Annotated in this window: 424 protein-coding genes, 3 tRNA genes and 9 pseudogenes; 227 read left to right on the top strand and 209 right to left on the bottom strand. The window is 63.0% G+C overall.

What is annotated here, in order from left to right; all coding sequences use genetic code 11:
* Nucleotides 1-215: 215 nt before the first annotated feature.
* Entirely contained in the window at nt 216-731 is a 516-nt protein-coding gene (locus tag V1277_RS16775; protein WP_334417288.1) for a PRC-barrel domain-containing protein, read from the top strand.
* Nucleotides 732-814: 83 nt separating this feature from the next.
* On the opposite strand, the gene V1277_RS16770 is transcribed toward V1277_RS16775, so the two are convergent.
* From V1277_RS16770 to V1277_RS16760, 3 genes are all read right to left on the bottom strand, one after another.
* The gene (locus V1277_RS16770; RefSeq protein ID WP_334417287.1) at nt 815-1774 is read right to left on the bottom strand and encodes a Bug family tripartite tricarboxylate transporter substrate binding protein; all 960 of its coding nucleotides are present in this window, start codon (nt 1772-1774) and stop codon (nt 815-817) included.
* Between the two features lie 57 nt (nt 1775-1831).
* Nucleotides 1832-2200 carry a dimethylsulfonioproprionate lyase family protein gene (locus tag V1277_RS16765; RefSeq protein ID WP_334417286.1) on the bottom strand — a complete coding sequence of 123 codons (369 nt, stop codon included), beginning with the start codon at nt 2198-2200 and terminating at the stop codon, nt 1832-1834.
* A 237-nt stretch (nt 2201-2437) separates the two neighbouring features.
* A complete protein-coding gene (locus V1277_RS16760; RefSeq protein ID WP_334417285.1) occupies nt 2438-3076 on the bottom strand; it encodes an RraA family protein in 639 nt (212 codons plus the stop codon).
* 276 nt (nt 3077-3352) lie between these two features.
* Between V1277_RS16760 and V1277_RS16755 the strand changes: the two genes are divergently transcribed.
* Together V1277_RS16755 and V1277_RS16750 are read left to right on the top strand one after the other, a co-directional pair.
* Nucleotides 3353-4309 carry a helix-turn-helix domain-containing protein gene (locus V1277_RS16755; RefSeq protein WP_334417284.1) on the top strand — a complete coding sequence of 319 codons (957 nt, stop codon included), beginning with the start codon at nt 3353-3355 and terminating at the stop codon, nt 4307-4309.
* 266 nt (nt 4310-4575) lie between these two features.
* A complete protein-coding gene (locus tag V1277_RS16750) occupies nt 4576-5217 on the top strand; it encodes a hypothetical protein (protein ID WP_334417283.1) in 642 nt (213 codons plus the stop codon).
* 157 nt (nt 5218-5374) lie between these two features.
* On the opposite strand, the gene V1277_RS16745 is transcribed toward V1277_RS16750, so the two are convergent.
* On the bottom strand, nt 5375-5575 hold the full coding sequence (locus V1277_RS16745; RefSeq protein ID WP_334371105.1) for a hypothetical protein: 201 nt from the start codon (nt 5573-5575) through the stop codon (nt 5375-5377).
* Nucleotides 5576-5631: 56 nt separating this feature from the next.
* Complete coding sequence (locus V1277_RS16740; RefSeq protein ID WP_334417282.1) at nt 5632-6639, bottom strand: 2-dehydropantoate 2-reductase; 1008 nt, start codon at nt 6637-6639, stop codon at nt 5632-5634.
* Between the two features lie 138 nt (nt 6640-6777).
* On the opposite strand from V1277_RS16740, the gene V1277_RS16735 reads away from it, so the two are divergent.
* Nucleotides 6778-7353 (top strand): YidB family protein, encoded by a 576-nt coding sequence (locus tag V1277_RS16735; protein ID WP_334417281.1) that lies wholly within the window; start codon nt 6778-6780, stop codon nt 7351-7353.
* A gap of 132 nt (nt 7354-7485) precedes the next feature.
* A complete protein-coding gene (locus tag V1277_RS16730; RefSeq protein WP_065726443.1) occupies nt 7486-7764 on the top strand; it encodes a GlsB/YeaQ/YmgE family stress response membrane protein in 279 nt (92 codons plus the stop codon).
* 95 nt (nt 7765-7859) lie between these two features.
* On the opposite strand, the gene V1277_RS16725 is transcribed toward V1277_RS16730, so the two are convergent.
* Nucleotides 7860-8642 (bottom strand): SDR family NAD(P)-dependent oxidoreductase, encoded by a 783-nt coding sequence (locus V1277_RS16725; RefSeq protein WP_334417280.1) that lies wholly within the window; start codon nt 8640-8642, stop codon nt 7860-7862.
* Between the two features lie 279 nt (nt 8643-8921).
* On the opposite strand from V1277_RS16725, the gene V1277_RS16720 reads away from it, so the two are divergent.
* From V1277_RS16720 to V1277_RS16710, 3 genes are read left to right on the top strand one after another with little or no spacing between them, the layout of a single operon-like run.
* A complete protein-coding gene (locus tag V1277_RS16720) occupies nt 8922-9989 on the top strand; it encodes an acyl-CoA dehydrogenase family protein (protein WP_334417279.1) in 1068 nt (355 codons plus the stop codon).
* A 33-nt stretch (nt 9990-10022) separates the two neighbouring features.
* Complete coding sequence (locus V1277_RS16715) at nt 10023-11183, top strand: acyl-CoA dehydrogenase family protein (RefSeq protein ID WP_028347625.1); 1161 nt, start codon at nt 10023-10025, stop codon at nt 11181-11183.
* 17 nt (nt 11184-11200) lie between these two features.
* Nucleotides 11201-12001 carry an enoyl-CoA hydratase/isomerase family protein gene (locus V1277_RS16710; protein WP_334417278.1) on the top strand — a complete coding sequence of 267 codons (801 nt, stop codon included), beginning with the start codon at nt 11201-11203 and terminating at the stop codon, nt 11999-12001.
* A gap of 185 nt (nt 12002-12186) precedes the next feature.
* Here the strand turns inward: V1277_RS16710 and V1277_RS16705 are convergent, their stop codons facing one another.
* From V1277_RS16705 to V1277_RS16690, 4 genes are all read right to left on the bottom strand, one after another.
* On the bottom strand, nt 12187-12951 hold the full coding sequence (locus tag V1277_RS16705; RefSeq protein WP_334417277.1) for a hypothetical protein: 765 nt from the start codon (nt 12949-12951) through the stop codon (nt 12187-12189).
* 1 nt (nt 12952) lies between these two features.
* Entirely contained in the window at nt 12953-13747 is a 795-nt protein-coding gene (locus V1277_RS16700; protein ID WP_334417276.1) for an enoyl-CoA hydratase, read from the bottom strand.
* Nucleotides 13748-13883: 136 nt separating this feature from the next.
* Nucleotides 13884-15092, bottom strand: a complete 1209-nt coding sequence (locus V1277_RS16695) for an ABC transporter substrate-binding protein (RefSeq protein WP_334417275.1) — start codon at nt 15090-15092, stop codon at nt 13884-13886.
* A gap of 375 nt (nt 15093-15467) precedes the next feature.
* Entirely contained in the window at nt 15468-15881 is a 414-nt protein-coding gene (locus tag V1277_RS16690; protein WP_334417274.1) for a VOC family protein, read from the bottom strand.
* An 83-nt stretch (nt 15882-15964) separates the two neighbouring features.
* Between V1277_RS16690 and V1277_RS16685 the strand changes: the two genes are divergently transcribed.
* Nucleotides 15965-16756 carry a thermonuclease family protein gene (locus V1277_RS16685; RefSeq protein ID WP_442894582.1) on the top strand — a complete coding sequence of 264 codons (792 nt, stop codon included), beginning with the start codon at nt 15965-15967 and terminating at the stop codon, nt 16754-16756.
* A 102-nt stretch (nt 16757-16858) separates the two neighbouring features.
* Complete coding sequence (locus V1277_RS16680) at nt 16859-18346, top strand: M48 family metalloprotease (RefSeq protein ID WP_334376956.1); 1488 nt, start codon at nt 16859-16861, stop codon at nt 18344-18346.
* Nucleotides 18347-18629: 283 nt separating this feature from the next.
* Here the strand turns inward: V1277_RS16680 and V1277_RS16675 are convergent, their stop codons facing one another.
* The 6 genes from V1277_RS16675 to V1277_RS16650 form a co-directional block, all read right to left on the bottom strand.
* Nucleotides 18630-19076, bottom strand: a complete 447-nt coding sequence (locus tag V1277_RS16675; protein WP_334417272.1) for a hypothetical protein — start codon at nt 19074-19076, stop codon at nt 18630-18632.
* A gap of 230 nt (nt 19077-19306) precedes the next feature.
* Nucleotides 19307-20092 (bottom strand): CarD family transcriptional regulator, encoded by a 786-nt coding sequence (locus V1277_RS16670; protein WP_334417271.1) that lies wholly within the window; start codon nt 20090-20092, stop codon nt 19307-19309.
* 415 nt (nt 20093-20507) lie between these two features.
* On the bottom strand, nt 20508-20846 hold the full coding sequence (fdxA, locus tag V1277_RS16665; RefSeq protein WP_334371128.1) for a ferredoxin FdxA: 339 nt from the start codon (nt 20844-20846) through the stop codon (nt 20508-20510).
* A 124-nt stretch (nt 20847-20970) separates the two neighbouring features.
* A complete protein-coding gene (locus tag V1277_RS16660) occupies nt 20971-21240 on the bottom strand; it encodes an RNA-binding S4 domain-containing protein (protein ID WP_057842041.1) in 270 nt (89 codons plus the stop codon).
* A 76-nt stretch (nt 21241-21316) separates the two neighbouring features.
* Entirely contained in the window at nt 21317-24748 is a 3432-nt protein-coding gene (locus V1277_RS16655; RefSeq protein ID WP_334417270.1) for a helicase-related protein, read from the bottom strand.
* A gap of 772 nt (nt 24749-25520) precedes the next feature.
* Nucleotides 25521-26324, bottom strand: coding sequence for a DUF3108 domain-containing protein (locus V1277_RS16650; protein ID WP_334420394.1), 804 nt, complete (start codon nt 26322-26324; stop codon nt 25521-25523).
* Nucleotides 26325-26764: 440 nt separating this feature from the next.
* On the opposite strand from V1277_RS16650, the gene rpmB reads away from it, so the two are divergent.
* The 6 genes and pseudogenes from rpmB (at nt 26765) to V1277_RS16620 (ending at nt 33277) form a co-directional block, all read left to right on the top strand.
* A complete protein-coding gene (gene rpmB, locus V1277_RS16645) occupies nt 26765-27073 on the top strand; it encodes a 50S ribosomal protein L28 (RefSeq protein WP_171579080.1) in 309 nt (102 codons plus the stop codon).
* 190 nt (nt 27074-27263) lie between these two features.
* Nucleotides 27264-29474: a restriction endonuclease gene (locus V1277_RS16640; protein WP_334417269.1), complete on the top strand. Its 2211-nt coding sequence runs from the start codon at nt 27264-27266 to the stop codon at nt 29472-29474.
* Nucleotides 29475-29773: 299 nt separating this feature from the next.
* Complete coding sequence (locus V1277_RS16635) at nt 29774-30010, top strand: type II toxin-antitoxin system RelE/ParE family toxin (protein WP_334417268.1); 237 nt, start codon at nt 29774-29776, stop codon at nt 30008-30010.
* Between the two features lie 4 nt (nt 30011-30014).
* Nucleotides 30015-30341: a transcriptional regulator gene (locus tag V1277_RS16630; protein WP_334417267.1), complete on the top strand. Its 327-nt coding sequence runs from the start codon at nt 30015-30017 to the stop codon at nt 30339-30341.
* A 117-nt stretch (nt 30342-30458) separates the two neighbouring features.
* Nucleotides 30459-31745, top strand: a pseudogene (locus tag V1277_RS16625) (DUF2235 domain-containing protein).
* Between the two features lie 404 nt (nt 31746-32149).
* Nucleotides 32150-33277, top strand: a complete 1128-nt coding sequence (locus tag V1277_RS16620; RefSeq protein WP_334417266.1) for a DUF2336 domain-containing protein — start codon at nt 32150-32152, stop codon at nt 33275-33277.
* A gap of 173 nt (nt 33278-33450) precedes the next feature.
* Here the strand turns inward: V1277_RS16620 and V1277_RS16615 are convergent, their stop codons facing one another.
* The 4 genes from V1277_RS16615 to cobS all read right to left on the bottom strand — a co-directional run bounded on the left by V1277_RS16615 (nt 33451) and on the right by cobS (nt 38795).
* The gene (locus V1277_RS16615; RefSeq protein WP_334417265.1) at nt 33451-34563 is read right to left on the bottom strand and encodes an NADH:flavin oxidoreductase/NADH oxidase; all 1113 of its coding nucleotides are present in this window, start codon (nt 34561-34563) and stop codon (nt 33451-33453) included.
* A gap of 120 nt (nt 34564-34683) precedes the next feature.
* Nucleotides 34684-35751, bottom strand: coding sequence for an esterase-like activity of phytase family protein (locus V1277_RS16610; RefSeq protein ID WP_442894493.1), 1068 nt, complete (start codon nt 35749-35751; stop codon nt 34684-34686).
* Nucleotides 35752-35755: 4 nt separating this feature from the next.
* A complete protein-coding gene (cobT, locus tag V1277_RS16605; protein WP_334417263.1) occupies nt 35756-37660 on the bottom strand; it encodes a cobaltochelatase subunit CobT in 1905 nt (634 codons plus the stop codon).
* Between the two features lie 136 nt (nt 37661-37796).
* The gene (gene cobS, locus V1277_RS16600) at nt 37797-38795 is read right to left on the bottom strand and encodes a cobaltochelatase subunit CobS (RefSeq protein WP_065746623.1); all 999 of its coding nucleotides are present in this window, start codon (nt 38793-38795) and stop codon (nt 37797-37799) included.
* A 301-nt stretch (nt 38796-39096) separates the two neighbouring features.
* On the opposite strand from cobS, the gene V1277_RS16595 reads away from it, so the two are divergent.
* Nucleotides 39097-39756 carry a DedA family protein gene (locus tag V1277_RS16595; protein ID WP_334417262.1) on the top strand — a complete coding sequence of 220 codons (660 nt, stop codon included), beginning with the start codon at nt 39097-39099 and terminating at the stop codon, nt 39754-39756.
* Here the strand turns inward: V1277_RS16595 and V1277_RS16590 are convergent.
* Nucleotides 39714-40931 carry a citrate synthase family protein gene (locus V1277_RS16590; RefSeq protein ID WP_334417261.1) on the bottom strand — a complete coding sequence of 406 codons (1218 nt, stop codon included), beginning with the start codon at nt 40929-40931 and terminating at the stop codon, nt 39714-39716. The two genes, V1277_RS16595 and V1277_RS16590, sit on opposite strands and share 43 nt — an antisense overlap.
* Nucleotides 40932-41004: 73 nt before the next feature.
* On the opposite strand from V1277_RS16590, the gene V1277_RS16585 reads away from it, so the two are divergent.
* A complete protein-coding gene (locus tag V1277_RS16585) occupies nt 41005-42096 on the top strand; it encodes a citrate synthase/methylcitrate synthase (protein ID WP_334417260.1) in 1092 nt (363 codons plus the stop codon).
* 174 nt (nt 42097-42270) lie between these two features.
* Here the strand turns inward: V1277_RS16585 and V1277_RS16580 are convergent, their stop codons facing one another.
* Nucleotides 42271-42918, bottom strand: coding sequence for a J domain-containing protein (locus tag V1277_RS16580; RefSeq protein ID WP_028347651.1), 648 nt, complete (start codon nt 42916-42918; stop codon nt 42271-42273).
* A 109-nt stretch (nt 42919-43027) separates the two neighbouring features.
* On the opposite strand from V1277_RS16580, the gene V1277_RS16575 reads away from it, so the two are divergent.
* Entirely contained in the window at nt 43028-43303 is a 276-nt protein-coding gene (locus V1277_RS16575) for a BolA family protein (RefSeq protein ID WP_334371149.1), read from the top strand.
* A gap of 214 nt (nt 43304-43517) precedes the next feature.
* Nucleotides 43518-43922, top strand: a complete 405-nt coding sequence (locus tag V1277_RS16570; RefSeq protein ID WP_334417259.1) for a hypothetical protein — start codon at nt 43518-43520, stop codon at nt 43920-43922.
* A gap of 33 nt (nt 43923-43955) precedes the next feature.
* Here V1277_RS16570 and V1277_RS16565 read toward each other — a convergent pair whose 3' ends face one another.
* The 3 genes from V1277_RS16565 to V1277_RS16555 all read right to left on the bottom strand — a co-directional run bounded on the left by V1277_RS16565 (nt 43956) and on the right by V1277_RS16555 (nt 47140).
* Nucleotides 43956-45308: a hemolysin family protein gene (locus V1277_RS16565; RefSeq protein ID WP_334417258.1), complete on the bottom strand. Its 1353-nt coding sequence runs from the start codon at nt 45306-45308 to the stop codon at nt 43956-43958.
* 61 nt (nt 45309-45369) lie between these two features.
* The gene (gene aroB, locus V1277_RS16560; protein ID WP_334417257.1) at nt 45370-46512 is read right to left on the bottom strand and encodes a 3-dehydroquinate synthase; all 1143 of its coding nucleotides are present in this window, start codon (nt 46510-46512) and stop codon (nt 45370-45372) included.
* 10 nt (nt 46513-46522) lie between these two features.
* Nucleotides 46523-47140, bottom strand: a complete 618-nt coding sequence (locus V1277_RS16555) for a shikimate kinase (protein ID WP_334417256.1) — start codon at nt 47138-47140, stop codon at nt 46523-46525.
* 144 nt (nt 47141-47284) lie between these two features.
* On the opposite strand from V1277_RS16555, the gene V1277_RS16550 reads away from it, so the two are divergent.
* A complete protein-coding gene (locus V1277_RS16550; protein WP_334417255.1) occupies nt 47285-47431 on the top strand; it encodes a histidine kinase in 147 nt (48 codons plus the stop codon).
* Between the two features lie 34 nt (nt 47432-47465).
* Here the strand turns inward: V1277_RS16550 and V1277_RS16545 are convergent, their stop codons facing one another.
* Nucleotides 47466-48047, bottom strand: a complete 582-nt coding sequence (locus V1277_RS16545) for a TetR/AcrR family transcriptional regulator (RefSeq protein ID WP_334417254.1) — start codon at nt 48045-48047, stop codon at nt 47466-47468.
* Between the two features lie 107 nt (nt 48048-48154).
* Here V1277_RS16545 and V1277_RS16540 point away from each other — a divergent pair, with 107 nt between their 5' ends.
* The 5 genes from V1277_RS16540 to V1277_RS16520 all read left to right on the top strand — a co-directional run bounded on the left by V1277_RS16540 (nt 48155) and on the right by V1277_RS16520 (nt 53816).
* On the top strand, nt 48155-49201 hold the full coding sequence (locus V1277_RS16540) for an SDR family oxidoreductase (protein ID WP_334417253.1): 1047 nt from the start codon (nt 48155-48157) through the stop codon (nt 49199-49201).
* A gap of 95 nt (nt 49202-49296) precedes the next feature.
* The gene (locus V1277_RS16535; protein ID WP_334417252.1) at nt 49297-49707 is read left to right on the top strand and encodes a nuclear transport factor 2 family protein; all 411 of its coding nucleotides are present in this window, start codon (nt 49297-49299) and stop codon (nt 49705-49707) included.
* Between the two features lie 74 nt (nt 49708-49781).
* The gene (xerD, locus tag V1277_RS16530; RefSeq protein ID WP_334417251.1) at nt 49782-50738 is read left to right on the top strand and encodes a site-specific tyrosine recombinase XerD; all 957 of its coding nucleotides are present in this window, start codon (nt 49782-49784) and stop codon (nt 50736-50738) included.
* Nucleotides 50739-51069: 331 nt separating this feature from the next.
* Nucleotides 51070-52032: an acetyl-CoA carboxylase carboxyltransferase subunit alpha gene (locus V1277_RS16525; protein WP_334420393.1), complete on the top strand. Its 963-nt coding sequence runs from the start codon at nt 51070-51072 to the stop codon at nt 52030-52032.
* A 299-nt stretch (nt 52033-52331) separates the two neighbouring features.
* Nucleotides 52332-53816, top strand: a complete 1485-nt coding sequence (locus V1277_RS16520; protein ID WP_334417250.1) for a murein L,D-transpeptidase family protein — start codon at nt 52332-52334, stop codon at nt 53814-53816.
* 314 nt (nt 53817-54130) lie between these two features.
* Here the strand turns inward: V1277_RS16520 and V1277_RS16515 are convergent, their stop codons facing one another.
* Complete coding sequence (locus tag V1277_RS16515) at nt 54131-56548, bottom strand: hypothetical protein (protein ID WP_334417249.1); 2418 nt, start codon at nt 56546-56548, stop codon at nt 54131-54133.
* Between the two features lie 254 nt (nt 56549-56802).
* Nucleotides 56803-59640, bottom strand: a complete 2838-nt coding sequence (gene secA / locus V1277_RS16510; protein ID WP_334417248.1) for a preprotein translocase subunit SecA — start codon at nt 59638-59640, stop codon at nt 56803-56805.
* Between the two features lie 345 nt (nt 59641-59985).
* Here secA and V1277_RS16505 point away from each other — a divergent pair, with 345 nt between their 5' ends.
* The 3 genes from V1277_RS16505 to V1277_RS16495 all read left to right on the top strand — a co-directional run bounded on the left by V1277_RS16505 (nt 59986) and on the right by V1277_RS16495 (nt 62735).
* On the top strand, nt 59986-60906 hold the full coding sequence (locus V1277_RS16505; RefSeq protein WP_334417246.1) for a peptidylprolyl isomerase: 921 nt from the start codon (nt 59986-59988) through the stop codon (nt 60904-60906).
* A gap of 161 nt (nt 60907-61067) precedes the next feature.
* Complete coding sequence (gene argJ, locus V1277_RS16500; protein ID WP_334417245.1) at nt 61068-62309, top strand: bifunctional glutamate N-acetyltransferase/amino-acid acetyltransferase ArgJ; 1242 nt, start codon at nt 61068-61070, stop codon at nt 62307-62309.
* Between the two features lie 15 nt (nt 62310-62324).
* Nucleotides 62325-62735: a (deoxy)nucleoside triphosphate pyrophosphohydrolase gene (locus V1277_RS16495; protein WP_334417244.1), complete on the top strand. Its 411-nt coding sequence runs from the start codon at nt 62325-62327 to the stop codon at nt 62733-62735.
* A gap of 328 nt (nt 62736-63063) precedes the next feature.
* On the opposite strand, the pseudogene V1277_RS16490 reads toward V1277_RS16495, so the two are convergent.
* Nucleotides 63064-63244 (bottom strand): annotated as a pseudogene (locus V1277_RS16490) (IS5/IS1182 family transposase); the annotation flags it as partial.
* A 438-nt stretch (nt 63245-63682) separates the two neighbouring features.
* A complete protein-coding gene (locus V1277_RS16485) occupies nt 63683-63868 on the bottom strand; it encodes a hypothetical protein (RefSeq protein ID WP_171708295.1) in 186 nt (61 codons plus the stop codon).
* A 970-nt stretch (nt 63869-64838) separates the two neighbouring features.
* Between V1277_RS16485 and V1277_RS35010 the strand changes: the two are divergent.
* Nucleotides 64839-64952, top strand: a pseudogene (locus tag V1277_RS35010) (PEP-CTERM sorting domain-containing protein); the annotation flags it as partial.
* 432 nt (nt 64953-65384) lie between these two features.
* Here V1277_RS35010 and V1277_RS16475 read toward each other — a convergent pair.
* Both V1277_RS16475 and V1277_RS16470 read right to left on the bottom strand, forming a co-directional pair.
* Nucleotides 65385-65621: a helix-turn-helix domain-containing protein gene (locus V1277_RS16475; protein WP_334417242.1), complete on the bottom strand. Its 237-nt coding sequence runs from the start codon at nt 65619-65621 to the stop codon at nt 65385-65387.
* The gene (locus V1277_RS16470; protein ID WP_334417241.1) at nt 65564-66181 is read right to left on the bottom strand and encodes a LuxR family transcriptional regulator; all 618 of its coding nucleotides are present in this window, start codon (nt 66179-66181) and stop codon (nt 65564-65566) included. Before V1277_RS16470 ends, V1277_RS16475 begins: the two co-directional genes overlap by 58 nt.
* 477 nt (nt 66182-66658) lie before the next feature.
* Between V1277_RS16470 and V1277_RS16465 the strand changes: the two genes are divergently transcribed.
* Both V1277_RS16465 and V1277_RS16460 read left to right on the top strand, forming a co-directional pair.
* Nucleotides 66659-66985: a hypothetical protein gene (locus V1277_RS16465; protein WP_334417240.1), complete on the top strand. Its 327-nt coding sequence runs from the start codon at nt 66659-66661 to the stop codon at nt 66983-66985.
* A 249-nt stretch (nt 66986-67234) separates the two neighbouring features.
* A complete protein-coding gene (locus V1277_RS16460) occupies nt 67235-67675 on the top strand; it encodes a DUF6647 family protein (protein ID WP_334417239.1) in 441 nt (146 codons plus the stop codon).
* Nucleotides 67676-68182: 507 nt separating this feature from the next.
* Here the strand turns inward: V1277_RS16460 and V1277_RS16455 are convergent.
* Nucleotides 68183-69028, bottom strand: coding sequence for a methyltransferase domain-containing protein (locus V1277_RS16455; RefSeq protein WP_334417238.1), 846 nt, complete (start codon nt 69026-69028; stop codon nt 68183-68185).
* Between the two features lie 77 nt (nt 69029-69105).
* Here V1277_RS16455 and V1277_RS16450 point away from each other — a divergent pair, with 77 nt between their 5' ends.
* Genes V1277_RS16450 through V1277_RS16435 form a run of 4 tightly spaced genes read left to right on the top strand, consistent with a single transcriptional unit; the run spans nt 69106 to nt 71558 of the window.
* Nucleotides 69106-69915 carry a ComF family protein gene (locus V1277_RS16450; RefSeq protein ID WP_334417237.1) on the top strand — a complete coding sequence of 270 codons (810 nt, stop codon included), beginning with the start codon at nt 69106-69108 and terminating at the stop codon, nt 69913-69915.
* A gap of 28 nt (nt 69916-69943) precedes the next feature.
* Nucleotides 69944-70216 (top strand): glutaredoxin 3, encoded by a 273-nt coding sequence (grxC, locus tag V1277_RS16445; RefSeq protein WP_334417236.1) that lies wholly within the window; start codon nt 69944-69946, stop codon nt 70214-70216.
* Nucleotides 70213-71091 (top strand): carbon-nitrogen hydrolase family protein, encoded by an 879-nt coding sequence (locus V1277_RS16440; protein WP_334417235.1) that lies wholly within the window; start codon nt 70213-70215, stop codon nt 71089-71091. Before grxC ends, V1277_RS16440 begins: the two co-directional genes overlap by 4 nt.
* A complete protein-coding gene (locus tag V1277_RS16435) occupies nt 71088-71558 on the top strand; it encodes a DUF1178 family protein (RefSeq protein WP_334417234.1) in 471 nt (156 codons plus the stop codon). Before V1277_RS16440 ends, V1277_RS16435 begins: the two co-directional genes overlap by 4 nt.
* Nucleotides 71559-71680: 122 nt before the next feature.
* Here V1277_RS16435 and V1277_RS16430 read toward each other — a convergent pair whose 3' ends face one another.
* From V1277_RS16430 to V1277_RS16420, 3 genes are all read right to left on the bottom strand, one after another.
* Nucleotides 71681-72580: a DMT family transporter gene (locus V1277_RS16430; protein ID WP_334417233.1), complete on the bottom strand. Its 900-nt coding sequence runs from the start codon at nt 72578-72580 to the stop codon at nt 71681-71683.
* Between the two features lie 254 nt (nt 72581-72834).
* A complete protein-coding gene (ubiG, locus tag V1277_RS16425; protein ID WP_334417232.1) occupies nt 72835-73602 on the bottom strand; it encodes a bifunctional 2-polyprenyl-6-hydroxyphenol methylase/3-demethylubiquinol 3-O-methyltransferase UbiG in 768 nt (255 codons plus the stop codon).
* 3 nt (nt 73603-73605) lie between these two features.
* The gene (locus V1277_RS16420) at nt 73606-74085 is read right to left on the bottom strand and encodes a PH domain-containing protein (protein WP_334371185.1); all 480 of its coding nucleotides are present in this window, start codon (nt 74083-74085) and stop codon (nt 73606-73608) included.
* A gap of 176 nt (nt 74086-74261) precedes the next feature.
* Between V1277_RS16420 and V1277_RS16415 the strand changes: the two genes are divergently transcribed.
* The 5 genes from V1277_RS16415 to V1277_RS16395 all read left to right on the top strand — a co-directional run bounded on the left by V1277_RS16415 (nt 74262) and on the right by V1277_RS16395 (nt 81506).
* The gene (locus tag V1277_RS16415; RefSeq protein WP_334371186.1) at nt 74262-75515 is read left to right on the top strand and encodes an aspartate kinase; all 1254 of its coding nucleotides are present in this window, start codon (nt 74262-74264) and stop codon (nt 75513-75515) included.
* A 316-nt stretch (nt 75516-75831) separates the two neighbouring features.
* Complete coding sequence (ptsP, locus tag V1277_RS16410) at nt 75832-78099, top strand: phosphoenolpyruvate--protein phosphotransferase (protein ID WP_334417231.1); 2268 nt, start codon at nt 75832-75834, stop codon at nt 78097-78099.
* 56 nt (nt 78100-78155) lie between these two features.
* The gene (gene prfA / locus V1277_RS16405; RefSeq protein ID WP_065746589.1) at nt 78156-79235 is read left to right on the top strand and encodes a peptide chain release factor 1; all 1080 of its coding nucleotides are present in this window, start codon (nt 78156-78158) and stop codon (nt 79233-79235) included.
* Nucleotides 79236-79389: 154 nt separating this feature from the next.
* On the top strand, nt 79390-80271 hold the full coding sequence (gene prmC, locus V1277_RS16400; protein ID WP_334417230.1) for a peptide chain release factor N(5)-glutamine methyltransferase: 882 nt from the start codon (nt 79390-79392) through the stop codon (nt 80269-80271).
* Nucleotides 80272-80762: 491 nt separating this feature from the next.
* On the top strand, nt 80763-81506 hold the full coding sequence (locus V1277_RS16395) for a DUF4167 domain-containing protein (RefSeq protein ID WP_334417229.1): 744 nt from the start codon (nt 80763-80765) through the stop codon (nt 81504-81506).
* A gap of 104 nt (nt 81507-81610) precedes the next feature.
* On the opposite strand, the gene V1277_RS16390 is transcribed toward V1277_RS16395, so the two are convergent.
* On the bottom strand, nt 81611-82366 hold the full coding sequence (locus V1277_RS16390) for a methyltransferase domain-containing protein (RefSeq protein WP_334417228.1): 756 nt from the start codon (nt 82364-82366) through the stop codon (nt 81611-81613).
* A gap of 119 nt (nt 82367-82485) precedes the next feature.
* Here V1277_RS16390 and gloB point away from each other — a divergent pair, with 119 nt between their 5' ends.
* Together gloB and V1277_RS16380 are read left to right on the top strand one after the other, a co-directional pair.
* Nucleotides 82486-83253 carry a hydroxyacylglutathione hydrolase gene (gene gloB, locus V1277_RS16385; RefSeq protein ID WP_334417227.1) on the top strand — a complete coding sequence of 256 codons (768 nt, stop codon included), beginning with the start codon at nt 82486-82488 and terminating at the stop codon, nt 83251-83253.
* On the top strand, nt 83253-83687 hold the full coding sequence (locus V1277_RS16380) for a cupin domain-containing protein (protein WP_442894492.1): 435 nt from the start codon (nt 83253-83255) through the stop codon (nt 83685-83687). Before gloB ends, V1277_RS16380 begins: the two co-directional genes overlap by 1 nt.
* A 76-nt stretch (nt 83688-83763) precedes the next feature.
* On the opposite strand, the gene yddG is transcribed toward V1277_RS16380, so the two are convergent.
* The 3 genes from yddG to V1277_RS16365 form a co-directional block, all read right to left on the bottom strand.
* Nucleotides 83764-84630 (bottom strand): aromatic amino acid exporter YddG, encoded by an 867-nt coding sequence (gene yddG, locus V1277_RS16375; protein WP_334417226.1) that lies wholly within the window; start codon nt 84628-84630, stop codon nt 83764-83766.
* Nucleotides 84631-84830: 200 nt separating this feature from the next.
* A complete protein-coding gene (gene phbB / locus V1277_RS16370; RefSeq protein ID WP_334366073.1) occupies nt 84831-85556 on the bottom strand; it encodes an acetoacetyl-CoA reductase in 726 nt (241 codons plus the stop codon).
* A 206-nt stretch (nt 85557-85762) separates the two neighbouring features.
* Complete coding sequence (locus V1277_RS16365; RefSeq protein ID WP_334371202.1) at nt 85763-86941, bottom strand: acetyl-CoA C-acetyltransferase; 1179 nt, start codon at nt 86939-86941, stop codon at nt 85763-85765.
* A gap of 317 nt (nt 86942-87258) precedes the next feature.
* Here V1277_RS16365 and phaR point away from each other — a divergent pair, with 317 nt between their 5' ends.
* Complete coding sequence (gene phaR, locus V1277_RS16360) at nt 87259-87858, top strand: polyhydroxyalkanoate synthesis repressor PhaR (protein WP_334366071.1); 600 nt, start codon at nt 87259-87261, stop codon at nt 87856-87858.
* A gap of 227 nt (nt 87859-88085) precedes the next feature.
* On the opposite strand, the gene V1277_RS16355 is transcribed toward phaR, so the two are convergent.
* Complete coding sequence (locus V1277_RS16355; protein ID WP_334417225.1) at nt 88086-89777, bottom strand: putative bifunctional diguanylate cyclase/phosphodiesterase; 1692 nt, start codon at nt 89775-89777, stop codon at nt 88086-88088.
* A 233-nt stretch (nt 89778-90010) separates the two neighbouring features.
* On the opposite strand from V1277_RS16355, the gene V1277_RS16350 reads away from it, so the two are divergent.
* Nucleotides 90011-90298: a hypothetical protein gene (locus tag V1277_RS16350; RefSeq protein ID WP_334417223.1), complete on the top strand. Its 288-nt coding sequence runs from the start codon at nt 90011-90013 to the stop codon at nt 90296-90298.
* 98 nt (nt 90299-90396) lie between these two features.
* Here V1277_RS16350 and V1277_RS16345 read toward each other — a convergent pair whose 3' ends face one another.
* The 3 genes from V1277_RS16345 to mtgA form a co-directional block, all read right to left on the bottom strand.
* Nucleotides 90397-91200: a hypothetical protein gene (locus V1277_RS16345; protein ID WP_334417222.1), complete on the bottom strand. Its 804-nt coding sequence runs from the start codon at nt 91198-91200 to the stop codon at nt 90397-90399.
* 135 nt (nt 91201-91335) lie between these two features.
* Nucleotides 91336-91518 carry a 50S ribosomal protein L32 gene (rpmF, locus tag V1277_RS16340; RefSeq protein ID WP_028347701.1) on the bottom strand — a complete coding sequence of 61 codons (183 nt, stop codon included), beginning with the start codon at nt 91516-91518 and terminating at the stop codon, nt 91336-91338.
* A 157-nt stretch (nt 91519-91675) separates the two neighbouring features.
* Nucleotides 91676-92347, bottom strand: a complete 672-nt coding sequence (mtgA, locus tag V1277_RS16335) for a monofunctional biosynthetic peptidoglycan transglycosylase (RefSeq protein ID WP_334417221.1) — start codon at nt 92345-92347, stop codon at nt 91676-91678.
* A gap of 176 nt (nt 92348-92523) precedes the next feature.
* On the opposite strand from mtgA, the gene V1277_RS16330 reads away from it, so the two are divergent.
* Both V1277_RS16330 and V1277_RS16325 read left to right on the top strand, forming a co-directional pair.
* Complete coding sequence (locus tag V1277_RS16330) at nt 92524-93444, top strand: polyprenyl synthetase family protein (RefSeq protein WP_334417220.1); 921 nt, start codon at nt 92524-92526, stop codon at nt 93442-93444.
* 147 nt (nt 93445-93591) lie between these two features.
* Nucleotides 93592-94272 carry a DUF1345 domain-containing protein gene (locus V1277_RS16325; RefSeq protein ID WP_334417219.1) on the top strand — a complete coding sequence of 227 codons (681 nt, stop codon included), beginning with the start codon at nt 93592-93594 and terminating at the stop codon, nt 94270-94272.
* Nucleotides 94273-94354: 82 nt separating this feature from the next.
* Here the strand turns inward: V1277_RS16325 and V1277_RS16320 are convergent, their stop codons facing one another.
* Entirely contained in the window at nt 94355-96121 is a 1767-nt protein-coding gene (locus V1277_RS16320; protein WP_334420391.1) for a caspase family protein, read from the bottom strand.
* Between the two features lie 318 nt (nt 96122-96439).
* Between V1277_RS16320 and V1277_RS16315 the strand changes: the two genes are divergently transcribed.
* Nucleotides 96440-96814 carry a nuclear transport factor 2 family protein gene (locus V1277_RS16315; RefSeq protein ID WP_334417218.1) on the top strand — a complete coding sequence of 125 codons (375 nt, stop codon included), beginning with the start codon at nt 96440-96442 and terminating at the stop codon, nt 96812-96814.
* Nucleotides 96815-96832: 18 nt separating this feature from the next.
* On the opposite strand, the gene V1277_RS16310 is transcribed toward V1277_RS16315, so the two are convergent.
* From V1277_RS16310 to ispG, 3 genes are all read right to left on the bottom strand, one after another.
* Nucleotides 96833-98170, bottom strand: coding sequence for a Rieske 2Fe-2S domain-containing protein (locus V1277_RS16310; protein ID WP_334417217.1), 1338 nt, complete (start codon nt 98168-98170; stop codon nt 96833-96835).
* Nucleotides 98171-98310: 140 nt separating this feature from the next.
* Nucleotides 98311-99204 (bottom strand): TauD/TfdA dioxygenase family protein, encoded by an 894-nt coding sequence (locus V1277_RS16305; RefSeq protein WP_334417216.1) that lies wholly within the window; start codon nt 99202-99204, stop codon nt 98311-98313.
* Between the two features lie 294 nt (nt 99205-99498).
* Nucleotides 99499-100791, bottom strand: coding sequence for a flavodoxin-dependent (E)-4-hydroxy-3-methylbut-2-enyl-diphosphate synthase (gene ispG, locus V1277_RS16300; RefSeq protein WP_334417214.1), 1293 nt, complete (start codon nt 100789-100791; stop codon nt 99499-99501).
* 269 nt (nt 100792-101060) lie between these two features.
* Here ispG and V1277_RS16295 point away from each other — a divergent pair, with 269 nt between their 5' ends.
* Nucleotides 101061-101936 (top strand): sulfurtransferase, encoded by an 876-nt coding sequence (locus V1277_RS16295; protein ID WP_334417212.1) that lies wholly within the window; start codon nt 101061-101063, stop codon nt 101934-101936.
* Between the two features lie 153 nt (nt 101937-102089).
* On the opposite strand, the gene V1277_RS16290 is transcribed toward V1277_RS16295, so the two are convergent.
* Nucleotides 102090-103028: a DMT family transporter gene (locus V1277_RS16290; RefSeq protein WP_334417210.1), complete on the bottom strand. Its 939-nt coding sequence runs from the start codon at nt 103026-103028 to the stop codon at nt 102090-102092.
* 34 nt (nt 103029-103062) lie between these two features.
* Nucleotides 103063-103548: a Fur family transcriptional regulator gene (locus V1277_RS16285; RefSeq protein WP_334417208.1), complete on the bottom strand. Its 486-nt coding sequence runs from the start codon at nt 103546-103548 to the stop codon at nt 103063-103065.
* Nucleotides 103549-103703: 155 nt separating this feature from the next.
* Here V1277_RS16285 and V1277_RS16280 point away from each other — a divergent pair, with 155 nt between their 5' ends.
* From V1277_RS16280 to V1277_RS16270, 3 genes are read left to right on the top strand one after another with little or no spacing between them, the layout of a single operon-like run.
* Nucleotides 103704-104183, top strand: a complete 480-nt coding sequence (locus V1277_RS16280; protein WP_334417206.1) for a MarR family winged helix-turn-helix transcriptional regulator — start codon at nt 103704-103706, stop codon at nt 104181-104183.
* Nucleotides 104176-105345 (top strand): HlyD family secretion protein, encoded by a 1170-nt coding sequence (locus V1277_RS16275; protein ID WP_334417204.1) that lies wholly within the window; start codon nt 104176-104178, stop codon nt 105343-105345. The genes V1277_RS16280 and V1277_RS16275 overlap by 8 nt, the downstream gene beginning before the upstream one ends.
* 4 nt (nt 105346-105349) lie before the next feature.
* On the top strand, nt 105350-106909 hold the full coding sequence (locus V1277_RS16270) for an MDR family MFS transporter (RefSeq protein ID WP_334417202.1): 1560 nt from the start codon (nt 105350-105352) through the stop codon (nt 106907-106909).
* A 23-nt stretch (nt 106910-106932) separates the two neighbouring features.
* Here V1277_RS16270 and V1277_RS16265 read toward each other — a convergent pair whose 3' ends face one another.
* The 14 genes from V1277_RS16265 to pcaF form a co-directional block, all read right to left on the bottom strand.
* Nucleotides 106933-107412, bottom strand: coding sequence for an SRPBCC domain-containing protein (locus tag V1277_RS16265; protein ID WP_334417201.1), 480 nt, complete (start codon nt 107410-107412; stop codon nt 106933-106935).
* A gap of 11 nt (nt 107413-107423) precedes the next feature.
* Nucleotides 107424-107747, bottom strand: coding sequence for an ArsR/SmtB family transcription factor (locus V1277_RS16260; protein ID WP_334417200.1), 324 nt, complete (start codon nt 107745-107747; stop codon nt 107424-107426).
* 141 nt (nt 107748-107888) lie between these two features.
* Nucleotides 107889-110126 carry a cation:proton antiporter domain-containing protein gene (locus tag V1277_RS16255; protein WP_334417199.1) on the bottom strand — a complete coding sequence of 746 codons (2238 nt, stop codon included), beginning with the start codon at nt 110124-110126 and terminating at the stop codon, nt 107889-107891.
* A gap of 105 nt (nt 110127-110231) precedes the next feature.
* Nucleotides 110232-112103 (bottom strand): bifunctional sugar phosphate isomerase/epimerase/4-hydroxyphenylpyruvate dioxygenase family protein, encoded by a 1872-nt coding sequence (locus tag V1277_RS16250; protein WP_334417198.1) that lies wholly within the window; start codon nt 112101-112103, stop codon nt 110232-110234.
* Complete coding sequence (locus V1277_RS16245; RefSeq protein ID WP_334417197.1) at nt 112100-112840, bottom strand: ABC transporter ATP-binding protein; 741 nt, start codon at nt 112838-112840, stop codon at nt 112100-112102. The genes V1277_RS16250 and V1277_RS16245 overlap by 4 nt, the downstream gene beginning before the upstream one ends.
* A 13-nt stretch (nt 112841-112853) precedes the next feature.
* Nucleotides 112854-113597 (bottom strand): ABC transporter ATP-binding protein, encoded by a 744-nt coding sequence (locus V1277_RS16240; protein WP_334417196.1) that lies wholly within the window; start codon nt 113595-113597, stop codon nt 112854-112856.
* The gene (locus V1277_RS16235) at nt 113594-114592 is read right to left on the bottom strand and encodes a branched-chain amino acid ABC transporter permease (protein ID WP_334417195.1); all 999 of its coding nucleotides are present in this window, start codon (nt 114590-114592) and stop codon (nt 113594-113596) included. Before V1277_RS16235 ends, V1277_RS16240 begins: the two co-directional genes overlap by 4 nt.
* Nucleotides 114589-115464, bottom strand: a complete 876-nt coding sequence (locus V1277_RS16230) for a branched-chain amino acid ABC transporter permease (RefSeq protein WP_334417194.1) — start codon at nt 115462-115464, stop codon at nt 114589-114591. Before V1277_RS16230 ends, V1277_RS16235 begins: the two co-directional genes overlap by 4 nt.
* A gap of 261 nt (nt 115465-115725) precedes the next feature.
* The gene (locus V1277_RS16225; protein ID WP_334417193.1) at nt 115726-116862 is read right to left on the bottom strand and encodes an ABC transporter substrate-binding protein; all 1137 of its coding nucleotides are present in this window, start codon (nt 116860-116862) and stop codon (nt 115726-115728) included.
* A 51-nt stretch (nt 116863-116913) separates the two neighbouring features.
* Nucleotides 116914-117804, bottom strand: a complete 891-nt coding sequence (locus tag V1277_RS16220) for a shikimate dehydrogenase (RefSeq protein ID WP_334417192.1) — start codon at nt 117802-117804, stop codon at nt 116914-116916.
* A gap of 124 nt (nt 117805-117928) precedes the next feature.
* Entirely contained in the window at nt 117929-118873 is a 945-nt protein-coding gene (locus V1277_RS16215) for a LysR family transcriptional regulator (RefSeq protein WP_334417191.1), read from the bottom strand.
* Nucleotides 118874-118918: 45 nt separating this feature from the next.
* Complete coding sequence (gene pcaG / locus V1277_RS16210; RefSeq protein WP_334417190.1) at nt 118919-119524, bottom strand: protocatechuate 3,4-dioxygenase subunit alpha; 606 nt, start codon at nt 119522-119524, stop codon at nt 118919-118921.
* A complete protein-coding gene (gene pcaH / locus V1277_RS16205) occupies nt 119525-120226 on the bottom strand; it encodes a protocatechuate 3,4-dioxygenase subunit beta (RefSeq protein WP_334417189.1) in 702 nt (233 codons plus the stop codon). It lies immediately after the preceding gene.
* Nucleotides 120227-120361: 135 nt separating this feature from the next.
* The gene (gene pcaF, locus V1277_RS16200) at nt 120362-121570 is read right to left on the bottom strand and encodes a 3-oxoadipyl-CoA thiolase (protein ID WP_334417188.1); all 1209 of its coding nucleotides are present in this window, start codon (nt 121568-121570) and stop codon (nt 120362-120364) included.
* A gap of 309 nt (nt 121571-121879) precedes the next feature.
* On the opposite strand from pcaF, the gene mutS reads away from it, so the two are divergent.
* Both mutS and V1277_RS16190 read left to right on the top strand, forming a co-directional pair.
* Nucleotides 121880-124615 (top strand): DNA mismatch repair protein MutS, encoded by a 2736-nt coding sequence (mutS, locus tag V1277_RS16195; protein WP_334417187.1) that lies wholly within the window; start codon nt 121880-121882, stop codon nt 124613-124615.
* A complete protein-coding gene (locus V1277_RS16190) occupies nt 124612-124878 on the top strand; it encodes a hypothetical protein (protein WP_334417186.1) in 267 nt (88 codons plus the stop codon). The genes mutS and V1277_RS16190 overlap by 4 nt, the downstream gene beginning before the upstream one ends.
* A gap of 34 nt (nt 124879-124912) precedes the next feature.
* Here the strand turns inward: V1277_RS16190 and V1277_RS16185 are convergent, their stop codons facing one another.
* Together V1277_RS16185 and V1277_RS16180 are read right to left on the bottom strand one after the other, a co-directional pair.
* Nucleotides 124913-125707 carry a hypothetical protein gene (locus tag V1277_RS16185; RefSeq protein WP_334417185.1) on the bottom strand — a complete coding sequence of 265 codons (795 nt, stop codon included), beginning with the start codon at nt 125705-125707 and terminating at the stop codon, nt 124913-124915.
* Between the two features lie 181 nt (nt 125708-125888).
* Complete coding sequence (locus V1277_RS16180; RefSeq protein ID WP_334371258.1) at nt 125889-126398, bottom strand: OsmC family protein; 510 nt, start codon at nt 126396-126398, stop codon at nt 125889-125891.
* Between the two features lie 209 nt (nt 126399-126607).
* On the opposite strand from V1277_RS16180, the gene V1277_RS16175 reads away from it, so the two are divergent.
* Entirely contained in the window at nt 126608-129403 is a 2796-nt protein-coding gene (locus tag V1277_RS16175) for a [protein-PII] uridylyltransferase (RefSeq protein ID WP_334417184.1), read from the top strand.
* A gap of 199 nt (nt 129404-129602) precedes the next feature.
* Here the strand turns inward: V1277_RS16175 and V1277_RS16170 are convergent, their stop codons facing one another.
* Complete coding sequence (locus V1277_RS16170) at nt 129603-129866, bottom strand: hypothetical protein (RefSeq protein ID WP_334417183.1); 264 nt, start codon at nt 129864-129866, stop codon at nt 129603-129605.
* A gap of 371 nt (nt 129867-130237) precedes the next feature.
* On the opposite strand from V1277_RS16170, the pseudogene V1277_RS16165 reads away from it, so the two are divergent.
* The 4 genes and pseudogenes from V1277_RS16165 to V1277_RS16150 all read left to right on the top strand — a co-directional run.
* Nucleotides 130238-130882, top strand: a pseudogene (locus tag V1277_RS16165) (PAS domain-containing protein); the annotation flags it as partial.
* Nucleotides 130883-130934: 52 nt separating this feature from the next.
* Nucleotides 130935-132050, top strand: a complete 1116-nt coding sequence (locus V1277_RS16160) for a sensor histidine kinase (RefSeq protein ID WP_334417182.1) — start codon at nt 130935-130937, stop codon at nt 132048-132050.
* Complete coding sequence (locus V1277_RS16155) at nt 132047-132718, top strand: response regulator transcription factor (protein ID WP_334417181.1); 672 nt, start codon at nt 132047-132049, stop codon at nt 132716-132718. The genes V1277_RS16160 and V1277_RS16155 overlap by 4 nt, the downstream gene beginning before the upstream one ends.
* Nucleotides 132719-132812: 94 nt before the next feature.
* Nucleotides 132813-133199, top strand: a complete 387-nt coding sequence (locus V1277_RS16150) for a response regulator transcription factor (RefSeq protein WP_334417180.1) — start codon at nt 132813-132815, stop codon at nt 133197-133199.
* A gap of 859 nt (nt 133200-134058) precedes the next feature.
* Here the strand turns inward: V1277_RS16150 and V1277_RS16145 are convergent.
* A pseudogene (locus V1277_RS16145) lies at nt 134059-134565 on the bottom strand (methylated-DNA--[protein]-cysteine S-methyltransferase); the annotation flags it as partial.
* On the opposite strand from V1277_RS16145, the gene V1277_RS16140 reads away from it, so the two are divergent.
* The 3 genes from V1277_RS16140 (at nt 134549) to V1277_RS16130 (ending at nt 137665) form a co-directional block, all read left to right on the top strand.
* Nucleotides 134549-134713, top strand: coding sequence for a hypothetical protein (locus tag V1277_RS16140; RefSeq protein WP_334417179.1), 165 nt, complete (start codon nt 134549-134551; stop codon nt 134711-134713). The pseudogene V1277_RS16145 and the gene V1277_RS16140 overlap by 17 nt on opposite strands.
* Nucleotides 134714-134843: 130 nt before the next feature.
* Nucleotides 134844-136067: an ABC transporter substrate-binding protein gene (locus tag V1277_RS16135; protein WP_334417178.1), complete on the top strand. Its 1224-nt coding sequence runs from the start codon at nt 134844-134846 to the stop codon at nt 136065-136067.
* A gap of 371 nt (nt 136068-136438) precedes the next feature.
* Nucleotides 136439-137665 (top strand): ABC transporter substrate-binding protein, encoded by a 1227-nt coding sequence (locus V1277_RS16130; protein ID WP_334417177.1) that lies wholly within the window; start codon nt 136439-136441, stop codon nt 137663-137665.
* Between the two features lie 76 nt (nt 137666-137741).
* On the opposite strand, the gene V1277_RS16125 is transcribed toward V1277_RS16130, so the two are convergent.
* Nucleotides 137742-138167: a DUF1330 domain-containing protein gene (locus tag V1277_RS16125; RefSeq protein WP_334417176.1), complete on the bottom strand. Its 426-nt coding sequence runs from the start codon at nt 138165-138167 to the stop codon at nt 137742-137744.
* A gap of 145 nt (nt 138168-138312) precedes the next feature.
* Here V1277_RS16125 and V1277_RS16120 point away from each other — a divergent pair, with 145 nt between their 5' ends.
* Nucleotides 138313-140529 (top strand): transglycosylase domain-containing protein, encoded by a 2217-nt coding sequence (locus V1277_RS16120; RefSeq protein ID WP_334417175.1) that lies wholly within the window; start codon nt 138313-138315, stop codon nt 140527-140529.
* A 147-nt stretch (nt 140530-140676) separates the two neighbouring features.
* On the opposite strand, the pseudogene V1277_RS16115 reads toward V1277_RS16120, so the two are convergent.
* From V1277_RS16115 to V1277_RS16100, 4 genes and pseudogenes are all read right to left on the bottom strand, one after another.
* Nucleotides 140677-141527, bottom strand: a pseudogene (locus V1277_RS16115) (M48 family metallopeptidase).
* Nucleotides 141528-141723: 196 nt separating this feature from the next.
* Nucleotides 141724-143073 (bottom strand): polyhydroxyalkanoate depolymerase, encoded by a 1350-nt coding sequence (locus tag V1277_RS16110; protein ID WP_334417174.1) that lies wholly within the window; start codon nt 143071-143073, stop codon nt 141724-141726.
* 128 nt (nt 143074-143201) lie between these two features.
* Complete coding sequence (locus V1277_RS16105) at nt 143202-144020, bottom strand: ABC transporter permease (protein ID WP_334417173.1); 819 nt, start codon at nt 144018-144020, stop codon at nt 143202-143204.
* The gene (locus tag V1277_RS16100) at nt 144017-144811 is read right to left on the bottom strand and encodes an ABC transporter ATP-binding protein (RefSeq protein WP_334420390.1); all 795 of its coding nucleotides are present in this window, start codon (nt 144809-144811) and stop codon (nt 144017-144019) included. The genes V1277_RS16105 and V1277_RS16100 overlap by 4 nt, the downstream gene beginning before the upstream one ends.
* A gap of 137 nt (nt 144812-144948) precedes the next feature.
* Here V1277_RS16100 and V1277_RS16095 point away from each other — a divergent pair, with 137 nt between their 5' ends.
* The 4 genes from V1277_RS16095 to V1277_RS16080 all read left to right on the top strand — a co-directional run bounded on the left by V1277_RS16095 (nt 144949) and on the right by V1277_RS16080 (nt 151226).
* On the top strand, nt 144949-146274 hold the full coding sequence (locus V1277_RS16095) for an ActS/PrrB/RegB family redox-sensitive histidine kinase (protein ID WP_334417172.1): 1326 nt from the start codon (nt 144949-144951) through the stop codon (nt 146272-146274).
* Nucleotides 146275-146391: 117 nt separating this feature from the next.
* Complete coding sequence (locus tag V1277_RS16090) at nt 146392-146946, top strand: ActR/PrrA/RegA family redox response regulator transcription factor (RefSeq protein WP_028347745.1); 555 nt, start codon at nt 146392-146394, stop codon at nt 146944-146946.
* A 136-nt stretch (nt 146947-147082) separates the two neighbouring features.
* Nucleotides 147083-148804 carry a SulP family inorganic anion transporter gene (locus tag V1277_RS16085; RefSeq protein WP_334417171.1) on the top strand — a complete coding sequence of 574 codons (1722 nt, stop codon included), beginning with the start codon at nt 147083-147085 and terminating at the stop codon, nt 148802-148804.
* Nucleotides 148805-149105: 301 nt separating this feature from the next.
* Entirely contained in the window at nt 149106-151226 is a 2121-nt protein-coding gene (locus V1277_RS16080) for an MASE1 domain-containing protein (RefSeq protein WP_334417170.1), read from the top strand.
* Here the strand turns inward: V1277_RS16080 and V1277_RS16075 are convergent.
* Nucleotides 151221-151880 carry a response regulator transcription factor gene (locus tag V1277_RS16075; protein ID WP_334417169.1) on the bottom strand — a complete coding sequence of 220 codons (660 nt, stop codon included), beginning with the start codon at nt 151878-151880 and terminating at the stop codon, nt 151221-151223. The genes V1277_RS16080 and V1277_RS16075 overlap by 6 nt on opposite strands.
* A gap of 608 nt (nt 151881-152488) precedes the next feature.
* On the opposite strand from V1277_RS16075, the gene opgC reads away from it, so the two are divergent.
* Together opgC and V1277_RS16065 are read left to right on the top strand one after the other, a co-directional pair.
* Nucleotides 152489-153856: an OpgC domain-containing protein gene (gene opgC, locus V1277_RS16070; RefSeq protein ID WP_334417168.1), complete on the top strand. Its 1368-nt coding sequence runs from the start codon at nt 152489-152491 to the stop codon at nt 153854-153856.
* Between the two features lie 58 nt (nt 153857-153914).
* Nucleotides 153915-154133, top strand: coding sequence for a hypothetical protein (locus tag V1277_RS16065; protein WP_334417167.1), 219 nt, complete (start codon nt 153915-153917; stop codon nt 154131-154133).
* 49 nt (nt 154134-154182) lie between these two features.
* Here V1277_RS16065 and V1277_RS16060 read toward each other — a convergent pair whose 3' ends face one another.
* The 3 genes from V1277_RS16060 to V1277_RS16050 form a co-directional block, all read right to left on the bottom strand.
* Nucleotides 154183-154395: a DUF2945 domain-containing protein gene (locus tag V1277_RS16060; RefSeq protein ID WP_334417166.1), complete on the bottom strand. Its 213-nt coding sequence runs from the start codon at nt 154393-154395 to the stop codon at nt 154183-154185.
* A gap of 375 nt (nt 154396-154770) precedes the next feature.
* Entirely contained in the window at nt 154771-155256 is a 486-nt protein-coding gene (locus V1277_RS16055; RefSeq protein ID WP_334417165.1) for an MmcB family DNA repair protein, read from the bottom strand.
* A gap of 170 nt (nt 155257-155426) precedes the next feature.
* Nucleotides 155427-156260, bottom strand: coding sequence for an RMD1 family protein (locus tag V1277_RS16050; RefSeq protein ID WP_334417164.1), 834 nt, complete (start codon nt 156258-156260; stop codon nt 155427-155429).
* A 185-nt stretch (nt 156261-156445) separates the two neighbouring features.
* Between V1277_RS16050 and V1277_RS16045 the strand changes: the two genes are divergently transcribed.
* Entirely contained in the window at nt 156446-157126 is a 681-nt protein-coding gene (locus tag V1277_RS16045; RefSeq protein WP_334417163.1) for an MBL fold metallo-hydrolase, read from the top strand.
* 34 nt (nt 157127-157160) lie between these two features.
* Here V1277_RS16045 and V1277_RS16040 read toward each other — a convergent pair whose 3' ends face one another.
* Complete coding sequence (locus V1277_RS16040; RefSeq protein WP_334417162.1) at nt 157161-158372, bottom strand: extracellular catalytic domain type 1 short-chain-length polyhydroxyalkanoate depolymerase; 1212 nt, start codon at nt 158370-158372, stop codon at nt 157161-157163.
* Nucleotides 158373-158546: 174 nt separating this feature from the next.
* On the opposite strand from V1277_RS16040, the gene V1277_RS16035 reads away from it, so the two are divergent.
* The 3 genes from V1277_RS16035 (at nt 158547) to V1277_RS16025 (ending at nt 161836) form a co-directional block, all read left to right on the top strand.
* Complete coding sequence (locus V1277_RS16035; protein WP_334417161.1) at nt 158547-158726, top strand: hypothetical protein; 180 nt, start codon at nt 158547-158549, stop codon at nt 158724-158726.
* A gap of 225 nt (nt 158727-158951) precedes the next feature.
* Nucleotides 158952-160193 (top strand): LLM class flavin-dependent oxidoreductase, encoded by a 1242-nt coding sequence (locus tag V1277_RS16030; protein ID WP_334417160.1) that lies wholly within the window; start codon nt 158952-158954, stop codon nt 160191-160193.
* Between the two features lie 266 nt (nt 160194-160459).
* Entirely contained in the window at nt 160460-161836 is a 1377-nt protein-coding gene (locus tag V1277_RS16025; RefSeq protein ID WP_334417159.1) for a cytochrome P450, read from the top strand.
* Nucleotides 161837-161961: 125 nt separating this feature from the next.
* Here the strand turns inward: V1277_RS16025 and V1277_RS16020 are convergent, their stop codons facing one another.
* A complete protein-coding gene (locus tag V1277_RS16020) occupies nt 161962-162459 on the bottom strand; it encodes a cupin domain-containing protein (protein ID WP_334417158.1) in 498 nt (165 codons plus the stop codon).
* Between the two features lie 39 nt (nt 162460-162498).
* Nucleotides 162499-163335, bottom strand: a complete 837-nt coding sequence (locus tag V1277_RS16015) for an SDR family NAD(P)-dependent oxidoreductase (RefSeq protein WP_334417157.1) — start codon at nt 163333-163335, stop codon at nt 162499-162501.
* 187 nt (nt 163336-163522) lie between these two features.
* On the opposite strand from V1277_RS16015, the gene V1277_RS16010 reads away from it, so the two are divergent.
* The 3 genes from V1277_RS16010 to V1277_RS16000 all read left to right on the top strand — a co-directional run bounded on the left by V1277_RS16010 (nt 163523) and on the right by V1277_RS16000 (nt 169938).
* On the top strand, nt 163523-164485 hold the full coding sequence (locus tag V1277_RS16010) for a sensor histidine kinase (RefSeq protein ID WP_334371314.1): 963 nt from the start codon (nt 163523-163525) through the stop codon (nt 164483-164485).
* Between the two features lie 380 nt (nt 164486-164865).
* Nucleotides 164866-166641, top strand: coding sequence for a putative bifunctional diguanylate cyclase/phosphodiesterase (locus V1277_RS16005; protein ID WP_334417156.1), 1776 nt, complete (start codon nt 164866-164868; stop codon nt 166639-166641).
* Nucleotides 166642-166830: 189 nt separating this feature from the next.
* A complete protein-coding gene (locus V1277_RS16000) occupies nt 166831-169938 on the top strand; it encodes a bifunctional diguanylate cyclase/phosphodiesterase (RefSeq protein WP_442894491.1) in 3108 nt (1035 codons plus the stop codon).
* Here V1277_RS16000 and V1277_RS15995 read toward each other — a convergent pair.
* Together V1277_RS15995 and V1277_RS15990 are read right to left on the bottom strand one after the other, a co-directional pair.
* Nucleotides 169854-171788 (bottom strand): patatin-like phospholipase family protein, encoded by a 1935-nt coding sequence (locus V1277_RS15995; protein WP_334417155.1) that lies wholly within the window; start codon nt 171786-171788, stop codon nt 169854-169856. The genes V1277_RS16000 and V1277_RS15995 overlap by 85 nt on opposite strands.
* 158 nt (nt 171789-171946) lie before the next feature.
* A complete protein-coding gene (locus V1277_RS15990; RefSeq protein ID WP_334417154.1) occupies nt 171947-173026 on the bottom strand; it encodes an LLM class flavin-dependent oxidoreductase in 1080 nt (359 codons plus the stop codon).
* A gap of 144 nt (nt 173027-173170) precedes the next feature.
* Between V1277_RS15990 and V1277_RS15985 the strand changes: the two genes are divergently transcribed.
* Entirely contained in the window at nt 173171-173578 is a 408-nt protein-coding gene (locus V1277_RS15985; RefSeq protein ID WP_334417153.1) for a YccF domain-containing protein, read from the top strand.
* 14 nt (nt 173579-173592) lie between these two features.
* On the opposite strand, the gene V1277_RS15980 is transcribed toward V1277_RS15985, so the two are convergent.
* The 4 genes from V1277_RS15980 to V1277_RS15965 all read right to left on the bottom strand — a co-directional run bounded on the left by V1277_RS15980 (nt 173593) and on the right by V1277_RS15965 (nt 177193).
* Nucleotides 173593-174063 carry a universal stress protein gene (locus tag V1277_RS15980; RefSeq protein ID WP_334417152.1) on the bottom strand — a complete coding sequence of 157 codons (471 nt, stop codon included), beginning with the start codon at nt 174061-174063 and terminating at the stop codon, nt 173593-173595.
* 166 nt (nt 174064-174229) lie between these two features.
* The gene (locus V1277_RS15975) at nt 174230-175540 is read right to left on the bottom strand and encodes a TRAP transporter large permease (RefSeq protein ID WP_334376964.1); all 1311 of its coding nucleotides are present in this window, start codon (nt 175538-175540) and stop codon (nt 174230-174232) included.
* 26 nt (nt 175541-175566) lie between these two features.
* Nucleotides 175567-176115 (bottom strand): TRAP transporter small permease, encoded by a 549-nt coding sequence (locus tag V1277_RS15970; protein ID WP_334417151.1) that lies wholly within the window; start codon nt 176113-176115, stop codon nt 175567-175569.
* 70 nt (nt 176116-176185) lie between these two features.
* Nucleotides 176186-177193 (bottom strand): TRAP transporter substrate-binding protein, encoded by a 1008-nt coding sequence (locus V1277_RS15965; protein ID WP_334417149.1) that lies wholly within the window; start codon nt 177191-177193, stop codon nt 176186-176188.
* A gap of 151 nt (nt 177194-177344) precedes the next feature.
* Between V1277_RS15965 and V1277_RS15960 the strand changes: the two genes are divergently transcribed.
* The 5 genes from V1277_RS15960 to V1277_RS15940 all read left to right on the top strand — a co-directional run bounded on the left by V1277_RS15960 (nt 177345) and on the right by V1277_RS15940 (nt 180998).
* Nucleotides 177345-178097: a GntR family transcriptional regulator gene (locus V1277_RS15960; RefSeq protein WP_334417148.1), complete on the top strand. Its 753-nt coding sequence runs from the start codon at nt 177345-177347 to the stop codon at nt 178095-178097.
* Between the two features lie 68 nt (nt 178098-178165).
* Nucleotides 178166-178242 (top strand) — tRNA-Arg (locus V1277_RS15955).
* 647 nt (nt 178243-178889) lie between these two features.
* Entirely contained in the window at nt 178890-179597 is a 708-nt protein-coding gene (locus V1277_RS15950) for a hypothetical protein (protein ID WP_334417147.1), read from the top strand.
* Between the two features lie 456 nt (nt 179598-180053).
* A complete protein-coding gene (locus V1277_RS15945; protein ID WP_334417146.1) occupies nt 180054-180203 on the top strand; it encodes a hypothetical protein in 150 nt (49 codons plus the stop codon).
* A gap of 168 nt (nt 180204-180371) precedes the next feature.
* Nucleotides 180372-180998 carry a class I SAM-dependent methyltransferase gene (locus V1277_RS15940; RefSeq protein ID WP_334417144.1) on the top strand — a complete coding sequence of 209 codons (627 nt, stop codon included), beginning with the start codon at nt 180372-180374 and terminating at the stop codon, nt 180996-180998.
* Nucleotides 180999-181288: 290 nt separating this feature from the next.
* On the opposite strand, the gene V1277_RS35005 is transcribed toward V1277_RS15940, so the two are convergent.
* Both V1277_RS35005 and V1277_RS15935 read right to left on the bottom strand, forming a co-directional pair.
* Nucleotides 181289-181753 carry an ankyrin repeat domain-containing protein gene (locus V1277_RS35005; protein ID WP_442894581.1) on the bottom strand — a complete coding sequence of 155 codons (465 nt, stop codon included), beginning with the start codon at nt 181751-181753 and terminating at the stop codon, nt 181289-181291.
* A gap of 998 nt (nt 181754-182751) precedes the next feature.
* Entirely contained in the window at nt 182752-183294 is a 543-nt protein-coding gene (locus tag V1277_RS15935) for a MarR family winged helix-turn-helix transcriptional regulator (RefSeq protein ID WP_334417143.1), read from the bottom strand.
* Nucleotides 183295-183465: 171 nt separating this feature from the next.
* Here V1277_RS15935 and V1277_RS15930 point away from each other — a divergent pair, with 171 nt between their 5' ends.
* Nucleotides 183466-183984, top strand: a complete 519-nt coding sequence (locus V1277_RS15930; protein ID WP_334417142.1) for a DUF1993 domain-containing protein — start codon at nt 183466-183468, stop codon at nt 183982-183984.
* Between the two features lie 316 nt (nt 183985-184300).
* Here the strand turns inward: V1277_RS15930 and V1277_RS15925 are convergent, their stop codons facing one another.
* A complete protein-coding gene (locus V1277_RS15925) occupies nt 184301-185008 on the bottom strand; it encodes a hypothetical protein (protein WP_334417141.1) in 708 nt (235 codons plus the stop codon).
* Nucleotides 185009-185084: 76 nt separating this feature from the next.
* Entirely contained in the window at nt 185085-186413 is a 1329-nt protein-coding gene (locus tag V1277_RS15920; RefSeq protein WP_334417140.1) for an MFS transporter, read from the bottom strand.
* Between the two features lie 205 nt (nt 186414-186618).
* Between V1277_RS15920 and fabA (V1277_RS15915) the strand changes: the two genes are divergently transcribed.
* Nucleotides 186619-187155: a bifunctional 3-hydroxydecanoyl-ACP dehydratase/trans-2-decenoyl-ACP isomerase gene (gene fabA / locus V1277_RS15915; protein WP_334371339.1), complete on the top strand. Its 537-nt coding sequence runs from the start codon at nt 186619-186621 to the stop codon at nt 187153-187155.
* A gap of 162 nt (nt 187156-187317) precedes the next feature.
* Here the strand turns inward: fabA (V1277_RS15915) and V1277_RS15910 are convergent, their stop codons facing one another.
* Together V1277_RS15910 and V1277_RS15905 are read right to left on the bottom strand one after the other, a co-directional pair.
* Entirely contained in the window at nt 187318-187542 is a 225-nt protein-coding gene (locus tag V1277_RS15910) for a hypothetical protein (protein WP_334417139.1), read from the bottom strand.
* Between the two features lie 537 nt (nt 187543-188079).
* Entirely contained in the window at nt 188080-188598 is a 519-nt protein-coding gene (locus V1277_RS15905) for a copper chaperone PCu(A)C (protein ID WP_334417138.1), read from the bottom strand.
* Nucleotides 188599-188984: 386 nt separating this feature from the next.
* Between V1277_RS15905 and V1277_RS15900 the strand changes: the two genes are divergently transcribed.
* Nucleotides 188985-190088: a transporter gene (locus V1277_RS15900; RefSeq protein ID WP_334417137.1), complete on the top strand. Its 1104-nt coding sequence runs from the start codon at nt 188985-188987 to the stop codon at nt 190086-190088.
* 303 nt (nt 190089-190391) lie between these two features.
* Here V1277_RS15900 and V1277_RS15895 read toward each other — a convergent pair whose 3' ends face one another.
* The gene (locus V1277_RS15895) at nt 190392-192089 is read right to left on the bottom strand and encodes a methyl-accepting chemotaxis protein (protein ID WP_334417136.1); all 1698 of its coding nucleotides are present in this window, start codon (nt 192087-192089) and stop codon (nt 190392-190394) included.
* A gap of 89 nt (nt 192090-192178) precedes the next feature.
* On the opposite strand from V1277_RS15895, the gene V1277_RS15890 reads away from it, so the two are divergent.
* Both V1277_RS15890 and V1277_RS15885 read left to right on the top strand, forming a co-directional pair.
* Complete coding sequence (locus V1277_RS15890; protein ID WP_334417135.1) at nt 192179-192343, top strand: hypothetical protein; 165 nt, start codon at nt 192179-192181, stop codon at nt 192341-192343.
* A gap of 6 nt (nt 192344-192349) precedes the next feature.
* Complete coding sequence (locus tag V1277_RS15885) at nt 192350-192658, top strand: hypothetical protein (protein WP_334417134.1); 309 nt, start codon at nt 192350-192352, stop codon at nt 192656-192658.
* Nucleotides 192659-192777: 119 nt separating this feature from the next.
* Here V1277_RS15885 and V1277_RS15880 read toward each other — a convergent pair whose 3' ends face one another.
* Nucleotides 192778-193005: a helix-turn-helix transcriptional regulator gene (locus tag V1277_RS15880; RefSeq protein WP_334420388.1), complete on the bottom strand. Its 228-nt coding sequence runs from the start codon at nt 193003-193005 to the stop codon at nt 192778-192780.
* Here V1277_RS15880 and V1277_RS15875 point away from each other — a divergent pair.
* The 4 genes from V1277_RS15875 to V1277_RS15860 all read left to right on the top strand — a co-directional run bounded on the left by V1277_RS15875 (nt 192934) and on the right by V1277_RS15860 (nt 195678).
* A complete protein-coding gene (locus V1277_RS15875) occupies nt 192934-193230 on the top strand; it encodes a hypothetical protein (protein WP_334420548.1) in 297 nt (98 codons plus the stop codon). The genes V1277_RS15880 and V1277_RS15875 overlap by 72 nt on opposite strands.
* A gap of 33 nt (nt 193231-193263) precedes the next feature.
* The gene (locus V1277_RS15870) at nt 193264-193677 is read left to right on the top strand and encodes a hypothetical protein (RefSeq protein ID WP_334420546.1); all 414 of its coding nucleotides are present in this window, start codon (nt 193264-193266) and stop codon (nt 193675-193677) included.
* A 211-nt stretch (nt 193678-193888) separates the two neighbouring features.
* Nucleotides 193889-194458, top strand: coding sequence for a hypothetical protein (locus V1277_RS15865; RefSeq protein WP_334417133.1), 570 nt, complete (start codon nt 193889-193891; stop codon nt 194456-194458).
* Between the two features lie 50 nt (nt 194459-194508).
* Nucleotides 194509-195678, top strand: coding sequence for an MFS transporter (locus V1277_RS15860; RefSeq protein ID WP_334417132.1), 1170 nt, complete (start codon nt 194509-194511; stop codon nt 195676-195678).
* Between the two features lie 28 nt (nt 195679-195706).
* Here V1277_RS15860 and V1277_RS15855 read toward each other — a convergent pair whose 3' ends face one another.
* The 4 genes from V1277_RS15855 to V1277_RS15840 form a co-directional block, all read right to left on the bottom strand.
* Nucleotides 195707-196348, bottom strand: coding sequence for an arylsulfatase (locus tag V1277_RS15855; protein WP_334417131.1), 642 nt, complete (start codon nt 196346-196348; stop codon nt 195707-195709).
* A 116-nt stretch (nt 196349-196464) separates the two neighbouring features.
* Nucleotides 196465-197475: an amino acid ABC transporter substrate-binding protein gene (locus V1277_RS15850; RefSeq protein WP_334417129.1), complete on the bottom strand. Its 1011-nt coding sequence runs from the start codon at nt 197473-197475 to the stop codon at nt 196465-196467.
* A 10-nt stretch (nt 197476-197485) separates the two neighbouring features.
* Nucleotides 197486-198835, bottom strand: coding sequence for an aspartate aminotransferase family protein (locus V1277_RS15845; protein WP_334417128.1), 1350 nt, complete (start codon nt 198833-198835; stop codon nt 197486-197488).
* 5 nt (nt 198836-198840) lie between these two features.
* Complete coding sequence (locus V1277_RS15840) at nt 198841-199716, bottom strand: MurR/RpiR family transcriptional regulator (RefSeq protein WP_334417127.1); 876 nt, start codon at nt 199714-199716, stop codon at nt 198841-198843.
* Between V1277_RS15840 and V1277_RS15835 the strand changes: the two genes are divergently transcribed.
* Genes V1277_RS15835 through V1277_RS15825 form a run of 3 tightly spaced genes read left to right on the top strand, consistent with a single transcriptional unit; the run spans nt 199715 to nt 202174 of the window.
* On the top strand, nt 199715-199867 hold the full coding sequence (locus V1277_RS15835) for a hypothetical protein (protein WP_334417126.1): 153 nt from the start codon (nt 199715-199717) through the stop codon (nt 199865-199867). The two genes, V1277_RS15840 and V1277_RS15835, sit on opposite strands and share 2 nt — an antisense overlap.
* On the top strand, nt 199864-201051 hold the full coding sequence (locus V1277_RS15830; protein ID WP_334417125.1) for an amino acid ABC transporter permease: 1188 nt from the start codon (nt 199864-199866) through the stop codon (nt 201049-201051). The genes V1277_RS15835 and V1277_RS15830 overlap by 4 nt, the downstream gene beginning before the upstream one ends.
* 4 nt (nt 201052-201055) lie before the next feature.
* The gene (locus tag V1277_RS15825) at nt 201056-202174 is read left to right on the top strand and encodes an amino acid ABC transporter permease (protein ID WP_334417124.1); all 1119 of its coding nucleotides are present in this window, start codon (nt 201056-201058) and stop codon (nt 202172-202174) included.
* A 33-nt stretch (nt 202175-202207) separates the two neighbouring features.
* Here V1277_RS15825 and V1277_RS15820 read toward each other — a convergent pair whose 3' ends face one another.
* The 11 genes from V1277_RS15820 to V1277_RS15770 all read right to left on the bottom strand — a co-directional run bounded on the left by V1277_RS15820 (nt 202208) and on the right by V1277_RS15770 (nt 211050).
* A complete protein-coding gene (locus V1277_RS15820; RefSeq protein WP_334417123.1) occupies nt 202208-203032 on the bottom strand; it encodes a phosphodiesterase in 825 nt (274 codons plus the stop codon).
* Between the two features lie 76 nt (nt 203033-203108).
* Nucleotides 203109-204383 carry an ABC transporter substrate-binding protein gene (locus V1277_RS15815; protein ID WP_334417122.1) on the bottom strand — a complete coding sequence of 425 codons (1275 nt, stop codon included), beginning with the start codon at nt 204381-204383 and terminating at the stop codon, nt 203109-203111.
* A gap of 30 nt (nt 204384-204413) precedes the next feature.
* The gene (locus V1277_RS15810) at nt 204414-205250 is read right to left on the bottom strand and encodes a carbohydrate ABC transporter permease (protein ID WP_334417121.1); all 837 of its coding nucleotides are present in this window, start codon (nt 205248-205250) and stop codon (nt 204414-204416) included.
* Entirely contained in the window at nt 205247-206161 is a 915-nt protein-coding gene (locus V1277_RS15805; protein ID WP_442894580.1) for a carbohydrate ABC transporter permease, read from the bottom strand. The genes V1277_RS15810 and V1277_RS15805 overlap by 4 nt, the downstream gene beginning before the upstream one ends.
* 28 nt (nt 206162-206189) lie before the next feature.
* Complete coding sequence (locus tag V1277_RS15800; RefSeq protein ID WP_334417119.1) at nt 206190-207347, bottom strand: ABC transporter ATP-binding protein; 1158 nt, start codon at nt 207345-207347, stop codon at nt 206190-206192.
* Nucleotides 207348-207495: 148 nt separating this feature from the next.
* A complete protein-coding gene (locus V1277_RS15795) occupies nt 207496-207858 on the bottom strand; it encodes a DUF1428 domain-containing protein (RefSeq protein WP_334417118.1) in 363 nt (120 codons plus the stop codon).
* A gap of 161 nt (nt 207859-208019) precedes the next feature.
* Nucleotides 208020-208757 carry a DUF899 domain-containing protein gene (locus V1277_RS15790; RefSeq protein WP_334417117.1) on the bottom strand — a complete coding sequence of 246 codons (738 nt, stop codon included), beginning with the start codon at nt 208755-208757 and terminating at the stop codon, nt 208020-208022.
* Nucleotides 208758-208772: 15 nt separating this feature from the next.
* The gene (locus tag V1277_RS15785; RefSeq protein WP_334420387.1) at nt 208773-209114 is read right to left on the bottom strand and encodes an SRPBCC family protein; all 342 of its coding nucleotides are present in this window, start codon (nt 209112-209114) and stop codon (nt 208773-208775) included.
* The gene (locus V1277_RS15780; RefSeq protein WP_334417116.1) at nt 209114-209584 is read right to left on the bottom strand and encodes an ArsR/SmtB family transcription factor; all 471 of its coding nucleotides are present in this window, start codon (nt 209582-209584) and stop codon (nt 209114-209116) included. The genes V1277_RS15785 and V1277_RS15780 overlap by 1 nt, the downstream gene beginning before the upstream one ends.
* A 152-nt stretch (nt 209585-209736) precedes the next feature.
* Complete coding sequence (locus V1277_RS15775; RefSeq protein WP_334371378.1) at nt 209737-209991, bottom strand: DUF3551 domain-containing protein; 255 nt, start codon at nt 209989-209991, stop codon at nt 209737-209739.
* Nucleotides 209992-210072: 81 nt separating this feature from the next.
* Complete coding sequence (locus V1277_RS15770) at nt 210073-211050, bottom strand: Bug family tripartite tricarboxylate transporter substrate binding protein (RefSeq protein WP_334417115.1); 978 nt, start codon at nt 211048-211050, stop codon at nt 210073-210075.
* Between the two features lie 150 nt (nt 211051-211200).
* Between V1277_RS15770 and V1277_RS15765 the strand changes: the two genes are divergently transcribed.
* The gene (locus tag V1277_RS15765; protein WP_334417114.1) at nt 211201-211620 is read left to right on the top strand and encodes a VOC family protein; all 420 of its coding nucleotides are present in this window, start codon (nt 211201-211203) and stop codon (nt 211618-211620) included.
* Nucleotides 211621-211717: 97 nt separating this feature from the next.
* On the top strand, nt 211718-213298 hold the full coding sequence (locus V1277_RS15760; RefSeq protein ID WP_334417113.1) for an AMP-binding protein: 1581 nt from the start codon (nt 211718-211720) through the stop codon (nt 213296-213298).
* A gap of 97 nt (nt 213299-213395) precedes the next feature.
* Here V1277_RS15760 and V1277_RS15755 read toward each other — a convergent pair whose 3' ends face one another.
* Nucleotides 213396-214493 carry an HD-GYP domain-containing protein gene (locus tag V1277_RS15755; protein WP_334371386.1) on the bottom strand — a complete coding sequence of 366 codons (1098 nt, stop codon included), beginning with the start codon at nt 214491-214493 and terminating at the stop codon, nt 213396-213398.
* 449 nt (nt 214494-214942) lie between these two features.
* On the opposite strand from V1277_RS15755, the gene V1277_RS15750 reads away from it, so the two are divergent.
* From V1277_RS15750 to V1277_RS15740, 3 genes are read left to right on the top strand one after another with little or no spacing between them, the layout of a single operon-like run.
* Nucleotides 214943-215731, top strand: a complete 789-nt coding sequence (locus V1277_RS15750) for an alpha/beta fold hydrolase (RefSeq protein WP_334417112.1) — start codon at nt 214943-214945, stop codon at nt 215729-215731.
* A complete protein-coding gene (locus V1277_RS15745) occupies nt 215728-216072 on the top strand; it encodes a hypothetical protein (protein ID WP_334371390.1) in 345 nt (114 codons plus the stop codon). The genes V1277_RS15750 and V1277_RS15745 overlap by 4 nt, the downstream gene beginning before the upstream one ends.
* Nucleotides 216073-216122: 50 nt before the next feature.
* Nucleotides 216123-216794, top strand: a complete 672-nt coding sequence (locus V1277_RS15740; protein ID WP_334417111.1) for a dienelactone hydrolase family protein — start codon at nt 216123-216125, stop codon at nt 216792-216794.
* A 113-nt stretch (nt 216795-216907) separates the two neighbouring features.
* Here the strand turns inward: V1277_RS15740 and V1277_RS15735 are convergent, their stop codons facing one another.
* The 4 genes from V1277_RS15735 to V1277_RS15720 form a co-directional block, all read right to left on the bottom strand.
* On the bottom strand, nt 216908-217915 hold the full coding sequence (locus V1277_RS15735; protein ID WP_334417110.1) for a Bug family tripartite tricarboxylate transporter substrate binding protein: 1008 nt from the start codon (nt 217913-217915) through the stop codon (nt 216908-216910).
* Between the two features lie 287 nt (nt 217916-218202).
* Nucleotides 218203-218964 (bottom strand): polysaccharide biosynthesis/export family protein, encoded by a 762-nt coding sequence (locus V1277_RS15730; RefSeq protein ID WP_334417109.1) that lies wholly within the window; start codon nt 218962-218964, stop codon nt 218203-218205.
* Between the two features lie 134 nt (nt 218965-219098).
* Complete coding sequence (gene msrA, locus V1277_RS15725) at nt 219099-219755, bottom strand: peptide-methionine (S)-S-oxide reductase MsrA (protein ID WP_334417108.1); 657 nt, start codon at nt 219753-219755, stop codon at nt 219099-219101.
* Nucleotides 219756-219878: 123 nt separating this feature from the next.
* Nucleotides 219879-220196: a hypothetical protein gene (locus tag V1277_RS15720; RefSeq protein ID WP_334371398.1), complete on the bottom strand. Its 318-nt coding sequence runs from the start codon at nt 220194-220196 to the stop codon at nt 219879-219881.
* A gap of 372 nt (nt 220197-220568) precedes the next feature.
* On the opposite strand from V1277_RS15720, the gene rpsT reads away from it, so the two are divergent.
* From rpsT to V1277_RS15675, 9 genes are all read left to right on the top strand, one after another.
* Nucleotides 220569-220835 carry a 30S ribosomal protein S20 gene (rpsT, locus tag V1277_RS15715; RefSeq protein ID WP_334371399.1) on the top strand — a complete coding sequence of 89 codons (267 nt, stop codon included), beginning with the start codon at nt 220569-220571 and terminating at the stop codon, nt 220833-220835.
* Nucleotides 220836-222162: 1327 nt separating this feature from the next.
* Nucleotides 222163-223593 (top strand): chromosomal replication initiator protein DnaA, encoded by a 1431-nt coding sequence (gene dnaA, locus V1277_RS15710; protein ID WP_334417107.1) that lies wholly within the window; start codon nt 222163-222165, stop codon nt 223591-223593.
* 328 nt (nt 223594-223921) lie between these two features.
* Nucleotides 223922-225040 carry a DNA polymerase III subunit beta gene (gene dnaN / locus V1277_RS15705; RefSeq protein WP_334417106.1) on the top strand — a complete coding sequence of 373 codons (1119 nt, stop codon included), beginning with the start codon at nt 223922-223924 and terminating at the stop codon, nt 225038-225040.
* A 149-nt stretch (nt 225041-225189) separates the two neighbouring features.
* Nucleotides 225190-225495: an endonuclease domain-containing protein gene (locus V1277_RS15700; protein ID WP_442894579.1), complete on the top strand. Its 306-nt coding sequence runs from the start codon at nt 225190-225192 to the stop codon at nt 225493-225495.
* An 84-nt stretch (nt 225496-225579) separates the two neighbouring features.
* Nucleotides 225580-226716 (top strand): DNA replication/repair protein RecF, encoded by a 1137-nt coding sequence (gene recF, locus V1277_RS15695; protein WP_334417105.1) that lies wholly within the window; start codon nt 225580-225582, stop codon nt 226714-226716.
* Between the two features lie 318 nt (nt 226717-227034).
* Nucleotides 227035-229473 (top strand): DNA topoisomerase (ATP-hydrolyzing) subunit B, encoded by a 2439-nt coding sequence (gene gyrB, locus V1277_RS15690; RefSeq protein WP_334417104.1) that lies wholly within the window; start codon nt 227035-227037, stop codon nt 229471-229473.
* Between the two features lie 14 nt (nt 229474-229487).
* On the top strand, nt 229488-230786 hold the full coding sequence (gene murA / locus V1277_RS15685; RefSeq protein ID WP_334417103.1) for a UDP-N-acetylglucosamine 1-carboxyvinyltransferase: 1299 nt from the start codon (nt 229488-229490) through the stop codon (nt 230784-230786).
* Nucleotides 230787-230965: 179 nt separating this feature from the next.
* Nucleotides 230966-232378: an MATE family efflux transporter gene (locus V1277_RS15680; protein WP_334417102.1), complete on the top strand. Its 1413-nt coding sequence runs from the start codon at nt 230966-230968 to the stop codon at nt 232376-232378.
* Between the two features lie 199 nt (nt 232379-232577).
* Nucleotides 232578-233948: an MmgE/PrpD family protein gene (locus V1277_RS15675; protein ID WP_334417101.1), complete on the top strand. Its 1371-nt coding sequence runs from the start codon at nt 232578-232580 to the stop codon at nt 233946-233948.
* A 217-nt stretch (nt 233949-234165) separates the two neighbouring features.
* Here V1277_RS15675 and V1277_RS15670 read toward each other — a convergent pair whose 3' ends face one another.
* From V1277_RS15670 to V1277_RS15660, 3 genes are all read right to left on the bottom strand, one after another.
* Nucleotides 234166-235596, bottom strand: coding sequence for a serine hydrolase domain-containing protein (locus V1277_RS15670; RefSeq protein ID WP_334417100.1), 1431 nt, complete (start codon nt 235594-235596; stop codon nt 234166-234168).
* A 148-nt stretch (nt 235597-235744) separates the two neighbouring features.
* The gene (locus V1277_RS15665; protein WP_334417099.1) at nt 235745-236809 is read right to left on the bottom strand and encodes a helix-turn-helix domain-containing protein; all 1065 of its coding nucleotides are present in this window, start codon (nt 236807-236809) and stop codon (nt 235745-235747) included.
* A gap of 115 nt (nt 236810-236924) precedes the next feature.
* The gene (locus tag V1277_RS15660) at nt 236925-237077 is read right to left on the bottom strand and encodes a hypothetical protein (RefSeq protein WP_334417098.1); all 153 of its coding nucleotides are present in this window, start codon (nt 237075-237077) and stop codon (nt 236925-236927) included.
* A 203-nt stretch (nt 237078-237280) separates the two neighbouring features.
* On the opposite strand from V1277_RS15660, the gene V1277_RS15655 reads away from it, so the two are divergent.
* The 3 genes from V1277_RS15655 to V1277_RS15645 all read left to right on the top strand — a co-directional run bounded on the left by V1277_RS15655 (nt 237281) and on the right by V1277_RS15645 (nt 240137).
* Nucleotides 237281-238198 (top strand): pirin family protein, encoded by a 918-nt coding sequence (locus V1277_RS15655; RefSeq protein ID WP_334417097.1) that lies wholly within the window; start codon nt 237281-237283, stop codon nt 238196-238198.
* A gap of 69 nt (nt 238199-238267) precedes the next feature.
* Nucleotides 238268-239182, top strand: coding sequence for a phosphoribosylaminoimidazolesuccinocarboxamide synthase (locus V1277_RS15650; RefSeq protein WP_334417096.1), 915 nt, complete (start codon nt 238268-238270; stop codon nt 239180-239182).
* A gap of 151 nt (nt 239183-239333) precedes the next feature.
* Complete coding sequence (locus tag V1277_RS15645) at nt 239334-240137, top strand: crotonase/enoyl-CoA hydratase family protein (RefSeq protein ID WP_334417095.1); 804 nt, start codon at nt 239334-239336, stop codon at nt 240135-240137.
* A 29-nt stretch (nt 240138-240166) separates the two neighbouring features.
* Here V1277_RS15645 and V1277_RS15640 read toward each other — a convergent pair whose 3' ends face one another.
* From V1277_RS15640 to V1277_RS15630, 3 genes are all read right to left on the bottom strand, one after another.
* On the bottom strand, nt 240167-241450 hold the full coding sequence (locus V1277_RS15640) for an IS4 family transposase (RefSeq protein ID WP_334414870.1): 1284 nt from the start codon (nt 241448-241450) through the stop codon (nt 240167-240169).
* A 318-nt stretch (nt 241451-241768) separates the two neighbouring features.
* Nucleotides 241769-243265 (bottom strand): NAD-dependent succinate-semialdehyde dehydrogenase, encoded by a 1497-nt coding sequence (locus V1277_RS15635; protein WP_334417094.1) that lies wholly within the window; start codon nt 243263-243265, stop codon nt 241769-241771.
* Nucleotides 243266-243457: 192 nt separating this feature from the next.
* A complete protein-coding gene (locus tag V1277_RS15630) occupies nt 243458-243778 on the bottom strand; it encodes a hypothetical protein (RefSeq protein ID WP_334417093.1) in 321 nt (106 codons plus the stop codon).
* Nucleotides 243779-244135: 357 nt separating this feature from the next.
* On the opposite strand from V1277_RS15630, the gene V1277_RS15625 reads away from it, so the two are divergent.
* Nucleotides 244136-245329 carry a serine hydrolase domain-containing protein gene (locus tag V1277_RS15625; protein ID WP_334417092.1) on the top strand — a complete coding sequence of 398 codons (1194 nt, stop codon included), beginning with the start codon at nt 244136-244138 and terminating at the stop codon, nt 245327-245329.
* Nucleotides 245330-246445: 1116 nt separating this feature from the next.
* Here V1277_RS15625 and V1277_RS15620 read toward each other — a convergent pair.
* The 4 genes from V1277_RS15620 to V1277_RS15605 all read right to left on the bottom strand — a co-directional run bounded on the left by V1277_RS15620 (nt 246446) and on the right by V1277_RS15605 (nt 248238).
* Complete coding sequence (locus V1277_RS15620) at nt 246446-246676, bottom strand: AbrB/MazE/SpoVT family DNA-binding domain-containing protein (RefSeq protein ID WP_334417091.1); 231 nt, start codon at nt 246674-246676, stop codon at nt 246446-246448.
* Between the two features lie 30 nt (nt 246677-246706).
* Nucleotides 246707-246907, bottom strand: a complete 201-nt coding sequence (locus V1277_RS15615) for a hypothetical protein (RefSeq protein ID WP_334417090.1) — start codon at nt 246905-246907, stop codon at nt 246707-246709.
* A gap of 4 nt (nt 246908-246911) precedes the next feature.
* The gene (locus tag V1277_RS15610; protein WP_334417089.1) at nt 246912-247115 is read right to left on the bottom strand and encodes an AbrB family transcriptional regulator; all 204 of its coding nucleotides are present in this window, start codon (nt 247113-247115) and stop codon (nt 246912-246914) included.
* 121 nt (nt 247116-247236) lie between these two features.
* Complete coding sequence (locus tag V1277_RS15605) at nt 247237-248238, bottom strand: adenosine kinase (RefSeq protein ID WP_334417088.1); 1002 nt, start codon at nt 248236-248238, stop codon at nt 247237-247239.
* 112 nt (nt 248239-248350) lie between these two features.
* Here V1277_RS15605 and murJ point away from each other — a divergent pair, with 112 nt between their 5' ends.
* The 18 genes and pseudogenes from murJ (at nt 248351) to trmB (ending at nt 266323) form a co-directional block, all read left to right on the top strand.
* Complete coding sequence (murJ, locus tag V1277_RS15600; RefSeq protein ID WP_334417087.1) at nt 248351-249895, top strand: murein biosynthesis integral membrane protein MurJ; 1545 nt, start codon at nt 248351-248353, stop codon at nt 249893-249895.
* Between the two features lie 168 nt (nt 249896-250063).
* A complete protein-coding gene (gene trpS / locus V1277_RS15595) occupies nt 250064-251116 on the top strand; it encodes a tryptophan--tRNA ligase (RefSeq protein WP_334417086.1) in 1053 nt (350 codons plus the stop codon).
* 124 nt (nt 251117-251240) lie between these two features.
* Nucleotides 251241-251735, top strand: a complete 495-nt coding sequence (locus V1277_RS15590) for a universal stress protein (RefSeq protein ID WP_057844710.1) — start codon at nt 251241-251243, stop codon at nt 251733-251735.
* Nucleotides 251736-251851: 116 nt separating this feature from the next.
* Nucleotides 251852-252421 (top strand): NifU family protein, encoded by a 570-nt coding sequence (locus V1277_RS15585; RefSeq protein ID WP_334371446.1) that lies wholly within the window; start codon nt 251852-251854, stop codon nt 252419-252421.
* 238 nt (nt 252422-252659) lie between these two features.
* The gene (gene tsaB, locus V1277_RS15580; protein ID WP_334417085.1) at nt 252660-253358 is read left to right on the top strand and encodes a tRNA (adenosine(37)-N6)-threonylcarbamoyltransferase complex dimerization subunit type 1 TsaB; all 699 of its coding nucleotides are present in this window, start codon (nt 252660-252662) and stop codon (nt 253356-253358) included.
* On the top strand, nt 253355-253840 hold the full coding sequence (rimI, locus tag V1277_RS15575) for a ribosomal protein S18-alanine N-acetyltransferase (protein WP_442894490.1): 486 nt from the start codon (nt 253355-253357) through the stop codon (nt 253838-253840). Before tsaB ends, rimI begins: the two co-directional genes overlap by 4 nt.
* 52 nt (nt 253841-253892) lie before the next feature.
* On the top strand, nt 253893-254342 hold the full coding sequence (locus V1277_RS15570) for a Fur family transcriptional regulator (protein WP_028347833.1): 450 nt from the start codon (nt 253893-253895) through the stop codon (nt 254340-254342).
* A gap of 12 nt (nt 254343-254354) precedes the next feature.
* Complete coding sequence (locus V1277_RS15565) at nt 254355-255053, top strand: HAD family hydrolase (protein ID WP_334417084.1); 699 nt, start codon at nt 254355-254357, stop codon at nt 255051-255053.
* Nucleotides 255054-255193: 140 nt separating this feature from the next.
* Complete coding sequence (locus V1277_RS15560) at nt 255194-255586, top strand: hypothetical protein (RefSeq protein WP_334417083.1); 393 nt, start codon at nt 255194-255196, stop codon at nt 255584-255586.
* Nucleotides 255587-255806: 220 nt separating this feature from the next.
* Nucleotides 255807-257729: an ArnT family glycosyltransferase gene (locus V1277_RS15555; RefSeq protein WP_334417082.1), complete on the top strand. Its 1923-nt coding sequence runs from the start codon at nt 255807-255809 to the stop codon at nt 257727-257729.
* A 148-nt stretch (nt 257730-257877) separates the two neighbouring features.
* Nucleotides 257878-259296, top strand: a complete 1419-nt coding sequence (gene miaB / locus V1277_RS15550) for a tRNA (N6-isopentenyl adenosine(37)-C2)-methylthiotransferase MiaB (protein ID WP_334417081.1) — start codon at nt 257878-257880, stop codon at nt 259294-259296.
* Nucleotides 259297-259300: 4 nt separating this feature from the next.
* Nucleotides 259301-260356, top strand: a complete 1056-nt coding sequence (locus V1277_RS15545) for a PhoH family protein (RefSeq protein WP_035726726.1) — start codon at nt 259301-259303, stop codon at nt 260354-260356.
* A gap of 62 nt (nt 260357-260418) precedes the next feature.
* On the top strand, nt 260419-260943 hold the full coding sequence (gene ybeY / locus V1277_RS15540) for an rRNA maturation RNase YbeY (RefSeq protein WP_334420384.1): 525 nt from the start codon (nt 260419-260421) through the stop codon (nt 260941-260943).
* A gap of 1 nt (nt 260944) precedes the next feature.
* Nucleotides 260945-262063: a hemolysin family protein gene (locus tag V1277_RS15535; protein ID WP_334417080.1), complete on the top strand. Its 1119-nt coding sequence runs from the start codon at nt 260945-260947 to the stop codon at nt 262061-262063.
* Nucleotides 262060-263671: pseudogene (lnt, locus tag V1277_RS15530) on the top strand (apolipoprotein N-acyltransferase). Before V1277_RS15535 ends, lnt begins: the two are co-directional and overlap by 4 nt.
* 244 nt (nt 263672-263915) lie before the next feature.
* Nucleotides 263916-264332 carry a helix-turn-helix domain-containing protein gene (locus V1277_RS15525; RefSeq protein WP_334365927.1) on the top strand — a complete coding sequence of 139 codons (417 nt, stop codon included), beginning with the start codon at nt 263916-263918 and terminating at the stop codon, nt 264330-264332.
* 123 nt (nt 264333-264455) lie between these two features.
* Complete coding sequence (locus V1277_RS15520; RefSeq protein WP_334417079.1) at nt 264456-265583, top strand: M20 family metallopeptidase; 1128 nt, start codon at nt 264456-264458, stop codon at nt 265581-265583.
* Nucleotides 265580-266323 carry a tRNA (guanosine(46)-N7)-methyltransferase TrmB gene (trmB, locus tag V1277_RS15515; RefSeq protein ID WP_334417078.1) on the top strand — a complete coding sequence of 248 codons (744 nt, stop codon included), beginning with the start codon at nt 265580-265582 and terminating at the stop codon, nt 266321-266323. The genes V1277_RS15520 and trmB overlap by 4 nt, the downstream gene beginning before the upstream one ends.
* Before the next feature lie 421 nt (nt 266324-266744).
* Here the strand turns inward: trmB and V1277_RS15510 are convergent, their stop codons facing one another.
* Nucleotides 266745-267653 (bottom strand): DUF2189 domain-containing protein, encoded by a 909-nt coding sequence (locus tag V1277_RS15510; protein WP_334417077.1) that lies wholly within the window; start codon nt 267651-267653, stop codon nt 266745-266747.
* A gap of 533 nt (nt 267654-268186) precedes the next feature.
* On the opposite strand from V1277_RS15510, the gene V1277_RS15505 reads away from it, so the two are divergent.
* The 6 genes from V1277_RS15505 (at nt 268187) to V1277_RS15480 (ending at nt 273705) form a co-directional block, all read left to right on the top strand.
* Nucleotides 268187-269020 carry a cytochrome c oxidase subunit II gene (locus V1277_RS15505; protein WP_334417076.1) on the top strand — a complete coding sequence of 278 codons (834 nt, stop codon included), beginning with the start codon at nt 268187-268189 and terminating at the stop codon, nt 269018-269020.
* A gap of 76 nt (nt 269021-269096) precedes the next feature.
* The gene (locus tag V1277_RS15500) at nt 269097-270872 is read left to right on the top strand and encodes a cbb3-type cytochrome c oxidase subunit I (RefSeq protein WP_334417075.1); all 1776 of its coding nucleotides are present in this window, start codon (nt 269097-269099) and stop codon (nt 270870-270872) included.
* Entirely contained in the window at nt 270869-271573 is a 705-nt protein-coding gene (locus V1277_RS15495; protein ID WP_334417074.1) for a cytochrome c oxidase subunit 3, read from the top strand. The genes V1277_RS15500 and V1277_RS15495 overlap by 4 nt, the downstream gene beginning before the upstream one ends.
* Nucleotides 271574-271584: 11 nt before the next feature.
* Nucleotides 271585-272307 carry a heme-copper oxidase subunit III family protein gene (locus V1277_RS15490; RefSeq protein ID WP_334417073.1) on the top strand — a complete coding sequence of 241 codons (723 nt, stop codon included), beginning with the start codon at nt 271585-271587 and terminating at the stop codon, nt 272305-272307.
* A gap of 9 nt (nt 272308-272316) precedes the next feature.
* Nucleotides 272317-272724 (top strand): cytochrome C oxidase subunit IV family protein, encoded by a 408-nt coding sequence (locus V1277_RS15485; RefSeq protein WP_334417072.1) that lies wholly within the window; start codon nt 272317-272319, stop codon nt 272722-272724.
* Nucleotides 272725-272793: 69 nt separating this feature from the next.
* Complete coding sequence (locus tag V1277_RS15480) at nt 272794-273705, top strand: heme o synthase (RefSeq protein ID WP_334417071.1); 912 nt, start codon at nt 272794-272796, stop codon at nt 273703-273705.
* A 48-nt stretch (nt 273706-273753) separates the two neighbouring features.
* Here the strand turns inward: V1277_RS15480 and V1277_RS15475 are convergent, their stop codons facing one another.
* On the bottom strand, nt 273754-274824 hold the full coding sequence (locus V1277_RS15475) for a DUF2336 domain-containing protein (RefSeq protein WP_334417070.1): 1071 nt from the start codon (nt 274822-274824) through the stop codon (nt 273754-273756).
* A gap of 338 nt (nt 274825-275162) precedes the next feature.
* Here V1277_RS15475 and rimP point away from each other — a divergent pair, with 338 nt between their 5' ends.
* The 9 genes from rimP (at nt 275163) to V1277_RS15430 (ending at nt 286468) form a co-directional block, all read left to right on the top strand.
* On the top strand, nt 275163-275921 hold the full coding sequence (gene rimP / locus V1277_RS15470; protein ID WP_334371475.1) for a ribosome maturation factor RimP: 759 nt from the start codon (nt 275163-275165) through the stop codon (nt 275919-275921).
* Between the two features lie 3 nt (nt 275922-275924).
* Complete coding sequence (nusA, locus tag V1277_RS15465) at nt 275925-277535, top strand: transcription termination factor NusA (RefSeq protein ID WP_334417069.1); 1611 nt, start codon at nt 275925-275927, stop codon at nt 277533-277535.
* Nucleotides 277536-277610: 75 nt separating this feature from the next.
* Nucleotides 277611-278294, top strand: coding sequence for an RNA-binding protein (locus V1277_RS15460; protein ID WP_334417068.1), 684 nt, complete (start codon nt 277611-277613; stop codon nt 278292-278294).
* A gap of 75 nt (nt 278295-278369) precedes the next feature.
* Nucleotides 278370-281030 carry a translation initiation factor IF-2 gene (infB, locus tag V1277_RS15455; protein ID WP_334417067.1) on the top strand — a complete coding sequence of 887 codons (2661 nt, stop codon included), beginning with the start codon at nt 278370-278372 and terminating at the stop codon, nt 281028-281030.
* Between the two features lie 169 nt (nt 281031-281199).
* Nucleotides 281200-281613, top strand: coding sequence for a 30S ribosome-binding factor RbfA (rbfA, locus tag V1277_RS15450; protein ID WP_028347857.1), 414 nt, complete (start codon nt 281200-281202; stop codon nt 281611-281613).
* The gene (gene truB, locus V1277_RS15445; protein ID WP_334417066.1) at nt 281613-282746 is read left to right on the top strand and encodes a tRNA pseudouridine(55) synthase TruB; all 1134 of its coding nucleotides are present in this window, start codon (nt 281613-281615) and stop codon (nt 282744-282746) included. The genes rbfA and truB overlap by 1 nt, the downstream gene beginning before the upstream one ends.
* 2 nt (nt 282747-282748) lie before the next feature.
* On the top strand, nt 282749-283018 hold the full coding sequence (rpsO, locus tag V1277_RS15440; protein ID WP_028347859.1) for a 30S ribosomal protein S15: 270 nt from the start codon (nt 282749-282751) through the stop codon (nt 283016-283018).
* A gap of 319 nt (nt 283019-283337) precedes the next feature.
* Nucleotides 283338-285494 carry a polyribonucleotide nucleotidyltransferase gene (gene pnp / locus V1277_RS15435; RefSeq protein WP_334371481.1) on the top strand — a complete coding sequence of 719 codons (2157 nt, stop codon included), beginning with the start codon at nt 283338-283340 and terminating at the stop codon, nt 285492-285494.
* A 227-nt stretch (nt 285495-285721) separates the two neighbouring features.
* Nucleotides 285722-286468: a superoxide dismutase gene (locus V1277_RS15430; RefSeq protein ID WP_334417065.1), complete on the top strand. Its 747-nt coding sequence runs from the start codon at nt 285722-285724 to the stop codon at nt 286466-286468.
* 82 nt (nt 286469-286550) lie between these two features.
* Here the strand turns inward: V1277_RS15430 and katG are convergent, their stop codons facing one another.
* On the bottom strand, nt 286551-288704 hold the full coding sequence (katG, locus tag V1277_RS15425; RefSeq protein WP_334417064.1) for a catalase/peroxidase HPI: 2154 nt from the start codon (nt 288702-288704) through the stop codon (nt 286551-286553).
* Between the two features lie 103 nt (nt 288705-288807).
* Here katG and V1277_RS15420 point away from each other — a divergent pair, with 103 nt between their 5' ends.
* The 3 genes from V1277_RS15420 (at nt 288808) to V1277_RS15410 (ending at nt 290994) form a co-directional block, all read left to right on the top strand.
* Nucleotides 288808-289746: a LysR substrate-binding domain-containing protein gene (locus V1277_RS15420; protein ID WP_334417063.1), complete on the top strand. Its 939-nt coding sequence runs from the start codon at nt 288808-288810 to the stop codon at nt 289744-289746.
* Between the two features lie 28 nt (nt 289747-289774).
* A complete protein-coding gene (locus V1277_RS15415; protein ID WP_334417062.1) occupies nt 289775-290230 on the top strand; it encodes a GNAT family N-acetyltransferase in 456 nt (151 codons plus the stop codon).
* A 167-nt stretch (nt 290231-290397) separates the two neighbouring features.
* A complete protein-coding gene (locus V1277_RS15410; RefSeq protein ID WP_334417061.1) occupies nt 290398-290994 on the top strand; it encodes a glutathione S-transferase family protein in 597 nt (198 codons plus the stop codon).
* A 126-nt stretch (nt 290995-291120) separates the two neighbouring features.
* Here V1277_RS15410 and fabI read toward each other — a convergent pair whose 3' ends face one another.
* From fabI to fabA (V1277_RS15395), 3 genes are all read right to left on the bottom strand, one after another.
* Nucleotides 291121-291921, bottom strand: a complete 801-nt coding sequence (gene fabI, locus V1277_RS15405; protein WP_028347866.1) for an enoyl-ACP reductase FabI — start codon at nt 291919-291921, stop codon at nt 291121-291123.
* Between the two features lie 194 nt (nt 291922-292115).
* Nucleotides 292116-293339, bottom strand: coding sequence for a beta-ketoacyl-ACP synthase I (fabB, locus tag V1277_RS15400; protein ID WP_334371490.1), 1224 nt, complete (start codon nt 293337-293339; stop codon nt 292116-292118).
* A 62-nt stretch (nt 293340-293401) separates the two neighbouring features.
* Nucleotides 293402-293926: a 3-hydroxyacyl-[acyl-carrier-protein] dehydratase FabA gene (gene fabA, locus V1277_RS15395; RefSeq protein WP_057844746.1), complete on the bottom strand. Its 525-nt coding sequence runs from the start codon at nt 293924-293926 to the stop codon at nt 293402-293404.
* A 335-nt stretch (nt 293927-294261) separates the two neighbouring features.
* On the opposite strand from fabA (V1277_RS15395), the gene irrA reads away from it, so the two are divergent.
* Nucleotides 294262-294753 carry an iron response transcriptional regulator IrrA gene (gene irrA / locus V1277_RS15390; RefSeq protein WP_057844747.1) on the top strand — a complete coding sequence of 164 codons (492 nt, stop codon included), beginning with the start codon at nt 294262-294264 and terminating at the stop codon, nt 294751-294753.
* 128 nt (nt 294754-294881) lie between these two features.
* Here the strand turns inward: irrA and V1277_RS15385 are convergent, their stop codons facing one another.
* Nucleotides 294882-295409: an SH3 domain-containing protein gene (locus V1277_RS15385; protein WP_334365903.1), complete on the bottom strand. Its 528-nt coding sequence runs from the start codon at nt 295407-295409 to the stop codon at nt 294882-294884.
* Nucleotides 295410-295753: 344 nt separating this feature from the next.
* Here V1277_RS15385 and V1277_RS15380 point away from each other — a divergent pair, with 344 nt between their 5' ends.
* Nucleotides 295754-296755 carry a 2-hydroxyacid dehydrogenase gene (locus tag V1277_RS15380; protein ID WP_334417060.1) on the top strand — a complete coding sequence of 334 codons (1002 nt, stop codon included), beginning with the start codon at nt 295754-295756 and terminating at the stop codon, nt 296753-296755.
* Between the two features lie 222 nt (nt 296756-296977).
* On the opposite strand, the gene V1277_RS15375 is transcribed toward V1277_RS15380, so the two are convergent.
* Nucleotides 296978-297895, bottom strand: a complete 918-nt coding sequence (locus V1277_RS15375; protein ID WP_334417059.1) for a LysR family transcriptional regulator — start codon at nt 297893-297895, stop codon at nt 296978-296980.
* A gap of 118 nt (nt 297896-298013) precedes the next feature.
* On the opposite strand from V1277_RS15375, the gene V1277_RS15370 reads away from it, so the two are divergent.
* Nucleotides 298014-299015, top strand: a complete 1002-nt coding sequence (locus V1277_RS15370) for an aldo/keto reductase (RefSeq protein WP_334417058.1) — start codon at nt 298014-298016, stop codon at nt 299013-299015.
* 14 nt (nt 299016-299029) lie between these two features.
* Here the strand turns inward: V1277_RS15370 and V1277_RS15365 are convergent, their stop codons facing one another.
* Nucleotides 299030-299833 (bottom strand): HesA/MoeB/ThiF family protein, encoded by an 804-nt coding sequence (locus tag V1277_RS15365; RefSeq protein ID WP_334417057.1) that lies wholly within the window; start codon nt 299831-299833, stop codon nt 299030-299032.
* A gap of 148 nt (nt 299834-299981) precedes the next feature.
* Between V1277_RS15365 and V1277_RS15360 the strand changes: the two genes are divergently transcribed.
* Nucleotides 299982-301358, top strand: coding sequence for a serine protease (locus tag V1277_RS15360; RefSeq protein ID WP_334417056.1), 1377 nt, complete (start codon nt 299982-299984; stop codon nt 301356-301358).
* Nucleotides 301359-301619: 261 nt separating this feature from the next.
* A complete protein-coding gene (locus tag V1277_RS15355; RefSeq protein ID WP_334417055.1) occupies nt 301620-302390 on the top strand; it encodes a ParA family protein in 771 nt (256 codons plus the stop codon).
* A gap of 85 nt (nt 302391-302475) precedes the next feature.
* Here V1277_RS15355 and V1277_RS15350 read toward each other — a convergent pair whose 3' ends face one another.
* Nucleotides 302476-302994: a GNAT family N-acetyltransferase gene (locus tag V1277_RS15350; RefSeq protein WP_334417054.1), complete on the bottom strand. Its 519-nt coding sequence runs from the start codon at nt 302992-302994 to the stop codon at nt 302476-302478.
* Between the two features lie 35 nt (nt 302995-303029).
* A complete protein-coding gene (gene mutM / locus V1277_RS15345; RefSeq protein WP_334371506.1) occupies nt 303030-303911 on the bottom strand; it encodes a bifunctional DNA-formamidopyrimidine glycosylase/DNA-(apurinic or apyrimidinic site) lyase in 882 nt (293 codons plus the stop codon).
* 79 nt (nt 303912-303990) lie between these two features.
* Between mutM and ubiE the strand changes: the two genes are divergently transcribed.
* The 11 genes from ubiE (at nt 303991) to trxA (ending at nt 321168) form a co-directional block, all read left to right on the top strand.
* A complete protein-coding gene (gene ubiE / locus V1277_RS15340) occupies nt 303991-304752 on the top strand; it encodes a bifunctional demethylmenaquinone methyltransferase/2-methoxy-6-polyprenyl-1,4-benzoquinol methylase UbiE (protein ID WP_334417053.1) in 762 nt (253 codons plus the stop codon).
* Nucleotides 304749-306323: a 2-polyprenylphenol 6-hydroxylase gene (ubiB, locus tag V1277_RS15335; RefSeq protein WP_334420383.1), complete on the top strand. Its 1575-nt coding sequence runs from the start codon at nt 304749-304751 to the stop codon at nt 306321-306323. Before ubiE ends, ubiB begins: the two co-directional genes overlap by 4 nt.
* Nucleotides 306324-306380: 57 nt before the next feature.
* Nucleotides 306381-307820: a bifunctional phosphopantothenoylcysteine decarboxylase/phosphopantothenate--cysteine ligase CoaBC gene (gene coaBC, locus V1277_RS15330; RefSeq protein ID WP_334417052.1), complete on the top strand. Its 1440-nt coding sequence runs from the start codon at nt 306381-306383 to the stop codon at nt 307818-307820.
* Nucleotides 307817-308275, top strand: a complete 459-nt coding sequence (gene dut, locus V1277_RS15325) for a dUTP diphosphatase (RefSeq protein WP_334417051.1) — start codon at nt 307817-307819, stop codon at nt 308273-308275. Before coaBC ends, dut begins: the two co-directional genes overlap by 4 nt.
* A gap of 270 nt (nt 308276-308545) precedes the next feature.
* Nucleotides 308546-311065, top strand: a complete 2520-nt coding sequence (locus tag V1277_RS15320) for a PAS domain-containing sensor histidine kinase (RefSeq protein WP_334371513.1) — start codon at nt 308546-308548, stop codon at nt 311063-311065.
* Nucleotides 311062-312582 (top strand): tRNA (adenosine(37)-N6)-threonylcarbamoyltransferase complex ATPase subunit type 1 TsaE, encoded by a 1521-nt coding sequence (gene tsaE, locus V1277_RS15315; RefSeq protein WP_334417050.1) that lies wholly within the window; start codon nt 311062-311064, stop codon nt 312580-312582. The genes V1277_RS15320 and tsaE overlap by 4 nt, the downstream gene beginning before the upstream one ends.
* An 89-nt stretch (nt 312583-312671) precedes the next feature.
* Nucleotides 312672-312995, top strand: coding sequence for a PilZ domain-containing protein (locus V1277_RS15310; RefSeq protein ID WP_057844762.1), 324 nt, complete (start codon nt 312672-312674; stop codon nt 312993-312995).
* A 129-nt stretch (nt 312996-313124) separates the two neighbouring features.
* Nucleotides 313125-313847: a nucleotidyltransferase family protein gene (locus V1277_RS15305; RefSeq protein ID WP_334417049.1), complete on the top strand. Its 723-nt coding sequence runs from the start codon at nt 313125-313127 to the stop codon at nt 313845-313847.
* A gap of 263 nt (nt 313848-314110) precedes the next feature.
* Entirely contained in the window at nt 314111-317257 is a 3147-nt protein-coding gene (gene addB / locus V1277_RS15300) for a double-strand break repair protein AddB (protein ID WP_334417048.1), read from the top strand.
* Nucleotides 317251-320745, top strand: coding sequence for a double-strand break repair helicase AddA (gene addA / locus V1277_RS15295; protein ID WP_442894489.1), 3495 nt, complete (start codon nt 317251-317253; stop codon nt 320743-320745). Before addB ends, addA begins: the two co-directional genes overlap by 7 nt.
* Before the next feature lie 102 nt (nt 320746-320847).
* A complete protein-coding gene (trxA, locus tag V1277_RS15290; protein ID WP_016847387.1) occupies nt 320848-321168 on the top strand; it encodes a thioredoxin in 321 nt (106 codons plus the stop codon).
* A gap of 83 nt (nt 321169-321251) precedes the next feature.
* Here the strand turns inward: trxA and V1277_RS15285 are convergent, their stop codons facing one another.
* The 13 genes from V1277_RS15285 to aroA form a co-directional block, all read right to left on the bottom strand.
* The gene (locus V1277_RS15285; protein WP_334417047.1) at nt 321252-321992 is read right to left on the bottom strand and encodes a metallophosphoesterase family protein; all 741 of its coding nucleotides are present in this window, start codon (nt 321990-321992) and stop codon (nt 321252-321254) included.
* Nucleotides 321993-322243: 251 nt separating this feature from the next.
* Nucleotides 322244-323584: a bifunctional folylpolyglutamate synthase/dihydrofolate synthase gene (locus V1277_RS15280; RefSeq protein WP_334417046.1), complete on the bottom strand. Its 1341-nt coding sequence runs from the start codon at nt 323582-323584 to the stop codon at nt 322244-322246.
* On the bottom strand, nt 323581-324522 hold the full coding sequence (accD, locus tag V1277_RS15275) for an acetyl-CoA carboxylase, carboxyltransferase subunit beta (RefSeq protein ID WP_334417045.1): 942 nt from the start codon (nt 324520-324522) through the stop codon (nt 323581-323583). Before accD ends, V1277_RS15280 begins: the two co-directional genes overlap by 4 nt.
* Nucleotides 324523-324623: 101 nt before the next feature.
* Nucleotides 324624-325460, bottom strand: coding sequence for a tryptophan synthase subunit alpha (gene trpA / locus V1277_RS15270; RefSeq protein WP_334417044.1), 837 nt, complete (start codon nt 325458-325460; stop codon nt 324624-324626).
* Nucleotides 325457-326674, bottom strand: a complete 1218-nt coding sequence (gene trpB / locus V1277_RS15265; RefSeq protein WP_334417043.1) for a tryptophan synthase subunit beta — start codon at nt 326672-326674, stop codon at nt 325457-325459. Before trpB ends, trpA begins: the two co-directional genes overlap by 4 nt.
* Nucleotides 326671-327330, bottom strand: coding sequence for a phosphoribosylanthranilate isomerase (locus V1277_RS15260; RefSeq protein ID WP_334417042.1), 660 nt, complete (start codon nt 327328-327330; stop codon nt 326671-326673). The genes trpB and V1277_RS15260 overlap by 4 nt, the downstream gene beginning before the upstream one ends.
* A 61-nt stretch (nt 327331-327391) precedes the next feature.
* Nucleotides 327392-327784: a LapA family protein gene (locus V1277_RS15255; RefSeq protein ID WP_334417041.1), complete on the bottom strand. Its 393-nt coding sequence runs from the start codon at nt 327782-327784 to the stop codon at nt 327392-327394.
* A 71-nt stretch (nt 327785-327855) separates the two neighbouring features.
* Nucleotides 327856-328161, bottom strand: coding sequence for an integration host factor subunit beta (locus tag V1277_RS15250; RefSeq protein WP_057844774.1), 306 nt, complete (start codon nt 328159-328161; stop codon nt 327856-327858).
* 171 nt (nt 328162-328332) lie between these two features.
* A complete protein-coding gene (gene sppA, locus V1277_RS15245) occupies nt 328333-329313 on the bottom strand; it encodes a signal peptide peptidase SppA (RefSeq protein ID WP_334417040.1) in 981 nt (326 codons plus the stop codon).
* A 194-nt stretch (nt 329314-329507) separates the two neighbouring features.
* Entirely contained in the window at nt 329508-331211 is a 1704-nt protein-coding gene (rpsA, locus tag V1277_RS15240) for a 30S ribosomal protein S1 (protein ID WP_028347899.1), read from the bottom strand.
* Between the two features lie 428 nt (nt 331212-331639).
* Nucleotides 331640-332272: a (d)CMP kinase gene (gene cmk, locus V1277_RS15235; RefSeq protein WP_334371535.1), complete on the bottom strand. Its 633-nt coding sequence runs from the start codon at nt 332270-332272 to the stop codon at nt 331640-331642.
* A 1-nt stretch (nt 332273) separates the two neighbouring features.
* Nucleotides 332274-332705, bottom strand: coding sequence for a hypothetical protein (locus tag V1277_RS15230; protein WP_334417038.1), 432 nt, complete (start codon nt 332703-332705; stop codon nt 332274-332276).
* Between the two features lie 34 nt (nt 332706-332739).
* Complete coding sequence (gene aroA, locus V1277_RS15225; protein WP_334417036.1) at nt 332740-334077, bottom strand: 3-phosphoshikimate 1-carboxyvinyltransferase; 1338 nt, start codon at nt 334075-334077, stop codon at nt 332740-332742.
* A 143-nt stretch (nt 334078-334220) separates the two neighbouring features.
* Here aroA and V1277_RS15220 point away from each other — a divergent pair, with 143 nt between their 5' ends.
* The 3 genes from V1277_RS15220 (at nt 334221) to V1277_RS15210 (ending at nt 335240) form a co-directional block, all read left to right on the top strand.
* Nucleotides 334221-334646 carry a TIGR02300 family protein gene (locus tag V1277_RS15220; RefSeq protein ID WP_065726216.1) on the top strand — a complete coding sequence of 142 codons (426 nt, stop codon included), beginning with the start codon at nt 334221-334223 and terminating at the stop codon, nt 334644-334646.
* Nucleotides 334647-334736: 90 nt separating this feature from the next.
* Nucleotides 334737-334812: transfer RNA gene (locus V1277_RS15215), tRNA-Ala, on the top strand.
* A 191-nt stretch (nt 334813-335003) separates the two neighbouring features.
* Nucleotides 335004-335240 carry a GIY-YIG nuclease family protein gene (locus tag V1277_RS15210; protein ID WP_334417034.1) on the top strand — a complete coding sequence of 79 codons (237 nt, stop codon included), beginning with the start codon at nt 335004-335006 and terminating at the stop codon, nt 335238-335240.
* Between the two features lie 11 nt (nt 335241-335251).
* Here the strand turns inward: V1277_RS15210 and V1277_RS15205 are convergent, their stop codons facing one another.
* On the bottom strand, nt 335252-335710 hold the full coding sequence (locus tag V1277_RS15205; RefSeq protein WP_334417032.1) for a MarR family winged helix-turn-helix transcriptional regulator: 459 nt from the start codon (nt 335708-335710) through the stop codon (nt 335252-335254).
* Nucleotides 335711-335876: 166 nt separating this feature from the next.
* On the opposite strand from V1277_RS15205, the gene V1277_RS15200 reads away from it, so the two are divergent.
* The 8 genes and pseudogenes from V1277_RS15200 to V1277_RS15165 all read left to right on the top strand — a co-directional run bounded on the left by V1277_RS15200 (nt 335877) and on the right by V1277_RS15165 (nt 343296).
* A complete protein-coding gene (locus tag V1277_RS15200) occupies nt 335877-336302 on the top strand; it encodes an organic hydroperoxide resistance protein (RefSeq protein WP_334417030.1) in 426 nt (141 codons plus the stop codon).
* A 175-nt stretch (nt 336303-336477) separates the two neighbouring features.
* Nucleotides 336478-337674 carry a CaiB/BaiF CoA transferase family protein gene (locus V1277_RS15195; RefSeq protein WP_334417028.1) on the top strand — a complete coding sequence of 399 codons (1197 nt, stop codon included), beginning with the start codon at nt 336478-336480 and terminating at the stop codon, nt 337672-337674.
* Nucleotides 337675-337944: 270 nt separating this feature from the next.
* Nucleotides 337945-339259 (top strand): annotated as a pseudogene (gene ugpB / locus V1277_RS15190) (sn-glycerol-3-phosphate ABC transporter substrate-binding protein UgpB).
* Between the two features lie 83 nt (nt 339260-339342).
* Nucleotides 339343-340224 carry a sn-glycerol-3-phosphate ABC transporter permease UgpA gene (ugpA, locus tag V1277_RS15185; RefSeq protein WP_334371546.1) on the top strand — a complete coding sequence of 294 codons (882 nt, stop codon included), beginning with the start codon at nt 339343-339345 and terminating at the stop codon, nt 340222-340224.
* Nucleotides 340224-341072 (top strand): sn-glycerol-3-phosphate ABC transporter permease UgpE, encoded by an 849-nt coding sequence (gene ugpE / locus V1277_RS15180; protein WP_334417026.1) that lies wholly within the window; start codon nt 340224-340226, stop codon nt 341070-341072. Before ugpA ends, ugpE begins: the two co-directional genes overlap by 1 nt.
* 108 nt (nt 341073-341180) lie before the next feature.
* On the top strand, nt 341181-342269 hold the full coding sequence (locus V1277_RS15175; RefSeq protein WP_334417024.1) for a sn-glycerol-3-phosphate import ATP-binding protein UgpC: 1089 nt from the start codon (nt 341181-341183) through the stop codon (nt 342267-342269).
* A 282-nt stretch (nt 342270-342551) separates the two neighbouring features.
* Nucleotides 342552-342977: an Hsp20 family protein gene (locus V1277_RS15170; protein ID WP_028347911.1), complete on the top strand. Its 426-nt coding sequence runs from the start codon at nt 342552-342554 to the stop codon at nt 342975-342977.
* A gap of 52 nt (nt 342978-343029) precedes the next feature.
* On the top strand, nt 343030-343296 hold the full coding sequence (locus tag V1277_RS15165) for a DUF1150 family protein (protein WP_065746389.1): 267 nt from the start codon (nt 343030-343032) through the stop codon (nt 343294-343296).
* Nucleotides 343297-343519: 223 nt separating this feature from the next.
* Here V1277_RS15165 and V1277_RS15160 read toward each other — a convergent pair whose 3' ends face one another.
* From V1277_RS15160 to V1277_RS15115, 10 genes are all read right to left on the bottom strand, one after another.
* A complete protein-coding gene (locus V1277_RS15160; protein ID WP_334417022.1) occupies nt 343520-345208 on the bottom strand; it encodes a methyl-accepting chemotaxis protein in 1689 nt (562 codons plus the stop codon).
* A gap of 118 nt (nt 345209-345326) precedes the next feature.
* Nucleotides 345327-345788, bottom strand: a complete 462-nt coding sequence (gene ptsN, locus V1277_RS15155; protein WP_028347914.1) for a PTS IIA-like nitrogen regulatory protein PtsN — start codon at nt 345786-345788, stop codon at nt 345327-345329.
* 233 nt (nt 345789-346021) lie between these two features.
* Complete coding sequence (gene hpf / locus V1277_RS15150; RefSeq protein WP_334371556.1) at nt 346022-346624, bottom strand: ribosome hibernation-promoting factor, HPF/YfiA family; 603 nt, start codon at nt 346622-346624, stop codon at nt 346022-346024.
* Between the two features lie 129 nt (nt 346625-346753).
* On the bottom strand, nt 346754-348403 hold the full coding sequence (gene rpoN, locus V1277_RS15145; protein ID WP_334417021.1) for an RNA polymerase factor sigma-54: 1650 nt from the start codon (nt 348401-348403) through the stop codon (nt 346754-346756).
* Nucleotides 348404-348608: 205 nt separating this feature from the next.
* A complete protein-coding gene (gene lptB, locus V1277_RS15140) occupies nt 348609-349616 on the bottom strand; it encodes an LPS export ABC transporter ATP-binding protein (RefSeq protein WP_334417020.1) in 1008 nt (335 codons plus the stop codon).
* A gap of 194 nt (nt 349617-349810) precedes the next feature.
* Nucleotides 349811-350494 (bottom strand): LptA/OstA family protein, encoded by a 684-nt coding sequence (locus V1277_RS15135; protein WP_334417018.1) that lies wholly within the window; start codon nt 350492-350494, stop codon nt 349811-349813.
* Nucleotides 350491-351222 (bottom strand): LPS export ABC transporter periplasmic protein LptC, encoded by a 732-nt coding sequence (gene lptC / locus V1277_RS15130; RefSeq protein WP_334417016.1) that lies wholly within the window; start codon nt 351220-351222, stop codon nt 350491-350493. Before lptC ends, V1277_RS15135 begins: the two co-directional genes overlap by 4 nt.
* 296 nt (nt 351223-351518) lie before the next feature.
* A complete protein-coding gene (locus V1277_RS15125) occupies nt 351519-352133 on the bottom strand; it encodes a ribonuclease D (protein ID WP_334371566.1) in 615 nt (204 codons plus the stop codon).
* A gap of 370 nt (nt 352134-352503) precedes the next feature.
* Nucleotides 352504-354117, bottom strand: a complete 1614-nt coding sequence (locus V1277_RS15120; RefSeq protein ID WP_334417014.1) for a GNAT family N-acetyltransferase — start codon at nt 354115-354117, stop codon at nt 352504-352506.
* A gap of 236 nt (nt 354118-354353) precedes the next feature.
* Nucleotides 354354-354440 (bottom strand) — tRNA-Leu (locus tag V1277_RS15115).
* A 149-nt stretch (nt 354441-354589) separates the two neighbouring features.
* On the opposite strand from V1277_RS15115, the gene V1277_RS15110 reads away from it, so the two are divergent.
* A complete protein-coding gene (locus V1277_RS15110) occupies nt 354590-355570 on the top strand; it encodes a complex I NDUFA9 subunit family protein (RefSeq protein WP_334417012.1) in 981 nt (326 codons plus the stop codon).
* 171 nt (nt 355571-355741) lie between these two features.
* On the opposite strand, the gene V1277_RS15105 is transcribed toward V1277_RS15110, so the two are convergent.
* Nucleotides 355742-356548: an undecaprenyl-diphosphate phosphatase gene (locus V1277_RS15105; RefSeq protein ID WP_334417010.1), complete on the bottom strand. Its 807-nt coding sequence runs from the start codon at nt 356546-356548 to the stop codon at nt 355742-355744.
* Nucleotides 356549-356731: 183 nt separating this feature from the next.
* Here V1277_RS15105 and V1277_RS15100 point away from each other — a divergent pair, with 183 nt between their 5' ends.
* Together V1277_RS15100 and queG are read left to right on the top strand one after the other, a co-directional pair.
* Nucleotides 356732-357424 carry a glutathione S-transferase family protein gene (locus V1277_RS15100; protein ID WP_028347923.1) on the top strand — a complete coding sequence of 231 codons (693 nt, stop codon included), beginning with the start codon at nt 356732-356734 and terminating at the stop codon, nt 357422-357424.
* Nucleotides 357373-358560, top strand: a complete 1188-nt coding sequence (gene queG / locus V1277_RS15095) for a tRNA epoxyqueuosine(34) reductase QueG (protein ID WP_334417008.1) — start codon at nt 357373-357375, stop codon at nt 358558-358560. The genes V1277_RS15100 and queG overlap by 52 nt, the downstream gene beginning before the upstream one ends.
* A gap of 9 nt (nt 358561-358569) precedes the next feature.
* On the opposite strand, the gene V1277_RS15090 is transcribed toward queG, so the two are convergent.
* Both V1277_RS15090 and V1277_RS15085 read right to left on the bottom strand, forming a co-directional pair.
* Nucleotides 358570-359040, bottom strand: coding sequence for a nuclear transport factor 2 family protein (locus tag V1277_RS15090; RefSeq protein WP_334417006.1), 471 nt, complete (start codon nt 359038-359040; stop codon nt 358570-358572).
* 174 nt (nt 359041-359214) lie between these two features.
* Nucleotides 359215-360021 carry an alpha/beta hydrolase gene (locus V1277_RS15085; RefSeq protein ID WP_334417004.1) on the bottom strand — a complete coding sequence of 269 codons (807 nt, stop codon included), beginning with the start codon at nt 360019-360021 and terminating at the stop codon, nt 359215-359217.
* A 224-nt stretch (nt 360022-360245) separates the two neighbouring features.
* Here V1277_RS15085 and infC point away from each other — a divergent pair, with 224 nt between their 5' ends.
* The gene (gene infC / locus V1277_RS15080) at nt 360246-360785 is read left to right on the top strand and encodes a translation initiation factor IF-3 (RefSeq protein ID WP_028347926.1); all 540 of its coding nucleotides are present in this window, start codon (nt 360246-360248) and stop codon (nt 360783-360785) included.
* 201 nt (nt 360786-360986) lie between these two features.
* Here infC and V1277_RS15075 read toward each other — a convergent pair whose 3' ends face one another.
* Nucleotides 360987-361409 (bottom strand): hypothetical protein, encoded by a 423-nt coding sequence (locus V1277_RS15075; protein ID WP_334417002.1) that lies wholly within the window; start codon nt 361407-361409, stop codon nt 360987-360989.
* 264 nt (nt 361410-361673) lie between these two features.
* On the opposite strand from V1277_RS15075, the gene rpmI reads away from it, so the two are divergent.
* The 6 genes from rpmI to V1277_RS15045 all read left to right on the top strand — a co-directional run bounded on the left by rpmI (nt 361674) and on the right by V1277_RS15045 (nt 367202).
* Nucleotides 361674-361874: a 50S ribosomal protein L35 gene (gene rpmI, locus V1277_RS15070; protein WP_008539890.1), complete on the top strand. Its 201-nt coding sequence runs from the start codon at nt 361674-361676 to the stop codon at nt 361872-361874.
* A gap of 76 nt (nt 361875-361950) precedes the next feature.
* Nucleotides 361951-362310 (top strand): 50S ribosomal protein L20, encoded by a 360-nt coding sequence (gene rplT / locus V1277_RS15065; protein WP_028347928.1) that lies wholly within the window; start codon nt 361951-361953, stop codon nt 362308-362310.
* 225 nt (nt 362311-362535) lie between these two features.
* The gene (gene pheS / locus V1277_RS15060; RefSeq protein ID WP_334417000.1) at nt 362536-363618 is read left to right on the top strand and encodes a phenylalanine--tRNA ligase subunit alpha; all 1083 of its coding nucleotides are present in this window, start codon (nt 362536-362538) and stop codon (nt 363616-363618) included.
* Nucleotides 363615-364004 (top strand): ASCH domain-containing protein, encoded by a 390-nt coding sequence (locus tag V1277_RS15055; protein ID WP_442894488.1) that lies wholly within the window; start codon nt 363615-363617, stop codon nt 364002-364004. Before pheS ends, V1277_RS15055 begins: the two co-directional genes overlap by 4 nt.
* 9 nt (nt 364005-364013) lie before the next feature.
* Entirely contained in the window at nt 364014-366422 is a 2409-nt protein-coding gene (pheT, locus tag V1277_RS15050; RefSeq protein WP_334416998.1) for a phenylalanine--tRNA ligase subunit beta, read from the top strand.
* A gap of 9 nt (nt 366423-366431) precedes the next feature.
* The gene (locus V1277_RS15045) at nt 366432-367202 is read left to right on the top strand and encodes a sulfite exporter TauE/SafE family protein (RefSeq protein ID WP_334416996.1); all 771 of its coding nucleotides are present in this window, start codon (nt 366432-366434) and stop codon (nt 367200-367202) included.
* Between the two features lie 135 nt (nt 367203-367337).
* Here the strand turns inward: V1277_RS15045 and V1277_RS15040 are convergent, their stop codons facing one another.
* Both V1277_RS15040 and V1277_RS15035 read right to left on the bottom strand, forming a co-directional pair.
* Nucleotides 367338-368006: an ATP-binding protein gene (locus V1277_RS15040; protein WP_334416994.1), complete on the bottom strand. Its 669-nt coding sequence runs from the start codon at nt 368004-368006 to the stop codon at nt 367338-367340.
* Complete coding sequence (locus tag V1277_RS15035; protein WP_334416992.1) at nt 368006-369403, bottom strand: flavin monoamine oxidase family protein; 1398 nt, start codon at nt 369401-369403, stop codon at nt 368006-368008. Before V1277_RS15035 ends, V1277_RS15040 begins: the two co-directional genes overlap by 1 nt.
* A gap of 189 nt (nt 369404-369592) precedes the next feature.
* Between V1277_RS15035 and V1277_RS15030 the strand changes: the two genes are divergently transcribed.
* On the top strand, nt 369593-370591 hold the full coding sequence (locus V1277_RS15030) for a YiiX/YebB-like N1pC/P60 family cysteine hydrolase (RefSeq protein ID WP_334416990.1): 999 nt from the start codon (nt 369593-369595) through the stop codon (nt 370589-370591).
* Nucleotides 370592-370692: 101 nt separating this feature from the next.
* Here V1277_RS15030 and V1277_RS15025 read toward each other — a convergent pair whose 3' ends face one another.
* Nucleotides 370693-372843, bottom strand: coding sequence for a TonB-dependent receptor (locus V1277_RS15025; RefSeq protein WP_334420381.1), 2151 nt, complete (start codon nt 372841-372843; stop codon nt 370693-370695).
* Nucleotides 372844-373033: 190 nt separating this feature from the next.
* Between V1277_RS15025 and nikR the strand changes: the two genes are divergently transcribed.
* The gene (nikR, locus tag V1277_RS15020; protein ID WP_334416988.1) at nt 373034-373480 is read left to right on the top strand and encodes a nickel-responsive transcriptional regulator NikR; all 447 of its coding nucleotides are present in this window, start codon (nt 373034-373036) and stop codon (nt 373478-373480) included.
* A gap of 77 nt (nt 373481-373557) precedes the next feature.
* Here the strand turns inward: nikR and V1277_RS15015 are convergent, their stop codons facing one another.
* Complete coding sequence (locus V1277_RS15015; RefSeq protein ID WP_057844804.1) at nt 373558-373833, bottom strand: metal-sensitive transcriptional regulator; 276 nt, start codon at nt 373831-373833, stop codon at nt 373558-373560.
* 50 nt (nt 373834-373883) lie between these two features.
* On the opposite strand from V1277_RS15015, the pseudogene V1277_RS15010 reads away from it, so the two are divergent.
* Nucleotides 373884-376281 (top strand): annotated as a pseudogene (locus V1277_RS15010) (heavy metal translocating P-type ATPase).
* A gap of 284 nt (nt 376282-376565) precedes the next feature.
* On the opposite strand, the gene V1277_RS15005 reads toward V1277_RS15010, so the two are convergent.
* Entirely contained in the window at nt 376566-377504 is a 939-nt protein-coding gene (locus V1277_RS15005; RefSeq protein ID WP_334416986.1) for a hydroxymethylglutaryl-CoA lyase, read from the bottom strand.
* A gap of 123 nt (nt 377505-377627) precedes the next feature.
* Between V1277_RS15005 and V1277_RS15000 the strand changes: the two genes are divergently transcribed.
* Nucleotides 377628-378380, top strand: coding sequence for a sulfate transporter family protein (locus V1277_RS15000; protein WP_334416984.1), 753 nt, complete (start codon nt 377628-377630; stop codon nt 378378-378380).
* 138 nt (nt 378381-378518) lie between these two features.
* Here V1277_RS15000 and nth read toward each other — a convergent pair whose 3' ends face one another.
* Nucleotides 378519-379271: an endonuclease III gene (gene nth / locus V1277_RS14995; protein ID WP_334416982.1), complete on the bottom strand. Its 753-nt coding sequence runs from the start codon at nt 379269-379271 to the stop codon at nt 378519-378521.
* 23 nt (nt 379272-379294) lie between these two features.
* On the opposite strand from nth, the gene V1277_RS14990 reads away from it, so the two are divergent.
* On the top strand, nt 379295-379816 hold the full coding sequence (locus V1277_RS14990; RefSeq protein ID WP_334416980.1) for a DUF2244 domain-containing protein: 522 nt from the start codon (nt 379295-379297) through the stop codon (nt 379814-379816).
* Between the two features lie 56 nt (nt 379817-379872).
* Nucleotides 379873-380769, top strand: coding sequence for a bifunctional helix-turn-helix domain-containing protein/methylated-DNA--[protein]-cysteine S-methyltransferase (locus tag V1277_RS14985; RefSeq protein WP_334420380.1), 897 nt, complete (start codon nt 379873-379875; stop codon nt 380767-380769).
* Nucleotides 380770-380880: 111 nt separating this feature from the next.
* Here the strand turns inward: V1277_RS14985 and V1277_RS14980 are convergent, their stop codons facing one another.
* The 14 genes from V1277_RS14980 to dnaK form a co-directional block, all read right to left on the bottom strand.
* The gene (locus V1277_RS14980; protein WP_334416979.1) at nt 380881-381504 is read right to left on the bottom strand and encodes a 2,3-bisphosphoglycerate-dependent phosphoglycerate mutase; all 624 of its coding nucleotides are present in this window, start codon (nt 381502-381504) and stop codon (nt 380881-380883) included.
* A gap of 23 nt (nt 381505-381527) precedes the next feature.
* A complete protein-coding gene (dapB, locus tag V1277_RS14975; RefSeq protein WP_334416977.1) occupies nt 381528-382343 on the bottom strand; it encodes a 4-hydroxy-tetrahydrodipicolinate reductase in 816 nt (271 codons plus the stop codon).
* Nucleotides 382344-382551: 208 nt separating this feature from the next.
* Nucleotides 382552-383562, bottom strand: coding sequence for a M23 family metallopeptidase (locus V1277_RS14970; protein ID WP_334416975.1), 1011 nt, complete (start codon nt 383560-383562; stop codon nt 382552-382554).
* A 16-nt stretch (nt 383563-383578) separates the two neighbouring features.
* Nucleotides 383579-384787 (bottom strand): helix-turn-helix transcriptional regulator, encoded by a 1209-nt coding sequence (locus V1277_RS14965; protein ID WP_334416973.1) that lies wholly within the window; start codon nt 384785-384787, stop codon nt 383579-383581.
* 43 nt (nt 384788-384830) lie between these two features.
* Complete coding sequence (locus V1277_RS14960; protein WP_334416971.1) at nt 384831-386168, bottom strand: HlyD family type I secretion periplasmic adaptor subunit; 1338 nt, start codon at nt 386166-386168, stop codon at nt 384831-384833.
* Nucleotides 386165-386896, bottom strand: a complete 732-nt coding sequence (locus V1277_RS14955; protein WP_334416969.1) for an ATP-binding cassette domain-containing protein — start codon at nt 386894-386896, stop codon at nt 386165-386167. The genes V1277_RS14960 and V1277_RS14955 overlap by 4 nt, the downstream gene beginning before the upstream one ends.
* Nucleotides 386897-386927: 31 nt before the next feature.
* Entirely contained in the window at nt 386928-387821 is an 894-nt protein-coding gene (locus tag V1277_RS14950; RefSeq protein WP_334416967.1) for a hypothetical protein, read from the bottom strand.
* Nucleotides 387822-388019: 198 nt separating this feature from the next.
* Nucleotides 388020-389270 carry a calcium-binding protein gene (locus V1277_RS14945; protein ID WP_334416965.1) on the bottom strand — a complete coding sequence of 417 codons (1251 nt, stop codon included), beginning with the start codon at nt 389268-389270 and terminating at the stop codon, nt 388020-388022.
* A gap of 400 nt (nt 389271-389670) precedes the next feature.
* Nucleotides 389671-389973 (bottom strand): DUF1330 domain-containing protein, encoded by a 303-nt coding sequence (locus tag V1277_RS14940; RefSeq protein WP_334416963.1) that lies wholly within the window; start codon nt 389971-389973, stop codon nt 389671-389673.
* A 19-nt stretch (nt 389974-389992) separates the two neighbouring features.
* Complete coding sequence (gene pyrF, locus V1277_RS14935; protein ID WP_334416961.1) at nt 389993-390703, bottom strand: orotidine-5'-phosphate decarboxylase; 711 nt, start codon at nt 390701-390703, stop codon at nt 389993-389995.
* A 6-nt stretch (nt 390704-390709) separates the two neighbouring features.
* Nucleotides 390710-391288, bottom strand: coding sequence for an NADPH-dependent FMN reductase (locus V1277_RS14930; RefSeq protein WP_334365816.1), 579 nt, complete (start codon nt 391286-391288; stop codon nt 390710-390712).
* 49 nt (nt 391289-391337) lie between these two features.
* Nucleotides 391338-391937 carry a class I SAM-dependent methyltransferase gene (locus tag V1277_RS14925; RefSeq protein ID WP_334365815.1) on the bottom strand — a complete coding sequence of 200 codons (600 nt, stop codon included), beginning with the start codon at nt 391935-391937 and terminating at the stop codon, nt 391338-391340.
* Between the two features lie 207 nt (nt 391938-392144).
* Nucleotides 392145-393278: a molecular chaperone DnaJ gene (gene dnaJ, locus V1277_RS14920; RefSeq protein ID WP_065746359.1), complete on the bottom strand. Its 1134-nt coding sequence runs from the start codon at nt 393276-393278 to the stop codon at nt 392145-392147.
* A 143-nt stretch (nt 393279-393421) separates the two neighbouring features.
* Complete coding sequence (gene dnaK, locus V1277_RS14915; protein ID WP_334371617.1) at nt 393422-395323, bottom strand: molecular chaperone DnaK; 1902 nt, start codon at nt 395321-395323, stop codon at nt 393422-393424.
* A 547-nt stretch (nt 395324-395870) separates the two neighbouring features.
* On the opposite strand from dnaK, the gene V1277_RS14910 reads away from it, so the two are divergent.
* The 4 genes from V1277_RS14910 to V1277_RS14895 all read left to right on the top strand — a co-directional run bounded on the left by V1277_RS14910 (nt 395871) and on the right by V1277_RS14895 (nt 399041).
* Nucleotides 395871-396809, top strand: coding sequence for a hypothetical protein (locus V1277_RS14910; RefSeq protein WP_334416957.1), 939 nt, complete (start codon nt 395871-395873; stop codon nt 396807-396809).
* Between the two features lie 122 nt (nt 396810-396931).
* On the top strand, nt 396932-397645 hold the full coding sequence (gene pncA, locus V1277_RS14905; RefSeq protein WP_334416956.1) for a bifunctional nicotinamidase/pyrazinamidase: 714 nt from the start codon (nt 396932-396934) through the stop codon (nt 397643-397645).
* 36 nt (nt 397646-397681) lie between these two features.
* Complete coding sequence (locus tag V1277_RS14900; RefSeq protein ID WP_334416955.1) at nt 397682-398533, top strand: helix-turn-helix domain-containing protein; 852 nt, start codon at nt 397682-397684, stop codon at nt 398531-398533.
* A 124-nt stretch (nt 398534-398657) separates the two neighbouring features.
* Complete coding sequence (locus tag V1277_RS14895; protein WP_334420379.1) at nt 398658-399041, top strand: VOC family protein; 384 nt, start codon at nt 398658-398660, stop codon at nt 399039-399041.
* Between the two features lie 207 nt (nt 399042-399248).
* On the opposite strand, the gene grpE is transcribed toward V1277_RS14895, so the two are convergent.
* Together grpE and hrcA are read right to left on the bottom strand one after the other, a co-directional pair.
* On the bottom strand, nt 399249-399863 hold the full coding sequence (gene grpE / locus V1277_RS14890) for a nucleotide exchange factor GrpE (RefSeq protein WP_334371622.1): 615 nt from the start codon (nt 399861-399863) through the stop codon (nt 399249-399251).
* A gap of 118 nt (nt 399864-399981) precedes the next feature.
* Nucleotides 399982-401070 carry a heat-inducible transcriptional repressor HrcA gene (hrcA, locus tag V1277_RS14885; protein WP_334371624.1) on the bottom strand — a complete coding sequence of 363 codons (1089 nt, stop codon included), beginning with the start codon at nt 401068-401070 and terminating at the stop codon, nt 399982-399984.
* A 281-nt stretch (nt 401071-401351) separates the two neighbouring features.
* On the opposite strand from hrcA, the gene rph reads away from it, so the two are divergent.
* From rph to hemW, 3 genes are read left to right on the top strand one after another with little or no spacing between them, the layout of a single operon-like run.
* On the top strand, nt 401352-402065 hold the full coding sequence (gene rph / locus V1277_RS14880; RefSeq protein ID WP_334371626.1) for a ribonuclease PH: 714 nt from the start codon (nt 401352-401354) through the stop codon (nt 402063-402065).
* An 11-nt stretch (nt 402066-402076) separates the two neighbouring features.
* Entirely contained in the window at nt 402077-402706 is a 630-nt protein-coding gene (rdgB, locus tag V1277_RS14875) for an RdgB/HAM1 family non-canonical purine NTP pyrophosphatase (protein WP_334416954.1), read from the top strand.
* Nucleotides 402699-403868 carry a radical SAM family heme chaperone HemW gene (hemW, locus tag V1277_RS14870; RefSeq protein ID WP_334416953.1) on the top strand — a complete coding sequence of 390 codons (1170 nt, stop codon included), beginning with the start codon at nt 402699-402701 and terminating at the stop codon, nt 403866-403868. Before rdgB ends, hemW begins: the two co-directional genes overlap by 8 nt.
* 130 nt (nt 403869-403998) lie before the next feature.
* On the opposite strand, the gene V1277_RS14865 is transcribed toward hemW, so the two are convergent.
* Nucleotides 403999-405213 carry a penicillin-binding protein activator gene (locus V1277_RS14865; RefSeq protein WP_334416952.1) on the bottom strand — a complete coding sequence of 405 codons (1215 nt, stop codon included), beginning with the start codon at nt 405211-405213 and terminating at the stop codon, nt 403999-404001.
* A gap of 230 nt (nt 405214-405443) precedes the next feature.
* Here V1277_RS14865 and rsmI point away from each other — a divergent pair, with 230 nt between their 5' ends.
* The 14 genes from rsmI to V1277_RS14795 all read left to right on the top strand — a co-directional run bounded on the left by rsmI (nt 405444) and on the right by V1277_RS14795 (nt 420711).
* Complete coding sequence (gene rsmI / locus V1277_RS14860) at nt 405444-406394, top strand: 16S rRNA (cytidine(1402)-2'-O)-methyltransferase (protein ID WP_334416950.1); 951 nt, start codon at nt 405444-405446, stop codon at nt 406392-406394.
* Nucleotides 406381-406794, top strand: coding sequence for a YraN family protein (locus tag V1277_RS14855; protein ID WP_334416948.1), 414 nt, complete (start codon nt 406381-406383; stop codon nt 406792-406794). Before rsmI ends, V1277_RS14855 begins: the two co-directional genes overlap by 14 nt.
* A gap of 33 nt (nt 406795-406827) precedes the next feature.
* The gene (gene gshB, locus V1277_RS14850) at nt 406828-407775 is read left to right on the top strand and encodes a glutathione synthase (protein ID WP_334416946.1); all 948 of its coding nucleotides are present in this window, start codon (nt 406828-406830) and stop codon (nt 407773-407775) included.
* Between the two features lie 268 nt (nt 407776-408043).
* Complete coding sequence (locus V1277_RS14845) at nt 408044-408895, top strand: hypothetical protein (protein ID WP_334416945.1); 852 nt, start codon at nt 408044-408046, stop codon at nt 408893-408895.
* 191 nt (nt 408896-409086) lie between these two features.
* Nucleotides 409087-410070 (top strand): MBL fold metallo-hydrolase, encoded by a 984-nt coding sequence (locus V1277_RS14840; protein WP_334416944.1) that lies wholly within the window; start codon nt 409087-409089, stop codon nt 410068-410070.
* A gap of 565 nt (nt 410071-410635) precedes the next feature.
* The gene (locus V1277_RS14835) at nt 410636-412174 is read left to right on the top strand and encodes a YifB family Mg chelatase-like AAA ATPase (RefSeq protein ID WP_334416942.1); all 1539 of its coding nucleotides are present in this window, start codon (nt 410636-410638) and stop codon (nt 412172-412174) included.
* A 259-nt stretch (nt 412175-412433) separates the two neighbouring features.
* Nucleotides 412434-412631: a periplasmic nitrate reductase, NapE protein gene (gene napE, locus V1277_RS14830; RefSeq protein WP_334416940.1), complete on the top strand. Its 198-nt coding sequence runs from the start codon at nt 412434-412436 to the stop codon at nt 412629-412631.
* Nucleotides 412628-412921, top strand: a complete 294-nt coding sequence (locus V1277_RS14825; protein ID WP_334416937.1) for a 4Fe-4S dicluster domain-containing protein — start codon at nt 412628-412630, stop codon at nt 412919-412921. Before napE ends, V1277_RS14825 begins: the two co-directional genes overlap by 4 nt.
* A complete protein-coding gene (locus V1277_RS14820) occupies nt 412918-413181 on the top strand; it encodes a chaperone NapD (protein WP_334416935.1) in 264 nt (87 codons plus the stop codon). Before V1277_RS14825 ends, V1277_RS14820 begins: the two co-directional genes overlap by 4 nt.
* A 4-nt stretch (nt 413182-413185) precedes the next feature.
* Complete coding sequence (gene napA / locus V1277_RS14815) at nt 413186-415681, top strand: periplasmic nitrate reductase subunit alpha (RefSeq protein WP_334416934.1); 2496 nt, start codon at nt 413186-413188, stop codon at nt 415679-415681.
* Nucleotides 415654-416151 carry a nitrate reductase cytochrome c-type subunit gene (locus V1277_RS14810; protein WP_334416932.1) on the top strand — a complete coding sequence of 166 codons (498 nt, stop codon included), beginning with the start codon at nt 415654-415656 and terminating at the stop codon, nt 416149-416151. The genes napA and V1277_RS14810 overlap by 28 nt, the downstream gene beginning before the upstream one ends.
* Nucleotides 416152-416161: 10 nt before the next feature.
* On the top strand, nt 416162-416854 hold the full coding sequence (locus V1277_RS14805) for a cytochrome c3 family protein (RefSeq protein WP_334416930.1): 693 nt from the start codon (nt 416162-416164) through the stop codon (nt 416852-416854).
* Nucleotides 416855-417783: 929 nt separating this feature from the next.
* Nucleotides 417784-418251, top strand: a complete 468-nt coding sequence (locus V1277_RS14800; RefSeq protein ID WP_334416928.1) for a hypothetical protein — start codon at nt 417784-417786, stop codon at nt 418249-418251.
* Between the two features lie 225 nt (nt 418252-418476).
* Nucleotides 418477-420711, top strand: coding sequence for a PAS domain-containing hybrid sensor histidine kinase/response regulator (locus V1277_RS14795; protein WP_334416926.1), 2235 nt, complete (start codon nt 418477-418479; stop codon nt 420709-420711).
* 134 nt (nt 420712-420845) lie between these two features.
* On the opposite strand, the gene coaA is transcribed toward V1277_RS14795, so the two are convergent.
* The 7 genes from coaA to hisB all read right to left on the bottom strand — a co-directional run bounded on the left by coaA (nt 420846) and on the right by hisB (nt 425559).
* The gene (coaA, locus tag V1277_RS14790; RefSeq protein WP_334416924.1) at nt 420846-421802 is read right to left on the bottom strand and encodes a type I pantothenate kinase; all 957 of its coding nucleotides are present in this window, start codon (nt 421800-421802) and stop codon (nt 420846-420848) included.
* Between the two features lie 15 nt (nt 421803-421817).
* Nucleotides 421818-422141, bottom strand: coding sequence for a phosphoribosyl-ATP diphosphatase (locus tag V1277_RS14785; RefSeq protein ID WP_334416922.1), 324 nt, complete (start codon nt 422139-422141; stop codon nt 421818-421820).
* Between the two features lie 83 nt (nt 422142-422224).
* A complete protein-coding gene (gene hisF, locus V1277_RS14780) occupies nt 422225-423001 on the bottom strand; it encodes an imidazole glycerol phosphate synthase subunit HisF (protein ID WP_065746333.1) in 777 nt (258 codons plus the stop codon).
* 11 nt (nt 423002-423012) lie between these two features.
* On the bottom strand, nt 423013-423762 hold the full coding sequence (gene hisA / locus V1277_RS14775) for a 1-(5-phosphoribosyl)-5-[(5-phosphoribosylamino)methylideneamino]imidazole-4-carboxamide isomerase (RefSeq protein ID WP_334416919.1): 750 nt from the start codon (nt 423760-423762) through the stop codon (nt 423013-423015).
* Nucleotides 423750-424400, bottom strand: a complete 651-nt coding sequence (gene hisH / locus V1277_RS14770; RefSeq protein ID WP_334371658.1) for an imidazole glycerol phosphate synthase subunit HisH — start codon at nt 424398-424400, stop codon at nt 423750-423752. Before hisH ends, hisA begins: the two co-directional genes overlap by 13 nt.
* Complete coding sequence (locus V1277_RS14765; RefSeq protein WP_334416916.1) at nt 424397-424927, bottom strand: DUF2628 domain-containing protein; 531 nt, start codon at nt 424925-424927, stop codon at nt 424397-424399. The genes hisH and V1277_RS14765 overlap by 4 nt, the downstream gene beginning before the upstream one ends.
* A 38-nt stretch (nt 424928-424965) precedes the next feature.
* On the bottom strand, nt 424966-425559 hold the full coding sequence (gene hisB / locus V1277_RS14760; protein WP_334416914.1) for an imidazoleglycerol-phosphate dehydratase HisB: 594 nt from the start codon (nt 425557-425559) through the stop codon (nt 424966-424968).
* Between the two features lie 191 nt (nt 425560-425750).
* On the opposite strand from hisB, the gene hslV reads away from it, so the two are divergent.
* From hslV to hslU, 4 genes are read left to right on the top strand one after another with little or no spacing between them, the layout of a single operon-like run.
* Nucleotides 425751-426302 carry an ATP-dependent protease subunit HslV gene (gene hslV / locus V1277_RS14755; RefSeq protein WP_334416912.1) on the top strand — a complete coding sequence of 184 codons (552 nt, stop codon included), beginning with the start codon at nt 425751-425753 and terminating at the stop codon, nt 426300-426302.
* A 13-nt stretch (nt 426303-426315) separates the two neighbouring features.
* On the top strand, nt 426316-426801 hold the full coding sequence (locus V1277_RS14750) for a GNAT family N-acetyltransferase (protein WP_334416910.1): 486 nt from the start codon (nt 426316-426318) through the stop codon (nt 426799-426801).
* Nucleotides 426798-427403, top strand: coding sequence for a DUF2585 domain-containing protein (locus V1277_RS14745; RefSeq protein ID WP_334416908.1), 606 nt, complete (start codon nt 426798-426800; stop codon nt 427401-427403). Before V1277_RS14750 ends, V1277_RS14745 begins: the two co-directional genes overlap by 4 nt.
* A 51-nt stretch (nt 427404-427454) precedes the next feature.
* Complete coding sequence (hslU, locus tag V1277_RS14740; RefSeq protein WP_334416906.1) at nt 427455-428756, top strand: ATP-dependent protease ATPase subunit HslU; 1302 nt, start codon at nt 427455-427457, stop codon at nt 428754-428756.
* Between the two features lie 101 nt (nt 428757-428857).
* Here hslU and V1277_RS14735 read toward each other — a convergent pair whose 3' ends face one another.
* The 3 genes from V1277_RS14735 to V1277_RS14725 are packed head-to-tail and all read right to left on the bottom strand — an operon-like array spanning nt 428858 to nt 431719.
* A complete protein-coding gene (locus V1277_RS14735) occupies nt 428858-429454 on the bottom strand; it encodes a Smr/MutS family protein (protein ID WP_334416904.1) in 597 nt (198 codons plus the stop codon).
* Nucleotides 429451-431040 (bottom strand): MltA domain-containing protein, encoded by a 1590-nt coding sequence (locus tag V1277_RS14730; protein WP_442894487.1) that lies wholly within the window; start codon nt 431038-431040, stop codon nt 429451-429453. Before V1277_RS14730 ends, V1277_RS14735 begins: the two co-directional genes overlap by 4 nt.
* Nucleotides 431018-431719, bottom strand: coding sequence for a Tim44/TimA family putative adaptor protein (locus V1277_RS14725; protein ID WP_334416899.1), 702 nt, complete (start codon nt 431717-431719; stop codon nt 431018-431020). Before V1277_RS14725 ends, V1277_RS14730 begins: the two co-directional genes overlap by 23 nt.
* A 429-nt stretch (nt 431720-432148) precedes the next feature.
* On the opposite strand from V1277_RS14725, the gene secB reads away from it, so the two are divergent.
* Nucleotides 432149-432637 carry a protein-export chaperone SecB gene (gene secB, locus V1277_RS14720; protein WP_334416898.1) on the top strand — a complete coding sequence of 163 codons (489 nt, stop codon included), beginning with the start codon at nt 432149-432151 and terminating at the stop codon, nt 432635-432637.
* A 23-nt stretch (nt 432638-432660) separates the two neighbouring features.
* Here the strand turns inward: secB and dnaQ are convergent, their stop codons facing one another.
* The 4 genes from dnaQ to V1277_RS14700 are packed head-to-tail and all read right to left on the bottom strand — an operon-like array spanning nt 432661 to nt 435476.
* Complete coding sequence (dnaQ, locus tag V1277_RS14715; protein WP_334416896.1) at nt 432661-433467, bottom strand: DNA polymerase III subunit epsilon; 807 nt, start codon at nt 433465-433467, stop codon at nt 432661-432663.
* Nucleotides 433391-433990, bottom strand: a complete 600-nt coding sequence (gene coaE, locus V1277_RS14710; protein WP_334416894.1) for a dephospho-CoA kinase — start codon at nt 433988-433990, stop codon at nt 433391-433393. Before coaE ends, dnaQ begins: the two co-directional genes overlap by 77 nt.
* Nucleotides 433991-434017: 27 nt before the next feature.
* Complete coding sequence (locus V1277_RS14705; RefSeq protein WP_334416892.1) at nt 434018-434626, bottom strand: Maf family protein; 609 nt, start codon at nt 434624-434626, stop codon at nt 434018-434020.
* A 10-nt stretch (nt 434627-434636) separates the two neighbouring features.
* A complete protein-coding gene (locus V1277_RS14700; protein WP_334371677.1) occupies nt 434637-435476 on the bottom strand; it encodes a pyruvate, water dikinase regulatory protein in 840 nt (279 codons plus the stop codon).
* Nucleotides 435477-435921: 445 nt separating this feature from the next.
* On the opposite strand from V1277_RS14700, the gene hemJ reads away from it, so the two are divergent.
* The 7 genes from hemJ to V1277_RS14665 all read left to right on the top strand — a co-directional run bounded on the left by hemJ (nt 435922) and on the right by V1277_RS14665 (nt 444255).
* Nucleotides 435922-436368: a protoporphyrinogen oxidase HemJ gene (gene hemJ / locus V1277_RS14695; RefSeq protein WP_334416890.1), complete on the top strand. Its 447-nt coding sequence runs from the start codon at nt 435922-435924 to the stop codon at nt 436366-436368.
* Nucleotides 436369-436625: 257 nt separating this feature from the next.
* Nucleotides 436626-437891 carry a transcription termination factor Rho gene (rho, locus tag V1277_RS14690; RefSeq protein ID WP_057834504.1) on the top strand — a complete coding sequence of 422 codons (1266 nt, stop codon included), beginning with the start codon at nt 436626-436628 and terminating at the stop codon, nt 437889-437891.
* 305 nt (nt 437892-438196) lie between these two features.
* A complete protein-coding gene (gene mnmE / locus V1277_RS14685; protein ID WP_334416888.1) occupies nt 438197-439528 on the top strand; it encodes a tRNA uridine-5-carboxymethylaminomethyl(34) synthesis GTPase MnmE in 1332 nt (443 codons plus the stop codon).
* A gap of 131 nt (nt 439529-439659) precedes the next feature.
* Complete coding sequence (gene mnmG / locus V1277_RS14680) at nt 439660-441543, top strand: tRNA uridine-5-carboxymethylaminomethyl(34) synthesis enzyme MnmG (protein WP_334416886.1); 1884 nt, start codon at nt 439660-439662, stop codon at nt 441541-441543.
* 135 nt (nt 441544-441678) lie between these two features.
* Complete coding sequence (gene rsmG, locus V1277_RS14675; protein ID WP_334416884.1) at nt 441679-442377, top strand: 16S rRNA (guanine(527)-N(7))-methyltransferase RsmG; 699 nt, start codon at nt 441679-441681, stop codon at nt 442375-442377.
* Complete coding sequence (locus tag V1277_RS14670; protein WP_334416882.1) at nt 442374-443222, top strand: ParA family protein; 849 nt, start codon at nt 442374-442376, stop codon at nt 443220-443222. Before rsmG ends, V1277_RS14670 begins: the two co-directional genes overlap by 4 nt.
* 148 nt (nt 443223-443370) lie before the next feature.
* The gene (locus V1277_RS14665; protein ID WP_334416880.1) at nt 443371-444255 is read left to right on the top strand and encodes a ParB/RepB/Spo0J family partition protein; all 885 of its coding nucleotides are present in this window, start codon (nt 443371-443373) and stop codon (nt 444253-444255) included.
* Between the two features lie 123 nt (nt 444256-444378).
* Here the strand turns inward: V1277_RS14665 and V1277_RS14660 are convergent, their stop codons facing one another.
* From V1277_RS14660 to V1277_RS14640, 5 genes are all read right to left on the bottom strand, one after another.
* Entirely contained in the window at nt 444379-444735 is a 357-nt protein-coding gene (locus V1277_RS14660; protein ID WP_334416878.1) for an ADP-ribosylation/crystallin J1, read from the bottom strand.
* 1 nt (nt 444736) lies between these two features.
* Nucleotides 444737-445765, bottom strand: coding sequence for a DNA polymerase III subunit delta (holA, locus tag V1277_RS14655; RefSeq protein ID WP_334371688.1), 1029 nt, complete (start codon nt 445763-445765; stop codon nt 444737-444739).
* 116 nt (nt 445766-445881) lie between these two features.
* Nucleotides 445882-446433, bottom strand: coding sequence for an LPS assembly lipoprotein LptE (gene lptE, locus V1277_RS14650; protein ID WP_334371690.1), 552 nt, complete (start codon nt 446431-446433; stop codon nt 445882-445884).
* Nucleotides 446420-449044 carry a leucine--tRNA ligase gene (gene leuS / locus V1277_RS14645; RefSeq protein WP_334416876.1) on the bottom strand — a complete coding sequence of 875 codons (2625 nt, stop codon included), beginning with the start codon at nt 449042-449044 and terminating at the stop codon, nt 446420-446422. Before leuS ends, lptE begins: the two co-directional genes overlap by 14 nt.
* Nucleotides 449045-449176: 132 nt before the next feature.
* Nucleotides 449177-450868, bottom strand: coding sequence for a diguanylate cyclase domain-containing protein (locus V1277_RS14640; protein WP_334416874.1), 1692 nt, complete (start codon nt 450866-450868; stop codon nt 449177-449179).
* A 117-nt stretch (nt 450869-450985) separates the two neighbouring features.
* On the opposite strand from V1277_RS14640, the gene V1277_RS14635 reads away from it, so the two are divergent.
* Nucleotides 450986-451663 (top strand): YggS family pyridoxal phosphate-dependent enzyme, encoded by a 678-nt coding sequence (locus tag V1277_RS14635; RefSeq protein ID WP_334416872.1) that lies wholly within the window; start codon nt 450986-450988, stop codon nt 451661-451663.
* A 146-nt stretch (nt 451664-451809) separates the two neighbouring features.
* Here V1277_RS14635 and V1277_RS14630 read toward each other — a convergent pair whose 3' ends face one another.
* Nucleotides 451810-452595, bottom strand: a complete 786-nt coding sequence (locus V1277_RS14630) for a 2-keto-4-pentenoate hydratase (RefSeq protein WP_334416870.1) — start codon at nt 452593-452595, stop codon at nt 451810-451812.
* 16 nt (nt 452596-452611) lie between these two features.
* A complete protein-coding gene (locus V1277_RS14625; protein ID WP_334416868.1) occupies nt 452612-453181 on the bottom strand; it encodes a L,D-transpeptidase family protein in 570 nt (189 codons plus the stop codon).
* A gap of 268 nt (nt 453182-453449) precedes the next feature.
* On the opposite strand from V1277_RS14625, the gene V1277_RS14620 reads away from it, so the two are divergent.
* The gene (locus tag V1277_RS14620) at nt 453450-454136 is read left to right on the top strand and encodes a response regulator transcription factor (protein ID WP_028348340.1); all 687 of its coding nucleotides are present in this window, start codon (nt 453450-453452) and stop codon (nt 454134-454136) included.
* A 51-nt stretch (nt 454137-454187) separates the two neighbouring features.
* Nucleotides 454188-454628: a cyclic nucleotide-binding domain-containing protein gene (locus V1277_RS14615; protein ID WP_334371701.1), complete on the top strand. Its 441-nt coding sequence runs from the start codon at nt 454188-454190 to the stop codon at nt 454626-454628.
* A 146-nt stretch (nt 454629-454774) separates the two neighbouring features.
* Here the strand turns inward: V1277_RS14615 and V1277_RS14610 are convergent, their stop codons facing one another.
* Complete coding sequence (locus tag V1277_RS14610) at nt 454775-455590, bottom strand: exodeoxyribonuclease III (protein ID WP_334371703.1); 816 nt, start codon at nt 455588-455590, stop codon at nt 454775-454777.
* 73 nt (nt 455591-455663) lie between these two features.
* Entirely contained in the window at nt 455664-456470 is an 807-nt protein-coding gene (locus V1277_RS14605; protein ID WP_334371705.1) for an outer membrane lipoprotein carrier protein LolA, read from the bottom strand.
* Nucleotides 456471-456548: the final 78 nt, after the last annotated feature.

Genomic DNA, 456548 nt, shown 5'->3' with positions numbered 1-456548 from the left:
TCTGCCCCGTGTACCGCCGTTACCTTGTTTGCGGCCATACCCCTTCAACATACGGCTGATTCGACCTCTCGCACGTGGCCGGGGAGCGACACAGTCAAAGAAACCCGACGCCACGCCGCATCCTCAAATCATGCCGAAACTTCCCCGAATGCTGTGGAACGTTCGCGCATGCGTTCTGTTCTACGGAAACACGTCCACTTTCCGAGGAGGACAAAATGCAAAAACTCCTAGCCGCGGCGCTTTTGAGCGCCGCAGTCTTCAGTGCTCCCGCCCATGCGCAGACCGCGCAGACGGCTCAGCCCGCCGCCCCCGCCGCGACGGCCAGCTCGCAGGAAAAGATGGAGCTCAAGGGGAACTGGCGCGCGTCCAAGCTCATGGGCCTCGACGTCTATAATGACGGCAATGAAAAGCTCGGCGAGATCAACGAGCTGATCCTGGACAAGGATGGCAAGGTCAATGCCATAGTCATCGGCGTCGGCGGCCTCCTGGGCATGGGCGAGCACGACATCGCCGTTTCCATGGACAAGCTCAAATTCGTCGAGGAGCCGGTCCGCACCAGCTCGACGGCGCCCGGAGCGACTACAGGCACGCAGCGCGAGACCACGACCGGCGCGGCCACGACAAGCACGGCACGCAGCGCCGATGCGAACGACTGGATGCCCGATCACGCCGTGATGAGCGGCACCAAGGAGCAGCTCAAGGCGATGCCGCAGTTCAAATATTCAGACTAAGCTGAGGCAGCCAACTCTTGATGATAAAGGCCCCACCCTCGTGGGGCCTTTATCATGAGCGGATACGGTGCCGGCGCTTGCCGCTACGCCTTGATGTTGTTCTCGCGGACCACCTGTCCCCAGATGCTCACCTGCTTGGCGAAGAAGGTGCCGAACTCCTTGCCGTCGGCAAGCAGCAGCGACATGTTCTGGGTATCGCGCAACTGCGCCGCTACCGCCGGCTCGCTCAGAATCTCCTTCACCGATTTCGCCATGCCGACGACGGCATCTTCCGGCGTTCCCTTTGGCGCGAAAACGCCCCACCAGGCCAGCGTCTCGAAATCGGGAAAGCCCGCTTCGATCGCGGTCTGCGTATCCTTCAGCACGGGCATCCGCTCGCGGCCCATCTGCAGGACCGGCCGCAGCCTGTTGGTGCCGAGTTGCGCCGTGATCAGCGCCGCCGATCCCACGATGAGATCGACATGGCCGCCGAGCACGTCGTTCATCGCCGGACCGCCACCGCGATAGGGCACATGCGTGATCTCGACGCCGGCCTTCTTGCCCAGCACGGTCATCGCCAGATGGCCGAGCGTGCCGATCCCGACGGAGGCGTATTTCACCGCGCCGGGCGTTGCCTTGCAGGCCGCGACCACGTCGGCAAAGGTCTTGTACGGCCGCTCGGCATTCGCGGCGACGACATAAGGCGCCGTGCCGACCAGGAACACCGGCACCAGGTCCTTCTCGACATCCAGCCCCGGCTTTTCGAGGATCGATGGGATGACCGCGTGCGAGTCGAACGTCACCAGGAACGTCGCGCCGTCAGGCGCGCTCTTGGCGACCTGCATAGCGCCGAGCGAGCCGGCCGCGCCGGATTTGTTCTCCACCAGCACGGTGCGGCCGAGCTTCGTCTGCAGATGAGACTGCAATAGCCGCGCCAGCGCATCGGTCGATCCGCCCGGCGGGAACGGCACCACCAGCGTCATGTTTTTGGCCGGCTGCGCCAGCGCCGGCGTCACCGCGAACGCGGCTGTCGCCGCAAGCAAGTTGCGTCTTGTGATATTCACCAGAACTCTCCTCCCGTTATCGCCTGCGATTTTTTTGTTTTTGTTCGCAGACTTGTCTCACGTGCCGAAGCCGGACCCGGCCTTTTTGTATTCGGGGCGCGGCGGGCTGAAGATGTCAAGCACACGCGCGCCATCCGGTCCAGCCCGCATGGTGTGCGGCACGTTGCCGGGCGTGCGCCAGAAATCGCCCTTTTTGACCGGAATTTCCTCACCGCCCTGAACGCGGATCGCCGAGCCTTCAAGCAGCACGCCCCATTGTTCTTCGGGGTGATGATGCAGCGTGCCTTGCGAATGCGGCGCCAGCGTCACCACCGACAGCATGGCGTGCTCGCCGGAAAAGATGCGCGTCGTGACGCCGGCGGCGAGTTCGCGAAGCAGGCCGTCGCTAGGGTTATCCAGATTGTGGAATTCGTCCTTCTGACTCATCGTTCCTCCTAAGCGCGCGATGCATTTGGTTGTCCAGCGGCGACTTGATCAATGCGACACATACCGGGCCGCGTTCCCCGGATGCTGCGCAGCGCGCCGCACTTGCGGCGTGGTGCGCTGCTGATCCGGGGTCCACACGCGGCCTGGGTCCTGGCTCTGCAGTGCAGCGCTATGCGCTGCACTGCGTCCGGGACACGGGAAGCGCGGCCTTCGGATCGTTGCGCATCGATCAAGACCTCAAGACTTGCCGTAGCTGCCCTGGTAGCGGCCTTCGCGGATCGCCATGAGTGTGTCTTCCTCGCGCGCGATCTGGGCGCGGACCGCCTCGAGCAATGTGGCGGCCACAGCAGCAGGGAACGATACCACGCCGTCCTCATCGCCAACCACGATGTCGCCAGGAGAAATTACCGAGCCGCCGATGGAAACCGGCACGTTGATCTCGCCGGGTCCGCTCTTGTACGGGCCGCGGTGGATCGCCGCTCGGGCAAAGCAGGGAAAGTCGGAGGCAGCGAAGGCCGCGACGTCGCGGATGGCGCCGTCGATCACATAGCCCGCGACGCCGCGGTATTCGGCGATATTCTTCATGATCTCGCCGACCAGCGCCCGCGTCTCGTCACCGCCGCCATCAACCACGATGACGTCGCCGGGGCCGACCAACTCCAGCGCCCGGTGGATCGCAAGATTGTCGCCGGGCCGCGTGCGCACCGTGAAAGCAGCTCCGACCAGCCGGCCGGCGCGATGAAACGGCCGCAGGCCCACGGCGCCCGGCAGCCGGGCAAGGTTGTCGCTGATGATCGAGGTTGGCGCGTTCCTGAACGCCTCGATCTGCTCAGGCGCGGGCTTCGGCACGCTCGTCATGGCCGTGGTAATGGTCATAGAGACTGTTTCCTCTTGCTTCCTCTTGCGGCTCCGGCCCGCTCGGCGCGAGGCTCCAGGCTAGCCGCCACATGATGGCTTGGGTTGCTGCAAAACAATTAGCATTCCGCTTGAGCAGGTATAATGGATTTGGATGGGTCCGGGGCGGCTCGCCGGGGCACCCGCACGTCAGGTCGGTACTTTCGTAATCTTCGCCTCGGCCACACTTCTTAATGCAGCCTTAACCAGACCGGCCGACGCTGGTTGCGAAGATTCGCACCGCACAGTTGTCTTACAATGCTGTTTAAGAACCTTGCCCCCTCGCCGGCCCTTTCGATCATCCGGTTTTCCGACATCGACGCCTTCCGGCCGGTCGAATTCGTCGCCGATGCTCGCAGCGTCCCGCTGAATCTTGCGAACTTCCATACCGCGCGCGCGGCGGTGCAGTTGCCTTGCTGCCAGGTCACGATGCTCCGCTCGTTTCCACGTATCGTCGATGTCAGCTACCGCGCCGCGCATGGCGTCGTCATCTTCCAGATCGAGGACGACTACGACGTCGCCGTCAACGGCATGTCCGTGAATCGTCCGGCTTTTGTCGGCATGCGCGGCAATGTGGATTTGCAGTTCGTCGAACCCCGTGGATCGCTGCACGCGATCATCACCCTTGGCGCCGGCCTGCGGGATCGGGAATGGTTCGATACGGCGGACCGGCTGTGCCCGCTCATGCCGGACCCCGAGGCCCTCGCAACGGTCAGATCCGTCACGACAGATATTTTGCAGACGGCTTCCGCCAGGCCGGAACTGTTGCAGGAGCCGCGTTCGGCGCTGGCCCTCCAGGAAGGCCTGCTGCTCGCCATCGACGAGATGTTCCGCAGCGGCCGAACGCCGGAGGTGGCCGGCAAGATTGCAAGCAGGGGCTATTGCCGCCTTGTTCGCATGATCGATGAGTATGTCGCCCTTCATGCCGCCTCGGCGATCTACAGCGCCGACCTCGCCGAACAATGCGGCGTGTCGGTCAGGACGCTGGGCACGGCGGTAGCAAGCGTCCGCGGCATGAGCCTGCACCGCTATTTGCGCCTCAAGCAGCTTTGGTCGGCGCGCGCGCAGCTCGTCAAGGGATCCGACGCCATCACCGTGACATCGTGCGCCCGCGCCAACGGCTTTCATCACATGGGGGAATTTGCCAGGCTCTATCGCGCGACGTTCCATGAAACCGCATCGCGCACGCTGGCTCGCGCGAGAGGCGTTGACTGATTCTCGCCACAATGTGCCGTGCTTATCCGCTTGTCTTCAGATGGTGCACTTAGAATCGTTACAGCATCGTCTGCGCGAATTTGCCCTGCTGTTGAATTTCTTCTGAATTTTTAATGGTCTAGCACTGTGTTCCATCGGTCACATCCCGAGGATAAGATCACAACGCAAGCGGGAACACCGTGCAATTTCGGCGTGACAGCGCTGCCAAAATGATGACAATCGACTCAAGCAAAGTTCCCTAGAATTCGAGTTGGAGCAGACCGTCCGTGATCGCCTCACGTGCATCTTCACTTGTTGTTGCCACGATCGGAGGGCTGTTCGTGCTCGCGCCGGTGGCTTCGGATGCGCAGTGGTGGCGCAGTGCGCCGGTGGATTTCGAATCCTGCGCCGACGTTGCCGAAAAGGCGACGACCAAAGAAGAAAAGACGGCGAAACTCGCTGAATGCAACGCGAAATTCGCCGGCCGTCGCAAGCCCGGCGGCGGCTACACCTATTACGACTTCATGCAGGACCGCACGTTCGACATCGCGGGACCCAACCCGACGCCGGAAGAGCAGAAGAAGATCGACGAGCAATATACTGCCTATCTCGAGCGCGAGCGGCGCAATCACATCGCCGCGGCGGTGGCGGCCAAGCAGCAACAGCCGGAGCCGCCGCCAGCGCAGGGAATGCAACAAGACATCCAGCAGGTCTCGCTGCGCACAGAGCAGGCCGCTCCGCCGGTCGAAACCGAAAGAGTGCCGATACCGGTGGCGAGCCCGGTCAAGCAGGCCGCACGCATCAGGGCGGCCCAATGCGCCAAGAACCAATTCTCGTGTGAATGGCCGCGGCTCTCGGAGAGCATCAACGAACTGAAAAAGCTGCTCAACCCGCAGCAGCAGCCGCCGGCCAAGCAGAAGAAGGGCTAGATCCTTCTGTCGTCCCTGCGAACGCAGGGACCCATACGCCGCGGCGGATGTTGTCTTGCTGCGATGGTCGACGACTTTCCTTCAACAATTGGCGACGGTGGTTATGGGTCCCTGCGAACGCAAGGACGACGTGGCTGAGCGGTGCGGCCAATCAGCATCAGTGCGCACGCATCCGCTTGACGCGGCGCGACTTGATGACCGGCGCGACAACAGCACGCGACGCCGCCCGCTGCTCCTGCAGCCGCGCGTCATAGCCCGGCGACGGCGTCGCCGTCGGCGGTACGGCATAGGCGGGCAGCAATGACGCCCAGAAAATTAGGACGGCAACCGCTACCAGCGCGAGGCGCGTTCGTTTCATGTCGCTTCTCCCATCTTACCTGAACGAAACTCGCGCGGGACCGACGCCAAGGCAAATCAATTCACGGGACGAATCTGCTCCGGCGTCAGGCCGGGCGAGCCCTTGCCACTGCTTTCGGCCTGCCGGACCAATTCCACGATCCGGCGCGACAGCGGCGCCTCAAGTCTGCGGCGCTCGGCGATTTCGGTGATGACGCCCTGCAGATAATCGATTTCGGTGCGGCGGCCGCGCTGCAGATCTTCCCACATCGACGAGCGCGCCTCGGGATCGATCTTCATCGTCCGCCCCAGCAACGCTTCGAAGACCCGGTCCGGCAAGCGCAACAAGGGCGGCATCAATGCAGCCGGAATCGGCGTCGGCGACACCGGCTTGACGCCCTCGGCCTTCATCGCGGCGAGCGCTTCGGCGAGCTGGTCGGCGAACAATTGCCGCCATGGCCGCGAGCTGAGTTGTTTACGCAGCGGCAGGTCGGCCAGCGCATTGAGCGCGTTGTTGAGATTGAGCAGCAGCTTGCCCCATTGCACGCCGTCGATGTTGCCGGTCGGCCGCATCGTCAGTCCCGGCACCGACAATTTCTCCGCTGTGCGCGCCTCGTCCTGCTCGATGACGATGTCGCCCGAGGTGGCGCGATGAAATCGGCCTGCGCGAAGCGCGATCACGTTGAACGGCACCATGCCGCCGAGCACGCGCCGCCCCGGCAGGCGGTTGCGCAGCACGGCAGCATTGCCGATGCCGTTCTGCAGACTGACGACGATGACATCGGACGGCGCGTGGCGAGCGATGATTTCGGCCATGGCGGCGGTATCCGCGCTCTTGACCGTGACCAGCACGACGCCAGCGTCAGCAAAAACGGAAGGATTTTCCGACAATACGAACCGATCGTGCGTGATGGTCTGGTCAAAACCTTCAAAACTCGTCGGCCGCAGGCCGCCTGCTTCGATCTCGGCGATCACGCGCGGACGCGCCAAGAACGCCACACGGCGGCCGCCGGCCGCCAGCATGCCGCCGACGAAGCAGCCGATGCTGCCGGCGCCTGCGATACCGATCGTTTGGCGCGAAACCATTTGTCACCTACCGCGTTGCAACCAGCTTCGAATAGCAGAGCGCGCGGACTGTGCCTATCGCAGGTGCCACCGCCCGCGCCTTGTAACCGTCATGTGCCACCGTTATGTTTCACGCGGGGCTACGCAGAGGAGACAACCATGGGTTTACTCGACGTCCTCAACGGCATGATGAACGGCCCGCGCGGCCCGAGCCGCCCCAGCTCACAGTCCGAGAGCGGCGGAATGTCGCCCTTGACCATGGCGATCCTGGCGCTGCTGGCCTGGAAAGGCATCAAGCATTTCAGCGGCAACCAGACCGGCTCGGCACCGCAACCGGCGCCCGCGCCGGGCAATGTGAATGCCGGCATGCCCGGCGGCGGCATGGGCGGCGGACTCAGCGACATGCTCAAAGGGGGCTTGGGCGGGCTTCTTGCGGGAGGCGCGGCCGGCACCGTTTTGAGCGGCGGCCTCGGCGACCTCCTGAATCAATTGCAGCAGAAGGGCCTCGGCGATCAGGCGGACTCCTGGGTCAGCAATGGGCCCAACAAGCAGATCGCGCCCGGCGATCTCGCCAATGCGCTCGGCGCCGATCAGATCGATCAGCTATCGGCGCAAAGCGGATTGTCGCGCGACGACTTGCTGCAAGGCCTCAGCCAGTATCTGCCCGACGTCGTCAATCATCTGACGCCGGACGGACGGCTGCCGAACGAGAACGAGATATCGGAACGGATCTGACGCCGCACTGTAGCGTTTTCCAGCGAAGCGGATACCGGTTCGCGTGAAGAAAACGCGTCAAACAAGAATCTAACGCGGCGCTCGAGAGGTGCCGCGCCGCTTCGCCATCGACGCATTGGAAAGGGGACGGAAATGGGCGGCATTATCTGGATCATCGTCGTCGGCTTCGTCGCCGGCATCATCGCGCGCATCCTTTCGCCGGGCCAGAACAACCCGACCGGCTTCATCCTGACTACGGTGCTCGGCATCGCCGGCGCGTTCCTGGCGACCTTCGTCGGCCAGGCGATCGGCCATTACAGCCCCGATCAGGGCGCCGGCTTCATCACCGCCACCATCGGCGCCCTGGTGGTGCTGTTCATCTGGAACAGGCTGGTCGCGCGCGGCGTGATCTCGGATCCGGGGAATAGGTGACGGCGTAGGCGTACGCAACCGTCATTCCGGGGCGCGAAGCGAACCCGGAATCTCGAGATTCCGGGTTCGATGCTTCGCATCGCCCCGGAATGACATTAGAGCACCAGATGCATCCCCGCATCCATGCGCACGAACTCGCCGGTCATGTTGCTCGACGCCGGCGAAGCGAGGAAGCAGACGAGCTGCGCGATATCTTCGGCAGTGGACGCGACCTTCAGCGGCACCTTCGCCACGACAGCATCGCGCACCGCTTTCGCGCCGGCCTCGCCGCGGCCCTTGGTGAACCACGGCGTATCGATATAGCCGGGACATACCGTGTTGACGCGGATCAGGGGCGCCAGCGCGCGCGCCAACGATTGCGTCATGGTGTTGAGCGCGCCCTTGCTTGCGGCATAGGCGACGGACGAACCGCCGCCGGAAATGCCGGCGACCGACGACACGTTGACCACGGCGGACGGCACGTTGGAGGCTTTCGCGCCGGCTTCGAGCAACGCGCGCGCCGCGCGGATCATCTGGAACGGGCCGATCGTGTTCACCGCATAGATGCGCTGAAAATCCTCGGCCGAAAGCCCGTCGAGATCGTGATGCGGCACGTGCTTGGTGGTGCCGGCATTGTTGACCAGCACGTCGAGGCGTCCCCACGGCACGGACGCGGCGGCGATCTTCCTGCAGTCTTCATCGCGCGACACGTCGCCCTGCACGACCACGACTTCGGCGCCGGCGCTGCGGCAGAGATCGGCGGTCGCTTCGGCTTCCGCCTTGCTGTTGGAATAGTTGACGACGATGCGCGCGCCGCCCTTTGCCAGAATGGCCGCGGTCGCCGCTCCCAAACCCGAAGCAGAACCGGTGACAATCGCGCATAAACCATCCTTCGACATCCGCATTCCCTTTGTTGTTCTTGAATTAAAGTTTTGACCGCCCGCTGGCGGGGCCGGGCGCTACCATATCGCGCGGCCAACGGCGTGCAAATCCGAAGAAGTCCGTTGCGCGGAATTTATTCTTTGCGCCGCGATCTTCATGCCGCCGCCTCATGCGGCCCTGCGGACAGCGCTTGTCACGGCTATGGCTTTTGCCCATCATAAAGCGCAAGAAAAGACCGCAGCCGACCCGGCCATATCAGTTGGGATTGGCATGCCAATTTCAAATCGGGGAACGCTGTGGCGGAGAGTGAGAACATCGTTGCCGAGACCGCGGAGAAAATCTTCGCCGATCTCGCCGACGCTCAAACCATCAATCGCGACAAGAAGGGCGAATGGAAAGCCCCGCTCTGGCAGGCGCTGAGCGACGCCGGCCTGCCGCTGGCTTGGGTGCCGGAGGATTGCGGCGGTTCGGGCGCCTCTCTCGCCGAAGGCTTTAGCGTGCTGAGCGCCGCGGGGCGCTTTGCAGTGGCGGTGCCGCTGACCGAAACCATGCTGGCTGGCTGGCTGTTGGCGCAGGCCAAGATCGCTTCGCCCGGCGGCGAGATGACGGTAGTGCCCGCGAGCCCGAAAGACCGGATTACGGTCAATGCCGACGGCAGCCTCTCCGGCAGGGCGCGAGGCGTCCCGTTTGCCAAGGTTGCAAAGCACTTCGCGGTGCTCGCGTTCGATGCGAAGGGTGATTTCTCCGTCGCGCTGGTCGATGCCAGCAAGTGCCGGATCGAGAGCGGCCTCAATCTCGGCGGCGATCCTTCTGATATCGTGATGCTGGACAAGGTGCAGCCGATCGCGATCAAGCCGGCGCCAACAGGCTTCGACCAGGCCCGGCTGATGCTGATGGGCGGCGTCGCGCGATCCCTGCAGATCGCCGGCGCGCTGGAATCGATGCTGGAAATCTCCGTGCGCTATTCCAACGAGCGCGTCGCCTTCGAGAAGAAAATTTCGAAATTCCAGGCCGTGCAGCACAATCTGGCGCGGCTCGCCGGCGAGTCGGCGGCCGCACTTGCCGCAGCCACCTCGGCCGCGGACGCCATCGCCAACGCCACGACCTTCAACGACGAAGTGTTTCTCGAAGCGGTGGCGGCAAAGATCCGCTGCGCGGAAGCGGCGGAGAAAGGCGGCGGCATCGCCCATCAGGTGCACGGCGCGATCGGCTTTACCATCGAGCACATCCTGCACCGCTATTCGCTGCGTGCGCTGGCCTGGCGCGACGATTTCGGCTCCGAGAGCTATTGGGCGGTCGAGCTCGGCAAGCTCGTGGCGCAAAGAGGCGCCGATGAGTTGTGGCCGCTCGTGGCCTCGCGCTGAGATCAACTCGATTTGCCTGCATAGAGAATAGCAATGACCGCAGCTCTCCGTTTCGATCCGATCCGCCTGCCGAGCGAATGCGAGCAGTTGCGCAAGGAAGTCCGCGCCTTTCTTGCCGAAGAAATCGCCGCCGGCACCTTCGATCCGCACAAGCCGAACCGCGAGGATACCGACGTGCCGGAATTTTCCCGCAAAGTCGGCGCGCGTGGCTGGCTCGGCATGACCTGGCCGAAGAAATATGGTGGCCATGAGCGCTCGTTCCTCGAGCGCTATGTCGTGACCGAGGAAATGCGCGTGGCGAACGCGCCGACGCGCCGCTTCTTCGTCGCCGACCGCCAGAGCGGCCCGGTGCTTTTGAAGTATGCCCCTGAGCACATCAAGATGGAAATCCTGCCGCGCATCTGCCGCGGCGAAATCTGCTTTGCGATCGGCATGAGCGAGCCGAACTCCGGCTCCGATCTGTTCGCGGCGAAAACCCGCGCCACCAAGACCGACGGCGGCTATCTGATCAACGGCACCAAGATCTGGACCTCTTCGGCCCATATCGCCGATTACATGATCGCGATTTTTCGGACGTCACCGCCGACCAAGGAAAACCGCCGCCACGGCCTGACGCAGTTTCTGGTCAAGATGAAGCAGCCCGGCATCCAGGTGAACCCGATCGGCCAGATCACCGGGCAGTATGAATTTAACGAGGTCGTGTTCACCGATCACTTCATTCCCGACGATCACGTGCTCGGCGAAATCGACGGCGCCTGGAAACAGGCGACTTCGGAGCTTGCCTATGAGCGGTCCGGCCCCGAACGTTTCTTGGAGACCTATTACGTGCTGACCGAGCTGGTCCGCGCTGTCGGAAATAACCCGGACACCCGCAGCGCCGAAGGCATCGGCCGCCTGGTGGCGCAGGTGCACACGATGCGGCGCATGTCGGTGTCGGTCGCGGGCATGCTGCAGGCCGGCAAGGAGCCGGTGGTCGAGGCCTCTATCGTGAAAGACATCGGCACCATCTGGGAGCAGCAATTGCCGCATCGCGTGCGCGAGCTTGCCGCCTTTGTCGAGGAAACCGCCACCAACCGCGAGACGCTGGAAAAGCAGCTCGACTTCGCCATCAAGACCGCGCCGAAGCTGACGATCCAGGGCGGCACCACCGAAGTGCTGCGCGGCATCATCGCTCGCGGGCTTGGTTTGCGCTAATTCAACGAGGAAACCGCATGAGCAAATACAGTGATATCGGCGTCGAGAAGCACGGCCATGTCGGCCTGATCGAGATCCGAAAACCTCCGCTGAACTTCTTCGACGTCTCGCTGATCAATCAGATCGCGGATGCGCTGGAGGAGTTCGACAACGACATCGAAATCCGCAGCTCCGTGCTCGCAGCGCAAGGCAAGGCGTTCTGCGCCGGCGCGGATTTTTCCGATCCGAAGCGGCAGGAGCAGGAAGCGAGCGCGCAGAATGATCCGGCCGCCAATCTGCCGATCAACCATCTCTACGTCCAGGCCGTGCGTATCTTCCGCAACAAGAAGCCGATCGTCGCCGCCGTCCATGGCGCGGCCATCGGCGGCGGTCTCGGCCTAGCAGTCTCGGCCGATTTCCGCGTCACCTGCCCCGAGGCACGCTTCGCCGCCAACTTTACAAAGCTCGGCTTTCATCCCGGCTTCGGCCTGACTACGACGCTTCCCGAACTCGTTGGCCGCAACAACGCCGAACTGATCTTCTACACCAGCCGCCGCATCACCGGCGAAGAAGCCACGCGAATGGGCCTTGCCAATGTCTGCGTGCCGCAGGATCAGGTGCGGGCCGAGGCCATGAAGCTCGCAGCCGAAATCGCCGAATGCTCCCCGCTCGGCCTGATCTCGACCCGCGCCACCATGCGCGCCGGCCTCGCCGACCGCGTCATGGCCGCCACCAACCACGAGCTCGCCGAGCAGACCAGACTCCGCGCGACCGAGGATTTCAAGGAAGGCGTCAAAGCCACCGCAGAACGAAGGGCAGCGAATTTCAAGGGAAGGTAAGACTCGCGCCGCTTGCACCTCTTCCCTTCTCCCCTTGTGGGAGAAGGTGGCGCGAAGCGCCGGATGAGGGGTTCTCTCCGCGGGAGAGGCCTATGTTCGCGGAGAGAACCCCTCACCCGTCTCAATCATGCTTCGCACGATTGATCCACCCTCTCCCACAAGGGGAGAGGGTAAGGTGCACCGCCTCACGCCACGAGCTTGAACGTCACGCCGCAAAGATCGAACGTATCGCCCGCCACCTTGCAGCCCTTCGCCTTCGCCGCATCTCGCACCCTCGCGATATCGGCGACGCTGAACGTCAATCCGCTCATCAGGTCGCTCGTGCCGTTGACGAAGCGGAAGCTCGCATTCGGCAGTTTCAACACCGGCTCGCCGCCCGCCCCCTTACTCACGCCAATGCCCAAAATCTTCCCCCAATGCTCCGCCAGCCCCTGCGGATCCGGGCTCTGCATCTCGACTTCCGTCAGCGCCACCGTCACGTCCTTGCGGATCGCCTTCTGCCAGTCCGGCCCTGCCGGCGGATAAGGTCCCAGCACGTCGTCGCTGCCATCGGTATGATTGAACTCGATGAACGCGGCGCGGCAATCGCGCGGGTGCAGTTGCACGCCGTGATAGGGCGCGTGCGTGATCACGTTCGCGGTGCGCACGCCGATCGCGTCGGCGTGCTTGCCGCGCGCATCGGGATCGTCGCAGCAGAAGATCGCCATGTAACCGCCGCGGCGGCCGGTCTTGTCAAGGAAGCGTCCCGCCGCGGTGCCCGGCTGGATCGGCGCCACGACTTCGAGCAGGATCGTGTCGACCGGTAGCAGTGCGTTCTCCAGTCCGTACTTGGCGACATTGCCGTCGCGGTAACAGACGTTGAGGCCCATGATTTCGGAGATGTCCGAGATCACCGGCTCCAGATGCGGCGCCACCAGGCAGATCTGCCGCAGCCTGAGATACTCGGCCATCTCAGTTCCCCTGAAACACGGGCTTGCGCTTTTCGACAAAGGCTTTTGCGGCCTCCTTGTGATCGGCGGTGTCGCCCGCGCGCGAATGATGGATCGCTTCGGCGTCGAAACAGGCTTCCAGCGACATCGTCTCGGCGTTGTTGATGTTGCGCTTGATGTAACCCAGCGTCACCGACGGTCCCTGCGCCAGCGACATCGCGAGATCGTGCGCCTCGGTATCGATGTCAGCGTCCGGCACCACCTTTGTCACCATGCCGAGATTGTAGGCCTCCGTCGCGCTCAGCACCGGCGAGGTCAGATAGAGCTCGCGCGCTTTCGCACTGCCGAGCATCTGCGTGAGGAAATAGGTGCCGCCGTAATCGCCTGATAATCCGACCTTGGCGAACGCGGTCGTGATCTTGCAGGAGGCGCTGGCGACGCGCAGGTCGCACGATAGTGCGATGGAGAGACCGGCGCCCGCGGCGGCGCCATCGAGCTGCGCCACCACCGGTTTGGGCATCTGGTGCAGGATGCGCGAGACTTCCATGCCGCGGCGCAAGTTCGCCATCTTGGCCTCGAAGCCGAGCGGCGCCCGGCCTTCCGCCATCGACTTGACGTCACCGCCGACGCAGAACGTGCCGCCGGCGCCCTTGATCAGCACCGCGCGTACCTCGTGATCATCAGCCGCACGCCGCGCGGCTTCGACCAAGCCGCGCGTCATGTCGGGATTGAGCGCGTTGCGCCGGTCGGGGCGGTTCATCGTGATGGTGAGTAAGCCCTGTTCGAACTTCTGGAGGACCATTTCGTTTGCGCTCATGGTGCTTTCGTTTGTTGGTTGAGATGAATTCGTAGGGTGGGCAAAGGCGCACTTGCGCCGTGCCCACCATCCCTCGCCGATCTGCGGCTCTAATGGTGGGCACGCTTCGCTTTGCCCACCCTACGCAGATGCGGTCCTATTTCTTCACCAGCGGGCAGCGCGAGGCTTCCAGCGGCTGGAATGCCTCGTTGCCGGGGATGGTTGCCAGCAGCTTGTAATAATCCCAGCGCGCCTTCGATTCGGACGGCTTCTTGACCTCGAACAGATACATGTCGTGCACCATGCGGCCATCGTCGCGGATCTTGCCGTTCCTGGCGAACATGTCGTTGACCGGCGTCTCCTTCATCAGCTTCATCACCGCGGCCGCATCCGTGGTGCCCGCGGCCTTCACGGCTTTCAGGTAATGCAGGACAGACGAATAGACGCTGGCCTGCGCTGCGGTCGGCGGCCGCTTGACGCGCTCCATGAAGCGTTTTGAAAACGCGCGGGTGTCGTCGTTGAGGTCCCAATAGAAGGCCTCGGCAAGCAACAGGCCCTGCGCCGTCTCCAGCCCGACGCTGTCGATGTCGGTGACGAAGGCGAGCAGCGGCGAGAGCTTTTGGCCGCCGCTCCTGGTCAGCCCGAATTCCGCCGCCTGCTTGATCGCGTTGATGGTATCGCCGCCGGCATTGGCGAGGCCGACAACCTTTGCCTTCGAGCTCTGCGCCTGCAGCAGGAACGAGGAGAAGTCCGACGTGTTGAGCGGATGCTTGACGCTGCCGAGCACCTTGCCGCCGGCCTTCACCACGACGTTAGTGGTGTCCCTTTCCAGGTCCTGGCCAAACGCATAGTCGGCGGTGAGAAAGAACCAGGTCTCGAAGCCGCTCTTGACGGTGGCGAGCCCGGTGACGTTGGCCTGCGCAAACGTGTCGTAGGAATAATGCACGGTGTAGGGGCCGCAGGCCTCGTTGCTCAGCCGGATCGAGGCGGGGCCGCTATACATCACGATCTTGTTGCGCGCCTTCGCGATCTCGCCGGCGGCGAGCGCGGTGGCGGAGGCTGCCACGTCGTACAGCATCTCGACGCCCTGGTTGTCGAGCATGTCGCGCGCAATGCTGGCCGCAAGATCGGCCTTGTTGAGATGATCGGCCGCGACGATCTCGACCTTGCGCCCCAGCACCTCGCCGCCAAAATCCTCCACCGCCATCTTCGCCGCGGTCTCCGAGCCCGGCCCGGTGATGTCTGCGTAAAGCCCGGACATATCGAGGATGCCGCCGAGCTTGAGCGGCGGCTTGCTCTGCGCCATCGCTGCGCTCGCCGACATCGCCAGCCCGGCGGCGAAAACGGCGGTGATTGCTCTCTTCATGGAGTTTCTCCCTATTGGTTGCCGCATTGCCTGCGACTTTGAATTTTTTGCTCTGGCAGGATCATGCCGCACGGGGTGCATAGCGGCAAGGCGCGAAGGAAGGTGGATTGCGTCGCGATTTCCGCTAAGCGGAATGATCTCGTAGGATGGGTAGAGCGAAGCGAAACCCATCAATTCCTTGCGCGGCGACAGGATGGGTATCGCTTCGCTCCACCCATCCTATACGACGCATCAGCGTGTCCCGGACGCGGTGCAGCGTCTCTTGACGGTGCACCGCAGAGCTGGGACCCACCGCCGCAACATGGACCCCGGATCAGCAGCGCACCACGCCGCTCACGCGGCGCGCTGCGCAGCATCCGGGGAACACCGCTCCACTTACGCCAACAACCCCTTCCCCGGCACGTGGTTGAGCTCGAGCCGGATGCCGTCGGGGTCTTCGAACAAAATCGAATAGTAGCCCGGCACCCATTGGTCCTCGCGCGGCGCGCGGATGATTTTGGCGCCGAGCGTCTGGAGGAAGCCGTGCAGCTCGTCGACGTCGGCGCGCTCGCGGGCGCGGAAGCAGAGGTGGTGCAGGCCGACGCGCTGCTGTTCGAAGGCGGCGCCTTCGTGCTCTGGCGATGGCGCGCTGATGCCGACGGCGGTGCGGCCGCCGACGCAGTAGTAGGTCATCTCGGTATCGATGACCGGCTTCAAGCCGAGAAACGGCAGCAGCTTTGAATAGAAATCGCGGGAGCGTTCGTAATTCGAGGCGGTGAGAAAAATATGGGCGATGCCGTTGACTTCCATTGTCTCCCCCCACGTGGCAATCTCAGGTAGTATTACTGTCGTTAATCGAGCATACAGGAACAGGCAGGGTGGAGAGCAGCGGCATGGTTGGTCCGGCATCGCGTGGCAGCGCTGCGCTTCCGGCATGCGCCGCATCGCTTCTCGTGCTGGCCTCGGCCGCCGGGCCGGCCGGCGCTGCCGATTGCTTAGCTGAGCGGCAAGGCGAAGGGCGCGTCGCTGCTGTGGTCGATGCGCGCGGCTTTCGCCTCGAGGACGGCCGCGAAATCCGCCTCGCCGGCATCGAGCGCACGGGAACCGACACAGCCGGGGGCAGAGCCGCATTGTCCACCATCATCACCGGCCGCGAGGTGACCTTGCATGGCGAGGATGACACGCCGGATCGCTACGGCCGTCAGGCGGCCTTTGTGTTCGTGACCGGCTCGGAACAATCGGTGCAAAGTGAGCTGCTGCGCCGCGGCGAGGCCCTGGTTTCGAGCGATATAGCCGACAAAAATTGCGCTGCAGCGCTGTCCGCCGCCGAGGGCGTGGCGAGAAATGCCAAATTGGGCATCTGGGCTGAAACCACGGCCATAAAAAACGCGGAAAGTCCGGGCGATATTCTGGCCGCGATTGGGCACTTTACGGTAGTCGAGGGCAGAGTGCTGTCCGTTCGGCAGGCTGGGGCAATGACCTACCTGAATTTCGGGCGGAACTGGACACGGGACTTTGCTGCGACTATTTCAAGGCGCATCATACCGGCGTTCGAGAGCGCCGGCCTTGGACCTAAGTCGCTCGAAAATCGACGGATTCGTGTCCGCGGCGTTGTCTCGTCGCGGGGAGGACCGCGAATTGAGTTGCTTCGGGTGGGGCAGATTGAGGTGCTGGGCGGGAAATAGCGTTTGATTCGAAGGCTGGGCATCGGTCTTCGCCGGGATCACGCGCAAAGAAGAGGGGATGAGATCAAGGATCCCGGTTGGATCGTGATCTTAGTGGCTGATTTGACGCATCGTGCACCACGGCGCGAAGGAAACACGGGCCGCCGCCTTCTGGCTGCGCCGGCGCTGTTGTGCGCTGCGCTCACGCTATCTTCCTGTGGAAACCTCGGGAAGATCGAGACCGCCGCGCCGACGGTGCCCGCGCCAAAGCCGAGCCGCACCGTCGCGCAGACGCCGGCGAGCGAGCGCGAGCACGAGCGCATTCTGGCCTCCTACGGCGGCGCCTATGACGATCCGAAACTCGCAATCCTGATCGGCAAGACGGTCGACCGGCTGGTGGCGGCGTCGGACCGTCCGGACCAGGCCTACCGGGTGACCATCCTCAATTCCGGCGCGGTCAACGCCTTCGCGCTGCCGACCGGCCAGCTCTATGTGACGCGCGGGCTGGTGGCGCTCGCCAGCGACACCTCGGAACTGTCCTCGGTGCTGAGCCACGAGATGGCGCATGTCATCGCAAAACACGCCTCGATCCGGGAAGACCAGGCGCGGCAGGCGGCGGTGGTGACGCGCGTCGTCACCGACATGAGCAACGATCCGGATCTGACCGCGCTGGCGCTGGCGAAAACCAAGCTGACGATGGCGAGCTTCTCGCGGCAGCAGGAATTCGAGGCCGATGGCATCGGCGTCGGCATTTCGGCCCGTGCCCGCTTCGATCCCTATGGTGCGGCGCGCTTCCTCGCCGCGATGGAGCGCAATGCGGCGCTGAAGGCCGGCAAGACCTCACTCGATCCGCGCGCGCAAGATTTTCTGTCCTCGCATCCGGCAACCCCCGAGCGCGTGCAGAACGCGCAGGCCAGCGCGCGGCAGTATACCTCGCCACAGAGCGCCGAGCGCGACCGCGAGACCTATCTCGCCGCCATCGACAACATCGTCTATGGCGAAGACCCCAGCGAGGGCTTTGTACGCGGGCGCCGCTTCCTGCATCCGAAACTCGGCTTCACCTTCCAGGCGCCGGAGACGTTCACGCTCGACAACACTGCGCAGGCCGTGATCGGCGTGCGCGAGGGCGGCACGCAGGCGATGCGCTTCGACGTGGTGCGCGTGCCAGCCGAACAGTCGCTGGCCGATTACCTCAATTCCGGCTGGATGGAAGGTGTCGACAAGGGCTCGACCGAAGACCTCATGATCAACGGTTTCCCCGTGGCTTCGGCCTCGGCGAATGGCGACCAGTGGCAGTTCAAGGTCTTTGCGCTGCGTTACGGCAGCGACGTCTACCGCTTCATCTTCGCCGCCAAGCAGCGCAACACCGAAAGCGAGCGCAATGCGCGCGAGACCGTCAACTCGTTCCGCCGCCTGACGCTGGAAGAAATCCAGGCTGCACGCCCCTTGCGTATCAAGGTCATCACCGTGCAGCCCGGCGACACCGTGGAATCGCTCTCCCACCGCATGACCGGCGTCGACCGCCCCACCGAGCGCTTCCGCATCCTCAACGGACTCGACCAGCACGCCCAGGTCAAGCCGCGCGACCGCGTGAAGATCGTGGTGGACTAAGTGGGGGAAGCACGCCGCTGCGTCGTCGTCCCCGCGTAGAGCCTTTTCGGTTCTGATTGAATCAGAACCGGGCTCTAGATTCTTGTTTTGACGCGTTTTCTTGACGCGAACCGGTGTCCACTTCGCTGGAAAACGCTCTAGTGCGCAATTGCGCACGGGGCGCGCAGATCCATACGCCGCGGTCGCTGTAATAGCGCAATCCGCAAAACGCCCAAACGTAGCAACATCGCCCCGTGGTTATGGGCCCCCGCTTTCGCAGGGGCAACGGCGATCTCTCTCGACCCTACTCGATTGTCACACGCGAACGCCACCGCGACTCAAAGCTATTGTCATCGTCAAGCATCCGCGCCTGCGCATCCATGAGCTCGCTGCGCTTCTCTGTGACGATGCTGACGGTGACCGGTGCGGCTGCCTCGGCTTTGGCTTGCACCGGCGCAGCAGCGGGCCAACGCAACGCTGATCGCGAGATCACGGCCTTGCCCGAGTACCAGCATTTGCGGCCGTCAATCATGCGCCAGGACCAATGCCCTTTCGCCGATTTGGGCACAGCGGCACTGCACTCCCTGGCCTGCGCGGCCGGCGCGCTGACCGGAAGAAGCGCGGCCAAGGGAATTGCCAGGAGAGCTGCCGTGACAATTGCGAAGAAGATGGACTGTACCTGCCCTTTCATCGAATCCCCCTTGCGGTAGATCTTGAAGTGGCCGGGACATTCTCCCGCGATTCGGGTCACAAGAGGTCGAAAGCTGGCCGTTTCCGAGCCAAGGAATGGAACCGGCTGAGAGGCCTTTCTTTCCCAACGGGAACCGGCGATGGCCGAAGGGAACCGCCAAGCGCTTTCCCACTGGGATTTAACCTCGCGACCGCAGCGCTCTCCCCGCAATCCTTTTCGCTCGCGTAGACCCCCAAAACAAAAAGCCCGGTCTCTCGACCAGGCTTTTCGTTTCAATCCTTGGGATTCTTTCAGGCTGCCTCGTCCGCCACGGCTGTGTCGTCGCCGTCGGCATCGACATCCGCCTCGTCGGCCTCAGTGTCAGCTTCGGTGGCTTCGGCCTTGGCGCCGCGGCGCGGGCTCTTGGCGAGCTGGCTTTCGATTTCCTTGACCGCTTCGGTCTCGGTCGAATGCTGCACGACGGCGATTTCGCGCGACAGCCGATCAAGCGCCGCTTCATAGAGCTGACGTTCGCTGTAGGACTGCTCGGGCTGCGATTCCGAGCGATAGAGGTCGCGGACCACTTCGGCGATCGCGACGATATCGCCCGAATTGATCTTCGCTTCGTATTCCTGCGCCCGGCGCGACCACATCGTGCGTTTCACGCGCGCACGGCCTTTCAGGGTTTCGAGGGCCTTCTTGACCAGCGCCGGCTCGGACAGCTTGCGCATGCCGACATTGGCGACCTTTGCGGTCGGCACGCGGAGCGTCATCTTGTCCTTCATGAAATTGATCACGAACAGCTCGAGCTTGGCGCCCGCGATCTCCTGCTCCTCGATGGCCAGGATCTGGCCGACGCCGTGAGCCGGATAGACCACGAATTCATTGGCCTTGAAGCCCTGACGCTGGGTCACGACCTTCTTCGGCTCCTCGACGCGCGGCGCGGCGGCGACCGGCTTGGCAGCAGCCTTCGGCGCGGCGGCTTTCGGGGGAGCAGCCTTCACAGGGGTCTTGACGGGATGCTTGGCAGCAACTTTCGACGCAGTGGTCTTCGAACCCGTCGCTTTCGCGGCGGTCTTGGCAGTCTTTTCTGGCATTGCGCTTCTTTTGTTCTTTGAGGACTTTGTGGCCGAAACCTTCTTGGCGTCCTTCATGGGCGCCTTGGCACGGCCTTTGGTTGCGCTGCGGCTGGCCGGAGCGGCTTTTTTCGTTGTCTTGGAAGCACTCTTTTTACGCGTTTTCTGTGACACAGCCTGCGCGCGGAACTGCCACGCCCCTGTTCGATGTTTTTACGAAACCCACCGGGGCCACAGGATACGCATGGCCGGGATCGGCTTAGAATGTGCCCAATATAGCACATTTTCCGCAAAAATCAATGATTTACGCCGGGTTCCGGGCCCTTACGGGGCGGTTTCCGTCATAAGTCCGGTAACAGGGTTAAATCCGCTCACCGCGTTCGGTTCAGATTGGGGCCAAAATCAGGCTCGACGAGCCCTTAACTTATCCACAGGCTTAATCGCCGGCACCGGGTTCCTTGGAAAAATATTTCTCGAACTTGCCCTCGACACCCTCCCATTCTTTCGCGTCCGGCGGGGCGTCCTTCTTCTGGGTGATGTTGGGCCAGCTCTTGGCGTATTCGGTGTTGACCTCGAGCCACTTCTCGAGGCCCGGCTCGGTGTCGGGCTTGATGGCATCCGCAGGACATTCGGGTTCGCAGACGCCACAGTCGATGCATTCGTCGGGATGGATGACCAGCATGTTCTCGCCCTCGTAGAAGCAGTCGACGGGGCAAACCTCAACGCAGTCGGTGTATTTGCACTTGATGCAGGCTTCAGTGACGACGTAAGTCATCCAACGCTCCGAAACGGATCAGTTTTCCGGGGTTTGCGTAGCGCATGCGGTGCGCTGCCGCAAGGGAAGCCGCGGGCCCTTAGCGGCCGTTTTTCAGGCGTCCCAGCGAGCCCTTTCCAGATAGTTATTGTTTGTCGTTCTGCAAATCATCGTAGAGCACGCGCGCCGCCGCAGCGTCGCCGCGCCGCTCGGAAAATCCCACCACTTTCAGGATGCGCACGGTGCGATCGAGCCCGATCGTCAAGACGTCGCCGACCTTCACCGAATGTCCCGGCGCCATTTCACGCACGCCGTTGATGCGAACGTGACCGGCCTCGACGAGGGCGGCAGCCGAGGTGCGGGCCTTCACCACCCGCGCATGCCACAGCCATTTGTCGAGCCGCTGCCGCTCCAACTAATCTCTCGTAGCTTATTTTCACGCGTTTTCTTGGACCGCGAACCGATAGCCACTTCGCTTGAAAACGCTTTGGTTATTCCTTGCGGCCGGCAAGCTGTTCCTTCAGCGCCGCCAGTTTTGCGAACGGTGAGTTCGGATCGATTGGCCGGTCGCGATCGCGCGGGCTCGCGCTCGTCGCCCATTGACGGTGCGAAGGGCCAGAGTCGCGCTTGTCGCGGCCGCCCTTGTCGCGTCCGCCGAAATCACGGCCGCCGCGCTCGCCCTTGTCGCGGCCACCTTTGCGCTCGCCCTTGTTGCGATCGAATTTGTCGCGGCGCTCCTCGCGGTCGCGGCCCTTGCCCTCGAAACGCTCGCGCGGCGGACGGTCCTGACGCGCTTCAGCGGCCGGCGCGCCCTCTGCGGCAGGCGTTGCCGTAGCATCGGCTGGTGCGCCCTCGCGGGGCTTTCTGAACTCGCCATGGCGGCGGCCGCGACGGTGGCGTTGCGCGCCCTCGCCTTCTCCGGCAGCCGCTTGCGCGCCCTCGCCCGCGCGGTGATGGCGCTGGCGGCTGCGGTCGTGATGCGGACGGCGCTCGTCGGAACGGCCGCCGGGCCGCCAGACTTCGACAAGTGCAGGCTCTGCCGGTGTCTCTGTCGGTGTCTCGGGCTTGGCTTCGGCCGCCGGAGCTTCGACGGAAGCGGCTTCTGCAGGCGCTTCGGCTTCGGCAGGCGCTTCGCTCGCGGTTTCGGGTTCGGCCGCCGCTTCCGCGGCGCTGACTGCTTCCGGCGTCTCCTGTTCCGGAGGCGCATCCGCGATCGCGGCTTCCGCCGGTGTGGTCTCGACGTGTGCAGCTTCCACCGCAGCAGCGGGTTCTTCGGCGGCTACCGGGGTCACATCCGGCAGCAGCGAGGCCGACGACGGCGCGGGCTCGTCGCTGACAGGCACTTCGGCCGCGACTTCTTCCGCCGGCATCTCTGCCGTCATCTCGGCGCTCGCCTCAACCGGCGGCGTCTCAGTGGAGACCGTCTCGACGACGGCCTCGGGCGCGGGCTTCGGCGGCAGCGGCGGTCGCCTGTCCATGCGGTAGCCGAGCGCGCGCAGGATCGAGGCGAAATCTTCGCCGGCCGATCCCGTCAGCGAGGTCATCGCCTGCGTCACCACGAAGCCGCGGCCGTCGAACGCGCCGGCCGGCTTCTCGCCGGGCGACGTTTCACGCCACGCCAAAGCCGGACGAATGAGATCGGCGAGACGCTCCAGGATGTCGACGCGCACCGCACGCTCGCCGCACTGGCGGTAGCCGAGCACGCGATAGGCATCGCGGGCGAGCTGCTTATCGACCGGGAACGAGGTGCGCCCCGAGCTCGCCAGATGCTGCGCGCCTGACAGCGCGGACATATCGACATTGTCCTGCTTCTCGGCCCACAACAGCGAGGCCAGCGCGCGCGCCGCGGGCTTCAGGAGCCCCGGGAAATAGATGTGATAGGCGCCGAAGCGCACGCCGTACTTTCGCAGCGTCGCGCGCGAGGCCTGGTCGAGATCCTTCATCTCGCTCGCGATCTTGCTTCGCTCCAGCACGCCGAGCGCTTCGACGAGCTGGAACGCGATGCCGCGCGCAATACCCGTGATGTCCTCGGCCTTCGACAGCCCGAACAGCGGCCCCAACAGCTTTTCGATATGCGTCTTCAGCCACAGATCGAGCCGCGTTTGCACGGCCTCGCGCGGCGCGCCGGAGAGGCGCTCGTCGGAAATGATGCGGATGCGCGGATGCAGCGCATCGTCGGCGGCAACGAGTTTTGCGACGGCATCGCCGGTCCAGCGGATGGTGCCGTCGGAGGTCAGCACGAACTGATCGTCCGGCGCGGCTGAGAGCTTTTCCGCACGCGCGTTGATCTCGCTCGCCAGCACCTGCTGGGCGGCCGCCTGCAGCGCCTTGGCGTCCGAGCCGGCTTCCGCCGCATCGGGTGCAAAGGTGAATCCATCGAGCCGGCCGATCGCGTGGCCTTCCACAATCACTTCGCCGGTCTTGCCAATTTCCGTATTCAAAACTGAGTTCTCCCGCAGGCGGCGCATCAATACACTGGTCCGCCGGTCAACGAAACGCTCCGTAAGCCGTTCATGCAGCGCATCGGATAATTTATTTTCCACCTCACGGGTGATCCCCTGCCAGTGGTCGGGGTCGGACAGCCAGTCCGGCCGGTTGGCGACGAAGGTCCAGGTGCGGATTTGCGCGATCCGGCCCGACAGCGTGTCGATATCGCCGGTAACGCGGTCGGCCTGGTCGACCTGGGCGGCAAACCATGCGTCGGGTATCCGACCTTTCTTCATCAGGAAAGCATAAAGCGTGGTCACGAGCTCGGCATGGGCAGCCGGCGCGATCTTGCGGTAATCCGGGATCTGGCAGGCGTCCCACAGCCGTTCCACGGCCGCCGCACCGTGGGCCATGTCCCTCACCTCGCCGTCGCGCGCCGCATGATCGAGCACGCGCAGATCTTCAGCAATCGGCGCGCGGGTCAAGGCCTCGTGCCCCGGCGGCAGGGCAAGCGAGACCTGCAGCGCGCCGAGCGAAGAAAAATCCAGCTTCGAATTCCGCCACTGCAGCATTTTGACGCTGTCGAAGGTGTGGTTCTGCAGCGCGTTCACCAGTTCCGGCTCGAACGGTGCACAGCGGCCGGTGGTGCCGAAGGTGCCGTTGCGCGTCGCGCGCCCGGCGCGACCCGCGATCTGCGCGAACTCCGCCGGATTGAGCCGGCGGAACTGATAGCCGTCATACTTGCGGTCGGAGGCAAACGCGACGTGGTCGACGTCGAGATTCAGGCCCATGCCGACGGCGTCGGTGGCGACGAGATAGTCGACGTCGCCGTTCTGGAACATCGCAACCTGTGCGTTTCGTGTACGTGGCGAGAGCGAGCCGAGCACGACGGCCGCGCCGCCATGCTGGCGGCGGATCAATTCGGCGATGGCGTAGACTTCATCGGCCGAGAACGCGACGATCGCGGTGCGCCGCGGCTGGCGCGTGATCTTGCGGTCGCCGGCGAATTCGAGCTGCGAGAGCCTGGGACGCGTGACGATCGAGGCGCCCGGCAGCAGCCGCTCGATGATCGGCCGCATGGTGGCGGCCCCTAACAGCAGCGTCTCGTCGCGGCCGCGGCGATGCAGGATGCGGTCGGTGAAGACATGCCCGCGCTCGAGATCAGCCGCGATCTGGATTTCGTCGACGGCGAGGAACGAGACGTCGAGATCGCGCGGCATCGCCTCGACGGTGGAGACCCAGTAGCGCGGGTTCTTTGGCTTGATCTTCTCTTCACCGGTGACGAGTGCAACCGCCTCGGTCCCGGCGCGAGCCGCGATCTTGTTGTAGACCTCGCGCGCCAGCAGCCGCAGCGGCAGCCCGATCACGCCCGACGAATGCCCCAGCATCCGCTCGATGGCGAGATGCGTCTTGCCGGTATTGGTCGGCCCGAGGACAGCGGTAACGCCCGCGCCGGGCGCGCGATCAGTCGCGAACGTGGAAGGAGAGAAAGCCATTCTGTGCAGGTGTTTTCTTATTTAGGTGCGAGCGCCCAACCCGTCATTGCGAGCGAAGCGAAGCAATCCATAGCGCCACACGTGTGGAGGTATGGATTGCTTCGTCGCTTCGCTCCTCGCAATGACGGAAAAACGCGGAGTTTCTCTTTCGTTTGGCACCAACTGCGCCGATTCTGTTTCACTTTGCGACGGTGATGCGGTCGCGGCTTAAGCTTTGGAACGAGTCTGGAACGAATCGCGTCCGAATCGCTGACTCCTCCCGAGACCCGATACGTTCACCGCAACATCTCGCGCTGAAGCGCTCGGGGCGGCACTAGATCAAGTTTACAGCGGCTCCACAAGCGACGGTTTCGGGACTAATTTCTTAAAAAGATCGAGGCGACGGAGTCGAATCAGAAGCGGGGAAGAGTCAACATGATTCATGCTGCTACTCCTGTCCGTTCACTTGCACCGGTGCCACCACGAGCGAAGCTATGTTCCCTCCCCCCTTGCGGGGGAGGGTTAGGGAGAGGGGTGGCGGCAACGGCGGTGCTCGTGGAGAGAACCCCTCTCCCCGACCCTCCCCCGCAAGGGGGGAGGGAGCGATAGAGTCGTCGTCCCTCACTTTAGTAGCGGCACTACCCGCCGATCCCGTCGTCCCTGCGAAACGCAGGGACCCAGAACCACAGGCGCTCATTGGTTGGCGCCGGCTGCAACTCCGAGTCCCTCAATCAACACGGCCGCGGCGTATGGGTCCCTGCGTTTCGCAGGGACGACGGCAAAACTATGGGCCTCAATTCGTCTTCGCCACCCGTGGCGGCATTGCTGATGTCACGAACGACGTCGCTTCCAGCATCGCCAGGCCAAACGGCGTCGGGATCGTCATGCGGAAGGGAACCAGGACGCGCGTCCCCGCAATCGGCACAAAGGTGATCTCGATCCGCCGTTCGTTCGCGAGATATTTGATCACGGGGCGATCGGGGATGTAGCCCGCGACGGGGTTAAAATAGATCGCGCAGACCAGCGCCGGCCCGTGATAGCCCTTTTCGGCTTTGACCGTTTCCATGCGCTTGTAATCGAGCTTGAGATCGTAGCGCATGCGTCCGTCGAAAATCCCGGCTCCGGTGCGGCAGGAATCCGGCGCCAGCACTTCGCCATTGCCGGGCACGCGCAGCAGTGAGCCCGTCATGGGATCGAGCACGCTTTTGCGGTGCGCGTCGGTGACGGGAATGCGGCCGGGATCGACCGGCGGCGCCGGGTCGATCGAAAATTCCTTCACGCCGCCATTGGCCAGCGAAATCCGGATGGTCTCGGACTTCTTCTGCGTGGTGGTGGTCGCGGTATAGGCGTTCGCCACCAGCGCGCCGTTCACGATGCGGCCCTGGCTGGCGCCGGAACCGGTGCCGCCGGAAAACGCCTTCAACAGCCCGGCCGTGCCGCCTTGCGCCGAGGCCGAAAACACATCGTCGCCGATTTCGATGGTCCAGCTTCCCTTGCCGACGGGGATGCCCGCCAGCGTCGCCTCATAATGCGCATCCAGCCGCCCCTGCGCGCTCGCGGCCTGCGGCGCGAGCGCTGCCCACGCGGCGGCGCACAGGCCGACAACGAGGCCGAGCCTGGCGGAGAGAGGTTGGCGCGAAACGGCGCATCTGGCAGTCACGAATGAATAATCCCGGGATCGGCGCGATTGGGTGTTCATTTAGGCAAAAATATCCGGCAAACAACGCGTGTTTTCGCGAAAACCACGCCCTTTAAAGGACCTTTCATCACCGCCCGCCGCTCGCGGGGAAGGCCAAGGTCTTTCGTGCTAAACCCATGATGTCGGCCGGGATTACGCCCTTTATATGATTGGCTTAAGTGGCTGGAACCCCTTACAAACCCGCGTATTCAGCGGTCGGGACCAACCCAAGAACCTTGACCCCGTGGCCGTCTCCCCCTATACGTCCGCGGTTCCTGGAAATGGACGCGATTTTGGACCCCCGCGGCGCCCGCGAGAAGCGGCTTGGCCCTGGCGGGGATGGAAGAGGATTTTTCGGAATGTCCCGGCGCTGCGAACTGACGGCCAAGGGCCCCCAGGTGGGCCACAAGGTGAGCCACTCCAACATCAAGACCAAGCGGCGCTTCCTGCCGAACCTGGCCAACGTCACCTTCATCTCGGACGCGCTCGGCCGCAACGTGCGCCTGCGCGTCTCGACCAATGCGCTCAAGAGCGTCGACCACAATGGCGGCCTCGATGCCTACCTCCTCAAGGCCAAGGCCGACGTCCTCTCCCCCCGCGCCCTCGAACTGAAGCGCGCGATCGAGAAGAAGGTCGGCAAGCCCGCGTTCGTGAAGAAGGCGAGCTGAGCGAAGCTTAAATCGGCGGATCGAAGTTTGCAGCGGCCGGGTCGAAAGACCCGGCCGTTTTTGTTTTAATCGCCCTTATCTAGATATTTTCTGTTGCGAGCATGCAACCAGAGGGCGATACTTGTTCTCATTAGCTGATCGATTGTGAAACTCGATAACTCAACTGAATCTCAAGCTCAATTGATTCTAGATGGAAGAATTTGAGATACACCGCCTGGGCTGGAAGGCCTTCCAAGATTTGTGCGTTGCAATCGTTGAAGAGCGTTCGAATCGGACGGTCCAAACTTTTCTTCCTACAAGAGACGGCGGTCGTGACGGCGCATTCATCGGTCGTTGGGACGGCGGCTTAAAGGGCAACACCACGATTCAATGCAAATTCACTTCCAAGCCTAACCAGAACCTAACGCTATCTATGCTGGTCGACGAGCTTCCGAAAGCGAAGCGACTTGCACGGCAAAAACTCGCAGACGACTACGTAATCCTGACAAACCATACCATTACGGGAGCGAGTGAAGCTAAGATTCGAAAGGCATTTGAAGGTAGTGGCGTCAAGCGTTGCCGCGTGTTTCATCGAGATTGGATTGTGGCGCGCGTCGCAGAATCTCCACGTCTAAGAATGATGGTCCCCCGTTTATATGGCCTCGTCGACCTGGAGGCGATCTTAGACAGACGAGCTTACCGGCAAGCTCAGCTTATCCTCAGCGAGATGGGAGATAATCTACAAAAATTGGTTGTCACAGATGCGCATCGAAAAAGCGTTCGCGCAATAAGTGATCATAGCGTCGTTTTACTGCTCGGCTCACCTGCTGCCGGCAAGTCGACAATCGGCGCGAGCTTAGCACTCGGCGCAAACGACATTTGGAGATGCTCAACAATCAAATCAACTTCGCCAGAACATTTGGAAAGGCACATCGACCCAAAGGGAGGACAATTTTTTTGGATCGACGATGCCTGGGGGAGCACACAGTATCAGCGAGACCGCGTCGAAGCTTGGAATCAAGTATTTCCCCTCATGCAAGGTGCGCTTAAGCGGGGGACACGTTTCCTTCTCACCTCTCGGGACTACATTTGGAATTCCGCGAAAGCCGAGCTCAAATTACAAGCTTTTCCCATTCTGAGAAAAAGTCAGGTCATAATTAATGTTCATGACCTCACCTTGGAAGAGAAAGCACGTATTCTATACAACCACATTAAATTGGGAGATCAGCCGACTGAATTTCGGGAACGAATAAAACCTATCCTTCCGAAGGTGGCACAAAACTACAACTTCCTTCCAGAATCGGCGAGACGTCTAGGGACATCACTTTTCACGGATGATCTGATCCCGACGCAGAGCGGCGTGATAGATTTTTTTGAAAGACCAACTGAATTTCTCGAGCAAACAATCGAAGGGCTGTCTCCAGCAGCAAAAGCTGCGATCGCATTGGTTTTCCTTAACGGTGGCAGGGTTCGTTCGCCTGTTCCAATGGATGCTATGACTGCGCCGGCTGCCGCATTCGGAGCAAACACTGGCCGAGTCCGGGATGATCTCCAAGCTCTCAATGGCAGCGTACTCAATTTTGCGGAAGATGAAGACGGCCCGTACTGGACTTATAGGCACCCCACTGTTGGAGATGCTTTCGCAGCACATGTAGCAAAAAGTCCGGAACTCGTAGAGCTATACCTCGCTGGTGCAAAGCCAGAGACGATCGTTAGAGAGGTCGTGTGCACTGGCGTCGAAGTCCGCGGCGCGCCGGTGGTAGTTCCACCTTCTCTGAACGAGCTTTTGGTAGGACGCATCGCGTCTCTTGCCGGCTATTCCTTGGTAAGCTTCATCTGTTACAGATCGAATGTCGCGGTCACCAAGCTGTTGTTAGAACAACGACCAGACCTCAGAAATCGCATAGGAGCATTTAGTACTCCTCTCCGGGACGATATTGATGTCGATCTGGCGATTGCTTTGAATCGTTGCGGCCTCCTGACCGAGGAGGAACGCTCAGAATTTGTAGAAGCAGTGAGGCAATCAGCAGTGGAAGAAGCGGATGATAGCTTCATAGAAGTGAACGAGATCCGCGAGCTGTTGCACCAGCAAGAATACGACGACATTCTCCTAGAGGCGCGTGATGCCTGGCTGAGTGACATTGATTCGCACGTGAGAAAGCTCCGTTCCGAATGGGATACTGAATACGCGCCCGACGACTATTTCGACAAGTTCAGAAACGCGGTAGAGAACTTCACAACTGCGCTTGGCACGAATATTAAGCAGGAAGAGATCAAGGCTCAAGTAGATAGCAGCGTTCGGTCGGCGATGCTGCGAATGTACTCGGATTATGAAGAGACTCCGACTGTAACTGCGCCATTGCAACAGTCCAAATCGAAAAGCGACTCGCTCGAAGAGTTGTTTCGGGACGTGGACGAATAGATCTGACTCAGCAACAGCTATCTTTCAGGCTGTCGAGGCGATGTAGACGCAACAGACCCCCGAGAACATCTCCATGTGCTCAAGCTCTATCGCTGCCTGCGCAAGACGAGAAGACACAGCCGCTGCAACTGGTGTTTACGATCCTGATGTCGGCACGGCCGGACACGTGACGTTGACTTCCACTTGCGCAATGGTAACATATATGATACCTTACGATCCGGATTGAAGAGTATGTCTCGGAGGGCACCAGCCCCTTCCGGCGATGGTTCGACGATCTTGATACGCAGGCGGCGGCCGGCGTGACGGTGGCGATCGAGCGGCTGGCCGAGGGCAACACGTCGAACGTCAAGCCGATCGGTGAAGGCGCCGCTGAACTGAAGATCAATCGCGGTCCCGGCTATCGGGTCTACTTCGGATGGGACGGCAAGGTGCTAGTCATTCTGCTTGGCGGCGGCACCAAGCGGAGGCAGCAGAACGACATCGATGCCGCGCTTCGCCGCTGGCGCGATTACAAGAAGCGCAAGCGTGAAGGATGACGCCATGGCACTGACCCGGAATTTTCGCGACACGGTGCGGGCGCGAGCCGAACGCGAGCCCGCCTTTCGCCGGGCGCTGTTTCAGGAGGCAGTGCAGGCGCTGCTGCGGGGCGAGACCGGTCAGGGGCGCGCGGCGCTGCGGGCCTATATCAACGCGACCGTCGGCTTCGATCGGCTGGGAGAGGTGCTGGGGCGTTCGCCGAAGAGCCTGATGCGGATGTTCGGTCCGGACGGCAACCCTACCGCCGAAAATCTGCTCGGTGTCATCGGCGCGTTGCAGGAAGAGACCGGCGTTCACCTGAAGATTCGCGCGGTCACTGAGGCAGCCTGACCAAGCCGCCCTGCATCAGCTACAGCCGTGGATGAAGCGCCGTCCGCGCCCGCAGCGTCATCCAAAATCCCAAAACTTCGCTATACTCGCTCCGGTGGCATCGGGGGGGGCATCACCATGCGCAACATCATCATCTGCTGCGACGGCACCGGCAACGAGATTTCCGAGAACATCTCCAACGTGCTCAAGCTCTATCGCTGCCTGCGCAAGACGGAGAAGACCGAGCCGCGGCAGATGGTGTTTTACGATCCCGGCGTCGGCACGTTGGAGCGGCCGGACCCGTGGCACAAATTGAAGCAGGATTTCAACGCCATCCTCGGGCTTGCCACCGGCTATGGGCTCGATGACAACGTGCTCGCGGCCTATGGCTTCCTGGTCCAGCATTATCGCGAAGGCGACCAGATCTATCTGTTCGGCTTTTCCCGCGGCGCCTATACCGTGCGGGTGCTGGCGGGGCTGATGCACAAGATTGGATTGATCTCGCCCGAGCAGGTCAATCTCGCAGGAAGCGGCCTGATCGCCTACAAGCAGTTCTCCTCCGACGAGGCGCCGAAGCTGCGCCGCGAGATGAAGCTGCTCAGCGATGCCGGCGACGCGCAAGGGCCGCTGCCGCAGACCGCGTTCGACAACGCCGCCCAATTCGCGCGCATCACCTCGGCCCGCTGACCTGTGATCCGCTTCGTCGGCGTCTGGGATACGGTCGCGAGCGTGATCGTGCCGCGGGCCGATCGCTTCTATTGGCCGAGCCTGGAGGAGCTCGCGTTCACCATTGCGAACCCGAGCGTGCAGACGTTCCGGCAGGCGATCTCGATCGACGAGCGGCGCTGCATGTTCCGCCTCAAGAGGTGGGACGATCCGCAGACCTATAAGCCCGTCCGCTTCAACGACGTCCACGCCACCGCGCAGGATATTCTGCAGGTGTGGTTCTCAGGCGTGCATGCCGATATCGGCGGCGGCTATCCGGAAAAGCAAAGCGGGCTTTCAAAATATCCGCTGCTCTGGATGATCGACGAGGCGGTGAAATGCGGGCTGAAGGTGAACCAGGCCACCGTCAACCAGCTCGCCTGGGGCATCCAGCGCAAGGGTAGCCCGTTCTCCTATGTCGCGCCTGACGTGCGCGGCGAGCTGCACGAGTCGCTGCGCGGGGCGTGGTGGCTGCTCGAATATCTTCCGAAGCGCGCGACATACAAGGAATGGCCGGCGCGCGAGAGCCATTTCGGCTACTACATCCCCGACGCCGAGCCTCGGCTGATCCCGGACGGCGCTATCATCCACGAGTCCGCGCTGCAGCGCATGGACGCGCTGCCGAGCTATCGGCCGGTGAACCTGCCGAAGCAGTACGAGAAATTCCCGATGCCGACACCGCCGGCGCATGCGAGCGCGGAGGACGTGGCGGAATCGTAGACCGCGGATCATGCGCACGCCGTCACCACACGGGCGGTGAGCTCCCTCCCCCCTTGCGGGGGAGGGCTGGGGAGAGGGGTTCTCTCCACGAGCACAGACGGGTCAGATTGCCGACAGTCTTGCCAGTGCGATTCTAGTCACAACACGCACCGCCGATGCCGCCACCCCTCTCCCTAACCCTCTCCCGCAAGGGGAGAGGGAACGCATCTTTTGTGGGGCGGGCAGCGATGATCGAACCGATAGTCCACCCATCGCACCACTCGGCCAATGGCCTAGCAACCCCCGCAACCTTGCGGCCGCATTGCTGCCGCCGCGGAACCCAAATGGTTTACGAATCGTTCAACTCTGCTCCCTATTCTCACCTATCTGCTGCCAGAACCGGCCGGAAACGCTCAGGACGAGCGATGTTGGAACGATCGATCACCGAGGAGGTCGAGGCGGCCATCCAGGCCGGCTCGGCGGAAAAACATCTGGATGCGCTGAGGCAGGTCACCGACCTGTTTCTGCTGTCCGCCGACGGCTATTCCGGCGAGCAGATCGAGCTGTTCGGCGACGTGCTGGAACGGCTGATCCGGACCATCGAGCTGCGCGCGCTCGCCGATGTTTCCGCGCGCATTGCGCTCGCCGAATTGAGCACGCAGCTCGCTTCCGCCAAGCATGCGCCGCCGATCGTGATCCGACGGCTCGCGCACAATGACGAGATTTCGATCGCGCGTCCGGTGCTGACCGAATCGGCGCGGCTGACGGCCGACGATCTGGTGGAGCTGGCGCAAACCAAGGGCGAGCAGCATCTGCTGGCGATCTCCGGGCGCTGGTGGCTGACCGAGATCGTCACCGATGCGCTGCTCAAGCGGCATTATCCCTCCGTCAGCCGGCGGCTCGTCACCAATCCCGGCGCGCGAATGTCGGCGAGCGGTTATGCGATCGTGCTGAAGCAGGCGGAGAGCGATCCTGATCTGGCAGTCGAGACCGGCATCCGTGTCGACCTGCCGGCCGAACAGCGCCGGCAATTGCTGCAGAACGCCACGGAAGCCGTGCGCACGCGGCTGTTGTCGCGCGCGCCGCCGCATCTGTTCGAGGAAATCCGCAACGCGATCGCCGCCGCCTCCACCGGCGCCCACCGCGAAATGTCGCGCACGCGCGATTTCGCTGCCGCCCGCCGCTTCGTCGCCGCGCTCGCCAAGCACGGCAAGCTGAACGAGCCGGCGCTCCTGGCATTTGCGAGAGAGCGGAAATACGCCGAGACGGTCGCCGCGCTCGCCGAACTATCAGGCTCGAGCGTCGACGTGATCCGGCCGGTGATGCAGAGCCTGCGCGACGACGGCGTGCTGATCCCCTGCCGCGTCGCCGGGTTGAACTGGGACACGGTGGCCGCCGTGCTCGACAGCCGCTTCGCCGCCGGATCGATGGGCCGGCACGAGCTCGCGAAAGCAAGAGAGCAATACGCAAAACTGACGGTCGAAAACGCCCGCCGCCTGCTGCGATTCTGGCAGGTCCGCGCCGTCGACGCGGCGCCAAAACCGCCGCGTTGAGAGATCGTGATGACGGAGAGCGCGTCGCTCCCTTCCCTTCTCCCCTTGTGGGAGAAGGTGGATCGCTGGCGCGCAGCGGCAGCGAGACGGATGAGGGGTTCTCTCCGCGGAGAGAACCCCTCATCCGGCGCTTCGCGCCACCTTCTCCCGCAAGGGGAGAAGGAAGAAAGAGGTTACCGCGTGCCGAATGTGGTGGCGCCGAACAGCGCTTTCTGCGTCGAAGGCTGCGAGCGCCAGTATTGCGGCGGGGCGAACACCTCGCCGCCGAGTTCGGCGGCGGCGTGCCAGCCCCAGCGCGGGTCGTAGAGCATGGCGCGGGCGAGCGCGACCATGTCGGCCTTGCCGGAGGCCACGATCTCCTCGGCCTGCTTCGGCTCGGTGATCAGCCCGACGGCAATGGTGGTCAGCCCGGTGGCCTCGCGGATCGCTTGCGCGAACGGCACCTGGTAGCCGGGGCCGAGCGGAATTTTCTGCAGCGGCGACACGCCGCCCGAGGATGCGTCGATCCAGTCGACGCCGTGCTTCTTCAGCTCCTGCGCGAACTCGATGGTCTGCGCCAGATCCCAGCCGCCCTCGACCCAGTCGCTACAGGAAACGCGCAATCCCACCGGCTTGTCATGCGGGAACGCCGCGCGCACCGCGTCGAACACTTCGAGCGGAAAGCGCATGCGATTCTGCAACGAGCCGCCATATTGATCGGTGCGCCGGTTGGCGATCGGCGACAGGAACTGGTGCAGGAGATAGCCGTGCGCCGAGTGCACCTCGATCGCGTCGATGCCGAGGCGCTCGGCGCGCTTCGTAGTCGCCACGAACGCATCGCGCACGCGCGCAAGCCCCGCGGCATCGAAGGCAACGGGCAGCGGCTCGCTCTCCTTGTGCGGGATCGCCGACGGCCCCTCCGCCCGCCAGCCGCCTTCGGCCACCGGGATCAACTGCCCGCCCTCCCACGGCGTGTGGCTCGACGCCTTGCGGCCGGCATGCGCGAGCTGCATCATCACGGCGGCCTTCGAACGCTTGCGCACGGACGCCAGGATCGGCTTCAGCGCGGCTTCGGTGGCGTCATTGTAGAGGCCGAGGCAGCCCGGCGTGATCCGGCCCGTCGGCTCCACTGCCGTCGCCTCGATGCAGAAGACGCTCGCCCCCGACAGCGCCAGCGAATTGATATGGGTGAAGTGCCAGTCATTGGCCTCGCCATCGACGGCCGAATACTGGCACATCGGCGCCACCATGATGCGGTTGGCAAGCGTTAGGCCGCGCAGCTTGATCGGGGTAAACAAAGCGCTCATGGGCGATAAGGATCCGGACCGGAGGAAAGTAAGCCCTATTTGTGTAGCGAGGCCGCGCCCGGCGCTCAACCCGCGCTTGGCTCAACCCTGCCGGGCGAATATACGGGAGAAGAAGCGGCGCTACTCCACCAGCGCGAATTGCAGCAGCAGATTGCGCTGGATCATCGAAAAATTGTCGTCGGAGACCAGCGTCAGGACCGTTTCGCCCTCCGGCGTGACATGAGCGTCGATGCCTTCCAGATTGTCGATCTCGCTGCCGAGGTCGGCCTCGAAGATCACGGGACCGTCGATCACCGCGCCGGGGACGATAGAGGCCAGCGCGATGCGGCGGATGCGGATGCCGACGCCGCCGAGCCAGGAGAATTTGCGTTCCAGCAGCAACAGCCCGCCGGACGGCAGCAGCACCGCGTCGCTGATATCGAAATTGTCGCTGCGGCGGATGCTGAACAGCCCCAGCGTCCTGCCGATCAGGAAGGCTGTGATGTTGCCCTGCGCGTCGAGCCCGCGTTCGGAGATCGCGATCAGCGTTCCCGCCAGCGGCAAGCCCTTCGGCACCACGACAAGCGCCTCGATTCCCTTGTTGTTGGGCAGCTTGCGCACGCCGAGCGGCAACTGAATCAATTCGCCATGCGCGCGGGTAAATCCCTTGGCGAAGTCGAAGCGCAGTATCTGATTGACGCGCTCGAGACCGACATAGACCAGCGAGCCGTCGAGCGCGATCGCCTCGGTGTCGTACCAGCCGCGCGAGGTGATCGGCTTGCCGTCCGGACCCAGCACCGGCGAGGCCTCGACATCGTCGAGTCCGGTCATCTCGCGGCCCTTGTAGACAATGCGGCCGGTGAACCAGCCCCCCTTGTCGCTGACGGCGATGAAGCGCTCGCCCTTTGGATCCAGCCGCAGGCCGGACAAGCCGCCGAAGCCGCGGAACCGCGAGGTGAGAATCAGTCCGCTGCGAAATTCGAGCTCGCCGAACCGCACACGCGAGCGGTCCCGGGTGTCGAACGACTGCAGCGGCCTTGCATTGACGTCGATCGAAACTGGCGCGCTGACCGAGAACTCGTCGGGAACGGTCTGTCTCGGCGGCCGCTGAACGGCGGTCTGCGCCAATGCCGCGCCGGGCACGGCAGCCATGGAAAGCCCCGCCGCAGCATATTTCAAAACGCGGCGGCGGCCTATGAGCGGGGGCATGCGCTCACGAGTGCAGGCGGCGCGGCCGGTGGTGGCCCGTGGCAGGCGCAGCGCCGTGGGTCTCGCTGAACAACTCGGCGAGTTTTTCGGTGATGGCGCCGCCGAGCTCCTCGGCATCGACGATGGTGACCGCGCGGCGGTAGTAACGCGTGACGTCGTGACCGATGCCGATCGCGATCAGTTCGACCGGCGAACGGGTCTCGATCTCCTCGATGATGTGGCGCAGATGCCGCTCGAGGTAGTTGCCGGGATTGACCGACAGCGTGGAATCGTCGACCGGTGCGCCGTCCGAAATCATCATCAGGATCTTGCGCTGCTCGGCGCGACCGAGCAGTCGCTTGTGCGCCCAATCCAGCGCCTCGCCGTCGATGTTTTCCTTCAGCAAGCCCTCACGCATCATCAGGCCGAGATTCTTGCGCGAACGGCGCCAGGGCGCGTCGGCGGACTTGTAGATGATGTGGCGGAGATCGTTGAGCCGGCCGGGATTGGCCGGCTTGCCGGCGGCGAGCCAGGCCTCGCGGGACTGGCCGCCCTTCCAGGCGCGGGTGGTAAAACCCAAAATCTCGACCTTGACGCCGCAACGCTCCAGCGTGCGCGCGAGAATGTCGGCGCAAGTGGCTGCCACCGTGATCGGCCGGCCGCGCATCGAACCGGAATTGTCGAGTAGCAGCGTCACCACGGTATCGCGGAAGGTCGCTTCCTTCTCGTGCATGAAGGACAGCGGGTGATAGGGATCGGTGACCACGCGCGACAGCCTTGCGGGGTCAAGAATGCCTTCCTCGAGATCGAACTCCCAGGCGCGGTTTTGCTGCGCCATCAGGCGGCGCTGCAGCCGGTTGGCGAGCCGCGCCACGATGCCCTGCAGATGCGCTAGCTGCTTGTCGAGGTAGGAACGCAGCCGCTCCAGCTCGTCATGGTCGCAGAGATCTTCGGCGGCGATGACCTCGTCGAATTTCGGTGCAAAGGCGTGATATTCCGGGCCGCGCGGCTCGTTTGCGCCACGCATATTCGGCCGCGTCGCTTCGCCCGGCGTCTCGTCGTCGCCGAGCTCGCCGTCGTCGAACGTATCTGACGTGGAAGCCTGCGCGCTCTCCATCGCGCTTTCCGACATTTCGTCGGTGGAAGCCTGCGCCTGGTCGGCGCTCATTTCCTGCGCGGCATCGGAATCGGGCGAGCCCTCGGCGCCGGACTGATCGCTCTCGCCGTCCTGATTCTCGTCATCGTTTTCGTCGTCATCGGCGTCCGCATCGCGGTCGTCGCCGAGGTCGAGCGCCGACAAGAGGTCGTGCACGAGATCGCCAAACTTGGCCTGGTCCTCGGTGACGCGGCTGAGCTGATCGAGCCGGGTGCCGATCTTGTCTTCCAGCGCCGGACGCCAGAGATCGACCATTTTTTTCGCAGCCGTCGGCGGCGCAAGGCCCGTCAGCCGCTCGCGCACCAGCATCGCCAGCGCATCCGACAGCGGCGCATCGGCGCGGTCGGTGATCTCGTCGTATTTGCCGCGATGAAAGTGATCGTCGAGCATCGCGGTAAGGTTCTTCGCCACACCCGCCATCCGCCGCGAGCCGATGGCCTCGACACGGGCCTGCTCCACCGCCTCGAACACGCCGCGCGCCTGCGGATTTCCTGGCATCAGCTTGCGATGCACCTTGGGATCATGACAGGCGAGCTTCAACGCGACCGAATCGGCGTGACCCCGCACGATCGCAGCATCCCGCTTGGTCATCTTGCGCGCCGGCTCCGGCAACCGCGCCTTGCCCGGCGCAAGACCGGGACGCTCGGCCGCGAATGTCACTTCAAGTTCCGGCGCCTTCGCGATCGCGCGCAGGCACGAGGTCACCGCGCGCTTGAACGGTTCGGTCGGGGCTTCCTTGGAGCCGGTGCGGAATTTGATGTTCGACGTCGTCATTACGTTTCTATCACCCGTCGTCCCTGCGAAAGCAGGGACCCATAACCACCAGCGGTCGTTAATTCACCCGACGTTGGCAGCATCCTTCCATCGAAAGTCCTCGGCGCATGGGTTCCCGCTTTCGCGGGAACGACAGCTACGAAAGCGCCACGTTTACCGAACTCTCGGGCAGCTCCTGGTTGAAGCAGCGCTGATAGAATTCGGCCACCAGCGGCCGCTCCAGCTCGTCACACTTGTTGAGGAAGGTGACGCGGAACGCGAAGCCGATGTCGCCGAAGATGTCGGAGTTCTCGGCCCAGGTGATCACGGTGCGCGGGCTCATCACCGTCGACAAATCGCCATTGGCGAATGCGTTACGGGTGAGATCGGCCAGCCGCACCATCTTGTTGACGATGTCGCGACCTTCCTGGGTGCGGTAGTGATGTGCCTTGGCCAGCACGATCTCGACTTCCTCGTCATGCGCCAGATAGTTCAGCGTGGTGACGATCGACCAGCGGTCCATCTGGCCCTGGTTGATCTGCTGGGTGCCGTGATAGAGGCCCGAGGTATCGCCGAGGCCGACCGTGTTGGCGGTCGAAAACAGGCGGAACGCCGGGTGCGGCTTGATCACCTTGTTCTGGTCCAACAGCGTCAGGCGGCCGGAGACTTCCAGCACGCGCTGGATCACGAACATCACGTCGGGGCGGCCGGCGTCGTATTCGTCGAACACCAGCGCAATGTTGTGCTGCAGCGCCCAGGGCAGGATGCCGTCGCGGAATTCGGTGACCTGCTTACCGTCCTTGATGACGATCGAGTCCTTGCCGACCAGATCGATACGGCTGATGTGGCTGTCCAGGTTGACGCGCACGCAGGGCCAGTTCAGCCTTGCGGCGACCTGCTCGATATGGGTCGATTTGCCGGTGCCGTGGTAGCCGGTGACCATGACGCGGCGGTTCTTGGCGAAACCGGCGAGAATCGCGAGCGTGGTGGCGCGGTCGAAGCGGTAATCCGAATCGACTTCCGGCACATGCGGGTCGACTTCGGAATAGGCCGGCACTTCGAGATCGCTGTCGATACCGAAAACCTGCCGGACCGACACCTTCATGTCGGGCAGTCCGACGGGCTCCGAAACTTTGCTCATGGCGGCGGTCGTCATCAATCCTCCGAGGTCCCGGGCGTTCCCGAAACCAGATATGTTGAATGGCTGCGGATGGGGGCTAACGCGAACCTAGCAGAGAGCAGGGGCCGGCAGAAGCCCGCGGCGCAATCAAAGTTCCATTGCCTTATCATTGAGATAAGCCATCTCTCGGGTTTTTGGAGGGCTGCTCTGCGAATCACGCCGCACTTTTGCCGGCTTGGCCACTTTGCCGGGCCATGCCAAAGGTCTGCCGGCACTTTCGGCCCCTGCCCGGGCTTGGTAGCTCTGGGTCCAGGCGGCCACCCACAGGACGGCAGTTGTGACTTCATTCCTCGATCCCGTGATTGCAGTCGTATCGGCCCATCCATGGCTGGCCTACCTGACGCTATTTCTGGCGGCTCTCCTGGAAGCGATCCCGGTCGCAGGCGCGCTGGTGCCGGGCTCGACCATCATCCTTGCGCTGAGTGCGCTGGTGCCCGGCGGCGAACTGAAGCTGTGGGGCGTGCTGGCGGCCGCAATCGCCGGCGCCATACTCGGCGACGGATCGGCGTTTTGGGCCGGCCATCGCTCGCAACGCGAAATTCTCAACGCCTGGCCGATGTCGAAATATCCAGGCGTGATGGCGCAGAGCGAGACGTTCTTCCACCGCTGGGGAACGCTGGCGGTGTTGTTCGCGCGCTTTGTGCCGCCGATCCGCGCCTTCGTACCTGTTACGGCCGGCGCGCTCGGGATGTCGCCGATGCTTTTCTTCAGCGTCAATATCCCGGCGGTACTCGCCTGGGCGTTGGCGCATGTGTTGCCAGGTGTGCTCGCGGTCTCGGCATTGCATGAATATGCCGGCCTGCCGCATCACCAACACACTGGCAAGCATCTGTGGATTCTGGCCGTGTTCGCGGCGGCGATCATCGCGCTCGGCGTCTGGACGCTGCGCCGCCGTCAGGCGCGGACGGGGCTCCGTCCCGGTGCGGGGCCGACATAGCGCGCGCGGGGCCGGATCAGCCGGCCATGGCGCAATTGCTCGCAGGCATGCGCGATCCATCCGACCGTTCGCGCCATGGAAAACAGCACCAGTTCATGGCCCGGCGGCAGGCCGAGCGTGTGGACCAGCACCGCAAGGGCATAGTCGATATTGACGAACTCGCCGGTCGCTTCGGCGATCCGCTCGGGGATTTCGTGGGTCAACTTACGGTCCGCGCCCGAGCGTGCCAGCGCCTCCAAAAGCGCCCACGCACGGGGATCACCATGCTTATAGACCCCATGACCAAAGCCCGCGAAGCGTTCGCCGAGCGCGACGCGCTCGCGGATGACGGGGGCGACCTCGCCATTGGCAAGCGTCTTCAAAAGCTGCGCCGCCAGCACGCCGGCGCCGCCGTGCTTCGGGCCCTTCAGCGCGACGAGACCGGCGATCATGGCATCGTAGAGATTTAGCCCGGTCGATGCCGCGCAGCGCACGGTGAACGTCGAGGCATTCAGTTCATGATCGGCCAGCAGCACCAGCGCGCGGCGGATCAGATCGGCCGCGTGCTTGTGCTCCGGCGCCCAGACGCGTGCGATCTGCAAGTGAAGCGGCTTTGCCGAGGATTTGGCGTTCAGCATGGTCGCGACCACGAGGCGCATGATGCGGCCACCCAGCATCGCGCGCTCTTCGTCGGCGCGGGTGAAGGCCCTCGGGTCAGCCCTGGCGGCGAGCGCCAGCACGGCGATGGCGCGATCGATCGCGTTTGCCCCACGTGCGGCCTCGGCCACTGCGCGCATTTCGTCCGACACAACGGGACAATTGTTCTGATCGAAGGGATCGACGCCGGTCACGTCCCACAACAGCGTCGCGGCGTGTTCGAGCGTGTCGCGCTCGGCGAGATCGATGCAGTTGACGCCGCGATAGATCGCGCCGTCCTCGGTGATGGTTCCGACGGCCGAATCCATCACCGGCAGATCGGCGTCGAAGCTGCGCAGGCCGCGCGGCTCCGGCGACGGTGCGCGCCGCTCTTTCAGTGTGCGGACGTCCTCGGCCCGGTAGCGGTGGCTGCGGGAATCCTCCGACGGTTCCGACCGGATCAGGCCACGGCTGACATAGGCGTAGAGGGTTGCCTGGGAGATCGCGAGTTCGGCGGAGGCCTCGCGGGCCGAGAGGTAAAGGCCGGCGGATTTTTTCATATTGATTTACATAATCAAGATTGATCAATCTGTCGAGAGGTCCGACCTTTGCAGCAGGCAAAGGAGAGCCCTCATGAACATGCAGATTTCCAAGACCCCGATCGGCCTCGACGGCATTCCGGCCGCCGAAACCGTCCTCAGCCATGTCGACGGCGAGCGCGGCGAACTGATCATCGCCGGCGAACGGGTCGGCGACCTCGCGGGCAAGTCGAGTTTCGAAGGCGTGACCGCGCGGCTGTGGAACGCCGCAATGGGAACCTCGCTCAACGAAGCCAATGTGCGCTCAAGGCTCGGCGCTGCGCGGGAACGCGCATTCGCACGGCTACCCGAATTGCTGCCGGCAACACGTGGCATGTCGATTGCCGACGGCTTTCGCGCAGCCGTTGCCGGCCTGCGCGGCGAGAACGGACTTGAGCACGAGACGACCATCGTCGGCGCATTGCCTGTGATTGCGGGCGCACTGCTGCAGCGGGCCAAAGGCGAGGACCCGATCGCGCCCGACCCGACCGTTGGCCATGCCGCCGACACGCTGTCGATGCTGCGCGGCCGCAAAGCCGAACCGCGCGAGATCACCGCGCTGGACACCTACTTCGTCACGGTGTGCGATCACGGCATGAACGCGTCGACCTTCACGACGCGCGTCGTAGCCTCGACCCAGGCGGATTTGTTCGCGGCCGTCACGGCCGGCTATTGCGCCCTGACCGGGCCGCTGCATGGCGGTGCCCCAGAGCCGGTGCTGGAGATGCTGGATGCGATCGGCTCGACCGAGCGCATCAAGCCGTGGGTCGACAGCGCACTGGCCCGCGGCGAGCGGCTGATGGGATTCGGCCACCGCGTCTATCGCGTCCGCGACCCACGCGCAGATGTGCTCAAGCGCGCGATCGAGCGGCTCGCAGGAGGCGGCACCGATCTGCCGTTCGCGGGCGAGGTCGAGGCCTACATCCGCGACGCATTGCGACGGAAAAATCCCGACCGCCCGCTCGACACCAATGTGGAGTTCTTCACCGCAATCCTGCTCGACGCGCTGAAGATTACGCGGCAGGCGTTTACGCCGATCTTTGCGGTGGCGCGCGCCGCAGGCTGGACCGCGCATGCCCGCGAGCAGCAGCGTGGCGGCCGGCTGATCCGGCCGAGTTCGGCGTATGTCGGGCCAATGCCGAAGTGATCGGGCCAAGACCGCGTATTAGGCAACAGCGGAGCCCACATCTCCGCCGTCGTCCCTGCGGACGCAGGGACCCATAACCACAAATGCGTATTGTCTCGCGAAAGCCGTCGACCAGTGGAATAAAATCGAGAAGCCGCGGCGTATGGGTCCCTGCGTTCGCAGGGACGACGAAAACTACGCCCGCACCACCGTCTTCAGATAATTATACGCCTTGATGATCTCGATCAGGCGGTCCTCGGTAGAGCGGTCGCCGCCATTGGCGTCGGGATGGTGCTGCTTGACCAGCGCCTTGTACTTGGCCTTGACGTCATCGAGCGTTGCTTCGGCGGAAAGCCCCATCACCTGCAGCGCCTTGCGCTCGGCGTTCATTACCTTGCGCGTTTCGGTCTTGGCCTGCGCGCCCGGCCCCGGCCGCCAGCGGCCGCGACCGTTGAGCTCGGAGAACATGCTGAACGGATCGGCGGCGCCGTCGAAGTCCTCGGCGCTGGGCTGCTTGCCCTTCTTGCCGGCGGTATTGGCGCCCATCTTCCAGGTCGGGCGATGGCCGGTCAGCGCATCCTTCTGATAGCGCGCGACGGCATCGGCGTTCATGCCCTGGAAGAAATTGTAGGATTGGTTGTATTCGCGCACATGGTTGAGACAGAAGTGCCAGTACTCGCGGGAATTCTCCCGGCCCTTGGGCGCGCGGTGCGGGCCCTTGTTCTGGCAGCCCGCCCACTCGCACATGGCGGCTTCCTCGCGCGCCTGCGCCTGCTGCTTCGCGCTCAGCTTGTTGGGCTTGATGCGAATGGAATCGAAGAACTTGGATGAATCAATCGGCATGGCTGACTATGACTACGCAATGCGAAAGGCTTCAAGTCTTGACATTGCGAATACCTCCGTTCGGATGCGCCATTGACGGGAAGCGGACACAGAATTATCTGCCACCATCATGAGCACCAGGGACATTATCATAAACAAGTTGCGTGAAGCTTTCTTGCCGGAAAGCCTCGACGTCGCTGACGAATCTCATCTGCATGAGGGCCATGCGGGCCACCGGCCAGGCGGTGAGACGCATTTCAGGGTCTATATCGTATCTGAAGCCTTCGAAGGGAAGAGCCGGGTTGAACGCCACCGCATGGTAAATGCGACGCTTGCGGCGGAACTTGAGGGCGCCGTCCATGCACTTGCCATCAGGGCGCAGGCGCCCCGGGAAGGTCAGGGCTGAAGAACCCCACCCAATCTTGAAGTGGGCCGGCCGAAGACCTGTGGCTTTTGCTCAAGATCGCGCAGACGGCACAACCGTTTTGATTTATCTGTTGGCTGCTGGGCGATGGACGCAGTTCCATCCGAACCGGGGCCGTAGCGGCCCCAATGCCATCGCCGCTCGATAGGGTCGTCCGATGCAGCATTGGGTACGCTTCAGATGGGCCGTGGCCGTGATGGCCCTGGTTGCAGTTTCGTCAACCAAGGCACAAGCGCTGGACATGCCGAGCCCGTTTGTCCAGGAGGTGCTCATCAAGAGCATTCTGGTGACACTCAACGACGCAGTGGCATCGGACAATTTCACGGTCCTGCACGCCAAGATTTCAAAGCCGTTCCGCGATCAGTTTCCCCCCGACAAGCTACGGACTGTCTTCAAGGACCTGGTCGAGAAGCACGCCGTGTTCGACGCGATCGTCGCCAGCCCGGTTATTCCGGAGGAGGACGCCAAGATCGACGACAAGGGTGTGCTGCGCCTGAAAGGCCGCTTCGACACCACGCCGAAAAAGGTGAAGTACCAGCTCGGCTTCATTCCCTCCGACGGCCAGTGGAAACTCTCTGGCGTTACGATCGATATTGAATAGCCCCGTCATGCGCGCAAATGCGCGGAGAGGCGCTCAGAACGCCGTCCCTGCCCGCTTCGGCTTCGGATACTCCGCGTCGGTTTCGCGCGGCAGCGGCGTGATCTTTAGCGCGGTGATACGGTTGCGCTCGCGGCGCAGCACGCGGAAACGGCAGCCGTGGAAGGTAAAATTCTGGCCGCGTTCGGGGATCGAGCGCGCCTCGTGAATCACGAGGCCGGCGACCGTCGTCGCCTCCTCGTCGGGCAGATGCCAGTTCATGGCGCGGTTGAGATCGCGGATCGGCACCGAGCCATCCACCACGACGGAGCCGTCGGCCTGGACTCGGACGCCGGCGACCACGACGTCGTGCTCGTCGGAAATATCGCCGACGATCTCTTCCAGGACGTCTTCCAGCGTCACCATGCCTTCGACCTCGCCATATTCGTCGACGACGAGCGCGAAATGGGTCTTGCGGCGGCGGAACGCCTTCAACTGTTCGGACAGGGGCCGCATCTCCGGCACGAACCAGGGCGGCAGCATGATCGCTGAAACGTCGATGCGAGAAGTGTCGCCTTCGGACGCACGGATCGCGCGCAGCAGGTCCTTGGCGTGCAGCACGCCGATAATGTTCTCCGGCTTGTCGCGCCACAGGGGAATGCGGGTGTACTCGGTCGCCAGCACCTCGCGCACCAGTTCGTCCGGCGGCAGGTCGGCATTGATCATCACCATCGCGGTGCGATGCACCATGACGTCAGATACCGCGAGATCGCCGAAGCGGAAGACATTGTGGATGTACTCGGCCTCGCCGCTTTCGATGCCACCGTGCACGGCGGATTCCTCCACCAGCCCCTCGATCTCGGAATCGGTAAGGATTTCGTGCTGGGAAGATTCCTTGACGCCGAACATGCGCAGGATCCCGCGGGAGGCGGCGTTGAGCAGCCAGTTGAGCGGATAGAACACCAGATAGGACAAATAGAGCGGGTACGCGATCCATTGCGAGACCGGCGTCGGCTGGCGGATCGCAAATGTCTTCGGCACCTGCTCGCCGATCACGATGTGCAGCGAGGAGAACACCAAAAAGCCAGCCAGGAACGATACGAAGTGGAGGGTACGTTCCGACATTCCGAGCGGGACGAGCAGCGGCTCGAGCAGCGCCGAAACGGTGGGCTCGCCGACCCAGCCGAGACCGAGGGAGGCCATGGTGATGCCGAGCTGGCAGCAGGCGAGATAGGCCTCGATATTGCCCATCATGCCATGCAGCAAGTGCGCACCGAACCGGTCCTGCTCGACCATTGCCCTGATACGAAACCCGCGGCTCTTGACCAGCGCAAACTCGGCGGCCACGTAAAACGCGTTGGCGGCGAGCAGCAAGATCGCGAGCAGCAGATTGAACGCGGTCGAACTCATATATTCCTCGTGACGGCCCCGGCCCCGCGCGACGCTTGCGTCAAGCCGCCCGATAATCCCGTCATCCCGACAACTTCTGTTGCAGGAAATCGCGAACCAGCGCCGGCTCGACGTCGTTTGCAACCACCGCGCGGCCGATCGCCTGCAGCAGGATGAAGGTCAGCTTGCCGCGCTTAACCTTCTTGTCCTGCGCCATCAGCGCCATCAGGGCGTCGGCATCGGCCAGCCCTTCCTGGGCAAAGCCTGCGATGTCCTGCAAATGGGTCGGCAGGCCAACGGAAGCAAGATGGCGCTCGACCCGGGTGGCGTCGGTTTCGGAGATCATGCCGAGTTTTGCTGAAAACTCCGCCGCCAGCACCATGCCGACGGAGACGCCCTCGCCGTGGAACAGGCGGTCGGAAAAGCCGGTCGCGGCCTCCAACGCATGGCCGAAGGTGTGGCCGAGATTAAGCAGCGCGCGCTCGCCATTTTCTCGCTCGTCGCGGGAGACGATCGCGGCCTTGGCGCGGCAGGAGGTTGCAATCGCGTGCTCGCGCGCCGCGCCACCGGAGAAGATGTCGGCATGGTTGGCTTCGAGCCAGGTGAAAAAGGCTTCATCGCCGAGCACGCCATATTTGGCGACCTCGGCGTAGCCGGCGCGGAACTGGCGCGGCGATAGCGTGTCGAGCACCGACGTGTCGGCGATCACCAGCACCGGCTGATGAAACGCGCCTAGCAAATTCTTGCCCTGCGGCGAATTGATGCCGGTCTTGCCACCGACCGAGGAATCGACCTGTGCCAAAAGCGAGGTCGGCACCTGCACGAAATCGACACCGCGGCGCAGGATCGCCGCCGCGAAACCGGCGAGATCGCCGACCACGCCGCCGCCGAGCGCGATCACCAGATCGTTGCGCTCGATCTTCGCCGCGATCAGCGCTTCGGAGACCTTTTCGAGACCGGCATAGGTCTTTGATACCTCGCCTTCCTCGACGATCACCCGTGACGTCGAAATGCCGGCGTCGCTAAGCGAACGCTCGGTTTGCTCCAGCCAGTGCTTTGCGACGGTGCGGTCGGTGACGATGGCGGTGCGCACGCCGGGGCGCAGCGCAGCGACGCGCGCGCCGAGCGTATCCAGCACGCCGCGGCCGATCACGATGTCATAGGCGCGGTCGCCGAGGGCGACGTCGACCGTGATATCGGCGGAATGTTTCAGCGGCGCAGTCATGGCGTGACGTTCATCCCGTCGGTTGTTGGTGGGCGGTCGGGGCGCCGGCACACAGCCGGGCGCGCAGGGCCTCGATGCATTCGTCGACGATTCGATCATGCGGCACGTCGCGAGACAGAATGGTCACGTCGGCGCTCCGGTAGACCGGCTCTCGCGCTTCGAGCAGACGGCTGACGGTGGCAGTCGGATCCTCGGTCTGCAGCAGCGGCCGGTCGGCGCGGCGCCTCACGCGCTTCATGATGATGTCGACATCCGCCTTGAGCCAGATCGAGACCGCCTTGTCGCGGATGCGGTTGCGGGTCTCCTCGCGCATGAAGGCGCCGCCGCCGGTGGCGATCACGGCCGGACCGCTATCGAGCAGCCGTGCAATCACCCGCGCCTCGCCGTCCCGGAAATGCGGCTCGCCATGGGTTTCGAAAATATCCGGGATCGACATCCCGGCGGCCGCCTCGATCTCGATATCGGCGTCGAGAAATGGCAGCCGCAGCCGCGCCGCCAGGCGGCGGCCGATGGTCGACTTGCCGGCCCCCATCATGCCAACCAGCACAACCGAACGCCGTGCCAGGGCCGACGTAATGTCGGCCTCCTGGGGGGCGCTCGCCTGGGCCGGTGCGACGGTCTCGGACATCAAAAAAACTCTGTGGTTTCGCGGATTTCCACCGCTCCGCGACACCTATACTACCCCGACTGACGCGGTTGCCAGAGACTCTTGCCACGGGGATGGGAACATGTTGGATGATTTCATTGGTTAATTCGCCACCCTGAGCCCCCTATGCCCAGTTTGTTCCGCTTTCTGACGGTCGTCGGCGTGATAGCCGGGGTAATCTATGGCGTGATTTTCGCCCTGGCGAATTTCGTCAATCCAAGCCCCCGGGAAATAACGGTCACCATTCCCGCAGACAGGTTCCTCAAGAGATAGCTGCTGGTTTGCGAGAGGTCGGCCGACTGGCAAATTAACGACTCAGCGCTTTGCGCAGCAGACGCAGGAACAGCCGCGTATCTTCGAGCAGATCATGGCCCGCGATTTGTGCGTCCTTGATGCCCTCCATGGCCGCAACAATGATGGCGGCTAGATCGGCAGGCGTAGCGCGCAATGCGTCCAAGGTAATCGCATCCGTCGCCTGCGCATTGGTTAGCGCTTGAGCGAGGAGGGCCACTAGCTCGGCGCGCGCGGCCAGCGTGACGTCCTGGGCCAACGCCATATTGGTTTCGAACAGTTCTGCCGCGTCGCCGCTGCCGGCGAAAGGCGCGATTAGTTCACGCTGGAAGGCGGCAATTGCCGTTTCAATCCGACTGAAAAGATCGCCGTCAACAGCGAGCGCTGCTTCGACCTTTCGCATCGCCCGGGCGTGCGCCCGCGCCGACCCCGCCCGAAACAATTCTTCCTTGCTGCTGAAGCTCAGATAGAGCGCCGCCCGAGACATGCCCGCGGCGCGCGCGATGTCGGCCATCGACGTCTTGCGGAAACCGTGACGGACGAAGACCGGAAGCGCCGCGTCGAGAATGGCCTCAGATTTTTGGTCGCTCTGATTCATCTGAAACAGATTGACAGTGTTTGTCTAATCCGTCAAAAGACGATTAGACAGAAATTGTCTATCTGTCTAATCGCAGCTATTCGGTGTCCTTAAAGGATTGAATCTACATGCATACCAAGTTGAATGATCCTGCAGCCGCCGCCACGGTGCTCGTCACCGGCATCGGCGGATTTCTCGGCGGACATATCGCGAGGCAATTGCTGGCGAGCGGCTATCGCGTTCGCGGCACCGTCCGCAGCCTTACCGCCTGTGACCGGATCAGAAGCCAGCTTTGTGCCGCCGCCCTCGCCGGCGCCGAGGCGGTCAGCTTTGTACAGGCCGATCTTTGCTCCGATGCCGGTTGGGATGCCGCGCTAGATAGGTGCCGTTATGTTATCCACGCCGCCTCGCCGTTTCCGGCGGGCCTGCCAAAGGACGCAGAAGAATTGATCGAGACCGCGCGAGACGGCGCGCTGCGGGTGCTGCGCGCGGCCCATCACGCCGGCGTCGCGCGTGTGGTGCTGACATCCTCGATCGCCGCCACCAATCACGGCAGCGGTCAGGCTCCCTATACCGAGAGCGACTGGACTGATCCGACCAGCGCGCGGGCCACGCCGTACTACAGGTCGAAAACGCTGGCCGAACAGGCCGCGTGGACCTTTGCCAAGAAGACCGGACTCGATCTGGCCGTCATCAATCCGGGCATGATCTTCGGCCCGCTGCTTGGTCCGCAATACGGCACATCGGTCAGGCTGATCCAGCAAATGATGAGCGGCAAGCTGAAGCGTGTCCCGCGCTTCGGCTTTGCCGTCGTGGATGTCCGCGATGCGGCCGACGCCCATATCCGCGCTATGACCTGTCCGGATGCTTCCGGCCAGCGCTTCATTGTCGGCGGCGGGTTTTTCTGGTTGAGAGAATTGGCCGCCGTGCTGGCACAATCGTTCCCAGCCTATGCTGCCGATTTGCCCCGCGACGAAGTGCCGAGCTGGATGGTGCGGGCAATGGCTCCGTTTAGCCCGCGTTCGCGCATGATCATTCACGAACTCGATCGCGACCTCAGCGTAAGCGCGGCCAAGGCGCATCGCGTGCTGAACTGGAGACCGCGGCCTGACGAGGACTGCATTCGCGCCAGCGCACAAAGCCTGATCGACTATGGTCTGATCACCAGGGCGTAAGCGGCAGCTCCGTTACTCATGCAATCAGCGTCAACCCGCAGGTTGCGCAGTTACAACGCATTCTAATCCTCCCCTTACAGAATTGGACAACACCGATGTCAACGCACACTACCGACATGGACGGCTCGCCGGAAGCCGAGCACATCCGCAACACCGAACGGTCCCGGCTTCGCGCCTTGGTCGCCGGCGACGTGGAGGCGGCAGGGCCGCTTCATGCGTCGGAGTTCCAGTTGATTACACCGATCGGAATGCCGCTATCCAAGGACGAATATCTGGGTGCGATCGCAAGCGGCAAGATCAAATATCTCATGTGGGAACCCGGACTTATCGCCGTGCGGCAGCACAACGGCCATGCAGTGATGCGGTATCGCGCCAGACTTGAGATCGTCTTCGGTGGCCATCAGGTCGCCCCCGGCGATTACTGGCACACCGACACTTACGAATATCGCGACGGGCGGTGGATGGTCGTCTGGTCGCAAGCCACGGCGATCAGTCAAATGTCCTAGCGGATCGAATGCTGCGTGCAGGCGCGTGTTTGAAAAAGCCTCCGTCCTGCCTGGATCATGCGCTATCATAGCGAATGCGCATGACACCCTCCGACAGCAAACTGATCAACCTGTTTCTCGACATGCTCGCGGCGGAACAGGGAGCGGGCGACAATACGCTCGACGCCTATCGCCGCGACCTCACGGATTTTTCCGATTTTCTCGGCCGCAAGGGACAAAACTTTACCCGCGCCGGGACCGACGTGCTGCGCGACTACCTCGCCGATCTCGACACCCGCGGCTTCAAATCCTCCAGCGTGGCGCGGCGGCTGTCGGCGATGCGGCATCTGTTCCGCTTCCTGCTCAACGAGCGCGTCCGCGCCGATGATCCGGCGGCGATCCTGTCCGGCCCGAAGCGCGGCCGCGGGCTGCCGAAGGTGCTGTCGATATCGGATGTCGACCGTATGCTGACGCGGGCCAAGGAATTGACCGAGGCCGAGAACGCCTCGCCGCAGCAGCGGCTGCGCGCGATGCGGCTGTATTGCCTGCTGGAAGTGCTCTACGCCACCGGCTTGCGCGTCTCGGAGCTGGTGGCGCTACCGCTGTCGGCCGCGCGGCGCGATGCCCGCATGATCATGGTGCGCGGCAAGGGCAACAAGGAACGGCTGGTGCCGCTCAACGAAGCCTCAAGGCAGGCGATGGCCGATTATCTCGCCGCCATGGAAGCGCTCAAGCCCGAGAAGAAGAAAAACGCCGCCGCATCGAAGTGGCTGTTTCCCTCTTTCGGCGAGAGCGGCCATCTGACGCGGCAGCACTTTGCGCGTGACTTGAAGGAACTGGCGGCGGCGTCAGGCCTCGCGCCGCGGCTGGTCTCGCCGCACGTGCTGCGCCACGCCTTTGCCAGCCATCTGCTGCATAACGGCGCGGACCTGCGCATCGTGCAGACCCTGCTCGGCCACACCGACATCTCGACCACGCAAATCTATACCCATGTGGTCGAGGAACGGCTGAAGAGCCTGGTGCGCGACCTGCATCCGCTGGCGGAGAAGTAGGTCCGCGCCCCGGACGCTGCGCAGCACGCAGTGATGCGCTGCTGAGCCGGGGCCCGCCCCGCGGTGAAAATGGGTCCCGGCTCTGCGGCGCGGCACTTCGCGCCGCACCGCGTCCGGGACACGGAGATATCCCCGCGCGTGCCTCATTCGCCTTGACTTCCGCGGCTTCTCCCCCGAAACAGCCATCCCGCCCGCGGCCTTGTTTGGCGCGCTTTCGGCAAACCGGGCTATCCGGACCGAGATGCGCGCTAAATCATTGAAGATGCGTGCTTTCTTGGGGCGAATCGAAAACCGCTTCGCCTCGCAGCGCGTTGTTACCTATATTGTCTTGATGCCGGAACAGATGCGCAGCTATCTCGACTTCGAAAAACCAGTCGCCGAACTCGAGTCCAAGATCGACGAATTGCGCGCGCTGGCGGCGTCCGGCAGCGACATCGGCGACGAGATTGCGCGCATCGAGGACAAGGCCTCCCAGGCGCTGGCCGATCTCTACGCCAATTTAACGCCGTGGCAGAAGACGCTGGTGGCGCGCCATCCGCAGCGCCCGCACTTCACCGATTTCATCAGCGCGCTGGTCACCGAATTCACGCCGATGGCGGGCGACCGCAAATTCGCCGAGGACGAGGCGCTGGTGGGTGGCTTCGGCCGCTTCCGCGGCGAGAGCATCTGCGTCGTCGGCCAGGAAAAGGGCGCCTCGACCGAGGGCCGCATCAAGCATAATTTCGGCATGGCGCGGCCTGAAGGCTATCGCAAGGCCGTGCGGCTGATGGAGCTCGCCGACCGCTTCGGCATTCCCGTGCTGTCGATCGTCGATTCCGCCGGCGCCTATCCCGGCATCGGCGCCGAGGAACGCGGCCAGGCGGAAGCGATCGCGCGCTCCACCGACGCCTGCCTGTCGCTCAGCGTACCCAATGTCGCGATCGTCACCGGCGAAGGCATGTCCGGCGGCGCCATCGCCATCACCACCGCGAATAAGGTTTTGATGTTCGAACACGCGATCTACAGCGTGATCTCGCCGGAGGCGGCCTCCTCGATCCTGTGGCGCGACGGCACCAAGGCCCAGGAAGCTGCCACCAGCATGAAAATCACCGCGCAGGACATGCTGCGATTCGGCGTGATCGACCAGATCCTGAAAGAGCCCGCCGGCGGCGCCCATCGCGATCCGGCCGCCATGATCTCGGCGACCGGCGATGCCATCGCGGAGGCGTTCAACGACCTCCGCAATCTCGACGCGGATGCTGTCCGCCGACATCGGCGGCAGAAATTCCTCGATATCGGCCGCAAGCTCGGCTGATCGCTTCGTCCCGCATCTGATCTCGCTTGATGCGGTCGCCCCCGAGCGAGCCTACTGGCCCCAATGATTAACGACCTCTAAACGGCCATTATTTTCGCCAGCGCGCATGATTCGGCCGCAATTAGGCCCCGAGCCCGGTCTTTAGTTTCTGTTGACCATGCCTGCCGCAGCAGCCGCTGGACGGCCCCGTTCGGGTTGCGGCGCAGGGGGGCAATGGGTAATATTTTAGACAATGGCTTCAGGGCATGTCGCTGTTGATTTGGGGTGCGAGAATGCCCGGTGGGTGTGGAGCTTAGCCTTTGATTAACCGCTCGCTGGTTCGCGCGCTCGTCACCTCGGCTGTCCTTGTGGGCGCAGGCGTGTTGATGGCCGGCTGCAACAGTGACGGCATTTCGCTGGCCAACAACGCCAAGGCCAACCAGCCGGTCCCGCCCAAACTGATCGCCGACATGACGGCGAAGGACATGGACCTGCAGTCCCCGATCCTGGTCCGGCTGTTCAAGCAGGAAGCCGAACTGGAGATCTGGAAGCAGGACCGCTCCGGCCGTTTCGCGCTGTTGAAGACCTACCCGATCTGCCGCTGGTCGGGCGATCTCGGCCCGAAGGTTCGCGAAGGCGACCGCCAGGCGCCGGAAGGCTTCTACTCGATCTCGCCGGCGCAGATGAACCCGCAGTCGGCCTATTACCTCTCCTTCAATACCGGCTATCCCAATGCGTTCGACAAAGCATTGGGACGTACCGGCTCGCAGTTGATGGTGCATGGCGACTGCTCCTCGCGCGGCTGTTACGCGATGACCGACGAGCAGATCGCGGAAATCTATTCGCTGGGCCGCGAATCCTTCTTCGGCGGCCAGAAGTCGTTCCAGTTGCAAGCCTATCCGTTCCGGATGACGCCGGCCAACATGGCCAAGCATCGCAACAACCCGCACATGCCGTTCTGGAAAATGATCAAGGAAGGCAATGATCATTTCGAGGTGACACGGCAGGAGCCGAGGGTCGATTTCTGCGAAAAGAAATACGTGTTCGACGCGGCCAAGCCGCCGAACGCGACCAAGGACCCGGTGTTCGACGCATCGGCCAAATGCCCGGCCTATGTGATATCAGATGAAATCGCCGACGCCGTGCGCGAGAAGCAGGCGACCGATATTGCCGAGACCGCGCGGCTGATCGCAAAGGGAACGCCGGTGGCGCGGATCAACACCGGCATCGACGGCGGCATGCACAGGGTGTTCGCCGCCAGCGTGCCCGAAGGCAGCACCGGGCTTTCGGAGCCCGGCGACGGCTCGACCCTGTCGCTGATGGCGCGCGCGCCAGGCACCGTTCCCTCTCACGTCAATCCGCCGAAAGCTCCAGCTCCGTCTGAAAACCTGCTGAGGGGTCCGCCGGAGCAGCCGAAACTGGCCGCAGTACCGGCTGCGGCTCCTGCCTCTGCCCCAGCTTCGACGCGGGTCGCCAATGCGGCGCCGACTGAGCAGAATGACGGCTTCTTCTCCAGCCTCGCCCGCAAGGTCGGCCTCGGCGGCGCAGCCGACGCCACCGCCAGCACGCCACCGTCCAAGCCGAAGGCGGCGACCGAGGCCAAGCAGCAGCCGCGTCCTGAAGCCGCTGCGCCGAAGACGACGGCAGCGAAGCCCGACGTCAAACACGCCGCCGCCAGCCGCCCGCCGCTGAAACCGTCGCTGTCGGATGCTCCTCCCGCGGCCGCCAAGGACAATCAGGTCGCAGGCTCCGCGCCGATCGTGTCCACAAACTCGTTCGATAGCCGCTTCGGTGCGGTGAAGTAGCGCAATTTTCGCCAAGACATTTCTCGTGGCTGTCGCCGGAGCGAGCAGTCACCCATATCCAGCAATCTCGGCCGTTAGAGGGATCGCAGCCCTGGCCACGCGCAACAACTGACGTGGGGACGGGTTGTAGCCTTGCGGCGACGGTGACCGGTTGCGTCAGGTGTTGCGGATGAAGATGCCGCTAGAGCCTTTTCGGTCTGATTGAATCAGAACCGGGCTCTAGACTTTTGTTTTGACGCGTTTTCTTGACGCGAACCGGTGTCCACTTCGCTGGAAAACGCTCTAATCCTTAGGTCAGCCGCCGCTAGCCTCGGTCATGAGGCCGCTTCATCCCGAGCTACAAGCCCCGGCCCCGCGACCGGCTTCGCTGCGGGCAAGACGATGGGGTTAGCCCAGCGGCGCGCGACCACCACGATGGCGCATACCACATAGAAGCACAGGCCCAGCGCATAAGTCTTGGCAATGCCGAACTGGATCGAGAGGGCCATGCCCAGGACCGAGGCAAGCATCGACGTAATCCCGTTGGTGCTCCAGAAGAACGGCAGGAGATCGGCATGACGGCGCCAGATTGAGAGCCCGAGGGGAAACATCATCCCCATGCAGAACGCCGGGGGCGCCAACAGGAGGACTGAAATCAGAATGCGCATGTCGGTTGGCTCCGACCGCGCCCACTCCGTGACAAAGGGAGTAAGCAACCCTGCCGCTACGAGCGTGGTCAACAGCGCTGCAATCCTTACGAAGGTCGCGCGCGGTCGCGCACCGACCGTGGCGCTTCCGATTCCGCTAAAGAGCAGAATGGTGAAAAGCACCACGCTCAGCCCGTAGACGGGATGTCCGAGAAACACCATCAGGCGCTGCATCTGCGATATCTCGATGAGCATGAAGCCCATCCCGATTGCGCTGAAATAGCCGACTGGCGACGCCAGCGTCGACAATGGCATCCGCCTCGCAAGACGGAAGAAGGGCAAGACGATGTAATATCCGCAGGCGCAGAGCGCTATGATGATGAGCACCACCGTCACGCTGATCGCGGCATTGTTCTGCAGCGCACCCGGCGACTGGATATTCACGAAATCGCCGAGACGCGATGTGAAGAAGAAGAACGGATTGTCGTCCGTCGAGGGAGCGATATTCTCCGGCAGCGAATCGAAGTAAGCCGCGTCCGCCTTGCCGGACAACAACACCGAAGTGACGGAATCAAACTTGACGTCCGGCCCAAGCAGTATCTTGAAGCCCTGCGCCTGGAGTCGCTCGCGCGCGGCCTGCCATTGCCCGTCGGTGAACGCATCCGGACGGGTAATTACCGTGACAATGTTGCCAACGTTCAGCGCAATGACGTGTCGTGACAGCTCGGCCGCAGGCGCTCCTCTGCGCTGAAGCGCGCTCGCTGCGATCGATACAAGGCGATAAAACTCGCCACGATGAAATTTGGGATCGTACCAGCGCGAGACCGAGAGAATCCCGCCCGGCTTGAGCGCCCGGTAGAAATCGTCCCACGCCTCCACCGTGTAAAGGCGATTTTCCGTCAGCGTCAGACCGCCCGCCGCCGTCGCGGCCCAGGTATCGATCAGCGATATCTGAACAAGGTCGTATCGATCGGATGAATGGTTGATGTAGCTTCTGGCTTCGGCATTGACCAGGGATACGCCCGGCTGGCGATCGAGATGGCCGGAGAAATCGGCGAATTTGTCGGTGAGGACCTCGAAGATCGCCGGGTTGATCTCAATTCCGCGTATCCGCTTGGCGCCGAAAAGCAGGCCGGAGAGAATATCACGGCCGCCACCGACGCCGACGACGGCGACGTCATCCGGTTGCTGCACCAGATACGCGCCATTGATCACGTCGTCCTTGAGGTAGGAGAGCTTGCTCAGATCGCCGTCGAACCTTGTGATAGGGGTCCCCGCATCCGCGTCGATATCGAGGTAGTGCTGATCTATCTTGACGTTCGACTCACGGGCGAGCCCCCACCCGAACGGTTCAATCTCTCCGAGGGGCCTTACCCTGATGCGCGAGTAGGTATTCCAGCGCTCGAACAATGTACCGTTCTGCTGGTCCCCCTTGGCCCAGACCACGCCGAGATGGCTGCTGCCGGTCAGGGCGAGGCTGGTATGCGCGGCGGCCACGACGGCAAGCACCACCGCGATGGTCCCGCTCAGGCGCAAGGTTCTGACGTCATCGCCATTTCGCACGACCATCCAGCCGGCAGCGGCAGCTAAAGCGCCGATCCAGAGCGTAGCGCTCACCGGATCGATTACCAGCAATATGAAAATGACACCAAGGCATCCGACCGCGGCTCCCAAAAGATCGGACGCATAAAGCCAGCCGCCCCGATAGGGCAGCCGCGTCAGCAAAAGCGTGATGCAGACCCCGCCCTCCGTGAAGGGACTTATGAAGGCCAGGATTGCCAGCGCCAGAACGATCGGCACGTATGCGGCGGGCACCACGAGCGGCGCACACAGAAAGACGAGCATCGCGCCGACACTGCCAATCGCGAACCACGATGCGTGGTGCGCGAATTCCACGCCAACCCGCTCGGGAGCGTATCGTTCAGGCTTGCCATAGACCTCAATCGCCCCCCGCGTGAGCCCGAGCATGGCAAGTGAGATGGCGGCGAAGGCGAAATGATAATACAGCATCACGCTGAAGAAGCGCGTGATCAGGATCTGGTAAGAAAGCGTTGCCGAGGCAAGCGCAAAAATCGCCAGATAATAACGGCCTGGAATGCGGGTCATGGTTTGCAAGGCGCTGTCCTCGAATCGGGCTCCAAACAGAGCCTTCCAAGTGCGTCCTGACCGGCTCGCGCAAATGCGCAACCGCTACGATGCCCGCAACTTCCTAACAACCGGTTGACCGGCCTGCGGTCTTTCGGGTGTCGGCCATAGCCGGAGAGATCCCGAACTCAATGCTTGGCGAAAACTTGCGGGCAGTCTGGCCAAAAGTCTGCCGGCACAGGTTACCCCTCCCTGGCGGGAGGGTTAAGACAAGCTTACGCGTACCGCCCGTGGCAGTGCTTGTACTTCTTGCCGCTTCCGCAGGGACAATCCTCGTTGCGGCCGACCTTGCCCCAGCTTGCGGGGTTTTTCGGATCGCGGTCGGCGGCTGGAGCCTGGGGCACCAGCGAGGCGTTGGCAAAGGCCATTTCGTCTTCGCCGGTATTGGGATCGAACTTGTGCGCTTCCATCGCCGGCAGCACCGGCTGCTGCTCTTCCGGCGGCACGATCTCGACGCGCATCAATTGCGCCGTCACCGCCTCGCGCAGATGCGCGGTCATCGCCTCATACAGGCCGAAGGCTTCCGACTTGTATTCCTGCAAGGGATCGCGCTGGCCATAGCCGCGCAGGCCGATCACCTGACGCAGATGATCGAGCATGATCAGGTGCTCGCGCCAGAGGTGGTCAAGCGTCTGCAAGAGGATGGTTTTCTCGACGTAGCGCATCACGTCGGGCCCCCATTGCGCGACCTTGGCCGCCATGTGCTCGTCGACGCGCTGCTCGATCCGCGTCAGCAGTTCCTCGTCGGCAATGCCTTCTTCCTTGGCCCATTCATCGACCGGCAGGTCGATGTCGAGCACGCGCTTCAATTCTTCCTTGAGGCCGGCGACATCCCACTGCTCGGCGTAGGCATGCTCGGGGACGTGCTTGGTGACGATGTCGTCGATGAAGTCGTGACGCATATCCGTGACCATTTCGGCCACGCTGTCGCTCCTCATCAGCTCGACGCGCTGGTCGAAGATCACCTTGCGCTGGTCGTTCTGGACGTTGTCGAACTTGAGCAGGTTCTTGCGGATATCGAAGTTGCGCGCCTCGACCTTCTGCTGCGCCTTCTCCAGCGCCTTGTTGATCCACGGATGGATAATGGCCTCGCCCTCCTTCAGGCCAAGCCGCTGCAGCATGGTGTCGAGCCGGTCGGAGCCGAAGATCCGCATCAGATCGTCTTCCAGCGACAGGAAGAATTTCGAGCGTCCGGGGTCGCCCTGGCGGCCGGAGCGGCCGCGGAGCTGGTTGTCGATGCGCCGGGATTCATGGCGCTCCGAGCCCATGATGTAGAGCCCGCCGGGCTTGGTCACGGTCTTGGCCGCCTTTGAGCCCTTGGCAGGCTCGAGCTCCACCACTTCCTCTGCCTTCAGCACGATCTCGCGGAAGCGCTCGATGTCGGCCTTGATCTGTTCGATCTTTTTGGCCTTCTCGGCCTCGTCGGTGATGTCGGCGGTCTCCTGAAGGATCCGCATCTCGAGCGAGCCGCCGAGCTTGATGTCGGTACCGCGGCCGGCCATGTTGGTCGCGATCGTGATCGCGCCGGGCACGCCGGCCTCGGCAACAATATAGGCTTCCTGCTCGTGGAAGCGCGCGTTCAGCACCGCAAACAGTTTTGCCGGCTTGCCGGCGCGCGCGGCGGCATAGAGCTTCTCCAGCACGGCGTCGTTGCCGAAATCGATCTGCTTGTAGCCGTGCTTCTTCAGATAGTCGGCCAGCACTTCCGACTTTTCGATCGAGGCGGTGCCGACCAGCACCGGCTGCAGCCGCGCATTGGCGCGCTCGATCTCGGCCAGGATGGCGGCGTATTTCTCGGTCTGGGTGCGGTAGACCTCGTCGTCCTCGTCGAGACGTGCCACCGGCAGATTGGTCGGGATTTCCACGACCTCGAGCTTGTAGATGTCAAACAATTCGTCGGCTTCGGTCGCGGCCGTACCGGTCATGCCCGCGAGCTTTTCGTACATCCGGAAATAGTTCTGGAACGTGATCGAGGCCAGCGTCTGGTTTTCCGGCTGGACCTGAACGTGCTCCTTGGCTTCCAGCGCCTGGTGCAGGCCTTCCGAATAGCGCCGTCCCGGCATCATGCGGCCGGTGAACTCGTCGATGATGATGACTTCGCCGTCGCGGACGATGTAGTCCTTGTCACGGGTGAACAGCGAATGCGCCCGCAGCGCCTGGTTGATGTGGTGCACGACCGAGACGTTCTCGACGTCGTAGAGCGACTCGCCCTTGAGCTGGCCGGCGTCGCGCAGCAGCGTTTCGATCTTCTCCATGCCGGCTTCGGTCAGCGTCACCGTGCGCTGCTTCTCATCGACCTCGTAATCGGTCTTGTCGAGCTGGGGGAAGAAGGTATCGATGGTGTTGTAGAATTCCGAGCGGTCGTCGAGCGGGCCGGAGATGATCAGCGGCGTGCGCGCCTCGTCGATCAGGATCGAGTCGACTTCGTCGACGATGGCGTAGAAATGGCCGCGCTGGACCATGTCCTCCAGCCGGTACTTCATGTTGTCGCGTAGATAATCGAAACCGTATTCGTTGTTGGTGCCGTAGGTGATGTCGCGCGAATAGGCATCCTTGCGCTCGCCATCGTCAAGACCATGGACAATGACGCCGACAGTCAAGCCGAGGAAATTGTAGATCTGGCCCATCCATTCGCTATCGCGGCGGGCGAGGTAGTCGTTGACGGTGACGACGTGGACGCCCCGGCCGGCCAGCGCGTTGAGATAGACCGCGAGCGTCGCCACCAGCGTCTTGCCTTCGCCGGTCTTCATCTCGGCGATGTCGCCCTCATGCAGCACGATGCCGCCGATCAACTGGACGTCGAAATGCCGCTGGCCGAGGGTGCGCTTGGCGGCCTCGCGGACGGTGGCGAAGGCTGGAACCAGGATGTCGTCGAGCGTCTTGCCGTCGGCGAGCTGCTGGCGGAATTCGGCGGTGCGGGCTTTCAGCGCCTCATCCGAGAGTTTCGCGAGTTCGGGCTCAAGCGCATTGATGGCGTTGACGCGGGATTGGTATCCCTTCACCCGCCGGTCGTTGGCGGAGCCGAAAAACTTGCGGGCGAGCGCGCCGATCATGCCAATTCCTGCCTTTGCCGTTACTTGCGTTGCAAGCCGTGATGGACCACCAAATTGCCTATCAACTCACCGTGACGCACGGCGGCAAATACCCCGTTCCGAGGCGTCATCCGCCTAATGAGTGGGAATTAAGCAATCCAAGGTTCAACGGCAAAAAACGCAGTAAAATAAGCGCTATCGCCGCTGGACGATCCGGCACAGATATGGCCGGGGTCGGGCCTTGTCAACGTGGGTCCATATGTCAAGGAATTCATCATTTTGACAGACTTTTCGCGTTGCCAAGGCCGCATGTTTGGGCGAGTGTCCCGCCGCCTTTGGCGCCCCTCTTCAAGACAAGGATTTTCCATGACCACCTCGTTCCCGGAAACGAAAACCGGCCTGCGCTTCGGCACGGCCTGCTCACGGGGTTCTTTGGCCGTAATGGCCTGTCTGGCTGCGGTTCTTGCCGCCAGCCTGCCGGTTCGCGCCCAGGACAACCCCGTTCTCGCCAAGGTTAACGGTGCGGAGATCCGCCAGAGCGACGTCGCGCTCGCGGAAGAGGAACTCGGCCCCAGCCTCGCGCAAATGGACCCGGCAACCAAGAAGGACAACGTGCTGGCCTTCCTGATCGACCTCAAGATCGTCGCCAAGGCCGCCGAGGAAAAGAAGGTCGAGAATTCCGAAGACTTCAAGAAGCGCCTGGCGTTCACGCGCAGCCGCCTGCTGATGGACAGCCTGCTCGCCACCGAGGGCAAGGCCGCGACCAGCGAAGAGGCCATGAAGAAGGTCTATGAGGAGGCCGCCAAGCAGATCACCGGGGAAATGGAAGTCCACGCCCGGCACATCCTGGTCGAGACCGAGGACGAGGCCAAGACGATCGCGGAAGAGCTGAAGAAGGGCGGCGACTTCGCCGAACTGGCGAAGAAGAAGTCCAAGGACCCCGGCGCCTCGGATGGCGGCGATCTCGGCTTCTTCACCAAGGAACAGATGGTGCCGGAATTCTCCGCTGTCGCCTTCACGCTCGAACCCGGCAAGATCTCCGATCCCGTCAAGTCGCAATTCGGCTGGCACCTCATCAAGGTCGAGGAAAAGCGCGCCCGCAAGGCGCCCGAGTTCGAGCAGGTCAAGGCCCAGATCGAGACCTATGTGACGCGCAAGGCGCAGGCCGAATACGTCGCCAAGCTGCGCGAAGCCGCCAAGGTCGAGCGCATGGACAAGCCGGCCGAGGCCATCAAGCCGGATGCAGCAAAGCCCTCGGATTCCAAGATGGCGCCGCCTAAGAAGTAAAAAATCGCTGTCACTTCTGCGAGACCGATAGTATCTACCATCGTCATGGCCGGGCCGAAGCGCCCGGCCGTTCCATGTCCGGGGACCGGTTGACAGGCCCTGAAGACGTCGATGCCGGCGCAGGTCCGGCTATGGTTGATCTGGTCGAAGAAGGTGCTCGCATGTCCACCACCGTTTCCCCCCTCGCCCCGACCGATGTCCCCGAGATGCCCGCGATTGCAGGCGTCAAGCTCGCGACCGCCGCCGCCGGCATCCGCTACAAGGGGCGAACCGACGTGCTGCTCGCGGTCATGGACAAGGGCACCACGGTTGCCGGCGTGTTCACCAAATCGAAATGCCCGTCTGCGCCGGTGGAATGGTGCCGCGCCAAACTCGGCCGCGGGCAAGCCCGTGCGCTGGTGGTGAACTCCGGCAATGCGAACGCGTTCACCGGCAAGACCGGTAAGCAGTCGACGGCGCTGACCGCGCAAACCGCGGCGAAGGCGGTCGGCTGCGCGACCTCCGATGTGTTCCTCGCCTCCACCGGCGTGATCGGCGAGCCGCTCGACGCCACCAAGTTCGACGGCGTGCTGGCAACGCTGGCGGATGCCGCCACGCCCGATCACTGGATGGACGCGGCGAAGGCCATTATGACGACCGACACCTTCCCGAAGGTCGCAACCGCCACGGTGAAGCTCGGCAAGGCCAAGGTGACCATCAACGGCATGGCCAAGGGCGCCGGCATGATCGCGCCCGATATGGCGACCATGCTGTCTTTCGTGTTCACCGATGCGCCGCTGTCGTCCGCCGTGCTGCAGTCGCTGCTCAAGAGCGGCGTCGAGGACACTTTCAACGCCATCACCATCGACAGCGACACCTCGACCTCTGATACGCTGCTGGCGTTCGCGACCGGCGCGGCCGCCGACGATGGCGCGCCAAAGATCAGTCGCGCCAGTGACCCCCGCCTGAAGGCGTTTGCCAAGGCCTTCCAGGGTGTGCTGGCGAACCTTGCCGAACAGGTGGCCCGCGACGGCGAAGGCGCGCGCAAGCTGGTCGAGGTTATCGTTGAAGGCGCGACCACCAAGAACTCCGCGCGCAAGATCGCCATGTCGATCGCGAACTCGCCGCTGGTGAAGACGGCGATCGCCGGCGAGGATGCCAATTGGGGCCGCGTGGTGATGGCGGTCGGCAAGGCCGGCGAGCCCGCCAACCGCGACAAGCTTTCGATCTCGTTCAACGGCATTCGCGTCGCCAAGAGCGGCGCGCGCGATTCGTCCTACAACGAGGCGGAGGTTTCCGAGGTGATGAAGAACCCCAAGATCCAGATCAAGGTCGCGCTTGGCCTCGGCAAGGGCCGCGACCGCGTGCTGACCTGCGACCTCACCAAGGAATATGTCGCGATCAATGGTGACTACCGGTCATGAGCGAGACGGGGGCGCATGGCTGACATCAAGCTCACCCTCGTGGTCGCCTGCGCGCTGGTCGATGCCGACAAGCGCGTGCTGATCGCGCAGCGCCCGGAAGGAAAGGCGCTCGCTGGCTTGTGGGAATTTCCCGGCGGCAAGGTCGAGCCCGGCGAGCGGCCGGAGCAGACCTTGATCCGCGAACTGCATGAGGAGATCGGGATCGACGTCAGCGAGCCATGTCTGGCGCCGCTGACGTTCGCGAGCCACGCCTATGAAAACTTTCATCTGTTGATGCCGCTCTACATCTGCCGGCGCTGGGAAGGCATGGTGATAGCGCGCGAAGGCCAGCAACTGGCCTGGGTCCGCGCCAACAAGCTGCGCGACTACCCGATGCCGCCCGCGGACATTCCGCTGATCCCGCATCTGATCGACTTGTTGATGTGATGGACGGCGTTCCCCGGATGCTGCGCAGCACGAAGTGATGCGCTGCTGTTCCGGGGGTCCATCGTGGGTCCCGGCTCTGCGGTGCACCGCTGAAGAAGCGCTGCACCGCGTCCGGGACACGATCAGCCCTGTGGCTTCCCCTTCGCTGCCGCTTCCAAATTCGCTTTCGCCGAACCCGGCCCCAGCGCCTCTTCGGCGGTACGCAGAGCCCAGACACAGAATGGCGAAAACAACCCCATGCAAAGTAGAACGGGGCCCGGCTCGCCGCACTCGTGCTGCTTGCGTCCGGGGCACGAGAAGGAAAAATGGTCCGTCGTCACGGCCCAACCTAGAGCGTGGACTCATAACGCGCAGCAAACCACAGCCGAATGGATGAAAGCTGGACCAAGGCAAGGTAATTGGCGGCGAGCTTGTCGTAGCGTGTCGCGACCCGACGACATCGCTTGGTCCGATCGAAGAACCGTTCGACTCTGTTAGGAGCGCGGTAGAGATAAGGGGCTGAAGCAGATTGCCCACGCGGCTTGTTGGGCAGGCATCGCTATGGCAACCCATTCACAATCGGCGAGTTCATAGCCCATGATCAGAGCCCCCCATTTGGAGTTTGGATCACAGGCGTCCGGCCAAACGCAACGCGTGGTCCTGGCTCGGCTTCGGCGCTTTCGGGGTAAAGCCGACATCGACTGGTCCACACGCGCCGGCGAATCTGTCGAAAATGACCCGAAGCGGACATCTGACCAGAGACGATACCGTAACGATAGGTCTGGAATGTTCGTCTTTCCTGATCTGTTCCTATGGGCGGTAGGGTGCTGGCCTGTTTCGACCCCAGTGGCCTGATTTGAAAAGCGAAGTGGCCGAATTTGATTCAGGTCAAGCGTGTGGACATCGCGCGAGCAGCAATGGTGCCCATTCCAATTGCGAATGAATCGTTGGTGCTGGCCTCTTTCAGCTCAGCGGGGCTCTAGCTGATCGCCATTGAAAATGTGCAACATGCCCGAGAAGGCAGGATGATCCGCTTCAACGACATAGCGGACTGCGCCCGCCCGATTCGTAAAAACAGAAACGATGAAACCCGGATATTCGTAACCTGATCGCTTCTTTACTCGGTCGCCTACATTGAACGGTGCGTCTGTCATTTAATTCCCCGGGGCCGCCTCAGTTGGCGGCCTCTTTCATATCAGGCCAAGCCGGGAATGTCGCCTGTTGGCACAATCGAGACATCCCGACGCAGAGTAACAATGTCTGTTCATAGGGGTAGAGCGGAAGTCGTCGGTGCGCGCCAAATCGACGCGAATGACCCGAAGCAGACCAGACCACTCGAGGCGGTACTTCGGATTCGCAGCCTCGGGGACCTCTATCGGTGAATGGATGCGCGTCATGTCCGAACATGTCCATGTCGCGGAGCTGCGCGGCCATACATAAAAGAAGAGCGAAACAACCTTTTTAGGTAGTTCTCGGACGCATCAAGTCGCGATATTGGGCACGGGTGATGGAATTTTCTCGGGGGAAGCTGCAGTGAAGAAGTATGGATTGTCCGCGTTTCCAGCGTTGGCGCTGGGTACCGCAATGACTTTGGCGGCGATAACGGAAGGTAGGGCAGCCACAATCACGCAGATTGTTGATTTGACCAGCAGCAGTTACCGGGCTCCGAATAATAATGGCGTCGGTAGCACGGCGTTTTCTCAGTTCGATCCCACTCTCGGAACGCTGACCAGCGTAACGTTCGGACTTCCGGCGGACGATTGGTATCCTTCATCGGGCGGTTGGCTTCCTTATCTAGCTTTCATTTACAAAGGCCCCACCGTCGTCGGTGGCACTGTCAGTCCGTACTATTTCTTGTATTCGGGCGGCTTCCAAATAGTGGGAACTCGCTATAGTCCATTCCCACAATCCACCAACTCCGGAATCACAGCGGATTTCACTTTCAACAACACTTCTGACAGCAACCTAGCCTACTATATCGGACTCGGGGCGTTGACACTCACTTATTCCGACGGCCGTGAGACTGTCGCCGACTTTTGGAATATGCCCGTGTATTGTCCTTTGCAGAACTGCACAAGTGCGCGCCCTCATCCGGAGATGGCGATCACGTACACCTATACGGAAGCAGTCGCCGCCGTCCCCGAAGTGTCCACATGGGCCATGATGGTCCTCGGCTTCGCTGGCCTCGGCTTCATGGGTTATCGGCGGAAGAGCGCGCCTGCATTTCGACTAGCCTGATTCCAACGTTTCCATGCGCCCAAAGAGGCCGCCTCAGTGGGCGGCCTTTGTCGACCTTGGTCCATGTCGCCTTGCAGTGATGGTCCAGAAGCGTGATGTCCGCAGTTGGGGGAAGACCGGAAGTAGTCGGCCGACGACCAAGATGACGCGATTGACCCGAAGCAGACCAGACCTCAGGAGGTGGTACTTCGGGTTCGCAGCCTCGCGGGGCCTCTATCGGTGGATGGCGGCCTTCGCGGGCGAACTTGGTTGAGGTCAGGTTTGCGCAGCGGTTCTTTGACTTGCGGGTCGCGTCACAGACACAAGGGCTTCGGTTACAGCTCCCATCGAACGATCTCTCCGTCGTTCATAGGTGCATCGGCCCGCCGTCCGCGTTTTAGAGTCGCCCCTAGCGGTTTGCGTCATCCCCGGGTTGACTGCGGGCTCAATGCGTTATCGCAGCTTGCCGAGCCAGAGCGCGGCTAGCGTCGCGCGGTTGCGCACGCCGAACTTGGCGTAGATCGACTTGACGTGGAAGTGCGTGGTGTTCGGACTTTGGTCGAACTTCTGCGCAATCTCCTTTTCCGCGTGCCCGTCGAGCAGTGCGAGCAATACCCTGCGCTCAGCGGGTGTCAGGGCCGCGTCGGCGATGAGCAGGCCGTGGCTGAGCAGTTGTTGACGGTGAACCATCTCAACCCCCGCATCGTGAAGCCCAGGCGCTGGCCATCGTGCGCCGAGAAGCGAGGTGCCTGTGCATCGCGAAATACGAACAGGCGGATCCTCACGTCGTCATTGAGCGCAATGCGCACTGAAATGCTGTCGGCGAATCCGACGTCCAAATAGTACCGACGATAATGCTCGCCCTCGAACCATTCCGGCGGCAGCGCTTCGAACAGCAGGCGGACACGGAACGGCTCATCTCCCGACACGGAAAGAATCTGAGACAGGTCGACGTTGTCGGACCAGAGCGTATCGTACTGCTTCTGCACAGATGCCGCCACGGCCGGTATCGGGTCCAGCACCCGGACAAGGCGCGGACGCCAGCCAAGCAAGGGATCGGTCCGCTTCGGCGAAGGCAATCGCACAAGCACACCCCATAGCACATTGCGTGCCGACAACATGGTACGCAGTGCGGACAGCAGGTGTGTCAGCGCGGCGTCGCCGTCGGCGGCCGAGAAGTCGGCCAGCTGATCCCAGAGTGCATAGACATCTTGGTTTTGCGGATCGATGGGATCCGTGGAGAGATGCATGTCATTCCCAAAGCGTGTGCAGGTCGGCCGGCCTGCGCGGGCATGCATAAACGACAACGAACCACCTTTCTAGGTAGTTTTCAGACGCATCACGTGGCGCGATATTTAGCGGGTGCTGGGAAGACGGGTCCTCCCACCGTGACGACATTGGGAGGTCTGTCGAGGAGCGAACGGTACCGATGGCTTCCCGGCTCTTTCATCATCCCATCATGCGCTGCTCCGGTTTGCAAAAGCGGGAGCATCGACGTCCCCGAGAGACATCGAGAGATCAAAGATCTCCCGGTGGAGAATTTTTACGACATGACGTTCGTATTTCCAGTGGCAATTGATCGCACGATCTAGCGCCTCCGAGACGCGGGTGTTGCCTTTCTTCTTAATCCTCACACCCGGAGCGGCAATCGATATTGAGCGGTGAATATCTAAGCGCCTTCTTTTTCAAAACGATCATCGCGGACCAAACTGCCTCAGGAGCTTTTCTTGCAAATTTACAGAAATAAACTTGGTCACGCCGACCATGCCATTGCGCGGCTGCCTTTGACATGGTGGGAGCGCGCCTGCTTCCGGTCAAAGCTGCGCGAGGATATCAGCGACAGATCTGATTTTCTACGCGATGTCGGCATCGACGTGCTTGAAGCGCATGCTGAAGCGTGCCGCTTTTTCTGGCAACCGATCACGCTGAAGCGCCTGCCAATCCTGGATTATGCCCCTGCAACTGCCGCCATCGCGCGGTCAGCCCTCGAGGCCGTTGGTTCCAGATATTGTGCTGACAACGCATTAAATCATCAATCTACCGTGGCGTCCTGATAATGAAAAACACTTCGCACCCTTCGGCCGTACTGCCGCCTCTCGCTCCGTTTCACGTCGAGAAGGAAAGGCGAAGCTTCTTCGCTTTTATCACGTCGGCGCTGCACAGCTCACGGCGCCTTCAGGCAGGTCGAATCCTGCGTCAATACGAACACTTGATCGCGCCTTCCGAGCAATCCGCTCCGCGCCAATGTAGCCAGGATTCCGAAACTCGGGAAATGCTCGTCACCAGCAGGCCGCGCTGCGGTCTTGCTGCAGGAGGTCGTTTCCTTGGATAGCCTGATCGCAATCTACATCGCATGGATCGTTGCCCAGACCGGTTTGTCGGCTCCCCATCATCCGCCGATCCACTTCGTGACACCGGCGGAAATGGCAATGCGACACGGCTCGCCGGAAAATAGCGGACTGGAGTTGCAGGCGCTCTACAATCGCGACGAGGGGTCAATTTACCTGCCTCAGGGCTGGCGACCCGATGATCTGCGACAGAAAAGCACTCTGGTGCATGAACTGGTGCACCACGTGCAGAGGTCAAACAACATCGTCCTCCCCTGTATTGCTGCTTACGAACGCCAAGCATACGAATTGCAGATCAAATGGCTGCGGGAAGAAGGGGTGACCGATCCGTACGAGCTTATCAAAACCAATGAGCTGAGCATCTACATGGTTAGCGTATGCCGTGACGGGTCATAAATGCCGAATGGGCCAAGGGACCTGGCTCAATCACTTCGCCTCGTAGTCCGATGCTATCGATTATCTAGCTAGCCGCGGCCACGGATCTCTCGCCATTGTGGATGCAGCCATTCATGTGGCCGATTACAGTTTTGCGCGTGGACCAGGAAGACCGGCCCTGAGAACGTCTCTCCTAGAGTTTCGAAGAACCTCCCTGTCAACCGATGTCAACCTTGTCAACCGTGTCGACCTGACTTTCAGCGCCTTAAGCTAGCGCGGTGGCGGGGTGCGAATTACCGGCGGACTATCCAAGTGCCAGAGGGACCCGTGAGAAAAGGATATCTTGTCCGCTCTCAGGTTCTTAGCCGCCGCTGATGCCCTGTCGGTTAGGTCGGCAAGTGACCCTCCGCGACATGTTGCGCCGCGGCGCGAGCCTGGTCGCAAGCTGGGCAAAGCGGACATAGTCTTCGTCGCGTCACGCCGACGGGTTATGGGTACATGGCCTAATCTCATCCCGCCTTGGGTTGTCTATTTGGGAGCAGTTTTCTTCACCGCGGCTTCCAGGCTTGCTTTCGCCGAACCCGGCTTCAACGGCTTTTGCTGGCTCTCGTGCGGCGCCCAGCCGGAGAGCCAGACAATATCGAACGTCGCGCGGATACGGCCGTCCGCATCCGCAAAACGTTCGCCGTAGATCTGCGCCATCCGCAACATCGTGGCGCGGCGGGTCGGCGTCCGTCGCCGCTCGATCAAAAAATTGGTCGCACCCATCCGCCTGAGATCGGCCATCAGCGCAAACGCGCTGTCGTAGCGCACCACGACGCGATCGACGTCGGTCACCGGCAGCGCGAGCCCTGCGCGCTGCAGGAGGCCGCCGATATCCCGCAAATCCGCAAACGGCGCGACGCGCGGCGATACCCCGCCCTCGCATTCGGCTTCCGCCGCGGCAAAGCTCTGCCGGAGCTCCGTCAACGTATCGCCCCCGATCATCGCCGCCAGCAACAGCCCATCCGGCTTCAACGCGCGGCGGATCTGCGCCAGCACGCCGGGCAGATCGTTGACGAACTGAAACGCCAATGCGGAAACAGCGAGATCGAGCGATTGCGGCGGCAAGCGCAGGGTTTCGGATTGATCGACATCGAGGCGGGTGATGGATGCGAAGCGATCGGCCAATGGTTTTCGCAGGAGCTCGCCCGGCGTCCAGATATCGGCCGCATCGGCAAAACCTCGCGTCACTGCCTGCAGCCGCTCTTCGAAATCTTCCCTGATACGATCGAGCAGGAATGTCGCCGGCCCGCCGCGCCGCGCGCGGTCTAGCCGCGCGCGCAAGAGCGCACGGTCGAACAGGATGGGCGCGCTGGCCGGGTTCGAAGTCATGCCGGTTGGTACGCTGGCTGCCTATCTCTGGCAATGCCGTGCTTGAGCCGCACGCGGCACAGCGCTAGCCTCACGCCATGGACGCCGAGGCATCACCACCACGCTCCATTTCCAGCCAGCTTCGCGGCGCGTTGAGCGCCTGCCGCGACGCATTCGCGCACCTGCCGCGGCTCGCGCTCGACATCGCGCTGCCGACGCAGTGCGTTTCCTGCCGCGAGCCGGTCGATGGCGAGGGCGTTTGCGCGGCATGCTGGGCGAAACTGTCGTTCATCGCACCACCGTTCTGTCCGCGGCTCGGCATCCCCTTCGTCTACGATCCGGGTCCGGAATTGCTGTCGATGGAGGCGATCGCCAATCCGCCGGCCTACCAGCGCGCCCGCGCCGCGGTGCGTTATGACGACGTCGCCCGCACGCTGGTTCATGCGCTGAAGTACCAGGATCGCACCGATCTGGCGCCGGCGATGAGCCGCTGGATGGCCCGCGCAGGCAAGGAATTGCTTGATGAAGCCGACGTGCTGGTCCCTGTTCCCCTGCACTGGCGACGCGGCTGGAGCCGCCGCTACAACCAATCCGGCGCGCTGGCGCGGGTGATTTCGCGCCAAACCGGCGTCAAACTGGCCTCTGAGGCGCTTCGTCGCATTCGCGCGACCGAGCAGCAGATCGGGCTATCCCGACCACAGCGCGCCAGCAATGTGCAGGGCGCCTTCAAGGTCGCCGCCGACCGCGTGGCCGACATCCAGGGCCGCCGCGTCATCCTGATCGACGACGTGCTGACGTCAGGCGCCACGACCGACGCTTGCGCCCGGGCGCTACTGCGCGCCAAGGCCGCGCAGGTCGACGTGCTGGTATTCGCGCGGGTTGTGGACAGCCACCGGGCTCCCATATAATTCAAGGACTTGCCAATCAGAGCGCGCCATGACTGCTATTGAAATCTATACCCGCCCGGGCTGCGGCTACTGCACCGCCGCCAAATCGCTGCTGACGCGCAAGAACGCCGCGTTCACGGAACTGAACGTGGCCGCCGACCCCGCCCATCGCGAGCAGATGTACGACCGCGCAGGCCATGGCTCGACCTTCCCTCAGATCTTCATCGGCACAACCCATGTCGGCGGCTGTGACGAGCTTTATGCATTGGACCGCGCGGGCAAACTCGACGCTTTGCTGGCGGGAGAAAAGGCCCCCTCATGAGCGCTGGTTCCACCTTCACCGCTGCCATGGTGCAGATGCGCACCGGGCTGCTGCCCGAACCGAGCCTCGAACAGGGCATCAACCTGATCCGCGAGGCCGCAGCGCAAGGCGCCGACTACGTGCTCACGCCCGAGGTGAGCAACATGATGCAACTGAACCGCAAGGCGCTGTTCGAGCATCTTGCATCGGAAGCAGACGACCTCTCGCTGAAGGCCTATCGCGCGCTGGCCGCGGAGCTGAAGATTTATCTTCACATCGGCTCGCTGGCGCTGCGCTTCTCGCCCGAGCGCGCCGTCAATCGCTCGTTCCTGATCGGGCCTGACGGCAATTTGCTCGCCAGCTATGACAAGATCCATATGTTCGATATCGATCTGCCCGGCGGCGAGAGCTATCGCGAATCCGCCAACTACCAGCCGGGCGAAACTGCCGTGATCTCGGACCTGCCGTGGGGCCGGATCGGGCTGACGATCTGCTACGACGTGCGGTTTCCGGCGCTCTATCGCGCGCTGGCCGAGGCCGGCGCGTCGTTCCTCACCGTGCCCTCGGCCTTCACCAGGAAAACCGGCGAGGCACATTGGCACACGCTGTTGCGCGCCCGCGCCATCGAGACCGGCTGCTTCGTGTTCGCCGCGGCGCAATGCGGCATGCATGAGAACAAGCGCGAGACCTACGGGCATTCACTGATCATCGGCCCCTGGGGCGAGATCCTCGCGGAGGGCGGCGTCGAGCCCGGCGTATTCCTCGCCAACATCGACACATCCAGGGTCGAGACGGCTCGGAGAGCCGTGCCGTCGCTACAACATGGCAGACGCTTCGGCATTGCCGATCCCAAGGCCGGCCCCGAGCATCTGCACCTCGTCCGAGGCTCGGTATGATCCGCTACAACCTTCGCTGCGAGAAAGGCCATGCTTTCGAAAGCTGGTTTCAAAGCTCCGCGGCTTACGAGACCCAGGAAAAGCGCAAGCTGGTGAGCTGCCCGAATTGCGGCTCGGTCAAGGTCGAGCGCGCCATCATGGCTCCGCAGATCGTCAGCAAGAAGGGCCGCGAGCAAGCTGCGCCTACGCCGGCCGCGCCTGCGGAAGCAACCGGATCGGAATCGACGCCGCTGTTGATGGCGCAGGAGCGCGAGCTGCGCGCCAAGCTGAAGGAATTGCGCGATCACATCGTCAAGAATGCCGACAATGTCGGCGAGCGCTTCCCCAACGAAGCGCGCAAGATGCACTACGGCGATATCGAGCACCGCCCGATCTACGGTGAAGCCACGCCGGATGAGGCGCGCGCGCTGATCGACGAAGGCGTCGAGGTCTCCCCGCTGCCGGTGCTGCCGGACGACCGGAATTGATGGACTAGCGTGACGCCGTAGGGTGGGAAAAGCGACAGCGTGCCCACCATATCTCGGCAAATATCTGTGGCTGGAACGGTGGGCACGGCGCAATCCGCCTTTGCCCACCCTACGGCTTCGGACTACGCCGCCACCAATAGCGCCACGCCCACTACGATCAGCACGATGCCCGACAGCTCTCGTGCCGACAATGGCTGCTTGAACGAGTAATACGACACAGCCTGCGCGAACAGCACTTCGACCAGCGCCAGCGTGCGCACGTTGGCCGCCGCAGTCAGTGCTAGCGCCAGAAACCAGAATTGCGAGGCGAACGCGCCCATGAAGCCCGCCAGCATCGAGGGCCGCCACAGCCCGAAAATCTTCATCAGCACATCAGGCGCGCGGGCGAGCAGGTAGACCGTCAGCACCAGCGTCTGCACGAACAGGCCGAACACCAGCGTGTACGACGCCGCGGTGACGAAGGAGACGCCCGGCACCACGATGACCGCGCCGCGAAAGCCAACGGCCGACAGGGCAAAGCCCGCCGCGGCAACCAGGCCGATGATGGTCGGCTTCAACTCCGCAAAACCTTTTTCGCCGCCCGGCCGCAGCGCCGTGATGACCACGCCGACGGTCGCGATCACGATCGCGACCACTTTCAGCGCCGTCAAATGATCGCCAAGAAAGATGAAGCCGAAGATCGCAGTCTGGATCGCCTCGGTCTTGATATACGCCGTGGTCACGACAAACGAGCGATCGTTCATCGCAAGCAGCATCAGACCGGTGGCCACGATCTGACTCAGCGCGCCGAGCAATAGCCACGGCCAGAACGCCACCGTCGGCCACGGTACAGGGTCGCCGGTGAAAGCCACCACGACAGTGAAGAAGATGATCGAAAACGGAAAGCCGAACAGGAAGCGGATATTGGTCGCGCCCCAGGTCCCGAGCGGCCCCGTCAACGACCGCTGCATCGCATTGCGGGCGACCTGGCCCAGCGCAGCGATGATGGTGAAGGGAATCCAGAGCGTGGCGACGGAGAGCATGGGGAATACCGGCGGGAAGCTGCCGCACCATGCCGGGCGCCACGAATGCGGTCAACCGGAGCGGCGTCATGGCGGTAATGCGCTGCCCTACCGCAAACCCGCCGTCGTCCCTGCGAACGCAGGGACCCATACGCCGCGGCCCGCGGAAATGGCACACGGCGAGACGGCTGCGCTTCAACAATGTAAGCTGGTGGTTATGGGTCCCTGCGTTCGCAGGGACGACACTGGTGATGCGGTAAAAGTGCCGCCATCAGTTACACCCCTTCCGCCACCACCATGTAGTTCACGTCCATGTCGGACGAGATACTCCATCTGTCGGCGAGCGGGTTATAGACCACGCCGGCCTGCTCGGTGATGGTGAGCCGGTTGTTGGCGAGGTGCTGGGCGAGTTCGTCCGGCGTGACGAACTTGTCCCATTGATGGGTGCCGCGCGGCAGCCAGCGCAGCACATATTCAGCGCCGACGATCGCGAGCGCAAAACTCTTCCAGTTGCGGTTCAGCGTGGAGACCACCATCATCCCGCCCGGCTTGACCATCGCCGCGCAGCGGGCGAGGAACGCGCCGACATCCGTGACATGCTCGATCACTTCCATCGCCAGCACGACGTCGAACCGCTCGCGATGGTCCATCTGCTCGACGGTGGTACAGCGATAATCGATCGACATATGCCCCTTGTCGGCGTGCAGCTTGGCAGCCGCAATATTGGTCGCGGACGGATCAATCCCGATCACCTGCGCGCCGAGCCGCGTCAACGGCTCGCACAACAGGCCAGCGCCGCAACCGATGTCGAGGATCCGCAGCCCCGAGAGGCAACTCAGGCTCCTGGCGTTACGCTCAAACTTGCGGCAGGCAGCGTCGCGGATATAGGCGAGCCGCAGCGGGTTGATCTTGTGCAGCGGGGCCATCTTGCCTTTGGGGTCCCACCACTCATCCGACAATTTCGAAAATTTCGCGACCTCGGCCGGGTCAACGCTGCCGCCCATCACAGAAAAGCCGGCGGATGAATTTCGCTGTATGGCCATGATTTAGGTGCCGGCCGGTCGGGTGGTGATGGCGGTGCGAAACGCCAGCGGGCGCGCAATGGTGGAAATGGTTTGCGTGCCCTCGCCGACGCCCTGAATGGTGACGTCGCCGTAGTTCAGGATGCGGCCGAGGATGCTCTGGTTGACGTCGACGCTCTCGACCTTGTCGAGGCTCATCTCGAAAGTCCGCCGCTTGATGAAACCCGTCTTGTGGACGACTCGCATATTGGTGACGTCGGTCTCCGTGGTCCAGCGATGGAACCAGGCCGTCGCGGTCCAATACAATGCCGCAAGTCCAGCGACGCCCGCCAGCCCTAGGCAAAGCAACATCAACGCGTCGGGGCTGACCATACGCGACAGCACCAGAAAGACGAGCGCCACGACCCACGCCGCGATGGCCGGCAAAAAGAACATCCAGTGTGCGTTGGTCGAATACAGCACCCTCTCGCCGGGTTGCAGGATATCATCGATATAACGCCCCATACGCTCGTCCTGAATTAACCCGTCACCACAGCAATTTGCGCCATTTTTGGGTCGAAAACGGAACCGGGGGTGCTTGCCCCGGACCGCGTCGCTATGTATACGCCGCTTTCGGCCCGGGCGCTCCACTTTCCGTGCGGGTCACCTAACTTATCCTCACAGGGAATGCACGCGACGTCATGGGCCGCCTCGTGATGAAATTCGGCGGTACGTCCGTCGCCAACATCGACCGAATCCGCAACGTCGCGCGTCACGTCAAACGCGAAGTCGACGCCGGGCATGACGTCGCCGTCGTTGTATCAGCCATGGCCGGCAAGACCAACGAGCTGGTCGGCTGGTGCGGCGACGCCTCGCCGCTGCATGATGCGCGCGAATATGACGCCGTGGTGGCATCCGGCGAACAGGTGACCTCGGGCCTGCTCGCGATCGTGCTGCAGGGCATGGGCATCCAGGCCCGCTCGTGGCAGGGCTGGCAGATCCCGATCAAGACCTCCGACGCCCACGCCTCGGCGCGGATTCTCGAGATCGACGGCAGCGAGATCACCGCTCGATTCAAGGATCGCCAGGAAGTCGCCGTCATTGCCGGCTTCCAGGGCATCAACCCGCAGACCAACCGGATCACCACGCTCGGGCGCGGCGGTTCGGATACCTCGGCGGTGGCGATCGCCGCCGCCATCCGGGCCGACCGCTGCGACATTTATACTGACGTCGACGGCGTCTACACCACCGATCCCCGGGTGGTTCCCAAGGCGCGGCGGCTCGACAAGATCGCCTTCGAGGACATGCTGGAACTGGCCTCGCTGGGCGCCAAGGTTCTGCAGGTGCGCTCGGTGGAACTCGGCATGGTGCACAACATACCTGTGTTCGTACGTTCCAGCTTCGACAAGCCCGAGGATATCGACCCGCACGGCACACCACCGGGCACGCTGATCTGCAGCGAGGAGGAAATCATGGAAAGCCACGTCGTCACCGGCATCGCCTTCTCCAAGGACGAAGCCCAGATTTCGCTGCGCCAGATCGAGGACAAGCCGGGCGTAGCCGCCGCGATCTTCGGCCCGCTGGCCGAAGCCAACATCAATGTCGACATGATCGTGCAGAACGTCTCCGAGGACGGCAAGACCACCGATCTCACCTTCACCGTTCCCGCCTCCGACTATAACCGCGCCCGCGACACCATCACCTCGTCGAAGGGCAAGATCGGCTATGCCCGGCTCGACAGCGCCACCGACGTGTCGAAGGTCTCGGTGATCGGCAGCGGCATGCGCAGCCATGCCGGCGTCGCGGCGAAGGCCTTCAAGGCATTGTCCGAGCGCAACATCAACATCCGCGCCATCACCACCTCGGAGATCAAGTTTTCGGTGCTGATCGACGCCGCCTATACCGAACTCGCGGTGCGCACGCTGCACACGCTCTACGGGCTCGACCAGGCTTAGAACGATTTTCTCTCAAATTTAGCGCATGGTCTGATCCCAGACCGGCTTGGTTTGGCGGACTTCGCTGGCGCAGCATCGGTGCTGACACACACGTTATTGCTTCTGGCAGGCGTTTTGCTTGGCAAAGCGAGCCTCGATTGGCTATACGGCCTGTGAGGTGGTTGCCGCAAACTGCGCCACGGTTTGGCGGTCCCGATTCGGCCGGGATCCGGCGCCCTGCGGCAGCGCCGAATGAATAAAATTGTTGTTTTTCGTGCGTTTCACGCCAGCTACCGGCCACCCGGCGGGCTGGCCTCGCGGGGGAGGATACCAGCACATGCGGAGCACGTCGGGAGGTCCCCGCGTCTTGTTGAGACGGCTTCGCGAAACCATGGCGGAGAAGGTCTCGGCGCAGGAACGCCTGGACAAGATCGTGGTGTTGATCGCGGCCAACATGGTGGCCGAGGTCTGCTCCTGCTACGTGCTGCGCATCGATAACACGCTCGAGCTTTACGCCACCGAGGGTCTGAACCGCGACGCGGTGCACCGCACCGTGCTGAACGCGCATGAGGGTCTCGTCGGCCTCGTCGCCAGCGAGGCCAGTCCGCTCAACCTCTCGGACGCGCAAAGCCACCCGGCGTTCTCGTTCCGCCCGGAAACCGGCGAAGAAATCTACCATTCGTTCCTCGGCGTGCCGATCTTGCGCGCCGGCAACACGCTCGGCGTGCTGGTGGTGCAGAACCGCGCCAAGCGCACCTATGTCGAGGAAGAGGTCGAGGCGCTGCAGACCACCGCCATGGTGCTGGCGGAGATGATCGCCTCCGGCGAACTGGCGGCGCTGGCGCAGCCCGGCGCGGAACCGGCGGCGCGGCATTCCCTGCACAAAACCGGCGCGATCCTCTCCGACGGCATCGCGCTCGGCCATGTCGTGCTGCACGAGCCGCGCGTCGTCATCACCAACTACATCGCCGAAGACCTGCCGAAGGAAATCAAGAAACTGGATGCAGCGCTGACCAAGCTGCGCGCCGATCTCGACCGCATGCTGGAGCGCGGCGACGTCGCCGATGGCGGCGAGCACCGCGAGGTGCTGGAAGCCTACCGGATGTTTGCCAACGACCACGGCTGGTCGCACAAGCTGCATGAGGCGGTCGCTACCGGCCTCACCGCGGAAGCCGCGGTCGAGCGCGTACAGTCCGACACCCGCGCGCGGATGCTGCGCTCGACCGATCCTTATCTGCGCGACCGCCTGCACGACCTGGAAGATCTCGGCCACCGCCTGATGCGGCAACTGGTCGGCCAGGATCACGCGCCCTCGCGCGAGCAGCTTCCCGAAAACGCCATCCTGATCGCGCGCGCGATGGGACCGGCGGCGCTGCTCGACTACGATCGCAAGCGGCTGCGCGGCCTGGTGCTGGAGGAAGGCACTACCAATTCCCACGTCTCGATCGTGGCGCGCGCGCTCGGAATCCCCGCGGTCGGCGAAGTCCCGAACGCGCCCGGCATTGCCGACCCCGGCGATCCCATCATCGTCGACGGCACCTCGGGCTCGATCTATGTCCGCCCCTCCGCCGAGATCGAATCGGCCTATGCCGAGCGGGTGCGGTTTCGCGCGCGGCGGCAGGCGCAGTATGCCGCGCTGCGCGATAAACCCTGTGTGACCAAGGACGGCCAACCGGTCGAACTGATGATCAATGCGGGCCTCGTCATCGACCTGCCGCATATCGACGACACCGGCAGCGCCGGCATCGGGCTGTTCCGCACCGAGCTGCAGTTCATGGTCGGCCAGAACCTGCCGCGCTCTTCCGATCAACTCGCGCTCTATCGCACCGTGCTGGACGCCGCGGGTGCCAAGCCGGTCACGTTCCGCACCCTCGATATTGGCGGCGACAAGGCGCTGCCCTATATGGAGACCGTGATCGAGGAAAACCCAGCGCTCGGCTGGCGCGCGATCCGGCTCGGGCTCGACCGTCCCGGACTATTGCGCGGCCAGATTCGCGCGCTGCTGCGGGCCGGCGGCGGCCGCGCGCTGAAGATCATGTTTCCGATGATTTCGGATGTCGCCGAATTCGACCAGGCCAAAGCCATCGTCGAGCGCGAACTGACCTACCTGCGCCAGCATGGCCACGCGCTACCGGAACGTATCGACGTCGGCACCATGGTAGAAGTGCCGGCGCTGCTCTATCAACTCGACGAACTCTTGAAGAAGGTCGATTTCGTTTCGGTCGGTTCGAACGACCTGTTCCAGTTCTTGTTTGCGGTCGACCGCGGCAACGCAAAAGTTTCCGAACGGTTCGACACCATGTCGGTGCCGATCCTGCGCGCGCTGCGCGATATCGTGCGGAAGGCGCAAGCTGCGAAGAAGATGGCCTCGCTATGCGGCGAGATGGCCTCAAAGCCGCTCGGCGCGCTGGCGCTGATCGCGCTCGGCTACCGCTCGCTGTCGCTGTCGGCCACTGCGCACGGCCCGGTCAAGGCGATGATCCTCGACCTCGATGCCAAAAAGGCGGAAGCTGTCCTGATGCCGCTGCTCGACGCGCCAGCCGGCAGCGTCTCGATTCGGCAGAAGCTGACGGAATTCGCGGAAGCCGAGGGGCTGTCGTTGTAGCGAGGCTCAGTCCCGACAACGCCACCTTTCCGTATCCGCTGCCTGAGAACTACGCCATGTTGCCCGAAGCCAAACTCGATATCCTGCTCGCCCATCATGCCTCGCTCGAGGCCGAGCTGCTGGGCCAGGTGAATTCCGAAAAATACGTCCAGATCACGCGCGAGCTCGCCGAGCTCAATCCGCTGATCGATGCGGTCAAGGCGTATCGGACGGCGCGGGCCGAGATTGCGGGCGCCGAATCGCTGTTGGCTGATGCCGGCACCGATCCCGAAATCCGCAGCATGGCCGAAGCCGAGCTCGAAACGCTGCAGGCGCGCGTCGCTGACCTAGAGCAGAAGATTCGCGTGGCGCTGCTGCCCAAGGACGCCATGGACGACCGCAACGTGATGCTGGAAATCCGCGCCGGCACCGGCGGCGACGAAGCCTCGCTGTTCGCCGGCGACCTGTTCCGCATGTATGAGCGGTTTGCCGCCTTGCAGGGCTGGAAGGTCGACGTGATCTCGGCCTCGGAAGGTACCGTGGGCGGCTACAAGGAAATCATCGCCGAGGTGCAGGGCCGCGGCGCGTTCGCCAAGCTGAAATTCGAATCCGGCGTGCACCGCGTGCAGCGCGTGCCCGACACGGAAACGCAGGGGCGGATTCACACCTCGGCTGCAACGGTGGCGGTACTGCCCGAGGTCGAGGATGTCGATGTCGATATAAAGAACGAAGATCTTCGGATCGAAACCATGCGCGCGCAAGGCGCCGGCGGCCAGCACGTCAACAAGACTGAATCCGCGATCCGTATCACGCACATTCCGACCGGCATCGTGGTGATGATGCAGGACAGCCGCTCGCAGCACAAAAACCGCGCTTCCGCGATGAACATCCTGCGCTCGCGCATCTATGACGCCGAGCGCCAGCGCGCCGACGCCGCGCGCTCCGCTGACCGCAAGGAGAAGGTCGGCTCCGGCGACCGAAGCGAGCGCATCCGCACCTATAATTTCCCGCAGGGCCGCGTCACCGATCACCGCATCAATTTGACGCTCTACAAATTGCCGCAGGTGATTGCGGGCGAAGCGCTGGGCGAACTGATCGACGCGTTGACGACCGAGCACCAGGCCGCCCAGCTTGCCGCACAGGGCGCGGCAGCGTGAGTAACATCCGGCTGTCGTCCCCGCGAACGCGGGGACCCATACGCCGCGGCCTCGCAATGTGGGCGGTAGGGGTCGAGACCTCTCGCAGCAATAAAGGCCTGTGGTTATGGGTTCCTGCGTTCGCAGGGACGACGGCGAGATTGTGGTTCGCCGCATGACGGATTTCGCCGGCCAGACAGTCGAGGCCGCGCGGCGCGCGCTCGCAGCGAGACTCAAAACCGCCGCCATCGAGTCCGCCGAACTCGATGCGCGGATTCTGACAGGCCATGCGCTGGGCCTCAACCTGACCGGCTTGATATCGGTCGCGCAGCGCAAGCTCACCTCGGACGAATCGGCTCACCTTGAGGAATTCGCCCGCCGACGTCTCGCAGGCGAGCCGGTCGCCCGCATCATCAGCGAGAAGGAGTTTTGGGGTCTGCCCTTACGACTCTCGCCGGCAACGCTGGTGCCGCGGCCCGATACCGAGACGGTGGTCGAACTGGCGCTGGAACTGCTACGCGCCGGCGGCGACCTCGCTCGTCCGATGCGTATCGCCGATCTCGGCACCGGTTCCGGCGCAATTCTTCTCGCGCTGTTGTCCGAATTGCCGGCGGCCGAGGGATTCGGAACCGACATCTCCGAAGCGGCGCTGCAAACCGCTGCGGCCAATGCCGCCTGCGCCGGCCTCTCGGAGCGCGCGACGTTCATCGCCTGCGATTACGCGCGCGGACTATCCGGTTCGTTCGATCTGATCGTCTCGAACCCGCCCTATGTCCGGTCGGCGGATATCGGCAGTCTGGCGGTGGAGGTGAGAAATCACGACCCGCTCGCCGCGCTCGATGGTGGCGCTGACGGGCTGGACGCCTACCGCGCGTTGATCCCCCAGGCGGCCGACCTCCTCGCCCCGGGTGCCGCCCTGGTGGTGGAGGCCGGAGAGGGCCAAAGCGGCCCAATCCAGGCCCTGATGGGGGCCGCAGGGTTAATGCCTGCAACGGCGCCCAAGGCCGACCTGGCGGGCATTCCGAGGGCGGTCGCGGGCCACAAAATGGCCCGATAAAGTCCTTTTGGAACGCAAAAAAACCCCTTGGAATATTCCCCCGGAGCGACTACGTTCCGCTCACAACATCGGTCCAGGGTTGCTGGCCCCGTAAGATCATACGGGTGAGGCCAGAGTTTCTCGAAACGAGAGCCCGCCGGGTGAAAGGTTCCAAACGCAGGTCGAATCGAGCGCAATAGCTGGAGCTGTGCTGCTCTCGACCGTAAAGCGAACGAAAGCCTGATATTGCGCTTGAAGACTTACGCAACAGCCAGTCACGCGAAGCCGTCACGCAAGGCGGTTAGACTGGTTTTGGCAGGCTGAATGATTTGATCCGGCGAGCAAATGTACGCCGCCGATTGGGGAACGCGTCTTTGCTGAACGCGAGGGTTGGCGAAATCGACGACATGAATTTGAACGGCATCGTGATTCGGTGCGCCTGAGTGTGCGCCGGATCGGATCAGGCTACGACGGCAACTGCAAAACATCAGGGCTGGAATAAAAGGCGAGACATGAGAAACGGTCAAAACAACAAGCGGATGCGTAACCGGAACCAAGGCAGTAACCGGAACGATGGCCGGCGCGGTCAGAACCCGATGACCCGGGTGTTCGAATCCAACGGGCCTGACATCAAGATCCGCGGCACCGCTTCGCACGTTGCGGAAAAATACGTTCAGCTAGCGCGCGACGCGCGCTCTTCCGGCGACCCCGTCGCGGCCGAGAATTACTACCAGCACGCCGAGCATTATTTCCGCCTGATCGCTGCTGCGCAGGAGCAGTTCCGGCAGAACCAGCCGCAGCCACGCATCGACACCGAAATGCAGCCGACGGAAGACGGTGACGACGAGGGCGAGAGCTTTTCGCATTTCGGCCAGGAGCCGGGCTTCGTCCCGCAGCAGCCACAGCCGTATATCCGCGACAACAATCCGCGCGAACGCGAACAGCGCGGCGACAACCAGCCCTATCAGCGCGACCACCAGCCGCGCGAACACCATCGCGATCGCGAGCACCGTCCGCAGCCGCAGTATCAGCCGCAAACTCAGCCGCAGCCGGTGATTGCCGATACCGGCGGGGTCGATCGCCTGCCTTCCTTCATCACCGGCCCGCAGCCGCAGGTGAACGGTGCGCCCGGCGGATATGAAGAGGGCCGCGGCGAGCGTTTCCCGCGCCGGCGCCGCCGACCGCACGGCCCGCGCCCCGACAACATGGCCGCGCCCGCCGCGCCAAGCGAAGATTTCAATCCGGGGAATGAGTAATCGTTCGTCTTCGTAGGGTGGGCAAAGCGCAAGCGTGCCCACCAACTTGCTGCAAAGACTGAGGATGAAATGGTGGGCACGGCGCTAGCGCGCCTTTGCCCACCCTACGAATCCCTCAGCCTGTCCCGCGTTGCCGTCGATGACGGCACCAGCGCCGGCTCCAGCGACGGAATCAGCCGCGCACGTTCGCGGCCCGCGGGGATCGCGCGATAGACCTGTTTGGTCGCTTCCACGATATGGACGCCGGCGAACGGCAGCGACAGCGCGGCGCCGACACGCTCCCATGCCATCGCCGAGCGCAGAAACCAGCTATTGCCGACCGGCGGCAGAAACAGCGCCTCGCCCCACGCCGCCGGCGTGAACCAGGTCTGCCGCAGCAATTGCGTGATCTGCGCGCGCGAATAGGGCCGGCCGTGACCGAACGGCGTATTGTCGGTGCGCGTCCACACGCCCCGCCGGTTCGGGATCACCGCAATCAGCCGGCCGGACGGCGCCAGCACCCGCCACACCTCGCGCAACAAGCGCTCCGGATCGTCGGACATCTCCAGCGCGTGAACCAGCAGGATCCGATCCACCGCGGCGTCCGGTAGCGGCATCGAGAATTCGTCGATCAGAGATGCCAGCGCCGGCCGCCCCGTCGGCCATTTCAGGACGCCCTGCGCCGCCGGCATGAAAGCGATGCAGCGCTCCGAATCCTCGCGAAACAGCCCGAGATAGGGCGTCGGATAGCCGAGCCCGAGCACGCGCTGCCCCGCCGCATCGGGCCAGCGCGCCCGAATGCCGCGGTTGATCAACTGCCGCGCCACGATGCCGAGGCGCTGCGAATAGAAATCGCGGAGATCGATGACGTCGATGGTCATGGGCACAATCTACCATACCGTGTTTCGTTGCGGCGCGCCGAAAATGGCATTGCCGCGCAAGCGTTAACGCCATATTTCTTGCAGATGATGGGGCTGAAAGCCTTAACCACGGAGCTGTCATGGCCGCGGAAATTCGTACCTTCACCTGCCTCAACGACAATTTCGGCTATTTGATCCATGATCCCGCGACCAAGGCCACCGCATCGATCGACGCGCCGGAAGCCGCCCCGATCATCAAGGCGCTCGAGCGCGAAGGCTGGACGCTGACGGATATTCTCGTCACTCATCACCATCACGACCATGTCGGCGGCATCGCCGAGCTGAAGCAGAAATATAATTGCCGCGTCGTTGCACCGCACGACAAGTCCACCAAGATTGCCAATGTCGACCTGCGCGCTGCCCATGGCGACGTAGTCAAGGTGGGAAGCCTGCTGGCCCGGGTGCTGGAAACGCCGGGGCACACGCTCGATCATATCTCCTATGTATTCGATAACGAAAAGGCGGTGTTTGCCGCCGACACGCTGTTCTCGATCGGCTGCGGCCGGGTGTTCGAGGGCAATTATCCGATGATGTGGGATTCCCTGTTGAAGCTCCGTGCGCTGCCGGACGATTTCAAGCTCTATTGCGGCCATGAATATACTGCTTCCAACGTCAAATTCGCGCTCACGGTCGACGGCGACAATCCGGCGCTGAAGGCGCGCGCCGAGGAAGTCACGCGGCTGCGCGCCGACAACAAGCCGACGATCCCGGTGCTCTTGGGCGATGAGAAAAAAGCCAACGTGTTCCTGCGCGCCGACGAGCCTGAGGTGGCGGCCAAGCTGCACATGAAGGGCGCCGGCGCCGCCGAAGTTTTCGGCGAGCTGCGCGAACGCAAGAACAAGTCCTGATGGCGCTGCCAAAACAAGCCGCCGAGATCATCGCGCGGCTCGACCTGAAGCCGCATCCCGAAGGCGGGCATTATCGCGAGACGTTTCGCGATGAAAGCGTGGACGCCGCCGGGCGTTCGCGATCCACCGCGATCTATTTCCTGTTGGCGCGCGGCGAACGCTCGCATTGGCATCGCATCGATGCGGTCGAGACCTGGCATTATTACGCGGGCGCGGCGCTGACGCTCTGGATCGCTGATAATGATGGGCAACGCAGCGTGAAGCTCGGCGCGAATCTTGCCGCCGGCGAGGCGCCGCAGGCGATCGTCCCGCCGCACGCCTGGCAGGCCGCCGAGAGCAACGGCGATTGGACTTTGGTTGGCTGCACCGTGGCGCCGGGATTTGAGTTTGAAAAATTCGAGCTGGCGCCGAAGGGCTGGGAGCCTTCTTCGTAGGATGGGTGGAGCGAAGCGATACCCATCAATTGCATCCGTGCGGTGACATGATGGGTTTCGCTTCGCTCTACCCATCCTACTTTTTCCACACCATATCCTTCGCCGCGATCAGGCCGCCGCCGGCGATCAGGATCGCGGCAATGGCGATCGTGGCGGTCGGCTGCGCGAAGCCGGCGAGGATCAGAAACAAGGTCGATAATAGCGGCGTCGCGTAGGACGCCGCTCCGAGCACGCGGATATCGCCGCGCTTCATGCCGATATCCCAGACGAAGAACGCAGCACCGACAGGGCCGACGCCGAGCGCGATGACGGCTAGCCATTGCCCGATCGTTTCCGGCCAGACCGTCTTCTCCACCATGCCATGGACGAGCGCGGCCAGCAGCGCGGTGGCGAGGCAGAAGCCTGCCACCGCATCGGTCGGTACCGCCTTGAGCTTGCGCGACATCACCGAATAGGCGGCCCACACAAAGGCGGCGACGAAGGCCGCCGCCAGCCCTGGGATCTGGCCTGGCGCAAAGCTGCCGGTATTGCCGGCGAACAGCAGCACCGTGCCGGCAAGCCCGAGCAACGCACCGATGATGTGATGTGGCGCCAGCCGCTCGCCCGGCAGCAGCGACGAGAACAGCACGATCAGGAGCGGCCAGAGATAATTCAGCAGGCCGGCTTCGGCCGGCGGCGCAAAGCGCAACGCGAGGAAATACAGCGCGTGATAGCCGAACAGTCCGCCGACGCCGACGACCCAGGCGACCGCTGGCTGCTTCAAGGCGCCAAAGGCGGCCGGCCGAAACAGGAAACTTGCGAAAGCGACCAGGGCGCCGATCGCAAATGTCATGGCAGCGAGCTGGAAGGCGGGAATCTTCCCAGTCGCAACCGTCAGCACGGACAGCAGCGACCACATCAGGATCGCGGTCAGTCCGATCAGTGTGGCGGAACGGGGATTCATGGGTCTCGTCATTGCGAGCGAAGCGAAGCAATCCATCTTTCTTGCTTGTATAGCTAAGATGGATTGCTTCTGCCTTCGCGTCAAAGCGCTTCGGCGGACTCCTAACCCTGCGAAGCTTGCGCAGCAAGCGGAGAAGGGTCGTCGCTATCGCTTCCTTGCGCAAACGCTTCGCGTTTGTCGCAGGCAATGACGAGGAAACATCACACCAAGTACTGGCCGCCGTTGATCGTCATGGTCGAGCCGGTGATGCCGCTGGCCTCGTCGGCAGCCAGGAACACCACCGCGCGGGCAATCTCTTCGGGCTCGCCGAGACGGTTGATCGGGATCAGCGGCAGAATGCTCTTCTCGAGCACGTCCTTCGGCACCGCCTGCACCATCTCGGTGTTGATGTAGCCGGGGCAGATCGCGTTCACGGTGACGCCGCCCTTGGCATTCTCCAGCGCCAGCGCCTTGGTGAAGCCGATGTCGCCGGCCTTGGCGGCGGAATAGTTGACCTGGCCGAACTGTCCCTTCTGGCCGTTGATCGAGGAGATGTTGATGATGCGGCCGAATTTGCGGGCGCGCATGCCCTCGATCACCGGGCGCGTCATGTTGAACAGCGAGCCGAGATTGGTGTTGATCACCGCGTTCCACTGCTCGAGCGTCATCTTGTGGAAGGCGCCGTCCTTGGTGATGCCGGCATTGTTGACCAGCACGTCGATCGGCCCGAGGTCGGCCTCGACCTTCTTGATGCCTTCGGCACAGGCGTCGAACGAAGAGACATCCCATTTGTAGACGGGGATGCCGGTCTCGGACTTGAATTTCTCGGCGGCGGCATCATTGCCGGCATAGCTTGCCGCAACCTTGTAGCCTGCAGCCTTCAGCGCCTTGCTGATCGCCGCGCCAATGCCTCTCGTACCCCCCGTAACCAATGCAACACGTGCCATGTCGTAGTCCTCCTTGGTGGCCTTCTTTCTATGCCGGAATTGTCCCGGTCTTTTGACGAAGCTCAGCCTTTGGTTTGAAGCGTTGTTGAAAACGCTTGCATAAGACGAAAATGCCCGGCGCTAGACCGGGCATTTCATCTTTACCAATTCGAGCCGCGGTTGCGAGATGATCTTTTCATCATTCAACCGATCACTCTGCCTTTAGTTCAGTCGCGTGCGATGCACATCGCGATGCCCATGCCGCCGCCGATGCACAGCGTGGCGAGGCCCTTCTTGGCATCGCGCTTCTGCATCTCGTGCAAGAGCGTCACCAGCACGCGCGCGCCCGACGCCCCGATCGGGTGGCCGATCGCGATCGCGCCGCCATTGACGTTGACCTTGCTGGTGTCCCAGCCGAGATCCTTGTTCACCGCACAGGCCTGCGCCGCGAACGCCTCGTTGGCCTCGATCAGGTCGAGGTCGCCGACGTTCCAGCCGGCCTTCTTCAGCGCAGTGCGCGAGGCGGGGATCGGGCCGGTGCCCATGATCTTGGGATCGACGCCGGCCTGGCCCCAGGAGACGATACGGGCGATCGGCTTCTTGCCCTGCCTGGCTGCTTCCTTGGCGGTCATCAGCACGACGGCGGCGGCGCCGTCATTGATGCCCGAGGCGTTGCCGGCGGTCACGGTGCCGTCCTTCTCGAAGGCCGCGCGGAGCTTGCCCATCGCATCGAGGGTAGCACCATGGCGCGGATATTCGTCGGTGTCGACCACGACGTCGCCCTTGCGGGTCTTGATGGTGACCGGCGTGATCTCGTCCTTGAACTTGCCGGCCTTCTGCGCGGCCTCGGCCTTGTTCTGCGAGGCAACGGCGAACTCGTCCTGCTGGGCGCGGGTGATCTGGTACTGCTTGGCAACGTTCTCGGCGGTATTGCCCATGTGATAGCCGTTGAAGGCGTCCCACAGGCCGTCCTTGATCATGGTGTCGACCAGCTCGAAGCCCCCCATCTTGACGCCACCACGCAGATACTGCGCATGCGGGGCCATGCTCATCGATTCCTGGCCGCCCGCGACCACGATCGAGGAATCGCCGTTCAGCAGTGCCTGGTAGCCGAGCGCGACCGAGCGCAGGCCTGAGCCGCAGAGCTGGTTGACGCCCCAGGCCGGGCTCTCCACCGGAATGCCGGCGTTGATCGAGGCCTGACGGGCCGGGTTCTGGCCCTGCGCCGCGGTCAGGATCTGGCCCATGATGACTTCGGAGACCTGGCCCGGCTCGACACCCGCCCGCTCCAGCGCGGCCTTGATGGCGATGGCGCCGAGGTCATGGGCCGGGGTGGTGGCGAACGCGCCGTTGAAGCTGCCGACCGGAGTGCGGGCGGCGCTGACGATGACGACATCGTCTGACATGGACATCTCCTTATGGGGTTTCTTGGGCTTGAGGTTGTTGGACGGCGGGCGGCCGGGGTGGCGTGCCTGTCTCTCGCCTTATGTTGTTAACCTCGTTGACCCATGTCAATCGGCCGGCGCCCAAAATCCTGCCGCGGCGCATTCAAATTGTTCCCCATGGGGTTTCGGTAGCAGCGTCCATGCCTTGGAATTAACCGTGCCGCACAAAACGGTAGCCGAACCGCATTGAAAATGCTTACTTTGCTGCGTTTGCGTTGCTCGTCTGCCCGTCGGCGAAGCTGCCGGGTTCCCTGCTCTCGGTGTCGATGTGTGAGCTTATGGCAAAGTCAGACCAACCTACGACCATCAAGAAGTACGCCAACCGGCGGCTCTATAATACCGGCACCAGCACCTATGTGACGCTCGAGGATCTCGCAGCGATGGTGAAGGAAGGCGAGGATTTTCTCGTCTACGACGCCAAGACCGGCGATGACATTACGCGCCAGGTGCTGGCGCAGATCATCTTCGAACAGGAAAACAAGGCCGGACAAAATCTGTTGCCCACGACTTTCCTGCGGCAGTTGATCCGCTTCTACGGCGACAGCATGCAGTTGGTGGTGCCGAAATATCTGGAGCAGTCGATCGATACGCTGACGCGCGAGCAGGAAAAATTCCGCAAGCAGCTCACCAACACCTTCAGCGGCACGCCGTTCGCGCCGCTCGAGGAACATGTCCGCCGCAACATGGAATTGTTTCAGCAGACGTTCTCGATGTTCAAGCCGTTCGTGCCGCCGCGCGCCGGATCGACTTCGCCGGAACCGGAGAAGGTGCCGGAGCCGTCGACCGACGGAGACAATATCGACGATCTTCGCCGCCAGATGAAGGACATGCAGGAACGCCTCGAGCGCATGTCGAAAGAGCCGAAGAAGGAAGAGTAGGACTCTCCTTCGTTTCGCGTTCTCCACTGTCGTCCCTGCGAACGCAGGGACCCATAACCACCAGCGTTGATTGTTTAGCGAAGCCGTCTACCCGACTGCCCGATTGATTGGCCGCGGCGTATCGGTCCCTGCGTGCCGCCTTCGCTAAAGCTTCGGCGAGCCCAACGTCAAACCCCGGCGAAGCCTTGGCGAAGACGACGGGTCGCAGGGACGACGCGCGGAGAGAGCTAACCCGCTGCTGGCAGCACCGCGTCCGTTGCCGTGCTCCACGGCCGTTGCGGCGACGCCAGCCCGATCAGGCGGCCCTGGATGTAGTCGCAGCCCCATTCGCGCAGCATCACGGCGGCTTCCTCGTCCTGCACCCATTCCGCCACCGTCTTGATCTGCAGGCGGTTGGCCAGATCGATCAGCGTATGCACGAAGGCGCGATCGTCGGCGGAGCGTGCGATGTTCTGCACGAAGGCGCCGTCGATCTTCACGATATCGACGCCGAGCTTGCGCAAGTTGCGGAACGAGGTGTAGCCGGCGCCGAAATCGTCGATCGCGATCTGGCTGCCGAAGCTTTTCAGTCGCGTGATGAAGCCCCTGATATCGTCGATGTCCTGGATCGCAACCGTTTCGGTGATCTCGACGATCAGCCGCTCGCCGGCGCCGGGATGCGCCTGCATCAGCGATTCGATTCCGGTCCACCAGTCCGGGTCCATGGTGGTATCGGGCGAGATGTTGAGGCTGAGCCGCACGTTCGGCGACGCCGCGAGCTCGGCGACCGCGAGTTCGAGCACGCGATGATCGACCAGCCGGATCAGGCCCAATCGCTCGGCGACCGGAACGATATCGGGCGCCAGCAGCGCCTGCCCGTCCTCCTGCTCCATCCGCACCAGGCATTCGTAAAATGCCGGCTGCCGCGAGCGCGCTTCGACCACGGGCTCAAAGGCGGTGACGATCCGCCGCTCGTTCAATGCAGTGACGATCTCGTCGGTGACGCGGATGTTGACGCGACGCTGGGCGTCGCGCTCGACGTTCGGCTTCCATAGCGAGAACGATCCGGCGCGGCGGCGCTTGGCGTCATCTAGCGTTTCCTGGGCGCGATTGACGGCCTCATCGGCATTGCGGGCGTAACGGGGGATGCTGATCGCGCCGATCGAGGCCGTCACTGAAACCGGGCCGGATTTGGTCGGGATTACCTCGTCGCGGATCCCTGCCAGGAAGCGCTCGGCCGCGATATTGGCGTCTTCGACGGTGCAATTCCTCAAGATCAGCCCGAACTTGTTGCCGGAGAAGCGCCCGAGCACGTCGCCGCCGCGCAGCTTGGCGCGGATGCGCTTTCCGACTTCCGCAATCACGGCGTCCGCGACATCGAAGCCGAACGCGTCGTTGACGCGCGCCAAATGATCGATGCCGATCAGCATGAAGGCGCACGTCGATCGGAGACGCATGGCTTCCTCGATCGCTTCCGCCAGCGAGGCGATGAGATGCGTGCGATTGAGTTCACCGGTCAGCGGATCGTGCATCGAGAGCTTCAGCAATTGCTCGTCGCGGGCACGGCGCTCATTGTTGATGCGGACAATGCCTTGCGCGCGCACTGGCTTGCCGTCGGGCCCCGCGAACCAGCAACCGGTTTCCTCGATCCAGAGTACCGGCGCGGAGCTTGAGGCTCGCACGCCATATTCGATGCGGTAGGCGACGCCTTCGCCGCCCCGCGGCGGTGGCGATCGAGTGAGGGCGTCCGTCCGGATCGAACGGGAGGGCTCGATCAGCCCGGCGAACCCGGCGCCACTCGCCAGCGCTTCCGCCGGAATGTCGGTGAAAACCGCGCCGGCATTGTCGCTCCAGGCGATGGTATCCGCTATCAGGTCCCAAACGAAAGCCGCCTGGCCTAGCGAGGCAAGAATGCTGGAGGCTTCCGGGACAGGGGGCATCAGATCGCCTCGATTCGGGACACCGCCGGGTGATTCCCTTGGGCCTTAAGGATAGTGGCTGTTTCGAACGAGAGGCTAGGCGAAGTTGATAAATAATCCGGAAACCATGTTTCAAGGACTTTCCGGGTTAGCCGGGAACGAAGCGGAAGGGAGCGGCATAGGCCTTGCGAGGTCAGATCGCAGTGGGGCGTTTCGTCCCGAAACGTGACAGTTTTAGCCGGTTGCGGTGCGCGATGCTGGATATCGATCGATCAGACGAAATTTTGGACGGCGAGTTCGTCAACGTCGATGAGCCGGCCTGCGTCGCGCTGGTGCCGGTCACCCAGTCCGTGCATTGGTCACAGCGAGCGGCCACGCCGCGGCCCGATCCGACCTTCCTCGCGCAGTTGATCGCAACCGCCGACCAGACACCGCAAACCCGCGGCCTGAGACGGGCCTCGCTGGCGGACGCGCAGACGGCCTATGGCGCCAGCCAGATCCGGTACTGCAACACCGGCTTCCGGACACGCCAAACCATCTAGAGCCCGGTTCCGATTGAATCAGAACGGGCTCTAGATTCTTGTTTTGACGCGTTTTCTTGACGCGAACCGGTATCCACTTCGCTCGAAAACGCTATGGATCAGCGCTGGTGCGTATCGGGCTTATCCGAGGGCGGAGGACCTGAGCCCGGCTGTAGTCCTGGCGACGAGACTTGGGGCGTAGGGCCTTGGGGCGTAGGGCCTTGGGGTGCAGGGCCTTGGGGTGCAGGGCCTTGGGGTGCAGGGGCTTGGGGTGCAGGGGCTTGGGGTGCAGGGGCTTCTGGCGCAGGGGCTTCCGATGACGACACTGCGGGCGACGGGGCTGCCGTTGAAGCCGCCTCGGGCGCGGCGGCGGGCTGCACCGGTTTCGGTTCGGCGTGATCCTTCAACACGGATTCGGCAACAGAGGCTGCCGCTGGTGTAGCAGGCGCAGGCGACGGGGCTGCTGCCGGTGCAGGCTCGATTTTGGGCTCGGCTGCCGGCGGCGCCTCGACTTTTTCGGCGGTTTTTGGCGGAGGCGCAGGCGCCGCCGCGACGGCACGGCGTCGTGTCCGCAATGCGAGGCCGGAGACGAAATCCACCAGCGACAGCGCGGTCAACAGGAAATAGGTCGAGGTGCCGAATTTCGGCCACAGCATGAATTCAGCCGCCGCCGCTCCGAACACGATCAGCGACAGCAGATGGTCGGTGAGATATTTCGCGCCGGGCCGCGCGCCTTTGATGACTTCGGCGAGCAGCAGCAAGATGCCGAGCGTGAGCAGCACGTCGCTCAGCGTCACGGTCCATTCCGCGCCCGACATCAAGGTCAGCTTCACCAGCGGATCGGTGAACGATACCTCCGGCATCAGGAAGACAATGATGTTGTAGATCGCGAGCGGAATCAGAAGCAGCGGAAAACCGACCATGGGTATCACGCCTTGCTAGAAAAGCCGGGAATGTTCCCCGGGCAAAGCATCGCTTCACCCTGTGGAACCGTTGGCCCACTCGTTGGCCAAATTCGGGCGGGCGCCACCGGAAGCGGCGCCTTATCGCCTATCCGGTCAGGATTCCTTCTTCTTCAGCACCTGCCGGCCCTTGTACATGCCGGTCTTCAGGTCGAGGTGGTGCGGACGGCGCAGCTCGCCCGAATCCTTGTCCTCGGCATAGGTCGGCTTCTTCAGCGCATCCGCCGAGCGGCGCATGCCACGCCGCGAGGGCGATGTTTTTCTTCTGGGAACGGCCATAACACAGTCCTCTAGGGGTGTTTTGTCGGAGGCATCGTCCGAAACCAGACCGCCCAGCGCTTCGCGCACGGGCTGCGATGCCGATAAGGCCGCGCTTATAGAGGATGGGCTGGCGTAAAGCTAGGGCAGGTTGCGGTAAAAGCGGCCGAAAATTGGCTCAAAAAGCGCGATTCTCGCTCCAACAGCGCTGCACGGCACTCGCTCGCGCGGTGTAGGTCACGGCCAGACGGCGCACGCCGGGGCCGGGATTGCGGGCGCTGCGCCTGACAGGGTTGGGCAGGATCGCCGCTAGCAAGGCGGCCTCGCGCGGCGACAGGGTCGAGGCCGAACGACCAAAGGCGTAGAGGGAACCGGCTTCCGCCCCGAACTGCCCGGACGGGCCAAGTTCAGCGATGTTGAGATAGATTTCCAGGATCCGCTGCTTGGGCAGCACCAGATCGATCCACATCGCAAGCGGTAGTTCCAGCACCTTGCGGACCACGCTGCGGCCGGGCCACAAGAACAGGTTTTTCGCCACCTGCTGGGTAATCGTCGACCCGCCGCGGGTGGGTTCGCCGTCCTCGGCGTCGTCGATTGCGTCCTGCAACGCGCCCCAATCGACCCCGTGATGGCTGCAGAATCTGGCGTCTTCGGAGCCGACCACCGAGCGCGGCAGGTAAGGCGAAATCGCTTTGAAATCGATCCATTGCCGCGATACCGGCGCGCCATTGAGCCAGCGCCATGCCATCAGGGTCGAGACCGGATGCCCGGTGCGGTAGAACGGCGTCACCAGATAGGGCAGCAACAGCACCGCCAGCAGGATCAGCACTAAAATTCGGACAATGCGCAAATTGGATGCTTCCGGTTCAGCCCCGGCCCACCGGGACCGCTGAACAGGCCCCACCCATGTGACATCTCCATGATATTTCGGGCGTTTTCCAGCGCTTTTGTGACGGGGGTCATGGAATTGACGAAGCGCCCGCCATCAAACATTGTCCGGGCCAAATTGATCTGGAGCTATTCTTAATGACGAACGTCGCTGCCGATTTTGCCAAACGACTGGACCAGACCGCGGAGGACACCGAAGCGCTGCTGGCGAAGCTGTTGTCCGATACGCTGCTGCCCGACGAGATCGCGCGGCCGAAGCGGCTGATGGACGCGATGCGCTATTCCAGCCTCGGCGGCGGAAAGCGGCTGCGGCCATTTCTGGTGGTCGAAAGCTCGGCGGTGTTCGGCGTCCCGCGCGAGGCCGCGCTGCTGGTCGGCGCGGCGCTGGAATGCATCCATTGCTATTCCCTGATCCATGACGATTTGCCGGCGATGGACAACAGCGATTTGCGCCGCGGCCGGCCCACCCTGCACAAGAAGACCGACGACGCCACCGCGATCCTCGCCGGCGACGGGCTATTGACGTTGGCGTTCGACATCGTCACCCGCGACGAGATCCACAAGGACGCCAATGTGCGCCTGCTGCTGACGCGGGCACTGGCGCGCGCTTCCGGCATCGGCGGCATGGTCGGCGGCCAGATCCTCGACCTCGCCGGCGAAGGCCGCTTCGGCGACCGCGAGCCGGTCGACGTGGCGCGGCTGCAGCAGATGAAGACCGGCGCGCTGTTGCGCTATGGCTGCATCGCCGGCGCGATCCTCGGCCAGTCCACGCCGAAGGAATACCAGGCGCTCGACGACTACGGCCGCGCGCTCGGCGAGGCCTTCCAGATCGCCGACGACCTGCTCGACGTCGAGGGCGACGCCGCAGCGCTCGGCAAGCAGACCGGCCAGGATGCGGCGCTCGGCAAAACCACCTTCGTCACCCAGCTCGGCATCGACGGCGCCAAGCAGCGCGTGCGCGATCTCCTGGCGCGCGCCGATTCCGCACTGTCGATCTTCGGCGCGAAGGGCGACATATTGCGGGCAGCCGCGCGCTTTGTCGCGGATCGCAAGAACTAGCGCTTCGGCTCTGATTGAAATCAGAACCGAAGCTCTAGATTCATGTTTGGAGGCGTTTTCTTCACGCGAACCGGTATCCACCCCCGGATCAAGTCCGAGGGAATGCTTCGCTCGAAAACGCTATAGCGCCTATCAGAAGGCCAGCGGATGGACAAGGAATTCGAGAAACACCTTGTTCGCTTCCAGAACCTGCCGATGCCGGTCCGCGTCGTCTACGGAAGGCCGCGGACCTTCATCGCGCTCGCGGTTGGCGTGGCCGTATTCTTCCTGGCGCCTGACACACTTCGGCTGGCGACACGTCTCATCGTCGGCTGGGATGTCTTCGCTGCACTGTATCTCGTGCTTGCCTACATCATGATGCTTCGCTGCGACGTCGGCCATATAAGGCGCAGCGCGGTGTTGCAGGATGACGGGCGTTTCCTGATCCTGTTAGTGACCGCGTTCGGCGCCCTCGCAAGCCTTGGCGCGATCGTGTTCGAGCTCGGCGCCTCGAAAGGCAATCCGACCGGGCTCATCCTGGCGACGGTGACGATCGTGTTGTCATGGGCGCTTGTGCATACCGCCTTTGCGCTGCATTACGCCCATGATTTCTATCGCGGCAAAAAGCCCGGCGGCCTGCAGTTTCCAAGCGGCGACGCGCACAAGGATGCGGATTACTGGGATTTCGTCTACTTCTCGTTCGTGATCGGCATGACCGCGCAGGTTTCCGACGTCGGCATCACCGACAAGGTCATCCGCCGCACCGCGACCGTGCACGGCATCATTTCGTTCGTGTTCAACACCGCGCTGCTGGCCTTGATGGTGAATATCGCAGCGAGCGTGATCTGATCGCTGGCGTCACGGCTTTGAAGCGGGACCCGGCCCCTCTGCGATCAGGACAGAGAAGAGCCGGGGCCCGGCGTGTCTGCGGTTATGGGCACACGCCCGACATGATGGCGCCGAACGAGTGGCAGCCCACCGCACGTTCGTGGCCGGTAAGCGGACGGCCTTGCTGGGACATCCCTGGAGCATTCGGATTCTGGGAACGTGTAACAATCGCCTGCCTTGGCTCCCGACCTTGCCGTGCTTCAGGAACTCGTCTTGCTTCCGGTCTGTCGCGCTTGGCGACCGGCTTCCTGGCGCTGCGCTTCTCGCATTCATTGTCGTCGTTGAGGAACGAGCCCTCCGCGCAGGTGATCTTGGTGCAGCGCTCGCCTTCGGCCTTGAAGCCGTGCTCGCAGACCAGCGGGCACACGCGCGCCGATTTCAGCTTGATCGTATCGAGCGCATCGACGCTGGCGACCTTGGTGTCGAGCTTGGTTCCGGCGTAGCGGTTGAACAGGGTCAGCGACCGCTGCGAGGCGCTATTCCAGTTGCCGTCGGCATTACCGGCGAGGCAGCCGACGCGGCGCAGTTCGGCCTGCACCGACTTTGTGACGTCAACCTGCGGCGGGCCGGCCGAGAGGGCAGCAACGTTCACGGCTTTGTCCTTCTCCGCGGGTGCCGGAGCCGACGCCTTGTCGGCGGCGGCGCTTTCGGCGGCGACGCGCTTCTGCTCCGCCGCGGCCGCCTGCTCCTGCGCCACCTGCTTGGCCTTTTCAGCCGCGATGCGCGCCTGCTCGGCAGCCTTGGCTTCCGCCTCGGCCTTTGCCTGCTGCGACTTCTGGGCGCCCTCGGCGGCGAGCCGCGCCCGCTCCTGCTCTGCGAGCCGCGCTTTCTCGGTCGCCGCCACGCGCGCCTCCTCGGCCGCAATCTTGTCGAGCTGAAGTTTTGCGAGGCTCGAATAGAAGCCGTCGGGATATTGCGCAAGGAAGGCGTTGAGCGCGCTCTTGTTGCCGATCTGTAGCGCGAGTTCGTAATCGCGGCGGGCTTCGGCCTGCGCGCTCAGGGCTGGCGCAGCGGTCGCCGGCGCCGCGCGCGGTGCCGGCACCAGCGGCACGTCTTCACCGCCGAGCGAACCATACACAAAGGGTTCCTGCCGATTGTTGGTCGTTTTGAGCACCTCATCGCGGACAAAGCCGAACGCGCGGCGCACGTCGAGCCCGGGCTTGGTCAAATGATTCGACAGCGCCGCCGTGAACGGACTGTTCCGCCCGTCGCCGTCGGCCGCAGTCGAACCGGCCTTCGCCGAATAGGCGATCAGGACGTTGGGGCTGGTCGGCTCGACCTTGGCCAGGCCTTGCCCGATCGCGCGCGACGCGACGGTACGCTTCATGGTGCGGGCAAACGGATTATCGCGGCAGGCGTCGAGAATCACGAGCCGCAGCTTCTTGGCCGGTTCGATTGCGATCAGGATGCGATCGAGCGAGAGGCCCTCGTCATAAATGTCGGTATCGCGTTCCAGCCGCGCATCGACGGGAATCAGGTAATTCGCGCCGTCAACTTCGATCCCGTGGCCGGCGTAGTAGACCACGGCAATATCGGCATCGCGCGCGCGATCGGCGAAGTCGCGCAGTGCGCGACGGGTTTCGGCCGCCGGCAAGTCACGGCGGGAATCGACGACGTCAAAACCAGCGTCCTTCAGCGTCGCCGCGATTTTGGAACTGTCGTTAACCGGGTTGCTAAGCGGTGCGACATTCTGGTAGGCGGAATTGCCGAGGATCAGCGCGACGCGCTTCTCGGCAAAGGCCGGCTCGCTCACCAGCAGGAAGGCGGCGGCTGCAAGTGCCCATCGGCACAATTTTAGCGATCCAGACATCATCATGACTCCTCCGGAGTCTCGTACTTTTTTACCACACCGGTCTGCCTATCAGAAGCCAGACCACCGCTTTGTGAGTTAAGTCACGAACCACGCAGACGTGAATCGGCCTCCTCGCTATATCCTTAGTCAGGCGAACAGGCCCGCAGGTTCGGCCACCGCCTTTGCCGTTTCCACCGGGGTTCCCGGCGCAGCCCCGCGGGGACAGGCGCATTCTTCGGCAACGATGCGAGCGTTCGCGTTTTCTCAATAGCGCAATCCGCCGGTCCATGGCTAAATTCACCTCGAATGATTTCTGTCTTGTCCGGGAGGAAAGCCGTGAGCCCAGACCGATCGACCGTCGAAGCCGTGGTGCAGACCTATTTCGATGGCCTGTATGAAGGCGATGCCGACAAACTCGGCGCGATCTTCGACGCAAGTGCCGATTTGCGCTGGCTGGAGAAGGGCGAGTTGCAGGTGCTGACCGTACCGGACTGGCTCGACCGGGTACGCAAGCGGCCCTCCGCCAAGGCTGAAGGCAAGCCGCGCGAGGATTTCATCGTGACGATTGATCGCTCGGATGATCAGACCGCCTTCATCAAGGTGCGCTGCCAGTTGCCGCCGCGCTATTTCACCGACTATCTGGTGGCGATGAAATTGCGCGACGGCTGGAAAATCGTCTCGAAATCCTATCGCTACGATCTGCGCGAGTAATACTTACTCAGGCCTGCCCTACTCCGCTGCCGCGTTCCGCCCCGGCCCAACATAGCCCGCAGCCTCGCCGAACCGCTCGATCATGACAGCGGTGAGGTCCTTGGCTTTGTTGGTGACGCAGGCGCCGGAGCGCACGGCGTAGCGGTCCTGATGCTTCAGGTGCGGCGGCGCCTCGCCCTTCTGCAGCGCCCGGGCGGCATCCATCACGAGCTTACGGAAATGCATGATGCCGAGGTCGGTCGGGCCGAGATGTTCGCGGGTGCGGTCGGCGATCGGGCCCTGGCTGTCCTGCACGGCGGCATCCTGCTCGGACACGCCCTTGATGCCGGTGTAGCTATGGGTCTTCTGCAGCTTGCGATCGATCAGGTAGTCGTTCGACTTGTTGCGCAGCGGCACGTAATTCTCATCGACTTCCGAAATGACGCCGTTGCCGCGATCGTAGGCCTCACGCTCGGCATCCGTAATCGGCCGTTCCGGATTCCAGGCATAGGTATAGATCCAGCAATTGGTATCGGTGACCGGCACAAAGCTCTGACCAAAAATGTTCTCGCCCGGCATCGCGCTCGGCGCATAGGCATGCACCGGCATCAGGAACTGGGCGATGCGCCAGTAGATATTGTCGCTGCCGGTGAGACGCCCGCCAGCGATCGTCAGCCCGGCCTCATGCGGGTTGATCTTGATGACGGGGCGCGGATCTTCCGCGATCCAGCGCATATGGTCGGTCGCCACGCGTGTCAGCGGATTCACGAAGTGCTTCTTGATATCGAGGATCTCGTTCTCTTCCTTTTCGAAGGAGAGATGCGCGAAGGTGAAATGTGCGGTGTCGATCGAGCCTTCCAGTGCCTGTACCCAGTTGCAGTCCTGCCATTTCTTCGAAACGTAGCGATGCGAGGGCGGCACCAGCGCCATTTCCAGATCGGGCAGCTCGGGCACCTGATCGGCGGGACCCATATAGGCCCAGATCATCTCGCCCCACTCGCGCACCGGATAGGACTTGATGCGGATCAGGTCCTTGGCGTTGAGGTCGGGATAGGAGGTCGGCATGTCGACGCAGCGGCCCTCGGTGTCGAACTTCCAGCCGTGATAGACGCAGCGGATGCCGCACTCCTCGTTGCGGCCAAGCCAGAGATTGGCGCCGCGATGCGGGCAATATTGATCGATGACACCGACGACGCCGCTTGTATCGCGGAAGGCGAGCAGGTCCTCGCCCATGACGACAATCTTCTTCGGCGGACCGTCGGCCTCGGGTAACTCTTCCGACAGCAGCACCGGAATCCAGAAGCGGCGCAGCAGTTCGCCCATGCCGGTGCCTGCACCGCTCTCGGTGAGGAATTTGTTGTCTTCGGCGCGGAGCATGAGGGCCTCCCGATCTTGTTTTTGCTTTTACGGAAGACTGACGCGGGTGACCGATAACGTCAACGCTCATTCCACTCTCGTGTCCCGGCTCTGCAGTGCACGCTTTGCGATGCACTGCGTCCGGGGCACGATATGCCGCTTTACACCGGCCTCTCGCCCTTCACCGTCACCCGCGTGCCTGACCGCGTATGCGGCCAGTAGTCCCACATCGCGCGGTGCTGGGCGCAGCGGTTGTCCCAGAACGCGATGGCGTTTTCCGTCCAGCGGAAGCGGCACTGGAACAACGGATTTTCCGCGTGCTGGTAGAGATAGGCGAGCATGGCATCGCTCTCGTCGCGCGGGATGCCGATAATGTAACGGGTAAAGCCGCGATTGACGTAGAGCGCCTTCTTGCCAGTGACGGGATGCGTGCGCACCACGGGGTGTTCGGCACGCGGATATTCCGGCCTGTCGGCGACGCCATAGTTGGCGTAAAGCCCGCGATAGGTCTGCTCGCCGTCGTGCAAAGCGGTCAGCCCGTCGAGATAGGTCTTCATCCGGTCCGACAGCGCCTCATAGGCGGCGTACATGTTGGCAAACAGCGTATCGCCACCGCGTGGCGGGCATTGCTTGATGTAGAGGATCGATCCCATCGGCGGCTCGACGTCGCAGGACACGTCGGTGTGCCAGCCCTCGCCATTGGCGCGCGGCGAATCCTTGTCGGCATAGATCTTCATCAGCGCAGGGTCGCCCTCGTTGGGCGCCGCCGGATGCACATGCAGTTCACCGAACTTGCGCCCGAAAGCGAGATGTTGCTGCGGGGTGATATGCTGGTCGCGAAAGAAGATGACGAGGTTTTCGGCAAGCGCGCGATGGATTTCGTCCATCTGCCGGTTGGAGCGCGCGTCGTCCGAGACGAGCTTGCCGATATCAACGCCGGAGATTTCCGCGCCGATGATTGGCGTGAGTTTCTCGACCGCAATGGTCTCGTAAGGTTCGGCTTCGTCGGCGAGGTGGCGATAGCGCGGTCCCTGCTTGCCGGACAGCGAAGACATGGGCGTTCTCCGATGGCTTGTAGTTTTCAGCCATCGTAGCCCGCATGCGGCAACGCGAAATGCAGGTGGACGTATAGTCTGCTATGCAGGCAGACTGGCGGAGATACAAACCAATGGACCAGGATGATCAGTCAAACGAGCCTTCGATCCGTGCAACACCAAGCCGACGCGGACGTCATCCGCTGTTCGGGGCGTTGAAGGGTCTTACGTCCGTTCCGCGCGGGGTTGATTTGACCGCGCCGGCAGATCCCGAGTGGTGCAAGGTCTACGAGCAGCCCGATCGAAATTGACCGATTACTCCGCTGCGCTCACCGTGCTCTCCGGAGTCTTGCTGCCCTTGCCATAACGCTGGTCGATATAGTCAATCACCAGCGCCTTGAAGTCGGCGGCAATCGTGGGTCCGCGCAGGGTGCGGAACTTCTTGCCGTCGACGAACACGGGCGCCGCCGGCGCTTCGCCGGTGCCGGGCAGGGAGATGCCGATATTGGCGTGCTTGGATTCGCCCGGGCCGTTGACGATGCAGCCCATCACCGCGACGTTAAGCTGCTCGACGCCGGGATATTGCGTTTTCCAGGCCGGCATTTCCTCGCGGATGAAATCCTGGATCGAGCGCGCCAGCTCCTGGAACGTGGTCGAGGTGGTGCGGCCGCAGCCCGGGCATGCTGCGACCAGCGGCACAAAGGTGCGGAAGCCCATGGTCTGCAGCAATTCCTGCGCGACCTGAACTTCCAGCGTGCGGTCGCCGCCGGGCTCGGGCGTGAGCGAAATGCGGATGGTGTCGCCGATGCCGTCCTGCAGCAGGATGCCGAGCGCGGCGGATGAAGCCACGATGCCCTTCGATCCCATGCCGGCCTCGGTCAGGCCGAGGTGGATGGCGTAATCCGAGCGGCGCGCCAGCTCCTGATAGACCGCGATCAGATCCTGCACGGCGGAAACTTTTGCCGACAAAATCATGCGGTTCTTGGGCATGCCGAGCTCTTGGGCGCGGGCGGCCGACAGCAGCGCCGACTGCACCATGGCCTCGCGCGTCACCGCGCGCGCATCGCGCGGGTTCGCCGAGGCCGTGTTCTCGTCCATCAGCTTGGTCAGCAGCTCCTGGTCGAGCGAACCCCAATTGGCGCCGATGCGCACCGGCTTGTTGTTCTTGTTGGCGATCTCGATGATGTCGGCGAACTGCGTGTCGCGCTTGTTCTTGAAGCCGACATTGCCGGGATTAATCCGATACTTGTCGAGCGCTTCGGCACAGGCCGGATATTCGGCGAGCAGCTTGTGGCCGATATAATGGAAGTCACCGATCAGGGGCGTGGTGATGCCGCGCTTGCGCAGGCCGTCGCGGATGTGCGGAACGGCGGCAGCAGCTTCCTCGCGGTCGACGGTGATGCGCACCATCTCCGATCCGGCGCGCGACAGCGCCGCGACCTGCGCGATTGTGCCTTCGACATCGGCGGTGTCGGTATTGGTCATCGACTGCACGACGATCGGCGCCCCCCCGCCGACGGCAACATTGCCGACCATGACCTGGGTGGTTTTGTGCCGGGCCTTCGGGCCGGCGACGTCGTCTTGCGGGATTATTTCGGGCTTGTTCATGGGGCCTCGAATATCAGGTTTTGGTGACATGTACCAAGGGGGCGGCGAAGGCAGTGTGCGCCTTGTCACATAGCGGATTTTTATCTTGTGTGTTCAACAGCTTAGGTCAGCCGCAGCGACCGAAAGCAGGGCAAAAGACCTCGTCTTTCGTTAACCGCTATATTGGACAGGAATCACCGAATTGAAAGGGCGAGCGCACTTTCCGGCCGCCTTTTCATGGCCCGATGCAAGCCCTAGCATCGCCGAAACATAAATAATGGGAGGCGGGTATGCCGGCGCGAAACGAGCTGATCACGACGGCGGAACTCACCGACCTTCTCAGTCAGCCCGATCTGCGCCTGTTCGATTGCACCACCTACCTCGAACCCGCCCCTGAAGGCTCCAGCCTACCCTATCTCACCGTGCCGGGCCGGCACAGCTTCGAGGCCGGACATATTCCGGGCGCGGACTTTCTCGATCTGCAGGGCGAGTTCTCCGATCCCGATACCGAACTTCGCTTCATGATGCCGGATGTGGCGCGGCTCGAACGGGCGTTCGGCCGCCATGGCGTTTCAAATCAAAGCCGGGTCGTGCTGTACAGCATCGGCACGCCGATGTGGGCAACGCGGTTCTGGTGGATGCTCAGATCGCTCGGCTTCGAGAACGTCGCGGTGCTCGATGGCGGTCTCGACAAATGGAAGTTCGAGGGACGCCCGCTCGAAACCGGGCCGGCGAAGGGATACGAGCCTGCAACATTCACGGCCAATCCGAGGCCAGGTTTCTTCGTCGACAAGCACGAAACGCTTGCCGCTACGTCCGAGCGAGGCACCGTCATCGTCAACGCGCTCGGTCCGCAGTTTCACAAGGGCCTCGAGCCAAGCCGCTACGGCCGCCCCGGCCGTGTGCCCGGCAGTTGCAACGTGTCGGCCGCGACGCTGCTCGACCCCAAGACCAAGGCCTTCGTGCCGCTTGCGGAGGCCGAAGCCAAGTTCAACGCGCAGGGCATCACCAAAGGCAAGCGCGTCGTCGCCTATTGCGGCGGCGGCATTTCGGCGACGGTCGACCTGTTCCTGCTGCACCAGCTCGGTTACGACAACCTCACCCTTTACGATGGCTCGATGGGCGAATGGGCCAAGGATGCGTCGCTGCCGATCGAGACGGGGTAGAACATAGACCCGCGCTCCTTCCACGTCATTGCGAGGAGCGGCAGCGACGAAGCAATCCATCTTTCAGCGCGCGCGGAAGGATGGATTGCTTCGCTTCGCTCGCAATGACGGTGAGGGCTTGTGCTTTGCGTACCTGTGGAATGACGGAAAGAATCACGCCGGCACGTTCGGATCCGGCACCACCTTCGGATCGGGCTTGTTGACGAGATAGAGCCCGGCAATGACAAGCAGCGCCGCAATACCGAAGGCAATGGTCAGCGTGTCGTGCAGGATGAAATAGGCGGCGACGACACCGAACAATGGCGTGACGAAGGTGAACGACGACAGTTTGTTGGCTGAATAGGTCTTCACCAGCGCGAACCACAGCACGAAGGTGCAGCCCACCACCCAGATCGCCTGATAAGCCAACAACGAAATCGACAATGTGCGCGGCATGTGGGTGATCGTCTCGCCGAACAGCAGGGATGCACAGCCCAGGATCGGGATCGATACGGCCACCTGATAGCTGAGCGCCTTTTCCGGAGCTGCGTTGCGAAGCCGCGTGCCCTTGGCGATCAGCGTGGTCGCGCCCCACAGCGCGCCGCCGCCGACCACAAGCAGGTCGCCCAGCAACACTTTTGCGTCGACGTTCGCCTGCGGTACGCCGATCGCCAGCGCGACACCGGCAAAGCTCAGGCCCAGCCCACCCCATTGCATCATGCTCAGGCGCTCGCCGAGAAACTGGTAGGAGCCGAGCGCCACGAAGAACGGTGCGGTGTACAGGAACACGGCGGCGCGCGACGCCGATGTGAACACCAATCCGCTGAAGATCAGCACGAATTCGATACCGAACAACGTGCCCGCCAGCAGGCCGGGACCGAGCGAGCCGTCGCGCTCGAGAAATTTCACGCCGCGCAGCCAACCGGCCAGCAGCATCACCGGCAACGCGCCGGCCGAGCGGATCAAGGCCTGCAGCATCGGCGGCACATCGGGCAGCGTTAGCTTCACCGCAATCTGGTTGAAGCCCCAGCTCAGGCACAACATCAGCATCAAGGCGATGGCCCCCGGGGTGAGCGCACGCCCGGCGGAAGGTTCTACTGGCTTGGATGACATCAATCCTCGTGGCCGGCTTGGCGCCGTATTCTCGTTATTTCTGGCAATGCGCGCAGATGCCGGCGATCTCGACGACAGAGAGCTTTGGCGCGAATCCGGATGCGCGCGCCGCCGCATTGAGGCTTTGCGCCACGGGGGCTGCGGGAATTTCGCCGACCGAGCCGCACAGATCGCAGATCAAAAACGCCACCATTGAGGTCTCGTCATGATCATGCGCGCAGGCAAGGAACGCATTGCGGCTCTCGATGCGGTGGACGAGGCCGTTTTCCATCAGGAAATCGAGCGCGCGGTAGACCGTGATCGGCGCCGGCCGCGGCATCGATTTGGCGAGCTCGTCGATCACCTCATAGGCGCCGAGCGGGCGGTGGCTCGACAGTAGCGCCTGCAGCACCTGACGCCGGATCGGGGTAAATTTCTGCGCCCGCCGCGCGCAAACCTGTTCGGCATGCGCGATCGCGTCCGCAGTGCAGCGGCCGTGATCGTGGTCGGGCGCAGGAAATGTCGGCTTTGTCAGGCTCATATCAGGCCTTTGTACCAGTTTGAGGGCCAATCCTAAAGCCCGCGCACGCATTGATTCCCAGCCATGTGCAGGAAGCGGATCAGGCCATTATTAACTCGGCGTGCAGAATTCATAAGCAAGCTTATTGTATCGCAAGCTTATGGGAGGCTTTGGGCATGCGCGGTTCCGTGGACATGAACTTCCTGTTTACGCTTGGCGAGGTGCAACGGATGGTGCGCGCCTATGCCGACCGCCAGGCGGCGCGCTATGGCATCACCCGTGCGCAATGGGCCGTGCTGGCCAAGGTCGAGCGCGCCGAGGGCCTCAAGCAGTCGGAACTTGCCGAACAGATGGAGATGCAGCCGATCACGCTGACGCGGCTGATCGACAAGCTCTGCGACAATGGCTGGATCGAACGCCGCGGCGACGAGAATGACCGCCGCGTCAACCGCCTCTATCTGCGCAAAGCCGCGCGGCCGCTGCTCGGCAAGCTCGCCGGGCTTCGCTCCGAACTGACGGCGACCGCGCTCGACGGCATCAATCCCGCCGACGCCCACCGCCTGCTCGACCAACTCGATCTGATCAAGGAAAACGTTCGCAACGCGATCCAGAATCCGGCCGGCGAACCTCCCAGAAAGGAGCAGCGCTATGGCTGATCCCGTCCTCAAATTCCCGCCCGAGCAGAAGGGCGCCCCCGCGGCGCCGTCACGGCCGAAACTCGCGGCCGAGCCGCGCCGCCGGCTGATGGCCGGCATGCGGCGCTACCGGCGCTTCCTGCTGTTGGTGGTGTTGCCATTGGTTGCGCTGGTCACCGGCGTGACGTTCTATCTCAACGGCGGCCGCTACGTGACTACCGACGACGCCTATGTCGGCGCGCAGAAGGTTCTGATCACGCCCGACATCTCCGGCAAGATCGAGAAGGTCGTGGTGAAGGAAGGCCAGCAGGTCAATCCAGGCGACGTGCTGTTCGAAATCGATCCGGTGCCGTTCCGCCTCGCCGTGGCGCAGGCCAAGGCCAACCTCGCGCAAACCAAGGTCACCTATGACAATCTGATCGCCGACCTGAAAATCTATGGCCAGATGAGCGAACTCTCGCAGCAAGGCATGGAGCTGAAGCGGCGTGACGTGGAGCGCAAGTCTTCGCTGGTGAAGAACAATTTCGGCTCGCAGCTCGACCTCGACAATGCGTCGACCGCCCTCGTCACCGCGAGCGCCCAGTTCCAGTTGCTGCAGCAGAAGATCGCGACCGCAAAAGCCCAACTGCTCGGCAATCCCGATCTGCCGCTCGGGGAATTCCCGCCCTATGCCCAGGCCAAGGCCGCGCTCGACCAGGCCCAGCGCAATCTCGACCACACCGTGATGCGCGCGCCGATGGCCGGTATTGCCACCCAGGTCGAGCAGATCCAGCTCGGCCGCTTCGTCACGGCCGGCACGCCGGTGTTCAGTATCATCGACACCTCGAACCCGTGGGTCGACGCCAATCCGAAGGAGTCCGATTTCACCTATGTTGCGGTCGGCCAGTTGGTCACGCTCGAGGTCGATGCGTTCCCCAATCACCCCTTCAAGGGCACGGTCGGCTCGCTCTCGCCCGGCACCGGCGCGCAGTTCGCGATCCTGCCGCCGCAGAACGCGTCGGGCAATTTCGTCAAGGTGGTGCAGCGCGTGCCGGTGCGGATCTATTTCGACAACAACGACAAATTCGTCCGCAAGCTGAAGGCCGGCATGAGCGTCTACGCCACCATCGACACCAACCATCGGCGCTCGCTCTCAGCCCTGCTCGGCCTGTCGCCGGCGACGGCGAACCAGGACCACGATTAGCACCATGGCGACGCCGGGCCAGCCATCGGCATCCGTTCCCGGCCTGCGCCGGAACATGGTGACGATCTGCGCCATGACGGCGACCATCATGCAGGCGCTCGACACGACGATCGCCAACGTCGCGCTGCCCTACATGCAGGGCACGCTGTCGGCGTCGCAGGACCAGATCAACTGGGTGCTGACGTCCTACATCGTCGCCGCCGCGATCATGACCGCGCCGGTCGGGTGGATCGCCAACCGTTTCGGCAGCAAGCGCATCTTCATCATCTGCTCGGCCGGCTTCACCATCGCCTCGGTGATGTGCGGGCTGGCGCAGGACATCGGCCAGATGGTGGTGTTTCGTCTGCTGCAAGGCGTGTTCGGCGCGGCGCTGGTGCCGCTGTCGCAGGCCGTGATGCTCGATTCCTACGCGCTGCACGAACGCGCCAAAGCAATGGCGATCTGGGGCATGGGGGTGATGATGGGCCCGATCATGGGCCCGTCGCTCGGCGCCTGGCTGACGGAAACCTATTCCTGGCACTGGGTGTTCTTCGTCAACCTGCCGTTCGGCATTATCACCGTGCTCGGCCTCGTCATCTTCATGGACGAGACCAAGAAGGACGTCGAGCTGCGGTTCGACTGGTTCGGCTTCACCGCACTCGCGATCGCCATCGGCGCGCTGCAGCTCGCGCTCGACCGCGGCGAACAGCTCGGCTGGCTGGAATCCAACGAGATCATCGCCGAATTCATCATCGCCGGTATCGGCTTCTATTATTTCCTGGCGCATTCGCTAACCACGTCGCATCCGTTCATCCAGTTCGCGCTGTTCAAGGACAAGAATTTCGTCGGCGGCTGCGTATTCATGGCCGTGATGGGACTGGTGCTGTTCTCGACCATGGCGCTGTCATCACCGTTCCTGCAGAACGTGATCGGCTATCCCATCATCACCGCGGGCCTTCTGCTGGCAAGCCGCGGCTGCGGCACATTCGTCGCGATGATGCTGGTCGGCCGCATGATGCGCCATATCGAAGCGCGGACGCTGATCATCTCCGGACTTGGCATCACTTGCCTGTCGCTGTTCTACATGACCGCCTGGACCGACCAGACCGGCGTTGCCGAGATCGTGATCATCAGCGTGGTCCAGGGCTTTGGCTTCGGCCTGGTATTCGTGCCGCTCTCCACGGTGGCGTTCCTGACGCTACCCAATCATCTGCGCACCGACGGCACCTCGATGCTGACCTTGATGCGCAATGTCGCCAGCTCGATCGGGATCTCGCTCGTGATCTCGCAACTGACGCAAGGCACGCGCTACACCTACGCGGTCCTCTCGGAGCACATCAACCCCTTCAATCACGCCCTGCGGATGCCTGCCGTAAGCGGCATGATCGATCTCGCCACCGACAAGGGCCGCGCCATGGCGGATATGATGGTCAAGGCGCAGGCGCAGATCATCGCGTTCTCGTACGACTACCAGCTCGTGATGATCTTCACCGCCTGCGCCATCCCGCTCGCCATCATGATCGGCTCGACCAAGGCAACGCTGCGCGAGCAGTCGACCGCGCCGGATCATGCGGTGATGGAGTAGGCCCGCCATTCGGAGCGCCCGCGTTACGGCCGCGCCGGTGCTGAAAGCGCGTCGAGCCGGACGTAGCTCGCTTCCATTCCCTGCTCCATGCCGGTCGCCAGCATCGTGGCGCGCGTCGCAGCATCTGGCAGCGTCATTCGCATGGTCATCAAGGTGCCGGCTCCGTCCGGTGCGAAGTTGGTTTCGACATGATTGTCAGGTGTCGGGTCCGGCAGATGCATCCGTTCGACATGTACGAGGCGGCTGAACGGCACAACTTCGATAAATTCACCGGTCAGGTGGAAGCCACCGCCCTTGCCGTCGCTCCATTCGTACCGGATCTTGCCGCCCGGGCGTGCCTCGTTGACGCAGACCGGCATCGTCCAGCCTTCCGGACCAAGCAGCCACTTCTGGATCAGCGCCGGCTCGGTGTGCGCGCGAAACACCGCCTCCGGCGTGGCGGCAAAGCGCCTGGTAACCACGACGTGGGTGTCGCCTTCGGTCTTCAGCGTCAACTTACTCATGGGATTGCCTTTCACTCTTTGGTTTTCATTTCGGCCAGCACGTCGTCCAACCGGTTGTAGTTTGCCGCGAGCGTCTGCCGCAGCATCGCAAGCCATTGGTCGATCTCGGCTACGGCCGCCGGCGCCAGCCGGCATGGCCGTTTCGTGCCGTCGACGCGGCGCAGAATAAGGCCGGCGCCTTCGAGGACCTTGAGGTGGCGGGAGATGGCGGGCTGCGTCATCTCGAACGGCTCAGCCAATTCCGTGACGGTGGCCTCGCCTAGCGCAAGGCGCGCCAGGATCGCCCGGCGAGTCGGGTCGGCCAGCGCGGAAAAGGCAGCATCAAGGTTCGACATCGTAGATCTCAAGTCAGTTATATAACAGATATATTATATAACTCAGCTGTTATGTCAATGGTGAAATCTGGAAACCCGGCAGCCATGGCTCACCGCCCGCGTTGGACACGCGGCCGGTTGACCTTTGTTCCGGCCGGCTACTTAGGTTGATATCAGCAAGACCGAGGCGCTCGAGTTCTTCAGAACGGCAGATGCAACGCCTCCAAAGCTGAGAGTCTCGCCTTGTATGCGGTCGACTCCGAGGACAACCAGATCAGCGCCGCTGCTTTCGATTTCGCGCAGGATCGCGTGCTCGGGTGATACGCCGGCGCGGATCGCCGTCGTTGCCTCGATGCCGTAGTGTGCAGCAAGCGAACCGGCGGCTTTCAGGATCGCCTCCCGTTGCGGCAATGAAATATTGGCACCGCCATGTCCTCCCCGATCCCTGGTCGTAGCGACATGGATGAACCGGACCGATGTCGAACCCGGGCGGGCCAGCGCAATTGCCACTTCGGCACCCCGGCGCGAGATGCCGCTACCCGACACGGGGACCAGAATCCTGAATGAAGAGCTTGCCGCGGGCTGCTTGAGATGGCTGCCCCTGGCGGCGACGATTGCGAGCGGGCCATCGAAGCCTGATGTAGCGTTCTCGATTCTTTCATCAAACCCGTTCCTGGTCCCGATCACCTTTTCCATTCCGACAATCAGCAGATCGAACCCCTTCCGGGCCTCGTCGATGACGGCATCCGCCGGCCTTTTGCTCTTGGCGCGCGTCGTGACGTCGATCTCACGCGCGGCCTCGTCCGGGCCGGAATCGACGATGCTCCTTGCCGCGCTCCTCACCGCGCTTTCAGGGCTTTCTTCCTCGTCGCGCTTTCTTTCCTGACGCTTCGCACGGGCGCCGATATGCAGCACGGTGATCGGAATACCCCGCGCGCCCGCAAGGAGGCCTGCGAGATGGGATGCAAACTTCGCGTTGGCACTCTCGTCCACCGCAAGCAGCAGACGCTGCAGATTGGCGGTAAATCCTTTCTCTTCCAGTTCCTCCCGTTCGAGCCTCTCCTTCTCGTCCGCCTTCATGGGAAGCCGCGACAGCGCGGCGCGCAGCATCGGCGGCATGGCGATCGTGGTCAGGATCGCCATGGTGACGATCATCGAGAACAGGTTCTGGCTCAACACGCCCATGGAAAGGCCGATGCTGGCGATGATGACCTCCGTCGACCCTCGCGCATTCATGCCGCTTGCCAGCGCAAAGCACTCGTAGCGGTTCATTCCGCCGAGACTGCCGCCGACGTAGGCGCCGCCGAATTTTCCAATGCTTGCAATCAGCACCAGCAGCGCCGTGAGCCATAGCAAATTCGGATCCTTCAGAACCGTCAGGTCCGCGTTCAATCCCGCCAGGCCGAAGAATACCGGCATGAACAGGCTGGTGATCAGCCCGCGCAATCGCTCGTCGATCTGCCGGGTCAGGATCGGCGATTCGCCGACCAGCACGCCGGCGACAAACGCGCCGAGCACTGTGTGCACGCCGATCGCATGGGTGATCAGGGCCATGCCGCCCATCAGCAGGAGGATCACCGTGATCACGGCGGACGCGCTGACCAGCGTATCGTTGGCCCAGCGAATCAGCCGAAACGCCAGCCGCCGCCCGATCGTGAAACTGACGGCGAGGAAGATCAGCGTCCCCAGCACCGCCTGCCCCACCGAGATCAGGTCGAACGTGCCCTGCGAGGCAAGGCTGAAGATCACCGCAATGATGATCCAGCCGATCGTGTCATCGATGATCGCCGTCGCGATGATGATCTGACCGACATTGCGGCGCATGAAATTCATCTCGCGAACGACGACGGCGACGATCTTCACCGAAGAAATCGATAGCGCCGTGCCCAGAAACACCGAGGCGACCAAGCGTGCCTCCGGATGCGGAAGCAGGCTGTCGGGCAGGATTTGCCCGAGCAAAAAGCCGCACAGGAAGGGAACGACGATGCCGGCTATGGAAACGATGATCGCGGCCCTGCCGACTTTCCTGACCAGTTTCAGATCGGTTTCCATTCCCGTCAGCAGCAGCAACAACAGAATGCCGAACTGGGCGAGACCTTCGATCAGGGCCTTCTGCTCAGGGGAGGGCGGAAAGATCGCCGCGTGCGCCGAGGGCCAGACCCATCCGAACAGCGACGGGCCGAGCAGCAGCCCTGCGAGCAGTTCGCCGATCACCGACGGCTGGCCGATGCGCTGCATGATCTCGCCGAGCCCGCGGCCGATCGTGATCAACAGCACGATCTGAAGGATGAGGATGAATTCGGAGGGACGTGCGGCGTCTTCGGCCGCCTCGGCCAGCGTGGCCGTCAGCACCACGACGGGAATAACCCACAGTGTCAGCCGGGCCGACCCCCGCTTCATCGGTCATCATCCTCCGGAACGGCGTCGACAGCCTTCCCAGAGGTGAACTTTCCGAAGCCGCGCGCGTTCCCGCGGGTTTTTTGTGGCCGCAGAATTCGCGGCCGCTCAAGCCCGTGGCATGGTCAGCGGCCGGGATTCCCGGGTCTGGGCGGCGAGCCTGATCGCGGCGTTGGCAGCGCCGAAGCCGTGATAGTCGCGCCGCTCGACGATCTCGAAGAAAAACCGCTCGTCGAAGGCGTGGGTATAGACTTGGAAGAATTCACCCTCGCCTTCGCGATCGTAGAGAATCTGGTTGTCGCGGAGCGCCGCCATCGTCGAGGCGTCGAGGCCGTATTTGGCCTCGAGATCGTCGTAGTAATTGTCGGGAATCTTCAGGAAATCTGCACCCCGCGCGCGCATGTCGGCCACGGCCGCAAAGATATCGCGGCAGGAGAACGCGACGTGCTGGACGCCGGAGCCGAAGAATTCGTGGATGAAGCGGGCCGACAGCGTGCGCGTCGCCGACGAACCGTTCAGAACCACCCGCAGGTTTTCGTTGGCGTTGATCAGCGCCTGGCTTTGCACCAGGCCAACCGGATCGGCGATCTCGAACTGCGGCAGGCGCTTCAGATCGAGAATGCCGGTATAGAACAAGAGCCACGACAGCATCTCGTCGTAAGGCATCGACTGCGAGATGTGGTCGACCGCATCGAGCTGGTCCCCCGCCGCATCGCTGTGCAGCGGCTCGAAATCGAGATCCCAATTCTTGCCGGCCTCCTCCAGGAAATACAGCAGGCTACCGCCGACGCCGCGGATCGCGGGAATCTCGAGTTCGCCCGGCCCGACCGGCTGGTAGAAGGTCCGCGCCTGCAACGCCTCCGCGCGCGCCATGGTCCTGCCGGCATCCTCCACGTCAACCGCGATGGCGCAGACGCCAGGACCATGCGCAACAAAATGCGAATGCGCAAAACCATCAGGCTCGCAATTGATCACGAGATCGACATGGCCCTGCGACCAGCGCTCGACGTCCTTGCTGCGATGAACGCCGGTCTTGCGAAAGCCGAGTTGACCGAACAGCGCGGCGAGGTCCCGGGCCTTTTCTTCGCTGAGGGCAAATTCAATGAAGCCGACGCCGCGGCTGCACGCCTTCGGCTGCAGCGGCGTGGCCGTAGCGGGCGACGCCACGCCGCGCACTTCATCCTCAAGCAGAATGAGCGAGCGCAGCCCGTCGGTTGCGGTGCGGACCGCGGAGCCGGCGCGAAACTGGTCGTTGAATATCTCCAGCGACAGCGGGCCGGCATAGCCGGTGGCGAGCACGTCTTTAACGAACTGCGCGACCGGCAGGTCACCCTGCCCCGGGAAGCAGCGGAAATGCCGGCTCCAGGACAAGACGTCGAGGCCAAGTTTTGGCGCATCGGCGAGTTGCACCAGAAAGATCTTGTCGGCCGGGATCGATTGGATCGGTATCGTCGGAAACGACGGCGCCAGTGCGTGAAAACTGTCGAGAATGATGCCGATCGATTTGCGGTCGGCACGCCGCACGATCTCCCAGGCATCGCGGTAGTCGTTGACGTGAAGTCCCCAGGCGAGCGCCTCATAGCCGACGCGCAAGCCGCGCGCGGCGGCCCGCTCACCAAGTTCGCGAAAATCGGCAGCCGCGCGATCGATGCCGCCGAGCGAGGCTGGCGATATGTTGCTGCAGATCAGCATCAAGTCGGCCTGTAATTCCTGCATCAGGTCGAACTTGCGTTCTGCGCGCGCAAAATTGCGCTCTCGCTGCGGCTCCAGCATGCCCTCGAAGTCACGGAACGGCTGGAACGCGCAGATCGACAGCCCGAGATCCCGGCACATCTGGCCGACGTCGCGCGGACTGCCGCTGAATGACAGCAGGTCATTCTCGAAGATCTCGACCGCGTCGAACCCGGCGTCGGCGATCGCGCGCAGCTTTTCGTCGAGCGCGCCACTAAGCGAGACGGTTGCGATCGAGCGCTTGTTCATGCCGCACTCTCCGTCATGGCGCCGCCGAGGAACAATTGTCCGATGCGTGGATCGTTCAGCACGCGCTCGGCCGTGTCGACGAGCCGGGTCTGGCCGAGCTCGAGCACGATGCCGTAGTCGGATATCTCCAGCGCCGAACGCGCGTTCTGCTCGATCATCAGGATCGATACGCCGCGGTCGCGCAATTCCTTCAATATGTTGAAGGTCTGCTGCACCATCAGCGGCGAGAGCCCGATCGACGGCTCATCGATCAGCACGAGCTGTGGATTGAGCAGCAGTCCGCGGACGATTTCGAGCTGCTTCTGCTCGCCGCCCGACAGCGTGGACGCCTGCTGCGTCGCCCTCTTGCGCAGCGCGGGGAATTTATCGAGCGACGCCTCGATCCTCGCAGGCAGATCGGTGATGTCGCGCCCCGCGACGACGGCGCCGAGCTGAATGTTGTCGCGCACGGACAGTTCGGGAAAGATATTGCGCCCCTGCGGCACGTAGCAGATGCCTGATGTCAGCAATTCGCGCTGGCTCAGCCCGGTGACATCCTTTCCCCTAAACAGAATCCTGCCTTCGCGCAGCTTTAACAAGCCGAAGATCGCCTTGAACACCGTGGATTTGCCGGCGCCGTTCGGCCCGATCACGGTCGTGATGGAGCCCGCCGGCACCGAGAAGCTGGTGCCGTTGAGGATCGTCATCTTGCCGTAGCCGCCGACGAGACCTTGAACCTCCAGGATGGGATCGCTCATGGCCTGGTTCCTCTCAGTGGCCGAGATAGGCTTCGATGACGGCGGGATTGGCGCGGACTTCGGCCGGCGTGCCCATTGCGAGCAGCTTGCCTTCCGCCATCACCATCACACGCGTGCACAGCGACATCACGAATTCCATGTTGTGCTCGATCACCACGAAGGTGGCGCGCTTCTCGCGGTTGATCGCCGCCAGCCGCTCCTTGAGATCGCCGAGCATGGTGAGATTGACGCCGCCGGCGGGCTCATCGAGCAGCACCAGCCGCGGTCCGCCCATGAACGCCATCGCGGCGTCGAGCAGCTTTTGCTGGCCGTACGACAGCCCGCCTGCGGCTTCGGTGGCGAGATGGTCGAGCTTGAAGAAGCCGATCATCTGGTCCGCCACAGCGGTCAGTCCCGCATCCGACGGACCGAACAGCCGCGACACCATGTTGCCCTGATGCTCCTGGCCAGCAAGGATCAGATTCTCCCGCACGGAGAGTTTTGGGAACACCTGCAGAAGCTGGAAGGTGCGGCTGACGCCCAAACGATTCAACTCGGACGGCCGCAACCCGGTGACGATCTTGCCGTCGACCTTCACCTCGCCATCGGTCGGCGTGAGTTGCCCGAGGATGCAGTTGAACAGCGTGGACTTGCCGCAGCCGTTCGGGCCGATCAGCCCGAGGATCTCGCCCTCCTGCACGTCGAAGCTGACGCCGTCGACCGCCTTGATGCCCCCAAAACTCTTCTTGATGTTGCTGACTTCGAGGACTGCGGTCATGGCGCCGTCTCCAGCCTGGATTTGGCAGCCGCCCGCAAGGCGGACGCCGCCTTGGTGCGCCGCTCGGTCAGATAGCGATCGAGGATGCCGAGAATGCCGGTCGGCGAGTAGATCAGGAGCAGCATCACGGCGACCGCATAGAGCATCAAATAGTAGCCTTGCGTGAAGCGCAGCCATTCCGGCAACAGCACCGCAATCATTGCGCCGAGGAACGGCCCGAAAAAGAAACCGGAGCCGCCGACGATCACCATCATCAACAGGTCGAGCGAGAGCGAGAGGTTGAACGGAACCGGATCGATATATTGCGTCAACGGCGCATAGAGCGTGCCGGCGACACCGCCCAGCGCCGAACCGATCGCGAACGCCATCAGCGTATAGCGCCGCGTGTCGATGCCGAGCGACAGCGCCCGCACCGGATTTTCGCGCAGCGCCACGAAAGCGCGGCCCCAGGGTGAGCGGATCAGCCACCACATCGCCAGCGAGACGATGCCGAGCGAGCCGAGGCAGAAGTAATAGAACGGCAACGGCCGGTTGGTCGCGAAGCCAAGGACATTCGGCCGCGGAATATTGGAGATGCCGTAGATGCCCTTGGTGAGCCAATCCTCGTTGCGGAACACCAGGAAGGCCAGCGTCGAGAACGCCAGCGTCACGAAGGCGAGGTAATGATGCTGCACGCGCAGCGCCGGATAGCCGAGGATCCAGCCGATCGCAAAGCACAGCACGATCGCAACGCCGAGCGCCGCAATCAGCGGCATGCCCTGGGTGGTCATGATCGCCGCCGCATAGGCGCCGATGCCAACGAAGGCGCCCTGCGCCAGCGAGACCTGACCGGCATAGCCCAGCGTCAGATTGAGCCCCATCGCGGCGATCGTCATCACCGCCCATTGGCTCAGGATGTACAGGCCATAGCGGTTGAAATTCATCGGCACGATGATCAGCGCCGCGACGACGGCAATGCCGAGGGCGATACGCCAGTATTTTCCGATTGCGGTCATACCGTGCGCTCCTCGGGCCGGCCGAGCAGCCCCTGCGGACGGAACAGGATGATGACGATCAGCAGGATCAGCGGCACCGCGGCGCGGTACTGCGTCGACACATAGGCCGCCGCCAGATTGTCGACGACGCCGATCAACAGCCCGCCGGCAATGGCGCCGCGCACCTGGTTGAAGCCGCCGACGATCGCCGCGATGAACGCCGCCTGCCCCAGCACTTCGCCGGAGGAGAATTTCGCGAGATAAATCGGCGTAATCAGCAGCGACGCCAAGGCCACCAGAAACGCGTTGATCAGGAATGTCAGCAGGATCATGCGCTCGACCGGCACGCCGATGATGCGGGCGACCGTCGGATTCTGTGCGGTCGCTTGCATCTGGTGACCGATCGACGTGCGGTTCAACAGCGCGGTCAGGCCAATCACCACGGCGATCGCAAGCGCCAGCACACCGAGGCTCTGCAACGAGACCACGCGACCGAGGATCCAGACGTCGCCGGCCGGCACGATAGAGGGGAACGGCGAGGCTTCCGCGCTGAAGAGCTGCTTCACCGCCTCTTTCATGCCGATCGCGAGCGCCATGGTTGCGATCGCGAGCGGCAGCACGCCGTGCCGCAGCATCGGATCCACCAGCAGCAGCTTGAAGCCGAGCCCCAACAGCAGCAGCGACAGCAGGATGCCAAGGATGATGGCGAGCCAGAACGGCGCGCCCGCATGCATTACCGCCAGCATCAGGAACGCCGGCAGCATCACGAATTCGCCTTGCGCGAAATTGATGGTTTGCGACGTCTGCCACAGCAGCGTGAAACCGACGGCCACAAGGGCATAGATCGCCCCGGTCGCAAGGCCTGCCACGAGCAGATCGAGCAGATTGGACATGCTTTTCCCTTCACGACGCGGAGACAGGCCCCGCTGACACTTCGGCTCAGATGAATTCGCTCGGCCGCACGGTCGTCCCACCTCTCCCGCTTGCGGGGGAGGTCGGATCACATCGCAAGATGTGATCCGGGTGGGGGCACCTCTCTCCGCACGAACGGTGTGACTCGCGGCGACACCCCCACCCCAGCCCTCCCCCGCAAGCGGGAGAGGGAGCGCAGTCCCGTCGCGGCTGAACTCATCCGGCCACGGTTCTCAACACACTCAATTCAGCTTCGGCAGCACCTGCTTGACGACCTGCTTGCCCTCGACGATCTCGACCAGGAATCCCTGGCGATCGATGTCGCCTTTCTCATCGAAGGTCACATCCATCAGGATGCCGGGCTCGCTGGCGGCCTTGATGGTGAGGCCGTGAAGCGTATCAGCGAACTTTTTGGGATCGACCTTGCCCATCTTCTCGGTGGTCGCCTTGACCATGTAGATCGCGAGATAGCCCTTCAGCCCGTTATGGTCGGGCACGTAGTTGTACTTCTTGACGAACTTTTCCCGGAAGGCCTTGACCAGATCGACCGGTGCGTCGGTGGTAAGCCCGACGTGACCGCGCGCACCGTTTGCCGCGTCTCCAGCCAGTTCGACGACCTTTTGACCAATCAGGGTAGTCTCGCCCACCAGCGGCACAGCGACGGCCTGGCGCTTCAGCTCTTTCAGGATGCGCGCGCTTTCTTCCTCGTTGAGGTAGATGAAGACGGCATCGGGCGCCGCGGCCTTGATCTTGCTGACGTCGACCGCGAAATCGGCCTGTCCCGCTTCGGTGGAAAGGTCTGCCGCGACCTTGATGTTGTATTTGGCGAATTCCTTGCTGATGACGTCGCGGCCGCCCTTGCCGAAATCATTATTGACCCAGACGATCGCAACCGATTTGGCCTTCAGCTCATCGTTGATGTATTTGGCAACCTTCGGCATCGACGATTGCTGACCGAACGAGGTGCGGAACAGAAACTTGTTGCCGCCCTGCGTCAGTTCGGCGGCTTCACCGCCCATGATCTGCGTGATGCCGGCTTCCGCGGCGAGCGGCGAGGTGACCTTGACCGAGCCCGAGTAGCCGGGGCCGAGCAGGACGTAGGGCTCATTGTCGAGCGCCTTCTGCACCTGCGCGCGCGCAACGCCGGGGTTCGACTGCGAATCCGCATGCGTGACTTCCAGCTTGCGACCGAGCACGCCGCCCTTGGCGTTGATCTCCTCGATCGCGAGATCGATGCCGTTTTTCCAGTTGTTGCCAACGGTGGCGCCGCCGCCGGACAGTTCGGCGACATCGGCGAGCTTGATCGGCGCTCCCTGCGCAAATGCGGTTGCGGCCGATACGGTAACGAGCAATAGCCCGGCAAAGATTCCAGATCTCATTTCCATCCCCTCTTGTTGTTGCAAAAGACGGCCTTGTAACCGGCCGTGCTGTTACGCTGCATTCACTTTAGCGTAGCGTTTAGCCATTACGGCGTCGAATGCATTTCCCATCTCGACAACCGATGGCTTCAATCCCGTGAACAGCTCGAAGGCGTCCGCCGCCTGGTAGATCGCGAGCTCGCGCCCGGTCATGACCTCGGCGCCCTTCGCTTTGGCGGCATTCAACAGCGGCGTCCAGAGCGGCGTGTAGACAGCGTCCGCTACCCAAATATCCCTGTGCAGCAGCGCATCCGGCACAGGCGTGTGACGGTTCGGCAGCATGCCGATCGGCGAGCCGTTGACCACGCCGGTGACGCCGCGCATGGCTTCCTCGACGCTGTCGGCGGCCTTCGTGCTGCCACGGCTCTCGATCAGACTGGCAAGTTGCGCTGCCTTGGCTGCGTCAGTGTCGAAGATTCTAATCTCCGCCACGCCAATTCCGGCAAGCGCAAAGGCGATCGCCTTGCCGACACCGCCCGCGCCGATCACGGCGACAACGCTCTGCGCAGGATCGCGGACGAGTTCGGTGATCGCCCGGGCAAATCCCGTTGTGTCGGTGTTGTGCCCGATCAGCCGGTCATCCCGAACCACGACGGTGTTGACGGCGCCGATCGCGCGCGCACCGGGCGACAATTCGTCAAGCAGGGAAACCACCGCTTCCTTGTACGGGAAGGTGACGTTGACGCCGGCAAAGCCCAGCCGCCGCACGCCGTCGAGCAGCAGCCGCAATTCTTCGCGGCCCGCACCGGCAACTTCGATAAGCTGGTAATGGCAATGAGCGCCGAGCGCTTCGGCGGCCCGCTCATGCATCGCCGGCGACGCCGAATGCGCAATCGGCGCGCCGATCAGGCCGGTGAGGAAGCGGCGATCGGCCGGAGCAATCGGGCGGGCGGCAGGGCTCATGATCTCGTCGTTGGGCGCAAATGCGCGTAAGGGCCAGCGGACGGCTCGGGAACGTCCCGATCCGGCCGAACGATAGCGTTTTGCCGACCTAACACAATTACCCATTTATGCCAGATAGATAACATCATGTTATTTCTTGCGCGGCTTGGCGGTCGGGCTTTCGCAGCGCCGTCTTGCTCGGTCCAACGGCGCGCATTTCCGAGCGCAGGCACTCGATGAAATGCTCGATGTGCAGCGACAGCGGCGCGCCGCGCTTTACCGCGATGTAGGTGTCGAACCTGGTCGGCTCGACGATCTTCAATAGTTCGATGCCGGGATAACCGCCATGCGCGACGGTAAACTGGTCGATCACGGCAATGCCGAGGCCGGCCTTGACCAGCGCGCACACCGTGGTGCCGAAGCGCGCGCGGATGGTGATGTCGTAGTCGAGTTTGTTGCGCGCAAATATCTCCGCCATGATCCGTCCATAGGGATCGTTGGGATCGATGCCGATCAGGGGATAGCGGATGATCTCCTTGGCCGAGACCTGCTTGCACCCGGCAAGCTCATGCCCCGCCGGCACGATACAAAACAACTCGCCCGAGGCCAGCGGCAGGAAGTCGAGGCCGGGATGCTCGAGCCGGTAGCTCATGGCGACGCAATCGCCGCGGCCGAGCAGCAGATAGTCGACGGCTTCCTCGATTTTGAGGATGTTGATGTCGATCCGCAGTTCGGGATAACGGCGCCGCACCCGCTCGATCGCGCGCGGCACCATCACCTGCGAGATGCTCGGCACCGAGCCGATGCGCAGCTCCGACAGATCGCCGCGTCCGATCTTGGAGATGATCTCGGAGAGATCATCCATCTTCTCGTAGACGCCGTTGATCTGCTCAAAGATGTTGCGGGCTTCCGCTGTCGGGAAATAGCGCCCGTTCTGGCGCTGGAAGAACCGGACGCCCAGCGACTTCTCGGTATATTTCACCAGCCGGCTGATGCCGGGCGCGGATACGTTCAGAAGTCTCGCAGCTCCGCCGATCGTGCCGGTCACCATCACGGCGCGGATCACCTCGACCTGGCGAAGCGTCATCATGTGCGAAGTCTTGCCTGTCGCGCCGCCCCTGCGATGCAGTCGCGGCTACACGTCGAAGAACACCGTCTCGTTGTCGCCCTGCAGATGGATGTCGAAACGATAGACCGGATTGCCGTTAACCGGCCGGCGCGTCGCGATCAGTGTCGAGCGGCGGTCGGCCGGCACCAGCGCCAGCACGGGATCGGCAGCGTTGGCAGCCTCGCCGTCGAAATAGATCCGCGAATAGAGATGCAGCAGCATGCCGCGTGCGAACACCGCAAGCACGATATGCGGCGCCTGCGGCTTGCCGTCGGGATCGGGCACCACGCCCGGCTTGATAGTGTCGAACGCATAGCCGCCTTTGGCATCGGTGCCGATGCGGCCGAACCCCTTGAACGACGTATTCGGCAATGCCCGTTTGTCCTGCGGATCGGAGAACCGGCCCTGCGCGTCCGCCTGCCAGATCTCCAGCATGCAATCGACGACCGGCACGCCGTCGCCGTCGAACACCGTTCCCTCGACGCGAATGCGCTCGCCCGACGTATCCGGCGTGACGAGATTGTTGTTGAACGCGTCGTTCCAGTCGTATTTGCCGCCTGGCGTCAGGCCGTAGGCGAAATAGGGACCGACGGTTTGCGACGGGGTGACCCCGTCCGGTTTGGTCTGAGGCACTTAACTGTTCTCCATCGGCGTGGCGTTGCGCCCGCGCAGCACAATGTTGAAGCGGTAGCACAGCGCCCAATCCGGCTTGGTGTTCTCCAGATCGAATGACGAGATCATCCGGTTGCGCGCCTTCTCGTCGGTGACCGAATTGAAGATCGGATCGAACGGGAATAGCGGATCGCCGGGGAAATACATCTGCGTCACCAGGCGCGAGACGAAGGAGTGGCCGAACACCGAGAAGTGGATATGGGCCGGCCGCCAGGCGTTGTGGTGATTGCCCCAGGGATAGGCGCCGGGCTTGATGGTGACGAAGCGATAGTAGCCTTGCGCGTCGGACAGCGCGCGGCCGGCGCCGGTGAAATTCGGATCGAGCGGCGCGGGATGCTGATCGACGACGTGGACATAGCGGCCGCAGGAATTGGCCTGCCAGAGTTCGACCAGCGTGTTCGGGACACCGCGGCCGTCTTCATCGAGCACATGGCCGTGCACGATGATGCGCTCGCCGATCGGCTCGCCCTTGCCGTGAACGGTGAGGTCGTGATCGTTCGCGCGCACGGTCTCGTGGCCATAGACCGGCCCGGTCAATTCCGACAGCGTATGGCGCATCGGAATCAGCGGCTTGGAGGGCGAACGCTTGACCGTGCTCTTGTAGGTGGGAGACAGCCGCGGCGGATGCGCCGCGAGACTTTGCACTGGATAGACCAATGTCATGACGAATTCCTCCCTCGCATCGCAGTCGCCGCGCAAAATTGCTTCCCAATTTTGTCGCTGAGCCGCGCTGCCGGATCATTATATGACATAACTATTTTGGGAAAGAGCGATTTTTCGCCTTCCCAAACCATTGTCTTAATTGACCTTTTCGATCGCGACCGCAACGCCCTGGCCGACGCCGACGCACATGGTTGCCAAGGCAAGCTTCCCGCCCCGCTTCTCCATGCCGTGCACCGCCGTCAGCGCCAGCCGCGCACCGCTCATGCCGAGCGGATGGCCGAGCGCGATCGCGCCGCCATGCGGGTTGACGAAGTCGGCATCGTCCTTGACGCCCAGTTGCCGCAGGCAGGCTATGCCCTGGGAAGCGAAGGCTTCATTGAGCTCGATCAAGTCGAAGTCAGAGATCTTGATGCCGAGCCGCTCCATCAGCTTCTTCGTCGCCGGCACCGGACCGATGCCCATGATGCGCGGCGGCACCGCTGCCGAGGCTAACCCTAGGATGCGCGCCCGCGGTGTCAGCCCGTGCTTTTTCACGGCTAGCTCGGAGGCGAGGATCATTGCCGCCGCGCCGTCATTGACGCCGGATGCATTGCCCGCCGTCACCGTGCCGGGATTGCGCACGATCGGCTTCAGTTTTGCCAATCCTTCGAGCGTGGTTTCGGGACGCGGATGCTCATCCTTGTCGACGGTGATGGGACCAGCCTTGCCACCGGGCACCTGGATCGGCGTGATCTCCTCAGCAAAATAGCCCGAGGCGATCGCCGCGCCCGCGCGCTGCTGTGAGCGGATCGCCATCGCATCCTGGTCGGCGCGCGATACCTGGAATTCTTCGGCGACGTTCTCGCCGGTCTCCGGCATCGCATCGACGCCATACTGTGCCTTCAACAGGGGATTGATGAAGCGCCAGCCGATCGTGGTGTCGTAAATCTCGGCCGAGCGCGCAAACGCTTCCGGCGCCTTGCCCATCACGAACGGCGCCCGCGTCATCGATTCGACGCCGCCGGCAATCGCAAAATCGATCTCGCCGGCGCGGATCGCGCGGCCCGCGGCGCCGACCGCATCGAGGCCCGACGCGCAGAGCCGGTTCAGGGTCTGCCCAGGAACCGATTCTGGCATGCCCGCGAGCAACAGCGCCATCCGTGCGACGTTGCGATTGTCCTCGCCGGCCTGGTTGGCGCAGCCGAAAAATACTTCGTCGACCTGCGACCAGTCGAGATTGGGATGCTTCGCCATCAGCGCCTTGATCGGGGCTGCGGCCAGATCGTCGGCGCGCACCTTGGCGAGCGATCCGCCGAAACGGCCGATCGGGGTCCGGACGGCATCACAAATGAATACATCACGCATAAAATCTCTCCCTGAATGCCGTGCTTTAGGCGTTGACCCAGATTTGATGGCGAGTTTTAGGAGCGCGCCCGCGGCAGGTCAATTGAGGCATGGCTGCCCCGCGGCGCTTTCGCGGAGGGGCCGTCATGCTCCGGGCGTATAATCAATCGAGCGGCCCAGGCGTGGAAAACTCTGACAACGCAGGTAAGGGAATAGGATCGGGCGACGAAATTCTGTAGTTTGCCGCCCCTGGAGCCTTCCGGCTCCAGCTTCTCATTTGACGCGTTTTCTTCACGCGAACCGGTACCCACTTCACTTGAAAACGCTCTGATGACGATCCAGCAATCCATCCCCCTGTCCCCGGAGCAAGCACCGGCACCAGAGGCGCCCGCGCGCGTCACGCCGATGATGGAACAGTACCTTGAGATCAAGGCCGCCCATCCCGGGCTGCTCCTGTTCTACCGGATGGGCGATTTTTACGAGCTGTTCTTCGAGGACGCCGAGATCGCCTCGAAGGCGCTCGGCATCGTGCTGACCAAGCGCGGCAAGCATCAGGGGATGGATATCCCGATGTGCGGCGTGCCGGTGGAACGCTCCGAGGATTATCTGCATCGCCTGATTAACGCCGGGCATCGCGTTGCAGTATGCGAGCAGACCGAGAATCCGGCCGCCGCGCGCGCCCGCGGCAACAAGAGCGTGGTGGCGCGTGGCGTGGTGCGGCTGGTGACACCGGGCACGCTGACCGAAGACACGCTGCTGGATGCCCGCACCAACAATTATCTGCTGGCGATCGCGCGCGCCCGCGCCTCCTCCGGCGGCGACCGCATCGGGCTTGCCTGGATCGACATTTCGACTTCCGAATTCATGGTCACGGAATGCTCGACCGCGGAACTTGCGGCGACGCTGGCGCGGATCAATCCGAATGAAGCGATCGTTACCGATGCGCTCTATGGCGATCCTGATCTGGGCGCGCTGCTGCGCGAACTGCCCTCAGTGACGCCTTTGACCCGCGACGTCTTTGACGGCGCCACCGCCGAGCGGCGGCTGTGCGACTATTTCGCGGTCGCGACCATGGATGGCCTTTCCGCGATGTCGCGGCTGGAGGCGACCGCCGCGGCCGCCGCCGTCACCTATATCGACCGCACGCAGGTCGGTAAGCGCCCGCCGCTGTCGCCGCCGTCGCGCGAGGCTGCGGGCACGACGATGGCGATCGATCCCGCCACCCGCGCCAATCTCGAACTGACCCGGACGCTCGCCGGCGAGCGGCGCGGATCGCTGCTGGATGCGATCGACTGCACGGTTACCGCCGCAGGCTCCCGGCTACTGGCGCAACGGCTCGCCGCGCCGCTCACCGACAGCGTTGCGATTGCACGGCGGCTGGATGCGATTGCGGCATTTGTCGCCGACAGCGCTGCACGTGATGACATCAGGACCACGCTGCGCGCCGCACCCGACATGTCGCGCGCATTGGCGCGACTGTCGGTCGGTCGCGGTGGCCCGCGCGACCTTGCAGCTTTGCGCGACGGCATTCTCGCGGCAGACCAGGCGCTGGCGCGCCTCGGGCAGCTCGAAGCCGCACCGGCTGAAATCATCGCCGTGACGGAGGTGCTGCGCCGCCCCTCGCGCGATCTCGCGCGCGAGTTCGAACGCGCACTCGCCGAGCAACTGCCCCTGATCAAGCGCGACGGCGGCTTCGTCCGCGAGGGCTACGAGCCCGCGCTCGATGAGAGCCGAAACTTGCGCGACGCCTCCCGCCTCGTGGTCGCCGCGATGCAGGCGCGCTACGCCGACGACACCGGCATCAAGGCGCTCAAGATCCGCCACAACAACGTCCTCGGCTATTTCGTCGAGGTCACCGCGCAGCACGGCGACAGGCTGATGGCGCCGCCGCTGAACGCAACCTTCATCCACCGCCAGACGCTGGCCGGGCAGGTTCGCTTCACCACGGCCGAGCTCGGCGAGATCGAAGCCAAGATCGCCAATGCCGGCGACCGCGCGCTCAATCTGGAGCTGGAAATCTTCGAGCGGCTCTCGGCGATGGCGCTCGCCGCCAGCGACGACCTGCGCGCCGCGGCACATGCCTTCGCGCTGCTCGACGTCGCGACCGCGCTGGCGAAGCTGGCGGTAGACGACAATTACGTGCGGCCAGAGGTCGACAGTTCGCTCGGTTTCGCTGTCGAAGGCGGCCGGCATCCGGTGGTCGAACAGGCGCTGAAGCGCGACGGCCAACCGTTCATCGCGAACGCCTGCGACCTTTCTCCGGGGCCGGGCCAGAAGTCGGGTCAGATCTGGTTGATCACCGGCCCGAACATGGCCGGTAAGTCGACGTTCCTGCGGCAGAACGCCTTGATCGCGCTGATGGCGCAGATCGGCTCCTATGTGCCGGCGTCGCGCGCCCGGATCGGCGTCGTCGACCGCCTGTTCTCACGCGTCGGCGCGGCCGACGATCTCGCGCGCGGCCGTTCCACCTTCATGGTCGAGATGGTCGAGACCGCCGTGATCCTGAATCAGGCCAGCGAGCGCTCGCTGGTCATCCTCGACGAGATCGGCCGCGGCACCGCCACCTTCGACGGCCTCTCGATCGCGTGGGCCGCGATCGAGCACCTGCACGAGGCCAACCGCTGCCGCGCGCTGTTCGCCACGCATTATCACGAGCTGACCGCGCTTTCCGCCAAGCTCCCGCGGATGTTCAACGCCACCGTGCGCGTCAAGGAGTGGCAGGGCGATGTCGTATTCCTGCACGAGGTGTTGCCGGGTTCGGCCGATCGATCCTACGGCATCCAGGTCGCCAAGCTCGCAGGGCTTCCACCGGCCGTGATCGCGCGCGCCAAGTCGGTGCTGGCGAAGCTCGAAGCCCAGGACCGCGGCCAGACCGCGCGCGCACTCGCCGACGATCTGCCGCTGTTCGCCGTCCCCTCCCGCGCCGCCGCGGAAGCCGCAGCCCCGAGCGAGGCGGAGCAATTGATGGAAGCCGTGAAGGCGCTGCATCCCGACGAGATGTCGCCGCGCGAGGCGCTGGAGGCGCTCTACAAACTGAAGACGCTCGCATCGAAGGCGGACAAATGAAACAGGTCGCGACGCTGCTGGTGTGGCTCGCGCTTCTGTTCGGCCTGCCGCAGGCCCTGATCTGCGGCGTAATGATCTTTTCTTCGGGCTGGGCGATACCGCTGGTGCTGATTTTCCTGCTGTCGCCGTTCGTGCCGCTGATCCTGATGCAGGAAATCCGCCGGTGGCAGAGGTTGCCGCCAGCGGCGACAGCCAGCGCCGCGCTGATGTCGATCGCTGTATCGGCCGGCTTCTATTGGATGCTCTATTATCGGATGCGCTAAAGATTCCACGCAAAGGCGGAAGCGATGACGGCGATTAGTGCGCAGCCTTCCGCTTGCTCCACCAGAACAGGCCGAGATTCCACCCCACACACGTCGCCAGCGCCAGGCTCAGCCCGATCGCCGAGCCGAACTGCAGGGCGGCGACATGCAGCACGGCAATCGCGATGCCGAGCCCCATCAATCCCCAGGCGCTGTTGGCAAGCACGGCCGCCGTCGGCGGACCGCCGATGCGCGGATGCAGGATCAGCATCATCGAGGTGAACACGATCGGGAACAGCGCGATGATGCCGCTGATCTTGGGACCGACCCAGCTCGAGGTGGTGACAACGGTCGCCACCAGCGTTGCGACCAGCGATGCCCGCAGCGGAATGTCGTACCAGCGGCGCCGGATCGGCGGCATTTTGGCGTGGCGGTAGCGGGCGAGCAGCGGGACGCAGATGGCAAATGCAATGGCATTCACGATCAGGCCGCCTGCGAGCGACCATTGCACGGAGCGGATGATCGTGGCGAGCGCGATCCACACCGCGACCGCCGCAAGGCAACTGAGCAGCGCGCTGTGGCGCTGCGCCAGCACGACGTAAGTCAGGCCCAGGAATATCGTCGCGGCATTGATCGGCAGACTCGCCAGCGCGCCCTCGGCGATGAAGGCCGCGTCATGATCGAGCGCGAGGAATACGTAGGACGGCCCCGCCGAGATCGGCAGCGTCGCGATCAGCGCACCGATGACGGGGCCTGAGCGTTCGGTGACGATGGAAGCCGTCACCACGAACGCCGCGGTGATCGCCATGCGCAAGCCGAGCGTCAGGAGGAAGGCGAGTTCGGGGGACATGCTGACCTCTTACCCTCCCCTGGAGGGGGAGGGTCGACGAGCATGGAGCGAAGCGAAATGCTCGACGGGGTGGGGTGATCTCTCAACTCGGGCACTGTTCGCGAGGAGGGACCTTCACCCCACCCCGCCGCTCCCTTTGGGAGCGTCGACCCTCCCCCTCCAGGGGAGGGTAAACGAGCGATCACACCCGCTTCATCGACACCGAGACCTTCGGGCCGTTCTTGATGGTCTGATAGACCACGCAATAACGCTCCGTCAGCTTGAGCAGCAGATCAAGCTTGTCCTGCGGGGCGTCGGTTGCGACCTCGAAGCGCAGGCGGATCTCCTCGAAGCCGACCGGGGCTTCCTTGTCGACGCCGAGCGTGCCGCGAAAATCGAGATCGCCCTCGGCGATGACGTTGCCGGTCTTCAGGGGAATATCGGTGGCGGTGGCCACCGACTTCAGCGTCACGCCGGCACAGGCGACCAGGGCTTCGAGCAGCATGTCGCCGGAGCAGAGCTCCAGGCCGGAGCCGCCGGTGGCGGGGTGAAGGCCGGCGACCGCCAGCGCGCGGCCGGTCTCGACCTTACAGGCGATGCCTTCATTGTCGATCGAGCCTTTGGCTTTGAGGGTAATGACGGCGGCGGAAGGGTCAGACTTGTAGCGTTCCTTGAGCGGGGCCTGCATCGCGCGAAGTTCGGCGGCGTCCATCTTGCTCTCTCCCGACTGTGTTTGTGTGAGCCGATATAATCGGCTAGCGACCTGCTGTCATCACGCCCTGCGGCGGCGCGCATGACATTTTGGAAATCCACGCCTTTCCAACGGGTTATGGCTAGCATTCGCTGAGGCGGCGGCATAGCTTTGCGTTGACCTTACAATCGCCCGTGACAGCCCCTGCGCCGTCCGATATCGGGGAGATCATGGACAGCATCGTGACAGAGGACCGCTCCGGGGCGGATGACCGTTTCGATACCGCGCGGATCACCGCAGCGGTCGATGCGCTGGCCGAAAAACATGCCGGCCGCGAGGACGTGTTCCGCTCGGCGCTGACGCAACTGCTCAAGGCCGAGATGATCGCGGCGCGCGCCACCGCGCAGGCCGTGCTGCTGAAGGATCGCCACGGCCGCCGCTGTGCGGAGCGGCTTTGCTTCATGCAGGACGAAATTATCCGCATCCTCTACGCGGCTGCGACGCGGCATCTCTATCGCTCGCACGTGCCCTCTGGCGCCGAGCGCATGGCCGTCGTCGCCACCGGCGGCTACGGCCGCGGACTGATGGCGCCGGAATCCGACATCGATCTGTTGTTCATCCTGCCCTACAAGCAGACCGCCTGGGGCGAGCAGGTCGCCGAAGCCATTCTCTATTGCCTGTGGGACATGGGATTGAAGGTCGGCCACGCCACGCGCTCGGTCGATGAGTGTATCCGCCAGGCGCGCGGCGACATGACGATCCGCACCGCGATCCTGGAGACGCGGTTCTTGACCGGCGACCGGCCGCTCTATGACGAGCTGGTGGCCCGGTTCGACAAGGACGTCGTGCAGGGCACGGCTGCCGATTTCGTCACCGCCAAACTCGCCGAGCGCGAGGAGCGCCACCGCCGCGCCGGGCAATCGCGCTATTTGGTCGAGCCCAACGTCAAGGACGGCAAGGGCGGCTTGCGCGACCTGCACACGCTGTTCTGGATCGCCAAATACGTCTACCGCGTGCGCGAAACCGGGGAGTTGGTCGAGCGCGGCGTGTTCGACGCGCAGGAATACCGCACCTTTCGCCGCTGCGCCGATTTCCTGTGGTCGGTGCGCTGCAATTTGCATTTCGTCTCGGGGCGCGCCGAGGAACGATTGTCCTTCGACATGCAGCGCGAGATCGCAGTCCGCCTCGGCTATACCTCGCACCCCGGCATGCAGGATGTCGAGCGCTTCATGAAGCACTACTTCCTGGTGGCGAAGGACGTCGGCGACCTCACCGCGATCCTGTGCGCCAAGCTGGAAGAGGAGCAGGCCAAGCCCGCGCCGGTCCTGAGCCGGATGGTGGCGCGGCTGCGGCCGGCCCCCAAGCGGCGGCGGGTGCCCGACAGCGACGACTTCATTATCGACAACAACCGCATCAACCTCGCCGCGACCGACGTCTTCAAGCACGACCCGGTCAACCTGATCCGCATCTTCCATCTGGCGCAGAAAAACAACCTCGCCTTCCATCCCGACGCGATGCGCACGGTGACGCGCTCGCTGAAACTGGTGAACAGCCAGCTTCGCGAAAATCCGGAAGCCAACCGGCTGTTCATGGAGATCCTGACGTCGAACGACGCCGAGACCGTGCTGCGGCGGATGAACGAGACCGGCGTGCTCGGTCACTTCATCCGCGCCTTCGGCAAGATCGTGTCGATGATGCAGTTCAACATGTACCACCATTATACGGTCGACGAGCATCTGATCCGCTGCATCGGCTTCCTGCAGGAGATCGAGCGCGGCGGCAATGACGAGTTCACGGTCGCCAGCGACCTGTTCCGCAAGATCCAGCCCGAGCATCGCGCGGTGATCTATGTCGCGACCTTGCTGCACGACGTCGCCAAGGGCCGTCCGGAGGATCATTCGATCGCGGGCGCCAGGGTGGCGCGGCGATTGTGCCCGCGGCTCGGCTTCAACACCGCCGACACCGAGCTGGTGGCCTGGCTGATCGAAGAGCATCTGACGATGTCGACGGTGGCGCAGTCGCGCGACCTCTCCGACCGCAAGACGATCGAGAATTTTGCCGCCGTCGTGCAATCCGTCGAGCAGATGAAGCTTCTGACCATCCTGACCACCGCCGATATCAGGGGCGTCGGCCCCGGGGTGTGGAACGGCTGGAAGGCGCAGTTGCTGCGCACGCTGTATTACGAGACCGAGCCGGTCCTGACCGGCGGTTTCTCGGAAGTGAACCGCGCGCAGCGCATCGCGGTGGCGCAGTCGGAATTCCGCGCCGCCTTCACCGAATGGCCGGAGGAGGAGCTCAATGCCTATATCGGGCGGCATTATCCGGCCTATTGGCTCAAGGTCGATCTGCAGCGAAAAATCCGCCAGGCGCGCTTTATCCGCGCCAGCGAACAGGCCGGGCATCAGCTCGCGATCAATGTCGGCTTCGACGAGGCGCGCGGCGTTACCGAATTGACGATACTGGCCACCGACCATCCGTGGCTGCTGTCGATCATCGCCGGCGCCTGCGCGTCCGCCGGCGCCAACATCGTCGACGCGCAGATCTACACCACCACCGACGGCCGCGCGCTCGACACCATCTCGATCTCCAGGGAATATGACCGCGACGAGGACGAGGGACGGCGCGCGACCCGCATCGGCGAGATGATCGAGCACGTGCTCGAGGGCAAATTGCGGCTGCCAGAAGTGGTGGCGCGCAAGGCCGCCAACCGCGGAAAGGTGCGCGCTTTCGTGGTCGAGCCGGAGGTCACCATCAACAACCAGTGGTCGGACCGCTACACCGTGATCGAGGTCTCCGGCCTCGACCGCCCCGGCCTGTTGTATCAGCTCACCACGGCGATCTCGAAGCTCAACCTCAACATCGCCTCCGCCCATGTCGCGACCTTCGGCGAGCGCGCCCGCGACGTGTTCTACGTCACCGATTTGCTCGGCGCCCAGATCAACGCGCCGACCCGGCAGGCTGCGATCAAGAGCGCGCTGATCCATCTGCTCTCTGCCGAAGACAACGTCGCCAAGCCGGCGGCGTAGGGTTCTTTCAGTCCCGTAGGATGGGTGGAGCGAAGCGATACCCATCAATCATGTGGAGAGACAGTGATGGGTTTCGCTGCGCTCTACCCATCCTACGGACTGTCGTCCCTGCGAACGAAGGGACGACGCGCATCAGAGAAGAGTGATCGCCGATAGATGGTGGGCACGGCGCATGCGCGCCTTTGCCCACCCTGCGCTGCTAAGTAGTCCGTTCGGCCGCAGCCCGAGCGTGATACTCGAGCGCGATCAAGCTCGCAGCGATGAAGGTAAGATAGTTTGCCTGTGCAATCAGGAGGCCGAGATCGAACAGGTCAAACAGGCCTTCGCACGGGTTCTCTGCCGGAACGACGTTTGTTCGCCTGCCTCCATCGATAACGATAGGCTGAAACCTGCGGTCGCGGCGATTTGTCTCGGGATCGATGTCGTCAGAGCAAAGGATCAAATGCAGGTGTGCTTTCGGCATATCAATCCCCCTGAAATTCGGTCGGTGGATCCCTGACGTTTGACCACAGCGACGGTTGCGACCGGCAAGGGGTCAGCTCGTTGGGTGTTCCGTAACACTCTTCCCGCATGGAGGACCGGCGGTCCGCCGCCATCCGGTTAGCCAATCAGCGTAGTCTTCGAGAAGGACCGGACCATTGAACGGAGGTTGATCCAAACGTTCCATTCGGTTGGGCGGACCATACCGAGGTTTAGGATCGCAACCTGCCCTCGCGCGACGGAAGATCGCGCCTGGAGGTCAAGGTGCCGCAAAGGATCGGCCGATTTTACCCGCCGGAAATCCGAAAAGCTGCTAGTATCCAGCCTGTTAGGAGGGCGACGTTGTCGCCGCTGATGGTCGCGAACACCTGGCGACGCAGCGCCGCTCGGGATGGCCGAGTGTCAGTGCTGATGATGCGTAAGCCGACGATAAAGTCCCGGAGCTCAGCCGAGCAATGGCTGCTCGGCAGCATGGCGCTGGCGTTGGGCGCGGTGGCCGGAATCTGGCTGCTGCTCGGCCCGGCGCCGACGACCACCCCTCATTTCATTGCGATCGTGCTGCTCATCGCTTCGATTGCCGCCTCATTGATCATGATGGGCCTGGTGGGGCGTACGCGGCGGCAGATGGAAGCCGTGCTTGAGGGCCGCCTGAGCGCCGAAGCGCGCGCGATCGAGAAGCTGCGTCATAGCCAGGCGCAATGGAAGGAGGTGTTCGAGCATAACCCGGTGATGTACTTCATGGTCGATGCGACGGGAACCGTGCTGTCCGTCAACACGTTCGGCGCCGCACAACTTGGCTACTCCGTCAGCGAATTGCTCGGGAAATCCGTGCTGAAAGTCTTTCCTGCCGAAGAGCAACGCGCCGCCCAGAGCAACGTCGCCATATGCCTGGAGAATATCGGCGAGACCCACAATTGGGAGATATGCAAGGTTCGCAAGGACGGCTCAACCCTTTGGGTTCGCGAGAACGCCAAAGCGGTGCGGCGGCTGGACGGCCGACTGATCGTCCTGATCGCGTGCGAGGACATCACGGAGCGCAAGCAGGCTGAAAATGCGCTGCGGCAGAGCGAAAATGTATTTGGCCAAAGCCCAGCGATTGAGCCACACCGGCAGCTTCGGCTTGCGCGTCACCAGCGGCGAGCTCATCTGGTCGGAAGAGACTTTCAGAATATTTGGATTCAAAAAGGCTCCCTCCATCAAGTTCGCCACCGTCATTCAACGCATTCATCCGGACGATCGCGGACGCGTGCAACGGACCATCGACCGCGCGTCCAGCGAGGGCAAGGACTTCGCGCATAGCTATCGATTGCTGATGCCCGACGGCTCGATCAAGCATGTCCACGCCACCGCGCATGCGGTGAAGGATGCATCCGGCGCCATCGAATTCGTTGGGGCGGTAACCGATATCACGGCGCGCAAGCGAGCCGAGATGGAATTGCATGAAGCGCAGGCGACGCTTGCGCATGTCACGCGCGTGACTGCCCTCGGTGAACTTGCCGCCTCGATCGCCCACGAAGTGAACCAGCCGCTCGCCGCCGTGGTCACCAATGCCGCCGCATGCCGGCGTTGGCTCGACCGTGAGCCTCCCGATCTGAAGGAAGCGCGCGGGACAATGGAAGCGATCATCAAGGACGGCAATCGTGCCGGCGAAGTGATCCAGCGGGTCCGCGCGCTCGTGAGCAAGGCGACCGATCAGAAGGCAGCGCTTCACATTAACGATGTCATCAACGAGGTCATCAGCCTCGTGCAGCATGAGCTGCTCAGCCACCAGGTATCGTTGCGGCTTGAGCTCTCCCCCGACCTGCCGCTGGTCATCGCCGATCGGGTCCAGTTGCAACAGGTCATTCTCAACCTGGTCATCAATGGCATCGAGGCGATGCAGCCGGTCACGGACCGGGCGCGGGAGCTCGTGATCCGGACATGCCAGGACGAAGACGGGCAGATCGTGGTGACGGTGAAGGATTGCGGCGTTGGCCTCGCAGCCGAGAACGCTGGCCGGCTGTTCGACGCCTTCTTCACCACCAAATCCAGCGGCATGGGAATGGGCCTGTCGATCTGCCGCTCCATCATCGGCGCTCATGGCGGGCGGCTGTCCGCGTCCGGAAATGCCGGCCCTGGCGCGACATTCCAGTTCACCTTGCCGTTAACCCAGGAGGATGCAGCGTGACCGCGCGGCCGGCATCCCCTTCCAGCCTCGCAAGCGTCGAGGAACCGGTGGTCTTCGTCATCGACGACGACGCATCGGTACGTGAGGCACTGAGCAATCTCTTTCGCTCAGTGGGATTGCGCGTCGAGGTGTTCGGTTCAGCTCACGAGTTTCTGCAGCACAAGCTTCCGAATGCCCCCAGTTGTCTGATCCTTGACATCAGGCTGCCCCGGCTGAGCGGCCTCGACTTTCAGGCCGAACTGGCCAAGGCCGACATTCACATTCCGATCATCTTCATGACCGGTCATGGCGATATTCCGATGACGGTCCGCGCGATGAAGGCCGGCGCCGTCGATTTTTTGACCAAGCCATTCCGCGATCAGGACATGCTGGATGCCGTAACCGCGGCAATCGAGCGCGACCGCAACAGCCGTAACGAAGCGATGGTTCTCTCGGAGCTGCACGCGCTTTTCGCGACGCTAACTCCCCGGGAGCGACAGGTGATGGCGCTGGTTACGTCGGGGCTCATGAACAAGCAGATCGCCGCCGAAGTTGGCCTGGCGGAGATCACCGTGAAGATACATCGCGGGCATATCATGCGGAAAATGGGAGCGAAGTCGCTGCCCGATCTGGTACGGATGGCCGAGCTACTCGGGATCGGGCCTGCATCCGGCCGGGCGCAAACCTAAGTATGATTTTCCCTCGCTGATTTGCAGCGCACTCTCCCGATACGCGGCGGCACAGCAAAAAGACATCCTCTGGTCGTCTCCAGAAAGAAGCGTCTTGTCCAATCGGGCCATATCAATCATCGACGACGACGGGTCGGTTCGCGCCGCGACCCATAATCTCGTCAGGTCGCTTGGTTACGTCGTCCATTCATTTGCGTCGGCCGAGGAGTTTCTGCAATCGCCGCATCTGAATGACACTTCGTGCGTGATAACGGATGTCAGGATGCCCGCCATGAGCGGGCTCGAGCTGCAAGCTCATTTGCTCGCCACCGGCCATCGCCTTCCCGTCATCTTCGTAACGGCTTTTTCGGTCGAAAGCGACCGCGCCCGGGCCATGAAGGCGGGAGCGACCTGCTTCTTGAGCAAGCCGTGCGACGGGGAAACGCTGATCAAATGCCTCGAAGCCGCGCTGGCGCCAAATGGCGAGGCCGCAACCAAATGAGCCGATCCGGCTCTCGAGCCTTTCGGTTCTGATTGAATCAGAACCGGGCACTAGATTCTTGTTTTGACGCGTTTTCTTGACGCGAACCGGTGTCCACCCCGGATCAAGTCCGGGGCAGGCTTTCGCTGGAAAACGCTCCGGGGCGAGCCAGCATACGTAAGGATGATCTCGCCAAACATCTGGACGAATTGAAGATAAGCCGCGACCGCGCCAGACTTCGCATCGTCCTTCGAGAAGCGAAGGGCGCGAAGCATCACACATTTTGATCGGCAAGCGGCAATTCCTCGGAAAGGAGGTCGCCATGCGTACAGAACTGCGTTGCGCCGAGTGTGACAGCGAAGGGCCCAAAATCATCTCTCTGCGAAATCCAGCGCGCGAACGCTATTGCGGGCGCTTCTGTCTCGACAAGAGCCACGAGAGTTTCATTCGCTGGATACGGCGTGCCAATGCGGAGGCTGCGTCATGAAAAATTGTTGCGGAAATCCGGAATGCAAGCGTCCCTTCGGGCTGGTCCGGCGTAGCTGGTACTTCCAGCAGTTCTGTTCGGCGAAGTGCCGCGAGATCTACAAGCGTCAACTGGAGCGCAACCGGACATATTGGAAGTGGCTCTACCAGGTGCCGGAACCTGCGGCGCACAGAGACCATCTATCGTGCCGGTGATCGCGGAGCAGCCAGCATGGCAACAGTAAATGCGATGCTGGTGGGCGCAGTGCTGGCGTGGGGACCTCTGCTGATTGTATTCATCTATATCCTTCGCGGACATGCGAAACGCGCCCCGTGACCCCGATTGACTTGAAACGGGTGACGACGCCGAGCGCAACGCGCCCGGCCGATCCGCTTCTCCTGTTCCCGAGCACGCAATCTCCACGCCCTCGTGCTTGAGCAGCCAGCGCTTGCGCTCCAGGCCGCCGCCGTACTTCACCAGCGAACCGTTGGCGCCGATCAGGCGGTGGCAGGGCAGGACCACGCTGATCGGATTCGAACCGTTGGCATGGCCGACGGCGCGGACGGCGCGTGGCATCCGAAGTTTTGCGGCGAGCGCGCCATAGCTCATCGTTGTCCCTGCCGCGATCTTCGGTAGCGCGTTCCAGACCTTCTGCTGGAACGGCGTGCCGGCGACGCGCCATTCGATCGCTGCGAGGCGGTCGAGGTCACCCTTGAAATAGCCGGTCAAGGCGGCGCGCAAATCACGCGGCGCCCGCCCGTTGTTCAAATTCACCGCGCCATAATGCAGGCGCAGCAATTGCTTCATGCGCGGCTCATAGTCTTCCCAGTCCAGCGCGCGGAGCAGGCCGTCCGCATCGGTAACCAATAGCGCCGTGCCGATCGGCGTTGGCAGGCGGTCGAGGTTGAAGTTCTCCGGCATCGTCACCCCTGAAAATATCCGCGAGCGGCCCGCACTTTTCACCTGCGGCGTATTGGTGTCCACCCGAATTCCGCTGCCGGTTGTCCGGATCCTCTACGTGCAGGCGGCGCCCACGGCGCTCGCCTTGGTGCTGCTCCGGCTGGCATAACGGCCTCCCCGTACTGCCTTGCATTGGCAAAACCGTTCCGCCACACTCGCTCCCAACGATGACGTCCGGCCTTCCGAACGGATGACCGGAACAGGATCATCGGTCGAGATTATGGGAAGGGAGCAGCGATATGAGAAGTGGCGTTCTTCATCTGATCGCAGGCACGGCGGTCGCGATCGCGCTGGCGTCACCCGCCAACGCGCAGAAGAAATACGATACCGGCGCGAGCGATACCGAGATCAAGATCGGCCAGACCGTTCCGTTCTCGGGACCGGCCTCCGCCTATGCCGGCATCGGCAAGACGCAGGCCGCCTACTTCAGGATGATCAACGAAAAAGGCGGCATCAACGGCCGCAAGATCAACCTGATCCAGTATGACGACGCCTACTCGCCGCCGAAAGCCGTCGAGCAGGTGCGCAAGCTGGTCGAGAGCGACGAGGTGCTGTTCACCTTCCAGATCATCGGCACGCCCTCGAACGCCGCCGTGCAGAAATACCTCAACGCCAAGAAGGTGCCGCAGCTCCTCGCCGCGACCGGCGCCTCGAAATTCACCGATCCCAAGAACTTCCCCTGGACCATGGGATACAATCCCAATTACCAGTCGGAAGGGCGCATCTACGCCAAATACATTCTGCAAAATCATCCCAACGCCAAGATCGGCATTCTCTATCAGAACGACGATCTCGGCCGCGACTACGTCACGGGCCTGAAGGAAGGGCTCGGCTCCAAGGCCGCGTCAATGATCGTCGCCGAAGTCTCCTACGAGCTGACCGATCCGACCATCGACTCACAGATCGTCAAATTGAAAGCAGCCGGCGCCGACCTGCTCTACGACGCCTCGACGCCGAAGTTTGCGGCGCAAGCGATCAAGAAGGTCGCCGACCTCGGCTGGAAGCCGGTCCATATCCTCGACATCAATGCCAGCCCGGTTTCGGCGACGCTGAAGCCGGCGGGCCTCGACATCTCCAAGGACATCATCTCGACCAACTACGGCAAGGATCCGGGCGATCCGCAGTGGAAGGACGATCCCGGCATCAAGGCCTATTTCGCCTTCATGGACAAATATTACCCGGAGGGCGACAAGCTCAACACCGTCAACACGTATGGCTACGCGACGGCGGAATTGCTGGTGAAGATCCTGCAGCAATGCGGCGACAATCTCACCCGCGAAAACATCATGAAGCAGGCGGCCAATCTGAAGAACCTCACCGGCAGCCTGTCGCTGCCCGGCATGGTCACCAACACCTCGCCGACCGACTACCGTATCAACAAGCAGATGCAGATGATGAAGTTCAACGGCGAGCGCTGGGAGCTGTTCGGCCCGATCATCGAGGATACCGGACCGAGCGGTTAGGCCCGTGTCCCGGACGCGGCGCAGCGTGCAACGATGCGCCGCAGAGCCAGGACCCACCGCCGCTCTCTGTATTGGGTACCGGCTCTGCGGAGCAGCGCTACCGGACGATGCTTCGCATCGCCTAGGCTGCCCCGCGTCCGGGACACGAGATCTCCTCTGAGCCTTTGCATTAATTGAAGGCAAGCGGCGCATTGGATTCTTTTTGTGCAGGCGGAACCCGCCTCCTTCACCAAAAAGTCCTGCATCCCCAACTGCGTCTTGCATTGCAACATGGCTTCCGCCACTATTGCGGCAGCGATGAGGCGCGCCCGGCCTAACGGCAGCGGGCAAGCTCATCGGCTCAATCATAAACTCACGAGGAATGCAGCATTATGAGGAAGGGTATTTTCCATCTGGCCACCGGCACGGCGCTCGCGCTTGCGCTGTCGGTTTCGACGGCGTCGGCGCAGAAAAAGTACGACACCGGCGCAACCGATACCGAGATCAAGATCGGGCAAACCAATCCATTCAGCGGCCCCGCCTCCTCCTATGCCACGATCGGCAAGACCCAGGCGGCCTATATCAAGATGATCAACGACCAGGGCGGCGTGAATGGCCGCAAGATCAATCTGATCCAGTATGACGACGCCTACTCGCCGCCCAAGGCGGTCGAGCAGGTGCGCAAGCTGGTCGAGAGCGACGAGGTGCTGCTGACCTTCCAGGTTCTCGGAACGCCTTCGAACGCAGCGGTCCAGAAATATCTCAACTCGAAGAAGGTGCCGCAGCTGTTTGCCGCCACCGGCGCGTCGAAGTTTACCGATCCGAAGAATTTCCCGTGGACGATGGGCTTCAACCCCAACTACTTCGTCGAAGGGCGCATCTACGGCCAGTACATCCTGAAGGAACATCCGAACGCCAAGATCGGCATCCTCTATCAGAACGATGACCTCGGTAAGGACTATCTGAACGGCATCAAGGCCGGCCTCGGCGACAAGGCCGCGAAGATGGTGGTGGCGGAAGCTTCCTACGAAGTCTCCGACCCGACCATCGATTCGCAGATCCTCAAGATCAAGGACGCCGGCGCGGACCTGTTCTTCTCGGCGACGACGCCCAAGCAGGCGGCGCAGGCCATCAAGAAGATCGCCGAACTCAACTGGAAGCCGGTGCACATCCTCGACATCAACGCGACCTCCGTCGGCGCGGTCATGAAGCCTGCGGGGCTCGAAGCCTCCAAGGGAGTGATCAGCGTCAACTACGGCAAGGATCCGCTCGATCCGACCTGGAAGGACGACGCCGGCATGAAGAAGTATTTCGAGTTCATGGCGAAGTACTATCCCGAGGGCGACAAGGACTCGAGCTTCAACTCCTATGGCTACATGACCACGCAATTGCTGATCCATGTGCTGAAGGCATGCGGTGACAATCTGACCCGCGAGAACGTGTTGAAACAGGCCACCAACCTGAAGAACGTTCAACTCGACCTGCTGCTGCCGGGCATCTCGGTGACCACCACGCCGACCGACTATCGCGTCAACAAGCAACTGCAGATGATGAAGTTCAACGGCGAGCGTTGGGAAATGTTCGGCCCGATCCTTGAGGACGCAGGTCCGGCGGGCTAGTCGCGGCGAACCAATCGAAACAATCGGCGGAAAGAAGCGATCGGCGGCCCCTCGGGGCCGCCGATTTTTTCGAACCCTACTTCGGAATCTCGCCGAACGTCTTGCCCGCCGGCAGCACGGCGTGGCGGATCAGGCGGGAATCCTCGACCGCGGCCTGGCGGTGCTTTACCGCCTCGCGGTAGACGGGATCGCGGATCATTTCCGCAAACGCCGCAACGCTCGGATATTCGGCGATGAAGCAATGGTCCCAGCGCTCCTCCTGCGGTCCGATCAGCATCAGCTCGAACCTGCCCTGCCACACGATCCGTCCGCCGAGCCGTTCGAACACCGGACCGCTTTCGCGCCCATAGGCGGCATAGGCCTCCGCGCCGGTCGCCTTGCGGCCGTCGGGGTAGGCCGCCTCGGCGCGCAGCCGGACCAGATTGAGCATGTGGATCGGACCCGGCCGGTCATTGGCCCGAAATTGCGCAAACACTTCCTTGGTCGGATCGATATGGCCCATGCCGTTTTCTCCTGCAAACGCTGTCGTTTGCGTCAATCCTAGTACAGCCCCGCCGCACCTCCTAATCCGGCATTAACCTTTCCGTAACCGACCCTTAAACAGCGACCGGTAGCGTGCGGCGGGACGGGTGTGAACGGCGTTTGGCATGACGTGGAGACGGAAAAAGAGCGGCGGACGCAAGGAGCCGCTGTTTGGGCTTCCGGCAGCGCTCGCGGAGCTGCGCCTCTCGCCCGAGGATCGCATTCCGGCAGCCACCGACGACGACAAACCGAAAAAGCCAGTGCCGAAGCGCAAGCACGATGACGACGAGGACGAGCCGCCGCGCGAGCGTAAGCCGCGCGCGGCGCGTAGCGGAGCGAAGCGGCGCTCGAAACGCCGCTTCAGGTTTGGCCGTCTCGTTTATTGGGGCGCGGTGCTCGGCCTGTGGGCGGCGATCGCGATCATCGGCGTCGTGGTCTGGGTCGGCGCGCATCTGCCGGCAATCCAGTCGCTGGAAATTCCAAAGCGCCCGCCAACCATCCAGATTGTCGGCATCGACGGCAGCGTGCTGGCCTCGCGCGGCGAAGCGCCGGGCGCCAATGTCGCGCTGAAGGATCTGCCGCCCTATCTGCCGAAGGCGTTCATCGCGATCGAGGACCGCCGCTTCTATTCGCATTACGGCATCGATCCGGTCGGCATTGCACGCGCGGCGGTCGCCAACATCCTGCATCGCGGCGTTTCGCAGGGCGGCTCGACGCTGACGCAGCAGCTCGCGAAAAACCTGTTCCTGACCCAGGAACGGACGATCGCGCGCAAGCTGCAGGAAGTGGAGCTCGCGCTATGGCTGGAGCGCAAGCATTCCAAGAACCAAATTCTCGAGCTTTACCTGAACCGCGTCTATTTCGGCTCCGGCGCCTATGGCGTCGAGGCGGCGGCGCAGCGTTATTTCGGCAAGCCGGCGAAGAACGTCACGGTCGCGGAAGCCGCGATGCTGGCCGGTCTCGTCAAGTCGCCGTCGCGGCTGGCGCCGAACCGCAACCCCGAGGGCGCGGAAGCGCGCGCCCAGATCGTGCTCGCGGCGATGGCGGAAGCCAAGTTCATCAGCGACGCCCAGGCCAAGGCTTCGATCGGCCATCCCTCCTACAACGTGAGGCCGGCCGGCGCCGGCACCATCAACTACGTCGCCGACTGGATCGGCGAAGTGCTCGACGATCTCGTCGGCCAGATCGACCAGAGCATCGTGGTCGAGACCACGATCGATCCGAAGCTGCAGAGCGTGGCGGAAGCCGCGATCATCGACGAGCTGGCGGCCAAGAGCGTGAAGTTCCATGTCACGCAAGGCGCGTTGGTCGCGATGACGCCCGACGGCGCGGTGCGCGCCATGGTGGGCGGGCGGAACTACGCCGAGAGCCAGTATAACCGCGCAGTCACCGCCAAACGCCAGCCCGGCTCGGCGTTCAAGCCGTTCATCTACCTGACCGCGATCGAGGGCGGGCTTTCGCCGGAAACGATCCGACAGGACGCGCCGCTCGACCTGAAAGGCTGGCGGCCGGAGAACTATACGCATGAATATTTCGGCTCGGTGACGCTGACGCAGGCGCTGGCGATGTCGCTCAACACGGTCGCGGTGCGGCTCGGCCTGGAAGTGGGGCCGAAGAACGTGGTGCGGACCGCGCACCGGCTCGGGATTTCATCAAAACTCGAGGCCAATCCCTCGATCGCGCTCGGCACCTCGGAAGTCTCGGTCATTGAGCTGGTGGGCGCCTATGCGCCGTTTGCCAATGGCGGACTCGGCGTCTCCCCGCATGTGGTGACGAAGATTCGCACCAACGAAGGCAAGGTGCTGTACAGGCGCACGGCCGATCCGCTCGGCCAGGTGATCGAGCCGCGCCATGTCGCGATGATGAACACGATGATGCAGGAGACGCTGCTCTCGGGCACCGCGCGGAAAGCAGAGATTCCGGGCTGGATGGCCGCCGGCAAGACCGGCACCAGCCAGGATTTCCGCGACGCCTGGTTCATCGGCTACACGGCCAATCTCGTCACCGGCGTCTGGCTCGGCAATGACGACAACTCGCCGACCAAGAAGGCGACCGGCGGCGGCCTGCCGGTGGAAGTATGGACCCGCTTCATGCGCTCCGCGCATCAGGGCGTGCCGGTGGCGGGCCTGCCGAACGCGCAGCGCGGCGGATTTTTGTCGAACATGTTCCAGACCGCGTCGCAGGTCAGTGCACAGCCGCCGCAGTCAACGCCGGTCCCATCAGGTGGCGGATATCGGCCTGCGCCGGCACGAACCTCCGCGCCGCCGCCCAATCCGAATGCGCGGCCGGAAGCCGCGGCAGGACTCGATGGCTGGCTGGTGGATCGGCTGTTTGGAAGGTAGCGATACGCGCGCCACGATTTCAGGCCGTCATACCCCGCGAAGGCGGGGTATCCAGTACGCCGCGGCCTCTCGGCTGATCACCACCGTCTCTGGAATACTGGGTCGCCCGGTCAAGCCGTGCGATGACAATAGTGCGTGCAGGAGCGACTAATCCTCAACCCCGTAACGATGCAAATCGTTGCCGTGGGTGTCGAGCCAGCGCTTGGCGCGTTCGACATGAATGCAGATGCGGTCGACAACCCTCCAGAACCTGGCTGAATGGTTCATCTCGACGAGATGCGCCACCTCATGGGCGGCGAGATAGTCGAGCACGTAGGGCGGTGCGAGGATCAATCGCCAGGAATACGACAACGACCCGGCCGAGGTGCACGAACCCCAGCGGCTCGACTGATCGCGGATCGACACCCGCCTGACCCGCACGCCAAGTTCCCCGGCATAGGCGAGCGATGCCTTGTGCAGATCCTTGCGCGCTTCGCGCTTGAGGAAGTCGTGGACGCGTCGGTCCATGTGATCGTAGCCGCCGGCCACGCATAAAATCTTCTCGCCGCTGTCGCGGGTTTCGGTCCACACCGTGCCGCGTTCGCCGGCGCGATGCACCAGGCGATGCGGCACGCCGCGCAACGGTACGATCGTGCCGGGTTGAAAGGGCGCAGCCTTCGGCAAACGGCCGAGACGGGCGGCGATCCAGCCGCCGTGAAGCTGCGCAAAGTCCTTGGCTTCCGCGAGCGTGCCGCGCGGCGGCATCGTCAGGATGGCTTCGCGATCGGTTGGATGAATGCGCAAGGTGTAACGCCGCGCCCGCCGATGTCGGCGCAGCCTGATCGCAAAGACTTGCGAGCAGTGTTTGACCAAAAGAGTCGCGGGTTCGGCGGGCCGCCGATAAAGGAGGGCGCGAGTAGCCATTTCTTGGAGTCCGGGGAGCAGGAGTTCGCCCGGATTCTGCCATATCCGCCGCCAAGGAAATCGCATCTAAATCGCTCGGCGCAAAAACAAATCATTTGCCCAATATACAGGGGCTGGGCGACGAATCGCCCCTAGGGGCAGGGGCTGGAACCCAAAATTTTTGACGGAACCGGACGTCAAAAACGGCGTCAAGGAATGAGTCTGAACTCACCCCTTGATTCGACCGGAATCCGGATTGTTTGAATCTTCTCAGCAACTTATCGGCGAGACGGAATCGGTGCCGCCGGCGCGCTATTCGGCCGCACGGACCAATGTTGGCTTGATCTTAGCCGCTGACTCATTGGTATTCGTCGCCGACATCATGAAATCGGAGATGCGCGGCACGATTTCGGAACGGAATCGCGATCCGTTGAACACGCCGTAGTGTCCGACGCCCTTTTGCACGTAATGCACGCGGCGATGATCGGGAATATGGGGGCACAAAGCGTGCGTCGCTTCGGTCTGGCCGAGCCCCGAGATGTCGTCGTTCTCGCCTTCCACCGTCATCAGCGCCACGCGCCGGATCTTTGACGGATCGACCGGCTTGCCACGGTGAGTCATCTCGCCCTTGGGCAACGCGTGCTTGACGAACACGAGATCGACGGTCTGCAGGTAATACTCCGCCGTCAGATCCATGACCGCGAGGTACTCGTCGTAGAACTCGCGGTGCTTGTCGACCATGTCGCCGTCGCCCTTCACCAGATTGTTGAACAGCGCCTTGTGCGCGTCGGTGTGGCGGTCGAGGTTCATGCTGATGAAACCCGAGAGCTGCAAAAAGCCCGGATAGACGTCGCGCATCACGCCGGGATGCGGGAACGGCACTTTGGTGATGACATGGTTGCGGAACCAGTCGATGCCGCGCTCGGCCGCGAGGTTGTTCACCGAGGTCGGGTTGCGGCGGGTATCGATCGGGCCGCCCATCAAGGTCATCGACAGCGGCACGAAGGGATCGCGCACGGCTTCCATCACGGAGACTGCCGCCACCACGGGCACCGAAGGCTGACACACCGCGATCACGTGCATGTTGCCGCCGAGCACATGCAGCATCTCGATGACGTAATCGACGTAGTCATCGAGATCGAAGCGACCCTCGGTGAGGGGAACCATACGCGCGTCGGACCAGTCGGTGATGTAGACTTCATGCGTCGGCAGGAACGCCTCGACCGTGCCGCGCAGCAGCGTCGCGTAATGGCCGGACATCGGCGCCACGATCAGGACGCGCGGATGGGGCGCGCGCAGCGGCCGGGTCAGCTTACGATCGAAGTGCAGCAAACGGCAGAACGGCTTTTCCCAGATCGAGCGGACCTCGACCGGCGTGTGGATGCCGTTAACCTCGGTGAAGTCGAGCCCCCATTCGGGCTTGCCGTAGCGGCGCGTGGTGCGCTCGAACAATTCGCAGGCCGCCGCGATCGATTTGCCGAATTGGGTGTGCGACCACGGATTAAGCGGGTTTTGAAACAGGATCTTGGTGGCATCGGTCACGGCGCGCGCCGGATTGAGCGACGCGTGGCCCATTTCGTACATCCAGTACATCGGCGTCGTGAGCGCCGGACTGCCTTCGGCCACCAGCGGCGGTGCGCCGCCAAACTCACCAATCGGCATTTTATTTCTGACCTTCTGTTTGCGCCGCAGCATAGTGCAGAATGCGAAATAATGCGTCAATGCGCCGAACGGGCCTGTCCACGCGCCAAAAGGCGTAGAAACCCCGGAAAACCACGGGAAACTGTGACTTATTCGCCACCCCCGAGCAAAGATCCGTGATGTTTGGCACTGCGCAAAAGAGCGAGGAAGATCGCAAAGGAAGCGGTAAAGAGCACCGTGTTGATGGCAAGTGACCAGACCATCAGGTCGGCTCTAAGCACGTGATCGATCAATAGCGCGCGCATGCCCTCGAACACATAGGTCGGCGGCAGCATCCACGCGATCCATTGCAGCCAGGCCGGCAGCACCGCGACCGGATAGTAGACACAGGCGAGCGGCATCAAGCCGAACATCATCGTCCAGACGATGCTCTCGGCGCCCAGCCCGTTGCGCAGCACCAGGCCAGAAACAAAGATCCCGATCGACCAGCTCGTGAAGATCAGGTTGCAGAAGAACGCGATCAGCGGCAGGCCGATCGCGAAGAAATTGAAATCGAAGAAGAACAGCGCCAGCAGCGTCATCGGAATCACGCCGATCGCGAGCCGGATCAGGCTCATGATCATTAGCGAGATCAGGAACTCGATCGGCTTCAGCGGGCTCATCATGAGGTTGCCGAGGTTGCGCGCCCACATCTCCTCGAGAAACGAAATCGAAAAGCCGAGCTGCCCGCGGAACAGGATGTCCCAGAGGATCACAGCGCCGATCAGCGTGCCGCCGGCGCGCGCGAAGAAATTGTCATTCTGCGCGATGTAGTTCTGCAGAAAGCCCCAGGTGATGATCTGCAGCGCCGGCCAGTAGATCAGCTCCAACAGCCGCGGCCAGGACGACATCAGGAGATACCAGTAGCGCAGCACCATCGCCTGGATGCGGTGCGCGGAGATCCCGTGATGGGTGTCGGTAGCGCTCATGGCGCGGTCTCCGCCACCCGGCCGCGCGCGACGTCGAGAAACACGTCTTCCAGCGTGGTGCGGTTGTAGCGCGCCATGATCTGGTCGGGACTGTCGTCATCCTCGATGCGGCCGCGCTTCATGATGATGACGCGGTCGCACAGCCGCTCCACTTCCAGCATGTTGTGCGAGGCCAGCAGGATGGTGGCGTCGTGGGTCCTGCGATAGTCCTGCAAATGCTGCCGCACCCAGTCGGCGGTATCCGGATCGAGCGAGGCCGTCGGCTCGTCGAGCAACAGCAGCTCCGGCTGGTTGATCAGCGCCTTTGCCAGCGCGACGCGGGTCTTCTGTCCGGCCGATAGCTTGCCATTGGCGCGATCGAGAAAATCTTTAAGGTCGAGGTCGGAGGCGAGCTGCTCAATGCGCTCGGCGAGATTCTCCACCGCATAGAGCCGGCCGAAAATCGTGAGGTTCTGCCGCACCGTGAGCCGCATCGGCATGTCGACATACGGGCTCTCGAAATTCATCCGCCCGAGCACCTCGGCGCTCTGCTCCGGCATCGCATGTCCCAGCACCTGGACGCGGCCCGAGGTCGGCAGCACCAGCCCCATGATCATGGCAATGGTCGTGGTCTTGCCGGCGCCATTGCCGCCGAGCAGCCCGGTGACGCTGCCGCGCGCGATCCGGAACGAGATATCGTCGACCGCGCGGGTGGTCTTGTAGAGTTTTATCAGATGCGCAACCTCGATCGCGGCGGGACCTTGCGGCCCGGCCGCGGGCGATTGCGCTGGTACTGTCTCGCTATCGGCCATTACGGCCCGTTCATTGAGCCATTGCGGCTGATAGCGCAAGGCTTTGCACTCCTGGACGGCGGGAGAACCATGAGGCCCTGCCCCACACGCGATCCAACGAATTTGTGATCGCGCGCTGCGACAGTTAAACTCCAGCAATGTCCGACGTTGCAGCCTCCGATTTCCGCCATCCGCATCGCTATGTCCGTCTCGATACGATCCTCCGGCTGCGCTGGCTAGCGGCGCTCGGTCAGCTCACCGCGATCTTCATCGTGGCGCATGGGCTGGAGTTCGAGTTTCCCGTTGTTGCCTGCGTGGCCGTCGTCGGTATCTCGGCGCTGCTCAATCTTGCGCTGCAGGTTGCCTTCAACCCGATGCAACGGCTGGAACCGGTCTATGCAGCGGCGCTGCTCGCGCTCAACATCGTCGAATTGGCCGCGCTGTTGTTTCTGACCGGGGGCTTGCAGAACCCGTTTTCATTTCTGTTCCTCGGCCCCGTCCTGATCTCGGCGACGGTGCTGCCGATCCGGATGACGGTTGGCCTCGGGCTGTTGGCGGTCGCCTGCTCCTCGGCGCTGGTGTTCTTCCATCTGCCGCTGCCCTGGGACAGTGAAGACCCGCTGGTGCTGCCGCCGATCTATCTGTTCGGCGTCTGGCTCTCGATCGTGCTCGCGATCGGCGTCACCAGTCTCTATGCATTCCAGGCGACCGAGGAGGCGCGCAAACTTTCCGACGCGCTGGCCGCAACCGAGCTGGTGCTGACGCGCGAGCAGCATCTGACCCAGCTCGACGGGTTGGCCGCCGCCGCCGCGCATGAACTCGGCACGCCGCTGTCGACGATCTTCCTGATTTCGCGGGAGCTGGAAAAGACCGTCGAGGGCAACGACCAGTTGGCCTCCGATCTGAAGACCCTGCGCGAGCAGGCGCAGCGCTGCCGCGACATCCTCGCCAAGATCACCCAGCTTTCCTCGTCCGGGGCGCCGTTCGATCTTATGCCGCTGTCTACGCTGATCGAGGAAGTGGTGGCGCCGCACCGCGATTTTGGCGTCACGATCAGGGTGCGGCTTGCTGTCGCAGCCACCCGGGAGCCTGTCGGTGCCCGGAACCCGGCGATTCTGTATGGCGTCGGCAACATCCTGGAGAACGCCGTCGATTTCGCGCGGACGACGGTGGAGGTTAACGCCTGGTGGAACGCGGATACGGTCGAAATCATCATCTCCGATGACGGCCCCGGCATCGCGCCCGACATGCTGAAACGGATCGGCGAGCCCTATTTATCAAGGCGTCGCAGCGCAGATGAAACCCACCGCGAACGCGCCGGCCTCGGCCTTGGCGTGTTCATCGCCCGAACGCTCCTGGAACGTACCGGCGCAAAGGTTTCGTTCTCCAACCGGACCTTTCCCGATCACGGCGCCGTGGTGCGGATCGCGTGGCCGCGCGTCCGCTTCGAGGCCGAGGAAAGTGCTGCCGGGCCAGTGGATTAAAAGGCGTTAAGGATTGAGGAAACGGGGGCTGCTCGACGCTGGGGCCCTTGGCAGTGCAAAATTACCACGCCATATGGTCTATAAGTGCTCCGCATCCGCAACCGGGGATACCTTGCCTTGAACGACATCGCCGAACTGAACGATCTCGCCGACCGCTCGCTGCTGATCGTCGAGGACGACAAGCCGTTTCTGGAGCGCCTGTCGCGAGCGATGGAAACCCGCGGTTTCGCGGTGACATCCTGTGACACCGTGTCCGACGGGCTGGCGCAGATCAACAAGTCAGCACCGGCCTTTGCGGTCGTGGACCTGCGGCTCGGCGACGGCAACGGGCTCGATGTGGTGTCGGCGCTCAAGCGCAAGCGCCCCGACGCGCGTACCATCGTGCTGACCGGCTACGGCAACATCGCAACCGCTGTCACGGCGGTGAAGATGGGCGCGGTGGACTATCTCTCGAAGCCTGCGGACGCCGACGACGTGGTCGCGGCGCTGCTTGCCAGCGGCACCGAGAAATCCGAGTTGCCGTCCAATCCGATGTCGGCGGATCGTGTGCGCTGGGAACACATCCAGCGCATCTATGAAATGTGCAACCGCAACGTCTCCGAAACCGCGCGGCGGCTGAACATGCACCGCCGCACCCTGCAGCGGATTCTCGCGAAGCGCGCGCCGCGGTGATTTCACGGGATCGTAGGGTGGGCAAAGCGAAGCGTGCCCACCATTCACGACAACAATATGGATAGATGGTGGGCACGGCGCGAACGCGCCTTTGCCCACCCTACAGCACCTTCGTCAAAACTCGCAGTGACCGGCAATGAAGCATTGGATTCGCTGGCTGCCAGGTCTCGACACCCTCCGTCGATATGAAGCGGCCTGGCTCAGGCACGATATCCTCGCCGGGCTCGCGCTGTCGGCCATGCTGGTCCCGGTTGGCATTGCCTACGCGGAGGCGTCGGGCTTGCCCGGCATCTACGGTCTGTACGCAACCATCATTCCGCTCTTTGCCTACGCATTGTTCGGCCCAAGCCGCATCCTCGTGCTGGGACCGGACTCAGCTCTTGTAGCTATCATCCTTGGCGTTGTCGTTCCGTTGTCTGGCGGGGATCCCGTCCGTGCGGCAGCCTTGGCCGGCATGATGGCAATCGTTTCCGGGGCGGTATGCATTCTGGCAGGCATCGCGCGCCTGGGCTTTGTGACCGAGTTGCTCTCCAAGCCGATACGCTACGGCTACATGAATGGAATTGCATTGACCGCATTGATCAGCCAACTGCCAAAGCTGTTCGGCTTCTCGATCGAGAGCGAAGGATCTTTGCGGAGCTTATGGGCGATCGCCGGTGCCTTCCTTGAAGGAAAGACCAACTGCGTGGCCTTCGGGATTGGGCTCGGCACGTTGACGGCTATCCTGCTGCTCCAGAAATACAAGCGGCTGCCAGGCATTCTGATTGCAGTCGTCGGGGCAACCGCCGCCGTCGCTGCGCTGGATCTTGCGGCGCGTTACGGCGTGACAGTTCTCGGTCCCCTCACGCAGGGTCTGCCGGGTTTCGCCGTTCCCTGGATCGGCCCCGCCGATATAGTCCCGGTGCTGATCGGCGGTTGTGCGATCGCGATGGTATCTTTTGCTGATACCAGCGTGCTTTCGCGGGCCTATGCCGCACGGTTGGGCGTTCATGTCGATCCCAACCAGGAGATGGTGGCGCTCGGCGCCGCCAATCTGGCAACCGGTCTTTTTCAAGGTTTTCCGATCAGCAGCAGCAGTTCGCGTACGCCTGTTGCGGAAGCCGCCGGCGCCCACACTCAACTGACCTGCATCGTTGGTGCGCTTGCCATCGCTTTCCTTCTGCTGGTGGCACCCAACCTCCTTCAGTATTTGCCCAACGCTGCGTTGGCCGCTGTCGTCATCGCCGCTGCGATCAGCTTGATTGAGGTTACCGACCTCAAGCGGATCTATCGCATTCAGCGGTGGGAGTTCTGGCTATCGATCGTCTGCTTTGCCGGCGTGGTCGCGCTCGGAGTGATTCCGGGAATAGGCCTGGCAATCGCTATCGCCATTGCCGAATTTCTATGGGACGCTTGGCGCCCGCACTCCGCCGTACTGGGCCGCGCCGACGGCGTGAAAGGTTATCACGACATCACGAGATATCCGGATGCACGCCAGATCCCCGGGCTGGTTCTGTTTCGGTGGGATGCGCCTCTGTTCTTCGCCAACGCTGAATTTTTCAAGGAGCGCGCTCTGGACGCGGTTGCGAAATCCCCGACGCCCGTCCGTTGGCTGGTCGTTGCGGCGGAGCCGGTCACCGGCGTTGATGTCACCGCCGGCGATACGCTCGCCGTATTGGACGAGACGTTGCACGCACAGGGTATCGAGCTTTGTTTTGCCGAACTCAAGGATCCCGTAAAGGACAAGCTGAAGAAATTCGGACTGTTGGCGCAGCTTGGCGAGAATTGCTTTTTCCCAACCGTCGGCGCAGCCGTTTCCGGCTACCTGGAAGTCCATGACGTAGAGTGGGTCGACTGGGAAGACCGAGCCAAACGTTAGAGGGTGGCATGTCGGGCACACGCTGATCGACTTCCGCCGTTGGCACTTGGTGGCCGTGATCGACGTCCCGACAGACGTCCGCTGGTCAGGGAAGAGCGGACCTCGAGGGTCTAGCCGCGATGTCCGAGAATGACCCTTTTCAGACTTCGCGGGGCAAAAGGCTTACTGCCAGCTGCGCGTTCTGCTACCTCTGGGTAGTTTTCTCAACGAACCCGAATTGCGATTATGCAGGGCAATTGCGGTGGCCGCCGGGGTGGGTCAGTCAGGCAGACGATCCAACTGCCTAGTCCAGGCGTCGACGATGTCCGATCCACGATCACTAACGCCGGAGATAAAGTTCCGCCGAGGTATTAGTTATGCCGGCGGTCTGGTCGCAATTGGACTGATCTATTTCGCCCTGGCAAAAGGCGGCCTTGCTCTCGCCTCTATTCATCCCAGTGCAACACCAATTTGGCCACCGACGGGTGTCGCGCTGGCGGCGGTGCTGTTGTGGGGATATCGGACCTGGCCCGCAATTTTCGCGGCGGCGGTGATCGCCAATGCGACGACCGCCGGCTCGGTCGCCACCGCAATTGCGATTGCGACCGGTAACTCTCTTGAAGCGGTTGTTGGCGCTTACCTGATCAATCGATGGTCGGGCGGACGTAATACGTTTTCGATGCCAAATTCTGTCGCGAAGTTTGCTCTGATTTGCTTCGTGATCGCGACACCGATCAGCGCCAGCATTGGACTGACCAGTCTTGCAACCGCCGGGTACATCGAACCGACGAATTTCGTGGACGCCTGGGTCACATGGTGGCTGGGAGATGTGACCGGTGCGCTGGTCATTGCCCCTGTTATTGTGCTTTGGGCATCAAGCCACTATCACGTCTTCAACCGCAATGAATTTTGGGAGACGGTCGGCGTCCTCGCGACCGCAGCGGCTGTTGGACTCATTGCTTTCAGTCCCCTGATCGAGCAAACGCCAAGCCGAGATCCATTGGGTTTTCTTGCGATCCTGCCAATGTTGTGGGCGGCGCTCCGCCGCGGTCCACGTGACACCGCAACGGTTGCGCTGGTGCTTGCGGGCATCACGATTTGGGGGACGCTCACGGGCGGCGGCCCCTTCACGACCGCGGATCTCAACGTTTCATTCCTGCTGGTGTTGATGTTCTTGATCAGTATTACCGTTCCAAGCTTGTTACTGAGCGCCGACGTCGAGGTGCGCAAGAAAGGGGAGGAAAGTCTGCGCCGCGCGCAGATCGAACTCGAACGGAAGGTCGCAGAGCGTACGCAAGAGCTGGAGCTCGCCAATGCAGGAAAATCGCGCTTTCTTGCCATGGCAAGCCATGATTTGCGGCAGCCATTACATGCATTAGGCCTGTTCGTTGCACAGCTGCGCACGCCGCTCAAATCGGGGGAAAGGACAAAGACGATCGAGCAGGTCGATGCAACACGCAAAGAAATGGATGAAATGGTCAATTCGCTCCTGGATATTTCCAGGCTCGACGCTGGGATCCTTACACCCAAAATTACCGAATTCCCAATCGCGCGCCTGTTGCAAAAAATTGAGACGACGTTTGATCAGGCAACGCGAGAAAAAGGCTTGCGTCTACGCATTAGGCGAAGTGACGCCTGGGTGAGGAGCGACGTCATGCTGCTCGAACGCATACTGCTCAATCTGGTATCCAATGCTGTGCGCTTTACATTGCGGGGCGGGATCATCGTCGGATGTCGTCGGCGCGGTGAAATGTTGCGTATCGAAGTATGGGATAGCGGTTCCGGCATTCCTGAGGATCAGAAGCAGAATATCTTTGGCGAGTTTTTTCAACTTCCTGCACCAGAACTGAGCCGGTACGGCGGCCTGGGCCTCGGCCTGGCTATTGTCGACAGGCTTCGCCTACTTCTCAACCATCAAATCGACTTAGCTTCGACCGTGGGCCGAGGTTCGCGATTCGCAATTCTGGTTCCGATGGCCGACGAATGCGTCACGTCCACCGAGCCCGTCGACTCACCTCGCCCCGCAGCCTTTGCGGTCGAAGGCAAGGTAATTTTTGTTATTGCCGATGCTCCAATTGTGTTGGAGGAAACGGGCGGATTGCTTGGCAAATGGGGATACTCCGTCCGTACCGCCGAATCCGACGAAGCTGCACTTATCCGACTTGCTGAGCGCCAACAACGCCCCGATCTTATAATCTCGGACTATCATCTTGCGAGCGGAAAGACCGGGATCCGAGCAATTGAACAAATTAATGCGGCGTTTGGTTCATCGATTCCAGCTATTCTCATCAGCGGCGATCCGGCACCTGAACCATTACGTGACGCTAAGGATAGAGGATACATTTTGCTGCACAAGCCTGTCGACCCAATGCGGCTCCGCGCTGTCATGCAAGAGCTCTTTATGGATCATGACGATAAGAGAGATACCGGGCCGGCTTTATGACTCAGATTTCGGCGACGAATCCCAGCCCATTTTTCCTACTTTTATTACTGCCTCGGTGCGGCTCGTTACGCTGAGCGCCTTGAGAATGACCGTGATGTGGTTCTTCACTGTCGGCACTGCCATATTGAGGGTCTTGGCAATGACCTTGTTGCTTTTTCCCTTCATCAGGAGCGCAAGCACTTCAATCTGCCGATCAGTCAATCCGAGGCCCTTAAGAGAGTCGCGCGCCGCTAGCTTATTTGTAGGCCGCGGAGTGGTTTCCTCCAGAATTTCCGAGGGAATGTAAATACCGCCGGAGAACACTAACTTAATGGCGTTGAGCATGACCTCTCGTTCGGTAGTTTTCGGGATGAAACCCAGAGCGCCAAGTTTGAAAGCACGCTTGACTGTGTCTTGATCATCCGAGGACGAAAGAATGATGATAGCAATGGTCGGACAGCGGTCTCGCAGTTCGCGGAGGACAGAGAAGCCATCTCGATCAGGCAAATTGATATCAAGTAAAATGAGACTGATGTCGGGATGTTCCTGGACTATGTGCATTGCCTGACGGCTGTTCGAAGCTTCAAATATGACGGCTTCTCGCTTCAGCTGTGTCAGAACAGCGTGTAACGCCTCGCGAATCAATGCATGATCGTCGACAATAAGAACTTTCATTGAAAGCTCTCCGTCATCCGATTGCACGGAGATCCAATTAAAAGAAAATCATACACCCACCTTCGGGTCTTTGGCGAGGAAGAGGCTGGCGGAAGACTGGCTCCCGAAACCGTCCATCCTCCATTCGTGGCCCAACCAGCGGTTCGCCGTCAGCCACTCAAGGTAGGAGCCGAATGCCGTTGTGTGCTGCAATTGTAATCGCCTCACGGTAGGACACCGAAAAAGCGAGTGCGGACCACGAGACTCGCGGGACTCAGAGTCTCCTTCGCCCATGCGTAATGGTGAACGTCCATGATGCGTCTGACGGATGTCAATTGATGCCGAGATCTGTACGGTACCTTGATCATAGGACCTAGGAACCTCTCTGTGTGGACCTCCGGCTGATTGACGCGCTGTGCCGTTGAACGATGATCGTCAACGGATAGCCTCACGCGCTAGGATGTTCTACCAAGCGCCGCCATATGATCGTCATCGCAGCTTTCGTCGCCGGGTTCGGCGTGAAGCAGCTCTAGACTGCAGCGTTGGTGCGATCCGGCAGTGCGGCGACGATGGTTATTGTCAAATTCGGTCCCTCGTGAAGCGTGCTCGCACGCCGGACGGGCAACCAGATGCATGATCGCACTGCCACCCCGAAGCCATTGGCAGGCGCGCTGCCGGAGCTGAACGGCTACGGCCGCGATCTGCGCATTGATGCCTGCCGCGGCATCGCGCTCTGGTGCATTTTTCTTGACCATGTCCCCAACAACATCGGGAGCTGGCTGACGCTGCGTAACTACGGCTTCAGCGATGCCGCGGAAGTGTTCATGTTCGTCTCGGGTGTGACCTGCGCGCTGGCCTACGGCAAAGCACGGCGGTGCGGGGGCTGGACCGGCGTGATCGGCCGAACGCTGTGGCGAAGCTGGGATATTTATGTCGCATTTCTGCTGCTCACGCTCGCCTGCGCCATCATGGTTCACCTCGCAGGCGGCGGCCATCTTGCCGACGAGAGCAATACGCGCATTCTGTTGGAACAGCCGGGCGTGACGCTCGCGCACGCGGCGATCCTGCAATACCGCCCCGTCAACACCGACGTCTTGCCGCTGTTCGTGCTTTATCACCTTTTGTTCGCGCCGCTGCTGTGGCTGCTGCTGCGAATGCCAAATGTGACGCTCGGCGCCTCGCTGTTGCTTTACGCACTGGTGCAAGCCTTCGGCTGGACCGTGCCGGCATGGCCCAACAGCCATTGGTTCTTCAATCCGCTGGCCTGGCAGCTGCCGTTTGTGCTTGGCGCGTGGTGGATCATCGAGGGCAGGAGATTCCGGCCGTCGGTGACCTCACGCACGGCGCTTGTGGCTGCCGTTCTCTATCTGGTGTTCAGCCTCATCATCGCATTGAGCTGGAGCATCAAACCGCTGGAAGCGCCGCTTCCGCAGGCGCTGCTGACGCTGCTTTACCCGATGGACAAATCGAATCTCGATCCATTGCGACTGCTGCATTTTTTGGCCCTTGCGGTTTTGGTGATATGGGTCGTGCCTCGCGACTGGCGAGGGCTGACGACGGCGGTGATGCGCGGCGCCATTCTCTGTGGCCAGAACTCGCTGCCAATCTACTGCCTCGGCGTTCTGCTGACGTTCGCCAGCCACCTTGCGCTGCTCGACATCTCGGAGGGGCTGACGATGCAGATCGCGCTCAGTGTTGGCGGCGTCCTGGCAATGATCGTGGCGGCGATGCTGCTGAACTTGATCAAGATCAAACCCAGGCAGCAGCCGCACGCGAAGCCCGCCGACCTGCCAACCAAGCTTGAGCTGGTCATCAATCTCAAGACAGCCAACGCGCTCGGCGTTTCCGCCCACACTGCTCGCCCGTGCCGACGAGGTGATCGAATAAAGATGCTGTTTGCTCCGGTGCGCGAGTCCGGCTGCGGCGCTGATCCAGTGCCAGCAATCGCGCACGCCTTCGGGCCACCGGCGAAAACTGCGGGTCAGGATGTGAATTAGATCACAAGGACGTAGAGCCTGCCCTTATTCTTCCGGCCATCGTACAGGAGCCAAGGCCATGATTTCCCACCCAAGGACCCACAAGCGAGCGGTGCTGATCGCGGCGTACGTGATACTTGCCTGCGTAGCGGCACTACTGTCGGTCAACCTGACGTCACCCACCAGCGCCGCGCTCGGCGCTGACTGGCAGTGCAGCCGGTTTGCGCTCGTAATCACAACCTGCACCCCGGTGCGTGCACACGAGACCGTTTCCACTGGCGTGCGCAAGCGGACCTAGTACACGACGTCACGCCGGCCGCAGTGCTTTCGAATTCACGGTCGGTCCATCAGCCGAGGCGCCTCAACACCCCGGCCTTGTGCAAGGCGATGTGATCGGTCTTGTCGCTCTTGATTTCATACTGCGGATCCTCTCGTGTAGCACGGTGGATGTGGCCTTTATAGTTGACTGCTCGTTTGTGCACTTTGATGATTTTTCCGCGCGCACGTCCGGCTTCCGAATTCCAGCTCACGTGATCGCCAACCTTAAACGCTTTGGCCATGGCTCAGTCCTGGTCCGCTCCCTATCGTAGGCTACGCACGATGAGAAGAGCGCGTCTGTATAACTTTGATCGCTAATTTGTGTTCCTGCCTGCTAGCGAATAGCCATGTCGCGCCGCACAGGCGAGAGCGAAGATCGATCAGTCGAGATGTGGCGTGACGTTGAGTCCGGCGATGTCCGGAAGTGGCCCATTTCGAACCTCGCGCAATCTCCGATCCGAGTCCGCTGTGCGCTCAAAAGCTGACATCATCGATTATGAATTCGGGGCAGAGCGCCGCTAGCGCGGCGGGCTCTGTACCGGCCCGCCCGTCTCGTTGGCTGCATTTGGCAGACGCGCTCTCGAATTGCGGATGCGCCGGCAAGCCCGCTTCGCGATCTAAAATTCACCGTGCCCTTGCGGATCGACCAGCCGGTTGATGCGCTGCGCGGCGGCCATTGCGAACCTCACTGTCATCGATTTGCGCGTGGCGGCCGGCAGGCGATGCTCGGGCGCCTCGCAATGCAGGTGCGCGCCATAGGCGTCGGCGATGATCAGGCCGGTGTCTTGCGGGAAGATCTCGCAAGGAAGGTCCTGCGTGAAGGCGAAGAACAGCCGGTCGCAATGCATCCGGTAATCCTGCCATTTCTGGTCGGCGCGCAGATCTTCCACCGATGACTTGATCTCGACGATCCAGATCTCGCCCTTCTCGTTCAGCGCCACCAGGTCGGCACGCCGGCCCGACGGCAGCGGCAATTCGCTGACGCACGAGAAGCCCAGCGACCGTAACAGCCGCGCGGTGCCGCGCGCGATTGCCAGCGCGGTCTCCGACTGACGGCGGTCCGGCGCAGGCACGAGGCTGATGTGGCGGGCGGGTGATTCCATGATGCTCGAACCATAGCCGATTTCGGGCCACGTGGTCGAGGATACGCTGAAGGCGCAGATCAAGCGGTAGGTTATGCAGCTGTCATTCCGGGATGGTCCGTAGGACCAGACCCGGAATCTCGAGATTCCGGGTTCGGCTCTCCGAGCCGCCCCGGAATGACGGACCCGACTCAGGGGTGCCGGCCCATGGCGAGCTGATAAATCGTCACCAGAACTTCGAACAGGATCAGGAGCACGATAATCACTTCGAGCCGAAGCGAGCGACGCGTGTCGATGATATCGGTCAACACCTGCGCGCTCTCGGCAATGACGGCGAGCTTGCTGTTCAGCGATTCCGCACGCTCATTGAGCTCGTACTCGTCTTCCAGCCGGGCATACAGCCGCTCCAAATGCGGCTTGTCCCAGAGTACGTCGGGTTTCTCTTCCACCTCGACCGGCCCCGACACCCGATGCCGCACCAGAAGCGCGCTGCCGATATTTTTCAGGATCGAGCGACGGCTGCCACGCATACGCCCGCTCAGCGCCAGTTCCCGCGCGAACGGTTCGGTCGTGTCGAATACGCTGGCAACCTCGCGTTCGTGCCGAGCCAGAACGACGCTCTTCGCCAGCGCCTCGCCGACCAGAATCAGCCGCTCGGGCGAAAGGCTTTGCAGGCAGATCGGCCCGCCGGGTGGAATCTGGTCCTCCCTTTCCGGGGCCAGCTCGACGATTGCGATTTCCTCGTCACGCCGCGCAAACTTGCCCGTCATGCGCTTGTCAAGGCCGCGAAGGAATTCCTCTTCTTCCAGCGCGTTCAGTCCGATCAGGACCACCACGCCATAGCGGAAGAGAATCGCGACGCCATTCTCGTTGACGCGAAACGCAAGCGGTGTGGTGGCAAGGACATCGCCGCGCTCAAGGCCCGACGTGTTCAGACGATCGCTGACAAAGAAGGCGCGAGCCGTAGTGCGAGGCCCGACCAGCGACGATGTAGAAGCCTTATTCGATGCAGAATCCTGGCTCATGGAAATCCCAACTGCCGAACCCCGATGAAATCCGAAACTGGCCGGCAAAGGCGATACAAGACCTCGCACTCCAACCCGTCACACGACGCGCAACCCTATCACGGAGCCGTGTGGATCACACGCCGGTTACAAGATGATCGCAAGCCCCGTGTTGACGACCTTCCGGGGATGAATATGTTCCCCAGATGGAAAACAGAACCGATACCCAGGCCGAGAACCAGGCGAAGGCCGGCGCGATGATCGTGCCGGTGACGCTGTTCGAGCAAAACTGCACCATCATCTGGCACGAGCCTTCCAAGAAGGCCGTGGTGGTCGATCCCGGCGGGGACGTTCCCAAAATTCTGGAGGCGATCAAGCAGACCGGCGTCACGGTCGAGAAGATCTGGCTGACGCACGGCCATATCGATCATGTCGGCGGCGCCGCCGATTTGCGTGACGCGCTGCAGGTCAAGATCGAGGGTCCGCACATCGCCGACAAATTCCTGCTCGACAACGTCGTCTCGAGCGGCGAGCGCTTCGGCATCACCGGGGTGCGCAATTTCGCGCCCGACCGCTGGCTCGACGAAGGCGATCAGGTCTCGATCGGCGAACTCACCTTCGACATCCTGCACTGCCCCGGCCACTCACCGGGCAGCGTCGTGTTCTTCAACAAGGAATTGCGCTTCGCCCATGTCGGCGACGTGCTGTTCAACGGATCGGTCGGGCGCACCGACCTGCCCGGCGGCAGCCACGCCACGCTCATCAATTCGATCAAGGAAAAGCTATTGCCGCTCGGCGACGACGTCGGCTTCATCTGCGGCCATGGCGCCGGCTCCAGCCTCGGTCAGGAGCGGCTGACCAATCCGTTCCTTACAGACGAGATGTGAGCTGAAATTGTCCGGCTGACGCTGTGATGTCCGGCTACTTCATCAAGCCTGCGGCCGTCAGCGCGCGGGTGATGACGCTGCCGACATCGATGCCGCGGCGTTTCGGTTCGCGCGGCGCCGGCTTGTGTTCCCGAACCGGCTTGTGGGTCCTCGACCAGAGTCTTGCGGCGATATCGGACGACTGCAGGGACTCCGTGGCGGCCGACGGAACGATCTTCGGCGCCTGCGCCGGCCTGGCCGCTTCGCTGGCCGGACTGACGCGCTCGGTCAGGCCGAAAAAATTTGCGATGTGATACGACGAGGAAATTCCCGCCTCGATCAGGAACGCACCTTCCGCGCCGTAGCGCTCCTCATTGCCGGCAAGCCCCAGCGGCGTACCGTGGGCCATATCGGTGATGGTATAGGACTCCACGACGGTCTCGCCGTCTTCATTCCACCAGACTTCGCGCGGATGGCCGTCGACGTCTCCCGTCGACATCGGCGCCGCCGGCAGGCTGTGGACGTCGAGCCACTGCTTGACGATCTCATTGGCGTTGCCCGGGTTGACGGTGCGATCGGCGCTGCCGTGCCACACCGACACTTTCGGCCATGGTCCCCTGTGCTTGGAGGCCTTGCGCACGAGATCGCCCAGCTTGCCGGCGGGGCGCGACGTCGACTGCATCATGCCGCCGAGCGCTTCGCGGACATTGCTGGCGATACCGTAGGGCAGACCGGCGACGATGGCGCCGCCCGCAAACACGTCCGGATAGGTCGCCAACATCACCGAGGTCATCGCGCCGCCGGCGGAAAGCCCAGTAATGAAGATGCGGCGCGAATCGATCTTGTGATCGGCGACCATCCGCGCGACCATCTGACGGATCGAAGAGGCCTCGCCGCGGCCGCGCGCGATGTCGCCCGGATTGAACCAGTTGAAACAGGTGTTGGCGTTGTTCGACGCCTGCTGCTCGGGCATCAGCAACGCAAACCCGTAGCGCCTGGCGAGCGTCGACCAGCCGGTGCCGAAGTCGTAACCGGCCGCGGTCTGGCCGCAGCCATGCAGCACGACGACAAGGGCGCGTGCGGACAGCAATTGCTCCGGCACGAAAGCGAACATTTTGAGCGCACCGGGATTGGTGCCGAATCCGCTGATTTCGACGAGCGGACTGCCGGCCCCGGGCAACTTGCTTCGGCCATAGATTCCCAGGCCATTGAACCCGTTCAGCTTCGGGAAATGGCGCAAGAATTCGACGTTCTTGGCGATGGACAACGACAGACTCCTGGGGGCGATTCTTCTTAACTCATGCTACCCAGAACAGATAGTTGCTGCACTGCAAAATAAAAAGACCGTGCACTGTCATTCCCCACAATCAAATTTTGGCAGTTGACGTTAATTTGTCATCCTGTGATCCGACGCATCCATGTCAGGAATGCGGCGCAGGCGATGATCGACAATGCAAACAGTGCGGCAGCCGCAAGCAGCGCCGCCCCCGCCGGCTTGGCAGATTCGATGGCCAAGAATACCGCGCCGATGGCGGCCACGATCAAGCCGGTCGACGGTGGAGCGAACCGAAACGCTGATCATGCCGTCGATGGCGAAGGAGACCGGAGCGTCAGTCTCTAGCGCGCTCAATTCTGACGTTGCTCGCAAGGCCGCGCGCCGCCCGCACCGGGAAGTAACCGAACAAGAGAAAAGCAAGCACCCACGAATTCCGGGCTGCGGCATGTCGCTGACTTTGCGCGACTACCATGCGCTGCCCGCCCCGCTTCGAGGATTGCCTTGCCCTTTCCCTCCCCGTAGGTTTGATCCCGAGCAACTCAAAGAACAAGTATCCGGAGAGGAACACGCATGGCACGCCTGAAATTCGGAGCCTTTCTCGCCCCGCATCATCCGATCGGCGAGCATCCGTTGCTGCAATTCCGCCGCGACCTCGATTTCGTCGAACAGATCGATGCGCTCGGCTTCGACGAGTTCTGGTGCGGCGAGCACCATTCCTCAGGCTGGGAAATGATTGCCTCGCCGGAAATGTTTCTGGCCGCTGCCGGCGAGCGCACCAAGCGCATCAAGCTCGGCACCGGCGTGATCTCGCTGCCCTATCACCATCCCTACAATGTCGCGCAGCGCATGGTGCAGCTCGACTGGATGACCGGCGGCCGTGCCATTTTCGGCTCCGGACCAGGGGCGCTGGCCTCCGACGCGCATACGCTCGGCATCGATCCGATGACGCAGCGCGACCGCCAGGACGAGGCGATCGCGATCATCCGCCGGCTGTTCAAGGGCGAGCGCGTCACCGCCAAGAGCGACTGGTTCACGATGCAGGACGCCGCGCTGCAGATCCTGCCGCTACAGGAGGAAATGCCGTGCGTGGTGGCGTCCATGATCTCGCCGTCGGGCATGACGCTCGCCGGCAAATACGGCATCGGCATCATCTCGCTCGGCTCGATGTCGACGAAGGGCCTGATGTCGCTCGCGCAGCAATGGGAGTTCGCCGAGGATGCGGCGAAGAAGGCCGGCACCAGTGTGAGCCGCGCCAACTGGCGCGTGCTGCTCTCCTGGCACGTCGCCGAGACGCGCGAGCAGGCGCGGCGCGAAGCGCGTGAGGGGCTGATGCGCTGGCACAATGAATATAATGTCGGCACCTTGATGCGGCCGGGTGTCACTGCGTTCAAATCGCCCGACGAGGCCGTCGATCAGACCGCTTTCGTCGACGGCGCGGCTTCCGCCATTGGAACGCCCGACGACCTCGTCAACCTAATCAAGAACGTGATGAAACTGTCGGGCGGCGTCGGCAGCATTATCGGCTTCGCGCATGACTGGGCGAACATCGAAGCCACGCGCCGCAGCTGGGACATGGTGGCACGCTACGTGGTGCCGGAAATCAACGGCTACATCGACAGCCTGCGCAAGTCACAGAAGTTCGTGATCGAGAACCGCGCCGTGTTCGAGCGGGCGGGCGAAGCCGTGATGGCGAAGATCCTGGGCAACGAGAAGGCCGCCGCTGCGCTCACGGAGACCGGACCTGGCCGCGTCCCGATCGCCACGGCGAACGCGCCCGATTTGCAGAAGGAAGCGGCGAAGCGGAAGGCGTAATGGGCTTTGTGAGGGGCGACGAGATTTGTCTCCCGTCATTGCGAGCGAAGCGACTTGTCCGCCGAAGCTCGAAGAGCGAAGGCGGAAGCAATCCATCTTCACGGCGGAAGGAAGATGATTGCTTCGTCGCTATCGTTCCTCGCAATGACAGGGGTTAGCGGCATTTTCCTTGGCGGGGGCGCCTACTTCCCGTAATTCAGGCCGCGACAAAGCCGCTGACACGGTGGATAATACTCGCAATCCGAGGCTCAACCGGAGCAATTGCCATGTCGATGCAGAGTGTGGCTTCTCCCGTCAATATCCCGGTGCCGCCGAACCCCAAGGCGTTGCGGCACATTCCCGGTAACGAGGGGTGGCCGTTCATCGGCAACACGCTGGCGGTGCTGGCCGACCCCAAAGGACAGATTGAGAAGTCGGCCGCCAAATACGGTCTGATCTACCGCACCCATCTGTTCGGCGAGACCAGCGTGACGATGCTCGGGCCCGAGGCCAACGAGCTCGTGCTGTTCGACCAGGCGCGCCTGTTCTCCTCCACTCATGGCTGGGGGCCGATCCTCGGCCTGTTGTTTCCGCGCGGGCTGATGCTGCTGGATTTTGAAGAGCACCGCCTGCACCGCCGCGCACTGTCGGTCGCGTTCAAGTCGGGGCCGATGAAGTCCTACCTCGTCGATCTCGACCGCGGCATTGCCGCGCGGGTCAAACAGTGGAAGGCGCAGCCGGGCGAGATGCTGGTGTATCCGGCGATGAAGCAGCTCACGCTCGATCTGGCGGCGACGTCGTTCCTCGGCGCCGAGATCGGGCCTGAGGTCGACGAGATCACCCGCGCCTTCATCGACATGGTGGCCGCCGCGGTGGCGCCGATCCGGCGGCCGCTGCCGTTCACGCAGATGGGCCGCGGCGTTGCGGGCCGCAAGCGGATCGTTGCCTACTTCGCCGAGCAGATTCCGATCCGCCGCGCGCGTGGCGGCGGCGATGACCTGTTCTCGCAGCTATGTCAGGCGACGCACGAGAACGGCGCGCTGCTGTCGACCCAGGACATCATCGACCACATGAGCTTCCTGATGATGGCGGCGCATGACACGCTGACATCGTCGCTGACGTCCTTTGTTGGCGAGCTTGCCGCCCACCCCGAATGGCAGCAGCAGTTGCGCGAGGAAGTCAAAGGCCTCGGCATCGAGGCCAACGATCCCTCCAGCATCGACAATCTCGAAAAGATGCCGCTGTCGGAAATGGCGTTCAAGGAGGCGCTGCGGCTGAAGCCGCCGGTGCCGTCGATGCCGCGCCGCGCGGTACGCGGCTTTTCGTTTAAGGGGTACGACGTTCCCGCCGGCACGCTGGTCGGCGTCAACCCGCTGTTCACGCACCATATGCCGGAGATCTGGCCTGAGCCGGACAAGTTCGATCCGATGCGTTTCTCCGACGAGGCGCAGCGCACCCGCCACCGCTTCGCCTGGGTGCCGTTCGGCGGCGGCGCGCATATGTGCCTCGGCCTGCACTTCGCCTACATGCAGGCGAAGACCTTTGCGCGGCATTTCCTGCAGAATCTCGAAGTGTCGCTGGAGCCCGGCTACAAGGCGGACTGGCAGATGTGGCCGATCCCGAAACCGCGGGACGGGCTGCGGGTGGTGGTGAAGGCGGTGTGAGGCTGTGTCGCGCGTAGGGTGGGCAAAGCGCAGCGTGCCCACCATTCGCAGCGTGCCCACCATTCTAAGTCACGAATTTGGAAAGATGGCGGGCATGCTTCGCTTTGCCCACCCTACGATTTGCCTTACTTCACCAGCGTCGTGAGCTGCGCGCCTTCGTCGGCCACGAACACCGCGATCAATTCCGCTGGCTCCGTAGTGCTGGCATTGGCCGAGACCAGGTGGGTTGAGCCGGGCGGCTCAAAGAACGACTGGCCGACCCCAAACGTCTCGACCGGACCGCCGGCAAGCTGCGAGCGAATCTCGCCCTTGGTAATGTAGGCGGTGACGGAGCCGGCATGCTGGTGCGCAGGCGTAAAGCCGCCCGGGCCGTAGAATACGCGCACGATGGTGACGCGCTTGCCCGGCACGTTCGGCAGTGCATGCGAGCTGATCGGCTCGACGACGTCCTGCGTCGAACCGGTCACGCTGTTGGCGCAGAGCGGCTCGATGATCGCTGAAACCGCGTCCATGGTCGACGGCAGCGTCTTGCTGATGACGAAGGCACAGGCGAGCCCGGCGATGATGGCGAGATAGAACGGGCGGCCTTCCGATGGCAGCGATAGCCGGAATGTTGCAGACATTTGCGTCTCCCCTTGCAATTTGTAGCCGTGACCCTACCCCTAACCCTGATCGAATGCCTTCTTCAGCGTGACATAGCCCTGCTGCTGCTGACTCCAATTGCGGCCGCCGGTCATGGCGCCGTCGACCACCAGATCGTGGCCGTTGATGAAGGAGGATTCGTCGCTGGCCAGAAACACCGCGGCGTGCGCGATATCCTCAGGCAGACCTGCGCGCGGGATCGGCTGCGCGGCCTTGTAGACCTCGCGCATCACGGCCGAGGTCTTTTCGGCAGCCTCCACCGACAGGCCGAGCGCTTTACCGAAAATGCCGGTCGCGATAGCGCCGGGCGAAATCGAATTGACGCGGATGTTGGCTTCGCCGAGCTCCATCGCCACGCATTTGGTGAGATGAATGACGGCGGCCTTCGCCGCGCTATAGACCATCGACGACGAAAAGCCGGCGAGGCGGCCGGCGATGCTGCCGTTGTTGATGATGCTGCCGGAGCCTTGCTTACGCATATGCGGCGCCGCATGCTTCATGCCGAGCATCACGCTGCGCACCAGCGTCGCCATCGCGGCATCAAACCGCTCGACCTCGAGGCCTTCGATGCCGCCGGTCTGCGCCGGGCCGCCGGCATTGTTGAACAGGCAATCGATACGGCCGAACTTTTCAACCGCAAGCCCGATCAACGCGCTCATCTGCTCTTCCACCGTGACGTCGGTCTGGCGGAAGATGCAGTTGGCGCCGAGCTTCTTGGCCAGCGCCTCGCCCTCCGGCGCGCGGCGCCCGGCGATGACGATTTTTGCGCCCTCGGCGACGAATAGCTCCGCGGTGTGCAATCCGATGCCGCTGGTCGCGCCGGTGATCACCGCGACCTTGCCGTCCAGCCGTCCCATGTTGTCACCCCCGTCGAAATTCGTTGATGCCAATATTCCCGTCCCCCGCGGACAAGGCAAGCGAGCTTGTTCCATCGCGATCACCCGGCGCTCGGCTGGCCTTGCTGCTTCCGCGCCACGAAATCCCCGATTTTCGGTATGATCGGCCATATTTTGGATGCGCTGATCACGTGAAGTGACAACCCCGATGAAGAAATTGATCGACGAGCTCAGGCACGGCTGGCAGGGAATCTCCCAGCCCTCCCTGCTTTCCAGCACGGTGTTCGCGACCGGCTGTCTCGCCTTGTCGACGATCGCCCGGTGGGGCATTGCCCAGATTCGTCCGGACGTATTCTTCACGCCTTATTTCCCAGCCGTGTTCCTGGCAGCCGCCGTCGGCGGCGCCCGGATCGGGATCGCGACGGCAATCGCGGGAGGCGCGCTCGGCGTCCTCGTCAATTTCAGCAGTGCCACGGCCGATTCTGCACGGTTTGCGCTGCTGGTGATGTTCTGGGCAGTTTGTGGCTTTGCCATTTGGGGCGTCGACCATTACCGGAGGATCGTCGCGCAACAACGAGAAGATTCGAAACGACTGGTCCAGGAAGAGGGATATCGCAAGCTCCTGGTCGAGGAGTTGCAGCACCGGCTCAAGAACAAGACGTCGACGATCCACGCTGTGCTGCACCAGGTCCTGCAGGACCAGCCGCAGATCTGGGGCAGCATCGACCACCGCCTCCGCGCCTTGTCGGCGACCGACGATTTGATCGCGCGGCTAGACGGCAGCGGCTGCGACATCAAGGACATGTTGCGTTCCGAGCTCGGGCCCTACGGCCACGTCCGGTTCAATTTGAACGGCGATGCGCTGTTTCTGCCGGCCAAACTGGCGGTCAGCCTGGCGCTGATCTTCCATGAGCTGGCCACCAATGCCGGCAAGTACGGCGCGTTTTCTTCGGCCCGCGGGCTGCTGCAAGTGTCGTGGTCGGTGTCGGACGATCGCCTCAATCTCACCTGGGATGAAACCGAAGGCCCCGTGATCGAAAGCGTCGGCCCGCCGGGCTTCGGCACCAAGCTGTTACAAGCGGCGCTGCGCGCGTTCGACGGCAAGACCGAGATCAGCTTCCTGAAGACCGGCGTGCATTGCACGATGCAATGCAAGATCCCGGCGAGCTAGGCGATTGCCGCCGGCACTCGCGAAGCCCTCCTACTCAGCCGTCGTTACCTCGCCAACGGGTCGCGCGAATGCGCGCCCGATGACAGGCTCCAGCGGGTGACCCAGTATTCCAGAGACAGCCGTGATCGAGCTGAGAAGCCGCAGCGTACTGGATCCTCCGCATGCGCGGGGGATGACGGTATTGTGTTGCGCCACTTCCTCTACGTCATTGAAAGTGTAGCGAAGCAATCCAATCGTCAGAACTCTCTCGGATCGCGTTGACACTCTGTTAATGACGATCGAGCCCGGGGACGTTCGAAATCGCCGACTCCTACGGTTGTTGCGGCTTTTCGGAAGTGCGCTTAACCAATACTACAACCGACTTTGCCAAGCTCCGCGGCATGCAAAGTCCCTACAAGAACGACTTTCAGGCGGCGGCTACGCAGGCCGTCAACGAAAGCGCATTCGAATCCGAACTGAATATCCTGAGGGATATCGTCAGGCTGCTTCCGACCGGCGTGACGGTTCAGGACGAGAACGGCGAGTTCGTGCTGGTGAACGACGCCGCGGCAGCCGCGCTGCAGATGGCCACCGCCGCGCCGGAGGCCTCGCACCTGAACGATCGCCGCGAAACCTGCCTCGAATTGCTGCGTTCCGGCCGCCCGGCGGTGCTGGAGGAATCCATTGCCGGTAGCCAAACCAAGCAGGTATTCCTGACCTCCCACCGGCCGGTTCGGATCGCCGAGCGCAATCTGCTGATCTCGAGCTCGACCGACATTTCCGAACAAAAGGCGTTCGAGGAACATCTGTTCCGCTCCGCCTATTACGACGAGTTGACCGGGCTGCCGACCCGGCGCGTGATCGAACATCGCGTCAACAGTCTCTTGAAGTACGACAACGGACAGGGCCTTTTCGCGTTGGCCTTTCTCGACGTCGATAATTTCAAGCACATCAACGACTACTACGGACATTCGGTCGGCGACGCGCTGCTGGCGGAGATCGCCAAGCGGGTGGGACTTGATTTGCGCGATTCCGATATTCTGTCGCGGATCAGCGGCGACGAGTTCGTGCTGCTGCTCAACCCGGTTCAGAGCGAGAGCGAGGTTGCCGAATTCATCCGCTTCATCCTGCAGCGGCTGAAGGCGCCGTTCTTCATCGACCAGTCTGAAATCTTCGCCTCGACCTCGATCGGCGTCAGCCTCTACCCCGAGCACGGGCGCAGCTATGAGGAGTTGCGTCAGAACGCCGACATCGCGATGTACCGCGTCAAGAACGGCAGCAAGGGCGCCGCCGCGTTCTTCGACGCCAGCATGGAACGCGAAGCCCAGGCGCGGATGAAGGTCGAGCAGGCGCTGCGGGTGGCGATCCTGGAAAAACGCTTCTGCTGCGCTTTCCAGCCCAAGGTCAATATCCGGACCCAGGAGCTCATGGGCGTCGAGGCGCTGGTGCGACTGCGCGACGACGAGGGGGTGATTCAAGCCCCCAGCACCTTCATCAATCTTGCCACCGAACTCGGCCTGATCGACGAACTGACTCACCTGGTGCTGGCCGAGATCGTCAAATCGATCGACCTGATCAACGAGAACTTCGGCCCCGACACCACGATCAGCATGAACGTCGCGGCCAAACAGGCCGGCAATCTCGAATTCATGCGCCCGTTTGCCCAGGCGATCGAAGCCACCGGATTTCCAAAGCGCTTCATGATCGAGGTGACGGAAGACGCCTTCGTCACCAAGACGCATTTTCAGGACGAGATCCTGCCGATCTTCCGCAAGCTCGGCGTCAAGATCTCGATCGACGATTTCGGCATCGGCTATTCATCGCTGTCGGCGTTGGCCGACATTACCGCCGACGAGATCAAGATCGACCGCTCCTTCATCACCGATATCCATAAGCGTCCGCGCAGCCAGGGCATCTTGCGGGCAATCGAATCCTTAAGCGAAGCGCTCGGCATGACCGTGATCGCCGAAGGCATCGAAACTTTCGAGGAACTGGCCTATCTGCAGGCAGCGACCAAGATCCGCTACGCCCAAGGTTACTACTTCTCAAAGCCGATCTTCCTGGAAGACCTCAAGCTGACGATCCCGCGCGCCAGCGAGGCGCGGGCCAGCCAGGCCAGCCGGCCGGCACAGGAAAACCGCCCCACCTATTCGCGCGCCGGCGGCTATCGCCGCTAGAGCGTTCGCGTCAAGAAAACGCGTCAAAACAGAAACCTAGAGCCCGGTTCTGATTCAATCAGAACCGAAAAGGCTCTAGGCGCCTCGCGATTGCGCACGAAGGATACTCGATTAAGGCTTAGGTAACCGGATTTCCTAACGGCTTATGACATGCGCGCATCGTATGCATGTTCCCGGGGAGAAGGGAGAATGCGCGACCTGTTTCACCACCTGCGAAACATAAAGGCCCGGACCGCGGCCGCCGGACGGCACCTTGCCGCAACGATCCGGGGCCCGGTGTTGTGGCTGACCCTTTGCGGCGGCATGCTGGTCGCGGCGATTTTCGTCGGTACCATCATGATGGCCGGCGAGTTCCGTGAGCGCGCGCTTGTCAACAGCGAGCGCGAGCTGGAGAACACCGTTCTACTGCTCACCCGCCATTTCGACCAGCAGTTCGAGGACTCCGACACGCTCGCCGACGACGTGATCTCCCGGCTGCAGATTTCCGGCATCGGCTCGGAGAAGGAATTCCGGCAACGCGTCGCGAGCGCAGAAGCGCACGAGATCCTGAGATCGAAGGCGGGCGTCTTGTCCTATCTCGGCGACATCTCGATCTTCGATTCCAATGGAGACATGATCAACTGGTCGCGGCCGCTGCCGGCGCCCAAGCTCAACATTTCCGAGCGGGCCTATTTCAAGAGCTTCAAGTTCGATTCGCGATCACCCTCCATTCTGGCCGAGTCGGTTCGTAGCTATCTCACGGGCAACCTGAATTCCGTCATTGCCCATCGATTGAAGGGCGAAGACGGCATCTTCCTCGGCGTGATGACGCGGCGCATCAACCCCGCCAACTACGAAAGATTCTTCGCTTCCGTCGCGCTCGGAACCGGCGCCGCCATTTCGATGTTTCATGCCGACGGCACTTTGCTGGCCCGCTATCCGCGTGTCGACGCCCTGATCGGTCAGAATTTTTCGAACGCGCCGCTGCTGCAGCGCGTGCGGGAAAGCGGCAGCGCGCAGACGCTGCGCGTGCAAAGTCCGATCGACCAGACTGCCAGGCTGGGATCAGCGGCTCCGCTCGCGCATTACTCGGGCGTGGTGGTCGCGACCAACACGGTTGCCGCCGCGCTCGCCGACTGGCAGGAGCAAACCAGATTCCTGCTCATCGCCGCAACGCTGTCCGCTGTGGTGATCGCCCTGATCCTGTTCCTTATCATCCGGCAGATCACCCGGCAGAGCCGCGAAGCGCAGCAACGGCTGGAAACGGAACGGGGCCGGCTCGATACCGCCCTGAACAACATGATTCAGGGTCTGGCGACGTTCGACGCCTCGGCGCGGGTTGTCACCTTCAATCGCCGCTACATCGACATGTACAATTTATCGACCGAGATCGTGAAGCCAGGCTGCCACTTCCGCGATCTGATGCAGCACCGCAAGGACAGCGGATCGTTCGCCGGCGACGTCGATGAATTCTGCTCCACCGTGTTGCGAAATATCGCGCGCGGCCAGGTCGACCACAGCATCATGCAATGCCCGGACGGGCGCTCCGTCATGACGGTGCGAAAGCCGCTGGCGGATGGCGGCTGGATCGCCACCATGGAAGACATCACCGAGCGGCGCAACCTCGAGCAGGAGCGCGACCGCAACTACGCCTTCCTGAGCCAGATCATCGACCACATCCCCTCCCAGATCACCGTGAAGGACGTGCACGACCGACGCTATCTGCTGGTCAACCGCGTGGCGGAAGCCCAGTTCGGCATTTCGCGCGACCTGATCATCGGCAGGACGGCCTCCGACATCTTTCCGCAAGCCGCCGCCGAGATCATCGCGGCCGACGAAGAGAAAACGCTGCAATCTCCCGACGGCCTGTTCAAGGACGAGCATGTCTGGGAAACCCAGGGGATGGGTCCGCGCTACGTCACCTCCAAACGGCTCGGAATCCGCAACTCGGCGGGCCAGGCCCATTACATCATCAACGTCGTCGATGACGTTACCGAGCGCCGGCTTGCCAACGAGAAGATCGCGAATCTGGCGCATTACGACGCGCTGACCGACCTTCCGAACCGGGTGCTGTTCCGCGAGCAGATCGAGCGCGAGCTTCGCAAGGCCGCAGGCGGCGAGCGATTCGCACTGCTCTATATCGACATCGACGAATTCAAGGGCATCAATGACTCGCTCGGACACCATGTCGGCGACGAACTTCTGAAGGCGGTCGCAGCCTGCCTCAAGGACTGCATCAAGCCGGGCGATCTGATCGCCCGTCTCGGCGGCGACGAATTCGCTGTCATCCAGACCGCGATCGGCGGCCGCGCGGAGGTCGAGGAATTCGTGGCCCGCGTTTACGAGGCGATACGGCAGCCCTATCGGTGCCTCGGCCATCATCTCTCGACTGATGCGAGCATCGGCATCGCGCTCGCGCCGGAGGACGGCATCGAACTCGACCAGTTGATCAAGCACGCCGACCTTGCCATGTACGCCGCCAAGGCCGAGGGACGCCGCACCCATCGCTTCTTCGAGCCAGCGATGGATGAGCGCGCCCAGGCGCGGCTCACCATGGAGCAGGATCTGCGACAGGCATTGGCCGACGGCGGCTTCGAAATTCACTACCAGCCGCTGCTCGATCTCGCGAGCGGCGAGGTGACGGGCTGCGAGGCGCTGTTGCGTTGGCGGCATCCCGAACGCGGCATGGTCTCTCCGGCCGAATTCATTCCGATTACCGAAGACACCGGCCTGATTAACGAACTCGGCGATTGGGTCATGCAGACCGCCTGCACCGAGGCGGCCGGCTGGCCGTCCCGGGTCCGGCTCGCCGTCAACGTTTCTCCGATCCAGTTGAAGTCGCCGACGCTGGCGCTGCGGATCACCGGCGCGCTGGCCGCCTCCGGCCTACCGCCCGACCGGCTCGAGATCGAGATCACCGAGGCGGTGCTGATCCATGACGACGAAACCGCTCTCGCCATCCTGCATCAGCTTCGCGCCATCGGCGTGCGCATCGCGCTCGACGATTTCGGCACCGGCTTCTCTTCGCTGAGCTATCTGAAGCGATTCCCGTTCGACAAGATCAAGATCGATCGCTGCTTTGTCAGCGACATCGAGGTCGATGGCTCGGCGGCGATCGTGCAGGCAGTGGTCAACATCGCAGCCGCCCGCAACATGACCACGACGGCGGAAGGCGTCGAGACCGAGCAGCAGCGCGAGATGCTGCGCCAGCTCGGCTGCACGCAGATGCAGGGCTACCTGTTCAGCGCGCCGAAGCCGGCGGCCGAGGCGAGACGATTGCTGGGCGGGCGATTGGCGGCCGCGACGGCCGTCGCCTGACGCCGTTCCAGCGCGCCGGCGTCGAGGATGGCTGCGATTGCCGAACTGCTTCCCGCCTCCAGCGCCGCGATGGCCTCCTTCGCCCAGAGGTAGGAAGCTTCGAAGATTTCCGTGTGGCGATCGAAATCCGTCACATCGATATCGAGCGGGAGCGGCGGCCGCATCACCGTATCGGACGGCCCGACCGGCAACGTATCGTAGCGCTGGTGCGCCACGAGGCTTCGCCATAGCACGTTCACGGCGCTGGGGGCCGCGGGCAACAGCTTCTTGCGGAACGGCGTCAGCATGGCGGCGATCAATTCCAGGCGTCCCGGCAGCGAGGCATAGTCGACGTCGAACATCTCCGCCGCCGGCTCACCGAAATGCACAACCAGATTGGGACCGCTCTTGAGTTGGTGCATCGAGGCCAGCGGGACGTTGTCGATCAGACATCCATCGACCAGCATCGCGCCCTCAGCCGTGTAGAACGGCGGCAACAGCCCGGGGATCGCGCTCGATGCGCGGACCGCCTGCCAAAGCGGCCCCGTGCGGATCAGTTCGAGATTGTGCGTCGAAAGGTTGGTGGCGACGGCCGCGAACGGCCGCCAGCAATCCTCGATCCGGCAGTCGGCGCCGTATTGTTGCGCGAGCGCGCGATCGAACGCCTTGTGATCCAACAGCGCGTAGCGCGGCCAGGTCGGCCGCCGAAAGCTTCGGCTCCTGACGAAGATTTCATGCGTGCCGCGCTCGAGATGCTCGGCTTCGAGATTTTTGGCAAAGCCGGCAACCATGGCCGAGCCGACGCTGGTGCCGACGAAGATATCGAACATCACGCCGCGCTCGCGAAAGGCCTTGTAGATTCCGACATGGGCGGTTCCAAAACTGCCGCCGCCGGCGGCGACGAAGCCGACGGCGCGGCCGCATAGAAAACGAATCAGGCTGTCGATATCGACCTGATCTTCGAGCGCGACATGGTGATGCATGAAGGCCGGCAGCCGGGCGAGCCAGGCCGCAGTGCCGGAGACCTCGCCGCTTCGCCGGTCATGGATGCGGACGAGACGCCGAGCTGAGATCGAATGAACCTCGCAGGCGAACGCCTCGATTTCCGTCAATGGGGCCGCAGGCGCATCCCCGCGACAGGCGAACACGACCATGTCGGCCTGACGGATCGCCTTGCGCGCCCAGGGCTGAGCCTCGCGACCGCCGAGATAAACCACCAGCGGCGCGGTGTGTTCGAGCCTGTTGAGCCATTCGGTGACTTCATGTGCATCGAGCGCGCGCCCGGGAAACATCGCATGCAAACGCGCGGCGTCGACGATCTCGGCCTGGGTCGCGGTCAAGCCGTCGCGCATCCGGCGATCGAAACCGCCCGGCAGCGGCTCCAATCCGCCGTCGATCAGCGCCACGGTCCGCGCCTTCGGCGAGGTGGGGAACGGCGCGATGCGCGCGGTCTCCTTGGCGAACCGCCGCGCCAGCGCCGCGAGCAGCGCCTCGACGATGGCGGGAGCCTCCTCGACGAGCTTCTGATAGGCCGGGCGCGTCAATGCCAGCACGCTGGTGTCGCGGATGGCGATCACATCGGCGGTGCGCGGGACATCGGCGAAGAAGCCGATTTCGCCGACCAGTTCGCCGGCGCGAAGCTCGGCGATGGGTTCGAGATAGCCGGTCTTGCGCACCGCCAGCGCGCCGTGCAGCACCAGGAAAAGCGAGTCCGATGGCCCGCCTTGCGCGACCAGCATTTGCCCGCGCACCAGATCCTGGCGGACCATGGCGTTGAGGGCTTTTAGCCGCTGTTCGGAACTGAGCGTTCGAAACAGCGCGAAATCCTCCAGCGCGGAGCTCCACGCAAATACCGAGCTCGACCCACTCATTTGGCGGTACCCAGTTGAATTCGCGGCCCGACTTTAGCGCCGCCCACACCGCACCGCGAGTGATATAAAGAGTGTGCCGCGGCGCGGCGCAGCAATGCGCCCGGCGTCATCTGGCATTCGGCTGCACTGCAGCATGACGGCCGTATGCGCCGCCCGCTCTACGCCGCCCACCGGCCGCGATTGTTCTCGGCGAGAATGGGCCGGATCAGCCGGCCAAAACGCTCGGCCTCCTCGTCATGCAGATAGCCGGACAGGCAGAACGAGTGGCAGCCGGCGTCGATGAATTGCTGCAGCGTATCGGCGCACTGGACGGGATCGCCGACGACGGCAATGCCGGCGCCGGGGCGGACTTTTGTGATGCCGGTCCACAGATGCGGCAGCAGGAGATCGCCATGCTCGCGGGCGAGCTGCTGCACGCGCCGGTTCGCTTCCGATTTGTTGTAAAGCGTTTTCATTTCCTGCTTCTGCCGCTCGGTCGCATGCCGCACCAGTTGATCGGCGGCCTCCCAGGCGTCCGCCTCGTTCTCGCGGCAGATCACTTGAAGGCGCATGCCGAAGCCGATGTCGTTCTCGCGGCCATGCGCGCGCGCCATCTCCCTGATCTCGGCGATATTCGAGGCGATCTTTTCCGGCAGATCGCCCCAGAACAGATGCACATCGGAATGTTTGGCCGATATTTCCCAGGCCTGGCGCGAGCCGCCGCCGAGATAGAATTTTGGAAACGGCTGCTGGTGCGGGCGCGGGCGGATGTGCGCGCCAGACAATTTGTGAAACTTGCCTTCGAAATTTACCGGCCCGCGCGTCGTCCACAGCGCCTTCAGGATCGAGACTTCCTCTTCCATCAATTCGTAGCGCGCTTCCTTCGGATAACGGACGCCCTCGCCTTCGACCTCGCTTTCGTTCTGACCGGCGATCAGATTGATGCAGATTCGCCCGCCCGACATTTGGTCGAAGGTCGAGATCATCTTCGCCAGCAGCACCGGATTGATGTAGCCGGGCCGCGCCGCGATCAGCGGCTTGATCGACGACGAACGCGCCGCCATGAACGCACCCGTGATCCAGGCTTCCCAGCACACGGAACCGACCGGGATCAGGAGATATTCGAAGCCGGCCTTCTCCGCCGCCTGCACCACGCGGTCGCACAGTTCAGGAGACCCCGGAATCTGCGCTTCCATCAGGCCATAGGCCGTGGTGTCGCCATGCGTGGGCAGATACCAGCCGAATTCGAGCGGACGCATGAACGCTTCTCCCTTGACGTGTTCTTTGGCGCGCTTGTTGCTTGATCGTCGTGGGAATCAGTCTAGCGTCTGCTGGGCCCGGGGCAATCGGGTTCGCCCGCAGCACGGTTTCGCCCGCATTGCGTCAACACAGGGATAGCAGCCATGTCACCGGTTTCACTGCTCCTCAATGTGATCTGGGTCGTTCTCGGCGGCGCGTGGATGGCGTTCGGCTGGCTGGTCGCGTCCGTCGTCATGGCGATCACGATCATCGGCATTCCCTGGGCGCGGGCCGCATTCAATATCGCGGCCTACACCTTGTTCCCGTTCGGCTTCACGGCGGTCTCGCGCGACTTCTATACGGGCCAAGAAGATATCGGCACCGGGCCGCTCGGGGTGATCGGCAACATCATCTGGCTGGTGCTGGCAGGATGGTGGCTGGCGCTCGGGCATGTGGTGACCGCCGTCGTGCTGGCTGTGACCATCATCGGCATTCCCTTTGCCTGGGCGCATCTGAAGCTTGCCGGAATCGCGCTTTGGCCGATCGGCAAGATCATCGTTCCCACGAACTAAGTCCGGATCAGCCTCTAGGCTGCCGTTTCCGCCGGTTTCAACTGCTCGAATTCGGCGTCGCTGATCTCGGTCTGGGCGACCAGCACGCTGCAGCGCAGGCGCTTGACCAGATAGCTGCCGATCGAGCCGAACCAGCGTGCCAGCGTCCCCTGCGGGCGATGCCCGACGACGACGAGATGCGCGCCGATTTCTTCGGCGACCTCGGCAATTTTTTGCCCGGCATCGCCGACCTCGAGCCGCGCGGTCGGCGAAAATCCCAGCGCCTTCAGCCGCTCGGTGCCTTCGTTCAGGATGGCCTTGTAATCCTCGGTCTGCAGCTCGATCGGGATCGTAAGCCCGGCCTCGGGCGTCATGATCGAGGAGACCTCGACGACGGCGAGCAAAAAGACCTCGGAACGGCAGAGTTGTGCGAGCTTTGCGCCCTCCCGCAACGCGCGCCGCCCCTCGACCGAACCGTCATAGGCGAGAAGAACCTTCTTATACATCGGACGTCCCCATCCATGGTAGAAGATCAACGCGTCAAGACTACCACCAATTGGCGCGAACGGATCAGAATTTTGACGGAAGGCGTGAGCCGTTTTCCTAACCCCATGGGGGTCGCTCCGGGCGGCCCGCCGGCTGGATGACCATTGTTGCAGCACATCGGTCGTCTCAAGGACAGATATAGCCAGCGCCGCTCGGATTCTTGAAGCAGCCGACCGATTCCGGAAGCAGGTGCTTGGGCAGCCACAGCACGACTTCGGGGAAGAAGATGCAGAACGCGATCGCGGCCAGGAACACGATGTAGATGGGGAGCGACGCCAGCATCGCCCGGCCGAAGCGCACCCCGACAAATTTCGATGCCATCAGCAGCGCGAGCCCGTAAGGCGGCGTGATCAGCCCGAATGCCAGCGTAACGATGATGACGACGCCCATATGCACCGGATTGATATCGGCGTTCTTGGTCAGATCGTCGATGATGGGCATGAAAATGATGATCGCAGGGATTGCGTCGATGAAGTCGCCGACCACGACGAACAAGAGGACCAGCAACAGCATGATCAGGAAGGGATCGCCGCCAGCCGCCGACGATATCCAGCCTGATACCACGGCGGGCCCCCGCAGATAGGCCAACATCCAGCCGAACACCGATGCGGCGCCGATGGTGATGAGCGGGATGGAATAAAGCAGTCCGGTCAGCGCCATGTCGCGCGGCAAGTGCCGGTAATGCCGGCGATTGAGCAACGGGATCGCCACGAATACGATATAGGCTACGGCAATGATGCCCGCCTCGGTCGGCGTGAATTGGCCGGTGAGGATGCCGCCCATGATGATGAACGGGATCATCAGCGGCACGGCCGCCTGCTTCGTGGCAGTCGCGACCATGCCAAACGTGGCGCGCTCGCGCTTGATGCCGACGGGCCCGAAGAAGTGACTGTAGATCATCAGTCCAATGCCGACGAATACGCCGGGCGCCACGCCGGCGAGGAACAAGCCGCCGATCGAGACATTGCCGGTCGCGCCATACACCACGGCCATGATGCTGGGCGGAATGAGATTGGCCATCGTCGAGGCGGAGGCGATCAGCGCCGCCGTGAAGGCGAGATCATAGCCTTCCCGCTTCATTTCCGGCGCCAGCGTTCGCGACAGGATGGCGACGTCGGCGGCGGACGAGCCGGAGATGCCCGCGAAGAACATGCTGAAGATCGTCACCACCTGCGCCAGGCCGCCGCGCAAATGTCCGACCAGCGTTTGCGACAACGCAATCATGCGGGCAGTGACGTTCGCCGACGTCATGAGGTCACCGACCAGCAGGAAGAACGGCACCGCAAGCAGGGCTTCGGTGTCCATTCCGTTGAAGAGCTGCGCCATCATGGAGGCGAGGCTGACCGGGGTGAACGCCGTCACCACCAGCACGGACGCAATCAGGGCAAAGGCCACCGGCACGCCCATGTAGCCGAGAAACAGAAAGAGAAATCCCATCAGGAAGATGAGCCCGCCATTGGTCGTCACAGCGCCCTCCTCTTCTCGTCGGCATCCGACAGGCCGCCGAAGCCGTTCTTCCAGCCGTTGGCGATCTGCTCGATCGTGAAAAGCGCGATCAGCACACCGCACAGCGGAATGGCTGCGTACAGGCTCGCCAATGGCGTCATCGACGGCATGCGCAGGCTTTTGAAGCCATCCAGAAAGTTCAAATACCCGAAATAGATCATGCAGAGGGCGACGCCGAGCACCACCAGCCGGTTGAACGTCTCGAAGAACAGCCGCGTGTTGCCGGTGAGCGATTCCGCCAGCACGGCAAGATAGAGATGATCGTTGCGCCGCGTCGCCGCGCCCACGCCGATGAAGATGCCATAGATGAAGAACGTCATCGTCGCTTCCTGGAGCCAGAGCCAGGGATGACCGATGGTGCGGGTAACGATGTCGCACATCACCAGGACGGAGAACCCGGTGATGGCGACGCCGCAGAGAATCATCAGAACCTGCTCGAGCCAGTCGAGCGCGCGCCACTTCAGGTGACGCTGCTCCTCCAGGACGAGGCTATTGAATCCGGGCATGTCGATTCTCTGATCCGCAAGGCACTGGCACTGCGGGCAACCGCCGGGCTGCCCGCATATGAGCCGCCAGCTATTGGACGTTGCGCACCATGCCGAGGACCTTGACGGCGTTCGGTCCGAGATCGGACGCCAGCTTGTCCTGGATCGGCTTGCTGATCGCCATGAAGCCGCTCTTGTCGACGCTCTTGACGACCTTGACGCCGATCTTTTCGAGCTTCGCCTGCGCGTCGTGTTCGAGCTTGAAGGCCTGGGCCGGCTCGTTCCTGCTGACCTCGTCGGCGGCCGCCTGCACCCACTTCTTCTGCTCGTCGGTGAGACTGCTCCATACCTTGTCGCTGACGAACAATGCGGCATTGTTCGCTTCGTGCTCGGTGAGCGAGAGCACGGGGGCGGGTTCGTAGTGCTTGTTGACGAGATAGTTGTTGATGCCGTTTTCGGCCATGTCGACGACGCCGGTCTGCAGCGAGGTGTAGACTTCGCCGAACGGCATGTGCACGACCTGGGCGCCATACGCCGGGAAGAGCGTATCTTCGGTGACGGTCGCCTGCACCCGAACCTTGACGCCCTTGAGGTCGGCGATCGCCTGCACCGGCTTCTTGCCGTACATGTGCCGCAGGCCCTGCGAGCCGAGCCCCAGCATGTGCGCGCCCTTCATCTTGGCCGCATATAATTCCTTCATCGCCGCGATGACGGCGGGATCGCCGAGCACCTTGATGGCGTGCGCTTCATCGCGGAAGATATAGTGAAGCGAGAACACGCCCGACTCCGGCTGCGCGGTCGAGGCATTGGCGGTCGACAGCATCACGAAATCGATGTCGCCGGTTTGGACTTTTTGCAGGGTCTGCGCCTCGGTACCGAGCTGGGCGCCGGGATACTGGTTGATCGAGAGCGTGCCCTTGCTCAACTCCATCAGCTTCTTGTTGAACATTTCGGCGCCGATACCGTAGCCGCTGTTCTTCGGCTGGTCGTAGGCGAACGAGAATTCGCGCTTTTGCGCCGACGCGGCTGACGACACCATCGCAATGGCAACGCCCAGCAGAATGCCGCGCGCGAACGGCAGATACCGTGAAACGGACATTGAATTCCTCCCCTGCTTCGCCGCTTTTGCGGGCTGATTGTCGCCGCTTGCCCTGACAGGCCGCGGCAAGGGTCATTATGACCGAAGCCACTCTGTTAACAAGATAGTATTTTAGATTGTATACTATTACGGCCAGTGGCACATTGGCGCCATGGCCACTGCCAAAATCTCCAAAAAGCCGCCCCCGCGCGGCGACATTGCGAAAACGTCCGGGACTGCTTTGCCCCCGGCGACGACGCATGAGCGCGAGCCGATCGCGCATCTGATCGCCAGAAAACTCGAGGAAGATGTCGTGCTCGGCAGGCGGCATCCGCGCGAGCGCCTGGTCGAGCAGGATCTGTGCGCGGCCTTCGACACCCATCGCGGCGACATCCGGCTGGCGCTGTTCGAATTGGAAAAGCGCGGAATTGTCGAACGCATTCCGAACCGCGGCGCGATCGTGCGCGATCTGAAGCCGCGTGAGGTGAGCGATATTTATAATGTTCGCGAGGAACTCGAGGTGATGGCGGTGCGGATTCTACCGTTTCCCGTGGCGCCCGCCGATATCGTCCGGCTCGAAGCCGTGCAGCGCGAGCACGGCAAGGCCGTGGATGCCGGCGACCTTCTGGCGGTGTTCCACAGCAATGTGCAATTCCACCGCGCCCTGTTCGGGCTGTGCGGCAACGCTTGCCTGATCGAGACCATCGAAAATCTGGCGCAAAAGGTTTCGGGCATCCGCTCCTATGCCTACGCCAACCCGGGCGCGTTGAACGAGGCCCGCCAGGACCACATTGCTATGATCGAGGCCCTTCGGCATTCCCGCCGCGACGAGTTGATCATGCTGACAAGGCGTCACCTCAAACCGGCCGAGCAGGCCTATGTTCGCGCCTACCGGCAACGTTTCGGCGTCGGCGCAGGTGCCTGACACACTCCAAAACGAATTCCGCAGAGCCGTTGCCCCTGCCCGGCCAATCGGCTAAATGAAGCCCTGTTGCACCCGTAGCTCAGCTGGATAGAGCGTTGCCCTCCGAAGGCAAAGGTCACACGTTCGAATCGTGTCGGGTGCGCCAGTTCGGGACGGCGAAGGCCTCGCTGGCGTGTGCGGCTTCAAGCAGAATGTCTCGCAGACACGCTGCGCGTTGTGGTTCCCAATCAAAAATATCAAAAACAACCCCATGCAAGGTAACAGGCAGTCGCCGGCATGAAAGCTTTGGGCCGGTACGCGCCAATCCAGTTGGCGGGCACGCGCGCACCGGCGGGCTTAAAGCAGATTTAATGTCGATACCGCATCCTCGTCACCTGGCCGAGGAGGCGACATGGGCCGCAGGTATCCTTATCAGCGCTTTCTGCAGATCAACTTTACGCCGCTTGAGCAGCTTCGCTACGGCATGCTGCGTCCCTATTGGTGGTTGCAGAGGCGGCTTGATCGTCTGTGGTATTCGAAGCTTGTCTATCGTTGGATTAGCGGCCCGCTGAATGAGCGGAAGTACTCGCCCTGGGCTACGTTCTCGTCCGAGACGAAAGCACCGGTCATCACTGACCCGAACCAGTTCGGGTGCCGCACGCGGCATGGTGCTGCGGTGGTCCACTGGAGTTACTCCAGGGTGGCGGCGCCGCGCCCCCTCCGCGCGCGCAATGCGCTGCTGCCTGATGGAACGCGGGGGATGTTTGGAACCGGACTTTGCCTTGGTGGCGGCGCGAGGGCCGGGGCGACAAGATGTGGGTTATCGGAGACGTCGATATTCGAGCGGACGACGTCGTTTTTGTCGATCGCGCCTCACAGGATATCAGATACGAACCTCCGCCGGCCGATTCTTTCGCTCGCCTCGAACGTGAGCTCGCGCTTCACCATCCGTTCGTTGCGGCGCTTGCGGACGACAAATTTGCTTTTGTCGCCCACAACATGCTCGCGAACCTTGAATGGATGCGGATCGGTTCGCGAGAGATCGGCATGTTCGAGCGCCTTCACGGCATGATCGCGTGCCTTCGCAACAAGGGAGAGGATTACCTCGACTACAAGCTTGGCTATGCCCTGCCGAGGCCGACTGACACCGAAGTGGCGGAGAACATGCGGCGGATGAAAGAGATCATGCGTACGTTGGGCTGGCGCACTTACACGCCAGACGAGCTTAAGGCGAGAATGCACGAGGATTTCCGCACCCGGGTCGAAAGCCGTCTCGAGGCGTGGAGGCGGCTGGATGCCTATGAAGCGCGGCCGGCCGGCAGCCATGATGTCCTCGCCAAGACGCCGCTGGTCGCGGATATGCCGCTGTACGAGGGCGACGATCGGGAGTGGCTCGCCGAATTGCGAGGCGAGGAACGGATGGCGGCCTCCTCACAATTCGTCGAGCGGCTCAAGGAGCTCGCGGACAGCGGCCGCCTCACGGCGGGCGAGTTCGAGGAGCTATCCCAGCATCTCTACTAGACCGCGAACTGAGGGCTATTCCGGAGACACCGAGGCCCACGCGCGTAGTACCAGATCGCAGGGCGGCGCAGACCTGCCGATTCGAGCGCGTGGCTTGCTGCGCCATCATGGCGCCACGGCGAAGCAATAGTGCCCATCTTCATCGGCCGTGGCACGCCAGACTGCGATTTCGCACGACATCGTTGCCAATCGGCGCGCAGACGCAACATCGGGCTGCCGACGGCGTACGGGAAACTTGCTCGTTGTTGTCGGCCGAACCGGCCAGTTTGCCCATGTTCGTCATGACGCTGCCCGCCAAGTGACGGAGCCCTTCATCGCTGCAATGCCGCAACCAGTTCCTCGACTTCGACCGCGCCCAGCCATATATGTTGTGGCCATGACAAAGCTCCTCGATGAAGCAGTGGAGGCCGTGCCTCGTCTGCCGTCAACGAGCAGGATGACATCGCACGCGCCATCATGCAGCTTGCAGGCGCCGATCTTCCGGCGCCGGTTGTCCTTTCGCCCGAAGAGCGCGAGGCGATTGCCCGCTCCAAGGCCGCCGCCGACCGCGGTGAATTCGCAACCGACGAAAAGGTGCGGGCCGCCTGGGCCAAGCATGGCCTATGAGGCTGCGCTATACGCTTCCCGCCCTGGCCGACCTTGCATCGATTCTGGACTACATTGCTGCTCGCTCCCCGCAGAGAGCCGCACGCATCGGCTGAACGTATTCGCGGGCATGTTCGCAGTTGGCACGTTGGCGGCCGCCGTAGGTTCGAGATCGAGAGGAGCGCCGGCATGAGCACCGACCGGGACACCGTGCGATCCTATGACGCGGTCGCGGCAGAGTACGCCGCGGACGCCGCGGCGATGCCCGAATGGGTCGCGACAGAGATCGATGCGTTCGTGACCGAACTGGGTGGCTCGGGCAGGGTGCTGGAGATCGGAAGCGGTGGCGGGCGAGATGCACTAGAACTCGAGAAGCGGGGGATGAGCGTCCGGCGCACCGACATCTCAAAGGGTTTCATCGAACTGCTTCGCGGGAGTGGCTTCGAGGCCGACCTGTTGGACCCGCTGACCGAAGACCTGACCGACCCGCAACGTCCGGGCACGCCGTACGACGGGATCTGGGCCTGTGCCTGCCTGATTCACGTCGCGCGCGAGGATTTCGGCACGGTGCTTGGACGGCTTGCCAAGGCGACCCGGACCGGTGGCCGACTGCACGCCTCGGTTAGAGAGGGCGATGGCGAGGATGTGTCCACACGCGGCAGCGCGTCGGCGCCTCGGCGGTACGTCGAGACGTACTGGCGCGAGCCCGCCCTGCGGTCCGCACTCACAGACTCCGGCTGGATCGTCAGCGACGTACGTCGGTGCATCGGAAGGCCGGATGATTGGTGGCTGAGCGTTCGGGCGAGTCGGGCATGAGGCACACAGAGTTCTGGGCCCGGATGGAGGCGGCGCTGGGGGAGTCCTAGGCCCATTTCTGAGCCGGTCAGCATGTCTCGGCAGATCCTGCGATATCGGGAGGCCCACGACCCGGGAAGCAAGATCGCGGGGCGTCGCAGACTTGCCGATTGGAGCGCGCGGCAGGCTGCGGCATCATAGGGGCACAACGAACGAATAGTGCCCATCTCCATCGACCGTGGTGCGCCACCTGTTCGCCAGACCACGCCGACTTACGGGTGCGCCTTTTTGCGCTGCCATTCTCCGTCCGACTACCGGTGCCCATTCAAAAGGACAGATACCGCACGAGCAAGCGATCGACGTGGACCACGCGCATGTCTCACCCATTCAATGGCCGTGGACTGATGCCGAGAATCTCTCAATGTCGGGTCCGCGCCTCGCTGCAGAAGTAACTCGACGACGATGGCCTGTCCCTGAATGGCCGCGGTGTGGAGCGGCGTGGCGGTCCAATGACTGCCAGGCGGGTTTGCGTTAACGTTTGTGCCCCGATCGAGCAGGAGTCGCACGACGCGAGTTTGTCCGCACATGCTCGCGAATACGAGCGCTTGCTCGGCCGCCACGACGCGATCAGATGACAACGGAAAAAACGCCGGGACCGGCCCAACCGCAACGCTCTTGTCGCCATCAAGCCAGGACTGCACCCAATCCGTTTTTCCGGCAGCAGCCGCAAACGCGAGATTGTCCGTCCGCGCTCCTCGTGCGAGCAGAGCGTACACGCAGTCCAACGTGCCGAAGCAGAGCGCTGCCCCGAGCGGCGAGTCATTGTCATCACGGCCGTCGATAGCCGCGCCAGCCGAACACAGCACTTCCACCAATCTGCCGGCGACACCCGCCTCGGATGGTCGGAGGACACGAGCAGGCCCATCGTGGTGCAACGCCCCTTATACGCATCGCATAGAGCGTCGACTTCGGCGCCCGCGGCGAGAAGTGCGGCCGCGATCTCATCGGAGTTTGTGACAGCGCACTGCAATTCCGGCTCGATACCGTTCGCCGAGACGTAGTGAAGCAGGGTCGCATGATGGTTCGATACCGACCGCGCGTGGATAAGCCGAGGCTCCGCGGCCAACTCGGCGCGCACGGCGGCAGCATCACCCGTGATGATCGCTTTTGCCGCCCGAGCGAACGCCGGCGCCTCGGCAGCGAGAATCTCGTCGATGGTGTCCACGACCGCCTCCTGATCAACCAAGTTTGGCCGATGAGCCACGACAGGCCAATGGTCCGAACTCGGACCATCATCGGTCTCGTATGCTGGGTCCGCGGGTTCACCGCATCCAGCGGCGTAGTGTCATGTCGTAGTGCGTCGCAATTCTGACGCCTTAGGGGGAGGCTATGCTAAGACATCATAGCGCCGCGGCGAGCAATAGTGCCCGTCTTCATCGGCCGTGGCGCGCCACTTTACGATTTTGCGCGATATCGTTGCCGATCAGTCGCAAATGCGCGCGAAAGCCCGCGGAAGACGCCGATTGCTCCTAGCTTCGCGAAATGCTGAATCCATTTCCCGCCACGCGATGCGAGGCAGGGGGCGGGGACGCACGCCTGGCTCTCACACGCAATGTCGCTCACATTGAAGGCGAAACGCGTTTGCCATCCGACCCAGTGGCGATTGCGAAAACTTTGTCGCCGATTTTCCAGACGTGGGACCCGCCCGACTGAACCACGTAGGTGTTCACTGGGAGCGCTCGACAGAATTCGACGTAGGTCATGCTGCCGTCCTTCACCCCTTGTATGGGGTCTTTGATGAACGCGGGCCGCCGTGCCCCTCATTAGAGAGAGCGCCGTCGCTGGACGGCGCGCCACGCTCCGCAACGCGAGAGAGCGCAATCACCCGATCGAGCCGCGCATGAAGGTCGGTAAGCATCTCCGCGCCGAGGGGCTTCTTGATTTGCTCAAGAACCCGCTTCCACACGGGAAAGATCGTTTCAATCATGCGCTCACCGGACCGCGTGATGACGACGATTTTTGTGCGAGCATCTTCCGGGGACCGCGCCACACGTAAGAGCCCAGCACGTTCGAGCGGTCGGATGCTTCGCGTCAGGGTAGTGCGATCCATCAGCAATGCCTGTGCGAGCTTGTTCATAGGCGCACCCGAATCTCCGAACAGCGCGGCAGTCGCGATGACGGGCAGTTGCGACGAGAGCAGTCCGAAAGGCGCTAGCTCGTCGTCGAAGAGCTTTGCGAGGACACGCGAGGCTTGCCGCACGCGGAGAGCGGGGCACTCCACGGCCATCGTTCGTGCTAGCTGAGCGAATTCAGCCATGAAACGTGCATATGCATCAGAATTATCTGCCGATCACTCGAGGTTGAAAGCAGAATTCTTGACAGGCGGTTAGCTTAGTCAACATTATAGATGCATATGCAACTGATGTCCAGAGCCTTGCCGGGCCCGCCAAATTCATCACGTTCGAACTAACAGAGCGAGGCTCCCGCCATGTCAATGTTCAACACTTCAGTTCCAGTATTCGAGGTCGGTCTCAACACGCTGTCGACGCTCATCGACAAGGCCGAGGCCTATTCCAGGGCGAAGGGCATTGATCCCGCAGTGCTTCTCAATACGCGCCTCTTTCCCGACATGTTCGCATTCTCGCAGCAAGTGCAGAGCGCTTGCGACCAGGCCAAGAACGGGGGCGCGCGGCTCGCCGGTCTTGAGCCGCCAAGATACGAGGACAATGAGAAGACGATCGCTGAACTCAGGAATCGCATTGCGAAAACGATCGATTTCATAAAAACGCTCGACCCGCAGGACATCGACACGGCTGCCGAACGCGAAATCACGTTCCCGCTCGGCCCGAGCAACAAGGGGCACATGCGAGGTATCGACTATCTCAACCACTTCGCACTGCCTAACTTCTACTTTCACCTGACCACTGCCTACGACATTCTCCGGCACTGTGGCGTCGAGATCGGCAAGCGTGATTTCCTCGGCGCCATCCCGATGAGAATCTCGTGAGACATCATAAGAAAGAGGCCCAGCCGCAGCGTCCTCTCGCGGCACGGCCTGTGGCGCAGCTTCGAGGCGGTTAAGTCCGCTACCTACAGCGGGTCGACTGGCGCAGCGACTGGAGGGTCATGCAGCCACTACTGTCGGATAGGGTGGCGTAGCATCGCCGTCCCTTTCGTGCAGTGGAGCGCTTCATCATAGCGTCACGGCGAAGCAGTGGTGCCCATCTTCATCGGCCGTGGCGCGCCAGTCTACCGCCAGATCGAAAGTTAACTGGCAGATCACCACTGAAGCATGGCTCTCCGGAACGGCATCAGTCGCGGCTCTACCGGCCAAGTTCACGTTCCGCCTCCGCTAAGGCGTGCGGCTCGACCAGCAGGCCTTGTCGTCCATAGCGGCCCCGGGTCTTGTTGAAGCGTACCACCACGGCATGCCTCGGGCTCTTTGCCTTCGCCCGGCGCGTGAGCAGTGCATTTCCGGCCCCCAAAAATTCAAGATCGGCGAGCCCTGTGCATCGCAGGCATGCCGGGCCAGGACTTTCCATGATGAGAAGATCGCCCGTTCCGCCGCATCGGTGGCATTTCCAGGTATCGTTCAGTGGTTGGATCACCACAAGCTCGGGCGCACGGCTCGCCATCTCCGCCAAACGCTCCTGCTTTCTCTGCGAAAGCTCGCCCGAGATCCAATGGGTGCGGTACAACCTTTCGATCGTCGGATTCCCGCTCTTGCTGAAGCGCAGCGTCTGCCGCGACGGTGTCCGCGCAACATAATGCGTCTCGCTTGGGGTCAGCCCTTTCGCGGTTGCCCACGACCGAAACAGCTTCATGGCCTGCGAAATGCGCGGCAGATTGGTCTGCATGACGCGCTCGAGATAGTCGACCTGCCCCTGCCGCCAACGTTTGAGTGCTCCGGGATCGAGCCATCCGATCCCGACCAGCACGTCGACGGGGCTCACATACTTCTGGGCTGCGAGCGTCGCCTCAGCCGCTCTGATCACGCGGTCGTTGAGTTTGTTGCGGTTCTCCGGATGCATGTCCGCCCTCTCGGCGTGCCGTGGTCATCAGGATGGAGTCCGGCGCCCGATGCCGCGTCAACCGGCGAGCCCAAGGTCAGCTCTCCGACGATGGAGTCGATCCGGCATTGGCTTGCATGGGCGCGCGCGCATAGGCCTCCGGGATAATAATCGAGGGATCGGCTGGGTCCAGCGCATCGTGCGTGACCACCGTACCCACGAGTGCTGTCGCGGCAAGATCGAAGTCGGTCTTCTGTGGCGAAGCGAGCGAGACCTGCACCTGCGTCCGATACAAAACGTAGGCCGCAAGCAACGCCTGGACCATCGCGGTGAACAGGAACAAGGCGCGTGGCCCTTCCGCCGACATGAAGGCAGCGGCAATGAGCGGTCCGACCACTGAACCGAGGCCGTTGGTGAGCAGGATTGTGGCGGCGATCGGTACCACATCGCTCGCTGGGGTCTTGTCATAGGCATGAGCCGCGGCAAGCGAATAGCCGGGCAGCGCGAGCGCCCCGAAGAGAATGCCGAATAGCAGCAGCATCATTCCGGATGCGGAGATCAACCACGAGGCAACGCCCGCGGCGGCGGCTCCGATCAAGAGAACGAGTAGCACCAGGCGGCGATCGATGCGGTCGGACAGACGGCCTACCGGCCACTGGACAATCGCTCCCGCCAGCACCGCCGTACTCATGAACAGCGCCACCTGATCGATGCTGAGGCCGCTGCCGGCGGCCGACAGCGGCGCAAGGCCCCAGAATGCACCGTTAGCTGCGCCAATCATGAAACTTGCGACCAGCGCGACGGGTGCCGCGCGGTATAGCTGTCCGACGCGAAAGCTGACGGTGGTAATCGGTGCTGGTTGCGCCGCACGGGTCAGGGCCACCGGAACGATGGCCAACGAGGAAAGCATGGCGGCCACCATGAAGTTCCCAGCCTCAGCGATCGGATAAAGCGTCACCAGAGCCTGACCAAATGTGATGGCGCCATAATTGACCACCACGTAGGCCGACAGCACGAGCCCGCGATTCTCGTTGGAGGCGCGATCGTTGAGCCAGCTCTCGACCACCAGGTAGAGACCGGCGAGGCAGAGGCCGGTTACGCCGCGGAAAGCTATCCAGGCCACGACCACCGGCGCGAGCGCGTAGGCAAGCGCCACGGCAGCCGCCACCGCCACCATCGCTGTAAAAGCGCGGATGTGCCCCGCGCGCTGGATCAGATAAGGCGCGAGCAGACAGCCGCTGACGAAGCCGACGTAATAGGCCGAGCTGATGACACCGAGCGCAAGATCGTCAAAACCTTCCGCGCTGCCGCGCAACGGCAGCAACGTGAATTGCAGGCCGCTGCCTGCCAGCAGGAACGCGAGGCCCAGGAGCAACGACACGATCGGGCGCAACGTCTTCGGCATCCGGATCGACCCAACAGTCATCAGAGTCCAGATTCATTGAATCCACAATGTGTTGATAAGATCGTAGATCATAAGAAGTTTCGCGCCCGCGCGCCTGATGCGCCCCGCGCGGACCATTGCCGGCCATCGAGCGCGACCGCGAAGGCATGCGGCGGAGACTTTGGCTTGAAGTCAGGCTACGGAAAGCACATTTGACAACCGCCCGCCAAACATCGTCAGAGGTGACATGACCGTATCAGACCCGCGCGACTTTCACGCTCCGCAATCGTCCTACACCCGTGAAGAGCTGCTCAAGTCGAGCGAAGGCGGCTATTTCGGGCCGGGCAATGCTCAGCTCCCGGCACCGCCCATGCTGATGATGGACCGGATTATCGAGATCAGCGTGGACGGCGGCGAATTCGGCAAGGGCCATGTCATCGGCGAGCTCGATATCACGCCGGACCTCTGGTTCTTTGGCTGTCACTTTGCCGGCGACCCGGTGATGCCGGGGTGTCTGGGTCTGGACGCCATGTGGCAGATCATCGGCTATTGGCTCGGCTGGTCGGGCTCGCCGGGCAAAGGCCGCGCGGTCGGCGTCGGCGAGGTGAAATTCCGAGGCGACATCAAGCCAGACGTCAAGCGCGTGCGCTACGAGGTCAGTATGCGCCATGTCCGGCGCGGCAAACTGGCTGTCGGCATTGCGAACGGGCGTGTCTTTGCCGACGACACATGCGTCTATATCGCCAGGGATATGCGGGTAGGACTGATAGCGCCGGCGAGCTGATATGCCACCCAGGAAAGAAGCCCCAAGCGGGCTACCGTAAATTTCGATCGTATCACTGTCGAGGATGGCAGGTGGATCGATCGAGTTACCCATCTGGGACGGCGAAGGTAAATGGATCTTACTCACGCCGCCTGAATTCGTTAACTCCGGAGCGCCCCGCCGTCAGTTCACGGCGCAGCTTGCGGAGTGGGTTGGCGCATTGCCGGAAGCGGCCTGACAGAAAGCCTCATAATAGGCTTCCAGCTCCGCTACGGCGCGATGCTCCCATTCCCTGGCTTGCGCCAGCAGGGAACCGCTATGAAGCGGCCGGAAGGCCGCGGTCTGGCGGTACAACGATGCGATTGTGCGGTAGCGGCGAACGTTTTCCATGATGGCCAGCCCGTTCATTGCTTGGATCTCCCCATTCCCTTTCCCGGGGACGAATTTGCGGCAGAACGATTTTCGATTAGTTAGCGGGACTGGAAGAGAGCTCGTGTGGTTTCCGAACTGTTGACGGCGGGTGCGCAGGGCATGGACGCGGCTTGCCACGGCAATGCCGCCAGCATGAGCGCCTGCGGACATGCGCACGGCCGCGCGCGATAACGCGCAAACTATTTCGATGCCAAGATACAAGTTGGCCAAAGCTCGACCGGCTCACTCATTGGTGCGAACTGCCTGCAGCGAATTGCCGCTTGAGCAGATCACACCTGGCGAACGATCGTCAGCCGAAGCGAAGGACGCGCTGCTCCCATGCCCTGCCGCTGGGATCAGCAATATGCAGGCACAGTACGCCAGTCCGACACCGAGAAGCGATGCGGACAAGACCGCGGCGGCGGACCGCCAGGCAGCCTGCGTTCTCTGTGGTGGCGGCTGTGGCCTGCCGATGGTGACGAGCGACATTTGGCTTGAGCTGAGCACGGCGGGATCCTGCAGAGCGCCACCGCGCTAATGGTGCTTGTGCGCGACACCATTGACACCACTAACGGCGGCTCCGGCGTTTTCCTCGACGTTGTAGATGATGTCGACGGGCCCGGCCTTCTCGAACACCAGCGTGCCCTTCACCTTCTGGCCGATCAGGAACGGCTCCTTGAGGCCCATCAGCAGGATGCGATAGGCGCCGGGCTTGAGCTCCACGGTCTTGCCGGGCTTGATCTCGAGACCGTTCGCGAGCGGGCGCGTCTTCGCCATACCGTCCACATCGACCACCTCGTGCACCTCGATCTGGCTTGCCGCGGGCGACGTGCCACCGATCAGACGATCCGCGGTCTTTCCCTTGTTGGTGATGGTGAGATAGCCGCCCGCGATGTTGGAATCCTTCGGGGTCGGGCGCGACCAGGGATGGCCAATGTCGAGCGCGCCGGCCTTGTACTCGTGCGCGCCGGCGCTGGTCGCAATGAGCAAACTCGCTGCGACAAAAATAGCCGCGGTGACAAACACAAAGATATCTCTGACGATGGTTGTCATAATTGTCCTACTCCGATACGCGCGCTGGACCGTGAAGCGTGTAGAGAAACATTCAGACGCGATTACGGCTGGCGCTCGCCGTGATTGCGGCCACTGCCGGACGTGATTGCGGCTGCTGCGTTGCGACGCGAGCGACCTCGGGCATACAACCAAGCAACTGATTGCACCTCTTTCGCCATTCGCCCAACACGCGACAGCCACACAGACGCCGCGCCCGCGATGGCGCGTTCGCTTTTCCGCTTCGCTTCGGTCGCCAGCCAGCCGCGCTTCTCGCAAGATCCAGTCAATCTCGCGCCCGATTGCGATGGCTAATCGCCGGACAGTGAGTACAGGGGGCGTATGTGTGTGCGTATCTTAGACGGCCAGCGGCCGGCATCTTTTCATCCATGATATTTTTTCTCGCTGCTCCCGCAGCAGCACATCATCCGGGCGGCGGCGGCAATACCGGCAGTGGCGGCCCCATCAACACCATCTCGGCCGACACGCTTTCCGAAGGACTGATCGCCGCATCGATCCGCTATGAATTCATCAGGCTGGGCCAACTCAGCGATGCCGACCTGCTCACCGCAGCAAACCGGGGCACGCACGCGCATTCGATCCGCTCGATCGACAGTGTCTCGCTTTCGGTGGCCTACGGCATCACCAACGATCTGACGGTTGCCGTTCGCGCGGCCGGCGTGCGGCGCTCGGATATCCGCGAGCCCGGGGAGGACATGCTGAGCGGCGGCCACATGGGCATGATGGATGCGAGCGACATGAGCAGCCTGATGGGATCCGACAGCATCAACAAGCGCGGCAACTCGGCGGGGTTCGGCGACGTCACCATGCTCGGGCAGTACCGTTTCCACAGCAACGCGCAGAGTGGGACGTCAGCCGCCGTACTGTTCGGCTTCAAGGCGCCGACCGGCAGCACCAACCAGCGCGACGCGGCCGGCCAGCTTTTTCAGGCCGAGTTTCAACCGGGCTCGGGTTCGTGGGACGGCCTGTTCGGCGCCGCCTTCACCAAGCGCGCCGGCCGCTGGTCGTTCGACGTGAGCGGCCTCTATTACCTGATCAGCACGGGCACGCAGAACACCAATCTCGGCGACCGTTTTCTGTTCGGCACCGCCGTGTCGTATCGGCTGGTCGGGCCGACCGGCTCCGCGAAAGAGGTGGAGCTGCACGAGTACTGCATGCAGCCGCGCAATCAGTTGCAGGAGCATTGTCTCTATCACGCCAACCACGACCACAGCGACATGAAGAAGACGCCCTACACGCTCGACCTCGTTCTCGAGCTCAATGGCGAGTGGCACGACAAGCAGCGCATCGCCGGAATTCCCGACCCCAATTCGGGCGGCACCACGGTCTATCTCTCGCCCGGCGTACGCGTCGGTTTCGATCGCTTCTCCGGCTTTGTTTCGGTCGGCGTGCCGGTCATCAACCAGCACAACGGCGTTCAGTCCAAGCCGGACTATCGCGTGCTCACGGGGATCGGCGCGCGGCTGAATTGAGTCCGGCGTCCTCGCCGTTTGTAGACGAAGCCCGGGTGTTCTATGATGTTTCCGGCACAACTGTCGAAGTTCTGGTGATCATAGCCAAATCGGAAGCTGAGTCATGGTTCGCAGAGTTGGGAGATCCGGGTTGAAGGACGTTCCTTTGTCGGAAACAAAGGACAACTTGTCCCGCTCACTTGAACACGACCCACGCTTCCTAAGCCGCGTCGAACAGGCGCGCAGTAGCTTGAGCGCTGGACTCGGGATCAAGCTCGAAGACATTGAACAGGAATAGGGCGCCAGATCCGCGCACGCCTGTCGTCACGCGGCCCGGACGTTGCCGAGGAATTTGCCGGTTTCAGTTTTGAGCTGCTCGGATTGCGACGTCAGTTGACCGGCGGCATTGAGCACGAGGCTCGCGGCTGCGTCGACCTTGCTCGAAGCTTCGCGCACGCCCGTGATGTTTTGCATCACCTCTTGGGCGCCTTGCGCCGCCTGCTGCACGCTGCGGGCGATCTCGTTGGTCGCAGCTCCCTGCTCTTCGACGGCGGCCGCAATGGAGCCTGCGATCTCGTTCATTTGTCCGATCGTGGTACCGATCTCGCGGATTGCATTAACCGTCGAACCGGTCGCATCGCGAATTTCCTGGATCTGGCTGGTGATTTCGTCGGTAGCCTTGGCGGTCTGCGACGACAGCGCCTTCACCTCGTTGGCGACGACGGCGAAGCCTCTGCCCGCCTCGCCGGCCCGCGCAGCTTCGATGGTCGCGTTCAACGCCAGCAAATTCGTCTGTCCCGCGATGGTCTGGATCAGCGCCATGACCTCGCCGATCTTTTGCGAGGCCTCGACCAGGCGGCCGACCATGGCCTCGGTCCGGTTGGCCTGCCCGACCGCGTTCTGGGCAATCGACGAAGATTGGGTGACCTGCCGTGCGATCTCCTGGATCGAGGAAGACAATTCCTCCGCCGACGCCGCAACGGTCTGGACGTTCGACGCCGTCTGCTCGGCGGCGGCCGCGACCTTCGCGCTCTGATCCGTCGTTCCCACCGCAATCGTGGACATCGACGAAGCGGAATTCTGTAACTCGTCGGCGGCCGTTGCGGTGCCCCGGATCACCCCGCCGATGCTGCGCTCGAATTCGTCGGCGATGCGGGACAGAACCGCTTGCCGCTCCTCGGCAGAGCGCGTCTTCATCGCTTCCTGTTCGGTGCGCAGCCGCGTGGTTTCGACCAGATGATCCCTGAAGACCTGGAGGCTTCGCGCAATGCGGCCGATCTCGTTGGTCCGGTCGACGAACGGAATCTCGGCCGCAAGGTTGCCCTTGACCAGCTCGTCCATCGCCGAGCAGGTTCTGTTGAGCGGAACGACCATGCCGCGGCCGAGCCAGAATGCCGAGAAAGCCGCGATTGCCAGCCCGGCCAGCCCGGCGATCCCGGCCCAGATCATCCGACTGAAGACCACCGCGTCGATGTCGTCGACATAAACGCCGGCCTGGATCGCGAGAGGCTTGTCGCCTGTGCCAAACGCCCCGACATAGGCGATCTTGCGAAGTTCGGCGCCGCCGGCGGAGCGGGGCGCCAGATATTCGACAAAGCCGCCGCCGGCACGCGCGGCCCGCACGATGTCCTGGATCAACAGTTTGCCGCTCTTGTCCTTGAACTCCCAGCGGTTGACGTTGATGTATTTCGGATTGACGTGCACATAGGTGACGCCGGCATCGGCGCTTCCCGTGCCGTACACGCCGATGTAGTCGGCGTGTTCGCCCCAGCGCATGGCGCCGATCGAAGCAAAGGCCATCTGACGCGCCCGGTCAGGCTCGATCTTGCCGGCCTTGGCCTCACCCTCGTATTGGGCGAGGATCCTCGTCGCGGCCTCGACAAGATTGCGGACCGTGGTGCGCCGCTCGGCCAGCACCGCATCGCGCAGCACCAGGATCTGCAGGGCGGAGACGGCCAGCAGCACGATCGTCAGCGCTGCAATGACCATCGCAAAGCGCTGATAGACGGTGAGGTTACGCATCCGCTTGTCCTTCCTGTCGGTTGCGAAAGCGTAGCAATTCAACGTTAACCGACGGTTATCGGCGGATCCTTCCGGCATGACGCCCGGCTATGCGCGTCGGCTTCAAGGTTGAGCAAGCCGTCACGCCGCGCCGCTGCCAAATCGCGCTTGAAATCATCACGCCAGGGCGACACAATGCTGCCTGTTCCTTCATCAACCGTAATGTGCCAGTGCATCAGCGCCCCCTGACCGGCAGCATGGTGCGGCAAGAGTGACTCATAATGGCTGAAGCCGATCTCGACGTCGTCATCCGGCAAATCGCAAAAGCGCAGAACAAGAGTCTGATGGCAGCCGTGAAGAAGCGGCGCGACCAGATCATGGCCCGCGCGACCAAGGCAAAGGACAAGGAGACGCGGGACCAATTCCGGCTGATCGCCAAGAGCACGATGGAGCTCGGTACGGCCGCGGCCAAACGGCTGCAAAATTCGGCGCAAAACACCGCTGATAGCTACGCGCGCGCGATCAGGAACGCGGCCGAGGAAGCGGCTGCGAAGAAGCCGGCAAAAAAGGTTCCGAAGAAAGACGCCTAGCCGCGATCGGCGCCAAACATCGCTTTCCGATGCGGCTGTCGCAGCAGTCACAATAGCGACTTTGGCAGCAGGAGCGCCCAAGGGCCTGCTCTCTTTTCGCGCTACCCGCCGTGAAGTATCTAACCGACCGCGCGGTAGGTGCTCGGCGTTGTACCGATCAGTCGGCGGAATCGCCGGTTAAAAGTGGCGAGATCCTCGAAGCCAGCCTTGAAAGCGATCCTGGAGATCGGATCCGAGCTCTCGCGGAGCTGCCTTGCAGCGTGGTGGAGCCGCATATGCAGAATGTACTGATGCGGCGTCATTCCGGCTACTTGCTGGAACGTACGCAGAAAATGATAGGGACTCATTGCAGCTTCGCGGGCAAGCGCGTTGAGCCCCAGCCTTCCATCTGGTTGTGCATCGATACGGCGGACGACCCGGGTGATCCGCCGCTCATCGTGCGCGCTTGGAGTGCGGATAGGCGCGACTTTGTCGGCCGTCATCATCAGAACGGCGCCGGCAAGTCGGGTCGCGATTTCCTCGAGCGCTGCCCCGTCGCGCTGATCGCGGGCGACTTCAGCATCGGCGAGTAGACCAATGAGGTCGTTTGTCGGAGGCAAGCCGGCATGGACGAATGTAGTCCTGCGTGCGCCCGGCACGCCTGCGGCAATGCTCTCGAAGAATGCTGGCGCGAAATGAAACGCGAGACACCGGTCGCCCTGCGCATGCTCATGCCCGCACTCGAAGCAGCTGCCGGCATTGCCGAGCAGAAGCGATCCCGGCACGAGCGTCGCGGCTCCAACCTGCGTCCGGTACTGAAAGCTTCCTTGCGTCACTGGCGAGATTGCCGTTTCGGCATGCTGCTCGACGAAAGCGTGATCGTGCGGCCCGTAGTCGCAGACCACGTCACGCACGCTCCAACCGGGACCAGACGCCAATACCTTAATCTTGAGTGCCATAACGCCAGAACGCATAACCTGGTTTCAGGTTCTCCAGCAGAGCGGGCAACAGGCTGTTCCGGCCAGCCCGACCAGATTTAGCAATTTTTCCCAAGCGAAAACCGGCGCCGCGCCACATCTGCAGGGTCCAACCGGTCGATCCGAATCCCGCCTCAGGCTTGCACTTCAGTTTCGCGGCACCGGCCCGTGGCAGTGAGCAAGTTCCATGCGGCGACCTTTGATTGATCCCGATGGGTGGATATCGGATCGAGGCTCACTGTGAGGCCAACCGTTGGAGTCAGAGGAGGCTACGATGACATCTGCGCACACCACAAATGCTCAAGCGCCAAGCTCGCTTGCCACATCATTTGCTCGCGTGCTCCACGCCGATGGCCCGGATCCAGAGCGCAAGGCCAAGCTGGAACTATACTCGTGGCTCGTCGGTCAATGGGAGATGGACGTCACCACAATACTTGAGGACGGGTCCACCCATGCCGGTCACGGTGAGATTCACGCAGGCTGGATATTGCAGGGCCGCGCCATACAGGACGTCTGGATGATCCCGCGCCTCATACAACGGCGCCTGGGTATTGAACAGCTTCCCGGGGCAGGAAATTGGTACGGAACGACGCTGCGCATCTACGATCCGAATCTCGATGCTTGGCGCATTCTATGGAATGACCCTGCGACCGATGTTTTCACGCAACAGACCGGCCGCGCACGAGACCGAGATATTGTGCAGGAAGGCCCGGATCCACGAGGCGGCTCGATGCGCTGGACCTTTTCCGAAATTGAACCGGCGTCTTTTCATTGGACGGCGGAGCGGAGTTTGGACAACGAAAACTGGCGGAAGGAAGTCGATATTCGTGCGCGCCGCATGTGAGCTGCTTCCGGCGTGTCCAGCGACCACATCCGAAGCTTACGTGAGGTCGTGTGCGCAGAACCCAATCCACCGCAGCTCTTGCATTCGGCTACTTCGTTGTGGGGATCGGCGCTTTCGCGGTGACCGGTCTACTCAATGAGATCGCGCTGGAGCTTGGGACGTCAGTCGCAGGTGCGGGACAGTTGATGTCCGCCTATTCGCTTGCGCTCGCGGTCGGGGCGCCGCTGCTGATATCTCTCACGAGGCGATTTGGTCGGCGGGACTTGATTGCGGCGGGACTTGTCTTGTTTGGAGTCCTGCAGTTTGCCGCGGCGGTGGCGCCGACCTACAGCACGCTTGCAGCGGCGCGCATATTTGCAGGCCTTGCTGCTGCGATCGTCACTCCACACTCGATCGCTGCCGCCGGTCTTGCAGCTCCGCCCGGACAGAGCGGCAGAGCCATCGCCACGATGTTTCTCGGGTTCACGCTCTCGATCGTGATTGGGATACCTGCAGGAAACGCGCTCGGAGCGGTTCTTGGCTGGCGCGTAACGCTCAGCCTTGTCGGCGCAATGTCGTTCGCGAGCGCGGTGTGGGTCGCGCTCACGGTTTCAGCCAGAGTGCCGAATGCGCCGGTAGACTGGAGCGCATGGCGGCCTTTGGCGGGCAATGCAGTCATTCTATGGTTGTTGCTGACCACGGTTCTCCAGTGTGCAGGTCAATTTACACTCTATACCTACCTTGCTCCCGGCCTCAGGGACAGCCTGGGCATTGATGCGGGGGGAATCGGCCTTCTGTTTGGCTGGTTCGGGGTAGCGGGGCTTGCTGGCAATTACTTCGCGAGCCGCGTGATAGATCGCATTGGCGCTGGACGTGTGGTTGGCGCTTGCCTTGTCCTCATGATTGCAGCGTTTGCGATGTGGCCCATGGCATACGGATCGCTGGTGACTACGATGCTGGCGATCTCGATCTGGGGGCTTGGCGGCTTCGCTATTCATCCGTCTCAGCAGGCACGGCTGGTGCTCCTGGCGCCGGATCTGGCTTCAGCCTCGGCGGCATTGAATCTGTCCGCCACGTATCTCGGGCAAATGTTCGGCAGCGCCTTTGGTGGCGGCCTGATCACTTGGTTCGGTGCGGATGCGCTCGCTTGGGGAGGAGCTGCTCTGCTTGTTGCTGCGATTGGAGCAGCATTTGCCGCTGGCCAACGGCCCGCGGCAAGAGATAACGTTGAGCAAGCCTAGCCGAAAAGACGCCAAACGAGGAAGAAGCCTAGGCTCGGTCCATTCCCAGCATCTTCATCAGCTTCTGCACCGCGCTGTCCGGTGTGGTCAGCACCGGCCGTCCCGTCGCCTCGGCGACCGCGTCAGCCGCCGGCGCCATGCTGTACTGGGCGAGCGCGATCAGGTCGCAGTCGCGCAAGCTCCTCGCTGCTTCCACCACCAGGCGGTCATGGGTCGCGCGATCGCCGCGATCGAGCGGGGCCAACGCGCCCTCCGCCAGTTTCGGCACCAGCTCGACCCACGACGGAAACTCCGGCGGCATCGAGACGAGCGTCGGCGGGAACGTCGACAACAGCCCGATCTTCCGGCCATGCGCGACGGCCTGCTCGATCATCGCTTCATTGGGCTTGAGCACCGGCATCGGGGCGTGGGCCCGTGCGACGGCTTCGATGCAGGGGCCGAACGCCGAGCAGGTGAACAGGATCGCATCCGATCCGGTACCGACGGCGTAGCGTCCGAGCCGGAGGAAGCGCTCGGTCATAGCATCAGTGAGCCCGCCGTCACGCGCCAGATCGGCCGACAGGCTGTCGTCGAGCAAATTCATCAGGCGGGCGTCCGGCCAAAGCCTGGCGAAGGAGGCTTCGATCGGCACAATCGAGTGCTTCAGGGCATGGATCAGGGTAATTCGCATATGGGTCAGTCTGGCTGCGGCGCAGAGGGTGTCAACCCGCCGCGCCGCGATAGTTTTTGTTTGACGCGTTTTCTTACGCGAACCGGTATCCACTTCGCTCGAAAACGCTATGCTCCCTACTTGAACGGCAGAGCGTACATCAGGCCGCCCTTGGCCCAGGTCGCGTTGAGGCCGCGATCGAGTTTTAACGGGCTCGCCTTGCCGACATTGCGCTCAAAAATCTCGCCGTAATTGCCGCTCGCCTTGATCGCCTGCAGCATCCATTTGTTGTCGAGGCCTAATCGCGAGCCGAGCTCACCCGAAGCACCGAGCAGCCGCTGGACGGCCGGCACATTGGATTTGGCCATTTGATCGGCGTTGGCTGCGGTGACACCAAGCTCTTCCGCCTCGATCAGACCATAGTGAAGCCAGGCGATGATGTCGGTCCACACGTCGTCGCCGTTGCGGGTGAACGGCCCGAGCGGCTCCTTGCTGATGGTCTGCGGCAACACGGTGTAATCAGCCGGATTGGAAGCCGCGGTGGTGATCGCGCCGGCGAGCGCGGAAGCGTCCTGGGTCATGGCATCGCAGCGCCCGCCGAAGAACGTCTGGTACATGGTATCGGTGCGGTCGAACACCAGCGGTTTCCATTCGATGCCGTTGGCACGGCCGTAGTCGCCGAGCGTCACTTCATGGGTCGTGCCCTGCGCGACGCAGACGGTAGCGCCGTTGAGGCTCTTGAGGTCCTTTACGCCGGCGTCGACCCTTACGACAAAACCCTGGCCGTCGTAGAAATTGACCGGTCCCTGCCGCAGCCCCAGCGTCGCGCCGCGCAGATAGGTCTGCGTCGAATTGCGGTAGAGCACGTCGATCTCGCCCGACTGCAAAGCCGTGAAGCGGTTCTGCGCCGTGAGCGCGACATAGCGCACCTTGCTCGCGTCGCCGAGCACACCGGCGGCCAAGGCGCGGCAATAGTCGACGTCGAGCCCCTTGTAATTGCCCTGCGAGTCCGGCGTGGAGAACCCCGCGAAGCCGATGCTGACGCCGCACACCAGCGTGCCGCGCTGCTTGACCGTATCGAGCGTTGCGGCTTGCGCCATCAAGCCCGATGCGGCGAGCAAGCCTGTAGCGATGATGATTCTCTTCATTCTGCTCCTCCTAATGACCAACACTCTTCAAGGCCAAATCGACGGCGTGACCCAGCCGGTCGACGATCATGTCGATATCGTCTGATGTCGCGATATAGGGCGGCGCCAGCAGGACGTGGTCGCCGCTGCGGCCATCCACCGTTCCACCCGAGGGATAGCAGGCAAGGCCGCCTTCGAGCGCGGCGGCCTTGATCCGCTGGTGGAGCTTGAGCGCGGGATCGAACGGCGCGCGGGTGGCGCGATCGGCGACGAGCTCAATGGCCTGGAACAGGCCTCGCCCCCTGATATCGCCGACATGGCGATGATTGCCGAAACGCTCGGTCAGGCGCCGTTCGAGCTGGCGGCCAAGATCCTTGACCCTGTCGAGCAGTTGCTCGTCGTCGATCACCCGCTGCACCTCGAGCGCCGCGGCACAGGCGAGCGGATGCGCCAGATAGGTGTGGCCGTGCTGAAATGAGCCCGAGCCTTCCCGGATCGTGTCGACGATGCGCCCGCCGGCGAGCATGGCGCCGATCGGTTGATAGCCGCCGCCGAGACCCTTGGCGATCGCCTGGATATCGGGCGCGATGCCCTCCTGCTCCCAGGCGTGGCGCGTGCCGGTACGGCCCATGCCGCACATCACCTCGTCCAGGATCAAGAGCGCGCCATGCCGGTTACAGATCTCGCGGACGGCGCGGAAATATCCCTCCGGCGCCGGCACGCATCCGCCCGTGGCACCCACCACCGGCTCGGCGATGAATGCCGCCACCGTATCCGGACCAAGGCGCTGGAATTCGGCTTCCAGCTCGCCCGCCAGTCGCGTCACGAAATCGGCCTCGGATTCGCTGTCGCGTTTTTCGTGATAGGCGAACGCTGGCGTCACGTGGCTGAAGGCCGCCGACAACAACGGCGCGTAGGGTTCGCGCCGCCAGGCGTTGCCGCCGGCGGCGAGCGCGCCCAGCGTATTGCCGTGATAGCTCTGGCGGCGCGCGATGAAGCGCTGGCGTTGCGGCTGGCCGCTTTCGACAAAATATTGCCGCGCCAACTTGATGCTGGCCTCGATTGCCTCCGACCCGCCGCTGACGAGATAGGCGTAGGCCAGACCGCCGGGCTCGTCGCCGACGAGCGCCTCGGCCAGCGCTTCGGCGGGCTCCGACGAGAAGAACCCGGTATGGGCAAAGGCCAGCTTCGATGCCTGCCGCGTTATGGCCTCGAGCACGCGAGGGTGCTGGTGGCCGAGACAGGAGACGGCAGCGCCGCCGGAAGCGTCCAGAATCCGCCTGCCATCCTCGGCGATCAGCCAGACGCCATCGCCGCCGATGGCCTTTGGCGGCGTTTCACGCAGGCTTCGGTGCAGCAACCGGCTTTTGCTGGCTCCCATGACGATCAACCTTTCTCCGCGACATATTGCGACAGCGCGGCCAACCGGCCTTCGGTCTCTTCGAGGCGGCGCTTGGCGCCGGCGCCGCCCAGCACGAAGGTCACGGCGGCCAGCGACTGCGCGATGGCAATGGCGCCGGTGAGGCTCGGGAAGAATCCCGGCGACGCGGCGGCCTCATAGAGCAACAGATGATCGGCCCCCTCCGCCATCGGCGCCGTAATCGTATCGGCAATCGCGACCAGCGTGGCGCCGGAATCATGGGCCGCCCGCGCCGACAAAACGCTTGCCCTCGAATAGGGCGCAAACCCGATAACGACGACGGCGTCGCCGCTATGGAACGCACCCAGATCGAGATCTTCGGGACCCGAGCCGCCGACCAGATGCACCGCGTCCGGCCGGAACAAGCGAAGCTGATAATTGAGCAATTCCGCAACGCTGCGGCAGCTCCGAAAGCCGGCGATCCAGATGCGCCGCGCGGCGTGCAGAGCCTTGGCGGCGTTGGCCACCGAGCCGGCCGAAATGCGCGCAAGACCTGCCGCCTCGGCTTCCAGCTTGTCGGAGATCAGCGATATCTCGGCGTTGGGCCCTTTCCGCCCGCCCCTGGCGCGACCCGAAAACGGCGAAGATTGCGCGGGCCGGCGGGCCTCGGTCAGCGCGGCGCGTAATTCGTCCCATCCGGAATAGCCGAGCGCTTTTGCAAGCCGGGTGAAAGCGGCGGGATCGGCGCCGGCCTCGGCGGCAAGATCACGCATCGAGCGCGTGGTGGCGTCATAGTCATTGGCGGCAACGAACCGGCCGACTTGCTGCAGCCGCATCGGCAACGATGGCAGCGCACTGCACAAATCGTTCAGCGGCGAGGATTTCGGCCGGGACTGCGCCATGAAACATATGTTGCACAAAATCCGTTTTGGTGCAACATTTGAAATGCGTCTTGCGGGGCGCATCGCCGAAGATCGCTGCTGGAAGATCGCTGCTGCAAGACATCTTTGCTCAAAGTCATCGCCGCTTAAGTCGAGGATCCTTGTGCTGTGACGACATCCACGCCCGAACTCCCTCGCCGCCGGCGGATGCACCTCCGCCTGAATCGCCAGCAGATCAACGGCCTCGTCTGGCAGATCGTGGTGGTCGCCATCGCGGTCGCGATCGTTGGCTGGCTCTGGTCCAACGCCCTGCACAATTTGTCGGTACGCCGGATTTCGACCGGCTTCGCCTTTCTCGGCCGCGAGGCCGGAATGCCGATCGCCGATAGCTGGCTTGCCTACAGCCCCAGGGATCCTTACGCCCGCGCCTTCATCGTCGGCATCGTCAATACACTGCGTGTCGCAGTCATCGGCATCGTGCTCGCGACCGTGCTTGGCACGCTGATCGGCATCGCGCGGCTGTCGTCGAACTGGCTGTTGTCGCGGCTGGCTGCGGTCTATGTCGAAGTGCTCCGCGACGTTCCGCTGCTGCTGCAGTTGTTGTTCTGGTACGTGTTGATGCAGGGACTTCCGGCGGCACGCGCGGCCTGGAAGCCGATCGAAGGCGTCTTTCTGTCGAACAGAGGCCTGGTGTTGCCATCGATTCCGATCGAGGAAGCAAATCTGTGGGTCATCGCTGCGGCCGCTGCCGGCCTTGGCGCGCTGTATCTATTGCGGCGGCAGTTAGTGGCGTGGCAGATGGCGGACGGCAAAGCGCGCCCGCTCTGGCCCTATGCGCTAGCCCTGCTCGTCGGCCTGCCGGCGCTGGTGTCGTTCGGTCTCGGCGCGTCATGGACCATCACGTTGCCCGAACTGCGCGGCTTCAACTTTGTCGGCGGACTGACGCTCGCACCGGAATATTTCGCGCTGCTGATCGCGCTCGTCACCTACACCTCGGCCTTCATCGCCGAAATCGTGCGCAGCGGCATTCAGGCTGTTCCACGGGGCCAATGGGACGCCGCAAACGCGCTCGGCCTGCGACGTAGCTTTGTGCTTCAGCGCATCGTGCTGCCGCAGGCGCTCCGCGTCATCATTCCGCCGATGACCAGCCAATATCTGAACCTAACCAAGAATTCCTCGCTTGCGGTTGCGGTCGGATACCAGGACTTGGTGTCGATTGCGAATACCACGCTGAACCAGACCGGACAGGCCATCGAAGCCATCGCGCTCATCATGGCCGTGTTCCTTACCATCAGCCTCGGCATCAGCCTGTTCATGAACTGGTACAATGCGCGCATCGCGCTGGTGGAGCGCTGATGCCATGACGTCGATCACGGACACCCCGCAAAATCCGCTGCCCTTCGACGTGCGCCCCCGCAGGACTCCGGGCGGCCGCGTCATCCGGTGGCTGCGTGCGAATCTGTTCGCCTCGGTCACGTCAAGCATCATCTCCGTTCTCCTGATCGCGTTGCTCGCCAAGGCGTTCGTCAGCCTCGTGCAGTGGGGCTACTGGAATGCGATCTGGATCGTTTCCGGCAACCAGACCGGCCCCTGCCGGTCGATCCGTGGGCTCGGCGCCTGCTGGGCCGTCATTCCCGAAAAATATCGCTTCATCCTGTTCGGCACTTACCCCTTCAATGAGCAGTGGCGGCCGGCACTGGTGTGCCTCACCTTCGTTGCGCTGATCTGGGTGTCGAGCCGGCGCAATTGGTGGCGCAAGGAACTGGTGTTGGTGTGGGCGGCGGCGTTGGTCCTGATCGGCGTATTGATGTGGGGCGGCGTCTTCGGGCTGTCCTACGTTTCACAGGATCGCTGGGGCGGCCTGCCGGTGACGCTGATCCTGGCGACGTTTGGGTTGGCGTTCGGCTTCCCGCTCGGGATCGTGGTAGCTCTGGGCCGCCGTTCAAAATTACCCGCGATCAGGTCGCTCTGCGTGCTCTATGTCGAGTTGATCCGCGGCGTTCCCCTGATCAGCCTGTTGTTCATGGCGAGCGTGATGTTTCCGCTGTTCCTGCCCGACGGCGTCAACATCGACAAACTGCTCCGGGCGCAGATCGCGTTCATATTGTACGCCGGCGCCTATCTTGCCGAAGTCATCCGCGGCGGCCTGCAGGCGATTCCGAGAGGACAGCACGACGCGGCCGACGCGCTCGGGCTCACCTACTGGAAGAAGAACGGCCTGATCATCCTGCCGCAGGCGATTCGCCATGTGATCCCGCCACTGGTGAATACGTTCATCGCCTTCTTCAAGGATACCAGTCTGGTGCTGATCATCGGCATCTTCGACCTGCTGACGACGGCGAAGACCTCCATCATCGATCCCGCCTGGCAGCAGTTCAGCGTCGAAGTCTATGTGTTCGTCGGGCTGATCTATTTCGTGTTCTGCTTTGCGATGTCGCGCTACAGCCGGCAGTTGGAAGCGCAGTCCCGGCCGGGCTGACGGCCGATCGCGGCGTGCCTGGCGTTACCTGCGTTATCGGTCGCTCCATTCGATTGCGGCGCGGTCCTGCAACGAAAACAGCGGTCCATCGTAAAGGAACGAGCATTGATGAATCACCACCTGCCCGGCGCTGACGGTCACGTGCGAATAGTCCGGCAGTTCGTGCGACCCGGGAATGTGATCCGCCGTATCGAGGTCGAACGCCACCTGATGGGATAGCGCGCGCTGGATGTGGAAGGGGATGCCGCGCCAGATGCCCGAGATCGGCCGGTGCAGATGGCCCATGAATAGATAGTCCGGCTTTCGCGTGCGTGCGATTACGTCCCATTCGGCCTCGGGATTGGCGAGCTTGATGTCGTCCATGTAGCGCAGCCCGGTATCGAACGGCGGATGGTGCTGAAACAGCAGCAACGGGCGATCGGCTGGCGCCGAAGCAAGCGCGTGTTCGAGGAAGGCGAGTCGCGCCTCGCACAGCCATCCGGCGTGATCAGGGGCGGCCTCGTTCAGCGTATCCAGCGTGACGATCGTGGCAGCATCGAACAAATGAATGGATTGCACGAAGCCGGATTCGTCGCGCTGCACGCCGGGGAAGAAACGGCCAAACGGACCGCGCTTGTCGTGATTGCCCATCAAGAGGATGGTCGGAGCCTTCAGCCGCGCCAGGACCGAGGCGAGATTTTCGTAAGCGGCGTCCTCGCCCCAATGGGCCAGGTCACCGGTCACGATCACGAAGGAAATATCCGGATGATCGCGGTTGATCCGCTCGACCGCCGCGCCAAGCCGCTCGGTGGGATCCAGCCCGTAGAGCTTGCGGCCACGGGCGACGAAATGAGTGTCGGTGAGGATGACGAATTTCATCGAACCATGTCTCCCTGTTAGCGACCGCCGCGGCGTGGCGTGGTAGCCGCAGCGGTTCCTGGTAAGGCAGTTGTCGTCAACGCACCGAACCCACCGTCTTCGGCAGCAGCTTCTGCACGTCGCTCGTCATGTCGGCGAGCACGGCTTCCGGCTCCTTGGTGCGTGCACCCGTCACGATGGAGTTGAGATGATCCTTGATCACGTCGGTGATCTTGAGGCCGTTGTCGCCGGGGAAGGCGTACCATTTGGTCAGCAGCGCGAGTTGGCTGACCGCGGTGTAATTGTTCGGATTCTTGACGTAGAAATCCTTCAGGTGAACGTCGTTGGCGACCTTGTTCGGCGGCATGTAGCCGGTGGTCTCCGCCATGATCGCCGCGCCCTTCGGGCCGGTCCAGAACTTCACGACCTCCCAGGCCGCGTCACGCTTGGCCTTGTCCTTGGCCAGAATCATCACGACGTTCCCGCCGGCCGGCAACCGGCCGTTCGGCGACACCACGTCCGGGAAGGTGTGGGTCTTCAGCTCGAACTTGCCGCCGATCATCTGCGTGGTCTTGTTGAGGTCGGAGGTCGAGGTGACGTGAATGCCGGTCTTGCCGGCGGCAAAGGTCGCGCGCATCGCCGGCTGGTCGAGATTCGGCATGCCGGCTTCACTGACAAGGCGCGCCAGCGTCCTGATCGCGAACTGGCCTTCCGGCCCGTTGAACGCCACCTTGTTTTCCTCGGCGTTCAACATGGTGCCGCCGCGCGAAAACACCGGCGCCTGCCACAGCCAGTTGCCGGTGATGTCCCAGGCGTAGGTGATACCGTTGAAGTCGGGACCGAGCGCCTTGATCTTCTTGGCGAGATCGATCAACCCGTCCCACGTCTGCGGCAGATTAGCCGGATCGGCGCCGGCCTTCTTCGCCAGATCGAGATTGACGTAGACGATCGGCAGCGAAATCGCGAACGGCAGCGCATAGACCTTGCCGCTCGCCGTGCCGATATCGAACATCGCCTGATGGAAGCCCTGCTTGTCGAAATCCTTCTCGGCCGCGATATAGCCGTCGAGTTCGGCCGGAATGTTCTTGTCCACCAGCACGCGGATGCGGTTGAGACCCTGGAAGCTCACGTCGGGCATCTGGTTGGTCACCGCCTCGCGCAGCACTTTCTGAGTGCCTTCCTCGTAGGAATCATAGGGCGCACGCAGCGTGACCTTGATGTCCGGCCGCACCTTGGCGAACTCCTCGATGATGCGCTTGTGCGTGCCTTCGAATAATTCAGCATAGGGGTATTGAACGACGACTTCGGTCTGCGCATGCGCGAGGCCGGCGGCGAGCGAAAGGGCGGCTGCGGCAATCCATGTTCTGAACATTGTCGTCTCCTGAGGTTTGAAAAAACTCGGTTACTTGATGCCGGTGAGCGTGATGCCTTCGATGAAGCGTCGCTGGGCGAACAGGAAGGCGATGACGAGCGGGGCGATGATGACCATCGCCGCTGCCATCAGAGGGCCGTAGTTGGTTCCGGCCTCATTGTTGCGAAAGTGCGCGACCGCAAGCGGCGGCGTCTGCAAATGCTCGCTGTTCAGCACGATCAGCGGCCAGAAATAGTCGTTCCAGTGCGCGACCACCGAGAAGATGCCGAACGCGGTCACCGCCGGAATCGCGGTCGGAAGCATCACGCGCCAGACGATGCCGAACTCGGAAATCCCGTCCATTCGCGCGGCGTCGATCAGGTCGTCGGGCACGGTCTTGAAAAATTGGCGCATCAGGAAAATGCCGAACACCGAGATCGTGAACGGCAGCACCAGCGCCGCACAACTGTCGAGAACACCCAGTTTATGCAGCAGCAGGAACACCGGGATCGCGGTCGCCTGCGGCGGAATAAGGATGCAGAACACGACGAGCGCAAACAGCACGTCACGGCCGAGAAAGCGCAATTTGGCGAGGGCGTAGGCGGCAGGGAGGGCAACCAGCACCTGAAGGCCGAAGATCGCGGTCGTGACGATCAAGCCGTTGAGCAGATAGCGCCATAGATCGGCCTTGGCGAAAGCGATCCGGAGATTGTCCCATAGCGCGAAGTGGTAGGGGATCAGGTGCAGATCGGATGAAAAAATCTCGGTTTGAGGTTTTGACGCGGTCGACAGCATCCAGATGAACGGCGTCAGCATCACCAGCGCTCCCGCCAGCAGCACGATGTGCCGGATCGCAGACCACAGCAGCATGCGGGCCCGCGGCGTCATGCGTGGTGCACTTCCCGGTTGCCGAGCGCCGATTTGAGCAAGGTGAGCAGCAGCACGAAGGCCAGGAACACGACGGTAACGGCCGCGCCGTAACCGGAGCGGAAGAACTCGAAGCCTTCGGTATACATCGTGTAGATCAGCACTTCCGACGATTTCGAGGGGCCGCCCTTGGTCAGGACCTGAACGGTGTCGAACACCTGGAACGAGCGGATTGCCGAGATCGCCACCACGAACAGGGTGACCGGCCCGAGCATCGGCCACGTCACCAAGCGGAAACGCGACCACGCGCCTTCGGCGCCGTCGATCTCGGCCGCGTCATAGAGATGCTTCGGGATCGAGACGAGGCCGGCGAGAAACAGCACCATGTTGAAGCCAGTGGCCTGCCAGATGCCGATCACGCACAGCGAATAAAGCGCGGTGCCGCGATCCTGCAGCCAGCTATGGCCCTGCAGGCCGGCGGCGCGCAAAAGTCCATTCACCAGGCCGAACTGCGGGTGCAGCATGAATTCCCAGACGATCGCCATCGCAATCAACGTCGCCATGACAGGAAGGAAGTAGACGGTGCGATACCAGCTCTTGAGCCCGGCGCCGCTCTGGATCAGGAGCGCAACACCGAGCCCGAGCGCCACCGCGCCGGGCACGACGATCGCGACATAGGTCAGCGTGTTCTTCAGCGAAATCCAGAACACCCGGTCGGCGAACATCTCCCGGTAATTCGAGAGGCCGATCCAGGAGAACGCCGGCGCGCCGAGCTGATAGTCGGTAAACGAGAGCGCGATCACGCCGGCGAGCGGGCCGATCAGCATCAGCAGCATCAGCACGAAGGCCGGCGCGGCCAGCGCATAGGCTACCTGCGATCGCCCTGGCCGGCGGAAACTGGCAAGCACCCGCGCAGGGACGCGTGGCGCCATCGCCACTCCCTGCAGCGCGGTGGCGGCGTCAGACAACGGCCATCCCCCGCGGCCGCTCGACGCGCGACGGGACCGAAGTCACGATGCGCTTACCATCAGCGTCGAAGGCGCGAACCGCTTCCGGCGCAAAGCCGTAGCCGACTGTGGCTCCGATCGCCGGCAACTGACTGGGGTCGTTGACGCGCGCCACCACGGGCGCGTCCGTGCCCGCGCTGCCGATATGGACGAAGGCTTCCGACCCCAGATTTTCCAGATGCACGACCGTGCCGGAAAGCAGTCCGTGCGAAGCCAGTTCGATCCGTTCCGGCCTGACGCAGATGCGGCACTCTCCTTCCGGCGCCGGTGTTGCCGCATGGAGAACATGTCCGAGCATCTCCAGCCGGCCATCGCTGCGGATACGACCGGGAAATGCGTTTATCTTCGGCGTGCCGACGAATTCGGCGACGCGGATATCGCGGGGGTCCTCATAGACGGCGGCGGGCGTGCCGACCTGAATGAGCTCGCCGCCGATCATGACGGCAATCCGGCCCGACATGGTCATGGCTTCGGCCTGGTCGTGGGTGACGTAGATGAAGGTCGTCTTGAGCTGGCGGTGCAACTGGGCGATCTCGGCGCGCATGTGCACGCGAAGCTTGGCGTCGAGATTGGATAGCGGCTCGTCGAACAGGAACGCGCGCGGCTGACGCACGATGGCGCGGCCGACGGCAACGCGCTGGCGCTGACCGCCGGACAATTGCCCGGGCTTGCGCTTCAGCAGCGGCGAAATTTCGAGCTGCTCGGCCACCCTTTCGACATCGTCGCGGATGACGCGTTCGGCCCGGCGGCGGCTCGGCATCAGCCGGCCCACGAACGGCGCCCGCTCCAGCGCAGACAGGCGCTTCATCCGCAGCGGCACGGCGATATTGTCAAACACGCTCAGGTGCGGATAAAGCGCGTAGGACTGGAACACCATTGCCAGATTACGCGCGCTCGGCCTGACGCCGTCGGCACTGACACCGTCAATCCGAACTTCGCCCGAGGATTGCGGTTCGAGACCGGCGATGACGCGCAGAAGCGTGGACTTGCCGCACCCCGACGGACCGACGAGGGAGATGAACTCCCCGTCGTGAATCGTGAGATCGACGCCTTTTAGAACCTCGGCGCCGTCAAAGGCCTTGCGAAGCGCCCGAATCTCGATCTCGGCCATTTCAATCCGGTATCCGTGGCTGCGGTACCGGATGTCCTAAATGGCTTGTTTGACAGTTATATCACAATGCTGCGAACCGCCGGGCTTGGTCCCAGCTTTCCACCACCCGCCTCCGGGGAACATGGCTGATGCACAGGCGGAGCTCCGCCTACACCTTCACCAGGCTCTCGAATCCGCCATAGATCATCCGCTTGCCGTCGAACGGTGGCTTCGATTTCGGATCCATCATTTCGCTGAGCCGCGGGTCCGCCATCACTTTGGCGTTGATCTTGTCGCGCTGGGCGCGCGACTTGTAGGTGATCCAGGCGAACACGACGGTCTCGCCCGGCTTCAGCTTGACGCTGCGCGGGAACGAGGTGAACTTGCCGACCTTGACGTCGTCAGCAACCCATTCGCGATAGTCGAGCGCGCCATATTCGCGCCAGATCTTGCCGGCCTTCTTCGACAGGCGGGAGTAGGCTTCGAGATTTTTCTTCGGCACGGCGACGATGAAGCCATCGACGTAAGGCATTGCATTACTCTCCGGTATTTCTGTCGATACGACGCCATCTCGGGGAGATGCGCAGCATCGAACTGTGGTGCGCAACTGCGCACCTGAGAATATCGAGATTCCGGGTCTGGTGCTTGCGCACCATCCCGGAATGACGACTGGGAATGTGGGGTTAGCGACGACTAACCATGACAACAAGATGCCTGAACCTGTGACGGCTGGTATTGGTCACGTAGTCGCACCCAGTCCATCGGATACGGCAGGCCTTCCTCGTGACGTCCAAGCGGGGTGAGGTCGAGATAGTGATAGGCGGCGTTCATCATGTCGAGGCCGCGCGAGAAACAGGAATAGGTGTGGAAGACGGTCCCGGCCTCGTCGCGGTAGAACACGCTGATGCCTGGCGCCTCTTCGCCGCCGAAGGGAGTGGTGCCGAAATTATAGAGCGTGGCGCCTGACTTGAGCTGCTCGGGTGTGAACGAGACACCGAAATCGTAATTGAAGTCGTTGGCGCCCGACGACAGCCAATCGAAGGTCCAGCCCATCCGCTGCTTGAATGCGACAAGCTTTTGCAGCGGCGCGCGCGAGATCGCGACCATCGTGGTGTCGCGCGCGGCAAGATGCGGGATCATGCGCTCGAACCCGTCGGCCCAGAACGAGCAGCTCTTGCAGGCCTCGTTCCAGTCGGGCGCGAACATCAGATGCTGCACCACGAGCTGGCTGCGCCCCTTGAACAAGTCGCCGAGCAAGACCTGTCCGCCGCGCCCATCGAATACGTAGTTCTTTTCGACCCTGACCCAGGGCAGCGCGCGCCGTTCTTCGTTCAGACGCTCGCGCGCTCGGGTGTATTCCTTCTCATGCGCAAGGTGAGCCTTGCGCGCGGCGACCCATTCCTCGCGGGAGACGATGGGGTGCGGCTGCATGGGCGGCTCCTTTGTTCAGGTCAGGTAGCTTTCGAGCTTGCCAAGAAGCTCTGTCCAGCCGCGCTGGTGACTGTCGCGCGCATTCTCATCGACGAACTGCGCGTGGTTGAAGACGAGCAGCGAACCGCTTCCTTCCGGCCTGATCGAAATGGTCACCAGCGATTCCCGCTCCGGCGTCGAATGCCATGCCCAGCTAAACACCAACCGCTCGTTCGGAACGACCTCGCGATAGACGCCGCCGACCTCGTTATAGTCGCCATTGGCGCGGAAGCTGATGCGGTAGCGCCCGCCGACACGCAGATCGATGTCGGCCTTGACCGAGCCCTCCTCGACGGAGGTTGGCCCGAACCATTGCACTAGCTTTTGCGGGTCGGCCCACGCGGCGTAGACTTTTTCGGGCGCCGCGCTGAACCGGCGCGTGAGCGTGAGACTGGGGCGCGCGGCGAGTTCGGCGTCGCGGGCAGTATCGTGCTTGGCAAGGCTTGACTGGGTGGCCATGGGTCTTCCTCCACAAAAGCGGCAAGGCGGTCGAGCGCGTCGGACCAGAAGCGCCGGTAGCGGTTGAGCCAGTCCATCGCCTGCTCCATCGGCTGGGCGGTCAACCGGCACGCGACCGTACGGCCGGTCTTTTCGCGCGCGATCAGGCCGGCATCGGACAGCACATCGAGATGCTTGATGATCGCGGGCAGCGACATCGAAAATGGCTTCGCCAGTTCGCTGACCGACAGGCCGTCTCGGTCGCCGAGCCGCGCCAGCAGCGCGCGCCGGGTTGGGTCGGACAGTGCGGCGAAGGTGCGGTCCAGAACGTCTTCCTGATACTTAACCATAAGGTTTAGTATAGACGCAAACGAAACGCCGTCAAGCCGGCGTATGCATCACGAAGTCGGGAGTGGCGGAAGAGAGAGACACCGATGGCCGGATCGTTCAGCGCTAACAGCGCTCTCGCCCGGCCATCATGCGGGAGGATTGCAAGGAGCGGTCAATAATCCCGATAAACCCGCATCCGCCGCTGCTGTCCGTAGGCGAAGCGCGGATTGACGTTGCAGTAGAGCGCACGCCCCGATGCCGATGCCATGCACTGGCCGTAGGTAGCATACGAGCAATCGCCGGGAACGCCGATGCCCCGGCCCTGGAGGCAGTAGGGATAGTCATACGCCGCCGCGGGTGAACTGCCCGCGACGGTGGCGACCGTCGCCACCGTCAGCGCCAATGTCGCTAATATTGTACTGCGCATCTTCGATCTCCTTCACATGAGGCGAGCCGCGTCGCCTTTGCCATAAAACACCGCGGCTGTGCCTATGTTCCGTGACGAAGATCACTGCACCTTTTCGACCTTGGCTTCCTCGATCACCTTCTTCCACTTTTCGGTTTCGGCCACGATCATCTTGCCGAACGCCTCCGGCGGCCCGATCAGCGGCTCGCCGCCAAGCTCGGTCAGGCGGGCCTTGATCGCCGGCTCGGCGAGGATCTCGTTGATCTCCTTGTTCAGCTTGGCGATGACTTCCTTCGGCGTGTTCTTCGGTGCACCCACGCCGAACAGCGCGCTCGCCTCATAGCCCGGGATGGTATCAGCAAGCACCGGCACATCAGGCAACAGCGGCGACTTTGTCGTGCTGGTGACGGCCAGCGCCCGCACCGAGCCGGCACGAACATGCTGGAGGATGGAAGGCATGTTGTCGAATATCAACTGGACCTGGCCACCGAGCAGATCGGTGATCGCGGGCGCGGCACCGCGATAGGGCACGTGCTGCATCTTGGCGCCGGACATCGCCATGAACATTTCGCCCGATAGATGCACGGACGTGCCGTTGCCGGACGAGGCCAGGTTCACCTTGCCGGGATTGGCCTTCACATAGGCGATGAACTCGGCGGCCGTCTTGGCCGGCACGTCCTTGTTGACCGTCATCACGTTCGGCACGCGATTGAACGCCGCGATCGGCGCAAGATCGCGGACCACGTTGAACTTCAAATTGGCGTAGAGCGTGGCGTTGATGTAGTTCGCGGGATTGACCAGCAGCAATGTATAGCCGTCGGGCTCGGCGTTGATGACGGATTCGGTCGCGATATTGTTGCCGGCGCCGGGCTTGTTCTCGATCACGAATTGCTGGCCGAGCCGCTCGGAGAGCCGCTGGCCGATCAGCCGCGCAATGATGTCGGTCGCGCCGCCCGGCGGATATCCGACGACCCATTTCACCGGCCGGGTCGGATAATCCGCCGCCGAAACGCTGCCGACCGAAGCGGCAGTGGAAAGGCCGATGACGGCCAGGCAAATCGCGGTACGGCGTGAAATCATAAAACTTCTCCTTGGAGGCCGGGGTTCAGGCCCGGTCCGTTTCTATTGAGGCGCGGTTCTATTGAACCGAACGCGGCGCGCGTTGTAACAAACAAACCCGGGTGCGGCCAGTGGGGCGCAGCGTCTCCGACCGCGACGAAAGGATAAGGCATGTCTGTCAGGGTTAACGCTCTCGACCATCTCGTCATCAATGTGTCGGACGTGGCGCGTTCCGCCGAGTGGTACCGGAAGATCCTCGGCATGGAGATCAAGGTGTTCGATCCCGGTCCGGGCAAAACGCCACGGACCTCGCTGGTGTTTGGTAACCAGAAGATCAACGTGCGGCCGCGCGACGCCGACAAGGTCGAGTGGTTCACAGCCGACCACGAAACCGCCGGCAGCGATGATCTGTGTTTCCTGACGTCGAGCACGTCGGACGAAGTCGTGGCGCACTTGAAGGCCAACGGCGTCGCGATCGAGGAAGGCCCGGTATCGAAGCAAGGCGCCCGCGGCACTCTGCGCTCGGTCTATTGCCGTGATCCGGACGGGAGCTTGATCGAGATTTCGTCGTATGAGGATAGGACGGGCTAAGGCGTAGCAATCCCGATTTGCGCGCTGCGCCGTCCGATGGCAGAACTACTTCCAAGCAAAAACCAAGGCGGCCGTAGAGCCGCGCGGGAGGAATTCTATGCCACTTTCACAGCCAGCCCCAGGCATTGTCGGACCATTCGCAGGGCTCGACGTGCCGTGGCTGCTGCGGATGCGCGCCGAAAGCCGCCGCAACCATCCATTTTTAGTCTGGGCGCCGTTCGAGGGGCCGGCGCGGAGTTGGTCTTACGGGGAATTCCATGAGCGCGTCGGCGCGCTTTCCGCTGGCCTCGCCAAGCGCGGCGTCAGGCCCGGCGAATACGTCCTGATCCATCTCGACAATTGCATCGAGGCCATGCTGACCTGGTTCGCCTGCGTCGAACTCGGCGCGATAGCGGTCACCACCAACACCCGCTCGGCGGCAGCCGAGATGGAATATTTCGCCGGCCATTGCGGCGCGGTCGCGGCCATCACCCAGCCTGCCTATGCCGAGCTGATCTCGGCCAATTGCCGCGGCCTGCGCTGGATCGCCGTGATCTCGCACGACGCTGGCAGTACGCCGGTGCGAGTCGCGCCACGCGGCGACAGTTTTGAGCAGCTCTTCGCCGACAGCGCCGACCGGCCGCGCCGCGCCACCGATCCGTTCGCGCCGTGCAGCGTTCAATATACCTCCGGCACCACGTCGCGGCCGAAGGCGGTGCTGTGGACGCATGCCAACGCATTGTGGGGCGCCAAGATCAATGCCGCGCACGAGGACCTGCATGCTGGCGACGTGCATCAGACCTATCTGCCGCTGTTTCACACCAACGCGCTGGCCTATTCGATGCTGGCATCGCTGTGGGTTGGTGCGACGTGCGTGATCCAGCCGCGGTTTTCGGCGAGCCGCTTCTGGGGCGTGGCGCTCGCGCACAACTGCACCTGGACCTCGACGATTCCCTTCTGCATGAAGGCGCTGCTGGAACACGAGATTCCGAAGAACCACAAATTCCGGCTCTGGGGCACCGCGGTATCCGAGCCGCCGCCATTTGCCGCCTTCGGCGTCAAGACCATCGGCTGGTGGGGCATGACGGAAACCATCACCCACGGCATCGTCGGCGAGGTCGACCAGCCCAACACGCCGATGTCGATCGGCCGCGCGGCGCCGGAATATCAGATCCGCATCGTCGAGGACGACGGCACGCCGACACCAGTCGGCGGCACCGGCAATCTCCTGATCAAGGGCATTCCCGGCCTGTCGCTGTTTTCAGAGTATCTCCACAACGAGAAAGCCACGCGCGAGAGTTTCGACGAGCACGGCTATTTCATCACCGGCGACCGCGTCACGCTGCTCGAAAACGGTTTCATCCGGTTCGGCGACCGTACCAAGGACATGCTCAAGGTCGGCGGCGAGAACGTCGCGGCGTCCGAGATCGAACAGGTGATCGCGGTGGTGCCCGGCGTGCGCGAGGCCGCCGTGGTCGCGAAGAAACACCCGATGCTGGATGAAGTGCCGGTTGTGTTCATCATTCCGCAGGCCGGTGTCGCGGGCGCACCTCGCGATCTGCACGACACCGTGATGGCCGCCTGCAGAACCGCCCTCGCCGACTTCAAGGTGCCGCGCGAAATCCACTTCGTCGACGAAATGCCGCGCTCGACGCTGGAGAAGGTGGCGAAGGCGGAATTGCGAAAGATGCTGGGATGAAGGCCGAATGGCACGTCATTCCGGGGCGCGAAGCGAACCCGGAATCTCGAGATTCCGGGTTCGATGCTTCGCATCACCCCGGAATGACGGCGATGGCTCAATAATACCCGAACGCCACCGGGCGGAAGGCGTGCAGCAGATGCTGGTCGAGCTTGTCGCCCATTTCTTCCATCATGCCGTAGGCCCGGGCGTGGGTGAACTGCAGCCGGTAGGCGCGCTTCTCGACGAGGGCCGCGTAGATATCCACGATCGTGGTCAGCCTCACGATGTCGCTGATCTGCTTGCCGCTCAGTCCGTTGGGATAGCCCGTGCCGTCGAGGAATTCGTGGTGGTGCAGCACCACATCGAGCATTTCGGGCGGGAAGCCGCCTTGCGCGGACAGCGCGTCATGGCCACGACGCGGATGCTGGCGCATCTCTTCCATCTCTTCCAGCGTCAACGGACCCGGCTTGTCCAGGATCGCCACCGGAATGAACGCCTTGCCGACGTCGTGCAGCAGGGCTGCACGGGCGAGACGGCGCTGATCGTCGTCGCGCATGCCGAGATGCTGCGCATACGCCACCGCAAAACCAGTGACGAAGAGACAATGGCGGTAGCTGCCGGTGTGATGGCAGCCGACCGCCGTCAACCATTCCCGCAAGGATGAATGCTTGATCGCCTTGAGAATCTTGCTCTCGGCCTCAATGATGTCGCTGAACTTCAAGGGAACGCCGGCCGGAAGTTTTTCGAATATCTTGACCATCACGGCATGCGCCGCCTCGACGCCCCTGTTGAGGGCTTTGCCGCGATCGGTCTCGTCATATCCGTCGCTGTCCGGAAACGCGGCGCGGATCCGCTGCAGGATGCCCTGCGCGTCGAACGGCCGCGCGATCGTGTCGGTGGCGCCGAGCGCCCAGGCCTGCATCGATCCGTGGTGAAGCGCGTCCGCCAGCACGAACAGCCGCGGCATCTCGCGATAGGCCTCGGCCCGCAGTTTGTTGCGCACCAGTTGCACGCTCTCGGCGGAACGCAGGTTGATGTCGACCACGATGCCCGCCAGGTCCCGTTCCGGGCTGTCGGGAATGTCAGACGTCGCGATGGTGTCGACCTGACCGACGGACCGCAGAATGCTGGCGAGTTCGCTGCTCTGATCGCTGCGATCCGAAGCGAGCAACAGCCGGCGCCTGGTCGAAGTCTTGTTGGTTGCGGATGTCATGAAACCCCAGACCCCTAGCGATGATGACTTGCAACCGAGGCTAGCGGATAAGGAGTTCCCCGGGCCTTAAGAGGCGTCGTGAATATAGGCTAATGTGGACGCTAAAATTTTAGCGATCTCGTTCGTGATGCGCCGCACCGACGCTAATCCCACGACTGTCATCATCCGCGAAAGCGGATGATCCAGTACGCCGTGACGGCTGTGGAGACGGCACGGCCACGGCGTACTGGATGCCCCGCATGCGCGGGGCATGACGAGAGGAGGCAAAGAGATCGCGAGCCGATGCTCGTCGCTTTTTGCTCATCGTTCGCGATGGAGCAATGCGGGCTGCCGTCAGCAAGGGTCATATCAATGCGCTGATACCACCCTCGCTTTCCGCATTTCCCAATCGCGATCAGATCGCGCTAGGATGGGGCCGACAGTTGCATGGGAACTCCTAAGGAGCCGCAATGCCGACAATCGATCGCGACGGGGTCCGCATCTATTACGAGGTTCACGGCTCCGGCCCACCGTTGCTCTTGACCCACGGCTATTCATCGACGAGTGGGATGTGGCAGGGCCAGATCGCGGCCTTGTCGAAGCATCACAAGCTCGTGTTGTGGGACATGCGCGGCCACGGCCAGTCCGATTATCCCAGTGATCCCGCAGCCTATGGCGAAGCGCTGACGGTTGCCGACATGGCGGCGCTGCTCGACGCCGTCGGCGCCGACAAGGCGATCGTCGGCGGGCTCTCGCTGGGCGGCTACATGTCGCTGGCGTTCTACCGCGCCCATCCCGAGCGCGTCCGCGCGCTGCTGATCATCGACACCGGCCCGGGCTTCAAGAAGGACGAGGCCCGCGAGGCCTGGAACAAGCGCGCGTACGATACCGGCGACCGCTTCGAGCGCGAGGGCCTGGAGGTTTTGAAATCGGCCAGCCGCGAACGCTCCAGCGTCACCCATCGCGATCCATCGGGACTGGCGCGCGCCGCGCGCGGCATGCTGACCCAGCGCGATGCCCGCGTGATTGAATCGCTACCCGATATCAAGGTGCCGTCGCTGATCGTGGTCGGCGCCGACGACACCCCGTTCCTCGCCGCTTCCGACTACATGGCGGCCAAGATTCCGGGCGCGCAGAAGGTGGTGATCCCGGCTGCCGGCCACGCCGTCAATATCGACCAGCCGCAGGCTTTCATCGACGCGGTGCTGCCGTTCCTCGACAGCCTTGATGCCAAGGCACCACAGAAGGCCACGTCATGAAGACAGCCGCGGTGGCCCTCGCCCTTATCGCAAGCAGCTTCACGCAAGCTGCCGCGCAACACTTGCCGCCGGTCGGCGGCCCCTACCCGCCACCGTTCACCGAGACGCTGTCGAACAACATCCCGCTGGCGTTCGGCATGGAGGCCGATGAAGCCGCACGCGCGCTCGGCGTCCCGCTCAATTACATCAGGGGCCGTCCCGGCGATGAAATCTTTCTCGCGTTCCGCAACGTCGGCGGCAGCGGGCTGTTTTACAAAAAGGACCGGCTCTATCTGCAATTTCGCAAGGGCAGGCTGGCCGGCTGGAAGGGCGACTGGGGTCACAACTGGATGTGGCAGTAGCCGACCCCAGAACATCGACCTCGTGCAACTCAAACGCAAATGGATGACCCGTGGGACAAGATATCGAACTGACGGCTTCGGACGGCTTCAAACTGGGCGGCTATCGCGCCGATCCCGCAGGACGGCCGAAAGCGGCGATCGTGGTGATTCAGGAGATTTTTGGCGTCAACCACCACATCCGCTCGGTGTGCGACCGATTGGCGGGCGAAGGTTATATCGCGATTGCGCCGTCGATCTTCGATCGCACGCAACCGAACTTCCAGTGCGGCTATTCGCCTGACGAGATTGCAAACGCACGAAAGTTCATCGCCAATCCGGATTGGGCCGCGATGCTGCGCGATACCCAGGCCGCGATCGACGCCGTGAAGGATGTCGGCCCGGTCGGCATCATCGGCTTCTGCCTCGGCGGCAGCATCGCCTATGCGGCAGCGACCAAATTGTCGGGCTTGTCTGCCGCGGTCGGCTATTACGGCGGCGCCGTCGTCCGCTTTGCCGACGACAAGCCGCAAGTGCCGACGCAATTGCATTTCGGCGAAAAAGATGCGGGCATTCCGCTAACCGACGTCGAAACCGTCAAGGCCAAGCGGCCGGACGTCGAAGTCCATCTCTATCCCGGCGCGCAGCATGGCTTTCACTGCGACGAACGCGCCAGCTACGACAAGGCCAGCGCCGATATCGCCTGGCCGCGCAGTCTGGCGTTTTTTGAGAAGCATTTGAAGTGACGCACCGAAGGGCGTCATTCCGGGGCGATGCGCAGCATCGAACCCGGAATCTCGAGATTCCGGGTCTGGTCCTTCGGACCATCCCGGAATGACGGAGAGAGAGCGCCCCCTGCTCACTCGCCCTTGACGCCGGTAGCCTTGACGACATCGGCCCATTTCGCGTGGTCGCGGCGCAGGACTTTCTCGAACGTTTCCGCCGATCCGCCCACCGGCACGAGGCTGAGCGTCTCGATTCCGGCGACGCCCTCGGGCGAGGCGATGATGCGGGCGAGTTCGTCCGAGAGCTTCTTCACAATCTCCTTGGGCGTTGCGGCGGGCACGAACACGCCGAGCCAGCCTTCGATCTCAAACCCGGGGTAACCGAGTTCGGCCATCGTCGGCACGTCGGGCAACGCGGTCCTGCGCTTTTCGCCGCCAACCGCCAGAGCCCGGAGCTTGCCCGCCTTGATTTGCGCGCTCGCTGTGGTCAAGTCCTGGAACGCCGAAGTGACCGTGTTGGCGAGCAAGTCGTTCGTGAGAGGCGCCGAGCCGCGATAGGGGACATGGGTCATGTCGATATTGGCGGTCTTCTTGAGCAATTCGCCGTAGAGGTGAGACGTCGTGGCGTTGCCGAAGGTGCCGTAAGGCTTGCCGGGGTTCGCCTTGGCATAATCGATCAGTTCCTTGACGGACTTGATCGGCTGCTGCTCGGGAACCACCAGAACGATGGTCGACAAGGCGATCTGGGTAACGGGCGCGAGATCCTTGAAGACATCGTAGGGCAGCTTCGTAACGAGGCTCGGCGCCTGAATGATCTGCGTAATGCCGACCAGCACGGTGTAACCATCGGGCTGTGCCTTGGCCACGTAGTCGTTGCCGACCACGCCGCCGCCGCCCGACTTGTTCTCCACGAGGACGGTCTGCTTCCACGACTCCTGCAATTTGTTGGCGAGCAAGCGGGCCAGGACGTCGGTGGCGCCGCCCGCGGGATAGGGCACCACGAAGGTGATGCGGCGGCTCGGATAGGGATCCGCCGCCGATGCTTGATGCGAAGAGGCGCACAAAGCGGTCACGGCGATGGAAGCGAGCAACGCCAAAGCCGTCGCCGCGCGCACCACGCGGACCGGCAAATGATAGTTCATGGTCATACTCCGGATTGCAGGCATCTACCGACAAACCGGCGCGCCTCGATTGAACGGCGGCTTTCTACATCGCTGCAGCGCAAGATGGAACATGGTTTCGAACGCATTCAGCGCATAGCGCCAATTCATCGCACCGAAGCGGCCCGAAGCTGCTGCAGAACGCAGCGTCCGCGCTGACGCGAAACGGATGGTGAATTTTCTTGGTCAAATGCGAGGCATTTGCCTGACACAAATGCTCAGGAAACAAGCGCGGCCGAGATGACAATTCGATGGAATGGCTTGGCGATTTAGAACCAGCGCTCGCTGACCAGCACGGTGTCGCCGGGGCTGATCGGGCTGCCGGGCGGAACGACGAAGCGTGACGTGCCGGACGCATCGGTGTGGGTAACCGTGACGCTGTCGCGGCGGGCGCGCGGCGAAAAGCCGCCGGCGATCGCCACCGCGCTCTCGACTGTCATGTTGGGGACGTACGGATATTGCCCGGGTGCTGCGACCTCGCCGAGGATGAAGAACGGCCGATAGGCTTCGATCTCGACAGCGACCGATGGTTCCCTGATAAAGCCGGCGCGCAGTTTCGCTGAAATCTCCGCCGCCAGTCCCGCCGTGGTGCGGCCGCGCGCCCGAACCGAACCGATCAGCGGCATCGTGATCGCGCCGCCGGCGTCGATCGCGTAGGTGTTGGTCAGGCCCTCCTGGCCATAGACGACGACGCGCAGCTTGTCGCCGGCATCGAGATGATAGGCCGCGTCGTATCGCACGGGCGCGGGTTCGGCATAGGCGACAGGCGCGGCAACGACGGCGGATGCCGGTGCCGTGCGTGGCGCCGCGGCAAAGGCGGCGCGAAGCGCGCCAATGGCGCCGCCACCGGAATCGACCGCGACCGTCCGCGGCGGCGGACTGTTGGGCTGGCCATAGGCCATCTGGTCGAGATCGCCTTGCGGCGCGACCGCAACCGGCCCGGTTGTGCGCATGCAGCCCGACAGCGCGAGCGCGGTGATGATCGCAGTGATCGGTATTCGAAACGCGCGTACAACCCGCACCAGAGCCATCCCTCAAAGCGAGACAGCTCTAGTCTTGCACCAGGTATGGTTAATAAACGGTTTTTTGGAAGGTGGAGTGCGACAACGGCGCTCAAAGCTCCCTCTCCCCGTTCTTCGCGGGGAGAGGTTGAGAGAAGCAAGAATCAAGCACTCACGCCGACGCCGATCGGGCAGGACACGCCGGTGCCGCCTAGCCCGCAATAGCCCGCCGGGTTCTTGGCGAGATATTGCTGATGATAGTCCTCGGCGAAATAGAATTCGCCCGCCGGCGCGATCTCCGTGGTGATGGCGCCAAGGCCCTTCGCCGCCAGCGCCTTCTGGTACATAGCCTTCGACGCGTCGGCTGCTTGACGCTGCGCGTCCCCAAACGTGTAGATCGCCGAGCGATACTGGGTACCGACATCGTTGCCCTGGCGCATGCCCTGCGTCGGGTTGTGATTTTCCCAGAACGTCTTCAGGAGCTGCTCGTAGGTGATCATCTTCGGATCGAACACGACCAGCACCACTTCGGTGTGACCGGTGCGGCCCGAGCAAACCTCTTCATAGGTCGGATTGGGCGTATGCCCGCCAGCATAACCGACGGCGGTCGCATAGATGCCGTCGCCGAGCTCCCAGAACTTGCGCTCTGCGCCCCAGAAGCAGCCCAATCCAAAAACGGCCTGTTCGAGGCCCGCAGGATAGGGTGGCTGAAGCTTGCGGCCGTTGACGAAATGCGTGGTTGCGGTCGGTATCGGGGTGGCACGGCCCGGCAGCGCTTCGGCTGCGCTCGGCAACGCGGTGGTTTTGCGCATGAACAACATGGAGCACCTCCAGGCGGGACATCAGCGGACGCGACGACGGCATCGGCCGGTTGGACTTCTATATATGTCTTTACGCCTGTTACCGCAGCCCTGTTACTTGCCCCGAGGCGGGCGCCGGCCGGGTCAGTCCCGCGAATAGCCGATCAACGGCTTGCGGGGCCGGAACAGGATCATGAGCAGAATGCCGACCACGCCCAGCACGGCGAAAACCGGCTGGTCCAGCAGGACCTTCATGACACTGTCCCAGAGCCAGGGTGCGTTACCCTCGACCCAGGTCCGGAACGCAAGCTGGCTGGACTGATGGACGTCGTTCCAGAACTGGCCGAACCGGGTAAACCGCAGGGTCTGGTCGGCGACGAAACGGGCCCCGTCATAGACCATGAAGATGAATCCGCCGGCCAGAAGGAGCAGGCCGATAAGCCGGAAAAAACCGCGGATCATGCGTCACCTTATATCTGTCGCCCCCAAAGGCCGTCAGCCAATACCGGGGGCACCCCGGAAATTCAACCTCGTCAGCACCTTACGCGCCCCGTTCCGCCGCCTTTTCCGGCCTTTCGGGGAGGCCGGAAAGCGTTGACGGTGCAGGATGCGCCCTCTATAAGACCCCCAATGGCGGCGGGCGCAATCCCGCCGCCGCTGTTCTTTGAGCAGCGCCGCTTGCGGGAGCGTTTTGGCTTCCGTCCATGGCATCCTCAAGAACGGCTTAGGTTACGAACACCCTGGAAAATACAACCAGCGATCACGCAATTTGAACGGCCGGCGCGCTCAAGGGCCGACCACCCGAGCGATGACAGCCGAAGGATAGTTGAGAACATGGCCAATACGACTTCCGCCAAAAAGGCGACCCGCAAGATTGCCCGCCGCACCATCGTCAACAAGTCGCGTCGCACCCAGATGCGCGGCGCGGTCCGCACCGTCGAGGAAGCGATCAAGACCGGCGACCGCAATGCGGCGCTGGAAGCGATGAAGCGCGCGGAACCAGAACTGATGCAGGCGGCGCAGCGCAACATCATTCACAAGAACAATGCGAGCCGGAAGGTGTCGCGCCTGACGCATGCGATCGCCAAGCTCGCGAAGTGAACTGACAGAAATGAGTATTCGTCAAAAGCCCGGCGCCGCCGGGCTTTTTCTTTTTCTGCCACACCGGCGCATGAGCACGAGCCCGAAATTCATTTTCGTCCCGGACGTGCACCCTGTTGGATTTCGGACACACACCCAAGGCCGCGCGCACGATCGACCGTGACAATTCAATTGTCTCGTTGCTGAGCACCGGCTTGCGTGTCATATTTCGGGCACCCGTAGTTTTACGAGGTGCAACTTATTGCACCAGCGTTGCCGTGCGCATTTGCGAGAAGTGCGATCGCGGCGACTGACCCGATCGGGACAACACCCGCCTCCTCCGCCGGCATCGCTCGCGCGAGTTACCCTGCAAAAACAATTCCGAAAAGCTTCGTCTCGCTAATCACTTATCCACATAGCGAGGACAAGCGTTTTGAAAATTGGTCCCGGTAACCAAGATTGTAACGGTTTCTTAAAAAATTTTGCGCGTGCGGCGAAAATTGTCACGCTCGTTCGCGTCGCGGGATTCTCTGCGCTGATTCAAAAACTTGGTGTGGAGTGTCGCATTTGCAGTGTTGCAACAAAGCCGAAGAGTCACGCGACATCGTCGAATCACGGATTGTCAGAAATCACGCTTGGTGTATTTGTTACTCGTTCGCGACGCTCAAGGCTCTCCTGACCAGCGCGGTTTGAGACCCAAGAGCGGACGTGCAAATCGGCGGCGGTGTGCGCGTTAGCGACGCTTTCCAAGCGAAGCTGAGTTGGTAACTCATAGCAATATGAGGACGGTTGTTCTGTGTCTAAATTTCCCGGCGTGGCGCTCACGTTTGAAGCGCGCTCCGGACAAGGGGAATAAGATGCTTGCCGACCATGCAGCGATTGGGAACGCGGAGCTCGTGAACGTGTTGAAGACGACAGACTGAGGTACGCGGCGGACGCGGCGGTCGAACAAGCGGATGTTCGGTAGCGGCAGACTGGCTTTGAAACACTGGTGATCTGGTTACTCGTCGCGCGCTTTCGCGACGAGAGGGGGAGGTACTATGCTTTACGGAATCAACGCGACATTCGGCACGCTTATTTCCATCGAGACCGCTTCAGAATTCCTGAACAACGTATTTGGCAGTCCCCCTACGCGAGCTCCACACCGAGCGTCGAGTACGCGCTGACCTCGCGGCAGCCTTCCACTCCATCCAGCCTTTGATCTGTGCGACGGCGATTCCGCCGAACGTTAGATCTGTGTCTGGTGGTTGAAGCGCCGCGCCGAGGTCACGTCTGGCAGGAGACCTGCAAGGCTACCGCCAGCCGATTTCACAAGACACCATTACTCATTCAGAAAAGTTCTCAGGCAATGACAAATATGGAACAGGATCGCTGGTCGCGCGTGAAGGGGCGGTTGCGGACGAGTGTGGGCGAGGACGTCTACACGAGCTGGTTTGCGCGCATGGACCTCGAAGGCGTGCAGGACGAAAGCGTCCATCTGTCGGTGCCGACCCGCTTCCTCAAGAGCTGGATCCAGGCGCATTACGCCGACCGTGTCCTGACCTGCTGGCAGGCCGAGATGCCGGAAGTCCACCGGATCGACCTCACCGTGCGCACGGCGATGCGATCCGCCGCGCCCGTCAAGGAACCGACCGCGCCGGCCGATCAACGCCGTATCGAGCAGACCAATGGCCGGCCCGCGCCTGAATTGCGCGCGACCGCCACTGCGCCGGTGTCCGCCAGCCATGATGCGCTCGGCGGCTCGCCGCTCGACCCGCGCCTGACCTTTGCAAGTTTTGTAATCGGTCGGTCGAATACCCTCGCCCATGCGGCGGCGCGCCAGGTTGCAGAAGGCCGCCGCGGCGATCCCGTGATGTTCAACCCGCTCTACATTCACGCCGGCGTCGGCCTCGGCAAAACCCATTTGCTGCAGGCCGTGACGTGGGCCGGCAATTCGGGGAATGAGCGCAAGGTGCTCTATCTCACCGCCGAGAAATTCATGTACGGCTTTGTCGCTGCGCTGAAGACGCAGACGGCGCTGGCGTTCAAGGAGGCGCTGCGCGGCATCGACGTGCTCGTGATCGATGACCTGCAGTTCCTGCAGGGCAAGTCGACCCAGGCCGAGTTCTGCCACACGCTGAACGCGCTGATCGATGCCGGACGTCAGGTGGTGATCGCCGCCGACCGCCCGCCGTCTGATCTCGAAAGCCTCGACGACCGCGTGCGCTCGCGGCTGGCCGGCGGCCTCGTCGTCGAGATGGGCTCGCTCGGCGAAGAGCTGCGGCTCGGCATCCTGAAATCGCGCGTGGCGGCTGCGCGCGCGCATCATGCGAGCTTCGATGTGCCGGAGGCAGTGTTGGACTATCTGGCGCGCACCATCACCCACAACGGTCGCGATCTCGAAGGCGCCATCAACCGCCTGCTCGCCCATTCCAAGCTCAACGCCCAGCCGGTGACGCTGGAAATGGCCGAGCGCGAAGTGCGCGACCTGATCCGTCCGCAGGAACCGAAGCGGATCAAGATCGAGGACATCCAGCGGGTTGTCGCCCGGCAGTACAATGTCAGCCGTTCGGATCTCTTGTCGTCGCGGCGGACCGCGAACGTGGTTCGCCCGCGCCAGGTGGCGATGTATCTGGCAAAGACGCTGACGCTGCGCTCGCTGCCCGAGATCGGCCGGCGGTTCGGCGGTCGCGACCACACCACGGTGCTGCACGCCGTGCGCAAGATAGAGGCACTGGTGGCCCGGGATATCGCGCTGTCCGAAGAGGTCGAGTCTCTGAAGCGGCAATTGCAGGAATAGCGGCTAGCCGGAACAGGATCTGGCTCCTCCCCAGCCTCTCCCGCCCTGATCCAATCGAAGTCGGATTTATCCGACTTCGATAATTATAATGCCCAACTCGGGTAAGCTCGAGTTGGGTGGGCGGGAGAATTTTTTTCTGCGACCATTTTTCGCCGCAAAAGTGGGGGAACGGCGGCCTGCTCCCTTGCACCGGCGCCCCATCCGCGCCACCTTGCGGTCCCCCCGGGGGTTTGATCAAATCCGGTCATGATCCGGCTTTTCGGGTTTCCAATGCCGCGGCGCTGCCTTGACGGGCCGCCCGGCTTTTCCATCTCTGGCGGATATTGCAATGAAGGTCACCGTCGAACGCGCGCAACTGCTGAAATCGCTGGGTCACGTCCATCGCGTGGTCGAGCGCCGCAACACCATCCCGATCCTCGGCAATGTGCTGGTCCGCGCCGAAAACGCCAGGCTGTCGCTGAAGGCGACGGACCTCGACCTCGAGGTGACCGAAACGCTGGCGGCGGAGACCGGAACCGCCGGCTCCACCACCGTGCCGGCGCATATGTTCTATGACATCGTCCGCAAACTGCCCGACGGCGCGCAGATCGTGCTGGAGGCCGACGGCGACCGTTCGGTGATGGCCATCCGCGCCGGCCGCTCGCGCTTCACCCTGCAGACCCTGCCCGAAAGCGATTTCCCCGATCTCGCCGCCGGCGAGATGACGCATTCGTTCTCGCTCACGGCTGCCGGCGTCAAGCGCCTGATCGACCGTACGCAGTTTGCGATCTCGACCGAAGAGACCCGCTATTACCTCAACGGCATCTACCTGCACACGGCCGGCAGCGCCAAGGCCGCGACGCTGCGCGGGGTTGCGACCGACGGACATCGGCTGGCGCAGATCGATCTGGAGCTGCCCTCCGGCGCCACCGGCATGCCCGGGGTGATCGTGCCGCGCAAAACGGTGGGCGAGGTGCTGCGGCTGATCGAGGACAATGAAGCCGAAGTCAAAATCGAACTGTCGCAGGGCAAAATCCGCTTCACCCTCGGCAATGTGGTGCTGACCTCAAAGCTGATCGATGGAACCTTCCCGGATTATGGCCGCGTCATTCCGCAGAACAATGACAAGGAACTGATCGTCGACAAGAAGGATTTCGAGGCGGCGGTAGATCGCGTCTCGACCATTTCGAGCGAGCGCGGCAGGGCCGTAAAGCTGGCGCTGTCCGCCGGCAAACTCGTGCTGTCGGTGACCAATCCGGATTCCGGCAGCGCCACCGAAGAACTCGAAGTCGAATACGCCTCCGACGCGCTCGATATCGGCTTCAACTCGCGCTACCTGCTCGACATCGCCGCCCAGATCGAAGGCGAAGTCGCCGTGCTCCGCCTCGCCGACCCCGGCTCGCCGACCCTGGTGCAGGACAAGGACAACAAGGGCGCACTCTACGTGCTGATGCCGATGCGGGTGTGACTGCGCCTCGCGAAACGGACACCGACCTTCCCTCTCCCCTTGTGGGAGAGGGTGGCGCCGAACGAAGTTCGGCGACGGGTGAGGGGTTCGCGCCGCATACACCAAGCCATAGGCCTGTCGCCAAGCGCATCCGCAGCTTCGCCAAGAAGATGCGTCACGAGCCCACCGATGCGGAATTAGCCATTTGGCGGCTGCTTCGCGACCGGCGCCTCGCACGTTTCAAATTTCGACGGCAAGTTCCGTTCGGAAACTTTATTCTCGATTTTGTCTGTTTCGAGAAGCGGCTGGTCATCGAAGTCGATGGAAGTCAGCACGCATCATCGACACGTGACGAAGCGAGGGAAGCGGTGTTGATCGCTGAAGGATTTCGAATTGCGCGCTACTGGAACAATGACGTGCTGCAACAACCCTCTGCCGTGTTGGAGGACATTTTCGTGAAGCTCGCCGAGCGGTAAGAACCCCTCACCCGTCGCCTCACTTCGTGAGGCGCCCCCCTCTCCCACAAGGGGAGAGGGGAAGAAAGACCGACCTGACTCATCATGACCCCCTCCCGCATCCATCGCCTGTCGCTCACGCACTTCCGCAATTATCGCGCGGCGACCGTGCAGGTGCGCGGCGATATGGTGGTGCTGGTGGGGCCGAACGGCGCCGGCAAGACCAATTGCCTGGAGGCGATCTCGTTTCTGTCGCCGGGACGCGGCCTGCGGCGCGCGACGCTGGAGGATGTCGCCGACAATCAGGGCGACGGCTCCTGGGCGGTGTCGGCCGAGGTCGAGGGCGCGCTGGGGCTTGCCACGCTCGGCACCGGCATCGATGCGCCGGGAACAGAGGCCTCGTCCAGCCGGCGCTGCCGGATCGACCGCGAGCCGGTGGGTTCGGCGGCCGCGTTTGGCGATCATTTGCGCATGGTGTGGCTGACGCCGGCGATGGATGGCCTGTTCCTTGGCGCGGCCTCGGAGCGGAGGCGCTTCTTCGACCGCCTGGTGCTGGCGATCGACAGCGAGCATTCCAGTCGCGTTTCCGCGCTGGAGCGCTCGCTGCGTTCGCGCAACCGCCTGCTCGAAGTGCGCAATTATGACGACCATTGGTGCGACGCGATCGAGCGCGAAACTGCCGAGCTGGCGGTTGCGGTTGCCGCCACGCGCGGCCAGACCGTGACGAGACTGGCGGCGATGCTGCGTGAACGTGGCGCAGCTTCGGCCTTTCCGTCGGCGCAGATCATGCTCGACGGCTGGATGGAGAATGCGCTGGTCAATGAATCTGCAACCGCCGTGGAGGATCGCTACCGCGAGATCCTGCGCGCCAGCCGCGCCCGCGACGCCGCCGCCGGCCGCACACTGGATGGTCCCCATCTCACGGACTTGCAGGTGATCTACGCGCCAAAAAACATGCCGGCGCGCGACGCCTCCACCGGCGAGCAGAAGGCGCTGCTGATCGGGCTGGTGCTGGCCCATGCCACGCTGGTCGCCGAGATGACCGGGATCGTACCGCTACTGCTGCTCGACGAAGTCGTCGCACATCTTGATCCCGTCAGGCGCAAGGCGCTGTTCGATGAACTCGCAAAGCTCGGCGCACAAGTCTGGATGACCGGCGCAGATCCGGCAGCGTTCGTCGATATCGGAACGACCGGCGCGATTTTTGACGTCGAGTCTGGTCGGGTGAGCCGCCGCGCCTAAAGGCTGTTCAACGCCTCTTACCCTCTGATGCCTGCCCGCCGAGCAAGCGCTCAAATCGCCTGCCGCACTGCCATTTCCCATCGCGCGGCGTCCAAAAATCCGGCGATCGAGGGCGCAGAAGCAGCCCTCGAATCGCGCTTTTCGGGGCCTCCAGAATCGGCCCTTGGAGACCTTGAAAAAGGGTAAAAAACCACCATTTATTCAACAGCTTGCACACAGAGAGATTGCGCTAGGCGCGGGTGCCTGTTTCATGGCACAAATAGATCAATCAGCGCCTCATATTGCGCAGCTGATTCGGGACATCCTCGAAGGCCTCACATGACAGAACCTGCCCGGCGGACCCCTGCCGATACTGAGCATCCCATTCCCGTTGAATATGGTGCGGAATCGATCCGGGTGTTGAAGGGCCTCGATGCCGTTCGCAAGCGGCCGGGCATGTATATCGGCGACACCGATGACGGTTCCGGCCTGCATCACATGGTCTACGAGGTCGTCGACAACGCGATCGACGAAGCGCTCGCGGGCCATGCGACGCGCGTCGACGTGGTCCTCAACGCGGACAATTCCGTGACCGTGCGCGACGACGGCCGCGGCATTCCCGTCGATATCCACAAGGGTGAAGGCATTTCCGCTGCCGAGGTCATCATGACCCAGCTCCACGCCGGCGGTAAGTTCGACCAGAATTCCTACAAGGTATCGGGCGGACTGCACGGCGTCGGCGTCTCCGTCGTCAACGCGCTGTCGAGCTCGCTGAAGCTCAGGGTCTGGCGCGACGACAAGGAGCATTTCGTCGAGTTCGCCCACGGCGACGCGCTGGCACCTTTGAAGGTGGTCGGCGAGGCCGAAGGCAAGCGCGGCACCGAGGTCACCTTCCTCGCCTCGGGCGAAACCTTCAAGAACATCGAGTATGATTTCGCGACGCTGGAGCACAGGCTGCGCGAGCTCGCGTTCCTCAATTCCGGCGTTCACATCATCCTCTCCGACATGCGTCACGCGGTCGAGAAGCGAGAGGAGATGTATTACAGCGGCGGCGTCGAGGAGTTCGTCAAATATCTCGACCGCAACAAGAAGGCGATCGTCCCCGCCCCGATCATGGTGCGGTCGGAATCCAACGGCATCGGCGTCGAGGCGGCGCTGTGGTGGAACGACAGCTACCATGAGAACGTTCTGTGCTTCACCAACAACATCCCACAGCGTGACGGTGGCACCCATCTCGCCGGTTTCCGCGGCGCGCTGACACGCCAGGTCAACGGCTATGCCGACGCCAACGCGAAGAAGGAAAAGATCGCGCTGACCGGCGATGATTGCCGCGAAGGCCTCACCGCCGTGCTGTCGGTGAAGGTGCCGGACCCGAAGTTTTCGTCGCAGACCAAGGACAAGCTGGTGTCCTCGGAAGTGCGTCCGGTGGTCGAGAACGTCATCAACGAGGCGCTGGCGGCGTGGTTCGAGGAGCACCCGGCTGAGGCCAAGGTCATCGTCGGCAAGGTGATCCAGGCGGCCGCCGCGCGCGAAGCCGCCCGCAAGGCGCGCGAACTGACGCGCAAGAGCCCGCTCAGCGTTTCCTCGCTGCCCGGCAAGCTCGCCGACTGCCAGGAGAAGGATCCGGCCAAGTCCGAACTGTTCATCGTCGAGGGCGACTCGGCCGGCGGCAGCGCCAAGCAGGGCCGCAACCGCGAATTCCAGGCGGTGCTGCCGCTGCGCGGCAAGATCCTCAATGTCGAGCGCGTCCGCACCGACAAGATGCTGTCGAGCGAGCAGATCGGCACGCTGATCACCGCGCTCGGCACCGGCATCAGCGACGACTTCTCCGCCGACAAACTGCGCTATCACAAGATCATCGTGATGACGGACGCCGACGTCGACGGCGCCCACATCCGCACGCTGCTCTTGACCTTCTTCTACCGGCAGATGCGCGAACTGATCGACCGCGGCCACCTCTATATCGCGCAGCCGCCGCTCTACAAGGTGACGCGCGGCAAATCCGAGCAGTACCTGAAGGACGAGCGCGCGCTGGAGGATTATCTGATCGCGACCGGACTCGATGACTGCGTCTTCAAGCCGGCGTCGGGTTCGGAACGCGGCGGACGCGACCTGCTGTCGCTGGTGGAGGACGCCCGTATCATCCGCGGCATCCTGAACAATCTGCACAGCCGTTATAACCGCAAGGTGGTCGAGCAAGCCGCGATCGCGGGCGTGCTCAATCCGAGGATCACCGGCGACATCGCCACCGCCAATGCCGCCGCCGGCTACATCGCCAGGCGTCTCGATGCGCTGGCCGACGAGGTCGAGCGCGGCTGGATCGGCCGTTTCACCGAAGGCGAAGGTTTCTTCTTCGAGCGCACCATCCGCGGCGTCAAGGATGTCGCCATCATCGACGACGCCCTGCTCGGCTCCGCCGACGCCCGCAAGCTCGACGACTATGCCGTGAGACTTCAGGAGGCCTATCCGAACCCGACCGGGGTGTTGCGCCGAAAGGATACGGAAACCGCCGTTTATGGACCGGTCAGCCTATTCGAGGCGATAACCGACGCCGGTCGCAAGGGCGTGGCGTTACAGCGCTACAAAGGTCTCGGCGAGATGAACCCTGACCAGCTCTGGGAAACCACGCTCGATACCAACGAACGCTCGCTGCTGCAGGTGAAGATCAAGGAGGTCGACGAGGCCGACGACATCTTCACCAAGCTGATGGGCGACGTCGTCGAACCGCGCCGCGAATTCATCCAGGATAATTCGCTCAGCGCCAATGTCGACGTGTGAGGCAGGACGCGTCCATGCCGCCCATTCAGTACATCGTTGAAGGCGGCCACCGGCTGGCGGGAACAATCGAGCCATCCGGCAACAAGAATTCTGCGCTGCCGATTATCGCCGCCGCCCTGCTCACCGAGCATCCGGTCACGCTGGAAAACGTGCCGCGCATCCGCGACACCGAAACGCTGGTCGAATTGATCCGCTCGGTCGGCGCTTCAGCCGAATGGCAGGCGCGCAACCGACTTGCGATCCACGCCAAGGAGGTCCGCGCCGCCGATCTCGATCCTGAACTTTGCGCGCGGATCCGCGCCTCGATCCTGCTGGCCGGGCCACTATTGGCCCGCTGCGGCGAGGTGGCGCTGCCGCCGCCCGGCGGCGACGTCATCGGACGCCGTCGTCTCGATACGCATTTTCTCGCCTTCGAGCAGTTAGGCGCCACCGTCACCGCCACACACCGCCTGGAATTCCGCGCCTCCCGCCTCGAGGGTGCCGACGTCTTTCTCGACGAGCCGAGCGTCACCGCAACCGAAAACGCACTTGTCGCAGCCGTCGCCGCTCACGGCACCACATACTTGCGCAACGCGGCCTCCGAGCCGCATGTGCAGGACCTCGCGCATTTCCTCGTGGCGCTCGGCGCCAAGATCGAGGGCATCGGCACCAACACCATCATCGTGCACGGCCCGGCGACGCTTGGCGGCGCAAGCTATTCGATCCAGCCCGACCATATCGAAGTCGGCTCGCTGATCGGACTTGCCGCGGTGACGCGCTCGCCGCTGCGCATCGCCAAGGCCGGCGTCGAGCATCTGCGCTCCATCCGGATGGGCTTTGAACGGCTCGGCATCGTCTGCGGCGTCGAGGGCGACGATCTCGTGGTGCCCTCAGGGCAGACCATGAAGATCCATGACGATTTCGGCGGCCATGTGCCGAAGCTGGAAGACCAGCCGTGGCCGGCCTTCCCGGCCGACCTGATGTCAATTGCGATCGTGACCGCGACGCAATGCGACGGCGTGATCCTGATGTTCGAAAAAATGTTCGAGTCGCGGATGTTCTTCGTCGACAAGCTGATCTCGATGGGCGCCCGCATCGTACTGTGCGACCCGCATCGCGCGATCGTGGCCGGCCCGAGCCGGCTGCGCGGCGCGCCGATGACCTCCCCCGACATCCGCGCCGGCATGGCGATGCTGCTGGCGGCGGTCGCGGCCGAAGGCACCTCAACGATCAACAACGCCGACCAGATCGAGCGCGGCTATGAGCGCATCGAGGAGCGGCTCAATACGCTGGGCGCGCGAATCACCCGAGTTCCGGCACGCGACAGCCACTAGAGCCTTTTCGGTTCTGATTGAATCAGAACCGGGCTCTAGATTCTTGTTTTGACGCGTTTTCTTGACGCGAACCGGTGTCCACCCCGGATCAAGTCCGGGGCACGCTTTCGCTGGAAAACGCTCTAGGCTGCGGACGCCGGCGTCACTTTTTCGACCCTCGCCGGTGTTAGTCTGTTGCAATGACCTCGCTCGATAAAATTGAACGCGCAGCGATTGCGCCGCCCGCCTCTGCGGCCGTGCCCGGCCGTCACCTCGCGATTGAGCTTGCCGAGACGCTAAAACTCGCGGTGCCGATCGCGCTGACCCAGCTCGGGCAGATCGCGATGATGACGACCGACATTGCCCTGATCGGCCGGCTCGGCAGCGAGGCCATGGCTGCGGCCGCGCTGGCGCATACCGTCTTCTTTGTCAGCTTCACCTTCGGCATGGGACTGGTGTCTGCCGTAGCACCCTTGGCGGCGCAGGCATTTGGCGCACGCAATCCGCATTTGATCCGGCGGTCGCTCCGCGTTGGCATGTGGGCTGCATTCCTGATGTCGCTGCCGATGATGGCGCTGTCGTTCTACGGCGAGCCGATCCTGTTGATGCTGGGGCAGGCTCCGACGGCTGCGCGCCTTGCGCAAGAATATCTGCTCGGCCTGGCCTGGAGCGTCTTGCCCGCGCTGTGGTTCATGGCGATTCGCGGCTTCATGAGCGCGGTCAACAGGCCCGAGCCGATCCTGTGGATCACGCTCGCCGCGATCCCGGCCAATGCACTACTGGTCTATCTCTTGCTGTATGGTGCCTTCGGCCTGCCGCAGCTTGGCCTGTTCGGCGCGGGATTGGCGACCTCTATCGTCAATCTCGGCACGTTCCTGGCGGGCCTGTGGTTTGCCGCACGGCGCCGCCCGTTCCGAAAATTTCAGATACTCGACCATTTCTGGCGCGTCGACTGGAAGCTGATGCGGCAGCTCGTTGTGATCGGTGCGCCGATCTCCCTCTCCTTCTTGCTCGAATACGGCTTGTTCGGCGCTGCGGGTCTGCTGATGGGCATCATCAGCACCACCGCGCTGGCGGCGCATCAGATCGCGCTGCAGGTCGCGGCCATCCTGTTCATGGTGCCGTTCGGCATCGGCATGGCCGCCACCGTGCGGGTCGGTCATGCCGTCGGTCGCGGCGACGCCGGCGCGGTGCGGCGGGCCGGCTACGTCGCGACCTGGCTCGGCATCGTACTGGCGGCGATTCTGACGCTCGCGGTGGTGATCAGCCGCTTTGGCATTGCGGAGATTTTTCTCGGCGAGAGCACCGACGCGACGGCCGAACTCTCGGCAACGCTGCTGCTGGTCGGATCGACCTTCTTCATCGCCGACGCCATCCAGACGATTGCCGCCGGCTCGCTGCGCGGCATGAACGACACGCGCGTGCCGCTATTGTTCGCGATCCTCAGCTACTGGCTGATCGGTTTCGCATGTGCCTGCTGGCTCGGCTTCTGGACGTCGCTGGGCGCTGTCGGCGTGTGGAGCGGGCTCTCGGTCGGGACCGCGGTTTACTGCGTGCTTCTGCTGTTGCGCTTCCGGCTGCTGGCGAGCAAGCCGCAGCGACGGCGAGCCTGACCGCGAGCGCCAATTGCGTCTTCCGCGCCGGGAGCGCACCAAGCATGCGTTTTGCGAAGGCCATCATGCGCCGCGCTCCGGAATCTGCACACCGCGCCTGTGCTAGACGACGTCAAGCACGGCTGGTGCCCGCGACGGGAGGCGGCTTGAAAGGTCAAGTCGGCCCGCCTACCCTTATCAGGCAGAACGAGGAAACACGATGGCCCACGAAACCGCAACGCTCGCAGCCTATGTCGCCGACCTCAAATTTGGAGATATTCCGCCCGAGGTGCTGGAGCGCGCCAAGGTGCTGACACTGGATTTCCTCGGGAGTGCGATCCGGGCGCGGCGCGATGCGGAATCCACGCCCTCGCTGCTGAAGATGCTGGAAGCGCTGGCGCTGGACGGCAAGGGCGAGGCCACCGTGTTCGGCGATGCGAAGACGTGGACGCCCGCGATCGCCGCGCTGCTTAACGGCGCGCTCGGCCATTCCCTCGATTTCGACGACACGCATGCCGACTCCTCGCTGCACCCGAGCGCACCCGTGGTGCCGGCGGCGTTTGCGGTTGGCGAAATGGTCGGCGCATCCGGGCGCGACGTGCTGACTGCGATCGTGGCCGGCTATGAAGTGTGCTGCCGACTCGGCAACGCGCTCGATCCGACCTCGCATTATGCGCGCGGCTTTCATCCGACCGCGACAGCGGGAACCTATGGCGCGGCAGCCGCGGCGGGGAAGCTGTTCGGCCTCTCGAAGGACCAGATCATCTCAGCCTTCGGCGTTTCCGGCAGCCAGGCCGCTGGCTCGCTGCAGTTCCTCGTCAACGGCGCCTGGAACAAGCGCTATCAGGTCGGCGCCGCCGCGATGAACGGTGTGATTGCCGCGACCCTGGCACGCAACAATTTTGTCGGCTCGACCGAGTCGGTCGAGGGCAAGCATGGCCTGCTCGTCGGCTACAGCGACGACGCTCATCCCGACAAGGCGACAGCCGGCCTCGGCACGACCTATGAAACGCTGCGGATCGGCGTGAAGCCTTATCCGAGCTGCCGCTATACCCATGCCGCGCTGGATGCGCTGATCGCGATGCGCAGGGAGCACAATCTGACGCCGAATCAGATCAAGCGGGTCGAGATTGGCCTGCACCGCAACGGCATCACGCTGACCGGCGATGCCGCCACCAAGCGGCATCCGACCTCGATCGTCGGTGGGCAATTCTCGATGTTCTTCACCGGCGCGCTGGCGCTCGACCAGGGCCGTTTCGGCTGGGATGATTACGAGCGGCTCGGCGATGCCGCCGTCAATGCGCTCGCGGATAAATTCGACGTGGTGCAGGACGATCGCCTCGAGATCGGCCGCACCCATCCCTTCGGCGCGCGCGTCTCGATCACCACCGACGATGGCATGCATGAGCGGCTCTATGCCGATCCCTCCGGCGAGCCGGATACGTTTCCGGACGCGCAGGCGATGCAGCAGAAATTCCTCACGCTCGCGCGCCCCGTGCTGAACGGCCGCGCCGACCAGCTCGCCGACGCGATCCTGTCGCTGGAGCGGTTCGACCGCGTCGAGAAGGCCACGCAGTTGGGACGGCAGTAGCGGAGCTAGCTTCAGCGTCGGCGGTGTTACCCTCCCCTGGAGGGGTCCGAGACGAGCAAAGCTCGCTCGTGGGTCGACGCGCGTGAAACGCGCGGCGGGGTGGGGTGACGGTCTCTCCACGTCCAACAGTGCCCGAGCGGAGAGAGCACCCCACCCCGTCACGAATCTCGCTTCGCTCGATTCGTGCCGACCCCCCCTCCAGGGGAGGGTAAGCGCCTCAATCCCCTCTCGCCACCTTCCCCTTGCCACCAATTGCCGCGACCACATCTCGCACGAGATCGAACACGCCGTCGGCTTCAGGCGGCCAATTCGGCGAGCGCCCGAGCCGGACGATCACCAGCCGTTCGGAGGGCACCACGATCACATATTGCCCGAGCGTGCCCTTGGCGTAGAACGCATCGCGCTGCCAGCCGCGCTCGGTGCGGTAGGTTGCGCCAAAACTGTCGCCGAGATTGGTCCAGAAGCCCGCGCCCTGGCCGACCCAGGCGTTCGGCGTCGGCGTCGCCGTATATTTCACCCAGCCTTCGGGGAGGATGCGTTTTCCACCGGCCATGCCGTCATCGAGATAGAGCTGGCCGAAGCGCGCCCAGTCGCGCGCACTCGCCAGCAACTGGCTCGATCCTTCCGCATTGCCCGAGGCGTCGAATTCAAGCGTCACTTTGCGCATGCCGAGCGGCGCGAACAACTCCTGCCGCGCGAAGTCAATCATATGGGCCGCGCTGCCGCCGGTGGCCTGGCGGATCAGATGCGCGAGGATGATGGTGTTGCCGTCATGGTAGTTCCATGCCGCGCCCGGCGCTGACTCCAGCGGCCTGCTCACGGCGTAGGCCGCCATGTCAGGCTCCATGAACTTCATGCGATTGACCGGCTCGAGCGCGGACGCCAGCGAGGCCTGCAGCGAACTGCCGAGCTTTAGCCCCGCGGTGTGCCGCAGCAGATGATCGAGCGTGATGGCGCGCCTTGGATCACCAGGCTTTTGCCACGCGGCGATCGGCACCGGCTCATGCAGCTTCAGCTCGCGCTTGCGCATGAGGATGCCGGCGAGCGCCGATATGACCGACTTGGTGGCGGAGAAGCCAAGCAGCGGCGTGTCGATGCCGATGCCTTGGGCATAGCGTTCGGCAATGATACGGCCATCCTTCAGGATCACCATAGCGCGGGTGTTGCGCGGCGCCGACTTGTCCGGCTCGGCGAAGGCGCGGTCGAGTGCGAGAGCAAGTTGCGGCGTCTGCGGTTCGACAATGGCACGGCCAGCGATGTCGGGCAGCAGCGCCGGTTCGGTCTCCGACGGCGGCAACACAATCTCGGCCACGGCACCATCATGATCGAGATAACAGCCCAGACCTTCGCCGCGGTAGACGGCGTGGCTCCCGCCCATGCCGAACAGCGTCACGGTGACGTCCTTGCGCGCGCGGTCGAGGCGATAGTCGAGCGCCCAGGCGATCAGGCCGGCGCCCGGCATCGCGGACGTGGTCTCGGCGAATACCCGCGCCGGGTCGAGGCCGGAGACGAAGGTCTCGGTGCAGAGCACGCTGGCGACGAAGCCGGTCGCGACCTTCGGCACGTCGCGGGCACGGGCAAGTGAGAGCGCGAGCGGACTGATCGCCGTGGCGGCGGTGAGGATGAGGATGAGATTTCGTCTGGTCACGGAGCCTCCGGCATGACGCATCAGCGCGTGCCGGGGACGTTGATGAGGCCCGCCACCGGCCGCTCGCCGGATTTGGAATGCGCGCTGGCCGAATGCTCAATCGCCTCGCCGATTCTGCAATTACACAGCAGTAACAATATGATGCGGGCTAGACCATGGTCGCCTTGAGCCGGCGATATTCGGTCGGCGTAACGCCGGTGATGGCCTTGAAGGCGCGGTTGAACGGGCCGAGCGACTGGAAGCCGGCGTCCATCGCGATCGTAATCACGGGCACCTCGGCCTGGCTCGGATCGGCGAGCGCCGCCTTGGCTTCGGCGATCCGGTGCTCATTGAGAAAGACATTGAAATTGCGGTAGCCGAGCCGCTGGTTGATCAGCCGCCGCAGCCGGTATTCGGGAATGGCGAGTTTGGTCGCCAGCGTGCCGATGGTGACGTTGTCGTGCCGATAGATGCGCTCGTCGGCCATCAGCCGCATCAGTGCATCGATGAGTTTTTGATCGGCGGTGCTGGCTTCGACGACGGCTGCCGTCTCGATTGGATCCGGCTCGACGACCGCTGCGGCCGGAAACAGATCGGCGCCTTCGACACGCATCATCGCAATCGCGATGGCCGCGACCACGGCGGCGAGCATCGCCGAATTCAACGTATTGGCAATCTCCATGGAGCCGCTACCGGACAGTGATATCTGCAGCACCGCATTCAGCCCGCCATACAGTACCGCCGCGCTGACGATGACGACGCGGACGCGGCGGCGGCCCTCGACCAGATCGGCTGGCCAGGACGCGATGGTCTGCGCGACGGCTAGCACGATAAAGCCGAGCGCGAGAATGTTGACCGCGATGATGGAAAACTGCACGCCGGATGCGGGCGCCAGCCACATGCAGTTGACGAAGCTGAAAGCCGCGACCGCCGCCCAGACCAGCGCGTGCCACCAGCGCAGTTTGAACGCCTCCTCAAACAGCGCGCGCGTAAACAGCCAGAACACCACGGCATTGCCGGTCGACAGCGCGATCACAGGCGCGAGCGCCGGAGCTACCTTCGATGTCACACCGATCGAAGAGGTCACCGCATGCGCCGCCGACCCCACTGCAAAGGCCACAGCGAGCCGTCCGGCAAGCACCGTTCCAAATCCGCGAAACAGCGATGCCGCCAGCACCAGGAGCAGCGCCACGATGGCGCCGCGCAGGGCGATGTCGAAGGTGGATAGCAGCATCGGATGATCCGTTCGAGCGGGTCATCCCCGCGCGGTCAATCTAGCGGGAATCGTTTTGTGGTTCAATTTCGACTGGGTCTACCCCTTCCAGCGAGCGCGCGACGTCACCCAGCGCTCATTGATCTTGCCGGATATCGGGATCGGACAGCATCGCCGTATTCGCGGCAATGTCACCGCTGCGCCATGGCCGCAGGATCAGGCGGGTGGTCTCGATGATGGGACCATCGACCTTCAGCAATTTTGCGCCGGGCTTGAGCGGAGGGATCATCGGTTCATTATCCTCTACGTCGTCCCTGCGAACGCAGGGACCCATAACCACCGCTGTCGATTGTTGGAGACGATATCTGCCATTGCTGCCAAACGATAGGACACGGGGTATGGGTCCCTGCGTTCGCAGAGACGACATGCTGAGGCATTTGAACGCAATCCCGCAATTCCTGCTATAATCGCCGTAAACCTGAAGGAGTCCCCATGAGCTGGCAACCGTCCAACGATCCCGTGCTCGGCGATCCCAAAAGCTGCGACGCGCTCGACCTCATCATCGTGCCGCGCACCCGCGATCTCGGCGACGGGTTTGCGGTGCGGCGCGCGCTGCCGCATGGCAAGCGGCAGATGGTCGGACCGTTCATCTTCTTCGATCATTTCGGTCCCGTGCAGTTCATGGCCGGCAAAGGCATGGACGTGCGGCCACATCCGCATATCGGGCTCGCCACCGTCACCTATCTGTTCGACGGCTCGATCATGCACCGCGACAGCGAGGGCAACATCCAGGAGATCCAGCCCGGCGCGATGAACCTGATGACGGCAGGCCGCGGCATCGCGCATTCGGAGCGCACGCCCGACGTCCCGCGCCGCGATGGCCAGAAGATGCTCGGCCTGCAAAGCTGGATCGCGCTGCCGGCGGGCTCCGAAGAGATCGCGCCATCATTCCAGCATTACGCGGCCGAAGCGCTGCCGACCGTGAGGGAGAGCGGGTTCACCGCGCGCATTATCGCAGGCCACGGCTTTGGCGTGAAATCGCCGGTCAGCATGGTCTCGCCCTGGTTCTATACCGAAGTGACGGCGCAGGCCGGCACCAGCGTCCCGCTCGACCCTGACCATGAGGAGCGTGCGATCTACCTCGTCGACGGCGAAGTCGAGATCGCGAACGAGCGCTACGAGGGGCCGCGCCTCCTGATCTTCCGACCCGGCGACCGCATCACGGTGAAGGCGGTCACGCCGGTGCGGATGATGTTTCTTGGCGGCGACGCGCTGGAAGGCCCGCGGCATATCTGGTGGAATTTCGTTTCCTCCAGCAAGGAGCGGATCGAGCAGGCCAAGCAGGATTGGAAAACCGGCCGGTTTGCCGCCGTTCCGCAAGAACATGAGTTCATTCCGCTGCCGGAGTGAGCTATTGCTCCGCTTTCTCATTTGCCGCCTCGCGCTTGCACGAGGCCGCCTGTTCGAAAGCCTGACCAGATGAACGCGATGCTCGCCAGCGACTTGCCCCTGCCCCGGATCGGCCGCGGCAAGGTGCGCGATATCTATGCCGTCGGCAGCGACTGCGTGCTGCTGCTGACCACCGACCGCATCAGCGCGTTTGACGTGGTGATGGCGGAAACCATCCCGATGAAGGGCGCGGTGCTGACGCAGATCAGCGCGTGGTGGTTCCGCCAGCTCGAAGGCGTGGTGCCGCATCACATGATCAGCGCCGACGCCGACGAAATCATCCGCAAGGTGCCTGGCCTGAAGGACCATCGCGCCGACATCCTCGGGCGCGCGATGCTGTGCCGGCGCACCACCGTGTTTCCGGTCGAATGCGTGATCCGCGGCTATATCTCCGGCTCCGCCTGGAAGGAGTACGCGACCTCCGGCACGCTTGCGGGCGAGGAACTGGCGGAAGGCCTGCTCGAAAGCGGCAAGCTCGAGCCGCCGATCTTCAGCCCGGCGACCAAGGCCGAGACCGGCCATGACGAGAACATCACCATCGCGCGCATGCGCGAGATCGTGGGCAGCGACGTTGCCGAGAAGCTCGAGAGCATGGCACGCACGGTCTATAATTTCGGCGAACGGATCGCCCGCCACCAGGGCATCATCATCGCCGACACCAAGTTCGAATTCGGCCGCGCGGCGGACGGCCGCGTCATCCTGATCGACGAGGTGATGACGCCGGACAGTTCGCGGTTCTGGGCCGCCGACGTCTACAAGCCCGGCCGGCCGCAGCCCTCTTTCGACAAGCAGCCGCTGCGTGACTATCTCGACGCCGAGCGCCATGCCGGCCGCTGGAACGGCGACGCCCCGCCACCTCCGCTGCCCGACAGCGTGGTGGAGGCGACGAGCAAGCGCTATCTCGAAGCATACCGGCGCGTGACGGGGGATGAGTTGGAGGTTTAGACCGTCAACCGCGACCTCGCCCATTCTCATGCTGTCGTCGCCCGGTCAAGCCGGGCGATGACCATTGTGGAAGATGGCGGCCTTACCGTCATTGCATCACCCTCACCTCCAATGCCAAGCTTCCAGGAAATAATATCCAGGGAGTGCCTCAATGACCGAAGTCGATTCCGTGCTCGTCGAGCGTGATGGTCCGGTGACCATCGTTTCCATCAACCGTCCGCATTGCCGCAACGCCGTCGACGGCGCGACCGCGCGGAAACTCTACGACGCGTTTCTTGCTTTCGATGTCGACGAGAGCGCGTCGGTTGCGGTGTTCACCGGCACCGGCGGCTATTTCTGCGCCGGCGCCGATCTGAAGGCGGTGGCGGCGGGCGATCCGAACAAGAGGCGGGAACTCGGCGGCCACGATTCGATCGCGCCGATGGGGCCGAGCCGGTTGCGGCTGTCGAAGCCGGTGATTGCCGCGGTCGAAGGCTTTGCGGTGGCCGGCGGCATGGAGCTGGCGCTATGGGCCGACATGCGCGTGGTAGCGGAAGACGCGACCTTCGGCATCTTCTGCCGCCGGTTCGGCGTGCCATTGATCGATCTCGGCACCATTCGGCTACCGCGGCTGATCGGGCACTCGCAGGCGATCGACTTGATCCTCACCGGCCGGCCGGTCGGCGCGCAGGAGGCGCTGCGCATGGGGCTGGCCAATCGCGTCGTTGGCCGCGGCGAGGCAGCCGCACAGGCGATTGCGCTGGCACAGGAGATCGCGCGCTTCCCGCAAAAATGCCTGCGCGCCGATCGGCTGTCGGCGCTGCGGCAATGGGATCTTGCGGAGGAGGAAGCGATCGCCAACGAAATGCGCGGCGGGCTCGCGGTGATCGCGTCAGGCGAAACGCTGTCGGGCGCGACGCGGTTTGCTTCCGGCGTGGGACGTCATGGCGCGTTTGCGAGTAACGCGAGCGACTAGCTGTCGTCCCTGCGAACGCACTAGGGTTTCTACGCATTTTCGAGGGCTCTGCCAGCGACGATGATTTGGAAGCGAGCCATTCCGTTGTGGAAGGTGATTGGTCCGGGTGGCCGATGCGAGGCGTAGCCGGTCCATCCGCCGAGCTTGGCGATGATCCATGCCGCCCACTGAAGAGTGTAGGGGTGATGCGGGTTCTTCTGAAGCTCGGTCCTGCCTTTCATGGTTCTGTTGATGGCGGCAAGTGTTTCGATTTCTTCTGGCGTGAAGGCGCATTTGACCGGCAATTGTCCACCACCATTGCGGGCCTGAACGAGCTGAATGACGATACATGCTGCTTTAGTGGCGATCGCCACGAGCTTGATCAGGGCTTCGGCGCTTTCGAGCTGACTGTCCTCGATACGCAGACCCTGGTTCTTCAGCGAGCGAAACAACTGTTCGATGATCCAGCGCTGCTTGTACCAGGAGACGATCCGCCAGGCATCGGCCGCATTGGCGATCGAATGAGTGGTCAAGAGCAGCCAATGAACGGGCTCAGCCCCCTTCGGGGGGTGCAACTCGACGACTTCCACGAAGCTGACTTCGACACGCTCCGGCAGGTCCTTCACGCCGGGGCGCGCCGGCCGCTTGAGCACGATGGTTCCGAAGCGCAGCGAGAGGTGGGCTTGGCGACCGCGACGATCCATCCGCTGCGGCAGATCGATCACCGCCTTGTTGCAGAAGCGGGCTCGCTCCACCGCTTGATAAAGTGTTCTGCCGTCGGCCAGCGCATGATCATGCATGGCCCGCGTCAGCAGGTGGACGTTGTCGCCGGGCGTCAACGCCCAGTGCGCAAAGAACTCCCCCTCACGGTCATTGATGACAGTGATCATGCGCGCTGCAGCCAAAACCTCGCAGCCCTGCTCGGCCGTCGTCACCCAGCGCGCCGATTCCTTGTTGGCCAACTCACGCTCGTCGTGAGGGGTCTTAACCGTGCCCCTGCGCGTCCACACCTTGCCGCCGGTGAGGCCGAGGCAGGCCCCGCTGTCGGCATCGACCGCCATCATGGCATGCAGCAACACGCCGCGGGCATTGCCTTTGCCGACTTTGCCCAGTCTACGCCGACGTCCCTGCCGCGTTTGAAACTTGACCTCGCTGGTGTCCTGGATCGCCAGCACATGACGCCCGCTGACCACGGTCGCCGTCTGCCTGCTCCAGCCTTCAATCAGTTGATCGGTCGTGACTTGCGGATTGTTCACGAACCGCCAGTACGCCATGTACGCGGCCCAGTCACCCTGCGCCATCTGGCGCAAGCAGACGCTGCGCGTGCAAAGCATAGCCTGAACAAACGCCGCCCCCTTTTATCGAGGCGAACGTCGCCAAACTCGCCAAGTGATAAATCCGGCTCTCGCTGCATCTCCGACGCTCCTTCGAATCAAAGCGTCAGAAACAGAATCATACAAACCGCAAAGCGGGATAACATCATGACGCACCGAGTCAATCTGTCGCGCCAGACGTGTAGAAACCCTAGTGCGAACGCAGGGACCCATAACCACAAATGTCCGTTGTTAAGGTCGCTGTGGCTTCAGCTTCTTTCGAAACTGAAGTCGGTGGTTATGGGTCCCCGCATGCGCGGGGACGACGAGAGAGTTTGGCTACACCCCGGCCATCATCACGTATTTGATCTCGACATATTCCTCCATGCCGTGATGCGAGCCTTCGCGCCCCAAGCCGGACTCCTTGACGCCGCCGAAGGGCGCGACTTCGGTGGTAATGAGCCCGGTGTTGACGCCGACCATGCCTGACTCCAGCGCTTCGGCGACGCGCCAGACGCGGCCGAGATCGCGGGAATAGAAGTAGGAGGCGAGGCCGAACGGCGAGGCGTTGCACATCGCGATCACGTCGGCTTCATCCTTGAAGCGGAATACCGGCGCCAGCGGCCCAAAAGTTTCTTCATGCGCGACCAGCGCGTCCGGCTTCACATTCGAAAGCACCGTCGGCTCGAAGAAGCTGCCGCCGAGCGCATGGCGCTTGCCGCCGGTGATGATCTTCGCGCCGCCCTTCACCGCATTCTCGATGTGCTTCTCGACCTTGAGCACCGCGTCCATGTTGATCAGGGGACCCTGCACCACGCCTTGCTCCGTGCCGTCGCCGATCTTCATCGCCGCGACCTTCTTGGAAAGCTTCTCGACGAACGCGTCGTAGATCTTGTCCTGGGCGTAGAGGCGGTTGGCGCAGACGCAGGTCTGGCCCATGTTGCGGTATTTCGAGATCATCGCGCCCTCGACCGCGGCATCGATATCGGCATCATCGAACACCACGAACGGCGCGTTGCCGCCGAGCTCGAGGCCGAGCTTCTTCACGCCGACGGCGGCCTGCTGGTAGAGGATCTTGCCGACCTCGGTGGAGCCGGTGAAGCCGACGAAGCGTACCGCGGGATGCTCGCACAGCACCTTGCCGATCGCTGACGAATTGCCGGTGAGGATGTTGAACACGCCCTTCGGCACGCCGGCCTTTTCGGCGAGCGCGACCAACGCCAGCGCGGTCAGCGGGGTTTCATTGGCGGGCTTGAGCACCACGGTGCAGCCGGCGGCGAGCGCCGGCGAGACTTTCCGCGTGATCATCGAACACGGGAAATTCCACGGCGTGATCGCGCCGCAGACGCCGATCGGCTGCTTGATGGCGAGCAGACGTGCATCCGGCCGCTGGGTCGGAATGGTTTCGCCATAGACGCGGCGGGCTTCTTCGGCGAAGAATTCGACATAGGCGCCGCCGATATCGACTTCGCCGAGCGCTTCCGCCAGCGGCTTGCCTTGTTCCGACGTGAGGATCAGCGCGAGATCCTCGCGGTTCGCCGCGATCAGCTCGAACCACTTTCGCAAAATGTTGGAGCGCTGTTTGGCGGTGAGCTTGGCCCAGGCGGGGAATGCGCGCTCGGCGGCTTCGACGGCTTGCGTCGCTTCGGCCGTGCTGAACGCCGGGACTTTTGCGAGTTCGACACCGTTGACCGGATTGGTGACCGGGCGCGACGGCGTGCCGACCCAGGCGCCGTCGATGTAGCAGCGGTCGCGCAGCAGCGAGGAATCTTTCAGGCGGTCATGCAGCGAGGGTGTGGTGGTTTTTGAAGCGCGTGCGGCAACGGGCGGGTTCATGGCGTACTCCTCGGATTTTCTTGAAGGATTGGTCCGAGTATAGGCCCAAACCAGCGCCGATGCACCGGCGCCAGACGCGGGTCTGCTTCAAGCAATTTTGAGCCCGGCCGTCATTCCGGGGCGCGAAGCGAACCCGGAATCTCGAGATTCCGGGTTCGATGCTTTCGCATCGCCCCGGAATGACGGGGCTAATCACGCCGCGCCGCTCATATAGGTTTCGCGGCGGCCGATCATGCGCTGCGCGGCCGCCTTGGCGTCGGCTTTCGAGGAGGTCGCGCAGGTCCGGTATTCGAGATCGGGCAATTTGGCCGTATCGCGGCGGCCGAACCAGGATTTGGAGCCAACCGCAAGTTGCGCCAGCGCCTGGGCGACGTTGTCGACCGCCTCGAACGAGTGCAGCGCGCCGGTACCGGCGTAGCGGACTTCGTAGATTCCGGGCGAGATCGGCGCCTCGATATTTTCGCCACGCCCGGGACGGGGATAGCGTTTCCATTCACTCCAGGTCGAAATCATTGCGCACCTTTGCACAAGCGGAAAAATGACAACCATTTTGGTTAATTTGACCCCAGCCAACGCGCTGGCGTTTGTGCTGGAAACTGAACGCCTTACTGAAAAAGATCGGCGAAGGGAATCGCAGGCCTAATCACGTTATCGTGGATGGTTAAACCGGTCACCGCCATTGCCCTGCGTCCCCCGCAGAATGCGGCGATGTGTTGCCGTTTTGTGCCGCCAGCCCGGCGCGCCTGCTGCCCACCCTCCTTGCTTATCACGAGATCGCGACATCGGCGGCGGCGTCCGCCGAGCGCTTGCGGGATCACGCGGCCGGGAGGAAGATCGCGCCACTCCATAAAAACAAACGGGAGGTGCCCCATGCAAAGCAAAGCCGCGATCGATCAGATTCTGCGTCAGAAATGCGAGGCGAAGGAAATTCCCGGCGTGGTCGCGATGGCGGCTACCGGGAGTGAGGTGATCTACCAGGGCGCGTTCGGCCAGCGCGACCTTTCCAAGGATGATGCCATGACCGCCGACAGCGTGTTCTGGATCGCCTCGATGACCAAGGCGATCACGACCGCGGCCGGCATGCAGCTCGTGGAGCAAGGCAAGCTCTCGCTCGACGAGCCGATCGGAAAAGTGCTGCCTGACCTCGCCAGCCCGCAAGTGCTGGAAGGTTTCGACGCCAGTGGCGAGCCGAAGCTGCGTCCCGCGACGAAGCCGATCACGCTGCGCCATCTGATGACCCACACCGCCGGCTTTGCCTACAACATGTGGAGCGTCGAGTGCGCGCAGTATCTCGACAAGACCGGAACCCCGGCGATCACCACCTGCCAGCTCGCCGCGCTGAAGACGCCGATCATGACCGAGCCCGGCACGCGCTGGGAATACGGCACCAATATCGATTTCGTCGGCCAGGCAGTGGAAGCCGTCAGCGGCAAGCGGCTCGATGCGTATTTGCGCGATCATCTGCTGGCACCGCTCGGCATGAACGACACCGCCTTCAAGATCACTGACAGCATGCGCCAGCGGCTGGTCGGCATGCATGCCCGCGGCGCGGACGGCTCGCTGGCGCCGATCCCGTTCGAACTCGAACAGGCGCCGGAATTCCACATGGGCGGTGGCGGCCTCTACGGCACGGCGGCCGACTACATCAAGTTCACCCAGATGATTCTCAACAAGGGCCGCGGCAATGGCAACGAGGTGCTGAAGCCGGAGACGGTTGCGCTGATGAGCCAGAACCACATCGGCGATCTCACGATGGGCAAGATGGTGACGGTGGCGCCGATCTACACCAACGACGTCGATCTCTATCCCGATATCGTCAAGAAGTGGGGGCTCTCGTTCCTCATCAACACCGCCAAGACGGCCGAGGGGCGCAGCGCCGGCAGCCTGGCCTGGGCCGGTCTCGCCAACACCTATTTCTGGATCGACCCGGCGCGCGACGTCAGCGGCGTGATCCTGATGCAGTTGTTGCCGTTCGCCGATGCGACGTGCCTGGAGACTTTTGCAGGGTTTGAGCGCGGGGTTTATGCCGGGCTCGATGCCGGCAGCGGCCAGCGCGCGGCGTGATCGCAAGAGGCGACGCGATCGCCTTTGCTCTTCGTGCGTCACAGCACGCTCCCTCCGTTCCCTCTCCCCTTGCGGGAGAGGGTCAGGGAGAGGGGTAAGCCACGAGCGCCGGTGTGGTGCGTGGCTTACCCCTCTCTCCAACTCTCCCCCGCAAGGGGGGAGAGGGCCCAGCGGAGTTCGTGGCGAGCATCTGGAAAATGAACAACGAGGGCGGCGACGCTTGCTTGTGCTGTACGCGCTCACCTCATCCACGGCCGTCATGCCCCGCGCATGCGGGGCATCCAGTACGCCGCGGCTTCTCGATTCAATCATCGCTGTCTCCGTAACGTCATTGCGAGCGCAGCGAAGCAATCCATCTTTCCGCGTATGAGGTGACAATGGATTGCTTCGCTGCGCTCGCAATGACGGAGATACAGTTTCGCGATCTCGCGACATGAACTGCCCGAGGTTTGCATCTTCGTTCGCCCTCCCTAGGAACAGAGGGCGCAGGGAAGACCGGGTGCGCGCTGCACCCGCGGTCTCGTGTGCAATTGCGCAAAAAGAACGCGCACACGAGCATACAGGTCCAGCGGAGAGCATCCGGCCTTCCCTGCGCAATGGTTTTACGGCGTACTTCGTGATCTCCCCGGTGTGCGAATTCCTTTAGCCACCGTCATCCGCGGATTGACGGATGGAGCCGCCCCGGTTGGGCCGGCACATCCTCCGCGGACTTGACACCAGCCACGGGTGCCAGGACCACACGACTTGGCCGTACGCGGCACGCCCTACGCCAGAGGCCTCGACGGGCTTGGTACCCATCCGCCGAGTTCTGGCGAGAGGCGCCTTAGCATCGGTCGTCTGCGTGCCGTCCCTTCGCTCACGAACTCACAAGAAGCCCGCCCTGCGACGACGTCTGCGCGCCCGACGCTGCCGCGTCCACCGCACCCCGCCCCGCGTTTAGTGACGATCGCGAAACGCCCCTCTGAAGTGGGACGGGATGGCGGAAGTTGTACGGGTGATTTTGGTCAATCGCGAAGCGAATTATTTTTGCGGGAGGGGCGGTTTTTGATTTGCGCGAGGGGGCAAATCAGTGCTGAGGCGATGTTGCCGCGAGCCGCCGCACAGGCCCAAACGCATTCACCGCTCGTTGGCCTCGCCCCGATCGAACTTGTAGTCGGCAGGAAGAATCCAATTGAGGGAGGCCAAGCGCTCTAACGCGGCCTTGCGCCGATCTTCTTTTTGAACGAACAGCGTTCGGTCGACCACGTCGACGATATCAAGTTCGTCTCCGACCTTCAGACCCATCTTCTCGATCAGCGTCTTGGGCAAGCGCACCGCCAGGCTGTCGCCCCACTTCGAGACTCGCATGGCAGCCTCCGTCGTTGCCTTCGCATGATGCTATTTACCTGCATCGATCAGTTCGATGCCATTCTTGAGCAGCGAATTCACCAGCGAACTCAGCGAGACTCCCTGCGCCAAGGCCCGCGTGGAGAGATAGTCAAACACCTCGGGATCGAGGTGGATCGGCGGCACTAGGCGCGCACCCTCCCGAAAGAACTTGCCGCGCTTGGCGGTCGAGAAGTCGTAGTCGTCCTTCATCAGATCATTCGTCGAAGAAGACGCGCGGGTCCGGTTCAGACGGAGGCTCGTCGGGGATACCGTTCGGCAAGAAATCGCGTCCACCAAATTCATCGAGACGCGCGAACCACGCGTCCGCATAGAACGGCGGCTTCTTCGGCGCCTCGGGGATCACTTTGTGGACCTCGCTAACGGCCTTGTCCTCCGGGTGGAAGGTGGATTCGTTCACGATCAACTTCTAGGCGAAATTGAGCCTCATCGAAAGCCCGTAGACCCCGCTCGTCGGAGCACTTAGAGAAGACGTGGATGGCCGGGTCAAGCCCGGCCATGACGAGTGGAGAGAATGTGCCCTACGCCGGCAACCCGTTCTGCCCCGCCAATTCCTTCAGCGACACCTGCGGCCGTGCCCCGATGTGCTGGATCACCTCGGCTGCCGCCAGCGCGCCGAGCCGGCCGCACATTTCATGGCTCGCCTCGCGCACCAGGCCGAACAGGAAACCGGCGGCGAACAGGTCGCCGGCGCCGGTGGTGTCGACGAGCTTTTCGATCGGGAACGCCGGCGCCGCGACAACGCCATCGGACGACACCACGACGCAGCCCTTCTCGCTGCGGGTGACGACGGCGAGTTTGGTATCCTCGCGGAGCTGCTTCAGCGCGCCTTCGAAATCCGAGGTCTGGTACAACGAATGTAGCTCGGCCTCGTTGGCAAAGACGAGGTCGACCGTGCGCTTGCGCATCAAATCGAGGAATTCGTCACGATAACGATCCACGCAGAATGAGTCCGACAGCGTGAGCGCCACCTGTCGGCCCGCGCCATGGGCGATGCCCGCTGCCTTGACGAAGGCTTCCTTGGCGTTTTGGGGATCCCAGAGATAGCCTTCGAGATAGACGATGCGCGATGCCGCAATCTGCGCCTCGTCGATGTCGGCCGGCCGCAGGTCCTGCGCCGCGCCGAGATAGGTGTTCATGGTGCGCTCGCCGTCCGGCGTCACCAGAATGTAGGAGCAGCCGGTGGCGGGGCCGTCGGACGCGGCCCTGGTTTCGAAGGCTACGCCTGCTGCGCGGATGTCGTGGGTGTAGAGACCGCCGATCTGGTCGCTCTTGACCTTGCCGACATAGGCGGCGCGGGCGCCGAGATTGGCGATGCCGACAATGGTGTTGGCGGCCGATCCGCCGGACACCTCCGTCGCCGGCCCCATGTCGCGGTAGATCGACGCGGCGCGGGCCTCGTCGATCAACGCCATGCCACCTTTGGTCATACCGTGGTCGGCCAGGAATTTCTCATCGGTTTGCGCGAAGACGTCGAAAATCGCATTGCCGATAGCGAGAACGTCGTATTTTGCGTCAGTCATTCATCCGTCCTGTTTACGGCGTTGCGCGAAGAAGCCGAGCGCGGCTAAGAAGGCTGCGGCCTACCAGATCGGCGTAGCGCCAGCAAGGGAAGCTGCTGCTGTACAGCCCGCCATGATCCGCTCTTTCCTCACGGTATCCTCGGGAACGCTGGCCTCGCGGCTGCTCGGATTCGTGCGCGACTCCGCGCTCGCCGCGCTGCTGGGCGCGGGGTCCGTGGCGGATGCGTTTCTGGCGGCGTTTCAGCTCGTCAATGTGGTGCGAAGGCTGCTGACCGAGGGCGGGCTGAACGCTGCGCTGGTGCCTTCATGGCTGCGCGTCCGAGAGACCGGCGGCGTGGCGGCTGCGGCGGCATATGCGGGGCGCGTGCTCGGCACGATCACGGCTGTGTTGATCGTTACCACGGCGTTGCTGGCGCTCGTGATGCCGCTCGTCATCACCGTGCTGGCGCCGGGATTTGCCGGCCGCGAGACGCTGCAGCTCGCGACAGACAATGCGCGGCTGATGCTGCCCTACCTCGCCTTTGCCGGTCCGGTGACGGTGATGATGGCGCTGCTGAACGCACAGGGGCGATTTGCGCTGACCGCGTTTTCGCCGCTGCTGTTCAACATCGCGCTGATCGCGGTGATGGCCATGCTGCTGGTCGTGCAGCCGGATGCCACCCGGGCCGCGCAGATCATCGCCGCGACCGTCGGCATCGCCGGGCTGTTGCAACTCTCCGTGCTGGTGCTGCGCCGTGGCGGGAACGTCGCGACACCCTTGCGGGTCTCGTTCGACCAGGAGATCCGCGGCTTTCTCGGCAAGGCTGTGCCGGGCATGATGGCATCGAGCGCGCCGCAATTGCTTGTCGTGGCCGGCGCGATCATCGCGTCCTCGTCGCCGTCGGCGGTGTCGTGGCTCTATTTCGCCAACCGGCTGGTCGAACTGCCGCTCGGCATTGTCGGCGTCGCGATGGGCACGGTATTGATCCCGGAACTGACGCGCGCGGTGCGGGCTGAGGACTGTGCCGCCGTTGCTCATGCCGAATCCCGCGGCCTCGAACTCGCGGTTGGCCTCGCACTGCCCGCAACGCTCGGCCTGATCGTGTTAGCTGCGCCGATCGTGCGGCTGTTGTTCGAGCATGGCGCGTTCACCGCCGATGACACCAAAGCCACCGCCCGCGCGCTGATGTGGCTGACGCTGGCGTTGCCGGCGCATGTGCTGGTGAAGGCGCTGTCGCCGGCGTTCTTTGCGCGCGAGGATACGATGACGCCGCTGACCGCCGCGCTGAAAGGCGTGGTGCTGGCGATCGCTTCTGCCTTTCTGCTCAGCCATTGGTACGGCACTGAGGGCATCGCGGCGGCCATTGCTGTTGGCGCCTGGAGCATGGCATTCAGCCTGATCCGCCGCGGCGCGAAAACCTTCGGGTTTTCGATCGACACGGAAGCAAAACGGCGGCTGCCGCGCATCGCGCTGGCGGCACTGGCGATGGGCGCGTTGCTGTGGCTTGCGACGCGGTCGCTGCCTTCCCTCACCTCGGGCGCACATGGCCTCGTGCAGGCCATCCTGCTGCTGGTCGTGATCTCGGCAGGAATTGCGATTTACGGCCTGCTCTTAAGGGTTTTCGGCGTCATCGGCTGGCGCGACGCGGTTAACGCCGTCAGGCAAACAAAGGGGTAGAGCACGATGACTTTGTCATCCTGCTCTACCTCTTTAATTTGGGCATGATCTTTTCGGAAAACCGGTACCCACTTTTCCGGATCATGCCTGGCTTGCGCTGATAGCCCCTGCGTGGCAAACGACGGCGCGAAACAGGCATCCGAGACAGGATCCTTGGGGAAGCTGACAATGGCTTTTGTTGAACGGGTATTTTCGGGCGTCCAGCCGACGGGCAATCTGCATCTCGGCAATTACCTCGGCGCGATCGTCAACTTCGTGAAGATGCAGGAAACCCATAACTGCATCTATTGCGTCGTCGACATGCACGCGATCACGCAAGGCGTGGACGTCTGGGGCGGCCCGACGGAACTGGCCCGCAACACCCGCGAGGTCACGGCGGCTTTCATCGCCGCCGGCATCGATCCGAACAAGCACATCGTGTTCAACCAGAGCCAGGTCGCCGGCCACGCCGAGCTCGCCTGGATCTTCAACTGCGTGGCGCGGGTCGGCTGGCTCAGCCGCATGACGCAGTTCAAGGAGAAGGCCGGCAAGGACCGCGAGAACGCGTCCGTGGGGCTCTACGATTATCCGGTGCTGATGGCGGCGGACATTCTGCTGTACCGCGCCACCCATGTGCCGGTCGGCGAGGACCAGAAGCAGCATCTGGAGCTCTCGCGGGACATCGCGCAGAAGTTCAACAATGATTTCGGCGATTCGATTCGCGGCCACGGCTTCAACGACGGCGCGTTCTTTCCGCTGCCGGAGCCCTTTATCACCGGCCCGGCGACGCGGGTGATGTCGCTTCGCGACGGCACCAAGAAAATGTCGAAATCGGACGCCTCGGACAATTCGCGCATCAACCTGACCGACGACGCCGACCTGATCGCGCAAAAAATCCGGAAAGCCAAGACCGATCCGGAACCGCTGCCGTCGGAGGAAATGGGGCTGGAAAATCGCCCCGAGGCCGACAATCTCGTCGGCATCTATGCGGCGCTGGCCGAGCGGAGCAAATCCGATGTGCTGCAAGAGTTCGGCGGCGGGCAGTTCTCCAGCTTCAAGAATGCGCTGGTGGAACTTTGCGTGGCAAAACTCGCGCCGATCGCTTCCGAGATGAAGCGGCTGGTCGCCGATCCCGGCCATGTCGACAAGATCCTGGTCGACGGCGCCGATCGCGCGCGCGTCCTCGCCGACGAAACCATGCGGGCGACACGGGACATCGTCGGTTTCATCCGAAAGAGCTAGAACGTATCCGGAGATGGTGTTCACCCTCCCCTGGAGGGGGAGGGTGGAGGAACAGCGTCGCCGCTTGTCGAAAGCGGCTGCGCCGTGGCAGCATGCGGCGGTTTGGCGCAGCACCGGGACATGCATGACCACCCAGCGACGAAGCTACGAGACGGGTCACAAACCGAAATGCCTTGTCATCGTTGACGACACCGCGGAATGGGACCGCGCGGTGTATTACGCCAGCCGCTGGGCCGTGCGCGTCGGCGGCGGCGTGGTGATGCTGCGAATCATCGCCATCGAAGACCAGAACCAGCAATGGCTCGGCGTCGCCGACCTGATGCGCGCCGAGGCCGAGGACGCCGCCAATGAAGCGCTCGACCGCGCCTCCGGCCGCGCCAACGGCATCGCCGCGATCACGCCCGAACGGGTGATTCGCGAGGGCGATCCCACCACCCAGATCCTCGACGTGATCGACAAGGACGTCGATATTTCGATGCTGGTGCTGGCGGCCAATCCGGGTCCCGAGGGGCCGGGGCCGCTGATCAGCATGATGGCCCAGGCCGCCGGCTCGTTCCCAATTCCCGTCGTCATCGTCCCCGGCGATCTCAGCGATTCCGAGATCGACGGGCTGTCTTAGGGCTTGATCTGGTTAAAGAATTTCTGATTTCCGCCCTTGACCGTGCGCGCGCCGTCGCCATCTGCTATGGGACACCCCACGCGCCGGCCTTGAACCGGCGACGCCGGAGAAAACCAATGTTCATTCAGACCGAAGCCACGCCCAATCCCGCCACCCTGAAATTCATACCTGGCCGCACCGTGCTCGACACCGGCACGATGGAATTTTCTAGCCGCGAAGCCGCCGCCCGTTCGCCGCTTGCAGAGCGACTGTTCGGCGTATCAGGCGTGTCCGGCGTGTTTTACGGCTACGATTTCGTCACCGTGACCAAGGCGGACGGCGATTGGCAACACCTCAAGCCGGCGATCCTCGGCGCCATCATGGAGCATTACATGTCCGGCGCGCCGCTGCTTGCGGACGGCACCGTCGGCAATGACGAGGCGGCGGACGAGGACGGCGAGTTCTTCAACGAAGCCGACGCCGACACGGTGGCGACCATCAAGGACCTGATCGAGACGCGGGTGCGCCCCGCGGTCGCCAATGACGGCGGCGACATCACCTTCCGCGGCTTCAAGGATGGCGTTGTCTATCTCAACATGAAGGGCTCCTGCGCCGGTTGCCCATCCTCGACGGCGACGTTGCAGCACGGCATACAGAATCTGTTGAGGCATTTCGTGCCCGACGTGGTCGAAGTCCGGCCGATGTAAGGGATCTCGTAGGGTGGGCAAAGCCACCGGGTCGCGCGAATGCGCGCCCGATGACAGGCTCCGCGTGCCCACCAATCCGCGGCACGACCAATATGGTGGGCACGGCGCGAAGGGCGCCTTTGCCCACCCTACGAAGCACCAGCCGACGTTATGAGGAGCGAATGGCGAGTAGCGAGTGGCGAATAGAGACGGATATCGATAATCTATTCTCCACTCACCATTCGCTATTCGCCCCCTCATGCTGATCCTTTCCATCGATACCGCGCTCGATGCCTGTGCCGCGGCCGTGCTCGACACCAGCGCGGGCGGTTTGATTGCCCGGGAATCGCAGGCGATGAAACGCGGCCATGCCGAGGCCCTGATGCCGCTGATCGCGCGCGTCATGAAGGCGTCCGGCGTTGCCTTTGCCGCGCTCGACCGCGTCGCCGCGACGACCGGTCCGGGCAGCTTTACCGGATTGCGCGTCGGCCTTTCCGCCGCCCGCGGCATTGCCCTCGCCGCAGGCAAGCCCGTGGTGGGCGTGACGACACTGACCGTGTTTGCCGCCCCCATCGTCAGCGAGAGCAGCGAACATCCCGTCATCGCCGCGATCGATGCGCGGCATGATCACGTCTATTTCCAGGTGCTCGGCGGCGACGGCAGTTCGCTGGTCAAGCCGAAGGTGGCGCCGATCGCCGAAGCGCTCGAGGCGGCGCGCTTCGGCGCGCCGCATCTGGTCGGCAATGCGGCGAAAATTATGGCCGAGCGCTGGCCGGCCGATGCGCCGCCGCCTTTCAAAATCAATCAGCAGGCCGCGCCCGACATCGCCTGGGTGGCGTGGCTGGGCGCCGCGGTCAATCCCGAGAGCTCACCGGCACGGCCCTATTATCTGCGCGCGCCCGACGCCAAGCCGCCGAAAAGTCCGTTGTCCGACGCACCGCAGCCGCCGGCATCATGATGACATGGTTCACCGAATGGTGGGGCGGCGGCACTTCGGTGATCGAACCGGCCATTCCGCGCGATGCGCGACGTTTGGCGCAACTGCACGGCGCATCGTTTCACCGCGGCTGGGGCGAAGGCGAATTCGAGGTGATGCTGACCGAGCGCAACACGCTCGTTCACCGTCTCAGGCTCGGGCGCAAGATCATCGGCTTTGCGGTGTCGCGCATGGCGGCCGACGAGGCGGAGCTATTGTCGATCGCCATCGACGCGACTGAGCGCGGCCGCGGCCTGTCACGCAACCTGTTGCTGACGCACCTCGGCCATCTCGCCGGCCACGGCGTGCGCAAGGTGTTCCTCGAGGTTGAAGAGAATAATCAGCCGGCGCGGCGGCTGTATGAATGGGCCGGCTTCGAGGTCGTCGGCCGCCGGGAACGCTACTATCAGCAGCCCGGCGGGGAGCAATTGAATGCACTTCTGATGCGGCGTGACTTGTCGTAATATGCGCAGGGTGGCACAACAGCCCCGACGTGTTCTTCAAGGCCCCAAGGTCATGCCCGTACTGAAATCCCCGTCTGCGCAAAAAAATACCGGCATCGAGGCTCGCTGCGCCGCCACCGGCATGCGCATGACCGAACAGCGCCGGGTGATTGCGCGTGTGCTCGCGGAATCGGCCGACCATCCGGATGTCGAGGAGCTTTACCGGCGCTGTGTCGCGGTCGACGACAAGATCTCGATCTCGACGGTGTATCGCACCGTCAAGCTGTTCGAGGATGCCGGCATCATCGAGCGGCACGATTTCCGCGAGGGCCGCGCGCGCTACGAGCAGATGCCCGACAGCCACCACGATCATCTGATCAATCTGCGCGACGGCAAAGTGATCGAGTTCACCTCCGAAGAGATCGAGAAATTGCAGGCCGAGATCGCCCGCAAGCTCGGCTACAAACTGGTCGATCACCGGCTGGAGCTTTATTGCGTGCCGCTCGACGACGACAAATCCTGATCGCGTGCCAACTTGAACCCGAACTTCGATCTGGTCATCTTCGACTGCGACGGCGTACTGGTCGACAGCGAAGTCATTTCATGCCGCGCGCATGCGGAGACACTGACGCGCCACGGCTATCCGATCACGGCAGAACAGGTTCTCGAACGGTTTCTCGGCGTGTCGGACCGCGAGGCGCGCCAAACCATCGAACGCGAGATCGACCGAAGACTGCCCGATGATTTCGAACAACAGGTGAAGGCGGCCACGCTGAAGTTCTACGAGGGCGATTTGCAGGCGATCGCGCATGTCAGTGACGCGATTGGCGCGATCGGCCTGCCCAAATGCGTGGCTTCGAGCGGAACGCCGGAAAAAATTCGCCACGGCCTCACCTGCGCCGGCCTTTATGACCAACTCGCTCCGCATATTTTCTCCGCTACGCAGGTCAGCCGCGGCAAGCCTGCGCCCGACCTGTTTCTGTTTGCTGCCAAGCAGATGAATACCTCACCGGAACGCTGCATCGTGATCGAGGATAGCGTTCCCGGCGTCACCGGCGGCCGCGCCGCCGGCATGACCGTGCTCGGTTTTCACGGCGGCAGCCATTGCCGCCCCGGCTATGGGGACAGGCTGCGCGATGCCGGAGCCGTCGCTGTTTTCGACGATATGCGGCAATTGCCCGGGCTTCTTGAGAAGATCGGAGTTGAGGCAACACCGAACCAGGCTCTGTACTGAGAATCGGTCAATGTCCGCTTTGCTTCATAAAGCAGGATCTTCACCGACACCTTCGGCATGTAAGGAACCACTGAATATCTGTGGACGTTTTCCTGTATCCCTCATTTCGAGCGAGAGACAACCTCAAGCAGGAGGTTCAGATGTCTACACGCATAGTGACCGCAGCAGCATTCGCTCTTATCCTCGCGCCGCCAGCGTTTGCTGATTGTAACCAGGAACTGAAGGAGCTCGAACCCAATATCGTTTCCGCTGGGACGGGCGCGAGCGAATCGGGATTGCCGGGGACCAAGCACCAGGAGGAGGTTCTGGCAGGTAAGCAAAAGAGCGCTGAGCCTGAAACCACCGGATCAACGGCAACGGCCGTGCAGCCCACCTCACCGCATCAGGAGCAAGTCACTAGCAAGAGCAGCACCCAGAGCGCCGAACATGCCAACCAACTGATGGCCGAAGCCCGCAAGATGTCCGAGGCTGGCGACGAACAAGGGTGCATGAAGAAAGCGACAGAACTCAAGGACGTCCTGGGAATCAAGTGAGCGTCAGTTTTTGCCGGATGCGCAGCCCCAACAGCGCGTTCACGCGCGGCTTAGACGTGCCATGGCTTGCGGCGTGATGCGCTGCGACGCGTCCGGGACGTGAGATACCTTGCCGCGAGTTAACTGGGCGCCGGCGCCGCAGGTGATAATTTCAGATCGACCTGCGCGAGGGGAGCGGCGCATTCTGAAATTACCCGACAGCCAAATATTGAAGACGGCCTTGCCGCTCTCGCTTATCGTAGCGCTGGCTGCGCTTGCGCGAACCTGGCAACTTTCGCAGAACGATTTTGGAAGACAGTATTATGCCGCCGGCGTGCGCAGCATGCTCGGTAGCTGGCACAATTTCCTCTTCAACGCGTTCGACCCTGCCGGCTTTGTCTCCATCGACAAGCCGCCGGTGGCGATCTGGCTGCAGGTCGCCAGCGCCAAACTGTTCGGCTTTGGCGCGCTTTCGATTCTGCTCGCGCAAGTGATGGCGGGATTGGCCGCGGTCCTGATCGTTTACGTTCTGGTGCAGAAATATTGGGGCAGGACGGCCGGAGCCGTGGCCGCGCTGGCGCTCGCGCTCAGCCCGGTCAATGTTGCAGTCGACCGCTCCAACAATACCGAGAGCTGTCTCATCCTGGTTCTGCTCGCCGGCGCATGGCTCGCAATGCGGGCCGCCGAAACCGGCCGGCTCGCGATGCTCTGCGCCGCGATGGCCGCGATCGGAGTCGGCTTCAACGTGAAGATGGGAGCGGCGCTGGTGCTGGTGCCGGTCGTGGCGCTGACGTTCAGCCTCGCCCGGCCGACCGCGCCCATCACCTGGCATATCGGGCGACAGGCCGTCGCGGGCGTCGTGCTTGTTGCCGTCTCGCTATCTTGGGCGATCTTCTTCGATTTCGCGCCGGCCCGGAACCGGCCCTATGCGGGCAGCACCAAACACAATTCGATGCTGGAGCTCGCCTTGGTGCATAATGGCGCGGCCCGCTTCCTCGCGACGAGTTCGGCGCCCCCTCCCCCCGCCGTCTCGGGCGAGACGGCGCCTGCAGGCGCGGAAGTCCGGTCGCAACCCGTTATGACGGATGACTCGCCAACCGGTCTTCTTCGCCTGTTCCGGCCGAAGGCGGCGACGCAATTTGCCTGGCTGCTTCCGCTTGCGCTCGCAGGCCTCGTTTTCGCCTGGTCCGATGCATCGGCTCCGGCCACGCCGGCATCACGCCGCATCGCCGCCGCTGTCTGGACAGGCTGGCTCGTGATGTACTGGATAGTGCTCAGCTTTGCGGGCGGATTGATCCACACCTACTATGTAGCCGTGCTCGGCCCACCGCTCGCGGTGTTTTCCGGCATCGCGGTCGCCGGGCTTTGGTCGAGGTGGAAGGCGGGCACACCAGCGCGGATATTCCTGCCGCTGATCGTCGTGGCCACGGCCGCGTGGCAGGCGTATCTCTGCGTGGCGCAGTCCGAAACGATCGGGTCTGATTGGCTCAGCCTGACATGGCTGACGGTGATCGGGGTCGTCACAATTTGCGCGACCGTTCTCTACGTGTTTCCGCTGCAGAACACATTATCAAAACTGTTCGCGGTCATAGCGATCGGCGCGCTGCTCGTTCCGCCGGCATTGACCGCCGCGAGCGTCGTTCTCAGGCGCCCGAACATAGCGGCGCCGGTTGCCAATATGAGCGCGCTGCTCGCACCGCCAGACACTGAACGCGTGACATGGCGGACATCGCGGCTGGAAGCCTCCCGCCAGAAACTTAGCAGCTACCTGATCGCCAATCGCGAGGCCGCAAACTTTCTCGTCGCGGTTCCCAACGCAAACGTCGCCGCGCCGCTCATTATCTCGACAGGCCTGCCCGTCATGGCGATGGGCGGATATCTCGGCGACGATCCGATCCTGAAACCTTCCGATATCGAACGGCTGGCCTCGGACAGGCAACTGCGCTTCGTGATGTTGGGCGGATTTACCCTGGCGCCGGCAAAGCAGGCGGCGGCGCTCGAACCAATCGCTCGATGGGTGCGTGCCAACGGTCGCCTCGTCGATCCAAAGTTGTGGCGTCTGTCGGGGCCCTCGAGCAGCGCACCCTATCGCATCAACCTTGGCAACCAATGGGTGGAGGTTCCGCCGCCCGAACTGTACGATCTCTGGGGGAATGCGGACTGAGCCTGCCCGTCGTTCCGGGGCGATGCGCATGCATCGAACTATGCGCGCCCCGGAATGACGGCCTCAAACACTGGCTTTTTGGCCGTTTAGGCTATATTTGAGCCGCAGTCGCCGCCAGGGCGCTATTTCCACCAACACCCAAGGTTCCATGAAGCCGCCGCGCAAGCTGCACATCAAGTCCTATGGCTGCCAGATGAACGTCTACGATGCGCAACGCATGGTGGATACGCTGGCGGGCGAGGGCTTTGTCGAGACTGAAAGCGCTGACGACGCGGATCTGGTGATCCTCAACACCTGCCACATCAGGGAAAAGGCGTCCGAAAAGGTCTACTCCGAACTCGGCCGGCTGCGCGTCGCCAAGGACGAGGCGGCACGCAACGGGCGCGAGATGCGCATTGCGGTTGCCGGCTGCGTCGCGCAAGCCGAGGGCGAAGAGATCATCCGCCGCGCGCCGACGGTTGACGTCGTGGTCGGGCCGCAAAGCTATCACCATTTGCCGCAGTTACTGGCGCGCGCGAAGAGCGAAGGTCGCGCGCTGGAAACCGAATTTCCGGTCGAGGACAAATTCGGCTTTCTCCCCGCCCCCAAGCCGGATGCGATCCGCGCGCGCGGCATCTCCGCTTTCGTCACCGTGCAGGAAGGTTGCGACAAGTTCTGCACCTTCTGCGTGGTGCCCTATACGCGCGGCGCGGAAGTCTCGCGCCCGGTCGCAAAGATCGTCGACGACGTGAAGCGCCTGGCCGATAACGGCGTCCGCGAGATCACCCTGATCGGGCAGAACGTCAACGCCTATCACGGCGAGGGCCCCGATGGCCGGACCTGGCCGCTCGGCAAACTGTTGCATCGCCTGGCGGAAATCGAGGGCATCGTGCGGCTGCGCTATTCGACCAGCCATCCCCGCGACGTCGACGATTCGCTCATTGCAGCGCATCGCGATCTCGCAGGCCTGATGCCGTTCGTCCATCTTCCGGTGCAGTCCGGCTCCGACCGGATTCTTGCCGCCATGAACCGCCGGCATACCGCCGATGACTACCGCCGCGTCATCGACCGTTTTCGCTCGGCGCGCCAAGATATTGCATTTTCATCGGATTTTATCGTCGGTTTTCCGGGCGAAACCGAGGGAGAATTTGCCGCGACCCTCGCGCTTGTCACGCAAATCGGGTACGCTGCGGCGTATTCGTTTAAATATTCGCCGCGGCCCGGCACGCCGGCGGCGGACATGCGGGAGACGGTGTCAGCGGCTGAAATGGACGAGCGATTGGTGCGGCTCCAGGAATTGATCGACAGTCAGCAATCGGCCTTCAACAGGGCCATGATTGGCAACACCGTCGATGTGCTGTTCGAACGCGCGGCCCGCAATCCCGGCCAGATCGTCGGCCGCACCGCCTATCTTCAGCCCGCGCATGTGTTTGCCTCGCCCGACATCATCGGACAGGTGCTGCCGGTCAGGATCGAGAGCCTGGAGCGTTACAGCCTGCTCGGCGAACTCGCTGGCCGCTCCACGCAGCCCGGATCCTCAATGCTTCCAGACATGACCAGATCTTCTCAAGAAATTCGGGGAGCCTGAACCCTTGCCAAAAAGCGCATCGGATTCGTCTTCGCTCGCTCCCAGCCGCAAATTTGACCGCGACATGCAAATACCGCCCGAGACCCAGGTCGTTATCGATTTCGACGACAACCGCGCCGCTTCCGCCCTCGTCGGCCCTTACGGCCAGAACCTGGCGCTGGTCGAGCGGCGGCTCGGCGTCGTGGTCGATTCCCGCGGCAACCACATCACCATCGCCGGCTCGCGTGACGGCTGCGACGCCGCACGGCGCGTGCTGGAGACGCTCTATTCACAGGCCGTGCAGGGCCACGACCTCTCGCAGGGCGAAGTCGAAGGCGCGATCCGCGCCGTCCTCGCGCAGGGCTCGCTGTTCGAGTTCGACGCCAAGACCGCAAAGCCCTCGTTCGAGACCATCAACCTGCGCAAGCGTCCGGTGCGCGCGCGCACCGCGGCGCAGGATTCCTACATCCGCGCCCTGAAACGCCACGAGCTGGTGTTCGGCATCGGCCCGGCCGGCACCGGCAAGACCTGGCTTGCGGTGGCGCATGCCGCGCAATTGTTCGAACGCAAGGAAGTCGATCGCATCATCCTGTCGCGGCCTGCGGTCGAGGCCGGCGAGCGGCTCGGCTTCCTGCCTGGAGACTTGCGCGAAAAGGTCGATCCTTACTTGAGGCCGATCTACGACGCGCTGTACGACCTGATGGACGCGCGAGTGGTGGAACGTGCATTGCAAGGCGGAGAAATCGAGATCGCGCCGCTGGCCTTCATGCGCGGCCGCACCCTGACCAATGCCGTGATCATTCTCGACGAAGCGCAGAACACCACGTCGATGCAGATGAAGATGTTCCTGACCCGGCTCGGCGAGAACAGCCGCATGATCGTCACCGGCGATCCATCGCAGGTCGACCTGCCGAACGGACAAGCTTCGGGGCTTGCCGAAGCCTGCAAGCTGCTCGACAACGTCGAAGGCATTGCGCAGGTGAAATTCACCGCGGAAGACGTCATCCGCCATGAACTGGTGGCGCGGATCGTCGCCGCCTATGAGGGATTGCCGCAGAAACCGGCAACCGGAAAATCTTGACCGCAAACTCTTCGCGCCCGGACCTGCCGCCGGCAGGCCGGGGCCGTAACCCCAACATTGCAATGCAAACCGCTGGAACGCTCGTGTCGTCCGTCCTTCCCCTCACCGAAGTTCTCGCCGTCGCCGATTGCTGGCAGGCCGAGCCGGAGGCCGAGGCGGTGATCCATCGCGCCATCAATGCGGCGGCCGAAATTGCCGATGCCGACGTCGGCGATACGGAACTTGCGGTCATGCTGACCGACGATGCCGGAATCCGCACGCTGAACAGCAACTGGCGCGGCATCGACAAGCCCACCAACGTGCTGTCGTTTCCGGCGCTGCAGCCGGCCGCGGGCGCGCCTGCGGACGCGCCGCGTATGCTCGGCGATATCGCCATCGCCTATGAGACCACCCGGAAAGAGGCCGATGAGGAAGAAAAGCCGTTCGATCATCACCTCAGCCATCTTGCGGTTCACGGGTTCCTGCATTTGATCGGGTACGACCACGAGAAGGACGAGGACGCCGAGGCCATGGAGGATCTCGAACGAGAGATTCTCGCGCAGCTCGGCATTCCCGATCCGTATGCGGACCGGGAGCGGATGGACTGAAATGCCGGACTCCGACCCGATACAGGACAACCCGCGCGACACGCGCAACTTGCCCGTGGTGGTGCAGGAAGGCGAAGTTATACGTCCGACCGCCGAGAGCTGGCTGATACGGGCGATCCGCACGCTGTTCGGTTGGAGGGCGGGATCGGTGCGCGCCGATCTTCAGGTGGTGCTCGATACTTCCACCCCTGACGATGCCGGCTTCTCCGCCATCGAGCGCACCATGCTGCGCAACATCCTCGGTCTCAACGAGCGGCGGATCGCCGACGTGATGGTGCATCGCGCCGACATCGTCGCGGTCAAGCGGGATATTCCGCTCGGCGAATTGATGGGCCTGTTCGAGAGCGCGGCGCATTCGCGGCTCGTGGTCTACGACGAAACCCTCGACGACCCCGAAGGCATCGTTCACATCCGCGACCTGCTGGCGTTCATGACCGCGAAGGCGCGCGTCGGCGATACCACCAAGCCCAAGCGCAAGAAGCCGTTCCCGGCGGGGCTCGACCTGCGCGCGGTCGACCTCGCAATGCCGCTGGCGGAGGCCAACATCATCCGCAAGCTCCTGTACGTGCCGCCGTCGATGCGGGCGATCGATTTGCTGGCGCAGATGCAGGCCTCGCGCATCCACCTGGCGCTGGTGGTGGACGAATATGGCGGCACCGACGGGCTGGTCTCGATCGAGGACATCGTCGAGCAGATCGTCGGCGAAATCGACGACGAGCACGACAGCGACGAGCCCCCATCGATCGTCCGCCAGGGAGATAACGCCTTCATCGCGGATGCCCGCGCCAGCCTCGAGGATGCGCGCAAGATGATCGGCGAGGAATTCGTGACCGGCGAGGGGAGCGAGGAAGTCGCCACCCTCGGCGGCTATCTGGTGTCCCAGGTCGGCCGGCTGCCCGTGCGCGGCGAGGTCATTGCCGGTCCGGGCAACTTCGAGATCGAGGTGCTCGATGCCGATCCGCGGCGCGTCAAGCGGCTGCGGATCGGGATTCGGAAAGAACGCCCCGCGCCGCGCGCGACGCGCGAGCGAAGCCGCCGCGAGGCCGCTCCCGACACCAGCACGGCGCCGACCAACGACAACACGCCGCCGGCTTCCGGCGATGGAGCCGGCTCGCAGTGATCTCAACCAGCAAATTCCGCGTCGCGGGACTTTCGATCATCCTGGCCTGGGGCTGGAAGCGCGCGGCGATCGCGCTCGTCGCCGGCGCCATGTCGGCACTTTCGATGGCGCCGTTCAACGCCTGGCCGGTGCTGTTTGTGACGTTTCCGGTCGTGATCTGGCTGATCGACGGCGCGGCGGCCGGAAAATGGCGCGGGGTGCCGGCGGCGGCGATGGCGGGCTTCTGGTTCGGGCTCGGCTATTTCGTGCCCGGGCTCTACTGGATCGGCAACGCCTTCCTGGTCGACGCGCCGACCTTTGCCTGGCTGATGCCGTTCGCGGTGCTCGGCCTGCCGGCCTATCTCGCCTTGTTTCCGGCGCTCGGCTTCGCGCTGGCGCGGCTGATCTGGACGCGGGGATGCGTCGCGGGTTCTGGCGCTCGCGATCGGGCTCACGGTCAGCGAATGGCTGCGCGGCTATATGCTATCGGGATTTCCTTGGAATGCCTTCGGCTACGCGCTGTCGGAGCCCTTGGCGCTGGCGCAGGCGGCGTCGCTGATCGGGCTGTGGGGCATGACCTTCCTTAGTGTTGCGATCTTTGCCAGCCCGGCGGCGCTGATCGACGGCTCATCGCGCGGCCGCAAGCCCTGGATCGCGCCGGTGGCGGCACTCTTGCTGCTCGCGGCGATGGGAATTTACGGCGCCGTGCGGCTGTCGCTGCAGCCGACGGCCCTGACCAAGGTCAAGCTACGTATCATGCAGCCGAACCTGCAGCAGGACGTCAAATTCAACTATGGCGCCAAAGCGGAGGTGATGCAGAAATACCTTGCTCTGTCCGACCGCGCTTCAGGCCCGCAGTCCACCGGCGTGCGCGACGTGCAAATCCTGATTTGGCCGGAATCGGCTTTCCCGTTTTTCCTGACGCGCGAAACCGACGCGATGGCACAGATCGCGGAGCTCCTGCCCAAGGGCACGGTGCTGATGACCGGCTCGGTGCGCGCTCCGGACACCCCGCCCGGCGTGCGCGTCTCCCGCGCCTACAATTCGATCTATGTGATCGACCACGACGGCGGCGTGCTGTCGGTCTACGACAAGCTGCATCTGGTGCCGTTCGGCGAGTATCTGCCGTTTCAGGAATGGATGGAGAAGCTCGGCTTCGTGCAGCTTACAAAAGTCCACGGCGGCTTCATTCCGGGCACGCGGCACCGCGCGATGGAGATACCGAATGCGCCGCGCGCGCTACCGTTGATCTGTTATGAGGCGATTTTTCCCGGAAATGTTGCAGCGCGTGACGACCGCCCCGGCTGGATCGTCAACCTGACCAATGACGGCTGGTTTGGAAATTCAACAGGCCCCTATCAGCACCTGCAGCAGGCGCGGCTGCGTGCGATCGAAGAAGGTCTGCCGATGGTGCGCGCCGCCAACACCGGCATCTCGGCGGTGATCGATCCCTCGGGGCGAATTGTGGCACAGCTCGGCCTCGGCATCGAAGGCGTGCTGGATGCCAGCCTGCCGTTCGCGCTGTCGCCGACGGTTTATGCTCGCCTTGGAGATATCCCGGCGGCCGTGATTGTGGCCGCAGCCTTGTTGGTCGTCGTCAGACGCCGTGTTGCGAAGCACGCTGCCTGAGATTCGCACGACCGGGTTGTCACTGGTTTACTAAAAACGCTACGTGCGCGGCTCCACCAGTTGACAGACAGCCTGCGATTCGCTTTCTGCGCTTGCAAGCAAAATACGACAACCAGTCACTTCCGTTGCTCAGATCGTCCGCAATTCTACCCGATCCTCCGAGCAGGATATGACGGTACTGGCGCGCCTGAGGCATAGATTTCCACTGCCTCATTCCCGGCGCGCAATCCTAGGAGTGATGCAGATGTCCACCAAAGCGCCCAATCCGGTCGACAAATATGTCGGCAGCCGCGTCCGGATGCGCCGCATCATGCTGGGCATGAGTCAGGAAAAGCTCGGCGAAGCGCTCGGCCTCACGTTCCAGCAGGTTCAGAAGTACGAAAAGGGCACCAACCGGGTCGGCGCCAGCCGCCTGCAGCAGATTTCCGAGATTTTGCAGGTGCCGGTGTCGTTTCTGTTCGATGGCGGGCCGAGCGGCATAGCGAATGCGGACGGGTTTGGGGACGGTGCCTCTCCGGCCTACGTGTCCGATTTCCTCGCGACGTCAGAGGGTCTGGCGCTGACGCGCGCGTTCACGCGCATCACCGATTCCAAAATGCGCCGCTCCATCGTCGAATTGGTCGAGCAGATCGCGTCGCGCGACGGCCCGGACCCGCGCTGATTTTTATCGCGCACCGGTTTAAGAATTTCGTATTCCGGAATATGCCGTCATTTCGCGCCTGCATTGGCGCGGGTTCACGATGTGCAATTGCGCATCGGGGCATGACGCCGTATCGGATACGACATGACGACAACCAATCCCTTCGATTCAGCACCGATCCTCGAGGGCATTCGCCGCTGGGTCGAAATCGAGAGCCCGACCGAAGCGCCCGAGCAGGTCAACAAGCTCGCCGACCTCGTCGCTGAAGGCTATCGCGGCCTGCCCGCGACGGTGGAGCGGATCGCCGGCCGCTCCGGCTGCGGCGATCATCTGGTGGCGCGCTCGGCATGGGGGCAGCGCGAACCGGGAATCCTGGTGCTGAGCCATCTCGATACGGTGCATCCGCTTGGCTTCATCGAGCGGCTGCCATTCCGGATCGAGGGCGACAGCGCATTCGGCCCGGGCATCTACGACATGAAGGGCGGCGCCTATCTCGCCTATCATGCGTTTCGGCAAATCTGCGCCGACAGTGCACGGCCGCCACTCGGCATCACGCAGCTCTATGTCTCCGATGAAGAGATCGGCAGCCCGACCTCGCGCGCGCTGATCGAGGCCGAAGGCCGCAAGGCAAAATATGTGCTGGTCACCGAACCGGCGCGCGACGGCGGCAAGATCGTCACCGGACGCAAGGGCATTGGTCGCTTCGAGGTCTTCATCAACGGCGTGCCCTCGCATGCTGGCACCCGGCCGGAGGATGGCCGCAGCGCCATCCGCGAACTCGGCAATGTCATTCAAACGCTGGAGGCGATGAACGACCTTGCACGCGGTATCACCGTCAATGTCGGCGTGGTCCGCGGCGGCACCAGGCCGAACGTAATCGCGGAAGAGGCCTATGCCGAGGTCGATTTGCGCGTGCCGACGATGGCCGATTCCGACGAGCTCGTTGCCAAAATCCTCAATCTGAAATCGCGCAGCGATGGCGTCACGGTGAAGGTGATCGGCGAATTGAACCGCCCGCCTTACGAAAAGAGCAATGCCGGCGCCGCGCTCTACGAGCATGCCAGGACGATCGCGGCGGAGATCGGCTTCGATCTGGTCGACACCTCGACCGGCGGCGGCTCCGACGGCAATTTCACCGCGCCGCATACTGCAACCCTCGACGGGCTCGGCGTCGACGGCCGAGGCGCGCATACCCATTACGAGCAGATGTACGTCTCCTCGATCGAGCCGAGGGCGCGGCTGCTGTTCCGGCTGTACCAGACGCTGCGATGATATCCGCCCCGAACGATACGGAAGATCGCGGCCCCCCGCCCGATGACGGCGCGGCTACGCATGCGCGTGGCTCGTTCTTCGGGCGCCGCAAGGGCCACAAGCTCCGCATCCACCAGGCCGACCTGATCGACAAACTGCTGCCGCATCTCGCGCTCGACATTGCGACGCCTGCGCCGGAGCGGCTTACCGATCTGTTCGATGGCCGACCTACGGATGCCAGGCTCGAGATCGGGTTCGGCGGCGGCGAACATCTGATCGCGGAAGCGCAGGCGTATCCGAACATGGGGTTCATCGGCTGCGAACCGTATGTGAACGGCATGGCCAAGATCCTGACGCAGATCGAGGCGCACAACATCGGCAATATCAGGCTCTATGCCGGCGACGCCGCGGAATTGCTGGCCTGGCTGCCGCCGCGGTCGCTGACGCGGATCGACCTGATCCATCCCGATCCCTGGCCGAAGCGGCGGCACTGGAAGCGGCGCTTCGTGCAGGACGCAACGGTGAAGGCGATGGCGCGCATCCTCAAGGACGGCGGTGAATTCCGTTTCGTCAGCGACATTGACGATTACTGCGCCTGGACGCTGGCACATCTGATGCGCTCGCCGGATTTCGTCTGGACCGCCGAGCGCGCCGCCGACTGGCAGAAGCCCTGGGACGCCTACACCATGACGCGCTACGGCCGCAAAGCCGAGCGTGAGGGGCGGGTCGCGGCGTATCTGCGGTTTCGGCGGGTCGGCTAGCGGGGAACCTTTCTGAGCCTGGATGCTTGAGTCCACCCCATGCGGGGCAACGAACTGAGAGGCGGGAATGTTCCTGACGGGACTTGGCGCGCTCCTCGTTATCGGCGGACTCCTGTATATGGCGCGCACCACCATTTGGCGGGGACCGCTTAGCGGTCGGGATTCCGCCAGACCGGTTCGCCAGACTTTGGAGCCGCCCCAGCGCAGCGTGCGATTCTTGGGGCTTGGCGCGAATTGGCCGGGCATCCTCCTTATGGCCCTCGGTGGAGCTTTGTTGGTGTCGGGGGCCAATTTTTAGCCCCCGATAACCAGAGCCGTATGTCAGCAATGAATGGCGCCCAAGGCGGCGACGCGGGTCAAACCGATTTGCCGTAGACACGAACTCGGCAGCTCGATCCCGGTTCTATTTCACCGTTACGCGCTAACGCTCGCGGCTCCACGGGAAGAGATTGGCCGGGAAATCCGCTGCGTAACGGTGTCCTTTCCGCAGGCGAGGCTGTTCCTGTGGAGGATTGGAATCCGGCTCCACCACCTTTCGGTACAGATGCCAGGTGGCATGACCGAGCAATGGCAAAGCAACAGCGAGTCCAACGAAGACCGGCAACGAACCGAGCACCAGCAGCGCCGCAACAATCAGTCCCCACCCGGCCATTTCAACCGGATTCTTCATCACGACCCGCAGCGAGGTCCGGATCGCGTCAATCGCAGTCGCATGGCGGTCGAGCATCAACGGAAACGACACAACACTAACGCACAGGGCCGCGACCGCGAACAGGAAGCCAACGCCGCAACCAACGATGATGAGCGACCATCCGTCCGGCGTCGTCAGCACGCGCGTTGCGAAATCGGGGATGCTCGCAGCCGGCGCGTGGCCGAAGATCGAGACGTAGATAGCGTTCGCTGCGCCGATCCAAGCCCCGAACAGAACCAGCAGGAGCACGCCGAGTTCGACCATGGCACCGAGAGCCGGAGCGCGCAGCACGGAAAGCGCATCCCATGCGCCGACTTCCTCGCCGCGCTCGCGGCGGCGGCTGAGCTCGTAGAGACCAATCGCGGCAAAAGGTCCAATCAAGGCAAACCCGGCCGCCAGCGGAAACAGTAGCGGCAGTACCGAATAGCCAAGGACCATCCTGAACAGAAAAATACCGAGGACGGGATAAATCACGCACAGGACAACCGCGTGACTTGGCATTGCACTGAAGTCTTCCCAGCCCAGGCGCAGCGCCTCGCCCAGGTCGGATAGTTTGATTTTGCGAACGGGATATGTGGCGGCGTCGCCGAATACGTGCCGTGCAACTTTTGAGATGTTGTCGGAATAGACAGTGGCCATGGACGCACCCTCCCGTGCTCACAGTTGCGGCGGTCGAAACGACGCGCCGCAACATGCGCGTCTCCGCCCTGGTGTGCGAGAGTCGCGGTCGAGCCGAGTACGGCAAACCCAAATGCATCGAAAGGAGCTTAGCCGGACGAAACTTGTCGCGACCTCGCCGACAGCTTAGCGCCATAGCGTCCCGACAGTGCTCACGGTTCGGTGAACTGTGCACGTTCACGGTCATTTGGTGCATTGCGTCATCTCAAACGAATTGTGCTGACTGATGCTCGCCAGCTTGCTGGCATCCGCGCAGACGCTGAAGTGATCTATTGACGCCAGCCCCGACGCGTACCATCCTCACTACTGACGCCCCAGACTTGATGGTAATCGGTCGTAACGTGTGCCCGGCGCCACGTTTGGATGTCGCGACCGGTCAAAGTGGGCGAGGCAAGACACACTGCGATGGCGCACGTGAAGTCGGCCATCCAGACGGTGTGAGCTCCGCCCTCCGATTTGTCTCCGTTGCCTTAGGTGGCAAGGAGGAGTGAGGGATGATTGTCGCTATCATACTGCTTTTGGTCGCAGTCGGCTCGGTGCTGTTTCACATCTACAGCCCGTGGTGGTGGACGCCGATCGCCACTAACTGGCGCTACATTGACGACACCATCAACATAACCTTCTGGATCACTGGGGCGGTTTTCTTCGCGGTCATCGCTTTCATGGCCTATTGCGTCTTCCGCTTTCATCACAAGGAAGGAAGACAGGCACACTACAATCCGGAGAACAAGAAGCTCGAGTGGTGGCTCAGCATCGGTACAGCAATCGGCGTCGGAGCCATGCTGGCGCCCGGCCTGTTCGTCTGGCACCAGTTCGTCACGGTTCCGGCGAACGCTACCGAGATCGAGGTCATGGGCCAACAGTGGCAATGGGCCTTCCGCCTGCCGGGGAAGGACGGCCGGATGGGCACGACCGATGTCCGCCACGTCAGTCCCGAGAACCCTATGGGCCTGAATCGCGACGACCCGCACGGGCAAGACGACGTCGTGATCGAAAGTGGCGAGATGCACCTCCCGGTCGGAAAGCCGGTCAAGGTTTTGCTCCGCTCAGTCGACGTCCTGCACGATTTCTATGTGCCCGAATTCCGGGCCAAGATGGATATGGTGCCCGGCATGGTCACTTATTTCTGGATGACTCCGATCCGAACCGGAACGTTTGACGTGCTGTGCGCCGAGTTGTGCGGCGCAGCGCATGCACAGATGCGGGCCAAGGTCATCGTCGAGGAAGAAAGCGAATATCACGCCTGGCTGGAGCAACAGAAGACGTTTGCGGAATTGTCAGGCCGAAGCGCCGTTACGAAGGCGACATACAGATCAGGCGGCAAGTAGGTGCCGCTGCGAAGATAGATCGGGCGCGTGAGACCGAGTCTTCACTCCCGACGGAAACGACCGAGGAGGTATTTCTATGGTCGATGTTCCATATGAAGCAACCGTCGACGTTCCGCCTGCCGAAGTGGCAGAGGTTGAACTCTATCACCCCAAAAGCTGGTGGACACAGTACGTCTTTTCGCAGGACGCCAAAGTCATCGCCATCCAATACTCGCTGACGGCGACGGCAATCGGTCTGGTGGCGTTGGTGCTGTCGTGGCTGATGCGCCTGCAACTGGGGTTTCCAGGCACATTTTCCTTCATCGATGCAAGCCAGTACCTCCAGTTCATCACCATGCACGGCATGATCATGGTGATCTACCTGCTTACAGCCTTGTTCCTGGGAGGCTTTGGCAACTACCTGATCCCGCTGATGGTCGGCGCCCGGGACATGGTTTTCCCCTATGTGAACATGCTGAGCTACTGGGTCTACCTGCTCGCCGTCATCGTGCTGGCTTCGACCTTCTTCGTACCCGGCGGGCCCACCGGCGCCGGCTGGACGCTATACCCACCGCAGGCGATTCTGTCCGGCACTCCCGGGCAGGATTGGGGCATCATTCTCATGCTGTCCTCACTGATCCTGTTCATCATCGGCTTCACGATGGGCGGGCTGAACTACGTGGTAACGGTGCTGCAGGCGCGCACCCGCGGCATGACGCTGATGCGGCTGCCCTTGACAGTATGGGGCATCTTCACGGCCACCATCATGGCGCTATTGGCCTTCCCGGCGCTGTTCGTCGCCTCCGTCATGATGCTGTTCGACCGTCTCCTCGGAACCAGCTTCTTCATGCCCGCACTCGTCGAGATGGGGCAGCAGATGAAGTATGGCGGCGGCAGCCCGATCCTGTTCCAGCACCTGTTCTGGTTCTTCGGTCATCCCGAAGTCTATATCGTCGCCCTGCCCGCCTTCGGCATCGTTTCCGATCTGATCAGCACGCATGCGCGAAAGAACATCTTCGGCTATCGCATGATGGTTTGGGCCATTGTGGCGATCGGCGCGCTCAGCTTTATAGTGTGGGCGCACCACATGTATGTGAGCGGCATGCACCCGCACTTCGGGTTCTTCTTCGCTACGACGACGCTCATCATCGCCATCCCCACCGCCATCAAAGTCTACAACTGGGTGCTAACCCTGTGGCGCGGCGACATTCATCTCACAGTGCCGATGCTGTTCGCGCTCGGCTTTATCATAACATTCGTGAACGGCGGGCTCACCGGTCTGTTCCTCGGCAACGTCGTCGTGGATGTGCCGCTTTCGGATACCATGTTCGTTGTCGCGCATTTCCACATGGTGATGGGCGTGGCGCCCATCATGGTCGTGCTGGGAGCAATCTATCATTGGTACCCCAAGGTCACCGGGCGGATGCTGGATGACTGGATGGGCAAGTTCCATTTCTGGGTCACGTTCCTCGGTGCCTACCTGATCTTCTTCCCTATGCACTATCTTGGACTGCTCGGGGTGCCGCGCCGGTATCACGACATCGGCGAAGCGGCGTTCATCACCCCATCGGTGCATACGCTGAACGCCTTCATGAGCGTGGTGGCGCTGATCGTGGGCCTCGCCCAGATGGTGTTCCTGTTCAACCTGGTCTGGAGCTATTTCAAGGGCAGGCCTTCCGGCGGCAATCCGTGGCGGGCAACAACACTGGAATGGCAGACGCCGGAGACGCCGCCCGGACACGGCAACTGGGGCAAGGAACTCCCGGTGGTCTATCGCTGGGCGTATGACTATAGCGTGCCAGGCGCCAAGGAAGATTTCATTCCGCAGAACCAGCCGCCCGCGACACGGGCCGTCCAGGGAGCCACGCCGTGAGCGCCATCGTCCTGTTCATGGCGGTGATTGCGGTCATCGTGGGATGGTGGCTGTCGCAGCAACGGCTGACAGCCAAGCCCTGGCTGGAAGAAGGTTCGATCGATGACTTCCCGGGCACGGGAGCGATGACCGTGCCGGCAGCGAAGCTCGGGCTGGGAGTGTTTCTCGCTGTCGCCACCTCATTGTTCGCGCTCTTCATCAGCGCCTACTCCATGCGCATGGACATGGTGGACTGGCGGGCACTGCCCGTGCCGGCACTGCTCTGGTTCAACACCGGCGTCCTGGTTTTGAGCAGCGTCGCGATGCAATGGGCATACGCGTCCGCACAACGGAACAACATGGACGGTGTAATCGTCGGCATCTGTGCGGGAGGAGCATCCGCCATCATATTCCTGATCGGGCAGTTGCTGGCGTGGCGGCAGCTAAGCGTCGCGGGGTATTTCGTGGCGTCCAATCCTGCCAATTCCTTCTTCTACATGATCACTGCGGCGCACGGGCTGCATCTGATGGGCGGTCTGGCGGCCCTGGGTAGAACGACCGCCAAGGTGTGGCGTGGCGCTGAGATGCCGCAGCTACGCCTCAGCGTGGAGCTCTGTGTCATCTACTGGCATTTCCTGCTGTTGGTCTGGCTGGTCCTGCTTGGCCTGCTGACCGGCTGGACGGACGATTTCGTCGACATCTGTCGCCGGTTGCTCAGCTAGGGAGGCCCCAGATGGCAGAGACTGCGCTGACAAACACCACAGCATCCCCTGCACGAATTGAAGGCTGGCGAGGCATCGCCGCCGATTGGTCTTCCGACCAGCGCGCGTTCAAGAACGTGTCCTGGGGCAAGGCCATGATGTGGATCTTCCTCCTGAGCGACACCTTCATCTTCAGTTGCTTCCTGCTGTCGTACATGACGGCGCGAATGTCCACGACCGTGCCGTGGCCCAATCCGAGTGAGGTGTTCGCTCTCGAGATTGCGGGGCATCACATCCCGCTCATCCTGATCGCCATCATGACCTTCATCCTGATCAGCAGCAGCGGGACGATGGCGATGGCCGTCAATTTCGGCTACCGCCGCGATCGCGTCAAAACAGCAGTCCTGATGCTGGTTACGGCAGCACTTGGCGCAACGTTCGTCGGGATGCAGGCTTTCGAGTGGACCAAGCTGATCATGGAGGGAGTGCGGCCTTGGGAGAACCCCTGGGGTGCGGCGCAGTTCGGCTCCAGCTTTTTCATGATCACAGGCTTCCACGGAACGCACGTGACTTTCGGCGTGATTTTCCTGATCGCTATCGCGCGAAAGGTCTGGCGCGGAGATTTTGATCACGGACGACGCGGATTCTTCACGAGCCGGAAGGGAAACTACGAAATCGTCGAAATAATGGGCCTGTACTGGCACTTCGTCGATCTTGTGTGGGTGTTCATCTTTGCCTTCTTCTATCTTTGGTGAGGTCAGCGCATGACAAACGTAGCGGTAGATTTGGGAGTCCAACAACCTTCGCTGCACGCTCACAAGCATGAGGCAATCGCAGTCGCAGCGGGAGCCGCGCACGCAGAGGGGCAGCAGCACCCAATCAAGCTCTATCTCGTGGTCTGGGGATGGTTGTTTGTCCTCAGCGCGTGCTCCTATCTCGTCGACTACTTTGGCCTCCAGGGCTATCTCAGATGGTCGTTGATCCTGCTGTTCATGGTGCTGAAGGCCGGCTTGATCGTCGCCGTGTTCATGCACATGGCCTGGGAGCGGCTGGCCCTGGCCTATGCCATTCTGCTGCCTCCGGTGCTGGTGCTGGTGTTCGTGGCCATCATGGTGTTCGAATCCGAGTACACGCACTTCATCCGGGTCCTGTTCTTCGCGTCACCGACGTAGTTATTTTTGCTTCGCGCGGAGGTGCTTCAAGGCGTCGCCAGTTCGCTTGCAACAGGGGGCATCAGTCTCATGCAAATCAATCGTTCAATTCTCCTTCGCGGGAGGTATGCCAACGTCGGGGACTATGTCGCGCTGACAAAGCCGCGCGTTATGTCGCTGGTCGTATTTACGGCACTCGTCGGTCTCATGGTCGCGCCAGGCGACATCGATCCATTCGCCGGTATGGCTGCCCTTCTTTGCATAGCTGCCGGAGCTGGCGCCGCAGGTGCTCTCAATATGTGGTACGACGCCGACATCGATGCGGTGATGGCGCGTACCGCCATGCGTCCAATTCCCAGCGGCCGTGTATCTCGCTCGGAAGCATTGGTTTTCGGACTGATGCTCGGCGTGTGCGCCGTTCTGGCTCTCGGCACTTTGCTGAACTTGGCTGCGGCTGCGCTGCTTGCGTTCACAATTTTCTTTTATGTCGTCGTCTACACGATGTGGCTCAAGCGCCGAACACCGCAGAACATCGTCATTGGCGGTGCTGCTGGCGCACTTCCTCCGGTGATCGGCTGGGTTGCTGCCGCCGGAAGTGCCGGGATCGAGCCGCTGATCCTGTTCCTGATCATCTTTCTTTGGACGCCACCCCACTTCTGGGCACTGTCGCTCAATCTTGCCGGAGAATATACCAGGGCCGGCGTGCCGATGCTGCCGGTCGTAGCCGGCGAGGCCGAAACAAAACGCCAGATTCTTCTCTACAGCGTTTTTCTCGCTCTGATCTCACTGCTACCTTGGGCGCTGGGGTTCGCCGGAGCGATCTATGGCGCGGCTGCGGCGATCCTTGGGGCGATCATGGTTTTTCTTTCAGGGCAAGTACATCGGAGCGACGATAAGCAGCGGCGGCCTGCTCGTCGCCTGTTTGTGTTTTCGATACTCTATCTGGTTCTTCTGTTTGGTGTGCTGCTGATGAATGCGACACCCTACGCTCAGCCCCGCTAGAACGAAGCCCGCCGCTACGCGCAATGACGCCGGCGGCCGGCGAGACCGTTACCGCGTCTTCCAGAACTCGACGACGCGCTGGGCGGTCATGGGCATCAGGCGCACGTAATTCACACGCGCGCTTTCGATGTCGGCAGGCGATGCCGTCCGGTTCGGACCGAGCCGAAGGATAATCAGCGCGCGCACCGTCGCCCATTCGAGATCGATGGCTTTGCCGGCGATCAGGATCGGATCGTAGCGATCGCCGCTGATCAGGCGGTCGAGGGTTTCGATCTTGACGCCGGTCATCGCCGACAGCGCGGCGATCGATTCCTCGTATTTGAAGACCCTGGCAAAGTTGAGCAACGCGCCTTCGCCGAGCGCGCCCTCACGGTGGAGTTTCAGCACCGTGCGCTGCGCCGGCACGAAGTCGCGTCGCTCCTCGCGTTCGGACGGGCCGGTGATAGCAGTCATTGCCTGCTTGATATCGGCCTGCCGCTCGGGCTTGACGACCTGGAACAGGCGGCGACGGATGATGTCGATGGAGCCGGAGAGCAACTCCTTCAATTGCGCAGGCGACAGATCGTCGCGCTGGCCGAGCCTGATCGTCAGCACGCCGTCCTGGCCGGCGCGCTTGATCAGCGTCGAATAGCCTTCCGATGAAAAGGCCGCGCCCGCATTGCCGGCGGCGCGCCTGACCACCGCGCGGTCGCCGCGGGCGATCATGACGTCGGTGAGATCGGCCGAAAGCGTCGGCCGCTCCGCCATCGCCAGCAGATGACCCTGGCCCTTCATGGACGCAATTTCGAGCAGCATCTTTTCGTCGATGACCGGCGAGCGGCGCAGCAGCGGGCCGGCAATGGCGATTTCATCCTCATGGGCAAGATGGCCGACCAGGCCACGCGGCGCATTCGCCAGCGTCGACAAGCGCTCGGCCAACTCGGCGCGCGCCTCGATCTCGGCATGCGGAACGAGGCTGGTCAGAACGCCATCGAAAAAATCGACGTGATCGGGGCGGAAGCTTGCTGCACCCTGCAGGAAGAGCTCGCTGATACGGCGCGCGGCATCGGCGCGGCGCTTGGGGTCGCCACGACTGACAATGTCGTCGAGTTCCGGGATCAGCGATGGTGAAGCAATCATAAACCCGCCCAAACCGGCCGAAATTGGCTGGTTTTCGGGGAAATCTAGGCAGCGTTCATGAATGAAGGGTTAGACTTTACCCCGCTCTCAAAGCTTGGCAAAATCGGCCTTAACGGGATTGCGGGCCTTGTCGGATTGCGGAAAAACCGCTATATCCGCGGCAACTTATGGTTCTCATACGATCGCGTATTGAGAGTGGGCCCCCCGGGACCCGCTCTTTTTTATTACCTGAACCCGCCTTGCCCAGAACGGGCCTCAAGGGCGGTTCGGGGAACCGGCCGGACCTCCGGTTAGGCCCGGCCTAAACCCATGCAAGTAAGACGCTTTTGACCCTGGACATGACCGATCCAACTGCTGTTCCCGAGGATGCCGACCTCTTGGCCGAGCCCCGTCTCGTCGTCGAGCCGGGCGTGGCGGCGCGGGTGTCGGCGGTTGCCGGCCCGGTCTTGCAGGGAATGGGCTACCGGCTGGTTCGGATCAAGATCTCCGGCGAGGCCGGATGCACCGTCCAGATCATGGCGGAGCGGCCCGATGGCTCGATGCAGATCGAGGATTGCGAGGCGATCTCGCGGGCGCTGTCGCCGGTGCTCGACGTCGCCGATCCGATCGACCGTGCCTACCGTCTGGAGATTTCATCGCCCGGCATCGACCGCCCGCTGGTGCGCCGCTCCGATTTCGAGCGCTACGGCGGTCATCTCGTGAAGATCGAAATGGCAGTCGCCCATCAGGGCCGCAAGCGCTTTCGTGGTACGCTCGCCGGCGTCGAAGGCAACGCCGTGCGGCTACATCGGGATGACACACGCGCGGACGAAGATGCCGACGTGCTCCTGGTGATGGAAGACATCTCCGACGCACGGCTGGTTCTGACCGACGAGTTGATCGCTGAATCGATGCGGCGCGGCAAGCAAGCCGAGCGCGAGTTGAAGCAGAATCTCGGGCTGGTGCCGCCGCCCCCGCCGCACGCAAAAAAGAGCGATCCGGCGAAGGGCAAGAAACCGAAGACCGGCAAGAAGCCGGAGCCGACGAATACAAAGAAACACCGCCTCGCTGCAGAAAGACTCCGCAGGGGCGAGATCGATCCTACCGAAGGAGACTAGGCCATGGCAGTCAGTGCCAACAAACTCGAGCTGCTGCAGATCGCAGACGCGGTTGCCCGCGAAAAGTCGATCGACCGCGGCATCGTGATCGCCGCGATGGAAGACGCCATCGCCAAGGCGGCCCGCGCCCGTTACGGCAGCGAGACCGACGTTCACGCCGAGATCGACGCCAAGAAGGGCGAGCTGCGGCTGTCCCGCCATATGCTGGTGGTCGATCACGTCGAGAACTCGGCGAACCAGATTTCGCTGGCGGACGCGCAGCGCGCCAATCCGGGCGCCCAGGTCGGCGACACCATCGCCGACACGCTGCCGCCGCTGGAATATGGCCGCATCGCCGCGCAATCCGCCAAGCAGGTGATCGTGCAGAAGGTGCGCGAGGCCGAACGCGACCGGCAATACCAGGAGTTCAAGGACCGCATTGGCGACATCGTCAACGGCGTCGTCAAGCGCGTCGAATATGGCAGCGTGATCGTCGATCTCGGCCGCGGTGAAGCGATCATCCGCCGCGACGAAATGCTGCCGCGCGAGGTGTTCCGCAACGGCGACCGCGTCCGCGCCTATATCTTCGACGTCCGCCGCGAAACCCGCGGACCGCAGATCTTCCTCTCCCGCACCCATCCGCAGTTCATGGCCAAACTGTTCGCGCAGGAAGTGCCGGAAATCTACGACGGCATCGTCGAGATCAAAGCGGTGGCCCGCGATCCCGGCTCGCGCGCGAAAATCGGCGTGATTTCCAGAGATTCCTCGGTGGATCCGGTCGGCGCCTGCGTCGGCATGCGCGGCTCGCGCGTGCAGGCGGTGGTGAACGAACTGCAGGGCGAAAAGATCGACATCATTCCGTGGTCGCCCGACATCGCGACCTTCGTCGTCAACGCGCTGGCGCCCGCCGAAGTCGCCAAGGTCGTGATCGACGAGGACCGCGAGCGGATCGAAGTGGTCGTTCCCGACACCAACAACCAGCTCTCGCTGGCGATCGGCCGGCGCGGCCAGAACGTGCGCCTCGCTTCGCAGCTCACCGGCTGGGATATCGACATCCTCACCGAGCAGGAAGAATCCGAGCGCCGTCAGGCCGATTTCGAGAACTCGACCCGCGTTTTCATGGAAGCGCTGAACGTCGACGAAGTGGTGGGTCAGTTGCTGGCATCCGAAGGCTTCACGTCGGTCGAGGAACTGGCGCTGGTCGATGCCAAGGAATTGGCCGGTATCGAGGGTTTCGACGAGGAAACCGCCAACGAGCTGCAGAGCCGGGCGAGAGAATATCTGGAGCAGCTCGAAACCGAGCTGGAAAACAAGCGCAAGGAACTCGGCGTGGAAGATGCAATGAAGAAGGTCCCCGGCGTGACCTCGAAGATGCTGGTGAAGTTCGGCGAAAACGACATCAAGACGGTCGAGGATCTGGCGGGCTGCGCCACCGACGACCTGGTCGGCTGGACCGAGCGCAAGGAAGGCGGCGAGCCGACCAAGCATCCCGGCATTCTCGACGCCAACGAGATCTCGCGCGAAGATGCGGAAGCCATGATCATGCAGGCTCGCGTCATTGCCGGCTGGATCACCGAGGCCGAACTCGTCAAGCAATCCGAGACGGCTGAAGCCACCGAAGACCAGACGGCGTAATGCGGGTGTTCCGCAAAACCGAAACTCTTTTCTGCGCGCAGACCGTGCGCAGATGACTGGAGCCATCAAACAGGCATGCTTGCTTTGGCTGACCCCGATCTCGACCATGGGCCGCGGACCGACAAGTCCGCGACCATGCGGATGTGCGCGGTCAGTCGCGAGGTGCGCCCGATCGACGAGCTGATCCGGTTCGTTGTCACCCCCTCGGGCGAGGTGATCCCCGATTTGAAACGCAAGCTGCCCGGCCGCGGCCTCTGGGTATCGGCCTCGCGCGGGACGGTTGCGGAAGCGGTGCGGCGTCACCAATTTAGCAGAGGGTTCAAGCGCGACGTCCGGGTCGCGGCGACCCTTCCCGCCGATACCGAGGCCCTGCTGGAACGAAGCTGCACCGAGGCACTGGCCATGGCGGCCAAGGCCGGTCAGGTGGTTTCCGGCTTTGCCAAGGTCGAGGGCCTGCTCGAACAGGGCAGGGCCGAAGTCCTGGTCCACGCTTCCGACGGCGCGGCCGACGGAATCCGCAAATTGGACGCGATCGCCGGGCAAAGGGGCCGAAATATCGGTGAATCGCGGGATTTGCCGATTGTTAGTGCTTTAACCTCGGCACAATTGGATTTGGCACTGGGCCGGTCAAATGTGATACATGCTGCGCTGCTCGCGGGCCCGGCGAGCAAAACGTTCCTGTCGCGCTGCCAGATCCTGGTTCGATACCGGACGGACGACGACGACAAGACCGGGATGGCGGCCAGAAATTCTGACTGACGACGATTGGTTCCGAAGACCTGCTTCAATGACGGTGCGGAAACCGCACAACGCTAACGAGATTAGGACTGCTGAATGGTTGATACCAAAACGCCTGGCGACAAGACTTTGAGTGTTCCGACCAAGACCTTGACGCTGAAGCCGCGGGTCGAGACGGGCACCGTGCGCCAGAGCTTCAGCCATGGCCGGACCAAGCAGGTCGTGGTCGAAAAGCGTGGCAAGCGCCGCGTCGGCGGCGACACGCCCGCCACTGAGACGCATGCGCCCGAGCCGGCCGCCGCCAAGGCGGCGCCCGCCGCAAAGGCCCCCCTCTCCCGCCCTGCAGCAACGCCGGGGGCCGGGCCGCGCGGCGGTTCGGGCGTGGTACTGCGAACGCTGACGGAAGACGAGCGTTCCGCCCGCGCCAGCGCACTGGCCGACGCCAAGATGCGCGAAATCGAGGAACGCCGTCTGGCCGAGGAAGAGGCCAAGCGCCGCGCCAGCCGTGAAGGCATCGAACAGGCCGAACGCGAGGCCGCCGAAGCCCGCCGCAAGGCCGAGGAAGAACGGCACCGCCTGGAAGAGGAAGCCAAGCGCAAGGCCGAAGTCGAGGCCAAGAAGCGATTTGGCGAGACCGAGGCCAAGCCCGCGGCGACGACGACGCCGGCACCCGCCGCAGCACGACCTGCCGCCGCCCGCTCGGCCGGCGCAGCCCGGCCGGCAGCAGTGCCGCCCGCGCGTGCCCCGGGCGTTGCCGCCGACGGTTCCGATGAAGACGAAGGTCCGCGTCAGGTTCGGCGCGGCCCCGGCGGCGCCATGCGCCCCGTAGCCGCTCCCAAGACCACCCACAAGCCAAGCCCGCAAAAGGAGCGCGGCCGCCTGACCGTGGTCACCGCGCTCAATGATGACGTGCGCGAGCGTTCGATCGCCTCGTTCCGCCGCCGCACCCAGCGCCTGAAGGGCCATGCCGCCAACGAGCCGAAGGAAAAGCTGGTCCGCGAGGTGACGATTCCGGAAGCGATCACGATCCAGGAACTTGCCAACCGCATGTCGGAGCGCGCGGTCGATGTCATCCGCATGCTGATGAAGCAGGGCGCGATGCACAAGATCACCGACGTGATCGATGCCGATACCGCGCAGCTAATCGCCGAGGAACTGGGCCACACCGTCAAGCGCGTCGCCGCGTCCGACGTTGAAGAAGGCCTGTTCGACGTCGTCGACGATTCCACCGATACCGAGCCGCGCTCGCCGGTCGTCACCGTGATGGGCCATGTCGACCACGGCAAGACCTCGCTGCTCGACGCGCTGCGCCACGCCAACGTGGTGTCGGGCGAAGCCGGCGGCATCACCCAGCATATCGGCGCCTATCAGGTGACCTCGCCGGAAAGCGGCAAGAAGATCACCTTCATCGATACGCCCGGCCACGCCGCGTTCACCGCGATGCGTGCGCGCGGCGCCAAGGTAACCGACATCGTGATCCTGGTGGTGGCGGCCGATGACAGCGTCATGCCGCAGACGGTGGAGGCGATCAACCACGCCAAGGCGGCGAAGGTGCCGATGATCGTGGCGATCAACAAGATCGACAAGCCCGACGCCAAGCCGGAACGCGTGCGCACCGAGCTGTTGCAGCACGAGGTTCAGGTCGAATCGTTCGGCGGTGAAGTCGTAGACGTCGAGGTCTCCGCCAAGAACAAGACCAATCTCGACAAGCTGCTCGAAATGATCGCGCTGCAGGCCGAGCTGCTCGACCTCAAGACCAATTCGGAACGGCCTGCCGAAGGCACCGTGATCGAAGCCAAGCTCGATCGCGGCCGCGGCCCGGTTGCGACCGTGCTGGTCCAGCGCGGCACGCTGAGGGTTGGCGACATCATCGTGGCCGGCGCCGAAATGGGCCGTGTCCGCGCGCTGATCTCGGACCAGGGCGAGAACATCGACGAAGCCGGACCTTCGGTGCCGGTCGAGGTGCTCGGCTTCAACGGCCCGCCGGAAGCCGGCGACCGCCTTGCGGTGGTCGAGAACGAAGCCCGCGCCCGCCAGGTGACGAGCTATCGCGCCCACCAGAAGCGCGAGAACGCCGCTGCCTCGATTTCCGGCATGCGCGGCTCGCTCGAGCAGATGATGTCGCAGCTCAAAACCGCGGGCCGCAAGGAATTCCCGCTGATCGTCAAAGCCGACGTGCAGGGCTCGCTCGAAGCCATTTTGGGTTCGCTGGAAAAACTCGGCACCGACGAAGTCGCCGCGCGCATCCTGCACGCGGGCGTCGGCGGCATCTCCGAATCCGACGTCACGCTGGCGGAAGGCTTCAATGCCGCGATCATCGGCTTTTCGGTGCGCGCCAACAAGGAAGCTGCCGCGGCCGCCAAGCGCAACGGCATCGAGATCCGCTACTACAACATCATCTACGATCTCGTCGACGACATCAAAAAGGCGATGTCCGGCCTGCTCGCGCCGACGCTGCGCGAAACCATGCTGGGCAATGCGCAGATCCTGGAAGTGTTCAACATTTCCAAGGTCGGCAAGGTCGCCGGCTGCCGCGTCACCGACGGCACCGTGGAGCGCGGCGCCAATGTTCGCCTGATCCGCGACAACGTCGTCGTGCACGAAGGCAAGCTTTCGACGCTGAAACGCTTCAAGGACGAAGTGAAGGAAGTGCAGTCCGGCCAGGAATGCGGCATGGCGTTCGAGAATTACGGCGACATGCGTGTCGGCGACGTCATCGAATGTTATCGCGTGGAGACGATCCAGCGCTCTCTGTAAGTCCAAGTCTTACGAAGAGCTTGGGATTTTTGAACTAAACCGTCATGCCCCGCCTGGTGCGCAATTGCGCCCTGGGATGGGGCATCCAGTAGTCACCGCAACTAACGTTGAGCACGGAATACGTCATCACCCGCTTTCGCGGGTGATGACGGCAATTGGGATTTCGACAATGCCCCGCCACCACAGCAAGGGTTCCGCTCCCGGCGGCTCGCAACGACAATTGCGCGTCGGCGAAACGGTGCGCCATGCGGTCGCCGATATTCTGTCGCACGGTAACGTGCACGACCCCGACCTCGAAGGCCACATCATCACCGTTCCCGAGGTGCGAATGTCGCCGGACCTGAAACTCGCGACGATTTACGTGATGCCGCTCGGTGGACGCGACACCGACGTCGTGATTGCGGCGCTCGAACGCAACAAGAAATTCCTGCGCGGCGAGATCGCGCATCGCGTTAACTTAAAATTTGCTCCCGACCTTCGCTTTCGCGTCGACGAACGATTCGACGAAGCGGAACGGATCGAGAAATTACTGCGAACACCTGCGGTGCAAAGAGACCTCGCACCCGATTCGGACGACAAGTGATGGTTACGACCGCTGCCAACCGCGCGATCGAGCAGCAAACTGCCGATTCGCACGACGCTGAAAAAAATAATTTTTCCGATTCACGCAACGATGGTGAACGCCGCGCGGACGATAGTAATCGCCGCGACAACAACGATCCGCGCCACGCCAAGCAGCCGCGCCAGAACAACCAGCCGCGGCGCGACAAGCGCGACGTTCATGGCTGGGTGATTCTCGACAAGCCGATCGGCATGACTTCGACGCATGCGGTCGCCATTCTCAAGCGCCTGTTCCAGGCCAAGCGCGCCGGCCACGCCGGCACGCTCGATCCGCTGGCGTCCGGCGGCCTGCCGATCGCGCTCGGCGAGGCCACCAAGACGGTTCCATTCGTGATGGACGGCCGCAAGCGCTACCGCTTCACGGTCGCCTGGGGCGAGGAGCGCGACACCGACGATACCGAGGGGCGGGTGACCCAGAGCAGCGAACTCCGCCCGTCAGCGGACGCGATCCGGGCCCTGCTGCCCCAGTTCACCGGGCTGATCGAGCAGATCCCGCCGCAATATTCGGCGATCAAGGTCCAGGGCGAGCGCGCCTATGACCTGGCGCGGGACGGCGAAACCGTCGAATTGAAGCCACGGCCGGTCGAGATTCACGAATTAACCCTTGTAGAACATGGAGATAACGGCCAATCCGTGTTCGAGGCGGAGTGCGGCAAGGGCACCTATGTCCGGGCGCTGGCCCGCGATATCGGCCGAATTCTGGGCTGTTTCGGCCATATCTGCGCGTTGCGGCGGACGTTGGTCGGCCCGTTCCGCGAAACGGACATGATTCCGCTGGAAGAGTTGGAGGCTTTATGCAATAGAGCCGCGTCTGGCGAGGGAAGCCTCGCCGACGCGCTTTTGCCCGTTGAGACCGCGCTGGACGACATCCCGGCACTGGCCGTCACACGGGCTGATGCGGCAAGGCTCCACAGGGGCCAGGCCGTTTTGTTGCGCGGACGGGATGCGCCCAATAGTAGCGGCACAGTCTATGTCACGGTGGCAGGCCGTCTTTTGGCGCTTGCTGAAATTGGCAATGGCGAACTCATCCCCAAGCGCGTGTTCAACCTGACCGGGCTGACTGCCAGTCCCGGTCGCAGCAATGAGAGAGTTTGACGATGTCGATTACCGCCGAACGCAAAGCGGAAGTCATCAAGACGAATGCCACCAAAGCCGGCGACACCGGCTCGCCCGAGGTCCAGGTTGCGATCCTGTCGGAACGCATCAACAATCTCACGGGCCACTTCAAGACCCACGTGAAGGACAATCATTCACGCCGCGGCCTCCTGAAGCTCGTGTCGACGCGCCGCTCGCTTCTCGACTACATCAAGAAGAAGGACGAGGCGCGTTACAAGGCGTTGCTCGAAAAGCATAACATTCGCCGTTGATTTGAGTGTACGCGCGCGCAGTTTGCGCGCGTTTTCGCATGATTTTCCGAAGAAGCGGACTCCGGTTTTTGGAGACGATCATGCGCAAGGAGCATCATCCGAAAAGGATCGTGCTCGACAAACGTCCAGCAGCAATCCGGCCGCTGGACAGGGCAAGGTGCCCATGACTGCCGGGAGGATGGACGCCATCCGAAAGATAAAGACCATGGCAGGATCGCCGGATGCTGATCTCATGTTGCGATCAGCGTCCCGCCATCTTGCGCATGGTCTTTGTGTTTTTGGGCTCCGCTCTCTCGTGAACCCATGAAAGAAGACCACTATGTTTAATACGCATTCCGTCGAGATCGACTGGGGTGGACGTCCCCTCAAGCTGGAAACCGGCAAGATCGCCCGTCAAGCCGACGGCGCCGTGATGGCGACCTACGGCGAGACCGTCGTGCTTGCCACCGTCGTTGCCGCCAAAGCGCCGCGCGAAGGCGTCGACTTCCTGCCGCTGACCGTGGACTACCAGGAAAAGACCTACGCCGCGGGCCGCATTCCCGGCGGCTACTTCAAGCGCGAGGGACGTCCGACCGAAAAGGAGACGCTGGTCTCCCGCCTGATCGACCGCCCGATCCGTCCGCTGTTCGCTGACGGCTGGCGCAATGAAACCCAAGTAATCGTCACCGTGCTCTCGCATGACATGGAGAACGATCCCGACGTGCTGTCGATGGTCGCCGCCTCGGCCGCGCTGACGTTGTCGGGCGCTCCGTTCAAGGGGCCGATCGGCGCCGCGCGCGTTGCCTTCAGCAACGACGAATACATCCTCAACCCGACGCTCGATGAAATGACCGACACGCAGCTCGACCTCGTCGTCGCCGGCACGTCGGACGCGGTGCTGATGGTCGAATCCGAAGCCAAGGAGCTCTCGGAAGAGATCATGCTCGGCGCGGTCATGTTCGGTCACCGCCACTTCCAGCCGGTGATCAAGGCGATCATCGAGTTGGCCGAGAAGGCCGCCAAGGACCCGCGCGAAGTCACCATCATCGACAACAGCGAGATCGAGAAGGAAATGCTCGGCCTGGTCGAGCAGGACCTGCGCTCGGCCTACGCGATCCCGATCAAGCAGGAGCGCTATGCAGCGGTCGGCAAGGCCAAGGAAAAGGTGATTGCGCACTATTTCCCGGAAGGCCAGGAGCCGAAATACGACAAGCTGCGCATCGCCGGCGTGTTCAAGGAGCTCGAAGCCAAGATCGTTCGGTGGAACATCCTCGATACCGGCAAGCGCATCGACGGCCGCGACAGCAAGACCGTGCGCAACATCATCGCCGAAGTCGGCGTCCTGCCGCGCGCCCATGGTTCGGCGCTGTTCACCCGCGGCGAGACCCAGGCGATGGTCGTGACCACGCTCGGCACCGGCGAGGACGAGCAATACATCGACGCGCTGTCAGGAACCTATAAAGAGACGTTCCTGCTGCATTACAACTTCCCGCCCTACTCGGTCGGTGAAACCGGACGCCTCGGCGGCACCAAGCGCCGCGAGATCGGCCACGGCAAGCTCGCCTGGCGCGCGATCCACCCGGTGCTGCCGCCACACCACGAATTTCCCTACACCGTGCGCGTGGTCTCCGAGATCACCGAATCCAACGGCTCGTCGTCGATGGCCTCGGTGTGCGGCGCCTCGCTGGCGCTGATGGATGCGGGCGTTCCCTTGAAGCGGCCGACCGCGGGCATCGCGATGGGCCTGATCCTGGAAGGCTCCCGCTTTGCGGTCCTGTCCGACATTCTCGGCGACGAGGATCATCTCGGCGACATGGACTTCAAGGTGGCCGGCACCGACCAGGGCATCACCTCGCTGCAGATGGACATCAAGATCGAGGGCATCACCGAGGAGATCATGAAGGTCGCGCTCGGTCAGGCGAGGGAAGGGCGTGTCCACATCCTCGGCGAAATGGCCAAGGCGCTGACCAACGCCCGCGCCGAGCTCGGCGAGTACGCGCCGCGCATCGAGACCTTCAAGATCGCGACCGACAAGATCCGTGAAGTGATCGGCACTGGCGGCAAGGTGATCCGCGAGATCGTCGAAAAGACCGGCGCCAAGGTCAACATCGAGGATGACGGCACCGTCAAGGTTGCCTCCAACGACGGCGAGGCGATGAAGGCCGCGATCAAGTGGATCAAGTCGATCGCCTCCGATCCGGAGATCGGCCAGATCTATGAGGGCACCGTGGTCAAGGTGATGGAGTTCGGCGCGTTCGTGAACTTCTTCGGCGCCAAGGACGGCCTGGTCCACATCAGCCAGCTCGCCGCCAACCGCGTGCAGAAGACCTCCGACGTCGTCAAGGAAGGCGACAAGGTCAAGGTCAAGCTGCTCGGCTTCGACGACCGCGGCAAGACCCGGCTGTCGATGAAGGTGGTCGATCAGGTGACCGGCGAGGACCTCGAGGCCAAACAGAAGGCGGAAGGCCAGGCGCCGCGTGAAGCCGCCGGCGAGTAAGGCATCGCTAAAATGTGAACAAGAGGGCGGCCGAACGGCCGCCCTTTTTTGTTGGCGGCCCGAGTTACACTGCCAGACCGCGCGACACCTGTGCGATTCCGTCGCAGGGCTATGAGGAAAGAAAACGAAACCCGATCGCGCCCCTCGCCCGTAACTTGCCGCGCACAGCGGCCTGCGGCGTCCCGTCCACACATATTCACCAGGCTCACCTACATAAGGAGAATTCGATGTCATCCATGTCCCGGCGCCATTTGATGTTTGCTGCCACCGGCATCGCGGCCGTGGCTGCAGCCCCACGTCTGGTCTTCGCGCAGGCGGCTGCTCCCGCCCCGGCCGCCGCCCCAACCGGGCCGTTCACGCTGCCGCCGCTGACCTATCCGACCAATGCGTTCGAACCCCACATCGACGCCAAGACGATGGAAATCCACCATGGCAAGCACCATGCAGCCTATGTTGCCAACCTCAACAACGTCGCCAAGACCAATCCGCAATTGGGCACGGCGAAGATCGAAGACGTGCTCGGCAACCTGAATGCGCTCGACGACAGCATCAAATTCACCGTCCGCAACAATCTCGGCGGCCATGCCAACCACACCATGTTCTGGGAGATCATGGGCCCGAACGGCGGCAAGCCGGAGGGCGAGGTGCTGGCGGCGATCGACCGCGATCTCGGCGGCATGGAAAAATTCCAGAACGACTTCAATGCTGCCGGCGGACGCCAGTTCGGCTCGGGCTGGGTGTTCGTGACGGTGGGCAAGGACGGCAAGCTTGCGATCGAGACCCGTCCGAACCAGGACAATCCGATGATGGACGGCAAGCGCGCCCTGATGGGTAACGACGTCTGGGAGCACGCTTATTACCTGAACTACCAGAACCGCCGCGCGGATTATCTGAAAGCGTGGTGGAATACGGTGAACTGGGCCAAGATCGCGGAGCGTTATGCCGCGGCGAAGGCCGGTACGCTCGGCGTTTGAGCGCATCCCAAGTGAAATCCCATGTGAAAAGGGCGGCCTCTCGGCCGCCCTTTTTTGTTTTCCGGATGGCTCTTTGCCAGGATCAGGCGACGTCGAATCGATCGAGGTTCATCACCTTGGTCCACGCCGCCACGAAATCCTTCGCAAACTTCTCCTTCGAGTCCGTGCACGCATAGACTTCCGCGAAGGCGCGGAGCTGCGAGTGCGAACCGAAGATCAGGTCAACGCGGGTGCCGCTCCACTTGACGGCATTCGTCTTGCGGTCTCGGCTCTCGTATACGCCATCGGAGCCGGCGGGCTGCCATTGCGTGCCCATGTCGAGCAGGTTGACGAAGAAATCGTTCGTCAGCGTGCCGGGCTTTTGGGTGAACACGCCGTGCTTCGACCCGCCAAAATTAGCGCCGAGGACACGCAGGCCGCCGACGAGAACCGTCATCTCCGGCCCCGTCAGCCGCAGCAACTGCGCCCGGTCCACCAATGCTTCCTCAGGCTTCATGAACTGGTGCTTCTTAGCACTGACGAAGTTGCGGAAGCCGTCGGCACGCGGTTCGATCGGGGCGAAGGATTCGACGTCGGTCTGGTCCTGCGAGGCGTCCATGCGACCCGGCGTGAACGGCACCTTGACGTCCAGTCCGGCGTCCTTGGCGGCTTTTTCGACCGCCGCGCAGCCGCCGAGAACGATCAGGTCGGCAAGCGAGACCTTCTTGCCGAACTCCTTCTGGATCGCCTCTAACTTCTGCAGCACGGTCTTGAGCTCGGCCGGCTGGTTGACCTCCCAGTCCTTCTGCGGGCTGAGGCGAATCCGCGCGCCGTTCGCGCCACCGCGCTTGTCGGAGCCGCGGAACGTCGAGGCCGACGCCCATGCGGTCGAGACGAGCTGGGACACCGACAGGCCGGAGGCGAGAATCTTCGCCTTCAGCGCGGCGATGTCCTGCTCGCCGATCAGCGGATGATCGACCGCCGGAATCGGGTCCTGCCAGATCAGTGTTTCCTTCGGCACCAGCGGGCCGAGGTAACGCGCGATCGGGCCCATATCGCGGTGCGTGAGCTTGAACCAGGCACGCGCGAACGCATCCGCGAACTGGTCCGGATTCTCGTAGAAGCGCCGCGAGATCTTCTCGTAGGCCGGATCGAGGCGCAACGACAGGTCGGTGGTCAGCATGGTCGGTACATGCTTCTTCGACTTGTCGTAGGCGTCCGGGATCGTGGCTTCCGTCCCTTTTGCCTTCCACTGCTTGGCGCCAGCCGGGCTCTGCGTCAGTTCCCATTCGTTTTCGAACAGGTTCTTGAAGAACAGATTGCTCCACTTGGTCGGCGTTTGCGTCCAGATGACTTCAGGGCCGCCGGTGATGGCGTCAGCGCCGACGCCCATGCCATGCTTGCTCTTCCAGCCGAGGCCCTGATCCTCGAGCGCACCGCTTTCCGGGTCCGCTCCGACCAGCGACGGATCGCCGGCGCCGTGGGTCTTGCCGAAGGAGTGGCCGCCGGCAATCAGGGCGACGGTTTCCTCGTCGTTCATCGCCATGCGGAAGAAGGTCTCGCGGATATCCTTGGCCGCCGCAATCGGGTCCGGATTGCCGTTCGGCCCTTCCGGGTTGACGTAGATGAGGCCCATCTGCACGGCGCCGAGCGGCTCGGCGAGTTGGCGTTCGCCGCTATAGCGTTCGTCGCCGAGCCAGGTGCCCTCAGGCCCCCAGAACAGCTCCTCGGGCTCCCAGACGTCGGGGCGGCCGCCGGCGAAGCCAAACGTCTTGAAGCCCATCGATTCCAGCGCGACGTTGCCGGCCAGAATCATCAGGTCGGCCCATGAGATTTTCCGGCCGTATTTCTGCTTGATCGGCCACAACAGCCGGCGCGCCTTGTCGAGATTGGCGTTGTCAGGCCAGCTATTCAGCGGCGCGAAGCGCTGCTGACCGGCGCCGGCGCCGCCGCGGCCATCCGTGATGCGGTAGGTGCCCGCGCTGTGCCACGCCATGCGGATCATCAGGCCGCCGTAGTGACCGAAGTCGGCCGGCCACCATTCCTGCGAGTCCGTCATCAACGCGTGCAGGTCCTTGATCACGGCATTGAGGTCGAGCGTCTTGAATTCCTTGGCGTAGTCGAACGCCTCGCCCATCGGATCGGAGAGCGTGGAATTGCGGTGAAGGACCGAAACGTCGAGCGCGTCCGGCCACCAGTCGCGGTTCGTGCGTGCGCGATTGCCACCCGAGAACGGGCATTTGGTCTTGTCATCCATGATTGTCTCCTGAGGTCGCTTCCTGTTCGGATTGGAAGCACTCTAAGCAGTGCCTTCCATCAGGTGAAGTTGATTTTAATGATCGATCTGATAAGATATTCTGATGATCCAGATGACACTCAGACAGCTTCGCTATTTCGATGCGCTGGCACGTCACGGCCATTTCGGACGCGCAGCAGAGGCATGTTCGATCTCGCAGCCGGCGCTGTCGATGCAAATCAAGGAAATGGAAGAGGTCCTGGGCGGCGTGCTGCTGGAACGAAGCGCGCGACAGGTGACGCTGACGAAATTCGGCGAAGAGATCGTCCAGCGCGTCCGCGACATCCTGCGCTCGGTCGATGAGCTCGGAGATTTTGCCCGTGCCTCGCGTGACCGGCTCGCAGGGCGCTTACGCATCGGCATGATTCCTACGATTGCGCCCTATCTTTTGCCGAAGGTGATCGAGAATCTCGCGCGCCTGCATCCGGAGCTCGACATTCACGTGCGTGAGACGCTGACGCCGAAGCTGATCAAGGAAGTTGTCGAGGGCCGGCTCGATACCGCGATCGTTGCGCTGCCGGTGTCGGAGCCTTCGCTGACCGAGGTCGCGTGTTTTTCTGAGAATTTCCTGCTGGTGCGGCCGGGCGAGGATGAAGGAACGCCGGTACCGAGCCACGACACGCTGCGCGAAATGCGGCTCCTGCTGCTCGAGGAGGGCCACTGCTTCCGCGATCAGGCGCTGTCGTTCTGCAACATGCAGTCCTCGCCGCCGCGGGAAGTCCTAGACGCGAGCTCGCTGTCGACGCTCGTGCAAATGGTCGGCGCCGGTATCGGCGTCACCCTGATCCCGGAAATGGCGGTCGCGGTGGAAACCCGCTCGGCGCCGGTCTCCGTCGCCCGCTTCAGGAATCCGCAGCCGTCGCGAACCATCGGCATGGTCTGGCGCAAGACGAGCCCGCTCGCCGGACAGCTCCAGCAAATCTCCGAAGTGGTTTGCCTCGCAGCCGACGCGTTGCGCGAACAGCGCAAGACGGGATCGTCATCACGGACATCACGGGCCTGACGAGTCGGGCGCCTCGGGAGCTATCGGCGTGTCACAAATCATCATCCGCCTCGCCCGACCAGACGAGTATGACCGTATCGCCCGGGTCTGGATGGACAGTTGGGCCTCGACCGGATTGGAAGATGCCAGCGACGCCCTGCTGGCAAAATTGTGCGCGCGCGTCCCGATGGAGATGGAGAAGGGCTGGAGCCTCTACGTCGCCGACGACAACGGGAAATTGGCGGCGATGCTCGCGTTGCATCTTTCAGATCGCTATCTCGACCAGTTGTTCGTCGCGCCGGAATATCAGGGCAACAGCGTCGGACGCCAACTACTCGCCTTTACGCGCAAGCATCTGCCGGACGAAATCTGGCTGCGCTGCGTGCGAGAGAACGAAAAGGCCTGGCGCTGGTACGAGCGCGAAGGCTTTGTGTTCGAGAAGGAAGAGGTCGAGCCGGCGATCGGCCGCTTCATGAAGTATTATCGCTGGCGAAAATCGGCGTGAAGGCCATCGCTCGGCTTGCGGACGGGGCCTGCATGCTGCGCGAAATAAAGTTTACCAACATGTCGTTGGAACACGGCTCGCTAGTTCCAGGCGTAGTGCATTGCCAATTCGCGGTAGACGCGCAATGAACAAGCGCTGTCTATCCACGCCGAAGAAAGGTTCGTCCCATGATCCAACTCTACTGGTCGCCGCGCTCCCGCTCCTTCTCCGCGATCTGGCTGCTGGAAGAAGCCGGGCTGCCTTATGAGCGCGTGCTCACCGACATCACCACGGGCGCGCAGAAGGCGCCGGAATATCTAGCGATCAATCCGATGGGCAAGGTGCCGGGATTGAAGGACGGCGACGCCGCGCTCGGAGAGGCGGCCGCGATCTGCGCCTACATCGGCGACCGCTATCCGGAAGCCAACCTTGCGCCGGCCGCCACCGATCCGCTGCGCGCAAGATACCTGCAGTGGCTGTTCTTCTCGCCGAGCTGCATCGAACCGGCGCTGATCCAGCTCTTCACGAAGCTGGAGGTGCCGTCGAGCACGGCGGCATGGGGCAGTGCGACCCAGACGTTCGACGTGCTCGATGTCGCCCTGCAGAACGGCCCTTGGATTCTCGGAGAGAAATTCTCCGCCGCCGACATCATGCTCGGCTCCGGCCTGAATTTCGCGGTGCGGATGTTCAAGATGGTGCCGCCACGGCCGTCGTTCGACACTTATATCGACCGCTGCGCGGCGCGTCCGGCCTTCCAGCGCGCGGAGAAGATCGCTGCGGGATGATCGAATCGTAGGGTGGGCAAAGGCGCACTTGCGCCGTGCCCACCATCTATCGCCAGACCTTCTCCTGAATGGTGGGCACGCTGCGCTCTGCCCACCCTACGGACCGACTCCGTCCGGGCTACAATCCTACTCGCCCTTCAGCTCTTCGGGCCGCGGCATCGAGATCACGTTGTAGCCGGAATCGACGTAGTGGATTTCGCCGGTGACGCCGGTCGAAAGGTCGGACAACAGATAGAGCGCCGAGTTGCCGAGTTCGTCCAGCGTTACTCCACGCCCGAGCGGCGAATGCTTCTGCATGAACGCAAACATCGCACGGGAATCGCCGATGACCGCTCCTGCAAGGGTTCGCACGGGGCCGGCCGAGATCGAGTTAACACGAATTTTTCGCCCACCGAAATCGGCCGCTAGATAGCGCACCGAAGCTTCCAGCGCGGCCTTGATCACTCCCATGACATTGTAGTTCGGCATCACGCGGGTGGAGCCGCCGAACGTCAGGGTAATGATCGAGCCCCCGGATTCGGGCATCAGATCGGCAGCACGCTTCGCCGTCTCGGTGAAGGAAAAGCACGAGATGACCATCGAACGGGAAAAATTTTCGCGCGTCGTGTCGGCATAGCGGCCGCGAAGTTCGTCCTTGTCGGTGAAGCCGATGGCATGGACAAGAAAATCCAGATGGCCCCACTTGGCTCGCAGAGTTTCGAACACCGCATCAACGCTGGCGATATCTTCGACATCGCAAGGCAACACGATGTCGGCGTTCAGCGATTGCGCCAGCGGCTTGACGCGCTTGCCGAGCGCCTCGCCCTGGTAGGTGAAGGCGAGTTCGGCGCCCTGCGCGTGAAGCGTCTTGGCGATGCCCCAGGCGATCGAATGATCATTGGCGACGCCCATGATCAGCCCGCGCTTGCCTTTCATCAGATCTTGCATTCGCCTACGCTCCACTCATTTCGTTGATGTCATCACCCGCCTTGTGCGCAATTGTGCACTGGGGCGGGTGATCCAGTATTTCAGACGTTTGTGATAAGTCGCGAGGCCGCCGAGTACTGGATGCCCCGACGGCGCCTGTCATCGGGCTCGCCGAAGGCGAGACCCGGTGGCGGGGCATGACAACCAATTGAAAACTACGCATCCAGCCGCTTGAACACCAGCGTGGCGTTGGTGCCGCCGAAGCCGAACGAGTTCGACAGCACGGTGCCGAGCTTGGCGTTGTCGATGCGCTTGCGCACGATCGGCATGTCGGCAAACACCGGATCGAGCTCGGTGATATGGGCGCTCTCGCATACGAAGCCGTTGTTCAGCATCAGGAGCGAATAGATCGCCTCCTGCACGCCGGTGGCGCCGAGCGAATGGCCGGTCAGCGCCTTGGTCGCCGAGATCGGTGGGCACTTGTCGCCGGTGCCGAACACCTTCCGGATCGCCTCGATCTCCGGCGGATCGCCAGCCGGCGTCGAGGTGGCGTGCGGATTGATGTAGTCGATCGGCGTCTTCACCGTCGAAATCGCCATGCGCATGCAGCGCTCGGCGCCTTCGCCCGACGGCGCCACCATGTCGTAACCGTCCGACGTCGCGCCATAGCCGACCAGTTCGCCGTAAATGCGCGCGCCGCGCGCCTTGGCACGTTCGAGCTCTTCCAGCACCACCACGCCGGCGCCACCGGCAATGACAAAGCCGTCGCGGCTGATGTCGTAGGGACGCGAGGCTGTCGCCGGCGTGTCGTTGTATCTGGACGACATTGCGCCCATCGCGTCGAACAGCACCGACAGGGTCCAGTCGAGCTCCTCGCAACCGCCGGCAAAGATCACATCCTGCTTGCCGATCTGGATCGTCTCATAGGCGTTGCCGATGCAATGGTTGGAGGTCGCGCAGGCCGACGAGATCGAATAGTTCACGCCCTTGATCTTGAACCAGGTCGCCAATGTCGCCGAGGCCGTTGACGACATGCCCTTCGGCACCGCGAACGGGCCGACCCGCTTCGGACCCTTGGTGCGCGCGATGTCGGCCGCTTCCACCAGCGTCCGCGTCGACGGTCCGCCCGACCCCATGATGATGCCGGTGCGCTCATTGGAGACTTCGTTGGGTTCAAGGCCGGAATCGCGGATCGCCTGCTCCATCGCGACGTGATTCCAAGCCGCTCCTTCGGCGAGGAATCGCATGGCGCGACGATCGATCACGTCAGCCGGATTGAGTGTTGGCGCGCCCTGCACCTGCGAGCGAAAACCGAGCTCGGCGTGCTTTTCCGCACGCGTGATGCCGGATTTTGCCTCGCGAAGGCTCGCAAGCACTTCCTGGGTGTTGTTTCCGATGGATGAGACGATACCCATCCCCGTGATGACAACCCGCCTCATGATCGCCTCGCCTTGCCGTTTACGTTGTTCTGTGAAGGTGTGTTGCTGCTTGATCGCGTTGCTCAGCCGCCCGGCGCGGAGCCCTGCTTGAACAGCCCGACCTTCAGATCCTTGGCGCGATAGATAATCTCGCCATCCATGGAAAGCCAGCCGTCGCCGACGCCGAGCACCAGCTTTGAACGCATCACGCGTTTCATGTCGATGTTGTACACAACCTTGCGGGCGTTCGGCAGCACCTGCCCGGAGAACTTCAATTCCCCGAGCCCCAGCGCCCGGCCGCGTCCCTCGCCGCCGATCCATCCGAGGTAAAATCCGACCATCTGCCACATCGCGTCCAGGCCAAGGCAGCCCGGCATGACCGGGTCGTTCTTGAAATGGCAGCCGAAAAACCACAGGTCCGGCTTCACATCGAGTTCGGCACGGATCAGGCCCTTGCCGAACTCACCGCCCTTGTCGGTGATCTCGGTGATGCGGTCGAACATCAGCATCGGCGGCAGCGGTAGCTGTGCATTTCCGGGGCCGAACATCTCGCCGCGGCCGCAGGCAAGCAAATCCTCGTATTCATAACCGCTGCGCCGATCCAGCATCGTATTCAGCCTCACCTTAGATGTCCCGATGGAGCGCTTTTGAGCGAACCGGACCCGTTTCCCCACGGGAGAACGTTTGTTTCCCGCAATTTGGCGCTACTTAGGGTGCTATCGGCATTAGTCTCTGCCGAAATCGCATATGTGGTCCGCGCGCTCTGTAACATAGGCATTAGGGCCCGGCAAAGCACTGGAACGGGCTAAAACGCCCCATAGTCACGCTGGTTCCTCTTAACCTTGGGCCGGTTCTAGTTGCGAAAAACTTGCATCTACCTGATTTCCTTTTATATTGGGCAAGATTATTGCCCAAGTTAGCGCGTGTGGTATCCGAAGTGGACATGAACGACCAAGCCTCGCCCCTGAACGACGACGGTATCGATCCGGCTGCCCGCGCCGCCGGACACCAGCCGGCGTTGACCGGCTGTCCTTGGCACGACGTCAACGAAATGCTGCAGGCCGCAGGTCTGCGGCCCACCCGCCAGCGCATGGCGCTGGGCTGGCTCCTGTTCGGCAAGGGCGCCCGCCATCTCACCGCGGAAATGCTTTACGAGGAAGCGACGCTCGCCAAGGTTCCGGTGTCGCTGGCCACCGTCTACAACACGCTTAATCAGCTCACCGACGCCGGCCTGTTGCGCCAGGTCTCGGTCGACGGCACCAAGACCTATTTCGACACCAACGTCACCGCGCACCACCACTTCTATCTCGAGAACAATCACGAGCTGGTCGACATTCCCGATCCGCATCTGGTGTTGTCAAAGATGCCCGACGTGCCCGAGGGCTACGAGATCGCCCGCGTCGACATGGTCGTGCGGCTGCGCAAGAAGCGCTGATCTTCTCCGAACTATTGGCTGTCATTCCGGGGCGATGCGTCAGCATCGAACCCGGAATCTCGAGATTCTCAGGTGCGCAATTGCGCACCATAGTTCACGCTTCGCGTGCCCCGGAATGACGCTGCGCGTCAATCCACCCTCTCGTCCGCATACACGCCCCACAGGCGCTGCTGCTCGATCCAGCCGTCAAAGCCATTGCCGACGACGCGGCACCAGCCATTGGCGCATTTCTTGACTTGCGCGACGACGCCGGCCTGCAGGCGGGCGGCGACCGCGCTGGTTGGATCGGGACTATCGTACAGCGACGCCAACTCGTCCTTGCTCTTCATGGTGACGACCGCAGTGCGGCGGCCGGACAGCAGCGAATGATAGACCCAGCCCTCGGCGCCTTCGGAATCGCGCACGCGCCGCCAGTTCTCGAACTCGGCGGTGATTTCGACCGGCAGGCCCGAGCGGGTATAGACCCAGGCGACGTCATTGTCCTTGGTTGGACCGGCCCGCACATTCACATGATCGGATTTGAGGCTGACATATCGTGGCACCGGCAGGCCGCTCGTGGTGGTGGCCGAATCCTTGGCCGAAAACCCTGTGCTGACGGAAGCGACAAGCCAGCACGCCGCCAGCACCGCCACCGAACAGAAACGCCCCAATGCCATCAACCCGTCTCCTGCCGAGCCACGCCCAACTCGAATTCTCCGAGTTGAAACCGCCCGCTAACGCCCGAAACCCCAGACCCCGTGCCCCGCTTTGGCCGCACCCGGCTTGCGACGACCGAGGGTTCTTGTCTTGGCCCGGTCTTCTGATAGAGAGGACGGAACGCCTAGAACCAGAACGCCCGGATTTTCTGCCGAAAATCCGAGGCAAGTATTGGGGAACCCAAGGGACTTAACCTCAGCAAACAGCCGGATACCGAGACCGCGTGGCCACCGCAGTGTCGAACAACCGGGTTAATGAGGTCTGAACGGTGCGCCTTCGCGCACCTCCCTCATGAGAGCAGGACATGTCGGTCAAGAAAAAACCTCTCGTCGTCGTCACTCGCAAATTGCCGGACTCGATCGAGACCCGGATGCGCGAGCTGTTCGACGCGACGTTGAATCTCGACGACACGCCGATGACGCCGCAGCAGATTGCCGAAGCCAGCCGCTCGGCCGACGTGCTGGTGCCGACCGTCACCGACATGATCAGCGAGGAGATGCTCAAGCACCCTGACTGCAAGCTGCGCATGATCGCCAATTTCGGCAACGGCGTCGACAATATCGACGTCACGGCGGCACATGCGCGCGGCATCACGGTGACCAACACGCCGAAGGTTTTGACTGAAGATACCGCCGACATGACCATGGCACTGATCCTCGCGGTGCCGCGGCGGCTGATCGAAGGCGCAACGATCCTCCCCGACGGCAAGAACTGGCCCGGCTGGTCGCCGACCTGGATGCTCGGCCATCGCATCGGCGGCAAGCGCCTCGGCATCATCGGCATGGGCCGCATCGGCCAGGCGGTGGCTCGCCGTGCGCGCGCCTTCGGCCTGCAGATCCACTATCACAACCGCCGTCCGGTGGCGCCTGTTATTGCCGAGGAACTCGGCGCGACCTATTGGGAAAGCCTCGACCAGATGCTGGCGCGGATGGACATCATCTCGGTGAACTGTCCGCATACGCCGGCAACCTATCACCTCTTGTCGGCCCGGCGGCTCAAGCTGATCCGCAAAGACGCCTACATCGTCAACACCGCGCGCGGCGGCGTGATCGACGAGGACACGTTGATCAAGCTGCTCGAAGCCGGTGACGTCGGCGGCGCCGGGCTCGACGTCTACGAACACGAACCCGCGGTCAATCCGAAGCTGGTGCGGCTCGCCAAAGCCGGCAAAGTGACGCTGCTGCCGCATATGGGCTCCGCCACCATCGAAGGCCGCGTCGAGATGGGCGAGAAGGTGATCATCAACATCCGGACCTTCCTCGACAACCACAAGCCGCCGGATCGCGTGCTGCCCAGCATGCTGTAAGCGGTCGGATTGGCCCGATATTCACCCTCCCCTGGAGGGGTCCGAGACGAGCGAAGCTCGCTCGTGGGTCGGTTCGCATGGAGCGAAGCGAAATGCGAAACGGGGTGGGGTGATCTCTCCACTCGGGCACTGTTGGATGTGGAGAGACCGTCACCCCACCCCGCCTCTGATTTCGCTTCGCTCAATGTGAGGCGACCCTCCCCCTCCAGGGGAGGGTGACAGCTACGGCTTGCTCTTCCGCCTCTCCCGCTTCCGCCATTCCGCGACGAAAGCCACGAACGCGGCAAGCGCCGGCGGCGGCTGGCGACGGCTCGGATAGTACAGAAACGGTCCCAGAAACGGCGGGCACCAGTCGTCGAGCACGCTGACCAGCGCGCCCGACTTGATGCCGTACCGTACATAACCCTCGAACGTCAGCCAGAAGCCCACCCCGTCATGGACAGCGCGCAACGCCAGCCCCAGATAGGTCGCGACCAGCTTGGCCGGCGGTGAAACCTTTACGACGCGGCCCGCTTTCTCGAACTCCCAATCCAGCATCGCGCCGCTGCCGAAGCGGGTGCGGATACAGGCATGGTCGAGCAGATCCTTCGGCGCTCCCGGTCGACCATGCTGAGCAACATATTCCTTCGACGCCACCACCGCGTAACGCTGCGGCGCCCCGAGCGAAACCGCGATCATGTCCTGCGCCAGATGTTCGCCATAGCGCACGCCGGCGTCGAACCCGCCGGCGACGATATCGACAAACGCACTCTCGCCGACGATCTCCAGCTCGATCTTGGGATGCTTCTCGAGAAACGGCGCGACCATCGGCGCCAGCACCAGGTCGATTGCCGGCGCCGGCGCATTGATGCGCAGACGCCCCGACGGCACGGCCCGCAGGCCGCGCACCTGATCGAGCGCCGCACCCACATCCGATAGCGCCGGGCCGACGCGCCCCAGCAACAACTCGCCGGCTTCGGTGAGGGCTACGCTGCGCGTGGTGCGATTCATCAGGCGCACGCCGAGCCGCTCCTCCATGTCGCGCAGCCGCTGGCTGAGGCTCGAGACGGAGACGCCTTGCTCGACCGCGGCACGCCGGAAATTCCGGGTGCGCGCCACGGCAACAAAAGCATCGAGGTCGCGGAGGTCGAGATCCTTCATTGTTCGATATAGTGAACAAGCTATTTGAAATTGTCCACCTTACCGGTTCAGTCGAGAAGGTTCATATCAACCGCGTCATCACGGCGCAGATCCGGCGCCGACTACGAGGAGAACCGCCATGGAAACACGCAAACTCGGCTCTACCGGCCCAACCGTTTCTGCCATCGGCCTCGGCTGCATGGGCATGTCAGACTTCTACGGCCCGGCCGACCGCAGCGAGAGCATCGCCACCATCCACGCCGCGCTCGATGCCGGCATCACCCTGCTCGACACCGGCGATTTCTACGGCATGGGTCACAATGAAATGCTGATCGGTGAAGCGCTTGCCGCGCGCGGCCGCGATAACGTCCAGATCAGCGTCAAGTTCGGCGCGCTGCGCGATCCCGCAAAGAACTGGTCCGGCTATGACAGCCGCCCGGCGGCGATCAGGAATTTCCTCGCTTATTCGCTGCAGCGGCTGCGCGTCGAGACCATCGACATCTATCGGCCGGCTCGGCTCGATCCAGACGTACCGATCGAGGAGACGGTCGGTGCGATGGCCGACATGGTGAAGGCCGGCTGGATCAGGCATATCGGCCTGTCGGAGGTCGGCGCGGAGACCATCCGCCGCGCCCATGCGGTGCACCCGATCCGCGACCTGCAGATCGAATACTCACTGATCTCGCGCGGCATCGAGGACAACATCCTGCCTACCTGCCGCGAACTCGGCATCGGCATCACGGCCTATGGCGTGCTGTCGCGCGGGCTGATCAGCGGACACTGGACGGCCGACCACGGGACCAAGGATTTTCGTGCCATGAGCCCGCGTTTCCAGGGAAGCAATCTCGACGCCAATCTGGCGCTGGTGGACTCATTGCGTGCGATTGCAAGCGAGCTCGGCGCCTCCCCCGCACAGGTCGCGATTGCATGGGTCGCGGCGCAGGGTAACGACATCGTGCCGCTGGTCGGCGCCCGCCGCCGTGACCGTCTCGCTGAGGCGCTCGGCGCGCTCGATGTGAAACTGACGCGGGCTCACTTGTCCGCGCTGGCCGAGGCGTTACCGCCCGGCGTGGCTGCCGGGGCGCGCTATCCCGAGGCGCAGCTCGCGCATATGGACAGCGAGAAGCGCGTCGGTGCGTGAGTGGATCGGGCACGCTACGCCGCGTGCCCGCTCAAATCGGTGATCGTGGGCGTATCGCCGTTGAGCGGGTTTTGTGGATCGCGCGCGTAGCGCAGGGTTTCGAACCGCATCGCGCGTGCATCGACCATCACCAGTCGGCCAACCAGGCTCTCGCCGAAGCCGACGATCTCGCGGATCGCTTCCAGCGCCATCATCGAGCCCAGCATGCCCGCCAGCGCGCCCATGACGCCGGCCTCGGCGCAGGCCGGAATGGTGCCGGGCGGCGGCGGTTCGGGAAACAGGCAGCGATAGGTCGGATTGAAGTGGCCGTCGGCGTCTCGTTCATGCGCCCGGATCGTGGTCAGCGATCCGTCGAACATCCCGAGCGCCGCCGTGATCAGCGGCTTGCCGGCAAAGAAGCAGGCATCGGAAACCAGATAGCGGGTCTCGAAATTGTCGGAGCCGTCAAGCACGAGATCGTAGTCGTCGATCAGCGACATCACGTTCCCCGCCGCGAGACGCACCCCATGCGCCTCGAAACGAACATGGGGGTTGAGCGCGTGAACGGTCTCCGCGGCGCTATCGACCTTGCGCCGCCCGATGTCCGGCGTGGTGTGGATGATCTGCCGCTGCAGATTGGACAGCGAGACGACGTCGTCATCGACAGCGCCGAGCCTGCCGACACCGGCCGCCGCCAGATACATCAGGACGGGCGCGCCAAGACCGCCGGCGCCGATCACCAGCACGGACGCCGCTTTCAAGGCGGCCTGCCCGGGACCGCCGACTTCGCGCAGCACGATATGGCGGGCGTAGCGTTCGAGTTCATCGGCGCTCAGCATGGTGGTGTGCTGTCCTTCCTTCGCTGGCAAACCCTCATGGTGAGGGATAATCCCCCTGAACCGGGGCGCGGTTGTTGCCGACTAAGCAGATGTGCTTAATTGGCCGGGCGTCAATGATCGCACTCTCCTTATTCTGCCGGGATTTGTCATGAGATTGGTGCTTTCAGCAACATTGATGATCGCAGCCTCGGTTTTTGTGATCTCGGGGGCCGCCGCGCAGACGCAAATGACGCCACCTTCCACGGCGGGCACCAAGCCGAAGCAAGTCACGACGGTGCCGATCCGTCCCGCGCTGCAGAAGCCGGAAGACACGGCGAAGGCCTTAGGCCAGGCCGAACGGCTGGCGCTGCAGTCGGACCTCGCCTGGGTCGGGCAATATAACGGCGCGATCACCGGCGACGTCAGCGAGCGCATGGTCAATGCGATCAAGGAATTCCAGAAGTCGCGCGGGGCTAAGCCAACCGGCGTGCTCAATCCGCAGGAGCGCGGCCTCCTCGCCGATACTGCCAGGAAAAAGCAGGAGAGCGTCGGCTGGAAAATCGTCATCGATCCCGGCACCAGCGCGCGGCTCGGCATTCCCGCCAAGCTGGTACCGCAGCAGGCCAGCGACGCCAACGGCACCAAATGGACGTCACCAACCGGCACGATCCAGATCCAGCTTTCGCGGCGCAAGGAAGCCAATCCGACCACGGCGAAACTCGCCGAGCGCGAGAAGAAGGAGCCGGGCCGCAACATCGACTACACCGTGGTCAAGCCGGATTTCTTCGTGCTGTCCGGCCTGCAGGGCCTGAAGAAGTTTTATATGCGCGGCACCTTCAAAGGCGACGAGGTCCGCATCCTCACCATCATGTACGACCAGGCAACCGAGAACACCGTCGAGCCCGTGGTGATCGCGATGTCGAGCGCGTTCAACGCATTTCCGGCGCCCGCGCAGACGGCGGGGCCTCCCCCGCGCAAGAGCGTGGAGTACGGCACCGGTGTCGTCGTCGGCGACGATGGCGCGATTCTGGCTGACCGCCAGATCACCGATGGCTGCCTCACGGTCGCGATCGCAGGCTTCGGCAATGCCGATCGTGTCGCCGAGGACAAGGAGCACGATCTGGCGCTCTTGCGCATCTATGGCGTGCGCGGGCTGAAGGCGCTCAATCTCGCCAATGCTGCCACCAAACCGGCGCTCGACCTCACCGGCATTGCCGATCCGCAGAACCAGGGCGGCGCGGCGGTGACCAGCACCAAGGCCACGGTAGCCCAGCTAGGCGGCAGCAGCGACATCACGCTGACGCCCGCGCCGGCGCTCGGCTTCTCCGGCGCGCCCGCGCAGGACGGCGACGGCAAATTCGCCGGCATCGCGCTGTTGAAGCCGGTTCAAGTGGCGGGACCTACCAATGGCGTGCCGGCGGCGCAAGCGATGCTGGTGACCGCCGAAACGGTACGCGACTTCCTCAAGGCCAACGGCATCAACGCGGCTGACGGATCGACGGACGCCAAGGCGTCGGTGGTCCGCGTGATCTGCGTGCGGAAATAGTGCTCGCTCGTGTCCCGGACGCGGTGCAGCGTGTAGCGCTGCTCCGCAGAGCCGGGGTCGCCGCACGGCAGTATTTGCCCGGATGACCACATTTCCATAATCGGGCATCATTGCAAACTGACTGATTCGGACTACCGCGATCCCCTGACCTTTGGATCGGGCTGGGCACGTCTGAACGAGCGTGTAAATCGGCGCCGCAGAATGCGGCGCAGCTCGTGTGCCGCAACCAAAAATGCCTGAAAGCCATCCAAAGGATCTGAAATGCAGACGATCGTATTGGCCACCCAGAAGGGTGGCTCCGGCAAAAGCACGCTCGCCATCAGCCTTGCGCTTGCCGCCATCCGGGCCGGGCACAATGTCCGCCTGATCGAGACGGACTCGCAGGGCACCCTTTCGAACTGGAAGCGCCGCCGGCCCTATGCCGCGCCGGTCGTCGAGCCGGTCTACGCCGCCAGGGAGGTCGAACAACGCCTGCAATCGCTCGACCGCGAGGGCGTGACGGTCGCGATCGTGGATACCGCCGGCGGCATCAGCGCCGCGACCAATTCGGCGATTCGTTATGCCGATTTCTGCCTGATCCCGACGCGCCCGAGCATCGCCGACATTGAGGCGACCGCTCCGACGCTCAGCGTCGTCAGGGCCTGGTACAAGCCGTTCGCCTATGTCCTGAACCAGACGCCGATCCGGAGCGCGGCGCGGCTCGCCAGCGCGGAGAATGCACTGAGCGACGAGGCCGCGCTCGACATCGGCGATATCCTTGCCAAACCCTTGATCGTGATGCGCAACGATCATCAGGATGCGCTCAGCGCCGGACTTGCGGTCTGCGAATACGCGCCGTGCGGCAAATCTGCCGAGGAAATCCGCGCTCTCTGGCAGTGGATCGAAGTGCGGCTCGGCAATATGGCAGCGGCCGGCGACGAGCCGATCATCGAGGAGTTGGTGGAAACGCCTGCGATACTTCCGGCAATGGCTGCGCTGCCGGTCATCGCGAACGACAGCGCTCTCTTCCTGAGAGCGCCGGCTCGAGCCTGACATTCCCGCTTCGCGCAGCGTCATTGCGCGAGGCGAAAACGGAAGCAATCCAGCCGACCAGCCCCGCTGGATTGCTTCGCTCCGCCTACCTGTTCCGGCGCAGCCATTGTTCCCGCGTCACACGCCATCGTTCCGCTAGCGTCTGACCGTTGTGATGTGCAAGCTCGGTGTAGCCGACCAATTCGGCGCCGGTCTTTTGCTTGACCCGGCGCGATGCCTCATTGGTTACCGCGTTACAGACGTAGAAAACCTCGAGACCCAGTACGCCGAAGACGAAATTGTTCACCTCCGCGACGGCTTCACTCATCAGGCCTTGATTCCAATAGCGCTCCGCGAGCCAGAAGCCCCGGTTGCCCTTCGCATTGTCCGACCTCGGGCGAAAGCGAATATTCCCGATCGCCTCGCCATCACCGCCGCGCAGCACCAGCATCCAATTATAGATCTCTTCCCCCGCGGCGACCCTCTCCAACTCCCTCGTGATGAAAGTCGTCGCGCCGTCCTCTGGATATGGCCAGGGGACAACCGATGCGAGATGCTGGATGATATTCCAGTTGTTGAAATGGCGTTGGATCGCCGGCGCATCGGACAGCGCGAGCGGCCGCAAGATCAGTCGCTTCGTTTCAAGCGTCGGCGTGTTGGTTATTTCTGACATTTCGGGCACCAGAAGGTTGAACGGCCGTTCTGTACGAAGCGTCGCACGACGCCGCCGCAGCCTTTAGTTTGGCACTTCTCGCCCTCGCGGTCATAGACCTGGAACGAGTGCTGGAAATAGCCGAGCTCGCCCGAGGTCAGCCGGTGATCGCTGATCGAGGAGCCGCCGGCCTTGATCGCCTGATTGAGCACTGTGTGAATTGCATTCACCAGCCGCCCGGCGTGATCGGTCGGCTCGCCTTTCTTCGTTGCCAGCGTCGCCGCCAACCGCCGCGGCGAGAGATGCGAGCGGTACAGCGCCTCACAGACATAGATATTGCCGAGACCGGCGACCACGCGCTGGTCGAGCAGCGCGGCCTTCAGGCTGGTCTTCTTGTTGAAACACGAGCGCGCCAGCATCCCGGCGTCGAATTCGTTGCCGAGCGGCTCCGGACCGAGCCCCTTCAATAGCGGTTCATCCTCCAGCACGTTGCGGGCAATAATCTTCATGTAACCGAAGCGGCGCGGATCATTGAACACGACGGATCTGCCCGACGACATGTGAAACACCACGTGATCATGAGCGCGGTCCTCGCTGCGCGGATGGTGGAATTGGCCGGGCGTATTGTTAGTGCCGCCATCGAGCACCCGGAACGAGCCGGACATGCCCAGATGCATCAGCAGCACATCGCCGGAGGTAAGATCCGCCATCAGGTATTTGGCGCGGCGGCCAAGGCCGGTCACGGTCTGGCCCTCCAGTCGAGCGATAAAGTCTTTTTGAAAGGGAAACCGCAAATCCTTGCGCCGGGCTTCCGCTTTGAGGATTTTCGACCCCTCCATGGCGGGTTGCAGGCCGCGGCGGACGGTCTCAACTTCGGGCAATTCAGGCATGAAGGCATTCACCTTATGGAGGTGACGTGATAGCGCCATTGCGACGGGCGCGCTATGGTCCGCTAGTGGAGTACATCTAATGGTTCGGCCGGATCAAACCACCCATTTTGGCTTCAGGGACGTGCCCTTAGGGGACAAGCAGACGCTGGTGAACGACGTGTTTCACAGCGTGGCAAGACGCTATGACCTGATGAACGACCTGATGTCGGCGGGCCTGCACCGGGTCTGGAAAGACATCATGATCACGGCGCTCAACCCGCCGAAAAGTGATGCGCCGTTCACGCTGCTCGACGTCGCCGGCGGCACCGGCGATATCGCCTTCCGCGCGGCCAAGGCCGCAGGCTTTGGCTTCCGCGCCACCGTCTGCGACATCAATACGGATATGCTCGAGGTCGGCCACAACCGCGCGCTGGCGCAGCATCTCGACCATCAGGTGTCTTTCGTCGAAGGCAATGCCGAGGCGCTGACTTTCCCGGATCGCTCCTTCGACGCCTACACCATCGCCTTCGGCATTCGCAACGTGCCGCGGATCGATGCGGCGCTGCGCGAAGCCTATCGCGTGCTGCGGCCGGGCAGCCGATTCCTGTGTCTGGAATTCTCCACCGTCGACGTTCCCGGACTGGACTGGCTGTACGACCAGTTCTCGTTCAGGGTGATCCCGCCGCTCGGCCGCGCCGTGACCGGCGATGCCGAATCCTATCAGTATCTCGTCGAATCGATCCGGAAATTTCCCCGGCCCAATGTATTTGCCGAGATGATCCGCGGCGCCGGCTTTGCGCGGGTGAAATGGGAAAGCCTGTCCGGCGGGATCGTGGCGCTGCATTCGGGCTGGCGCTTGTGATTTCTGCGGCGACCCACATCGCGCGGCTTGTCCGCGCCGCTTACGTGTTCGCGCGCGAGGGCGTGTTCGGCGTCGTCGACCCGAGCCTGGTGCCGGCACCCGGGCAGCTCGCGCTGCGACTGGCGCGATTGATCGAACGGCCCGGCGCCAAATCCGGCCCACGGCTATCCCGCGCGCTGACGCGGCTGGGACCGGCGTACCTCAAGCTCGGGCAGTTTCTGGCGACCCGCCCCGACGTGGTCGGGGTTGCTATGGCGCGCGACCTGGAAAGCCTGCAGGATCGGCTGCCGCCGTTTTCGCAAAGTGAAGCGGAAGCGGTGATCGCACTGTCGCTGGAACGCTCTGTGGCCAAGGCCTTTGTCAGCCTCGGCCCGGCGGTCGCCGCCGCGTCCATCGCGCAGGTGCATCGCGGCGAGATCGAGCGCAATGGCGTGCGCCAGCCGGTCGCCGTAAAGGTACTCCGGCCCAACGTCGCCTCGCGTTTTCGCCGCGACCTCTCCGACTTCTTCTTTGTCGCACACAACGCGGAAGCGCATTCGGCCGAAGCGCGGCGGCTGCGGCTGATCGAGGTCATCAACACGATGTCGCGCACGGTCGCGATGGAGATGGACCTGCGGCTTGAGGCTGCCGCCTTGTCCGAGATGGCGGAGAACACCCGCGACGATCCGGATTTCCGCGTGCCGGTCGTCGACTGGGACCGCACCACTCATAACGTGCTGACGATGGAATGGATCGACGGCATCGCACTGAACGACCATGCGCGCCTCGAAGCAGCGCAGGTCGATTTGCCCGACCTCGGGCGCAAGGTGATTCAGAGTTTCCTGCGCCACGCGCTGCGCGACGGCTTCTTTCATGCCGATATGCATCCCGGCAATCTGTTTCTCGACGATGCCGGCCGGCTGGTGGCGGTCGATTTCGGCATTATGGGTCGGCTCGGCGTGAAGGAGCGGCGCTTCCTCGCCGAAATTCTCTTGGGCTTCATCACGCGCGACTACCGCCGCGTTGCGGAAGTCCATTTCGAGGCCGGCTACGTGCCGGGGCATCATTCGGTGGAAAATTTCGCGCAAGCCATCCGCGCCATCGGCGAGCCGATCCACAACCGCACCGCCGAAGAAATCTCGATGGCGAAGCTGTTGACCCTGCTGCTCGAGGTCACCGGCCTGTTCGACATGCAGACCCGGCCCGAACTGATCCTGCTACAGAAGACCATGGTGGTGGTCGAAGGGGTCGCCCGCGGCTTCGACCCCAAGCTCGATATCTGGAAGGTCGCCGATCCCGTGGTGCGCGAATGGATCGAGCGCAATCTCGGCCCGCTCGGGCGGGTTCAGGGAGCGATGACCGGCGCCGGCGAACTCGGCCGCGTCATGACGGGCCTGCCGGCGATCGCGTCGCGGGCAGTTGCCGTGATCGAGAACATGGAAAAGATGTCCCGCGAGGGCCTGACGCTGTCGCCGGAAACCGTTGCGGCGCTCGGCCGGGCCGAAGGCCGCAAGAGCCGCTGGCGCACGGTGGCGCTGTGGATCATCGCAGCGACCTTTATCGGAATCCTGTTTGCGATCCTGCAGTTGTGATTGCAATGCTAGCATAGCGTGCTAGCATTGCCTGCATAATTTGCCGGAGGCCGCCCTATGGCCAGCCTGACCATCCGAAAACTCGATGAAACCGTCAAAGCCTATCTGCGGCTCCGGTCGGCGGGAAACGGCCGCTCCGTCGAAGAGGAAGTCCGGGTCATCCTGGGAGAACTCATCCAAGGGCGCCCCGAACTATCAGGCGCCACCACGTCACCACCATCCGCAGAGGCCAACGCACAGGCAGTGCCGGTCAGCGCCTCCAGCGAACGGAGTGTCACCCTGATCATCGGCGGCGGCATCGCCGCTTTCAAGTCGCTGGAGCTGATCCGGCGGCTGAAGGAGCGACACGTTCACGTCCGCTGCGTGCTGACCAAGGCAGCGCAGCAATTTGTCACGCCGCTTTCGGCCAGCGCGCTGTCGCACGAGCGCGTCTATACGGACCTGTTCAATCCCGAGAGCGAATTCGACGCCGGACACATCCGGCTGGCGCGCGAATGCGATCTGATCATCGTGGCGCCGGCGACCGCCGACCTGATGGCGAAGATGGCGCACGGCCATGCCGACGATCTCGCTACCGCCATCCTGCTGGCAGCCAACCGGCCAATCCTGCTGGCGCCTGCGATGAACCCCCTGATGTGGAACAACGCCGCCACCCGCCGCAACGTCATGCAGCTTCGCCGCGACGGCGTTCACATGATCGGCCCCAACGCCGGGGAAATGGCCGAGTCCAATGAGGCCGGCATCGGGCGGATGTCGGAGGCGGTCGAGATTGCCGCCGCCGCCGTCGACATCCTGCGCCCGCCGCGACCACGCCCGCTCGCGGGCAAGCGTGTGCTGATTACGGCAGGGCCGACGCATGAGGCGATCGATCCCGTGCGCTATATCGCCAACCGCTCGTCCGGCAAGCAGGGTTTTGCCATCGCCGCCGCGGCACAGGCTGCGGGCGCGGACGTCACGCTGGTGTCCGGCCCGGTCGACTTGCGCGATCCCCCCGGCGTCACGGTGATCCGGGTCGAATCGGCGCGTGACATGCTGCATCGGGTGGAAGCCGCCTTGCCGGCGGACATCGCGATCTTCGCCGCCGCCGTTGCCGACTGGCGCGTTGCCAATGAAGGCGAGCAGAAACTGAAAAAGACGTCCGCCGGCATGCCGCAGCTCGCACTGGTGGAAAATCCCGACATTCTGGCGACGATCTCGAAACTGAAGGAGAAGCGTCCGCCGCTGGTGATCGGCTTTGCCGCCGAGACCGAACATCTGATCGACAACGCAAAAGCCAAGATCGCGCGCAAGGGCTGCGACTGGATCGTCGCCAATGACGTGTCGCCTTCAACTGGCGTGATGGGCGGCGACCGCAACACCGTTCACCTGCTGACGCGCGACGGCGAGGACATCAACGTCAACAACATTAAAGTGGAGTCTTGGCCGGTGATGACCAAGGAACAGGTCGCAGCCGAACTGGTGGCGAAGATTGCGCAGACCATGGAGAAGAATTCGTGAGCGTGACGGTGAGGGTCGATGTCTGCCAACTGCCACATGGTGAGGGTCTCGCACTGCCGGCCTATCAGAGCGCCGATGCCGCCGGGCTCGACCTGCTCGCGGCGGTGCCTGCGGATACGCCGCTGATCCTCCCGCCCGGAAAATTCGCGATGGTGCCGACCGCACTCACGATCGCGTTGCCTTCCGGATATGAGGCGCAGGTGCGGCCGCGCTCCGGACTTGCCGCCAAACACGGCGTCACGGTGCTGAACTCGCCCGGCACGGTGGATGCGGACTACCGCGGCGAGATCAACGTGCTCCTGATCAACCACGGCGATACGCCCTTTCCAATCAAGCGCGGCGAGCGCATCGCGCAGATGGTGATTGCGCCTGTGGTGCAGGCGAAACTGGTTCCCGTCACTTCGCTGATGGCAACCGGCCGTGGCAGTGGCGGTTTCGGCTCGACCGGACGCTGAATCGTTCGGTTTGAACGGTTCTGAACGATGCCGCCTTGATTTTTTCACAGGCAGTTTTGCGTTCACGGTCTGGACTCTTACCGGTCGACTTCCGAAGGGGATACTCTCGACCCGATTCGTGTAGAGCGCGACCAGCAAAAGTGGGGTCCGGTTTTGTGTCCGGGCGCGCTCAATCCTTAGTCGGCGCATAATCTCAACGCAAACCGCTCACATTTTGGCGGATTATGCGCTGGGGGTGGTGCCAGCAGTCATGCGTTCTTGGGGCAAATAATGTCGGGCGTAGTCGCTGCGATGCGTCGAACCCTGCTGTCGTGCACCTCACTGGCGCGCCACGGCGTGATTGCGCTCGCCACCGCCCTCTCCGCGCTGCCGGAGCCCGCGTTGGCCGACGAATTGACGATCACGCAGGCGATTTCCGCCTTGTTCGACCTCAATCACCAGGAGTTCGCGGCGCTGACCACGGCGCTATCGCTGCTCGGTTTTACCGTGGTGGCCGCGATCCTGCTGATGCGCACGCGGATTCGGGCCACCCGGATGGAACTCGACCTGCGCTCCGACATCGCCGATCTGCAGGTACAAGCCGACCGGCTGCGCGCGCTGTTGTTCGCCGAGCCGCAGATCCTGATCGCCTGGGCCGCGGGGGACAACCGGCCCCAGATCAGCGGCGACACTTCGCTTCTGATCTCGCAGGACGCACTGTCGAATTCGCCGCAACGCATTCTCGCCTTTGGAACCTGGCTGCCGCCGGAACCGGCGCTGCAGATGGACCATGCGGTCGACGCGCTGCGCGAGGCCGGCGAAGGCTTTCTGCTCAACCTCTCCACCTCGAATGGCCGCGCCATCGAAGCGATGGGCCGCGCCATTGGGGGGCAAGCCATTGTGCGGATTCGCGAACTTGGCGGCTTGCGCCGTGAGCTCGCCGAATCCAATCTCCGCTACAGGACGCTTTTGGAGGAGACCGATTTGCTGCGCGACTTCGCCGCCGCGGCGCCCTGGCCGATCTGGGCCAAGAGCGCCGAGGGCAATCTGCGTTACGCGAACACCGCCTATGTGCGGGCCACCGAAGGCGCAAGCGTCGCGGACACGATCTACCGCAACCTCGAGCTGCTGGAGAACGACCAGCGTTCCGAGATGGGCCGGGTGCTGAACGACAATTCCACCTACGCCGCGCGGCTGCCGATCGTGGTCGGCGGCGAGCGGCGCATCTATGACGTTCAGGCGCTCAAGCTCGGCGGCGGCAGCGCCGGCATCGCCATCGACGCCAGCGAGGCAACCCAGTTACGCGACGCCATGGAGCGGATGGCGGAAGCCCATCGCCGCACCCTCGACCAGTTGTCGTCGGGGGTTGCGGTATTCGATGGCCAGCGGCGGCTTGCCTTCTACAACGAATCCTACCGGCGGCTGTGGGGCCTCGATCAAGCCTTCCTCGATTCCAACCCCGACGATTCAAGCGTGCTCGATCGGCTGCGCGCGGCGCGCAAACTGCCCGAGCAACCGGATTTCCGCGCCTGGAAGGCCAAGCTCCACGAAGCCTACCGCGCCGTCGAGCCGGAGAACTACACCTGGTTTCTGCCCGACGGCCGCGCCGTCAGCGTCGTCACCACGCCGAACCTCGAGGGCGGCGTCACCTATCTGTTCGACAATGTCACCGAAAGCTTGGATCTCGCACGCCGCTATGACCGGCTGACCCGGGTTCAGCATGAAACGCTCGACAATCTGGCTGAAGCGGTCGCGGTGTTCGGCAGCAACGGCCGCGTGGAACTGTTCAATCCCGCTTTCCTGAAAATGTGGAAGCTCTCGGCGGAAGCGCTCAAAGAACAGCCCCACATCGAAACCGTGGAAGCGTGGTGCAAGCCGCTGTTCGACGATGCGTTGACTTGGCGGACGCTGCGCGAGGCGATCACCGCGATCGAGAACCGGGCGCAGGTGGCGCAGAAACTCGAACGCAAGGACGGCAGCGTGCTGGATTGCATGACCATGCCGCTGCCCGACGGCGCGACTCTTTTGACATTCCAGGACATCACCGATACCGAAAATGTCGAGCGCGCGCTGCGCGAGCGCAACGAGGCGCTGGAAGCCGCCGACCAGATGAAGGTGGATTTCGTCCACCACGTGTCCTACGAGCTGCGCGCACCGCTGACCACCATCATCGGCTTCGCACATTTCCTCAGCGATCCCTCGACCGGCCCGCTGACGCCAAAGCAGGCCGAGTATCTCGACTACGTCACCAAGTCGACCAACGCGCTGCTCGCGCTCACCAACAACATCCTCGATCTCGCCACCATCGATGCCGGCGCCATGAAGCTCGAGCTCGGCCCGGTCAATATCGAAGGAGCCATTCAGGCCGCCGCCGAAGGCATCCAGGACCGGCTGGCGACCGACCGCATCGAGCTCAAGGTCGATATCGATCCTGAGATCGGCAACTTCACCGGCGACGAGCGGCGCGTGGTGCAAGTGCTCTATAACCTGCTTGCCAACGCGGTCGGGTTCTCGCCGCACGATGCCGCGGTCACGATCAGCGCGCGGCGAACCGAGCATCGCGTGATCTTCACCGTCTCCGATTCCGGCCCCGGCATTCCCGCCGAAGTGAAAGACAGGGTATTCGACTGGTTTGAGAGCCACTCCCACGGCTCGCGCCACCGCGGCGCAGGCCTCGGCCTGTCGCTGGTACGCTCGTTCGTCGAACTGCATGGCGGCAAAGTGCGCGTCGACTCGGTCGTCGGCAGAGGCACGACCGTCACCTGCGATTTTCCGATCGACCAGAACGCCCACCGTAACGCCGCCGAATGACCGCGCCTGCGACATTTACAGTGGCGTTGGCGAACGAGGCGGCAACGGCGCATCTGATGGCCGACCTCGCGCTGCTGGTCGGCCCCGGCGACGTCATTACGCTGTCGGGCGATCTCGGCGCGGGAAAGACCGCGGCGGCGCGCGCCATGATCCGCTATCTCGCCGACGATCCCGCGCTCGAAGTGCCGAGCCCGACATTCACGCTGGCGCAGAGCTACGAGCTGCCGTTTCCGATTGTCCACGCCGATCTCTACCGCATCAACGATTCGAGCGAGCTGGAGGAAATCGGCTTGTCGCCGCTGCCGGAGGGCACGCTGGCGCTGATCGAATGGCCGGAGCGCGCACCCGACGCACTGCCCGAAGATCGCATCGACATCGCCTTCAGCCATCGTCCCGCGCTCGGATCGAGCGCGCGGGCCGCCGAAATCACCGGCTATGGCAAAGCGGCGGCGCAGGTGGCGCGACTAAGCAGCTTGCGCAAATTTCTCACTGAAGCCGGCTTCCTCGATGCAGCGCGCGAGCGCATGCCCGGCGACGCCTCGACGCGCTCCTACGCGCGCCTGATCGGCGACGACGGCACATCCATCCTGATGAATTCGCCGCGCCGTCCGGACGGACCGGCGATCTATGCCGGAAAATCCTACAGCGCGGCCGTTCATCTCGCCGAGGATGTCAAGCCGTTCGTCGCCATCGACAACGGCCTGCGCGCACACGGCTTCTCGGCGCCCGCGATCCGCCACGCCGATCTCGATTCCGGTTTTCTGATCACCGAGGATTTCGGCAGCGCCGGCATCGTCGAAGGCGACCCGCCGCGACCGATCGCCGAGCGCTATGAGGCGGCAACCGACATGCTCGCGGCGTTACACCGCGAAACCCTGCCCGAAACGGCGCCGCTCGGGCCGCAGGGCTCTTACGAAATTCCGGTCTACGATATCGATGCATGGCTGGTCGAGATCGGGCTGATGCTCGAATGGTATCTGCCGGTTCACGGCGCTGAAGTCAGTCCGCAACAACGCGACGAATTCGTCGCGATGTGGCGAACACTACTCGAAAAGCCGGCGGCTGCGCCGCGAACCTGGGTGCTGCGTGATTTTCATTCGCCCAACATCATCTGGCTCGACGATCGCACCGGGATTTTACGTGTCGGCATCATCGACTTCCAGGACGCCGCGTTGGGCCCTGCCGCCTACGATTTGGTATCCCTGTTGCAGGACGCGCGGATCGACGTCCCCGAACCGCTCGAGTTGTCGCTCTTGACCCGCTACATCAAGGCGCGCCGCGCGGCAGATGGCCAGTTCGATCCGGCCAGCTTTGCCGAGCTCTACGCCATCATGTCGGCGCAGCGGAATACGCGCCTGCTCGGTACCTTCGCCCGGCTCAACGGGCGCGACGGCAAGCCGCAATATCTGCGCCATCAGCCCCGGATCTGGACCTACCTGAACCGCTCGCTGGCGCACCCCGCCCTGGCGGCGTTTCGCGAATGGTACGCCGCCAACGTGCCGCCGCCCCTGCCCTGATTTACCTCCTGTTAGCCACCCCGCATTTAATCTGGAACCGGCACGCTGCGCAGGCGTGGACCAGCATTTTTTGAAACGGAAGGACGGCCATGGCGGCGGCGGAACGGCGCAAGGGAGATCGAGTCGTATTCGAGCGCGGCTTTGCGGCGCACATGATGGGGATCGACGGCACCTGGCGGCGTGATTGCGTGATGGAAGACGTCTCCGAGACCGGCGCCAAGCTGACGGTCGAAGGCTCGGTCGAGGGCCTGCATCTGAAGGAATTCTTCCTGCTGTTGTCATCGACGGGACTGGCCTATCGGCGCTGCGAGCTGGCCTGGGTCAATGGCGATCAGATCGGCGTCAATTTCCTGAAGCAGGGCGACAAGAAGAAGAAAATGGCCAAGCGCGGGGCCGAGGACGCCGAAGCCTGAAGTTGGCAAGCACCGGCGGCCGTCGTACGGCCGTCATGTGCGGCCACTAAGGCCTCATGGTTGCTGGGTTCAAGCGAATCGCCGTGGTATGATCCACGGCGCAATTTGAAGGTTCGAGAAACTCCAAGAATGTCCGTTACGCCCACCAAAGCCATGGTCCTTGCCGCCGGTCTCGGTTTGCGCATGCGCCCGCTGACCGACCACATGCCGAAGCCGCTGGTGAGCGTGGCCGGCCAGCCGTTGCTCGATCACGTGCTCGACAAGCTCGCCGGCGCCGGCGTCGGCGAGGCCGTGGTCAATGTGCATTACCTGCCTGACCAGATCATCCAGCACACCGCGAACCGTAGCCTGCCCCGCATCATCATTTCCGACGAACGCGACCAGGTGCTCGGCACCGGCGGCGCAGTGGTGAAGGCGCTGCCGCTGCTCGGCAAGGAGCCGTTCTTCCACGTCAACGCCGATACGATGTGGATCGATGGCGTACGGCCCAATCTGACGCGTCTTGCCGAAACCTTCGACGCGGATCGCATGGACATCCTGCTCCTGATGGCGCCGACCACGAACAGCATCGGCTATGCCGGCCGCGGCGACTACGCCATGCTGCCGGATGGCGCGCTGCGCAAGCGGCGCGAACATCAGGTGGTGCCGTTCGTCTATGCGGGAGCCGCAATCATGTCGCCCTCGCTGTTTGCCGACGCGCCGGCAGGCGAGTTTTCGCTGACCAAAATGTTCGACCGCGCCAACGAGCAGGAACGATTGTTTGGCCTCAGGCTCGATGGCGTCTGGATGCATGTCGGAACGCCCGACGCGGTACAGGCGGCGGAAGAGGCGTTTTTGGAAAGCGTGGCCTGATCCTACGCTGGACCAGTAGTCCCGTAGGGTGGGCAAAGGCGCGTCGCGCCGTGCCCACCATGCATCCCGGATTTCGGTAGGAATGGTGGGCACGCTTCGCTTTGCCCACCCTACCGCTCAGACAAAAATCTCGAAAACAAGCCCATGCAAAGTAGAGTGGGCCCGGACTGCTTTGGCAGTGAGTAGCGGGGACGCCGCCCTCACCCGCATGACCTCCCCCTCATTCCTTCCTATATTGCCCCTGATCTCGAATCAGGAAGCCCATGCGCGTTTTCAGCGTTCCCGTCTCCGCACCGTTCCTGCGCACCGTCATCGCGGCGCTGGTCGACGGCCGGCTGGTCGAGGGATTCGAGGCGCGAAAGGATCCGCTGAATCTCGCAACGGCAACGCTCTATCTGCCGACCCGGCGCGCCGGGCGGCTGGCGCGGGAGATTTTTCTTGATGAGCTGAAGACCGACGCCGCGATCCTGCCGCGCATCGTAGCCCTCGGCGACATCGACGAGGACGAGCTGGCGTTTGCGGAAGGTTCCGAACAATTCAGCGGCGTCTCGCCGCTCGACATTCCGCCACGGCTCGGCGAACTGGAGCGCCGCCTGACGCTGGCGCATCTGGTTGCGGCATGGGCAAAAAGCCCGGTGTCGGCGCCGCTCGTGGTCGGCGGCGCGGCCTCGACGCTGGCGCTGGCCAGCGATCTGGCGCGGCTGATGGACGACATGGTGACGCGCGGCGTCGCCTGGGAAGCGCTCGACAGGCTGGTGCCCGACCAGTTCGACAAATATTGGCAGCACTCGCTGGAATTCCTGCGCATCGCGCGCAAGGCATGGCCGGAGCACTTAAAGGAAATCGCAAGAATCGAACCTGCGGAACGGCGCGACCGCCTGATTGAGGCGGAAGCCGCGCGCCTGACCGCACATCATGAGGGGCCGGTGGTCGCGGCAGGTTCGACCGGTTCGATGCCGGCAACCGCGAAATTCCTCACTGCCGTAGCCCACCTGAAGCAGGGCGCGGTGGTGCTGCCGGGGCTCGACACCGATCTCGACGAGGAAGCCTGGCAGACGATCGGCGGCGTCAGAGACGCGCAGGGCAAATTCACCACGCAGCCCTCCTCGAACCACCCGCAATTCGCGATGCATGGATTGCTGGATCGCTTTGGCATCAATCGAAGCGATGTCGAACTTCTCGGCAAGCCGGCGCCGCTGGGCCGAGAAGTACTTGTATCGGAGACGATGCGCCCGTCGACGGCGACCGAGCAATGGCACGACCGGCTGGCACTGCCGGAAGTGTCTGCGAGGATCGCGGCCGGCATGGCAAATCTCGCCGTCGTCGAAGCGCCCAACTCGGAGATGGAAGCGCTGGCGATTGCGGTGGCGATGCGCGAGGCGCGGCACCTCGGTAAGTCAGCCGCGCTGGTAACGCCGGACCGCGCGCTGGCGCGTCGGGTGATGGCGGCGCTGAGGCGCTGGAATCTCGAGTTCGACGATTCCGGCGGCGACGCGCTGATGGACACGCCAAGCGGCATTTTTGCCCGCCTCGCCGCAGAAGCCGCCGCCCAAGGGCTGGAGCCTTCGACGCTGCTGGCGCTGCTGAAGCATCCGCTGTTTCGGCTCGGTGGCGCACCCGGCGCATTCAAGCATGTCATCGAGAGCCTCGAATTGGCGCTGCTGCGCGGCACCCGGCCGCAGGCAGGAACGGCCGGCTTGGCGCGCGACTTCGATCGTTTCCGCGTCGAGCTCGGAAAACTCCGGCGCAAGGAAACCTCCTCGCTTCACGCCTCGGAGCCACGCGCGAAACTAAGGGATGACGAGCTCGATCAGGTCCATGCGCTGATCGCGGCGTTGCAGAAGGCGCTGTCGCCGCTGGAAATCATGGGTTCATCGAAGCCGTACGATTTCGCAGAGCTGGCGCTGCGCCATCGTGAAGCGCTGATCGCGCTGTCCTCGGATCAGAACGGCGTTGCAGTCGTCTTCGAGGAAGCCCAAGGCTCGGCCCTGTCAGCGGCGTTCGACGACCTGCTTGCCGAGCAAAAGCCGAGCGGCCTGATGGTCCAGCTCGGCGATTACCCCGATGTGTTCCAGACCGCCTATGCCGATCGCATGGTGCGGCGGCCGGAATCCGCGAATGCACAACTCCAAATCTACGGCCAGCTCGAAGCGCGGCTGACCGAATCCGACCGCGTCATCCTTGGCGGGCTGGTCGAAGGCGTGTGGCCGCCGGCGCCGCGAGTCGATCCGTGGCTGAGCCGGCCGATGCGCCATGAACTCGGCCTCGACCTGCCGGAGCGGCGCATCGGCCTCTCTGCGCACGACTTCGCGCAATTGCTGGGCACGCCAGATGTGATTCTCACCCATTCGGCAAAAGTCGGCGGCGCGCCGGCGGTCGCCTCACGCTTCCTGCACCGCCTGGAGGCGGTGGCCGGTGAACCGCGCTGGGAGGAAGCCAAACGTGCCGGAGAAAATTACGTCCGATTCGCCGCCGAACTGGATCAGCCCGACGAGGTCAAGCCGATCGAGCAGCCCGCGCCGAAGCCACCGGTCGAGACGCGGCCACTCAAGCTGTCGGTCACGGCGATCGAGGATTGGCTGCGCGATCCCTATACGATCTACGCAAAATATATTCTGCGGCTTGATCCGCTCGATCCCGTCGACATGCCATTGTCGGCGGCCGATCGCGGCTCGGCGATCCATGACGCGCTCGGCGAATTCACGCAAGAATTCGCCGACGCGCTTCCGCCGGAGCCCGCGCTGGCGCTGCGCGGCATCGGTGAAAAATACTTCGCGCCGCTGATGGAGCGGCCGGAGGCACGCGCCCTGTGGTGGCCGCGGTTTCAGCGCATCGCCACCTGGTTTGCGGATTGGGAAAAGGCTCGGCGCGACGACATCGAGAAAATTGCCGCCGAGATCAGAGGCGAGATCAAGATTCCGCTCGACAACGAGCGCATCTTCACGCTGTCCGCGCGCGCCGACCGGATCGAGCAGCGCCATGACGGCAGCTTTGCGATCCTCGACTACAAGACCGGACAGCCACCGACCGGCAAGCAGGTGCGGATGGGCCTCTCGCCGCAACTGACGCTGGAGGCCGCGATCCTGCGCGAGGGCGGGTTTGAGAATATCCACGCCGGCTCATCTGTCGGCGAACTCGTCTATATCAGGCTCAGCGGCAACAATCCGCCCGGCGAACAGCGCTCGCTGGAACTGAAAATCAGGAACAACGACACGCCGCAACGGCCGGACGAAGCGGCCGACTACGCGCGCGAGCAGCTTGAAGCGCTAATCCGAAAATTCGAGAACGTGGAGACCGCCTATACCTCGCTGAACCTGTCGATGTGGTCGAACCGTTATGGCGCTTACGACGACCTCGCCCGCATCAAGGAATGGTCGGCGGCCGGCGGCCTGGGGATCGAGGAATGGTGAAGGCCCGGCGCATCATACCCGACGCCGTTCGCGCGACGCAGGCGCGTGCGTCCGATCCGGCGGCGTCCGCCTTCGTCTCGGCGAACGCGGGCTCGGGCAAGACGCATGTGCTGGTGCAGCGGGTGATCCGGCTCTTGCTCGACGGCGTGGCGCCGGAGAAAATTCTCTGCATCACCTTCACGAAAGCCGCCGCCGCCAACATGGCGGAGCGCGTGTTCACCACGCTGGGCCATTGGGTGACGCTCGACGACGACGCGCTGGATGCGGCGATCCGCGAGGCCGGCATTCCCCATCCCAGCGCACGCCTGCGCAAATCGGCGCGCAAACTATTCGCCTGCGCGCTGGAGACGCCGGGCGGGCTGAAGGTGCAGACCATCCACGCGCTGTGCACGCGGCTGCTGCAGCAATTCCCGTTCGAGGCCAACGTGCCGGCGCGGTTCGCCGTGCTCGACGAGCGCGACCAGAACGAGATGATGGAGCGTGCCAATCTCGCCGTTTTCCTCGAGGCGTCGCGCAACCCTGACAGCGCGACCGGGCGCGCGCTGATGACGGCGATGGCGAGCGCTGCCGACGTCACCTTCAAGGACGTCGTGCGCGAAGCCTGTCTCAGCCGCGATCATTTCATGGCATGGACGGATGCCGCCGGCAGCGCGCAGGCGGCCGCTGAGCAAATTTCAGCGGCGCTCGGCGTCAATCCCGATGATCGCATTGAAGATGTCGAGCGTGAGATTGTTGAAGGACCCAACCTGCCGCGATCGCAATGGCAGGAAATCGCCCTGGTTCTGGATACTAGCAGTAAAGCCGACCAGAAACAGGCCGACCGACTTCGTGAGGCGCTGGTATTTACCGGGGCTGCCCAAGTTGACGCGTATCTCGGGTTATTTCTCACAGATGAACGCACGCCAAGAGCAACGGTCGTCACCAACAGCTTTGTCAAAAAGAATCCTGCGGTTGGTCGATTGTTCGATTCGGAAGTCGGCCGCGTCCTTCCCCTGATCGAACGCCGCCGCGCATTGGTGGCGCGCGACCGTACCGAGGCGCTGCTATATATCGCAACCGCTGCAGCGGCGAACTATCGCCGCGAGAAGCAGGAGCGCGGCCTGCTCGACTATGACGACCTGATCGACAAGACGCTGGAAATGCTCGACCGCGTCTCCTCGGGCTGGGTGCATTACAAGCTCGATCGCGGCGTCGACCATGTGCTGATCGACGAGGCGCAGGACACCAGCCCGCGGCAATGGGACATCGTCGCGCACATCATCTCCGAATTCACTTCGGGTACCGGCGCGCGCGACGGCGTGGTGCGAACGGTGTTCGCGGTCGGCGACGAGAAGCAATCGATCTTTTCGTTCCAGGGCGCGGCCCCGCGCGAATTCGACCTGCGCCGCCGCGCCTTGCAGCGGAAGTTCGAGGGCGCCGGACTGAAGTTCGATCCGGTTTCCTTCACCTATTCGTTCCGCTCCGGACCGGAGATCCTTCACGCGGTCGATCAGGTGTTTCGCGAGCAGGACATCTACCGCAGCATTCACGCGGTCGATATCGGCAACCCGATCCATCATGCGCTGGCCGATGCTGGTCCCGGCCAGATCGATCTCTGGGAGCTGGCGGAAGCCGATGACCGGCAGGATATCGAGGGCTGGCGCGCGCCATTCGACGGCGTCTCCGCGACCAGCCCCGAAGTGAAGCTGGCCCGACGCATCCAGGCCGAGATCAAGGCGCTGGTCGGCAGCGGTGCGATGACCGGAAGCAAAAACGACCGCCGTCCGCTGCGCTATGGCGACATGCTGGTCTTGGTGCGGCGACGCGGCAACGCGTTCGACGCCGTGATCCAGGCGCTGAAGCACGCCGGCATCCCGGTCGCGGGCGCCGACCGCCTCAAGCTGACCGAGCACATCGCGATCATCGACCTGATGAACCTGGCCGACGCGCTGCTGCTGCCGCAGGACGATCTGGCGCTGGCAGTGGCGCTGAAGAGCCCGCTGTTCGGGCTCGACGATGACGACCTGTTCAAGATCGCCTGGCATCGCAAGGGATCCTTGCGCGCCGCATTGACCGCGCGCGCCGCGGCTGATGGCCGGCTGCGGGATGCGCTGTGGCGGCTCGAGCAGTGCGAGCGCCGCTTTGCCAGCGAAACGCCGTTTGCGTTCTATGCCTGGCTGCTCGGCGGCGATGGCGGCCGCGCGCGAATCCTGCGCCGGCTCGGGCACGAGGCGAACGACGCGCTGGATGAGTTTCTGGAACTGGCGCTGAGCTACGAACGCAAGGCGCCGGCCTCGCTGCAGGGCTTCATGGCGTGGCTGCGCACCGCCGATCTCGAAGTGAAGCGCGACATGGAGATCTCGCGCGACGAGGTCCGTGTCATGACGGTGCATGGCGCCAAGGGCCTGGAAGCGTCCGTCGTGTTCCTGGTGGACACCACGACCTCGCCCTCGGACACGCAGCGGCTGAAACTCATCAACCTGCCGCTGGGCAATGCCGATCCGCATGCGCCCGGTGTCGTGGTCTGGGCCGGCCGCAAGGCCGAGGATCCGCCCGCGGTCGTCGCGGCCCGTGCGGCGATGATCGGCGATACCGAGGATGAATACCGCCGCCTGCTCTATGTCGCGATGACGCGTGCGGCGGACCGCCTGATCGTCGGCGGCTGCTTGCCCGGCAACATGAAGAGCGTCCGGCCGCTGTCCTGGTACGATCTGATCACCAAGGGGCTCGACGGTTCTGGATTGCAGCTTCAGGAGGTCGAGACCGCCATAGGTCGGGTAAAGCGCTATACGCGGCCCGAGGAGTCCGCACCCTCGGCCGCTCCGCGTGCTGCGTCGTCCCCGGCGGCGCCGATCGTGCTGCCCACCTGGCTGCTGACGCCGGCACAGCCCGAAATTTCCCCGGAAAGCCTGTTGCGGCCTTCGGACCCGACATACAGCGAGCAGCACCCGGTGCGGACGGCCGAATCCCTCGTGCAGCGTGCCCGTGCCCTGCAGCGCGGCACATTGGTGCACCGGCTTCTGCAGTCGCTGCCCGATGTCGTCGCCGAGCGCCGCCGCGAGGCCGCGCTGACCTATCTGGCCCGCAATGCCGATGGCTGGGCCGAGGAGGAGCGGCGGGTGCTGGCCGAAAGCACGCTCGCCTTGATCGCCGATGCGCGGTTTGCGCACGCTTTCGCCCCGGGCAGCCGCGCCGAAGTCTCGATCGTCGGACGGCTGGAGCGGCCGGGCGGACGGCCGGCGCTGGTGTCCGGGCAGATCGACCGCCTCGTGGTGACCGAGCGCGAAGTCCTGATCGTCGATTTCAAGACCAACCACGCCCCGCCGGGCCGGCCCGAGGAGGCGCCGAGGGGCTATGTCCGCCAGCTCGCGCTGTACCGGGCGGTGCTCGGCAAGCTTTATCCCCAGCGCCCGGTGCGGGCGGCGCTGCTTTGGACCGAAACCTCTGAATTGATGGAGATTTCCGCTTCCGCGCTGGAGGCCGAGCTGGCATCCATCATCTCGGCGTGACCGCGCTTGACCCGACAGGATCGCGTTCATAGGTTTGCCACTATCATCCCAGGGCGCGATTCTTGACCGCGCCCCTTAATTTCTAACCGAGAGGTAATTCCGATGGCCGTTGGCAAGGTTTCTGACGCCGATTTCGAAGCCGAAGTGCTCAAGGCGACCGGGCCGGTGGTCGTCGATTTCTGGGCCGAATGGTGCGGTCCCTGCCGCATGATCGCGCCTGCGCTCGACGAGATTTCCGGCGCCATGGGCGACAAGGTCAAGATCGTGAAGCTGAACGTCGACGAGAGCCCGAAGACCGCCTCGAAATACGGCGTGATGTCGATCCCGACCCTGATGATCTTCAAGGGCGGCGAGATGGCCTCCCGCCAGGTCGGCGCCGCGCCGAAGGCGAAGCTGCAGCAGTGGATCACGGCGGCGGTCTGACCGGTTTCGATTTTCTGATTTTGAAACGGCCGGCGAATAGCCGGCCGTTTTGCTTTTGTGGCGGATGATCTCGTAGTCCGGGACTATCTGATCCACCCCGTCGCCAGCGCGTCCGCCAGTTCGGCTTGGCCGTTTTGCCGCGCCAGCGCGGCCATCGCGCCGTGATCATACGGCACGTGCCGAAACGTGACGCGCCAGGCGCCATCAGCAAGTTCGAGGATAGCATAGCGCGCATCGGGCGTGCCGGCTTCGACGACATGCGGAAAGGGATGCACGTCGCGATAGCCGGGCGAGCCGACGCTGCCGGGGTTGACGATCAATCGGCCATCGCGAAGCCTGACCGCGCGGGCGAGATGGGTGTGCGCGCAGAGGATCAGGGACTGCGTGACGCCCCGCGCGCGCTCCTCGATTTCATCCAGCGATGACATTCGCACGGTGCCGTCGGGTAACACCGTTTCCAGCCAGTAGACCTCGTCATGCTCGGGCGTTGCATGGCAGAGGAAGACCCGATCGCGAAACACGGCCGTCTTCGGCACCGTGCGCAGCCAATCGAGATGGCGCTCTTCGAGCTGCGCGTGCGCCGGCCGGTCCCATGATCCCATCTTCTCCGGCGGCCGGTCGATCAGATAGCGATCATGATTGCCGAGTACGTGAACGGCATCGAGCGCCATCAGCGCATCCATGGTGCGTCGCGCGTCGAGCGGTCCGCTCGCCATGTCGCCGAGATTGACGATTTCGCCAATGCCCAGTGCGCGGATGTCGGCCAGCACCGCTTCCAGCGCGAGATAATTTCCGTGCACATCGGCAATGGCGGCAAAACGCATGGGGATTCCAGCTTTGATGATTGTCGCACGGCCCTGCAAGAACGATGCTGCGCCATCTACCTCATTTGGGTGAAGCCAGCCTGCAACATTATCCTTACTTCCTATTGCGGAACGAAGGTTCCGACTCGCAGCTCTCATGCGTCTTGGCTAGTCTTTGCAAAGACCGGGGCTGGCTAGTTCATAAGCAATCGATATTTTTTCCCGGGCGGCCGCTGGAAGCGATTCCAGCGGTCATTTAATTTTGGGGAATACTATGCCGGCGGCGTGCCGTTGATGGCAAGCACGTGGCCGACGAGATAGAGGGAGCCGGTGACCAGAATCCGCGGCGGCACTTCGTAGGCGAGACGCGAGAGCGCGTGCAGCGCGGCTTCGACGCTTGCGGCATTTTCCACGCGCATGCCGAGCGCGCGCGCCGCATCCGCCAGCCGGTCCGGCGGCATCGCATTGTCGCGTCCGGGGATCGGCACCGCCACGATGTGCCGCGTCAGTCCTGCGAAATTGGCGAGAAACGCGCCGGCATCCTTGTTCGCCATCATACCCGCGATCACCACCAGGGGCCGCGACACCCGCTCTTCGAGATCGCCGAGCGCGGCCGCAGCGACGCGGCCGCCTTCCGCATTGTGTCCGCCATCGAGCCAGATCTCGCAGCCCTTCGGCCCCTGATCGACCAGTGCGCCCGAGACCAGCCGCTGCATGCGCGCCGGCCATTCTGCGCCAACGATGCCGGCCTCGAACGCCGCCATTCCGATCCTGAACGCCTCGATCGCGCGCAGCGTGGCGATGGCAAGGCCGGCATTGTCGAATTGATGCCGCCCGAACAGCTTTGGCGCCGCAAGATCCATCAGGCCGCGCTCGTCCTGATAGACCAGCCGCCCGCGCTCGACACCGACATGCCATTGCTGCCCGGCAGCATGCAACGGCGCGCGCATGCGGTTGGCCTGCGCCTCGATCATCGCCATCGCCTCCGGCGCCTGCTCCGCGCAGATCACCGGCGCTCCGCGCTTGAGAATGGCGACCTTCTCGCCGGCGATCGCGGTCAGCGTGTTACCGAGAAATTCCGTATGGTCCATACTGACTGGCGTGATCACGGTCGCGACCGGCCGGTCGATTACGTTGGTGGCGTCAAGTCTTCCGCCGAGACCGGCTTCCAGCAGCACGACATCGGCGTCATGCTCCGCGAACAAGCAGAACGCCGCCACGGTCTCCATCTCGAAAATCGTGATCGGATCGCCCGCGTTGACCTGCTCGCAATGCTCCAGCACCCGGCGCAACTCGGCATCATCAGCCAGCCGTCCGCCGCCCTTCTCGCCCAGCCGGAAACATTCGTTGATCCTGACCAGATAGGGCGAGGTGTAGACGTGCACGCGCAGGCCTGCAGCCTCCAGGATCGCGCGCAGATAAGCGATGGTGGAGCCCTTGCCATTGGTGCCGGCGACATGGATCACCGGCGGCAACAGCCGCTCCGGATGATCGAGCCGCGCCAGCAGGCGGAGCATCCGATCAAGGTTGAGATCGATCCGCTTCGGATGCAAGGCAGACAGCCGCGCGATCAATTCACCGAGCGGCTGGGATCTGGCGGCAGGCAGGCTCACGCGTGGGGCGCAGCCGGCACCGCTTCCGGGGCCGAGACGATCTGGGCCGGATCTGTGACCTCAGGCAAAGGCTTTGAGGCGACGTCAAGCGGTGGCGATTTGGTGAGGAGCCGGCACAGCCGCGCCAGCGTTGAACGCATCTCGTGGCGATGCACGACCATGTCGATCATGCCGTGGTCGAGCAGATATTCGGCGCGCTGGAACCCTTCCGGCAATTTTTCACGGATGGTCTGCTCGATCACGCGCGCGCCAGCAAAGCCGATCAGCGCGCCGGGTTCGGCGATCTGCACGTCGCCCAGCATGGCGTAGGATGCAGTCACGCCGCCGGTGGTCGGATTGGTCAGCACCACGATGTAGGGCAGCTTTGCTTCCCGCAGCATCTGTACGCCGACGGTGGTGCGCGGCATCTGCATCAACGACAGGATGCCTTCCTGCATGCGTGCGCCGCCCGAGGCCGCGAACACGATGAACGGCGACTTCTTCTCCACCGCAAGCTCGAGCCCGCGCACGATCGCCTCGCCCGCGGCCATGCCGAGCGAGCCACCCATGAAATCGAAATCCTGCACCGCGATCACGACGCCGGCGCCTTCGAGCTTGCCGTAGCCGACCTTGATGGCGTCGTTCAGCCCGGTCTTGGCGCGGGCGTCCTTGATGCGGTCGGCGTATTTGCGTTCATCGCGGAACTTCAGCGGATCGGCCGCCACTTCGGGCAGCGCGATGTCGTACCAGGTCTCGTTGTCGAAGATCGACTTCAGCCGCGCCACCGCGCCCATGCGCATGTGGTAGTTCGAGCCGGGAATGACGAACTGGTTGGCCTCGACGTCCTTGTAAAACACGAGCTGTCCGGAATCCGGGCACTTGATCCACAAGTTCTCCGGCGTCTCGCGGCGCAGGATGTTGCGGATTTTCGGCCGGACGACATTGGTGAGCCAATTCATGGTTCGCTCCGAATGCGGTTGAACGCATTGATGGAATATATGGCGGCCTGGCCTGGACCCGGCAAGCCGCCGTTAACGCCTATTTCCACGCAAATTGTGGCTTATTCCGCAGCCTGCTTCGCGCCCCGGACGCCCTGCGCCAGCGACGCGACGAGATCGGCCACAGCGGCCACCGTCTTGGTGGTCGCCTGCCCCCGGGTGTCGAGGCTGTCGCGCAACGCATCGACCAAGGCGGTGCCGACCACGGCGCCATTGGCCTTCTCGGCAATCGCGCGCGCCGCCTGCGGGGTGCGGATGCCGAAGCCGACGCATACCGGAAGCTTGGTGTGGCGCTTGATACGGGCCACCGCATCGCCGACCACCTTCGAATCGGCCGCCGCAGCGCCGGTGATGCCGGTGATCGAGACGTAGTAGACAAAGCCGGAAGTATTCGCGAGCACAGCGGGCAGGCGTTTGTCGTCCGTCGTAGGTGTCGCCAGGCGGATGAAGTTGAGCCCGGCCTTCAGCGCGGGGATGCAGAGCTCATCATCCTCCTCCGGCGGCAGGTCGACGATGATGAGGCCATCGACGCCGGCGGTCTTGGCGTCGGCGAGGAACCTGTCGACCCCATAAATATAGATCGGATTGTAATAGCCCATCAGCACCAGCGGCGTAGTGTTGTCTTCCTCGCGGAAGCCGCGCACCATCTCGAGCGTCTTCCTCAGGGTCATGCCGCCCTTGAGCGCGCGCAGACCCGCGGCCTGGATCGACGGTCCGTCCGCCATCGGATCGGTGAAGGGCATCCCGATTTCGATGATATCGGCGCCCGCCTTGGGCAGCGCCTTGATGATGTCGAGCGAAGTTAAGGGATCGGGATCGCCGGCCATCAGGAAGGTGACAAACGCCGAGCGACCTTCTTTTGCGAGCTCGGCAAAGCGTGCGTCGATGCGGGTGGTCACTGCTTCCTGCCTTTCAATATCTCCGTGATCTGCGGAATGTCCTTGTCGCCACGGCCGGAAAGATTGACCACCATCAGATGGTCCTTCGGCCGCTTCGGCGCGAGCTCCGTGACCTTGGCGATCGCGTGCGCAGACTCCAGCGCGGGTGGAATGCCTTCCAGTCGCGACAGCAGCATGAAGGCGGCGAGCGCTTCGTCGTCGGTCGCCGAAAGGTAAGTGACGCGGCCGGTCTCGTGCAGCCAGGAATGCTCCGGCCCGATGCCGGGATAATCGAGCCCCGCCGAGATCGAATGCGCATCCTGGATCTGGCCGTCATCGTCCATCAAGAGATAGGTGCGGTTACCATGGAGAACGCCGGGCCGGCCGCCGGCGATCGAGGCGGCATGCAGTTGTGTCAGCCCATGCCCGGCCGCCTCGACACCAAAAATTTCGACGGAGGGATCGTCGAGGAACGGATGAAACAGGCCCATCGCGTTGGAGCCGCCGCCGATGCAGGCGACCAGCGAATCCGGCAACCGGCCTTCGGCCTCCTGCATCTGCTTGCGCGTTTCATCGCCGATCACTGACTGGAAGTCGCGCACCATCATCGGATAGGGATGCGGCCCCGCTACCGTGCCGATGCAGTAGAAAGTGTTGTGCACGTTGGTGACCCAGTCGCGCAGCGCCTCGTTCATGGCGTCCTTGAGCGTGCGCGTGCCCGACTGCACCGGCACGACCTTGGCGCCCAACATCTCCATGCGGAACACGTTCGGCGCCTGACGGGCGACGTCCACCGCGCCCATATAGACGACGCATTCGAGACCAAAGCGTGCGCACAGTGTCGCGGTGGCGACGCCATGCTGGCCGGCACCGGTCTCGGCGATGATGCGCTTCTTGCCCATGCGGCGCGCGACCATGATCTGGCCGAGCACGTTGTTCACCTTGTGCGAGCCGGTATGATTCAGCTCTTCGCGCTTCAGGTAAATTTTGGCGCCGCCGAGATGCTCGGTGAGCCGCTCGGCCAAATAGAGCGGTGATGGTCGGCCGACGTAGTCCTTGAGATAGCCGTTCATCTCGGCCTGGAATGACGGATCGGCCTTGGCCGCCGCATAGGCTTTTTCCAGGTCGAGGATCAGCGGCATCAGCGTTTCCGCGACGAAGCGGCCGCCGAAATTGCCAAAATGCCCGCGCTCGTCGGGACCGGTGCGAAATGAATTGGGCAGGCGTGGATTCATCGGACCATCAATTCTTCGGTGGCGCGCGCGGCGCGAATGAAATGGCGGATCAGCTCGGGATCCTTGACACCGGGCGCACTTTCCACGCCCGAGGATACGTCGACGCCGCCGGCGCGGGTAACGCGAACCGCGTCCGCGACATTGTCGGCGCTGAGCCCGCCGGAGACCATGAAGGGCAATTGGAGATCGAGCTTTTCCAAAACGTGCCAGTCAAACACGGCCCCCAACCCGCCAGGACGGGTGGCGCCCTTGGGAGCGCGAGCATCGAACAGGATGCGGTCGGCAACGCTCGCATAGCCCGGCAGCGCGGCGAGATCGGCCGAGGTCTCAACGGCGATCACCTTCATGACCGGCAATCCGAATTTTTGTTTGATGTCGCGCACCCGCGCGATGGTTTCCTTGCCGTGCAGTTGCAGCAGGTCCGGCTGCAGCGTCTCGGCGATATTTTCGAGCGTCGCATCGTCGGCATCTACGGTCAATGCCACCTTGGCCGCGCGGCCCTTGGCCTGCCGGCCGAGTTCGCGCGCCGTCTCGAGGCTGAGATGGCGCGGCGACGGGGAGAAGAACACGAATCCCACCATGTCGGCACCCGCCTCAAGCGCTACCTCGAGCGTCTCGCGCGTGGACAGGCCGCAAATTTTGACGAGCAGGGACATGGTCTCTCGGGCACATATTTCGCCCCGTAACCGGGTGGAACAGGGGCTGACGGGGCGGGTTCTACAACGTCGCGCCCTGCTTGTCTCGCCCGGCGGCCCCATAGAAGCCGTACGGGGACGGTGCCGGAAGCCGCTGCTGGTCGGCCCGGGAAACTGCCGCCGCGGCCCGTAAATCAGCCGTTTCCGCCCTTGCCCGGCGGGCATCCGCCTCATGCTGGCGCGCCGCACGGCGCCAGTGGCGTTGGCGGAACCAGGTCGCCATGCCGCCCGCCGCCACCCCCAGAATGGCCACCGTGATGATCACGGCAAACAGCGGCAAGCTCACCGCGATCGCCGGATCGGTCGAATTGAAGGGATCGAACGATACCGTCACGAAATGGCGGTTGGCGACGGCGAAAATGATGAAGATCAGCCCTAAGGGAATGACGACCAGCGCCGTGAAGAACTTTCGCATGACCATCTCTCGCAGTGATGGAGAAGGGCGGGCACGAGGCCCGCAACACGGCTACAGATCGCAAAAATGGGTTACGCGCCGGCCTCGGGCGAGCCGTTGTCGCGGTTCAGCCGCTCGCGCATTTCCTTGCCCGTCTTGAAGAACGGCACGCTCTTCTGGTCGACCGGCACATGGGCGCCGGTGCGCGGATTGCGCCCTGCTCGCGCCGGGCGATGCTTGACCGAAAAAGCGCCGAAGCCGCGCAACTCGACACGGTCGCCGCGCGCCAAGGCAGCAACGATCTCATCGAGGATCGCGTTCACAATGTTCTCCACATCCCGCTGATAGAGGTGCGGGTTGTGCTCGGCGATGCGCTGAACAAGTTCGGATTTGATCATCGAAGTTGGGGTCCGGGATCGTGCGGACTTCCATTTCCGTGAAAATGCCTTGCACTGTCAAGACGCTAAATCACTTTTGGGCATCGCGAAATGGCGTGACAAACGGCCCCGAAGGGGTTTGTGACGACACCCGCAATGCGGGAGGCCGTCGCGAAAGGCAGCCGCTGCGGTTCAATTGGAGGCTGCGGGGCGCCACAACGCCAGCATGCCATCGAGCGCGAGCTGATCGACCGCCTGTGCGACGCCGACCTGTTCAATCTGGCGTGCAATGGAACTCAACCCGAGCGCATCGAACGCGATGGAAGCCGCCGTTCGCAGAAACGTCAGGTCGCCAAGCTGCGGACTCAGCTTGTAATCGCGCACCGGCAGATCTTTCTTGATCTTCTTCTCGGCGACCAGCCATGCAACGGCTGCTTTTTCGTCGCCGAGCTGATCGACCAGTTTCAGTTCGACCGCCTGCCGGCCGGTGAAGACCCGTCCGTCCGCAACTTTTTCCAGTAGCGCCTCATCCATGCCGCGCCGCTCCCTCACCAGGCCGCGGAACCAGGCATAGGAATCCTTCACCAGCGCGTCGAGCGCAGCGCGCGCTTCAGGACTGGTCGGCTCGAAACCATTGGGCGCAGCCTTTAGCGGCGAGGATTTCACCTCCTCGACCTTGACGCCCACGGTCTTCATCAGCTCGGTAAAATTCGGAAATTGAAACAGCACGCCGATCGAACCGACCAGCGAGCTCTGCCGGGCGACGATATGATCGGCGGCCAGCGCCGTGATGTAGCCGCCGGAGGCGGCCAGCCCCTCCACCACCACGACCAGCGGCTTCTTGGCCTTCAGCCGCACCAGCGAGTCGTAGAGCTGCTCGGAACCGGCCGTGGTGCCGCCCGGCGAATTGATGTGCAAGATGACCGCAGCATGGCTCGATTTCTCAAGCCGCTCCAGCGCCTCGACGCGCTGCTGGTCGCTGCGGATCAGCCCTTCGATATTGACGCGCGCGATCGATCCCGATGGCGTCAGGGCAGCCGGCCCGCTCGTTGTCGCGATTGCACCGGCGGTGATGATCGCCGCGATCGTCACCAGGCCAGCCATGATACGCCAGAACGTCAGCTTCCGGCGGATCCTGCGGCGATCGACGATCACGTCCGAATCGAGCGACATCGAAATTCTCCTGAAAACATCGGCCCGTTTTGCAGTCGCAGCGTGAGCGAAGCGTTACCTGATTACACCAATTGCGATGCAATATGAAGAAAGCAAGGCCCGGCTTCGTTTCCCCCCTCCCCTTGTGGGAGAAGGAAAAACGAAAAGGCCCCGGTCGAAACCGGGGCCTAATGTCGCAGCCGATAAGCGAACGCTTACTTCTCGCGGTTCTTGAGCGCGGTGCCGAGAATGTCGCCCAGCGTCGCGCCCGAATCGGAGGAGCCGTATTGCGCGATGGCTTCCTTTTCTTCGGCAACTTCCAGCGCCTTGATCGAGACCTGCACCTTGCGGGCCTTCTTGTCGAACTGGATCACGCGGGCATCGACCTTCTCGCCGACGGCAAAGCGTTCGGCGCGCTGATCGTTGCGGTCACGGGCCAGTTCGGAGCGCTTGATGAAGGTGGTAAAGTCGGTGCCCGAGATCTTCACCTCGATGCCGGCCTCCTTCACTTCCAGCACTTCGCAGGTCACGACCGCGCCCTTCTTGACGTCGCCGGGTTCTGCGAAGGGGTCGCCTTCGAGCTGCTTGACGCCAAGCGAGATGCGTTCCTTCTCGACATCGACGTCGAGCACCACGGCCTTGACCATGTCGCCCTTCTTGAAGTTGTCGATGACCTGCTCGCCCGGCAGCTTCCAGTCGAGGTCGGACAGATGGACCATGCCGTCGACGTCGCCGTCGAGGCCGAGGAACAAACCGAACTCGGTCTTGTTCTTGACCTCGCCCTCGACCACCGAACCGACCGGGAACTTCTCGACGAAGACTTCCCAGGGATTGCGCATGGTCTGCTTGAGGCCGAGCGAGATGCGGCGCTTGACGGAATCGACTTCGAGCACCTGCACTTCGACTTCCTGCGAGGTCGAAACGATCTTGCCGGGGTGCATGTTCTTTTTGGTCCACGACATTTCCGAGACGTGAATCAGGCCTTCGATGCCCGGCTCCAGTTCGACGAAAGCGCCGTAGTCGGTGATGTTGGTGACGCGGCCGGTGAAGCGCGCGTTCAGCGGGTACTTCGCCTCGATGCCCTGCCACGGGTCGTCCAGCAACTGCTTCATGCCGAGCGAAATGCGGTGGGTCTCGTGGTTGATCTTGATGATCTTGACCTTCACGGTCTGGCCGATGGTCAGCACTTCCGTCGGGTGATTGACCCGGCGCCAGGCGATATCGGTGACGTGGAGCAGGCCGTCGATGCCGCCGAGATCAACGAATGCACCGTAATCGGTGATGTTCTTGACCACGCCGTCGATCACCTGACCTTCTTCGAGGTTCTGCACCAGCTCCTGGCGCTGCTCGGCGCGGGTCTCTTCGAGAACCGTGCGGCGCGACACCACGATGTTGCCGCGGCGACGATCCATCTTGAGGATCTGGAACGGCTGCGAGTTGTTCATCAAGGGAGCGACGTCGCGGATCGGGCGGATATCGACCTGCGAGCGCGGCAGGAAGGCGACAGCGCCGTCGAGGTCGACGGTGAAGCCGCCCTTGACCTGGTTGAAGATGACGCCGTGAACCTTCTCGTTGTTGTTGAAGGCCTTCTCGAGCTTGCCCCAGCTTTCCTCGCGGCGCGCCTTGTCGCGCGACAGCACGGCTTCGCCGAGCGCATTCTCGATCCGGTCGAGGAACACCTCGACCTCGTCGCCGACCTTGAGATCGCTTTCGCGGCCGGGGCCGGCGAATTCGCGCAGCGCCACGCGGCCTTCGGTCTTCAGGCCGACGTCGATGACGGCCATGTCCTTTTCAATTGCAACCACCTTGCCCTTGATGACGGAGCTTTCCTGCAGATTGCCGCCGGCAAAGGACTCGTCCAGCATCGCAGCGAAATCGTCGCGGGTCGGATTATAAGAAGCAGCAGTAGTCGAAGCCATTTGTTCTCCAATGCGGGATCTTGCCGGCCGTTCGGGTTAAAGGGCGCATCGCACGTGAAGTGTCAGGGGTCCGCAAACCCTGACGACCGCATTTGCGGAGGGCGCAAAAGCGGGCCGGCAGCATGCCTGCACGTTCGATACGTTTGATGTCGCGCATTCCGCAAAAGCGGGTACCGGTTCAGCGGAAGAGTGCGCGTAGCGTCAGAAATCCGGAGCCTGAAACGAGCATATCGACTTCAAGAACCTGGAGCGGGCTTTCCTCCAATGACGGCGGGAGGTTCAAACCTCCGGCCGGCCCGCTCGGACAGCCCTGATCTCATCGATGGCGGCCCGGATGGGCGTGGATATAGCCCCACGGGCCATTTTCGGCAAGCCGGAAATGCCCGATTTACGGGCGGTTCGGGCCACCGCGACGGGTCAAATCCCGGCTATTTCCGCTGGGCGCGGACGGCCTCGACGATGGCAATTGCGGCGCGAACGCCGGCCTCGATGTCGAGATTGGAGTTATCCAGGATGTGGGCGTCGTCGGCCGCTTTGAGCGGGGCGGCAGCGCGATTGCGGTCCCGCTCGTCGCGCTTGAGGATATCGGCCAGCACCAGCGCCTCATCGGCCTCCTCGCCCCGCGCGCGGGCTTCGAGCGTCCGGCGGCGGGCCCGCACCTGCGGATCGGCGACTACGAAAATCTTCACGTCGGCGTTCGGGCAGATCACGGTTCCAATGTCGCGCCCGTCGAGCACGGCGCCCGGCGGATCGGCCGCGAACTGGCGCTGAAAATTGACCAGCGCCTCGCGCACACTAGGGATCGCCGACACCACCGAAGCGGCGTCGCCGATCCGTTGCGTCTTGAGCTCGGGATGCCCGAACTTCTCGGGATCAAGCTCCATCGCGACGGCGACGGCCCGCGCCTCGTCCGTCAGATCGAAACCCTCGTCCAGCAACGCCTTCGCCACCGCGCGATAGATCACGCCGGTGTCGAGGTGGCGATAGCCGTAATGATGGGCGAGGCGTTTGCCGAGCGTCCCTTTGCCGGATGCCGCCGGTCCGTCGATGGCGATGATCATGCTAATGCTCGGTTGTTGATTGAGTGCCAAGAGAGCATTGCAGCGGACGCTCTTCTGTGAAGATATTGCGCGATGCGAATTCGGCTGGACTACTGAAGGTCAGATATTCGCGCATCCCATCGCTCAAATACTCACGTCTCCAATCGACACCGATGGAACTCGTGTGCCACGGTTTTTCGAGCCTTCTGGAGGGATTGCTCGTCCATCTGGGAATACCCGCCAGCTTATATCGGCCAGCCAGATAGTGAGCGATCGCCCCCACCATAGCATCGAGCCGGCGATCGCCAGTCAACAGCGGTGCTTCAGCTAACATGGCCGCGCGGACATCCACGTCTGTTGTAGCCACGAAGCGATCGTGAAATTCCGGGAAGACCACGAAGTAGGGTTCTCCAAGGTTGATGCGTGCGACCGCCTGCGCAAGAGAGCCTATCACTTGGCTTGCTCCTCACTTGGCGCAATGCACACTCTCATGAAAGCTCAGCTCCCAGCGAGCGCATCATCGGGATGAAATCCGGAAAGCTGGTGGCGATGAAGGCGGTATCGTCGACCTTGATCGGCTTGTCGGCCGCAAGCCCCATCACCAGCGCCGACATCGCAATACGGTGGTCCATGTGGGTGGCGACGAGACCGCCGCCGGGGACGTGGCCGCGGCCCTCAACGATCAAATCATCGCCCGCGATCTCGACCCTGACGCCGTTGACGCGCAGCATAGCGGCGGTCGCCTCCAGCCGGTCGGACTCCTTGACGCGCAGTTCCTGCAGGCCGCGCATGATGGTGGTACCTTCGGCAAAGGAGGCTGCGACCGCGAGCACCAGATATTCGTCGATCATCGAGGGCGCGCGTTCCGGCGGCACCTCGATGCCGCGCAGTTTTGAGGCGCGCACGCGCAAGCGGGCCATCGGCTCGCCGGCGTCGCCGCGAACCTCGCTTTCCTCGATGGCGGCGCCCATCTCGCGCAGCGTCGTGAGCAGGCCGGTGCGCAACGGGTTGGTCATGACGTCGGAGAAGGTCACGTCGGAGCCAGCGACGATCAGCGCCGCCACGATCGGAAATGCCGCCGAAGACGGATCGGCAGGCACCACGACCTCGGCGCCGTGCAGTTCGGGCTGGCCGGTGAGCGCGATCTTGCGGCCGTGGCTGCCTTCCCTGACTGAGACGATATCTGCGCCGAAATGTTTCAGCATCAGCTCGGTATGATCGCGGCTGGCTTCCTGCTCGATGACGGTCGTGACGCCAGGCGCGGCAAGTCCCGCCAGCAGCACCGCCGACTTGATCTGAGCCGAGGCCACTGGCGTGCGATACAGGATCGGCACGGGATCGCGGGCGCCATGCAGCGTCAGCGGCAGGCGGCCGCCTTCCCTGGTCTCCCCGGCTTTGGCCCCCATCAGTTCCAGGGGATCGAGGATCCGGCGCATCGGGCGGGAGCGCAGCGAGGCGTCGCCGTCGAACACGGCCGTGATCGGGCAGCCGGCCACAGCCCCCATCACCAGCCGGCACCCGGTGCCGGAATTGCCGAAATCGAGCGGGGAGGCCGGCTGGGCGAAGCCTGCCACACCCACGCCCCTGACCTGCCAGGCAAACGGCCCGGTTCGCTCGACCTGGGCGCCCAGTGCTTGCATCGATTTGGCGGTGTTGAGGACGTCCTCGCCCTCGAGCAGGCCGGAGATCCTGGTTTCGCCGACCGAAAGCGCCCCCAGGATGAGCGCGCGGTGAGAAATCGACTTGTCGCCGGGAACGCGGACTTTCCCGGCCAAGGGACCGCTGGCGCGGGATTTCAGCGGGGTCTGGGTGGTTGAATGGGTCAAGATGGTGGTCCTCTGCGGGGGCGGCAGTATCACATGGACCACACGGCGTCACGCGGCCCTCAAAAGCTTCAAAGCGCTATTGACACCGGCCCCTCAACTAGCCAAGTGAAGCACCGTTTTTCAGAATTTCCCAGGATCTACACGTGGCCAAATCCGATCTCGGAACCAAGCGTATTTGCCCGACGACGGGTAAAAAGTTCTATGACCTGAACAAGAGCCCGGTGATTTCGCCCTACACCGGCGAGGTCGTCCCGATTGCCCCGATCGCGCCGCCGCGAGCCGCCCGTGGCGACGCCGCGCGCGCCGCAGCCGCCGCGTCGGCTACCGCTGCCGCCGATATGCCGGAGGCCGCCGAGGCCGAAGAATTGGTCTCGCTCGAGGAGGCCGATGCCGAGGAGAACACCGGCAAGGTCAAGGCCGTGGTTCCCGAATCGGAAGACGATATCGAGATCGACGAGACCATCGAGGACGATGACGACGACGATTCTACCTTCATTCCCGACGAGGAAGAGGGCGATGAGGACGTTACCGACATCATCGGCGACGTCGGAGGTGACGAAGAGACTTGAGATCGGCCCAGAACTATGTTCTGGGTCTCCCCCGCGAGTCGCCCAAGGCTTGCGGGAGCATGGTCGGAGAGACCGTGCCTTGACTGTGACGGGGCCATAGCTCAGCTGGGAGAGCGCTTGCATGGCATGCAAGAGGTCGGCGGTTCGATCCCGCCTGGCTCCACCAGCCTTCGCTTGCTTCGCAAGCTACGGCTCGGCAAGCCAAGCCGTGCGCTATCGTAGCGAAGCAAGCGAAGGCTGCCGCGGCGTAGCCCGAAGGGCGAAGACGGGCCTGGGCAAGCCCTGACGTAGTCAAAAGCCCGTTTCTCGTGAAAATGTGGTTTCCTCATCCTAAGCTTTGGCTTGGGCGGGTGATCCATGAAATACGTCTACATTCTCGAAAGTCTCGACTCTCTGCATTTCTACATCGGCATCACGGACGACTTGCGAGGTCGATTGGCAAGACACAACGCGGGTGACCTCCCGCACACTTCGAAATACGGGCCTTGGCGAATTAAGACCTACGTGGCGTTCAGCGATGAAGCTCAGGCGGTCGCGTTCGAAAAATACTTGAAGTCAGCCTCCGGTCGCGCCTTCGCCAAGAAGCGCCTCTAGCCGCCGCCCCCTCACTCCCCCACCACCGCATTCAACCGGTCGCGCAGCGCGACGATCTCGTTCTTCATCGCCGCCAGCTCGCCGACCGAGCAGGCCGACGCCGCCAGGATCGCCTGCGGCACAGCCCGCGCTTTCTCCCGCAGCGCTTCGCCCTTTGGGGTTAATGCGATCAGCACCTGCCGCTCGTCCTCGGTGCTGCGTGTCCGCTTGATCAGTTCGGCCGCCTCCAGCCGCTTGAGCAGCGGCGTCAGCGTGCCGGAATCCAGGTGCAGCCGCTCGCCGATGTCTTTCACCGGCACGCCGTCGCGCTCCCACAGCACCAGCATGACCAGATATTGCGGATAGGTGAGTCCGAGCCGGTCGAGCAGCGGCTTGTAGACGCGGTTGAACGCGTGCGCGGTGGAATACACCGCAAAGCAGAGCTGATTATCGAGCTTCAGCGGCAGGTCAGCCGCATGTTTTCTGGCCATCACAACCTCGTCAACGGGCGGCGCCCCTGCCCCGATTGGGAGCCGTAAGCGCTTGATTTCAATTGTATACAATTAAATCGCGGCCTCTGCAATAATTTTGATTGTGCAAAATCTAATTGTGTGCAATACATAGTCCACCAAAACGGCAAACCCAGAGGAGACCGACATGTCCGTGAACGTGCTCTACAAGACCAGCGCCAAGGCAACCGGCGGCCGCGATGGCCACGCCGCCACCCTCGACGGCGCACTCGACGTCAAGCTCGCCACCCCGAAAGAACTCGGCGGCGGCGGTGGCGCCGGCAACAATCCCGAGCAACTGTTCGCGGCCGGTTATGCCGCCTGCTTCATCGGCGCGATGAAATTCGTGGCTTCGCAGGGCGGGCCGAAGGTGCCGGCGGACGCCTCGGTGACCTCCACCGTCGGCATCGGTCCGCGCTCGGCCGGCGGCTTCGGCCTCGATATCGAACTCGCCGTTTCGCTGCCCGGCGTTCCCAAGGCGGAAGCGGAAGCCCTCGTCGCGAAAGCCCATCAGGTGTGCCCTTACTCCAACGCCACGCGCGGCAATGTGGATGTGCGCCTGATGGTCGTCTGACGGCATGATTCAAACGGCCCGCCGCTGATATCGGCGGGCCGTTCGTCCCGCGGAATTTTCGAGTTCGTGCTACGGCGGCCGCGTCATGCGCCTGTGCGCGAGACGCCATTGCCGCCGCGCCTGAAGACCGCTAGCTCAAAGCCTCCATTTCTCACCCTGAGCGAAGGTCTTCTCCATGAGTTCTCCCGGCGCAATGACCGGCCTGCGCGTGATCGATCTGACGCGCGTGCTTGGCGGCCCCTATTGCACGCAAATCCTCGCCGACCACGGCGCCGACGTGATCAAGGTCGAGCCGCCGGCTGGCGATGAAGTCCGCGACTGGGGCCCTCCGTTCCACGAGGAGGACGCGGCCTATTTCGTCGGCATCAACCGCAACAAGCGCTCGATCGGCCTCGACCTCGCGTCCGAGGACGGACGCGCGGTGCTGATGAAGCTATTGGAGACGGCCGACGTCCTGATCGAGAATTTCAAGCCGGGCACGCTCGACAAATGGGGCATCGGCAACGACGTCTTGCGCGCGAAGTTTCCAAGACTGGTGCACTGCCGGATTTCCGGGTTCGGCGCCGACGGTCCGCGCGGCGGCAATCCCGGCTATGACGCGATCATCCAGGCCATGACCGGCATGATCGCGGCGACCGGCTCGCCCGAAAGCGGCCCGATGCGGATCGGCGTACCGCTGGTCGACATCACCACCGGGCTTTACGCGGCGATCGGCATCCTGATGGCGCTGTCGGAGCGGCAGCGTTCGGGACTTGGCCAGTTTCTCGAAACCACGCTGTATGAAACCGGCCTTGCGATCATGCATCCGCACACCGCGAACTATTTCATGCATGGCAAGCCGCCGTCGCTCACCGGCAACGAGCACCCGAACCTCGTTCCTTACGCGATCTTCCCGACCAAGACCGACAACATCTTCATCGGCGTCGGCAATGACGGCACCTTCCGCAAGCTTGCCAAGGAAATCGGCAAGCCCGAACTCGGCACCGATCCGCGCTTTGCCCGCAACAAGAACCGTATCGCCAACCGCGAGGCGCTGCGCGCCGAGCTCGCCGCCGTGTTCAGCCAGCACGAGGCCGAACCGCTCTGCAATCGGCTGCTGGCGGCGGGACTGCCGGCGGGCCCGGTGCAGAAGATCGACCAGGCGCTGACCAATCCGCATACGCTGCATCGCGGCGATATCATCGAAAAGGACTGGTACAAGGGCGTCGCCTCCCCGATCCGGCTGGAGCGGACCAAGCCCAGCCTGCGCCGCACGCCGCCGAAATTCAGCCAGCACACATCGGAGGTGCTGGGCGAGTTCGGCTACTCGAAGGGCGAGATCGAGGCGCTGGTCGCCAAGGGCGCGGTCTGCGGCTCCGAACGCAAGCGCTAGACCCCGTCGCCCCTGCGAACGCAGGGGCCCATACGCCGCGGCTTCGCTTTGGGCGCTATGGTAGCCGCTTTTCTTCAACCACAGACGGTGTGGTTATGGGCCCCTGCGTTCGCAGGGGCAGCGGCTATCATTGGCGCCTTCGCCTATTTTCCGGCTTCCCCAGCCGCACGCTTTCCCACTAGCATCCTTTCGCTTATACGGTCATTTGCACGTCATCCGGCGCTGTTATCGCGCGAAACGAAGGTGACGACCCCAACCTGGAGGAATTACATGGCATTTCGACAATTCGGCCCAGCCGCGGCAGTCACTGCTGCGCTGGCGTTCGCAACACCTGCCCACGCTGTGACCGAGATCCAGTGGTGGCACGCCATGACCGGCGGCAACAACGACATCGTCAACAAGCTCGCCGAAGAGTTCAACGCCAGCCAGTCCGACTACAAGGTCGTGCCGTCCTACAAGGGCAGCTATCCCGACACCATGAACGCCGGCATCGCGGCGTTCCGCGCCGGCAACGCGCCGCACATCATGCAAGTGTTCGAAGTCGGCACCGCCACCATGATGAGCGCCACCGGCGCCATCAAGCCAGTCTACCAGCTCATGAAGGATGCCGGCGAGCCGTTCGACCCCAAGGCGTACCTGCCGACCATCACCGGCTACTACTCGACCTCCAAGGGAGACATGCTTTCGTTCCCCTTCAACTCCTCGTCGACGGTGATGTGGATCAACAAGGTTGAATTGAAGAAGGCGGGTGTCACCGAAATCCCGAAGACCTGGCCCGAAGTGTTCGACGCCGCCAAGAAGCTGAAAGCGGCGGGGCATGCGACCTGCGGCTTCTCCAATGCCTGGGCGAGCTGGGTGCATATCGAGCAGTTCTCGGCCTGGCACAACGTGCCGATCGGCACCAAGGCCAACGGCCTCGACGGTTTCGATACCGAGCTGAAGTTCAACTCGCCGCTGCATGTAAAACACCTGCAGAACCTGGTCGATCTGCAGAAGGACAAGACCTACGATTATGGCGGGCGCACCAGCACCAACGAGGCCCGCTTCGGCTCCGGCGAATGCGCGATCTTCCTGACCTCGTCGGGCTATTACGCGACCGCCAAAGGCACGGCCAAATTCGACTTCACCTCGGCGCCGATGCCCTATTACCCTGATGTTGCCGGCGCCCCGCAGAACTCGATTATCGGCGGCGCGTCGCTCTGGGTGATGGGCGGCAAGAAGCCGGAGGAATACAAGGGCGTCGCAAAGTTCTTCACCTTACCTGTCGGACACCAACCGCCAGGCCAAGCTGCATCAGGAGTCCGGCTATCTGCCGATCACCAAGGCGGCTTACGAGAAGTCGATCAAGGACGGCTTCTATGAGAAGAACCCGACTCTGCAGACTCCCTTGAAGGAACTCACCAACAAGGAGCCGACCGAGAATTCGCGCGGCCTGCGCTTCGGCAACATGGTGCAGATGCGCGACCTCTGGTCCGAGGAGATCGAGGCGGCGCTGGGCGGCAAGAAGTCCGCGAAGGAAGCCCTCGATGCGGCCGTCTCCCGGGGCAATGCGATGTTGCGCACCTTCGAGAAGACTGCCAAGTAGGCGAAGCTGAACCAGACTACCGGCGCTCCCTCCTGCAATGCGGGAGGGAGCGCTTGCATCACCGGGAAGACCGCGACGCCTGAATGGAAAAGTCCACCGTCTTCAACAACCGCCTGCTGCCCTATCTGCTGCTGCTGCCGCAGCTCGTCATCACGGTTGTCTTCTTCTATTGGCCGGCAAGCCAGGCGATCTGGCAGTCCTTCCTGCGCGAGGACGCGTTCGGCCTGGTCTCCGAATTCGTCGGGCTGGAAAATTATCAGGCCCTGTTCGCTCAGCCGGAATATTACCGGTCGATGCTGACGACGGTGATCTTCTCGACGCTGGTTGCGGCGCTGTCGCTCTCGATCGCACTGTTGTTCGCAACCCAGGCCGACAAGAATCTGAAGGCCGCGCCCGCCTACAAGACGCTGATGATCTGGCCCTACGCGGTGGCGCCCGCGGTGGCCGGCGTGCTCTGGTTCTTCATGTTCCAGCCTTCGCTCGGCATGCTGGCGCGTCCGCTGCGCGGCATGGGTCTCGACTGGAATCCGCTGCTTAACGAGAACCACGCCATGATGCTGGTGGTAATGGCGTCCGTCTGGAAGCAGATCTCTTACAATTTTCTGTTCTTCCTGGCCGGCCTGCAAGCGATCCCAAGGAGCGTGATCGAGGCCGGTGCCATCGACGGCGCCCGGCCGATGCGCCGCTTCTGGACCATCATCTTCCCGCTGCTGTCGCCGACGACGTTCTTCCTGCTGGTGGTCAACGTCGTCTACGTCTTCTTCGACACGTTTGGCATCATCGACGCTGTCACCGGCGGGGGCCCCGCCGGCGCCACCACCACCATGGTCTACAAGGTCTATGCCGACGGCCGTCTCGGTGGCGACCTCGGCGGCTCGGCGGCGCAGTCGGTGGTGCTGATGGTCATCGTGATCGCGCTAACCGCGATCCAGTTCCGCTATGTCGAACGCAAGGTGCAGTACTGATGGTCGAGCACCGCCCGCTCACCGATTTCATCGCCTACGCGATCCTGACGCTTGGCATATTCATCGTCGCTTTCCCGGTTTATCTCGCGCTGGTCGCCTCGACCCATGATGCAGCGACGGTGGTCGGCGGCCACATGCCGGCGACGCCCGGCAGCCACACGTTGGAGAACTATTATCGCGCCATCTTCGTCGGCGGCGCACGCACCAGCCGCGAGCCGGTGGCCAACATGCTGATCAACTCCTTCGTCTCGGCGATCGGCATTGCGGTGGGCAAGATCTTCATCTCGATCCTGTCGGCCTATGCGGTGGTCTATTTCCGCTTTCCCTTCCGCAAGACTGCGTTCTGGATCATCTTCATCACGCTGATGCTGCCGGTCGAAGTGCGCATCTACCCGACCTACAAGGTGGTCGCGGATTTGCGCCTGCTCGACACCTATGCCGGCCTGATCCTGCCGCTGATTGCATCCGCCACCGGCACGCTGCTGTTCCGCCAGTTCTTCATGACGGTGCCGGATGAACTCCTGGAAGCCTCGCGCATCGACGGCGCCGGACCCTTCCGCTTCTTCTGGGATACGCTCTTGCCGCTGTCGGTGACGACCATGGCGGCGCTGTTCGTCATTCAGTTCATCTATGGCTGGAATCAATATCTCTGGCCGCTTTTGATTACGACGCAGGATTCGATGCAGACCATCGTGATCGGCATCAAGAAGATGCTGGTGACGACCGACGAGCTGGCCGAATGGCAGCTCGCAATGGCGACCGCGGTCCTCGCCATGCTGCCACCGGTCGCAGTGGTCATATTCATGCAGCGGCTGTTCGTCCGCGGCCTGGTCCAGACGGAAAAGTGAGGAGGCGAATAGTGAGTAGCGAATGGCGAATGGAAAATACTGCGAGCGTCCCGGCGCGCTGCGCTTCCCTATTCGCTATTCGCCATTCGCTATTCGCCGGCGCAACCCATGGCTAATGTAACGCTCCGCAACGTCCGCAAAACCTACCTTGGTGGCTTCGAGGCCATCAAGGGCATCGATTTCGAGGTCGGCGACGGCCAGTTCTGCGTGCTGGTCGGCCCGTCAGGCTGCGGCAAGTCCACGCTGCTGCGCATGGTCGCGGGGCTGGAGACCATCACCGGCGGTGAGATCGATATCGGCGGGCGCGTCGTCAACCAGATCGAGCCGGCCGACCGCGACATCGCAATGGTGTTCCAGAACTACGCGCTCTACCCGCACATGAGCGTCTACAACAACATGGCCTATGGCCTGCGCAACCGCGGCATGGCGGAGGGCGAGATCAAGACGCGTGTCGAGGAAGCGGCACGCATTCTCGAGCTCGGCGCAATGCTCGAACGCAAGCCGCGGCAATTGTCCGGCGGCCAGCGCCAGCGCGTCGCGATGGGCCGCGCCATCGTGCGGCAGCCAAAAGTGTTTCTGTTCGACGAGCCGCTATCGAACCTCGATGCCAAACTGCGCATCGCCATGCGCGTCGAAATCCGCAAATTGCAGCGCCGGCTGTCCACAACATCGATCTACGTCACCCACGATCAGCTCGAGGCGATGACGCTGGCCGACATTCTCGTGGTGATGAACGGCGGCCAGGTCGAGCAGATCGGCAATCCGCTGGAAATTTACCAGAAGCCCGCCACCACCTTCGTTGCCTCCTTCATCGGCGCCCCGCCGATGAACCTGATGCCGCTGCGCTCCGAATTGAAATCGCAATTGGCCGGCGATATCAGCGCCGCCGAAGCCGGCATCATCGGCATCCGGCCTGAGGACTTTGTGATCTCGAACCAAACGGTGTCCGGTGGCGTGGCGCTCGGCCTCACCGTGGAAGCGATCGAGCGCGTCGGCGCCGAGACGTTCGTCTACGGGACGAGGCAGCAGGAAATGCAGGGGGTGGCCGCCACCCCGGGCGAGCTGCCGCCTGGGGAAATCATCGTGCGGATTCCCGGCGCCGTCGGTCCCGCCATCGGCGAGCGAATCAGGGCGGTTGCCGCGCCCGACAAGCTGCATCTCTTTACCGCTGATGGACGGAAACGAGTCGAAGTATAGCCGGGTCATTCCGGGGCGCGAAGCGAACTATCGGTGCGCACTTGCGCACCCGAGAATCTCGAGATTCCCCGGTGCGCACTTGCGCACCTGAGGTCCGGTCCTTTGGACCATCCCGGAATGACGGTGGAAAACCCCACCACCGCCGATTTACGCAACGTTCAGAGGTGCTTGAACCCTCCCCAAATCACCCCCATATTCCCTCATGACCGGACGGCAAGTCGGCCGGCCGGTTGAATGGGGCGCCGCAAGGGCCCCTCAAAGTCGCTTCGAGAGGACTTTGTGATGTCTCGTGTTCCTTCGTTATCAAGTCCGTTCCTGCTTGGGTTCGACGAAATCGAGCGTGCGCTCGATCGCGTCGTCAAAGGCGCCGACGGTTATCCTCCTTACAACATCGAGCGGTGCGACCGCGCCAACGGCCAACCCGAACGGTTGCGCATCACGCTGGCGGTAGCGGGTTTTACCCGTGACCAACTCGATGTGACCATTGAGGAAAACCAGCTCGTGATCCGGGGCCGCCAGCAGGACGACAAGGCCCGGCAATACATCCATCGCGGCATCGCCGCGCGCCACTTCCAGCGCACCTTCGTGCTGGCGGAAGGGATGCAGGTGCTGGGCGCGGATTTGAAAAACGGGCTGTTGTCGATCGACCTTGCCAGGCCGGAGCCTGAAAGGGTCGTTAAGACAATCGCTATCAATGAGCACGAATAATAGTGGAACAAGGAGCGGACTCGACCGCTTAGTCTCCAGAGGAGTCGAGACCATGAGTGACATGAGTGTGACCTTCGAATCCGAAAAGGTTTCCGTTGAGGCGCTGGCCCATCTTGGTGAAGGCCATATCGCCTACGTGAAACAAGTCCGTTCCGAGGACGTGCCGGGACTGTTTCCGCAAGCGCCGAAAATCGCGCCAGGGCTGAAACTGTTCGCGCTGCATGCCGCCGACGGCACCCCGATCATGCTGACCGACAGCCGCGAAGCGGCGATCGCCAACGCATGGAGCAACGAGCTTCAGGCCGTCAGCGTGCACTGACGCAGCGCTTGCTGCTGTCACTGACGCAGCACTGCTGCTGTCACTGACGAAGCTTCGCCGGTATCGACTGATCTGATTCCGAGTGAATGCGAGAAGAGAGTTTCGGATACGCGGGCATCGCCCGCGTATCTTCGTTATTAGCAAATTCCCGTCCGCTGATATCATCTCTTTGTTTGAGCATGATCTTTTCGGAAAACCGCTTCGCACTTTTTCGGATCATGCTCTAGGCCGCGCGAACGGTCGAGAGGAATTTCTCCACTTCGCCCTTGAGATGATTGCTCTGTCCCAGCAGCGAGCGGGCCAGACCATGCACATGCGTCGATGCCGCGCCGGTATCGGTCGCGCCGCGGTTGACGTCGGTGATGCTGCCCGCGACCTGCGTGGCGCCCTGCGCCGCCTGCTGCACGTTGCGCGAGATCTCCTGGGTTGTTGCGCCCTGCTCTTCCACCGCTGCCGCGATTGCCTGCGAGATTTCCGCGATGCGGCCGATCGTGCCGCCGATTTCCTGGATCGCCGACACCGACTGATTGGTCGCCGATTGCATCTGGCTGATCTGCTCGCTGATTTCCTCGGTCGCTTTCGCGGTCTGCGCGGCAAGCGCCTTGACCTCGGAGGCGACAACCGCAAATCCGCGGCCCGCCTCACCGGCGCGCGCCGCTTCGATCGTGGCGTTCAGCGCCAGCAGGTTGGTCTGCTCGGCGACCGCGCTGATCATCTTGACCACTTCGCCGATCCGGCTGGCGGACTGCGCGAGATCGGCAATCCGCGCGTTGGTCTGCTCGACCTGGCTGACCGCCTCGCGGGATATCTTGTGCGAATCCTGGACCTGGCGGCCGATCTCCGACACCGACGAGGCCATCTCTTCCGCGGCCGCCGCGGCGGACTGCGCGTTGGCCGAGGATTGCTCCGATGCGGAGGCAACGGTTGCCGAGAGCATCTGGGTCACTTCCGCAGTCTTGGTTAGCTGTCCGGCCGATGATTCGAGTTCGGATGAGGCGGTCGATACGGTCTGAATGATCTTTCCAATCGCGGCATCGAAGCCATCGGCCATCTGCTGCATCGCGGCCTTGCGTTCGCCTTCGGCCTTCGACTTCAGACTTGCCTGCTCCGACTCCATCGACTGAACGCGCAGCGCGTTGTCCTTGAACACCTGAACCGCGCGCGCCATGGCGCCGACTTCGTCGTCGCGGCTGAGCGCCGGGACCGAGACATTGAGGTCGCCGCCGGCAAGACCCTTCATCACATTGGTCATTTCGGCGATGGGGCGTATGACGCCGAATGCCACACCGAAAATGCCGGCGCCGATGACCAGAAACACCGCGGCCGAAACGCCCCACAGCACCCACGTGAACGTGCTGACGCGCCCCGTCGCCGCGACCTCCGTCGCCGCGTTCTGCTCGTTGGTCTGCTTGACGATGTCGTCGATGATGGCGCGGTGCGCGGTATAGCATGCGGTGATCTCGGCATAGGATTTCGCCGCAGCCGTGCCGTCGCCCTTGGCGAGCGCAGGCAACAGGCCGCCCTGGATTGCGGTCCAGAAGCGGCGCACCTCGCTGTCGGACTTCTCGACCAACTTCGTCTTCAGCACCGGATCGAGATCGGATTTGGTCCAGAAATCGTGCCGCTCGTCATATTCCTTCTTGAGCTGCGCAATACGGTCGCGATGCGACGAAAGCTGCGCCGAATCGTGCAGCACGAGGGTGGCCTCGAGATAGGCCTCGATGACATATTCGGGCGGCGGCAGGATGTCGGCAATGAGGTCGTTGCCGAGCTTGATCTGGTTGTAAAGCGGACCACCGACCTTGAGCTGCGACAGCCCGTAGACGCTGGTGGCAATGACGGCACCGAGACCTAATGCGGTGACCAATCCAAAAATCAATATCGCGCGCGAAATCGTAAGCCGCAGCGTCATGGCAATGTTCTCCGGGCGTTGAAAAAAATCCCAGCGACTGAAATTGCTAATATTTAGCTTAAAATTGCGTTTATCCGGTGTACCACCGGGCAGGGAATTGCGATTCCGTTTGACGGAATTACGCCGCGCTCGCCGGCGGCAACGCCAGTACCGAATAGATCGCCTGGGCGTCGCGGGAGGCCCGGAGCTTCTTGGCGACGTCCTGGTCGCGCAACAGGCGCGCAATCCGCGCCAGCGCCTTCAAATGATCGGCGCCGGCGCCTTCCGGGGCCAGCAGCAGGAAGATCAGGTCGACCGGCTGGCCGTCCATCGCCTCGAAATCGATCGGGCGTTCCAGCCGGGCGAACAGCCCGAACAGCTTTTCCAGTTTCGGCAGTTTGCCGTGCGGAATGGCGACGCCATAGCCCACCGCGGTGGTGCCCAGTTTCTCCCGCTGCAACAGTACCTCGAACACCGAGCGCTCGTTCTGGCCGGTCAGGGCGGAAGCGCGCGCGGCCAGCTCCTGCAGCGCCTGCTTCTTGCTGATGACCTTCAAAGCGGGGAGAATCGCCTCGGGTGCGACCAGATCGGTAATCGTCATGGGGCGTTCCGAGGTGAATTAAACCGACAGGTTGCGAGGATAGGTTCTAGAACCGGGGCGTCAAGAAGATGAGACGGGAGGCGGGGTTAAACCCGGGTCCCGATTTGCACGGCTTCTACTCCAACGCACGCGCGGTGCCAACTCCCGAAGGGCCAGTTCCTGCACCCCCTGCTTAAAGAGCGGCGGACCATAGGGAGGGCCAATGGGGGCGTCAATGCCATCGGGCATAGATCTCAGGGGGTAACCGAGGGAGGATCGATCCAGCCGACATTGCCGTCCGGCCGGCGGTAAATGATGTTCACCCGGCCGCTGGACCCGTGCTGAAACACGATACAGGCGGCCCCCGTCAGATCGAGTTCCATGACCGCCTCGCTGACCGAAAGCCGCTTCAGCGACGTGGTCGCCTCCGCGATGATAACGGGGCTATAGGATGTGACCTCCTCCTCGCCTCCCGCCGGCGCCTCGATCACATAGCTCGGCGCATCGAGCACCGGGGTATTGATCTCGGCCAGCGCCGCGGAAGCCGCATAGGCCTTGCGGGCCGAGCGGTCCTTCAGCCGGCTCTTGTAGCGGCGCAGGCGCTTCTCGATCATCAAGAGCGCCTGGTCGGCGCTGGCATAGGCATCGGGAGCATTGGAATCGGCCTCCAGCGTAATCCCGGAGTCCAGATGCAGCGCGCAATCGGTGCGGAAGCCGAAGCCATCCTTGCTCAGCGTGATGTGGCCGGAATAATTGCCGTCGAAATATTTTCTCAAGACCTCATCGGTGCGCTCGCTGACGCGCGAACGAAGCGCCTCGCCGACACTGATGCTTTTCCCGGAGATTCGAAGGGTCATTTGATGCCTCGCTTGATGCCTCGACTACTCTGGTGTTGCCGGAGCATGGCCCATTCGGAAAACCGGTGTCGCTTTCCGGGCCGCGCTCTGTCGGGGACCTGACACTATCGCGATCTGACGCGAACGCAATCAGGCCGGCGCCGCATCGCGGGACCGGTCGGAGGAAGTGGCGGGAGCGGAAAGGGCGTTACCGAGCATGCTCTGTTTGTCGCGGCGGCGCTGGACCGAAGAAGGAATGCGCATGGCTTCGCGGTACTTCGCGACCGTGCGGCGGGCAATATCAATGCCCGATTCGCGCAATCGTTCCACGATGGTATCGTCGGAGAGGATCGCACTCGGCGCTTCCGCATCGATCAATTGCTTGATGTGGTGGCGGACCGCTTCCGCCGAATGCGCCTCGCCGCCATCGGCCGAAGCGATCGAGGCGGTAAAGAAATATTTCAGCTCAAAACTGCCGCGATTGGTCGCCATGTATTTGTTGGCGGTGACCCGCGACACCGTGGATTCATGCATCTGGATCGCGTCCGCCACCGCTTTCAAATTCAGCGGTCGCAGGTGCGCGACGCCATGGGTGAAGAACCCGTCCTGCTGGCGGACGATTTCGGTGGCGACCTTCAGGATGGTGCGGGCGCGCTGATCGAGCGCGCGCACCAGCCAGGTCGCGTTCTGCAGGCAGTCGCTGAAATAGGATTTGTCGCCGTCCTTGCGGATCGTCTTCGACAGCTCGGTGTAATAGACCTGATTGACCAGCACGCGCGGCAAGGTGTCGCTGTTGAGTTCGACATGCCATCCGCCGTCCGGGCCGGGCCGCACATAGACGTCGGGCACCATGGTCTGCGTGCGCGCCGAGCCGAACTTGAGGCCGGGCTTCGGATCGAGACGCCGGATCTCGCCGATCATGTCGGTGATGTCTTCGTCGTCGACGCCACACAGTTTGCGTAACGACGCAATGTCGCGCCGCGCCAGCAGGTCGAGATTTTCCACCAGCGCCTGCATGGCCGGGTCGTAGCGGTTGAGTTCGCGGAGCTGGATCGCGAGGCATTCGCTCAGGTTCCGCGCGCAGACGCCGGGTGGATCGAACGTCTGCAGCACCGCGAGCACGGCGTCGACGTCCGCCTGCGAGGCGCCCAGGCGCTCGGCGGCCTGCCCCAGATCCGGCGGCAGATAGCCGGCGTCGTCTACCAGATCGATCAGGTACTGCCCGATCATGCGCTGCGCCGGCGCACTGAAGGCGACCGCGAGCTGTTCGGCGAGGTGGCCGGATAGCGTCACCTCGGCGGCGACGAAGGCTTCCAGATTGTATTCGTCGTCATTGGAGGCACCCCCGCCCCACTCGGTGTAGGCGGTCGGCGCCGCGTCCTGTGCGGCGCGCGCGGCGGCTTCGGCGGGCTCTTCGGAAAAGACGTTGTCGAGCGGGGTGTCGAGCGTCTGCTCGATCTCGGTTCGGCTGCCGAGGTCGCGGTTCAGCCAGTCCTCCTGGCTGGGCTCGAATGTCTCGCTCCCTGGGCCGGTGCCCATATCGGAGGCATCGCCGCCGCCATCCTCGCCATAGCTGCCGGAATCGGAGAATTCGGCGCGCTCGGATACCGGCTCGCCTGCAACCGGCGGTTCGGGGCCGTCGCTGGCCCGGTCCAGCAGCGGATTGCGCTCCAATTCCTCCTCGACGAAAGCCGAGAGGTCGAGATTCGACAGTTGCAGCAGCTTGATCGCCTGCATCAATTGCGGCGTCATCACCAGCGACTGCGACTGCCGGAACTCTAATCTCTGCGTCAGCGCCATGAGGCCAAGAACCGATCCACCAAAGTTGGTCCGATTCTTGCTTATATTAGTCCAACGCCCTTGTACACGCCTTGACGAACGCGAAAATTGGGCTATGGCGCGATCAGCGACCGCGGGAAGCCGAGCCGCTCCCGGGCGCGCCAGAAAATCCTGGTTGAGTGCAATACCTTATGACCGAACCGCCGATACTCTGGCGGGTCGCGCGCTATAGTCGGAATTCCTCGCCAAGGTAAAGACGGCGTACATCCGGATCGTTGACGATCTCTTCCGGACTGCCCTCGGTCAGGATCTGTCCGGCATAGACGATATAGGCGCGGTCGGTGAGGCCGAGCGTTTCACGCACATTGTGGTCGGTGATCAGGACGCCGATGCCGCGGTTGGTGAGGTGGCGGACCAGGTCCTGAATGTCGCCGACCGCGATCGGATCGATGCCGGCAAAGGGCTCGTCGAGCAGCATGTAGTTCGGGCGCGTCGCCAGCGCGCGCGCAATTTCGACGCGGCGGCGCTCGCCGCCGGAGAGCGCGATCGATGGCGATTTACGCAAGCGCGTGATGTTGAATTCGTCGAGCAGCGAATTGAGCTCGGCCTCCCGCTTCTTGCGGTTGGGCTCGACGACTTCGAGCACGGCGCGAATATTCTGTTCGACGGTGAGGCCGCGAAAGATCGAGGCTTCCTGCGGCAGGTAGCCGATGCCGAGCCGCGCGCGCTGATACATCGGCAGTTGCGTCACGTCGTGACCGTCGAGTTCGATGGCGCCGCGATCCGCCTTGATCAGTCCGGTGATCATGTAGAACACGGTGGTCTTGCCGGCGCCGTTCGGGCCGAGCAGGCCGACCGCCTCGCCGCGGCGAACATAGATGCTGACGCCGCGCACCACTTGCCGCGTGCCAAAACTTTTTTCCACGCTGTGCACAGCGAGAAAGCCGGGCCGCTTGATCAGGCGGGGCGCTTCGCCGCCATTGGGCTTGGTGCGAGGCGCCTGTGCCCGTGAACGCGCTCTCTCCTCGCGGGGTTCGACGTGGGGCTCGGGCTTCGGCAATTGCAGCCCGGGCAGCGAAGCCGAACGCGCCATTGGCGGCGCATCGCGCACCGGGCTCGCCAGCATGTCGCCGAAGGAATCGCCGAGCGCGGTAATGTCCTCGCGCGAACGCGCAAAGCCCACAGGGCCGCGTTTCGCGGGGCGTCGACGGAACATGCCGAATAAATCCACCATCCCGCTTCGCTTAAGCCTTTCACGGTGATTCCGCGACGCGCCCGCCGGCGAATCGCTTCGCTAGCGAACCATGAATGAATGGATGTCCCTGCCCAGCGAAACACCCCGCCGTGCGCCCTGCCCAGTAGATACAGGCTCGCGCTACCGGCTTCAACCGTGACCGCCCCAAATAATCTTTAAGGCGCTGATCTGGCTTATTTTTTACCAGGGATCAGCGAGGGTATCTGGACCGGAGCGGGCTTCGACCCGCCCGATCCCGACCCGCAATTCTCTCCCTGGATGAACATGCCCTGCACCTTGCCGCTGTCGGATTCGACGCGTGATACACCGGTCGTCATGTCGACCTTGAGCCGATCGCCCTTGAGTACGTTCTTGCACTGGGTGAGCACGACCCCGCCCACCATGGTGATGAGGTTGGCCCGCGTGTCGAAAATCGCAGTCTCGCCGGTCACGACCTGGTCCTTCTGCGTGACCACGACGGAGCCCTTGGCTTCGAGCCGGCGGATAGACGAGCTGCCGCCAGGCCCGGGGCTCGCGGACTGCATCGACGCGGATTTCGATCCCTTGGGTGCAGCGGGCGGCGCGTCCGATGCCGGACCGGAGTCGTAAAACACCACCAGCGACTTCGAGGTCATGGTGGTATCGCCCTGCACGACCTTCACGTTTCCGGAAAAGGTCGCCTCCTTTTTCTTGTCGCGCATTTCGAGCGACGCCGCCTCGATCTGAATCGGCTGATCGCGGTTTTGCGAAAAGCCCTGCATCGCATTCGGCACGCCCGACATGGCGCCTTGCGCGAAGGCGTCATCGGAGGCGGTCAACGCGAGCACAAGCGCTGCCGCCGCAAACCTGCGCGAGAACAACTGCATCATAGATATCATTTCGTGTTGGCGGACTTCCCGCTGATGGACCGCGTCTTCGGCGCTGGCTGCGGCTCAGGCTCAGGAGCAGGTGCCGGAGGGCTTTCCATGATCAGATTCATCACGACATTGCCTTCGAAGCGCACGATCTCGCCGCTGTTGATGATCCTGAGCCGGTCGGCGGTGAGCGTACCGTTCAGCAATTTGACGTCGACATGCTCGTCCGACGTCACCGTGCCCTTGTTGATGTCGACATAGGCCTGCGACAGTTTCGCCTCATAGCCGGTGGAGGATTGCAGGAAGATATCCTTGCGCAGGTCGAGCATCTGCTGCTTGCTGTCGAAAAATCCCGTGCGGGCATCCATCGTCACCGTGCTCTTGTCCTCCATCATGACCTTGGCCCGCAGCGTCTGGAGTTCGACGTGATCGGGGTTGGCCAGATCCTGGATCGCCGCCTTGGCCCACAAATCGTATGGGCGCTGGTCGGTGGAGAAGCCGGCAAGGTGCGGCGTTTCCATGGTGATCTTGGTGCCTGACACCACGAGATTGCCCATGTCGACCGGCAGCTTTGCCAACCCCGTGATGCGGAACGGGTTGAAAATCGAGACCGCGACGATACCGGCCATGGCCAGCAGCACGGCTGCCGGAACCGCGACCCGCAGCACCCGCACCATCCGGCTGTGACGGGCGGCCGCAGCGAAGCGGGCCTCCATTCCGGTGGCAAAGGCTGGGTTCTGTATCGAGTTCACCGCGGCTCCAAGGACGCCCAAGAGAGCGTCATCCTACCCGCAATCGCGGGATTATGCAGCCCGGACACTCGCGATGAGTGTGACCGAAACGGGGCGGAGGCGGATTATTTGACCGTGTCCCGGACGCGGTGCAGCCTAGGCGATGCGAAGCATCGTCCGGCTTCACGCTGCTCCGCAGAGCCGGGACCCAGCGCCCGACGTACGGAAACAGGGCCCGGCTCAGCAGCGCATCACCATAGCGCTTCGAAGACGCGCGTAAACGCGCTTATGGCGCTGCGCAGCATCCGGGGCACGCATCACGAATGCGCGAAGATGTCCTCGGCCTCCCATCCGCCGAGATCGAGTTTTGCCCGGGTCGGCAGGAAGTCGAAACAGGCCTGTGCCATCGCCGTACGCCCCTCGCGGGCCAGCATGGCATCGAGCCGTTCGCGAAGGCTATGCAGATGCAGCACGTCCGAGGCGGCATAAGCGAGCTGCGCCTCGCTCAAACTCGCTGATCCCCAGTCGCTCGACTGCTGCTGCTTCGACAGATCGATGTTGAGGACTTCGCGCACCAGGTCCTTCAGGCCGTGGCGGTCGGTATAGGTGCGGCTCAGCCGCGAGGCGATCTTGGTGCAATAGACCGGCTGCGGCATCACGCCGAAGGTGTTGTAGAGCACGGCGACATCGAAGCGGGCGAAGTGGAAGATCTTCGTGATCGCCGGATTGGCGAGCAGCGCCTTCAGGTTCGGCGCGTCGGTGTGGCCCTTCGGGATCTGGATGACATCAGCGCTGCCATCGCCGTTCGACATCTGCACCACGCAGAGCCGGTCACGGTGCGGATTGAGCCCCATAGTCTCGGTATCAATCGCCACCGAATCCTTGTAGCGGGACAGATCGGGCAGGTCGCCACGATGCAGGCGGATTGTCATGAAGGGAAGCCTCGCGTCTTTAGTCGATTCGACGGGAACACTAGCGCCCGGAGCCGCGGGTGGCGAGCGGCTGGGCATGGCTTATAGGACGGGAATTACGGAGTTCGCCGTGATTTTGTCCGCCAGTCAGGCCATCGCCCGCTTTGTGCATGGCGACGTATTGCCCGCTGCCCGTAGGCAGGGCCGGCTTCCGCTCTTTGGACAGCTTGCGCGGCAACCTGACGGTCTCTGTCGTGGGTATTCTCCAGCGGCAAATTATACGCTCGCCCAGACTGCGGCACATTGGTCAACTTATTGTTTTTGTTGATGTATTTTACAAACCCAGTTACTGAATCTCGTTTGAGGGAACCGAGGCCAAGGTCTGCTCGCTTCAATGGCGGCCCTGGCTGTCCTGGACAATATTGTTCCGTTGCGTGATGGCGAGATCATAGTCGGGCTTGAGCCTGATGGCCGAGTTGAAGCTGGCGAGCGCTTCCTCCCGTCGGTTCAGGTACTTCAAGGCGAGGCCGCGATTATAGTGAGCCGCGGCAATATTGGGCTGTAGGCCAATGGCCCGGCTAATCTGCCGCTCTGCCGATTCGAATTTGCGCTGCTGCAGGAAAACCACGCCCAAGAGATATGCAGCTTCGACGTGGTTCGGGTCAGCCTTCAGAATCGCGCGATACGCATTCTCCGCCTCGGACGTTTGCCCGCGTTGATGGAATGCTTTGGCCTCGTGCAGACCGGCCGGCACTCTGCGCTGCTGTTCGGCCTCAAGCTCTTTCAGCAGCTCTGCTGCATCGGCGTGGCGCGGGTCGACCGCCAGGATCTGGCGGCAAGCTTGCTGGGCGTCGTAGAGAGCGCCTGCCGTCTTGAGCCCCTGCGCACGCGCGAAAACCACAGGCAGGCTCAGCGGATCCAGTTGACCGCGAAGGTTCTGCTGATCAAGCGTGGCCACGCGCATGCATTCGATCCTGCGTTCCAGCCCGCCAAAATCATACTTGTAGGCAAAATTTCCGGTCTGGAGATCGTACACGGTGAAGCCGTTCTCGATTCCCCATCGGATGCATTCAAGATGAAGAACAAAGCCGGGCGGGGGACGCTTGACGCTGAGATCGCGACCGTTCAACAGGCTGATCAATGTGCCGTTCTTCCGGTCGATGAGGCTGGCCTGGAGCCCGACCCGCGCTTCCCCTCGCCAGAGGATGGGCATCAGAAGCGCATCGTCTGCGAAACAGCACTTCAGCATGTTGCGGAAATTATTCATCATGCCGTAAGGCAGTCCTGGATTGTATCGCGCCGCCAGTTTGGCCGCCCACTGATTCTCCCAGAATTTCAGAAGCGCCTCGATGTCCTCGTCGATCGTATCGGCAGTCGGGCGCGTGATCCCGTATTCACCGCCGTTTTCGACCTGCCGGAAGGCCGCCCGAACGTTCCTGCGCGTGCTCGCGCTCAAGGTTTGATGGAGAAATGCATCCCAATCGGCCGGCAGGTTCACGTAGACGTAAATGTCATGGTCGATGCCGTCGCCGTCATCGGGGCGCTGCAGTTTCTCGATCACAAACTCGGTCGGCGAAAATTCATTCAAAAAAAGCGCAAGACGATCCGGCGAAGCCAGGATGTTGTCCAGGAAAAACACGGTCCAGTTTCGCCGCTTGGTGTGCTCGGCAAACGCACGCATTAGCTCGGCCTCGTGCCGGGGATCGCAAAGGAATCCATTGTAGCCGGCAAAATACCCGCCGCCGGTTCTCAGTTGATTCTGGAATTTCCCTTCTTTGTTTCTAACGGTGCGCAGTTGCAGCGGAAAGAAGCCGACGTAATCCGGCGAGCCAGGGTCCGCCTTTGCTGCGAGGACGATCCATTGAGACCCGAGCCGTTCGAACCAGCCTGCCATCCAGGAAAAGGACATGTAAAGCTGCGCTTGGGGGTCAGCCTGATAAACAGCTTCCCAGTTGCTCTTGAAGCGGAGCAATTTGTCGAGACTCGAAATAACATCGACGTGCATGGCGTTGGCCTTTGCTCAAGGGAGCAGGTGGCGAACTGTGCAATGGTGGCGGCTCTGAATCCCTTGTCTTAAAAAACAAACGTACAGTTCCATTTAGCCATGGAAGCCGGCTCGCTGGCAACCGGTCGGGTGGGGGATCAACTAGGGGGCTATGGCCCATGGTCGGGCGCGTCCGGCCAACGCCTCGCCAGCCGCTCAACATGATTTGGGCATGGGTGGTACTTGGGCATGGGCAGTGGTGCCCAGGAAAGGACTCGAACCTTCACGGCCGTGAAGCCACTGGCACCTGAAGCCAGCGCGTCTACCAATTCCGCCACCTGGGCCCGGGCGGGTTAGTAAGGATCAGTCACGCGCTTGTCAAATCGCTTCAATGCCATCCGAAATCCGCTGTACAGCGGAGCCGTGTTGGCGTATCGCGAATCCGCTAAATCCCACCGATATCTTCGAATTTGACCGGCAGGAATTGACCCCGATGACATCGCACGCGGCAGCGAACCTGGAAACGCTCATCACGGTGTTTGGCGGATCGGGCTTTCTGGGACGAAACGTGGTCCGGGCGCTGGCCAAGCGCGGCTATCGGATTCGGGTAGCGGTGCGGCGGCCCGAACTGGCGGGGCACCTGCAACCGCTCGGCCGCGTCGGCCAGATCCACCCCGTGCAGGCCAATCTGCGCTACCCGGCTTCGGTGGAGGCGGTGATGCGCGGTTCCGAAACCGTGGTCAACCTGGTCGGCACCCTGGCCGAGAGCGGCGCGCAGACCTTCGACGCGGTGCAGACCAAAGGCGCCGAAACCATCGCCAAGGCCGCCGCCGCCATCGGCGCGCAGATGGTGCATGTATCGGCGATCGGCGCCGACGAGAATTCGCCGTCGGCCTACTTCCGCTCCAAGGCTTTAGGCGAGAAGGCCGTGCTGGCGGCAGCGCCATCGGCCACGATCCTGCGGCCGTCGCTGCTGTTCGGGCCCGAGGATCAATTCACCAACCGCTTTGCGTCGCTCGCCCGGATATCGCCGTTCCTGCCGCTGATCGCCGGCGGCGAGACGCGGGTGCAGCCGGCCTATGTCGCCGACGTCGCCAACGCGGTCGCCGATGCCGCCGAGGGCAAGACCAAGCCGGGCGCGACCTACGAGCTCGGCGGGCCTGACGTGCTGACCATGCGCGAGATCATGGAAATCATCCTCAAGATCACCGACCGCAAGCGCATGCTGGTTTCGCTGCCGTGGGGACTGGCGAAGCTAAAGTCGCAGTTCCTGCAATTCGCGCCGGGTCCGTTGAAGCTGACGCCGGACCAGGTGGCGATGCTGCAAGTCGACAATGTCGTGTCGGACGAAGCGAAGGCGGCTGGCCTGACGCTGCAGGGGCTCGGCATTACGCCGGAAGCGATGGAAGCGATCGCCCCGCAATATCTCTGGCGCTTCCGCGCCGCCGGGCAGTTTCAAAGGAAGAGCGCGTAATCTTCGTAGGGTGGGCAAAGGCGCTCTTGCGCCGTGCCCACCATTCAATACCGCGCTCGTGATGGTGGGCACGCTTCGCTTTGCCCACCCTACACCTGGAGCTCCAGCGCATTTCAACAATCGAGATTTGTGGTTATGGGTCCCCGCGTTCGCGGGGACGACGGAGAGAGCCTACTTCCCCAGCGCCAGCGCGATCAGGCCGAGCGTGCCGATGACGACGCGCCACCACGCAAAGAACGTGAATCCGTGGCGGGTGACATAGGTGAGGAACGTCTTCACCACGATCGCCGCGGTGATGAACGAGACCACGAAGCCGACCGCGATGATGCCGATGTGGTCGGTCGTCATCTCGGCGCGGTTCTTGTAGAAATCATAGGCGAACGCGCCGATCATGGTCGGGATCGCGAGAAAGAACGAAAACTCCGCGGCCGATCGCTTGTCACCGCCGAGCAGCATCGCCGCCACGATGCTGGCGCCGGAGCGCGACACGCCGGGAATCATCGCGACGCACTGCGCGATGCCGATCCACAGATACATCAGCAGCGGATAGCGCGTGGCGTCGTGCTGTGTCGGCTTGAGATAGAGTTGATCGACCCACAACAGAATTGCGCCGCCGACGATCAGGGTGAAGCACACCACCCACGGATTGAAGAGAAACTCCTTGATGTACTTGCCGGCAACCAGGCCGATGACCACCGCAGGCAGAAACGCCAGCAATACGCCGATCACGAAGCGCTGGTCGTCGGGGTTGCTGAACATGCCGAGCGCGACGCGCCACAATTTGACGAAATAAAGCATGACGATCGCGAGGATCGCGCCGAGCTGAATCAGCACGACAAAGCTCTGCCAGAACGCGCCCTCGCCGAGCCCGAAGAATCGTTGCGCGACCAGCATATGGCCGGTCGATGAAACCGGCAGGAATTCCGTGACGCCCTCGATGATGCCGAGAATCACCGCCTTCACTACATCCGACATCATGATGGGGGTCCGTTTTGACTGGAAAAACCGCGTCCTTCTCGCCTATTCATCCCGATGCCGCAATCGCAAAAAAACGCCAAAGACAGTTGCCTCTTGCGTCTGCTTGGCTAGTGTCGCGATTCGCATGACGCGGCTTGACCGCTCGGGTTCCTTGAGCGTCGCCGCGAATTGTTCAAGGATTTCATGTACACGCTCTATCATCATCCGTTCTGTCCGCATTCGCGCTTCATTCGCCTGGTGCTGGGCGAACACGGCCTCGACCTGCGCCTGGTGGAAGAGCGAGCCTGGGAGCGGCGTGAAGGGTTTCTCGTGCTCAATCCCGCGGGCACCACGCCGGTGTTGATGGCTGACGGCTTTCCGCCGATTCCCGGCGCAGGCGTCATCGCCGAATATCTCGACGAGACGCACGGCCTGGAGGCCGGCGAGCGGCGGCTGTTGCCGGCCTCGATGGCGGAGCGCGTCGAGGTGCGCCGGCTGATGGCGTGGTTCAACGAAAAATTCTTCGAGGAGGCCTCGAACCCGCTGGTAACCGAGCGCATCTATAAGCGTTTCATGAGTGAGGAGAATGGCGGCGGCGCGCCGGCGGCCGACGTGATCCGCGCAGCCAAGGCCAATGTGCGCTATCATCTGGCCTATATCGGCTGGCTGGCGCAGACGCGGAACTTCCTCGCCGGCGACCGGCTGAGCTACGCGGATCTCGCCGCCGCGGCGCACCTTTCGGCGATCGATTATCTGGGCGATGTCCCATGGAGCGAGGACGAAGCGGCAAAGATGTGGTACGCGCGGGTGAAATCCCGCCCGTCGTTCCGCCCGCTCTTGAGCGAGTGGCTGGCGGGCGTGCCGGCGTCACGCACCTACGTGGACCTCGACTTCTGAACAAGGCCGTCAAGCTCCCCGCCAGCGATCTAAAGTCCGCGCTCGTGCGCGAAGCCGCGACACTCGGTTTCGATTGCATCGGCGTCACCGATCCCGGCGCGCTCGGCAATGCCGGAAAATATTTCCGCGAGTTCCTCGATGCCGGCGCGCATGGCGACATGGACTGGCTCGCGGCACAACCCGAACGGCGGATGGATCCGCGCGTGCTGTGGCCGGGTGTGCGCTCGATCATCATGCTCGGCTTCAATTACGGACCCGATGACAATCCGCTCGCGCTTCTCGAAAAGCGCACACGCGGCGCAATCTCTGCCTATGCCCAGGGCGACGACTATCACGACGTGATCAAGAAGCGCCTGAAGACGCTGGCGCGGTGGCTGGTCGCGGCATCGGGCGAGGACGTGAAAGTGTTCATCGATACTGCAGCGGTGATGGAAAAGCCGCTGGCGCAGGCGGCGGGACTAGGCTGGCAAGGCAAGCACACCAATCTGGTCTCGCGCGAGTTCGGCTCATGGCTGTTTCTCGGCGCGATATTCACCGCCGCCGAACTGCCGCGCGACACCGCCGACACCGATCATTGCGGCACCTGCAACGCCTGCCAGGAGATCTGCCCGACTGCGGCGTTCCCCGCACCTTACAAGCTCGATGCACGGCGCTGCATTTCCTACCTGACGATCGAGAACAAGGGCCCGATCCCGCGTGAATTCCGCAAAAGCATCGGCAACCGCATCTATGGCTGCGACGATTGCCTCGCCGTGTGCCCGTGGAACAAATTCGCGCAAAAAGGCCGCGAAACCAAACTTGCTGCACGCGCGGAATTGCGCGCGCCTTCGCTAGGAGAGTTGGCGCGGCTCGACGACGCCGCATTTCGCGCGCTGTTTTCGAAATCGCCGGTCAAGCGCATCGGCCGCGACCGTTTTGTCCGCAACGTGCTGATCGCGATCGGCAATGCCGGGGATGCGGCGCTGGCGATTGAAGCAGAGCGATTGCTTGACGATGCAAGCCCGCTCGTGCGTGGCGCGGCGGTCTGGGCGCTGTCGCAATTGGTCGAGCGAGAGAGATTCGACGCGCTGGCTGCGAGGGCTTCGAAGAGTGAAGCCGATGAAAGCGTTCGGCAGGAATGGCTGCAAGCTTCCTAGCCTCCGCTGTCACTCCGCCAAATGCCGCTTCATCTCCGGTCGAGCCTTCAGCGCCGCGCCCTGCTTGGCCACGATCTTCGCAATCCGCTCCGGCGCGAATTTGAGGTCGACGAAGGCTGGCGCGGTGTTGGCGACCTCGTGATATTCCATGATCTTGCCGTCGCGCAGCCGCATGATCGCGACGCCCTCGAACATCGCCCGCGCACCCTCAGCCTCCGGCAGCGTCGAGCGATAGCTGAATGTATAGCGCGCATAGAGCGTGTGGCCGTCGGTGACGGGATCATGCATGTCCCAGCGAAAATCGGTCGCGGTGCGATAGAACCAGTCGTCGATCAGGTCAGCGATTTTGGCCCGGCCCTCGAACGCACCGTAGAACACGTCGTGATAGACGCCGTCCTCGGTGAACAGTTCCGAGAAAGCCTTGCCGTTGCGCTGCTCGACGGCGTCACAGAAGGCGCGGAGCATGGTGGATGTGTTCATGGCGTTGTCTCCCTGCACGTTATTTTTTCTTCCCTCTCCCCTTGTGGGAGAGGGTGGATCGAATGAGCGAAGCTCATTCGAAACGGGTGAGGGGTTCTCTCCGCGGAGACAAACCCCTCATCCGCCTTGCCTTCGGCAAGGCACCTTCTCCCACAAGGGGAGAAGGGAAAAAGATCACCCCATCTCCGCCACCGCAGCGATGATCCGCGCGATGTCCTGCGGGCGGGACAGACGGTGGTCGCCGTCCTGGATCATGGTCAGCACCACGTCCTCAGCCGGCAACCGGTGCGCCAGCGCGAAAGCGTGCTGCCAGGGCACGTCGGGATCCTGCGCGCCCTGCAGGATACGCACGGGACATCCGACCTCGATGGCGCTACCGAGCAGGAGATGGTTGCGGCCCTCCTCGATCAGTGCGCGCGTGATCGGATAGGGTGCGCCGTCGCCATACTCCGACGGCCGCATCCACACGCCCTTGGTCCTGATCTCCTCGCGAACCTCGTCGGAAAAACTGTTCCACATCAATTGCTCGGTGAAATCAGGCGCCGGCGCGATCAGCACCAGTCCGGCGAGGTTCGCCTGCGCCGCCTCACGCTCGGCGATGGCGCGCGCCAGCAGGAGCGCCAGCCAGCCGCCCATCGATGAACCGATCACGACCTGCGGGCCCCGGCAGAACTGCTCGAATACCGCAACGCTCTCTTCCAGCCAGCGTCCGATGGTGCCATCGACGAAAGCGCCGCCCGATTCGCCATGGCCGGAATAATCAAATCTAATACAGGCCCGGCCGTGTTCCGCGGCCCAGGCGTCCAGCGCGAGCGCCTTGGTGCCCCGCATGTCGGAATTGAAGCCACCGAGCCAGAATAGCCCGGGCCCGCTGCCGGCGCGGGCGCGCACCGCGATCCGGCGGCGGGCGTCGGCCTCTCCCACCTCGATAAAGGTCGGTTCCTGGTCGATTGGCGCTGAATTTGTCGCTGAATCAGTCATTGGATCGTCACTCTCGCCCTGCCGCTTTGTCCGCGAGCGCGCTCTGTCGGTCAAGCACGACACCGCCCGGCGCTTGCGGATCAGGCCGCCGCGCTATATTTGCCGGACGTGACCGAAATGCCTCGCATTTGACGGTTTTCGGGCGCAGACCGCGAGTTCGCTTGCTGTCTTGAGCGTATTGCTTCAAACTGCGGCCCTTCTTTCACAACTTTGGAGAGTTACCCATTCGCCGTCCCAACAGAGCCCCGCCCGCTGCAACCAAAGACGGGCCGCGCACCAATGATGATATCCGCAACGCGCAGATCCAGCTGATCGATCAGAACGGCACCAACCACGGAACGGTCGAGACCGTGGTCGCCATCAAGATGGCGCTCGAGGCGGGCATGGATCTTGTCGAGATTTCGCCGAACAACAATCCTCCCGTCTGTAAGATCATGGACTACGGGAAGTTCAAGTATTCGGCACAGAAGAAAGCCGCCGAGGCGCGCAAGAAGCAGAAGATCGTCGAGATCAAGGAGATCAAGCTGCGGCCGATGATCGACGATCACGATTACGACGTGAAAATGCGCGCCATGCAGCGGTTCTTCGAGGAAGGCGACAAGGTCAAGATCACCTTGCGCTACCGTGGCCGCGAAATGGCGCACCAGGAAATCGGCACCAAGCTTCTGGACAAGGTGAAGGCCGACGTCGCCGAGTTCGCCAAGGTCGAGCAGGACGCCAGATTCGAGGGACGCCAGGTCGTGATGGTGCTGGCGCCGCGCTAAGTTGAGTTAGTAGAATCGAAAGCGGCCCGTCGGATGACCCGGCGGGCCGTTTTTGTTGGTGCCGATTGCGTTCCCCGGATGCTGCGCAGCGCGCCGCACTTGCGGCGTGGTGCGCTGCTGATCCGGGGTCCATGTGGCCCGCGGTCCCGGCTCTGCGATGCACCGCTCCGCGCTGCATCGCGTCCGGGACACGAGCTGGATCTAGGTCCGCGTGGCCTGCCAGGTGCCGCTACAGCGGTCACCGGTGATGATGCCGCTCCACGCGCCCGCCCCACTGATGCCGACGAGGCGGCCGCCGCCGCTGGCCTTGGAGGCGCCGACGGAAACCTTGACCGCAACCGCGCCGGTGCGATTGACCGAACCGGAAACCCGGCCACCGCCGGCCGATGACACGCGGTTACCGGCGACAGTAAACGGGACGCTGTATCCGGAACTGCAATTGCCCCGCGTCGTCGCGAAGATCACGTTCCAGGTGCCGTCATAGACACCTGCGGCCCTTCTGGTGGCCGCATCGGCACCACCAGGCGTGGCCGCGGCAAGCGCTGCGAGTACGGGAAGCCAGCGCAGGGAGCGCAGGCCGGGAAACGCGTTAAAACAGGCAATCGATCGCTGAAATCGGGTCATTCTTCCTGCTCCGCACCAAGGTGATTGATGACATCACGGCGTTGGTAACGGCACCGCCCCCCGCGGTTCATCGTTGCCATTTGGCGTTTCCTCTGCCATAAGCCCGACCTTCATCGCCCGGCTGATCAAGGGCTGCCGTGTCGATGTCCGTGCGGGTTGTCTCGCTTTTTGGGAAAAACCTGAGCACTTTCAACGCTCTAACGAGCATTTTAAGCCGCAAAAGCGCCCCTCGGGCGCGTTTTTCTGCGGCCACAGGAGAGCCAAATGCCCAAGCTGAAGACCAAGTCAGGCGCTAAAAAGCGCTTCAAGGTGACTGCCACCGGCAAAGTGATGCACGCCCAGCGCGGCAAGCGCCACGGCATGATCAAGCGGACGAAGAAGCAGATTCGTCAGCTCCGCGGCACCCGCGTGCTGTTCAAGACCGACGGCGACAACGTCAAGAAGTACTTCTTGCCGAACGCCTGATCGCGTTCACGTCATTGCAGCCGAGCCGCGCCCGCGCGGCGATCCCGTCATCTTATTCTGATCAAGGATACCAGTCATGTCTCGCGTCAAACGCGGTGTGACCGCTCACGCCAAGCACAAGAAAGTCTACAAGGCAGCCAAGGGTTTTTACGGCCGCCGCAAGAACACCATCCGCGCCGCCAAGGCCGCGGTCGAGAAGGCCGGGCAATATGCGTTTCGCGACCGCAAGCGCAAGAAGCGCACCTTCCGCGCACTCTGGATCCAGCGTCTCAATGCCGCCGTGCGCCCGTATGGCATGACCTACAGCGTCTTTATCAACGGCCTCTCGAAGTCGGGCATCACGGTGGATCGCAAGGTGCTGTCGGATCTCGCCATCAACGAGCCGGCGGCGTTCCAGGCGATTGCCGAGAAGGCCAAGGCCGCGCTGGCGGCCTAATTCGCAATCGCTGCGGCGTTCTTGCAATTCCGGTGTCATGACCCGCCTTGTGCGCATTGCGCACTGGGGCGGGGCATCCAGTAAACCACCGACCGACATTTTGACTCCGGGGGTTACTGGATCATCCGCCTTCCGCCTTCGCTCGTTGAGCTTCGGCGGACAAGTCGCGGATGGTGAGGGTCCCGTTTGGACTGCGAGCGCGCGTTGCCCAAAGGTACCGTCGCCATGTCCGACCTAGCTCAACTCGAATCCCAAATTCTCAGCCAGATCGCCGCCGCCGGCGACGAAGCCGCGCTCGAATCCGTGCGCGTCGCAGCGCTCGGCAAGAAGGGCTCGATCTCCGCGCTGCTCGCCACCCTTGGCAAGATGTCGCCGGACGAGCGCAAGACGCAAGGCGCCGCGATCAACCTTGCCAAGGACAAGGTTACACAGGCGCTCTCCGCACGGCGCGACATCCTGAAATCGGCAGCGCTCGATGCACGTCTGGCATCGGAGACCATCGACGTCACGCTACCGCTGCGGGAAAGTCCGGCCGAACAGGGCCGCATCCATCCGCTGAGCCAGGTCTTCGAGGAGGTCAACACCATCTTCGCCGACATGGGATTTGCGATCGCCGAAGGTCCTGATATCGAGACCGACGACTACAATTTCACGAAACTGAACTTTCCCGAGGGCCATCCGGCGCGGGAGATGCATGACACCTTCTTCTTCAATCCGAAGGAAGACGGTTCGCGCATGCTGCTGCGGACCCACACCTCGCCGGTGCAGGTGCGCACGATGTTGTCGCAGAAGCCGCCGATCCGCGTGGTTTGCCCGGGCCGCACCTATCGCATCGATTCGGACGCGACCCATACGCCGCAATTCCACCAGGTCGAGGGCCTCGTCATCGACAAGGGCTCGCATCTCGGCCACCTCAAATGGATTTTGCACGAGTTCTGCAAGGCGTTCTTCGAGGTCGACCATATCAACATGCGGTTCCGCCCGTCGTTCTTCCCGTTCACCGAACCCTCGCTCGAGGTCGACATCCAGTGCCGGCGCGACAAGGGCGAGATTCGTTTCGGCGAAGGCGAGGACTGGCTGGAGATTCTTGGCTGCGGCATGGTGCATCCGAACGTGCTGCGCGCCTGCGGCATCGACCCTGATGTCTATCAGGGCTTTGCCTGGGGCATGGGCATCGACCGCATCGCGATGCTGAAATACGGCATGTCCGATCTCCGGCAATTGTTCGAGAACGACGTGCGCTGGCTGTCGCATTACGGCTTCAAGCCGCTCGACGTCCCGACGCTCGCGGGGGGGTTGAGCACGTGATTTCAGTCCCTGCGAAATATCAGGGTTTGCGCTCCTTCGCGTTCGGCGATGGGCCGGAGCTTGCCGACGAGTTGCTCGACCTCGTGATCAAGGGCGCGAAGACTGCGACCTGCTCTACTGAGGACGAGCCGAACACGTCGACGCCGGGCGAGCAATGGATCGTGCTCGACGGGCGCCGCGCGCCGCGCTGCGTGATTGAGACGATCGAAGTCACTTACCGCCGCTTTCCCGAAGTGGATGCCGCCTTTGCCTATGAAGAAGGCGAAGGCGACCGCAGCCTCGCCTACTGGCGGCAGGCACACCGCAATTATTTCGGACGGCTGGGCAAGTTTCGCGAAGACATGATGCTGATGTGCGAACGATTCCGGCTGGTCGAGGTTTTCTAGGAACGTAAAATGAAATTCACGCTCTCCTGGCTGAAGGAACATCTCGACACCGACGAGCCGCTGGAAAAGCTTGCCGACAAGCTCACCATGATCGGGCTCGAGGTCGAGAGCATCGAGGACAAGGCGAAGGCGCTCGCGCCATTCTCCATCGCGCGGGTGATCTCGGCCGAGCAGCATCCCAATGCCGATCGTCTGCGGGTCTGCATGGTCGATACCGGCAATGGTGCTGCGCCGGTGCAGGTGGTCTGCGGCGCGCCGAATGCGCGCGCCGGGCTCGTCAGCGTGTTCTCGCCGCCCGGCACGTTCATCCCGGGCAAGAACATCACGCTCGGCGTCGGCACCATCCGGGGCGTCGAAAGCCGCGGCATGCTGTGCTCGGCGGCGGAGCTGCAGCTTTCCGAAGACCATGACGGCATCATGGAGCTGCCGGCCGACGCCCCGATCGGCAAGGGCTATGCCGAATGGGCAGGCCTCGGCGATCCCGTGCTCGAAATCAACCTCACGCCGAACCGGCAGGACTGCACCGGCGTGCACGGCATCGCGCGCGACCTTTCCGCTGCCGATATGGGCAAGCTGATCGATCCCGGCATCAGGCCGGTCAAGGGCGAATTCCCCTGCCCGGTGAAACTGACGGTGGAAGATGCGACGCTGTGTCCGGGCTTCGCGCTGCGACTGGTGCGCGGCGTCAAGAACGGTCCCTCGCCGGAATGGCTGCAGAAGCGCCTGGCCTCGATCGGCTTGCGGCCGATCAATGCGCTAGTCGACATCACCAACTTCATGACCTATGACCGCGCCCGGCCGCTGCATGTGTTCGACGCGAGGAAAGTGACGGGCAATCTCACCGTACGCCGCGCCAAAGAAGGCGAAAGCCTGCTGGCGCTCGACGGCCGCACCTACACGCTCGATCCCTCGATCTGCGTGATCGCGGATGAGCACGGCGTCGAATCGCTCGCCGGCATCATGGGCGGCGAGACTTCCGGCTGCGACGAGAATACATCAGACGTGCTGATCGAATCGGCGCTGTGGAACGCGATTAACATCGCGCAGACCGGGCGCAAGCTCGGCATCAATTCGGACGCGCGCTACCGCTTCGAGCGCGGCGTCGATCCCGCCTTCATGGTGCCGGGGCTCGAGCTTGCGACCAAAATGGTGATGGAACTCTGCGGCGGCACGCCGTCGGAGACCGTGGTCGTTGGCAATGCGTTCGGCGATGACCGCATCATCGACTTCCCGCTCGCCGAGGTGAAGCGCCTCGCGGGAATCGAGGTGCCGCTGGTCGAGATGCGGCGCATCCTCGGCCATCTCGGCTTCATGGTCGCCGGCAACGGCCCGGTGGTGAAGGTCGCCGTTCCCTCCTGGCGTACGGATGTGGACGGCAAGGCCGACATCGTCGAGGAAATCGTCCGCATCGTCGGCGTCGACAAGGTACCGATGACGGCGTTCGAGCGCGGCGACGAAGCGCGCAAGCCAGTGCTGACCACGATTCAGTCCCGCACCCGCCGTGCCAAGCGCGCCCTCGCCGCGCGCGGCATGGTGGAAGCCGTGACCTGGTCGTTCATCTCCAAGCTGCATGCTGAGATGTTCGGTGGCGGACAGGCAGAACTCGCGCTGGCCAACCCCATCGCTTCCGATCTCTCGGACATGCGGCCGAGCCTTTTGCCGGCCCTCGTCGCCGCGGCGCAGGCCAATGCCAACCGTGGTTGCTCCGACGTCGCGCTGTTCGAGGTCGGCCAGATCTTTAAAGGCGACAAGCCCGAGAACCAGTTCGTCGCAGCCTCTGGCGTGCGCCACGGCTTTGCGTCGACAAAGGGCATGGGCCGGCATTGGTCAGGCTCTGCCCAGACCGATGCACTCGACGCCAAGGCCGATGCGTTCGCGGTGCTCGCGGCGGCCGGCGCGCCGATGCAGGCGCTGCAGATTGTGCCAGGCGGCGCAAGTTGGCTGCATCCGGGTCGCTCCGGCACCATCCAGATCGGACCGCAGAACGTACTCGGCTATTTCGGCGAGCTGCATCCGCGCACGCTGGAGGCGCTCGGCGCCGACGGCCCGATGATCGCGTTCGAGGTGATCCTCGACCGCATTCCCGATGCCAAGAAGAAGCCGACCCGCGCCAAGCCGCTGCTCGAACTCTCCGCGTTCCAGCCGGTATCGCGCGACTTTGCCTTTATCGTCGATCGCGCCGTCAAGGCCGGCGACATCGTGCGCGCGGCGCAAGGCGCGGACAGGAAGCTGATCACGGACGTAGCCGTATTCGACGTCTATGAAGGCAAGGGCATCGATCCGGCCCAAAAGTCGATCGCGATCGCCGTGACGATCCAGCCGCGCGAGAAGACGCTGACGGATCAGGAGATCGACGCGGTAGCGGCGAAGATCGTGGCCGAGGTGACGAAGAAGACCGGCGGCACGTTGCGGGGATGAGCCCTCTCGATGAGCCCTCTCGGTCTCATCCCTTCCGACATCAGCCTCAACGCCGCCCTTGCGATCTGCGCGGTCGCCTTCGTCTCGGGAACGGCGCGGGGTTTTTCCGGGTTCGGGGCGGCGCTGATCTTCATGCCGCTGGCCAGCTCGTTCGCCGACCCGCGGCTGGTGGCCGCGCTGCTCCTGATCATCGATTTCGTCGCCGCCGCGCCGCTGCTGCCGAACGCGTGGGAGAAGGCTGACCGCAAGGCGACTGCGGTCATAGTGTTGGGCGCCCTGATTGGCGTGCCGATCGGCACCTATTTCCTGAGCCGCCTCGAACCGGTAACGACGCGCTGGATCATTTCCGTCTTCGTGTTCGCGCTGCTGTTGCTGCTGCTCTCGGGCTGGCGTTACCGCGGCAAGGACCACGTGGCGGTCTCGATCGGCATCGGCGGACTATCGGGCTTTTGCAGCGGGCTGGCCCAGACCGGCGGGCCGCCGATCGTCGGCTACTGGCTCGGCCGGCCGATTCCTTCCGTGATCGCGCGCGCCAACATCGTGCTGTTCTTCGGCGCCTCGGATTTGTTCTCCGCCGTGAGTTACACCGCGACCGGACTGATCACGATGGATGCGATCAAATTCGCGCTGGTGGTCGGCCCTGTCTACGGAATCGGCGTCTGGTTCGGCGCGTCGCTGTTCGGCAAGGCCAGCGAAACCGTATTCCGCTCGATCTGTTACGCGCTGATCGCGGCCGCGGTGATCTTCGGATTGCCTGTTCTGGATGGTGTGCTGAGATAGACGCAGACCCGTAGGGTGGGCAAAGGCGCACTTGCGCCGTGCCCACTATCACACGCGCCGTTTTGTGTCATGGTGGGCACGCTTCCGCCTTCGCTCGTTGAGACACGTCGCTTTGCCCACCCTACAATTCCTGCGCTAACTCACCACCAGGTCGCAATACGCATAACCATCACGCGCGACGCACTCTCCGGTCATCACCGTCACCTGCCGCGAGAACATCGGCCCTGCCACGACACAGGTGTGAAACTCGCCGTTCTCGCCGCAGGGGTCGACGCCCTCCGGCAGATCGGCGAGCAGCGTTGCATCGAATTTGCGACCGGCAAATTCCGCCGGCAGCTTCTTCAGATCGACGGTCGCGATATGGGCTTCCAGCCCGCTTGCAATCATCGCTCGCGCGAGTTCCGGCGTTGGCCGCTCCCAGAGCGGAAACACCGGTGTGATTCCGCTGCCCGCGAGCTTCTGTTCGCGATAGGCGCGGATGTCGGCCAGGAACAGATCGCCGAAGATCATATGCGTGACGCCGTCGGCAACCGCTTGCACGACCGCCTCACCCATCCGCGCTTCATAAATCTCGTTCGGACAGGGATAGGGAATTGGCACGATCCGCGGCGGCAGGCCGGCGGCTTCGCATTGCGCCTGCAAGATCTCCTGCCGCACGCCATGGATCGATACGCGGCCGAACGTCTCGGTCACCGTGGTCAGCGCGCCGACCACCTCGAATTCGCCCGCGCGCATCACTTCATGCAGCGCAAAGGCGGAATCCTTGCCGCTCGACCAGGAGATCAGTGCTTTGGGACGGGCCATCAGTTGCTCGGGGACGGTGCGCGCCGCCGCTGCTTCGCCGGCCGCGCCTCCGGTTCGGGGTCCTTCAACGCACCGATCCGCCGCAGTGCCGCCTCTGCCGCGCGTTCGCCGCTTTCCCAGGCGCCGTCGATCGTTCCCCACAGCGTTTCATGGGTCGCCTCGCCGGCGAGATACATGCAGCCAATCGGATCGGTCAGAACCTTTCGTGACGACTGCCCGCCAGGACCGGCTGCCGACATCGCGCCGAGCGTGAACGGCGCGGCGTTCCAGCGCGTCGCGCTCGATTTCGTCACCGCGGCGGCCACTTCGCTGCCGTACAGCTTCGTCAGCCATTCCACCGCAAACGCCACCATGGCCTTCTCGCCCTGCGCGGAAAGATCGCGGCCGAACGAGCCGCCGACATCGAGGGTGCAGAGCGACGAGCCGCCGATATTGGCTGATATCAGCGCCGTCTTGGTCGAATTGCTCTGCTCGATGACGACGTCGTCTCGGGCGAGGCCGAGCGGATTGCCCGCCATCTGCAGCGCGATCCGGTCGTAGCTGCCGAGACTGAGTTTCGAAGCCGCGTCGAGCATGCGCTTCGGGATGTCGGGCGCGAATTTGATATTGCCAGCCGCCAACACGTTGCTCGACACTGTGACAACGGCAGCGCGGGCGACGATCTTTCCGGCAGGTGTTTCCACAATTACGTCGCGGTTGCTCCAGACGACGCGATTGGCGGGTGTCGACAGCGCCACCGGCACCTGCTCGCCGAGTTTTGCGATCAGTGTGCCCAATCCCTGGCGGCAGCCGATCGCGATGTTGCGATCTTGCGCGCGCGACTTGTCGCCGACCGAGACGTCGTTCAGATCCTTGCCGGAGAAGCCGGCGCCCAGCACAAATTCTGCCGTGCCCGCCCAAACGCCGAGATCCTTCGGCAGCACGGAAGCACAGGAAACATCGAACCGCCGCGCGGCGTCGTCGATGGCGCGGTTGGCGCGTACCAGCGCCGCCAGAAACTCTTCGGTCTCGCCGGCGCGGGCATTGCGGCGGCCGATGCGGATCTTCTGGCCCGATGGCGCGCTCGTGATCTCGAGCCCGGCCGCCCGCGCCAGCTTGATCATCGGATTGGTCTCGGGATTGTGCATCCAGCGCGCGCCGCGGTCGAACGGTACGTCGAAAGTCGAAGCGTCGGTCTGGCAGCGGCCACCGATCTGGCTCGCCGCCTCCACCACGATCACCCTGCGGTTCGCCGCCATGATCCGCCGCGCCGCAGCAATGCCGGCCGCGCCTGCGCCGATCACCACGATGTCGGCATCCCGCGGCAAGGGCGCGGCCCCGGCACGCGCACCAGACAAAACCGGAACCGCCGCCAGGCCTGCGGACGCCGACAGAAAGGTGCGGCGGGTCAATGTCATGTCATGGTTTCCGGGACCTGAAGGACGCGAGAACAGCTAGCGAACTGTGCAGCATCTCACGTGACGCAGCAACACTCATGGTAAATCAATCATGATTGACCCGCCTCTCGCATGAACTAAATTGAAACGGCTTGCGACCATGATAAGGAAACAAAAAAAGCGGAAGAAAAGCCGCTCTGGGGGAGTTTCATGGGCGTAATGCTCGACACCATCGGCCAGTTGATTGCGGGCTACCTGCAGAAGGAAGTCCCGGGCTATGAGCCGTTCACGCCCAGCGACCCCGAACATCTGCGCGGCGTCATCGAGCCTGGCGACGTGCTGCTGGTCGAAGGCAACAACCGGATCTCCGGCATCATCAAATACCTCACGCAGTCCACCTGGTCGCATGGCGCGCTCTATGTCGGTCCGGTTGACGGCGCCACCGAGCCCGACGGCGAGCCGCATGTGCTGATCGAGGCCAATATCGGCGAGGGCGTCACCTCGGCGCCGCTGTCGAAGTATTTTCCCTATCACACCCGCATTTGCCGCCCGGTCGGCCTGTCCTACGAGGACCGCACCACGGTGTGCCGCTACGCCATCAACCGGATCGGCTTCGGCTACGACACCAAGAACATCGTCGATTTGATGCGGTATCTGATTCCGTTGCCGATACCGCAGCGATGGCGGCGGCGCATGATCGCGTTCGGCTCCGGCGATCCCACCAAGATCATCTGCTCGGCGCTGATCGCGCAGGCCTTCGACGCCGTGCGCTACCCGATCCTGCCCAAGATTACCCGCGCCGCCTCGCGAAAGGCCCGGCGCGAAATCCTGCATATCCGTGATTCCTCGCTCTACATGCCGCGCGATTTCGACATCTCGCCCTATTTCGAAGTCGTCAAACCCACCATCGTGCACGGCTTCGACTACACGGCCCTGCACTGGGCCGACAAACAGAAGCCGCTCCCGGAGGTAGCGGGCCAATTCGGTGTGTTTCCAGAGGTCAAGTCGCCGCCGCTTGTTCCTGAAGAGATTGACGAAGAGACGCCGCTTCCGGCTGCGGCTGAAGAAGTGACTGTTGAGGAAGTCACCGTCGAAACCGCGATGATCGAGCGCATCACCGTGTCGGAACATTATCTCGCCGTCGAATATGTCCCGGTCCGCCCGCCGGAGCGCCGCATGAAGCCGCGGACATCGGAGATGATGGCGTAAAAGACCGTAGGGTGGGCAAAGCGCAGCGTGCCCACCATTTCAAGCAGCAATCGGGATAAATGGTGGGCACGGCGCAAGGGCGCCTTTGCCCACCCTACAAATCAAAGCCTCCCAGCCAGCGTCAGCCTCACGGCCAACGGCTCGGCGGGATGGACATGGCGATCCGCGACGCCGCCGATCGTCTCGCCCGGCAAGCGCGACAGGTAGTAGTACTCGATCTGGTTGGTCTTCGCGTTGAAGAGATTGAGCACGTCGAGCTGCAGCCGCAGGCCATTGTCGAATTTGTAGCCAGCGCGTGCATTGAAGATCAGCGATGACTGCGAGCGGACGCTGTCGTCCTCGATCAGGGGACGCGGGCCGAAATAGCGTGCCCGCAGCGCGCCGAACCAGCCGGCCTCACCACCGAATGTCACACCGCCGCTCGCGACCCATGCCGGCGCGCCCGGGATGAAATTGCCGGCCGGATCGACATCGGTGAAGAGAGCGCGGGTGTAGGCGACATCGAAGTCGAGCCGCATCCACGGCAACATCTGATATTGGTTGGTCCATTCCACGCCGACGCGCCGGCTGGGCCGGCTCGGTTCGGTGGTGCCGGCATCGCCGACAAACAGCAGCTCGGAATCGAAATCCAGCACGAACACCGCAAGCGAGCTGGCAAGGCCTTCAATCGCTTTGGTACGGATGCCGATCTCGGCGCCCTTCGACCGTACCAGCAGCGGCACGCGATCCTGCGGCGTCACCTTGTCGATCGGATCGACGGTGATGGTCGTCCCCCTGATATCGTTGGAGTGCAGGCCGTAGCCAGCATTGCCGTAGAACTCGGTCCGGTACCAGGGCCCCAGCACGAATCCGGCCTTCGGGCTCGCCATCGACGCCTGCGCGTTGCCGGAATTTTGCGGCGTATCGCTCGTGACACGGCCCGCAAAATAATCCTCGCGGATGCCAACCGTGGTGCGCAGCCAGTCGGTCCAGCGCGCCGTCGTGTCGGCCCACAGGCCAATGTTGCCTTCCCTCACGTTGTCTTCGCGAACGGTCGAAAGCGTCTCGCGCTGCAACGTCTTGAACAGGCCGACACGGATATCATCGCTGCGCGTCTGTAGTCCGACGCGGGTCTGCGTTTCGATCCCGCCCACGCGTACATCGAAGGCGTGGCTGGCGTTAAGGCCATAGACCGTGCGCCGGTCCATCTGGCTGAACTGATCGCCATTGACGGGATCGTCGAGAAAATAGGTGAAGTTGTTGTAGAGCCGCAGCGACGAGTTGATCACATAGGCGTTGGCCTTGCTCTGCCCGTATTCGCTCGACTGCGCCCAGTTGCTCGACAGCGAGAACCGGCTCGAGACGCCGCCATCGGTCGGATCGAGCGTCCCGAACCGGCCGATCACGCCGTGGTCGATCGCGCGCTGCGCCACTTGGTCGGTCGAATTCCAGCCGTTTGAATAGGCCATGGCCGACAGCGTAAAGCCGTCGGTGGCGGTGCCCTGGCTGTAGCGCAGCACGCCGTTGAGCTTGCGCACATTGTCGGGTGCGTCCCATGGACCATTATATGCGACGCCTTCGAACGCGCTGAGCAATGTGCCTGCGCCGACCGCCGTCGATCCCGCCGCCAGCGCGCGGCGATAACCGAAACAGCCGAACGTCAGCTCAGTGATGTTCTTCGGCAGCCGATTGACATAGTCGATGGCGACAGCGCCCGCGGACGCGAAGTCGCCTTGGTCGGCGAAGTACGGTCCCTTGCGGACGCTGATCGACCGCACCAGTTCCGGAATCAGGAAGTTGATATCGGCATAGCCCTGACCGTGACCATGGCTCGGCATGTTGACCGGCATGCCATCAACGCTGATGGCGAGATCGGTGCCGTGATCGAGATTGAAGCCGCGCAGAAAATACTGGTTGGCTTTGCCCTCGCCGGAATGCTGGGCAACGATCAGCCCCGGCACAACCTCCAGCGCCTCGCCGACGCGCGAAAAGGGCCGGGCGTTCACCTCCGCGCCAGTGATTGTCGTGGCGCTGGCGGCGGTCGGTTGCAGATATGCCGGCCCTGCCGTCGCGGAGCCGGACGTCACGCCGCCGCTGGCGGGCGGCAGAACAGGTGCGCCCGGCTGAACGACGGAGGAATTTCGGGCGGCTTGGTGAGGACGCGGCGGCTTGGCCCGGTTGCGCGGGCGCGCTTCGGGAGGATTTATTGTCACAGCAGGAAGCCGGTCGGCCCCTGCGGCAGCGACGCTCTGCGCGTCCGCCGGCGACGCCATCGCGAGCAGTGATGCGGCGGCGGAAAATGCTCCCCAAGCAGATCGACGCAACGCTCATGCCCCTGCATGATAACTGCTACAATCGGCGCGTGCGACCGCATCAGTTCGACTTAACCCGGCGCTTCACGCTAGCAAGCGCAGTATGACGATACAATAGGAATATCATACTGGAGCCAGAACGGAATTTTCCATGCAACGGATTACGATCACGATCGAAGACGAGCTGCTCGCCGAGATCGACGCGGCGGCGGAAGCCCGCGGCTACCAGAACCGCTCCGAGATCATCCGAGATCTCGCGCGCGCTGGCCTGCAGCAGAGCGCCGAGAACGCCGTGCCATCGGGCCAATGCGTTGCCGCACTGGTCTACGTCTACGATCACGCCGCGCGGGACCTATCAAAACGGCTGGTACAGAATTTCCACGGCCATCACGATCTGTCGCTGGCGACACTGCATGTGCATCTCGACGATGATAGCTGCATGGAGGTGACGGCGCTGAAGGGCGGGAGCGGTGAGGTTCGGCACCTGGCCGATCACATCATCGCCGAGCGCGGCGTGCGCTATGGCCGCGTGGTGATGATCCCGACGGCCTCGGGCAAGAAGCCGCGGGCGCGCAGGCACACGCACCGGCACGACTGACACTGATCTGGATCAAGGCGCGCGGCTGGCTCGGAAGCGATAGTAGCCGACCATCTCACGAGACCATTGCCGCGATGCTACCGGTCAGAGCGCCCGATCACGTCCATCAGTTCAGCGATCTTTTCGCGCTGGTCGGCCTTGTTGCCGCTGGTGATGGCGTGCTCGACGCAGTGCGCCACGTGATCCCGCAGCACCTCCTCCTCGACGCGCCGCAGCGCGGCCCGGACGGCGGAGATCTGGGTGACGATGTCGATGCAGTAACGGTCCTCATCAACCATTCGTGACAGGCCGCGGACCTGGCCCTCGATCCGGCTGAGGCGCTTCTGACAGGATGCCTTGATGTCTTTTCGCATGCGGCTTATATACCCCTACAGGGTATAGGTTTCAAGTGCCGGAGATGATGATGAACAACAATGAAAACGCCGATCGAAACGGCGCGTCAAAGAGCGCCTGCTGCGGCGGGCATGGCCACGCCAGTCACAGCCACCACGGCCATCAAGCCGCCGGTTCGGCAACCGTGCGCGATCCCGTCTGCGGCATGACCGTCGACCCCGCGACCAGCAAGCACCGCTTCGACCATCACGGCGAGACCTTTCATTTCTGCTCGGCCGGCTGCCGCACCAAATTCGCCGCCGATCCCGTCGCTTATCTCGAGAAGGACAAGAGGCCGAAGGCAGCCGTGCCGGAGGGCACGATCTACACCTGCCCGATGCACCCGGAGATCCGCCAGGTCGGCCCCGGAAGCTGCCCGATCTGCGGCATGGCGCTGGAGCCGGAGGTGGCAAGCCTCGATACGCCGCCCAATCCGGAACTCGCGGACATGACGCGCCGCTTCTGGATCGGCCTCGTGCTTGCGTTGCCGGCCGTCGTTCTGGAGATGGGCGGCCATCTCGTCGGCGGCCATGACTGGGTCGACCAGACGCTGTCGAACTGGATTCAGTTCGCGTTTGCCACGCCCGGTCGTGCTCTGGGCGGGCTGGCCGTTCTTCGTGCGGGGCTGGCAGTCGCTGGTGACGCGCAATCTCAATATGTTCACGCTGATCGCGATGGGCACGGGCGTAGCCTATGTCTACAGCGTGATCGGCACCGTTGCGCCCGGTATCTTCCCAGCCACCTTCCGCGGCCATGGCGGTGCGGTCGCGGTCTATTTCGAAGCGGCGGCGGTCATCACCGTGCTTGTGCTGCTCGGCCAGGTGCTCGAACTCCGCGCCCGCGAAGCGACGTCAGGCGCGATCAAGGCGCTGCTGCAGCTTGCGCCGAAGACCGCCCGCCGGATCGGCGACGACGGCACGGATCATGAGGTCGAGATCGACGCGTTGGCGGTGGGCGACAAACTACGCGTCCGGCCGGGCGAGAAGGTGCCGGTCGACGGCGTCATCCTCGAAGGCCGCTCCTCGCTCGACGAAGCGCTGGTAACGGGCGAATCCATGCCGGTCACCAAGGAGCCTGGCAGCAAGGTCATTTCAGGCACGCTCAACCAGTCCGGCGGCTTCATCATGCGCGCCGACAAAGTTGGCCGCGATACGCTGCTCTCCCAGATCGTGAAAATGGTGGCGGATGCGCAGCGCTCCCGCGCGCCGATCCAGCGGCTGGCCGATCAGGTTTCCGGCTGGTTCGTGCCCGTTGTCATCGCCGTGGCGTTACTGGCGTTCGGCGCCTGGGCCTGGTTCGGACCGGAGCCGCGCGTGGCATTTGGCCTGGTCGCGGCCGTCAGCGTCCTCATCATCGCCTGCCCCTGCGCGCTCGGCCTCGCCACGCCGATGTCGATCATGGTCGGCGTCGGCCACGGCGCCCAGGCCGGCGTTCTGATCAAGAACGCCGAAGCGCTGGAGCGCATGGAGAAGATCGACACGCTGGTGGTCGACAAAACGGGCACGCTGACCGAGGGCAAGCCGAAGGTGGTCACCATCGTGACGGCAGGCGGATTTAGCGAGAACGATATTCTGCGGCTGGCGGCGAGCGTCGAACGGGCCAGCGAACACCCGCTGGCCGATGCCATCGTGCGGGCAGCCAGGGAACGTAATCTCGATCTCGGCAAGGTGGACCAGTTCGACTCGCCGACCGGCAAGGGCGCCACCGGCCAGGTCGACGGCAAAACCATCGTTCTCGGCAATGCGAATTTCCTGCAGTCCCTCGGCATCGATGCCAGCGCGTTGAACGAACAGGGCGAACGTCTGCGCGGCGACGGCGCAACGGTGATCAACATGGCCGTTGATGGCAAGCTTGCGGGATTGTTCGCGATCGCCGACCCCGTGAAGGCATCGACACCCGACGCCCTGAAGGCGCTGGCGGCCGAGGGCATCAAGGTCATCATGCTGACCGGCGACAACAGGACCACGGCGAACGCCGTCGCACGCAACCTCGGGATAGCAGATGTCGAGGCGGAAGTGCTGCCCAATCAGAAGAGCGCGGTAGTCGCAAAGCTGCAGAAGGCCGGCAAGATCGTTGCGATGGCAGGCGATGGCGTCAACGACGCGCCGGCACTCGCCGCAGCCGAAGTCGGCATTGCGATGGGCACGGGAACGGACGTTGCGATGGAAAGCGCCGGCGTCACGTTGCTGAAGGGCGATCTCGGCGGCATCGTCCGCGCGCGCCGACTGTCGCAGGCGACCATGCGCAATATCAGGCAGAACCTGTTCTTCGCCTTCATCTACAACGCCGCCGGCATCCCAATCGCCGCCGGCATTCTCTATCCCGCGTTCGGGCTATTGCTGTCACCGATCATCGCGGCGGCGGCAATGGCGCTATCGTCGGTCAGCGTCGTCGGCAACGCGCTGCGATTGCGGATGACGCGGTTGTAGTGCAGGGCCTCGACGACACTAGGTAAAGTGCGACACTCTCACCGCACGAACGGTGAGCTCCCTCCCCCCTTGCGGAGGAGGGCTGGGGAGAGGGGTTCTCTCCACGAGCACGGACCGGACAGATCGTCGACAGTCTTGCCCACGATTCCCGTTGACAATAAGCACCGCCGATGCGGCCACCCCTCTCCCTAACCCTCCCCCGCAAGGGGGGAGGGAACATACCTCCCGTGTAGAAGCGCCGTCGCAAGCCAACTCAGTCGACGCCTATCACGTCGCCTTCCCGCTCACGCCGCCTTCCCGCGCGGCAATCCGGCGCGTGCCAGACCGCCATACAGCGTCTCATCCGGCATTTCCGATTTCAGAATGCCGCGCACCGCGATCAGCTTTTCAATATCGATGCCGGTCTTAAATCCCTTGCTCTCGCACAGGAACACCAGATCCTCGAACACCACGTTGCCGGTCGCGCCCGGCGCGAACGGGCAGCCGCCGAGGCCGCCGAGCGACCCATCGAGCACGCGCGCGCCGGCATCGAGCGCGGCGGAAGCATTGGCGATTCCCATGCCGCGCGTGTCATGCAGGTGAATGCAGATCGGCTTTGCACCTGCGATCTTCACAGCGCCCGCGACCAGTTCGCCGACCTGCTTCGGCCCGGCATAGCCGACCGTGTCGGCGATCGCGACCATGTCGACGCCGGTCTCGAACAGCTTTTCCGTCAGCCGCAGCACTTCGGCAGGGTCTACGGGACCTACGATCGAACAACCCAGCGCCATCGAGATCGCGGCGTTCACCACCGGTCTGTGCGCGCTGGCGTCGCGGAGTTCGCAGAGCCGCCTGACGTTGGCGATCGCTGACACCCGCGACCGGTTGGCGTTAGCCTGGCTGTGTTCCTCGGTTGCCGAGACCACGGTTGCCACTTCGGCCACGCCGGACGCCAGCGCCTCGTTGGCGCCGCGCTCGTTCAGCGTCAGCGCGACGCCGTAGGCGCCGGGAAGCGACGCCACGGTCCCGATGATGTCGCGCACATCGGCGAATTGCGGAAACGTCTTTTGCGGCAGGAACGAGCCAACCTCGAAATGACGCACACCCGCGGCATACTCGTCACGTATCCAGCGCTGCTTGACGGACGTGGACGGAAATGTCTTCACGAGCTGCAGCCCATCGCGCAAGCCCACCTCGCGCAGCACGATCTTGTTGTCGGGATAGATTTCCTGGACACGGGTCATCGCAACCTCATGCGGTACTGTTTTTGACGGCAGTCTCGCCTCCCGGGAGGGGGCAGGCTCTTGCCGAAGCCCTTGCGGCTATCTACCTCTCGCGAGGGCTTTTTCACAAGAGGCAGAACCGCCATGTTGGACGCCGCCGTCAAGGCGCTTTTGCAGATCCTGTCGCCGCCGATGCGCACCATCCTGTGGCGCTCGATCGGGCTGGCGCTGGTGCTGATTACGGTGCTGGCCGTCGGCTTGCAGCGCGCATTGAGCTGGTTCGCTGAGTACGGCGAAGTCTGGGCCGAGGCGATGCTCGGCCCGGGCTTCCACACGTCGCTCAATATCCTTTCCTGGATCATCTCGATCGCGGCCGGCCTTGGCGTCGTGCTCGGCGGGATCTTCTTGATGCCGGCGGTCACCTCGCTGGTTGCGAGCGTGTTCGTCGATGACGTCGCCGAGCATGTCGAGCGCGAGCACTATCCGGCGGAGCGTCCCGGCGATGCTCTGCCGTTCGGCGTCGCCATCCCCGAGGGCATCAAGACGGCGCTGCTCACCATTCTGGTCTATCTGATCGCCCTGCCCTTCGTGCTGTTCGCAGGCGCGGGCTTCCTGATCTTCTTCATCGCTACCGCGTGGCTGCTGGGCCGCGAATATTTCGAACTCGCCGCCATGCGCTTTCGCCCGCCGGCGGAAGCTAAGGCGATGCGCAAGGACCACGCGGCGACCGTGTTTACCGCGGGCCTCTTCATAGCGGCGTTCGTGTCGATCCCGATCGTCAATCTGGCGACGCCGCTGTTCGGCATGGCCTTCATGGTCCACATGCACAAGCGGTTATCGGGCCCGCGGCCGGAGTTGATCGAGCCCGCGCGCAAGCCAGGCATGCCGGTGGGGTGATTGGGTCAGGCATTCCGGGATGGTCCGCAGGACCAGACCTCAGATGCGCAATTGCGCATCGGGGAATCTCGAGATTCTCAGGTGCGCAATTGCGTACCATGGTTCGACGCTTCGCGCCGCCCCGGAATGACGTTATCCTCACACCGTCTTTTCCGGCCACCGACACAGATCGTTGATCAAGCACACCTCGCAGCGCGGCTTGCGGGCGAGGCATGTATAGCGCCCGTGCAGGATCAACCAGTGATGGGCGTGCCGCATGAATTCCGGCGGGATCACTTTTTCCAGCCCTAGCTCCACCTCGAGCGGCGTGTTGCCGGACGCGAGACCGGTGCGATTGCCGACGCGGAACACATGCGTATCGACCGCCATGGTGTGTTCGCCATAGGCCATGTTGAGCACGACGTTGGCGGTCTTGCGCCCGGCACCCGGCAGCGATTCGATTTCAGCGCGGGTGCGCGGCACCTCGCCGCCGAATTCATCAATCAGCTTTTGCGATAGCGCGATGACGTTTTTCGCCTTGTTGCGATAGAGCCCGATGGTCCTGATGTAGTCGCGCACCTTGTCTTCACCGAGCGCCAGCATTTTCTCCGGCGTATCGGCCACCGCAAACAGCGCGCGCGTCGCCTTGTTGACGCCGGCGTCGGTCGCCTGCGCCGACAGCACCACCGCCACCAGCAGCGTGTAGGGATTGAGATGTTCGAGCTCGCCCTTTGGCTCCGGATTGGCCTTGCGAAATCGGCTGAATGCCTCGTGGATCTCGGCCGGCGTCCAGGCTTTCGGCTTCGGCGACTTCTTCGCCTTGGGCAACGACTTGGCGGCCTTCTTCGTCGGCTTCTTCGGCACGGACGGAACATTGGTCTTGGCGCCGGAAGCGCGGATGATTTTGGCCATGATCGGGGATATACTGATACGCGATGACCGCAAGCAACGACTTTGATCCGACGCTTGACCAGCCGACGCTGTTTTCGGCGCGGGTGACGCCGCATCGCTCGCTGAACCGCACCGGCTTTTTGGTGCTGATGATTTTCATCAGCACCGTGAGCTTCGTCGCCGGCATCGCATTTTTGCTGATGGGCGCCTGGCCAGTGGTCGGCTTTTTCGGCCTTGATGTGCTGGTGATCTATTGGGCGTTCCGGGTCAATTTTCGCAGCGCTGATGCCACCGAGGACATCATGGTGACGCCAACGGAGTTGCGCGTCCGGCGGGTCAGCCATCGCGGCCATCTGATGGAATGGTCGTGCAATCCGCTCTGGGTGCAGTTGGAGCAGACCGGCGACCCGGAATTCGGCATCGAGCGGCTTTACCTGGTCTCCCGCGGCCACCGGGTGTCGATCGGCCAAGTCCTGGGACCCGACGAAAAAGCCAGCTTTGCCAAAGCCTTATTGGCCGCACTACAGGTCGCCAAGCGCGGGCCGACCTATAATCCGGTGGCTTGAGGTGCTTGTCAGAAATCGGGTGGTTTGGAGGCCGCATGCGCCCTAAATCAGAACCCATGATGATATCAGCCATACATGACCAGCGCCTGGCCAAGCCGGGCCACCAGAGTGCCGCGCTGCGCGACTATGACTCGGTGCGCCGCGCCATCGCGTTCATCTCGGAACATTGGCGCACGCAGCCGACCATCGAGGCGATGGCGGATGCCGCCGCCGTGACGCCGGACGAACTGCACCATCTATTCCGCCGCTGGGCCGGACTGACGCCGAAGGCGTTTATGCAGGCACTCACTCTGGACCATGCGAAGGGCTTGTTGCGCGATTCCGCGAGCGTGCTCGATGCCGCGCTCGACTCAGGCCTGTCTGGCCCGGGCCGGCTGCATGATCTCTTCGTCACCCATGAAGCGATGTCGCCGGGCGAATGGAAGAATGGCGGCGCCGGCATGACACTGAGTTACGGGTTCCATGCTTCGCCATTCGGCACGGCCATCGTGATCGCCAGCGAGCGAGGCCTTGCGGGGCTCGCCTTCGCCGATCCCGGTGACGAGCCGACAGCGTTCGCCGACATGAAGCGGCGCTGGCCGAATGCGACCTATGTCGAAGACCATGACGGCACCTTCGACCTCGCGCAACGCATCTTCGATACGCGGCTGTGGCGGCCGGACCAGCCGCTGCGCGTGGTGCTGATCGGTACCGATTTCGAGGTACGGGTGTGGGAGACGCTGTTGAAGATCCCGATGGGCCGCGCGGTCTGTTATTCCGACATCGCCACCAAGATCAAAAACCCGAAAGCCTCGCGCGCGGTCGGCGCCGCGGTCGGCCGCAACCCGGTGTCGTTCGTGGTGCCCTGCCATCGCGCCCTCGGCAAAGGCGGCGCGCTAACCGGCTATCACTGGGGCATCACGCGCAAGCAGGCGATGCTCGGCTGGGAAGCGGGGCAGGTAGGATTGCATTGACGTTGTAGGGTGGGCAAAGGGGCGTTAGCGACGTGCCCACCATCTATCCTCGACGACGACTGAATGGTGGGCACGGCGCGTTCGCGCCTTTGCCCACCCTACGATCTGCGTTCACGCCGCCAGATCGAGCTTCGACGCCACCGTCGAGTCCGCGCTGAGCCGGTAGATCACCGGCGCGCCGGTTGCGAGTTCGCGCTTCAATATCTGCTCGGGCGTCAACTTCTCCAGCACCATGATCAGCGCGCGCAGCGAGTTGCCGTGGGCGGCGACCAGCGTGCGCTCGCCGCGCAGCACGCCAGGCAGAATCTCCTGCACGTAGTACGGCAGCGCGCGCGCCAGCGTGTCCTTGAGGCTTTCGCCGCCGGGCGGCGGCACGTCATAGGAGCGGCGCCAGATCAAGACCTGCTCCTCGCCCCATTTCTTGCGAGCCTCATCCTTGTTGAGTCCCGAGAGGTCGCCGTAATCGCGTTCGTTGAGCGCCAGATCGCATTTGGTCGGCAATCCGGTCTGGCCGATTTCCGCCAGCGCCAGGTCGAGCGTGCGCTGCGCCCGCTTCAGCACCGAGGTAAAGGCGACATCGAACGTCAGTCCCTGCGCCTTCAGCTTGCGGCCGGCCTCTTTCGCTTCCGATACACCGAGTTCGGAGAGGTCGGGATCCTTCCAGCCGGTGAACAGGTTCTTCAAATTCCAGTCGCTCTGGCCGTGCCGCACGAGCACGAGAAGACGATCGCTCATTCCAAGATTCCGTTTTTCGATGGTTAGAAGTCGGCGAGCCCCAGCACGTCGGTCATCGTGTAGAAGCCGGGCGCCTTGCCCCGCGCCCACAGCGCCGCCTTGATCGCGCCCTGCGCGAACATCGTCCGGTCCTCGGCGCGGTGGGTCAGTTCGATCCGCTCCATCGGACCTGCGAAGATCACGGAGTGATCGCCGGTGACGGTACCGCCGCGCAGCGAAGCGAAGCCGATATCGCCGGGCCGGCGCGCGCCGGTATGGCCGTCGCGGCCGCGCGCGGAGCGGGCGTGCAGGTCGACGCCGCGGCCGGCGGCGGCAGCTTCACCGAGCAGGAAGGCCGTGCCCGAGGGCGCGTCGATCTTGGCCTTGTGGTGCATCTCGACGATTTCGATGTCAAAACTTTCGTCCAGCGACTGCGCGACGCGCTTGACCAGCGCGGCGAGCAGATTGACGCCGAGGCTCATATTGCCGGACTGCACCACCACCGCGCGCGAGGTGACGCTCTTGATGACCGCCATGTCTGATACCGACAGGCCGGTGGTTCCGACGATGTGCACCAGGCCGCGTTCGGCGGCGATCGCGACATTGGCGATGGTGGCGGCGGGCACGGTGAAATCCAGAATGCCGTCGGCACTGGAGGACAATTTCCAGAGGTCTGCCGACAACTCGACGCCATTGGCCGGCAGGCCGGCGAGCACGCCGGCATCCTTGCCCAGAAGTTCCGAGCCCGGCGCTTCCAGCGCCCCGGTCAGCACCGCACCCGGCGTTTCCGAAATGACGCGCACCAGCGCGCGGCCCATCCGGCCGCCGGCTCCCGCTACGATCAATCGCATATCGGCCATGGCTTTTACCTCTGCACGCCCTATAGCGGGATGAGGCCGTTCCGGCAACCAACCAGGCGCTTTTGTGGCTCCCGGCGGCCAGGCGATCGGGCCGGGCGGAGGCAAGAGGGCAATCAGGGTGGCGATCCTGCCCTACCCGATCCTGCCGTGCTCGGGATTGTCGGCGTCGTGTCCGCCGACTCAAACCAGATGCTCCGAAGACCGGTCCCTAGAGGGTGAGTTCCAGTTCTCTCTCCAGAACGATCCGACCGTCGCGCTCCACGACATATGTGGCCTTGTAAGTGCCGCGCTCCCAGCCCGTCGCCGGACGCTTCCTGCCGGTAAACAGCATGAATTGCGCCTTGTTGCTCTCAAGTTGCGCGGCTCGATTTTCGGCGATGGCCTTTCCGGTTGGATCCTTGACGACGAGCCGTTGTACGTCGCCCGCCTTCAGGCCAATGACGCGAACGAAAGCGACAATTGCCGCCGCGCTGGCAGACGGCTTTTCCATCCCCGCGCTTCCATCCTCGACAAGCTCCATCGTCACCGGACCGTTCGCGAAGCCGGCGTTCAGAATGGTTCGCTCCTGATAAGCAAGTTGCGCGTGAAGTGCCGGATGCCACAGCAGTTCGCCGCCCCCGCAGGAGCCGGAAGCGGCACCATATGCGAAGGGATCTACGACCGCTCCCTTATGCCTCACCGTGAAATGCAGATGAGGATATTCGGTCAGCCCGGAGAGACCGACCCGGCCAAGCGGCTGCCCAACTTTGACTGCCTCTCCGGGCTTTACCACGAGGCTGCCGCGAGCCATGTGGCAATATTGGGTTTCCCAATGTTCCGGGTGTTCGATCACAACGCCGTTGCCACATTCGACGTCGCGAACAGCTTCGGGCGCAGACTTTCCAACGGCGCCGTCCGGCGCGCCGTCTCGCGTGCGAAGCACGCGGCCACTTGCCGAAGCCAGCACTTCCACGCCGGCCTTTTGCGACGCCAGCGACGGCAAGCGAAAGTCCGTCCCGTTATGGCGGTCATACGTCAGGGTGCCGCATTTATAGTCTCGCGCTGACCCCGACGGATCGACATCAGTGTAATTCTGGATGTAGCAGGTCCGGCCAAGTTCGCACGCGATTGGCAGGCCCAATTGAATGCTCTCGGCGATCGCATTGGAAGAAAAGCCCAGTGCCGCCGCGATGGCAAAGGCTCGATAAGAAGTCATCCGGCGCATGAAGTCCTGGACCATCGCAAAGGCTGGCGTATCAATTCGGGGGCCGCTTATCAGCCGCACAGAGCAACCGGCAATCCGGTGACATCGGCACGACGGCCTTTTCGCGCCTGCCAGCTCCGAATGGGGACTGCGTGAGATTATAGAGCAGAAAGAACTCGGCCTGCCGATTAATTCCCAACTTGAGCATGATGCGCTTGGTGTAGGTTCTTACGGTCGCCTCGGTCAACCGTAGGTCGGCGCCGATATCACGTGGACACTGGAATTGAAGAATCCGGGCGATGATTCTCTCCTCGGCCCAGTTCAAGCCGAAGGCGGATGCAATGCGCTGTGCCCCCAACACTTCATCGAATTGGGGCACGATGACCAACGCTTTCCCCACATCGCAAAGTGTTGGCGCGGCCCCGATCTTGGCGAAGGCAAACTGCTGACGCTCCGTAGAGAGAGGCACAGTCGTGTTCAGCCAAACCTGACCGGGCCTGGGAATCAGCGCCTCGCGGATTGCCCCCCTCAAACGCTCGGTTACCAGTCCGCTGGACCCTGCGAGCCTGCCACCATCCACCCTGAGAAGTTCGCCCTTTGCAGATAGCGCTCGACCACAGCGGTTGACCTCGTGAACATGCAGGCCTTCGTCCACGATGAACGCGGGGAATGCCAGGTTCTCCAGCCAAATCTCCGCGCCCGGATGTCGATTGGGTGGACGCTGCACGAGGGAATGAGCCGTCCCCCAAACCGTACGCACCGCACGCGCGAGACACGGAATTTCGGCCCGAACGAGCGCAGCCCGCCGCCATCCCGCGACAAACACGACGGTCGATCTGTCGCGAGAGGCAAATCTGCCGATGACGGAATGACCGCTTGTTCCTGGCTCGGAGCCGATCAGTTTCCGCACAAACGTGGTGCGTGCGTTGACAGGTTCGAGAAAGGCGCAATCTGCCCCGGCGCCCTTGCGGGCAATTCGGGCGACGGTCATGGTGCATAAAGGATCGATTGCGGCGTGTCCGATCCGGACCTCTTTAAGCTCCGATCTGGTGTGGGACATGGCCGCGACGTAGCAACTATTGCAATCCAAAAGCTCGGCAACAGCTTTGCCGAAATATTCCATCGCACTCTGGTCTGGGCCTTGCTCCGCAGTCCCCCCAATCTGAGGATCTTCGGCGTACTGAAGAGGCTCGCCGCGCTCGGCGGCATTGAAGCGAAATCCACCCTGCCTGGAGGGTAGTGCTTTGCCATTCTCATGCACGGGCGCCTCCCGTAACAAGTGCCGTCGAACTCATGCCGACGGTTTAGTGCTCCTTAAACGCGCGGTTGATACGCAGTTCCATTGGCTGCAATAAATATTCCGCAAACGTTCGTTCTCCCGTCTCGATAAATATCTCAACGGGCATTCCCGGCAGTAACGAAGAGAAGTACGAGGCGGTTGGAGCGTCGGTATCAAGTTCCACTTCCGCCATGTAGGACGTGATGCCAGTCTTGGCGTCGGTCAGCGCGTCTGCCGCCACGGCGACGACTCTTCCATCGAGCATGGGGCGACGACGGATATTCAAGGCGTGAACCCGCACGCGCGCGCCCTGTCCGGCATAGACCTCTTCCCGATCCATTGGTTTCAATGCTGCTTCGATGACGAGCCGATCTTCCGTCGGAACGATTTCCAGGAGAGTTTCGCGCGGCGCAAGCACCGCATGAAGATCTCTGCTGTTGAGGCCGACGATCTTTCCACTCTCGGGGGCACGCAATTCAGACCGACCAAGCTGATCGCGCAAAGCGGCAATTCGATGTCGGAGCTCCCCAATCTCCTCGCTCGTCGCATGCCGCTGCTTCGCTATTTCCTGGTTTTGATTGAAGCCCAACTGTCGGCGCCTGTCCTCCAGTTCCGCCATTTTGCCCTGCTTCTCCGCGACCGATGCTGAGTTGCGGGCAATCTGTCCGCTGGCCTCCGCTTCGGCACGCTTCAGGGCCAATACGCGTGGCTTCCGGGCGAGGCCCTTTGACAGCAGGTAGCTTGTGTCAGCTATTTCTTCTTGCAAAAGCCTCAGTTGCTTCTCGACACCCTCGGTGTTGCTCTCGAGGCCGCGGATCGAGTCAGTCAGTTGCTGCATCTGCTGGTCGATCATTTTGCGTTCATTGTCGATCGCGGCCAGCCGCGCCGCAAACTCGGCTTCCTGGGTTTGCATGGCAATGCGCGCAGATGCATGGCTTACATTTTTCTTCAGTTCGTCAGGAAACAAGATCGATGCCGCGAGGGCCTGTTCCGCCGCTAGCCGCGCCTCCATCGCCAGCGCAGCAAAATACTTTGTCTCGAACGAGCCCAGGGCTGCTTCGATCTGTGTAGTGTCGAGCCGCGCTATGAGCTGACCGGCCTCGACCTGATCGTTTTCCCTGACGTGAATGGACTTCACTATTCCTCCCTCAAGGTGCTGGACTGCCTTGCGCTTCGAATGAACCTTTATGACCCCTGGTGCCACAACCGCGCCGCGCAGAGGAATCGTCGTGGCCCACACGCCGAAGCCGCAAAATTGCAGAACGAGCAGTACACAGCCCCATCCTATGATCCGTCGCATGTCGGATCGTGGTCGTTCCTTGCGGAAAACCGCGACTGCGCGATTCTGACCGTCCTGACTCATTGAACCGCCCCCCTCGCAGGCAGTTTCTGCGGTTCCGGATTATGCCGGACGACGTGCGGCTTAGGCACGGATGAAGTGACGGGCAGGCGGAGAACTTCGGCAGGTGGCCCGAAAGCGAGCTGCGCGCCATCCCTCAAAAGGAGTACTGCATCCGCGATGGTCAATAGCCGGGGCCGATGGGTGACAATCACCACCGTCGCGCCGCGCGCTTTCGCCCGCTCAATGGCGGAGCACAATGCTTCCTCGCCTTCTGGATCGAGATTGGCGTTTGGTTCATCCAGCAGGATCAATTTGCGATCGCCAAAGAACGCCCGGGCAAGGCCGATCCGCTGGCGCTGCCCACCGGAAATCTTGTTGCCGTCGCGCCCTATTTCGGTCTGGTAACCGGCTGGCAGAGACAGGATCATCTCATGCGTCTGCGCGAGCACAGCCGCGGCAACGATGTCCTCATCACGCGCGTGTTCGTCGAAGCCGGCGATAGCTTCAGCCACGGTGCCGCCCAGGAGCTGCACTTCCTGAGGAAGATAACCGACAAACTGGCCGAGCTGGTCGGGGTCCCAGTTTTGCAAGGCTGCGTCGTCCAGCCGGATCGTGCCGCCACTCGGCCGTTCCAGCCCCGCCATCAGGCGCAGCAAGGTCGACTTTCCGGCGCCGGTCGGGCCGACAATGACGACAATCCCGGAAGGCGGGCATTCAAACGTGATGCCCGCGAGGATCGGGCGCTGCATCGTGGCCGTCCGATATGTCACCCGATTCACTTCAATTCTGCCGGGACGGGGACGGGAGCAGCGTACGTCTCTCACGAACAAGAACTGGAGCCGCAGCCGCCTGAACTTGTACCCACGCCTCGTGTGCCGATGACAATGCGCGCCATGCCGAGATAAGGCCTTCCATCGGCTGCAGCGTACGGGCGATCAGGATCGCACTTGCAATCAGGCTGCCGGACAGCACCTCGTTCTGAAGCACGAGCCAGGCGCCTGCGCCGATCGCGGCGATCTGCAAAACTGTTCGTACCATGCGCGCGGCGGATGCGATCGCGGATACCCGTTCACTGCCACGGACGACCGGGCACAATGCCTGGTCATTGAGATTCATGAATTCGCGGACGGCGCCTCGGGTCCAACCCATTGCCCGCACGAGGCCGGAATGTCGGACGATACCGTCGAGAGTGGCCTGCGTCCTCAGCGCAGCTTCCGACGCCTGCGCGACTTCCGTGCGCGCGACCCAGCGGCTGGCAATGCCCATGACCAGCAGAATTGCCGTTCCGATCAGGGCGATGACGCCGTACCATGGGTGCAGAAGAAACAGAATGAGAATGAACGCCGGCAGGAAGGGAGCGTCAATCAGCGACGCGACCGTCCCGCTCGAAAGGAAAGTCCGCAACTCGCGAACCCTGACGAGATCGTGCGTCCTGCCGTCGCCGCGCTTCGCAACGTCAACAATGGTGCTTTCGAGAACAATAGGCGCGACGCAACGCTCAAATCCGACCGCAAACCGGCTGAGTAGCCGGCTGCGAAGAACATCGAACATGGCGCTGAAGACGAGAGCGCCTGCGGCGATGATGGTGAGGCCAACAAGGGTTTCAACGCTGCCGCTGGTGATGACCCGATCGAACACTTCGATGGCGTAGAAGGGAACGACGAGGAGAAGCATGTTCAACGACACGCTAAAGGCCACGACCCACACGAATGCGGATCGTCCCGGAATCAATCCAAGCAGCGATCGTGCAGCGGACGCTGGGATCTCACGACGGTTACGCGAATACATGACTGGCCGGCACTACTACTGAAAGAAGTATTGCAAAGAGGCGGGAGCGGGGCGGCTGCCGGGCCGCCCCGCTGAAGTGTCGAGTTATGCGACCTCGATGGCCTCGTAACCCGCGGCAGCGTTGATGTCGTCGATCGACTCGAATTCCGTCCCGGCGCCTCCCGAAACGCCGGTGAGCGTGATGGTGCCGAAGCCGAAATCGAGCACCGTGTTGGTGCCGTCGTCATCGACCACGATGGTGGCCGGATCAAACGCCGGATCGGCATCGACATTAACTTCGTCGCCATCAGCGAAACTCAGGTCGACGACTTCGTCGTCGCCGAAGTTGGTGGCCGTGTTGTCGCCGAAATTGTGGTCATCGGAGCCTCCAGCGCCTGTCAGCATATCGTTGCCGAGGCCACCGTCGAGGACATCGGCGCCATTGCCGCCGTCCAACTCATCGTCACCCGCGCCGCCGTTGAGGGTGTCGTCGCCGGCGTTACCGGAGAGTATATCGTCTCCCTCTCCGCCATTGAGCTCATCGACATCGGCACCGCCGACGAGCATGTCATCCCCAGCGTCGCCGTCCAACGTATCTTCGCCAGCTCCGCCGCTGAGCTCGTCATCACCTTCGCCGCCGGACATTATGTCGTTGTCAGCACCACCGGTCATGGTGTCGTCGCCGTCGTCGCCGCTCATCGTGTCGTTGCCGCCTTGGCCGTTGAGCGTATCGTTGCCGGCACCGCCGTTCAGCGTATCGTCATCGGCGCCGCCATTCAGCGTGTCGTTCCCGAAACCGCCATTCAGCGTGTCCATGCCCGTATTGCCGTTCAGGGTATCGTCACCGACCGCGCCGCTGAGCGTGTCATCGCCCCCGTTGCCCGACAGGTCGTCATCACCGGCGCCGCCGTTGATGGTGTCATTATCGGCACCGCCGGCGATCGTATCGTTGCCGGCATTGCCGTTCAACGTGTCCATACCGGCTCCGCCATCGATGTCGTCGTCGCCCGCGCCGCCATTGACAGTGTCATCGCCTTCACCGCCGAGGATCGTATCGACGCCGGCATTGCCGTTCAACGTGTCGTTGCCGGCTCCGCCATCGATATCGTCATCGCCCGCGCCGCCACTGACGGTGTCATCGCCGTCACCGCCGGCGATCGTGTCCATGCCGGCGTTGCCGTTCAACGTGTCGTCGTCGGCTCCGCCATCGATATCGTCATCGCCCGCACCGCCATTGACGAGGTCATCGCCTTCCAATCCGGTAATCGTATCGTTGCCGGCCAGGCCGTTGATCTCATCGGGATCTGGCGTGCCAACCAATGTGTCGTCGTCTGGTGTTCCGGGGATAAATGCCATGGTTTCTACTCCTTGCGCCCGCGCATTCGCATGCGGGTCGGCCGCGGCCCGTCATGCACTAGCGATTTTGTGTTGGCTCGATTTCCATCACGATCGATGTGGAGTTCGATGGCGCGCAACTTGATGAAGCCGGGGCGGCGTCACAATCCCCATATGGGGACAAAAGAAATGTCGGATAGCGGACGTTTGGCCCGCAGACCCCGCGTTCGCTTGGAATGACGATCAGCTATTTGCTATTTTTCGACGGGGAGCCGATCGGCCAAGCACGATCGGAAACATTCGCACATATTTCTTGATGGGATGGGGTCCCGCGAAGCGGCGCTGAAATAGCCGCTTCTACGGGACCTCGCACCTTTGCGGAGGCCCTGACGGGCGTAGATGTTGTGCGCAAGAATAGCGCTCAGGGCTGCGGGCCGTCATAGCCCTCGATGACGATGAGGTCCGCGATCGAGTGCGGCTGACGGACCTTGATATTGGCCTGGTATTCCGGCGAATTGTAGCAGGCCAGCGCTTTCTCATAGCTGTCGAATTCGATCACCACATTGCGCGAGCGGCATTGGCCTTCGACCGCGGTGAACTGGCCGCCGCGCACGATGAAACGCCCGCCGAATTTCTGGAAGATGGCCGGGTTGGCCGCCATGTAGGGCTTGTAGCCCTCGTTATTGTGAACGTCGACGCGTCCGATCCAGTATCCTTTGGCCATCTCAATCTCCTTCTTGTTGTTACGTGATCGCCTGCTTGATTTCCGCCTGAATGGCATCCGCAGCAAGCCTGGGATCGGGGGCTTCCGTGATGGGACGCCCGACCACCAGATAGTCGGCCCCCGCGGCAATCGCCCGCGCCGGTGTCATGATGCGCTTCTGGTCGCCGGTCGCAGCGCCCGCCGGGCGGATGCCCGGCGTCACCAGATGCATCTGGTGGCCGACGATCTTGCGCAACGCGGCCGCCTCTTCCGGCGAGCTGACGAGGCCGTCGACGCCGAGCACCTGCGCCTGCTGGGCGCGCGCTTCCACCAGGTCGGAGACGTTGAGACGATAGCCGGCGGCATGCAGGTCCCCATCGTCATAAGAGGTCAGCACCGTGACAGCGAGAATTTTCAGACCCGAGCCTTGGCGCGCCTCGACCGCGGCCTTCATGGTCTGCGGATAGGCGTGCACGGTGAGGAAGGTCGCGCCGAGTTTGGCGACGCTCTCAACGCCGCGCGCCACCGTATTGCCGATGTCGTGCAGCTTGAGATCGATAAAAACCTTCTTGCCTGACTTCGCCAGTTGCTGCGCCAGCGGCAATCCGCCGGCATAGGCGAGCTGATAGCCGATCTTGTAGAAGCTCACGCTGTCGCCGAGCCGCGCGATCAACGCTTCCGCTTCAGTCACTCCGGGCAGGTCGAGCGCGACGATCAGCCGATCCTTCGGCGCGATACTGGCTGGCTGCATGTCACCTCACATCATGCGTTGGGAAACGTCGATCAACTGTCGCACCAGCGCTTTCAGCCCCTCGGCATCAGCAGCATTCTTCAGGCGGTCCATCTCATCATAGGCATCGTCGGCGAATGCCAGCGCGAACTGGTTCGGTATCACGGTTGCATGACACGCCGACAGGATCAGCCGCAGCGCGGCCAGCGCGCGGGCGCCTCCGAGCCGATTGCCGGAGGCCGACGCAATCGCAAACACCCGATCGCGAAACACCTGACCGCGGGTCTCATGCGCGTCCTGCACCCGGCTGACCCAATCGATGGTGTTTTTCACCAGCGCCGGCACCGAGGAATTGTATTCCGGCGTCACGATCAGCACGCCATGATGGGCTGCCATCATCCGCTTCAGGTTGACCGCGTGTTTCGGCACGCCGGATTTGGCCTGCAGGTCGCCATCATAGATCGGCAGCGGAAAATCAACCAGCGAGATGCGGGTGACTTCGGCGCCGGCCTGCGCCAGTTCGTGCACGGCCACCGCCGCCAGCCTCGCATTGAGCGAGCCGGTGCGGAGCGATCCCGGGATCACGAGGATTTTCAGCGCGGACATTTCTTAGAAATCGCAGTCGGAGCTAACCGTCCGCGCAACAGCGGACGACTTAGCCCTTGCGATACACCCAGACCCGCGCGGGCGGAAGGTTCATCCAGATCCGCTCGGAGGCCTCTGTGGACACGCCCGGCAGCGATTTCGGAATCGGCGGCGCCACCGAATAGGTGAACTGCACGAAGGGCGCGCCCGGCGCCAGCGCCAGGAAGGCGTCGCGGATCAGCTTCAGGCGGGTCAGCATCGGTTTTGTCACGAGCGGCAGGCCGGAGATCACGGCAGACGCCGGCGCATCCAGCGCATCTCCGAGCGAAGCGCGAAGCGTGTAGGCATCGCCCTGCACGACCTTGGCCTGCGGATAGCGATCGCGCAGCAGCGCGCAGAAGCCCGGATTATATTCGACCAGCACGAGCCGCTTCTGATCTACGCCGTGTTCGATCAGCGCGTTGGTGATCGCGCCGGTCCCGGGCCCAAGTTCGACGACCGGCCCTTCGGAATCGACATCGACATATTGCGCCATGGTGCGGGCGAGCACCTTGCTCGACGGCATCACCGCGCCCATGTGCAGCGGCTTTTCAATCCATGAACGAAGGAAGCGCACCTCGTCGTCGAGACGAGGCTTCTTCAACGCACGCACGGACGATTGCAAAGGCATGTCGCTACCAGGCGGGACCCGCTGACGGGCGGGAATGTCAAAAAACAGTCATGAACACGTATAGGTCGACGGGGATATGGTCAAGCCAAACGGTAATGCGCGAGAGGCGCCAAAGTGCCCGCGATCCGCCGATAACACTCTGTGCAAGCTGAATGAATCATGACTGCCGGGCGAGAACGGCGCTCGCCCGGGCGACGTGCATGCGGTTCAGGAGCCCGCGCGGCTGCCGAAGAAGTCCTTGACCTTGGTAAAGAAGCCCAACGCCTCCGGCTGGGTTGCCCCGGAGGACAGCTTTTCGAACTCGGCGAGCAGTTCCTGCTGCTTCTTGGTCAGATTCTGCGGCGTTTCGACCATGACCTGGACATACATGTCGCCGGTCTGGCGCGAGCGGAGCACCGGCATGCCCTTTGATGCAATGCGGAAACGGCGGCCGGACTGCGTTCCCGCCGGCACCTTCACCTTGGTCTTGCCCTTGTCGATGGTGGGCACCTCGAATTCGCCGCCGAGCGCGGCCGCGACCATCGAGATCGGAACCCGGCAATGCAAATCGGCGCCGTCGCGCTGGAAGAATTCGTGGGTGGCCAGCGACAGGAAAATATAGAGGTCGCCGGGCGGGCCGCCGCGGACACCGGCCTCGCCTTCGCCGGCCAGCCGGATACGCGTGCCGTCCTCGACGCCCTGCGGAATGTTGACCGACAACGTCCGGTCGCGCGTCACCCGTCCCGTGCCCGAGCAATTCGGGCAGGCGTCCTCGATCATCTGACCGCGGCCCTGACAGCCGGGGCAGGTTCGCTCCAGCGTGAAGAAGCCCTGAGCCTGACGGACGCGGCCAGCGCCGCCGCACATCGCGCAGGTCTTCGGTTTGGTGCCGGCCTTGGCGCCGGTGCCCGAACAGGGCTCGCAGGTGACCGAGACCGGAATTTCGATCTGCGCGGTCTTGCCGAGGTAGGCTTCCTCGAGCGTGATTTCCATGTTGTAGCGCAGGTCGGCGCCGCGCTCGCGTCCGCCGCCGCGCCCGCGCTGTCCGGCCATGCCGAACAGGTCCTCGAAAATATCTGAAAACGACGAGGCGAAGCCGGCACCGAAGCCGGGACCGCCGCCGCCCATGCCCTGCTCGAACGCGGCGTGGCCGTAGCGGTCATAGGCGGCGCGCTTGTCGCCGTCTTTCAGGACTTCGTAGGCCTCGTTGATTTCCTTGAATTTCATTTCGCTGGTGGCATCACCTGGATTCCTGTCCGGATGCCATTTCATCGCGAGCTTGCGGAAGGCCGACTTGAGCTTGGATTCGTCCGCGTTCCGCTCGACTTCCAGGGTTTCGTAATAGCAGCGCTTGGTGGACATCAGTCAAACCCGCCCGAAATTCGCCTTCACGCCGAAAGCACCTTCTATCGAAGATGCCGCCATCGGCTTAAAGAAAAATGACCCCCACCCATCGAACGCGAGCCGTGCGCTCTTTTGGATGAGGGTCATGATCGAAAGCCCGCTTATGCCGACTTCTTGTTGTTCTTGTCGTCGTCGACCTCGGTGAACTCCGCGTCGACCACGTCATCCTTGGCAGCATCCCGCTTGGCGTCCGCCTCGGCCTGCTGCTTGTACATGGCCTCGCCGAGCTTCATCGAAGCCTGCGCCAGCGTGTTGGTCTTGGCCTTGATGGCCTCGGCGTCGTCACCCTTGAGCGCTTCCTTCAAATCGCTGACGGCGTCCTCGATGGCGCGGCGCTCTGAGTCTTCCACCTTCGAACCGTGCTCGGCCAGCGCCTTCTCGGTGGAATGCACCAGCGCGTCGGCATGGTTCTTGGCGTCGACCGCCTCGCGTCGCTTCTTGTCCTCGGCCGCGTTGGCCTCGGCGTCCTTGACCATCTTCTGGATGTCGGCTTCGGAGAGGCCGCCGGATGCCTGGATCCGGATCTGCTGCTCCTTGCCGGTCGCCTTGTCCCTGGCCGAGACGTTGACGATGCCGTTGGCGTCGATGTCGAAGGTGACCTCGATCTGCGGCATGCCGCGCGGCGCCGGCGGAATGCCCATCAGGTCGAACTGACCAAGCACCTTGTTGTCGGCCGCCATTTCACGCTCGCCCTGGAAGACGCGGATGGTGACGGCATTCTGGTTGTCCTCGGCCGTCGAGAACACCTGGCTCTTCTTGGTCGGGATCGTGGTGTTGCGGTCGATGATGCGGGTGAACACGCCACCCAGCGTCTCGATGCCGAGCGACAGCGGCGTCACGTCGAGCAGCAGCACGTCCTTGACGTCACCCTGCAGCACGCCCGCTTGAATGGCCGCACCGATGGCGACGACTTCGTCCGGGTTCACGCCCTTGTGCGGCTCCTTGCCGAACAACTGCTTCACGACCTCCTGGACCTTCGGCATGCGGGTCATGCCGCCGACCAGCACCACTTCGCCGATTTCGGCGGCGGTCAGGCCTGCGTCCTTCAGCGCCTTGCGGCAGGGCTCGATGGTCTTCTGAACGAGATCGTCGACCAGCGCCTCGAACTTGGCGCGGGTCAATTTCATTGTCAGATGCTTCGGCCCGGTCTGGTCGGCCGTGATGAACGGGAGGTTGATTTCGGTCTGCGTCGTCGAAGACAGCTCGATCTTGGCCTTTTCGGCCGCCTCCTTCAGGCGCTGCAAGGCGAGCTTGTCGTTGCGCAGGTTGATGCCCTGCTCCTTCTGGAACTCATCGGCGAGATAACCGACCAGGCGCATGTCGAAATCTTCACCACCGAGGAAGGTGTCGCCGTTGGTGGACTTCACTTCGAACACGCCGTCGCCGATCTCGAGAATCGAGATATCGAAGGTGCCGCCGCCGAGGTCGTACACGGCGATAGTGCCCACCTTCGTCTTGTCGAGACCGTAGGCCAGCGCTGCCGCCGTCGGCTCGTTGATGATGCGCAGCACTTCGAGACCGGCGATCTTGCCGGCATCCTTGGTGGCTTGGCGCTGCGCGTCGTTGAAGTAGGCGGGAACGGTGATGACGGCCTGCTCGACCTTCTGGCCGAGATGGGCTTCCGCGGTCTCCTTCATCTTCTGCAGGATGAAGGCCGAGACCTGCGAGGGCGAGTAGGTCTTGCCGTCGGCTTCGACCCAGGCGTCGCCGTTCGATGCCTTGACGATCTTGTAGGGAACGAGCTTCTTGTCCTTCTCGACCATCGGGTCGTCGTAGCGGCGGCCAATCAGGCGCTTCACCGCAAAGAACGTCCGCTCGGGATTGGTCACCGCCTGGCGCTTGGCGGGCTGGCCAACGAGGCGCTCGCCGTCATCGGTGACGGCAACGATCGAAGGCGTCGTGCGCATGCCCTCCGCGTTCTCGATGACTCTTGCAGTCTTGCCATCCATTACGGCGACGCACGAATTCGTGGTGCCGAGATCGATCCCAATGACCTTTCCCATGGTCCTCATATCCTTCTTTTTGCGGCAGGTTGGCTGGGCCCTGGACGGCGCACCTAACCGAACCCCCAACGTTCAAATACTCGCGATATTGCGACGGTGAGCCTCATATAGGAGGGGGGGTTGTGCCTGCAAGGACCGAGCGCAAGCTTAGGGCCTGAAAAGGCTGGCGTTTGAAAGATTGTGCCGCCTGGGGCCGGCCCACCGCGCCGCGACCGGCGTTAAGAAATCGGCAACCCATTCATCGCTCGCGCGCCGAAGCGTTGCACAGCGATACGGCAGCATCCTCAAGGCGTGGATCGGCCGCAGTGGGAGGGGACGCGGTATTTGGCCGCTGGAAGCGCCCAAAAAAGAGCTCGGAGACCGGGCAGAATGCCGCGAAATAGGAGCGAGACGGGGGAACGGACGCCCGCCCTGCCCTGTTGCAGGGACACCAAAACCGCTAAAAGCGGGCCGAACGGAACGACCCAGTCGCGCCCCGAGGCCCAGATTCCACCAGCTCCACCGTCCGATCTTTGAACGGCCTCCATGCAAACCCGGTAGACCCTCCATGAAGCGACTTAGATACTTTGCTGCGGTTGCCCTCCTCGTTGCCGCCACCTCCTCCGCGTTCGCCGCGGACCCGGTTTTCCCGCCGGGCGCCAGGGTCGGCATGACGCCGCTGGTCGGCCTCAACAAGGCCAGAGCGTTCACGGGATTCGAGACCGAAGACCAGGGCGTCAAGGTCCTGGTCGCCGACCTGCCCGCCGAGGCCTATGGCGAGGTCGCCAATGCCTTCAAGGCCAATCCCGGCGGCACTGCCGGCATCAAACCGGAGAGCATCGAGACCAAAGCGGGGCTCGCCTACTACACCGTCGAAAACGCCAAGGACGGCGCTACCAACGTGCGCCGCTATTCCATGATCCTGCCCGGCCCCACCTTCTCCGGCTACGTCGCCGTGCAGGTGCCGGAGAACGCCTCGAAGATCTATACCGACGATGCCGTGCGCCAGATGTTCGCGACGGCGGTGATCCGCAACGAGGTTCCTGTCGAGGAACAGCTCGGGATGATGCCGTTCAAGATCAGCGAGCTCTCGAGCTTCAAGAACGTCCGCACGCTGGCGCCGGGCGCCGCCCTCATTCTCTCCGACAGCGACGAAAAGAAAGGCTTCGAGGTCGCGCCCTTCATGATCATCGGCCTGATCGGCTCGACGGCGGCGTCACCTGACGATCGCGGCCGCTTTGCCCAGCAGATCGCGACCACCATTCCCGGCGTACGCGACGGCAGGATCACGATGTCCGAGCCGGTCCGCATCGATGGCCAGCCCGGCTACGAGACCCGGATCGACGCCATCAGTGGCAAGGACAATACGCCTGTCACCATCGTGCAATGGCTGCGGTTCGGCTCCCAGACCTCGATGCGCATCATCGGTTCTTCACCGCGCGATGATTGGACCAAGGCCTTTCCGCGCTTCCGCGCCGTGCGCGACGGAATCCGGCCGCGAGCCTGATCGCGAAATTCGAAAAAAGCGCGCGCCCTGATATTCAGGACGCGCCGAAATTTCGGGCTTTCGTTCGTACACCAATGGAACTAGCCTTCCCCCTGCCGGGTTCACGACAGGGGAGACGCGCTATGCTTTCTCGCAGGCTGGTTCTGACAGGCTTTGGCGCGGCATCCGTCCTCGCCCTCGTTCCAACGACGCCATGGGCTGCACCGATGAAACCAGACGACGCCTCCACGCTCCTCGTCATCGACGTGCAAAACTGCTTCCTGCCGGGCGGCAGCCTGGCCGTGAAAGACGGCGACCAGGTGGTGCCCATCATCAACCGCATCGCCAAGGGCTTTGCCAATGTGGTGATGACGCAGGACTGGCACACCGCGGGCCACGTCTCGTTCGCCTCCACCCATTCCGGCAAGAAGCCGTTCGAAACCATCGATCTCCCCTACGGCAAGCAGGTGCTGTGGCCGGATCACTGCGTACAGGGGACCGAGGGAGCGTCGCTGTCAAAGGACCTCGCGATCCCGCATGCCGGCCTCGTTATCCGCAAGGGTTTTCGCAAGGACATCGACAGCTATTCGGCCTTCACCGAGGCCGACGGCAAGACCACGACGGGGCTGGCCGCCTACCTGAAGGCGCGCAAGGTGAAGCGGGTTTTCCTCGCCGGCCTCGCGACCGACTTCTGTGTGGCATGGAGCGCGCTGGATGCGCGCAAGGCGGGCTTCGAGGCCTATGTGATCGAGGACGCCTGCCGCGGCATCGACACCCAGGGCTCGCTCGCAAAAGCCTGGGCCGACATGACCAAGGCCGGCGTCAAGCGCATCCGGTCGAGCGACATCGCGGCTTAACGCCTATCCTCTTCGGAGACCAATTGGAGAGCGAGGATGTCCGATCCGCCGGCTCCGTTTGCGTTCGAACTGGCCCGTCGTGCGCCGTCACAGCGCACGACTGGTCTCATTTCCGGGATGACGGGTTATCGCGAAACCGCGCGCGGCCGGTTTTCCCAGCGCGAAACCGCATCGCTGGTGGTACCGCTGATCATCAGCTTCGGCACGCCGTTCCTGATCGCGCTCGGGCGCGAGCCTGATGCCGCCGATCGGCAGCCGAGCTTCGCCGCCGGGCTTTATGCCGGCCCGGTCCATATCGCCTCCGACGGCGGCGCCGAATGCGTGCAGGTGGATTTCACGCCGCTTGGCGCCTATCGCTTCTTTGGCGGGGCCGTTGCCGATCTCGCCGCGCGCATGGTCGACATCGCCGACGTGCTGGGCCGCGAGGGCCGCGAGCTGCGCGACCGGCTCGGCGCTATATCCCGCTGGCAGGATCGCTTCGATCTCGTCGAGGATTTTGTTGCTGTTCGCGCCAACCACCTGCCGTCCCCGGAGATCGAATTCGCCTATCGACGATTGGCGCGCACTGCGGGCGGCGCGCGGATCACCGCGCTCGCGAAAGAGATAGGCTGGAGCCGCAAGCACCTGGTGAACCGTTTTCGATCCGAACTCGGTCTCGCGCCGAAGCCGGTCGCCCGCATCATACGTTTTCATCAGGCCTGCCGGCTCGCACATACAGGAGAGGCGCACGGCTGGGCCGGGATTGCGGCCGAGAGCGGCTATGCCGATCAGGCGCATCTCGCCCGCGAATTTTCAACCCTCGCCGGCGAAACGCCAACATCGTGGGCCCAAAGGCTGTCGCTGACCGACAGCCGCCTGGTGCGTCCCCTCGACAAGCTGGACGCGTAGCCGGTCTGGTAACAAATCTTCAAGCCGACGCACCTCGCCTTGCGATATTGACGAAATAACGCAATGCAAAGAGTTGCCCGTGACCAGTCCAAGCAAAAGCGAAGCGCCGCGCCTTTACCCGACCATGCGCTGTCGGGATGCTGAAGCGATGATCCGCTGGCTCAAGGAGGTCGTCGGCTTCACCGAGCGCGTCGTCTACCGCAACGGTGGCACGGTTCAACATGCCGAGCTTGCCTACGGGCCCTCGCTTCTGATGCTCGGCCAGAGCCGCGACGATGAATATGGCAAACTCGTCGGTGATATCGGCGGCCGCCGCACCGACGCGCTCTATGTCGCGGTCGACGATCCCGACGCGCTGTACGCCAAAGCGAAGGCCGCCGGCGGCAAGATCGAAATGGAACTGCGCGACACCGACTACGGCAGCCGCGACTTCGCGTGCCGCGACCCGGAAGGCAATCTCTGGAGTTTTGGCACCTACCGGCCGACGGCAGGCGAGAAGCCGCTGTAAGTGTAAGCCGACACTCGTTCACGCAGGCGATATTGCGACACGGTGCGAATTGCTGCTTTCCCCGGATGCTGCGCAGCGCGCATGCGGCGTGGTGCGCTGCTGATCCGGGGTCCACAGGTTGCGGTGTTAGGTCCCGGCTCTGCGGAGCAGCGTTGCCGGACGATGCTTCGCATCGCCTAGGCTGCCCCGCGTCAGGGACACGCGATTTTAGCTTTGCTCTGAGGGAGCCGCGGCCGGCGCGGCCTTGGCGCCGCCCTTCGACACGCCGACCAGTGCCGGGCGAAGTATGCGTTCGCCGATCATGAAGCCGGCCTGCACGACCTGAACCACCGTCCCTGCGGGGACGGACGGATCGGGCACTTCGTACATCGCCTGCTGGAAATTCGGGTCGAACTTCTCGCCGGACGGATCGAACTTCTTGACGCCGTTCTTCTCCAGCGTGTTGAGCAGCGAGCGCTCGGTCAGCTCGACGCCTTCGATGAAAGCCTTCAGCGCCGGATCGGCGCTGGCCTTGGTCTCGGCCGGCATGGCATCGAGCGCGCGCTGCAGATTGTCGGCGATTTCGAGAATGTCGCGGGCGAAACCGGTGATGCCGTAGGCGCGCGCGTCGGCGACTTCCTTGGCGGTGCGCTTGCGCAGGTTTTCCATCTCCGCCAGCGTGCGCAGCATCTTGTCGCGCGCTTCCGCCGCTTCCTTCGTCAACGCCTCGACCGATCCTTCCTCGGGATCGTCGGGCATGATGTAGGGTTTTGAGACCACGGGCTCGCCGGTCTGGTTGGCGGGTTGTGCCCCGTCGTCACTCGGCCGGTTGGGATCGGTCATAAGACTGCCTTCTCAAAAAACGCATCTGGTTGGATGGGGATTTGCTGAGCGGGATATCGTGCTTTAGGGGCCGAAAATCAAGCGCAACCAGCCAGGATTGCGGTCGATTCGTGGCGGATCAGCCGCCCAGCATCCGGCTGACAATGCGGGCGGCGTAATCCACCGTCGGAATCACCCGCGCGTAGTTCAGCCGGGTCGGCCCGATCACGCCGAGAACGCCGACGATGCGGCCCGACGCGTCGCCATAGGGTGCGATGATGGTCGAGGAACCGGACAGCGAGAACAGCTTGTTCTCCGATCCGATGAAGATCCGCACGCCCTCGGCGCGCTCGGCCCGGCCCAACAGGTCGATCACGCCGCGCTTGGTCTCGAGATCGTCGAACAGCGACTTGACGCGTTCGAGATCTTCCAGCGCGTGCAAATCTTCCAGCAGATTGGCATGCCCGCGCACGATCAACTGCCGGTCCTCGTTTTCGCCGCCCGACCAGCTCGCAATCCCCGCCTCGATCACCTTCTGCGTCAGTTGGTCGAGCTCGATGCGGCTCTGCGCCATCGCGGTTTCGAGCTCTAACCGCGCTTCGGCGAGCGTTCGGCCGCGAATCCGCGCATTGAGAAAATTGCTCGCCTCAGTCAGTGCCGAGGAAGGCACGCCGGGCGGCAGCGTCAGCACGCGGTTTTCGACCTGGCCGTCTTCGCCGACCAGCACCACCAGCGCGCGCTCCGGCTCGAGGCGGACGAATTCAATGTGTTTCAGCCGCGAATTGGATTTGGCGGTCAGCACCACCGCAGCCGCACGCGTCAGGCCGGACAGCCGCGTCAGCGCCTCGCCGAGCGCCGCCTCGACCGATTGCGCCCGGCCGACGGAGGCAAGCTGGTTCTGGATCGATTCGCGTTCGGGTTCGGTGAGATCGCCGACCTGCATCAGGGCGTCGACGAAGAAGCGCAGACCGAGTTCGGTGGGCAGGCGGCCGGCCGAGGTATGTGGCGCGTAGATCAAGCCGAGCGCTTCGAGGTCCGACATCACGTTGCGGACGGACGCCGGCGACAGCGGCACCGCGATCAGGCGCGAGATGTTGCGCGAACCGACGGGGTCGCCGGTCGCGAGATAGCTCTCGACGATTTGACGAAAAATGTCGCGCGAGCGCTCGTTGAGCTGGGCGAGCCCCGCATGCGGCGCGATCAGGCCAATCGGATCGTGGTGGGCCACTGTTAACTCCCTGATGCCCCTAATTTGTCGATCCGGCCGGCCGATGACAAGCGTCCGCTTTGCATAGCGTTTTCGAGCGAAGCATGCCCTCGGACTTGATCCGGGGGTGGCCGTCGGTTCGCGTAAAGAAAACGCGTCAAAACAAGAAGGTAGAGGTTCGGTTCTGATTGATTCAGAACCGAACTCTACCCCGAAACAAGGCAAAAGCCCTTGCCGCTGCCCGCTCCCCCTCCTACAAGCACCGCGAACGAATTTTCGCTCGATTTTTGGAAGGATTCCCCATGCGGCCGAGCCGCCGTGCGCCCGATCAGTTGCGCCCCGTGTCGCTGGAACGCGGCGTGGTCAAATATGCCGAAGGTTCCTGCATGGTGAAGTTCGGCGACACCCATGTGCTGGTCACGGCCACCCTGGAAGAACGGCTGCCGCCCTGGTTGAAGGGCCAGGGCCGCGGCTGGGTCACCGCCGAATACGGCATGCTGCCGCGCGCCACACTGGAGCGTACCCGCCGCGAGGCCGCCGCCGGCAAGCAGGGCGGCCGCACCGTCGAGATCCAGCGGCTGATCGGCCGCTCCCTGCGCGCAGCCATCGACCTCGAAGCGCTCGGCGAGCGCCAGATTACGGTCGATTGCGACGTGATCCAGGCCGATGGCGGCACCCGCACGGCCTCGATCACCGGCGCCTGGGTGGCGCTGGCCGACTGCATCGGTTGGATGAAGAACCGCAACATGCTGAAAGCCAACGTGCTGCGCGACAATGTCGCCGCGATCTCCTGCGGCATCTATCAGGGCACACCGGTGCTCGACCTCGACTATGCCGAGGATTCCGAGGCCGAGACCGATGCCAATTTCGTCATGACCGGCGACGGCCGCATCATCGAGGTGCAGGGCACCGCCGAGAAGACGCCGTTTTCGCAGGACGAGTTCCTGGCGTTGATGGAACTGGCGCGCAAGGGTGTCGCGCGTCTGGTGGACTTGCAGAAGCTGGCTGTGGCGTAGTCTGATCGCACATGCACCGTCGAATCACCGGCCGGCTCGTGATCGCGACCCACAATCCCGGCAAGCTAGCCGAGATGCAGGAATTGCTCGCGCCGCACGGCGTCGAGGCGGTCTCCGCGGGCGAGCTGGGCCTCGGCGAGCCCGAGGAAACCGGCCAGACGTTTCGGGCCAACGCCGCGATCAAGGCGATCGCGGCGGCGAAAGCCGCGCAATTGCCGGCGTTTGCCGATGATTCCGGTCTCGTAGTCGATGCGCTCGACGGCGCGCCCGGAATCTATTCGGCGCGCTGGGCCGGCAATGGCAAGGATTTTATGGCGGCGATGACAAGGATCGAGCGCCTGTTGCAGGAGCGCGGCGCGACCATGCCCGACAAGCGCAAGGCGCATTTCGTCTCGGCTCTCTGCGTCGCCTGGCCCGATGGGCATCTCGAAGAGGTCGAGGCCCGCGCCGATGGAACCCTGGCCTGGCCGCCGCGCGGCACCGCCGGTTTCGGCTATGATCCGATATTCCTGCCCGACGGGCACACGCGGACCTTTGGCGAGATGACTTCCATCGAAAAGCACGGCCTGCCGCCGCTTGGACTTGGCTTGTCACACCGGGCGCGCGCGTTCGTCAAACTGGCGGAGATCTGCCTTGGCTAGTCGCGAGCGACCCCGCCCCAAAGATGCCTTCGGCGTCTACGTGCACTGGCCGTTCTGCCTGTCGAAATGCCCCTATTGCGATTTCAACAGCCATGTCCGCCACGCACCGATCGACGAGCAACGTTTTGCGCGCGCGTTCGCGCGTGAGATCGAAACCACGGCGGCGCGCGCACCGGGGCGGACCGTCACATCGATCTTTCTCGGCGGCGGCACGCCTTCCTTGATGCAGCCGCAGACTGTCGGCGCGATTTTGGATGCGATCGGAAAGCACTGGCGGGTCGCCGGCAATGTCGAGGTCACGCTCGAAGCCAATCCGACCAGCGTAGAAGCGACGCGGTTTCGCGGCTATCGCTCAGCCGGCGTCAACCGTGTCTCGCTCGGCGTGCAGGCGCTCGACGACGCCTCGCTGAAGGCGCTCGGACGGCTGCATACCGCGCGCGAGGCGCTCGATGCGGTCGCAATCGCCCGCACCGCGTTCGACCGCTATTCGTTCGACCTGATCTACGCCCGCCCCGACCAGACGCCGCGGATGTGGGCGGATGAACTGAGGCTCGCGATCTCCGAAGCCGCCGAGCATCTCTCGCTCTACCAACTCACCATCGAGGAAGGCACGCCGTTCTTCGGCCTTCACGCCGCAGGCAAACTCAAGACACCGGACGAGGCGGTGGCGCGTGCGCTCTACGACGTCACGCAGGAAGTTTGCGCGCATCATGGCTTGCCGGCCTACGAGATTTCCAATCACGCGCGCGCAGGCGCGGAGTGCCAGCACAATCTCGTCTATTGGCGCGGCGAGGAATATGCCGGCATCGGTCCCGGCGCACATGGCCGCCTCGACATCGATGGCGCACGGCACGCGACCGCGACCGAGAAGCGCCCGGAGGCCTGGCTGATGCGTGTCGAGGCCAACGGCCACGGCGTCGTCACCGATGACCACCTCAACAGCGAAGAACGCGCCGACGAATTTTTGCTGATGGGCTTGCGGCTCGCCGAGGGCATCGATCCCAGGCGCTATGCGGCATTGTCCGGCCGCGCGCTCGATCCGAACCGCATCGCCATCCTGCGCAACGAAGGCGCGATCTCCGTCGACTCCGATGGCAGGCTGCGCGTAACGAAGGACGGTTTCCCGGTGCTCGACGCCGTGGTGGCGGATCTCGCCGCGTAACAGCCGTCGTTCCTGCGAAACCAAGAACCCATACGCCGCGGCCCGCGCAAAGCGGCACAAGGCGCGACGCCCTCTTTCAACATCAGCAATGGTGGTTATGGGCCCCTGCGTTCGCAGGGGCGACGAACGATCACGCTCCAAAACTCTTCGGCGAGCCCGCAACCGGCGTGCTGCCGCCGCTTGCGACTTTCATCACCGCAAGCCCGCGCTCATTGGTGCCGTCGGAGCGAAATCGGAAGAGCCCGTCGATGCCGGCGAAGCCGGACGGGTTGGTCAGCGTCTCCGGCGCAAAGCGTTGGCCGCCCTGCTGCTTCGACAGCGCAGCAACCAGCGCGACGGCATCATAAGCGAGCGTTGCGGTGCGCACGGGGTCCGCCCCATATTTGGCGCGGTAGCGGCCGGAGAAGGCGCGGAAGCCCGACGGATCCGGCGCAGCATAAAGCCCGCCCTGCAACGTCGCGCTGGCATAGACGCGCGGATTGTCCCAGAGCCCCGTGCCGAGCAGCTGGATGTTTCGCAAATTCGCGCCCGCCGAGGTCAAGGCATCCGCCGCTGCCACGACCGATTCGCCGTCGTCGGCGATGAACAGCGCGTCCGCCGAGCCGAGCGATTGCGCCACCGTCCGTGCCGCGCCGGCACGATCGGCGGTGTATTTTTCGAAGGCGACGATGCGCCCTTTGCGGCCGACCGCCTGCTTGAACGCCGCTTCCACCACATTGCCATAGGCGTTGTCGGGCAACAGCGCCGCAAACGATCGCTTTCCGATGCCGGCGGAATAATCGACGATCCGGTTGACGTCTGATTCGGGCAGGAAGCTCAGCAGATAAACCCCGCGTCCGGCGACGCTGGAATCGGTCGAGAACGCGATCACTGGAATGTTCCGCGCGCGCGTCAGTTGCGCGGTCGCCGGCACCGAGGCCGCAAACAGCGGGCCCAGAACGATTTCCACGCCTTCGCCGAGCGCCTCCTGGGTGACCTGCTGGGCGCCCTGCGGACTGCCGCCGTCGTCCTTGATCAGAAGCTGAATGTTCGGATTCTGGAATTCCGCCAGCGCCATCTCCGCCGCGTTCTTCATGGATTGCGCGGCGACCCCGGCATTGCCGGCGGCCGAAAGCGGCAGGATCAGGCCGACCTTGACCTGCCCGGTGCCGACGGCGAGCGGCTGCTGCTGCGGGCCTGGCGGCCCCTCGGGCGCTGACGGACCAAACGGGCTGGAAATCTGTCCACCACCGGAGCAGGCGCCGAGCAGGGGCGCGCCGAGGATAAGACCAAGTGCCGTCCGCCGGGTCGGGCCTGACGGCCGCGAGTCCGGGGATCCAAGCTTGCGATTGAACGGGCCTTCCATTCTGTCTCTTCTCTTGACCGACCGCCGTCGGCCAGGATTCCGGCCTTCTTGGCCGAGGCACCTGAACCGCTACCGAACCCAATTGGGATTCTGCATATTGTCGAGAATTAGTTAACCAAAACAAAAGGATTACGGCCTCGCCGCCCGTGGCCCGGCCGCGGGGGGAACTTCGTCTTTGCCGCCATCCGCCGGATATGGCGCTTGCCCCAAGACCCCTCTAGATTGCCGATATGCGCGCAAAATCCAGTTCAAACTACGGCTTCGATACCGAACCGGGTTCGGCCAACCGAACATTTTTGATTGGCGGCCATCTCCTGAACGCACCGAAGCCGGTTCCCGGCCTCTATCTGGTGGCAACCCCGATCGGCAATCTCGGCGACATCACTTTGCGCGCGCTGGAGACCTTGGCCGGCGTCGACATCATCGCTTGCGAGGACACCCGCATCACCCGCCGCCTGATCGAGCGCTATGCGATCTCGGCGGAACTCAAGCCGTATCACGAGCACAACGCGGCGATGGCGCGGCCGAAAATCCTGGAGCGGCTGGCGCAGGGCGCTTCCATCGCGCTGGTGTCGGACGCCGGCACGCCCCTGATATCCGACCCCGGCTTCAAGCTGGTGCGCGAGGTCTCTGCTGCCGGCCATACCGTGATCGCGGTGCCCGGTGCGTCCTCGGTGCTGACGGCGCTTTCGGTCGCAGCGCTCCCGACCGACCGGTTTTACTTCGAGGGATTTTTGCCGGCCCGGCAAGTTTCGCGGCGGACGCGGCTGGCCGAATTGGCAAGGATCGACGCCACGCTGGTGATGTTCGAATCCGGTAACCGCGTGCAGGAAACGCTCGCCGACCTCGCCGAGATCATGGCCGGGCGCGACGCCGCGATCTGCCGCGAACTGACAAAGCTGCACGAGGACATCAAGCGTGCCCCCATCGCCGAGCTGGCAAGGACGGCCGATACGCTGGAAACCCGCGGCGAGTTCGTGCTTGTGATCGGCCCGCCGAAGGACGCCGATGTCATGACCCAGCATGACCTCGACGACCTGCTGCGATCGTCGCTGGCGCGCGAAAGCGTCAAGGACAGCGTCGCGCACGCCGTCGAGCTCTCGGGCCGGCCGCGCCGCGAAGTCTATGCCCGCGCGCTGGAGCTCGCGAAGGAAGTAAGAGGCAGCGATGGCGAAGACTGAAGGACCGTCGCCGCCAGACGCCGTGGCAAAGCTCGCTGCGCCCGAGCGGGTCGCGGCGTTTCGCACCGGGCTTTCCGCCGAAAGCCGCGCCGCGGCCTATCTGATGGCAAAAGGCTACCGCATTCTCGCCAAACGCTTCCGCACCCCCTATGGCGAGATCGACCTGGTGGCGAGGAAGCGCAGTTTGATTGCCTTCATCGAGGTCAAGGCGCGCGCCAGCCTCGATGACGCCGCCTACGCCGTCACGCCGCGCCAGCAGGCCCGCATCATCGACGCCGCCCAAGCCTGGTTGATGGCGCATCCCGAGCATGCCGAATTCGAGCTTCGTTTTGACGCCGTCCTGATTGCGCCCAGGCGTCTGCCACGCCATCTGTTAGCGGCATTCGACGCCAGCACCTGAACCAATCCCTCCTGACCTGCGGACCCTCAACTCATGAAACTGAATATCGCCGTCCAGATGGACCCCATCGCGCGTATCAACATCCGCGGCGACTCGACCTTTGCCCTGATGCTGGAAGCGCAAAAGCGCGGCCATGGGCTTTCCTATTTCACGCCGGACCAGCTCTCGCTGCGCGGCGAGGAGCTGGTGGCGCCGGTGCAGCACCTCACCGTGCGCGACGAGGTCGGCGATCACTTTACGTTGGGAGAGCCGAAGCGCGAGCCGCTCGAAGCCTTCGACGTCATCCTGTTGCGGCAGGAGCCGCCGTTCGACATCGCCTACATCACCTCGACGCATTTGCTGGAACGAATCCATCCCAAGACGCTGGTCGTCAACGATCCCGCCAGCGTGCGCAACGCGCCGGAAAAGATGTTCGTGCTGAACTTTCCTCAGCTAATGCCGCCGACGCTGATCTCGCGCGACCTCGACGAAATCAATTCGTTCCGCGATGAGCATGGCGCCGTGGTCATGAAGCCGCTGCACGGCCATGGCGGGGCCGCCGTGTTTCGCGTCATGCCGCAGGACATGAATTTCGGCTCGCTGTTCGACATGTTTTCCGTCACCTTCAGGGAGCCCTGGGTGATCCAGCGCTTCCTGCCCGAGGTGAAGCACGGCGACAAGCGCATCATCCTGGTCGACGGCGAGTTCGCCGGCGCCGTCAACCGCGTCCCCGCTCCCGACGACCTTCGCTCCAACATGGTGCGCGGCGGCGCGGCGCAGGCGACCGACCTTACCCCGCGCGAACGCGAGATTTGCGACACGCTGGGCCCCGCGCTACGCGAACGCGGCCTGCTGTTCGTCGGCATCGACGTGATCGACGGCAACCTCACCGAGATCAACGTGACCTGCCCGACCGGCATCCGCGCCATCCAGCGTCTCAACGGCCCGGATGTCGCCGGGAAGATCTGGGATACCATCGAGAAGAAGCGCACCGGGAAATAGTTTCGCCCTCGCGCGACCAACTCATTCGCAGCGCGCCCATACGCGACCGGACTTAGGCCGGATGAGCCGGATGAATTGCGCCTCCTGCCGGCCGATTGGAACCGACGAGGAGAGCCGCGGCACCGTTCTGCTACGCCGCCGGGGGCGGCCCGCTGGATTCCAGGACGCTATCGCCATGTGATCCCATATTCTACCATCATGCGGCCATTCTTTGGGCAAGACTGCACGAAGCGCTGCCGGATGCTCGGCCGGCCGCCTTCGGATGACATTGGACGGAAAGGAAACGCCAATGAACTCCACACCTACACCGAAAGAAACTGAACCCCACGATGCCCTGAGCGCGCGCGCCGATGAGAGGCTCACGCAGGCCCACGAACAGATCAAACGCGCGGATGAGCAGCTCGCGCGTTTGACTGAACAGGTTGCAAAAATGGAGCGCGATGCCGCGCATCCGCCTTCGGCCCGACCTGGCCCGCAATCACCGGAGAAAAGGCCGGCGCTCCGCACCCTCGCCGCCTTGCCCCTGGCAGCGTGCATCATTGTCGCTGCGCTGGTTTTGCAGTCGTCCTATGGCGGCGGAGCCAAGCAGGTTGTCGCTTGGTGGGCGCCGCAGCCCGTTTCATCGCCACAATTGCCGCCGGAAAATCCGCCATTACCCGCGGAGCCCGATCCATCTACCGTTCAGGTGGCCGCGGCGGAGGCAGCACCATCGCAAGCGTCCTCGCCGCCGCAAGCAGCGCCCCCGCAGGCAACATCCTTGGCTCAGGCCGCACCACCACAAGACGCCCCGCCGCCAACTACAGCGGCTGTTCCCGACCAGACCCAGTTGCTGCAAACGATCGCGCGCGACCTCGCGAACCTGGAGCGAAACATCGAACAGCTCAAGGCGAACCAGCAACAAATGGCGAGCGACAATGCAAAAGCCATTGGGGAGATGAAGGCAAGCCAGGAAGAGATGAAGCGCGATCTCGCGAAGGTTTCCGAGCAGAACCCGCCCAAGGCGTCAGCGCCTCCGAGGCAGCCGGCTCCGACCTTGCGCAAACCAGAGCGGTCGCCGCCGCAAGCGAGATCGCGGCCTCGATACCCAAGGGAGTGGATGTACGACGACTACGATTGGTAGCTGTCGATGCTGATCTTCGAAATCTGTCCTGCAACATCGCCGCGACGCGAGCGGTACGTCATCGTCATTTCGCATCCCTGTCGTGCCTCCTCATCCCACTTGCCAATTTCGGGAAGCGGGAGCAGCCTGCAGGCACGGATGAGTTCGTCCGGGCACGTACTGCAATCAATAAAATTAGTGGAGGAAGACGCATGACGACGAATCTTTCGCGACGGTCTTTGCTTGCGCTCGGCGCAGGACTCGGAATGGGCCTTGGCGCTTCAACGATGCTCGGCGGCAGCGCTCTGGCCAAGGCGCCAAAACTCGGCACGCAGACGCCCTACTGGCACCGCTTCATGCTCGGCGACGCCGAAGTGACCGTCGTCTCCGACGGCCCGCTGCCGCTCGGCGATCCCTCCGGCACGTTTACCGGCGTGCCGAAGGAGGAAGTGAAGAAGATGCTGTCCGACAACTTCCTCAACCCCGACAACGTCGTGCTCGAGCAGAACTCGCCGATCGTGAACACAGGCGACAAGCTGATCCTGTTCGATACCGGCATGGGCACGTTAAAGGCATTTGGCCCGACCACCGGCCAGCAGCAGAAGAACATGATGGCGGCCGGCATCAAGCCTGGAGACATCGACGCCGTGGTGTGCTCGCACGCCCATATCGACCACATCGGCGGCCTGGTCGGCGCCGACGACAAGCCCCTGTTCCCGAACGCGCAGGTCTACATCGCCCAGAGCGATTTCGATTTCTGGACCGATGAGGGCAAGCTCGGCAGTCCGTTGAAGGATTTTATCATTCATGCCCGCAAGAACCTGATGCCGGTGCGTGACCGTCTGGTGTTCTTCAAGGACAACCAGGAAATCCTACCCGGCGTCACCGCGCTATCGGCGCCCGGCCACACCGTTGGCCACACCATTTTCATGGTCAGCTCGAAGGGCAAATCCTTCTGCTTCCTCGGCGACCTCTCGCATCACGCGGTGCTGCTGTTGGAGAAACCGCGGATGGAATTCTCCTACGACACCGACCCGAAGCAGGCGGCCGCCTCGCGGGTGAAGATGCTCGACATGCTCGCCGCCCAGAAGATCCCGGTCATGTCCTATCACTTCGCCTGGCCCGGCTACGGCCATGTCGCCAAGAACGGCGACGGTTTCAGGTACTATCCCGAACCGATGAACATGCAGCTCTGAGACGCAATATCCGGGGCCGGCAGTCGGTCCGGCCCCGGATCATCCAGGTGCCGGCGCTCGTGCGCGGGGCCCCACACTTATTCGAGAGCCCCTCCCGAAACAGGCGTGTCTAAGGAACCATCGCGGATCGCCGAAATTGGTTTTTTCCTCAGAGAGGAAGCATCATGAAATGCATCAAGGCCGCGACAAGATGCCCGAGAGCAACATGAGCGTCAGGCCACAGGACCAGCAGGCGCCCAAGCCGAAATAATAAGGCCTGCATCTCGACCGCTTGGCAGCCAATATGGAGGCCCGGCATATGACTAAAGACATGGCAGTAATCGGAGCCGGAATGCTCGTCGTCTGGTTCGCCGTGTGGAGCGTCCGGGGTTAACCTCGAGAATGAGAGCCCTGCAAGGACAGAGGCGGTGCGCGTTCTCGCCGATGATCCGGCGCTGAAGCTTGTTTCTGAGCACAGCCCGTACATGCGAACGGAGCGCTAGGCCCTAGGCGCACAATGTTCTCTGAATGTTCTTGACTTGCTCTCCGGTTCCCCGCTACCTTCGATTGCGTCGCGGGGGGCAGCATGGTTGCGCGGGTATCTACCGTAGCTTTTGAGGGGATCGAGGCCCGCGCGGTCGACGTGCAGGTGCAGGTCGCGCCTGGGCTACCGGCGTTTGCGATTGTGGGTCTGCCCGACAAGGCGGTGTCGGAGGCGCGCGAGCGGGTGCGCTCGGCGCTGATCGCCTCGGGGCTGGCCCTGCCGGCGCGGCGGATCATCGTCAATCTCGCGCCGGCCGATCTGCCGAAGGAAGGCAGCCATTACGATCTGCCGATCGCGCTCGGCCTGATGGCGGCGATCGGCGCGATCCCGCCGGATGCGCTCAACGGCTTTACCGTGCTCGGCGAACTCGGGCTCGACGGCTCGATCGCACCCGTTGCCGGCGTGTTGCCGGCGGCGATCGGGGCGAATGCACGCGAGGAGGGGCTGATCTGTCCCGCGGCGTGCGGCTCCGAAGCGGCCTGGGCAAGCCCGGACATCCAGATCATTGCGGCCAAATCGCTGATCCAGATCGCCAACCATTTTAAGGGCACGCAGGTGCTGTCGCGGCCGCAGCCGAAGGTGCACGAGCCGGAAGCGACGCATCTGGACTTACGCGATATCAAGGGCCAGGAGAGCGCCAAGCGTGCGCTGGAGATCGCGGCGGCCGGCGGGCATCATTTGCTGATGATCGGCTCGCCCGGTGCGGGCAAGTCGATGCTGGCGGCGCGGCTGCCTTCGATCCTGCCGCCGCTGTCGCCATCCGAACTTTTGGAAGTGTCGATGATCGCCTCCGTCGCCGGCGAAATCCGCGACGGCGCGCTGACCGCGCGGCGGCCGTTCCGCGCACCGCATCATTCCGCCAGCATGGCTGCGCTCACCGGCGGCGGCCTGCGCGCAAAGCCGGGCGAAATTTCGCTGGCGCATCAGGGCGTGCTGTTCCTCGACGAACTGCCCGAGTTCGATCCGCGCGTGCTCGACTCGCTGCGCCAGCCGCTGGAGAACGGCGAGGTCTCGGTGTCCCGCGCCAACCACCGTGTGACCTATCCGGCACGCTTCATGCTGGTCGCGGCGATGAATCCCTGCCGCTGCGGCCAGGCCTATGATCCCGGCTATTCCTGCAGGCGCGCACCGGTCGACCGCTGCACCACGGATTACCAGATGCGCATCTCCGGCCCGCTGATGGATCGCATCGACCTGCGCATCGAGGTGCCGGCGGTCACCGCCGCCGATTTGATACTTCCTCCGCCAAGCGAAGGCTCGGTGGAAGTCGCAGCCCGTGTCGCCGCTGCCCGCAATATCCAGCTCGCGCGCTACGCCGCGGCCGGCATGCCGCACATCCGCACCAATGCCGAAGCACCGGCTTCGCTGCTGGAAACAATTGCGCAGCCGGATGCACAAGGCCAAAAACTTTTACGCGACGCTGCCGAAACCATGAAGCTGACTGCACGCGGCTATCACCGCGTGCTGCGCGTCGCGCGCACGCTCGCCGACCTCGATCGTGCGGAAAAGATCGGCCGGCTGCATCTGGCCGAAGCACTGTCCTATCGCGCGCTGGCGGAGGATCTGCGGCGCGCGGCGTAGTGCATCGCACCATCCCTGCTCCGCACGAGGGACGCCGAAAGCGCATAAAATAATTCAATCATTTATCATTCTTCGTTTGATCCTGATCAATGAGTGACGCCTGGCACACGCAACCATGCTGCCAGCGGGCGCGGTGGCGCATCCGGCAATGGAGCGGAACGGCGTCGCCCTCGTCCGACGGGATGGCAGAATAGCTGGGCACAACGGGAACGTGTGGCCGGCTCGTGGGTTGTTCGATTCCGCGGTGGCAGGTCGTTACATGGTCGACACGTCAACGAAACATGATGCGCAGCCCGGCAAGGCTCCTGAGACCGGTCGGCGTGCGGAGCTGTTCGTATTCGCCGTGATCGCCGCCTTCATCTGGCCGGTGGTCGCCGTGGGCGTGGTCGGCGGATACGGATTTCTGGTCTGGATGTCGCAGATCATCCTGGGTCCGCCCGGCCCTCCGGGGGCATGAGGTGCGCCATGAACCCCCAAGGACCTTCACGCCGGGCACTCCTTCGCGGTCGACTTCTCTCCAAACCAATCGCCGTGATCGGCGATGGCTGCCTCGCCGAAGCCGGCATCGTCTGCCGATCCTGCGGCGATGCATGTCCTGCTTCAGCCATTCGTTTCCGGCCCCGAATTGGATTGCCGCCTCAGGCCATCGTCAATGAAGCCGCCTGCACCGGCTGCGGCGAATGCGTCGGCGCCTGTCCGGGCGACGCTGTCACGCTGGGCGCCGCGCGTCACGAGGCTGCCTCGTGACCGGGAAAGCCACCATTCACATCTCGAGCGCAGTCGTATCCGTACTGCCGGAACGCCGGGATGAGGTGTTGCGCAGGCTCGCTGCTCTGCCTGACGTTGAGGTCCATCAACGCGACGCCTCGAAGATCGTCATCGTGATGGAAGCGCCCGATAGCGGAATCCTCGGAAGCCGCCTCGCCGAAATCGCCTGCTGGCAGGGCGTGCTGTCCGCCAACATGGTGTTCGAGCAGATCGATGACCTCGTCGAGATCGGAGACTAGTCCCATGTCACTCTCGCGACGTGAACTATTGAAGGCACAGGCTGCTGCCGTTGCCGCAGCGGCAGCCGGCATCACCGTTCCAGCGATAGCGCAACCGGTGGCGGGCGGCATCGGATCGCTGGAGATCAAATGGTCGAAAGCCCCGTGTCGCTTCTGCGGCACCGGATGCGGGGTCATGGTCGGCGTCAAGGGCGGCAAGGTCGTTGCCACCCACGGTGACACGCTCGCCGAGGTCAATCGCGGGCTGAACTGCATCAAGGGGTATTTCCTTTCCAAGATCATGTATGGCGGCGACCGCCTGACCACGCCGCTGCTGCGCAAGAAAGGCGGCGTGTTCGACAAGAACGGCGAACTGACGCCGGTGACCTGGGACGAGGCCTTCGACGTGATGGCCGCGCGCGCCAAGACAGTGCTAAAAGAGAAGGGTCCGACAGCGGTCGGCATGCTCGGCTCGGGGCAGTGGACAGCCTATGAAGGATATGCCGCCACCAAGTTGATGCGGGCCGGCTTTCGCTCGAACAACCTTGATCCGAACGCCCGCCACTGCATGGCATCGGCGGCCTACGCCTTCATGCGCACCTTCGGCATGGACGAGCCGATGGGTTGCTACGATGATTTCGAGGCGGCAGACGCGTTCGTGTTGTGGGGCGCGAACATGGCCGAGATGCACCCGATCCTCTGGACGCGGCTGACCGATCGGCGCTTGAGCCATCCGCATGTGAAGGTGGCGGTTCTCTCGACCTTCACTCACCGCAGTTCGGATCTCGCCGACATCCCGATCGTGTTCAAGCCGGGCACCGATCTCGCCATCCTGAACTATATCGCCAACCACATCATCTCGACCGGCCGCGTCAACCAGGATTTCGTCAAGGACCACACGACATTTGTGAAGGGCACGGTCGACATCGGCTACGGCTTGCGCCCGGACCATCCGCTTGAAGTCAAAGCCAAAGGCGCGGCGACAGCGGGCGCGACGCAGGCGATCGATTTTGACGCCTATGCCGGCTTTGTGAAGGACTACACGCTCGAGAAAGTATCCGACCTCACCGGCGTCGAACGCGGCTTCCTGCAGGAGTTGGCCGAGCTCTATGCCGATCCAAAGCGCAAGGTGATGTCGCTCTGGACGATGGGATTCAACCAGCATGTTCGCGGCGTATGGGCCAATCAACTCGTCTATAATCTGCATCTGCTGACGGGAAAGATTTCCGAACCCGGCAATTCGCCGTTCTCACTGACGGGGCAGCCATCCGCCTGCGGCACAGCCCGCGAAGTCGGCACCTTCGCGCATCGTTTGCCCGCTGACATGACCGTCACCAATCCGGAGCACCGCAAGCACACCGAGGAAATCTGGCGCGTGCCGCACGGCATCATTCCGGACAAACCGGGTTATCACGCGGTCGAGCAGGACCGGATGCTTCGGGACGGCAAGCTGAACTTTTACTGGATCCAGGTGAACAACAACCTGCAGGCCGCCCCGAACAATTCCCGCGAGACCTATCCTGGTTACCGGAATCCGGACAACTTCATCGTCGTCTCCGACGCCTACCCGACCGTCACCGCGATGGCCGCCGATCTCGTTCTTCCTGCGGCGATGTGGGTCGAAAAGGAAGGCATGTTTGGCAACGCGGAGCGCCGCACCCATGTGTGGCGGCAGCTCGTCAACGCCCCGGGGGAGGCGCGCTCCGACCTCTGGCAGATCATGGAGTTTTCGAAGCGCTTCACTACCGACGAGGTGTGGCCGGCGCAGATCCTGGCCGACAACCCCAATTACCGCGGCAAAACGCTGTTCGACGCGCTGTTCCGGAACGGCAAGGTCGACAAGTTCGCGACCACTGAAATCCCCGCCGAGTACGAAAATAGCGAGGCCAAGGCTTTCGGGTTCTACGTGCAAAAGGGTCTGTTCGAGGAATACGCCGAATTCGGCCGCGGCCATGGCCACGACCTAGCGCCCTTCGACAGCTATCACGAAGTACGAGGATTGCGATGGCCCGTCGTCAACGGCAAGGAAACCAAGTGGCGCTATCGGGAAGGCCTTGATCCCTACGTTAAGCCGGGCAAGGGCGTCGACTTCTACGGCCAGCCGGACGGGCGCGCCAGGATCATTGCGGTGCCCTACGAGCCGCCCGCGGAATCTCCCGACAAGGAATACGATACCTGGCTGGTCACGGGCCGTGTACTCGAACATTGGCACTCGGGGTCCATGACCATGCGGGTACCGGAACTTTACAAGGCGTTTCCCGGCGCACGGGTATTCATGCATGCGGAGGACGCGCGCTCCAGAGGCATCAATCAGGGCGCCGAAGTCCGGGTAGTTTCGCGGCGTGGCGAAATCCGAAGCCGAGTGGATACCAAGGGACGCAACCGGATGCCGCGCGGCGTCGTCTTCGTTCCCTGGTTCGACGCCAGCCAACTCATCAACAAGGCGACGCTCGACGCAACCGATCCCATTTCCAAGCAGGCGGACTTCAAGAAATGCGCGGTCAAGATCATTCCGGTCTGAAGAGATTTCGAAGTCCCGTAGCAGGCGCTCTGCTCGGCGGCCTGCTGGTGTTCGTCTGCGGCGCGATCTACGCGCAGACCGCGCCCCAGATCGTACCGCGGATTACCGGCGCCGTAGCGCCGATGGGAGATGTGCGGACACCGCCGTTGGCGCGGCCGATCGTCGATGACAAGCGGCTGATGCGCAATTACCCGGAGCAGCCACCGATCGTCCCGCACTCCATCGAGAACTATCAGCTCACGCTCAAGACCAATCGTTGCCTCGACTGTCATCGCCGACAGTACACTGAAGGCTCGGGTGCGCCGATGATCAGTGTCACGCACTTCATGGACCGCGACGGACAGGTTCTAGCCGACGTTACGCCGCGGCGATATTTCTGCACGTCGTGCCATGTCCAGCAGACAGACGCACGACCGCTCGTCCCCAACGCGTTCAAGGACATGCTCCTCGTCGGTTCCGAGAAGAAGTGAGAACCGGGCGATGAAGCGGCTCAAGGAACTGCTGATCTGGTTCTGGCGCATTGCCAGCCGGCCGAGCACGCATCTGAGCCTGGGCGTGCTCGCACTCGGCGGCTTCATCTGCGGCGTGCTGTTCTGGGGAGCCTTCAACACCGCGCTGGAAATCACCAATACCGAGAAGTTCTGCACCTCCTGTCACGAAATGCGCACTAACGTCTTCGAGGAATTGCAGCACACGCCGCACTTCTCGAACCGCTCGGGCGTCCGCGCCAGTTGTCCCGACTGTCACGTCCCGCATAACTGGACCGACAAGATCGCCCGCAAGATGCAGGCGTCCAAGGAGGTCTGGGGCAAGATCTTCGGCACCATCGACACCAGGCAGAAGTTTTTGGATCACCGGCTCGAGCTCGCCAAGCACGAGTGGGCGAGACTGAAGGCGAATGATTCACTGGAATGTCGCAACTGCCATTCTGCCGTCGCGATGGACTTCACCAAGCAGACGCGGCGGGCTGCGGACATCCACGGCAAATTTCTCGTCACCGGCGAGAAGACCTGCATCGACTGCCACAAAGGCATCGCGCATGAGTTGCCCGATATGACAGGCATCGAGCCGGGCTGGCGAGCACCACCCGAGTTGAGGGACCGTCAGAGTTTTCGCGGCAATCCGCGGGACGAACTTGCACGGTACCTCGCCGTCACCGCAGCCGAACAATAGCGCGCGGCCGCGAGCACAGCCTACGTGATAAGCTCGTCATCGCTGAGCCGGCGCCGGTCGACTGATTTGCCGCGCACGCAAGCGCAATTTCGTACAGCGACCTGCGACACGATGGCACGACGGGCAAATCACTTCTGATTTTCCGAAATCGTGTCAAGCCCAGGAATCAAAAATATTTCGCTTAACGCGAGAGGCAAATCAGCCGCATATTTCCGCCCGTCTCACCCGAAGGAGGGGCGCTCGCGATCGTCACGACCGTGCGGTGAGATGCGATGGACGCGGAAGGCGCAAGACGTAGGCGCCCGACGCGTACGGCGAAGTCGTGTGGTTCGGGCGCCGCGGTGCTGGCGTTAAGCTGCGTGAAACTATTTGCGTGGCGACGGAGGCAAAAGAGCCGTTCTCCGGGAAGAGCACGAAGTAAGCCGTAAAGCCATTGCGCAGGGAAGGCCGGGATGCTCCCGCTGTACCTGTATGCTCGTGTGCGCTTTGCTATGCGCAATTGCACGCGAGACCGCGGGTGCAGCAAGCACCCGGTCTTCCCTGCGCCCTCCAATATCGAGGAGGGCAAGAGATATGCAAACCTCGGGCGAGATGCGTCGCGAGAACGCCGCCTGATATTCAGTTGTCATCGTCCGCCAACGGGTCGCGCGAATGCGCGCCCGATGACAGGCTCCGGCGGACGATCCAGAATTCCAGAGACGCCAGTGATGGAACCGAGAAGCCGCAGCGTACTGGATCCCCCGCCTTCGCGGGGGACGACAGTGGTGTGTGCGGCGCACATGGTCACCGCTGGGGCACGAAATCCCCTCGCCTCACGGATGCTGCCGCCACAGAAACAACCCGCGTCAACGCGGCGGTAACTAGTTTCCTTTACCCTCTGCCAACCATAAGTCCCGTGTCGCGGACTTATGGTCAGCGAGTGGCGTGTCATGTTGCGTTTGAAGATCCTGGCCTCGGTGATCCCGCTGGCAATTGTCGCCCTGTTCGCGCGCGACGAATTTTTGGCCGGTCCGCGGCCGTGCATCGAAATATCAGGCACTTCCGTCCGGATCGCCGCCCTCTCCTGGCAGGCGCACCGGCACGTCAGTTTCACCAGCGATCCAGGCCGCGCGACGGTGCGGGTCCAGATTACCGACAACCCGGAAGCGGCCGACTTCACCGTGATCGACGATATCGATACGGCCGAAGCCGGCGCCTGCGCGAACAACGCGCCGCCGCTTCTGGTTGCGATCTCCCGAAATCCCTCGGGCTCGGATCCCGTGATCTATCTTTCCAGGGATGGACCGGCCGACCACCGCATCTTCGTGTCCTCGAAGAGCTTTTCGCTGCTCGATGCCGCCGCCCTGATCGTCGGCGCTCGCGGCGAGCGCCACCGCATCGAAGCGGCGTCGCTCTAGGTTTGGAGCATGGTCTTTTCGGAAAACCGGTTCCCACTTTGCGCGAACGCGGTCCTCCGGGTCCGGACCATGCTCGGTTAACCTTTCATTCACCCTGTTCTCATCGCGGCCGTCATGCGCTGGGAGCCTCAAGCACTTTGCAACGTCGGCGACGCATCGTCTTTCCGAGAGAAGCGGCGAAGCAGGCCGGGGTCAATTCAAGCAGCAAGCTTAGGGTCATTGGCGATGGGGCGGACTTTCCGGATCAAACTTCGCTTTCGCCGCTTCGGCCGCCGTCATCCCTGGCTCACCTTCGCGCTGCGCTCCTTGATGATCTTCTCGGTCGTGTTCGGCGGGGCCTTTGGCTTCATCGCCGGAGCCAAGGCGGAAAATTCCGGCTATGATCCGCACTCTTTTGCGATCGGCGTCGCCCTCCTGTTTGCGATCGCCTGCGTCGCGCTCGCCACCTTCAGCGTCCGGCTCCGCCTGCTGCGCAAGAAGATGCGCAAGGTCGCACTGCATAACGAAGTGTTGGCCGACCGGAACTGGGAATTGCAGGAAGCCGAGCAGCGTACCCGGCGGCTGTTCGAATCGCAGGGCGACCTGATCGTTCTGCGCAACGGCGAGGGTCGTATCACCTATGCCAATGACGCCTATTGCGAACTGGCGCAAATGCCGCGCGACGCGCTGATCGGCAGCCGCTTTGCGCTTACCGTTCTCGAACAGGGCGACACCGCGCTCGAACCGAGCGGCACCCGCGTTCACGACCAGCGGATCGAGGGACCGCTCGGCCCGCGCTGGATCGCATGGCGCGAAGGGTTCGTCCGCAACGACGCCGGAGAGCGGGCGGAAATGCAAAGCGTCGGCCGCGACGTTACCGATCGCACCGAGAGCGAACGCGCGCTGACCGAGGCCCGCGACCAGGCGGACGCGGCAAGCCGCGCCAAGTCGCGCTTCCTCGCGATGGCGAGCCACGAGATCCGCACGCCGCTCAACGGCATCATCGGCATGAGCGGCCTGTTGATGGATACGCCGCTGACGCCGGAACAGGCGACCTATGTCAAGGCGGTGAAGACCTCCGGCGACGCGCTGCTCTCGCTGATCGAGGAACTCTTGGATTATTCCAAGATCGAGGCCGGCAAGATCGATCTCGAACATCGTCCGTTCGCCTTGTCGGGCCTGATCGAGGACATCACCGAATTGCTCGCGCCGCGCGCGGAGGCCAAGAAGATCGAGGTGGCCGCCTATGTCGACGAGCGGCTGCCGACGCACGTGATCGGCGACGCAGCTCGCTTGAGACAGGTGCTGCTCAATCTCGCCGGCAATGCGATCAAGTTCACCTCAACCGGCGGTGTTGCCCTGATCGTCGAGCCCGGCATCTGGCCCAATGAAATCAGTTTCCTGGTGCGCGATACCGGCATCGGCATCGCCCCCGAAGCACGCGAGCGGATCTTTCGCGAGTTCGAGCAGGCCGACGACAAGATCGCCCGCAGCTACGGCGGCACCGGTCTCGGCTTGAGCATCTCCGACCGTATCGTCAAACGCATGGGCGGCCGCATCGCGCTGGCGAGCACGCCGGGCATGGGCTCGACATTCGAAGTGTCGCTTCCCCTTGCCGCCGCCGCCGGCGAACAAATCTCATTTGCGGCGCCGGATCTTTCCGGCCACTCGATCATGCTGGTCTCGCCCGCGAGCATCGAGGCCTCGCTGACCGCGCGGCGGCTGCAGCGCTGGGGTGGGCAGACCTGCATGGTATCAGACGCCAACGTCGCAGAGGCCCTGCTGCCCGAGCGCGCCTGGCACGCCGTGCTGATCGATCACGCGCTGGGGCTCGCCGAAATCGAACGGCTTGGCGAAGCCGCGCGCCTTCATGCCACTCAGCGCATCGTGATGTTTACGCCAGCGACGCGGCACGAGATGCAACCGTCCGCCACTTCCGCCCTCACCGGCTATCTGGTCAAGCCGCTGCGCGCGGCCTCGCTCGCGGCGCGCATGACGGCCGCGCCGGAAGTGGCCGCACCGAGCCTGGATCCGGCCATCGACCCAAGCGAGACGCCGGCCGCGCCGTCAGCCAAGGGCCTGTCGATCCTGGTCGCCGAGGACAACCAGATCAATGCGCTGTTGATCAGATCGCTGCTCGGCCGGCTCGGCCATCACGCCGTCATCACCACCGACGGCGCCGAGGCGCTGGAGTCTTGGCTGTCGGCGAAATCCGCGGGTAGCCCCTACGATCTCGTCCTGATGGACATCCAGATGCCGCAGCTCAACGGCATCGAAACCACCAAGCGGATTCGTACCCTCGAATCCGGTGAGCCGGGTAGCCGGACGCCGATCCTCGCGCTCACCGCCAACACGCTGGTGGAAGATCGCTACGCCTGCTTCGAAGCCGGCATGGACGGATTCTTGATCAAGCCGCTCGACCGCGAAAAACTCGCCGAGGCGCTCGCCGGGTTGATCGCGTCACGGCACATTGCGGCGTGAGTGGGAGCAAAGTCGTCACCGCGAACGCAGGGTTCGTAGGGTGGGCAAAGCGAAGCGTGCCCACCACTCAGGTGTCGGGGGATAGATGGTGGGCACGGCGCAAGGGCGCCTTTGCCCACCCTACGACTACGACACTACAGACGCCGCAGCGCGACCGTCTCCACGAGGTGATCGGCGCGCTTTTTCAGGATCAGCGTCGCGCGCGGTCGGGTCGGCAGGATGTTGTCCTCGAGATTGGCGAGGTTGGTGCGCTCCCAGATCGCGATCGCGGTCGCGGTCGCCTCCTCGTCGGAGAGCACGGCGTAGCGATGGAAGTACGATTTGGGATCGTGGAACGCGGTGTCCCTGAGCGCCAGGAAGCGCCGCACATACCATTCGCGCAGCACCGGCTCCTCGGCGTCGATATAGACGGAGAAGTCGAAGAAGTCCGACACCACGGGCACCGCCTTGCCGTCGCGCGGCAGTCGGCCGGTCTGCAGCACGTTGACGCCCTCGACGATCAAGATGTCCGGGCGATCAACCTCGATCCACTCCTTCGGCACGATGTCGTAGACCAGATGCGAGTAGACCGGCGCGCGCACCGGCCGACGTCCGGCTTTGATGTCGGAAAGAAAGGCCAGCAGCATCGGCAGATCGTAGCTCTCGGGAAAGCCCTTCTTCTGCATCAGCCCCTGCCGCTCGAGCACGGCATTTGGAAACAGGAAGCCGTCTGTCGTCACCAGGTCGACCTTGGGCCGGGGCGACCAGCGGGCGAGCAGCGCCTGCAACACGCGCGCGGTGGTCGATTTGCCGGCGGCAACCGAGCCGGCGACGCCGATGATGTAGGGGACCTTGCGGTCGCGGATACCGAGAAACTGGCGCTGCGCCCGGAAGAGCCGATCGGTCGCATCGACATAGATCGACAACAGTCGCGACAGCGGCAGGTAGATGTCCTCGACCTCCTGCAGGTCAAGGCGGTCATGCATCGAGCGCAGCCGCTCGAATTCGCCCGGCTCCAGCGTCATCGGCGTGTCGTCGCGCAACCGCGCCCACTGCTCGCGCGTGAAGATGCGGTAGGGATTGTATTGCTGTTCCGGGGTGCGGATATCCATGAGCTGCCCTCTCGGCTAGTCGCGCTTGCGCGACGCCTTCTCCTCAAGCCCGGACATCGAGGTCCGCTGCGCCAGCGCGGCTTCGACGTCCTCCAGCTTCACGCCCCGCGACTTCAGAAGCACCAGCAGATGAAACAGCAGGTCAGCGCTTTCGGCAATCAGGTGGCTGCGGTCGTTCTCGACTGCCGCGATCACGGTCTCGACCGCTTCCTCGCCCAGCTTCTTGGCGCAGTGCTCCGCCCCCTTGTCGAGCAATTTGCGGGTGTAGGACGCCTCCCCTCCCGATGCGGCCCGTGCATCGATGGTGGCGGCCAGGTCATGGATCGTGAAACGCGACATCAACCGAACTCAACACTCGCGCCCGGCCAAAGGCCGGGTCGCCGTCCCGGGCAAGGACTTAGCACTTTTGTGACGAGGAGTCGTCAGGGATCGAGCCGCATCGGCAGCCCGGCGCGCACCATGTGCTCCTTGGCTTGGCGTATGGTAAATTCGCCGAAGTGGAATATCGAGGCGGCCAGCACTGCGGTGGCGTGGCCCTGGCGGATGCCGTCGACGAGGTGGTCGAGATTGCCGACGCCGCCGGAGGCGATGACCGGTACGGGAACACTGTCGGCGATGGCCTGCGTCAGCGGCAGGTCGAAGCCTTGGCGGGTGCCGTCGCGATCCATCGAAGTCAACAGGATCTCGCCGGCGCCGAGCGAGACCACTTCCTGCGCGTATTCGATGGCGTCGATCCCGGTGGAGTTGCGTCCACCATGGGTAAAAATCTCCCAGCGGTCCGAGCCGCCGCCGCGCTTGACCCGCTTGGCGTCGATCGCGACCACGATGCACTGCTCACCGAATTTTTCCGCCGCCTGCTTGACGAATTCACGGTTGGAGACGGCGGCCGAGTTGATCGAGACCTTGTCGGCCCCGAAGCGCAGCAGCGTCTTGATATCCTCGATGGTGCGCACCCCGCCGCCGACCGTCAGCGGCATGAAACAGGCTTCCGCCGTACGCCGCACCACATCGAGCATGGTGCCGCGGTTTTCGTGGGTGGCGGTGATGTCGAGGAAGCACAATTCGTCGGCACCGGCCGCGTCATATGCAATCGCCGCTTCGACAGGATCGCCGGCGTCGCGCAGGTCGACGAAATTGACGCCCTTGACCACGCGGCCGTCCTTGACGTCGAGACAGGGGATGACGCGGACCTTGAACATCGCAAAAACTCCTAGGCCGCCGCGCGCGCGTTGCGGATCAGCGTCAAAGCGGCGGCGGGATCCAGCCGCCCATCATAGAGCGCGCGGCCGGCAATGGCGCCGGCGAGCTTTCTGGCGCGCGGCTCGAGCAGCGCCTTGACGTCCTCGATGGAAGCAAACCCGCCGGATGCGATCACTGGAATTGAAATGCGGTCTGCGAGCGCAATCGTGGCATCGAGGTTGAGGCCCTTCAACAGGCCGTCGCGCGCGATATCGGTGAAAATGATGGCAGCGACACCGGCATCCTCGAACCGTTGCGCGATTTCGAGCGCAGTCACCTGCGAGGTCTCGGCCCAGCCTTCCACCGCAACCTTGCCGTCGCGCGCGTCGAGTCCGACCGCGACGCGGCCGGGGAATTTTTTCGCCGCGCCCTTCACCAGTTCCGGATCGCGCACTGCCGCCGTACCGATGATGACCCGCGCGATGCCCTTGTCGAGCCAGGCTTCCACGGTCTTGAGATCGCGGATGCCGCCGCCGAGCTGCACCGGCATGGTGACCGCCTTCAGCATCGCCTCGACCGCCAGCGCGTTCATCGGCTTGCCGGCAAAGGCACCGTCGAGATCGACGACGTGGAGATATTCAAACCCTTGCTCGGCAAAAGCGCGCGCCTGCGCCGCGGGATCGAGGTTGAACACGGTCGCGCGCGCCATGTCGCCCTGCTCGAGGCGCACGCATTGGCCGTTTTTCAGGTCGACGGCAGGAAAGAGGATCACGGCTTCCACTTCAAAAAGTTCGAGATCAGGGCCAGACCGAAACGCTGGCTCTTCTCGGGGTGAAACTGCGTGCCGATGGCGGTGTCTCGGCCTACGATCGCGGTCACCGGCCCGCCGTAGTCGGCACGTGCCAGCACATCGGCCTCATTGGAGGCGTTGAGGTGATAGGAGTGCACGAAATAGGCATGGCGGCCCTTCGGCCCGAGCGGCAACCGCTCCAGCACCGGGTGCTCGCGGACCAGGTCGAGCGTGTTCCAGCCCATGTGCGGAATTTTCAGATTTTCCTCGCGCGGGGAAATCTTCTCGACATCGCCCTCGATCCAGTTGAAGCCGTCGGTCGTGACGTGTTCCTTGCCGCGCGTCGCCATCAACTGCATGCCGACGCAGATGCCGAAGAACGGCCGCGCCTTGGCGCGCACCGCTTCCGTCATCGCTTCCAGCATGCCGTCCACGGCGTCGAGACCCCGGCGGCAATCGGCGAAGGCGCCGACGCCGGGCAGCACGATGCGATCGGCGCGGTACACGGCGTCCGGATCCCGCGTCACCATGACCTTCTGCGGATCTTCCATGCTCCGCGAGGCGCGCTCGAAGGCCTTTGCCGCCGAGTGAAGATTGCCCGAGCCGTAATCGACGATCGCAACGGTCATCGTGGCCCTCCCGGCTCCGGAAACAAACCAATGATTCCGCCTTGCGGCAAGGGCGGCGGCTTGGAGAACGACTGGCCCGGAATGTTGCGGGTCGGCGGCGGTGCGCCGCGATCGACCGACCGTTGGTCGCTGATCAGCCCGCGCTGCCGGCCGGTCCAGCGTTCGAAGAAGCGGTGTTCGGCAGCTTCCTCGTCGTCGGCAACCACGATATCGAGCTGGCGCCATTTGCGCCGCGACAGCGTCCAGCGCCGCAGGCTGGCCGCTTCGAGGCCCATCAGGATGGCGAGCAGGACATCAACAGCGAAGATCGTGCCGCGACTGGCGCCCAGCGCCGACATCCCGAACTGCACGGCTGTCATCAGAACGATCCAGCCGATCAGCGCCAGCCACAGCCGATGCCACAATAGCCAGATCACGCTCGCGACCGCCGCCCAGAAATGGAATCCGTCACGGACAAACACGAACTTGTCGGTCGCCGGAAGATCGGCGCCATTGGCTACGGGGGCATGCACTGTGTAGACCGGCATCGAACCTCTCCGCCGCGAACGAAAACGCGAACAAGCAATCAGCCGCCGAGCTGACCCTTGGTGGAAGGCACTTCACCCGCCGCGCGCGGATCGATCGCAACCGCGGCACGAAGCGCCCTCGCCAAACCCTTGAAACAGGATTCGGCGATATGATGGCTGTTCTCGCCATATAAGGTCTCGACGTGCAAAGTCACGCCGGCGTTGATAGTGAAGGCGTTGAACCATTCGCGCACCAACTCGGTGTCGAACTGTCCGACCTTGTCGCGCGGAAAATCGACCTTGAACACCAGCACCGGCCGGCCCGAAATGTCGATCACGACGCGCGAGAGCGTTTCGTCCATCGGCATGTGGATCGAGGCATAACGGGTGATGCCGGCCATGGTGCCGAGCGCCTGCTTGACAGCCTGGCCCAGCGCGATGCCGACGTCCTCGGTGGTGTGGTGGTGGTCGACATGCAGATCGCCATCCGCCTTGACCATAATGTCGATGCGGGAATGCCGGGCCAAGAGATCGAGCATATGGTCGAAAAAGCCGATGCCGGTCGAAACCTTGGACACGCCCGTGCCATCGAGGTTCACCGCGACCTCGATGTCGGTTTCCTTGGTCTTGCGCTTGATGGACGCTGTGCGCATGAAAACTGCTTCCCTTGGGCCGCTTGGGGCCGAAAACGCGGCCCTTTTAACAGGCAGATGTCACCTTCGCTACTGCGGGATGACGTTTAAAGGGCTGAACTTCGGCCCATGGTGACCGGATTCGGGGGTGAAACGGCGCGATTGTAACCCCTCCCCTCAACCCCTAAATCTGACTGGAAAGAGGGCGATCCATGCAAGCATTTGAAAACAACCTGCCGATCTGGCACGGCACCACGATTTTGACAGTCCGCAAGGGCGGCAAGGTGGTAATCGGCGGCGACGGCCAGGTCTCGATCGGCCAGACCGTCATCAAGGCCAACGCCAAAAAAGTCCGGAAAGTCGGCAAGGGCGACGTGATCGGCGGTTTTGCCGGGGCCACCGCCGACGCCTTTACCCTGTTCGAGCGGCTGGAGAGCAAGCTTGAGCAATATCCGGGGCAATTGACCCGAGCGGCGGTCGAACTGGCCAAGGACTGGCGAACCGACCGCTATCTGCGCCGGCTGGAGGCGATGATGATCGTCGCCGACAAGGACGTCTCGCTGGTCCTGACCGGCACCGGCGACGTGCTGGAGCCGGAAGCGGGCGTGATGGCGATCGGCTCCGGCGGCAACTATGCCCTGGCGGCCGCCCGCGCGCTTGTCGACACCGACAAGGACGCCGAAACCATCGTGCGCCGGGCACTCGATATCGCCGCCGACATCTGCGTCTACACCAACCGCAACGTCACGATCGAAACGCTCTGAGGAGCCGCCGGTCATGGCGCCGGAATATGCCTTCCGCCCGATGACTGTGGCCGACCTGCCGTTGATCCGGCAGTGGCTCGCGCGGCCGCATGTGCGCGAATGGTGGGGCGACCCCTCTGAACAATATGAACTGGTCAGCGGCGATCTCGATGAGCCGGCGATGGATCAGTTCATCGTCTCGACGGGAAGTAACGATTTCGGCTATCTGCAGTGCTACGACCTGACGGCGTGGAATTCAGGCTTTGGCGAACATCCGCGCGGCACCCGCGGCATCGATCAGTTCATTGGAGAGCCCGATATGGTCGGACGCGGCCATGGTTCGGCATTCATCCGCGCTTTCGTCGACGAGCATTTGCGGAACGGCGCGCCGCGCATTGTGACCGATCCCGATCCGGCCAATACCCGGGCCGTGCGTGCCTACGAGAAGGCGGGCTTTGAAAAAGTCGGCATGGTCGATACACCTGATGGCCCCGCTCTATTGATGGTCCGCAAAGCATGACCTCCACCAACAGTATCGAGAAAGCTCCAGTCACGCTTTCGGGCCGACACTGGATATTAATTGCAGCCGGCATCCTCGCGGCGCAAGCTGCGATCCTGTACGGGATGGGACGCCTGCCGATCTGCGCCTGCGGCTACGTCAAGCTCTGGCACGGTGTCGTGCAGAGTTCGGAAAACTCCCAGCACATCGCCGACTGGTATTCGCTATCGCATATCCTGCACGGCTTCCTGTTCTACGGCGCGGCCTTCCTCGCGTTCCCGCGCCTGGCCTGGCAGGGCCGCCTGATACTCGCCATTCTGGTCGAAGGCGGCTGGGAACTGGTCGAGAATTCCGACTGGATCATCAACCGCTACCGCGCCGGCACGATCTCGCTGGATTACTTCGGCGATACCATCGTCAATTCGATTTCCGATATGCTCTTCATGATCGGTGGCTTCCTGCTGGCGAGGAAACTTCCCGTGGCAGTCACCGTCGCTCTTGCGATGTTGTTCGAGCTGGTGATGACGCTCCACATTCGCGACAATCTGACGCTCAACATTATCATGCTGATTCACCCCTTCGAGGCGATCAAGCTGTGGCAGGGTGGCCCGCCGATCATTTAGCGGCCTCGTGCACCGCTTGCTCTCGCAACATTGGACACCTACCTAGGACCCATGACCGACTTTTCTCCCCGTGAAATCGTCTCTGAACTCGACCGCTTCATCGTCGGCCAGGCCGACGCCAAGCGCGCGGTATCGATCGCGCTGCGCAATCGCTGGCGACGGCTGAAGCTAACTGGCTCGCTTCGCGAAGAGGTGCTGCCGAAAAACATCCTGATGATCGGGCCGACCGGCGTCGGCAAGACCGAGATCGCGCGGCGGCTGGCAAAGCTCGCCGGCGCACCCTTCATCAAGGTCGAGGCCACGAAATTCACCGAGGTCGGCTATGTCGGGCGCGACGTCGAGCAAATCGTCCGCGATCTCGTCGAGGTCGCGATCGTGCAGGTGCGCGAGCGCAAGCGCAAGGACGTGCAGGCCCGCGCACAGCTCGCCGCCGAGGAGCGCGTGCTGGACGCGCTGGTCGGGCCGGCCTCCAGCCCGGCGACCCGCGATTCCTTCCGCAAGAAGCTGCGCGCTGGCGAGCTCAACGACAAGGAAATCGAGATCGAGACGCAATCCTCCGGCGGCATGCCGATGTTCGAGATTCCGGGGATGCCCGGCGCGCAGATGGGCGCGATCTCGATCGGCGACATTTTTGGCAAACTTGGAGGGCGAACCAAAACCCGCCGGCTCACGGTCGAAGGCTCGCACGAGATTCTCGTCAACGAGGAATCCGACAAGCTGCTCGACAATGACCAACTCGTGCTGGAAGCGATCGCGGCGGTCGAGAACAACGGCATCGTGTTCCTCGACGAGATCGACAAGATCTGCGTGCGCGAAAACCGCCTCGGCGGCGACGTCTCGCGGGAGGGCGTGCAGCGCGACCTGCTGCCGCTGATCGAAGGCACCACCGTCACGACCAAGCACGGCGCAGTCAAGACCGACCACATCCTGTTCATCGCCTCCGGCGCGTTTCATATTGCCAAGCCCTCGGATCTGTTGCCGGAATTGCAGGGCCGCCTGCCGATCCGCGTCGAGTTGGAGGCGTTGACCCGCGACGACATGCGCCGCATCCTGACCGAGCCGGAAGCGTCGCTCATCAAGCAATATGTCGCGCTGATGCAGACAGAGGGCGTGACGCTCGATATCACCGACGGCGCCATCGACGCGCTGGCGGATATCGCCGTCGCCGTCAACTCGACGGTCGAGAACATCGGCGCGCGGCGGCTGCAGACGGTGATGGAGCGCGTGCTCGACGAGATTTCATTCGCCGCGCCGGACCGTCATGGCGAGACCATCAAGGTCGATGCCGAATACGTGCAGAACCACATCGGCGATCTCGCCAAGAACTCGGATCTGAGCCGGTTTATTTTGTAGCCGTCAACAGATTCTTGTTTTGACGCGTTTTCTTGGCGAACTGGTGTCCACCCCGGATCAAGTCCGGGGCAGGCTTTCGCTTGAAAACGCTCTAAGCGAGATTAGAGACGCGCCCGTCGCACCCGCACATACAGGGCACCCTCGCCGCCATGGGCGATATGGGCTTCCTCGAAGCCGACCACCAGCGCGCGGAATTCCGGCAGCCCGAGCCATTGCGGCACCTGGCGGCGCAGCACGCCGCGCTCGGACTCAGCACCCACCTTGCCCTTGCCGGTGATGACGAGCACGAAGCTCAGCCCGTCATGATGGGCGCGCTGCAGGAAACCGAACAGCGCGCGATGCGCGCGTGTCTGCGTCATGCCATGCAGGTCGAGCCTTGCATCGATCTCCTTGCGACCACGCGACAGATGCGACCGCTCGCGGCGGCCGATCGGCGCCAGCGGCGGTGGTTCCGGCTTTGAAGGCGCAACTATTCGCGCCGGGGCGACGTGCCTCGGTGAAGCGGCGGGTTTCGGAGCGACCTTGTGCTCGGTTTCCGCCAGAGCAGCCGACGGCTTCGAGGAGCGGTGCCGCTTGCGCAAAGGCTTGACCTGCTTGGCGACGCTCTCCCACAGCGCGCGCTCCTCTTCGCTCAGGCCGCGCTTGCGGCGCGGCGGCTCCGGCAATTCGGGAATCAACCTCGACGGCCGGCGTTTCATCGACGATGGCGATATCGGCGCAGGTGACGCGGCTGCGGCTTTGCCGAAACCGCTTCAACCTTCGGCCGCGGTTCTGGAAGCGGTACTGGCTTTGCTACGGCAGCCTGGATGGCCGGGGCTTGCGAGGGCCCGGTTGCAGACGATGTCGTCGCCTGCATCGCTGGCTTGGCGTTGGACGCTGCCGCCGTAACATCGGACGGCTTTCCGGCATTCTTCGGATCCTTTGACGGATCGGTTTGCGGGAACAGTTTTGCGATCGTCTCCGACGGCCGCTCATCGGGCACCGGCATCTTGCGGCCGCGCGCAACCGGATCAAGGCTCTTCGGCGCCAGGATCACGAAGCGGGCATTGTGGCGGAGGCGGCCGGACACCTTGCCGGCGTCGAGGCCGGCGCCAAAGTAAAGATCGGCGCGCGCGGGACCGACGATGGCCGAGCCGGTATCCTGCGCAATCATCAGGCGGCGAAACGGTGTCTTCGATCGCTCCGATTCGATCGGCAGTTCGCCCTCGATGAAAAACGGCGTGCCATAGACATGCAGTGATTTGTCGACCGCGATCGACCGGCCCGGCGTCAACGGCACGCCCTGGGCGCCGACCGCCTCGTCCTTGTCGGAAAGCTGCACCTCGCGGAAGAAGACGTAGGACTTGTTCTGCCGCCGCAGCTCGTCGGCCTCGTTGGGATTCTGTTCCATCCATTCCCGGATCTTCTGCATCGACATCTGATCCTTGGGGATGATGTTGCGTTCGATCAGAATGCGGCCGACCGGCGTATACGGAAAACCATTATGCGCATCGTAATTGATGCGAACGGTCGAGCCGTCGCCGAGGCTGACCCGCGCCGAACCCTGGATCTGCGAGAACAGCAGGTCGGTCTGGTCCTTCAGCCAGCCGATTTCGAGGCCGCGGCCGGCGATTGCGCCGTCCTCGATCTCGGCGCGATCGTAATAGGGCACCAGCTTGCGGCGGCCGATCTTGCGGAACACCTGGCCCTTGTTGGGCAAGCCGGCCGAGCTCTGCGTGGTGCCCCGGACGAACAGGTTCGAGGGCCGGCGATAGATCGGCACCTTGTAGACCTCGTTCTCCGTCCGTGAGCCGTCGACGATGGGTTCGTAGTAGCCGGTAACAAAACCCTCGCCTTCACCAAGCCGCGAAATGCGCAAGGGAAGGAAGTGCTCCTCGAAGAAGGCCCTCGCCTTCACGCCATCTGATAGTTCGAGGCCCCTGGCGACACGGCAGGGATCGCGGAGCGACGTGCCGAGTGCCTTTGGATCGGCGGGCGGCTTTTGCTGCGCCGCTATCGGCCTGCAACTCGTGCGAAATGCCTTGTAGGCGGCGAGATGATCATCCTCGCGCCAGCCCGCGATCTCGGACCAGGCGACCGGCGCATACTGGCCGCCGCTAATCTGAAACGGGAATTCGAGCGGTGGGTATGGTAGGTGCCGGACGGGCTGCGGATGCGAGGGCTTTTGCGCACGTGAATGGCGCACTGCTGCGGCATCCGATGGTGCGATCGAGCACGCCAAAGCGAGCACGCCCAGCGCAAGCCCCGCAAGGCTTCGCGCCTTAGCCCGCGCTTCCGGTGCCAACCAGCTTCCAGTTCGGATCGCGAGAGCTCGTGTCGCGGGCGAAAGTCCAGACATCGGTGATATCGGCGACCTTATCGGGGTTGCCATCGACAATGGCGCCGGTCTTGTCGCGTGTGACCGAAATCATCTGCGACACGAAGCGAACCGTCAGTTGCGCCGCGCGGTCGCGGGCTTCCGCATTTACCAGCTCGGCCTTGTCGATCGAAACAAACCGCGTTTCGGTTTTCTGCTCGTGCTTCTCGCGATCCTTGATCACGGCCTCGAAGCTCTCATAGACTTCGCTCGACAAGAGATCCTTCAGCGCCCGGCGGTCGCCATTGGCGAAGGCCAGCACGATCATCTCGTAGGCGCTGCGGGCGCCGGAGAGAAAGTGCCGCGGATCGAATGAGGAGTCCTGGGCGGTGATGGCGTCGAGGCCCGCGGCAAGCGGCGTGCCCGACTCGGCAATGCCTTTCCAGCGATCGGCCGGCGCAATATCGGCATTCGGCGCCAGCGGCGTCTGATCGATGACGGTACCCGGCATGGGAACGACGTTGTTGTCCTGCGTACGCTGCACGACGTTGGGAGCGGCGCGATCATAGGGCGGACGTTCGCTCCCGGTGCGCTGTCCGAGGACGCTGCGCAGGCGCAGGAAGATAAAGACCGCCAACGCCAGGAAGATGATGGTATAAATATCCACGTCGTATTCGCTTTCTGGTTCCAGCGCCGGCAACGGGCCCGGCGGTCGAGCGTTCCCTGGTGAGAAGCTCTCTTACGAGATTTCCCTGAGAACGGCAGAGATTACATCAACGATCGAGACTGCAGCATGTAGGCATGAAACCGCGCCCGGCCAATGGCGCGTTTTGGCGCGGGCTAATTGTAGCGCGTTTTGGCGACGAGGGGAAACCCGATCGTGGCCGGAAATCACGCGCATTCAATTATTTACGGTACATTTTGCGCGGCTGGCGGGACGGTGTTAGGCATATCCGCCACAATTGACGGCCGGACTGGTCTGCCGCCGAGCAGTCGTCCTTGTGGAACGAGCCGGGGCTATGATAGCCACTCGCCCGGAAAACGCATTTTCAGACGAACCCGGGCCGCGCTCGCGAGCGCTTCAGGAGAGATTTTCATGACAAACGGCAACGGCGCGCCTCCCGAACAGGCCCCTCCCCAGCTCAACGTGCTGGCCCAGTACACCAAGGACCTGTCGTTCGAGAATCCGAACGCGCCCTCCTCGCTGGCGCCGCAGCAGCAGCAGCCCGCGATCAACATCCAGATCAATGTTTCGGCGAACAACCTCGCGCAAAACGAGTTCGAAGTGACGCTCTCGATCGAGGGCAAGGCTGAAAATGCCAGCAAAGTGATGTTCAGCTTCGAACTCGCCTATGCGGGCGTGTTCCGCATCGTCAACGTGCCGCAGGAACAGCTTCATCCGCTGGTCATGATCGAATGTCCGCGGCTGTTGTTCCCGTTTGCGCGCGAGATCATCGCGACCGCGGTGCGCGACGGCGGCTTCCCGCCCTTGATGCTCGATCCCGTGGATTTTGTCGGCCTGTACCGCCAGAACATGGAACGGCAGGCTGCGGCACAGGCCGCTTCGGGCGCCAAGCCGAGCTAAAGGCGGGCGGCGGCTTTTTGCCGCTAGACCGCTGCCGGAAGAAAATCGTTCCAGATCGGCTTGTCGCCCAACGTGGCGATGAAGGCGCGATGGGCCTCGCGGTCCAAGTCGGTGATTCGCGGCGCCAGCGGTATTTCGCGCTGCCGGCGTGGCGTATCACCAATCCCGCTGGTAACCGTGATGCGGGTTTCCGACGCCAGGATCAGTTGCGACTGCCGCGCGCCGATCAGGTCGATATAGACCTCGGCCAAGAGCTCGGCGTCGAGCAGCGCGCCGTGCTTGGTGCGGCGGGAATTGTCGATCGCATAGCGCGAGCAGAGATCGTCCAGCCGATTCGACACGCCGGGATGCTTGCGGCGCGCCAATAGCAGAGTATCGACCAGCCGTTCGCGCAGAATCGGCTGCCGCTTGATGCGATCGAGCTCGGCATTGATGAAGCTGATGTCGAACGAGGCATTGTGGATGACGAGCGGTGCGTCGCCGATAAACTCCAGGAACTCCTCGACCACTTCGGTGAACAGCGGCTTGCTGGCGAGGAACTCGGTCGACAGGCCGTGCACGGCAAAGGCTTCCGCTGGCATGTCGCGCTCGGGATTGATGTAGCGGTGAAACGTCTGCCCCGTCGGCATGCGGTTGAATATCTCGATGCAGCCGATTTCGACCAGCCGATCGCCGCGCAGCGGATCGAGGCCAGTAGTTTCGGTATCGAGAACGATTTCGCGCATGGATGTGAGAGACCGAAGTTTCGACGAATCAGGTCCGCCGCTGCGGCATCTTAGCAACCTCGGCCAGAATGTCGCGGATCCGCGCGCGCACCGGGTCCAGCCCATGCGAGGTATCCACCACGAAATCGGCGCGCTTGCGCTTTTCGGCGTCGGGCAACTGCCGCGCCAGAATGGCGTCGAGGGCCTCTGATGTCATGGTGCCGCGCGCTAAAATTCGCTCGCGCTGGGTTTTCGGATCGGTCGTGACCACGACCACCGCATCGACGCGTTTCTCGCCGCCGGTTTCGAACAATAGCGGGATGTCCATCACGACAACCGGCGCGCCGGACCGCTCGGCCTCATCGAGGAATTTCTGGCGGGACGCGCCGAGCATTGGGTGAACGATCTGCTCGAGCTGCTTGATGGCAGCAGGGTCATGCACCACCTTGGCGGACAATTTGGCGCGATCGACTTTGCCGTCCACCGTCGTGCCGGGAAACGCGGCTTCGATCGCGGGCGCCGCCTCGCCTTCGTAGATTTTGTGAACGGCTGCGTCGGCGTCGTAAACCGGCACGCCCGCCTCGGTGAACAGTTTTGAGGTGGTGGATTTCCCCATCCCGATCGAGCCGGTGAGTCCCAGGATCCGCATCAGATCGCCGTTGCCAAAGTAGTGATTCTAAACATTGAGCAAACCCTCGCCGCGCAGGAACGCCAGTAGCGGCAACAGCGGCAGGCCGAGGATGGTGAAATGGTCGCCCTCGATCCGTTCGAACAAGTGCACGCCTAGCCCTTCGAGCTGATAGGCACCGACGCTGGTGGTGACCGCCTGCCCGGCCTGATCCAGATAGGCTTCGATCTCGCTCTCGCCCAAGCGCCGCATCGTCATTCTGGCAATGCTGAGGTCGGAAAACACTAGCTTGCCGTCACGGGCAACCGCAACGGCGGAGTGCAGCTCGTGCGTCTGGCCGGCAAGCAGCCGCAATTGCTCTGCGGCCTGTGCGCGCCCAGCCGGCTTGCTGAACAGCCGGCTTGCCAAAGCCAGCGTCTGATCGGCGCCGACGACATAACGACCGGGATTTTTCGACGATACGAAACACGCTTTCTCGCGCGCCAGGAGGCCGGCGATTTCACTGGGCGCGGAAAGGCCTGAGTTCTTCTGCACGGATCGTTCGTCGATATCGGCAGGAACGGCGTCGAAGGAAATGCCGGCATTGGCAAGCAGCATTTGCCGCGCGCGGCTCTGCGAGGCGAGAATCAGCGGATGTTGTCCACGCCAAATATTCATCTTGGCTGCGTCATTCCGGAAGCCGCTGCCGCTGGCGATCGGTGAACAGTTTTAGCACCGCCGCCGCGGTTTCCTCGATCGAACGCCGTGTCACGTCGAGCTGCGCCCAACTGAATCTGGCGCTCAGTTTCCGGGCATAGGCTACTTCATCGGCCACCGCCTGACGATCGATGTAATCATCATTGGGGGTATCGGCGCCCATGCTCAGCAAGCGATTTTGCCGGACCTGGATCAACCGCTCCGGTGTCGCATGAAGACTGACGACCAATGGCTTTTTCAGCGTCTCCAGTTGGTGCGGCAGCGGAATGCCCGGGACCAGCGGCACGTTCGCTGTACGGACGCCGCGGTTGGCGAGATAGATCGAAGTCGGCGTCTTCGAGGTGCGGGATACGCCGACGAGAACGACATCCGCCTCTTCCAGGCCTTCGACGTGCTGCCCGTCGTCATGCATCATGGTGTAGTTCAGGGCGTCGATGCGCTTGAAATATTCGGCGTTCAGAACGTGCTGGGCGCCTACCCTGCCCGTCGTCGCCGCGCCCAGATAGGCCTCGAACAACTGCATCACCGGACCAATGATGGAGAGGCTCGGTATGTTGATGTGCCTGCACTTGGCTTCCAGCCGGGCGACCAGATCCTTTTCCAGCAACGTGAAGAGCACGATGCCCGGTGCTTCCTCGATCTCGTCGAGCACGCGGTCGAGCTGCTTCTGGCTGCGCACCAGCGGATAGACATGTTCGACCGCCGTCACGTTGGCGTATTGCGCGGCGACCGCGCGCGCCACCGTGATCAGCGTCTCGCCGGTCGAATCCGAGACCAGATGAAGATGAAAATAGTTGCCGGTCGTGGGCACCAGAACCCCTGTGTATTCCTGTGAATCCTGTGGAGCATAACCGAGATGTCGGGCCCTGGATCGCCGCCTCCGGGAAAACCCTTGGTTTCTTCACAGGGCCTCACGCGAGGACAAGTCCAACGTCTCGCGACAATGATAGTGAGAAGATGTGGATTTGTCTCTTCATAAGCTGACCACAAAACATCGCAAGCGATTGATGCACGTGGTGTTATCAGGACGATCCGGTGTTTGGCCCGAATTGGTGATGGATGTGAACAAGCCTCGCAAAGAGACTGGATGGTTTTGTATGAGTCCAAATCACCGTCACTTAGACTCAAACCTAAGATTCTAAAATTATTAGTTTAGAGAAGCGGTGCTTTGCGGATATGTCTTGCGTCCCACGCTGGCGGGGCTTCTTCGCAACGCTTGAGAAGATCGGAACGTTCCGGAGATCAGGGCGGCTGCAATGTACGAGTGGATCACGATCACGGCCTACCCGTGGATCAAGGCGCTGCATGTGATTGCCGTCATCTCGTGGATGGCCGGCATGCTCTATTTGCCGCGGCTGTTCGTCTACCATTGCGAAGCCGAGGTCGGATCGAAGCAGTCCGAAACCTTCAAGGTGATGGAGTGGCGCCTGCTGAAGGTGATCATCAACCCCGCGATGATCATCACCTGGCTGGCCGGGCTCTATTTGGCCTGGAGCGGACATTGGTACACGTCCGGCTGGTTTCACGCCAAACTGACGCTGGTGCTCATCCTGTCGGGCGTCCACGGCTTTTTTTCCCGCTGGGTTAAGGACTTCGCCGCCGACCAGAATGCCAAAAGCCAGAAATTCTATCGTATTATCAATGAGGTACCAACCGTACTGATGATCTTTATCGTCATCCTGGTGATCGTGAAGCCGTTCTAGGGCAGCTTTTCGTGGGTCGGTCGGTTTCTCGCCTGCTTGCGAAGCGGCGGCCGATTTTCTATATTGTCGAAATCCCACCCCACGCAGGCGGATGTGGCTGCGTTCCGGCTCCTTCATTGGACCGGCCGCCGCATCAGGTTTGAAGCCTCACCGGCGCTTTCCTTGCTTAGACCTGCGGACCTTCCATTTTTCGTGTCCGGCTTTTCCCAAAGCCAGCTTCGCACCCTTCTTAAAAGACACTCCACAGGACCACCCCAATGCGGGAAATGAAACTCCAAGACCTCAAATCGAAAACGCCGGCCGAGCTCGTTACGTTCGCCGAAGAGAGCGGGGTCGAGAACGCCAGCACCATGCGCAAGCAGGAGCTGATGTTCGCCATTCTCAAGCAGCTCGCGATTCAGGAAATCGACATTATCGGCGAAGGCGTCGTCGAGGTTCTCTCCGACGGCTTCGGTTTCCTGCGCTCGCCCGACGCCAACTACCTGCCCGGCCCCGACGATATCTACGTCTCGCCCTCGCAGATCCGCCGCTTCGGCCTGCGCACCGGCGACACCATCGAAGGCCACATCCGCAGCCCGAAAGAAGGTGAACGCTATTTCGCGCTGCTGAAAGTCAACACGCTCAATTTCGAAGATCCGGAAAAGTCCAAGCACAAGGTCAATTTCGATAATTTGACGCCGCTGTTTCCGGATCAGCGCTTCCGTCTCGAGCTCGAAGACCCGACGCGAAAAGACCTTTCTGCACGGGTGATCGATATCGTCGCCCCGATCGGCAAGGGCCAGCGCGCGCTGATCGTGGCGCCGCCGCGCACCGGCAAAACCGTGCTGATGCAGAACATCGCGCACTCCATTACGGCCAATCATCCGGAGTGCTATCTGATCGTGCTTCTGATCGACGAGCGTCCGGAAGAAGTCACGGACATGCAGCGTTCGGTGAAGGGCGAGGTGGTGTCGTCCACCTTCGACGAACCGGCGGTGCGTCACGTTCAGGTCGCCGAGATGGTGATCGAGAAAGCCAAGCGCCTGGTCGAGCACGGCCGCGACGTCGTGATCCTCCTCGATTCGATTACGCGTCTCGGCCGCGCCTACAACACCGTGGTGCCGTCATCGGGCAAGGTGCTGACCGGCGGCGTCGACGCCAACGCGCTGCAGCGGCCGAAGCGATTCTTCGGCGCCGCGCGCAACATCGAAGAGGGCGGTTCGCTCACGATCATCGCCACCGCTCTGGTCGATACCGGCAGCCGAATGGACGAAGTCATCTTCGAAGAATTCAAGGGCACCGGTAACTCCGAACTGATCCTCGACCGCAAGGTCTCGGACAAGCGGACCTTCCCGGCGATCGACATCTCGCGCTCCGGCACGCGGAAGGAAGAGCTGATCACCGATCCGCAGCTCCTGAAGAAGATGTACGTGCTGCGCCGGATTCTCAATCCGATGGGCACCATGGACGCGATCGACTTCCTGCTCGACAAGCTCCGCAACACCAAGAACAACTCCGAGTTCTTCGACTCCATGAATACCTGAGCCGCCAAGCCAGGGGCTTAGGGGAGGGCGCCTCGCACCCGCGGGGCGCCCTTTTTCATGCTGCGGTCATCGCTGCGATGCGAATGCAGTATCGGAAAATTGGCGTTATTGATTGGTTAACCAAATAAGCTATTGAATTTTATATTGTTTATTTCGATCTGGAGATCAGGGCAGGGCGCCTCTCCAGATTTTGCAGCATAGCTGTTGCACCTTTGCTGCAATAAGGTCAGCGGATGTCGGCCTGCGTCCTAATATCCTGAATCGAAACTGCGTTGCCTTTTCAGGACCTCCCGCACAAATAGGCTATGCATCCGCGGGACCAGACCATTTTTGCACTATCGTCGGGCCGTCCACCGAGCGCGATTGCCTTGGTGCGCGTCTCGGGTTCGCAGGCCGGGAGGCTCGTGACGGCACTGGCTGGCAAATTGCCGTCGCCGCGAATGGCCAGCCGGGCGCTCCTTCATGATGTCGGCCAGCGGCCGATCGACGATGCCGTGGTGTTGTGGTTTCCGGGTCCGGCCAGCGCGACCGGGGAAGACGTCGCGGAATTTCATGTCCATGGCGGGCGCGCGGTGTTGGACGCGTTGTTCGCTGCGCTTTCTACGTTCGAAAATGTGCGTCCGGCCGAGCCCGGCGAATTTACCCGGCGCGCCTTCGAGAACGGCAAGCTCGACCTCACCGAAGCCGAAGGACTCGACGATCTCATCCATGCCGATACCGATCGGCAGCGGCGCCAGGCGCTGCGTCAATTGAAGGGGTTGCTTGGCGACCGAGCTCGCGACTGGCGTGCGCGGATCATCGAAGCATCCGCCCTGATCGAGGCTGGGATCGATTTTTCGGATGAGGGCGACGTGCCGGCCGAATTGATCGCGCCGGCATTGGCGAAGGTCAAAGCGCTGTCGGCTGAGATCGAGGAAGTCCTGGCAGAGCAGGGGCGGAGCGAGCGGCTTCGCGATGGCCTCGTCGTCGCGATCGCCGGGCCGCCGAATGTCGGCAAGTCGACGCTGATGAATCAGCTCGCGCGTCGGGAAGTCGCGATCGTCTCGCCGCACGCCGGCACCACGCGCGATGTTATTGAGGTGCAGCTCAATCTCGACGGCTATCCGGTGACCGTGATCGATACCGCTGGGATTCGTGAGACGGATGATCCGGTCGAGCAGGAGGGCGTTCGTCGCGCCCGGGCCCGGGCCGCGGATGCGGATCTTGTGCTGTGGCTCTTCGACTCGCCGGAGGCAGCGATTGACCACGATTGGGATGCACCAGTTTGGAGCGTGCGAAACAAAATCGATCTGGAACAGATAGGTCGGCCATTGGCCGATCCGTCAGGGCAGGGCGTTTTTCAGATCTCGGCGAGCCGAGGCGATGGCTTGCCCGAGCTGATCGCGGCCCTGGTTGGTTTCGCGCAAAACTACTTTGGCGGAAGCGAGGCTGGCCTGATCGGCCGAACCCGGCAGCGCTTACTCTTGCAGGAGACCGCGGCCTCGTTACGACGCTGCGTTCAGGTAGTCGGGCAGGGCGAGGAGCTGGCGGCGGAAGAATTGCGGATGGCAGCCCATTCGCTGGGGCGGCTCTTGGGGCGCGTGGATGTCGAGCACATTCTGGACGTTATCTTCCGGGAGTTCTGTGTGGGTAAGTGAGCCTTCCCTACCATCCTGTTTCACGTGAAACAGTTCCATGGGCTTGGGATGTTTCACGTGAAACACCCGGCCTCAAACATCCAAGCAATTCTTTCTTCCGCGTTTTCCAACTCCGCGATAGAAGTCGCGGCATGATTTTTCGAGCAGACCCCTTCGACGTCATTGTTATTGGCGGCGGCCACGCCGGCTGTGAGGCCGCGAGCGCGGCCGCGCGGATGGGTGCGAAGACGGCCCTGGTGACGCATCGTTTTGCGACTGTCGGGGCGATGTCCTGCAACCCCGCGATCGGCGGTCTCGGCAAGGGTCATCTGGTCCGCGAAGTCGATGCTCTCGACGGCCTGATGGGCCGGGTGGCGGATGCCGGCGGGATCCAGTTTCGGATGTTGAACCGCCGCAAGGGTCCGGCCGTCCGCGGACCGCGCGCCCAGGCAGATCGCAAGCTTTATGCTGCGGCCATGCAGACGGCGATCCGGGAAACCGCCAATCTCAGCGTGATCGAAGGCGAGGCGGACGAGCTGATCGTCTCGAACGGCCGGGTCGCTGGAATTCGCTTGATCGAGGGAAGGCTGCTTTCGGCGGGCGCCGTGGTCATCACGACCGGGACCTTTTTGCGCGGGCTCATTCATCTCGGCGAGAAGAACTGGCCGGCGGGCCGGGTCGGGGAGGCGCCCGCGATGGGGCTATCGGCTTCGTTCGAGCGCGCCGGCTTTACGCTTGGACGGCTGAAGACCGGCACGCCGCCGCGGCTCGATGGCACGACCATCGACTGGGCTGCCGTTGAAATGCAGCCCGGCGACGATCCGCCTGAGCCGTTCTCGGTCATGACCGATCGGATCACGACGCCGCAGATCCAATGCGGGATCACCCGGACGACCCCGGCGACCCACGAGGTGATCAGGGCAAATGTGCATCGTTCGCCGATGTATTCCGGGCAGATCAAGAGCAGCGGTCCGCGCTATTGTCCCTCGATCGAGGACAAGATTGTCCGGTTCGGCGATCGCGATGGCCACCAGATCTTCCTGGAGCCGGAGGGGCTCGACGACTCCACCGTCTACCCAAACGGCATCTCGACCTCGCTGCCGGAGGAAGTCCAGCTCGCGATCCTCGCGACCATCCCCGGGCTCGAACGGGTGAAGATGGTTCGGCCGGGCTATGCCATCGAATACGATCACGTCGATCCGCGCGAGTTGGAGCCGACCCTGCAGACCAAGCGCCTGCCGGGTCTCTTCCTGGCCGGACAGATCAACGGCACGACGGGATATGAAGAGGCGGCGGCCCAGGGGATCGTTGCCGGTCTGAACGCTGCATTGATGGCGGGTGACGCCGATCCGATCGTATTTGATCGCGCTGACGGTTATCTCGGGGTGATGATCGACGACCTCGTGACCCGCGGGATCACCGAGCCATACCGGATGTTCACCTCGCGGGCCGAGTACCGCCTGACGCTCCGAGCCGACAACGCCGACCAGCGTCTGACGGACAAGGGCATTGCCTTGGGCTGCGTAGGACAGGCGCGCTCGCAGCGGCATCGCGACAAGATGGCCGCGTTGGATGCCGCCAAGGCTTTGGCCAAGTCGCTGATGATCACTCCGAACGAAGCGGCCAAGCATGGCTTGGCATTGAACCGGGACGGCCATCGGCGCTCGGCGTTTGAGTTGCTGGCCTACCCGGAGATCGAGTGGACTGCCCTGCGCGGCATATGGCCGGAGCTCTCGGCCATCGATCCATCGATCGCCGTGCATCTCGAGATCGATGCCAAATACGATGTCTATCTCAAGCGCCAGACCGCCGACGTCGATGCGTTCCGGCGCGACGAAGGTCTGGTTCTGACCGATATCGATTATGCCGATGTGCCTGGACTCTCCAACGAAGCGCGCGCCAAGCTCGAAGCGGCGCGGCCGCGGACAGTGGGGCAGGCGGGTCGGCTCGACGGTTTGACGCCCGCGGCGCTGGGTATTCTGGCGGCCTATCTCCGGCGCGAGGCGCGGCGCAAGAACGCGAAGGCGAGCGCTTAAGAATCTGTTTCACGTGAAACGTTGAATGTAGGATGGGTGGAGCGGAGCGGTACCCATCAGATGCCTCCACAAAAAAGATGGGTATCGCTGTGCTCCACCCATCCTACGATCGTTGGCTTAGCCGAGACCACCCCAATGGCGAAAGCCGTCGACCAGATCCCTTCCCCAGTCCTACCATCCGACAAAGCCGCCGCACTGGCCCTCACCCCCGTTTCACGTGAAACAGAGGTTCGGCTCGATCGCTACGTCGCTCTGCTTCTGGAGTGGCAGTCCAAGACGAATCTTGTGGCGCCATCGACGCTTCCGAATCTGTGGACCCGTCACATCTCCGATTCGTTGCAACTCCTCGACCTGGCGCCGTCCGCAAAAATCTGGGTCGATCTCGGCAGCGGTGGAGGCTTCCCCGGCGTGGTGCTCGCTTGCGCATTGGCGGAGACGCCGGGCGCCAGCGTCCATTTGGTCGAGCGCAACGCCAAAAAGGCAGCCTTCCTGCGCGAGGCGGTCCGCGTGACATCTGCGGCTGCGATCGTGCATTTGGCAGGAATCGGGGATATTGTGGATAGAATCGGTGGCCGCGTCGATTGCGTCACCGCGCGGGCGCTGGCTCCATTACATCAGCTTGTCGGCTTCGCGGAGCCGTTTGTGAGAGAAGGCGCAAAAGCTTTGTTTCTCAAGGGTCAAGATGTAGAGGCCGAATTGACCGGGGCCACCAAATATTGGAATATTGAACCGCGACTCCATTCCAGCCGAACGGGCGGGCACGGCTGGATCGTCGAACTCGATCGCATCGAGCGGCGCAATCCTTCCGCGATCACACATGGCGATCGGGCATGACCGAATTAGATGAATTATATCAAGAGGATAGGGAGCAAACTCCGCCGCCTCATCCACGCATCCTGTCGCTCGCCAACCAGAAGGGTGGCGTCGGTAAGACTACCACAGCGATCAATCTTGGCACCGCGCTCGCGGCGATTGGCGAGCGCGTGCTGATCGTCGACCTCGATCCGCAGGGCAACGCTTCGACTGGCCTGGGCATCGATCGCCGCAACCGCAACTGCTCGACCTACGACGTGCTGATCGGTGAAGCGCCGCTGCGCGACGCGGTGGTTGCCACCGCGGTGCCGCGGCTGCACATCGCGTCCTCGACGATGGATCTGTCGGGCCTCGAACTCGAACTCGGCACGACGCCCGGCCGCGCATTCCGCCTGCGCGATGCGATCGCGGCGTTGAACAAGAACGCGGCGCCGGACACCGACTACACCTATGTGCTGATCGATTGTCCGCCGTCGCTCAATCTGCTCACCGTCAACGCGATGGCAGCGTCGGATGCGATCCTGGTGCCGCTGCAGTGCGAGTTCTTCGCGCTCGAAGGTCTGTCGCAATTGCTGCAGACAGTGGAGCAGGTGCGCTCGACGCTCAATCCGAACCTGTCGATCCACGGCATCGTGCTGACGATGTTCGACTCGCGCAACAACCTGTCGAACCAGGTGGTCGCCGACGTCAGGCAGTTCATGGGCTCCAAGGTCTACGACACCATGATCCCGCGCAACGTCCGCATCTCCGAGGCACCGTCTTACGGCAAGCCGGTCTTGGTCTACGATCTCAAATGCGTCGGCAGCGAAGCCTATCTGAAGCTTGCAACGGAAGTGATCCAGCGCGAGCGCGAGCTTAGGCATTAGTCAGGAATCGTAGGGTGGGCAAAGGCGTCTTCGCCGTGCCCACCTTGCCCGCGGCAAGATCATGGTGGGCACGCTTCGCTTTGCCCACCCTACCATCACCGAATTCAGTTCCGGAGTAGCTTAAGTGAATCCTAGGGAGTTGGCGGCGATGGCCGACGAAACGCGTTCGCGACTGGGTCGTGGTCTCGCAAGTCTGATCGGGGACGTCGGCGGCGAGGCCGCGCATGTCGAACGGCCGCGCAACCAGCGCAAGGTACCGATCGAATTTTTAAAACCAAATCCGCGCAACCCGCGCCGGACGTTTTCCGATGCCGAACTCGGCGAGCTCGCCTCCTCCGTCAAGCAGCACGGCGTGATCCAGCCGATCGTGGTGCGGCCGGTGAAGGGTGCGCAGGACCGTTATGAGATCATCGCCGGCGAACGGCGCTGGCGCGCGGCGCAGCTTGCCAGCCTGCACGAAGTGCCGATCGTTCCCATCGATGTCAGCGACAGCGACGCACTCGAGATCATGATCATCGAGAACGTGCAGCGCGAAGACCTCAACGCGATGGAAGAGGCGCAAGGCTATCACGCGCTGGCCGACGAATTCAAACGGAGCCAGGAAGACATCGCCAAGGAGGTCGGCAAGAGCCGCAGCCACGTTGCCAACATGATGCGGCTGACAAAGCTGCCGGCGGAAGTGCAGGCCCTTATCGCGAGCGGCGAATTGTCGGCGGGACACGCCCGCGCGCTGATTAGCCTGCCCGATCCGCTGGCGGCCGCCAAGCGCATTGTCGCCGAAGGCCTCAACGTGCGTCAGACCGAGGCGCTCGCCCACGAAGAGGGCGTACCAGAGCGCAAGCCGCAGAAGGCGCGCAGCGGTGGCGGCAAGACAAAGGATCCCGACACCATCGCGCTGGAGAAACGCGTCAGCGACGCGCTCGGCCTGACCGTGACCGTCAACCACCGCGACCCCGGCGGCACAGTCCAGATTAGCTATCGCAATCTCGAGCAACTCGACGAGGTGATGCGGCGGCTGGAAAAGGGGAATTGATCTAGCAGGCCCCTCCACATCATTGCGAGGAGCGACAGCGACGAAGCAATCCATGCTTCCGCGAGCGCGGAGAGATGGATTGCTTCGCAATGACGGCGGGGCGACGGCGCGAAGCGGTTAGCTTCAACGAAACGCGGCAACGACCTCGATCTCGCCGACGATAGCTGCGTTGAAGGCCGACATTTCCTCTGCGGGGATCCAGTATTCCGAATGTGCGGAGCCACCGGCTTTCTGAACGTCGTATTTTTCGAGGAAATCCCGCCTGACCTCAAAACGAGTGACATAGCCAGAGCCGCTGGCCGGGACGTTCCAGTCACGGGCAATTTTCACGGCGTATTCTTCCGAGAGCACGGGATAGAAGATCGGCTGATCCGGAAGCCGTGGCGGGAATGCACGCATTCCGCTCTCACGGATCAATTCCAACTCGGCCGGCCCAACCGGGCGCCAAAGGGTCACGATGTCTGCCGCGTCGGCCGGCATGCTACCCCCTTCGCTTGGCATTCGCCGCGATCGAGAGCAGCGTCCGCAGCGCAATCGCTGACGCGAGCGAGGCCTGCTTGCGCATGTCGAGGGCAGCGGTTCCGAGCTGGTCAATGATCCCGGCAAGCCGCGCCGCGCTGAAATTGCGCAGCGCGATTTCGACGGCGCCCTTTCGCGAGAAGTGCAGGCGCGGATAGCCGCCCTCGAGCAAGGTGGAGACGGGCGTTCCCTCCGCGACCGCAAGCGCCGACTTGTGCAGCCACGCGGCTTGACGCTGCGCGGCCGAGATGATCACGCCGGGATAGGTGCCGGCGACCATCGCCTTGGCGAATTCGCTTTCGACCAAATCCGGCTTGCCGGCAAACGCGCCATCGACGATCGGGTCGAGCTTTAGCTCGGATGCATCGGAGACGACGGTCATGACGTCTTCGAGCGCAATCTCGCCCTTGCCATGGGCATAGAGCGCAAGCTTGCGGAGCTCGTTGCGCGAGGCCTGGCGGTCGCCGCCAAGCAGCGACATCAGCACGGCGCGGGCATCCGCGGCGATGCGCAAATTGGAAGTCCGTAATTCCTCGTCGATCAATCGAGCAAGGTCGCGCTCGGTGTCGGGATAGCAGGCGATGGCGACTGCGCTCTTGGCGCGCTCGCATGCCTTGCGCAGCGGCGATTCGGGCCGCAACTCGCCGGCCTCGATCACGATGCGGCAATCCTTGATTGGCGAATCAGCCAGCGTATCGACGCCGCTGGCAAAACTGCGGGAGCCGGCGCGCACACGAATGGCACGCCGGCCGCCGAACATCGGGATCGTCATCGCCTCGTCGACCAGCCGCGACGGCTCGGCCGCCAGTTCGTCGCCGTCGAGCCGCACCAGCGAAAACGGATCATTGGGATCGTCGACTGCCGACGCAATCAGCGCGTCGGCGCGCTCGCGCACGAGACCGGCGTCGGGACCGTACAGCAGGATGATAGGGCGGCCGGCATCAGGCCGGGCGAGAAAAGCGTCGATGTCTTTTCCGCGGAGCGCGACCACGACGGACCTTTCTTGACGTCATTCCCGGGACACGCGTCTTCGCGTGGACCCGGAATCCAGAGCTTGCTGCGCGAGACTCCGGGTTCGTGCTTCGCACGCCCCGGAATGACCGAACATCAGGTGCCGGCGTAGAAGTAGGACGCGAGCCGGGTCTGGATGTTTTCCGCGACCTCGTTGGCGGCGCGGTCCTCGGCGTCGCGGAAGGCGCGGGCGCGGGCGAAACGCTGCAACTGGCCAGGGACGTCATAGGACACGCGGGAGAACGTCGTGCCCGTCATGACCGACTTGTTGGTCGCGAGGTCGATGAGATTGTACTGCGCGTCGATGCCGTAGTTTTCGCTCGACGGCAGCGCGGTGGCCGGATCGAGCATCAGTGAAGAGCGGGTGGTGTTGAACCGCAGCACCAGCCGATGGGTCGGCGGCATGCCGGTGGCGTTGCCGTAGAGCTTGAACGCCAGCGCGTTGCGGATCTCGACCTGAATTCGGGCTTCCCGCGAGGCGTTGGCCTTGTCGACCGGCGGGATTTCCACGCCCATCAGCTTTTCGCGCAAGCCGGGCTTGCCGTCCGTACGTTCGGCATACATCGGCTGGAAACAGCCCGCTGTGAGCGCCGCCAGAGCTGCGACGGCGATGAGCCGAACGGCGATCCGGGTCCTAGCCAACGACATTCACGATCCTCATGGGAACTACGATTACCTTGCGGACGGTTTTGCCGCCGAGGGCGAGTTTTACCGCATCGAGCGCCAAAACGGCAGCCTCAATTTCCGGATTTTGGGCGACCCGTGGCACGGTAACATCACCCCGCTTCTTGCCGTTGACCTGGACCACCAGCGTCACATTGTCTTCAACCAGCAGATCGCGTTCGATTTGGGGCCAGTTGGCCTCCGAAATCAGCCCGGACTGCCCCAGAACCTGCCAGCACTCCTCGGCCAGATGCGGCATCATCGGTGCGAACAATTGAACCAGGATGATGGCGGCCTCCCGGACGGCCCAGGCAAGGTCCGGCGCCGGCTTGGTCTCACGACCCAGCACCTCGGCCAGCGCATTGGTGAATTCCCGGATATGAGCAAGGCAGACATTGAAATGCAGCCGCTCGATCCCGGACGAGACCTTGTCCAGTGCGCCATGGGCTGCCTTGCGCAAGCCAAGCGCATCCGCCCCGAACGAAGCCGGCCGCGCGGCCGGGGCTATCTTGGCGATCTCGGCCGATTCGTTCACCAGCCGCCACAGTCGCTGCACGAAGCGCGAGGCACCCTGCACGCGCTCGTCGCTCCAGATCACGTCGCGATCGGGCGGCGAGTCCGACAGCATGAACCAGCGCGCGACGTCGGCGCCGTAGGTCGCGATGATGTCGTCGGGGTCGACCGTGTTCTTTTTCGACTTCGACATCTTTTCGATCGCGCCGATCGTGACCTCTTCGCCGCTGTCGAGCAGCGCGGCCCGGCGGCCATTGCCGCCGGTCTCGACCTTCACCTCGGCCGGCGTCACATAGGTGCCGTCGGCTTTTTGGTAGGTCTCGTGCACCACCATCCCTTGCGTGAACATGCCGGCGAACGGCTCGTCCATGCCGATGTGGCCGGTTGCCTTCATCGCGCGGGTGAAGAAGCGGCTGTAGAGCAGATGCAGGATCGCGTGCTCGACGCCGCCGATATACTGGTCGACCGGCATCATGCGGTTGGCGACATCAGGCGTGGTCGGCGCCTTTTCGTTCCAGGGATCGGTGAAGCGCGCAAAATACCAGGACGAATCCACGAAGGTGTCCATGGTGTCGGTTTCACGCTGCGCCTTGCCGCCGCATTTCGGGCAGGTGACGTGCTTCCAGGTCGGATGATGGTCGAGCGCATTGCCGGGCTTGTCGAAGGTGGCATCCTCCGGCAGCGTCACCGGCAGATCGGCGTCGGGCACCGGCACCACGTCGCATTTCGGGCAATGGATCACCGGGATCGGGCAGCCCCAATAGCGCTGGCGCGAGATGCCCCAGTCGCGCAGTCGGAAATTCACCTTGCGTTCGCCGACCGGCGCATTGCCGCGAACTTCTGCTTCCAGCCGCTTCGCCACCTCTTCCTTCGCCTGCTCGATGGTCATCCCATCGAGGAAGCGAGAATTGATCATGCGGCCCTCACCGTCATAGGCGGTATCGCTGACAACAAAGGTTTTTGAGTCCTGGCCTTCGGGACAGACCACCGGTGTGTTGCCGAGCCCGTATTTGTTGACGAAATCGAGGTCGCGCTGGTCATGCGCCGGGCAGCCGAAAATCGCGCCCGTGCCGTATTCCATCAGCACGAAGTTGGCGACGTAAACCGGCAGCTTCCAGTTCGGATCGAACGGATGGACCGCGCGGATGCCGGTGTCAAAACCCTGCTTCTCGGCGGTATCGATGATTTCCTGCGCGGTGCCGATCCGTTTGACCTCGGCAATGAATTCCGCAAGCTTCGGGTTCTTCGCAGCCGCGGCCTGCGCCAGCGGATGGTCCGCTGCAATCGCCATGAATTTCGCGCCGAACAGCGTGTCATGTCGCGTGGTGAAGACTTTCAGCTCGGATTCGCCCGTCGGCGTTGTGGCCGGATCGAGCGCGAAACGCACCAGCATGCCTTCGCTGCGCCCGATCCAGTTGCGCTGCATCAGCCGCACCTTGTCCGGCCAGCGATCCAGCCCGTCCAGCGCGTCCAGCAGTTCCTGCGAGTACTTCGTGATCTTGAAGACCCACTGGTTCATTTCGCGCTGCTCGACGACGGCGCCGGAGCGCCAGCCGCGGCCGTCGATCACCTGCTCGTTGGCGAGCACGGTCATGTCGACCGGATCCCAGTTGATCTTGCGCTTCTCGCGCTCGGCCAGTCCCGCGCGCAGAAAGTCCAGGAACATCTTCTGCTGATGCTTGTAGTAGCTGGGGTCGCAGGTCGCGAATTCGCGTGACCAGTCGAGCGACAGGCCGATCGACCGCAACTGCTTCTTCATCGCGGCGATATTGTCGTAGGTCCAGGCCTTGGGCGCGACCTTGCGCTCGATCGCGGCATTCTCGGCCGGCAGCCCGAAGGCGTCCCAGCCCATCGGGTGCAGCACGTTGAAACCCTTGGCGCGCATGAAGCGGGCTAGCACGTCGCCCAGTGTGTAGTTCCGGACATGCCCGATATGGATGCGCCCGGACGGGTAGGGGAACATCTCGAGCACGTAGTATTTCGGCCGCGGATCGTCGTTTTTTGAGGCGAAGATCGCCTTTTCGTCCCACTGGCGTTGCCAGCGCGGCTCGGAATCACGGGCGTTGTAACGTTCGGAGGTCATGGAATCGCAGGGCTTTTTGTGGATTCGGGTCCCGTCCAGAGGACGGCGGACTAGGCCACAAAAGCGGCTGCGGGGTCAACGGGTTGGGACAGCGGGGAGGGGGCGTTCTAGCCGATGGCGTGGAGCGTCCGCTCACCCCGCCATCGCGATCCCCGCCTCGTCCACCAGCTTTGCAAAGCCGTGCTCGACCACGGTATTTCGCCCGCGGTGTTTGGCGGCGTAGAGGGCGGCATCCGCCGCCTCGATCAGCTCGCCGGGGGTTTGAGCGTCGTTCGGAAGCGTCGCGGCGACGCCGACGCTGACGGTGACGGTGCGGTGGCTGGAGGTGATGTGCGGCAGGCCGAGGCCTTGAACGGTGGCGCGCACGGTTTCGCCGATCTCGAGTGCTTTCTGCGGGCTGGTGTTCGGCAGCAGCAGGCAGAATTCCTCGCCGCCATAGCGGCCGGCAAAGCCCAGATTGTCGGCGGCGATGCCGGCCAGCGCTTCGCCGATCCGGGTGAGGCAGGCGTCGCCTTCCGGGTGGCCATAGGTGTCGTTGTAGAGCTTGAAATGATCGACATCGATCATCAGCAGCGACAGCTCGCTAGAATACTGCTGCGCCTTCATCCATTCGAAATCGAGCCGGCTCTGGAAGCTCCGCCGGTTGGCGAGGCCGGAGAGCATGTCGATCGAGGCCATCACGGTGAGCCGGTCGTTGGTGGCAACGAGCTCGCGTTCGCGCTGGCTGAGTTGCGCTGCCATCGCGTTGAAGGCGCGGGCCAGTGGCATGAATTCCGACGGCAGGCGGCTGTGCGAGACGCGGGCCGACCAGTCGCCTTCGCCGAATCGCCTGGCCATGCCGGTCATGACTTCGATCGGGTTGATGATGAGCTTTTCCGCGCCGATCAATGCGCCGAGCAGCACGAACAGGCAGACTAGTCCGAGCTGCAGATAGGCGGTGCGGATATCGCGGTTGATCGCCGCCGTGATTTTGGCCTCGTCAATGCTGACGATCAGGCGGGACTGCGTGCCGGGAATGCGCGCGAAACTGATCGCGCGTTGCGACCCGTCGGCTGCCGTGAAGGAAAGCGAACCCATCGGGGTGTCGGAAACGAGTGCCTTGTGAGCGATGGCCGTCAGCAGCGGCACGTTGTTGAGCGGCTTGCCAATCATGCTGGCCTCGTCCGCCGGCGCGGCCAGCACGACGCCGGCGCCGTCGACCAGCAGCGCCGAAATGCCCGGCCGTCCGCCGAGCTTGGCCATGATCTTCGACATCCAGTCCAGATTGATGCCGGCGACCACCACGGCGTCTTCTTCCGGATTGATTGCGGCTACCGGATAGGCCGCCATCAGGATCGGTCTGTTGCTTACCCTGGCGAACAGATAGTCGCTGAAAACGAAGTCGCGGGTTTGTTGTGCCTTTCGGAAATACTCACGGTCGCCGATGTTGAGCCCGACCAGCATGTTCAAAGTCGAGCACTGTACCACGCCTTCCTTGCTGACGATCATGATGCTGCGGATCCAGGGCAGGTTGGTCGGCAGGCTGGCGCGCAGGATTTCGCAACTGCGCCCGATGCCGCTGGAGGCGCGGATATAGGCGGCTGATTTCAGCATGGCTTCGACCGAGGAGACGACCTCGCGCTGGGTCTCCGCGGTGTGCAGCGTAATGTTGGCGTATTCCTCCGAAGCCATCGCGATCTGCTTGGCGCGCGCGTCTTCGAGCGAGCGGACCCGTTCCAGCATCAAGGGCGCCACCAGCATCACGGCGAGCAGCGCAAGCCGCGCCCGGATTCCCAGAAGCTTCTTGAGTTTGACCCGATTGCGCTTGAAAGTAACGCCAGCCATCCTGCCCCCCACACGGCAAGGTAGTGTGAAGGGTTCAAGAAGCCTTTCCCGAACTTGGTAAAATTAGAGGAAATGCCGTAAAATTCTCGGCCGAAATCAGGACATGACGCGAGAGAGATGCCGACATCGCTAACCAAGTCTTTACCAAATGGTCTTGCGCAGGTGGAGCAAGAGATCGCGCGCGCCTGCAAGGAGGCGCGCCGTGAGCGCGCATCGGTGACGCTGATCGCGGTGTCGAAGACATTCGACGCCACGGCCATTTCACCGGTCCTCGGGGCCGGGCAGCGGGTGTTCGGCGAAAACCGCGTGCAGGAGGCCAAAGCGAAATGGCCGCCGCTGGTGTCGGCCTATCCCGGAACTGCGTTGCACCTGATCGGGCCGCTGCAATCCAACAAGGCGAGGGAGGCCGTCGCGCTGTTCGATGCCATCCACTCGGTCGACCGACCCAGCATCTGCGAAGCGCTTGCCAAGGAAATCAATTCGCAGAACAAACGTCCGGCATTGTTCGTTCAGATCAACACCGGCGAGGAACCGCAGAAGGCCGGCATCGCGCCCGGCGAGGCAGATGCCTTTATCGCGAGCTGCCGCGACAAATACGGCCTGGTCATTTCCGGCTTGATGTGCATTCCGCCGGTCAACGAGGCGCCGGCGCCGCATTTCGCGTTGACGGCCAAGGTCGCCGCGCGCAACGGGCTGAAAAATCTGTCGATGGGCATGAGCGCCGATTTTGCAGTCGCGATCCAGATGGGTGCGACGCATGTGCGTGTGGGGTCCGCAATTTTCGGGGCGCGATAAAAGTCTGTGCCGTCGTCCCTGCGAACGCAAGGACCATACGCCGCGGCTTATCAGTCAGGCGATGGAATAGTTACCTTCCGTACCAACGAGCGATCGTGGTTATGGGTCCCTGCGTTCGCAGAGGCGACATCGATTGTGAGCAACGCTTATTCGAACCCCACCGACACCTTACCCAGCGCGCTGAAATCGACGGCGCAAAAATCGCCTGACTGAATCGGCAGCGGTGCATGACAGGTGCCGGTGGTGACGACGCGGCCGGCTTTCAGCGTCACGCCAAGCTGGCGCAGTTCGTTGGCGAGCCAGGTCAGCGCAATGCGGGGATCGCCCAATACGTTCTTGCCGTGGCCAACGAACTGCTGGCCGCGCATCGTGACAACCGGCCGTTCCTCGATGAGGTCCATTGAACGCCAGTCGGCGGTTGCCGCCGGCCCCAACACGAACAGATGCGCGCAAGCGTTGTCGGCGATGAGTTGCGCTGCGCCGGCGGTAACGAAATTCTCAAACCGCGAATCCGGAATTTCAATGGCCGGATGCAGCGTGTCGACCGCATCGAGAACCTGCTGCATTGTATAGGGCGTGGAGCGCGCCGGCAGATCCACGCGCATGCGAAAAGCGAATTCGGGTTCGGCGACGCGCATTTCGTTGCCTGCCATCGAAGCCGTTCCGCCGTCGGGGATGACGGTTTCGGCCAGAATGCGCCCAGCCATCGGGCCGTCGACGTTGATGTGCTTTTGTCCGGCCTCGCTGGTGGCCGCGATCTTCCAGCCGAACAAGCTATCGGACGAGTATTTTTCGACTCCCGCCTGGATCGCGTAGGCCTCAATGCGGTCGCGCGGCCGCAGCGATTCGTCGAGGCCGGAAAATTTGGTGCCGGCGCGCCAGTGGTCGTGCAGGATCTTTGACGCGGCCGTTATTGCGTTGCTGTCGAGCATTGTTTTTGCTTCCCCATCAGCCGATCATGATTCTGGTCTGCGGTCCCATCCGCCGCAGCAGACGCAGCATGGCGGATTTCGTCATCGAGACGCATCCCGCCGTGGGCGAGAAATTGGTTCGCGCCAGATGCAGGAACACGGCGCTGCCACGGCCGGCAATTCGCGGCGTGCTGTTGTGATCGATTTCGACGATGAAGTCGTAAAGGTGATCCTCGCGCGTCAGCCGGTCACCAGCCTGATCCCGGACCAGACGGATTGGCTGGTTATAACGGCGGTCCTGCGGGTCCTCGCACCAGGCATCTTCGGGCCGGATCGGCCGGACCGGCAGATAGGTCCGCGGTCGGGGATGGCGGTCGGCGCGCCACCACAATTGCAGCGGATGATAGGTCCCCCGCGGAGTGCCGCCGTCGCCCTCCCGTTTGTTGGCGAGGATGCCGCCGCGGCCAAGTGCCACCGGCACGGTCCAGCCGTCCGCCGTCAGCCAGCCCCGGCAGGGGTCGCCGGCAGCCCTGTGGACCCGGATTGCCGTCAGCGGTCGATCACGCGCATCTGTCCGATAAGTGATTGAAATGGCGTTGCTTTCCATGCCAATGCCCGAATCCTGGGTTGCTTGCCCTGCTGCAGTTGCTCTATTTGGCGGCATTACAGGACATTCATCCAAACGCGCCTCAAATTTGGGATAGACTGCGGTTCGGCTTGTGAAACTGTAACAATCTCCTACCTCAATGCGAATCAGTGCCTGATAACCCGGCTTGCTTGTGAAGTTTGCCCGCGAATCAGGTTGTTATCGACCAAGACCCGGCTTGAGACGCTCTCGCTTGTGTCCGCCGCCTGCCTCAAGAGGATCGTATCCTATGCCCAATGCCCGCAAGATCCTGATCGTGGATGACGACACCGATCTGCGCGATACGTTGGTGGAGCAATTGTCGCTGCATGAGGAATTCGAGGCCTCCGCAGTCGATACCGGCGCCAAGGGCGCCAGCGCCGCCAAAGCCAATTCGCCGGATCTGGTGCTGATGGATGTCGGCCTGCCGGATACGGATGGAAGGGAGGTCGTGCGCAGCCTTCGCAAGGGCGGCTTCAAGGCGCCAATTATCATGCTGACTGGCCACGACACCGACTCGGATACCATTTTGGGGCTCGAATCGGGTGCCAACGACTACGTCGCCAAGCCGTTCAGGTTTGCCGTCCTGCTCGCCCGAATCAGGGCGCAGCTCCGCCAGCACGAGGCCAGCGAGGACGCGGTATTCTCCGTCGGCCCTTACAGTTTCCGGCCCGGCTCCAAGATGCTGACCGCCGCCAACGCCAGAAAGGTGCGGCTGACCGAGAAGGAAACCGCGATCCTGCGCTTCCTGTATCGTGCCGGCCAATTGCCGGTGTCGCGCGAGACGCTGCTACAGGAAGTCTGGGGCTACAATTCCGGCGTTACCACGCACACGCTGGAAACGCATATCTACCGTCTCAGGCAGAAGATTGAGAAAGATGCGGCCAACCCGGAAATCCTGGTGACGGAAGCCGGTGGCTACAAACTGGTACCGTGATACGATTCGCAGCCACGATTGGTAATTTTCGCGCATCCCGGTCAACGGTCCATGTCGATCGACGATGATGTAGCCCTGCTTGAGCGGGTCCCGACATTACGCCTGTTGGGAACGACGGCGCTGCGCATGCTGGCAATCGGTTCGGAGCAGCGCGATTTCTCATCTGGCGATTATCTGTTCAATGCGGGCGACGACGCGGATGCAGGCTACATCGTTCAGCGCGGATCGTTCCGCGTCGAAGACGGCGGTGCTGAAGTCGTTGCGGGCCCCGGGGCGCTGATCGGCGAATTGGCGCTGATCGTGGCCATGAAACGACCGTCCAGCGCGGTCGCGCTTGATCATTCCTCGGTCATCCGGGTGTCACGCAGCCTGTTTCAGCGCGTGCTCGAAAGTGACCCCGCCGCGGCGCGCCGCTTGCGCGACGAACTCGCCACCCGGACCAGCCAACTCGCCAGCGACATTCTGATGGCGGGCGCGAAACTGAGTATTTGAGCTCCGTCGCCCCGGACAAGCGTGCAGAACGAGCGCTATCCTGGACCCATACGCCGCGGCCTCACAATTTGCCCCTGGGGCCAGCGGCCTCTTCACCAACTGAAGCCTGATTATGGGCCCCTGCGTTCGCAGGGGCGACGAAGAACCTACACCTCCAGCGTCACCGTGACAGGAACGTGGTCCGATGGTCGCTCCCAGCCGCGGGCATCGCGGGTGATCCTGAAATCGCTGACAGCGTCCTTCAGCGCGCGGGAGACCCAGATGTGGTCGAGCCGACGGCCACGGTCGCCGACCGTCCAGTCGGCGGCGCGGTAGCTCCACCACGTATAGACCTTTTCCGAAAGCGGGATCCGCTCGCGCGCGACGTCGAACCATTCGCCATGGGCCTGCGCGGCCAGGAGCTTTTCGCATTCGATCGGCGTGTGCGAGACGACCTTCAGAAGCTGCTTGTGCGACCACACGTCGTTTTCATGTGGTGCAACGTTGAGGTCGCCGACCAGGATATGCCGGTCGTCGCCGCGCGGGTGCAGCGGCTCGCAGGCCTTCATCTCGTCGAGAAATTTCAGCTTGTGATCAAACTTCGGATTGAGCGCGGGATCGGGAATGTCGCCGCCGGCCGGAACGTAGAAATTGTGCAGCACCAGTGGCTTTGCAAGCTGGGCCTTCTCGCCGAAAGCCACCGAAATATGCCGCGAATCGATCTTTTCGCAGAAGGTTCTGATATCGGTGGTGTCGAAGGGAAGTTTCGAGATGATGGCGACGCCGTGATAGCCCTTCTGCCCGTTCAGCGCGACATGCTCATAGCCAAGACGCTTGAACCGCTTCAGCGGAAAAGCGTCGTCGATGCATTTGGTTTCCTGCAGGCACAGCACATCCGGTCGCGCCGATTTGAGGAATTTGGCGACGATATCGATGCGTAGGCGCACCGAATTGATATTCCACGTTGTCAGGGAAAAACGCATGGGAGCCGTGTCTTACCACGGTTCCTGGCGCGCATTTCCTCCTCTCCACAGAAAGAATGGAGGAAAGCGTCGCTCAGTTCGCTGGAGTGAAGTAGTTGGTGAAGTCGATTTTGAACAGGCCGGGATCGACCTTCTTGGACGAGTCCAGATTGTAGACCGCAACCGTGGTGTCGTAACCTTGCGGGTCGGTCACCGTCCATTGCTTGAGCTGGCCGTCCTTTACGCCAACCATCAGCATCAGCCGGCTGGTGCCAATCAGGGCCTGCTTCTCCTCGATGGTGACGCTGATGTAGACGTCATCCGCCGTGACGCTGACGACATTGGTGTCCTTCAACAGATCGATCCGGTCCGACAGCAGGAAACGCAGCGGCGTTTGAGACAGCGGATAGATGTCCTGGGTGGCGAGCTTGCGATCGCGCACGGCCAGCGATGAACCGTCGGCGATAATCGCGATCGGACTCGGGTCGTCATATTCGAAACGTACCTTGCCCGGCTTCTGGATGTAGAAATCGCCCTTGGTCCTGCTGCCGTCGGGGCCGACCTGGACGAAATTTCCGACCAGCGTCTGCAGCGACGATAGATATGAACTCACCCGCGCAGCCTGCGCCTTCTGGTTGGCATCGAACGTCGCAAAAACATTGGCCGGGACATTACGGCGCGGGTCCGGAAGCACCGGATTCGGCGGCGCCTGGGTCGCGCCGGTGGTCATCGGAACCTTGTCCTGTGCGCTCATCTGCACATTGCCGTCGCGGGCCTTGGGCGCGGGCTTCGGAACCGGCACGGTTTGCGAGAGAGCCGATGTCGCGAAGCCGGCGATGGATGTGGCGATCAAAAGGGCCAGTCCGGAGCGCAGCCCGCGATGGGTGGGTTGTTGTGTCATCAGATATTTCGGATCTCTATTCGACGAGGCATTCCGCTGCCGGCCAGTTTATCGCGCTTTCGACCAAAGGAGATATCG

Source organism: Bradyrhizobium sp. AZCC 1588, assembly GCF_036924735.1.
GTDB lineage: Bacteria > Pseudomonadota > Alphaproteobacteria > Rhizobiales > Xanthobacteraceae > Bradyrhizobium.
Note: the sequence above shows the minus strand (reverse complement) of the source record. Positions and strands in the feature narration are given on the sequence as shown.

What these genes read in the sequence shown, in the direction of transcription:
- nikR (WP_334416988.1), top strand. Translation starts at nt 373,034, where the DNA reads ATGCAACGGATTACGATCACGATCGAAGACGAGCTGCTCGCCGAGATC.
- V1277_RS16655 (WP_334417270.1), bottom strand. Translation starts at nt 24,748, where the DNA reads ATGGCTTTCTCTCCTTCCACGTTCGCGACTGATCGCGCGCCCGGCGCG.
- V1277_RS16420 (WP_334371185.1), bottom strand. Translation starts at nt 74,085, where the DNA reads ATGGGGCGTTATATCGATGATATCCTGCAACCCGGCGAGAGGGTGCTG.
- V1277_RS15285 (WP_334417047.1), bottom strand. Translation starts at nt 321,992, where the DNA reads ATGCGTTTTGCCGCCATTGCCGATGTGCACGGAAATTATCTCGCGCTG.
- dnaJ (WP_065746359.1), bottom strand. Translation starts at nt 393,278, where the DNA reads ATGTCCACCAAGCGCTGCTATTACGAAACCCTGGAAGTCGAGCGGAAC.
- hemJ (WP_334416890.1), top strand. Translation starts at nt 435,922, where the DNA reads ATGTACGAGTGGATCACGATCACGGCCTACCCGTGGATCAAGGCGCTG.
- V1277_RS16350 (WP_334417223.1), top strand. Translation starts at nt 90,011, where the DNA reads ATGCTGGATATCGATCGATCAGACGAAATTTTGGACGGCGAGTTCGTC.
- V1277_RS15630 (WP_334417093.1), bottom strand. Translation starts at nt 243,778, where the DNA reads ATGATTTCGACCTGGAGTGAATGGAAACGCTATCCCCGTCCCGGGCGT.
- V1277_RS16355 (WP_334417225.1), bottom strand. Translation starts at nt 89,777, where the DNA reads ATGCCCCCTGTCCCGGAAGCCTCCAGCATTCTTGCCTCGCTAGGCCAG.
- V1277_RS16730 (WP_065726443.1), top strand. Translation starts at nt 7,486, where the DNA reads ATGGGCGGCATTATCTGGATCATCGTCGTCGGCTTCGTCGCCGGCATC.
- fabA (WP_057844746.1), bottom strand. Translation starts at nt 293,926, where the DNA reads ATGCTGGATCGGCGCAGCGGTTATGAATACGAGGATTTGCTTGCCTGC.
- V1277_RS15420 (WP_334417063.1), top strand. Translation starts at nt 288,808, where the DNA reads ATGATCCAGATGACACTCAGACAGCTTCGCTATTTCGATGCGCTGGCA.
- V1277_RS16050 (WP_334417164.1), bottom strand. Translation starts at nt 156,260, where the DNA reads ATGAGCCAGGATTCTGCATCGAATAAGGCTTCTACATCGTCGCTGGTC.
- V1277_RS14985 (WP_334420380.1), top strand. Translation starts at nt 379,873, where the DNA reads ATGATGATATCAGCCATACATGACCAGCGCCTGGCCAAGCCGGGCCAC.
- pcaH (WP_334417189.1), bottom strand. Translation starts at nt 120,226, where the DNA reads ATGACATTGGTCTATCCAGTGCAAAGTCTCGCGGCGCATCCGCCGCGG.
- V1277_RS16005 (WP_334417156.1), top strand. Translation starts at nt 164,866, where the DNA reads ATGCAAAGTCCCTACAAGAACGACTTTCAGGCGGCGGCTACGCAGGCC.
- V1277_RS14930 (WP_334365816.1), bottom strand. Translation starts at nt 391,288, where the DNA reads ATGTCCGCGCTGAAAATCCTCGTGATCCCGGGATCGCTCCGCACCGGC.
- V1277_RS14615 (WP_334371701.1), top strand. Translation starts at nt 454,188, where the DNA reads ATGTCGATCGACGATGATGTAGCCCTGCTTGAGCGGGTCCCGACATTA.
- V1277_RS15480 (WP_334417071.1), top strand. Translation starts at nt 272,794, where the DNA reads ATGCAAATCAATCGTTCAATTCTCCTTCGCGGGAGGTATGCCAACGTC.
- V1277_RS15865 (WP_334417133.1), top strand. Translation starts at nt 193,889, where the DNA reads ATGACATCTGCGCACACCACAAATGCTCAAGCGCCAAGCTCGCTTGCC.
- V1277_RS15510 (WP_334417077.1), bottom strand. Translation starts at nt 267,653, where the DNA reads ATGGCCACTGTCTATTCCGACAACATCTCAAAAGTTGCACGGCACGTA.
- V1277_RS15820 (WP_334417123.1), bottom strand. Translation starts at nt 203,032, where the DNA reads ATGAAATTCGTCATCCTCACCGACACTCATTTCGTCGCCCGTGGCCGC.
- V1277_RS15475 (WP_334417070.1), bottom strand. Translation starts at nt 274,824, where the DNA reads ATGATTGCTTCACCATCGCTGATCCCGGAACTCGACGACATTGTCAGT.
- V1277_RS16250 (WP_334417198.1), bottom strand. Translation starts at nt 112,103, where the DNA reads ATGAACAAGCGCTCGATCGCAACCGTCTCGCTTAGTGGCGCGCTCGAC.
- recF (WP_334417105.1), top strand. Translation starts at nt 225,580, where the DNA reads ATGACCCCCTCCCGCATCCATCGCCTGTCGCTCACGCACTTCCGCAAT.
- V1277_RS15645 (WP_334417095.1), top strand. Translation starts at nt 239,334, where the DNA reads ATGACCGAAGTCGATTCCGTGCTCGTCGAGCGTGATGGTCCGGTGACC.
- V1277_RS16590 (WP_334417261.1), bottom strand. Translation starts at nt 40,931, where the DNA reads ATGAAAAAATCCGCCGGCCTTTACCTCTCGGCCCGCGAGGCCTCCGCC.
- V1277_RS15250 (WP_057844774.1), bottom strand. Translation starts at nt 328,161, where the DNA reads ATGATCAAATCCGAACTTGTTCAGCGCATCGCCGAGCACAACCCGCAC.
- V1277_RS16725 (WP_334417280.1), bottom strand. Translation starts at nt 8,642, where the DNA reads ATGTCGAAGGATGGTTTATGCGCGATTGTCACCGGTTCTGCTTCGGGT.
- V1277_RS15665 (WP_334417099.1), bottom strand. Translation starts at nt 236,809, where the DNA reads ATGCTGCTATCCACCTTCGACATCGCCCTGCGCGGCGCCATCGTGGCG.
- V1277_RS16705 (WP_334417277.1), bottom strand. Translation starts at nt 12,951, where the DNA reads ATGGCCGAGTATCTCAGGCTGCGGCAGATCTGCCTGGTGGCGCCGCAT.
- V1277_RS16060 (WP_334417166.1), bottom strand. Translation starts at nt 154,395, where the DNA reads ATGGCCAAAGCGTTTAAGGTTGGCGATCACGTGAGCTGGAATTCGGAA.
- V1277_RS15975 (WP_334376964.1), bottom strand. Translation starts at nt 175,540, where the DNA reads ATGGGATTTCTCTTTCTGTTTCTCGGCTACATGGGCGTGCCGGTGGCC.
- V1277_RS16220 (WP_334417192.1), bottom strand. Translation starts at nt 117,804, where the DNA reads ATGAGCCCTGCCGCCCGCCCGATTGCTCCGGCCGATCGCCGCTTCCTC.
- hisH (WP_334371658.1), bottom strand. Translation starts at nt 424,400, where the DNA reads ATGACCGTTGCGATCGTCGATTACGGCTCGGGCAATCTTCACTCGGCG.
- V1277_RS15490 (WP_334417073.1), top strand. Translation starts at nt 271,585, where the DNA reads ATGGCAGAGACTGCGCTGACAAACACCACAGCATCCCCTGCACGAATT.
- V1277_RS14910 (WP_334416957.1), top strand. Translation starts at nt 395,871, where the DNA reads ATGAAGCGACTTAGATACTTTGCTGCGGTTGCCCTCCTCGTTGCCGCC.
- V1277_RS15635 (WP_334417094.1), bottom strand. Translation starts at nt 243,265, where the DNA reads ATGAACCCGCCCGTTGCCGCACGCGCTTCAAAAACCACCACACCCTCG.
- V1277_RS14635 (WP_334416872.1), top strand. Translation starts at nt 450,986, where the DNA reads ATGCCGACATCGCTAACCAAGTCTTTACCAAATGGTCTTGCGCAGGTG.
- V1277_RS16030 (WP_334417160.1), top strand. Translation starts at nt 158,952, where the DNA reads ATGGCACGCCTGAAATTCGGAGCCTTTCTCGCCCCGCATCATCCGATC.
- accD (WP_334417045.1), bottom strand. Translation starts at nt 324,522, where the DNA reads ATGAATTGGCTCACCAATGTCGTCCGGCCGAAAATCCGCAACATCCTG.
- rsmI (WP_334416950.1), top strand. Translation starts at nt 405,444, where the DNA reads ATGCGCGCAAAATCCAGTTCAAACTACGGCTTCGATACCGAACCGGGT.
- truB (WP_334417066.1), top strand. Translation starts at nt 281,613, where the DNA reads ATGGTTACGACCGCTGCCAACCGCGCGATCGAGCAGCAAACTGCCGAT.
- V1277_RS15615 (WP_334417090.1), bottom strand. Translation starts at nt 246,907, where the DNA reads ATGAAGGACGACTACGACTTCTCGACCGCCAAGCGCGGCAAGTTCTTT.
- V1277_RS16745 (WP_334371105.1), bottom strand. Translation starts at nt 5,575, where the DNA reads ATGAAACGAACGCGCCTCGCGCTGGTAGCGGTTGCCGTCCTAATTTTC.
- V1277_RS15935 (WP_334417143.1), bottom strand. Translation starts at nt 183,294, where the DNA reads ATGGCTGAATTCGCTCAGCTAGCACGAACGATGGCCGTGGAGTGCCCC.
- V1277_RS16685 (WP_442894582.1), top strand. Translation starts at nt 15,965, where the DNA reads ATGGTTGGTCCGGCATCGCGTGGCAGCGCTGCGCTTCCGGCATGCGCC.
- V1277_RS16270 (WP_334417202.1), top strand. Translation starts at nt 105,350, where the DNA reads ATGGCGACGCCGGGCCAGCCATCGGCATCCGTTCCCGGCCTGCGCCGG.
- pheS (WP_334417000.1), top strand. Translation starts at nt 362,536, where the DNA reads ATGTCCGACCTAGCTCAACTCGAATCCCAAATTCTCAGCCAGATCGCC.
- V1277_RS15165 (WP_065746389.1), top strand. Translation starts at nt 343,030, where the DNA reads ATGAGTGACATGAGTGTGACCTTCGAATCCGAAAAGGTTTCCGTTGAG.
- V1277_RS14805 (WP_334416930.1), top strand. Translation starts at nt 416,162, where the DNA reads ATGAAGCGGCTCAAGGAACTGCTGATCTGGTTCTGGCGCATTGCCAGC.
- napA (WP_334416934.1), top strand. Translation starts at nt 413,186, where the DNA reads ATGTCACTCTCGCGACGTGAACTATTGAAGGCACAGGCTGCTGCCGTT.
- infB (WP_334417067.1), top strand. Translation starts at nt 278,370, where the DNA reads ATGGTTGATACCAAAACGCCTGGCGACAAGACTTTGAGTGTTCCGACC.
- ybeY (WP_334420384.1), top strand. Translation starts at nt 260,419, where the DNA reads ATGCAAACCGCTGGAACGCTCGTGTCGTCCGTCCTTCCCCTCACCGAA.
- dnaN (WP_334417106.1), top strand. Translation starts at nt 223,922, where the DNA reads ATGAAGGTCACCGTCGAACGCGCGCAACTGCTGAAATCGCTGGGTCAC.
- ptsP (WP_334417231.1), top strand. Translation starts at nt 75,832, where the DNA reads ATGCGGAGCACGTCGGGAGGTCCCCGCGTCTTGTTGAGACGGCTTCGC.
- V1277_RS16080 (WP_334417170.1), top strand. Translation starts at nt 149,106, where the DNA reads ATGTCCGATCCACGATCACTAACGCCGGAGATAAAGTTCCGCCGAGGT.
- V1277_RS15765 (WP_334417114.1), top strand. Translation starts at nt 211,201, where the DNA reads ATGTCTGTCAGGGTTAACGCTCTCGACCATCTCGTCATCAATGTGTCG.
- napE (WP_334416940.1), top strand. Translation starts at nt 412,434, where the DNA reads ATGGTCGACACGTCAACGAAACATGATGCGCAGCCCGGCAAGGCTCCT.
- V1277_RS15590 (WP_057844710.1), top strand. Translation starts at nt 251,241, where the DNA reads ATGACCACCCAGCGACGAAGCTACGAGACGGGTCACAAACCGAAATGC.
- addA (WP_442894489.1), top strand. Translation starts at nt 317,251, where the DNA reads ATGGTGAAGGCCCGGCGCATCATACCCGACGCCGTTCGCGCGACGCAG.
- V1277_RS15105 (WP_334417010.1), bottom strand. Translation starts at nt 356,548, where the DNA reads ATGATGTCGGATGTAGTGAAGGCGGTGATTCTCGGCATCATCGAGGGC.
- V1277_RS15120 (WP_334417014.1), bottom strand. Translation starts at nt 354,117, where the DNA reads ATGCACGTCGATGTTATTTCGAGTCTCGACAAATTGCTCCGCTTCAAG.
- V1277_RS15950 (WP_334417147.1), top strand. Translation starts at nt 178,890, where the DNA reads ATGTGGGTTATCGGAGACGTCGATATTCGAGCGGACGACGTCGTTTTT.
- rph (WP_334371626.1), top strand. Translation starts at nt 401,352, where the DNA reads ATGCGGCCGAGCCGCCGTGCGCCCGATCAGTTGCGCCCCGTGTCGCTG.
- V1277_RS16105 (WP_334417173.1), bottom strand. Translation starts at nt 144,020, where the DNA reads ATGAGCGCTACCGACACCCATCACGGGATCTCCGCGCACCGCATCCAG.
- V1277_RS15835 (WP_334417126.1), top strand. Translation starts at nt 199,715, where the DNA reads ATGAAACATATGTTGCACAAAATCCGTTTTGGTGCAACATTTGAAATG.
- V1277_RS16110 (WP_334417174.1), bottom strand. Translation starts at nt 143,073, where the DNA reads ATGCCGATTGGTGAGTTTGGCGGCGCACCGCCGCTGGTGGCCGAAGGC.
- trmB (WP_334417078.1), top strand. Translation starts at nt 265,580, where the DNA reads ATGATATCCGCCCCGAACGATACGGAAGATCGCGGCCCCCCGCCCGAT.
- V1277_RS15380 (WP_334417060.1), top strand. Translation starts at nt 295,754, where the DNA reads ATGTCGGTCAAGAAAAAACCTCTCGTCGTCGTCACTCGCAAATTGCCG.
- V1277_RS16075 (WP_334417169.1), bottom strand. Translation starts at nt 151,880, where the DNA reads ATGAAAGTTCTTATTGTCGACGATCATGCATTGATTCGCGAGGCGTTA.
- V1277_RS14945 (WP_334416965.1), bottom strand. Translation starts at nt 389,270, where the DNA reads ATGGCATTTATCCCCGGAACACCAGACGACGACACATTGGTTGGCACG.
- trxA (WP_016847387.1), top strand. Translation starts at nt 320,848, where the DNA reads ATGGCCGTTGGCAAGGTTTCTGACGCCGATTTCGAAGCCGAAGTGCTC.
- V1277_RS16430 (WP_334417233.1), bottom strand. Translation starts at nt 72,580, where the DNA reads ATGCTCTCCGTCGCCACGCTCTGGATTCCCTTCACCATCATCGCTGCG.
- V1277_RS15900 (WP_334417137.1), top strand. Translation starts at nt 188,985, where the DNA reads ATGATATTTTTTCTCGCTGCTCCCGCAGCAGCACATCATCCGGGCGGC.
- V1277_RS16450 (WP_334417237.1), top strand. Translation starts at nt 69,106, where the DNA reads ATGGACGCCGAGGCATCACCACCACGCTCCATTTCCAGCCAGCTTCGC.
- V1277_RS15135 (WP_334417018.1), bottom strand. Translation starts at nt 350,494, where the DNA reads ATGATATCTATGATGCAGTTGTTCTCGCGCAGGTTTGCGGCGGCAGCG.
- rpoN (WP_334417021.1), bottom strand. Translation starts at nt 348,403, where the DNA reads ATGGCGCTGACGCAGAGATTAGAGTTCCGGCAGTCGCAGTCGCTGGTG.
- V1277_RS15005 (WP_334416986.1), bottom strand. Translation starts at nt 377,504, where the DNA reads ATGACCCGTGTCCAGGAAATCTATCCCGACAACAAGATCGTGCTGCGC.
- V1277_RS14630 (WP_334416870.1), bottom strand. Translation starts at nt 452,595, where the DNA reads ATGCTCGACAGCAACGCAATAACGGCCGCGTCAAAGATCCTGCACGAC.
- V1277_RS15570 (WP_028347833.1), top strand. Translation starts at nt 253,893, where the DNA reads ATGCCCGTACTGAAATCCCCGTCTGCGCAAAAAAATACCGGCATCGAG.
- V1277_RS15845 (WP_334417128.1), bottom strand. Translation starts at nt 198,835, where the DNA reads ATGGGAGCCAGCAAAAGCCGGTTGCTGCACCGAAGCCTGCGTGAAACG.
- aroB (WP_334417257.1), bottom strand. Translation starts at nt 46,512, where the DNA reads ATGACTGCGCCGCTGAAACATTCCGCCGATATCACGGTCGACGTCGCC.
- V1277_RS16440 (WP_334417235.1), top strand. Translation starts at nt 70,213, where the DNA reads ATGAGCGCTGGTTCCACCTTCACCGCTGCCATGGTGCAGATGCGCACC.
- V1277_RS16570 (WP_334417259.1), top strand. Translation starts at nt 43,518, where the DNA reads ATGGCCCTGGTTGCAGTTTCGTCAACCAAGGCACAAGCGCTGGACATG.
- V1277_RS15680 (WP_334417102.1), top strand. Translation starts at nt 230,966, where the DNA reads ATGACCTCGCTCGATAAAATTGAACGCGCAGCGATTGCGCCGCCCGCC.
- tsaE (WP_334417050.1), top strand. Translation starts at nt 311,062, where the DNA reads ATGACCGCGCCTGCGACATTTACAGTGGCGTTGGCGAACGAGGCGGCA.
- lptB (WP_334417020.1), bottom strand. Translation starts at nt 349,616, where the DNA reads ATGGTGGATTTATTCGGCATGTTCCGTCGACGCCCCGCGAAACGCGGC.
- V1277_RS14660 (WP_334416878.1), bottom strand. Translation starts at nt 444,735, where the DNA reads ATGCCGGCCGACGCGGCAGACATCGTGACCCTTTGGCGCCCGGTTGGG.
- V1277_RS14610 (WP_334371703.1), bottom strand. Translation starts at nt 455,590, where the DNA reads ATGCGTTTTTCCCTGACAACGTGGAATATCAATTCGGTGCGCCTACGC.
- V1277_RS16695 (WP_334417275.1), bottom strand. Translation starts at nt 15,092, where the DNA reads ATGAAGAGAGCAATCACCGCCGTTTTCGCCGCCGGGCTGGCGATGTCG.
- V1277_RS15750 (WP_334417112.1), top strand. Translation starts at nt 214,943, where the DNA reads ATGCCGACAATCGATCGCGACGGGGTCCGCATCTATTACGAGGTTCAC.
- V1277_RS16610 (WP_442894493.1), bottom strand. Translation starts at nt 35,751, where the DNA reads ATGCCCCCGCTCATAGGCCGCCGCCGCGTTTTGAAATATGCTGCGGCG.
- ugpA (WP_334371546.1), top strand. Translation starts at nt 339,343, where the DNA reads ATGGAAAAGTCCACCGTCTTCAACAACCGCCTGCTGCCCTATCTGCTG.
- V1277_RS15730 (WP_334417109.1), bottom strand. Translation starts at nt 218,964, where the DNA reads ATGGCTCTGGTGCGGGTTGTACGCGCGTTTCGAATACCGATCACTGCG.
- V1277_RS14750 (WP_334416910.1), top strand. Translation starts at nt 426,316, where the DNA reads ATGGCGCCGGAATATGCCTTCCGCCCGATGACTGTGGCCGACCTGCCG.
- V1277_RS16260 (WP_334417200.1), bottom strand. Translation starts at nt 107,747, where the DNA reads ATGTCGAACCTTGATGCTGCCTTTTCCGCGCTGGCCGACCCGACTCGC.
- V1277_RS16310 (WP_334417217.1), bottom strand. Translation starts at nt 98,170, where the DNA reads ATGCTCCGCGCCGAAGACAACAAATTCCTCACCGAGAGCGGTGCAGGC.
- V1277_RS15355 (WP_334417055.1), top strand. Translation starts at nt 301,620, where the DNA reads ATGCAGACGATCGTATTGGCCACCCAGAAGGGTGGCTCCGGCAAAAGC.
- V1277_RS16525 (WP_334420393.1), top strand. Translation starts at nt 51,070, where the DNA reads ATGCCGGAACAGATGCGCAGCTATCTCGACTTCGAAAAACCAGTCGCC.
- rplT (WP_028347928.1), top strand. Translation starts at nt 361,951, where the DNA reads ATGTCTCGCGTCAAACGCGGTGTGACCGCTCACGCCAAGCACAAGAAA.
- pncA (WP_334416956.1), top strand. Translation starts at nt 396,932, where the DNA reads ATGCTTTCTCGCAGGCTGGTTCTGACAGGCTTTGGCGCGGCATCCGTC.
- V1277_RS16295 (WP_334417212.1), top strand. Translation starts at nt 101,061, where the DNA reads ATGCCGGCGCGAAACGAGCTGATCACGACGGCGGAACTCACCGACCTT.
- V1277_RS15980 (WP_334417152.1), bottom strand. Translation starts at nt 174,063, where the DNA reads ATGTATAAGAAGGTTCTTCTCGCCTATGACGGTTCGGTCGAGGGGCGG.
- fabB (WP_334371490.1), bottom strand. Translation starts at nt 293,339, where the DNA reads ATGAGGCGGGTTGTCATCACGGGGATGGGTATCGTCTCATCCATCGGA.
- V1277_RS15700 (WP_442894579.1), top strand. Translation starts at nt 225,190, where the DNA reads ATGCGTCACGAGCCCACCGATGCGGAATTAGCCATTTGGCGGCTGCTT.
- V1277_RS16455 (WP_334417238.1), bottom strand. Translation starts at nt 69,028, where the DNA reads ATGACTTCGAACCCGGCCAGCGCGCCCATCCTGTTCGACCGTGCGCTC.
- mutM (WP_334371506.1), bottom strand. Translation starts at nt 303,911, where the DNA reads ATGCCTGAATTGCCCGAAGTTGAGACCGTCCGCCGCGGCCTGCAACCC.
- V1277_RS15370 (WP_334417058.1), top strand. Translation starts at nt 298,014, where the DNA reads ATGGAAACACGCAAACTCGGCTCTACCGGCCCAACCGTTTCTGCCATC.
- rpmI (WP_008539890.1), top strand. Translation starts at nt 361,674, where the DNA reads ATGCCCAAGCTGAAGACCAAGTCAGGCGCTAAAAAGCGCTTCAAGGTG.
- V1277_RS15795 (WP_334417118.1), bottom strand. Translation starts at nt 207,858, where the DNA reads ATGCCTTACGTCGATGGCTTCATCGTCGCCGTGCCGAAGAAAAATCTC.
- V1277_RS15040 (WP_334416994.1), bottom strand. Translation starts at nt 368,006, where the DNA reads ATGGCCCGTCCCAAAGCACTGATCTCCTGGTCGAGCGGCAAGGATTCC.
- V1277_RS16035 (WP_334417161.1), top strand. Translation starts at nt 158,547, where the DNA reads ATGATCGACAATGCAAACAGTGCGGCAGCCGCAAGCAGCGCCGCCCCC.
- V1277_RS16470 (WP_334417241.1), bottom strand. Translation starts at nt 66,181, where the DNA reads ATGCATCTCTCCACGGATCCCATCGATCCGCAAAACCAAGATGTCTAT.
- gyrB (WP_334417104.1), top strand. Translation starts at nt 227,035, where the DNA reads ATGACAGAACCTGCCCGGCGGACCCCTGCCGATACTGAGCATCCCATT.
- V1277_RS15805 (WP_442894580.1), bottom strand. Translation starts at nt 206,161, where the DNA reads ATGGCGCCACGCGTCCCTGCGCGGGTGCTTGCCAGTTTCCGCCGGCCA.
- hisF (WP_065746333.1), bottom strand. Translation starts at nt 423,001, where the DNA reads ATGTTCAAGGTCCGCGTCATCCCCTGTCTCGACGTCAAGGACGGCCGC.
- V1277_RS15075 (WP_334417002.1), bottom strand. Translation starts at nt 361,409, where the DNA reads ATGACCCGATTTCAGCGATCGATTGCCTGTTTTAACGCGTTTCCCGGC.
- rsmG (WP_334416884.1), top strand. Translation starts at nt 441,679, where the DNA reads ATGGCGAAAGCCGTCGACCAGATCCCTTCCCCAGTCCTACCATCCGAC.
- V1277_RS15100 (WP_028347923.1), top strand. Translation starts at nt 356,732, where the DNA reads ATGTACACGCTCTATCATCATCCGTTCTGTCCGCATTCGCGCTTCATT.
- V1277_RS15505 (WP_334417076.1), top strand. Translation starts at nt 268,187, where the DNA reads ATGATTGTCGCTATCATACTGCTTTTGGTCGCAGTCGGCTCGGTGCTG.
- rimP (WP_334371475.1), top strand. Translation starts at nt 275,163, where the DNA reads ATGACCGATCCAACTGCTGTTCCCGAGGATGCCGACCTCTTGGCCGAG.
- trpB (WP_334417043.1), bottom strand. Translation starts at nt 326,674, where the DNA reads ATGAATCCACGCCTGCCCAATTCATTTCGCACCGGTCCCGACGAGCGC.
- V1277_RS15035 (WP_334416992.1), bottom strand. Translation starts at nt 369,403, where the DNA reads ATGACATTGACCCGCCGCACCTTTCTGTCGGCGTCCGCAGGCCTGGCG.
- V1277_RS16055 (WP_334417165.1), bottom strand. Translation starts at nt 155,256, where the DNA reads ATGGAATCACCCGCCCGCCACATCAGCCTCGTGCCTGCGCCGGACCGC.
- V1277_RS14835 (WP_334416942.1), top strand. Translation starts at nt 410,636, where the DNA reads ATGGTTGCGCGGGTATCTACCGTAGCTTTTGAGGGGATCGAGGCCCGC.
- V1277_RS16585 (WP_334417260.1), top strand. Translation starts at nt 41,005, where the DNA reads ATGAACATGCAGATTTCCAAGACCCCGATCGGCCTCGACGGCATTCCG.
- phbB (WP_334366073.1), bottom strand. Translation starts at nt 85,556, where the DNA reads ATGGCACGTGTTGCATTGGTTACGGGGGGTACGAGAGGCATTGGCGCG.
- V1277_RS14825 (WP_334416937.1), top strand. Translation starts at nt 412,628, where the DNA reads ATGAGGTGCGCCATGAACCCCCAAGGACCTTCACGCCGGGCACTCCTT.
- tsaB (WP_334417085.1), top strand. Translation starts at nt 252,660, where the DNA reads ATGCTGATCCTTTCCATCGATACCGCGCTCGATGCCTGTGCCGCGGCC.
- V1277_RS16515 (WP_334417249.1), bottom strand. Translation starts at nt 56,548, where the DNA reads ATGACCCGCATTCCAGGCCGTTATTATCTGGCGATTTTTGCGCTTGCC.
- V1277_RS15775 (WP_334371378.1), bottom strand. Translation starts at nt 209,991, where the DNA reads ATGCGCAGTACAATATTAGCGACATTGGCGCTGACGGTGGCGACGGTC.
- V1277_RS16535 (WP_334417252.1), top strand. Translation starts at nt 49,297, where the DNA reads ATGTCAACGCACACTACCGACATGGACGGCTCGCCGGAAGCCGAGCAC.
- pyrF (WP_334416961.1), bottom strand. Translation starts at nt 390,703, where the DNA reads ATGCAGCCAGCCAGTATCGCGCCGAAGGATCGGCTGATCGTCGCGCTC.
- mnmE (WP_334416888.1), top strand. Translation starts at nt 438,197, where the DNA reads ATGCATCCGCGGGACCAGACCATTTTTGCACTATCGTCGGGCCGTCCA.
- hisB (WP_334416914.1), bottom strand. Translation starts at nt 425,559, where the DNA reads ATGCGCACAGCGTCCATCAAGCGCAAGACCAAGGAAACCGACATCGAG.
- V1277_RS16120 (WP_334417175.1), top strand. Translation starts at nt 138,313, where the DNA reads ATGACGTGGAGACGGAAAAAGAGCGGCGGACGCAAGGAGCCGCTGTTT.
- V1277_RS16125 (WP_334417176.1), bottom strand. Translation starts at nt 138,167, where the DNA reads ATGGGCCATATCGATCCGACCAAGGAAGTGTTTGCGCAATTTCGGGCC.
- irrA (WP_057844747.1), top strand. Translation starts at nt 294,262, where the DNA reads ATGAACGACCAAGCCTCGCCCCTGAACGACGACGGTATCGATCCGGCT.
- V1277_RS15535 (WP_334417080.1), top strand. Translation starts at nt 260,945, where the DNA reads ATGCCGGACTCCGACCCGATACAGGACAACCCGCGCGACACGCGCAAC.
- V1277_RS15840 (WP_334417127.1), bottom strand. Translation starts at nt 199,716, where the DNA reads ATGGCGCAGTCCCGGCCGAAATCCTCGCCGCTGAACGATTTGTGCAGT.
- V1277_RS16175 (WP_334417184.1), top strand. Translation starts at nt 126,608, where the DNA reads ATGGACAGCATCGTGACAGAGGACCGCTCCGGGGCGGATGACCGTTTC.
- V1277_RS16615 (WP_334417265.1), bottom strand. Translation starts at nt 34,563, where the DNA reads ATGAGCGCTTTGTTTACCCCGATCAAGCTGCGCGGCCTAACGCTTGCC.
- V1277_RS14925 (WP_334365815.1), bottom strand. Translation starts at nt 391,937, where the DNA reads ATGCCTTTGCAATCGTCCGTGCGTGCGTTGAAGAAGCCTCGTCTCGAC.
- V1277_RS16325 (WP_334417219.1), top strand. Translation starts at nt 93,592, where the DNA reads ATGGACAAGGAATTCGAGAAACACCTTGTTCGCTTCCAGAACCTGCCG.
- V1277_RS16565 (WP_334417258.1), bottom strand. Translation starts at nt 45,308, where the DNA reads ATGAGTTCGACCGCGTTCAATCTGCTGCTCGCGATCTTGCTGCTCGCC.
- V1277_RS14900 (WP_334416955.1), top strand. Translation starts at nt 397,682, where the DNA reads ATGTCCGATCCGCCGGCTCCGTTTGCGTTCGAACTGGCCCGTCGTGCG.
- ispG (WP_334417214.1), bottom strand. Translation starts at nt 100,791, where the DNA reads ATGAACAAGCCCGAAATAATCCCGCAAGACGACGTCGCCGGCCCGAAG.
- V1277_RS14980 (WP_334416979.1), bottom strand. Translation starts at nt 381,504, where the DNA reads ATGAGCGATCGTCTTCTCGTGCTCGTGCGGCACGGCCAGAGCGACTGG.
- V1277_RS15160 (WP_334417022.1), bottom strand. Translation starts at nt 345,208, where the DNA reads ATGACGCTGCGGCTTACGATTTCGCGCGCGATATTGATTTTTGGATTG.
- V1277_RS15675 (WP_334417101.1), top strand. Translation starts at nt 232,578, where the DNA reads ATGGCCCACGAAACCGCAACGCTCGCAGCCTATGTCGCCGACCTCAAA.
- V1277_RS14955 (WP_334416969.1), bottom strand. Translation starts at nt 386,896, where the DNA reads ATGCAGCGCCCGATCCTCGCGGGCATCACGTTTGAATGCCCGCCTTCC.
- V1277_RS14800 (WP_334416928.1), top strand. Translation starts at nt 417,784, where the DNA reads ATGTTGCGTTTGAAGATCCTGGCCTCGGTGATCCCGCTGGCAATTGTC.
- V1277_RS16765 (WP_334417286.1), bottom strand. Translation starts at nt 2,200, where the DNA reads ATGAGTCAGAAGGACGAATTCCACAATCTGGATAACCCTAGCGACGGC.
- V1277_RS15560 (WP_334417083.1), top strand. Translation starts at nt 255,194, where the DNA reads ATGTCTACACGCATAGTGACCGCAGCAGCATTCGCTCTTATCCTCGCG.
- V1277_RS16700 (WP_334417276.1), bottom strand. Translation starts at nt 13,747, where the DNA reads ATGAGCGCAAACGAAATGGTCCTCCAGAAGTTCGAACAGGGCTTACTC.
- V1277_RS16280 (WP_334417206.1), top strand. Translation starts at nt 103,704, where the DNA reads ATGCGCGGTTCCGTGGACATGAACTTCCTGTTTACGCTTGGCGAGGTG.
- V1277_RS15525 (WP_334365927.1), top strand. Translation starts at nt 263,916, where the DNA reads ATGTCCACCAAAGCGCCCAATCCGGTCGACAAATATGTCGGCAGCCGC.
- V1277_RS16435 (WP_334417234.1), top strand. Translation starts at nt 71,088, where the DNA reads ATGATCCGCTACAACCTTCGCTGCGAGAAAGGCCATGCTTTCGAAAGC.
- V1277_RS16640 (WP_334417269.1), top strand. Translation starts at nt 27,264, where the DNA reads ATGGAAGAATTTGAGATACACCGCCTGGGCTGGAAGGCCTTCCAAGAT.
- V1277_RS16485 (WP_171708295.1), bottom strand. Translation starts at nt 63,868, where the DNA reads ATGACAGACGCACCGTTCAATGTAGGCGACCGAGTAAAGAAGCGATCA.
- V1277_RS15195 (WP_334417028.1), top strand. Translation starts at nt 336,478, where the DNA reads ATGAGTTCTCCCGGCGCAATGACCGGCCTGCGCGTGATCGATCTGACG.
- V1277_RS16225 (WP_334417193.1), bottom strand. Translation starts at nt 116,862, where the DNA reads ATGAGATCTGGAATCTTTGCCGGGCTATTGCTCGTTACCGTATCGGCC.
- pheT (WP_334416998.1), top strand. Translation starts at nt 364,014, where the DNA reads ATGAAATTCACGCTCTCCTGGCTGAAGGAACATCTCGACACCGACGAG.
- V1277_RS15745 (WP_334371390.1), top strand. Translation starts at nt 215,728, where the DNA reads ATGAAGACAGCCGCGGTGGCCCTCGCCCTTATCGCAAGCAGCTTCACG.
- V1277_RS15660 (WP_334417098.1), bottom strand. Translation starts at nt 237,077, where the DNA reads ATGATCCCTCCGCTCAAGCCCGGCGCAAAATTGCTGAAGGTCGATGGT.
- V1277_RS15930 (WP_334417142.1), top strand. Translation starts at nt 183,466, where the DNA reads ATGTCAATGTTCAACACTTCAGTTCCAGTATTCGAGGTCGGTCTCAAC.
- dnaA (WP_334417107.1), top strand. Translation starts at nt 222,163, where the DNA reads ATGACAAATATGGAACAGGATCGCTGGTCGCGCGTGAAGGGGCGGTTG.
- V1277_RS16290 (WP_334417210.1), bottom strand. Translation starts at nt 103,028, where the DNA reads ATGTCATCCAAGCCAGTAGAACCTTCCGCCGGGCGTGCGCTCACCCCG.
- V1277_RS15655 (WP_334417097.1), top strand. Translation starts at nt 237,281, where the DNA reads ATGAGCTGGCAACCGTCCAACGATCCCGTGCTCGGCGATCCCAAAAGC.
- V1277_RS16630 (WP_334417267.1), top strand. Translation starts at nt 30,015, where the DNA reads ATGGCACTGACCCGGAATTTTCGCGACACGGTGCGGGCGCGAGCCGAA.
- V1277_RS14895 (WP_334420379.1), top strand. Translation starts at nt 398,658, where the DNA reads ATGCGCTGTCGGGATGCTGAAGCGATGATCCGCTGGCTCAAGGAGGTC.
- V1277_RS16620 (WP_334417266.1), top strand. Translation starts at nt 32,150, where the DNA reads ATGTTGGAACGATCGATCACCGAGGAGGTCGAGGCGGCCATCCAGGCC.
- V1277_RS16020 (WP_334417158.1), bottom strand. Translation starts at nt 162,459, where the DNA reads ATGTCTGCAACATTCCGGCTATCGCTGCCATCGGAAGGCCGCCCGTTC.
- V1277_RS16475 (WP_334417242.1), bottom strand. Translation starts at nt 65,621, where the DNA reads ATGGTTCACCGTCAACAACTGCTCAGCCACGGCCTGCTCATCGCCGAC.
- V1277_RS15305 (WP_334417049.1), top strand. Translation starts at nt 313,125, where the DNA reads ATGTCCGTTACGCCCACCAAAGCCATGGTCCTTGCCGCCGGTCTCGGT.
- V1277_RS15885 (WP_334417134.1), top strand. Translation starts at nt 192,350, where the DNA reads ATGGCTGAAGCCGATCTCGACGTCGTCATCCGGCAAATCGCAAAAGCG.
- rho (WP_057834504.1), top strand. Translation starts at nt 436,626, where the DNA reads ATGCGGGAAATGAAACTCCAAGACCTCAAATCGAAAACGCCGGCCGAG.
- V1277_RS15320 (WP_334371513.1), top strand. Translation starts at nt 308,546, where the DNA reads ATGTCGGGCGTAGTCGCTGCGATGCGTCGAACCCTGCTGTCGTGCACC.
- ubiG (WP_334417232.1), bottom strand. Translation starts at nt 73,602, where the DNA reads ATGGCCATACAGCGAAATTCATCCGCCGGCTTTTCTGTGATGGGCGGC.
- yddG (WP_334417226.1), bottom strand. Translation starts at nt 84,630, where the DNA reads ATGAATCCCCGTTCCGCCACACTGATCGGACTGACCGCGATCCTGATG.
- V1277_RS15085 (WP_334417004.1), bottom strand. Translation starts at nt 360,021, where the DNA reads ATGACTGATTCAGCGACAAATTCAGCGCCAATCGACCAGGAACCGACC.
- rdgB (WP_334416954.1), top strand. Translation starts at nt 402,077, where the DNA reads ATGCACCGTCGAATCACCGGCCGGCTCGTGATCGCGACCCACAATCCC.
- V1277_RS15895 (WP_334417136.1), bottom strand. Translation starts at nt 192,089, where the DNA reads ATGCGTAACCTCACCGTCTATCAGCGCTTTGCGATGGTCATTGCAGCG.
- V1277_RS15210 (WP_334417034.1), top strand. Translation starts at nt 335,004, where the DNA reads ATGAAATACGTCTACATTCTCGAAAGTCTCGACTCTCTGCATTTCTAC.
- V1277_RS16265 (WP_334417201.1), bottom strand. Translation starts at nt 107,412, where the DNA reads ATGAGTAAGTTGACGCTGAAGACCGAAGGCGACACCCACGTCGTGGTT.
- V1277_RS15910 (WP_334417139.1), bottom strand. Translation starts at nt 187,542, where the DNA reads ATGAACGGGCTGGCCATCATGGAAAACGTTCGCCGCTACCGCACAATC.
- V1277_RS16045 (WP_334417163.1), top strand. Translation starts at nt 156,446, where the DNA reads ATGGAAAACAGAACCGATACCCAGGCCGAGAACCAGGCGAAGGCCGGC.
- V1277_RS14795 (WP_334416926.1), top strand. Translation starts at nt 418,477, where the DNA reads ATGGGGCGGACTTTCCGGATCAAACTTCGCTTTCGCCGCTTCGGCCGC.
- V1277_RS15620 (WP_334417091.1), bottom strand. Translation starts at nt 246,676, where the DNA reads ATGCGAGTCTCGAAGTGGGGCGACAGCCTGGCGGTGCGCTTGCCCAAG.
- prfA (WP_065746589.1), top strand. Translation starts at nt 78,156, where the DNA reads ATGTTGCCCGAAGCCAAACTCGATATCCTGCTCGCCCATCATGCCTCG.
- V1277_RS15170 (WP_028347911.1), top strand. Translation starts at nt 342,552, where the DNA reads ATGTCTCGTGTTCCTTCGTTATCAAGTCCGTTCCTGCTTGGGTTCGAC.
- rimI (WP_442894490.1), top strand. Translation starts at nt 253,355, where the DNA reads ATGATGACATGGTTCACCGAATGGTGGGGCGGCGGCACTTCGGTGATC.
- V1277_RS15000 (WP_334416984.1), top strand. Translation starts at nt 377,628, where the DNA reads ATGTTGGACGCCGCCGTCAAGGCGCTTTTGCAGATCCTGTCGCCGCCG.
- fabI (WP_028347866.1), bottom strand. Translation starts at nt 291,921, where the DNA reads ATGCAAGATCTGATGAAAGGCAAGCGCGGGCTGATCATGGGCGTCGCC.
- ptsN (WP_028347914.1), bottom strand. Translation starts at nt 345,788, where the DNA reads ATGACGATTACCGATCTGGTCGCACCCGAGGCGATTCTCCCCGCTTTG.
- msrA (WP_334417108.1), bottom strand. Translation starts at nt 219,755, where the DNA reads ATGTTGTTCATGCGCAAAACCACCGCGTTGCCGAGCGCAGCCGAAGCG.
- V1277_RS15430 (WP_334417065.1), top strand. Translation starts at nt 285,722, where the DNA reads ATGTCATCCATGTCCCGGCGCCATTTGATGTTTGCTGCCACCGGCATC.
- hslV (WP_334416912.1), top strand. Translation starts at nt 425,751, where the DNA reads ATGCAAGCATTTGAAAACAACCTGCCGATCTGGCACGGCACCACGATT.
- V1277_RS15890 (WP_334417135.1), top strand. Translation starts at nt 192,179, where the DNA reads ATGCGCGTCGGCTTCAAGGTTGAGCAAGCCGTCACGCCGCGCCGCTGC.
- V1277_RS15500 (WP_334417075.1), top strand. Translation starts at nt 269,097, where the DNA reads ATGGTCGATGTTCCATATGAAGCAACCGTCGACGTTCCGCCTGCCGAA.
- argJ (WP_334417245.1), top strand. Translation starts at nt 61,068, where the DNA reads ATGTCCACCACCGTTTCCCCCCTCGCCCCGACCGATGTCCCCGAGATG.
- V1277_RS16505 (WP_334417246.1), top strand. Translation starts at nt 59,986, where the DNA reads ATGACCACCTCGTTCCCGGAAACGAAAACCGGCCTGCGCTTCGGCACG.
- V1277_RS15940 (WP_334417144.1), top strand. Translation starts at nt 180,372, where the DNA reads ATGAGCACCGACCGGGACACCGTGCGATCCTATGACGCGGTCGCGGCA.
- hpf (WP_334371556.1), bottom strand. Translation starts at nt 346,624, where the DNA reads ATGACCCTTCGAATCTCCGGGAAAAGCATCAGTGTCGGCGAGGCGCTT.
- ubiE (WP_334417053.1), top strand. Translation starts at nt 303,991, where the DNA reads ATGGTTCGGCCGGATCAAACCACCCATTTTGGCTTCAGGGACGTGCCC.
- mnmG (WP_334416886.1), top strand. Translation starts at nt 439,660, where the DNA reads ATGATTTTTCGAGCAGACCCCTTCGACGTCATTGTTATTGGCGGCGGC.
- V1277_RS16740 (WP_334417282.1), bottom strand. Translation starts at nt 6,639, where the DNA reads ATGGTTTCGCGCCAAACGATCGGTATCGCAGGCGCCGGCAGCATCGGC.
- V1277_RS14625 (WP_334416868.1), bottom strand. Translation starts at nt 453,181, where the DNA reads ATGGAAAGCAACGCCATTTCAATCACTTATCGGACAGATGCGCGTGAT.
- V1277_RS16025 (WP_334417159.1), top strand. Translation starts at nt 160,460, where the DNA reads ATGTCGATGCAGAGTGTGGCTTCTCCCGTCAATATCCCGGTGCCGCCG.
- V1277_RS14705 (WP_334416892.1), bottom strand. Translation starts at nt 434,626, where the DNA reads ATGAATATTTGGCGTGGACAACATCCGCTGATTCTCGCCTCGCAGAGC.
- V1277_RS14810 (WP_334416932.1), top strand. Translation starts at nt 415,654, where the DNA reads ATGCGCGGTCAAGATCATTCCGGTCTGAAGAGATTTCGAAGTCCCGTA.
- V1277_RS15375 (WP_334417059.1), bottom strand. Translation starts at nt 297,895, where the DNA reads ATGAAGGATCTCGACCTCCGCGACCTCGATGCTTTTGTTGCCGTGGCG.
- dnaQ (WP_334416896.1), bottom strand. Translation starts at nt 433,467, where the DNA reads ATGGGCTGGACCCGGTGCGCGCGCGGATCCGCGACATTCTGGCCGAGG.
- V1277_RS15815 (WP_334417122.1), bottom strand. Translation starts at nt 204,383, where the DNA reads ATGTTCAGAACATGGATTGCCGCAGCCGCCCTTTCGCTCGCCGCCGGC.
- V1277_RS16580 (WP_028347651.1), bottom strand. Translation starts at nt 42,918, where the DNA reads ATGCCGATTGATTCATCCAAGTTCTTCGATTCCATTCGCATCAAGCCC.
- rpmF (WP_028347701.1), bottom strand. Translation starts at nt 91,518, where the DNA reads ATGGCCGTTCCCAGAAGAAAAACATCGCCCTCGCGGCGTGGCATGCGC.
- V1277_RS16755 (WP_334417284.1), top strand. Translation starts at nt 3,353, where the DNA reads ATGCTGTTTAAGAACCTTGCCCCCTCGCCGGCCCTTTCGATCATCCGG.
- V1277_RS15905 (WP_334417138.1), bottom strand. Translation starts at nt 188,598, where the DNA reads ATGACAACCATCGTCAGAGATATCTTTGTGTTTGTCACCGCGGCTATT.
- V1277_RS14620 (WP_028348340.1), top strand. Translation starts at nt 453,450, where the DNA reads ATGCCCAATGCCCGCAAGATCCTGATCGTGGATGACGACACCGATCTG.
- V1277_RS14950 (WP_334416967.1), bottom strand. Translation starts at nt 387,821, where the DNA reads ATGCTTCTCCTCGTCGTTCCCTTCTACGCCATCGAAGTGTTCGATCGG.
- V1277_RS16670 (WP_334417271.1), bottom strand. Translation starts at nt 20,092, where the DNA reads ATGCCAGAAAAGACTGCCAAGACCGCCGCGAAAGCGACGGGTTCGAAG.
- V1277_RS15650 (WP_334417096.1), top strand. Translation starts at nt 238,268, where the DNA reads ATGAACGCGATGCTCGCCAGCGACTTGCCCCTGCCCCGGATCGGCCGC.
- V1277_RS15850 (WP_334417129.1), bottom strand. Translation starts at nt 197,475, where the DNA reads ATGAAGAGAATCATCATCGCTACAGGCTTGCTCGCCGCATCGGGCTTG.
- V1277_RS16255 (WP_334417199.1), bottom strand. Translation starts at nt 110,126, where the DNA reads ATGAAGCGGGGGTCGGCCCGGCTGACACTGTGGGTTATTCCCGTCGTG.
- V1277_RS15125 (WP_334371566.1), bottom strand. Translation starts at nt 352,133, where the DNA reads ATGACAATCCGCCTGCATCGTGGCGACCTGCCCGATCTGTCCCGCTAC.
- V1277_RS16395 (WP_334417229.1), top strand. Translation starts at nt 80,763, where the DNA reads ATGAGAAACGGTCAAAACAACAAGCGGATGCGTAACCGGAACCAAGGC.
- cobS (WP_065746623.1), bottom strand. Translation starts at nt 38,795, where the DNA reads ATGACGACCGCCGCCATGAGCAAAGTTTCGGAGCCCGTCGGACTGCCC.
- V1277_RS14865 (WP_334416952.1), bottom strand. Translation starts at nt 405,213, where the DNA reads ATGGAAGGCCCGTTCAATCGCAAGCTTGGATCCCCGGACTCGCGGCCG.
- katG (WP_334417064.1), bottom strand. Translation starts at nt 288,704, where the DNA reads ATGGATGACAAGACCAAATGCCCGTTCTCGGGTGGCAATCGCGCACGC.
- V1277_RS16190 (WP_334417186.1), top strand. Translation starts at nt 124,612, where the DNA reads ATGAAACAGGTCGCGACGCTGCTGGTGTGGCTCGCGCTTCTGTTCGGC.
- leuS (WP_334416876.1), bottom strand. Translation starts at nt 449,044, where the DNA reads ATGACCTCCGAACGTTACAACGCCCGTGATTCCGAGCCGCGCTGGCAA.
- dapB (WP_334416977.1), bottom strand. Translation starts at nt 382,343, where the DNA reads ATGGCCGATATGCGATTGATCGTAGCGGGAGCCGGCGGCCGGATGGGC.
- V1277_RS16495 (WP_334417244.1), top strand. Translation starts at nt 62,325, where the DNA reads ATGGCTGACATCAAGCTCACCCTCGTGGTCGCCTGCGCGCTGGTCGAT.
- V1277_RS14745 (WP_334416908.1), top strand. Translation starts at nt 426,798, where the DNA reads ATGACCTCCACCAACAGTATCGAGAAAGCTCCAGTCACGCTTTCGGGC.
- gloB (WP_334417227.1), top strand. Translation starts at nt 82,486, where the DNA reads ATGGCCGCGGAAATTCGTACCTTCACCTGCCTCAACGACAATTTCGGC.
- V1277_RS15990 (WP_334417154.1), bottom strand. Translation starts at nt 173,026, where the DNA reads ATGCGTCCGCTCGAATTCGGCTGGTATCTGCCCACGCATGGCGACACC.
- addB (WP_334417048.1), top strand. Translation starts at nt 314,111, where the DNA reads ATGCGCGTTTTCAGCGTTCCCGTCTCCGCACCGTTCCTGCGCACCGTC.
- rpmB (WP_171579080.1), top strand. Translation starts at nt 26,765, where the DNA reads ATGTCCCGGCGCTGCGAACTGACGGCCAAGGGCCCCCAGGTGGGCCAC.
- V1277_RS15920 (WP_334417140.1), bottom strand. Translation starts at nt 186,413, where the DNA reads ATGACTGTTGGGTCGATCCGGATGCCGAAGACGTTGCGCCCGATCGTG.
- V1277_RS15460 (WP_334417068.1), top strand. Translation starts at nt 277,611, where the DNA reads ATGCTTGCTTTGGCTGACCCCGATCTCGACCATGGGCCGCGGACCGAC.
- V1277_RS15870 (WP_334420546.1), top strand. Translation starts at nt 193,264, where the DNA reads ATGGACGAATGTAGTCCTGCGTGCGCCCGGCACGCCTGCGGCAATGCT.
- V1277_RS14840 (WP_334416944.1), top strand. Translation starts at nt 409,087, where the DNA reads ATGACGACGAATCTTTCGCGACGGTCTTTGCTTGCGCTCGGCGCAGGA.
- rpsT (WP_334371399.1), top strand. Translation starts at nt 220,569, where the DNA reads ATGGCCAATACGACTTCCGCCAAAAAGGCGACCCGCAAGATTGCCCGC.
- xerD (WP_334417251.1), top strand. Translation starts at nt 49,782, where the DNA reads ATGCGCATGACACCCTCCGACAGCAAACTGATCAACCTGTTTCTCGAC.
- V1277_RS16710 (WP_334417278.1), top strand. Translation starts at nt 11,201, where the DNA reads ATGAGCAAATACAGTGATATCGGCGTCGAGAAGCACGGCCATGTCGGC.
- V1277_RS15945 (WP_334417146.1), top strand. Translation starts at nt 180,054, where the DNA reads ATGCAGCTTGCAGGCGCCGATCTTCCGGCGCCGGTTGTCCTTTCGCCC.
- ugpE (WP_334417026.1), top strand. Translation starts at nt 340,224, where the DNA reads ATGGTCGAGCACCGCCCGCTCACCGATTTCATCGCCTACGCGATCCTG.
- nusA (WP_334417069.1), top strand. Translation starts at nt 275,925, where the DNA reads ATGGCAGTCAGTGCCAACAAACTCGAGCTGCTGCAGATCGCAGACGCG.
- hslU (WP_334416906.1), top strand. Translation starts at nt 427,455, where the DNA reads ATGACCGACTTTTCTCCCCGTGAAATCGTCTCTGAACTCGACCGCTTC.
- V1277_RS15825 (WP_334417124.1), top strand. Translation starts at nt 201,056, where the DNA reads ATGACGTCGATCACGGACACCCCGCAAAATCCGCTGCCCTTCGACGTG.
- secB (WP_334416898.1), top strand. Translation starts at nt 432,149, where the DNA reads ATGACAAACGGCAACGGCGCGCCTCCCGAACAGGCCCCTCCCCAGCTC.
- V1277_RS15790 (WP_334417117.1), bottom strand. Translation starts at nt 208,757, where the DNA reads ATGCAGCCGCACCCCATCGTCTCCCGCGAGGAATGGGTCGCCGCGCGC.
- V1277_RS15960 (WP_334417148.1), top strand. Translation starts at nt 177,345, where the DNA reads ATGGCCACTGCCAAAATCTCCAAAAAGCCGCCCCCGCGCGGCGACATT.
- V1277_RS16775 (WP_334417288.1), top strand. Translation starts at nt 216, where the DNA reads ATGCAAAAACTCCTAGCCGCGGCGCTTTTGAGCGCCGCAGTCTTCAGT.
- V1277_RS16015 (WP_334417157.1), bottom strand. Translation starts at nt 163,335, where the DNA reads ATGGGACGGCTGGACGGCAAGGTCGCGGTGATCACCGGCGCGACCAGC.
- V1277_RS16550 (WP_334417255.1), top strand. Translation starts at nt 47,285, where the DNA reads ATGCCCAGTTTGTTCCGCTTTCTGACGGTCGTCGGCGTGATAGCCGGG.
- V1277_RS15260 (WP_334417042.1), bottom strand. Translation starts at nt 327,330, where the DNA reads ATGTCCCTGCTCGTCAAAATTTGCGGCCTGTCCACGCGCGAGACGCTC.
- V1277_RS15045 (WP_334416996.1), top strand. Translation starts at nt 366,432, where the DNA reads ATGAGCCCTCTCGGTCTCATCCCTTCCGACATCAGCCTCAACGCCGCC.
- V1277_RS15605 (WP_334417088.1), bottom strand. Translation starts at nt 248,238, where the DNA reads ATGACTGACGCAAAATACGACGTTCTCGCTATCGGCAATGCGATTTTC.
- V1277_RS16275 (WP_334417204.1), top strand. Translation starts at nt 104,176, where the DNA reads ATGGCTGATCCCGTCCTCAAATTCCCGCCCGAGCAGAAGGGCGCCCCC.
- V1277_RS16760 (WP_334417285.1), bottom strand. Translation starts at nt 3,076, where the DNA reads ATGACCATTACCACGGCCATGACGAGCGTGCCGAAGCCCGCGCCTGAG.
- V1277_RS16085 (WP_334417171.1), top strand. Translation starts at nt 147,083, where the DNA reads ATGAAGCATTGGATTCGCTGGCTGCCAGGTCTCGACACCCTCCGTCGA.
- V1277_RS16010 (WP_334371314.1), top strand. Translation starts at nt 163,523, where the DNA reads ATGAAGAAATTGATCGACGAGCTCAGGCACGGCTGGCAGGGAATCTCC.
- V1277_RS15310 (WP_057844762.1), top strand. Translation starts at nt 312,672, where the DNA reads ATGGCGGCGGCGGAACGGCGCAAGGGAGATCGAGTCGTATTCGAGCGC.
- V1277_RS15780 (WP_334417116.1), bottom strand. Translation starts at nt 209,584, where the DNA reads ATGGTTAAGTATCAGGAAGACGTTCTGGACCGCACCTTCGCCGCACTG.
- V1277_RS16575 (WP_334371149.1), top strand. Translation starts at nt 43,028, where the DNA reads ATGAGCACCAGGGACATTATCATAAACAAGTTGCGTGAAGCTTTCTTG.
- V1277_RS16170 (WP_334417183.1), bottom strand. Translation starts at nt 129,866, where the DNA reads ATGCCGAAAGCACACCTGCATTTGATCCTTTGCTCTGACGACATCGAT.
- V1277_RS15175 (WP_334417024.1), top strand. Translation starts at nt 341,181, where the DNA reads ATGGCTAATGTAACGCTCCGCAACGTCCGCAAAACCTACCTTGGTGGC.
- V1277_RS15770 (WP_334417115.1), bottom strand. Translation starts at nt 211,050, where the DNA reads ATGATTTCACGCCGTACCGCGATTTGCCTGGCCGTCATCGGCCTTTCC.
- V1277_RS16415 (WP_334371186.1), top strand. Translation starts at nt 74,262, where the DNA reads ATGGGCCGCCTCGTGATGAAATTCGGCGGTACGTCCGTCGCCAACATC.
- V1277_RS15255 (WP_334417041.1), bottom strand. Translation starts at nt 327,784, where the DNA reads ATGCGAAAGTTCTTCACGGCGCTGGTCGTCATTCCCTTAGGGCTGATC.
- prmC (WP_334417230.1), top strand. Translation starts at nt 79,390, where the DNA reads ATGACGGATTTCGCCGGCCAGACAGTCGAGGCCGCGCGGCGCGCGCTC.
- V1277_RS15015 (WP_057844804.1), bottom strand. Translation starts at nt 373,833, where the DNA reads ATGCGAAAAGACATCAAGGCATCCTGTCAGAAGCGCCTCAGCCGGATC.
- trpS (WP_334417086.1), top strand. Translation starts at nt 250,064, where the DNA reads ATGGCTTTTGTTGAACGGGTATTTTCGGGCGTCCAGCCGACGGGCAAT.
- secA (WP_334417248.1), bottom strand. Translation starts at nt 59,640, where the DNA reads ATGATCGGCGCGCTCGCCCGCAAGTTTTTCGGCTCCGCCAACGACCGG.
- V1277_RS15410 (WP_334417061.1), top strand. Translation starts at nt 290,398, where the DNA reads ATGATCCAACTCTACTGGTCGCCGCGCTCCCGCTCCTTCTCCGCGATC.
- V1277_RS14940 (WP_334416963.1), bottom strand. Translation starts at nt 389,973, where the DNA reads ATGGCCAAAGGATACTGGATCGGACGCGTCGACGTTCACAATAACGAG.
- V1277_RS14990 (WP_334416980.1), top strand. Translation starts at nt 379,295, where the DNA reads ATGACCGCAAGCAACGACTTTGATCCGACGCTTGACCAGCCGACGCTG.
- V1277_RS14960 (WP_334416971.1), bottom strand. Translation starts at nt 386,168, where the DNA reads ATGAGTCAGGACGGTCAGAATCGCGCAGTCGCGGTTTTCCGCAAGGAA.
- V1277_RS15625 (WP_334417092.1), top strand. Translation starts at nt 244,136, where the DNA reads ATGCAAAGCAAAGCCGCGATCGATCAGATTCTGCGTCAGAAATGCGAG.
- V1277_RS16160 (WP_334417182.1), top strand. Translation starts at nt 130,935, where the DNA reads ATGCGCTGCGGCAGAGCGAAAATGTATTTGGCCAAAGCCCAGCGATTG.
- coaE (WP_334416894.1), bottom strand. Translation starts at nt 433,990, where the DNA reads ATGCGGATCCTGGGACTCACCGGCTCGATCGGGATGGGGAAATCCACC.
- phaR (WP_334366071.1), top strand. Translation starts at nt 87,259, where the DNA reads ATGGCAAAGTCAGACCAACCTACGACCATCAAGAAGTACGCCAACCGG.
- V1277_RS16285 (WP_334417208.1), bottom strand. Translation starts at nt 103,548, where the DNA reads ATGAGCCTGACAAAGCCGACATTTCCTGCGCCCGACCACGATCACGGC.
- V1277_RS15385 (WP_334365903.1), bottom strand. Translation starts at nt 295,409, where the DNA reads ATGGCATTGGGGCGTTTCTGTTCGGTGGCGGTGCTGGCGGCGTGCTGG.
- murJ (WP_334417087.1), top strand. Translation starts at nt 248,351, where the DNA reads ATGATCCGCTCTTTCCTCACGGTATCCTCGGGAACGCTGGCCTCGCGG.
- murA (WP_334417103.1), top strand. Translation starts at nt 229,488, where the DNA reads ATGCCGCCCATTCAGTACATCGTTGAAGGCGGCCACCGGCTGGCGGGA.
- V1277_RS14735 (WP_334416904.1), bottom strand. Translation starts at nt 429,454, where the DNA reads ATGAAACGCCGGCCGTCGAGGTTGATTCCCGAATTGCCGGAGCCGCCG.
- V1277_RS15810 (WP_334417121.1), bottom strand. Translation starts at nt 205,250, where the DNA reads ATGACGCCGCGGGCCCGCATGCTGCTGTGGTCTGCGATCCGGCACATC.
- V1277_RS15485 (WP_334417072.1), top strand. Translation starts at nt 272,317, where the DNA reads ATGACAAACGTAGCGGTAGATTTGGGAGTCCAACAACCTTCGCTGCAC.
- V1277_RS15735 (WP_334417110.1), bottom strand. Translation starts at nt 217,915, where the DNA reads ATGAACTATCATTTGCCGGTCCGCGTGGTGCGCGCGGCGACGGCTTTG.
- V1277_RS15880 (WP_334420388.1), bottom strand. Translation starts at nt 193,005, where the DNA reads ATGAGTCCCTATCATTTTCTGCGTACGTTCCAGCAAGTAGCCGGAATG.
- V1277_RS16390 (WP_334417228.1), bottom strand. Translation starts at nt 82,366, where the DNA reads ATGACCATCGACGTCATCGATCTCCGCGATTTCTATTCGCAGCGCCTC.
- V1277_RS16320 (WP_334420391.1), bottom strand. Translation starts at nt 96,121, where the DNA reads ATGTCTGGATCGCTAAAATTGTGCCGATGGGCACTTGCAGCCGCCGCC.
- V1277_RS16545 (WP_334417254.1), bottom strand. Translation starts at nt 48,047, where the DNA reads ATGAATCAGAGCGACCAAAAATCTGAGGCCATTCTCGACGCGGCGCTT.
- V1277_RS15200 (WP_334417030.1), top strand. Translation starts at nt 335,877, where the DNA reads ATGTCCGTGAACGTGCTCTACAAGACCAGCGCCAAGGCAACCGGCGGC.
- V1277_RS14670 (WP_334416882.1), top strand. Translation starts at nt 442,374, where the DNA reads ATGACCGAATTAGATGAATTATATCAAGAGGATAGGGAGCAAACTCCG.
- V1277_RS15925 (WP_334417141.1), bottom strand. Translation starts at nt 185,008, where the DNA reads ATGCATCCGGAGAACCGCAACAAACTCAACGACCGCGTGATCAGAGCG.
- V1277_RS14665 (WP_334416880.1), top strand. Translation starts at nt 443,371, where the DNA reads ATGGCCGACGAAACGCGTTCGCGACTGGGTCGTGGTCTCGCAAGTCTG.
- V1277_RS16345 (WP_334417222.1), bottom strand. Translation starts at nt 91,200, where the DNA reads ATGGTCGGTTTTCCGCTGCTTCTGATTCCGCTCGCGATCTACAACATC.
- V1277_RS15360 (WP_334417056.1), top strand. Translation starts at nt 299,982, where the DNA reads ATGAGATTGGTGCTTTCAGCAACATTGATGATCGCAGCCTCGGTTTTT.
- V1277_RS15585 (WP_334371446.1), top strand. Translation starts at nt 251,852, where the DNA reads ATGTTCATTCAGACCGAAGCCACGCCCAATCCCGCCACCCTGAAATTC.
- V1277_RS14640 (WP_334416874.1), bottom strand. Translation starts at nt 450,868, where the DNA reads ATGGCTGGCGTTACTTTCAAGCGCAATCGGGTCAAACTCAAGAAGCTT.
- V1277_RS16180 (WP_334371258.1), bottom strand. Translation starts at nt 126,398, where the DNA reads ATGGACGCCGCCGAACTTCGCGCGATGCAGGCCCCGCTCAAGGAACGC.
- V1277_RS16555 (WP_334417256.1), bottom strand. Translation starts at nt 47,140, where the DNA reads ATGTCCGAGACCGTCGCACCGGCCCAGGCGAGCGCCCCCCAGGAGGCC.
- dnaK (WP_334371617.1), bottom strand. Translation starts at nt 395,323, where the DNA reads ATGGGAAAGGTCATTGGGATCGATCTCGGCACCACGAATTCGTGCGTC.
- V1277_RS14765 (WP_334416916.1), bottom strand. Translation starts at nt 424,927, where the DNA reads ATGCCGGTCTACACAGTGCATGCCCCCGTAGCCAATGGCGCCGATCTT.
- fdxA (WP_334371128.1), bottom strand. Translation starts at nt 20,846, where the DNA reads ATGACTTACGTCGTCACTGAAGCCTGCATCAAGTGCAAATACACCGAC.
- V1277_RS16215 (WP_334417191.1), bottom strand. Translation starts at nt 118,873, where the DNA reads ATGATGACGCTTCGCCAGGTCGAGGTGATCCGCGCCGTGATGGTGACC.
- V1277_RS15760 (WP_334417113.1), top strand. Translation starts at nt 211,718, where the DNA reads ATGCCACTTTCACAGCCAGCCCCAGGCATTGTCGGACCATTCGCAGGG.
- sppA (WP_334417040.1), bottom strand. Translation starts at nt 329,313, where the DNA reads ATGTCGCTCGATTCGGACGTGATCGTCGATCGCCGCAGGATCCGCCGG.
- V1277_RS15365 (WP_334417057.1), bottom strand. Translation starts at nt 299,833, where the DNA reads ATGCTGAGCGCCGATGAACTCGAACGCTACGCCCGCCATATCGTGCTG.
- V1277_RS15800 (WP_334417119.1), bottom strand. Translation starts at nt 207,347, where the DNA reads ATGGCCGAGATCGAGATTCGGGCGCTTCGCAAGGCCTTTGACGGCGCC.
- grpE (WP_334371622.1), bottom strand. Translation starts at nt 399,863, where the DNA reads ATGACCGATCCCAACCGGCCGAGTGACGACGGGGCACAACCCGCCAAC.
- rbfA (WP_028347857.1), top strand. Translation starts at nt 281,200, where the DNA reads ATGCCCCGCCACCACAGCAAGGGTTCCGCTCCCGGCGGCTCGCAACGA.
- V1277_RS15995 (WP_334417155.1), bottom strand. Translation starts at nt 171,788, where the DNA reads ATGAGTGGGTCGAGCTCGGTATTTGCGTGGAGCTCCGCGCTGGAGGAT.
- V1277_RS14855 (WP_334416948.1), top strand. Translation starts at nt 406,381, where the DNA reads ATGGCGAAGACTGAAGGACCGTCGCCGCCAGACGCCGTGGCAAAGCTC.
- V1277_RS16135 (WP_334417178.1), top strand. Translation starts at nt 134,844, where the DNA reads ATGAGAAGTGGCGTTCTTCATCTGATCGCAGGCACGGCGGTCGCGATC.
- V1277_RS15985 (WP_334417153.1), top strand. Translation starts at nt 173,171, where the DNA reads ATGTCACCGGTTTCACTGCTCCTCAATGTGATCTGGGTCGTTCTCGGC.
- V1277_RS16380 (WP_442894492.1), top strand. Translation starts at nt 83,253, where the DNA reads ATGGCGCTGCCAAAACAAGCCGCCGAGATCATCGCGCGGCTCGACCTG.
- mutS (WP_334417187.1), top strand. Translation starts at nt 121,880, where the DNA reads ATGACGATCCAGCAATCCATCCCCCTGTCCCCGGAGCAAGCACCGGCA.
- cmk (WP_334371535.1), bottom strand. Translation starts at nt 332,272, where the DNA reads ATGATCATCGCCATCGACGGACCGGCGGCATCCGGCAAAGGGACGCTC.
- V1277_RS15110 (WP_334417012.1), top strand. Translation starts at nt 354,590, where the DNA reads ATGACATCGCACGCGGCAGCGAACCTGGAAACGCTCATCACGGTGTTT.
- V1277_RS15640 (WP_334414870.1), bottom strand. Translation starts at nt 241,450, where the DNA reads ATGCTTTGCACGCGCAGCGTCTGCTTGCGCCAGATGGCGCAGGGTGAC.
- V1277_RS15755 (WP_334371386.1), bottom strand. Translation starts at nt 214,493, where the DNA reads ATGACATCCGCAACCAACAAGACTTCGACCAGGCGCCGGCTGTTGCTC.
- lptE (WP_334371690.1), bottom strand. Translation starts at nt 446,433, where the DNA reads ATGTCGTTGGCTAGGACCCGGATCGCCGTTCGGCTCATCGCCGTCGCA.
- V1277_RS15875 (WP_334420548.1), top strand. Translation starts at nt 192,934, where the DNA reads ATGCAGAATGTACTGATGCGGCGTCATTCCGGCTACTTGCTGGAACGT.
- V1277_RS16735 (WP_334417281.1), top strand. Translation starts at nt 6,778, where the DNA reads ATGGGTTTACTCGACGTCCTCAACGGCATGATGAACGGCCCGCGCGGC.
- rpsO (WP_028347859.1), top strand. Translation starts at nt 282,749, where the DNA reads ATGTCGATTACCGCCGAACGCAAAGCGGAAGTCATCAAGACGAATGCC.
- V1277_RS14970 (WP_334416975.1), bottom strand. Translation starts at nt 383,562, where the DNA reads ATGGTCCAGGACTTCATGCGCCGGATGACTTCTTATCGAGCCTTTGCC.
- V1277_RS16130 (WP_334417177.1), top strand. Translation starts at nt 136,439, where the DNA reads ATGAGGAAGGGTATTTTCCATCTGGCCACCGGCACGGCGCTCGCGCTT.
- V1277_RS14785 (WP_334416922.1), bottom strand. Translation starts at nt 422,141, where the DNA reads ATGTCGCGTTTCACGATCCATGACCTGGCCGCCACCATCGATGCACGG.
- V1277_RS15970 (WP_334417151.1), bottom strand. Translation starts at nt 176,115, where the DNA reads ATGCCCGGATTCAATAGCCTCGTCCTGGAGGAGCAGCGTCACCTGAAG.
- V1277_RS16000 (WP_442894491.1), top strand. Translation starts at nt 166,831, where the DNA reads ATGCGCGACCTGTTTCACCACCTGCGAAACATAAAGGCCCGGACCGCG.
- V1277_RS15720 (WP_334371398.1), bottom strand. Translation starts at nt 220,196, where the DNA reads ATGATCCGCGGTTTTTTCCGGCTTATCGGCCTGCTCCTTCTGGCCGGC.
- V1277_RS15965 (WP_334417149.1), bottom strand. Translation starts at nt 177,193, where the DNA reads ATGTCCGTTTCACGGTATCTGCCGTTCGCGCGCGGCATTCTGCTGGGC.
- coaA (WP_334416924.1), bottom strand. Translation starts at nt 421,802, where the DNA reads ATGGATATCCGCACCCCGGAACAGCAATACAATCCCTACCGCATCTTC.
- V1277_RS15090 (WP_334417006.1), bottom strand. Translation starts at nt 359,040, where the DNA reads ATGAACACATCCACCATGCTCCGCGCCTTCTGTGACGCCGTCGAGCAG.
- V1277_RS16305 (WP_334417216.1), bottom strand. Translation starts at nt 99,204, where the DNA reads ATGTCTTCGCTGTCCGGCAAGCAGGGACCGCGCTATCGCCACCTCGCC.
- V1277_RS16185 (WP_334417185.1), bottom strand. Translation starts at nt 125,707, where the DNA reads ATGTCCCCCGAACTCGCCTTCCTCCTGACGCTCGGCTTGCGCATGGCG.
- opgC (WP_334417168.1), top strand. Translation starts at nt 152,489, where the DNA reads ATGCATGATCGCACTGCCACCCCGAAGCCATTGGCAGGCGCGCTGCCG.
- pcaF (WP_334417188.1), bottom strand. Translation starts at nt 121,570, where the DNA reads ATGCGTGATGTATTCATTTGTGATGCCGTCCGGACCCCGATCGGCCGT.
- V1277_RS16240 (WP_334417196.1), bottom strand. Translation starts at nt 113,597, where the DNA reads ATGACCGCAGTCCTCGAAGTCAGCAACATCAAGAAGAGTTTTGGGGGC.
- V1277_RS16690 (WP_334417274.1), bottom strand. Translation starts at nt 15,881, where the DNA reads ATGGAAGTCAACGGCATCGCCCATATTTTTCTCACCGCCTCGAATTAC.
- V1277_RS15205 (WP_334417032.1), bottom strand. Translation starts at nt 335,710, where the DNA reads ATGGCCAGAAAACATGCGGCTGACCTGCCGCTGAAGCTCGATAATCAG.
- grxC (WP_334417236.1), top strand. Translation starts at nt 69,944, where the DNA reads ATGACTGCTATTGAAATCTATACCCGCCCGGGCTGCGGCTACTGCACC.
- V1277_RS15855 (WP_334417131.1), bottom strand. Translation starts at nt 196,348, where the DNA reads ATGCGAATTACCCTGATCCATGCCCTGAAGCACTCGATTGTGCCGATC.
- V1277_RS15025 (WP_334420381.1), bottom strand. Translation starts at nt 372,843, where the DNA reads ATGGCGTCGCCGGCGGACGCGCAGAGCGTCGCTGCCGCAGGGGCCGAC.
- coaBC (WP_334417052.1), top strand. Translation starts at nt 306,381, where the DNA reads ATGGCCAGCCTGACCATCCGAAAACTCGATGAAACCGTCAAAGCCTAT.
- gshB (WP_334416946.1), top strand. Translation starts at nt 406,828, where the DNA reads ATGAAACTGAATATCGCCGTCCAGATGGACCCCATCGCGCGTATCAAC.
- miaB (WP_334417081.1), top strand. Translation starts at nt 257,878, where the DNA reads ATGAAGCCGCCGCGCAAGCTGCACATCAAGTCCTATGGCTGCCAGATG.
- V1277_RS16235 (WP_334417195.1), bottom strand. Translation starts at nt 114,592, where the DNA reads ATGACCGCAATCGGAAAATACTGGCGTATCGCCCTCGGCATTGCCGTC.
- V1277_RS16365 (WP_334371202.1), bottom strand. Translation starts at nt 86,941, where the DNA reads ATGTCAGACGATGTCGTCATCGTCAGCGCCGCCCGCACTCCGGTCGGC.
- V1277_RS16715 (WP_028347625.1), top strand. Translation starts at nt 10,023, where the DNA reads ATGACCGCAGCTCTCCGTTTCGATCCGATCCGCCTGCCGAGCGAATGC.
- V1277_RS16330 (WP_334417220.1), top strand. Translation starts at nt 92,524, where the DNA reads ATGACGAACGTCGCTGCCGATTTTGCCAAACGACTGGACCAGACCGCG.
- nth (WP_334416982.1), bottom strand. Translation starts at nt 379,271, where the DNA reads ATGGCCAAAATCATCCGCGCTTCCGGCGCCAAGACCAATGTTCCGTCC.
- V1277_RS14605 (WP_334371705.1), bottom strand. Translation starts at nt 456,470, where the DNA reads ATGACACAACAACCCACCCATCGCGGGCTGCGCTCCGGACTGGCCCTT.
- rpsA (WP_028347899.1), bottom strand. Translation starts at nt 331,211, where the DNA reads ATGGCTTCGACTACTGCTGCTTCTTATAATCCGACCCGCGACGATTTC.
- fabA (WP_334371339.1), top strand. Translation starts at nt 186,619, where the DNA reads ATGACCGTATCAGACCCGCGCGACTTTCACGCTCCGCAATCGTCCTAC.
- V1277_RS16230 (WP_334417194.1), bottom strand. Translation starts at nt 115,464, where the DNA reads ATGTCCAATCTGCTCGATCTGCTCGTGGCAGGCCTTGCGACCGGGGCG.
- pnp (WP_334371481.1), top strand. Translation starts at nt 283,338, where the DNA reads ATGTTTAATACGCATTCCGTCGAGATCGACTGGGGTGGACGTCCCCTC.
- V1277_RS16095 (WP_334417172.1), top strand. Translation starts at nt 144,949, where the DNA reads ATGTCCGACGTTGCAGCCTCCGATTTCCGCCATCCGCATCGCTATGTC.
- cobT (WP_334417263.1), bottom strand. Translation starts at nt 37,660, where the DNA reads ATGACGACGTCGAACATCAAATTCCGCACCGGCTCCAAGGAAGCCCCG.
- V1277_RS16065 (WP_334417167.1), top strand. Translation starts at nt 153,915, where the DNA reads ATGATTTCCCACCCAAGGACCCACAAGCGAGCGGTGCTGATCGCGGCG.
- V1277_RS16100 (WP_334420390.1), bottom strand. Translation starts at nt 144,811, where the DNA reads ATGGCCGATAGCGAGACAGTACCAGCGCAATCGCCCGCGGCCGGGCCG.
- V1277_RS16245 (WP_334417197.1), bottom strand. Translation starts at nt 112,840, where the DNA reads ATGAGCGATCCCATCCTGGAGGTTCAAGGTCTCGTCGGCGGCTACGGC.
- V1277_RS15520 (WP_334417079.1), top strand. Translation starts at nt 264,456, where the DNA reads ATGACGACAACCAATCCCTTCGATTCAGCACCGATCCTCGAGGGCATT.
- V1277_RS15030 (WP_334416990.1), top strand. Translation starts at nt 369,593, where the DNA reads ATGGGCGTAATGCTCGACACCATCGGCCAGTTGATTGCGGGCTACCTG.
- V1277_RS16540 (WP_334417253.1), top strand. Translation starts at nt 48,155, where the DNA reads ATGCATACCAAGTTGAATGATCCTGCAGCCGCCGCCACGGTGCTCGTC.